Below are 450,764 nucleotides of genomic sequence, written 5' to 3' on the forward strand. Positions count from 1 at the left end.
TGCGGGTCTTGCGCACGTGCAGGAAGTAGCGGTCGTACAGCGTCTGCAGGCCGAGGTAGTCGAACTGGTTGTCGCGCTCGGCCTTCAGCGCCGCGCCCAGGCGGGGCAGGTCGTACTGCAGCAGCTTCTCGTCGAGCAGGTCGTTCTCCACGCCCTTCTTGATGAACTGCGGGAAGTAGTCGGCGTAGGCCGTGGCGCGGTCGACCGGCATCACTTCGCGGCCGATGATCTCCTTGAAGATCGTGTGCAGCAGGAGGCGCGCGGTGGCGAAGGTGTAGTCGGGATCTTTCTCGATCAGCGTACGGGCCGCCAGGATCGACGCCTTGTAGACCTCGTCGAGCGGCACGCCGTCGTAGAGGTTGCGCATCGTCTCGGCGACGATGGGCGCGGCGGTGATGCTGTCGCCCAGGTTCTCGCAGGCCGATTCGATCAGGCCCTTGAGCTGGTTCAGATCGAGCGCGACGCGTTCGCCGTTGTCCAGCACATGCAGCGTCGGCGTGGCCGGCGCTTCCTGCTCGACCTGCTTGGAACGCTCCTGCGTGCGGCGTTCGCGGTAGAGCACGTAGGCGCGCGCGATTTCGTGGTGGCCGCCGCGCATCAGGCCGAGCTCGACCTGGTCCTGCACGTCTTCGATGTGGAAGGTGCCGCCGCCCGGACGCGAACGCACCATGGCGCGGATCACGCCTTGCGTGAGCACGTCGACCGTCTCGCGCACGCTGGCCGAAGCCGCGCCCTGGGTGCCGTGCACGGCCAGGAAGGCCTTCATCATCGCGATGGCGATCTTGTTCGGCTCGAAGGGAACGACCGCGCCATTGCGGCGAATGATCTGGTAGTGCGCGAGGTTCTGGCCGGTGGGGGAGCCGGCGGTGTCCCGCTGTTGTTGGACAGGCGTGGAGGGAACGGCACGCGGGGTCGATGGGGTGTTCAGGGCTGTTTGCATTCGCTTCCTCTCGGTTGGCAATTCTTGTTGGGTGGCGACGCCTTGGCTGGGCGCCGCGCCGGCGTTGTTGACCGGACGGAGGACACTATATCTAGGGTGTCAGGGGTCTACAAGCCACTACAGGTAGTGTTTTGTGAGTGATTCACCTAGGGCGGATATCTCTCTGGATGTATGCCGTGGCCGGCAATGCCGCGTGAATACTGGACTATGGTTGCGCAACCCGCATGGGGCGTGGCTTGCAAGCCGATTTGGGCTTGCAGGGCGCATGGTTGCTGCACTGCGCATCTGCATTTCTGAAATCGACGCGGCCCGAGGGCAGGGCATCGCAGGGCGTCACGCGATTGAAAAAATTAGCGCTTCAACACAGGTGGGGGAAACATCTGTGATTTCCAGCCCAGTTGCGCGTGCAGCAAATACCAATCGAAGCCCGCGCCGGGGTCCTGTTTTCGGCCCGGTGCGATGTGCTCGTGACCCGCGATGTGCGCGATGGCGTAGTGCTGCGCGATCGCGGGGCAGAGGCTCGCCAGCGTCTCGTATTGCGCGGCTTCGAAGGTCTGGCCTTCGAGCCCTTCGAGCTCGATGCCGATGGAGTCGTCGTTGCAATTGCCGCGGCCGCGCCACGACGAGACGCCCGCATGCCAAGCGCGGTCGTCGCAGCTCACGAACTGCCAGAGCTCGCCGTTGCGGCGCACATAGAAATGCGAGGACACCTCGATGCCGCGGATCGACTGGAAGTAAGGATGCGCGTCCCAGTCGAGGCGATTGGTGAAGAGCTGCTGCACCGCATCGCCGCCATATTCGCCGGGCGGAAGGCTGATCGAGTGCAACACGATCAGATCGGTCTGTGCGCCGACGGGGCGGGGACCGAAGTTCGGCGAGGGCAGGGCTTTCGCGAAGCGGTACCAGCCGGCCCGCCAGAGCCCGTCGTCGGCGGGCGGCGTGTTGTGCGAAGAGGCTGCTTCAGTCGTCGGCATGGCTGCTGCTGGCGCCATCGTCGCCATTGGGCGTGGTGATGCCCAGCCGCGCGATGCGGTAGCGAATCTGGCGCAGGCTCATGCCCAGGCGCGCGGCGGCCGCGGTGCGGTTGAAGCCGCTCTCGTGCAGCGCGCGCACGAGGATCTCGCGCTCCTGCTGGTCGAGGTAGGCCTGCAGGTCGGAGGGCAGCGGCGGCGGAGTCGGCTTGAATTCCGCCACCGGTGCCGGCGCAATCACGGCCGGTGGCGGCGCATCGTTGCCCGGCGCAAGTTGCGCGGGCGTCATCGAGGCCACGTCGGCGGCGGCCATCGTCGTGGCGACATTGCCGCCCATCAGGTCCAGGTGCAGTTCGTCGCCATCGTTGAGCGCGACTGCGCGGTGCAGCAGGTTCTCGAGCTCCCGCACGTTGCCGTCGAGCGGATGCAGCGCGAGGCGGCGCAGCAGTTCGGTCGACAGGTGCGGCACCGGCAAGCCGCCGTCCTGCGCGATGCGCGCGAGCAGCGCGGCGCACAGCGCTGGCAGGTCTTCTCGGCGGTCGCGGAGCGCGGGCACCGCGATCTCGATCACGTTGAGGCGGTAGAAAAGGTCTTGCCGGAAGCGGCCGGCCTGCACCTCGGCGTGCAGGTCTTTGTGGGTGGCGCTCACGATGCGCACGTCGACCGCTTCTTCCTGCGTCGAGCCGATCGAGCGCACGCTGCGCTCCTGGATCGCGCGCAAGAGCTTCGATTGCATCGCCAGCGGCAGGTCGCCGATTTCGTCGAGGAACAGCGTGCCGCTGCGCGCCGCCTGGAAGTAGCCGTCGCGGTCTTGCGAGGAGCCGGTGTACGAGCCTTTCTTCGCGCCGAAGAATTCGGCTTCGAGCAGGTTCTCGGGAATCGCGCCGCAGTTGACCGCGACGAACGGCCCGTCATTGCGTTGGCTGCATGCATGCACGGCCCGCGCCACCAGTTCCTTGCCGGTGCCCGATTCGCCGCGCACCAGCACCGGCGCCATGCCGCGCGCCACCTTGGCGATGCGCGACTTGACGAGACGCATCGGGTCCGATTCGCCCACCAGACGATCGAGCGCCGCGATGCCGCTGCTGCCGGTGACCGGTGCGGCCTCGGCGCGTTCGCTGGTGATGCTTGCAGCCGCGGCTTTCTCCGCCTTGATGACCTGCACGACCGGGGCCCGCGTGGCCTGCACCGCGGACGCGACCACGGCACGGAACTGCTTCAGGTCGACAGGCTTCGTGAGGTAGTCGAACGCACCCGCCTTGAGCGCCTCGACCGCGTTTTCCGCCGAGCCGTAGGCCGTCATCACCACGCAGCGCTCGCTGCGCTGGTTCTTCTGGATGCGGTGGATGATCTCCATGCCCTGTCCGTCGGGCAGGCGCATGTCGGTGATCACGGCATCGAAGCGCGCGGCCTCCAGGTGCTGCCAGGCTTCGGACACGCTGCCCGCGGCCTCGACGCGATAGCCTTCGCGCAGCAGCGTCAGCTCATACAGCGTGCGCAGGTCGGGCTCGTCGTCGATGACAAGGATCTGCGCGGGACGCGGGGCGGAAGGGAGGGGGGTGCTCACGGCGCTATTGTGTCAGCCGGTTCTCGCTGGCGGCAAAGCTGACGAAGAATTCGTTGCCCTCGGGGCCGCCCGCCACCAGCGCCCGCCGCTCGTAGCCGATGGTGGCGCCATGACGCCGGCACAGCTCGCGGCAGAGAAAAAGGCCGAGGCCGCTGGAGCGGCTTTCGGACGAGAAGAAGGGCTCGAACAGATGGCGCTGCACCGCCGGCTCCAGCGGCGCACCGTCGCTCCACACCTGCAGGGCCGGTCGGTTGGTACCCGCGCGCTGCAGCGTGGTGATGACCTGGATCGCGCCCTCGCCCTTGCCCGCATAGCGCGATGCGTTGTCCAGCAGGTTCACCAGCAGGCGGCGCAGGTGCTCGGCGTCGAAGCGCACATCGATGCCGGGCGCGTCGAGCGCGACAAGCACACCCTTGCGCTGCGTCTGGCGCACCCACTCCTCGGCCAGCACCTGCACCGCCGGATCGAGCACGACCTGTTCACCGAGCGAGAGCACGCGCTGCTGGCGCGCGCGCGAGACGTCGAGCACGTCGTCCACGATGCGGGCGAGCCGCTGCGCGTTGTGCTGGACCATGTCGGTGAGCTTGCGGTGCGCGGGATCGGTGAGGTCTTCGCTGAGCAGTGCGCTGGCTTGCGCGATGGCGGCCAGCGGGTTGCGGATTTCGTGCGCCACGGCGGCGGACATGCGGCCCATCGCGGCCAGCTTCTCGGTGCGGATGCGGGCCTCGAGTTCGCGCAGGTCTTGCAGGAACATCACGCAGAGGCTGTCGGCGCGCTTGTCGCTGGTGGGCGTGAGGCGGGTGCGCACGCGCACCTCGCGCGCCGCGCCGCGGGCCTGCGCAACGGGAATTTCTTCGGACTGCGGCGCCCGCCGTGCGAAGGTCTGGCGCGAGAGCGCGGCCAGCGCATGCCAGGCGGGCTGCGCGTGCAGCGCGAACGGCAGCGACAGCTTCGCGAGGCCTTGTCCCAGGATCGCGTCGGCGGCCGGATTGGCCGCATGCACCATGCCTTCGGCATCGATCACGAGCACGCCTTCGGCCAGCGTCTCGATCACCAGGTCGTTGACCTCCGCCTGCATCTGCGCGCTGCTGCGGTTGCGCTGCGCGACTGCTTCTTCGCGCGCGAGCCGGCGTGCCAGTTCGTGCGCGAGCAGCGCCACCACGAAGAGGCCGGTGCCGGTGAGCGCCGCCTGCACGAAGCGGGCCGAAGGGTCGCCCGGCTGCTGCAGCCAGTGCCATCCGGCGTCGGCCAGCAGCAGCAGCGTGACGCTGGCCGTGGTGCCCAGGCTCACGATCATCGTGCCGAGCACCGCGCTCATGAGAACAGGCAGCGCGAACAGCGGTGTGTAGTTGACGTTTCCGCTCTGCAGCACCTGCATTGCGGTGAAGGTGGCGAGGTCGACGCCGATGGTCAGCAGCCAGAGTGTCGAGAAGCCGCGGATCGGCGGTTCGAAGTGCGCATAGCGCAGCTCCAGCCAGGTGACGACGAGGTAGGCCGCGCAGATCGCGATGGCCACCGCCTGCATCGTCTGCCCGAGCGCGAAGGCCACGCCCTGCAGCACCACCAGCACCAGCGCGACAAAGCAGCGCGCGGCCATGAAGCCGCGCCAGAGCCGCAGCAGCGCCGTGCTTTCGCTGCCGCCCGGCTCGAGCACGTCCCAATCCGTGACCGGATCGCCGCGCGACCAGAGAGGGGTGCTCATGGAGCAGGGGGCGTGTTCAGCCGCGCGCCGCGACCGCGGCCTGGCGGTGGGCGGTGCTGCAATAGACCGCATCGTCGGGGCCGGCGATGGCATCGCTCGCGGGCAGGTGCAGGCCGCAATGGGCGCAGCGCACCATCGCCTGCGGCGCGCCGACGGCGGTCGGCGCGGCCGGGCGTTGCTGCGCCTTGGCCATGCGCTCGCGCTGGGCATCGCGCATTTCTTCGCGCCGGTTCTTGCGCCAGAGCCAGATGGCGATCCAGAGCACGGCGAGGACGAGGAGGTATTTCATACGGGAGGACGCGCCAGCACCACTTCGAGCACGAAGCGGGAACCCACATAGGCCAGCAGCAACAGGGCGGAGCCGGCGTACAGCACGCGGCGGGCCGTGCGGCCGCGCCAGCCGAAGCGCGCACGGCCGATCAGAAGAACCGCGAACGTGACCCAGGCGAGCACCGAGAAGGTCGTCTTGTGGTCCCACTTCCAGGCGCGGCCCGCGGCGCCGTACAACTGCTCGGTGAACAGCAGGCCGGCCAGCAGCGTGGCCGACAGCAGCACGAAGCCCGCGGTCACGAAGCGGAAGGTGAGGCGTTCCAGCGTGAGCAGCGGCAGGCCGCCTTCGGGGGGCGCGCCGGTCGTCAGGCGAATCTGCTTTTCGGCGCGCGTGATCAGCCACGCATGGACCACGGCTGCGCCGAAGAGGCCATAGGACGCGATGCCCAGTGCGAGGTGCAGAGGAAGCCACGGCGAAGCGGTGACGTGCAGCGGCGTACCTGGAAACAGGATGGCCAGCAGCACCGCCGCCGCACCCAGCCAGGCCAGCGCGCGGCGCACCTTCAATTGGGGATACAGGCGGCTTTCGATCGCATAGACGGTGAGCACCAGCCAGGCCGTGACCGAGAGCGCGGGGGCAAAGCCGAAGCGCGGCTCGCTGCCGACCAGTCCATGCGCCAGCACGGCTGCATGCAGAAGCCACGCAATTCCGAGGGCCCATTGGGTGGTTTGACGGCTGAGCCGGGCACCTGCGGCAGCGGCAAATCCGTAGGCTGCCGCGGTGGCGATGCCCAGCGCCACGCCGAGTGGGGAGGGGATCGCTAAAATCATCGGCCGGAGTGTACCGGCTGGACCTTGCGTTCCCCGCGCCCGACTTCAAGTTCTCCCCTCGTCTTTCAGACTTTCCATCCGGCCCGCCGCAGCGGGCAGCAAGGCATCCCCGCTCATGGCCACCGCCCTTACAGAAAAGTTCTCCCGCCTCGTCAAGACGATGAGCGGCCAGGCCCGCATCACCGAAAGCAACGTGCAGGACATGCTGCGCGAGGTGCGCATGGCACTGCTGGAGGCCGACGTGGCGCTGCCCGTGGTGCGCGACTTCGTCGCCCGCGTGAAGGAAAAGGCGCTCGGCCAGGAAGTGCTGGGCTCGCTCAAGCCGGGCCAGGCGCTGGTCGGCATCGTGAACCGCGAGCTCGCGGCGACCATGGGCGAGGGCGTGTCGGACATCAACCTCGCGGCCCAGCCGCCCGCGGTGATCCTCATGGCCGGCCTGCAGGGCGCCGGCAAGACCACCACCACCGCCAAGCTCGCCAAGCACCTGATCGAGAAGCGCAAGAAGAAGGTGCTCACGGTTTCGGGCGACGTGTACCGCCCGGCCGCCATCGAGCAGCTCAAGACCGTCACCAAACAGGCCGGCGCCGAATGGTTCCCGAGCACGCCGGACCAGAAGCCTCTCGACATCGCGCGCGCCGCGCTCGACCACGCCAAGCGCCACTACTTCGACGTGCTGCTGGTCGACACGGCGGGCCGCCTCGCGATCGACGAAGTGCTGATGACCGAAATCAAGCAGCTGCACGCAGCGCTCGATCCGGTCGAAACCTTGTTCGTGGTCGACGCCATGCAGGGCCAGGATGCGATCAACACCGCCAAGGCCTTCAAGGAGGCGCTACCCCTCACCGGCATCATCCTGACCAAGACCGACGGCGATTCGCGCGGCGGTGCGGCGCTGTCGGTGCGCCAGGTCACGGGCGTGCCGATCAAGTTCGCCGGCACGAGCGAGAAGATCGACGGCCTGGAGGTGTTCGACGCCGAGCGCCATGCGGGCCGCATCCTGGGCATGGGCGACATCGTCGCGCTGGTCGAGCAGGTCACGGCCGGCGTCGACGTGGCGGCGGCGCAGAAGCTAGCGGCCAAGGTCAAGAGCGGCGCGGGCTTCGACCTGAACGACTTCCTCGGCCAGCTGCAGCAGATGAAGCAGATGGGCGGGCTCTCCAGCCTCATGGACAAGCTGCCCACGCAGATGGCCGCCAAGGCGACCGAGGCCGACATGACGCGCGCCGAGCGCGACATCCGCCGCAAGGAAGGAATCATCCAGAGCATGACCCCGCTGGAGCGCCGCAAGCCCGAACTGCTCAAGGCCACGCGCAAGCGCCGCATCGCGGCCGGCGCGGGCGTGCAGGTTCAGGAAGTGAACCGGCTGCTCAACGAGTTCGAGCAGATGCAGGGAATGATGAAGAAGATGAAGGGCGGCGGCCTCATGAAGATGATGAAGAAGATGGGCGGCATGAAGGGCATGGGCGGGATGGGGGGGGCCGGCGGGCCGAAGCTGCCGTTCTGAGCCTCGGACATATAGATAGACAAAAAACAGAAGCCCGCCGGGGAATTTCCCGGCGGGCTTCGTCGTTTTCAGGTCTGACTTTCGTGGGTCGTCGCGTGCGCCCCGGAGCAAATCCAATGTCTTGATGCGCATCTGCTCGCACCATGAAAAAAGCCGACCCTGAGGCCGGCTTTGAGAAGTGCTGTGTCTTCAGCGCTTCACGCTGCAGCCAGAGCCGCAGGGCGTGCCAGCCGCAACGCATGCATCCACGCACGGCGCAGCACGGCCGGCGAGCGCGATTCCTCGGGAATCAGCAGGAAGCCGCGGTCGCGCAGCGTGGTGCCCAGCGCGATCTGGCTGGTCAGCACGGTCAGCGGAATCGCCAGCAGCAGCGGCAGGCCGACGGGCATGAGCCAGATCAGCGCGCTCGGGTCGATCATGGCGACGCCGACGGCCAGCATGGCGATCACCAGGGTCATCGGGGCCAGTTGCGTGGCAGCGATCTTCCAGGGCACGGCGTTGGCTTCACGCGGGGGCGACTTCCAGTCGAGCTTGATGCCGGTGAGGGCGACCAGCACGAACAGCGAGTGCGCCAGCATGCGGACCGGTGCCTGCACGATGGCCAGGGCGCTTTCCATCACCGAGCTCTTCACGAGGCCCCAGGTGCCGCCGTATTGGCGTTGCTCGCCGCGCATCAGCACGGCGGCGATGCCCAGCACGCGCGGCAGGAACAACAGGCACAGGGTCCAGATCCAGAGGCCAGCCAGTTCGGCGGGCAGCACGCTCCAGCTCGACACGAGGCTGGAACCGCTGAGCCACAGGGCCGTGCCCAGCGTCAGGAACGCGAGCCACAGGGGTGCGGACACATAAGCCATGGTGCCGGTCACGAACATCGCGCGGTGCACCGGGTGGATGCCGGGCTCGGCCATCAGGCGGGCGTTCTGCAGGTTGCCCTGGCACCAGCGGCGATCGCGCTGCAGTTCGGCCAGGAGGTCCGGCGGTTGCTGCTCGTAGCTGCCGACCAGGTCGGACACCAGCCACACGTTGTAGCCGGCACGGCGCATCAGCGCAGCTTCGACGAAGTCGTGCGACATGATGCCGCCTGACATGCCGCCGGTGCCCTTGATCGAGGCCAGCGCGCAATGCTTCATGAAGGGCTCGACGCGGATGATCGCGTTGTGGCCCCAGTAGTGCGATTCGCCCAGTTGCCAGAACTGCATGCCCAGCGTGAACAGGCGGCCCGTCACGCGGGAAGCGAATTGCTGTGCGCGGGCGTGCAGCGTGACGTGGCCGATGGCCTGCGTCGCGGTCTGGATGATGCCGGCGGTGGGGTTGGCTTCCATCAGCTTGACCATCGAGGTCAGGCAGTCGCCGCTCATCACGGAGTCGGCGTCGAGCACGACCATGTAGCGGTAGTCCTTGCCCCAGCGGCGGCAGAAGTCGGCCACGTTGCCGGCCTTGCGGTGCGTGCGGCGGGTGCGCAGGCGGTAATACACCTCGACCTGCGGCTGGTTCGGGCTGTCGGCCAGCGCGGCGCGCAGGTCTTCCCAGGCGGCGCGCTCGGCGGCGGCGGTCTCGGGGTTGTAGCTGTCGGACAGCACGAACACGTCGAACTGCTTGGCATGGCCGGTGGAAGCGACCGATTCGCAGGTGGCGCGGAGGCCGGCGAACACCGTGGCAACGTCTTCGTTGCAGATCGGCATGATGATCGCGGTGCGTGCCTCGGCGTTCATCGGGTGGTTGGCGACCTGCTTGGCCGACAGCGCGTGCTTGTCACCGCGCACCGAGACGTAGAAGCCCATGAGGGCGGTCACGAAGCCGGTCACGACCCAGCCCGAGAGCAGGCCGTACAGGCCGATCTGGCCGTATTCGAGCCAGACGTTGTTGTAGTCTGGTTGCACACCGGCAAAAAGCGTCGAGGCGATCACGGTGCTGAGCACGGTGAGCAGCATGAACGCGTTGCGGCGGCGGGCCGCGGCGCGTTGCCACGGCTGCTTGACCTGGCGGGCCGATTCGGCGCTTTCGTCTTCGGCCGCACGGCCGGCGCCGAGCTTGACCAGCAAGGCGGTGCCGATGCTGTTCCAGAAACCGCGCCAAGGGCGGGGCGTCATCGAACCGCGGTTGACGGGCGGTGCGGTGACCGAATTGGGGTGGCGCTCTTCGCGGACCGGGCTGCGGTGCGAAAAGTCGGCTGCGGTCAGCACGTTCAGTTGGGAGAAGTCAGTGGGCTTCATGTGATTTACCAACGTTGCTTGTCGAGGGAAGGGGTGTCGCCAATGGCCGGAAAGCGCTTGATGACGCAATCGGGTTCGGCGCCGCCTGCGCTGGCGAGCGCTGCGGACGAATGACCCGCGGCACGGGGCCGCGAGAGGGAAAACTGCTTTTGACGCAGGCCGTCGCGCTGCGGGCGCAGTGCGAAAGATGGGCTGGTAAGTGCTGTCATGCCAGTACAGGGGCAAACCCTGTGCCAGCCTGGAAAAACGCTTTCCGATCAACGACTTGGAGCGATCTGGGTACGGATTTCGGTAGGGAGGCCCGCCGCAGGCCCTCAAAACCCCTGTTTTTGTCGCCGAATCCCGACAAGCCTTGGCGGCCGGTGGGAGATGCCCTTTGAAATCAACGACTTAGGTGCGTCGCTACTCGGCGACAGGGTCTGACCCGGGAGCGACAGCGTCGGCCTTGAAGTGTCCCGGCGTGAGTTCGTGCTTCTGCAGCAGGCGGTAGAACTCGGTGCGATTGCGGTCGGCCAGGCGGGCCGCGTCGGCCACGTTGCCGTCGGTCAGCTTGAGCAGGCCGACGAGGTAATCGCGCTCGAAACGCTGCTTGGCCTCGGCATAGGTCTGGACCTCGACCGTCGGCACTCGCAGCGCGCGCTGCACCAGCGCCAGCGGGATCAGCGGCGAGCTCGACAGCGCGCACACCTGCTCGACCACGTTGAACAGCTGTCGCACGTTGCCCGGCCAGGCCGCGGTGGTCAGCGCCTTCAGCGCCTCGGGCGCGAAGCCGGAAAGCCGCTTGCCGTATTTGGTCGACAGCCGCTGCAGGAAGTGATTGGCCAGGAGCGGAATATCCTCGCGCCGCGCCGACAGCGGCGGCAGCGTGAGCGTCACCACGTTCAGGCGGTAATACAGGTCTTCGCGGAACTGGCCGGCCTCCATCGCGGCGTCCAGGTCGCGATGGGTGGCCGAGACGATGCGCACATCGACCTCGATCGACTGACTCGCGCCCAGCGGCCGCACTGCGCGCTCCTGCAGCACGCGCAGCAGCTTGACCTGCAACGCGGGCGGCATGTCCCCGATTTCGTCGAGCAGCAGCGTGCCGCCGTCGGCTTGCTGGAACAGGCCCTTGTGGTTCGCGTGGGCGTCGGTGAAGGCGCCCTTCATGTGACCGAACAGTTCCGACTCGAGCAGCGCTTCGGGAATCGCCCCGCAGTTGACCGCCACGAAGGGCTTGTCGGCGCGCGCGCTGGCCTTGTGAATGGCGCGCGCCAGCAGTTCCTTGCCGGCGCCCGAGTCGCCGCGCAGCAGCACCGAAGCGTCCGACTTGGCGACCATGCGCGCCTCGGCCAGCAGTTCGGCCATGCGGTTGCTGCGACTCACGATCTCGGCGCGCCAGCTTTCGTCGCCGCTCTTGGCCGGCGTGCTGGCGGGGGCGCCGAGCGCCAGCGCCTGGCCGATCTTGTCGAGCAGCTCGCGCGCGTCGTAGGGCTTGGTGAGATAGGTGAACACGCCGCGCGCGGTGGCCTCGACCGCGTCGGGAATCGTGCCGTGCGCGGTGAGCAGGATCACGGGCAGCGAGGGATGGCGCTTGCGAATCTCGTCGAAGAGCGCGAGGCCGTCGCGTCCCGGCAGGCGCACATCGCTCAACACCAGTTGCGGATGTTCGATCTCGAGCTGGGTGAGCGCGGTTTCGGCCGAGGTCACGGCCGTGACCTGGTAGCCCGCCGACACCAGCCGCATCGAGATCAGACGCAGCATGTCGGGGTCGTCGTCGACCACGAGGAGGCGGGCGCCGGTGGTGCTCATCAGGAAGCCTTCGTGCTGTGCCCTGCGGTACTCATGGTGTGGGCTTGTTTCCGTTGGTCGCCGGCGCCGGAACTGCTGCCGGGGCCGGCGTGGCGGCGGGCCGCGCGAAGCTGCGTTCGATGGCGCGCAGCGCTTCGATGCGGTCGTTGAGCTGGTCGATGCGGCGCTGGCTCTCGCGCAGTTGCTGCACCTGCTTGTCGCGGTCGTCCTCGACGCGGCGCTGTTCCACATAGCGGGCGGCCAGCGCGCGCGCGAGCGGCTGCAACGGCTGTGCTTCCGGAGACGGGTTGGCGATCACGCGCTGCAGCAGGCCGAGGGCGCGCGCGAGGTCCGCGGGCACGCGGGTCTGCGACAGCAGGATCGCCAACTGCATCTGCGTGGTCGGCGAATCGCCGGGGTCGCCGATGCGGGCAATTTCGGCGCCGAGTTCGTTCCCTCCGAGCGTACGCACCTTGTCGGCATACGACAGCATGGCCGCCTGCGGTCCCTGGGTCATCAGCGTGAAGAGCGAGGCCGGCTGCGTGGCGGGCGCGCGGGGCTCGGCCTCGACCGGCATCACGCGCGGCACGACGGCGGGCGGGGGCAGTGCATCGGCCTCGGCGGGCGGCTTGGGCTGCGTGGCGCAGGCGGCCAGCAACAGGACGAAGGGCATGGCCAACGCCGCTGCGAGGGTGGAACTGCGGACGAACGAAAAAGACATGGGTCGAAAAAAGGGACGAAGGGGCGCGAAGCGGTGATTCAGAAGAAGAAAAGAAGCTGGGGCGTGCCGGCAAGGAGATCGGGCGTCAGGCCGTGCGCGGCAACTCGATGCGAAAACGTGCACCGGGTCCGCCAGGCTGCAGCGTGATGCGGCCCCCGTGGGCTGCAATGTACTCCTGCACGATGGAAAGTCCGATGCCGGTGCCTTTCACCGTGTGCTCAGGCTGGCGTTCGCCGCGGAAGAAGGGTTCGAAGATCCGGTCGCGATCGCCCTCGGCGATGCCCGGCCCGGCGTCGTTGACGTCGATGTGCACCGCCTCCGGCGTGCTCGAGACGGCCAGGGTGATGACGCCGCCCGAAAGCGAGAAGCGGATCGCGTTCGACAGCAGGTTGGCGATCGCCGTGCCCAGCTTGGTCCGGTCGACCGTGATCGAGATCGGCTCGCCCTCGGCGCGCACGCGCAAACCATGCGATTGCCATTGCAGCCGCTGGGCCTCGATCTGCTCCTCGATGAGCGGCAGCAGTTCGGTGCGCTCGCGGCGCAGTTCGCGGGCCTCGAAGGCCGCGGCGTTGAAGCGCAGCAGCGCCTCGATCTGGCCCTGCAGCGACACGGTGTTCTGGTTCAGGATCTGCGCGACTTCGAGCTGCGCCGGATTCAGCGGACCCGTCACGCCGTCTTCCAGCAGCGAAACGCCTTCGCGCAGCGCGGCCAGCGGCGTCTTGAGTTCGTGCGATACATGCCGCAGGAACCGCGCCTTGTCGGCGTCCAGTTCGGTGAGGCGCAACCGCAGCCATTCGAGCTGCTGCGACACGCGCCGCACGTCGGCCGGGCCGCGGATGTCGATGGGCTCGTCCAGCCGGTTCTGGCCGAGGCCGACGATCGCGTGCTCCATGCGCTTGAACGGGCGCGCGAGCCAGATGCCGAAAGCCAGCGCCAGCACCACGGCCAGCACGCTCGCGGCCACCACTTCGCGCATCAGCCGGCGGCGCGCGTTCTCGATGCGCTTGGCGAGCGCGTCGTTCTGCATCTCGATGAGGAACTGGGCCTGCTGCGCGAGGCTGGTGTTGAGCGTGTCGAGCTCGCGGAACTGCATGGCCATCGTGCTTTCGCGGGCGAGGGCGCTGTCGGCGCTGCCGCTCATCAGGCCTTCGATCACGCCCAGCTGCACGCGCCACGGCTCGATGCTCGCGGGCAGCAGGCCGTTCTTCTCCAGGCGTTCGAGCACCTGGTGCGATTCGCGCGCGGCTTCGTCGAAACGGCGGCGCAGCACCGCGTCGTTGAGCACCAGCGACTGGCGCCCGGCGCGTTCCATTGCCGCGCTGCGTTCGGCCAGCGACTGGGCCGCGCCCGAAAGGCGCAGCGCGCGCGCCGCGGCATCGCGGCTCTGGGTCATGAGCGCGTCGTACTGGAACACCGAGCGCAGCGCCACGCCCACCAGCAGCGCGGTGATCAGCAGAAAGGCAAAGAGCAGGAGCTGCTGGAACGAGCCCCGTATCGACGGTCGCTTCGCCATCAGTGGGCGAGCGCCACGGCGGGCTGCGGCAGCGCCGGCGACGATTCGCGCGTCACCACTTCGCCGCGCAGCGTGTAGGCCAGCGAGCGCGTGATGCGCAGGTCGGTCATCTGGCCGACCAGGCGTGCGTCGCCTTCGAAGTTGACGACGCGGTTGCAGGCGGTGCGGCCCATGAGTTCGTTCGCGTCCTTGCGGGAGGCGCCCTCGACCAGCACGCGCTGCGTGCTGCCCACCAGCGCATCGCCGAAGCGGCGCACGTTGCCGTCGATCACGCGCTGCAGCGTCTGCAGACGCGCGAGCTTCACTTCATGCGGCGTGTCGTCGTGCAGCGCGGCGGCCGGCGTGCCGGGACGCGGGCTGAAGATGAAGCTGAAGCTGTTGTCGAACTGGCAGTCGTCGATGAGCTTCATCATCTTGGCGAAGTCTTCATCGGTCTCGCCGGGGAAGCCGACGATGAAGTCGCTGGAGAGGGCCAGGTCGGGGCGGATGGCGCGCAGCTTGCGCACCGTGCTCTTGTATTCCATGGCGGTGTAGCCGCGCTTCATCGCCATGAGGATGCGGTCGCTGCCGTGCTGCACCGGCAGGTGCAGGTGACTCACGAGCTGAGGCACCTTGGCATACGCCTCGATGAGCCGCGGCGTGAACTCGTTCGGGTGGCTCGTGGTGTATCGGATGCGCTCGATGCCGGGGATCTCGGCGACGTATTCGATGAGCAGCGCGAAGTCGGCGATTTCGGCGGTGTCGCCCATCTTGCCGCGGTAGGCGTTCACGTTCTGGCCCAGCAGCGTGATCTCGCGCACGCCCTGGTCGGCGAGGCCGGCGATCTCGACCAGCACGTCGTCGAGCGGCCGGTTCACTTCCTCGCCGCGGGTGTAGGGCACCACGCAATAGCTGCAGTACTTGGAGCAGCCTTCCATGATCGACACGAAGGCGGTCGCGCCTTCCACGCGCGCGGGCGGCAGGTGATCGAACTTCTCGATCTCGGGGAAGCTGATGTCCACCTGCGGGCGGTTCAGGCGCTCGCGGTCGTTGAGCATCTCGGGCAGGCGGTGCAGCGTCTGCGGGCCGAACACGATGTCGACGTACGGCGCGCGCGCGATGATGGCCGCGCCTTCCTGGCTCGCGACGCAGCCGCCCACGCCGATCTTCACGCCCTTGGCCTTCAGGTGCTTCACGCGGCCGAGGTCGGAGAACACCTTTTCCTGGGCCTTCTCGCGCACCGAGCAGGTGTTGAACAGGATGAGGTCGGCCTCGTCCACGTTCTGCGTCGGCTCGTAGCCCTGCGCGGCGTTCAGCACGTCGGCCATCTTGTCCGAGTCGTACTCGTTCATCTGGCAGCCGAAGGTCTTGATGAATACTTTTTTCATGGGGTGCTCTCTATGCCCTCCAGGGATGGAAGGCGCGGCGGGCGCGGAAAGGCTGCGCCGCCTCTTTCTCTATATGTCTGTCCGCAGCGGTTACTGCGTATTGAGGGTGTCGTTCGTGGTGAACGGCCAGATGTTCAGCAGCGGCCTGTTCAGCGACTCGCGGCTGGCCACGGCTTCTTCTGGCGTGAGGATCCAGATTTCGCGCAACAGCCCGGCGGCATCGCGCGTGTAGTTCACCAGGTACTTCTGGCCAATGATCGCGCCGGGCATCACCAGCATGTTCTGCGGGTTGCGGATGCGGGCGCCGGCGCCGAGGCGGTCGGCGTTGCCGTCGAGTTCGACGTCGGGCGCATTGGTCACCATGAACTTGCCGCGCAACGTGCCGATGGGGAAGTTGCGGCCGCCGTTCAGCGATTCGTTCTGGGTCTGCGGACGGGGAATTTCGTCCTGTGCGCTGGCTTGCAGGGAGAAAAGTCCGGCGCTGGCGGCGAGGGCGCACAGCGCGGTCAAAGTGAGGGCATTCGTGGTTTTCTTGCAGCGGTTCATGGGGTATATCCAGAGGCTGTGGAGCGGGCGATTTTAGCGAGGGGTTCGGCCCCTTCGCGCCGGCCACAGCAGGTTGAGCGCGGGCTTGTCGGTTGACCTGCTTTACATTTCTTTACGGGAACCATGAACGCCGTGAGTCGGGCGCTGATTCAATAGCCAGTGTCAGCCCAAAGTGCACAAGAACCCCATGAAGAAAAATGCTGCCATTGCCCTTGCGGGTGTGTTGATCGTAGCCGTCGCAGGCGGGTGGTGGAGCATGTCCGGTGACAAGGCCGGGGCAAAGAATGCGAAGACCGCGGCAGCGCCGGCGAACGGCAGCGGTGCCCCGGCATTGGTGACCCTGGCCACCGCCGAAAAGCAGGACGTGCCGGTCACGGTGCAGGTCAACGGCAGCGTGGTGTCCCTCAACAGCGTCGATTTGCGCCCGCAGGTCACCAACACCGTCAGCGCCGTGCATGTGAAGGAAGGCCAGTTCGTGAAAGCGGGCCAGCTGCTCTTCTCGCTGGACGATCGCAACGACCAGGCCAATCTGGCCCGTGCCCGCGCCCAGCAGCAAAAAGACGAGGCCACCATGGCCGACCTCGAGCGCCAGTACAAGCGCAGCCAGGACCTCGTCGCCCAGAACTTCATCGCCAAGAGCGCGGCCGACGCCACGCTGTCGCAGCTCGAGGCGCAGCGCGCCGCCGTGGCGGCCGACCGCGCCGCCGTGCAGTCGGCCCAAGTGGCGCTCGGCTATGCCACGCTACGCGCGCCGATTGCCGGCCGCATCGGCGCCGTCAATATCTACCCGGGCACGCTGGTGCAGCCGACGCTGTCGCTGGTCACAGTCACGCAGCTCGATCCGATCGCGGTGAGCTTCCCGGTGCCCGAGGGCAACCTGCAGGATCTGCTGGAAGCCGCTCGCAGCCGGGCGCCGGTCGAGGCGCTCGTCGCCGGGCGCAAGACGCCGCTCGTCGGCTCGCTCGATTTCGTCGACAACACGGTCGATCCGCAGATAGGCACCGTGCGCGCCAAGGCCGTGTTCGCCAACGCCGACCAGGGCCTCTGGCCGGGCCAGTTCGTCGGCACGCGCATCACGGTGCGCACGCTCGCCGGCGCCACGGTGGTCCCGGCCGCCGCTCTGATGATGCTGTCCGACGGCACCTCGCTCTACGTGGTCGATGCGGCCAAGACCGCCACCCGCCGCAAGGTGAAGGCGCTGCACACCTTCGGCACCAAGGTGGCCGTGAGCGGCATCGAGCCGGGCGAGCAGGTGGTGATCGAGGGCAGCCAGAACGTGCGCCCTGGCGGCAAGGTGCGCGTCGATGCCAAGAACGGCGGACCGGGCAGTGCGCCCAACGGCACCACGGGCGTGACGCCGGGGAGCGCCGCTTCGTCCGACGGCGCGGACGTCAAGCCTCCGCAGCGGGAACGGGCATGAACATCTCGGAGCTCTGCATCCGTCGTCCTGCGATGACGGTGCTGCTGTCTGCCGCGGTGGTGGTGGTCGGCATCTTTGCGTACTTCAGCATCCCGGTGGCGGCGCTGCCCAGCTACAACACGCCGGTCATCAACGTCAACGCGCAACTGCCGGGCGCCAGTCCGGACACCATGGCGAGCTCGGTCGCGCTGCCGCTCGAAAAGCAGTTCTCCACCATCCCCGGCCTGCAGACCATCAGCTCGGTCAACACGCAGGGCGTGACCTCGCTCACGCTCGAATTCGTCAGCAGCCGCGACATCGACGCCGCCGCTGTCGACGTGCAGGCTGCGCTCCTGCGCGCCCAGCGCCAACTGCCGCAGGAATTGACGCAGCTCCCCTCGTACCGCAAGGTGAATCCGGCCGATGCGCCGGTGCTCTTCATCGCGCTGATCTCGCCCTCGATGAACCCGGCCGAGCTCAACGATTACGCCGAGAACCTGATCTCGCCCACGCTCTCGACCATCGACGGCGTGGCGCAGGTGGGCGTGTACGGCCGCAAGGCCTTCGCGGTGCGCATCAAGGCCAACGCCGACCTGCTCAACGCCCGCAACATCACGCTCGACGAGTTGGCCAGGGCGGTGAATTCGGCCAACGCCAACACGCCGGTCGGCACGCTCGACGGTCCGCGCCAGACGCTCACCATCCAGGCCAACCGCCAGCTCGTGAAGGCGGCCGATTTCGCCAAGCTCATCGTCGGCCAGCGCAACGGCGCGCCGGTGCGGCTCGATGAAGTGGCCACCATCGAAGACAGCTTCGAATCGGTGAAAACCGCCAGCAGCTTCAACGGCCAGGACTCCATCTCGCTCGCCGTGCAGCGCCAGCCCAATGCCAACACCGTGCAGGTGGTGGACGCGGTGCGCGCGCTCATCCCGCGCTTCAAGGCGGAGCTGCCGCAGTCGGTCGAGATCCAGATGGTGAACGACCGCTCGCTCTCGATCCGAGAGGCGGTGCACGACGTGCAGCTCACGCTGCTGGGCACCATCGCACTGGTGGTGCTGGTGATCTTTTTGTTCCTGCACCGGCTGGTCGCCACGCTGATTCCGGCGGCCACGATTCCGATTTCGCTGATCGGTGCGGTCGCGCTGCTCTACGCCTTCGGCTACAGCCTGGACAACGTCTCGCTGCTGGGCATCACGCTGGCCGTGGGGCTGGTGGTGGACGACGCCATCGTGGTGCTCGAAAACATCATGCGCTACGTCGAGAAAGGCATGGAGCCCTTTGCCGCGGCGCTGCGCGGGGCGCGCGAGGTGGGCTTCACCATCGTGTCGATTTCGATCTCGCTGGTGGCGGTGTTCATCCCGATCTTCTTCATGCCGGGCGTCATCGGCCTCTTGTTCCACGAGTTCGCGGTGGTGGTGGCGCTGGCGGTGCTGGTGTCGGCCATCGTCTCGCTCACGCTGGTGCCGATGCTCGCGAGCCGGCTGCTCAAGCAGGTGCCGCGCAAGGAGGGCGCGCTCGACCATGAGGAAGAGCACCCCGAGCCCGGCACCGCCATCGGCCGCGCCTTCGAGCGCGGCTACCGCGCGGTGCACGGCGCCTACATGCGCACGCTCGACTGGACGCTCGTTCACCGCTGGGTGATGCTGACGGCCGCGGGCCTCACCTTCGTCGTCACCGCCTGGCTCTTCATCACCATTCCCAAGGGCTTCTTCCCGGAAGAAGACATCGGCCAGATCCAGATCACGACCGAGGCTGCCGAAGACATTTCCTTCACCGCCATGAAGGCGCTTCAAGACCGCGTGGCTGCGACCCTCAAGGACGACCCGAGCGTCGATTACGTGAGCTCCTTTGTCGGCGTGGGCGGACCGACCGCCACGCAGAATTCGGGGCGCCTTTTTGCCGTGCTCAAGCCGCGCAGCGAGCGCCCGAAGATGGCCAAGGTGCTCGAGTCTTTGCGCCAGCGATTCCGCGAGATCCCCGGCATCGCCGTCTACATGCAGCCGGTGCAGAACCTGCGCCTGGGCGGCCGCCAGAGCAAGGCGCGTTTCCAGTACACGCTGCAGAGCGTGAACGCCGGCGAGATGGTGCCCTGGGCCACGAAGCTCATGGAGCGCATGCGCGCCGACGCGGCCTTCCGCGACGTGACCAGCGATTCGCAGAATCGCGGCCTGCAGGCCACGCTGGAGATCGACCGCGACAAGGCCGGCGTGCTCGGCGTCGCGGTGGGCGACCTGCGCACCGCGCTCTACAACGCCTACGGCGACCGGCAGATCGGCAGCATCTACGCCGCGAGCAACACCTACCAGGTGATCCTCTCGGCCGCCGACAGCGACCGCCAGTTCGAGGACGACGTCTCGCGCCTGTCGGTGCGCAGCACCACGGGCAGGCTGGTGCCGCTGTCCGCCTTCTCGACCATCAACCGCACCGTGGGCCCGACCTCGGTCAACCACCAGGGCCAGCTGCAGGCGGTGACGGTGTCGTTCAACCTCGCGCCCGACGTGCCGCTGGGCAACGCCACCGCCAAGATCGACCAGTTCAAGAGCGAGCTGAACATGCCGCAGTCGATCATCACCACCTATGGCGGCGACGCGGCGGTGTTCCAGAGTTCGCAGTCGAGCCAGGCGGTGCTGCTGGTGCTCGCGGTGCTGGTCATCTACGTGCTGCTGGGCGTGCTGTACGAGAGCTACATCCACCCGCTGACGATTCTTGCCGGGCTGCCCTCGGCGGCCGTGGGCGCGCTGCTGTCATTGAAGATCTTCGGCTTCGACCTCACGCTGATCGCCACCATCGGCATCCTGCTCCTGATCGGCATCGTGAAGAAGAACGCGATCATGATGATCGACTTCGCCCTCGACGCGCAGCGCACCGAAGGCATGAAGCCGGTCGACGCGATTCGCGAAGCCTGCCGGCTGCGCTTCCGCCCGATTCTCATGACCACGCTGGCCGCGCTGATGGGTGCGCTGCCGCTCGCATTGGGCCTGGGCGCCGGTGCCGAATTGCGCCAGCCGCTGGGCGTGGCGGTGGTGGGCGGGCTGATCTTCTCGCAGGTGATCACGCTCTACATCACGCCCGCGATCTACCTCGCGCTCGATCGCTACAGCGGCACCGGGCCGATGGTCGACCTGCCGGGTGAGGCGAAGAAGGCGGAAGCGGGCGTGGCTGGAGATACGGCGGCGCACGCCTGAACCGCAGCGTTCGTTCTCAAGGCCACTCTCGCGATCTTGCGTTCGATCAACAAGAACCGTTCGGGTTGAGCTTGTCGAAGCCTCGCGCGGCCCCCTCGGCCTCAAAGATGGCGCGCAGCCATGAGCGCCAGCCACCCGGCGAGAAAGGCGATCTGCAGCCCGCCGAAGCGCCACATCACGGCCATGGTGACGACCACGGGCAAGAGCAGGGTGGGCGCGATGCAGATCTGGATCAACAGATAGGCACCCATCAGGCTCGGGCCGGCGTTCGACAAGGCCAGCTCGGCAGCCGGCCAGCGCGACAGCCATTGGGCCGCGCCCAGGCCCGACAGGCGGATCGCAATCGTGACCAACGCCATGACGAGGATGGCGTTCATGCCTGGCTCTCCTTGTGGCGCCTGTGGAGCCACAACGTGGCCGCCATGCCGGCCAGGCCCGCCACCAGCACCGCCGCGGCCTGTTGATCGGTTCGCCACCAGTAAACCAAGCCGACCACGGCGCCGATGCCGATGGGCGCCAGTTGGTGAGGATTTCTCCGCAGGCCGATGGGCAGCAGCAGTGCCATCGAAAGGGGCACCAGCGCATCCAATCCAAAGCGATACAGCATCTGCTGCGTGAAAACCGCGCCGAACTGGAAGCCGGCGATGCAGCCGGCCGTCCACGCCAGCGTCAGGGCGGAGGAGTTTCCGAGGATGAAGTTGGCGTTGATCGGGCCGCGCTGGGCGGCGATGTGGCATGCCGTCCAACTGCTGTCGGTCACCATGGCGGCCGCCAGCCACGCACGCCATTTAGCCGAATTCTTCAAATACGGCCAAAGCGAGGCCGTGAAAATAAGATGTTTTGCATTGAGTCCAATGGTCAATGCAATCAATGCCCCGATATGCGCGGAATTGTTGAATTCGAGCGCGGCCAATTGAGCGGTGGCCGCATTGATGCTCAATGCGGCAAGAATCAATTCATTCAAGGACCAATCGGCATTCTTGCTGGCCACGCCGACAATCAAACCGAATACCAATACCTTGGGAATGAAAGGCAGCGCCGCAATCCACCCATGCGAAATTCCCATGGGTGCGGACAGGGACTTTTCCATCGAAACCCTTATATCCAGAACAGGAGTTTCTCAGGGGTGGTTGCGAAAAACCCCGAAAGGGTCAATCGTTCGCCATCGCTTGGCAATACCTCGTGGGGGTGCGTAGTGCGGAAAATGATCAAATCCCCGACGCGGGGGGCGACCTCGCAATGTTCGCTTCCTTTACTGACAAGCGCGAGGTTTTGCTCGTTATAAATTCGAGTCTGACCGCCGGACTTGGGCGTTTTCAGATAAATGTTCCAGGCAAATTGCTCTTTGATTTGCGGTGCAAATGAGAGCCCGGAATCCTCGCCTGGCATCCAGTCCCGATGAATTGGCGCTTCCGGCAAAACGCGCACCGTGAAATTCATCATGCGCCGGCCGTGGTGCTCTGCGACTCCATGTGCCAGGGAAAACATCTTCGACGCCACTTCCTGGACCCGGGGAAAGAAATTGACCAAGCCGAGAATCTGCTGATCGAATATCTCTTCGAAAATCTGCGCCCGGCGGAAATATTCGCTTTGATCAGCCTTGAATCGAAAGAAATTGGGGCCTAGCTTTCCTTTGCGAACCATGCCGCCGGCTTTGTCGTCGCCCTCGTAATATTCGATGCCAATTTTTTTAACGGCATGCAATATCAGGTCGATTTGATATTCCTGCAGAAAATTCTCGAACCGCAGGCCTGCACGGTCCCCGGTTGCGAATTTCCTTATCGCCGCGAGGTTCGGCGTTGTGCGATTGATATCCTCAACCACCCAGTTGTTTGACTCTGCCATCATTTCCTCTTGAATTGCGAGGCTGATAATGGCGTCAAGTGAGGGTTTTCGTGGTATCCAGAGATACAGGAAGTTAACTATTTTTGTAATGCAAACGACGTAGCGCGGAGGCGTCGTGGATGATGACCTGCTTGGCCCGCGTTTCGATGACCCCTTGCCTCGACAGCGCGTTCAATGTCCGTGTCACGGTGACCCGGCTCAATGCGGTCATTGCGGCAATTTTCTCGTGCGTGAGATCGACCTGGAAATCCTGCGATTCCGGTGTCGATGAAAACTCGCTGTTCGATTGCAATCGCGCAATACGCAAAAGCAAATCGACAACGCGTTCCGTGGGAGCCGCCGCAACACCCGCCAGCTTTTCAACAATCATCTGATTCTTGAAACCCAGCAGCTTGATGAGCGAATCCGCCAATTCGGGCATGGTGGCGAATTTTTGGTTGATGTCCGAAGGGAGATATCGGCTGAGAATTGCGGGCGCAACCACGCGTGTGGTGGTTGGGCGGGGCCTGTCGGCAAATGCCGGGCCTTCGCCAAATATTGCGCCCGGCCCGAATATCTCGAGCAGAAATTCGGCGCCATTGCTTCGCTGGATTGTCGAATGAACAAATCCCGATCGAAGAAGATAAAAATAACTGTGCCGCTCCCCTTCGCGGGCCAATACATCACCCGTTGTCAAACTGACGACGCTGCCCAAATGCGTGGCTTCGATCCATGGCGTCGAAAGCGCCAGGGAGGCGTCCCAACTGGCATAGGCCGAGGATTCGGAATTTATTCTTTTCATTCAGAAGATGCGTTGCAAAAAATCCTCGTGGTTCCCTGAAAGATTTCTGCGATTTGCGCCTCACCTCGAGGTGAAAGGCGCAATTTATTTCTTGCCTGGCTATTCGTCATCTGCGCGACGGCGCATCAGGCGGTCGTCTCGTCCAGCGTATCGTCCGCCGCCAAATGGGCGATGTCGCTCCAGCCCACGAGGCTGAAACCCTCCGGCGTCCACAGCATGCGGTTGATGGCCGCATTGCCGAGCTGCCAGGTGCGCGGCGCCTGCAGCTCCTGGCGGGTGGCGGCGCGGTAGAGCACGTCCATCACGCCGCCGTGCGCGACCAGCGTGACCAGTTGGCCCGGATGGCGCGCCGCCAGCTCGGCGGCCACGCGCGTGACGCGGTCGCGGAAGGTCATTAGGCTCTCGCCGCCGACGGGTTCGAATTCGGGATCGCGCTCGCGCCAGCGCCGGGCGTCTTCGGGAAGCATCGATTCGATCTCCGCGAAGCTCATGCCTTCGAGGTGACCGAAGGCGCGTTCGCGCAGGCGCGGTTCGGGCTGCACGGCGAGCCCGTGCGGCCTGGCGATGGCTTCGGCGGTCTGCCAGGCGCGCGCGAGGTCGCTCGCGTAAATGACGCCGATGTCCTCGTCCGCCAGCGCCTGGCCGGCCCGCTCTGCCTGCCAGAGGCCGGTGGCGTTGAGTCCGATGTCGATATGGCCCTGGATGCGGGTGTCGACGTTCCAGGCGGTCTCGCCGTGGCGGACGGCGATCAAACGGGTGGCTTCTTGCATCCGCTCGATTCTAGAAGTGCACTATTTCACGGCGGGCGTCTTCGCCGTGGCGAGGTCGATGTTGACCCGGCGCTCGCCCTGCGGCGGATTCGGAAAGCCCTGCAGCGCGGCCTGGAACATCACCGGCAGGATCGCAGCGCTCGCGTTGTAGGGGCCGTCGTTGCGGGCCCGGGTTTCGTAGACCACGCGGTTCGTGCCGGCTTCGCGCAGCACGATGCTCACTTCGCGCTCGTACCAGGGGTTGGCCGTCGGCGGAAAGAACGCCGGGCCGCCGTACCAGCCGCCATACCCGCGGCGCCCGTAATAGCCGTAGGCACCGCCGTAACCGTAGCCCCAGGGGCCGTCGAAGAGCCACGGATCGGCCCAGGGCGAGAGCCCGGCCGTCACGCGGGCGCCGATCTGCGCGCTGTATTGGGGCTTGGTGTCGTCGCGGCGCAGGCCCACCTTCTCGAGCGCGGCGGCGGCCATCGCTTCGAGCGAATCTTGCCGGGCGGTGTCGGCCTGCTGCGAAGGCAGGCGTTCGAAGCGGTAGGTGGCGCCGGGCGGCACGGTGGAGAGCGACGAGAAGCTCTTCACATCGCTGTCGACCACCCAGGAGGTGGCGCAGCCGCTCAAAGTCACTGTTGTTGCTGCTGCTGCCAAAAGCAGAGCGAGAGAAGCACGTTTCATGAAGGGTCTCCGGGCAGCGATGCCCAAAATTCCCCTGGGTAGCCGTTCAGAGGCTGAGAGGCAATCCGACATGACCGCTCATCCCCCGCAAAGGGCCCCACTCTGCGTTGCAAATGCTCGCCATAGCCGGAGCTATGGCTGCGCTTTGCGCCTTGATCGGGACCCTTTGCGGGCGCTGCTCGGCCACGCCGAATTGCCTCTCAGCCTCTCAACCCTGGACGATGCGAAGGGCTGCGGGTGCCTGGGAGAGCAAGTCGAAGGAGGGCGTGTCGAAGGCCTTGTCGCCGTCGTCGTCGGCCACGCCCGTCGCCTTCAGACCCTTGAAGTCGTGCCGCGTTCCGTCGAGCAGGTGCGAAGGCACCACGTTCTGCAGCGCGGTGAACATGTTCTCCACGCGGCCGGGGTGCTTCTTGTCCCACTCGCGCAGCATTTCGCCGACTTGCTTCCTCTGCAGGTTCTCCTGGCTGCCGCAGAGGGTGCAGGGAATGATCGGAAATTCGCGGTGCTGCGCCCAGCGCACCAGGTCTTTCTCGGCCACGTAGGCGAGTGGGCGGATCACAATGTGCTTGCCGTCGTCGCTCACGAGCTTGGGCGGCATGCTCTTCAACTTGCCGGCGAAGAACATGTTGAGGAAGAAGGTCTGCAGCATGTCGTCGCGGTGATGGCCGAGCGCCACCTTGGTCGCGCCCAGCTCGTCCGCCACGCGGTAGAGGATGCCGCGGCGCAGGCGGCTGCACAGGCCACAGGTCGTCTTTCCCTCGGGAATCACGCGCTTGACGATGCTGTAGGTGTCCTGGTTCTCGATGTGGAAGGCCACGCCGAGCTCGCTCAGGTACTTGGGCAGCACCTCTTCGGGAAAGCCGGGCTGCTTCTGGTCGAGGTTGACCGCGACGATGTCGAAGTGGATCGGTGCGCGCGCCTTGAGCTTGAGCAGGATGTCCAGCATCGCGTAGCTGTCCTTCCCGCCCGAGACGCACACCATGACCTTGTCGCCCTCTTCGATCATGTTGTAGTCGACGATCGCGCGGCCGACCTCTCGGCACAGGCGCTTCTCGAGCTTGTGCGTCTCGCGTTCGATCTTCAGCGAGTTGGTGGGGGCACCAACGGCGACGAGCGCGTTGTCGGCAATTTCGGCGGATTCGGTCCAAACGGCATTCATGGGGCCTGATTGTCGCTGTTGTCCCCTGAACCTGCACCCGCAAGCGCCTTCCCATAGCCTTTACAGAGGTTCTCGGCCGGCACGCTGCGCGGCGCAGGTCACCGCGTCAATTGCCCTTGGCTTTGACGAAGGGCAGATCGCGCGGCGTGCAGACTGCTTGCGTGTCCAGCGACGGCTGCCCTTGCGGCGGCAAGTTTTCATGTGGGTCGACGGCGCGCGATGGCGTGAGCACGACGCCGCCCGGGCGGGGCTCTCTGTGCGAACGTGCGAACGGGATCTGCGCCAGATCGATCACCCTGCGGTCGTGATCGAAATACAACGATGTGCCACGCTGCACGAGATCGAGTCGGGCGTCCTTGCCGCTACGTAGCAGCACCAGGTCACCCCACCGTTCACCGTCGTTAGCCGAGAACGGCACGAAGAAATATTGGGGGTAACTCTCGTCCAGCACCGGCGGCGCCAGCAGCAACTTGCTGGACGCGTCGGCGCTCAGGCTACCGGGCGCAGGCTCGTACGACGTGGCAACCACCGCATGATTCACCTCAGGCATGCCGAACTTTTTCGCGTCGAACCTTGAGTAACTGTACGTACGGGCGCTGTAGCCCAGAGAGACGTCTTTGCAAGACGTGTTGGCGTACGGCTCGACGATGAAATAGCGCTTGGCGTCGATGCGATAAGCCGTCTGCGGCGCGGCCTTGGCCTGCGGCTTGTAACGCGGGTCCAGCGACACGCCGGGGCCGACGCCAATGCCACCGACTGCGCCGAGCGTGGAGCAGCCGCTGATGCCCGAACTAAGACACGCCAAGAGCACGATCCTGGATAGCGCAGAGACAGACATGCTCATCGGATCACCATTCCCCGGCTTCCATGCGGATCGCCACTTCGCAGTCGTCGAAGATTTCGAGCTTGGCGATCTTCACCCGCACGCCCCGCACGCCGGGCAGCTGCAGCAGGCGGTGCACCACCTTGCCGATCAGGCTCTCCAGCAGGTTGACGTGCTCGGCGGTGCACTCGTCGATGATGATGCGACGCACCTTGCGGTAGTCGAGCACGTGGAAGATGTCGTCGTCCTGCGGCAGCAGTGGCTGCGGGCCCAGGCTGAGTTCGGCATCGACCAATATGGGCTGCGGTGCCGTTTTCTCGTGATCGAGGATGCCCAGGTTGGCGTCGAAGCGCAGGCCCTGGAGGGTGAGCGTCTGGCGCCCCTGGATCGGCGAAGGCGTGGGCGAGGGCGAGGAATTGGACATGGTCGTGCTCACATGAGCGAGAAATCGCGCTCGAATTTCATCAGGTGCTGGCCGCCGTCCACCAGCAGCGTGGTGCCGGTGATCGAGCCGTTCTCCAGCGCGAATTTCACCGTGGCGACCACGTCGGCCGGCGTGGAAGAGCGGCCCAGCGGCGACAGCTTGTGCAGTTGCGCGAACTTGTCGTCGTCCAGCATGTGGCTCGGCAGCGTGAGGCCGGGCGCGACGCCCACCACGCGCACGCGCGGCGCGAGCGCCAGCGCGAGCATCGGCGTGGCGGCTTCGAGCGCGGCCTTGGAGAGCGTGTAGCTCAGGAAATCGGGATTCGGATTCCAGAGCTTCTGGTCGAGCAGGTGAACGACCGCGCCCTGCGCATCGCCGCGCCGTGCGAGGTGGTCATGCAAAGCCTGCGCCAGAAGAATGGCCGCGCCGGTGTTGCTGCGCGCGTGGCGCTCCATGAGCGCGTAGCTGAAGGTGGCGGTGTCGTCGTGTTCGAAGAGGGCGGCGCTGTGGACCACCGCATCGACGGTGCGAAAGCGCGCCGCCACGCGGGACAGCAGCGCGCGCGTGGCGTGCTCGTCTTCGAGGTCGGCTTCGAAGAGCGCCGAATCGCCCGAGAGCGCGGCGCAATCGGCAACGGTTTTTTCGGCTTCGGCGCGCGAGCTGCGGTAGTGCACCGCCACCTGCCAGCCGCCCGTGGCCAGCGCCAGCGCGATCTCGCGGCCCAGCCGTCGGCCCGCACCCGTGACGAGGACGGTGCGGCGGGCAGGGGAGAGGGGGGCGGTGCTCATGCGGGGAAAGAACGGAGAGGGAGAGAGAATCGAGGGGTGACGACCAAGACCCCGAACAGTTTACCCATCGCCCTCGACCACCTGATCGCCCGCTCCGTCGAGCGTGCGGGCGGCTGGATCGGCTTCGACCGCTTCATGGCGCTCGCCCTGTATGCGCCCGGCCTGGGCTACTACGCCAACACCTCGGCCAAGTTCGGCCACATGCCGTCTTCGGGCAGCGACTTCGTGACCGCGCCCGAGCTCACGCCGATGTTCGGCCAGACGCTGGCGGCGCAAGTGGCCGAGGCGCTGGAGAAGACCGGGACCGACACGGTCTGGGAATTCGGCGCCGGCTCCGGTGCGCTGGCGGTGCAACTGCTGCACGCGCTCGACGAGATGGGGCGCAGCGATGTGCGCTACCGCATCGTCGATCTTTCCGGCACCTTGCGGGAGCGGCAGCAGCAGGCGTTGGTGCGGTATGCAGGCCGTGTCGAGTGGCTTGGCGAACTGCCAGAGTCGATGCAGGGCGTGGTGGTCGGCAACGAGGTGCTCGATGCGATGCCTGTGCAGCTTCTCGCACGCGTAAATGGCCAGTGGTTCGAGCGCGGCGTGGTGCGCAATGCGGGCAACGATGGCTGGACGTGGGCTGATCGGCCTACCGAGCTGCGTCCGCCGGTCGAGGTGCCAGGCGAGCACGACTACCTCACCGAGATTCATCCGCAGGCGCAGGCTTTCATTGCCACGCTGGCGGATCGGCTGGAGAAAGGCGCGGCCTTCCTCATCGACTACGGTTTTCCAGAGAGCGAGTACTACCACCCGCAGCGGCATATGGGGACGGTGATGTGCCATCGGGCGCATCAGGCCGATGGGGATCCGCTGGCTGACGTGGGCTACAAGGACATCACTGCGCATGTCGATTTCACAGGGATTGCGGTTGCGGGGCAGGAGGCGGGGCTCGAGGTGCTGGGGTACACGAGTCAGGCGCGGTTTCTGCTGAACTGCGGGCTGCTGGCGAGGATGGAGCAGGGGACCGTCGCCGAGCGGGCGATGGCGGCTCGGTTGATCCATGAGCATGAGATGGGGGAGCTGTTCAAGGTTGTTGGCTTTGCGGTCGGCGAGGCTTGGGATGCGATGGGGTTTGGTGAAGGGGATCGCAGCCATACGCTGTGAGTTTTCTCTTTCTTGTTTTTTTGAGTTCCGAGGCCGGGTCTCGCCCCGGCGGGCGACTTACTTTCTTTTGCTTCGCCAAAAGAACGTAAGCAAAGAAAAGGCGACCCTGCTGTCTGCGTCCCTCCGCTTCGCTTCGGGCAACCTGCGGTGCTCGCGGTTCGCGGGGTCTCGCAGAACTCGCTTCGCTCAAACAGCTGCGAGCCCTGATCCGCGAACCGCTGCGCTCCTCGGCGCAGCCAGAAGGGTGGGATACCGGACGGGCCATCGCTGCGCTCGGCCAGCTCTCGGGCCTTTGCTTCGCTCGGCGTCGTTTCGGCCGCGTCGCCTTTTTGGGGCTGCTGGACTTGCTCCCTCTCCCCTTGGGGAGAGGGCGGGGGTGAGGGCAGCGGCCTTCATGCGGGCGAGGCGGTGTTTCTGTGCCGCCGGCCCTCACCCCAACCCTCTCCCAGAGGGAGAGGGAGCCAGTCCAAGCTGCGAAGCAACACCCGGCGTGTCTTGAAGCGCAGAAAAAGCTCACCCAGCTATCCACCCGCGCCGAGCAAAGCGAAGGCCAGAGAGCTGGCCGAGCGCAGCGATGGCCCGCCGGTCCCCAAGCCCTTCTGTATGCGCCGAGGAGCGGAGCGTTTCGCGGATCAGGGCTCGCCCTTGTTTGAGCGCAGCGAGTTTGGGCGAGACCCCGCGAAACGTGAGCACCGCAGGTTGCCCGAAGCGAAGCGTAGGGACGCAGACAGCAGGGTCGCCTTTCTTTTGCCTACCTTTCTTTGGCGAAGCAAAGAAAAGTAGGTCGCCCGCCGGGGCGAGACCCGGCCTCGGGAAGAAAAAAGTAAAGCGCCAAGGAATAAGCTAGCAACGAAGATTTCGTTGGAGAACCACCCCCCGGCCCCTACATTCCCGGAATGACAGCCGCTCTCCCCCACGACACCGAGGCCGCAGCACAGCACTTCGAAGTGCGCCCCTTCGATGCCCCGGTAGGCGCCGAGATCATCGGCCTCGATATCTCGAAGCCGATCAACGCCGAAGACTTCCAGCGCATTCACAAGGCGCACCTCGACCACCACGTCCTGGTCTTCCGCAACCAGCAGATCACCCCGCAAGAGCACGTCGACTTCAGCCACCGCTTCGGCCCGCTGGAAATCCACGTCCTCCACCAGTTCCAGCTCAAGGACCACCCCGAGATCCTGATCGTCTCCAACATCAAGGAGAACGGCGAACCCATCGGCCTGGGCGACGCAGGCGTCTACTGGCACTCCGACATCTCGTACAAGCCCAAGCCCAGCCTCGGCTCCCTGCTGCACGCCCAGGAGCTGCCGAGCGAAGGCGGCGACACGCTCTTCGCCGATCAGCACCTGGCCTGGGAATCGCTGAGTCCCGAGTTGCAGCAACGCATCCTGCCGCTCAAGGCCGAGCACAGCTACCTCGCCAAGTACGAAGAACTGCGCGCCAAGAACCCGTGGCGGCCCAAGCTCTCGCAGGCGCAGATCGACCAGGTCGCGCCCGCCGTGCAGCCGGTGGTTCGCACGCACCCCGAGACCGGCCGCAAGGCGCTCTTCGTCAGCGAGCACTTCACGACGCGCATCGTCGGCCTGCCGCAGGACGAAAGCGATGCCCTGCTGGCCGAGCTGTTCGCGCACAGCGTGAAGCCCGAGTTCGTGTACCGCCACACTTGGGCGCCGCACGACCTGATGTTCTGGGACAACCGCTCGCTGATGCACCTTGCTGCAGGCACGCCCGACCACCTGCGCCGGCGACTCAATCGCACCACCATCGTGGGCGACACGCCTTTCTGATCCTTCTCGATCTTTCTTTTTCCGGACCGCTTTCCACCATGAACCGCTTCACACGCAAGGCCGCTGCATTTGTCACAGGCCTCGGCCTTCTCGCCGGCAGCCTCGCCGCGCATGCCGAGGGCCAGATCCGCATTGCCGAGCAGTTCGGCACCGTCTACCTGCTGCTCAACGTGGCGCAGGACCAGAAGCTCATCGAGAAGCACGCGAAGGCCGCGGGCGTCGATGCCAAGGTCGAGTGGATCAAGCTCTCGGGCGGCTCGGCGGTGAACGACGCGCTGCTGTCCGGCAACATCGAGATCGCGGGTGCCGGCGTCGGTCCGCTGCTCACGCTGTGGGACCGCACCAAGGGCAAGCAGAACGTGAAGGGTGTGGCGTCGCTCGGCAATTTCCCGTACTACCTGGTGAGCAACAACCCGAACGTGAAGACGATCGCCGACTTCACCGAGAAGGACCGCATCGCGCTGCCCGCGGTGGGCGTGTCGGTGCAGTCGCGCGTGCTGCAGTTCGCTTCGGCGAAGCTGTGGGGCGACAAGGAATTCAACCGCCTGGACAAGATCAGCGTGGCCATTCCGCACCCCGACGCGGCCGCGGCCATCATCAAGGGCGGCACCGAGATCACGGGGCACTTCGGCAACCCGCCGTTCCAGGAGCAGGAGCTGGCGGGCAATCCGAATGCGCACATCGTGCTCAATTCGTACCAGGTGCTCGGCGGGCCGGCTTCGGCCACGGTGCTCTACGCGACCGAGAAATTCCGCAACGAGAACCCCAAGACCTACAAGGCCTTCGTCGATGCGCTCGATGAAGCCGCGAAGTTCGTCACGGCCAATCCTGAGAAGGCGGCCGACATCTACCTGAAGGTGAGCAACGCGAAGCTCGACCGCGAGCTGCTGCTCAAGATCATCAAGAACCCCGAAGTGCAGTTCAAGACCACGCCGCAGAACACCTATGCGCTGGCGGAGTTCATGCACCGGGTGGGCGCGATCAAGAACAAGCCGGCATCGGTGAAGGACTATTTCTTCGACGATGCGCAGAACGCTTCGGGGAATTGAGTGAGCTCGGCGAAGGCGTCTTCGGGGGTTGGCTCCTTCCCCCTCTGGGGGAAGGTTGGGATGGGGGCGGGCAGAGCGGCGACGAAGCCAGCGCCGCTTGCCCCCACCCCGGCCCTCCCCCGGGAGGGGAGGGAGCAAGACCACGGGAACGATCTGGCGCCGCTGCTCCAGGTCGACGGCGTCAGCCTCGAATACCGCACCCCCGAACGCGTCGTGCGCGCCACGCACCGCGTGAGCTTCGACGTTCACGCCGCCGACCGCTTCGTGCTGCTCGGCCCCTCGGGCTGCGGCAAGTCCACGCTGCTGAAGGCCGTGGGCGGTTTCATCGCGCCGGTCGAAGGCGAAATCCGCCTCGACGGCCAGCGCGTGACCCAACCCGGCCCCGACCGCATCGTCGTGTTCCAGGAGTTCGACCAGTTGCCGCCGTGGAAGACGGTGAAGCAGAACGTCATGTTCCCGCTGCTCGCATCTCGCACGCTCGGCAAGAAGGAAGCCGCCGAACGCGCGCTGCACTACCTCGACAAGGTCGGCCTCGCCAAGTTCGCCGACGTGCATCCGCACCAGCTCTCGGGCGGCATGAAACAGCGGGTGGCGATTGCCCGTGCGCTCGCGATGCAGCCGCGCGTGCTGCTGATGGACGAGCCCTTCGCCGCGCTCGACGCGCTCACACGCCGCAAGATGCAGCAGGAGCTGCTCGAGTTGTGGGACGAGGTGCGTTTCACACTGCTGTTCGTCACGCATTCCATCGAAGAAGCGCTGGTGGTGGGCAACCGCGTGGCGCTGCTGTCGCCGCATCCGGGGCGCATGCGCGCCGAGGTGAACAGCCATGGCTTCTCGCTTGCGAGCCTTGGCGGCGCGGAGTTTCAAAGCACGGCGCAGCGCATTCACGACATGCTCTTTGAAGAAGAGCCTGAAGTGGTGACAACCGCATGAGCCCGGCTTTTCTCCCTCCCCCTCTGGGGGAGGGCAGGGGTGGGGGCACGCGGCGTCTCCATTGCTGTCGGCTTGTCCACCGCCGCCTGCCCCCATCCCAACCTTCCCCCATAGGGGGAAGGAGCCAAAACCGATGAACACCCTCGCGCCTCCCGTCCGCCCCGAATACGAACGCACGCTCGAGCCGTTCACCGAAGTCCCGCTCGAACGCACACTGCCGCTGCCTGCCCGCATCTGGGCGCAGGCAGGCGTGCGCAAGGGCCTGATCCTCATCGTCATCGCCGTGCTCTGGGAGCTCGCGGCGCGCTGGCAAAACAACGATCTGCTGCTGCCCACCTTCACCGCCACCGCGTCGGCGTTGTTCGACGGACTTGCGAGCGGCGAATTGATCGAGAAGGTGCGCATCTCGCTGGCCGTGCTGCTGCAGGGCTACCTGGCAGGCGTGGTGCTGGCCTTCGCGCTCACCACGCTCGCGGTGTCCACGCAGATCGGCCGCGACCTGCTGGACACGTTGACGTCGATGTTCAACCCGCTGCCCGCCATCGCGCTGCTGCCGCTCGCCTTGCTGTGGTTCGGCCTCGGCCGCGGCAGCCTGGTGTTCGTGCTGATCCATTCGGTGCTCTGGCCGCTGGCGCTCAACACCTATGCGGGCTTCCAGGGCGTGCCCGAGACGCTGCGCATGGCCGGACGCAACTACGGGCTCAAGGGCCTGCGCTACGTGCTGCAGATCCTGGTGCCGGCTGCGCTGCCATCGATTCTTTCGGGGCTGAAGATCGGCTGGGCCTTCGCCTGGCGCACGCTGATCGCGGCCGAGCTGGTGTTCGGTGCCTCGTCGGGCAAGGGCGGCCTCGGCTGGTACATCTTCCAGAACCGCAACGAGCTCTACACCGACCGCGTGTTCGCGGGCCTCGCGATGGTGGTGCTGATCGGCCTCCTGGTGGAGAGCCTGGGGTTCAAGACGCTGGAGCGGCTGACCGTGCGGCGCTGGGGCCAGCAGCGCTAGAGCGGCGGCCGACTCAACCGCTCGACTTCTTCCCCTGCTGCCGCAATGCGCGCAGCTCGCTGTTCAGGAACTCGTTGGCATCCCGCACCGCGCCATTGTTGAGCTTCACCTTGTAGGCCTGCCCGGTCATCTCGGAGCGCGAGGCGCAGCGCTCGATGAAGTCCTCGGCCGTGGCCAGTTCCTTTTTGAAGTAGTCGTACTTAGCCTGCATGTGCTTGGCGGCATCGGCGGCGTTGTATTCGTTGCCGTTGCGCAGGAACACCATGGCGCTCATCTTCGAGACGCGCTGGATCAGCGTGTCGATGAGCTTGTCCTCGGCGTCGGAAGGCGTGGCCTGGGCCAGCACGGCCGAAGCGCCGAGCAGCAGGGTGAGGAGCGCGGCGCGCAGGAATCTGAAGGAGGCCATTGGTTCTATCCCTGGCAATTTTCGCGCCATGCTAGGTCGACAGGCCTTGTCGTGTCAAACCCCGGCCGCCTCGGGTCTAATCGCAGTTTTGGCACGCGTTCACTCTCCCCCATGAGCTCTTCCACTCCCGATCTGTCGGCGATTGCCGAGGCGCTGGCCGATGCGGCCGCGGCGCTGTCGATGCGCCACTTCCGCACGCCGCTGGACATCATCACCAAGGCCGACGAAAGCCCCGTCACGCTGGCCGACCGCGCGGCCGAGACGGCGATGCGCGAGATCCTCGGGGCACGCGTGCCGGCGGACGGCATCTACGGCGAAGAACACGGCCCGGAGCGGCTGGACGCCGAGCGCATCTGGGTGCTCGACCCGATCGACGGCACCCGCAGCTTCATCACCGGTTCGCCGCTGTGGGGCACGCTCATTGGCGTGCTGCAAGGAAATCGCGTGGTGCTCGGCATGATCGACATGCCGGTGCTCAAGGAGCGCTGGATCGGCCAGGCCGGCAAGGGCGCCACGCGCGACGGCCAGCCGGTGCACGTGAGCACCTGCACCGAGGTGGCCAAGGCGCGCATCGTGACCACCTCGCCCGACATCTTCGCGCCCGCCGACTGGCAGGCCTTCGACCGGCTCAGCCGCCAATGCGCGATGCGCCGCTTCGGCGGCGACTGCTACGGCTACGCGCAATTGGCGGGCGGCACCATCGACCTCGTGGTGGAAACCGGCCTGCAGCCCTACGACTACCTGGGCCCCGCGGGCCTGATCGAGGCCGCGGGCGGCGTCATCACCGACTGGCAGGGCCAGCCGCTGAACCTGAAGTCCGACGGCAGGGTGATTGCCGCGGCAACGCCCGAACTTCACCGACAAGCCATGGCCGTTCTCGCGGCCTAGACTGTCCGCATGTTCCGCTGGCTGATCGTCGTCGTCCTTGCACTGGTGCTCATGAGCGGGCTGACCGCGTGGCTGCGCCGCTTCGGCTTTGGACGGTTGCCCGGCGATTTCGAGTTTCGTGCCTTCGGCCGCGACTGGCAGTTGCCGATTGCAAGCACTCTGGTGCTCAGCATGATCGCGGCGCTGGTGGCACGCCTTCTTTAGACGACAGAGAAAAGAAAACCGCAATGAGAGCCTGCGTAGACATCGGCGGCACCAAGGTGGCCGTGAGCCTTTCCCCCTCCGCCGACGCGCCGTTGATCGGCCGTCGCAGCGAGCCGACCGCCAAGACCGGCGACAACGACGCCGTGGCGGTGCAGATCATGCGGATGATCGACGAGGTCTGCGCCGAGCAGGGGGTCGATCCGGCCACCATCGACCGCGTGGGCGTGTCGTCGACCGGCCCCTTCGAGCTGCACGACGGCATGGTCGAGCTCGCAACGCCGAACATCTGCGGCGGCATCGCCGGTCCGGCGCGCGGTCTGCCCAACCAGTGGATGACCGCCATCATCGAAGCGCCGCTGGCCAAGCGCTTCGGACAGGTGCGTGTCGAGAACGATGCGGTGGCTGGTTTGGAGGCCGAGCGCCACTGGGGCGCGCTCAAGGGGTTCGATCACTGTGCGTATGCCACCTGGAGCACGGGCGTTGGCGTCGGCCTCTGCGTCGACGGGCGTGCCCTCCGCGGCAAGAACGGCAATGCAGGCCATGCGGGGCACAGCTTCGTGGTGGACGACGCAAGCGGCGCGCTGTGCGGCTGCGGCAACCTGGGCGATGTCGAGGCGCTGGTCGCCGGCAACTCGATTTCTCGCCGATTCGGCCAGCCCGCCCCCGACCTGTTCTCGGCGGCCTCGGCCGGCGAACCGCATGCGCTGGAAATCGTGGATGCGCTGTGCCGCGTCATGGGCCTCATGCTCTACAACATGGTCATCACGCTGGACCTGCAGCGCATCAGCCTGGGCGGCAGCGTGTTCTGGCACCACCGCGATTTCCTGCTGCCCCGGCTGCAGGCGCAGATCGACGGCAAGCTGATGCCGCTCACCCGCGGCGTGCTGCTGGTGCCCGCGGGGCTCGGCGAAAAGGTCGGCGACTACGCGGCGCTGGCTTTGCTGGACTGAGCGGCCGCGCCGCAATACCCTCGGCGAATCATGCGCATCCCGCCACCCCGGTCCCCCCGCCGCAAGCCGCTCGCCTGGCTGCTGCTGGTGGTCGGGGGCTTCCTGGGTGCGCACCGTTTCTATCTGGGCAGCTACCTGGGCGGCGCGGCGCAATTGCTGCTGTTGCTCGTCGGCGTCGGCAGCCTGCCGGGCTCGGGGTTCTGCCTGGGCCTGCTCGGCCCCTGGCTCCTGTTCGACATCTACTGGGTTTACGTGCGCCTGAAGCGGCAGGATGAAATCGACGCTGCGCGCCGCCCCACCGCCAAGACCTATGACCTCGAAGCCCTCAGCCACGCCGACGCGCTGCGCGAGCGCTTCGTCGTCGCCGCCGAGACGCACGACTGGGCCCGGGCCGTGGCGCTCGGCGAGCAGATCGTCGCCAACGCGCGCAAGGTCTTCAAGGGCCCGCACCAGAACCTCGCGATGTCGCTGTGCATGCACGGCCAGGCCTGCTACCAGTTCAAGGCCTTCGACGAGGCCAAGGCCAGCCTGGAGGAAAGCCTTGCCATCGGCCGCCAGATCGGCATGCCGGCGGAAGACATGGACATCGTGCGCAAGGCGCTGGCCATGACCCTGGCCGGCATCGGCGAACACCACGCCGCGCGACAGTTGCGCGCGGGCCTGCCCGCCGGTCGCGGTCCGGGCGACGACACCGTGCTGCTCGGCCTGCTCGAAGACCAGGAGCGGCGCTACAAGGCCGCCTTCGAGCGGCGCGACCTGGCGCTCGCCGAGCGGCTGTGCGCCGAGGCCGTCCACACCAGCCGCCAGCTGTGCGGCGGCGGGCTCGGCAAGGCCGTCGTGCTGCACCTCATCAATCACGCCGAGTTCTGCCGGCAGCTGCAATGGCACGACAAGGCGGTGTCGCTGCTCGATGAATGCCTGGCCATCATCGACCAGCTGGGCCTTGACGACAGCTGGCGGCTCGGCCCGAGCAACACGCTCGCGCTGCTGCACGCCGGCGCCGGCCGCTCCGAAGAAGCGGAGGTGCTCTACAAGAAGACCATCGCGATGGCCGTGGCGCTCAGCAAGGGCAACTCGACCGACGACGTGGTGCGGGCCATCAACAACCTGGCGTTTCTCTACGCGACCACCGACCAGGACCAAAAGGCCGAGCTCTGCTACGCGCGGGCCATGGTGCACCTGGACAAGCTCGCGCCGGAAGAGAACGGGAAGGGTGATGCCGACCTGCACGCCGACCTCTTGATCAACTTTGCGCAGCTGCACATGGCGCGCAACGAGGCCGAGCACGCCAAGCCCCTGTTCGAACGCGCGCTGGCGATCCAGGAGCGAAGCTGCCGGGGCGTTTCCACCAGCGCGGCCACCGCCCACAACGACCTGGGCCTGATCGCGCAGGAAGAGGGCGACCTGCGCGAGGCGCTGAAGCATTTCAAGCGCACGCTGCTGCTCAACCAGATCTGCGCGCCGGACCACTTCGGCAATCTCGCGAACGCGCAGCGCAACATCGACAACGTGAGCCTCGCGCTGGCGGCGGTCGCGCGGGCCGCGCGGCTGGAGCCGAGCACGTGAGCATCGGGGGCGCGTTCTACGCCTTCGACCGTTACCGGCTGCGCGGGCTGGTCATCGATCCGTCGAGCGTGTCGGGTTTTCTCTTCCACACGCCCGAGGACAAGGGCGGACCGCACGCCAGCCAGACGGTGGAGCAGGCCTGGGACGTGGTGCGCGTGCTGCTGCCCGAGGCCGTGGACGGCGAACAGCTCGAAGGCACGGAGGGCCTGGGCTGCATCTACCTGACGGCCAGCCACGTCGAGCGCGCGGCGGCCCGGCTGGCGCGGCGCAGCGTGCCCGAGCTGGTGGCGCGATTCACCGGCGAGCCGGCGCAGTTCGCCGAGCTCTACTGGGCGAAGACCTGGCAGGGCAGCGCCGAGGATCTTGCGGACTTCATGGAAGGCGTGAAGCGTTTCTTCGCCGAGGCGGCGGTGCGGCGCGACGCCGTCGTCTTCTACATCGTCTAGCCTGCTGCCGGTGCGCGCGGCAGCTTGCGCGTGGACGACACGATCTCGCCCAGCCGCTGCAACCCTGCGTCCACCGCCTTCGAGTACGGCCATCCGCAGTTGATGCGCAGGTAATTGTCGAAGCGCCCCGAGTTGGAGAACTGCGCGCCCGGCGACACCAGCATGTGCTCGCGCAGCGCGGCCTCGAACACGGTGACCGACGAGCGCTGCTCGGGCAGCTCGACCCACAGCTGAAGGCCGCCGCGCGGCAGGTTCAGCCGCGTGCCCGGCGGGAAGTACTTCGCGATGGCGTCCGCCGTCTGGTCGCGCTGCGCGTGCAGCCGGTCGCGCAAGCGCCGCAGGTGCCGGTCGTAGGCGCCGCTCGCGATGAACTCGCCCGCGGCGATCTGCGCCAGTGCCTCGTTGTTGCGCGTCTGCGCGTACTTGAGCATTTCCACCTGCGCGTGCCAGCGGCCGGCGGTGATCCAGCCCAGGCGCAGGCCCGGCGCCAGCACCTTGTGCAGCGAGGCGCAATAGATCACGTTGCCCGTGCGGTCCCACGACTTCGCGGCGCGCAGCGGCACCTCGCTCTCCACCAGGTCGCTGTAGGTGTCGTCTTCGACGAGCGCGATGCCGTGGCTCTCGCACAGCTGCACGAGCCGCTGCTTGTGGGTATCGGGCATCACGCTGCCGATGGGATTCTGCAAATGCGGCACCACCACCACGGCCTTGATGTCGTCATAGGTGTGGATCGCGAGGTCGAGCGCCTCGATGGAGATGCCGGTCTGCGGGCTGGTCGGGATCTCCAGCGCGCGCATGTTCAGGCTTTCCAGCACCTGCAGCAGGCCGTAGAAGGTAGGCGATTCGACGGCCACGGTGTCGCCCGGCTTGGCGACGGCGCGCAGCGCGAGATTCAGCGCCTCGATGCAGCCGTTGGTGACCAGCACCTCGTCCGGCGACACCGTCATGCCGACGCGCAGGTTGCGCTGCGCCACGGCCTCGCGGAACTGCTCGTGGCCCTTCTGGGACGAAGCGGTGGTCAGCAGCTCGGGCCGCTGGCGCAGCGCCCGCGTCATGGAGTTGCGCAGGGCCTCGGCCGGGTACAGCTCGGGGGCGGCGCGGGCGATGGCGAAGTTGAGCTTCACGCCGGCGTGGCGCCCGCGCGCCATGAAGGTGGCCATGCGGGTGCGCATGCTGACGAACTGCGCAGGGTCCGGCGGCACGTCGGCCACGGGCTCTTCCATCGGCGCGATGGCCAGGCGCTGCGGCCGGCGCACGAAGTAGCCCGAGCGGTCGCGCGCCTCGACCCAGCCGTCGCTCTCCATCGCGCGGCACAGCTGCAGCGCGGTCGAGAGGCTGATCTCGTGCAGGCGCATCAGGGTGCGCAGCGAAGGCAGCTTGTCGCCCTGCTTGAGCGAGCCGGTGTGGATCGCATCCACGTAATGCGCTGCGAGTTGCCGGTAGAGCGGTAGCGAGTCCATGGCGTCGATGCTCCCCCAAACGGGCATCCGAAAACAGATGCAGTTGAACGGGAAAACGACCATAACAGATGAGCTGCCGGCCGGCTGTTCCGGTGCGAATAGGCGATGTTTGTGCCTGTTTTTTGAGCGGCCGAATTTCTACGATCTGGGCTCGCCGAATCGCTTTTCCACTGACTCACTCACCTCGGAGGTCCGCCATGATCACCACCCTGTCCCAAGCACCCGACTCCATCGTCCTGGAGCCCGGCCAGTCGCTGCGCACCTGCGTCGATGCGGGCACCTGGCTGCAGGTGGCTGAAGGGCGGGTTCGGTTGGTGTCGCCGCCTGGGTGGTTCGGCGGCACGGTGTTCATGAGCGAGACGGCGCTCGATGAAGGCGACGTGCATCGCATGGCGCACGGCGGGTGGATCGAGGTGTCGGCGCTGACGCCTTCGCACCTGCGGGTTCATGCGCCTACGAAGGGGGCGCCGGCGGCTTCTGCCTATTCCGAGGCTCGGCCTGTGATGCGCTTCGTGCGGTTGCTCACGGGCTGGTAGGAGCTGCATTCAGGGCGGGTGCGCAGGCCACCGGGTGCTCCCCTCCGCGAATGTCCCCCGCTTCGCTCCTCCTTTATTTCGCTGCGGGGAGCACCCGATGCCCTGCGCACTTGGGCACGCTCTGGGTGAACAGCTGATCAACGACGGCTCTGAAAACGAGCACGCCGATGGGGTGCCTTGCGCAGCGAAATCAAGGGGGAGCCCGAAGGGCGGAGGACATTCGCGGAGCAAGGTACCCCGTCGGCGTGATCGCCGCCCCGAACAGCAGCCTCAGCGCTCGCTCGCCGCCTCGCGCAACGCGTCGAGAAAGGTCCGCCGCCACCAATGAATGTCCTGCTCGCGAATCCGCGACAGCAATTTCTGATGCCGTTCGCGCCGCTCTTCCAGCGGCATCTGCAGCGCCTGTTGCACCGTTTCCGCCGTGCCGTGCGTGTCGTACGGATTCACCAGCAGCGCCTCTTTCAGCTGTTCGGCCGCACCGGCAAAGCGCGACAGCACCAGCACGCCCGGATCTGCCGGGTCCTGCGCCGCGATGTACTCCTTCGCGACGAGGTTCATGCCGTCGCGCAGCGGCGTGACCAGTCCGACCGCCGCAGCGCGGCAGAGGCCCGGCACGCGCTTGCGCGCCACCATGCGGTGGATGTAGCGCACCGGCATCCAGTCGAGTTCGCCGTAGTCGCCGTTGATCGCGCCGCACAGCGATTCGAGTTCGCGCCGGATGTCGCCGTACGCATCGACCGTCTCGCGCGTGGGCGAGGCGATCTGGATCAGCGTCGCGCTGCGCCGGTTCTCGGGATAGTTCGCGAGCAGTTCGCGGAATGCGCGCACGCGCTGCGGAATGCCCTTGGAGTAATCGAGCCGGTCGATGCCCAGCAGGAGGCGGCGGCTCGAGTACTCGCGCTTCATGGTCTCGTACATGTCGCGCGATTCCTTCGCGTGCGTGAGCGCGGCGAATTCATCGACGTCGATGCCGATCGGAAAGGCGCTGCAGCGCACCGTCTGCCCGTAGGCGCGGTACATGTCGTTGCCCAGGTACTCGCCGCGCGCCTCGTTGCGCACGTAGTGCTCGAAGTGCTGTACGTCCTGCTGGGCCTGGAAGCCGATCAGGTCGTACGAGAACAGCGAGCGCATCAGCCACTCGTGCTGCGGAATGGCGGCCACGATGATCTGCGGCGGCAGCGGAATGTGCAGGAAGAAGCCGATGCGCTGCTTGCAGCCCATCGCGCGCAACTCGGCGGCGAGCGGCATCAGGTGGTAGTCGTGGATCCAGATGACGTCGTCGTCCTTCAGCATCGGCAGCAGCTTGCGCGCGAAGAGCTGGTTCACGCGCCGGTAGCCGCCGATGAAGCCGGCCTCGAAATGCGCCAGGTCCAAGCGGTTGTGGAACACCGGCCAGAGCACGTCGTTGCTGTAGCCGAGGTAGTAGGCGTCGTGGTCTTCGCGGCTCAGGTCGATGGTGGCGAGCGTGACCTTGCCGGCCTGGTGCTTGTGCAGCTCGCCTTCGCCCGTAGGGCCGTCTTCCACGATCTGGCCGCTCCAGCCGAACCAGAGGCCGCCGCTTTGTTGAAGGCTTTCGCCGAGTGCGACGGCCAGGCCGCCGGCTGCGGGCTTGCGTGGGTCGGCCACGCGGTTGGAGATGACGACGAGACGGCTCATATGCACGAATCCCATGGCGCGGACAGACGCACAGCCGCATTGATGATGCCGACCATCGAATAGGTCTGCGGAAAGTTGCCCCACATCTCGCCCGTGACCGGGTGGGTGTCTTCCGAAAGCAGGCCGAGCGGATTGCGCGCCGCGAGCATGGTCTCGAAGATCTGGCGTGCCTCGGCCTTGCGGCCGATCTTGGCAAGTGCGTCGATGCGCCAGAAGGTGCAGATGTTGAATGCGGTCTCGGGCTTGCCGAAATCGTCGGCCGCTTCATAGCGGCGCATATAGGGGCCGTCGCAGAGCGACTTTTCCATGGCGTCGACGGTGGAGATGAAGCGCGGGTCGCGCGCATCGATCAGGCCCACTTCGACCATCAGCAGGATGCTCGCGTCCAGCTCGTGGCCGCCGAAGCTCTCGGCAAAGGCCTGGCGCTCCTCGCACCACGACTTGGCCAGAATTTCTTCCTTCATGCGCGCCGCATGGCCGTGCCAGTAGGTGGCGCGGTCGGGCAGCTCCAGCGTGCGTGCGATCTTGGCGAGCCGGTCGCAGGCGGCCCAGCTCATCAGCGCCGAGCTGGTGTGCACGCGGGCGCGGGTGCGCAGCTCCCACATGCCGGCGTCGGGCGTTCCATAGACGCTCACCGCTCGCTCGCCGACTGCCTCCAGGTGCGGAAACTCGGCCACGCCCGCGCGGGCGAGCAGCCGGTGGTCGTGGAAGGCCTGCGCCGCGCCGAGCACGATGTTGCCGTACACGTCGTGCTGGAAATGCTCCTGCGCCTGGTTGCCCACGCGCACCGGCCCCATGCCGCGGTAGCCCGGAAGGCCTTCGACGAAGGACTCGGGCAGCTCGCGCTCCAGCCCGATGCCGTAGAGCGGCTGGATGTGCTCGCCGTGCGAGCCGATGACCACGTTGCCGAGCCAGCGCAGGTAGTCTTCCATCGTGCCCACTTCGCTCAGCGAATTGAGCGCGCGCACCACGAAGAAGGCATCGCGCAGCCAGCAGTAGCGGTAGTCCCAGTTGCGCTGGCTGCCCGGCGCCTCGGGGATGCTGGTGGTCATGGCGGCGACGATGGCGCCGGTGTCCTCGTACAGCGAAAGCTTGAGCGTGATGGCCGCGCGGATCACCGCGTCCTGGTACTCGAACGGAATCGCCAGGCGCTTGCTCCAGGTGCGCCAGTAGGCGATGGTTTCCTGCTCGAACTTGCGCGCGGTGTCGGCGATGCCGTCGAGCAGCGTCTCGTCCACGCCGAACATGAAGTTGTATTCGCGCGAGATCACGAATGGCTGGCGCGCGAGGATGTGCGAGATCGAAGCGTCGGTGTTCAGGCGCAGCGTGACGTCGGGGCCGACATAGCGGATGTGGTTGCTGCCGCGCGTCACCTCAATCGGTTCCGACGCGCCCCATTGGAAGCGCGGATCGAGCGACACGCGGATGCGCGGCGCGCCGGCAATCGGCCGCACGCGGCGCACCATCATCAGCGGGCGGAAGTAGCGCGAGCGGCTGTAGAAGCGCGGGGCGAAGTCGGTGATCTCGATGCCCTGGCCGGCGCTGTCGAAGAGTTGGGTGCGCAGCACGGCCGTGTTCGGCTCGTACCACTGCTTGGCTTCGGCGAAGTCCTCGATGTCGATGCTCCATGCGCCCGCGCCTTCGCCGGGATGCAGCAGCGCGTTGAACACCGGGTCGCCGTCGAAGCGCGGCAGGCAGCACCACACGGCGCGGCCGCGTGCGTCGATGAGCGCGCTGTAGGCGCAGTTGCCGATCACGCCGACATCGAGCGAAGGATCGGCCGGCGGCGCGAAACCGCGCGGACCGGGCGCGGTGGCGGCCTGCAGGTCGACCGGCGCGCGGTCGTCGGGGCCGGCGGCGTCGGCCAGCGCCTCGCCGGCGCGGTCCTCGGGCGCCTTCGACAGTTGTTCTTCGCTCATCCGGGGTTCCTCGGTTCTTCGGTTTTCGTTTTCTCTGGCGTGTTTTCTTCGGGCTTCGCCACCAGCATGTCGCGCGCCTGCACCAGCCATTCGTACACCGCGCGCGGCGATTCGAGCCGGTGCAGCGCGAGGCTGGGCCCCGAGCCGACCTTGATCGCGATGCCGCCGCGCGGCTGCACGACCGCGAAGCCGCTCTCGTCCGTGGTGTCGTCGCCCGCGAAGACCGGCGTGCGGCCCGCGAAGGGCGCTTCGGTCATGAAGGCGTCGATGGCAATGCCCTTGTTGACGCCCGCGGGCTTGACCTCGAAGACGAACTTGCCGTGCATGAGTTCGAGCGCCGGACGACCCTCGATGGCGCGCGACATCGCATCGCGGCACACGGCCTCCAACTGCGGCGCGAGCCGGTAGTGCAGGGCAATGGCGGCGTGCTTGCGCTCCACCAAGAGGCCTTCATGCACCCGCGCGAGTTCGTTGGCGATGTCCAGGATCGGCACGAGATCGGGCGCGTGCTGCTCCTGCATGTGGCCCTGGGCATCGCGGCGTTGCACGCCGTGCTCGCCGGCCGCGGGCAGGCGCAGCGGCGCGAGAAAGCGGTCGATCGAGTCGATCTGGCGGCCCGACACCACGGCCAGCGCACCGCCGAGCTGGTCGCGCAGGTCGCTGAGCAGGGCGACGAGCGCGGGGGGAATCTCGATGGCTTCGGGGGTAGGCGCAAGGCCGACCAGCGTGCCGTCGAAGTCGAGGAAAAGGGCGGCGTCGCGGCCCAGCGGAGGTGGCAACTGATCGTTGCTGTCGGAGGACTTTGGCATTGGGAAAAACCATAACACGCGCTTTGTGCGCCGCGTGTCGGCCAAAACCGGACGTGTTTCGCGGCGGGGGCCGCGACCTGCGGATCTCCCTCAGGCAGGCAGCGTGGCCAGGCCCGGCAGGAAATCGCCCAGCATGCGCAGCAGCGTGGCCGCGTTGACCGGCTTGAACAGCACCGGCACGCCGGAAGCGCGCACACGCTGCAGCCGCTCGGGCGCGGTCTCGCCGGTGACCAGCACCAGCGGCGCGTCGAGCCCGAAGCGCCGCTGCAGCCGCTGGCCCACGTCCAGGCCGTTGTCGCCGTTGGCGAGGCGGTAGTCGCACAGCAGCAGCACGAAGGGCTCGGCTTGCGTTCCGGGCCGGCCGAGCGCGTCGATGGCCTCGGCCTCGTTGGCCGCCGTCTCCACTGCGATGCCGTGGCCCTGCAGCAACCGCGCCATGGCCTCGCGGATCTCGGCCTCGTCGTCGATCAGGAGAACGCGGCCGTGCGCTGCCTGTATTGCCTCGGCCGATGGCAATGGGTGCGCGGCAGGCGCAATGGAGATTACCGGTGCGGCAGCCGTTCGCTGTGGCTGCTGCATCGAGGCAGCCGCTTGCTGTTCGTGCTGCGGCGCGGCCGCGACCATCGGCAGTTGCAGGCGAAAGCGCGTGCCGCGCCCGACGCGCGAAGTCACCTGCACCGGATGGTCGAGCAGCCGCGACAGCCGCTCGACGATCGACAGGCCGATGCCCAGCCCCTGCGCGCGGTCGCGGCCCGGGTTCTGCACCTGGTAGTACTCCTCGAACACGCGGTCCTGCTGCTCGGGCGCGATGCCGATGCCGGTGTCCAGCACCTCGATCCACACGACGCCGCCGCGCGCGCGTGCGCGCACCGAGACGCCGCCGTGCGCGGTGTACTTCAGCGCGTTGTCCACGAGGTTCGAGAGCATGCGGTAGAGCAGTTGCGGGTCGCTGTGGACCCACAGGCCGCTCGCGCGCACCCGCAACTGCAGCGCGCGCTGCTCGGCCTGCGCCGCGAACATGTGGTTGAGGGAGCGGAACATCGCGTCCAGCGACACCGGCGCGATGTCCGGCGTGATCACGCCCGCGTCCAGGCGCGAGACGTCCAGCATGGTGTCGAGCGAATTGCCCAGCGCATTCACCGCGCGCATCAGCCGCTGCGCGTTGCGGCTGCCGTGGTGCTCGCGCAGTTCGTTTTCCAGCGCGGCGCCGAAGAGGGCGATGGCGTGCAGCGGCTGGCGCAGGTCGTGGCTGGCGGTGGCGAGGAAGCGCGTTTTCTCGGCGCTCGCGCGCTCGGCGGCGGCGATCTGCACGCCCAGTTGGGCGGCCAGCGCCTCGTTCTCGAAGCGCAGCACCAGCGAATCGGTCAGGAGCTTGTGCTGCTGGCCGCCCACGCGCAGCGTGAACAGCAGGTAGCCGAGGCTGAAGACCGCGAGGAAGAGATGCATCGCGTCGCCCTGCCAGGCCAGCGCGGCGATCAGGCTCGCCATCATCGGCAGGGTGTAGCCGTAGAGCGCGGGCTTGAGCGGCCACAGGAGCTGCATGGCGCGGGCGCAGCTGCCGATGACGACGACGGTCAGCACCGAGGTGGTGGGCAGGTCGTCGGCCGAGATGAAGAGCCACGGCGCGGTCGCCGTCGCCATGCTGACCAGCGTGACGGTGCGCGAATGCCGGCGCGCCCAGCGGATGGTGTCCTGCAGCGGCACATCGGCGTGCCAGCGCGGCATGAGGAAGAGGGCGAGGCCGAAGCTCAGGTGGGCGGCCATCCAGGCGAGGATCCACCATCGCGGGCGGTGCAGGTACATGACGATGCCCAGCGCCGCACCGAGGCCGAAGTGAACCAGGATCGATGCGTTGTAGGCCGCGTACACCGAGGCCACGTGCTCGCGCAGCACGCGGAGGCCAAGATCGCCCGGCACCCCCGGGCGGGGCGGCGGGGATGGGTGTGACAGCGTCGGCTCGGTGGCATTCACCCGATCGATGCTATCGGGCCGATTTGCAGGGAGAAGTGCCAGAAGTCATGCCCGCCATGTCCGCGAAAGGCGGAGCGCGACTTTTTCTTCAGCTTTCTTGCAGCGATGCCGCCACGGCCTCGATGCGCGCGCGGTGGATGGCGTCGCCGATCTGCGGCCCGGTCGCGCCCGACTGCTGCGCCTTGCGCGCGACCACGTCGGTGGGCACGGCCGCGGCGGTCGCCAGCACGGCGAGCAGGCGTTCGCGCTGCGGATAGGGCCTGTCCTCGAAACCGAGCCGTCCGCGCGCGTCGCACTCGCAGGCCAGCAGCACTTCGGCAAAACGCGCGGGCTTCCTGAAGGCGTCGCAGCGCTCCAGCAGGCGCACCAGCGGCGCCGCATCGAGCTCGCTGCTGCGATGCACATTGCCGTGCTCGCGCGCGACCACCTCGGCCAGTTCGCGGATCTCGACTGGCACGCGCCAGCGGTCGCACACCGCATGCAGCAGGTCGACGCTGCGCTTCTCGTGGCCGATGTGGCGCGGCAGCACATCCGCGGGCGTGGTGCCCTTGCCCAGGTCGTGCATCAGGCAGGCAAAGCGCACCGGCAAGCTGGCCGAGAGCCGCGCGCTGGTGTCGATGACCATCATCAGGTGCACGCCGGTGTCGATCTCGGGGTGGTGCGCCTCGGGCTGCGGCACGCCCCAGAGGCGGTCGACCTCGGGCAGCAGCACGGCGAGGGCGCCGCATTCGCGCAGCACTTGGAACATGCGGGAGGGGCGCGCTTCCATGAGACCGCGCGCGAGCTCCTGCCAGACGCGCTCGGGCACCAGCGCATCGGCCTCGCCGGCCCGGACCATCTCGCGCATCAGCGCCATGGTTTCCGGGGCGACCGAGAAATCGTCGAAGCGCGCGGCAAAGCGCGCCAGCCGCAGGATGCGCACCGGGTCTTCGCGGAAGGCGTCGGTCACGTGGCGCAGCACCTTGTCTCGCAGGTCGCGCTGGCCGTGGAAGGGGTCGGCGAGGTGATCGGGGTCGGGCTCGAATTGGCCGTCGGCGCTCACCAGTTCGGCCGGCAGCGCGATGGCGTTGATGGTCAGGTCGCGGCGGGCGAGGTCTTGCTCCAGCGTCACGTCGGGCGCGGTGTGGACGGTGAAGCCGCGGTAGCCGGGCGCGCTCTTGCGCTCGGTGCGGGCGAGGGCGTATTCCTCGCGCGTCTTCGGATGCAGGAACACCGGAAAGTCGCGCCCCACGGGCAGGTAGCCGCGCCGGGTCATGTCTTCGGGCGTGGCGCCGACGACCAGCCAGTCATGGTCGGACACCGGCCGCCCGAGCACCCGGTCGCGGACGGCGCCGCCGACGAGAAAGATTTTCATGGCCGCAGTGTAGGGATGAGGAATGCGGGAGATGGCGAATGGGGCGGCGAATGAGGTGGGAGTTAGGGATAGGGATACCCCGCACCCACTAAATAGAACGAGCGTTCGATAATTTCGAATTGCAAACAGAACGAACGTTCGTTTATTTGTTGGAACGCAGCGCCGACCACGGGCTGGCATCGCGTTCACCGGGATATTTCAACCAAAGGAGCATTCACATCATGAAGAAAACAATGTTTGCGCTGGCGGCTCTGGGTGCCTTGGCGTCCGGCAGCGCGTTTGCGCAAAACGCCGGCGACTGGGTCGCGGGGGCAGGCTGGTTCCACCTCGCGCCTCAGGACTCGAGCAAGCCGCTCCAGGTGACGGCGCCGGTGCAGAGCGTGCTGCCGGGTTCGGGCGCCAGCGTCAAGGACTCGGACACGCTCGGCTTGAGCCTGGCCTACTTCATCGACAGCCACTGGGCTGTGGAAGGCGTCCTGGGCATTCCGCCGAAGTTCAAGCTCGAGGGCCAGGGCACGCTGGCCCGGGTGGGCGAACTGGGCGAAGCCCGCCAGTGGAGCCCCACGGTCCTGGTGAAGTACAACTTCAACGAAGGCAACGACGCCTTCCGTCCGTTCGTGGGCCTGGGCGCCACCTACGTCTGGTACAGCGACGTGAAGCTCACCTCGAACCTGCAGGGCGCACTGGCCAGCCAGTTCCGCCAGTCGCCGTACTCGGTGAACACCACCGCCAAGCTCGACAGCTCGTTCGCGCCGGTGCTCAATGCCGGTGTCTCCTACCAGCTCGACAAGCACTGGGGCATCGCCTTCTCGGTGTCGTACATCCCGCTGAAGACCAAGGCCAAGCTGACGACGACGTCGATCACCGGCCTGCCGGTTGCCTGCAGCGAAGCGAGCCTGAAGCTGAACCCGATCGTCACCTTCCTGTCGGCAACCTACAGGTTCTGATCCCCGCCTGCCGCGCGAGCAAGCCCTATCGCGCTGTGCGGTAGGGCTCTTCGAACTGCAGGAAATCCTTCTCCGCCAGCGCTTGGTCGATCCAGGCCTTGATGCCCGGCAGCGCCTGCACGCGTTCGATGTAGGCCGAGATGGCCGGCGGCACCGGCAGGCCATAGGTCTTGATGCGCGTGCCGATGGGCGCGAAGTACGCGTCGGCGATGGTGAAGTCGCCGAACAGCAGCGGGCCGCCATGGGTGCCGAGCAGGTCGCTCCACATCTGCACGATGCGGTCGAGGTCGCTGCGCACCTCGGGCTGTTCCTCGAGCAGCCGGGCGCCGACCTCGGGCAGCGACGCCTCGATGTTCATCCCGCAATGGCCGCGCAGGCCGCCGAAACCCGAGTGCATCTCGGCGCAGATGCTGCGCGCGCGTGCCCGGTCGGCCACAGCCTCGGGCCACAGCTGCTTCTCGGGAAAGGTCTCGGCCAGGTATTCGGCGATGGCCAGCGTGTCCCACACCACGAGGTCGCCATCGACCAGCACCGGCACCTTGGCCACCGGGTTCAGCGCGGCGATGGTGTGCTTGAACTGCGACTCCGCCTCGAAGGAATCGAAGCGCACCATCACCTCGTCGAAAGCGATGCCGGCCTGCTTCATGAGCACCCAGGGGCGCATGGACCACGACGAGTAGTTCTTGTTGCCGATGTAGAGCTTGCGCATGAGGGTTCCTTCGGTTCGATTCGGTGAGGGCAAAGCCTTCGATGCTAGCCGCGCGGCGCGCCGCCATTGATGCCGAACGCGGCGCGAATTGATGCCTGTCAGCGGTCGCGGGGCTTGTCGTCCGGCGAGGCGATCACGCGCTGTGCGTCGTCTTTCGCGATGGTGCGCTCGAGCAGGCTCACCAGCCGCGGCACCAGCGACAGCACGGCCAGCGCCAGCAGCGCGCTCAGCAGGGCGGTGGCTTCGCGGCCGAGTCCGCAGGCCATGCCGATGGCCGCAGTCATCCAGAGCCCGGCGGCGGTGGTGAGGCCCTGCACGTGCGATTCGTCCTTGCCCTGCTTGAGGATGGTGCCGGCGCAGAGAAAACCCACGCCCGCCACCAGCCCCTGGATCACCCGGCTCATGTCTGCCGGCACGATGCCGGTCTGCTGCGGGATCAGCACGAACATCGCCGAGCCGATCGCCACCAGCATGTGCGTGCGCACGCCGGCCGCCTTGCCCTGCTGCTCGCGCTCGAAGCCGAGCATGAAGCCGAGCACGCCGGCGAGCGTGAGGCGAACGACGATGCGGGTGAGTTGCGCGACATCCGTCACGTCCGAGAACTCGGACGCGATGGTGTCGAGCACCTCGTCGTGCCAGCTCATGTCAGGGCAGGTCTTTGTTCGGTTCGGGTTCGGCGGCGTCGCGCGGCCCGATGCGGCCCAGCCGCTCCTTCAGCGACTGCGGCCGGCCGCTGATGATCGCCGCGTAGTTGGTGGTGTTGGCCAGTACCTTCTTCACGTAGTCGCGGGTCTCGCTGAAGGGCACGTTCTCGGCCCAGATCGCTGCGTCGAGCACCGGGCCGTTGCGCCAGTTGCGCGGCCGGCCGGGGCCGGCGTTGTAGGCGGCGGCGGCCAGCGCCATCGAACCGTCGAAGTCGTCGAGCGCGAGCTTCAGGTAGTTGGTGCCGATGGTGATGTTGGTCTCGCGGTCGTTGATCTGGCCGGGCGTGAAGTCGGTCATGCCGATCTTGCGGGCCGTCCAGCGCGCGGTGGCGGGCATGACCTGCATGAGGCCCGAGGCGCCGACGCCCGAGCGGGCGTCCATGATGAAGCGGCTTTCCTGGCGGATGAGGCCGTACACGTAGGCCGGATCGAGGCCGATGTCCTGGCTCTTGCGCAGCACGGTGTCGTGGAAGGGCATCGGGAAGCGCTGCTCCACGTCGATGGTGCCCTTGGTGCGTTCGCTGGTGTTGATGCAGCGGTCCCACACCTCGCGCTGGCAGGCGAAGTCGGCCGCGGCGAGCAGGGCGCGGTCGTCCATGCCGCCCTTGTCGTGCAGGTTGGTGGCGTAGTTCCACTCGCGCGTGCCTTCGGAGCGCAGGCCGATCGCGATCGCGTAGAGGCCACGGTTGAGCGCGACGTTGCTGCGCGCCGCCGCCTTTTCCTCGGGCGTGAGCGGTGCGGGGCGGGTGGCCGTGACGACGCGCTGGCCCAGCTCTTCGAGCGCGAGCATTTCATAGAAGCCGCGCGTGCCGGCAATGCTGGTGTAGAGCTCGCGGGCCTGGGCGCGGCGTTCCTCGCTGCGTTCGCTGGCGAGCGCGCGGGCCTTCCAGTAGACCCAGGTGGGATCGAGCTGGGCGGTTTCGCTCATCGCGTTGATGGCGGGCGCCACGTCCTTCCACTGGCCGGCGCGCAGCGCGGCGCGCACGCGCCAGCCGAGCATGTCGTCCGACAGGTCGCTGTTCTTCGTCACGTTGCCGAAATAGCCCACGGCCTGCGGCGAGAGCTTGTTGGCCGAGGCGCGGCCGATGGCGCCCCAGAGCCAGTTGCGCTCCTCGGCCGAGAGCATCGGGCCCCACTTGCTGTCGAGCTGCGAGGCGGCCATGTCGGGGTCGGCAATCGCGACCTTGATGAGCGCGAGCACCACCAGCTCCTTGCGCGACTTGGCCGCGACGAAGGCACGGCCGACGAGGAACTTGGCCGAGCTGGCGTTGAGCTCCTCGAAGAGCGGCAGCGCATCGGGCGCTGCGATGGTGACGGCGCCGCGCGCGGCCTGCGGGCGGTTGGCCTCGATGGCCAGGCGCGCCTTCTTCCACGCGTCGTTGGTTGACATGAGGCGGGCCGCGACCATGCGGTCGGCGGCGGTGAGGCAACCGTCGTCGGCTTCCTTCTGGCTGAACCAGTTGCGGCGCACTTCGTCGGCCTGGGCCTGGGTGGCGGTGCCCGAGCGCAGCGTGTCGACCAGCACCGCGTAGCAGCGCACCTGCGCGTCGTCGCCCATGCGGTAGCCGGCAACGTTGGCCGAGAAGCCGTCCCAGTCGCGGCGCTGGCCAAGCAGCAGCAGCCAGTCGTTGCGGAGACGATCTTCCTGATAAGTGCCGGGGTAGCGAGCGTAGAAGTCCTGCACTTCGTTCGGCGCGGCTTCCTGCAGGCGGGCCTTCAGTTCCCAGTAAGCGGCCCAGGGTTCGAGCGCGTGGCCGCGGGCTTGGGGGAGGAGGGCGGTGAGACGGGCCTTGTCGCCGCGCTGGAAGGCCTGCTTCATCTGCACCAGCACGTCGTCGTTGGTGTTGGTGTTGGTCTGTGCGCTGGCGGGGGGATGAAAGAGCAGTGCAGCGGCAGTCAGTACGAGGGAAAAAGCAACGGCTGGCGTTGCGTTGCGCGGGCGGTTGCGCATGGATGCCAAAATGCTTGGGAACTGCATCGGGGGATTATGGACAAGTCAAAGGGAGCCGACACCTCGGCGACGGCGAGTTTTCTGAAGGATCAGTTGCGCAAGGCATTGATCGAACAACGTCTGGCGATGCCGGACCGGCTGACACGCGCCGACCTGCTGCAGCGCGTCATGCGCATCTGGCTGGTCGGCCGGCCCGACACCGTGATCGGCGCCTATTGGCCGATCAAGGGCGAGTTCGATCCGCTGCCCGCGCTGCACCGCTGGAAGGAAGACGGCGAGCTGATGGAAGAGACGCAGCGCCGCCGCATCGGACTGCCCGTGATCGACAAGGTTCACAAGACCCTCACCTTCCATGCCTGGTATCCGGGCTGCCAGATGGAAGAAGACGCCTACGGCATTCCCAAGCCCAAGGACACCGAGCTGATCGTGCCGACCCTGCTGTTCGTGCCCTGCGTGGGCTACAGCGCCGGCGGCTACCGGCTGGGCTACGGCGGCGGTTTCTACGACCGCACGCTGGCGGCGCTGGAGCCGCGGCCGTTCACGGTGGGTCTGGGCTTCACGCACGGCTTCCTAGAGGACTTCGAACCCGAAGCGCACGACCTGCCGCTCGACGCCATCCTCAACGACAACGGCGTCGTCTGGCCGATGTCTTGAGCCCCCCGGCTTTTCACTTCGTGTAACTCCAGCCCCCAAGGGGGAGGCGCGGCCCGGCGGCGGCCGCATTCCCGATCAATCGATGTCGTCGATGGTGTCCGGATCGGGCACCTCGCCGATGGTCCCGCGCGTGGTGTCGGCCTGCAGCAGCAGCCAGTCCCAGAAGGCCTTGATCTCGGGCCGCAGCGCGTTGCGCGGGCCGGCGATGAGCCAGTAGGACATCGGTGAATCCATGCGGTGCTGCGGCAGCACCTCGACCAGGTCGCCGTTGGCCAGGCTTTCGGCGATCAGCGAGCTGCGCGCCAGCACCACGCCCTGTCCGGTGAGCGCGGCCTGCACCATCTGGTAGGCGTAATTGAAATAGAGCCAGCGCTTGGGCTGCGCGCGCTCCAGGCCATTCACTTCGAACCAGCGCCGCCACGTCAGCCATTCGAGGTGCGTGCGATGCGCATCGCCGGCCTCGATCAGCGTGAAGCGCGTGATGTCTTCCGGCGTCTTGATCGGCGGGCTGCTCTTGATGAGCCAGGGGCTCGCCACCGGCGTGAGGTTTTCGCCGAACAGGCGCACGGCGGTGGGCGGCATGGCCTCGCGGGGGCCGTAGCGCAGGGCGATGTCCACGTCGGCCACCTCGAGGTCCACCGCCACGTCGCTGGCGTCGATGCGGATGTCGATCTCGGGGTTGTCGCGCTGGAAGGCCTCCAGCCGCGGGATCAGCCACATCGAGGCAAACGACGCAAACGTGGTGAGCGACACGCTCTTGCGCCCCGCGCTCTGGCGAATCTGGCGCACCGCCATGTCGATGCGCGGCAGCGACTGCTGCACCGAGAGCAGCAACTGCGCTCCGGCGCTGGTCAGCTCCACCGCCCGCGTGTGGCGCAGGAACAGCGACACGCCCACTTCCTCTTCCAGCGACTGGATCTGGCGGCTGACCGCCGACTGGGTCAGCGCCATTTCCTCGGCCGCGGCGCGGAAATTCAGGTGCCGGGCGACGGCCTCGAAGGCGCGCAGATGGCCGGCGGAGATCGGGCGGGAGCGCAGGTGGGTTTGCGAATGTTGCATGGAGGTGCCTTTGAAAGGCCGGCTGCATCTGCTTGCGCTGTCCCTTCGGGGAACACCGCGGAACCGGCTTTGCCGGGCTGCAGGTGTTGCCCCCGGCGAGGGGGGAGGAGAAGCGACACGAAGTGCGCGAAGCCTGGGGGAGAGCCTTGATTGATGCGAAACCAGCATCAGTAGGCTACTTCGTTTTCATTGGACCCACAACGCCCGGGAAACGATCATTCATTCCCGAACTGCGCCATTGCCTCCGTCCTGTCAATCGCACTTCGGCAAGCCCAAGGAGTTTCATCATGTCCACCGCCGTCTGCACCACCCCATCGCTCGCTTCCCTGTCGATCCCCGCCCGTACCGCTGCCGCCGCCGTGCCCCCGGCCGTACGCCGCGGCGCCTGGCAGATTGCCCCCGGCGAGGCAATGAGCCTGAAGGCGCGTGCGGCCAGCGTCCTGCGCGTCAAGCAGGGCCGGGTATGGATCACGCCCGATGCCACGCTGGCCAATCCCAGCGAAGACCTGGTGCTCGCACCGGGCGAATCGATGACGGTGGCCGCCGGCCAGCGCATCGTGATGGAAGCATGGGATGGCTACGGTGCCACCTACACATGGGATCAGGCCTGAACGGTCACCGGTTCCATGGACGCACAAAGGCGGCTTCGGCCGCCTTTTTCTTTTTGTCGGCGGCTTCGAGCGCCTTTTTCTTTTTCAGCCGCTGATGTCGAAGCTGGAGCGCAGCGCCAGGAAATGCTTGAACGCGGCTTCCCCTTCCAGGGCGTGCACGCCGGCCATCAGATCAGGGCCTTCGCTCTCGGCCAGGCCCAGGCCGAAGCCGCTGTAGCGGCGCGATTCCAACTGGCCCTCGTGGACCAGCCGCACCTCGGTGTGCCGGAGGTCTCGTTCGATGCTCCGCATCAATGCCTTCACCGCATCGCGCGGGCCCTCCAGGTGCTGGCAGAAACGCATGCCGTCGAAGACCAAGAGGCCGGTGATCTTTCGCTGGGCATTGCGGGCCCGTGCCTGGCCGACGATGGTGCCCACGGCATTGGGGGGCAGGTCTTGCGCGAGTACGCTGCAATAGAAAATTTCGTGGAGCGGCTGTTCGTCTGTCATGCGTCTTGGAAGAAAACGCTGCGGAGTCTAGACAGCGGCGACGGCCGGCGAAATGTAAAAAGACACAGCGCAAAAGCCTATAGTGCCGCGTGAGATTCGATGACTATCCCGTTGCCGCGTCCCCTCCCCAAGGGGTGAATCCTTGCGACGACTGCGCGCTGCGCCGGCTTGAGGCGTTCCTGCCCGCATCGCCGGAAGAGCTCAAGACCATCCAGTCGTTCCGCGTCGGCGCCCGGCGGGTGGAAGCCGGCGGCTCGATCATCGAAGAGCACCGGCCCAGCACGCAGCTCTTCACCCTTTATTCGGGGTGGGCGTTTCGCTACAAGACCCTGACCGACGGGCGCCGACAGATCCTGAGTTTTCTGCTGCCCGGCGATTTCATCGGCCTGCAGGACGAATTCGCCGAAGGCCAGACGCACGGCGTGGAAGCCGTGACCGACGTTTCGCTGTGCGCCTTCTCGCGCGACCGCCTCTGGCCGCTCTTCCACGCCCAGCCCAAGCTCGGCTACGACATCACCTGGCTCGCGGCGCGCGAGGAAAAGATGGTGGACGACAACCTCGTCACCACCGGCCGGCGCAACGCGGGCGAGCGGGTGGCGATGCTGCTCATGCACCTGTACCGCCGGGCCGAACGCGTGGGCATGGTGCGCGACGGCTGGGTGGAGTTTCCGTTCAACCAGCAGCACATCGCCGATGCGCTGGGGCTTTCGCTGGTGCACACCAACAAGACCCTGCGCCGCCTGCAGCGCCTGGGGCTCCACAAGCTCGATGCGGGGTGGCTCCGCATCCTGGAGCCGCATGCGCTGGAGGCGCTGGGCGACTATTTCGAGCGGCCGCTGCGGCCCGTTCCGCTGATCTGAAAGCGCGCCGGCCGCGGCCTCAGCGCGTGGCCACCACCAGTTGCCGCAGGTCGCTCTGGTAGGCCTGCAGCCGGCGCACCGCTTGCTCGCGCTGGCTGGCGCTGGTGCCGTTGTGCAGGGCCGCGAGATTCCGGCAGCCTTCCTCCAGCAGCGCCTGCTGCTGGTCGCGCCAGGGGCCGGGCGGCGGCTCCGCGATGCGCAGCAGATAGGCATGCAGCGCGGCGCGCGCCTCGGCCGGCGACGGCTTCTTCGTGGCGAACCCGCGCAGCATCGCCAGCGCCTCCTGCTGGCGCTTGCGGCGCTCGGCATCGGCGAGCTGCGGGCTGAAGACCGACTGCGCCACCTGCTGCTTCAGCAGATCGCGCTGCTCGGACGTGAGGCGGCCGTAGAAGTCTTCCATGCGGTCGAGGAACTGGTCGTAGCGCTTTTCCTGCACCTGCGCGGGCGTGCGGTCGAGCCAGTCCTTGCGGTAGTCGTTGTTGAGCTTGGCGTACTTGCGCTCCAGCTGCTGCAACTGCGATTCGCTCAAAGTGAGTGCCAGGTCGGTGGTGGCCGGCTCGGCGCGCTCGACCGCGGCCAGCAGGCGCTCGCGAATGCTGTCGGCGAATTTGCAGGCCTGTGCCGGCGTCACCTCGCCCGGCGCCAGGCCTTGCGCTTCCTGCAGCAGGGTGATGACCTTGGGCAGCTCGTTCTGCCGGTGCCAGGCCAGCAACTGGGCGAGTTCGTCGCGCACCTTGGGTGTCTGGGTGCTGTCGAAATCGAAATACCCGTCGAGCCACCAGTAGCTCACCTCGGGCAGGTTGTTGTAGGCCAGCTTCACCGCGCTGCAGGCGCCCAGCGCAGAGACCAGCAGCAGCACGCCGATAATTCGCGCCAGTTCCGCGCAACGCATCCGGGAAAACACAAGCATGAATCAGACTCCGCAGCAGCAAAAGCAAGACATCCAGGGGCCGATCGACGTGGTGATCATGGCGGCCGGCAAAGGCACGCGCATGAAAAGCAGACTGCCCAAAGTGTTGCATCGTTTGGGCGGCCGCGCGCTGATCGCGCATGTTGCCGACACCGCCGCCCGCATCGGCGCTCGCCATGTGGTGGTCGTGACCGGCCACTGTGCTGCCGAGGTCGAGGCCGCGATGGCCGGCGCCGTCGGCGGCGCGACGCCCCGTTTCGCACGCCAGGAACCGCAGCTGGGCACCGGCCACGCCGTGCAGCAGGCGACGCCGCTGCTGCCCGACGACGGCACGGTGGTCGTGCTCTCGGGCGACGTGCCGCTCATCGGCGAAGCCACGCTGCGGGCGCTGGTTGCCGCCAGTGCCGGCGAGCGCCTGGCGCTGCTGACCATCGAATTCGACGACCCGAGCGGCTACGGCCGCGTGATCCGAAGTGCGGCCGGCGGGGCGGTGACGGCCATCGTCGAGCACAAGGACGCCAACGAGGCGCAGCGCGCGGTGCGCGAGATCTACAGCGGCGTGATGGCCGTGCCCGCGCGCCTGCTCAAGGGCTGGCTCGCGCGGCTGGACAACCGCAATGCGCAGAATGAGTACTACCTGACCGACGTCGTGAAGCTCGCCGCAGCCGACGGCGTGTCGGTGGTGGCGCACATCACGACCGATGCGCTGCAGGTGGCGGGCATCAACAGCCCGGTGCAGCTCGCGGCGCTCGAGCGCGCCTGGCAACTGCGCCAGGCGAATGCGCTGATGGAGCAGGGCGTGCGCCTGGCCGACCCGGCGCGCTTCGACCTGCGCGGCACGCTGGCATGCGCGGGGGACGTCGAGATCGACGTCAACTGCGTGTTCGAAGGCGCGGTGTCGCTGGGCGAGGGCGTGCGCATCGGTGCGAACTGCGTGATCGCCAACGCGCGCATCGAGGCCGGCGCGGTGATCCATCCGTTCACCCACATCGACGGCGAGAAGGCCGGCGTGACGGTGGGCGAGCGCGCCCTGATCGGCCCGTTCGCGCGCCTGCGCCCCGGCGCGCAACTCGGGACGGAGGTGCACATCGGCAATTTCGTCGAGGTGAAGAACTCCACGCTCGCGGCCGGCGCCAAGGCCAATCACCTGGCCTACCTGGGCGATGCCACGGTGGGCGAGCGCGTCAACTACGGCGCGGGCAGCATCACCGCCAACTACGACGGCGCCAACAAGCACCGCACGGTGATCGAGGCCGACGTGCACATCGGCAGCAACTGCGTGCTGGTGGCGCCGGTCACCATCGGCGCGGGCGGCACCATCGGGGGCGGATCGACCGTCAACAAGTCGACCGAACCGGGCGCGCTGACCGTGGCGCGCAGCAAGCCGGTGAGTTTTCCCGACTGGAAGCGGCCGCAGAAGAAGCCGAAGGCCTGATATCGCATTGCGTTCGAAAAGACGAATCCGTTCACGCTGAGCTTGTCGAAGCGCCGCGTGAGGCTTCGATCCTTCGACAAGCTCAGGACAGGCCAAGCTCAGCCCGAACGGTTCTCGTTGATCAAACGCGAGGTCGTATGCGAGGTCGTATGAACGGCTGCCTCAGCCCAGCGGCACCGCGGGTTCGAACTTGGCGCGCTTGAGGCTGAAGAACGCCTTCACGTTGCGCACGTTGGCATCGGCCGTGAACAGGCGCTGGGTCAGCGCGCCGTAGTCCGGCATGTCGCGCGCCGCGACCACCAGCACGAAGTCGGGGCCGGGCGAGACGCGCCAGCACTGCTGCACCGCGTCGTCGGCGATCACGCGGGTTTCGAAGGCGTCGAGCGCGGCGGCGTCCTGCCGGTCCAGCGAAATCTCGACCACCGCCTGCAGTCCGTGGCCCAGCACCGCGGCCAGCCGGTCGGGCGAGAGCAGTGCGACCTGGCGCTCGATGAGGCCTTCGTCCTTCAGCCGCTGAACCCGTCGGAGGCACGTGGGCGGGGAGATGCCCACGTCGGCGGCGAGGCGCTGGTTGGTCTGCGAGGCGTCGCGCTGCAGCGCTTCGAGCAGCCGGAGGTCTACTGCATCGAGGGAGATTGATTCCATATATCGATAAATTATGGAATAAAAATCCAAATAGAAGAAGTGATGAAATAAAACTCCAAATTCAATGGAATTTCGAGGGCATATTTTCTCTTCACCTCCCTACCATCTGGCCTCTTCTTCATTCAAAGGCAGCTCACCATGTGCGGCATCGTCGGGGCAGCGTCCCATCGCAACATCGTTCCGGTCCTCGTCCAGGGCCTCCAGCGGCTCGAGTACCGCGGCTATGACTCCTGCGGCGTCGCGGTGCATGCGAGCGGCCTCACCCGGGCGCGCACCACCTCGCGCGTGGCGGAGCTCGTCACCCAGGTGCGCGAAGACAAGGTCGAAGGCCTGACCGGCATCGCCCACACGCGCTGGGCCACGCACGGCGCGCCGGCCGTTCACAACGCGCACCCGCACTTCAGCCACGGTCCCGGCGCCGACGCGCAGGGCGCGCGCCCCGGCCGCATCGCGCTCGTGCACAACGGCATCATCGAAAACCACGAAGCGCTGCGCGCCGCGCTCGAAGCCAAGGGCTACGTGTTCGAGAGCCAAACCGACACCGAGGTCATCGCCCATCTCGTCGACAGCCTCTACAACGGCGACCTGTTCGAGGCCGTGAAGGCCGCGGTGCTGCAACTGCACGGCGCCTACGCCATCGCCGTGATCTGCCGCGACGAGCCGCAGCGCGTGGTCGGCGCGCGCGCCGGCTCGCCGCTGATCCTCGGCGCGGGCAAGGACGGCAGCGAGAACTTCCTCGCGAGCGACGCGATGGCGCTCGCGGGCGTGACCGACCAGATCGTCTATCTCGAAGAAGGCGACGTGGTCGACCTGCAGCCGGGCAAGTACTGGATCGTCGACAAGAACCACAAGCCCGTGACGCGCCAGGTGCGCACCGTGCTCGCGCACAGCGGCGCGGCCGAACTCGGCCCCTACCGCCACTACATGCAGAAGGAAATCTTCGAGCAGCCGCGCGCCATCGGCGACACGCTCGAAGGCGTGGCGGGCATCGTGCCCGAGCTGTTCGACGGCATCGGCCAGGACGGCGCCACGGGCGCCAGCGCGCATCGCGTTTTCAAGGACATCGACAAGATCCTCATCCTCGCCTGCGGCACCAGCTACTACAGCGGCTGCACCGCCAAGTACTGGCTCGAGAGCATCGCCAAGATTTCCACCCAGGTCGAGATCGCGAGCGAATACCGCTACCGCGACTCGGTGCCCGACCCCAAGACGCTGGTGGTCACCATCAGCCAGTCGGGCGAAACGGCCGACACGCTCGCCGCGCTCAAGCACGCCCGCTCGCTCGGCATGGAACAGACGCTGACGATCTGCAACGTCGCGACCAGCGCGATGGTGCGCGAGTGCAAGCTGGCGTACATCACGCGTGCCGGCGTGGAGATCGGCGTGGCGTCGACCAAGGCCTTCACCACGCAGCTCGCCGGCCTGTTCCTCCTGACGCTGGCCATCGCGCAGACCAAGGGCCATCTCACCGAAGCCGACGAGGCGCGCTACCTGAAGGAAATGCGCCATCTGCCGGTCGCGCTGCAATCGGTGCTCGCGCTGGAGCCGCAGATCATCGGCTGGGCCGAGGACTTCGCGCGCAAGGACAACGCCCTGTTCCTCGGCCGCGGGCTGCACTACCCGATCGCGCTCGAAGGTGCGCTCAAGCTCAAGGAAGTGACGTACATCCACGCCGAGGCGTACGCGGCCGGCGAGCTCAAGCACGGCCCGCTCGCGCTGGTGACGAGCGAGATGCCGGTGGTCGCGGTCGCGCCGAACGACGCGCTGCTGGAAAAGCTCAAGAGCAACCTGCAGGAAGTGCGCGCGCGCGGTGGCGTTCTGTATGTGCTGGCCGACGGCGACACGAAGATCAAGAGCGGCGAAGGGCTGCATGTGATCCGCATGCCGGAGCACTACGGCCAACTGTCGCCGCTGCTGCACGTGGTGCCGCTGCAGCTGCTGGCGTATCACACGGCGTGTGCGCGCGGGACCGATGTGGACAAGCCGCGGAATCTGGCGAAGAGCGTGACGGTGGAGTGAGGCGGACAGGGCCCGTTGGACCTAGCGAAGGCCTGAAACGCCTTCGGCAAGCACCTCGTCCAACCTCGCAAGAAAGATATCCGCGTGCGCTTCGGAGAACGGCAAGGGCGGACGCACCTTGAGCACGTTGCCCGCGATGCCTGCAGCCCCGATCAACACGCCGCGCTCGCGCATGGCGTTGACGATCCTTGTCGTTTCGGTCGGGGCCGGCGTCTTGGCGGCTCTGTCGCGCACGAGCTCGATGCCGACGAACAAGCCCTCGCCGCGTATGTCGCCAATGAGTTCGTGCCGTTCGGCGAGCCGGGCAAGACCGGCCTTGAGATAGCAACCGACGCGTTTGGCGTTCTCTTGCAAACCTTCCCGCTCGATCACATCCAGCACCGCCGTTCCGACATTGGCCGAAACGGGGTTGCCGCCGAACGTATTGAAGTACCGGCAGCGCTCGCCGAATTCGCGCAGCAACTGCGAGCGGCAGACCATGCCTGCCATTGGATGCCCATTGCCCATGGGCTTGCCGAGCGTCACCATGTCAGGCACCACGCCGTGGCGCTGAAAGCCCCACATGTGCGACCCCATGCGTCCGAAACCGGCCTGGACCTCGTCGGCAATGAAGACGGCGCCCGCAGCACGCATGGTTGCGACCGCCTCCGCCACGAAACCCGCTGGATCTGTGTAGACCCCGTCGCTGGAGAAGGCGGTGTCCAGCAGCAGCGCGGCCGGCCGAATGCCGGCCTGGCGCATGTCCTCGATCGCCCTGCCGACATGCGCGGCGAAGTCTCGACCGGCTTCGGGCCCTTGCCCGACTGGCATGGGCACGGTGCGCACATGGCTGCCGAGCGGCGCATGCGCCCCCAGTGAAGGCGAGAGTTCGGCCAGCGCGCTGGTGACGCCGTGGTACGCGAACTGCGTGACGACGATGCCGGAGCCACCGGTGCAGGCCCTGGCCACTCGCAAGGCCAGGTCGTTCGCCTCGCTCCCGCTGCAAGTGAACATCACATGCGCGAGCTCCACCGGGAAAGAAGCGAGCAGGCGTTCGGCATAGTCGACAACGTCTTCGTGCAGGTAGCGCGTATGCGTGTTCAGCTGGGCCGCTTGCCGCGCCAGCGCGGCGACGACTTCGGGGTGGCAGTGCCCCACGCAGGCGACGTTGTTGTAGGCGTCGAGATAGGGCGTGCCGTGCGCGTCGTACAGCCAAACGCCTTCTCCCCGGACCAGATGCACGGGCTTTTCATAGAACAGCCGGTAGGCGGGCCCAAGCAGGCGCCGCCTGCGTTCGAGCAGGGTCTCTTCGGTACGCGCGTCTCTGGCGGATCCGGAGGTTTCGGAGGTTTCGGCAATCGTCATTTCGTCATTCCATGTTGCAGGCGCGGCGCAGCGTCTGGCGCGCTTGTGCTCTCGGAAGGGCGCCGCAGCGTTCCAGGCGAGCCCAGGACTTCGCGTTGTTGCGCAGGATGTAGTCGCGGTTCTCGGGATGCTGCTGCGCACGCCATCCGCCGATGGCCACGACCGAGACCAACCGCGTCGCCATGAGGTCGAAGAGCACATCGATTTCCATTGGCTCGAGCGGAAGCACCGCGTGGTAGGCCGCGACGAATTCGGCCACCGTACCGAGCGGATCGGAACTGTCCGTCAATTGGTACGAGCTGGCGATCGCGAGGTCGTTGATCAGCGCCGTGTGCACCATGTCGCCGAAATCGAGGATGCCGGCCACGCGGTCATGGTGTGCCGGATCCACCAGCACGTTGTAGTCGTTGAGGTCGTTGTGCACGACCTGCGCCCGCAGCCGTGCAAGCTGCGGTCTGGCGTGCTCCTCGAAACCGTCCAGGAAGCGTTCGGCCAGGCTGCGCTGCCTCATGTCGGGGATGTGCGCCAACAAATCTCTCAGGTCGCCGGCATGCTTGAGGTCCCATGGCAGGTCATGTCCCGCGGCCGGATGGAAAAAGCCGCGCAGCGCGATCGCGAGCCGGGCCAATGTCGCGGCCATGTGCTGGCGCAGTGCGGAACTGCGCGGAACCATCGGCAGCAGGTCGCCCTGCAGGTACGACAGCAGCCGCACGATGCGAGGTGCATGGCCGCCGATGGCGAGGAATTTCTCGGATTCGCCATCGCGGGTCTCGATCACATGAGGAACCGGCAGCGTCGGGTCGGTGCGCATGATGTGCAGCAACGCCTGGGTCTGGAATTCGGTCATGGACCGGTCTTCCGCAGGGTGCGAAATCTTCAACAGGTAATCGTGTCCCTGCCCGGACCGGATGCGGAAGTTCTGGTCGCGTTCGCCGGTCAACCGCTGCACCACACCGCTGATGCCGTAGTGATCGTGAACGAGCCGCTGCGCGGTCTCCACGTCGATTGCCGGGGCCGGCAGCGTGAACGCATCGCCGATGTTCGACAGACTATGCATGCTGATGGAATTCCATGTGAGTTGAGAAGGCCCTCATGCCGCCACGCCGCGCAGTCGTGCGCTGCGCCGCCGCAGCCACTCCAGGGTGAGCAGCAAAAGGACAGCCAGGCCGATCAGCAGCGTCGCGGCTGCCGTGATGGTCAAGCTGATGTTGTCGTTGATGCCGGCGAACATCTGGCGCGGCAGCGTGCGTTGGTCCGGTCCCGTCAGCAGCATCGCCACCACGACTTCGTCGAAGGAGATGGCGAAGGCGAACAGCGCGCCCGAGAAGATGCCCGGCGCCAGCATGGGCAAGGCCACGCGAAAGAACGCGCGCAGCGGCGATGCGCCCAGATTCGCTGCGGCGCGCAGCAGGTTGACATCGAATCCGGCCAGTGAAGCGCTGACGCTGACCAGCACGAAAGGTACGCCGAGGGCCGCATGCGCGAGGGTCAGGCCGATGAGGCTGTTGGCCAGACCCACGCGCGCAAAGGCGAAGTACATCCCCACCGCCACGATGATGACCGGCACGACCATCGGAGAAAGCAGGAGTGCGAAGACGAAGGCCCGTCCGCGGAACCGGGTGCGCCAGAAGCCGAAGGCAGCCAACGTTCCCAGAACGGTCGCCAGCACCGTCGCACCGACACCCACGAGCAGGCTGTTCTTCAGCGTGGGCAGCCAATTGCCGGAGGTGAAGAAATCTTCATACCAGCGCAATGAAAAGCCGGGCAGCGGGTAGTAGAAAAAGGAGCCGCTGGAAAACGACAACGGCATGATGACCAGGATCGGCGCCATCAGGAAGACAAGCACCGCGATCGCGTACGCCCACAACAAGAGGCGGCAGCTTCGCTGGAGGGGGGATGCGTTCGGGTTCATGCCGCTTTCATCCTGTCGACGCCAACGAGGCGCGCGTAGGCCGCATAGAGAACAGTGGTCGCCATGAGCAGCAGCAGAGACAGCGCCGCGGCCATGCCCCAGTTGATGGTCTTGGTCGCGTAGAAGGCGATGAAGTAGCTGATCATCTGGTCCCCGGCACCGCCGACCAGCGCCGGCGTGATGTAGTAGCCCAGCGCCTGGATGAACACCATCAGGCCGCCGGCGCCCACGCCCGGGAGTGTCTGCGGCAGGTACACGCGGCGAAACGCCGTCCAGGGCGTCGCGCCCAGCGACCCGGCGGCCCGCATGTGCGAGGGCGGAATGCTCTTCATCACTGCGTAGAGCGGCAGCACGACGAACGGCAGGAGCACGTGCACCATCGCCGCGTAGACCGCAAAGCGCGTGTAGAGCATCGCGAGCGGCTCTTTGATGAGGTGGAACTGGAGCAAGGCCGAGTTCACGACGCCCTCGTTCTGCAACAGGACGACCCAGGCGGTCGTTCGCACGAGCAGCGAGACCCAGAAAGGCAGCAGCACGCAGATCATCAGCAGGTTCGCCTTGCGCTCAGGCAGGCTGGCCAGCAGGTACGCCAGCGGATAGCCGAACAGCAGGCAGGCCAACGTGACGCCGCCCGCAATCGACAAGGTGCGCCAGAGGATCGGCACGAAGACCGCCTGGTCCGGCGGCATCGCTTCGACGCCGCCGCCCGGCGACGAACGCAGGTCGAGCGCGCCGAGAACGAACAGCGAAGTCGCGGGACCCTTGGCACGCGCCAGGGCTCCCCAGGTATCGAGCTCGCCCCATTTCGGATCGATGCCGACAAGCACCTCGCGCGCACTGGGCTCCAACGGCCCGTCCGGCAGGCGCCGGGCCGTGGAGAACATCAGCGAGCGGAACCCGTTCACGTCGTAGTTCAGGCGCGTGGCGGCCGACGCGAGCCGGCCGGCGCTGCGCGCCGCGCGCACGTCGGTTGCCAGGGCGGCGAACACGGCGTCGTCCGGCAACGCGGTCCCGTTCCACGACTGCAGCCGTGCAGACACCGTCGGCAGGATCTCGGCCACTTCGGTGTCCACGACGGATCGGCTCAAGAGGGCGCCGATCGGCACGAGGAACGTGAGCAGGAGGAACAGTGCGAGCGGCGCGATCAGGAGCAGGGCCTTCGTGCGGTGACGGCGGGAAGCCCGTCTCAGATCGCTCTTCAGGCCCCTGGCGGCGGCCGTCGGACAGGTCGCGCCGTCTGCGGTCACTTCGACACCCAGCTATTGAAGCGCTGCGTCAGGCGGTCGAGGTTCTCGAGCCAGAACTTGTCGCTGATGAGCAGGGCGCTCGCCATGTACTCCGGGTTCGTCGGGAGGTCGGGCAGAACGGACTTGGCGACCAGCTCGGTGCTGCGCTTGTTGGTCACGCCGTAGGGAATGAGGGGAGGGAGGTCCTTCTGCACCGACGGCGCTCCGGCGAAGACAAGGTACTGCTCGGCCTGCGCCTTGTTCGGCGATCCCTTCATGATGGCCCACGAGTCGATGGTGTAGAGGCTGTTCTTCCAGGTGATCCGGAAGTTCTTCTTGTCGGTCTTGTTGGCCGCGGCGATGCGGCCGTTGTAGGCCGACACCATCGCCACTTCGCCCGAGGCCAGCAGCTGAGGCGGTTGCGCGCCCTTCTCCCACCAGACGATGCTGCTCTTGATGGTGTCGAGCTTCTTGAATGCGCGGTCCACGCCCGCTGGCGTCGACAGCACCTGATAGACATCCGCCGGCTTCACGCCGTCCGCGATCAGCGCGAACTCGAGGTTGGTCTTTGCGCCCTTGCGCAGGCTGCGCTTGCCCGGAAACTTCTGCAGATCGAAGAAGTCCGCCCACGACTGCGGCCCCGCGCCCTTGAACTTGTCGCCGTCGTAAGCCAGCACGAAGTTGTAGAGGATGGCGCCGACGCCGCAATCGTTCGCGGCCTCCGGCATGTAGGCATCGCGCCCGCCGAGCTTGGCCCAGTCGATCTTCTCGAAGAGGCCTTCCTCGCAACCCAGTTGCAGTTCCTCGGATTCGACCTGCACCAGGTCCCAGTTGTTCGCACCGCCCTGGAGCTTGGCGCGCAGCACGCCGATGCCACCGTCCCACGATTCGTCGACCAGCTTGACGCCGGTCTTGGCAGTGAAGGGCTTGAAGTACACCTCGCGTTGCGCGTCCTGGTATGCGCCTCCCCACGACACGACGGTGAGCGGACGGCCTTGGGACCAGGCGTTGGTTGCAAGGCCTGCGGCGCCGAGCGTCGCAACGAGCAGCAATGTGGCCGAACGAAAGATGGACATGAGCGATTCCTCTATCTGTGGGGTTGAACTACGGGCGGGGAAGAAGAGCACCCTCAGGGTGCGACGAAGATCCGGGCGTGTTCGATGCGCCATGTCACGCAGAGGCGTGAGCCGGGCGTGGGCAGCGTGTCGAACTGATCGGGGCTGCGGCAGGCGATCATTTCCTGGCCGTCGCTGGTGCGAAGACGGGCGCGCATCTTGTCGCCGACGAAGATGGCCTCCTCGAGCGTCGCGGCCACGCCCACGCCTTCAGCGCTCCTGGACGTGGACAGCTCGGCGCGTTCCGGGCGCAGCGTGAAGACGCCCTCGCCGCCGACACGCAAGCCATCGCCTGCAACGGCCTGCAGGAGCGAGCCGCCTTCGGTGCGCAGAACGGCGACGCCGTCCACCAGCGCTTCGACCGTGCCCGACAGGCGATTGCTCTCTCCGACAAATGTGGCGACGAAAGCACTGGACGGCTGCTCGTACATCTCGCGCGGTCCGCACAGTTGCTGGATCTTTCCCTGGTGAAACACCGCGATGCGGTCCGACATGGTCAGCGCCTCTGCCTGGTCGTGCGTCACATACACCATGGTCACGCCGAGGCGCCGGTGCAGTTGCCGAATCTCGAACTGCATTTGTTCCCGCAGGTTCTTGTCCAGCGCACCCAGCGGTTCGTCCATCAACACCAGCTTGGGCTCGAACACCAGCGCCCGGGCCACGGCGACGCGCTGCTGCTGGCCTCCGGACAACTGAGCCGGCAATCGTTGTGCCGCATGCGACAACTGCACCATGTCCAGCGCGAGCTTCACCCGGCGTGCCTGCTCATCGCGTCCGACGTTGCGGACCTGCAATGGAAAGGCGACGTTCTCGCCAACGGTCATGTGGGGAAACAACGCGTAGTTCTGGAACACCATGCCGATGTCCCGCTTGTATGCGGGCACCGCGCGCAGCGATCGACCCGCCAGGCGGATGTCCCCGCTGGTCGGCGTCTCGAAGCCGGCCAGCATCATCAGGGTTGTCGTCTTGCCCGATCCGGAGGGGCCGAGCAGCGAGAGGAATTCGCCTTCCTGCACTGCGAGGTCGAGGTGATCGACGACCTGCGACAAGCCGTCGTAGGACTTGCAGACTTGATCGAAGGTGGCAATGACGGACATGACTATTTCTTCTCTCGTGGTTGATCTGATTTGTCTTTTGCAGCACCCCGGCTCCATCGCCCAGATCGGACAAGAAGCCTTCGCAGCCGTTTCTATGCCCCGGCGACGCAATCATCCAGCGGAATAACCAGAAAAGGCTACGGAAATTGGCTGTCTGCGGCGAATCCTGTAGGGCGCACGCCATCGCTACGGCAGAATCTGCTGGACACACAAAAAGGCAGATCAAGATGGCAGATGAAGCAGCGTCCAGGCCACTCAAGCTGGATCGCATCGACCTGCAGATCCTCGCAATCATTCAGCAAGATGCTCGATTGACGAACGTGATGCTGGCCGAGCGAATAGGCCTCTCCGCCAGCCCATGCCTTGAAAGGGTTCGTCGGCTCGAGAAGGGAAAGCTCGTGACCGCCTATCGCGCGGTGCTCAATCTCGAGAAGCTCATTCCGCATCTCTACACCTACATGGAGGTCACGCTGAAGAGCCACCATGCGCAGGATTTCATGCGGTTCGAGAAGTACGTCCTCAAGCAGCCCGAGATGCTGACCTGCAGCCTGATCAGCGGCGACTTCGATTACCTGATTCGGGTCATCTCCACCGACATCGCGCATCTGCATGCAATTTCGGAGCGCATGTTCAATGCGGAAGTCGGCGTCGAAAAGCACTTCACCTACATCTGCGTGAAAACGGTGAAGGACACGACCGAAGTCCCCATCGATGCCCTGCTGGCTGCTCGACAGCGCACAGCGCTCTGATCGGGGGGGCGCGACGAGGTCAGCGCGAGGTTGGCCTCGGAAGGGCGGTTGGTGCCGGGCGCATCCGGCTCGGATCGTTGGGCTGAAATCTGCCTGCGCGGGCAGCCACCGCAGCCGGAGCGCTTCGCCCGACGGGGCTCACCGAAAGGCGATGCCTCGGGGCCAGCGATGGCGCGTGCCGCCCGAGCGGCGGTCGGCCTTCTCGGGCACCGCGCCATTCGCGTTCAACTCGCAGCCTCGCAATTCGAGCCTGTGCAGGCACGAGAGAAAGAGTTCGTGATGCGTTTCGTCGAGCCCATCGAGAAGATCGATGTTCAGGCGAGCGATGCGGGGGAACAGCTCGTCGAAGAGCGCTCGGCCCGCCGCGCTCAGCTGCACATAAACCCTTCGGCGATCGTCGACGTCCTGGCGTCTCTCGATCAGCCGTTTTTCGAAAAGACTGTTCAGTCCGCGCGACGTGCGCACCCGGTCCAGCAGCATTCGCTCGGCGAGTTCCGATGAACCAAGCTCGCCGGCCTGCGCGAGCATGCCGATCATTCCCCACTCGCGGTGCGTGATGCCGAAGCCCCCTTCGACCATGCGCGTGGTCATGGTGCTGCAAGCGCGCATGCAGCGCCAGACTCGATAGAGAAGGAGATCGTCCAATGCGCACGGTGCGAGCGCTGCGGTGATGTCGGAAGAGGCTTGCAAGTGGATCCGCCTTCAGTGAGGACAGGGAAGACCTGATTCGCCTCAAATGCGTTGGCCGCCGTCGATCGGGATTTCCGTCCCGGTGATATAGGACGCCTTCTCGCTGCAGAGAAACTCGATCAGGTCGGCCACTTCTTCCACGGTGCCGAGGCGGCGCATCGGAATGTCGTTCTCCACGATCTGCGAGGTGCCGGGCGAAAGAATGTCTGTGTCGATCTCGCCGGGCGCAATCGCATTCACCCGCACGTTCAGGGGCGCCATGTCGTTCGCCATCTCCCGGGTCAATGCGGCCAGGGCCGACTTGGAGGTCGCGTAGGCCGAGCCGGCGAAGGGGTGCACGCGGCTGCCCGCGATCGAACACAGGTTGACCACGGAACCGCCCGCATTGGAGAGCTCCTGTGCAAATCCGCGCGTCAACACCAACGGTGCGTAGAAGTTGGTGTTGTACATCGACTGCCACACGTCCAGGTCGGTCGTGAGCGAGTTGACGCGGGTGCCTCCCGGGCCCTTCGGCGAGATGCCCGCGTTGTTGATCAGCGCGTGCAGCTTGGCTCCGCCCAACAAGGGCCGCAATGCCTCCACCGTCTTGAGGATCTGCTGCAGATCGGAAAGGTCCAGCGAGATGTGGGTGTTGCCCCCCTGGCTCCACGGGCACGCGTCGGGCGGCGGCGTGCGGGACACCGTGATCACTCGCCATCCCAGGTCCCGAAAGCGCTGGGCGGTGGCATGGCCAATTCCGCGGCTGGCACCCGTAACGATTGCGGTCTTGGTTTCTAGCATTTGCAGTCCTTCAATGGTTCAGAAGAGGCACGCGCTCATCGGCGATCAGGCGAGGTCTTTGCGGGCGCCGCATCGAATCTTTCCTGCGACATGTCGCGGATCCCGTCCTGGATGATGTCGAGAACTGCTGGACGATTACATTGAACCTGTCGGTATGGACAGGATTTTTTCCCTCGAGAAGATCGATCCGCCGCAGGTTCTTCTGTGACGCCGGCGATGCCGCCCGAATCGAAGGATCCGTAAGAAACGCGAAGACGCCGGGACGAAAAACATCCCGGCATGCATCGGACCACAGCGGTCGGCTGCGCGTCGGCCCTCTGCCGAGGGGCCAGGGAACCTCAGCCCTGCTTGCGCATCGCGAAGCAGGCCCCCGCCACCAGGATGAACGCCCCGATGATCACCTTCTGCCAGGTGCTCGGCACGCCCGCGAGGATCAGCACGTTGTTGATCAGCGTGACCAGCACCACGCCCAGCAGCGTGCCGCCCACGGTGCCGCTGCCGCCGGTGATGCGCGCGCCGCCGAGGATCACGGCGGCGATCACGTCCAGCTCGTTGCCGACGAGGTCGAAGGGGTTCGCCAGCCGCGTGCTCGAGACGTGCACGATGCCCGCCAGTCCCGAGAGGAATCCCGCGTACGCGAACACGAAGATGTGCACTGTGCGGAGGTTATAGCCCAGCCGTTCGGCGATCGCGAGGCTGCCGCCGATGGCGTACACCGCGCGGCCGATGAGCGTGCGGTTCAGCAGCCACCATGTCAGCACCGCCGCGCCGGCCAGCACCAGCACCGTGGCGGGCAGCACCACGTGCAGGCCCTGCGCGGTGTCGAAGCGCCAGAGCGCCAGCTTGCCGAACGCGTCCATCGGCGCGGGCACGTTCATGAAGAACACGGTCCCGACGAAGGTCAGCAGGATGCCGCGGTACAGGTACTGCGTGCCGATGGTCACGATCAGCGACGGTGCCTTGAGCCAGTGCACCAGCAGGCCGTTGAACACGCCCAGCACCGCGCCGCTCACCGCGCCCGCGGCCAGCAACAGCGCGATGGGCGCTTCGGGAAAGTAGTTCAGCACCAGCTTCGTGATGCTGTACATCGTGAGCGCGGCAATGGCGGCGAACGACACGTCGATGCCGCCGGCCGCCAGCACGATCAGCACGCCCAGCGCAAAGAGCCCGAGCACGGTGCAGGCCCGCACGATGTCGATCAACACCGGCAACTGGAAGAAGCCCGGGTTGATGGCGCCGACCGCCAGGCACACCAGCACGATCAGCGCGAGCGTGAAGACCGAGGGGCGCTGCGCGAGCCAGCTGCGCCAGGAGGCCGTTGCCTTGGGAGCCGCTTGCGCAGCCGAAGCCGGCGTGGGCGCGGTCGTGGAATGCGCTTGCATGGTGGAAGCCGTCATGAGAATGCGGGGGAAGCAGAAGAGGGGGAGTCGGAAACCAGCGCGTGGTAGAGCTCGCTTTCGGCGAGGCCCTCGGCGTCGAAGTCGTTGGCGATGCGGCCCTTGCGCATCAGCAGGATGCGGTCGCAGTTCTGCAGCAGCTCCTGCAGGTCGTCGCTGACGAGGATCACACCGAGGCCCTGCTCGGCCAGCCGCTGCACGATGCGATAGATGGTGTCCTTGGAGCCGACGTCCACGCCCACGGTGGGGCCGTGGAGGATCAGCACGCGCGGATCGATGGCCAGCCAGCGGCCGATGAGCACGCGCTGCTGGTTGCCGCCCGAGAGCGACTGCACCGGCCGGTCGACATCGGGCGTGGCGATCTGCAACTCGCTCACGGTGCGTTCGGCCAGCGCCTGGCACTGCTTGCCGTCGAGCGCGCCGAAGCGCCCGCGCAGGCGACCGAGCACGGCCGTGACGATGTTGTCGCGAATCGGCTTGTCGAGAAAAAGGCCCTCGCTCAGCCGGTCTTCCGGCACGTAGCCGATGCCCTGGCGGATGCCGTCGCTCGGCGTCTTCAGCGTGACCTGCTGGCCGTCGAGCGAAATGCGCCCGCGGTCGGCGGCCTGCACGCCGGCCAGGGCCAGCGCCAGTTCGTTGCGGCCCGAGTCGAGCAGCCCGGTGATGCCCAGGATCTCGCCCTTGTGCAGCGTGAAATTCACATCGCTGAACTGCGCGCCGCGGCCGAGCGCCTCGACCTTGAGCAGCGTGTCGCCGCCGTGCGTCCGGTGGCGGTAGCGCGCGCCGTCGAGTTGCTTGCCCGTCATCCAGTGCGCGAGCTCGGCCTTGGTGAAGTCGCGGATCGGCCCCTGTGCCACCTTCGTGCCGTCACGGAACACGATGGCCTGGCCGCCCATGGCCATGCACTCGTCGAGCTTGTGGCTCACGAACAGCACGGCCACGCCCTGCGCGCGCAGGTGCTCGACCACGTGCACGAGGTTGTCGACTTCCTTCTGCGTGAGCGAGGTGGTGGGCTCGTCCATGATGACCATGCGTGCGCGCGTGGCCACGGCGCGTGCGATGGCCACGAGCTGCCGCGTGGCGATGGGCAGCTCGTCGACGCGGCGCGCCAGAAAGGCCGCGTCGGTCGGCAGCTTCACCGTTTCGAGCGCGCGCACGGCCGTGGCGGCCACCGCCTTGCGGTCGAAGCGCCGCGCGAGCTTGCCGCCGGTGGCGACCAGCTGCTCGCTGAGCGCGACGTTCTCGGCCACGCTCATGTTCGGCAGCAGCGAGAGGTCTTGATAGACCGTCTCGATGCCCAGCGTGAGCGCCTCCAGCGGCGACAGCGATTCGTGCGGATGGCCATCGATCACGATGCGCCCCTGGCTCGGCGGCTGCGCGCCCGAGATGATCTTGATGAGCGTGCTCTTGCCGCAGCCGTTCTCGCCGAGCAGGTGGTAGATCTCGCCGGCTTCGATCGTGAGGTCGATGCCGCGCAGCGCGTGCACGCCCGCGAAGCGCTTGTGCACGTCCTGCACTTCGAGGAAGACACGGCGCCCGGTGCCGGGCACCGGGGCTTGCGTGGAAGGCGCGGTAAGGGTCATACGCTCAAGAGGTCCGGAAGATCAGAAGGCGTACTTCTTGTAGTTCTGCTTGTCGACCTCGACCCAGGCCTGGCCCGTGACGATGACGCCGACGCCCGGACCCTTCTTCACCGAGACCTTGTTGTAGCCCTGCACGCCCATGTCGGTGCCGTCGGTGATGGTCTTGCCGTCCAGCAGCATCTTGGCGGCCTTGTTCATGACGATGCCGGCGTCCTTCGGGTCCCAGAAGGCGATGCCGCCGACCGCGCCCGATTCGAGGAACTTGGCCGCCTCGCTCGGCAGGCCCGTGCCGTACACGCAGACCTTGCCCTGCAGGCCGGCTTCTTCCACCGCGCGGCCGATGCCCAGCACGTCGAGCGACGAGGAGCCCTGGAAGCCCTTCAGGTCGGGGTGCTTGCGCAGCATTTCCTTGGCCTTGCCGTAGGCCTTTTCCGCGTCGTTGAGCGACTCGTTCTTGGCGTCGACCAGCTGCATCTTGGGGTACTTCTTCGCGTTGTTGGCGCCGCCGTCGGCCCACTGCACCTGCGACTGGCTGCCCAGCGAGCCGACCAGCGAGGTCCATTTGCCCTGCTGGCCCATGCAGGCGGCCAGGCGTTCGTTGATGCGCGCACCGTAGGCCGTGTTGTCGAAGGCCTCGATGTCGACCATGGTGTTCTTCTGGTTGTCGGCCTCGTGCGTCACGACCTTGATGCCGCGTTCCATGGCGCGCTTGAGCACCGGCTCAAGCGTGGGCGGGTCCATCGAGACCACGGCGATGGCGTCGACCTTCTTGGCCACCAGGTCTTCGATCAGGCGCTGCTGCTGCGCGGCGTCCGACTGGGCCGGGCCGATCTGGCGCGTGGCCACGCCGGGGGTGCTGGCGCCGAATTCCTTCACGCCCACTTCCATGCGGTTGAACCAGCTGATGCCGGTGATCTTCACCACGGTGACGATGTCCTGCGGCTTGCCCTGCGCGTGCAGCGCGGAGGCGAAGGCCACGGTGCCCAGTGCGAGCACGGTGCAGGCGATCTTTGTTTTCTTCAGCATGTCTTTTGTCTCCTAGCCCTCGGTGGTTCTTTGCGTCGCGCCAGGAGGGGACTGGTGCGGCGGTGCGCTGGAGCGCGTAATCGAAACGAAGCTGCGCAGGTCGGCCAGGCTGAGCCGTGCCGATGCGAGGAAGAACAGCAGCAAGAGGCCCCAGGCGCAATCGCGGAAGAAGTTGGAAATGCCCAGCAGGTTGAAGGTGCTGGACAAAAGCTGCAGCGCCACGGCCGAGAAGAACAGGCAGGTCATGCGCCCGTAGCCGCCCTGCGGACGCACGCCCGCCATCACGGTGATGAGGATGGCGATGAGCAGGTAGGAGTTGCCGTAGTCGGACTTCACGCTGGCCGTGCGCGCCGCGATGATCACGCCCGCCACCGCGGCGAGCACGCCGCACAGCGCATAGGTCGCCACCAGCATGCGGTTCTGCGAAATGCCCGCGTAGCGCGCCGCCTTGGCGTTGGTGCCCAGCAGGAAGAGGCGGATGCCGAACGGGCTCTGCTTCAGAAGCCAGCCCACGCCCAGCAGCATCGCCACGAAGATGACGAAGGGAATCGGCACGCCCAGCACCATCTCGTTGCCGATGGCCGAGAGCGGCTCGGCATCGCCTACACGCAGGCTCGAGCCGCCGGTGAGCACCACGGCGAAGCCGGTGTAGAGCAACTGCGTGCCCAGCGTGCAAAGAATGGGCGTGAGGCCGGCGCGCGCGATCAACAGCCCGTTGAGCAGCCCGCCCACCAGGCCCACCGCCAGCGCGATCACGGCGAACCATGCCGTGTAGATCCAGGGCGAAGCATCGGGCGCCGCGAGCATCGGTGCCACCGTGGCGGCAACCACGCCGGCCAGGTTGGCGAGCGCCACGCCCGACAGGTCGATGCCGCCGTTGCCCGAGATCATCGACAGCGCCACGCCCATGGCCAGCAGGCCGAGCTCGGGCAGTTGGCCGCCCATCGACTGGAAGTTGTAGACGTCGAGGAAGTCGCCCTTGGACAGCACCGTCGCGACCACGAGGATCACCACGTTGATGGCGACCAGGAAGTTGAGTTCGCGGTCTGAAAACCTGGAGGTCATGCGGGCTCCTTCAGTGGGTGCGGTGCATCAGCGCATCGACTTCGGCGCGCCTGGGCATCGAGGGCGCGGTGCCGGCGCGCGTGACCGAGATGGCGGCCACCGCCGAGCCGAAGCGCGCGGCTTCCAGCGGCGAGGCGCCTTCGGCCAAGGCCGCCGCGAAGCCGCCGTTGAAGGCGTCGCCCGCGCCGGTCGTTTCCTTCACGGCACCGGCGTTGAACACGGGGATGTGCACCGAGCCGCTCGCGCTGTGCAGCAGCGCACCCTTGTCGCCGAGCGTGATGAGCGCACAGCCCACGCCCTTGGCCAGGAAGAAGTCGCCCGCGCGGCGCGCGTCGTCGATGGTTTCGACCGTCATGCCGCTCAGCGCCGCGGCCTCGTGCTCGTTCGGCGTGATGTAGTCGCACAGGGCGTACAGCGCGTCGTCGAAGGGCAGGGCGGGCGCGGGGTTGAACACCGTCACCGTGCCGGCGGCGCGCGCCAGTTCCAGCCCGCGCTGCGCGGCGCCGGCGGGCTGTTCGAGTTGGGTGACGAACACGCGCGCACCGCGGATGGCGTCGGCCGCCGCATCCACGTCGGCCGCGTCGATCAGGGCTGCCGCGCCCGGCACCACGATGATCGCGTTGGCGCCCGTGACCTCGTGCACGTAGATGAAGGCTGCGCCGGTCGGCTGGTCCGCCACCTGCGGGGTGCGCGGCGTGATGCCTTCCTCGGCCCAGAGCGCGAGCGCGTTGGCGGCGAAGGCGTCCTGCCCGAGCTTGGAGATGAACGTGACCCCCGCGCCTGCGCGCGCTGCCGCCACCGCCTGGTTCGAGCCCTTGCCGCCCGGGCCCATGGCGAAGCCCGAGCCCGCGATGGTCTGGCCGACGCCGGGAAGTTGGGCCGCGCGGAAGGCGAGGTCGGCCACGAAGATGCCGAGCACGGCGACGCCGCGCTGCTGTGAAGAGACGGGGATGGCGGTCATGCGATCAGGCCTCGGGTGCGAGGACGCCCTTCTTGAAGATGAAGCAGCCGTAGAAACGGCGCTCGCCCGTGGCGATGACGCAGTAGGCGCGGCGCGCGGCTTCGTAGAAGGCGAAGCGCTCGATGGAGCCCAGCGGGCGGGCGCGTCCCTCGGCCGCATCGATCTCGCGCTGCATCTCCTGCTGCACCGGCGGGATCTCGTTCGGCTCGCCCATGATCTCCATGCGCCGCGCGGGATCGTCCACCGCGTTGTCCAGCGGCAGCACCGAAAGAATGGCGCGCGCCGCCTCGGTGGTGCCCACGCCGTCGATGCGCAGCAGCCGGCCCAAGGTGGTCTGGCGTGCGACCGAATCGGCCGGGAAGTTGGCGTCGCACAGCACCAGTTCGTCGCCATGGCCCATGGCGCGCAGGGCGTAAAGCACGTCCGCATTGAGCAGCGGATGGATGGACTTCAGCATGTTTGTCTCCGTGAAGGATTTGTCGTTCTTTCGACGTATCTTAGAGAAAGAAAACGTTTGCGCAAACGTTTGCTATTCGGGGATTTCCCTTGGTTTCCTTGATTCGGTTGGACACCGGGCGCTCATTCGCCATAGGGAATCCAGATGTTCTTGACCTGGGTGGCATGCCGCAGGAACAGCGCGCCTTCGGCCGAGGCGGCGTCGTGCCAGTTGGTGGCCAGGCCTTGGTCGACCAGCGTGCGCTTGAGGTTGCCCACCGACAGCCGCTCGGCGTTGCGCGAGAGCGCCTTCGCGCCGAAGACCCAGAGCGCATCGACGTCGTCGTGCTCGGCGAGCGTCTGCACGAGGCTGGCCGCGTGGCCGGTCACGAGGTTGATCACGCCGGCCGGCAGGTCGGAGGTTTCGAGCACTTGATAGAAGTCGGTCGCCACCAGCGGGTGCTTCTCGCTCGGCACGATCACCGTGCGGTTGCCCATGGCCATGAGCGGCGCGAACAGGCTCACGAAGGACAGCAGCGGTGCCTCGTCAGGGCACACCACGCCGACCACGCCGATGGGCTCGACGGTGGCCAGCGCTACGCCGCGCAACGGGGGCACGTGCACCGTGCCTTCGTACTTGTCGGCCCAGGCGCCGTAGGCGAAGAGGCGGCTCACGGAGGCATCGACCTCGGACTCTGCCGCCGGCGCGCCCACGCCGGTCAGGCTGGCGATGCGCCCGGCGAATTCGTCGGCGCGGGCCGCGAGGTTTTCCGCGAGGTAGTAGAGCGCCTGCGCGCGGCGGTGCGGAGTGGCGCTCGACCAGCTCGCGGCAGAGCGCGCGGCGGCGACGGCGTTGCGGATGTCCTTGCGGTTGCCGGTGCCGACCTCGCCCACGCGTTGCCCGTTCGCCGCGAGCACCGGGTGCGAGAGCTCGCCGTCAGGGCGCACCTGCTTGCCGCCGACGAACAACTTGGCGGTGCGGTCGATGGGCGGCAATACAGACGAAGGCTTGGCCTGCGTCTTCGAGGCTTCGTTCGCCGCGTTCGTCGCAACGGCGGCTGTACGCGGCTTGCGCTCGGCCCATGCGCGCGGCTTCAGGTACTCGTAGCAGCCCTCGCGCCCGCCTTCGCGGCCGTAGCCCGATTCGCGGTAGCCGCCGAAGCCCACGCCCGCATCGAACAGGTTGGTCGCGTTGACCCACACCACGCCGGCCTGCAGTTGCGGCGCGACGCCCAGCGCCAGCCCGATGGTCTCGCTCCACACGCTCGCGGCCAGGCCGTAGCGCGTGTTGTTGGCGAGGGCGACCGCTTCGTCGGGCGTGCGGAAGGTCATCGTCACCAGCACCGGGCCGAAGATCTCCTCGGTCGCCACGGTCGATGCGGGATGCACGTTGGTCAGCAAGGTCGGCGGGAAGAAGCTGCCGCCCGGCGGCAGTGCGCCCGGCGCCTGGTAGCAGTTCGCGCCTTCGCGCACGCCGGTGGCCACCAGTGTGCGCACGCGCTCGAGCTGGGTGGGATCGATCAGGCTGCCCATGTCGATCGCCTTGTCCAGCGGCGAACCCACGCGCAGGCTCTGCATGCGGCGCTTCAGGCGCTCGATGAAGTCGGCCGCAATGCCTTCCTGCAGCAGCAGCCGCGAACCGGCGCAGCACACCTGGCCCTGGTTGAACCAGATGGCATCGACCACGCCTTCGACGGCCGCGTCGATGTCCGCGTCGTCGAACACGATGAAGGGCGACTTGCCGCCCAGCTCCAGCGTGAGCGACTTGCCCGAGCCGGCGGTGGCTTCGCGGATGAGGCGGCCCACGTCGGTCGAGCCGGTGAAGGCGATCTTGTCGACGCCTTCGTGCGCGACCAGCGCCGCGCCGGTGGCGCCGTCGCCGGTCACCACGTTCAGCACGCCCGGCGGCAGGCCGGCCTCCGCGGCCAGTTCGGCGAAGAGCAGCGCGCTCAGCGGCGTGAGCTCGGCGGGCTTGAGCACCACCGTGTTGCCCAGGGCGAGCGCGGGCGCGATCTTCCACGCGAGCATCAGCAGCGGGAAGTTCCACGGAATGATCTGGCCGACGACGCCCAGCGGCACCTGGTCGGCGAACTCGCGTTCCTGCAATTGCGCCCAGCCGGCATGGTGATAGAAGTGGCGCGCCACCAGCGGCACGTCCAGGTCGCGCGTCTCGCGGATCGGCTTGCCGTTGTCCAGTGCCTCGACCACCGCGAGCAGGCGTGCATGGCGCTGCACCATGCGCGCCAGGGCGTAGAGATGGCGAGCGCGGCCGTGGCCGCCGAGCGCGAGCCAGCCGGGCTGCGCGGCGCGCGCCGCAGCAACGGCCGCGTCCACGTCCTGCGCGGCACCCTGCGCGATACCGGCCAGGCACTGGCCGGTCGCGGGCTCGGTGGTGTCGAACTGCGCGCCGGCCGATGCCGCGGTGAAGCGCCCGTCGATGAAGTGGCCGAAGCCTTCGGCATGGCGTGCGAGCCATTGGCGCGCGTCGGTGTCGCTCTCTGGCGCGGGGCCGTAGTCCATGGTGTCGAAATAGCGTGCGACGCTGCTGTTGCTGTGGTTCTGGCTGCTGCTCATCGGGTCATCCGATCGGGTGGCGGTTGAAGGCCGAGTAGCGGCCGGTGACGTGGTGCTCCAGCTGGCGCTCGATGTCGGCCAGCAGCGTGGAGGCGCCGATGCGGAACAGGTCGGGCTCGAGCCAGGCGCGGCCCAGCTCCTCCTTCATGAGCACCTGGTAGTCGAGCGCGGTCTTGGCGGTGGAGACGCCGCCCGCGGGCTTGTAGCCCACGCGAAATCCGGTGCGGGCTTCATACTGGCGGATCATGCGCAGCATCACCAGCGTGACCAGCGGCGTGGCGTTCACGCCTTCCTTGCCGGTGGAGGTCTTGATGAAATCCGCGCCGGCCATCATGCAGACCATCGAGGCCTTGGCCACGTTGCGCAGCGTCTTCAGTTCGCCCGTGGCGAGGATGGCCTTGACGTGCGCGTTGCCGGCTGCGCTGCGGAAGTCGCGCATCTCGTCGTAGAGCTTCTGCCACTGACCGGTGAGCACTTGTTCGCGGGTGATGACGATGTCGATCTCCGCCGCGCCATCGCGCACCGAGGCTTCGATTTCCTTGAGCTTGAGCTCATGCGGAATCAACCCCGCCGGGAAGCCCGTGGACACCGCGGCCACCGGGATGCCGGTGCCCGCGAGCGCCTCGACCGCGGTCGACACGAAGCGGTGGTACACGCACACCGCGCCCGTGTGCAGCGTGCGGTCGGCAAAGCCCAGCGCGGCCAGCAGGTCGGCGCGCACGGGCGTGACTGCCTTGGCGCAGAGCCGGCGCACGCGCTCGGCCGTGTCGTCGCCGTTGAGCGTGGTCAGGTCGATGCAGGTGATGGCCTTGAGCAGCCAGCCGGCCTGCGCATCCTTCTTGACCGAGCGGCGCCCCGGCAGCGTGGCCACGCGGCGCTCCGCAGCGGAGAGATTGATGCGGATGCCTTCGAACCAGCCGCTGTCGAAAGGCTGCGCGGTGTTGCGCGCGGCGGCGTGCGGCTGCGCTGGTGCTTCAGTGGTTGCGACAGGGGTCGCTGGCGTGAGCGCTGCGACGGCACTGGCGGGCGGCGCCGGCCGCGAGCGCACGGCGCCGCTGCTGCGAACGAGGGAGGTGGATGTCATGGCGTGAGGGGCGCCGTGGCGCGCAGGGGCCGCAGGTGCGGCGGGCAGGCAAAGGGCATGTCTTGTGTGTCTCCGGTGCTGCGTCGCGCGGCGGCGCAGCGGTGGTGTCGTTCGTCGTGCGTGCCGTCGTGCAGGGCCGGCGGCGTGTTGATGTGAATGTTAGAACAACAACATTTAGTCAGGCAAGATGTTTTTGAAATAACATTTAAAAACCTGCGATGACCGATACTCGGGCGCTTGGAACAGAGGAACCCGAACATGCGAAAGACCGCAGGAGCCGAGGCCCGGGCCGTGCGCCTGGCGAAGATGCAGGAACTCGTCGAGGCCGGCGGCCCGCTGCCCATCAAGCAGGCGGCCCAGCGGCTCGACGTGACCGAGATGACCATCCGCCGCGACCTGTCGTCGGCCGATTCGCCGCTCTCCGTGTTGGGCGGCTACGTGCTGGCGACCACGCTGCCGGGCGCCGAGCGCTACTCGCTCGACGAGGCCAGCGACCAGCACGCCGCCAACAAGCGCCTGGCCTGCGAGCGCGCGGCCGAGTGGGTGCAACCGCACGACAGCCTGTTCATCGACTGCGGGACCACGATGGTCCACTTCGCGGAAGCGTTGCCGCCCGACATGCCGTTGAGCGTCGTGTGTTACTCCACGAACATTGCAGCGGTGCTCAGCCGCCGGCCGAATACGCAACTGATGCTGATGGGCGGGCTGTATCACCCCTCATCGGCCACTTTCTTTTCCGACGAAGGGCTGCAGTACCTCGACAAGTTGGGCGTGAACAAGGCCTTCATCTCGGCCGGCGGGCTGGACGTTGCGCGCGGCGCGAGCTGCTCCAACTTTCACGAGGTGCCGGTGAAGCAGGCGGCCATCCGCAGCGCGTCGGAGAGTTTTCTCATCGTCGACGAAAGCAAGCTGGGCACGCTGAGGCCTGCGTTCTTCAGCCCGCTGCAGGCCTTCGCGCGGATCGTGGTGGGCGGCGCGCCGGCTGCGGCCGTCAAGAAGCAATTCAAGGAACTGCCGGTGGAGTTCGCGCGGGCTGATTGAAGTCGCCTGAAGGCGCTCTGACGTCGTCCGCCATGCGCGCTCTTTCCGGCGCTCCGCCGGGCCGCATGGATGCAAAGGCTCAGATGCGGTTTCCGGCCTTGCCTTTGTCTGCCGAGACCAGCCGCGACGACGCGGCACCCGCCTTCGCCTTGGCCCCCGTCAGGTGCCCGAGCGGCAGCGCCACCTCCGACTTGATCTCGCGCAGCACGATGCTCGACCGCACGTGCGTCACGCCCGGCAGGCTGAAAAGCACCTCGTGCAGAAAGCGCTCGTAATGCTTCATGTCGGGCACCGTCACGTGGAGGATGTAGTCCGCCGGCCCGGTGGCCGACACGCAGCGGATGATCTGCGGGCTCGCGGCCACCACCTCCTCGAAGCGCTGCACCATCGCCTCGCTGTGGCGATCCAGGTTCACCTCGGCCACGGCCGAGACGTGCAGGCCCACGAGTTCGGGATCGATCATGGCCGTGTAGCCGCGGATCACGCCAGCCGCCTCCATGTCCTTGATGCGCTTCCAGCAGGGTGTGGGCGAGAGCCCGACGGCCTCTGAAATCTGCTGCACCGTCTGCCGGCCGTCGTGCTGCAGCGCGGAAAGGATCTTGAGGCAATGCTCATCAAGAGAAACAGAATCGACGTTCATGACGGTTTCCGAGAGGATTCTTCTTCAAACAAGGGTCTGCGCCAGTGTATTGAAGAAACACTTACTCGGGGTGCGGCAGAACAATTCCGGGCATGAACGCCCCACACAAGACGGCCGCGCTTCGACGGCCCGACTACCAGCTCTCCGACAACCTCTGGGCCGATGCCGGCTCGGTCTTCATCACCGGCACGCAGGCGCTGATTCGCATCCTGGCGATGCAGAAACAGCGCGACGCGGCGCGCGGCCTCAACACGCAGGGCTTCGTGAGCGGCTACCGCGGCTCGCCGCTGGGCATGGTCGATCAGGCCATCTGGAAGGCGGGTGATCGCTTCAAGCAGACCGGCATCCGTTTCGTGCCCGCGGTGAACGAAGAGCTCGCGGCCACGCAGGTGCTTGGCACGCAGCGTGTGGAGTCCGACCCCGAGCGCACCGTCGATGGCGTGTTTGCCATGTGGTACGGCAAGGGCCCGGGCGTGGACCGCGCGGGCGATGCGCTCAAGCACGGCAATGCGTATGGCTCGTCGCCGCACGGCGGCGTGCTGGTGGTGGCGGGCGACGACCACGGCTGCGTGTCGTCGTCGATGCCGCACCAGAGCGATCACGCCTTCATGGCCTGGCGCATGCCGGTGATGCAGCCCGCGAGCGTGGCCGAGTACCTGGAGTTCGGCCTGTACGGCTACGAGCTCTCGCGCTATTCGGGCGCGTGGGTCGGCATGGCGGCGCTGTCGGAAATCGTCGAGAGCGCGGGCACCGTGGACCTCGACGCGGTGAACGCGCGCGTGGCCGCCTGGGAAGACGCCGATGCCGTGCGCGCCGCCACCGGCCACGCCGCACCGCCCGACGGGCTGCACTACCGCTGGCCCGACCTGCCCTCGCTGCGCATCGAGTCGCGGCTGGAAGACAAGCTGGCGGCCGTGGCCGCATTCACGAAACGCAACAGCATCGACCGCCACGTCATCGTGAGCCCGCATGCGAAGGTCGGCATCGTCACCTGCGGCAAGGCGCACCACGATTTGATGGAGGTGCTGCGGCGCCTTGAACTCTCGCCCGAGCAACTCGCGCGCGTCGGCGTGCGCCTCTACAAGGTGGGGCTGAGTTTTCCGGTCGAGCAGACGCGCCTGAAGGAATTCGCGCGCGGGCTCGACGAGATCCTCGTGGTGGAAGAGAAGGGCGCGGTCGTCGAGACGCAGCTGCGCGACATCTTCTACAACGCACCGCCCGATGCGCGCCCCGTGCTCGTGGGCAAGCACGACCGCGACGGCCAGCCGCTGGTGTCGGCGCTCGGCGAGCTGCGGCCCTCGCGCCTCATCGAGCTGGTCGCGCACTGGCTGGCCGTGCACTTCCCCGACAACCACGACCTTGGCGATCACCTGCAGCATGTGCGCGACTTCACGCCGCCCGACCTGCTCGGCAATGCGAGCGATGCCGTCAAGCGCCTGCCGTACTTCTGCGCCGGCTGCCCGCACAACACCAGCACCAAGGTGCCCGAAGGCTCGACCGCGCGCGCCGGCATCGGCTGCCACTTCATGGCCAACTGGATGGACCGCAGCACCGCGGGCCTGATCCAGATGGGCGGCGAGGGCGTCGACTGGATCTCGCACGCGATGTTCACGAAGACGCCGCATGTGTTCCAGAACCTGGGCGACGGCACCTACTACCACTCGGGCTACCTCGCGATCCGCCAGGCCGTCGCGGCCAAGGCCACGCTCACCTACAAGATCCTCTTCAACGACGCGGTCGCGATGACCGGCGGACAGCCGGTGGACGGCGTCATCAGCGTGGACGCGATCGCGCGGCAGGTCGAATCGGAAGGCGTCACCAAGGTGGTGGTCGTGAGCGATGCCATCGACAAGTACGACGCCATCAAGAACCGCTTTCCCCAGGGCACCGAGTTCCACGACCGCGCCGCGCTCGACGAGGTGCAGCGCCGCCTGCGCGAAATGCCCGGCGTGACCGTGCTCATCTACGAACAGACCTGCGCCGCCGAAAAACGCCGCCGCCGCAAGAAGGGCGAGCTCGCCGATCCGCCCAAGCGCCTCTACATCAACGAGGCCGTGTGCGAAGGCTGCGGCGACTGCACCGTGCAGAGCAACTGCGTGGCCGTGCTCCCGCAGGAAACGCCGATGGGCCGCAAACGCAAGATCGACCAGACCAGCTGCAACAAGGACTATTCCTGTGCCAAGGGCTTCTGCCCGAGCTTCGTGGGCGTCACCGGCGGCAAGCTGCGCCGAAAGAGCGGCGCGCTCGCCGCCGGGCGCCATGCCTTCCTGCACCGCGTGGCCGCGCTCGCGCATCCCGCGCCGCATGCGTGGACCGGCCCCTACGACCTGCTGGTGACCGGCGTGGGCGGCACCGGCGTGGTGACGGTGGGCGCGGTCATCGCGATGGCCGCGCACCTCGAAGGCAAATCGGCCAGCGTGCTCGACTTCATGGGCTTCGCGCAGAAGGGCGGCTCGGTGCTGAGCTTCGTGCGCCTTGCCGACACGCCCGAGCGGCTGAACCAGGTGCGCATCGACACGCAGCAGGCCGACGCCATCCTCGCGTGCGACGTGGTGGTGGGCGCCTCGCCCGACGCGCTGCAGACCGTGCGGCACGGGCGCACGCGCGTGCTCGCGAACATCCACGAGATTCCAGTGGCCGAATCGCTGCGCAACCCCGATGCCGATCTGCACGTCGATCTGCTGCTGGAGAAGATGCGCTTCGTCGCGGGCGAGGAGCAGGTCGAGACCTTCGATGCGCAGAGCCTGGCCGAGGAGTTCCTCGGCGACACGCTGGCCGCGAACATCGTCGCGACCGGCTACGCGTGGCAGCGCGGGCTGGTGCCGTTGAGCCTGGAGGCGCTGATGCACGCGATCGAACTCAACGGCGTGGCCGTGGCGGCGAACCAGTCGGCGTTTTCGCTGGGGCGGCTCGCGGCGGGCGATGCGGCCGCGCTCGACCAATTGCGTGCGGCGCCCCTGCAAGCGCAGGCGCAGCAGCAAGCCGACGAGCGCCCGCTGGACGCGCTGCTCGCCGATGCGCGCCGCCATCTCACCGGCTACCAGAACGCGGCGTGGGCCGATCGCTTCGACCAGCGCATCCGCGCGCTGCAGGCGGCCGAATCCGCGCTGCCGGGCGGCGATGCGCGCCTGCCCTTCACGCGCAACGCGGCGCGCAGCCTGTTGAAGCTCATGAGCTACAAGGACGAGTACGAGGTCGCGCGCCTCTACACAGACGGCGCGTTCCTGCAGAAGCTGAAGGACCAGTTCGAGGGCGACCTGAAGCTCGAATTTCACATGGCCCCGCCGCTGCTCGCGCGCCCCGCGAACGGCCAGGCGCCCGCCAAGATTCGCCTTGGCGCGTGGATGCTGCCGGCAATGAAATGGCTGGCCCACGGCAAGCGGCTGCGCGGCACGGGCTTGGACCTGTTCGGCTACACGCAGGAGCGCCGGACGGAGCGCGCACTGATCGCGCAGTTCGACAAGCGGCTGGGCGAACTGGCGGCAGATCTTTCAGCGGCCAACCAGCAGCTTGCTGCGCAGATCGCGGCACTGCCGCTCTCGATCCGCGGCTTCGGGCATGTGAAGCTGGCCAACCTCGCGCTCGCCACCGGGCGCGAGGCGGAACTGCTGCACCGCTTCTCGCCGCAGCGCTATCCGAGACCCGAGAAGAACGCGAAGGCGGGGCAGTTCCGCGGGATTGCGGTCGTGTCGTCGCACTGAGCGGTCATCCGCGCGGCGACCGCGCGCCTGCTTTCGGCTGCGGGCCGCGAAAGACCGCCTTTCCCTTCGCGCGTCCCGCCTCGGCACAGCCGGCGAACAACGACCGCAAGCGGAGGAAAAAACACGGTCAGCCCCTGCACAGGTTCAGCACAAATACTCTCTATGCAGCGCCCGGGGACCTGCATATCCTCGGCTTTTCTTGGGCTATCCTCTCGCCCGACGCGCGTAGCGATTTTTTACACATCCATGGGGCTGACGCGTGCCCGAGCGAAGGGAGAGAGACAAATGCGCTTGATCGTCATCGAACTGCTGTTGGCCTTGGTGCTGCTGCCGTTGAGCGGCCTTTTCTGGTGGTGGGCCTTCGGCATGGGCGGTTGGGCGCTCGCCGGTTTTCTCGTTCTCGTCGGCATCGCCTTGTTCCTCGTGCTGCGCGGCGTTCGCGCCACCAAGGACAAGCTGGGCCAGCCCGGCGACGACCAGGAGCAGTAGGCTCCGCGCCGGCAGGCCCTGCGGGCCCTGCATCGATCACTGACAGGCCTCCTTTTGGAGGCCTTTTTCATTTAATTTCCCACGCGGCGCGATATATCCCAATTCCCGATACCCCTTATCGCGGAATTCGTATGCCCATATTCGTCCTGAATTCTTTTTTCTCATTCGCTCTGCCGTTGAATGATTAAAGCGGATTCGCATGACCGAAAAGCGAAGAATCCATGGCATATGGATGACCGAAATTGAAAAACAATGCAAAAGTTTTAGCTCGAAATGAATGTGAAATTATTCATTTAGCTTTGTGAGTAATGGTTGCACGGTCTTGGTGCCATCTTCGTGTGCAGCGAGAAGAATTTCAGGTAAATCGAAAAACCTACAACCATTCAAATCGGGGCATGGATCCTTGGCGCAGTGCCCCTTTCAGGTGCTGCCGCATGCCCGTTTGAAGGATGTGGTAAGGGTTCTCCATTCGGGAAGTTCTCGTACACTGCACTCGAACACAAAATCTTACAAATAGGCGCGCAATATCAAAAACCCTCAAAAAATCCATTTCGTGGCACAGGCGCCACGATCTCCCTGTGCAGCGGGGTAATTAATAAGTCGCCATTTCAATGCCAGAAATGGCATTCCGGAATGCTGTTCCAAAGGCGGTTTTCCCAATGAAAACATCGTTCCAGAGAGTGCGATGACAGATGACCCTGCATGGCACAGGGTTGCACCACGAATAGACACGATTTTTTCGCCTGTGCGACGAAAAAATGCGTCTTCGGGCGCAGCGACAATTCAGTTTTCGACCTGCGCACCGGTAAATCCCGGGCTGCGCTTTGTGGTGCGCCGCGATCAAAGGGCCGACCCGTTTCAACCGGGCTCGACCTTTGCATAGGCCGCAGTTGAAGAAGAAATCAGATTTGCAATGGAGATCAATTTGACACGCTACGTGTACCTGATGGGGTGGAGCGCTGCCCTGGCCGGCGCGATGTTGCTCCAGGGCTGTGCGCCGGGCTTCGGCAGGATGGCCGCTTCCGAGCCCGACCTCGGCCCGGCGCCCGCCCTGTCCGCGGACGGCTCGCCCGAAGGCGCGCTCACGCCGATTTCGCCGTCGCTCATCCGCGCGATGGCCGATGCGCAACCGACCGCGGTGCCGGCCGACGTGAAGGCGCTGTTCGGCGAGGCCGCCCCGTACACCATCGGGCCGGGCGATGTCGTGGGCGTCATCGTCTACGACCACCCCGAGCTGCTCCCGAACGCCGGCGCCGTCATTTCCCAGCAGGTCGATCCGACCGGCATCAGCGTGGCGCCGGGCTTCATCGTCGGCGCCAACGGGGAGATCAGCTTTCCCTACATCGGCCGCGTGAAGATGCAGGGGCTCACCGAAATCGAGGCCTCCGACCTCATCACCAAGCGCATCGCGCGCTACATCAAGGAGCCGCAGGTCACGGTGCGCATCCAGTCGTTCCGCAGCCGCCGCGCGTTCGTCGAAGGCGAGGTGCGCTCGCCGGGGCTGCAGATCTTCACCGACGTGCCGATGACGCTGGCCGAAGCGCTCAACCGCGCCGGCGGCATCACGCCCAACGGCGACCGCTCGTTCGTCACGCTCACGCGCGGCGACCGCACCACGCTCATCGACCTCACGCGCCTGCAGGACCTGGGCAGCGGCGCCGGCAGCATTCCGCTGCAGAACGGCGACGTGGTGCTGGTGCGCAACCGCGACGAGAACAAGGTGGTGGTGATGGGCGAGGTGCTGCGGCCTTCGGCGCTGCTCATGCACAACGGGCGCCTGAGCCTGAACGAAGCGCTCGGCGAAGCCGGCAGCGCGAGCCTGGGCACCGCGAACACGGGGCAGATCTACGTCGTGCGCAACACCGCCAAGGGCACGCCGGCCGTGTTCCACCTGAATGCGAAGAACCCCGCCGCGCTCGCGCTGGCCGATCGCTTTCCGCTGCAGCCGCGCGACGTCGTCTACATCGACTCGGTGCCGCTCGTGAGCTGGAACCGCGTGGCCAGCCTGATCCTGCCGGCCGCCCAGGTGCTGGACATCGGCGACCGCGTCTACATGAACCACCGATGAAATCCGTGCTCACTGTCTGCATCGGCAACATCTGCCGAAGCCCGATGGCGGAAGGCCTGCTCGCGGCGGGCCTGCCGCACCTGCGCGTGGTGTCCGCGGGCACCGGCGCGCTCATCGGCCAGCCGGCCGACGCGACCGCGCAGAAGCTCATGCGGGCGCGCGGCATCGACATCTCGGGCCACGTCGCGCAGCAGGTGAGCCAACTCCTGTGCCGCCAGGCCGACCTGATTCTGGTGATGGACCTCGCGCAGCGCCGCCACCTCGAGTCGACCTACCCCTTCGTGCGCGGCAAGGTGTTCCGCATTGCCGACACGCTGGCGCAAGACGTGCCCGATCCCTATCGCCAAGGCGAAGCCGCATTCACCGATGCGCTGGCGCTCATCGAGGCCGGCGCCCGCTCGTGGATCGAGCGCGTCCTGAAGATCACAAAACCCGAGCATCAACTCACATGAATGCATCCACGCAAGCCGCCCCGCCGATGCAAGCGCCCGACGACGAAAGCGAAGGCATCAATCCCGCGGAGTACTGGGACATCCTGGTCGACAACCGCTGGCTCGTCGCAGCCGTGGTGGCCGTTTTCCTGTTCCTCGGCACGGCCTACGCGCTGCTGGGCAAGCCGGTCTACGAAGCCAACCTCGCGGTGCAGGTGGAAGACTCGGGCAACTCCGCCGGCAGCTTTCTCGGCGATGCGGCCTCGTCGCTCCTGAGCGTGAAGACGCCGGCCGCGGGCGAGATCGAAATCCTGCGTTCGCGCGCCATCCTGGGCAAGGCGGTGGAGAACACCAAGCTCTACATCAGCGCGCGCCCGCGCTACGCGCCCTTCGTGGGCAGCTACCTCGCGCGCCGCGCCACCGATCTTTCGGAGCCGGGCTTCATGGGGCTCGCGGGCTACGTCACCGGCACCGAGAAGATCCTCGTGCCGCGCTTCGACGTGCCGCCCGATTTCGAAGACAAGCCCTTCACGCTGACCGTCGGCACCAACGGCCAGTACGAGCTGAGCAGCCCCGACATCGACACGCCGATGAAAGGCACCGTCGGCACGCTGCTCTCGGCGAACGTGCCGAATGTCGTGAACGGCAGCGTGAGCCTGATGGTCACCAGCATCGAAGGCAAGCCGGGCGCGCAGTTCCAGCTCGTGCGCTCGTCCACGCAGAAGACGCTGCTCGCGCTGCAGGATGCGCTGAAGGTCGTCGAAAAGGGCAAGCAGTCGGGCGTGCTCGACGTGAGCTGGAAGAGCGCCGATCCCGAGAAGCTCACGCAGCTGCTCAACGAGATCGGCACGCTCTACGTGCGCCAGAACATGGAGCGCAAGGCCGCCGAGGCCGAGAAGACGCTGGGCTTCCTCGACACCGCGCTGCCGCAGTTCAAGAAGCAGCTCGAGCAGTCCGAAGACACCTACAACCGCTACCGCAACCAGAACGGCACGGTGAGCCTGGACGACGAAGCCAAGAACGCGCTCACGCAAACCGTCGACCTGCAATCCAAGCTGCTCGAAGCCGAGCAGAAGCGGCGCGAGCTCGCCGCGCGTTTCACCGACGAGCACCCCGCGGTGCAGACGCTCGACACCCAGGTCGTCGCATGGAAGGCGGCGCTGGCCAGCATCGATGCGCGCATCCGCAAGATGCCCGAGTTGCAGCAGAACACCGTGCGCATGCAGCGCGACATCAAGGTCAACACCGACCTGTACGTGTCGCTGCTCAACAGCTCGCTGCAGATGCGGCTGGCCAAGGAAGGCAAGGTCGGCAACGTGCGCCTGCTCGACGAGGCCATCGTTCCCGAAGAGGCGGTGTGGCCCAAGCGCCCGCTGGTCATTGCGCTCGCGCTCATCCTCGGGCTCGCCGCGGGCGTGGCGGCCGCGGTGGCGCGCAGTTCGTTCTTCGGCGGCATCCGCAACCCGGGCGAGATCGAGACCCACACCGGGCTCAACGTCTACAGCAGCATTCCGCTGAGCGCGGCACAGCGCGCGATCGACCGGAGCATCGAGAACAAGGCGGCCGGCCTGCACGTGCTCGCGCACCAGCAGCCCGAAGACCCGGCGGTCGAGAGCCTCCGGAGCCTGCGCACCGCGCTGCAGTTCGCGATGCTGGAAGCGACCAACAACCGCCTGCTCATTTCCGGTGCAACGCCCGGTGTAGGCAAAACGTTTATTTCGGTCAATTTCGCGGCCATTTCCGCCGCCGCCGGAAAAAGAGTTCTTTTGATTGACGCGGATTTGCGAAAAGGCCGGGTCAATCAATTCCTGTCGATTCCCCGTTCTTCGGGATTGTCGGAATTGATCGCAGGGACCCTCAGTTTTGAAAAGGCGGTGCGCCCGTCGGTGCTGCCGAACCTGGACATCATCACCACCGGCGTGCTGCCGCCCAATCCGGCCGAATTGCTGATGAGCGAATCCTTCGTGCAGGTGCTGGACAGGCTCTCGCCCGCTTATGACCTGGTGATCATCGACACGGCACCCGTGCTCGTGGCCGCCGATACCGCCTCGGTGGCGCCGCTGGCAAGCACCTTCCTTCTGGTCGCGCGGGCCGAAAAAACCCAGCTCGGCGAATTGAATGAAAGCGTCCGGCGCCTCGCGCATGCCGGTCGATCGGTAAATGGCGTAATTCTGAATGCTATTGACCTATCGCGCCGCCATGCGGGCAGTGGGGGCTATAAGTATGGCGCTTACAAGCATTTACAATACACATACAAAGCCAACAGGGATTCCACCTAGACCGTGAAAAATTGGAGTTAAATTCATCTTGATGCGCTTGACATTCAGGCAGTCGCATTGAGTTCATACTCAATTTGTATTCAGTCAAAACTTATGTAGTACCAATGAGCAGCAGTTCATTTTTACTACTTCTATCGAGTCCGTTGACCGCGCAATAGTTTTTGCACTGCAGAAGCTACGGGGCATTTGCGCGGGTTCTGTCGGCCAAAAAAATCAAGGGCCATAACCGAAGAGATGCGGGCGTTTTGCCCGCATGTGGAAAGGTGCGTCGCCAATGAAATACCTTGCTAAAGAAATTCTTTCGCGTTTCACCTCTGGATGGAGAAAACCATGAGAAACCTCCGACCCGAAGAATCGATGGTCCCGCAAGGTTGGGACAATTCGGAACATTCGCACAGCCAATCGCCCTATGACATCGGGCAAAACCGGGTGAATCATCCGGCCCTGCTTCGAATTGGAAAAAGATCGGTGGACATTACCGCCGCGCTTTTCTTTTTCCTCGCATTCGGCTGGGTGTTCGTATTGATCGGCCTTTGCGTCATGATCAGCTCCGGCGCGCCCGTCTTCTATTCGCAGCCGCGCTATGGAAAAGACGGGCGGGTGTTCCGCTTCTGGAAATTCCGCTCGATGACCGCCAATTCGGCGCAGGTGCTCGAAGAGCATCTGAAAAACAATCCGGAAGCGCGCCGGCAATGGGACGAATACCAGAAGCTGGAAAACGATCCGCGGATCACGCCTTTCGGCAAATTCATCCGCAAGACCAGCCTCGATGAATTGCCGCAATTCTGGAACGTGCTCATCGGGGAGATGAGCCTCATCGGCCCGCGCCCCTGCATGCTCGAGCAGAAGGCGCTGTACGGCCACGACTGGGTCCACTACTGCGCCGTGCGCCCGGGCATCACGGGCCTTTGGCAAGTGAGTGGCCGCAATCAGCTCACCTACAACGCACGCGTCGCATTGGACGTGAGGTATGTCGAGACGCTTTCCGTCACGAAAGACGTCGATATCTTCCTCCGGACGATATGGGTGGTCGCAGTCGGGCACGGGTCGCGGTGAGCCACGCCATTCAGCAGGGATATCCAGCCACGACGACAAAAAGAACAAAAAAGAATTCGGGGCGCGTCAACCCGTATTCGATTGCCGGGATTTCGATCGTGTTCATCTACACGGTCATCTACTTCTATTTTCGGGATTTGCTTCCCGATAAATGGAGCGTCGATTCGGCAAAGATCATCGAGATCCTGAATTACGGCGGCGCGGGCGGTGATCTGGACAATTCGTTCGCCGTCACCGCGGCATTGTTCGGCCTCATCGGCGTGGACAACCTGGATGTCTTTACCTGCAGCGTGAGCGCGCTGTTCCTGCTGTTTGCGACCCACGATATTCGCCGGGCCGGCGATTTTTTTACGCGATTGCTCCTGATTGCGCCGTGCATCATGCTCAACATGTTTGCGCCGTCGAAAGAAACGGTGGTGCTCATCATGACGATGTTCATCACCGTGTCGGCGATCTATTTCCGCACTTCGAAGAGATACACCTTCATTTCTTTTCTGTTCCTGTATGCGGTCTATGGCGTATTCGTTCGTCAATATTATTTGCTGATCGTCGGTGTGTTCTTTTTGGTCTACTGGCTCTGGCGGCGGCCGCTTAAATACCACGTGCTGGCGGCCATTGTGGCGGCCGGTGCAATCATGGCAGCGCCATCCAGTGTATTGCAGACGTTGCAATCGCCAAGAGATACATCCAACGCCTATGCGGAGCAAATCGGCAGCGACAACCGGACGGCCTTTACCAATATCGCGTCGCCGGCCACCGGCCCGGGGTTTTTGGTCAATTACGCCTATGCCGGCACGGTATTGATTACGCCGGTACTGTATTTCCAGACGGCCAGTGATTTCTTCATGCAATTGATGATCGGCGCGATGCTGGTCATTCTTTACCGGGCCCGAAAGAAAGCCCGGCGCGGGCATGACCGCTACGAAACCAGATTCTTCGCCAGCCTTTTCATTGCCCACATCCTGGTGCAATTGATATTCGAACCCGATCTCGGAAGCTTTACCCGCCATTTGACCTCGGTGCTGCTCTATCTCATTGCCATCAAGGTTGCCGAGAGAAAACAATTCCTCAGATGAAAAAAATCCTGATTTGCGCCGTGCCATTCAGCGACAACCTCGGCGATGGGGTCATTGCCGCGTCGCTGGCGCACATTGCCGGCCTCAAATACCCGGACGCCACAGTCGAATTCCTCGACATTGCCGGGCGCCACGGATTCGACGAGCAAAACCTGCGCGGCGGCGGCGCATTCGGCGTTTTCCAGAAGCTGCCGGCGCTGCTGCGCTCGGCCATCGTGTTTGCGTATTGCCTCAAGAACTACTTCCAGCGCTGGCGCCCGCACTGGAAGGCGGCCGTGAGCGATGCCGACCTTGTCATCGTCGGCGGCGGCCAGCTCTTCTGCGACGTGGCGCTCAACTTCCCGGCCAAGCTCTTCCTCTTGAGCCGGCTCCTCCGCGGCAAGCGGGTGGCGGTGGTGTCTGTCGGCGTCACGGCCAAGTGGTCGTACTGGGGCAAGGTGCTCGTGGGCAAGTTCTTCAAGAACGCCGCGCCCGTGTTCTTCGCGACCCGCGATGCGGAGTCGGCGAAGAACCTGCACGACATCTTTCGCATTCCCCGGCCCGACATCCGCGTGGTGCCCGACCCGGCGCTGGTCTGCGAGAGCGCGTTCTCCAGCGAGCTTTCGCCCGACAAGAAATGGGACGTGGGCATCTGCGTGAGCAGCCTCGATGCGCTGGTCATGAATTCGGAGTACGGCGAATCGAACGCCATCGGCTCGGCGGATTTCTTCGCGAACCTCGCCGAGGCGCTGCAGCAGGAGGGCGCGCGCGTTCTCTACTTCACGAACGGCGCGGCCGAAGACAACCGCGTGATGGCCGAGATCTCGTCGCGCCCGGCCAGTGCGAGCGCGAACGCCGCGGACACCACTTTTCTCGTGCCCAAGCGCCCGGACGATCTGGTCGCGCTCATCAGCGCGTGCTCGTGCATCGCGGCGCACCGGTTGCACGCAAATATCGTGGCCTACAGCCTGAACATTCCCTCGGTGGGGATGAACTGGGACAAGAAGGTCGAATCGTTCTTCCGCCTCACCGGCCGCACGCAGTACCTGTTCGACCTGTCGCCGCGCCCGGACCAGCTCAAGGCCTCGGTGCTGCAGCTGCTGCGCGAGAAGAACGCCGACCGCGAACGGCTCGACGTGCTGCAGGGCGAAGTCATCGCCGGCACGCACGCGCTGATCTGACCGACCGCGGAGCGCGCCTCACCATGAAAGTACTGCACGTTGCCGAGACGCTCAAGGGCGGGCTGGAGACGTATCTCCGCACCGTCGCGCGCCACCAGACCACGTCGCCCGACATCAGCCAGGTGAAGTTCGTGCTGCCGGGGCAGGTCGACTGGCTGGGCGCGGAGAACACCCACGTCGTGCCGACCGCGCGCAAGGCCTCGGCGCTGCTCGGGTATGCGAAGAGCGTGCGCAAGATCATCGCGGCGGAGCGGCCGGCGATTCTTCATCTGCACAGCTCGATTGCCGGTGGTGTGGTGCGCGCCATGGCGCTCGCCGGGCAGGTGCCGCTCGGCGTGAAGATCGTCTATTGCTCGCACGGCTGGGCATTCGACCAGACCGGCCCCGCGTACAAGAACATCGCCTACCGCTGGATCGAGCGGCTGCTCTCCTGGCGCAGCGACGCGATCATCTGCATCAGCAAGCACGAGATCCGCATCGCCGAGAAATTCGGCATCCTGCGCTGCCGGTGCATTCCGAACGGCATCGACCGCATCGAGCAATCGATGGTGCAGCAGAGCGCGCCGGCGAGCGGCATCGAGCCACGCAAGGTGCTCTTCGTCGGCCGGCTCGACAAGCAGAAAGGCATCGACGCGCTGCTCGATGCCTACGCAAGGGTGCGGCCGAACTTCAAGCTCATCGTGGTCGGCGATTCCGTGCGCAAGGACCTGCAGCTCGCGCAGCCCGAGCACGTGGAGTTCAAGGGCTGGCTCGAGAAAGACGCGCTCGATGCCGTCTACCGCGCCTCTGACGCCACGATCGTTCCGTCGCGGTGGGAAGGCTTCGGCCTCGTCGCGGTGGAAGCCATGGCGCGCGGCAAGCCCGTGTTCGCCTCGGCCGTCGGCGGCCTTGTCGACATCGTGGAGCACGGTACCAGCGGCCGGCTCTTTTCCCTCGACCAGATGGACCAGGCGCTGCGCGACATCGATGGCCTCTCCGACGCGGCCCTGCAGCAGATGGGGCAGGCCGGGCGGCGGATCTTCGAGGAGAAGTTCACCTCGCAGCGCATGAACACGGCCATCGTCAACCTGTACAAGGAGTCGGTTCTCCGATGAAGATTTTTTCCTGCCGCGCCCGACGTTTCCTGCAGGTCCTTGCGTTGCTGAGCGTGTGGATGTTCGCTGGACATGCCGCGCAAGCCCGGGGCGTGAGCGGCATCGACACGGACTACCCGGTCGCGCTGAGCGTGCAGATCGACCCCGCCACCATCACCGACGCCGACCTCAATGAGATCCGCGCGGCCGGTTTCGAGTTCGTGCGCTTCGGCGTGCGCCCGCCGCTCAAGAGCGTGAACCCCGGCCTCATCGACTACTCGCGCCTCATCAAGCGCGTGCGCAACGCCAAGCTCGACGCGATCGTGACGCTGTTCGGCGGCAACGCAATCTGGGGCGCGAAGCCCGAAGAGCTGCGCGCGGGCGCCCGCAAGGAGAGCCTGTTCTCCGATTTCGCGGTCGGCTTCATGAAGGCGCACACCGACGACGTGGCCGTGTGGGAAGTGTGGAACGAGCCCGACCACAAGACCTTTTTGAACCCCGCGATGCTGTCGGATTTCGAAGCCGCATCGTCGGAGCTCTGCGCCAACATGGCCAAACAGAAGGTGCAGCCGAACATCGTCGTCGGCTTCGGTTTCGCGAACCTGCCGTTCGTGGGCGGCAAGGTGCCAAGGCAGTTGGAGAACGCCTTCGTCGCGGCCGCCAAGTCCGATTGCCTGACCGACATTTCGATCCACCCGTACCGACCGGTGCCCGAGACCGCCTTCGGCGACTACGAAAAGCTGCGCGCGCAGCTCGACCAGCGGCAACTGCAGAAGACCGGCATCGCCATTTCCGAATGGGGCTACGCCTCGTACCTGCCGGTGCGCAGCCAGAGCACGCAGGCCTCGCTGGTGTTTCGCGAATACCTCATCAACGCGGCAGCCGGCATCAAGCTGCTGAACCTCTACGCCTGGCGCGACCGCGGCCGCTCGTCGTTCTCGAAGGAAGACAACTTCGGGATCATGTCGAACGCGGGCGAAAAGAAAGAGGCGTTCTCCGCGCTCACCGAATTCCTGAAGATCGCCAGGCACTCGAAGAAAGTCTCGTACGACGACGCGAAGGGCGTGAACCAGTTGGTGCTCAAGCGCAGCGACGCGCTGCTGCACGTGCTGTGGACACCCGGCTCCGAAAAAGACGTGACCGTCCCCGTCGCCGAAGGCAAGAAGTGCACGCGCGTCGACTTCTTCCCAGAGATGCGCCGCGGCAGCTGCGGGCCCCGCGCGGGCGGCGGGTTCTCCGCGAAGGCCTCGGCCTATCCCGTGCTGCTGTCGATCTCGGACTAGACGCGATGGCGCGTCTTTCAGGTATCAGGAAACGTCTCGGCGGCCCGGTCTTCGCGATTGCCGACCAGTGCATCTACAGCGCGAGCCAGCTGTTGCTGAGCTTTGCGCTCGCGCGCGTGCTGTCGCCTTCGGAGTTCGGCATCGCCTCCGCATTCCTGGCGGTCGTGAGCTTCCAGTACATCCTGCACACGGCGATGGTGCACGAGCCCTTGCTGATCCGGCGCTTCTATGTGAGCCGGTCCGCGGCATGGACGAGCTGGGGGCTCGTCGCTCTCTTCTCGCTCGTGGGTTACCTGTGCTGGCAGCTCATCGTGTTTCCCGGGCAACTGCGCTGGGTGGGCGTGGCGCTCATCGTCGGCTACGAGATCTTCTGGCTCTCGCGCAGCCTGCTGCTCACCGGGCGGCGCTACGCGATGCTGTGCATCACCGGCGTGCTGATCTGCGCGGGGTATGTCGCGGTGCTCGGTGTCGAAAAGCCCGCGACATGGGGCGAGGCGCTGCTGCTGGTCTCGGCGTTGCAGTTGCCTTTCCTGATCCTGGTGCTGCTGAACCTGCGCAACGTCATGCCCGCATTGCCCGCTGCAAAAGATGCGCAAGGCCTCACCGTGAAGGAATCGATGGCCTACGGCTGGAAGGCCAGCCTCTCGCAGTTCATGAGCTGGATCATGACGGGCGGCGCCATCCTGCTCCTGGGCTCGTCGGCCGATTCGGAGCAGGGCGGCCTGCTCAAGATCTACATCACCTTCTTGCTGCCGATGCAGTACGTGCTCGCGGCGCTGGGCTACTACCTGCTGCCGCAACTGGCGGCCCGCTGGCATGCCGAAGACCGCAGGAGCGTGCACCGGCTCTTCGTGATGTTCGTGCTGATGGGGTTCCTCATCGCCGAACTCGCCGGCGTGGTGCTGGGCCTGCTCGGGCCGCACCTCGTGGTGCTGGCCTTCGGCGAGAACTACCGGCACATGGATTTCTCGCCCTTCTATTACGCGCCGGCCATCTTCGGTCTCACCATGTGTTTGCGCACGGGCTTCCGTGCCGCGGCGCAGCCGGGCGCGCTGTTGTTCTGCTCGGTCGTGGGGGCGGTGGTGTTCGGCATCGCGATGCTCGCGGCCAAAGCCCCGGTCTCGTACATCCAGACCATCCACGCGATGACGCTGGGCTTTGCCTGCATGGCCGCGCTGATGATCGGCTGGCTGTTCGTGTTCATGCGGGCGCCGAGGCTGCAGGGCGCCTGAGGGGCTGAGAAGCAACCTGCCATGAACAACAACAACATCAACCCCTTGCTCCGCGATGTCCGCCTGGACGAGCGCCTGCGGTTCCTCCGGGACGGCGTGGTGTGCCTGCGCCAGATCATCTCGCCCGAGTGGGTGCGGCGCGCGCAGGACGGCGTCGAGCACGAGCAGGTGATGTTCGAGTCGGGCGCAGGCGAGGTCGCGCGGCAGCTCACCGTGACGCGGCGTCTGCGCTGGATCTACGACCAGCTCTTCGACAGCGACCCGATGGCGGCCGGCACCCCCTGGCAGCAGGACACCTCATACGGCCTCGCCGACAGCCACCGCATCGTGCGCGTGTGGATGCCGGTGGACCATGTGCCGCGCGAAACCGGCATCGAGGTCGTGCGCGGCTCGCATCTCTGGAAGGCGGAGCGCGGCTGGGCCGGCCGCATCGAGGTGCGCGACATCGAGGCCAACCGCCGCGCCTTCGACATCGTCGGCTACGAGGTCGACGCGGGCGACGTGGTGGCCTTCAACTACCGCTCGCTGCACCATGCGGGCGCGAGCGGCGTGAACTTCAACGAGAAGCGCAGGGCGTTCGCGATCCTCTATGCGGACGACGCGCTCGCGTTGAGGCAGCGGCCGCCGCTGATGCCGCCGGCCGTTAGAGACCACGGGCCTCGCCTGGCATGAGGGGCGGACTATCCTTGTGCGCGGCACACCGCTGACCTAGGAGACCCGATGAAACCCCAACCGATCAACTACGAAGACGCTTCGGCCGAAGTGAAGGCCGTGTTCGACGACATCAAGACATCGCGCAAAGTGCCCGACGTCAACAACTTCTGGAAGTACCTGGCGAACGACCCCGTGACGCTCAAGCGCACCTGGTCGAGCCTCAAGGAAGTGATGGCGCCCGGCGCGCTCGACCCGGTGGTCAAGGAAATGATCTACCTCGCGGTGAGCGTCAGCAACGGCTGCGGCTACTGCATCGCGAGCCATCACGCGGGTGCGGAAAAAGCCGGCATGACGCCCGAGATGTTTGGCGAGCTCATGGGCGTGGTGGGGATGGCGAACGAGACGAACCGGCTGGTCAACGGGTATCGGGTGCCTATTGATCCGGCGTTCGACAAGTAAGGCCGTTGCGGTTCGGGGCGAGCGCTCCATTCGAATTGGCTGGTCGATCCAAAGCAAACCGTTCAGGCTGAGCTTGTCGAAGCCTCGCGCGGCGCTTCGACAAGCTCAGCGTGAACGGTTTGTCTTTTCGAACGCAACTTGGCGTCAGAGCGGTCGTTGATAGGCCGCACACCAGCAGCGCGTCCATGTGCGCAGGGCGTCGGGTGCTCCCCGCAGCGAAATCAAGGAGGAGCGAAGCGGGGGACATTCGCGGAGGGGAGTACCCGGCGGCCTGTGCACGCGCCCTGAATGACGGCATCAACCGATCGTCATCAAGCTCGCGTTGCCACCAGCAGCAGCGGTATTCACGCTCAACGCACGCTCAACCACAAGGCTTTCAAGCGGAATGCCCACATCCCCCGGAGCGAACGCGCGCACGCCGACGATCGGCCCCGACCGCGATGCGACGCGATGCACGACGCCCATGAGACCCGTCGCATCGCCGTGATGAAGAACGGCATCGAAGACCACGGTCTCCGAAGTCCAGTCGCTCGCAACGGCAACCGACTGCTGCACCTCGGCCGGCAGCGATGCGCGCAGACTTTGCGCGCCCGCATTCGCGGGCCATATCGCCGTGCTGCCCACCGAGAGCACGGCTGCCAGTTGCACCAGCCGATCAGTTTCCGCATCGGCAAGGCACAACACGGCTTCGCGTGGCTGCAGCGTGTAGACGTTGCGCTCGCCCGTGGGGCCGGACAGCGTGCGCGAACTGCCCGAGCGCGAGAGTTCTCCAAAGCGTCGGCATTGGGTTGCCAGTGCATCGCGGTTCGTTTCGTTAGCCCAACGGGTCAAAGCCGACAGCGCGACTTGTGGTGCTCCGGCTTGTGTGGTCGGCGATGCGTTTCCCGGGTCCGCATCCGCAATGGCGCGCACCAATATATCGTCCGGCCGCTTCGACAGCATGCGGTACATGTACAGCGGCCCGCCCGCCTTCGGCCCCGTGCCCGACAGGCCTTCGCCGCCGAACGGCTGCACGCCCACGACCGCGCCGACGATGTTCCGGTTCACATAAACGTTGCCCGCCTTCGCGTGCTCCACGATCTGCGCAATGGTTTCGTCGATGCGCGTGTGCACGCCCAGCGTGAGCCCGTAGCCCGTGCCGTTGATCTGCCCGACCAGCGCGCCCAGGTCGCGGCGGCGATAGCGCACCAGATGAAGCACCGGTCCGAACACTTCGCGTTGCAGCTCCGCGATGTTGTCGAGCTCGATGAGCGTCGGCATCACGTAGGTGCCCTGGCGCGTGTCGTGCGCGTACTCGCGGCCTTGCCGGTAGACGCGGCGGCCGCGGCTGCGCATGGTGGCGATGTGGCGCTCGATGTTGTCGCGCGCTTCGGCGTCGATCACCGGGCCTACGTCGACGGCCAGCCGCGCGGGGTTGCCGATGCAGCTCTCGGCCATCGCGCCTTTGAGCATCTCGATGAGGCGGTCGGCTGCTTCCTCTTGCACGCACAGCACGCGCAGTGCCGAGCATCGCTGGCCGGCGCTGTCGAAAGCCGAGGCCATCACGTCGGTGACGACCTGTTCGATCAGCGCGGACGAGTCCACGATCATTGCGTTCTGGCCGCCGGTCTCGGCGATGAGCGGCACGGGCGCGCCGTTAGCGCCGAGCCTTGCCGACAGCGTCTTCTGCAGGATGCGTGCGACCTCGGTCGAGCCGGTGAACATCACGCCCTGCACGCGCGCATCGGCGACCAGTGCGGCGCCCACGATTTCGCCGCGGCCCGGCAGCAGTTGAACGGCCGCGTGCGGAACACCTGCTTGCCACAGCACGCGGATCGCCTCGGCGGCGACGAGCGGCGTCTGCTCCGCGGGCTTGGCCAGCACCGGATTGCCGGCCGCGAGCGCGGCGGCCACCTGGCCGGTGAAGATCGCGAGCGGAAAATTCCACGGGCTGATGCACACCATCGGCCCGAGCGCGCGGTGCGTGTCGTTGGAGAAATCGATGCGTGCCTGTGCGGCGTAGTAGCGCAGGAAGTCGACTGCCTCGCGCACTTCGGCGATGGCGTTGGCGTACGTCTTTCCGGCTTCGCGGGCGAGCAGGCCGAGCAGGCGCGGCTGTTGGGCTTCGAGCAGATCGGCCGCGCGGTCGAGCAAGGCTGCGCGTTCCGCCGACGGTGTCGCAGCCCATGTCGTTGCGATGCCTTTGGCTTGCGTCACGGCCGATTCGACATCGGCCAGTGTGGCTTCGCGCACCTGCCCGACGACATCGCGATGGTCCGCGGGGTTCAGCACATCGGCCCAACTGCTGGAGGCTTCGCGGTCCTCCGCGAGCAGCGGTTCTGAGCGCCACTGTTCGGTGGCCGTGGCGCGGAGCGTTTCGCCCAGCAGGCGCAGGCTGTCGTCGTTCGCGAGGTTGATGCCTTGCGAGTTCTTGCGTTGCTCGCCGTAGAGCGCCGCGGGCAATGGAATGGCCGGGTGCGGCAATCCGACCGCGCCTTCCTTCGCCGCCATGTGCTCCACCGTCGCGACCGGGTCTTCCACCAGCGCTTCGAGCGGAATCGTCGGGTCCGCGATGCGGTTGACGAACGAGGTGTTCGCGCCGTTCTCCAGCAGTCGCCGCACCAGGTATGCGAGCAGCGTCTCGTGCGTGCCCACCGGCGCGTAGATGCGGCACGGCCGACCGAGCGGCCCGACCACCTGCTCGTACAGCGGCTCGCCCATGCCATGCAGGCATTGGAACTCGTACTGCCCCGGCTGATAACGCGACGGGTCCGCCATCGTGTAGATCGCGGCGAGCGTGTGGGCGTTGTGCGTGGCGAACTGCGGGTAGATCGCCTCGGGCGCATCGAGCAGCTTGCGCGCGCAGGCGAGGTACGACACGTCGGTGTAGGCCTTGCGCGTGTAGACGGGGTAGCCCTCGAGGCCTTCGATCTGCGCGCGCTTGATCTCGCTGTCCCAGTACGCGCCTTTCACAAGGCGCACCATGAGCCGGTGGCGGCTGCGGCGCGCAAGGTCGATCACGAAATCGATCACGAAGGGGCAGCGCTTTTGATACCCCTGGATCACGAAGCCGATGCCGTTCCAGCCCGCGAGCGCCGGCTCGAAGCACAGGCGCTCCAGCAGGTCGAGCGAGAGCTCGAGGCGGTCGGCTTCTTCCGCGTCGATGTTGATGCCGATGTCGTACTGCTGCGCGAGCAGCGTGAGCGCGCGCAGCACCGGGTACAGCTCGTCCATCACGCGCGCGTGCTGTGCGCGGCTGTAGCGCGGGTGCAGCGCCGAGAGCTTGATGGAGATGCCCGGGCCCGCATACACGCCGCGGTGGTTCGAGGCCTTGCCGATCGCGTGGATGGCGTCTTCGTACGCGATGCGATAGCGCTTCGCATCTTCGGTGGTGAGCGCCGCTTCGCCGAGCATGTCGTACGAATAGCGGAAGCCCTCGGCCTCCAACTCGCGTGCGTTGTCCAGCGCCTGCGCGATGGTCTCGCCGGTGACGAACTGCTCGCCCATCATGCGCATCGCCATGTCCACGCCCTTGCGGATCAGCGGCTCGCCGCCCTTGCCGATGAGGCGCGTGAGCACCGTCGAAAGGCCCGTCTCGCTGTGCGTGGCCACCAGCTTGCCGGTGAGCAGGAGGCCCCAGGTCGCGGCGTTGACGAACACCGAGGGGCTGCGCCCCGCATGCGACTGCCACTGGCCATGCGCGATCTTGTCGCGGATGAGGGCGTTGCGCGTTTCGGCATCGGGAATGCGCAGCAGCGCTTCGGCCAGGCACATCAGCGCGACGCCTTCCTGCGAGGAGAGCGCGTATTCCTGCAGCAGGCCTTGCACGAGGCCGGCGCGGCCGGCGGCGTTCTTGCGGTTGCGCAGTTGTTCTGCGATGCGATGGGCGAGGGCGTGCGCTTCTTCGGCTTGGCCGGCCGGCAAGCGGGCCTGCTCGAGCAGGGGCGGCAATGCCTCGGGTTCGGGGCGCCGGTAAGCGGCGGTGATCTGCGCACGCAAGGCCGAAGGCGCGGTGAGGCCGTCGGCGAAATCGATGAACGAGGAGGGCAGAGGGTCGGGGTTGTTGGCGCTCATGTCGAATCCGTGCTGGTGAGTTGTTGAATGATCTCAATCTCTTTGACGAATATTTCTTCGAAGAATGGCCGTATCGCCGAACAAATGACGGGTTGACGGAGATTCTTATTTGATGGATATTTCATCCAATATGACGGAATCAACGCCAGCCCCGGCTACCACCTCTCTCAACGACCGCATCGCCCAGCGCGTGCGCGACCTTCGCGCCTCCCGCAGCCTGTCGCTCGATGCACTGGCCACGCACTGCGGCGTCAGCCGCTCGATGATCTCTCTGATCGAGCGCGGAGAGAGCAGTCCGACCGCAGTGCTGCTCGAAAAGCTCGCCACCGGCCTCGGCGTTCCGCTCGCCTCGCTGTTCGACGATGCCGAGCCCGTCGCCAGCCCCGTGTCGCGGCTGGCCGACCAGTTGCAATGGCGCGATCCGCACTCCGGCTATGTGCGCCGCAATGTCTCGCCCGGCGGTGCCATCTCGCCGATACAGATCGTCGAGGTCAACTTTCCACCCAAGGCCCGCGTGGCCTACGAGACCGGCGCGCGCGAGCCACGCATCCACCAGCAGGTGTGGGTGCTCGAAGGGCGCATCGAAGTCACCGTGGGTGACGACCTCCACCGGCTCGATGCGGGCGACTGTCTTGCGCTCACGCTCGACCAGCCGATGAGCTACTACAACCCCACGCGCAAAACCGCGCGCTATGCCGTTGTGATCACCACGGCACCCACCTCCTGGAGATGAACGACATGACGACAACGACGACCGAGGAAGCACCCCGCATCCGTGCCCTTGCGGCGGTGAGCGATGCGGAGGTGCACGCACTGGCCGATCTGCTGATCGATTGCGTGGAGGGCGGCGCGTCGGTGAGCTTCATGCTGCCGATCACGCGCGAACGCGCCCTCGCGTTCTGGTGCAAGGTGGCCGAGGGCGTGGCGCGCGGCGAACGCGTGCTGCTGGTGGCCGAGGACGCCGAGGGCTTGCTGGGCACGGTGCAGCTCGTTCTGGATCAGCCCGAGAACCAGCCGCACCGCGCCGAGGTCTCGAAGATGCTCGTGTACCGCCGCGCGCGGCGCCGGGGCATCGGCGCGCTGCTGATGGGCGCGGCCGAGGACGCGGCACAAGAACATCGCAAGACGCTGCTGGTGCTCGACACATCGAGTGCCGAGGCCGAGCGGCTCTATGAACGAATGGGCTGGCTGCGCGTGGGCGTGATTCCTGGGTTCGCGCTGCTGCCGGAGGGCGAGCCGTGTGGCACCACGTTCTTCTATCGCGCGTTGGCGGCGCGCGCATGAGCGGTTCGTTGGTCACCGCGGCCGCCTGAGCGGCACGGATTTTTGTATCGCACCGTGTCTGGGGCCGCGCCGGATACGCAGCGCGACGAATCGGCAGGCGAACCGAAACACATGAAGGCGCGTGCCGCGATGGAATGAGCGCCTCATCCACTCGACACGAAGTCCGCCATGACCCTGCTCTCGCTCCACCATCGTTCAGGCCGCGCGTTTGCCGCCGTCCTGTTGTTCGCTACAGCTTTCACCGCGCAGGCCCAGCCTTCATCCGCCGCCGCCGATCCGCGCGGCCGTTGGATCACCGCGAACGGCAACCTCGAAGTCGAAGTCGCGCCCTGCGGCGCCGCGCTGTGCGGCACCGTCACCAAGGTGTTGGGCAACCGCTCGATGGCACCCGGCGGCGGCGACATGCAAGCCGCCGACAAACGCCCGGCGCTCGGCATGACGCTGCTGAAGGACTTCGCGCCCGTCGATGCAACCGCCGACCCCGCGCGGCCGCCCACCGAATGGGCCGGCGAGATCTACAACCGCGAGAACGGGAAGACCTATCGCTGCAACATGTCGGTCAGCACCGCTGGCAATGCGGCGGGGGAGTTGCTGCTGCATGCGTATGTCGGACTGCCGCTGTTCGGGAAGACGCAGCGATGGGTGCGGGTTGCGTCGAACGATTGACGTGGTCGTCGATCAACGCGCCCCGAACGCCGCACTCTCGAACAGGTCCTTGAACTCCCGCGGCTGCGAGCGCCAGTACTGGTGCGGCGCCTTCACCTGCGCGCCCAGTTCGGCGGCCGCATGCCACGGCCAGCGCGGGTCGTACAGGATCGCGCGTGCGAGCGACACCGCATCGGCCTGTCCCTTCGCGATGATCTCTTCGGCCTGCCGCGGCTCGGTGATGAGGCCCACCGCGATGACCGGCATGCCGACTTCGGATTTCACGCGTTCGGCGAACGGCACCTGGTAGCCCGCGCCGAGCGCGATGGCCTGCTTGGGCGATACGCCGCCGCTGGACACGTGAATCGCCGCACAGCCGCGCGCTTCGAGCGCTTTGGCGAACGCGACGGTGCCTTCGAGGTCCCATCCGTCCGGCACCCAGTCAATGGCCGACACGCGCACCCACACCGGCCTGTCGGCGGGGAAGGCTTCGCGCACCGCATCGAATACCTCGAGCGGAAAACGCATGCGGTTCTCCAGGCTGCCGCCGTATTCGTCGTCGCGGTGATTGGCCAGCGGCGAGAGGAACTGGTGCAGCAGGTAGCCGTGCGCCGCGTGGATCTCCAGGCCATCGAGACCCAATCTCGCCGCGCGCCGTGCGGCATCGACAAAAGCATTGCGGATGCGCGTGAGGCCCGCGGCATCGAGTGCGATGGGTGCATCTTCCGTCGGTGCATGCGGCACGGCCGAGGGCGCATATGCCTTCCATCCGCCGGGCTCGCCCGGTGGGATCTGCTTGCCGCCTTCCCATGGCGCGCGGCTCGATGCCTTGCGCCCTGCGTGCCCGAGCTGCATCGCGATCTTGATGGGAGAGTGGGCCCGCGTCGCCGCGAGCACGCGGGCCAGGCCCTCTTCGTTGGCATCGGAGTAAAGCCCGAGGTCGCCCGGCGAGATGCGCCCCTCGGCCTCCACCGCCGTCGCCTCCAGGATCATCAGCCCCGCGCCCGAAAGCGCGAGGTGGCCGAGGTGGATCAGGTGCCAGTCGCCTGGCGTGCCCTCGGTGGCGGAGTACTGGCACATCGGCGCGATGACGATGCGGTTGTCCAGGCGAAGCGTTCCGAGTTGCAGGGGTGTGAAGAGGTGGGCTTGGTCATGTCATGTCATGAAGTGGCTGCGCAGGTGCCGCGATTCTGGAGCGGCGGCGCGGCCTGTGCTGCCGGCGCCGCAGAAGCCTTGCGGCCGGCCGCAGTATGGATAGCAGTGCGCCGATCACCATCGCCAGGAGGCGTGGGCCTGAGCTTCGCGACCCCTTGCGCAGGGTGCGCAGGCCTAGACCCGCTACCTGAGCACGACCTGAATAAATGGCACCCCGAACAGCGGCCCACGTCCCGGGTTATCGGGATGGCAGGCTGCGTCGTGCCCTGTCATCATTCGCGGTGGAATGACGCACGAACCGAACTCTCTCTCCGATCTGTTGAACCGTGCCAGGCTTGCCCTGGCGGATGCCGAGGGCGCATTGCCCCCCGCATCGCCCGCCACCGCGGAGGCCGGATGCGTGGTGTTCTTCGCCATGGGCGAAGGCGAGAGCCGGGCCCGTGTGGTGTCCGGACGCGGACCTGACATCGAGGCCGCATGGACGCGGGGCGCCGATGCGGCGGCCGTTCAGGCCAGGCGCGGCGACCGGCCTTTCGAGCGCCTGCGCGCGGAGATCGTCGATACGGTCACGGCCATGAGCTGGGGGGAGTTGAAGGCGAAGCTGGCGCAAACCAAGCGCAACTACTTCAACCTCGGCATCGCCTTCGACGCGCACTTCAAGCACGCGATGCTCGCGCAGGAGATGCAGGGCGCGGCGGTGCTCTACAGCGGCGAGGTCGAGCACGCACTGCCCAACCTCGCGAACCTGCGGCTGCACGCCAAGCGCCGCTTCGGCACGGAGATCGACTTTCCCTCTGACGACACCGCGCCGGTCTGGTGCTTCACCACCCGCGCGGTGTATGTCGATGCCCAGGGCGCCTGGCCGATCACCGCCGAAGGCCAGGCCGCAGGCTTTCGCCGGCTGGACGACTGGAACGCGCGGCAGGTGCGCACCCTGATCGATTCGGCAAGCGACTACCTCGCCGAACAGGTCAAGCCCACGGGCGAATTCCACTACGGCTGGTTCCCCTGCTTCGACCGCGCCATTCCCACCTACAACACCCTGCGCCACGCCAGCACCACCTACGCGATGCTCGAAGCCTGGGAGCTCACGCGCAGCGCCACGCAGAAGGCGGCCATCGACCGCTCGCTGGGCATCCTCACGCAGAAGCTGATCCGGCAGGTGCCGCTGCCCGACGGCGCGCGGGCGGCGCTGCTGGTGGACGTGGGCAACGAGGTCAAGCTCGGCGGCAACGCGGTCTGCCTGCTTGCGCTGGTGAAGTACACCGAGCTCACCGGCGACCGGCAGTACATGACGCTGATGGAGCAGTTGGCTCTCGGCATCCGCGCCATGCAGGACACGAAGACCGGGCGCTTCGTCCACGTGCTCAACTTTCCCAAGCTCGACATCAAGGATGCGTTCCGCGTCATTTATTACGACGGCGAGGCCGCGTTCGGGCTGATGCGCCTCTACGGGCTCACGCGCGACGAGCGCTGGCTCGCGGTGGTCGAAAAAGCCTTCGACCATTTCATCGCGGCCAAGCACTGGCAGGCGCACGACCACTGGCTGAGCTACTGCGTCAACGAGCTCACGCGCTACAGGCCCGAGACGCGCTACTACCAGTTCGGCTTGCAGAACGTGGCCGGGTACCTGGACTTCGTGCTGGAGCGCATCACCACCTTCCCGACGCTGCTCGAACTGATGATGGCGGCGCGCGAGATGGTGCTGCGCATCGATGCCGACCCGGCGCTGCGCCCGCTGCTCGACGGCCTGGACCGCGAGAAGTTCGACCGCGCGCTGGAGCACCGCGCGCGGTATCTGGCCAACGGCCACTTCTGGCCCGAGCTGGCGATGTTCTTTCGCAATCCGGACCGCATCGCGGGCTCGTTCTTCATCAAGCACCACAGCTTTCGGGTGCGCATCGACGATGTGGAGCACTACCTCTCGGGCTACGTCGCGTACCACCGGATGCTGCGCAACCGCGAGGCGCAGCAGGCCGAAGCCGGCGCCGCGGAGACGGGCGCCGCACCGGGCCCGCGCGGCCCGAGCGGCGTGGTGGCCTGGGGCGGCGACGTGAACCTCGGCCGGCGCCAGCACTACCGGATGGCCGAGCTGGGCGGACCGCAGGCGATGCTCGGCAACATCGCCGCGCTGCGCGATGCGGACCTGCGCATCGTCAACCTCGAATGCGTGGTCGCGACCACCGGCGAGCAGGGCGCCGACAAGGACGAGACCGGCGCTTATTACTACCGCGCGCGGCCCGAGATGATCGACGTGCTGACGGCCGCGCGCATCGACCTCGTGAGCACCGCCAACAACCACAGCGGCGACTACGGCCCGCAGGCCCTGCTGGAACAGAAGACGCTGCTGGACGCCGCGGGCATCGGCTCGGCGGGCACCGGGCCCGACCTCGAGGCCGCGCTGCAGCCGGTGATGGCCCTTGCCGGCGAGGTGCGGGTGGCGCTGTTCTCGCTCGATGCCACGCAGCCGAAATTCGCGGCGACCGCCTGGCATCCGGGCGGCGCCTACCTGCCGTTGAGCGACCCCGCCGAATGGACCGCGACGCTCGCGCCGCGCATCGCCCGGGCGCGGTCGCACGCCGACGTGGTGCTGGTGGCGGTGCACTGGGGCGACAACCTGGAGACCGTGCCCTCGCGCGCCGAGGTCGCGGTGGGCCACGCGATCATCGATGCGGGTGCCGACGCCATCCTCGGCACCTCGGCGCATGTGCTGCAGGGCATCGAGGTCTATCGCGGGCGGCCGATCATCCATGACGCGGGCGACCTGCTGTTCGATGCGATGCGCGGCGATGCGTGGAACGCGGGCGTCTTCTCGCTCACGCTCCATGCGCATGGCGTCGAGCGGGTGCAGTTCACGCCCATCCGCGTCGATTTCGGCTTCTCCGAACAATACGAAGGCGACCGTGCGCGCGCCGCGAGCGAGCACTTCGCCGCCCAATGCCGCGCGCTGGGCACGCAGGTCTTTCCGACGCCCGAGGGTGGCTGCGTGCTGCACCTGGCGCCGCCTGTGCGGGAGGTGCTGCCGCAACAACCGCTGCAACCAGCGACGGCCGATGCGGCGGTGGCTCGCCCAGCCTCGCCGCCCCTGCGCACCGCAAGACCCGGCTGGGTCGTCGATGCCGTGCCCGCGGATGCGGCCATGGCGCCGCTGAAGATCGGGCCGCTGCGCCTCGTGGGCATGCGCTGCATGCCCAACCAGGTCTTCGGCCGGCAACTGCTGTGGGTCGAGTCGTTCTGGACGGTCGATGCGCCCGTCGAGGCCGACCTGCGGCTGCAGTTCCGTGCGCTGCCCGTGCGCAGCAAGACCATGCCGGCGTGGGGCGACGGCATGGACCACGACCCCTGCGACTGGATGTGGCCGACCAGCCGCTGGACGCCCGGGCGCATCTACCGCGACCGCTACGGCCTGCGGCCGCCGCTCACGCGCCAGATGGAAAGCGACGTGCTGCAGCTCGAAGTGCGCCTGCGCGGCGCACCCGAGCTGCCCGCGGCGCGGCGGCTTCCCGTGTGGTGCGGTCTGCGCATGCCCGGCGTGCCGGCGCCGCTGCCCGAGACCCGCGCGCCGGTGCTGTCGGTCAACCTGCCGGGCGCGAGCCGCGACCCGGGGCCCGTGTGGACGGCCGATCAGCTCGCGCAGATCACCGGCGGGCAGTGGCTGGTGCCGCCGCCCGCGGGCTGGTCGGTGCAGTCGGTGGTGCGCCTTCCGATGCACCTGAAGGTGCGGCCGGGGCCGGCGCTGTTCGTCGCATCGGACTACCGCACGCTGGCCGCGCACGAGAACTTCAGCCACGCGCCGGAAGACTGGGACCAGCACGACGACCTGCCGCGCCTGCACACCCAGTGCGCGGGCGCGATCGTGCAGCACGCGGTCGAAGGGCTGCCGCCGGACTTTCCGCTGCTGCAGGTGCCCGACCCGATCCGTGCGCTGCTCTCGCTCGGCGCCGCCGCGCGGGCGCGCTACAAGGGGCTGGTGGTGGGCGTCACCGGCACGGTGGGCAAGTCGTCCACCATCGCCATGGTGCGCGACCTGCTGCCGCCGGGCGCGCGCGTGCTCACCACGGTGGAGAACAACAACTCGCGCGTCGGTGTGCCCGGCGCCATGGCGAGCCTCGGGCCCGACGTGGACGTGTGCATCCTCGAGATGGCGCAGAGCGCGCTGTGGATGGACCGCGGACCGATCTCGCTGGAGGCGCGCCCGCATGTGGCGATCCTCACCGAGGTCGGGCTCTCGCAGACCGCCAAGACCAACACGCTGGAGAAGACGGCCGAGTACAAGTCGCGCGCCTTCCTCGGGCTGGAGCCGGGCGGCATCGCCGTCGTGAGCGGGCACATTCCCCACCTTGCGAAGGTCGTGAAGGCCGCGATGCGCACGGCCGCGAAGGTGTGGACCGTGGGCACCGGGCCGGGCGACAACATCCGCCTGCTCGATGCGCGCCCCGAATCCTCGGGCTGCCGCGTGCGGCTCTCGTTCAAGGGGCGCATCCACGAATATCTGTTTCCGGTCGCGAGCATCGGGCTGGTGCGCAACTCGGCGCTGGCCTTCGCCGCGATCGTGGCGATGGGCTTCGATGCCGAGGAAGCCAGCGCGCGCATGCCCAATGTGCGGCTGCCCGCCTCGGTGATGCAGGTGGAGCCGCTGCGCACCCGCAGCGGCGCGCTGGTCACGCTGGTCGACGACAGCTGGAACGCCGAGGTCATGTCGATGCGCAACGCGATGAGCTTCGTGCGCAGCTACCGCGCGCCGTCCGGCAACGCGCCGGTCGCACGCAAGGTCGGCGTGCTCGGGCGCATCGTGAACCTGGGCGAGCAGGCCGAGGCGATGCACCGCGGGCTGGCCGAGCCGCTGCTGGCCTCGGGCATCGCGCACCTGGTGACGCACGGCGACGAGATGCGCTGGCTGCGCGAAGAGGTGCCCACCAGCCTGCTCGGCCCGCATTTCGACAACGCGGCCGAGCTGACCCTGTACCTCGGCGAGTACCTGCGCGACGGCGACCTGCTGCTGGTGAAGGGCGACCGCGACCGCTCGGATTTCGGCACCATTCCCTCGCTGTTGAAGAAGCTGTGACCACGCTGCCTTTCATGCCTGCCCTCTGGCGACATCGGCGCCTCGCATTCGTGCTGATCGCGTTGATGCAGGCCGCCTGTGCGCAGCGCGCCGGTGCCGATCTGCGCGCGCCGGGCACACCGACTGCACGCGCGACGACGGCCGTCGAAGACGAAGTGCTGCACTGGAACCAGCCGGCCGTGCGCGCGAACTGCCCCGACCGCCGCGGCTACCTCTGGGTGCAGCCGGTCGAGGGGCCGGCCTGCATCCGCTACTTCGCGAGCGACGAGATCGATGGCGCGCGCGTGGCGATCGTGCAGTTTTCCGGCGACCGCGACAGCGTGATGGACCAGCCGCCCACGCGCATTTCCGGCAACACCGAGGCGCTGCGCACGCTCGATGCGCAGCGCAGCCGCGACCGCGCGGGCGTGCCGTGGATCTTCATGGCGCGGCCCGGCACGTACGGCTCTTCGGGCGATCACCGCAGGCGCCGCGAGCCCGTGGAGTTCCACGCGCTCGATGCGGCGCTCGATGCGCTCATGCAGCGCCACCAGCTGCAGCGCATCGTGATCCTGGGCCACAGCGGCGGTGCGACTGCCGGCGCCGCGCTGCTCACCATGGGCCGCACGCGCGTGGCCTGCGCGGTGCTGACCTCGGGCGCCTACGGGCTGCTCGAACGCGCGCGCATGCTGGGCATGTCGAAGGGCGGCCGCACCGACACCACCGGCAGCACGCAGTTCTACGATCCGCTCGACCATGTGAGCGGCATCGCGCGCGACCCGTCGCGGCGCATCGTGCTGATCGGCAACCGCGACGACAAGAACACGCCCTTCGTCCTGCAGCAGCGCTTCGGCGATGCGGTGGCGAAAGCCGGCCACCGCATCGAGCTGAAGACGCATGCGGCGGAGCCACCCACCTACCACGACCTCACGGACCGCATCGGCTTGCAGACCGCATCGCTGTGCGCGCGCGAGGCGTTGTTTCCACCCATACCTGGATCTGAATGAGCAGCAGCATCACCTCACGTGAATACGGCCGCATGCCCGATGGGCGCGTAGTGACCGAATACACCCTCGACAACGGCCGTGGCCTCAGCTTGAGTGCCATCAACCACGGCGGCATCGTCACCGCGCTGCGCGTGCCCGACCGAGACGGACAGGCCGCGAATATTGTGCTGGGTCTGCCTTCGCTCGACGACTACATGAAGCCGCATCCGCACTTCGGCACCATCGTCGGCCGCTATGCGAACCGCATCGCGGCGGGGCGTTTCCCGCTCGATGGCACTGCGCACCAACTGGGCCTGAACGACGGTGTGAATTCCCTGCACGGCGGCGCGAAAGGCTTCGGCACGCGTTTCTGGCAGATCGAGCCGGTGTCCGCGGAGGACGCGCGCGGCGACATCGCCATCGAGCTGCGCTACACGAGCGCCGATGGCGAAGAGGGTTACCCTGGCGAAGTGCAGCTCACCGTGCGCTACACGCTCTCGGCGACCGAGAATACCTGGCGCATCGATTACCGCGCGACGACCGACAAGCCGACGGTGCTGAACCTGAGCCACCACGACTACTTCAACCTCGCCGGCAGCGGCGACGTGATGGACCATGTGCTGACGCTGCCCGCGAACCGCTACTGCCCGGTGGATGCGACGCTGATCCCGCCCGGGTTGGCGGAGGTGGGCGCGACGCCCTTCGATTTCCGCACGCCGGCGCGCATCGGTGAACGCATCCGCGAAGGGCACGAGCAGTTGCTGCGCGCGCACGGCTACGACCACAACTGGGTGCTCGATGGCGACCGCGGCGGCGATGGCCTCGCATTGGCCGCACGCCTTGCGCACGAAGCCTCCGGCCGCGTGATGGAAGTGCACACCACCGAGCCTGGCGTGCAGTTCTATTCGGGCAACTTCCTCGACGGCAGCCTCATGGGTTCGCAAGGTGCGAGCCTGCGGCAGGGCGATGGCCTCTGCCTGGAGACGCAGCACTACCCGGATTCGCCGAACCAGCCGGGCTTTCCGTCGACCGTGCTGCGGCCGTGCGAGGTGTTCCGCAGCACGACGGAACACCGGTTCAGCGTCGGTTGAAGATAAATAACCTCAGGCTGAGTCAACGGCCGGTTTGGGCTGAGTCAACGGCCGGTTTGGGCTGAGTCATCGGCCGTTCGGGCTGAGTCAACGGCCGTTCGGGCTGAGTAAAAGTCCGTTCACGCTGAGCTTGTCGAAGCGCTGCGCGAGGCTTCGACAAGCTCAGCCCGAACGGGTTGGAGCTCAGCCCGAACGGGTTGGGGCTCAGCCCGAACGGTTGGGGCTCAGCCCGAACGGTTGGGGCTCAGCCCGAACGGGTTGGAGCTCAGCCCGAACGGGTTGGGGCTCAGCCCGAACGGGTTGGGGCTCAGCCCGAACGGTTGGGGCTCGGTTCAGACGGTTGCCGGGTTCAGCCCGCGAACAAGGCCGCCGGCACGCCGGGGCTGCCGATGTGCACGGCGAACAGCCCACCGGCCAGCGGCTCGCTCTTCAACTGCTCTTCGGTGCGGCCGTTGCGGGCCGTCGTGATGTAGAGCGTCTGCATGTCGGCGCCGCCGAAGGCGCAGTCTGTGACGTTGCTCGCGGGCAGCACGATGCGCGCAAGCTCCGCCGCGGTCACCGGGTCGTGGCAGGTGACGCACGCGCCATCCCAGTGCGCGATCCACAGGCGCCCGGCGGCGTCGGTGGTCATGCCGTCGGGCAGGCCGTCCGGCTTGGGGAAGCGGTGCCACACGCGGCGGTTCGACACGGTGCCGGCTTCCATGTCGAAGTCGTAGGCGTACAGGTTGTTGAGCACCGTGTTGTTGAAGTACATGGTGCGCCCGTCGGCGGACCACGTCGGGCCGTTGGTCACCTCGAAGCCGTCGTCGTGCTTCGTGCAGCGACCGTCGGCGTCGTAGCGGTAGAGCGCGCCGGTGGGCGCCTTGCAGTCGAAGTCCATGCTGCCGCCCCAGAAGCGGCCGCGGCTGTCGCACTTGCCGTCGTTGAAGCGGTTGTTGGGGCGCTCGGGTTCGGGCTGGTGCAGGTAGCGCGGCTTGGCGCCGGCACCCGGCAACTGAGTGGTATCGAAGAGCGCGAAGCCGCGGCGCAGCGTGAGGATGAGCCCCGGCGCCTCCGCGCGTTCCGAGATCGCGGTGATCTCTTCATCGAACTGCCAGGCCCGGCGCGCCCCGTCGGATGGGCGAAACCAGAACAGGCGCGGCGTGAGGATGTCGATCCAGTAGAGCGCCTGCTCGCGCTCCGACCAGAGGGTGCCTTCGCCCAGGTTCGCCTCGGCGGCCCAGATGCATTCGGGGGAGCCCTCGATCGAGGGTGCGGTGTAGTTCGTCATTGTTTTCCTTGTCATGTCTCCTTGACGCGGCGGATCGTATCAAGGCATATTGATAATTGAAATCAAACAATATGGAATAGATTGATATGCGTTTTGCAATGTCAGTTTTCCATCTCACTGGAGACCCTTCTTGAATTCACCCCAACTCTCGATCCATCCGAGCCTGAAAGACCGCACTGTGTTCGTCACCGGCGGCGGCAGCGGCATCGGCGCGGCCATCGTCGCCGCCTTTGCGGCGCAAGGTGCGCGGGTGGCCTTCATCGACATCGCCGAGAGCGCCAGTGCCGCGCTCGCGCAGCAGATCGTCGAGGCCGGCCATGCCGCGCCGTGGTGGCGCGCCTGCGACGTGCGCGACATCGGCGCAATGCAAGGCGCCATCGCCGATGCGGCCGCCGCGCTCGGCGACTTCGCGGTGCTGGTCAACAACGTGGCGAGCGATGACCGCCACACGCTCGAATCGGTCACGCCCGACTACTACGACAACCGCATGGCGATCAACGAGCGGCCTGCGCTGTTCGCGATCCAGTCGGTGGTGCCGGGCATGAAGCGGCTGGGCTTCGGCTCGGTGGTGAACCTCGGCTCGACCGGCTGGCAGAGCAAGGGCTCGGGCTATCCCTGCTATGCCATTGCGAAGTCGTCGGTGAACGGGCTCACGCGGGGGCTTGCGGTCGATCTGGGCAAGGACCGAATCCGCATCAACACGGTGTCGCCCGGCTGGGTGATGACCGAGCGGCAGGTGAAGCTGTGGCTCGACGACGAAGGTGAGAAGGCCCTCAAACGCAACCAGTGCCTGCCCGACAAACTGATGCCCGAGGACATCGCGCGCATGGTGCTGTTCCTCGCATCGGACGACGCGAAGATGTGCACGGCGCAGGAGTTCACGGTGGACGCCGGTTGGACCTGAACGCCCGCTCGCGTTCATCAATCCGTTCGCACTCATCAATCGTTCGCGACCCGTCAATCCGTTCGCGACCGTCAATCCATTCGCGACCGTCAATCCGTTCGGGCTGAGCTTGTCGAAGCCTCGCGCGGCGCTTCGACAAGCTCAGCGTGAACGGATGGCGGCGCTTCGACAAGTTCAGCGTGAACGGGTGGCAGTGCTTCGACAAGCTCAGCGTGAACGGGTGGCAGTGCTTCGACAAGCTCAGCGTGAACGGGTGCCAATGCTTCGACAGGCTCAGCGTGAACGGATGTGTGGTGTTCGGCCTGGCTTCAGTCCATCTCCAGCTTGCGTCCGTAGACGCTCATGCTGGCGGTCTTGAGCGCTTTCATCATCACCCGCGCCGCGGGCGACAGCAGCCGGTCGGTGCGCGTGATGATGCCGAACTGGTCCATGTGGCAGGGCATGTCCAGCGGCAGCAGCGACACGATGCCGTGCGCCGCGTAGTAGCGCGCCACGTCGGTCGCCAGCACCGCCAGCATGTCGCTCTGCTGCAGCATGCGGGTGATGAAGAGCAGCGCCGAACTCTCGATGGTGTTGGTCGGCGGGGCGAGCCCTTCCTCCTGGAACATCAGCTCGAAGCGGTGGCGCAGCACGCTGCCCGCGGGCGGCACGATCCAGCCGGCGCCGACCACGTCGCGCAGCGTGAGCCCGCTCTCGCCGAGCAGCGGGTGGCCCGGCCGCACCAGCGCGCACACCGGCTCCTCGCTCAGCGCCTCGTAGCGCAGTTGCGACTTGTCGTGCTCGGCGAAGAGCCGGGCCACGAGCATGTCGAGCTTGCCCTGCTCGAGCCGCTCGATCAGCACCGGGCTGGTTTCGATTTCGAGTGACACGCGCAGGTCGGGCTGCTCGCGCTTGACCATCGCGACGGCAGGCGGCAGCAGCGCCAGCCCCGGCGAGGTGATCGCGCCCACGCTCACCTGCCCGAAGCGGCCGGCCTTGAGCGCGGTGAGTTCGTCGTGCGCCTGGTTCAGGCTCGCGAGCGCGACGCGGGCGTGGCGGATCATGGTTTCGCCGTACCAGGTGGGCCGCATGCCGCGCGGCAGGCGATCGAACAGCGGCACCTCCAGCACGTCTTCCAGGTCTTTCAGCAATTTCGATGCGGCCGGCTGCGTCATGTTGAGCACCTGCGCCGCGCGGTGGATGTTGCCTTCCTCGGCCAGCGCGACCAGCAGCAGGAGCTGCCGTGTCTTGAGCCGCGCGCGAATAAACCAGTGGTTGTAGTTGGTCATGACTTCGTGGAACTAAGGGCTTATCGGGTTTTCCAGAATCCGGCGATCGATATGCATTTTGTCGAAAAAACGATTGGATCGATATCAATTCTGTTCCTAGACTCACGCCAGTTCAAACAAAGAGACAAGAAAGATCGGCGCCCTCGTGATCCACGGTGAGATCCATCAGAACGTGCGGCAGTACATCAACGGCCGCTGGGAAACCAGCGCGACCACGGGTATGAGCGCCAATCCTTCGGACACCAGCGAGGTGGTCGCCGAGTACGCACGCGCCGATCGCCGCCAGGCCGAAGCCGCCATCCGCGCGGCCACCGAGGCCTTTCCGCACTGGAGCCACAGCACCCCGCAGCGCCGCGCCGACGTGCTCGACCGCATCGGCGCCGAGCTGCTGGCGCGCAAGGACGAACTGGGCCTGCTCTTGGCGCGTGAGCAGGGCAAGACGCTGCCCGAGGCCGTGGCCGAAACGGCGCGGGCGGGCCAGGTCTTCAAGTTCTTCGCCGGCGAAGCGCTGCGCGGCGGCGGTGGCGAGAACATAGCCTCGACGCGGGCCGGTGTGCAGGTCGACGTGACGCGCGAAGCGGTCGGCGTGACCGGGCTCATCACGCCGTGGAACGCCCCCTTCGTGATTCCCGCCTGGAAGATCGCGCCTGCGCTCGCCCATGGCAACAGCGTGGTGTTCAAGCCGGCCGAGCTGGTGCCGGCCTGCGGCTGGGCGCTGGCCGAGATCATCAGCCGCGCGGGCCTTCCGGCGGGCGCCTTCAACCTCGTGATGGGCAGCGGCCGCGAAGTGGGCCAGGCGCTGGTCGACAGCGCGCTGGTCGATGCGCTGAGCTTCACCGGCTCCGCCGCCAACGGCGAGCGCGTGCTGCAGGCCGCAGCCACCCGGCGCGCGAAGGTGCAGCTGGAGACCGGCGGCAAGAACGCGCTCGTCGTGCTGGCCGATGCCGACCTCGACCGCGCGGTGGACTGCGCAGTGCAGGGCGCCTACTTTTCCGCGGGCCAGCGCTGCACGGCATCGAGCCGGCTCATCGTCGAGGCGGCGGTGCACGACGCCTTCGTGGCGAAGCTGCGCCAGCGGCTCAAGACACTGAAGATCGGCCATGCGCTGGAGCGCGGCATCGACATCGGCCCGGTGGCCGACGAAGAGCGCCTGGCGATGAATCTCGCGTGGGTCGACATCGCACGCGAAGAAGGCGCCGAGCATGTGTGGGGCGGCGAGGCGCTCGAGCGTTCGACGCCCGGCTATTACATGAGCCCGGCGCTGTTTCTCGCGAAGCCTTCGCACCGCATCGCGCGGGAAGAAATCTTCGGCCCCCTGGCCTGCGTGCTGCGCGCCGACGACTACGACCAGGCGCTGGCGCTGTGCAACGACACGCCCTTCGGCCTGTGCGCGGGCATCTGCACCAACTCGCTCAAGCACGCGATGCATTTCAGGCGCCATGCCGTGGTCGGCATGACGATGGTGAATCTGCCGACCGCGGGGGTGGACTTCCACGTGCCCTTCGGCGGCCGCAAGGGGTCGGGCTACGGGCCGCGCGAACAAGGGCGCCACGCCGCGGAGTTCTACACGACGGTGAAGACCGGCTACATGCTGGCCTGAGCCGTCACAACAATCGGTTCTCGAACGGTTCTCAACAAGCAAATCCACAGAAGGAGACATCCCATGACCATGAATCGCCGCACCCTCAACACCGCACTCGCCGCTGCAGCCCTGGGCAGCATGCTGCCCGTGTCCGCGCTCGCGCAGAAGAAGCTCGTGCTGGGCTTCGCACAGGTGGGCGCCGAGAGCGAATGGCGCACCGCCAACACCGAGTCGATCAAGTCCTCGGCCAAGGAAGCGGGCATCGAGCTCAAGTTCTCGGATGCACAGCAGAAGCAGGAGAACCAGATCAAGGCGATCCGCTCGTACATCGCGCAGAAGGTCGACGTGATCGCGTTCTCGCCGGTGGTCGAATCGGGCTGGGAAACCGTGCTGCGCGAAGCCAAGGCCGCCAAGATCCCGGTGGTGCTGACCGACCGCTCGGTGAACACCAAGGACGACACGCTCTACGTGACCTTCATGGGTTCCGACTTCGTCGAGGAAGGCCGCAAGGCCGGTCGCTGGCTCACCGAGAAGATGAAGGACCAGAAGGGCGACGTGAACATCGTCGAGCTGCAGGGCACCGTGGGTTCCGCGCCGGCCATCGACCGCAAGAAGGGCTTCGAGGAAATCATCAAGGCCGACCCGAAGTTCAAGATCATCCGCTCGCAGACCGGCGACTTCACCCGCGCCAAGGGCAAGGAAGTGATGGAAGCCTTCCTCAAGGCCGACGGCAAGAAGATCAATGTGCTCTTCGCGCACAACGACGACATGGCGATCGGCGCGATCCAGGCCATCGAGGAAGCCGGCATGAAGCCCGCGAAGGACATCACCATCATCTCGATCGACGGGGTGAAGGGCGCGTTCGAAGCCATGATCGCCGGCAAGCTCAACGTGTCGGTCGAATGCAGCCCGCTGCTCGGCCCGCAACTGATGAGCGCGGTGAAGGACATCAAGGCCGGCAAGGCGCTGCCCAAGCGCATCGTGACCGAAGAAGGCATCTTCCCGATGGAAGTGGCCGCCAAGGAATTCCCGAACCGCAAGTACTGAGTCCCCCAGGCTGCGCGCAATTCGCGTTGCGCGCGCCTCCCCCTGCACAAGACAGAAACCACCTCCCAAAGACGGAACTCATCGCACCATGAAACGCAACTTCCTCAAGGCCTCGCTCGCGGGCCTCGCCTTTGCCGTCGTCGGCTTCACGCCGCTGGCCAATGCGCAGGACAAGGGCCTGATCGCCATCTCGATGCCCACCAAGTCGTCGGCCCGCTGGATCGCCGACGGCGCCAACATGGTCAAGTACTTCAAGGAAAAGGGCTACAAGACCGACCTGCAGTACGCGGACGACGACATCCCGAACCAGCTCGCGCAGATCGAGAACATGGTGACCAAGGGCTCCAAGGTGCTGGTCATCGCGGCCATCGACGGCACCACGCTGTCCGACGTGCTGCAGAAGGCAGCCGACAAAGGCGTGAAGGTCATCGCATACGACCGGCTCATCAAGGGCTCGAAGAACGTCGACTACTACGCCACCTTCGACAACTTCCAGGTCGGCGTGCTGCAGGCGCAATCGATCGAGGCGGCGCTGGGCCTCAAGAGCGGCAAGGGCCCGTTCAACATCGAACTCTTCGGCGGATCGCCGGACGACAACAACGCCTTCTTCTTCTACAACGGCGCGATGTCGGTGCTGGAGCCCTACATCAAGAGCGGCAAGCTCGTGGTGCGCAGCAAGCAGATGGGCATGGACAAGGTCGGCACGCTGCGCTGGGACGGCGCCGTGGCGCAGGCCCGCATGGACAACCTCCTGTCGGCCTACTACACGAAGGACCGCGTGGATGCGGTGCTGTCGCCGTACGACGGCCTTTCGATCGGCATCCTGTCGTCGCTCAAGGGCGTGGGTTACGGCTCGGGCACGCAGGCGATGCCCATCGTCTCGGGCCAGGACGCCGAGGTGCCTTCGGTCAAGTCGATCCTGCGCAAGGAGCAGACCTCCACCGTGTTCAAGGACACGCGCGAGCTGGCCAAGGTGACGGTCGCGATGGCGGACGCCATGCTCTCGGGCAAGACGCCTGAAGTGAACGACACCAAGACCTACAACAACGGCATCAAGGTCGTGCCCTCGTACCTGCTCAAGCCGGTGAGCGTGGACGCCTCGAACTGGAAGCAGGTGCTGGTGGACAGCGGCTACTACAAGGAAAGCCAGGTCAAGTGAGCACGGTGAGCGCAGACGGGCGCACGATCCTCGAGATGCGCGGGATCACCAAGACGTTCCCGGGGGTGAAAGCCCTCAGCAACGTCAACCTCGCCGTGCGCGCGGGGGAGATCCACGCGGTGGTCGGCGAGAACGGCGCGGGCAAGTCGACGCTCATGAAGGTGCTGAGCGGCGTCTACCCGTGCGACTCGTACACGGGCGAGATCCATTTCGAGGGCGAGCTGCGCCGCTTCAAGACGATTGCCGACAGCGAGAAGCTGGGCATCATCATCATTCACCAGGAGCTCGCGCTGGTGCCGCTGCTCTCGATTGCCGAGAACCTGTTTCTCGGCAACGAGATCGCGAGCGGCGGCGTGATCGACTGGTTCGCCGCCTATGCGAGGACGCGCGAGCTGCTCGCCAAGGTGGGCCTGAAGGAATTGCCCACCACGCTGGTGACCGACCTGGGTGTCGGCAAGCAGCAGCTGGTGGAAATTGCGAAGGCGCTGGCAAAAGAGGTGAAGCTCCTCATCCTCGACGAGCCCACCGCCAGCCTGAACGAGAACGACAGCGATGCGCTGCTGATGCTGCTGCTCGAACTCAAGCGCCAGGGCATCGCATCGATCCTCATCTCGCACAAGCTCAACGAGATCGCCAAGGTGGCCGACTCGATCACCGTGCTGCGCGACGGCGCGACGGTGGAAACCATCGACTGCCGCAGCGACCCGATCAGCGAAGACCGCATCATCCGCGGCATGGTCGGGCGCGACATGGAGCACCGCTACCCGCAGCGCTCGCCGAAGATCGGCGAGACGGTGTTCGAAGTGCGCGATTGGCGCGTGCACCACGCGCTGCATGCCGACCGCGAACAGATCAAGGGCGTGAACCTGCATGTGCGCCAGGGCGAGATCGTCGGCATCGCGGGCCTCATGGGCGCGGGCCGCACCGAACTGGCGATGAGCGTGTTCGGCAAGTCGTACGGGCAGCGCATCAGCGGCTCGGTGCTCATGCACGGCAAGCCGGTGGACGTGAGCACGGTGCGCAAGGCCATCGACCACGGCATCGCCTACGTCACCGAAGACCGCAAGGGCCTCGGGCTGGTGCTGGAGGAAGGCATCCGCAAGAACATCAGCCTCGCGAACCTCGATGCGATTTCCGAACGCTCGGTGATCGACGACGGCCGCGAATTCAAGGTCGCCAACGACTACAGGAAGGCGCTGAACATCCGCTGCTCGGGCGTCGAGCAGCTGGTGGTCAACCTGTCGGGCGGCAACCAGCAGAAGGTGGTGCTGAGCAAGTGGCTCTTCACCAAACCCGAACTGCTGATATTGGACGAACCCACGCGCGGCATCGACGTGGGCGCCAAGTACGAGATCTACACCATCATCGACCAGCTCGCGAACGAGGGCAAAGGCATTCTCATGATTTCTTCCGAACTGCCCGAGTTGCTCGGCATGTGCGACCGCATCTACGTGATGAACGAGGGGCGCTTCGTCGCCGAGTTCACGGCAGCCGAGGCATCGCAGGAACGCATCATGCATGCCATCGTGAGCGCAGGGAGTTCCGTTCATGTCGCAGCCTGAAGCCAACGCGGTGCAGGGCGCCGCTCCTGTTGCCTCCCCGAAGCTGCACGTCGGCTTCCTGAAGAACAACCTGCGCGAATACGGCATGCTGATCTCGCTGGTCGCGATCATGGTGCTGTTCCAGGTGTTGACCGACGGCACGCTCCTGCGGCCTCTCAATCTCACCAACCTGCTGCTGCAGAACAGCTACGTCGTCATCATGGCGCTGGGCATGCTGCTGGTGATCGTGGCGGGGCACATCGACCTGTCGGTGGGCTCCGTGTGCGGCTTCATCGGCGCGCTCGCGGCGGTGTTGATGGTGGAGTACGAATGGCATTTCGTGCCCACGGCCATCGTGAGCATCGTGGCCGGCGCGGTCATCGGCGCCGCGCAGGGCTGGTTCGTCGCGTTCCGCAAGATCCCGTCGTTCATCGTCACGCTCGCGGGCATGCTGGTGTTCAAGGGGCTCACGCTGGCGCTGCTCGCCGGGCAATCGGTGGGGCCGTTTCCGGTGGAGTTCCAGCGCCTGAGCTCGGGCTTCATTCCCGATCCGCTCGGCGGCGACACCTTGCGCACCACCTCGCTGGTCGTGGGTGCGCTCGCTGCCGCGGCCCTGGTGTTCTTCAAGCTGCGCGGGCGCGCCAAGCTCAAGGCGCACGGCATGGAGCAGGAGCCCTATGCCTTCTTCCTCGTGAAGAACCTGTTCTTCGCGGCGATCATTCTGTTCTTCAGCTACCTGCTTTCCACCTACAAGGGCCTGCCCAACGTGCTGGTGGTGATGGCGGTGCTGATCGTGGTGTACGACTTCGTCACCAACCGCACGACCATCGGCCGGCGCATCTATGCGCTGGGCGGCAACGAGAAGGCCGCGCGGCTGTCGGGCGTGAAGACGCAACGGCTCGCGTTCCTCACCTTCGTGAACATGGGCGCGCTCGCCGCGCTCGCGGGCCTCGTGTTCGCGGCGCGCCTGAACACGGCCACGCCCAAGGCGGGCCTGGGCTTCGAGCTCGACGTGATCGCGGCCTGCTTCATCGGCGGCGCCTCGGCCTCGGGCGGCGTGGGCCGCGTGATGGGCGCGGTGATCGGCGCCTTCATCATGGGCGTGATGAACAACGGCATGTCGATCCTGGGCATCGGCATCGACTACCAGCAGGTCATCAAGGGACTGGTGCTGCTGGCAGCCGTGTTCATCGACGTCTACAACAAGAACAAGTAACCGCATGACCGAGCGCACGACCCTCGCCCCCGTGCTCGAGCTGCGGGGCATCCACAAGCAGTTCGGCGGCATTCCGGTGCTGAACGATGTCCAGCTGCGGCTGTACCCGGGCGAGGTCCATGCGCTGATGGGACAGAACGGCGCGGGCAAGTCCACGCTGATCAAGGTGCTCACCGGCGTGCTGCCGTCCAGCGGCGGGGAGATGTTCTTCGACGGCCAGGCCATCCGGCCCGGCTCGCCGCTGGAGGCGCAGAAGCTGGGCATCAGCACCGTCTACCAGGAGGTGAACCTGTGCCCGAACCTTTCGGTGGCGGAGAACGTGTTCGCGGGGCGCTATCCGCGCTGCGGCGCATTGCAGGGCTTTCGCATCGACTGGGCGGCGGTGAACCGTCGCGCGGCCGAACTGCTGGCGCGCATCGGGCTCGATATCGATGTGACCCGCCTGCTGTCGAGCTACTCGGTCGCGGTGCAGCAACTGGTGGCGATTGCGCGCGCGCTCGGCGTGTCGTCGAAGGTGCTGATCCTCGACGAGCCGACATCGAGCCTGGATGACGATGAGGTCGAGAAGCTGTTCGAGGTGCTGCGGCGCCTGCGCAGCGAAGGGCTCGCGATCGTCTTCGTGACGCACTTTCTCAACCAGATGTATGCCGTGTCGGACCGCATCACCGTGCTGCGCAACGGCAATTGGGTGGGCGAATGGAAGGCGGCGGACCTCGGCCCGCAGGCGCTGATCGCGGCGATGCTCGGGCGTGAGCTGGCCGCGCAGTCGGCACGGCCCGCCGCGCTGCCGGCATTCGATGAAGCCGCGCCCGCCTTGCTGCAGACCGAAGGGTTGGGCCAGGCCGGGCAGTTGCAGGCCACCGACCTGCGCGTGCGTGCCGGCGAAGTCGTCGGCATCGCGGGTCTGCTCGGCGCAGGCCGCACCGAACTCGCGCGCCTTCTGTTCGGGCTTGAATCGCCCGACCGCGGCGTGCTCAAGGTCGACGGCCGCGCCGTCACTTTCTCGAATCCGGCCGACGCGATCCGCGAAGGACTCGCGCTCTGCCCCGAAGAACGCAAGACCGACGGCATCGTGGCCGAGCTGTCGGTGCGCGAGAACATCGCGCTGGCCTTGCAGGCGCGGCTCGGCACGCGGAAATTTCTCTCGCATGCCGAGCAGACCGCCATGGCCGAGCGCTTCGTCGCCTCGCTGGGCATCAAGACGGCGAGCGTCGAAACCCCCATCGGCCTGCTCTCGGGCGGCAACCAGCAGAAAGCCATGATCGCGCGCTGGCTCGCGACCGAGCCGCGCCTGCTGATCCTGGACGAGCCCACGCGCGGCATCGACGTCGCGGCCAAGCAGGAAATCATGGAAGAGATCCTGCGGCTCGCGCGCGCGGGCATGGCGGTGGTCTTCATCTCGTCGGAGATGAGCGAGGTGGTGCGCGTGGCGCATCGCATCGTGGTGCTGAGGGATCGGCAGAAGGTGGGCGAACTCCCAGGTGGTTCGACCGAGGACGAGGTCTACGAAATGATTGCCGCAGCATGAACCGCCTCGATCTCTCCTCGTGTTTCTCCCTCCCCTCCCGGGGGAGGGTTGGGGTGGGGGCGCGCGGCCTTCACCACCGCGCAGCGTTTGAGGCCTCGCGCCCCCATCCCAGCCTTCCCCCGGAAGGGGAAGGAGCAAGGCAGAAGCCATGAACCGTTTTTCGTCTCTCATGAGCCACCGCCTCGCCTGGCCCATCGTCACATTGCTTTTGCTGCTCGCGATCAACACCGCGTTCAACGCCAGCTTCCTGCATCTCGAATGGCGCGACGGCCACTTGTACGGCAGCCTCATCGACATCGTGAACCGCGCGGCGCCGCTGGTGCTGGTCTCGCTCGGCATGACGCTCGTGATCGCCACGCGCGGCATCGACATCTCCGTCGGCGCGGTGGTGGCCATCGCTGCGGCGGTCGCGGCCTGGATGATCGGCGGCTCCGTCGCGAGCGACGTGAGCCGCTTCCCGATGCCGCTCGCGATCCTTGCGGCGCTCGCCGTCGCCCTGCTGTGCGGCCTCTGGAACGGTTTGCTGGTCGCCAAGGTCGGTATGCAGCCGATCATCGCGACGCTGATCCTCATGGTCGCGGGGCGCGGCATCGCGCAGCTCGTCGCGGACGGGCAGATCATCACGATCTACTACAAGCCCTTCTTCTTCCTCGGCAGCGGCTACCTGCTGGGCCTGCCGTTCTCGCTGTTCATCGTGGCAGCGGTGTTCGTGCTGCTGTACCTCGCGATCACGCGCACGGCGCTCGGCCTGTTCATCCAGGCGGTGGGCATCAACCCGACCGCGGCGCGGGTGGCGGGCATCCAGTCGCGGCGGCTCGTCGTCGGCGCGTATGCGTTCTGCGGCCTCTGCGCGGGCGTGGCGGGTCTCTTGATCAGCTCGAACGTGAAGAGCGCGGACGGCAACAACGCCGGCCAACTGCTGGAGCTCGACGCCATTCTTGCGGTCACGCTCGGCGGCACCGCGCTCACGGGCGGCCGCTTCAGCCTGGTGGGCAGCGTGATCGGCGCGCTGATCATCCAGACGCTCACCTACGCGATCTATTCGCTCGGCGTGCCGCCGGAAATCAACCTCGTGGTGAAGGCGGTGGTGGTGTTCGTGGTGATGCTGTTGCAGTCGCCGGAGTTCAGGGCGGAAGTGCGGTCGCTGGTGCAGCGGCCGGCGCATGAAGGGGGACGGGCATGAGCGCGGTGATCGAGACGACTGCGGCTGCTCCCTCGCCCCAGCCGGCTCCTCGGAAAGAGGGCAGAGCAGGGCTCAACCCGAAGTACCTGCCGCTCACGGCCACCATCTCGCTGTTCGTGCTGATGGCGACGCTGGGCTCGGTGTTCTACGACGGCTTCTTCTCGGCGCAGGTGTTCCTCAACCTGCTGATCGACAACGCCTTCCTCATCGTCGTCGCGGTCGGCATGACCTTCGTGATTCTCTCGGGCGGCATCGACCTGTCGGTGGGCTCGGTGATCGCGCTCACCACGATGGTGTCGGCCTCGCTGGTCGAGAAGCACGGCTGGAGCCCGGCCATCGTGATTCCGCTGGTGCTGGCCATGGGCACGGCCTTCGGCGCGTTCATGGGTCTGCTCATCGAGCGTTTCCGGCTGCAGCCCTTCATCGTCACGCTCGCGGGCATGTTCCTCGCGCGCGGGCTCTGCTATCTCATCAGCATCGATTCGATCAGCATCACCAACGAGTTCTATTCGGAGGTCTCGCAGATCCGCATTCCGATCTGGGGCGAAGCCTCGGTCTCGATCAGCGCTGTGATCGCCATCGTGGTGCTGCTGGCCGCCGTGTTCATCGCGCACTGCACGCCCTTCGGCCGCGCGGTGTACGCCATCGGCGGCAGCGAGCATTCGGCCATGCTGATGGGCCTGCCGGTGCGCCGCACGCTCGTGGGCGTGTACACGCTCTCGGGCTTCTGCTCGGCGCTGGCCGGCGTGATCTTCACCTTCTACATGCTCTCGGGCTACGGCCTGCATGCGCTCGGGCTGGAGCTCGATGCCATCGCGGCGGTGGTGATCGGCGGCACGCTGCTCACGGGCGGCGTGGGCTATGTGGCGGGCACGCTCTTCGGCGTGCTGATGCTCGGGATCATCCAGACGCTGATTTCCTTCGACGGCACGCTCAGCTCATGGTGGACGCGCATCGTCGTCGGCGCGCTGCTCTTCGTGTTCTGCCTGCTGCAACGCTTCTTCACCTCGCGCGCACCCCGGCGCTGACGTTCTCTTTTTTCTCTTTCTCTCTCTCTTTTCTCTCAGGACACCTTCGCATGCCGGACACCCCTCCGAAGAAACTGCGCTCGACCGAATGGTTCGGCTCGGCCGACAAGAACGGCTTCATGTACCGCAGCTGGATGAAGAACCAGGGCATTCCGGACCATGAGTTCGACGGCCGTCCGATCGTCGGCATCTGCAACACCTGGTCGGAGCTCACGCCATGCAACGCGCACTTCCGCAAGATCGCGGAGCATGTGAAGCGCGGCATTTCGGAGGCGGGCGGTTTCCCTGTCGAGTTTCCGGTGTTCTCGAACGGCGAGTCGAACCTGCGGCCCACCGCGATGCTTACGCGCAACCTCGCGAGCATGGACGTGGAAGAAGCCATCCGCGGCAATCCGGTCGATGCCGTCGTGCTGCTCACCGGCTGCGACAAGACCACGCCGGCACTTTTGATGGGCGCGGCGAGCTGCGACATCCCGGCCATCGTGGTGACCGGCGGGCCGATGCTCAACGGCAAGCTCGAGGGCAAGGACATCGGCTCGGGCACCGCCGTGTGGCAGTTGCACGAATCGCTGAAGGCGGGCGAGATCAACCTGCACCAGTTCCTTTCGGCCGAGGGCGGCATGTCGCGTTCGGCGGGCACCTGCAACACGATGGGCACCGCTTCGACGATGGCCTGCATGGCCGAGGCGCTGGGCACCTCGCTGCCGCACAACGCGGCGATTCCGGCGGTCGATGCGCGGCGCTATGTGCTCGCGCAGATGTCGGGCATGCGCGCGGTGCAGATGGCCAAGGAAGGGCTCACGCTGTCGAAGATCCTCACGCGCGAGGCGTTCGAGAACGCGATTCGCGTGAACGCGGCCATCGGCGGATCGACCAATGCGGTGATTCACCTGAAGGCGATTGCGGGCCGCATCGGCGTCGATCTCGAACTGGAAGACTGGACGCGCATCGGCAGCAACACGCCGACCATCGTGGATCTGATGCCCTCGGGGCGCTTCCTGATGGAGGAGTTCTATTACGCGGGTGGGTTGCCCGCCGTGCTGCGCCGGCTCGGTGAAAACGGCCTGCTGCCGCACCCCGGGGCGCTCACCGTCAACGGCCAGTCGATCTGGGACAACGTGCGCGAGGCGCCGAGCCTGAACGACGAGGTGATCCGCCCGCTCGACAACCCGCTGATCGCCGATGGCGGCATCCGCATCCTGCGCGGCAATCTCTCGCCGCGCGGCGCGGTGCTCAAGCCCTCGGCGGCAACGCCCGAACTGCTCAAGCACCGCGGCCGAGCCGTCGTGTTCGAGAACCTGGAGCACTACAAGGAACGCATCGTGGACGAGTCGCTCGACATCGATGCGAGCTGCGTGATGGTGCTCAAGAACTGCGGCCCCAAGGGCTACCCCGGCATGGCCGAGGTGGGCAACATGGGCCTGCCGCCGAAGCTGCTGCGCCAGGGGGTGAAGGACATGGTGCGCATCTCGGATGCGCGCATGAGCGGCACGGCCTACGGCACGGTGGTGCTGCACGTCGCCCCCGAAGCCGCCGACGGCGGGCCGCTCGCTGCGGTGCGCGATGGCGACTGGATCGAGCTCGACTGCGATGCGGGCCGCTTGCACCTCGACATCAGCGACGAGGAGCTCGCCTCGCGCCTCGCGTCGTTGTCCGCATCCGATGCGCAACCGATGAGCACGCGCGGCGGCGGCTACCAGAAGCTTTACGTCAACCATGTGCTGCAGGCCGACGAAGGCTGCGACTTCGACTTTCTGGTGGGCTGCAGAGGCTCCGCCGTTCCCCGTCATTCCCATTGACTCGCCCCCAGGCTGCGCGCACTTCGTGTCGCTTCTCCAACCCCCTACCGGGGGCAACACCTGCGGCCCGGCAAAGCCGGTTCCGCGGTGTCCCCCGAAAGAGCCTCGTTCAACCGCCATGCCCAAGCCCATGAACCACAACCTCTCCAATCCCAGATACCGCGGCATCTTCCCGGTGGTGCCGACCACCTTCACCGAACAGGGCGCGCTCGACCTCGAAAGCCAGAAGCGCTGCGTCGATTTCATGATCGACGCGGGCTCCGACGGGCTTTGCATCCTCGCGAATTTCTCGGAGCAGTTCGTGCTGTCGGACGAAGAGCGCGAGGTGCTCACGCGCACGATGCTCGAACACGTGAAAGGCCGCGTGCCTGTGATCGTGACGACCACGCACTACAGCACCAAGGTCTGCGCCGAGCGCAGCCGCCGCGCGCAGGACATGGGCGCCGCGATGCTGATGGTGATGCCGCCGTACCACGGCGCCACCTTCCGCGTGCCGGAGCCGCAGATATTCGAGTTCTATGCGGGGCTGTCCGATGCAGTGAGCATTCCGATCATGATCCAGGACGCACCCGCGAGCGGCACGGTGCTGTCGGCGCCGTTCCTTGCGCGCATGGCCAAGGAGATCGAGCACGTCGCGTACTTCAAGATCGAGACCGCCAATGCGGCCGCGAAGCTGCGCGAGCTGATCCGCCTGGGCGGCGACGCCATCGAAGGCCCGTGGGACGGCGAAGAGGCCATCACGCTGATGCCCGACCTCGATGCCGGCGCGACCGGTTCAATGACCGGCGGCGGCTATCCCGACGGCATCCGCCCGATCATCGAAGCGCATCGCGCGGGCGACCGCGACAAGGCCTTCGCGCTCTACCAGCAGTGGCTGCCGCTCATCAACTACGAGAACCGGCAGGCGGGCCTGCTGGCCTGCAAGTCGCTCATGAAGGAGGGCGGCGTGATCGCTTGCGAGGCACCGCGGCATCCGCTGCCGGCGATGCATCCCGCAACGCGCGCCGGGCTGATCGAGACGGCGAAGCGGCTGGACCCGCTGGTGCTGCGCTGGGGGAAGTAGAGGCAATGGTCAGTTCGCCGTCCTCGGCGAAGTAGGGCGCGAGGAGTTCGGCCAGCCAGTCCATCACCGCAAGCACGCGCGGCGCGAGCTGGCGCCGGTTGACGTACACCAGCGACACCGGCATGGGCCGCGCGGTGAACGCCGGCATCACCTCCACCAGTGAGCCGGCCGCAAAGCAGGGCAGCAGCCCGCCGACCGGTGCCTGGATCAGGCCGAGGCCCGCGACCGCCGCGGCGTTGTAGGCATCGGTGCCGTTCACCGTGACGATGGCGCGCACCGGCTTGATTCGGTAGCGGCCCTGGGCCGCGTCGAAGTATTCCCAGCCGGCGTCGTTCGGCGAGAGGGTCTGCGCGAAATGCACGATGCGGTGCTGCGCGAGCTCTGCCAGCGTGTGCGGCGTGCCGTGCGCCTGCAGGTAGGCCGGGCTCGCGGCGTTGGCCATCCGCATGAAGCCGAGCGGCCGCGCGATGAGCTCGGAGTCGCCCAGAACGCCCACGCGCAGCACGCAGTCGAAGCCCTCGTTCACCAGGTCGACGCGGCGGTCGGTGGTGCTGATGCCGATCTCCAATGCAGGATGCCGCGCGAGGAATTCGGGCAGGCGCGGAATGACAAGGTCGCGCGCCAAGGTGGCCGGCAGATCGATGCGCAGGCGCCCCGTGAGGCCGCCGGTGTTCGCGCGGAACATGGTGGCCAGTTGCTCTCCTTCGGAGAGGTAGTCCCTGCAACGATCGAGGAAGCGCTCGCCGTCTTCGGTGAGCCGCACGCTGCGCGTGGTGCGCTGCAGGAGCCGTGTGCCCAGGCGCTTTTCGAGGTGCTGCACGGCGACCGAGACGCGTGCGCGGGTCAGGCCGAGCTGGTCCGCGGCGCGGCTGAAGCTCGCGAGCTCGGCGACCCTCGAGAAGATGCGCAGTTCGTCGGTGTTCATGGCGGCAGATTGTTTCTTCTTCAGATAACAGTGTGCGCGGTTTGGCGGAATTTATCTTTCTGCCGGTAATTTTTAAAGTCCACGTATCGATTCACCGATCAACACCCGAGGACTTTGAAATGACGGCTTTCAGCACTTCCAATCCATCCCGCATCGCACTCATCACCGGCGGCAGCCGTGGCCTCGGCCGCAGCGCCGCGCTGGCGCTCGCCGCCGATGGCGTCGATGTGATCCTGACCTACGTATCGAACGAAGCCGCCGCCAAGGCGGTGGTCGCCGAGATCGAGGCGAAAGGGCGCCGCGCCGTCGCACTGCAACTCGACGTGGGCGACAGCAAGGCCTTCGCCGCGTTCGTGGAGTCGGTGAAGGCGGCGCTCGCGGCCACCTGGCAGCGCGAGCGCTTCGACTTCCTGGTGAACAACGCGGGCGTCGGCCTGCATGTGAACTTCGAGGACATGACCGAAGCGCAGTTCGATGCGCTCTACAACATCCACTTCAAGGGCACGTACTTCCTCACGCAGAAGCTGCTGCCGCTCATCAACGACGGCGGGCGCATCGTCAACGTGTCGACGGGGCTCACGCGCTTCGCGATGGAAGGCGCTTCGGCCTATGCCGCGATGAAGGGCGCCGTGGAAGTGCTGACGCGCTACCTCGCCAAGGAACTCGGCAAGCGCGGCATCGCGGCGAACACGATCGCGCCGGGCGCGATCGAAACCGACTTCAGCGGCGGCATGGTGCGCGACAACGCCCAGGTGAATGCGATGGTGGCGGGCTTCACCGCGCTCGGACGCACGGGCAAGCCCGACGACATCGGCGGTGCGATCGCGGGCTTGCTGGGAGAGGGAAGTCGCTGGGTGAATGCCCAGCGCATCGAGGTGTCGGGCGGGATGTTCGTCTGAGCGGTGTCCCGACGACAGGGAAGGTCAGTTTTTCTCGAGTTCGGTGACCTGCAGCGACAGGTCGAACAGCTTGGACTTGCTCGCGTAGTAGCGGTCCAGGCGCCATTCCTTCAGGATGTCCATGGCGAGCTCGAAGCTCTTGTAGTCGAGGGAATAGAGCGTGACCAGCTCGAAGCTGCGTTCGGACTCCAGGGCCAACACGAGCTGGGCCAGGATCTTGGCCGATTCGTTGGCCGGGTCCGTTTCTATGAATCGGCGAGCGACCTTGATGGCATTCATGGGAAAGAGTTCCTCGGTGGGCAGGGACCGAGAACTATAGCTAGCAGGTCACCGTCTTTTGTGACAGTCTCGTGACAATCAAGGGCATCCCCGCCGCGTCGTGCGACGCGGGCGGCGATGCCTTCGGGATCAGCGCAAAGGTGCCGGAATCGGCGCGGGGCGCGGCGGCGGCATCATCGGGTCACGCATCCGCTCCGCAGGCATCGGCACCATGATCGGCGCGGGCGCGCGCTCGGCGGGCATCGGCGCAGGCATCACGACGGTGGTGACCGATTCTCGGATCACGCCGCCGCCCATCACGCTGCCTTCGACGCTGGCACTGGTGTTGCCCGCGCCGCCCAACACGCGGGCTTCGCAATCCCTGCGGTCACCGGGCGACTGCTGCAGGCCGCAGCGCGCGAGCGCATTGGCGCGGTAGTCTGGCGCGCCGGTCAGGCCGCCGCGTGCGGCTTCCTGGCGGGCGGCGCCGGCTTCGCGGATGCAGGCTGCGCGGTCTTGCTGGTTATGGCCGCAAACCGCGAGTTCCTGCTGGTAGGTGCCGCCGCGCGAACCTTGTGCGGAGGCGATGCCGGCTGAGGCCATGCCGCCAACGGCGAGCAGGGCGAGGACGATCGAACGTGTGTTGCTCTTCATGATGAGTTCTCCTTGGAGGGATCTGTCAGTCAATCAACGGGCCGGCGCGGGTTGGGCCGGCAGCGGGGTCACGGTTTCGCGGATTACGCCGCCGCCCATCACGCTGCCTTCGGTGGTGGTGCGGGCACCCCCCTTGATGCGGGCTTCGCAGTCGGCCTGATCGGCCGCGGGCTGCTCGGCGCAGCGCGCCAGGGAGTTGACCTGGCCGCGTGCCGGGCTCGGCGTGGTGAGGCCGGCGCGGCCGGCTTCCTGTTTTGCAGCACCGGCTTCGCGCAGGCACGCCGCGCGGTCTTGCTGCACGCCGTCGCACACGGCGCGTTCCTTCTGTGCGCGGGCATCGGTGCCCGGGGCCTGCGCGCTGGCGGTCTGTGCGCTGAAGACGATGAAGCCGCTGGCGGCGAAGAATGCCGTGGCGGAAAGAAGGGAACGAACTGTTGTTGTCATGCGGGCTCCTGGTTGGGGCACGACCTCGCTGGAGGTTCGTGACCGGAGCCACAGTCTGCTGCTCGCTGGGTCGCGGGGTCTGTGGGACAGCCCCGTTCAGGGGGCGGGCCGGACACGCCCCTGTGTGTGGGACATGTCCGTCAACCCGGTTGTCAGCCTGCTGCGATGCGCTGTGCGAGGTGAGCGAGCGCTTCCTCGACCTGATCCACGAGGATCAGCGACAGGTCACCCGGCTGCAGGCGGGCCAGCGCCGTATCGATCGCCACGAACTCGCCGCGGATCTCGTCGATCTGGCGCGTGCGACCCGCGCCCTGCAGGCCCTGGCGCAGCAGCGCCATCACCTCGCCATCGGCACGGCCCCTTTGCGCCGCGTCCTGATACAGGATCACATCGTCGAAGGCTTCGCCGAGGATGGCCGTCTGGTCGCGGATGTCCGAATCGCGCCGGTCGCCCGCGCCGCTGATCACCACCGAGCGCTTGTTCGCCGGCATCGTGTCCACGGCCGAGACCAGCGCGCGCATGGCGTCGGTGTTGTGGCCGTAGTCGGCGATGACGGTGGCGCCGCGGTAGTCCATGACATTGAAACGCCCGGGCACGCCGGCAGCGTCGTTCATGAAGCTCGCGAGGCCGCTGCGGATGGTGTCCCAGTCGAGGCCCACGGCCCAGGCCGCGGCCACCGAGGCCATCACGTTGTCCACCTGGAAGCCGATGGTGCCGTTGCGCGTGATCGGCACGTCGCGCAGCGGGATGCGCTCGCGCCACGAACCTTCGGCGGCCACCAGCGTGTCCTGGTCGACGTACACGGTGCGCTTGCCCTGCGCGCGGTGCGTGGCCATCACCGGGTGCATGCGGTCGGCGGTGAAGAAGATCACGTGGCCGGGGCAGCCGGCCGCCATCGCGGCGACGTTCACGTCGGCCGCGTTGAGCACCGCGTAGCCGTCGGCGGCCACGTTGCGCACGATCACGCGCTTCAGCACCGCGAGGTCTTCGACGGTGGTGATGTAGTTCAGGCCCAGGTGGTCGCCGCTGCCGATGTTGGTGACCACGGCCACCTGGCAACGGTCGAAACCGAGGCCCTCGCGCAGCACGCCGCCGCGGGCCACTTCGAACACGGCCGCATCGACGTCGGGGTGCATCAGCACATTGCGTGCGCTCTTCGGACCGCTGCAGTCGCCGCTGTCGGTCTGCCGGCCATCTACGTACACGCCGTCGGTGTTCGTCATGCCGGTGCGCAGGCCGCTGGAGGCGAGCAGGTGGTTGATGAGGCGCGCGGTGGTCGTCTTGCCGTTGGTGCCGGTGACGGCGACCACGGGAATGCGGCCGTCGTCGCCGTGGGCGAACATGGTGTCGACCACCGCCTCGCCGACCGCGCGGCCGCGGCCGAACGAGGGCGAGATGTGCATGCGAAGGCCGGGCGCGGCGTTCACTTCGACCACGCCGCCGTGCTGCTCTTCGAGCGGACGCAGCACGTTTTCGCAGACCATGTCGACGCCGCAGATGTGCAGGCCCACCATCTGCGCCGCATCGACCGCGCGCGCGGCCACTTCGGGGTGCACGGTGTCGGTCACGTCGGTGGCGGTGCCGCCGGTGGAGAGGTTCGCGTTGTTGCGCAGCACCACGCGCTGGCCGCGCTCGGGCACGCTCTCGGGCGTGAGGCCCTGCGATTCGAGCCGGCCGATGGCGATGTCATCGAGACGGATCTTGGTGAGCGAGGTGGCATGGCCCTCGCCGCGGCGCGGGTCGAGGTTCACGGTGTCCACGAGCTGGCGCACGGTGAGCTGGCCGTCGCCGATCACCTGCGGCGGATCGCGCCGCGCGGCGGCCACGAGCCGGTCGCCCACCACCAGCAGGCGGAAGTCGAAGCCCGGCAGGAATTTCTCGACCATCACCTCGCCGTAGACGGCGGCCGAGTCGTAGGCCGAGGTCAGCTGTTCCTTGGTGGTGATGTTGACGGTGACGCCCTTGCCCTGGTTGCCGTCCTGCGGCTTGACCACGACCGGCAGGCCGATTTCGCCGGCCGCGACCCAGCCGTCTTCGGCGCTGGTGACGGGGCGGCCCAGCGGCACCGGCACGCCGGCGGCGTTGAGCAGTTGCTTGGTCAGTTCCTTGTCCTGCGCGATCGATTCGGCCACGCCGCTGGTGCTGTCGACCTCGGCCGCCTGGATGCGGCGCTGCTTGGAACCCCAGCCGAACTGCACCAGGCTGCCGCTCGTCAGGCGCCGGTACGGAATGCCGCGCGCCACGGCGGCGTCGACGATGGAGCCGGTGCTCGGACCGAGGCGCTCGGATTCGTCCAGGTCGCGCAGCTCGGTGATGGCGGCGGTCGCGTCGAAGGGCGTGTCGGCCTGCGCGGCGGCGATCAGCGCTTCGGCCAGTTCGATGGCGCGACGGCCCACGGCCTCTTCGCTGTACTGGAACACGACCTGGTAGACGCCTTCTTCCACCGTCGGCGAGGTGTGGCCGAAGTTGACCGCGCAGCCGGCCTGGGCCTGCAGCGCCACGGCCGCGTTTTCGAGCACGTGGGCGAGCGCCAGCGGCTGGCCCAGCACCATCGGGTGCAGTTCGCCGATGGTCGGGAAGCGGGCGCGCAGGCGCGCTTCGAAACCGGCGAGCTTGCTGATGGCGTTTTCATCGCCTTCGCAGGCCACGACCGCCTCGATGGCGGTGTGGCGGCTCCAGAGATTGGGCCCGCGAAGGGCTCGGATGCGGGTGACTTTCATGGGGCTTGCGAGAGCTTGCAGTCGGACGCCGGGGCGCCTCAGACGAACTGGGGTTGGAGAGGTTGGGTCTGCGACAGCTGCAGCGAGGCCAGTGCCGCCTGCAGGTCGGCTTCGAAAGCCTCCACACCGGCGCCGATCAGGTTCAGCGGAATGCCCATGGCCCACGCGGCGGCCACGGCGGCCAGCACGCTTTCGAGGCCCACGCCGGCATGGGTGGCGCGCCAGATCGTGAGGCGGCCCAGGCCCGGCAAGAACGATTCGCTGCTGCCGTTGGCCAGTACCACGCGGTCTTGCCGCACGAGCACGGCCTTGCCGCCGGCGCTCTGGTGCGCGACGAGCGCGGCGGCCTGCGGGTCGGCCGAATACAGGATGACGGCGCCATCGCACAGCGGCGCGAGGCCGGCCACGCGCGCGTCGGCCGCGTTCAGCACGGCCGTGCCTTCGCCCAGCACCACGTCGACCTGGGTGCGCAGCACCTTCACCATCTGGTCGCTCTCGGTGATGTCGTAATCGGCGAGCGCTTCGGCGCCTTCCAGGTCGGTCACGATGCCGACTTCGCAGCGGTCGTAGGCCAGGCCGTCGCGCAGGATGGTCTCGGCGCCGTTCTCGATCACCACGGCCTGCACGGCGCGGTTCACGAGCAGGCGGTGGCCGGCTTCCCAGTTGGCGCTGTCGCGTGCATCGACGCGACGGCGCTCCAGGAACAGGCCGTCGCGGCAGGCCAGGCCCGTGTGGCGCCCGCCCAGGTTGATGAGCCAGGCGACGAGGCGCGCGAGCACCGCGGTGTTCTGCGAGCCGGCCACGCCGACCACCGGAATGCGGCCGGGCGCGTCGTTGGGGAACAGGTGGTCGCAGATCGCGCGGCCCACCGGGCGCGGCGAGCCGACGGCCGGCTTCAGGTGCATCAGGAGGCCCGGGCCGGCATTGACTTCGACAATCGCGCCGCGCTGCGGGCCGAGCGGCTTGGAGATGTCCTGCGCCACCAGGTCGATGCCCGCGATATCCAGGCCCACGACGCGCGCGGCCAGCACGGCGGCGTGCGCGACTTCGGGGTGGACCTGGTCGGTGCAGTCGTTGGCCATGTTGCCGTTGCGCTGGATCGTGACCACGCGGCCGGCGGCCGGCACGGCGGCGCCGTCCAGTTCCTGGCGCTTGAGTTCGAGCTGCAGCTTGGCGTCGGTGGCCAGCACGATCAGGTCGAGCGGGTATTCCTCTTCGGCGCCGCGGCGCGGGTCGCTGTTGAGCTGCTTTTCGATGAGCTCGGCCACGCTCAGCTTGCCGTCGCCGGTCACAGTGATGATCTCGCCGCGCGCGGCAGCCACCACTTCGCCGCCCACCACCAGGAGGCGGTGTTCGTGGCCGCGGATGAATCGCTCGACCATCACGTCGCTGCCTTCGGGCTCGGCGACCGCGAAGGCGGCCATGACTTCTTCGCGTGTCGTCAGTTCGAGCGACACGCCGCGGCCGTGATTGGCGTCGGAAGGCTTCACGGCCACCGGCAGGCCGATGTCTTCGGCGGCTTCCCAGGCTTCTTCGGCGCTGGAAACGATCTGGCCCTCGGGCACCGGCACGCCACAGCTGGCGAGCAGGGACTTGGTCAGTTCCTTGTCGCTGGCGATCGACTCGCCGATGGCGCTGGTGTAGTCGGTCTCGGCGGTCCAGATGCGCTGCTGGTTGGCGCCATAGCCCAGTTGCACGAGGTTGCCGCTGTTCAGCCGCATGTGCGGAATGCCGCGGTCGGTGGCGGCGGAGACGATGGCGGCGGTGCTCGGGCCGAGGTAGCAGTCTTCGACCTTGGCCTTGACCGCATCGACCGCCTTTTGCACGTCGGCGGCGCTGAACGGGTCGTTGTTGATGGCGGCCATCAGGAGCCGGTGGCCCTCGGCCAGCGCCACCCGGGCGACCTGCTCGTCGCGCGCCCGGAACACCATGCGGTAGACGCCGTGCTCCGAGGTACTACGGGTTTGCCCGAATCCCGTCGGCATGCCGGCCAGGTTCAAAAGCTCGATGACAACGTGCTCCAGCACGTGGCCCGACCAGGTGCCTTCGGTCAGCCGCTGGATGAAGCCGCCGCGCTCGCCCACGCCGCAGTGGTGCTCGATGAGCGCCGGGAGCAGGCCCGTGAGGCGGTCGGTGAAACCGTCGATCTTGTTGGAGGGAAAGTCTTCCAGTTGGCCCAGATCGAGCCAGACTTCGAGCACCGGACGGTAGGTCCAGAGGTTGGGACCGCGCAAATAGTTGATGCGCAGCAGGCGGATGTCGTCGAAACGGGTCATGAAAACGTTCGATGTGCTTTGGCCGAGCACCACGGCGCCTTCAAGCGCGCCCATGGCAATCGGTCAGAATCGGCGCCCGACAAAGGACGCCATGGCGCGGTCCCTGCGGCCCGCGACGGGCAAGAGTCAAAGAAACACAATGCAACATCACGATCCAGTCGGCACCCGGGAGGGAGAAATCGAGGCGGCTTCAGGTGCGCTGAAAAACCGGCTCGCAGTCGCGGAAAACGTTCTGGTAACACTGGCGGTTGACCTCGATTACGAACTTCGTTTCGCTTCCGGCCTGGTTGCCCTGACTGACCAGCGCCTGATTGCGCTGGAACCGGGCGGCGAATGGCGTGAGTGGCCGCTCACGGAACCCGCCCTTCAATTGCTCCTGGCCGACCATTCCGGCGTCGGCACGCTCGACCTGATCGGCCCCGAAGGCCGCCTGGCGCGCTGGCGCTACACGCTGGCCAGCCAGGCCAATGCCTTGCGCCTCCTCAAGCTGTTCGGTCAGCGGGCGGATGCTGTCGCCGAAGCGACAGCAGACGCCATAGACGGCGACGAACCCGCCGACACCGAACTCCAGACCCCGCCCTCGACCTGGGTGCTGCTGCGCCTGGGCCGTTTCGCCAAGCCGTACAGGAAGCAGCTTTTCCTCGGGTTTTTCCTGACCCTGCTCTCGACCGCCGCCACGCTGGTCCCGCCCTACCTGACCATCCCGCTGATGGACGACATCCTGATCCCGTTCCAGAACGGCAAGCAGATCGATCCCTCCCGCGTCGCCCTTTACCTGAGCGGGCTGCTCGGCGCCGCGCTGCTGGGCTGGGGCCTCGGCTGGGCGCGCACTTATCTGCTGGCGCTGGTGTCCGAGCGCATCGGCGCGGACCTGCGCACCAGCACCTACGAACACCTGCTGACCCTGCCGCTCGACTATTTCGGCGGCAAGCGCACCGGCGACCTGATGTCGCGCATCGGCTCGGAAACCGACCGGATCAACGTCTTCCTGTCGCTGCACGCGCTGGATTTCGCCAACGACGTGCTGATGATCGTCATGACGGCGGCCATCCTGATCTCGATCAACCCGCTGCTGGCGGTGGTCACGCTGGTGCCGCTGCCCTTCATCGCCTGGATGATCCACGTGGTGCGCGACCGCCTGCGCACCGGCTTCGAGAAGATCGACCGCGTCTGGTCGGAAGTGACCAATGTGCTGGCCGACACCATCCCCGGCATCCGCGTGGTCAAGGCCTTTGCGCAGGAACGTCGCGAAGCCGACCGCTTCCGCACCGCCAATGCCTACAACCTGCAGGTGAACGACAAGCTCAACCGCACCTGGTCGGTGTTCACGCCGACCGTGTCGCTGTTAACCGAAATCGGCCTCCTCGTGGTGTGGGGCTTCGGCATCTGGCAGGTGGCGCGCGGCAGCATCACGGTGGGTGTGCTCACGGCCTTCATCGCCTACATCGGCCGCTTCTATACGCGGATGGACTCGATGAGCCGCATCGTCTCGGTCACGCAGAAGGCTGCCGCCGGCGCCAAGCGAATCTTCGACATCCTCGACCATGTGAGCAACGTGCCCGAGCCGGTGAACCCGGTGAAGGTGGAGCGCGTGCAGGGCCGCATCGAGATGAGCGGTCTGGGCTTCCGCTACGGCTCGCGCGCGGTGATCCACGACCTCGATCTCGTGATCGAGCCCGGCGAGATGATCGGCCTCGTCGGCCACAGCGGTTCGGGCAAGAGCACGCTGGTCAATCTGATCTGCCGCTTCTACGACGTGACCGACGGCGCCATCAAGGTCGACGGCACCGACATCCGCCGCTTCGCCGTGGCCGATTACCGGCGGCATGTGGGGCTCGTGCTGCAGGAGCCGTTTTTGTTCTTCGGCACCATCGCGCAGAACATCGCCTACGGCAAGCCCGACGCCACGCGCGCGGAAGTGGTGGCCGCGGCCCGCGCCGCGCACGCGCACGACTTCATCCTGCGCCTGCCGCACGGCTACGACTCGCTGGTCGGCGAGCGCGGCCAGGGGCTCTCGGGCGGCGAGCGCCAGCGCATCAGCATTGCGCGCGCCTTGCTCATCGATCCACGCATCCTGATCCTCGACGAGGCCACCTCGGCGGTGGACACCGAGACCGAGAAGGAAATCCAGAAGGCGCTGGACAACCTCGTGCAGGGCCGCACCACCATCGCCATCGCCCACCGCCTGTCGACGCTGCGCAAGGCAGACCGGCTCGTGGTCATGGACCGCGGCGAGGTGGTCGAGGTCGGGCCTCACGACGCGCTCATGGCCAAGCAGGGCGCCTACTGGCGGCTCTACCAGGCGCAGTTGCGCCAGGCCGACGACGATGCGAGCGAAGGCGCGGTCGACGAGCGCGCCGGCGCGCAGTTGCCGCTCGTCAGCCACGCAGCACACCCGGCAGGCGACGCATGACCGACAACACCATCACCACTTTCGATCTCGCGCGCGACGCCTTCGGCCGCCTCGTGCTGACCGACACCCAGGGCGAGCGCCATGTGGGCATCACGCCCGTGCGCGCCTTTCCGCTCACCGCGCCAGGCGAGGGCGTCTCGCTGGTCGGCGGCGACGGCCGCGAGCTGGTCTGGATCGACCGCGTCGAGACGCTGCCGCCCCAGACCCGGACGCTGCTCGAAGAAGAACTGGCGGTGCGCGACTTCGCCCCCACGCTCCTGAAACTGCACAAGGTCTCCAGCTTCGGCGTGCCAAGCACCTGGACCGTGAGCACCGACCGCGGCGACACCAGCTTCGTGCTCAAGGCCGAGGAAGACATCCGCCGGCTCGAAGGCGGCGCGCTGCTGATCGCGAGCGCGCACGGCGTGCAGTTCCGAATTCCCGATGTGAAGGCGCTGGACCGGCCTTCGCGCAAGCTGCTCGAGCGCTTTCTCTAGGCCGAGCTCAGAGCGGACTGCGCTTTCCGGCCGGCCCAAGCGCCGCGGCGGCGGCATCGCAGCCCGGCAGCGGCGTCTTCGACAGGGCCGCCTGTTTCACCGCCTTGGCCCAGCGGTGGCCCCAGTCGGTGATCGGCTTCTCGAACCAGCGGTAGAGCTGGTCCGAGAGCACCAGTGCCAGGGCGAACGAAAGAAAGAGCAGGGTGCCGCCGACGATGGTGGGCGCCGGCAGCACCGCGATCACCGTGTGCGCGGCAACGTACTGCACCAGGTACATCGCGTACGAGCGATGCCCGACGAACACCAGCGGTTTCGACGCCAGCGCCCGCGCGATCCAGGTGCGGCCGGCGACGAGGGCCGGGATCAGCATCGCAATCAGCAGGCTGTACAGCGCGATGGCCGAAGCATCGCCGATGCGCCCGGCGATCACCGGAAAGCGCCGGTGCACCACCAGCAGCGCGACCACCAGCGCAATCGCCGTGCCGTGGTTCATGAGGCCGCGCACCAGGGCGAAGGTGCGGCGTGAATTCATCAGCAGGGCCAGCGCCGAGCCGAACAGCATGCCCACGTAGTTCTGCGGAAGCAGAAGGTCCCAGCGGAAGCCGCCGATATCGATCATGGCCAGCGCCGCGAGGCAGAAGCCGACGGTCGCCAGGCCCGAGCGGAGCGTCGTGCCGAAGACCACCAGCAGCGTGGGCCAGACGAGGTAGTACTTCCATTCCACGCCCAGCGTCCAGGTCATGTGCAGGGGCGCGACGTTGGCCATCTCGTTGAGCAGCGTCAGGTAGTAGGGCGTGGCCGCCTTCATCTGCTCCCAGGTGCCGTCTTGCGCAACGTAGCTCAGGGCGAGCACCGCCAGCAGCACCAGAAGGTAGAGCGGCAGGAGGCGCGTGGTGCGGCGGATGTAGAACGCCTTGAGCGAGATGCGGCCGGTGCCGTCGCGCTCGCGCAGCAGCAGGGTGGTGATCAGGAAGCCGGAGAGAACGAAGAAGGCATGGACGCCGAGCCAGCCCGAGAAACGCGTCCAGCCGATGCCGCCGAAATGGTCGCTGAATACAAGGAAGACGGAGACGGCGCGAAGGCCGTCGAGTGCGCCGAAATTGCGTGTGCCCTGAAAGTCTTCGAAGCTGATCGCGGTGCCGCGCTCGCTCATTCTTGTGTCCCCTGCATCGTTCGTGCAGGATTTTGCCCCCGACCAGGCTCTACAGACCCCTGACTAAAGTCATAGTGTGGGGCGGAATCAACGCCCTGCGAACCAGCGCAAGGCCAGGGCGCCCGCCGCGGCGGCCACGCCGCTCACCAGCGTGCCCCAGGCGATGTCGATGAAGGACAGGGCCAATGGCCAGTTGCGGATCACCGCCAGGTTGGTCAGGTCGTAGGTGGCGTAGCAGAAGAGCCCGAAGAGCCCGCCCAGCACCGCCGCACGCGTGATGCTCTGCGCCTCGATGCCCGGCAGGATCGCGAAGATCAGCAAGCCGACGGGGTACAGCAGGTAGAACACCGCCGCGAAGGCCAGCCGGGGCTCGGGCGACATCAGGTCGCCCATGGCCTGCTGGTACATGTTCTTGGCGACGACGCCGAGCCAGAGCATGTCGATCACCAAAAGCACGATGAAGGTGGCGGCCCATGCGACGAGGTGTTTGGTGCTCATCCGCGGGATCGTATCCGCGCACCGGGGAGCCCTGCGAAAATCGCGTCTTTGGACTACAGCGCCTTTCGCTGACGCACATGCCCCTGCACACCACCGCCCTCGTCTTGTTCTCCGGCGGCCAGGACTCGACCACCTGCCTGGCCGACGCGCTCTCGAAGTACCAGCGCGTCGAGACGCTGGGCTTCGACTACGGGCAGCGCCACCGCGTCGAGCTCGACGTGCGCGGCACCATCCTTGCGCAGATGCGCGAGCGCTTTCCCGACTGGGCGCCGCGCCTGGGCGAAGACCACGTGCTCACGCTCGCCGCGCTGGCCCAGCTCGGCGGCTCCTCGCTCACCGAGGAGGTGGCCTTCGCGATGCAGGCCGATGGCCTGCCCAACACCTTCGTGCCCGGGCGCAACCTGCTGTTCCTCACGCTGGCCGGCGCGCTGGCGTACCGGCGCGGGCTGCAGGTGATCGTCACCGGCGTCTGCGAGACCGATTTCTCGGGCTACCCCGACTGCCGCGACGACACCATGAAGGCGATGCAGCTCGCGCTCTCGCTCGGGCTGGAACGGCGCCTCGTCATCGAGACGCCGCTCATGTGGATCGACAAGGCCGAGACCTGGCAGATGGCGCACCGCCTGGGCGGCGAGCCGCTGGTCGAGCTGATCGTGGAAGAGACCCACACCTGCTACCTCGGCGACCGGGTGCATCGGCAGGCCTGGGGCTACGGGTGCGGCGAATGCCCCGCCTGCGATCTGCGCAAGAAGGGCTGGGAGCGCTATTCCGGTCAGGCCGCTGCTGGCTGAGCGGTCGAGGTGTTCAGGCGGTAGCGTGCGCCGCCGCCTGCTGTTCCTGTTCCTTCTTCCTGCGGCACCAGTGTCCAGCGCTGGTTGTGGAAGTCGCCGACCGCTGCGCGGTGCGCGATCGACACCATCGCGCCGCCCGCCGCATGGACCGTGTCCGACAGCCGCTTGTAGAGCTCGCTTTCGGCCTTGGCATCGAGGGCGCTGGTGATTTCGTCGGCGAAGAGCCATGCCGGTTTTTTCAGCAGTACGCGCGCGATGGCCAGGCGTTGTTGCTCGCCGCCGGAGAGCTTCTGGCTCCATGAATCGCTGTCGTCGAGGCGAGTGGCGAGGTCGGGCAGCAGGGCGTCGGTCAGGGCCTGGCGGAGCTGGTCGTCGGTGAAATCGGCGGCGGGGTTCGGATAGGTCAGTGCGTCGCGCAGCTTGCCGTCGGGCACGTAGGGGCGTTGGGGCATGAACACCGCATCGCCAGGCACCTTCACATGGCCGCTCGCGAACGGCCAGATGCCGGCGAAGGCGCGGAACAACGTCGACTTGCCGCTGCCTGAAGGGCCTTGCAGCAGCACGCTGTCGCCGGGCTTCACGGCCAGCGCGGCGCCGGCGAGCAGGCTCGCCCCGGTGGGCAGGGCGACCGCAAGGTCGTCCGTGCGCAGTTCGGTGGATTCGCCGCGCTCGAGCGGCGTGGCCTGCGCCGCGTGGGCGCGCATCGCGTCATCGAAACTGGTCAAGCGGTCGGTGGTGGCGCGCCAGACAGCCACCTTGTCGTAGTTGTCGACGAACCAGCTCAGCGAATCCTGCACCTTGCCGAAGGCCGACGAGATCTGCATCAATTGGCCCAGCTGGATGGCGCCGCTGAAGAAACGCGGCGCTGCCACCACGAACGGAAATATCACCGCGGCCTGTCCGAAGAACGAGGTGAACGTGATCAGGTTCTTTTGCTGCTTGATGAGCACCAGGTAGTTGCGCAGCACGCTGCCGAAGCGTACGTCGAGTTGGCCGTGCTCGACTTTTTCGCCCCGATCCAGCGCGATCGCCTCGCTGTACTCGCGCACACGCACCAGATGGTGCCGGAAGTCGGCCTCGAATCGCTGCTGGCGGAAGTTGGTGCCGATCAGCGGGCGGCCGATGAAGTGCGTGATGACCGTGCCCACCACGCAGTACGCGACCGCCAGCCACACCATGGCGCCCACGATCTGGTAGGTGGTGCCGCCCATCGAGAATTCGAAGCTGCCCGAGAGCCCCCAGAGGATGCCGACGAAGCTCACCAGCGTGACTACCGCGTTCAGCAGGCCCATCGACAGCGTCATCGTGTAGTCGGTGAACAACTGCATGTCTTCCTGGATCCGCTGGTCGGGGTTGTCCGGCGTCTGGCCGTCCTTGCTCGCATAGCGCGCGAGTTCGAGGTGATAGAAGGTTCGGTTGGTCATCCAGCGCGTCATGTAGTCGCGCGTCATCCACGTACGCCAGCGCAGTTGCAACAACTGCGTCACGTAGAACTTGAGCACCTGCAGAAGGATGTTGAAGAAGGCGAGCACGCAGAACACGCGAATCTCGCGCCAGAACACGGTCGCGTCCTTGTTCTGCAAGCCGTCGTAGAAGCGTCCGTACCACTGGTTGAAAAGCACCAGCGCGTAAACGTAGGCCAGGTTGAGCGCGACGATCGCCGCGAACATGGTCCTCGCGCGCCATTTCTCCTCGGACTTGAAATAAGGCGCCGCGAGCGCAAAGACGCGCTTGACCACCTGGGCGAACGTGGCGGCTCGCGCCGTGACGGATGAAGACATGCAGGTTTCCTCGCAGGCGCAGGTGCGCCGGACATCATGAGGAAACCATAGTAGACAAATGTTTCTTAAACGGACCTGAAACCTGTTCGTCGGGCAAAAAAGTCTCCGTCAGCGCAGCAGGACCCGTGCAGCCGCTGGAAGGACGGACGCCAGCATCCCTCTCAGCCCTTCGACCTTCAATCCCAAAGCCTCAGCCGCGGGGCATCGTCGCACCTCGCCTGCTCGGCGAGCCACGCGCACTGCAGCGCGTGCTCCAGCGGCGACACGGGTTCGGCAGCGCAGGCGACCCCGCCGCGTTCGGCGAACAGGCGGGCGATCTCTGCGAGGTCGAGTGTCATGAAAGTGAAACGGGAGCGGGAAGCGCGTGCGACAGCACGTGAAGCGTCAGCCCGCGCCATGACATCCGTGTGACGCATCTGACAAACCTCTGTCACATGGCGCTGCGAGCATCGCCGCGTTCACGGCCACGCCGTGCGTACTTTTGTCCGCGTCACTTCACTCATTGCCAGGGATTTCCCATCATGTTGCTCCGCTTCATCCGTCGTGCCGCCGTACCGGCCGCCCTGTTCTCGCTGGCGTTCGCCGCTTCGGCACAGGGCCGCACCGAACTGCTGGTCTACACCGCGCTCGAAGCCGACCAGGTGCAGGCCTACAAGGCCGCGTTCGAAAAGGAAAACCCGAGCATCGAACTGAAGTTCGTGCGCGACTCGACCGGCATCGTCACCGCCAAGCTGTTGGCCGAAAAGGCCAACCCGCAGGCCGACGTGGTGTGGGGCCTGGCCGCCACCTCGCTGATGCTGCTCGACAAGGAAGGCATGCTCCAGCCCTACGCGCCCAAGGGCCTCGATGCGGTGAAGCCCACCATGCGCGATCCGGCCAACCCGCCCAAGTGGGTCGGCATGGACGTCTGGTCGTCGGCCATCTGCTTCAACACCGCCGAAGCCACCAAGAAGAACCTGCCCAAGCCCACGAGCTGGGCCGACCTCACGAACCCGGTCTACAAGGGCCAGATCACCATGCCCAACCCGGCGGCCTCGGGCACCGGCTACCTGATGGTGTCGGGCTGGATCCAGATGATGGGCGAAGAAAAAGCGTGGAAGTACATGGACGCGCTGCACCAGAACATCGGCATCTACAGCCAGTCGGGCAGCAAGCCCTGCCGTCAGGCCGGTGCCGGTGAGTTCGCGCTCGGCATGTCCTTCGAATACCGCGCCAACAAGACCAAGCGCGACGGCGCGCCCATCGACATCGTGCTGCCGAAGGAAGGCCTCGGCTGGGACATGGAAGCCACCGGCATCATCAAGACCAGCAAGAAGCAGGACGCCGCCAAGGCGCTGGCCGACTGGGCCGTGACGAAGCAGGCCAACGAGCTCTACGCGAAGAACTTCGCCGTGCTCGCGCTGCCGGGCATCCAGGAGAAGCTCGAATTCGTGCCGGGCGATGTCGAGAAGCTGCTCGCCAAGAACGACTTCACCTGGGCTGCCGCGAACCGCGACCGCATCCTGACGGAATGGTCGAAGCGCTACGAATCGAAGTCGGAAAAGAAGGCACCGCTCTGATGCACTCCCAACCGTTCGGGCTGAGCGTCCAACCGTTCGGGCTGAGCGTCCAACCGTTCGGGCTGAGCATCCAACCGTTCGGGCTGAGCATCCATCCGTTCGGGCTGAGCATCCAACCGTTCGGGCTGAGCATCCAACCGTTCGGGCTGAGCTTGTCGAAGCCTTGCGTGATCGAAGCAGCCCTTCGACAGGCTCAGGGCGAACGGTGGTGGACTCAGTCCGAACGGTGGTGGATTCAGGGCGAACGGTGGTGGATTCAGGGCGAACGGTGGTGGATTCAGTCCGAACGGTAAAAAGCACATGACGAGCTTTCTTTCTCTCCGCGGCATCGGCAAGTCCTTTGGCGCCACCCGCGTGCTCGACGGCATCGACCTGGATATCGAGCCGGGCGAATTCGTGTGCCTGCTCGGTCCCTCGGGTTGCGGCAAGACCACGCTGCTGCGCATCGTGTGCGGCATCGAGCGCGCCGACAGCGGGCAGATCCTGCTCGGCGGGCAGGACATCGCGGGCCTGCCGCCCGCGGCGCGCGGCTTCGGCGTGGTGTTCCAGTCGTATGCGCTGTTCCCCAACCTCACGGCGGCGCAGAACATCGCCTACGGCCTGCACCCCACGGGCGCGCTGGCACGCGAGATGGCCAAGCGCTCGCGCGAGATGCTCGACCTTGTCGGCCTCACCGCGCATGCCGACAAGTACCCAGTGCAGCTTTCGGGCGGCCAGCAGCAGCGCATCGCGTTGGCGCGCGCGCTCGCACCGAACCCGCGCCTGCTGCTGCTCGACGAGCCGCTCTCCGCGCTCGATGCGCAGGTGCGCGCGAGCCTTCGCAGCGAAATCCGCGCGCTTCAGAAGCGCCTGGGCATCGTCACCATCATGGTCACGCACGACCAGGAAGAAGCGCTCTCGATGGCCGACCGCGTGGTGCTGATGCACAACGGGCGCATCGAGCAGGCCGGCACGCCCGACGAGCTGTACCGCCAGCCGCGCACCCGCTTCGTGGCCGGTTTTGTCGGCCGCATGAACATGCTGCCAGCGACCGTGCTGGCCGACGGCAAGGTGCGCGTGCGCGACAGCGAACTGTTCTGTGCGCCCGGCAATTTGAGCGTCGGTTCGCAGGCCACCGTGGGCATCCGGCCCGAACACGTGGTGGTCAAGCGCTTCGGCACCGAACTCGGTGCCAACAGCTTTGCGGCGCGCCTGCTCGACACGGAATTCTTTGGCAATCGCACCTCGGCGCGGCTGGCCTGCGAACCGCTGGGCATCGAGATCGAAGCCGAGCTGCCCGCCGATGCGCGCTATGGCGGCGAAGAGCCGCTGGTGCCGAGCAGCATGGTGCACATCCAGTTGCCGCTGAACGCGCTGTCGGTCCTGGCGCATTGAGCATGAGCAGTTCTCCCGGCGCCATCGCCGCAATGCCGGTGGCGATGCCGCGCAGCAGCGCGTTCGATCGCGAGCGCTGGCTCACTGGCGCAGCCGTTGCCTTCCTCGTGCTGCTGCTGGTCGTGATCGTCGCGCTGCCCGTCGGCGCGCTCGTCGGCCAGAGCTTCTTCGACCGCGCCGGCGCCTTCGTCGGCCTCACGAACTTCGCGCGCTATCTCGACAACCCAGCGCTTGTGCAGTCGGCCTTCAACAGCCTGTGGCTCGCGGCGATCAGCGCGGTGATCTGCACGGCCATCGCTTACGTCTACGCGTATGCGCTCACGCTCTCGTGCATGCCCGCCAAGGGCGCGCTGCGTGCGGTGGCGCTCATTCCGTTGCTCGCGCCTTCGCTGCTGCCTGCCATCAGCCTGGTCTACCTGTTCGGCAACCAGGGCCTCTTCAAAGGGTTGATGGGCGATGCCTCGATCTACGGCCCGCTGGGCATCGTGCTCGGCTCAGTATTCTGGACGCTGCCACATGCGCTCTTGATCCTCACGACCGCAATGGCCACGTCAGATGGGCGCCTGTATGAAGCGGCACAGACGCTCGGCGCCTCGCGCTGGCGCATCTTCCGCACCGTGACGCTGCCGTCCTCGCGCTACGGCCTCATCGTGGCCGCGATGGTGGTGTTCGTGCTCGTCATCACCGACTTCGGCGTGCCCAAGGTGGTCGGCGGCCAGACCGGCGTGCTCGCGACCGACATCTACAAGCAGGTGGTCGGGCAGCAGAACTTCCAGATGGGTGCGGTGGTCGGGCTCGTGCTGCTGATTCCGGCGGTGCTGTCCTTCCTCGTCGAGCGCTACGTTCGCAGCAAGCAGGCCGCGGCGCTCTCCGCGCGCGCCACGCCTTATCAACCGGAGCCGGTGGCATCGCGCGACCGCGCGCTGCTCGTGTTCTGCGTGCTGACGGCCTGCGCCATCCTCGTGATGATCGGCATGGCGGTGTTCGCATCGCTTGCGACCTACTGGCCGTACAAGCTCACGCCGTCGCTGAAGAATTACGACTTCAGCAACATGGATGGCGGCGGCTGGGGCAGCTACTTCAACTCGCTGCGGCTTGCGCTGTGCGCCGCGGTGGCGGGTGCGCTCGTCACCTTCGTCTCGGCCTACCTCGTGGAGAAGCCGCGCCACTTCGGCCTCTTGCGCGAACTGCTCAACCTGCTCGCCAATCTGCCGCTCGCGGTGCCGGGGCTGGTGCTGGGCGTGGGCTACATCTTCTTTTTCATCTCGCCGTCGAATCCACTGAACGGCTTGTATGGCGGCATGACGATCCTGGTGATCTGCACGGTGGCGCACTTCTTCTCGGTGGCGCACCTCACCTCGCTCACCGCGCTGCGCCAGCTCGACCGCGAGTACGAGCTGGTGTCCGAATCGATGGGCGTGCCGTTCTGGCACACGCTCTGGCGCGTGCACCTGCCGGTGGCGCTGCCGACCGTGCTCAACGTGGGCGGCTATTTCTTCGTCAACGCGATGACCACCGTGTCGGCCGTCGTGTTCCTCTATTCGCCGCAGACCACGCTGGCCGCCATCGCCGTGCTCAACATGGACGATGCCGGCGACGTGGCGCCCGCGGCCGCCATGGCTTCGTTGATCATGCTCACGGCAGCGATCGGGCGAGGCTTCTTCGCGCTGGCAGGGCACTGGGCGCTCAAGCGCACGCAGGCCTGGAGAAGCCGGTAGCCGACAGGCCCTTGTCGGCGCGGTGTCCGACTTGACTGGCGAGGCGACAGGCCTAGCATCCGCCGGATGAGAAGCACAGCACTTGCTCTTCTGTTCTGCATCGGCCTCATCGCGGCCGGTTGCGACGATAAGCCCAAGCCGGGCGGGCCGATGCCCAAGGCGATGGCGAACGTCGTGCTGCCGGTCGTGTTGGCGAGCTGATCCGCGCATCGCGCACGAAGGCGGCCATGCGCCGCCGGTCATTGCGCGCGCGCATCTCCGTGCCGAGGGGTATCCTCGCTGCGGAGAAAAACAATGACGAAGACTTCAGAGACAACCGCCCACGCGGCGGATTCGCGCTACGCCATGCTGCGCCTGGCGCTCACGCTGCTGATCATGACGGTCGGCAGCAGCGGCATGTACGTGGTCTCGGTGATGCTGCCCGCGGTGCAGGCCGAGTTCGGCATCGATCGCGCCGATGCCTCGCTTCCCTACACCTGGCTGATGCTCGGCTTCGGTTTCGGCGGCGTGCTCATGGGCAAGCTGGCCGACCGTTTCGGCGTGATGTGGCCGCTCCTGTTGGGCTCGGTTTTTCTCGGCGCGGGCTACATCGCCACGGGACTGTCGGGCGGCATCGTCTCGTTCACCATCGCGCAAGCCCTGCTGGTCGGCCTGCTCGGCAGTTCGGCGGCGTTCGCACCTCTGGTGGCCGACACCTCGCTCTGGTTCGTCAAGCGGCGCGGCATCGCGGTGGCGGTGTGCGCGAGCGGCAACTATGTCGCGGGCGCCATCTGGCCGCCGATCGCGCAGCACTTCATCGAGACGGTCGGCTGGCGCCAGACCTACATCGGCATGGGCATCTTCTGCGGCATCGCGATGGCGTTGCTCGCGCTCTTCTTCCGTGCGCGGCCGCCAGCGGTGGCCGCAGCGCCGGTGGGCAATGCATCGAATGCAACGGCACCGCGCGACATGACACGCCCCTTCGGCCTGAGCATGACGACGGCGCAGGGCCTCCTGTGCGTCGCGGCCGTGGCCTGCTGCGTCGCGATGGCGATGCCGCAGGTTCACATCGTGGCCTACTGCGGCGACCTCGGCTACGGGCCCACGCAGGGCGCGATGATGCTGTCGCTGATGCTGGGCTTCGGCGTGGTGAGCCGGCTGGTGTCGGGCGCGATCTGCGACCGCATCGGGGGCCTGCGCACGCTGCTCTTGGGCGGCGTGCTGCAGTGCATTGCGCTGTTGCTGTTCCTGCCCTTCGACGGGCTGGTGTCGCTCTATGTGATCTCGGCGCTGTTCGGGCTTTTCCAGGGCGGCCTCGTGCCGGCCTACGCGATCATCGTGCGCGAGCACTTTCCGCCGAAGGAAGCCGGCGCGCGCGTGGGCACGGTGCTGATGTTCTCGCTGTTCGGCATGGCGCTGGGCGGATGGATGTCGGGCAAGGTGTTCGACCTGACCGGCAGCTACCACGCGGCTTTTGTCAACGGCATCGGCTGGAACCTGCTGAACCTGTGCATCGCGTCGTTCCTGCTGTTCAGGCTGTACCGGCTGCGGCTTCGGACACCAGCCGGCCCAGTGTCCGCATAGCTTTCTCGCTCTGGGCGTTCCATGCGTGGCCGTAGTTCAGTCGGAGGCAATGCGTGAAGGCGCGCGTCGCTGAAAAGATCGGACCCGGCGCGACGCTGATGCCTAGCGCCAGCGCTTCGCGATGGATGTCGAGCGCGTTCACCTGCGCCGGCAGTTCGATCCACAGGAAGTAGCCGCCCAATGGCCGCGTGGCGCGCGTGCCCTCGGGGAAGTAATGCCCCACCGCCTGCGCGAAGGTCGCCTGCTGCATCGCGAGTGTTTGCCGGAGCTTGCGCAGGTGCTTGTCGAGACCGCCTTTCTCCAGGTACGCCGCGAGCGCAAGCTGCGCGGGCGCCGAGGTGCTGAGCGTGAACGTGAGCTTCTGCCGCGCCACCTTGCGCGCGAAGCGCCCGGCCGATGTCCAGCCGATGCGGTAGCCCGGCGCGAGGCACTTCGAGAACGATGAGCAGTGCAGCACCAGCCCCTGCGTGTCGAAGGCCTTGGCCGGTGCGGGTTTGCGGTCGCCGAAGTAGAGCTCGGCGTACACGTCGTCTTCAATGAGCGGCAGTTCGTGGCGCGCGAGCAGATCGACCAGCGCTTTCTTCTTCGCATCGGGCATCAGGCTGCCGAGCGGATTCTGGAAGGTCGTCATGAGCCAGCAGGCCTTCGGCCGGTGCGCCGCGATGGCCTGCTCGAGCGCGCCGAGGTCGATGCCTTCGCCCGGATGCGTCGGCACCTCGATGGCCTTCAGGCCCATGCGCTCCAGCGCCTGCAGCGCCGCATAGAAGGTGGGCGATTCGACGATCACCGCATCGCCCGGCCGCGTGACCGCCGCCAAGCACAGGTTGAGCGCCTCGAGTGCGCCGTTGGTGATGACGATCTCCTCGGCCGGCACCTGCATCCCGTCAGCGAGGTAACGCAGCGCGATCTGCCTGCGCAGCGCCGCGGCGCCGGGCGTGAGGTCGTCCACCGTGCTCCACGGGTCGAGCGACTTGGCGCTCGCCGCCATGAACTGACCCAGCCGCGCAAGCGGAAAGAGCAGGGGGCTCGGAAACGCCGAGCCGAAGGGCACGACCTTGCGCGACATGCTGGCTTCGAGGATGTCGAACACGCGGTCGCTGACGTCGAGCGACGTGGGCCCCTCCGCGGGGCGCGAGGTGAGGGTGGATTCGGGCGGTGCATCGCGCAGGCCACCGCCCGTCACGTAATAACCGGAGCGGTCGCGTGCGCGCACGAGGCCGCGCGCCTCCAGCAGGTAGTACGCCTGGAACACGGTCGATGCGCTGACCCCGCGGCTCTGGCCGGTGTGGCGCACCGAGGGCAGGCGGTCGCCGGTCTTCAGGGTGCCATTGCGGATCGAGGCCTCGATGTCGGCGGCCAGGGCTTCGTAACGTTTCATGGCGCGAGGTTCGTCATTGGCCCGGACTTTATCTGCACCGGTGAATCGAGCAGGATCTGCATCTGTTTTTTCGGTGCAGTTTGGGGCACAGTCGGTGCATGTCCAATCTCATGCGCGCGCTGCGCGCCGTTCTCTGGAGCTTCATCGGGCTGGGCGGCCGCCGCGCCGACGCCGACAAGCGGACCGCCCAGGTCGGCATCCTGTCGCTGATCGGTGTCGCGCTGTTCGTGGTGCTGTTGCTGGTCGTGGGCCTGATCACATTGGCGCGCTTCGTGGCCGGCACATGACGGCCGGTCTCCGCTCCTTCGCGCTTGCGTTGCTGTTCCTCGTGCAAGGCGTGGCGAGTGCCGCGCCGCCGGCCACCGTGCCCGACACCATCGAGCAGCGCGTGGCCGCCTGCATCGCCTGCCACGGCCGCGAAGGCGCGACCACCAACGCGGGCTTCTTTCCGCGTCTGGCCGGCAAGCCCGCGGGTTACCTCTTCAACCAGCTCGTAAGCTTTCGCGACGGCCGCCGCTTCAACGCCGACATGGCGTACATGGTGCAGCACCTCTCCGACGCCTACCTGCGCGAGATGGCCGAGTACTTCGCGGGGCTCGACCTGCCGTACCCGCCGATCTCTCCCAACAGCGATGCGACGCCCGACCAGTTGCAGCGCGGCCGCAAGCTCGCGCTCGAAGGCGATGCGGCACGCGGCATTCCGGCCTGCGTGCAATGCCACGGCGCGGCGCTCACCGGTGTGCAGCCTGCCATCCCGGGGCTGCTCGGACTGCCGCGGCTCTATGTGTCGTCGCAGCTCGGCGCATGGCTCACGAGCGAGCGGCATGCGATGGCGCCGGACTGCATGGCCGAGGTCGGCCGCCGCATGACCACGGCCGACATCAATGCGGTCGCAAGCTGGCTGGCGGTGCAGCCGATGCCGGCGAACACCAAGCCCGCGGCTTCGTTGCCCGCACCGTCGCCTGGATCGCAGCGTGTGGCCTGCGGCGGCATGCCGAAGTGAGCCCGCTATGAAACTGCGACACCTCGGCTGGACGCTCTTGACCCTCATCGTGCTCGCGGCCGTTTGCGCGGGCGTGCTCGTGGCGATGAACCTGCGCGGCGAAGACCCGTTGCCCGAACAGGCGCAAGCCTTCGAGGCCACGCCCCAGCAAGTCGAGCGCGGCCGCTACCTCGCGCTGGCTGGCAACTGCGCGGGCTGCCACACCACGCGCGGCGGCCAACCCTACGCGGGCGGCCTGCCGCTGGAAACGCCCTTCGGCACCATCTATTCGAGCAATCTCACTTCCGACGCCAAGGCCGGCATTGGCAGCTGGAGCAGCGCGCACTTCTGGCGCGCGATGCACAACGGCCGCAGCAAGGATGGGCGCCTGCTCTACCCCGCGTTCCCGTACCCCAACTTCACCAAAGTGACGCGCGAAGACTCGGACGCGATCTACGCGTACCTGCGCACCGTGGCGCCCGCACCGGCGCCGAACCTCGCGCACCGGCTGCGCTTTCCCTATGACACGCAAGCCGCGCTGGCCGTGTGGCGCGCGCTCTCGTTCAAGCCCGAGGCCTTTGTGGCCAACGCGGGCAAGCCGGCCGAATGGAACCGCGGTGCGTACCTCGTCGACGGCCTCGGCCATTGCATCGCCTGCCACGGCGCGCGCAATTCGCTGGGTGCGACCGAGACCAGGCTGGGCCTCTCGGGTGGGCTCATCGCGGTGGAGAACTGGTATGCACCGTCGCTCACCGACAAGCGCCAGGCCGGCGTCGCCGGATGGCCCACGGCCGACGTGGTTGCGCTGCTCAAGACCGGCACCGCGCCGGGCGGTTCGGTGATGGGACCGATGGCCGACGTGGTGTTCCGCAGCACGCAGCACCTGAGCGAGGCGGACCTCACGGCGATGGCGGGCTACCTGAAAGACCTGCCCGATGTGCCCAAGCCCGACGAACCTGCACGCACGTCAACGCCCATCCGCCGCGATGCCGGCACGATGGCGCGCGGCGGCAAGATCTACGACCAGCGCTGCGCCTACTGCCACGGCGACCAGGGCCAGGGCGCGACCGGCGCCTACCCACCGCTCGCAGGCAACCGCGCGGTGAACATGTCGACGCCGACCAACCTCATCCAGGTGGTTTCGCACGGCGGCTTCCTGCCATCGACGGCGGGCAATCCGCGCCCCTACGGCATGCCGCCGTTCGGCCAGGTGCTCGATGCCGCCGAAGTGGCGGCCGTGCTCACCTACATCCGCGGCTCGTGGGGCAACGACAGCGCGCCCGTCACGCAGCTGGACACCATGCGGCGCTGAGCGCTGTCTCGGATGTGGGTGCGCGACAGGATGCCGATCGGCTTCCGCGGAGCAGCGCAGGCTTGGCAATCAGAGGTCGTGCGCATTCGACCCTCCGTCACCGGGCCGTGTGCGGATGCCGGGCACTGTCGTACAGCGTGCGCGCCAGCTCGCGGTGCCTCGCCAGCAGGGGCGGTAATTCGAGCGCCGTGAAGCGTCCGTCCCGGATGCGGACCTCGCCGTTGATCACGCTCAGCGCGGCGCTCGCCGGCGTGCAGAACACCAGCGCCGCCACCGGGTCATGCCACGCCCCCGCATGTGCCACGCCGCGCATGTCGAAGGCCACGAGGTCCGCCGACATGCCCGGCTCGATCGCGCCGATGTCATCGCGCCCGAGCACGCGCGCACCGCCGATCGTCGCGATCTCCAGCGCCTCGCGCGCCGTCATCGCCGCGGGGCCGTAGCCCACGCGCTGCAGCAGCATGGCCTGCCGCGCTTCGCCGAGCATGTGCGCGCCGTCGTTCGACGCGCTGCCATCCACGCCCAGGCCCACCGGCACGCCCGCGCGCCGCATCGCACCGATGGGCGCGATGCCCGAGGCCAGCCGCATGTTCGAGCAAGGGCAATGTGCGACACCGGTGCCGGTGCGCCCGAAGAGCGCGATGCCAGCTTCGTCGAGCTTCACGCAGTGCGCGTGCCAGACGTCGCGGCCGACCCAGCCCAGGTCTTCGGCGTACTCGGCCGGCGTCATGCCGAACTTCTCGCGCGAGTAGGCGACGTCGTTGTCGTTCTCGGCCAAGTGTGTGTGCAGCGACACGCCGCGCTCGCGCGCGAGTTCGGCCGACAGCCGCATCAGGTCGCGCGAGACCGAGAACGGCGAGCAGGGCGCAAGCACGATGCGGCGCATCGAATGGCGCGAGGCATCGTGCCAGCGGCCGATGAGGCGCTCGCTGTCGCGCAGGATCGCCGCTTCGGTTTCCACCACCTCGTCGGGCGGCAGGCCGCCGGCGCTGCGGCCCACGCTCATGCTGCCGCGCGCGGCATGAAAGCGCATGCCCATCGCGTCGGCCGCTTCGATCGAATCGTCGAGCTTCGAGCCGTTGGGGAACAGGTAGAGATGGTCGCTGGTGGTAGTGCAGCCCGAGAGCATCAGCTCGGCCATCGCGGTCTGCGTCGAGACGCGGATCATCTCGGGCGTGAGGCGCGCCCACAGCAGGTACAGGTTGGTGAGCCAGCCGAAGAGTTCGGCGTCCTGCGCCTCGGGCACGGCGCGGGTGAGGCTCTGGTACATGTGGTGGTGCGTGTTGACCAGGCCGGGCATCACGACGTGGCCGTGCATGTCGATGGCCTCGGCCTGGCCGTTGCGCAGGGCATCGAGGTAGGCGGTGGGCAGCTCGGCGGTGGGGCCGGCCCAGGCGACCGCGGGGCCGTCGGTCACCACGGCGCCGTTGGCGATTTCGCGCCGGGCGGCGTCCATGGTGACGAGGATGTCGGCGTGTTGGAGGATCAGCATGCCGGGATTTTGCGCGCGAGCTCGCGCTCCCGGGAGGTCAGAGGTCGGGCATGCCCATCGCGGGATCGCTCACCGTGTGCTTGCCGGTTTCCACGCGGCCGGCGAAGCGGCGGTAGTAGCTCGCATCGGCATCGCAGGTCACCGCGAAGTCGTACCACTGGCCGCTCGCTGCAAGCTCCCAATGCTGGTCGACGGTGGCACCGCCGTTCACTGTCGCGGTCCATGGGCCGTCGTCGCGGTAGGCCTTGGCGCGGATGGTGAACTTGCAGGCGGCCTTGCCGTCGTTGCGCATGCTCAGGTACACATTGCCGTTGGCGATGTCGTAGCACACGCGCACCTCGGGCACCGCCGCATCGCCCGAGCGCACGGTGTTGAGGTCGCCCTGGAAATGGCGGTGGAAGCCGTTCGGTCCGAGCACCCAGAGGTCGTACTTGCCGGCGTTGTCGGCAGCCGCCGCCCAGGCGTCGTCGAGCGATTTGCCCGCTTCGACCATGTAGCGGCGCGGCAGGCGGTCGAGGTTGAGCTTGTCGTAGACGTGGAACACGGCGGCGGCCTTGCCCGTGTTCGAGAACAGCAGTTGCACCTTGCCGCCGGCCGTGTCGACCTTGGCGCTCGCATGCAATTCGTAAGGCAGCGCGCGCGACGGCCGCGTGCCTGTGACCTGCACGGGCAGCTTGCCGTCGCCCGGCGGCGTGACCTGCGGCAGTGCGTCCTGCGCGGCGCGCACCTGGTCGGCCTCGGCCTTGCTGCGGCGGCCCGCGAGCGTGGGCGGTGCTTCTTCATTCGGCGTGGCGAAGTTGAAGGCGCTCGTGAGGTCGCCGTTCACCGCGCGGCGGAACGGGCTGATGTTGGTTTCCTTCACGCCGAAACGCGCTTCCAGGAAACGCAGCACCGAGGTGTGGTCGAAGGTCTGCGAGTTGACCCAGCCGCCGCGGCTCCACGGCGAGATCACGTACATCGGCACGCGCATGCCCGGGCCGTAGACGTTGCCGTCGGGCGTGGGCTGCGACGCGGTCATGCCCGGCGGCTTCGGGTGGTTGAAGTACTCGTAGCTCAGGTCCGCATCCGGCAGCGTGGTCTTGCCCGCGAAGGCCTTCACGCTCGGGTCGGCCGAGGGAATGGGCGAGGGCGCGGAAGCCGAGGGCACGTGGTCGAAGTAGCCGTCGTTCTCGTCGAAGTTGACGATGAACACCGTCTTGCTCCACACCTCGGGCACCGCGGTGAGCGCGTCCAGCACTTCCTGGATGTACCAGGCGCCCTGCACAGGGCTCGAAGGGCCTGGGTGCTCGGAGTACACGTCCGGCGGAATGACCCACGACACCTGCGGCAGGCGGCCGGCCTTCACGTCGGCGCGGAACGCATCGAAGATCGCGCCCGCATCGAAGGCCGCCTGGTCGGCCACCGGCAGCGTGTTGGCCGTGCCTTTGTAGAGCGGGTTGCCGGCATCGTCGCCGGGTGCATACGCCGGCGATGCGCCTTGCGGCAGCGAGGTGCTCACCCGTTTGCTAGAAGCCTCGTTCGCCTTGCGGTAGGGCTTGAAGCCGAGCAACGGATTGCAGCCGTAGTTGTTCGGAATGTTCTGGTAGACGATCCAGCTGACATTGGCTTCCTGCAGGCGCTCCGCATAGGTCTTCCACTCGTAGCCTTCGGTCGAAGGGCCGGTCGAACTCCACGGGTTGACGTTGTTCACGTAGGCCTGGTTGCCACCGGCCGAGCTGTTGGGGCCGTTGGTGCCGGTCCAGTGAAATGAGCGATTGGCGTGCGTGCCGGTGTGCATCGCGCAGTGGTAGTCGTCGCAGATCGTGAAGGCGTTGGCCAGCGCGAACTGGAACGGAAGCTCGGCCTCCGTGAGATAGCCCATCGACTGTGTGAAGGGCGCCTTGTTGTTCACCTTCTTGTAGCGCGGCCACTGGTAGAGGCGGCCGCCGTCCCATGCATTGTGCGAATCGACCCAAGTGTGCGGCGTGCTGCTCACGCGCTGCGCATTGCCTTTGGTCGCATCGAGGTGATAGGGCACCACCTGCTTGCCGGTGTCGTCGAGCTGCTGCCACACGGCCAGGCCGTTGGGCAGCGGAATGGTCATGCGGTCGCCGAAGCCGCGCACGCCCTTGAGCGTACCGAAGTAGTGGTCGAACGAGCGGTTCTCCTGCATCAGGATCACGACGTGCTCGACGTCCATGATCGTGCCGGTCTTGTTGTTGGCCGGAATGGCCAAGGCGCGCCGGATGCTCGGCGGAAAGGCCGAGAGCGCGAGGGCGGCGGCGCCGGTGGTGGCGGTGCCGGTGAGGAATTTGCGGCGTGAGGTCATGGTGTTGTTCTTGGTGTTTCTCATTGTGCGATCAGGGCGCGCAGCGCATCTCGGGCTTCACGCCGGTGTCGGGCGGCGTTGTGACGGGTGGCGTCGTTGTCGGTGGCGTTCCGGCGCCCGGAAGGCCGCCGAAGAAGCCGCCGCCGCCATCGCTGCCGCCGCCGCAGGCGGAGAGCACGCAGGCCACGATCAATGCGGGTGCAAGTCGCGCGGAAGAAGAAAGAAGTTGCATCGGGTGAGATCCTCTCGGGGTTGCTGTGCGGCACTTCACGCAGAGTCGTGAAGGCCGCCAGAACCAAGGCTAGAAATCGGCGATGACAACGCCATGAACCGCAGGGGGCGAGGTGTAAGAGTGCGAAACGACCGGGAATGTTTGCGATCTTTCGGACTACGTTGCGCGCTATGCGCCGTTGTTTTTCAGCGCGTGATCACACCGGCACAGCGTGTTGTGCGCGCGCCATGAATCGGCGCGCGCACAAGCACTGCTGTCCGCACAGGCTCAGAGATCGGCCAACCCCATCGCCGGATCGCTCACCGTGTGCTTGCCGGTTTCCACGCGGCCCGCGAAGCGGCGGTAGTAGCTGGCATCGGCATCGCAGGTGACTGCGAAGTCGTACCACTGGCCGCTCTCGGCGAGCTCCCAGTGCTGATCGGTGGTGGCACCGCCATTCACCGTTGCAGTCCACGGGCCGTCGTCGCGATAGGCCTTCGCCCGCACGGTGAACCGGCAAGGATTCTTGCCGTCGTTGCGCATGCTCACATAGACATTGCCGTTGGCGATGTCGTAGCACACGCGCACTTCGGGCACCGCTGCATCGCCCGCGCGCAAGCGGTTGAGGTCGCCCTTGAAGTGACGGTGAAAGCCATTCGGCCCGAGCACCCAGAGGTCGTAGAAGCCGCTGTTGTCGGTCATCGCGCTCCACGCATCGTCGAGCGTCTTGCCGGGCTCCACCATGTAGCGGCGCGGCAGCCGGTCGAGGTTCAGCTTGTCGTAGACGTGGAACACCGCAGCCGCCTTGCCCGTGTTGGAGAACAGCAGTTGCACCTTGCCGCCGATCGTGTCGGCCTTGGCGCTCACGTGCAGCTCGTAAGGCAGCGCGCGCGAAGGCCGCGTGCCGGTGAACTGGCGCGGCAACTGCGGATCGAGCGGCAGAGGCACCTGCGGCAGTGCTTGCTGGTCGTTGCGCAGCTTGTCGGCGTCGGCCTTCGTCGTGCGCCCGGTAAGCGTGGGCAGGGCCTCGGTGTTGGGCGTCGCGAAATTGAAGGCGCTCGTGAGATCGCCGCACACCGCACGCCGGAACGGCGAGATGTTGGGCTCCTTCACGCCGAAGCGCGTCTCCAGGAAACGGATCACCGACGTGTGGTCGAAGGCCTGCGAGCTGACCCAGCCGCCGCGGCTCCACGGCGAGATCACGTACATCGGCACACGCGGGCCCGGGCCATAGACGCGGCCGTCGGGCTTGGGCTGGCTGCTGCTGCCGGCCGGCGCCGGATGCGTGAAGTACTCGGCGCCCAGGTCCGCATCCGGCAGCGTCGTCTTGCCGGCGTAGGTGCCGTCGCCGTTGGGCGATGGTGCCGAGGGCGAGGGCACGTGGTCGAAGTAGCCGTCGTTCTCGTCGAAGTTGATGAGCAGCACGGTCTTGCTCCACACCTCGGGCACGGCGGTGAGCGCATCCAGCACTTCCTGCAGGAACCAGGCGCCCTGCACGGGGCTCGACGGCCCGGGATGCTCGCAGTAGATCGAGGGCGCGTTCATCCACGAGACCTGCGGCAGCTTGCCTTCGCGGATGTCGCGCTTGAAGGCGTCCAGGTACTCCTCGGGGCGCGTGCCCGGCAGCGTGTTGGCCACGCCCTTGTAGAGCGGGTTCCTCGCGTTGTCCGAGGCCGCGTCGTAGGCGTGATACGGCAATGCCTGGCCGGTGTCTGCGTAGGGCTGGTTCGGCGCGCCGCCGCTGCACACCGGAAAGCCCGAGGCAAGGTTGGCCTGGCGGAACTGCTGGAACGCGCCCAGCATGTTGTCGCCCCATTCGTCGGGCATGTTCTGGTAGCTGATCCACTTGACGCCCGCGTCCTCCAGGCGTTCGGCATAGGTCTTCCATGTGTAGCCGGTGTTGGCCGAGGCGGGCTTGCCCTCGATCCAGTCCCACTCGTTGCTCACGAACGCCACGCCCTGCGCGGTCGGGCCGTTGGTGCCGGTGAGGTGGAACGAACGGTTCGCATCCGTGCCGGTGTGCATCCCGCAGTGGTACGCATCGCAGATCGTGAAGGCGTTGGCCAGCGCGTACTGGAAGGGGACCTCGGCCTCCTTGTGGTAGCCCATCGCCTTGTTGGTCTTGTAGCGCGGCCACTGGTACATGCGGCCGTTGTCCCACGCGTTCTGGCTGTCGTTCCAGTCGTGGGGCGTGCCGCCGTCGCGCTGGGCATTGCCTTTGCGGCTGTCGAAGTGGTAGGGCAGGATCGGCTTGCCCGAGGCATCGCTCTGCTGCCACACGTTCAGCCCCTTGGGCAGCGGAATCGTGAAGCGGTCACCGAAGCCGCGCACGCCCTTGAGCGTGCCGAAGTAGTGGTCGAACGAGCGGTTCTCCTGCATCAGGATCACGACGTGCTCGACGTCCATGATCGTGCCGGTCTTGTTGTTGGCCGGAATGGCCAGGGCGCGCCGGATGCTCGGCGGAAAAGCCGAGAGCGCGAGCGCGGCGGCACCGGTGGTGGCGGTGCGCGTGAGGAATTTGCGGCGTGAGTTCATGGGGCGGTTGCCGGGTGCCACGCTCACAGGTCGGCCAGGCCCATGGCGGGATCGCTCACCGTGTGCCTGCCGTTTTCCACGCGGCCCGCAAAGCGGCGGTAGTAGGCCGGGTCGGCGTCGCAGGTGACCGCGAAGTCGTACCACTGCCCGCTGCTCGCCAACACCCAGAGCTGCTCGGCCTTGGTGCCGCCGGCGACCGTGGCACCCCAGGGGCCGTCGTTGCGGTAGGCCTTGGCGCGCACCGTGAACCTGGCGGGGTTCGTGCCGGCGTTGAGCATCTCCAGGTAGACGTTGCCGTTGGCGATGTCGTAGCACACGCGCACTTCGGGGTTCGCGCCGCTCGTGCGCAGCGCATTGAGGTCGCCCTTGAAGTAGCGGTGAAAGCCGTTCGGCCCGAGCACCCACAGGTCGTAGAAGCCGCTGTTGTCGGTCATCGGGCTCCAGGTGTCGTCCAGCGACTTGCCGGGTTCCACCATGTAGCGGCGCGGCAGGCGGTCGAGGTTGAGCTTGTCGTAGACGTGGAACACGGCCGCGGCCTTGCCGCTGTTCTTGAACAGGAGCTGGATCTTGCCGCTCACCGAATCGGCGCGCGCGCTCACATGCAACTCGTAGGGCAGTGCGCGCGAGGGGCGAATGCCGGTGGCCTGGCGCGGCAGTTGCGGATCGAGCGGCAGCGGCACCTGCGCGAGGGCTTCCTGGTCGCTGCGCGTCTTGTCGGCGCCGGTGCGGGTGGTGCGGCCCGCGAGCGTGGGCAGCGCCTCGGTGTTGGGTGTCGCGAAGTTGAAGGCGCTGGTGAGGTCGCCGCACACCGCGCGCCGGAACGGCGAGATGTTGGGCTCCTTCACGCCGAAGCGCGTCTCGATGAAGCGGATCACCGAGGTGTGGTCGAAGGCCTGCGAGTTGACCCAGCCACCGCGGCTCCACGGCGAGACGATGTACATCGGCACGCGCACGCCGGGGCCGTAGACGCGTCCATCAGGCGCGGGCTGGCTGCTCGTGCCCGGGGGCTTCGGGTGATTGAAGCGTTCCACCGCGAGGTCGGCCTCGGGCAGCGTGGTCTTGCCGGCCATCGAACCGTCGGGATTGATCGAGGGCGCGGCCGGCGACGGGTAATGGTCGAAGTAGCCGTCGTTCTCGTCGAAGTTGATGAGCAGCACGGTCTTGCTCCACACGTCGGGTACGGCGGTGAGCGCGTCCAGCGCTTCCTGGATGTACCAGCCACCCTGGATCGGGCTCGACGGCCCGGGGTGCTCGGAGTAGGTGGCGGGCGCAATGATCCACGACACCTGCGGCAGCTTGCCGTTCTTGATGTCCTGGCGGAACTGCTCCAGGAATCCACCGTCGCCCATCGTGTTGGCGATGCCCTTGTAGAGCGGGTTGCCCGCGTCGTCGCTCGCCGGGTCGTACACCGGCGAGGCCGCGTCGTTGCTCACCGGCTTGCCCGAGGCCTCGTTGGCCAGGCGGTACTGCTTGAAGCCCGCGAGCGGGTTGTCGCCGAAGTTCTCCGGCATGTTCTGGTAGACGATCCAGCTGACCTTGGCTTCCTGCAGGCGCTCGGGGTAGGTCTTCCATTCATAGCCGGTCGCCGAGCTGTCGATGGAGTCCCACTCGTTGTTGACCGTGGCCACGCCTGCGACGCCCGCCACGCCGTTTGCCAGTTGGCCGCCGGGGCCGTTGGTGCCGGTCCAGTGGAACATGCGGTTCGAGTTGGTGCCCGTGTGCATGCTGCAGTGGTAGTCGTCGCACAGCGTGAAGGCGTTGGCCAGCGCGAACTGGAAGGCGACTTCGGTCTCCTTGAAGTAGCCCATCGACGCGTTGGTCTTGTAGCGAGGCCACTGGTAGGTGCGCCCGCCGTCCCAGGCGTTCTGCCCATCGCTCCACGAATGCGGCGTGCCGCTCACGCGCTGCGCATTGCCTTTTCGGCTGTCCAGGTGGTAGGGCAGGATCGGCTTGCCCGAGGCATCGCTCTGCTGCCACACATTCATGCCCTTGGGCAGCGGAATGGTGAAGCGATCGCCGAAGCCGCGCACGCCCATCAGCGTGCCGAAGTAATGGTCGAACGAGCGGTTCTCCTGCATGAGGATCACGATGTGCTCGACGTCCTGGATGGTGCCGGTCTTGTTGTTGGCCGGAATGGCGAGCGCGCGGCGAATGGCGGGTGGAAAGGCCGAGAGCGCGAGCGCGGCAGCGCCGGTGGTGGCGGTGCCGGTGAGGAATTTGCGGCGCGAATTCGTGGGCTTGTCGTTCTGGTTCATGGCGTGGACTTTCTCTTTCAGGGCGCGCAGCTCTTCACGGGGGCGACGCCGGTTTCGGGCGGGGTCGTCACGGGCGGAGTCGTGGGCGGCGTACCAGCACCGGGCAGGCCGGCGAAGCCGCCACCGCCGCTGCCGCCACCGCAGGCGGACAGGGCAGAGGCCACGATCAACATGGACAGCACGGGCACAAGGCGCGGGGCAAGGAATGGAATTCGCATGATGAAGATCTCTTGAGTCGTTCGTTGTGGGAGGTGAGCGGGGGACGGTTCAGGGCAGCAGCAACATCAGCGGCTGGCCCGACTTGAAGATGCTGGTGAGCTCGTCGGTGGTGAGCGCGCGGTTCCAGATGGCGAACTCGTTGAAGTCCATGGCGCCGCGCGGCGAGCTGGTCTCACGCTGGTAGTACTGGCCGGTGCCGTCTTCATTGAGGCCGATGCCGTTCTTCAGGCCGCCGAGCTGCGCGACCAGCGCGCTCGTGAGCGTGGTGTTCCCGGTCTGCATGGCGCGGGCCGAATCGAACACGTATCCGGTGAGCTTGAGGTTGGCCTTGTCGATCACGACCGCCACGTAGGCCCACTGGCCTGCGCTCAGGCCGTAGCCGTTGCTGTCGGCGCGGATGCCGCCACCGGCGCCCACGTTGAAGCGGATCTCGCAGCTGCCGAAGAGACCGATGGCCAGGCCCGCGTTCGCGCCGGTGGTGTAGTTCTTGTTGGCGAGCATCGAGGCGCCGTTGCTCACGCCCTGGCTGCATGTGGCGTCGGTGCGCACCCAGAAGCCGAGGGTGTAGGCGGTGACGGCCGGGTTGGTGGCCACGTCGGTGGTCTGCAGCAGGCGGTAGCCGGCCGAGCCGCTCGCGTTCTTCACCGTGCTGTCGACACGCAGCGCCTTGACCTTGTCGGGAAGCTTGAAACCGTCGTCGACCGATGTGCCGCCGTCGGCATCGGCCGCCCAAAGCGAGAGGGTGGAGGCGTTCCTCAGGTCAGCGGCCGGGAGCGTGTCCAGCGGGTAGTAGTTGACGAGGCCGTTCGCCAGCGTGGGCGCGAGCGTGGCGGGCTTCACGTAGGCGAGTTGCGCGGCGAGCGCGACGCTGGCTTCGCCGGCAACGACGGTGTATTGGTAGGTGTAGACGCCGTCCGCGTCGGCCACGATGGGGTCGGCGTACGCGGTCGAGCCCGCCGGCAGCGTGGCCACCAGCTTGCCGTCGCGCAGCACCTGCACCGGCGCCGTCGCAGCGCCCGCGAGCGTCCACGAGAGTTCGATGCTGTTCTTGTCCGCGCCCGCCTTGGCGAAGAGATTGCGCAGCGACGTGGCGGCCTGCAGCGCCTGTCCGTTGAAGTTGTAGGCCTCCCAGCTCGGAAGGGCGCCGAGGTGCCGCAGCACGGTCGGTGCGATGTCGGTCGCCGCGGCGAGCTGCAGCAGCGCGGTGTCCGCCGGTGCGGCGGTGCCTGTCCCGGGCAGGGCGGCCAGCGTCTTGTTGCTGGCGATGAAGATGGTCTTGTTGTCGATGGCCTGCAGGCCGGAGGCGGTGCCGAAGGCGTCCAGGCCGTGGCCGGTGGTGAGGATGACGAGCCAGTCTTCCTTTGCATCATTGGCCGTGCGCTGCGCGATGCGCGCGAGCAGCCGGCCGACGGCGGCCGAAGTGTCGGAAATCGCGCGCTGGTAGGCGCCGCTCTTCAGGCCGCTGTCGGCCGCCGCCGCTGGTGCGCCGTACTGCGCGACCGTCAGGTCGTAGCCGGCGTCGATGAACTGCGCGGTGCGCTCGGTGACGCAGGCATCGGCGCCCGCGCAATCGACGGCTCCGTCGACGGTGCCGCTCTCGTTGGCCAGCAACCGCGGATAGAGCGCATTGGCCGTGACCGATGCGGTCTTGTAGCCGGCCGCCTTGTTCTGCTTGGCGAGCGCGAAGATAGAAGGCGCGAGCTTCGCATCGATGCGCTGGTCGGCCGTGTCCCAGCGCACGCCGTGGCGCGTCACCCAGGTGCCCGTCAGCAGTGTGGCCCAGCCCGGGCCGTCGGTGGTGCGCTGTTCGCTCGGCGTGCCGTTGGCGCCGCCGGTCCATGCGGGCGCCACGCGCAGCGACTGCAATGCAGGCACCTTGTTCTGCGCCATCGCATCGCGCAATGCCGCATGGGTGAGGCCGTCGATCTCCACGACGAGCGCCTTCGGGCCGCTCTTGCCCTGGTTGGTACCGGATGCAGGCGGATTGCTACCGCCACCGTTGGCCGGCGGCACATTGACGAGGGGGAAGGAAGCACCGCCGCCACCACCACCGCCGCAAGCGGCAAGCGCGAGCGAGGTGGCGAGGGGCAGGAGCCAGCGCGCGAAATGCGCGGCGTGCGAAGGTGTGGTCGGGCGCATCGGAGGAAGCCGGTGTGTCTGTCTGTCGGAGGGATGGACGCCGGTGCGGCAAAAAAAAAGTGCCACGAGGGCACTGCGCACCGAACAGACAGCGAGGCTAAGAAGCGCGCGTTACGCCGCAATGAATGCGGGATGACAGAGCGAAGTCGTGCGCGTGACGACGCACGAAGCAACGCTCAAGAAAGCGGGGAGCTTCGTTCTGGAGATGCCGCGGAACCGGCGTTGCCGGGCCGCAGGCGTCGCTCCCCTGCAAGGGGCCGACGCCTGAGGGTCAGCCCTCGTTGCTGATCCCGCTCGACACATGCCCCGCAGGCACATGCCGCGAGGCCGCATCGACGTGACCTGTCTGGTCGTCGAAGAAGAAATCGGGCTCGAACTCGCGCAGAAACTCGCCCTTGGGCAGGCCGCCGAGGAACATCGCTTCATCAACGCGAATGTTCCAGTTCATCAGCGTGCGGATCGCGCGCTCGTGCGCCGGTGCGCTGCGCGCGGTAACCAGCGCGGTGCGGATGCGCATCTGCGCGTTGCCCGCCATCTGCAGGCGATGCAGCGCAGCCAGCAGCGGCTTGAACGGGCCGCCGGGCAGCGGCAGTTCGGCCTTGCTGAGTTCATGGGCCTGGAAGGCGTCGAGGCCCTCGGCCTGGAACACGCGCTCGGCCTCGTCGGAAAAGAGCACCGCGTCGCCGTCGAAGGCGATGCGCACTTCGTTCGGCCAGGCATCGCTCGCCTTCACCGATTCGACCAGCACGCGCGCGGCCGGAAAGCCCGCGACCAGTGCCTCGCGCACGTCCTGCGCATTGACGGAAAGGAAGAGGTGCGCGCGCAGCGGGCGCAGATAACCGAAGGGCGGGCGGCCCTGCGTGAACACGCCGCGCTGCAGCTTGATGTCGGCGGCCGCGCTCGACTTGAAGATGCGCATGCCCGAGACCGGATCGTTGCGCGAGAGGATCACCACCTCCACGCGCTGCACGCCGTCGTCGTTGAAGCGCAGCAACTTCCGGATCAGCGAGTACGCGATGCCGGGTGCGGCCGGCACGTCGAGCCGGTCGAGCTGCAGCTTCATGTAGCCCTCGTTGTCGCCGGCCTCGAAGATGCGGTTTTCTTCCTCCAGGTTGAAGAGCGCGCGCGAGGAAATCGCGACCACGAGTTTGTCTTCGAGAGTGACTGGCATGGTGGGAGGCAGTTCAGGTGGCGTCGTCAGGCGCGTCGTCGAGCGAGAAGTAGAGCGTATTCGACCAGTAGCCAAGGCCCAGATCGCGCAGCGGCGCTTCGATGCTCTCCTGCGAGGGCGTGAAGACGCGGTCCCAGAAGCTCTTTTTCTTCGGCGCCAGCTGAGCCAGGGCCGTCTCGACCTCCGCATCAATGTTCTGCACACCCTGCAGCAGGCTCGCGGCCTGCGTATCGAGCGGCGTGTCGTCCATGCCGAGAACCTCGGCGCACTCCAGAAAGATGTAGCCGTTGCGGTCGGCGTGGCGGTTCAGGAAATCGAGCGCCTGGTCGCGCATCGGTGCGATGGCGGGGTGGTCGATGCGGGCCAGGAACTGCGCGAGCCGGTCGATGCCCGCGCCGGCGCGGCCCACGAGCGCGGTGGGTTCGGGTATGGACCAGATCAGCGAACGGCAGCGTTGCACATCGGCCGACACCAGCAGCCGGTAGACCAGCGGGATGTTGTACTTGCACTCCGAGAGGCCCTTGAGCTGTTTCGGATCGTTCCCCGCAGCGTCCGCGCCCGGAACGAAGGGGCTTGCGAACAGGTAGCTCCGGTTGGCCATGGCGCAGCTCCCGCTATTTGACGAACTGGTTCAGCTGGATGATCGGCAGCATCACGGCCAGCACGATCAGCATCACCACGCCGCCCATCGCCACGATGAGCAGCGGCTCGAGGATGGTCGCCAGGTGCATCGCGCGGCGCTGCACTTCGGCGCCCAGCTGGTTGGCCGCGCGCTGCAGCATCAGCGGCAGGGTGCCGGTCTGCTCGCCCAGGCGCGCGAACATCGACACGAGGCCGGGAAAGCGCTTCTTCTGCGCGAGCGCCGAAGCGAGCGGCGCGCCTTCGCGCACCAGCACCAGCGCGTCGAGCGCATCGGCGCGCATCGCGCGGTTGCTGAGCGTTTCGGCGGCCGCCTGCAGCGCACGCAGGATCGGCACGCCGGCGGTCGCCAGCATCGCGAGCGTGCTGGCGAAACGCGCTGCGTTGTATCCACGCGCGAGCTTGCCGACCAACGGCAGCTTGAGCCAGGCCGCATCGAACTTGAGGCGGAAGGCCTCCTGCGCCAGCGCCACCCGCACGCCGATGGCGAAGAGCACGACGCCGCCCAGCATCCACCAGCCGTAGTTGCGCACGCCCGCACTCAGCGAGAGCATCACGGTGGTGAGAAAAGGCAGCGAGCGCTTGGTGCCCGCGAACACCTGCGCCACCTGCGGCACCACGTAGCTCACGAGAAAGATCACGATCACGATCGCCACCAGCGTGACGATGGCCGGGTACAGCGCCGCGCCGACCAGCTTCTGCTGCAGCGCCTGGCGTTCTTCCAGGTCGTCGGCCAGCCGGTCGAGCACGAGGCCGAGGTTGCCGCTCTGCTCGCCGGCACCGATCACCGCGGTGTAGATGGGCGAGAACTCGCGCGAGTGCGCCGACAGCGCGCGCGCGAAGGGCGAGCCCGCATTGACTTCGGCACGCAGCGAGGCGACAAGGTTGCGTTGCGGCTCGGACTCGGCTTCGTCGGTGAGCGCCGTGAGCGCGCGTTCGAGCGGCAGGCCCGACGAGACGAGGCCCGCGAGCTGGCGCGTCCACACCGCGAGGCCAGTCGAGTTGAAGACACGCTTGCCGCCGCCCAGCCAGCGCGAAAGGCTGCTGCGCTGCCCGGTGCCGTTGATGTGGTCGCTGCCGACCGGCTTGACCGACAGCGGAATCAGCGCCTGCGCGCGCAGCAGGCTGCGTGCGCTGCGCGCGGTGTCGGCTTCCAGCACGCCTTCGCGCGACTGGCCGCTGGCGTCGATGGCTTCGAAGGAATAGGCGGGCATGGCGGGCGCTGGTCGCTAATCGCGTGTCACGCGCAGCAGTTCTGCGCGCGAAGTGATGCCGGCCTGCACCAGCCGTTCGCCGTCTTCGCGCATCAGGCGCAGGCCGCCGAGCGCGCCGGCCTTGAGCAGTTCGCTCTCGGCGGCCTTGCTGTGGATGAGGCCCTGCACGGTTTCATCGGCCACCAGCAATTCGAAGATGCCGGTGCGGCCCTGGTAGCCCGTTTGCCCGCAGACATCGCAGCCCGCGCCCGCGCAACTCGTGCAGACCTTGCGCACGAGGCGCTGCGCGAGCACGCCCAGAAGCGATGAACTCAAGAGGAAAGGCTCGACACCCATGTCGGTGAGGCGTGTGACGGCGCTGACCGAGTCGTTGGTGTGCAGCGTCGCGAGCACCAGGTGGCCGGTGAGCGAGGCCTGGATGGCGATCTGCGCGGTCTCGAAGTCGCGGATTTCGCCGATCATGATCACGTCCGGGTCTTGCCGGAGGATGGCGCGCAGGGCCTTCGCGAAAGTCAGCTCGATCTTCGCGTTGATCTGCGTCTGGCCCACGCCCGGCAGCTCGTACTCGATGGGGTCTTCCACCGTCATGATGTTGCTGCGGCTCGCATCGAGCCGGGCCAGCGCGGCATACAGCGTGGTGGTCTTGCCCGAGCCGGTCGGCCCGGTCACCAGGATGATGCCGTGCGGCTGCGTGATGAGCTTTTCGAAGCGCTGCAGCGTGTCGCCCAGCATGCCCACCGATTCGAGAGTGAGCTTCGATTCGCTCTTGTCCAGGAGGCGCAGCACGGCGCGTTCGCCGTGCGCGCTCGGCAGCGTGGAGACGCGCACGTCGACCGCACGCGTGCCGATGCGCAGGCTGATGCGCCCGTCCTGCGGCAGCCGCTTCTCGGAGATGTCGAGGTCGGCCATGATCTTCAGGCGCGAGATCAGCGCGGCGTGCAGCGCGCGGTTGGGCTGCACCACTTCGCGCAGCGTGCCGTCGATGCGAAAGCGCACGGACGAGGTGCGCTCGTAGGGCTCGATGTGGATGTCGCTCGCGCCGTCGCGCGCGGCCTGCGTGAGCAGCGCGTTGAGCATGCGGATGATGGGCGCGTCGCCCGCGCTGGCCAGCAAGTCTTCAACCGCCGGCAGCTCCTGCATCATGCGCGAGAGGTCGGCGTCGTTCTGCACTTCGCTCACGACCGCGGCGGCGCTCGATTCGCCCTGCGAATAGGCCGCGCTGATGCGCTGCGCGAGCGGTGCATCGGCCAGCACCTCGAAGGCCTGCACGCTGTACTTGCGCGCCACTTCGCCGACCGCGCTGCGCGCGGGGTGGTCCGACATCCACAGCGTGTAGCGGCCGTCGTCGGCCTCTTCGAGAAGGAGTTGCTGGCTGCGTGCGAACGCGTAGGGAAGCGGGTAGCGCATGGACATCAAGGCATTTCGCGCGAGGAGACCGGGTCGGCCGTCGGCGGCAGGGCGCCGCGCAGGGGGCTCGGTGCGAGCTTGCGGGTGTCGGCCAAAGGCTGCGGCGGCGGAATGAGCTGCGTGCCCTCCATGCGGGTGCTGCCGTTGCCGCTGTTGTTCGAGCGCTGCAGCGCCGCTTCGGGCAGCACCGGGGCGGCGTTCACGCCGCGCAGCATCACGTTGTCGGTGTTGGGCTGCACCTGCAGCTGCTGTCCGCGGATCTCGTCGTAGCGGTCGTAGGCAAAGGCTTCGGTCGAGGCGCCATCGCGCATTACCGCCGGGCGCAGGAACATCATGAGGTTGCTCTTGTTGCGCGTGCGGTTCTCGTTCTTGAACAGGTTGCCCAGCACCGGGATGTCGCCGGCCAGCGGGATCTTCTCGATGTTGTTGTTGTAGGTGTCCGACAGCAGCCCGCCCAGCATCACCAGGCCGCCGTCTTCCACCAGCACGCTCGATTCGATCGAGCGCTTGTTGGTGGTCGGGCCGTTGGGGTTGGCCAGCGAGTTCTGGTCGACCGTCGAGGTCTCCTGGAAGATCGTCATGCGCACCGTGCCGTTCTCGTTGATGGTCGGGCGCACGCGCAGGGTGAGGCCCACGTCCTTGCGCTCCACGGTGGTGAACGGGTTCACGCCCACCGAGCCCGAGGTGCTCGCGTACGAACCGGTGGGAAAGGGCACGTTCTGGCCGATGATGATCTTGGCCTCTTCGTTGTCCAGCGTCAGCAGGTTGGGCGTCGAGAGCACGTTGGCATCGCCGTCGCTGTTGAAGAAGTTGGCGATGGCGCCCAGGATGTACTGGCCACCGATCTTGCCGGCAATGCCCAGGTTCAGCCCCGGCTGGATCGAGGAGGCCAGACCCGCGGGGTTGCGGGTGGCCAAAGCCTGCGTGAGGGCCAGGATGTTGTTCCTGTTGAGGCTGGAGTTGGTGCCGATGACCGCGTTGTTGCCCAGCGCGCTCTGCCACTGCACGCCGAAGTTCGCCGCCTTGTTGGCGCTGACCTCGACGATCAGCGCTTCGATCATCACCTGGGCGCGTCGGCCGTCGAGCTTGTCGATCACCGCGCGCATCTGCCGGTACTGCGGCTCGGGGGCCGTGATGATCAGCGAGTTGGTCGACGGGTCGGCCTGGATCTGTCCGCCGGTGGACGGCTGGTTGGCGTTGTTGAGCGGTGCGTTGGCGGCGGCCGAGCCGCTTTGGCCGTTGCTGCCGCCCATGCTGCTCTGGTTGTTCTGCTGGAAGCTGGCCTGTTGCGGCGCTGGGCTGCTGCCGCCGCCCGCAGCACCGGGCGTACCCGGCGTCGCCTGCTGGTTCGCCGCCATCGCGGCGCGCAGCGTGGCCGCGAGGCGCACCGCATCGGCGTTCTTCAGGTAGACCACATAGATGTTGCCGGCCGCGCCGTTGCTGCTCTCCGCGGGCGGACGATCGAGCTTCTCGACCAGCGTGCGAATCAGTTGCGCGCGCGCCGGATTGGCGGCACGCAGGATCAGCGAATTGCTGCGCGGATCGGCCAGCAGCGTGGTGCGGAACGACGCATCGACCGCGCCCGGCGCAGCACCCGGTGCAGCGCCCGAACCGCTGCCGTCGACCAGCCGCTGCACCAGCGGCAGCAGGTCGCTGGCCACCGAATGCTTGAGCTGGATGATCTCGATGTCCGACGCATTGGGCACGTCGAGCGCCGCGATGATGCGCGCAAGGCGGCGCATGTTGTCGGCGTAGTCGGTGATCACGAGCGAGTTGTTGCCCGGATTCACATTGATGGTGTTGTTCGGCGGAATCAGCGGGCGCAGCACCGGCAGCAGGCTGTTGGGCGACTCGTAGTTGAGGCGGAAGATCTGCGTGACGATCTGGTTGCTGCCCGACGACGAGGTCGCGCCGATCGAGGTGTTCACGGTGCTGCTCTGCAGCTTGGCGTCGGCCTCGGGCACGACCTTGTAGAGGCCGTCGGCTTCCACCACCGCAAAGCCCTGCAGCCGCAGCGCCGAGGCGAACTGGTTGAAGGCGGCGGCCGGCTGGATGGCGCGGTCGGTCACCAGGTTCATCGTGCCCTTGACGCGCGGATCGACCACCACGTCGCGTCCGGTGACCACCGCCATGGTGCGGGCCACGGCCTCGATGTCGGCGTTGGAGAAGTTGAGCGTGATCGGCTCGCCGCGGCGCGGCGCATCGCCCTGCGCGAAGGCGGGCGGCAGCACCTGCAGGAAGGACGCCGCAATCAGCAGGCGCGCTGCGAGCGCGACGATGCCGAGGCGGGCGCCGGGCGTGGACAGTGGCTTCATCATGGTCAACCCAGGGTGATGATCGAACGCGCGTTGTCGCGCCGTCCGATGATGTTCAACAAATTGGAAAGAGCGTCTTCGCGGCCGGCCGCGGCACTGGCTTCGCCGTTGAAGCGGAAGGCGGTGCCGTTCCAGCTGCCGCTGCCGTTCAGTTGCAGGCTGCCTTCGCGCGTGCTCAGCAGGAGCGTGGGGCTGTTGCCGCCTTCGAGCGAGAGCCGGTAGCTGCCCATCGGCTTGAGGGTCGACAGGCTGGAAGAAACATCGGTGGCGTCGAGCGTGGCCTGGCCCGCGATGCGCAGCACCGGGCCGTCCCACTGCAGCGAGAAGGCCTTGGTGGAAAGGTCGAGCGCGCCATCGAGCTTCAGCGTGTTCCACGGCGCGCCGAGGCCGGTGAGCATGGTGGCGGGCCAGCGCGAGCGGCCGTCCTGCCAGTCGAGCAGCACGCCGTTGCCGCGCGGGCTGGCCTTGAGTTCGAGCGGACGCGGAGCGCAGCAGGGCAGGTCGAGCGAGGCGAAGACGCCGCTGAAGCTCGGGCGCAGGCGCCAGTGCAGGAGGCCGGGCAGCGAAACGGCTTGCGCGCTGCCGGTGCCGCTGGCGAACACCACCGCAGCCGCGCCATTCCACACGGTGCCGCGCGGATTGACCAGCAACAGCCGGCCCTGGGTCCAGTTCGACAGCGCCGAGGCGAGCCAGCGCGCGGGTGCGAACAGCACCACCGCCAGCAGCGCGCCGATCAGGATGCCGAGGAGGGCCCAGCGCCAGCCGCGCCGCGGCTTGGGCTCGGAGAGCGCGGAAAGCGGAGGGCGCGTCACCATGCCGGGCTGTCTGTTCACCGGGGGGCGGGCAACGCCATCACGACGGTGCCCTCCCAGCGGACCTGCGGAAGCTGCGGCGCGTCCTTGTCCTTGTTGCCGGGCGCCGGCGGGGTGGCGGGCGCGCGCGTGAGGTGCACTTCGCGCGGCACCGCATGCGCATTGCCGCGCGCCTGCGCGAGCCACTGGGCGACCGTGCTGGCGGGCGTGGCGCGCAGCGTGACGGTGGCGCCGTCGCCGCCTGCCGTCATGAGCTGCGCGTTGTTGACGCCCAGGCCCTCGCGCACCGAAGTTTCGAGTGAGCGCAGCGCCTCGTCGCGGGCGAGCCGGGGTTGCGACTGCAGCGCCTTCGCGCGGTTCTGCAAGGTGGCCATCTGCTGGAGTTGCGCATCGAGCTGCGCGTGTTCGGCCGGTGCCGTGGCCAGCGTGCGAAACGCGGGAGCGAGCGCAATCCACCAGAGCAAGGCCAGTGCCACGAGCGCGATGGCGCCGCCGACCATCTGGCGCTCGCGCATCGCGAGGGCAGCCCAGCGGGCCTTGAGTTGTTCGCTGAAGTTCATCGGGGAGTGGTCTCGGCCTGCACGAGCAGCAGATCGCCCTCGGTGCGCACGTTGTAGCCGCGCGGCGCCATCGCGCCGGTGATCTGCGAGACCTCCGACGGCTGCAGCCCGAGGCCGCGCAGGCGCAGCTGGCCGTTGGTGTAGTCCACGGCCGAAGGCGTGCGGCCGAGCGGGAGGTTGGTGGCGAGCGCGCCGACCATGGGTTCGAAATCGGTCGCGGCCACGTCGCCCACGGCCTGCTGCAGCGCCGCGACTTCGCGCGTCATCTGCAGTTGCGGGTCGATCACGATCTTCACCGAGGGAAAGGTCTGGGTGAGGATGGTCTTGGCGGCCTGGCGCTTGGATTCGAGCGCGCCGCGCTCCTTCCAGGCCCAGGCGTTGAGGCCGATCACTTGCGTCAGCAGCAGCACGACGACGCCCCAGCGCGCGGCGCGCCATTCGGGCGCATAGCGCAGCGTCTGCAGCACGGAGGCGAACTTCTTGCCGGCGCGCGCGCGGCCGGTGGCGGCGAGATCGAACTGCGCGAGCTCCCACGGCGTGCGTGCGGCGTTGAGCCAGCGCTGCGGCGCCTTCACGATCGGCACGCGGCGCTCCAGCAGGCGCTCGGCCGCTTCGGCGACCGCGGGCTCGGTCGTGATGACGGCGGTGTCGAGCGGCAGGCTGCCCGACAGCGCGAGCCCGGCGCCGGCCAGCGGCAGCGAGACCACGCCATCGGCATCGCAGACGGTGAGCTGCGGCGCTTCGGGTTCGCCGGTGATCTGCAGCAGCGGCGGGCCGTCGGCGGCCTGCGGTGCGAATTCGGGGACGATGCGCACGACGCGGCGCCCGGCCGCTTCGAGCCCCTGCACGATGCTGCGCAGCCAGATGCGGTTGCATGCGGCCACCCACACGGGGGCGCCGGCCTTCGCGTCGGGCTCGAGCGCGAAGTGCAGGGCCTCGGGGTCGTCGAGCAGGTGTTCTTCGAGCAGGCCGTCGAGCACGGCGCGCAGTTTCGACGCGCTGCCCATGCTGCCCTTGGGCAGCGTGACGCGGTGCCACGACAGCGCCGCAGAAGGAATGCCGAGCGTGACTTCGCTGCCCGAGGGCAACAGCGCCAGCAGCGCACGGCCCTGGTCGCGCAATGCAATGCCGTCGTCGCCGGCCTGGGCCCAGTCGTACTCACCCGCGGCGTCGGCCGGAGGCAGTGGGGCAATGAGCAGCAGCGGAGTCATGGAGGTGGTCGGAAAAGCCGGTGATTGTAGGAGGGCGTCTGACAGTCAATTGCTATTATTTGAATAGCGTAGTTGACAGATGTGACGGGCGTTATAAGGCTTTTTGATCAATATATGTAAACAGCACTCAGGGTTTAGCCGGAGTCGTTGTTGCGCCGGCGCCGCGGGTGCGCCAGACCGTCGTCACCGTGACACCGTTGCGTTGCAGGAGCGAGTGCTCCTCGACCCAGGTGCGGTCCAGGCGCAGGCGCCCGTAGACCTCGAAAAACTGGGTGCCCACGCCGTGCTGGGTGGCGTTGAAGCGGGAGCCTTCGCTGGGCAGCCCCTGATTGGCCTCGTCGATGGTCTTGAAGTAGGAGCGGGTGCGCTTCTCCACCAATTGCCGCGCGGTGGCGATCGGCAGGTTTTCCAGGCTGGCGCTGATGGCCTCGGCGCTCGCCGTGTTGAGGTTGAGCGTGGTGCGCACCGGCAGGATCGTCACGTAGGGCTCGATGGCCGCGGCGGTCGATGGCGAAAGCCCGAGCCACACCAGTTGCGACACCTCCTGCGGCATCAGGGGCGCATTGCCCGCATCGCCGCCGCCGGAGGCTTCGTCGGTGCCGGTGGACAGCGTCCTCACGAGCCCGGTCGTCATCTGGCTGAGCTCCGAGGCCGGCAGGCCCAGCAGGTTGAAGAGCCGGGTGAAGGTGGCCACGCCGGCCGGCACCGGCTTGCCCGCATCGACCAGCGACAGCACGTTGAGCTTGGACTGCGCATCGACGATGCGGCCCGAGAGAAAGGCGTCGGGCAGGCCGTCGAGGTTGTCGCTCGACACGTTCTTGTCGGCCGACAGGAAGCTGGTGAGCCGCGCTTCCTCGAGCGGCACCGCCCAGGGTTCGCCCAGGTGGTCGGGGCCGCCGGCGCGGCCGTCTTCGGCGAGGATCAGCCGCGACCAGTCGAGCGCGCCGATCAGCACCCAGGCCGCCTGCACACGCGCGCGCTCGGCGCCTTCGACTTCGGCCGCGCGCCATTGCTGCCACAGCGCGGCAGCGGAGAAGGTGGCGACGAGCATGACCGTCAGCATCGCCGCGAGCAGCGCGGCGCCGGACTGGCGGCGCGCACGTCGCCCGAGTCCCGAAGTGCGCCGCGTCATGACTTCGCGCCCCCCACGATCGGCTTGACCCAATCGCGCGTGAGCGTGCCCGACAGCCCGTCGCCCGGCGGCAGGCTGATCACCAGGCGCACGCCATCGGGCATGTTGACGATCGGGCCCGCAGCGGGGCTGGCCGGGTTGGCGGGATTGGGCGGCGTGGTGGGTGCCGTGGGCAGCGAACCCGCGGGCGTCCAGTTGTTGTCGCGAAAGTAATAGAGCTGCCAGCCGCTGGCGGGCATCAGCACCACGTCGTTGTAGCCGCCTTGTGCGCCGCCGCCCTGCGCCCAGGAGGCCGCGAGGTTCCAGGCCTGCTGCCATTCGCCGCGCGTGGTGAAGGCCTGCGACTGCCAGCGCTGCCAGCGCGGGCCCTCGGCGCCCGGCCGCAGGGTCCAGGCCACCACCAGCATGGCGGGCGCCGTCGGATCGCTGCTGCGGCGCGTGAGCCGCAGCACGTTGCCGTCCCAGTCGATCGGGCGGGTCTGCGCGATCGAGGTCACCGCATCGAGGTCGGCGCCCCATTGGGCGAGCGTGGCCTGCAGGGTCAGGATGGCGTCGGCGCGCTGCTGGTTCTGCGTGGTGGCGCGCGACATGCTGTCCAGCCCGCGCCAGCTCACGAGCGAGAGCAGCGCCATCACCGAGATGGCGACGAGCAGTTCGATCAGCGTGAAGCCGTGCGACGTCTTCTGCTTCGTCTTCGTCATCAGAAGCGGCCGACCACGGTCGAGATGCGCAGGATTGGCGAGTTGACCTCGTCGCGCACCTGCACATCGACCCGCCGGAAATTCGGATTGAGCGTGGGCACTGTCGAGGTCGTCACGTTGAACGACGCGCCTGCCTGCACGCAGATGGAGCCCGAGTCGCCCACGGCCGGCATCTGGCGCGAGAGGCGGGCCTTGGCGAGTTCGTTTTCGGCGCACAGGTCGGCCAGCACGAGGTCGGACTGGCGCTGCGCATTGCGCGTGAGCGACATCGTGGCCTGCGAGCCCGCGGCCAGCGCGAGCGCGACGATGCCCAGCGCGATCAGCACTTCGATCAGCGTGAAGCCGCTGCAGGCCCATGCCCTTGTTCCACGCCGCAGTCTCATGGCACGGGGAAGACGGTGAACGGGCGCAGGCCGTCGGTGGCGATGCGCAGCGAGCGCGCAGGCGGACCGGCGGAATAGAGCGTGATCTGCTGCGCCGCGATGATCGGATCGGGGCCGAGTTGCAGCGCCGGAACCAGCGTGCCGTTGCCCAGCGCGGCCTGGGCGGTGATGCCTTCGGCGACCCAGCCGCTCGGGATCGCATCGGCAGGGAGGCCATCGAAGACGAAGCTGCCTTCGACGGGGCGCCACCGCACGGCGACGCCGCTGGCCCGCGACTGGGCGCGGGCGGATTCGAGGAGCGCGGCGAGCCGGTCGGCTTCGCGATCGAGCTTGGCCGCGTTGGTGTCGCGCATGGCAAAACTCACGCTGGCGGTGGCGATCGCGATGATCGCGATCACGATGATCAGCTCGAGCAGCGTGAAGCCGCGCGCCGTGCTGGCCTTGCTGCTATTGCCAGCTGCCGATATCGGCATTCTTGCCCTCGCCGCCGTTCTGACCATCGGCGCCGAACGAGAGCACGTCGATTTCGCCCTTGATGCCCGGGTTCATGTACTGGTAGGGATGGCCCCAGGGGTCATTGGGCAGCTTCTCGACGTAGGGCTTCCAGTTCGGGGCGGCCGGGCCGACGGTCGGGCGCGTCAGCAGCGACTGCAGGCCCTGCTCGGCGGTCGGGTAGCGCTGGTTGTCCAGGCGGTAGAGCTTGAGCGCCTGCATCAGGTTGTTGATGTCGGTGCGGGCGGCCGTCACGCGGGCGTCGTCGGCACGCTCGATCACGTTCGGCACGATCAGCGCGGCAAGCACGCCGATGATGACCAGCACCACCATCAGTTCGATCAGCGTGAAGCCGCGCTGGGCGGTCCGGGAAGCGGCACGAAGGAATTTGTTCATAGGTTGGGCGACATGATTCGGAAAGCGCGCTGCATGATAATCCGCGCCCATGACAAGTCCTTACTCCGCTGCCCGCTGGCATGCCCCACTTGCAACGACGGGGCTTTGGGCGCTGGCCGCTGGCGCCGCGGTGTTCTGGGCCTTGCGCCTGTCGTCGCCGGCCGATGCCGTGGCCGCCGCGGCCGCGATGCCCCGGCCCTCGGTCACGGCGGATGCCGAGGCGGTCGGACGATTGCTCGGCGTGGTCTCCGCGCAGGCAGCAGCACCCGCAGCCCCCGAAGCGGCCAGCCGCTTCGCGCTGGTGGGCGTGGTGGCCGATCCGTCGAACCAAGGTGCTGCGCTGATCGCCATCGACGGCAAGCCGCCCAAGCCGTTTCGCGTCGGTTCGCGCGTTGGCGACAACTACGTGCTGCAGTCGGTGGGCGTGCGCGCGGCGACGCTCGGCGCGCAGGCCGACGGACCACCGGCGTTCACGCTGCAACTTCCGGTGCGTGCGCCGATCAGCGTGGGGCTGCCGCCGCCGCCGATCTCCGGCGTGTCGCCAATGCCGGCGCCGGCTCAGCCACCCGCGCAAAGGTCGACCGGGATGTTGCCGTCCACCATGCCCGCCGTGGTGATGCCGCCCCCGACCGAGGCCGCGCAACAACCGCAGGGACAGGCGCCAGTCGCTGCGCAATAGCGGGTGCAGCGCCCCTGAAAAAGCCGGCTTCGCGCCGGCTTTTTCGTTGTTTGCGAAGGTCGCGCCTCAGGCTTGCAGGAATAACCGGTAGGCCGGATTGGCCGTTTCCTCGACGTAGGGATAGCCGAGGTTTTCGAGGAACGCATCGAAGGCCGCAGCGTCGCCGGCCGGCACCTGCAGACCGACCAGGATGCGTCCGTAGTCGGCGCCCTGGTTGCGGTAGTGGAAGAGGCTGATGTTCCAGTTCGGCCGCATCAGGCTCAGGAACTTGAGCAGCGCGCCGGGACGCTCGGGGAACACGAAGCGCAGCAGGCGCTCGTCGTGCGCGAGGCCGGTGCGCCCGCCGACGAGGTGCCGCAGATGCTCCTTGGCGAGCTCGTCGTGCGTGAGGTCGAGCGCGTCGAAACCGTGGTCGATGAAACTGCGCGCGATGGTGGCCGATTCGCCGCGCGTCGATGTCGTGAGGCCGACGAACACGTGCGCCTTGGCCGCGTCGCTGATGCGGTAGTTGAACTCGGTCACGTTGCGCAATGCGCCGCCGGCCGCTCCTGGTTCGCCTGCATCGCCCGCCGGCAGTTCGCCGACCAGTTCGCAGAAGCGGCGGAAGCTGCCGCGTTCTTCGGGAATCGTGACGGCGAAGAGCGCCTCGCGTTCCTCACCGACCTCGGCGCGCTCGGCCACGAAGCGCAATCGATCGAAGTTCATGTTGGCGCCGCAAAGGATTGCTGCGTAGGTTTCTCCGCGGCGGCCGTGCTCGGCCACGTACTGCTTGATTGCCGCCACGGCCAACGCGCCGGCGGGTTCGACGATGCTGCGCGTGTCGACGAAGACGTCCTTGATGGCGGCGCAAACGGCATCGGTATCGACGGCGATGTATTCGTCGACCAGTTCGCTGGCGATGCGGAAGGTTTCTTCGCCGACCAGCTTGACGGCGGTGCCGTCGGAGAACAGGCCCACGTCCGGTAGGTTCACGCGCTGGCGGGCTGCGACCGATTGCATCATTGCGTCGGAGTCGTTCATCTGAACGCCGATCACCTTGATCTCGGGACGCACGGCCTTGATGTAGTTGGCCACGCCGGAAATCAATCCACCGCCGCCGATCGCGACGAAGACCGCATCGAGTGGGCCTTGGTGTTGGCGCAGGATTTCCATCGCGATGGTGCCCTGGCCTGCGATGACGTCCGGGTCGTCGAAGGGGTGGACGAAGGTCAGGTTCTCTTGCTTCTGCAATTCGAGCGCGCGCAGATAGGCATCGGAATAGCTGTCGCCGTGCAAGACGATTTCGCCACCGAAACCGCGCACTGCATCGATCTTCAATTTGGGCGTCGTTACGGGCATGACGATCACTGCGCGCGTGCCGAGCTTTCGCGCGCCGAGTGCAACGCCTTGCGCATGATTGCCGGCAGATGCGCAGATCACGCCGCTTGCTAATTGCGCCGCGCTCAAATGCGCCATCTTGTTGTATGCGCCGCGAAGTTTGAAGCTGAATACCGGTTGCTGGTCTTCGCGCTTAAGCAATACGGTGCAACTCAAACGTTCGCTGAGTGCGCGCGCCTTCTCGAGCGCGGACTCGACGGCGACGTCGTACACCCGGGCGTTGAGAATTTTTCTGAGATAGTCGGCGGGCGTCAATTGCGCCGGTACAGGTGCTTGGCGCACAATTTTTTCCAAGGGAGTTTTCATTTGTTTACCAATGATAAATGGTATCGAGATTGCATGCGAGGTATGACATGGACACAAATGTCATAAACCTCTTCAATAGTGTGGCGGCCGCAAATGATTCTGGATTTTTTGCGCGCACCTATCCTGCAATTCATACGCCTGCAAATGAAATTACTTTTGAGCAAAATTTGTTAACGGTTTTTGTCAGTGACCTTTCGAAGGGACTGATGCAAGCAGAAGCGGGGCGCGTGCAACGAGGAGAAATCGGACGCGCCACATGGCAAGTGATGGGCAACAGATTGCGTGCGCACATCGTTCCGCTGCTGGGAAATTTGCCCGCCCAATCGTTTGCAACGTCCGATGCGCAGCGACTGATCGATCGCCTTGGCGAACAGGGTTTCACCAGCACGACGATCGCGCAGTACTTGGTGCTGTTGCGCAAGGTCGTGATGCACGGCGTGCACACCGGCGTGCTGCGCGAGGCCCCGCCGTTTCCCAAGGTCAAGGTGCGCAGCCAGCCGCGTGGAAGCTTCAGTGTTTCTGAATACCGGACCATCGTGGCGACCGCGCGCAGCTTGCGCGGACATTCGCATCCGGTGCTCGACAGACTGAACTCGGGCGAGCGCTTCTGGATTGCGCGTGAACTTCTCGTGATGCCGAACGAGTTGCCCTGGCTGATTCGCTGGATGGTGAACACCTTCGTGCGTCCCAGCGACATCAAGCTCATGAAGCACAAGCACATCGAGATCGTGCGGGGTAAGCACGTCTATCTGCGAATGAATCTGCCCGAGACCAAGCGGCACAGCCAGCCGATCGTGAGCTTGCGTCCGGCGGTCCGGGTCTATGAATGTCTGCTCGCTCGTCGCCGCGAACATGGGTTCGGCACGGCAGAGGACTATATTTTTCTGCCTCAGTTGAAGAATCGAGAGCACGCTCTTGCGGTGCTCAACTTCTTCTTTCATTGGGTGCTCGAGAAGACTGGTCTTGAAAAGGGGCCTTTGGGCCAATCGAGAACTCTCTATTGCCTGCGGCATACCGCGATTACGCTGCGGCTCTTGTATGGGCAAGGCATCGACATGCTGACCTTGGCTCGCAATGCGCGGACAAGCGTCAACATGGTCGAGCGTTTCTACGCATCGGTGCTGAGCGGAGAAATGAATGTGGGGCTGCTGCAAAGCAGGCGCGGCCGAGTGAGTTGAGAAAAGACGAAAAGCCGCCCGACGTGAGTCGGGCGACTTTTTCTGATTCGAACTGGCGTGAGCCAGCATCGGGATCAAATCGGAATCAGAAGGCGTGACGGATGCCGAAGTCGTAGCCGGTCGAGGTCTTCGGGGTGAAGCCGCCAGCAGTCACGAAATTCGGGCCGCCGACGGTCAGAGCTGCATTGTTCTTGTTGCTCACGCGAGCAATCGTGGCGTACAGAGCCGTACGCTTCGACAGGTTATGCACGTAGCCGATTGCCAGCTTGTTGGCTTTCTTGTCTTCCGGCAGCACTGCGGGCGGGTTCGCGACCAAGTTCTCGTCGTACGTGACGCGCGAGTACGAAGCGCGGATCAGGCCAGCACCAACCGGCACGGTCACGCCGAGCAGGTAACCAGTAAGATCAATGTCAGGACGGCCGGCAAGCGTGGGCGTCACTTCGTAGTCGAGCTTGTTCTTGGCGCGCGACACTTCACCGAACAGCTTCACGGAACCGAAGTCGTACGAAGCGCCGAGGTTGAGGGTGTCGACCTTGTTGGTGATGCCAGCGTAGTACTGGTCGCCGACGGTGCTGCTGCCATAAGCGATTGCAACGTCCAGGGGGCCGTTTGCGTAGCCGAAGCGGCCACCGACGTAACGACCCTGACGCGAGTTGTTTTCAACTGGAGGCGTGGCGCGGCCAGGACTGTACTTGGTCTTTTCGCCGAACGCGTACTGCAGTTGACCGTAGAACCCGCCAAGGTTTGGCGGCAGGAAGTAGCCGATGGTGTTGCTGGAACGAGCGTAATTACCGCCGCTCACATTGGTTGCCAAGGCGATGTTCGGGAATTGCTCGGCGAAAGCCTTGTTGCTTGCGGCGATGCCAGCGAATCCGCCGAAAGAGTTGCTGGCCGTCGAGATCAAGTTGGTGCCAACGCCGTTGGTGCCGAACGGATCGAACACGGTGTCGTTCCAGAACGTCGCGGTGTAGTCGCGACCCAGGCGGATTTCACCGAAACCACCCGACAAGCTCACGGTCGAGCGACGAGCGAAGGTGGCAACGCCTTCAGAGCCGTCATCGTTCTTGATGGGGGCTTCGAGCCAGAAGCTGGCTGCCAGCCCGCCACCGAGGTCTTCCGTACCACGGAAGCCCAAACGGCTGCCGTTGTAGCCCGAGTTAGCCAGTTCACGGCGGCTTGCCTTGATGCTGCCTCTGTTCACATAGAAGGGGTTGTACGAGGTGGGCACGCCCTGTGCGTTGTACGTGAAGCCATTGTTTTGGTCACGCGAGGTGGACGAGTAGCCGCTGACCGACGCGTCGACCACACCGAAAAGCGTGACGGACGACTGAGCCGAGGCAACACCGGCAACAGCCAGGGCAGCCAGAGCAGTTGCCCTTTCGGAGCGAAAACTAGAGTGGGAATGCCGGTCGCGCCGGCCGATCGGGAAAGAAAAAAGCCCCGAGCTTTTCAGCTCGGGGCTAAATCCACCAATTGGAAGGGTGGAGGAGACAACTGTGGGCGCAAACGTATGCGCGATGAAATAAAGTATATCGACTGTTTGTTGCGTTGCAACAAGCGAGTGATGCTTTTCCCACACAAATCCGATGCCAACGTGCGTTTTTGCCGGGCATCCTGACTGGAATCCGAAGAATCATGGAATGCACAGTGAGTTGGACCGGCGACGCCGGAACGCGTTCGGCCATGGGCTTTGTCGCCGAGACCGGCAGCGGCCATGTCCTGATGATGGACGGCGCACCCGACGCGGCCAAGCCGGAGAACGGCGGCCAGAACCTTGCCGCGAGGCCGATGGAGACGGTGCTGGCTGGTACCGGCGGCTGCACCGCCTATGACGTCGTGCTGATATTGAAAAGAGGTCGCCATCGCGTCGAGCGTTGCAGCGTCAAGCTCACCAGCGAGCGCGCGGAGAAGGATCCCAAGGTCTTCACCAAGATCCACATGCATTTCACGGTGGCCGGCAAGGCGATCCCCGCCTCTGCGGTGGAGCGCGCAATTGCGCTGAGCCACGAGACCTATTGCTCGGCCAGCATCATGCTGGCGAAGACGGCCGAGATCACCACAAGCTTCGATCTGATCGAAACCTGAGGCTGGGAGCGTTCTAGATCCGATGCGCCACGGTGGTCATCACGCGTGAGGCCAGACGCATCAGAGCCTTGACCGGCGGCGGGAGTTCTGCGGCGCCGGCATCGACGGCCTGCGCTGCATGGCGCGCCTCGTCGGACTTCATTTGCTCGACCACGGCCCGGGAGGCGCTGTCGGATAACGGGAGCCGGTCCAGATGGCTGTCGAGATGAGCCTCCACCTGACGCTCGGTTTCGGCCACGAAACCCAGGCTCCAAGGATCCCCCAGGCGGCCGGCAACGAGGCCAAGACCGAAAGCCCCGGCATACCAGAGCGGATTCAACAACGAAGGGCGATCGCCCAACTCGTCCAAGCGCTGCCGGGTCCAAGCCAGGTGATCGGTCTCTTCGTGCGCAGCTTCCAGAAATTGAGCGCGAAGGCCTGGATCGCGCGCCACGGCGGCCTGGGCCGTGTAAAGCGCCTGTGCACAGACTTCCCCGACATGGTTGACGCGCATGAGCGCGCCGGCCCGGCGGCGCTCCTTCTCGTCCATCTCGCCAGCAGCCTGGGGTGGAGTGGGCGTGGCCCGCGTTGCATGAGGGCGGGCAAAAAGGGTGCGCAGCGCCGCATCTGTGGCGGCGAGAACAGGGTCAAGCGAGAGCGTCATTCGACTATTTGAACGCACCTAAAAAGCGCTGCAAAAAGTTACGTTCTTGTTCCGCATTGTGGTGCGCCAGACGGACTAAGTCCTTTGTTGCAGGACTGCAACGAAACGCCCGAGCCATCAGAGATTTCGGGCGATTTGTTTTGCCCTGCCGCAGCGGCTCTGGTGCAATAGCAACAACTTCCCAAAAGGAGGTTGGCCCGGGGTCCGGTGGGAGCACAAAGTGCCAGTCACGGTGAGCCCTTCGCACCGGAGCCCTATGTTTAACCTTGGAGAAACTTGCAATGAAAAAATCTCTAGTTGCTCTGGCTGCCCTGGCTGTTGCCGGTGTTGCCTCGGCTCAGTCGTCCGTCACGCTTTTCGGTGTGGTCGACGCGTCGATCAGCGGCTACTCGTCCACCTCGCGTGACCTGAACGGTGCCACCTTCCTGAACCCGTTCTACGTGAACCAAGGCAGCGTCAAGCGGAGCCAGCGTGTTCTGGCCAACTCGGGCTACAACTCCAGCCGTCTGGGCTTCCGTGGTACGGAAGACCTCGGTGGTGGCCTGGCAGCCAGCTTCTGGCTCGAAGCCCCGATCACCAATGACAACGGCCAAGAAGGTGTTGCAACGTTCGCACGTCGCTCGACCGTCAGCCTGTCGGGTGGTTTCGGTGAAATCCGCCTGGGTCGCGACTACACCCCGACGTTCTGGAACGACACCGTGTTCGATCCGTTCGGCACCAACGGCGTTGGCACCAACCTGATCTCGACGGCCAATGGCTCGTTCGGCGCTTTCGGTACCCCCGCTGCGTCGACCGCTGGTTTCACCAACGTTGGCAACAGCAACTACGTTCGCGCCAGCAACACCGTCGGCTACTTCCTGCCGCCGAACCTGGGTGGTTTCTACGGTCAAGTGATGTACGGCTTCAGCGAGAAGACCAAGTACAGCCCTGGCCTGTCGACGCCTGACGTCGAGAACAGCCAGCGTCAAGGCCGTTACGTCGGTGGCCGCTTCGGCTACGCAAACGGTCCTCTGGACGTTGCAGTGGCTTATGGCAGCAGCACCGTTGGCGACGACTACTACCTCGGCACGACCAGCAAGGTCAACACGTTCAACGTGGGCGCTTCGTATGACTTCGGTCCCGTGAAGCTCTTCGGTGAAATCTCGCAAGCCAAGAACAAGACCGACTTCGAGAACCAGGACTTCTTCGCCACCAACACCGACACGAAGCTCAAGGGCTACCTGATCGGCGTGACGGTGCCGGTGGGTGCTGGCCTGATCCGCGCTTCGTACTCGAGCGTCAAGTACGACTTGAACCAGACCGTTGGCCTGTTCGACGTGGCTGATCCTGATCCGAAGGCAAACAAGATCGCCGTCGGCTACGTGCACAACCTGTCGAAGCGCACGGCCCTGTACGCAACGATCGCTCGCGTCAGCAACAAGAACGGTGCAAACCTGACGGTTGGCGGCCCTGCTTTCCTGAGCAACGGCACGTTCACCCCGAAGAACTCGACCGGCTACGACTTCGGTATCCGTCACGCTTTCTGATTTGACGCTGGCGTAAGCCAGCCTCGAAGCTAATAGCTCAAAAGCCACCCGACGCAAGTCGGGTGGCTTTTTTCGTTCTGGTGCTGCAACGGGCAAGGTGTTGGCAATGAGCACCATGTGTGTGCACCCCCGGGGAACCCCCGTGCGGGCACGCACCTTGCACTGCTAGCATGCCCGATCACTTTGTTTGCTAATGATTGCCTTTGTACTGCGCCGCCTGATCCAGGCCGTGATCGTGATGATCGCGGTCGCGTTCATTGCCTTCCTCTTGTTCCAATACGTCGGCGACCCCGTCGTGTTCCTGCTGGGTCAGGATGCCAAACCCGAGCAGATTCGTGAACTGCGCGCCGCCTTGGGGCTCGACCAGCCCTTCTTCGTGCAGTTCTGGCATTTCCTCGTCAATGCGGCCCAGGGCGAATTCGGCCTGAGCCTGCGCCAGGGTGCCAAGGTGTCGCGACTGATCGGCGAGCGCTTTCCGGCCACGCTCGAACTGGCGCTCGTCGCTGCCGTGCTGGCGCTCTTCATCGGCATCCCGATGGGCGTCTACACCGCCCTGCGCCGTGGCACCTTCATGAGCCAGGTGTTCATGACGGTCTCGCTGCTCGGCGTGTCGCTGCCCACCTTCCTGATCGGCATCCTGCTGATCCTCGTCTTCGCGGTCACGCTGGGCTGGTTCCCGAGCTTCGGCCGGGGCGAAACCGTGAAGTTGGGCTGGTGGACCAGCGGCCTCTTCAGCGTCGACGGCTGGCAACACATCGTGCTGCCGGCGGTAACGCTCGCGATCTTCCAGCTCACGCTGATCATGCGGCTGGTGCGCGCCGAGATGCTCGAGGTGCTGCGCACCGACTACATCAAGTTCGCACGCGCACGCGGCCTCTCCAATCGCGCCATCCATTTCGGCCACGCCCTCAAGAACACGCTGGTGCCGGTGATGACCATCACCGGCCTGCAGCTCGGCGGCCTGATCGCCTTCGCCATCATCACCGAGTCGGTGTTCCAGTGGCCCGGCATGGGCCTCCTGTTCATCCAGGCCGTGACCTTCGCCGACATCCCGGTGATGGCCGCCTACCTGTGCCTCATCGCGCTGATCTTCGTGGTGATCAACCTCGTGGTCGACCTGCTGTATTTCGTGGTCGATCCGCGTCTGCGCGTGGGCAAGGCGGGAGGGCATTGACCATGGCAGCAGCCACAGAAGCGGCGACGACAACGGCAGTCCCCCGCCTCAAGGCGTCGGGGCGGGCCTTCGCGAACATTGCGAGCTTCTACCCCGAGCTCACGGCTTTCCGCCGCGACCTGCACGCGCACCCTGAGCTCGGCTTCGAAGAGATCTACACGGCAGGCCGCGTGCGCGAGGCGCTGCGTGCTTGCGGCGTCGACGAGATCCACGAAGGCATCGGCAAGACCGGCGTGGTCGGTGTGATCCGCGGCAAGTCGACCGCGAGCGGCCGCATGATCGGCCTGCGCGCCGACATGGACGCGCTCCCCATGCGCGAGGACAACAGCTTCGGCTGGCGCTCCGCCCATGACGGCCTCATGCACGGCTGCGGCCATGACGGCCACACCGCCATGCTGGTCGGCGCCGCGCGCTACCTCGCCGAGACGCGCGATTTCGACGGCACCGCCGTGCTGATCTTCCAGCCCGGCGAAGAGGGCTTCGCCGGCGCGCGCGTGATGATCGAGGATGGCCTGTTCGACCGCTTCCCGGTCCATGCGGTTTATGCGATGCACAACTGGCCCGCGATGCCCGCCGGCACCGTCGGCATCAACCGCGGCGCGATGATGGCCGCGGCCGATCGCATCACCATCGAGATCAAGGGCAAGGGCGGCCACGGCGCGCACGCCTACCAGACCATCGACCCGGTGGTGGTCGCCGCGCACATCATCACCGCCGCCCAGACCATCGTCTCGCGCAGCGTGCGCCCCATCGATGCGGCCGTCGTCAGCATCTGCGCAGTGCAGGCGGGCGACCTCGGCGCGATGAGCGTGATCCCGGGCGAGGCCACGCTGGTCGGCACCGTGCGCACCTTCAGCGCGCGGGTGCAGGCCCAGGTCGAGCAGCGCCTGACCGAGCTGTGCACGGCGATTGCCGGCGGCTTCGGCGCCACCGCCACCATCAAGTACGAGCGCATCTACCCGGCCACCATCAACACCGCTCCCGAGGCGATGTTCGCGGCCGACGTGGCCGAGTCGCTGGTCGGTGCCAAGAATGTCGAGCGCAGCATGGAGCCCAGCATGGGCGCCGAGGACTTCTCCTTCATGCTGCAGAAAAAGGCGGGCGCCTACCTGCGCATCGGCCAGGACGTGCGCGAGGGCGCCTTCCTGCATAACAGCCGCTACGACTTCAACGACGAGATCCTGCCGCTCGGCGCCGCGCTGCATGCCGGCCTGATCGAGCAGGGCATGCCGCTTGCCGCTATCCGCAGCACGCAGCCAGGGAAAGCAGCCGCCACCGCGGCGTCGTGATGTGTTCGATTTCAACCCGAGGAGTGTCTCCATGAGTTTCAAGAAGAAAGCGGCCGCGGTCGCCGTCCTGTGCGCCCTGGGCGCCGTCAGCCTGGTCGCGAGCGCGCAGACCATCCGCATCGCGAACCAGGGCGACGCGCTGTCGCTCGACCCGCACTCGCTCAACGAGTCGCTGCAGTTGAGCGTCACCGCCAACGTCTATGAAACCCTCGTGGGTCGCAACAAGGACCTGAGCCTTGCACCGCTCCTGGCCACCAGCTGGAAGCAGACCTCGCCGAACGTCTGGCGCTTCGAACTGCGCAAGGGCGTGGTGTTCCACGACGGCACGCCGTTCACCGCCGACGACGTGGTGTTCAGCTTCGCGCGCGCCCAGGGCGACGGCTCCGACATGCGCGCCACGCTCAGCGACATCAAGGCCGTGCGCAAGGTCGGCGACCTCGCCGTCGAAATCGAAACCAACGGCCCGTTCCCGATCCTGCCCGACGTGATCTCGCTCACCATGATCATGAGCAAGAAATGGTGCGAGGAAAACCAGGCCACCAAGCCGGTCGACCGCCGCAAGGGCATCGAGAACACCGCCTCGTTCAAGGCCAACGGCACCGGCCCGTTCCGCGTGCGCGAGCGCCAGCCGAACGTGCGCACCGTGTTCACGCGCAACGGCACCTACTGGGGCAAGATCGACGGCAACGCGCAGGAGATCGTCTTCACGCCCATCGCCAACCCCGCCACCCGCGTGGCCGCGCTGGTCTCGGGCGAAGTCGACGTGATGGAGCCGGTGCCCGTGCAGGACATCGCGCGCATCAACGCCGCGCCCAACGCCCGCGTCATCACCGGCCCCGAAATGCGCACCATCTTCCTTGGCATGGACCAGAAGCGCGACGAGCTGCTGTACTCCAACATCAAGGGCAAGAACCCGTTCAAGGACAAGCGCGTTCGCCAGGCCTTCTACCAGGCCATCGACATCGTCGGCATCCAGCGCACCGTGATGCGCGGCGCCTCCAAGCCCACGGGCCTCTTGGTCGGCCCCGGCATCAACGGCTGGACCGCCGAGCAGGACAAGCGCCTGCCCTTCGACGTCGAAGCCGCCAAGAAGCTCATGGCCGAAGCCGGCTATGCGAGCGGCTTCGAAGTGACGATGAACTGCCCGAACGACCGCTACGTGAACGACGGCCAGATCTGCCAGAGCGTGGCCGCCAACCTCGCCAAGATCAACGTCAAGATCAACCTGGCCGCCGAGACCAAGGGCACCTACTTCCCCAAGATCCTGCGCCGCGACACCAGCTTCTACATGCTGGGCTGGACCCCCACCACCTACGACTCGCACAACGCGCTGAGCTCGCTCACCGCCTGTCCGGACGACAAGGGCACGGGCCAGTTCAACCTGGGTGCGTACTGCAATCCCAAGCTGGACGAGCTGACCAAGAAGATCCAGTCCGAGAGCGACAAGGCCAAGCGCAACGAGCTCATCAAGGAAGCCTTCAAGCTGCATGCGGACGACATCGGTACGCTGCCGCTGCATCAGCAGTCGCTGGCCTGGGGCGTGAGCAAGAAGGTCGAGCTGGTGCAACTGGCCGACAACTTCATGTACTTCAAGTGGATGAGCGTCAAGCCGTGATCCTGCTGGCCGCTCCTTCGGCGGCCTGACCATGGGCCCGCTTCTTGCGGGCCCATTCCTTTTTTTTCCTCACGATGAAAAAAACCCTTGCTCGCTGGCTCGACAGCGACGTCGGCTACAGCTTCCGGACTTCCCCGGTGGCGATGGCGGCGGCACTGATCGCGGTGGTCTGCCTTTTCTGCGCCGCGTTCGCCGGATGGGTGTCGCCGCACAACCCCTTCGACCTCGCCACGCTCGAACTCGGTGATGCCCGCCTGCCGCCCGCATGGAGCGCCGAAGGTTCTTCCAAATATCTGCTCGGCACCGATGACCAGGGCCGCGACATTCTCTCGGCCGTTATCTACGGCGCGCGCATCTCGATGATCGTGGGCATCGTCTCGGTGGTGCTGTCGGTCGTCGTCGGCGTGGTGTTCGGCCTTCTGGCCGGCTTTCTCGGCGGCTGGCTCGATTCGTTCCTCATGCGCGTGTGCGACGTGATGCTGTCGTTCCCGCCCATCCTGGTCGCGCTGCTCATCGCCGGCGTCGGCCGCGCGCTCTTTCCGGGCGCGCACGAGTCGCTCGCTTTCGGCGTGTTGATCATTTCGATCTCGCTCACGGGCTGGGTCCAGTACGCACGCACGGTGCGCGGCTCCACGCTGGTGGAGCGCAACAAGGAGTACGTGCAGGCCGCGCGCGTCACCGGCGTCGCGCCGATCCGCATCATGCTGCGCCATGTGCTGCCCAACGTGATGGGGCCGGTGATGGTGCTGGCCACCATCCAGGTCGCGACCGCGATCATCACCGAGGCCACGCTCTCGTTCCTGGGTGTCGGCGTGCCGCCGACCTCGCCCTCGCTGGGCACGCTCATCAGCATCGGCAACCAATACCTGTTTTCGGGCGAGTGGTGGATCACGGTGTTCCCTGGCCTGATGCTGGTGCTCATTGCACTCAGCGTGAACCTGCTGGGCGACTGGCTGCGCGACGCGTTGAATCCGCGCCTGCGCTGAAGAGAAAAAGGACAACGCCACCATGACGCTGCTCCAGGTCCAAGACCTCGTCGTCGAGTTTCCGCACCGCCGCGGCACGCTGCGCGCAATCGACCGCATTTCGTTCGACATCGCGCCCGGGGAAATCCTCGGCGTTGTGGGCGAATCGGGCGCGGGCAAATCGCTCACGGGCGCGGCCATCATCGGCCTGCTCGAACCGCCGGGCCGCGTGGCCGGCGGGCAGATCCTGCTGGAGGGGGAGCGCATCGACAACCTGAGTTTCGATGCGATGCGCCCCATCCGCGGCCGCAAGATCGGCGCGATTTTTCAAGACCCGCTGACGTCGCTGAACCCGCTCTACACCGTGGGCCGGCAACTCATCGAGACCATCCGCGCGCATTTGCCCGTGACCGAATCCGAAGCCCGCAAGCGCGCCATCGGCCTCTTGCAGGACACCGGCATTCCCGCGGCCGAACAGCGCATCGACCACTTCCCGCACCAGTTCTCGGGCGGCATGCGCCAGCGCGTGGTGATCGCGCTCGCGCTCGCGGCCGAGCCCAAGCTCATCGTGGCCGACGAGCCGACCACTGCGCTGGACGTGTCGATCCAGGCGCAGATCATTCAGTTGCTCAAGCGCATCTGCAAGGACCGCGGCGCGGCCGTGATGCTCATCACGCACGACATGGGCGTGATCGCCGAGACCTGCGACCGCGTGGCCGTGATGTATGCGGGCCGCATCGCCGAGATCGGCCCAGTGCACGAAGTGATTCATCAACCCGCGCATCCCTACACCTCGGGCCTGATGGCGTCGATTCCCGACATGGCGAGCGACCGTGAACGGCTCAACCAGATCGACGGCGCGATGCCGCGGCTCAACGCCATTCCGAACGGCTGTGCCTACAACCCGCGCTGCCCGCGCACCTTTGCGCGCTGCCTGACCGAGCGGCCCGAGTTGCTGCACGCGGGCGCCACGCGCGCCGCATGCTGGCTGCACGATGCGGCCGATCCGCATGCGGGCCAGGCCGAGATCGCGGCGAAGCACCACGACGCGCTCGCGGCCGGCGAACGCGCCACGCCCGAGGCGGCCGAACCCATCGTGGAGGTGACGCGATGAGCGCCGTGATCGAACCCCGCAAGGACCCTGCAACCGGCGAGCCGCTCGTGGTCGCGCACGACCTCGCGCGCACCTTCGACGTCTCGCCGCCCTGGCTCAACCGCGTGCTCGAACGCAAGCCGCGCGTGCTGCTGCATGCGGTGGACGGCGTGAGCTTCTCCATCGAGCGCGGCAAGACGCTTGCGCTGGTGGGCGAATCGGGCTGCGGCAAGAGCACCGTCGCGCGCCTCCTGGTCGGCCTCTATGCGCCCACGCGCGGCGGCCTGCAGTTCGACGGGCAGGACGCGCATGCCGCGTTCAAGACGCCCGAAGGCCGCAAGTTGCGCCGCCGCATCCAGATGATCTTTCAGGACCCCTACGCGAGCCTGAACCCGCGCTGGATCGTGGAAGACATCATCGGCGAGCCGCTGCGCGAGCACGGCATCCTCCGCGGCAAGGCCGAGCTGCGCGAGCGCGTGGGCGAGTTGCTCAAGTCGGTCGGCCTCTCGCCGCTGGACATGAGCAAGTACCCGCACCAGTTCTCGGGCGGCCAGCGCCAGCGCATCTCGATTGCCCGCGCGCTCGCTACGCAGCCCGAGTTCCTGGTGTGCGACGAGCCCACCTCCGCGCTCGACGTGAGCGTGCAGGCGCAGGTGCTCAACATCATGAAGGACCTGCAGCGCGAGCAGGGCCTGACGTATCTCTTCATCTCGCACAACCTCGCGGTGGTGCGCCATGTGGCGGACCAGGTCGGCGTGATGTACCTGGGCCGGCTGGTCGAGGTGGCGGACAAGCAGAAGCTCTTCGCCGAGCCGCAGCATCCATACACCCGCATGCTGCTCGATGCGATCCCGCAGATGAAGCACACGGGGCGCCAGCGCACGCCGGTGCAGGGCGAGGTGCCGAATCCGCTGAACCCGCCAACGGGCTGTGCGTTTCATCCGCGCTGCCCGCATGCGAATGCGCGCTGCTCGGCGGAGCGGCCGAAGCTGCTGGGCATCAAGGGGGTGCAGGTGGCGTGCCATGCGGTGGAGGAAGGCCGGCTGTGACGGTCGGCCATCCGGTCGAATGGCCGGAGGGCTTTCCTTACCGGCCGCACCTGCGCTTCTGTTCGCTCGGCAACGAGAACGTGGCCGAGGTGATGGAGAGCTTTCGCATCGCCTGCGAGCGGCTGGGCTGCACCACCTCTGTCGAGGCCACGCCGAGCGTCGACAACGCCGACATCAATCTCTTCTTCTTCGCGATGGGCCTGGGCCTGCCGTCCAACGAGGACTTGCCGCCCAACGCCATCGTCGTCAATTTCGAGCCGGCGTTGCCCGAGTTGCTGGCGGAAATGCCTGGCTATCGCCGCCTGCTGCAGCGGGCCTGGGTGTGGGAGTACAGCCTCGAGAACCTGATGCATCACCAGACGCTGGGCATCTTGAGGTCCGACTACGTGCCGCTGACTTTCGAGCCGCAGGCGACACCCGTGCTGCCCGAGGACCAGGTGCTGCCCGACGAAGCGCAGGACATCGACGTCATCTTCTTCGGCGAGACCATGCCGCGGCGCCTTGAGGTGCTGCGCGCGTTGGAAGCCTCCGGGCTGCGCGTGGCCTATCCCATCGGAACGGCCTGGACGCCCGCGCAGCGCGATGCGCTGCTGCCGCGCGCCAAGGTCGGCCTGAACATGCGCAAGGCCGACCGCACCGCCACGGCGGAAGTGCCGCGCCTGTCCATTCTTCTGCGCAACCGCAAGGCGGTGGTGTCCGAGCTGTATCCCCATTCGGAGATACCTGCGGCACTGCGCGATGCGGTCGAATGCTGCCCGAAAGACGAACTCGTGGAGCGGGTGCGCGCCCTGGTGGCCGATGCCCCGCGGCGGCGCGCGCTCGAACAAGCCGGGCCCTTGGCGCTGATGCGCCTGCCGCCCCAGCGGGACGTGCTGGCCGGGGCGCTGCGCCGCTATCTCGCCGCTACCTCTCAGCGCCTGATCGGCAATCAGGCCGTGGTGGCCGACTCCGGGGCCGCCGTGTCGGTGCTGATGGTCACGCGGAACGACGAAGCCGATGTGGTCGAGGCACTCGCCTCGATGGCGGCCCAGACGCTGACCCCGCATCGGATCATCGTGGTGGACGACGCATCGACCGACGGCACGGTGGCGCTGATCCGCGACCGGATGCGGGTCGATCCGCGTCTTTCCGGGCTGTTGCTGCTCCAGGCTTCCACGCCGATGGGTTGGGCGGCTGCGGCGCAATGGGGGCTCTCGCAGGCAGAAGGCGACGCGCTGGCGCTGTGGTCGCCGGCCACGCCGAGCGAGCCGAACCGCCTGCGGGTGCAATCCGCTTTCCTGCAGGCGTCGCCGGCCGTCGGCGCGGTTGGCGCCCGCAGCACGTCCGGGCCTCTGCCGGAGATGCATGCGCAGATCCTGGCCGGGATGCTGATCCACCTGCCGTCCGACCAGCAGCCCATGGCGATGGGCAGCCTGATGCTGGCATTGCCCCGCATCCGGCAGCGCGGCTTCGGATTCGACGCCACGCTCGGCGAGTTCGCGTGGATGGGGCTGCTGCTGGAACTGGTGCGCGATGGTGCCTTGCTGGCCAACCTGAATGTGGAGTTGATCGGCGGTCCGAAGACGCGGGAACGATCCGAACCGACGGCCGCGCAGGTGATCGCCCTGGCCCATGTGCGCGAGCGCTTGCTGCCTCTGGTTTTTCCGGCTTTGCCGTCGAGCGATGCACAGCGGCTCGCGCGGCTTTATGGGCAGGAATGGGCGCCCGACGCATCGGATGCCACCGCCTTGTTGCGTGACATGGCCACCGCCTGCGAAGGCCGCCGCGACCCGCTCGTCGCCACCGTGCTGCGCGGCGAATGCCTGCGGGTGCTCGATGTGTACGCACAGAACGCTCGCCTGGCACCGGGCTACGTCAGCGGGCTGATGGCGGAGCCCCTGCTGCGCGACTTCCTGGCCCCGCTGGGTGAGCGCATCTACAGCTTCGAGCCGCACGGCACTTCATGACTTGAACGTGCGTGTGCCTAAACGCACAGCCAGGATGTCGCAGCCGCTGCAAAGTGCCGCGGCAGACTTCGAAGAGACCATGACAAGCAAGACGATCTTCTCCCTACAGTCCCAGCCGATGACATCCGTTCCTGCGCCCGGGCGCCGTGGCTTTCTCATGGGATCGGCGGTGGGCGCGACGGCTGCGCTGGCATCTCTCGCGGGCCTGTCGCAGGCGGCCGCCGCTCTGCCTTCACGGCGGATGCCCGTCATCTTCATCGGCCATGGCACGCCCATGAATGCCATCGCCGACAACGCTTTCACGCGCCGCCTCTCCGCATGGGGCAAAGAGCTGCCGCCGCCAACGGCCATCCTGAGTGTTTCGGCGCACTGGCTGAGCCGCGGCGCCACGGGCGTCGGGGTGCAGGCGAGGCCGAAGACGATCCACGATTTCGGCGGTTTCCCGCAGGCCTTGTTCGATGTCGACTACCCCGCGCCCGGCCATCCGGCACTGGCGCGCGAAACAGTCGGAGTGGTGAAGCAGTCGCCGGTGATCGCCACCGACCAATGGGGGCTCGACCATGGCACCTGGTCGGTGCTCAAGCACCTCTACCCGAAGGCTGACGTTCCCGTCTTCCAGCTCAGCATCGACTACGACAAGCCGGCCGCCTTCCACTACGCGGTGGGCCGAGACCTCGCGGCGCTTCGTGACAAGGGCGTGCTCGTGATGGGCAGCGGCAACGTAGTGCACAACCTGCGCGCCACGGACCGCGGAACGGTCGATGGGCCGAAGGCGAGCCGCCCGTGGGCGCAGTCCTTCGACGACGCGGTGAAGTCGGCGCTTGCGGGTCGCGACGACCGCGCGCTGATCGGCTATGAAAAGCTGGAAGGCGCATCCACCGCGGTGGCCACGCCCGATCACTACTTCCCGTTCCTCTACGCCCTCGGCGCCGCCGGCACTGGCGAGCGCGCGAAGACTGTCTACGAGGGATTCCAGTCGGGCACGCTAAGCATGCGCTGCGTGCAGTTCGGCTGAAGGCTTACTGCTCTTCGCCCCACGAAAAACCATCGCGCGCAATCATCGCGCTCGATGCGCTCGGACCCCAGGTGCCGGCTGCGTAGGGACGCGGGCCGCCGTCCGATGCCCAGCTGTCGATCAGCGGCTCGACCCAGCGCCATGCCTCTTCCTGCTCGTCGCTGCGCACGAACAGGTTGAGGCGCCCGTCGATCACGTCGAGCAGCAGGCGCTCGTAGGCGCCCACGCGTTCGGCGCCGAAGCGCTTGTCGAAGTCCAGGTCCAGCTGCACCGGCGCCAGCTGCGCGGCGGCGCTCTGGTTGCCGTTGCGCTGCCGGTTGTCCTGTGCCTGCGCGAGCATGTGCAGCTCCAGGCCGTCCTTGGGCTGCAAGTTGATCACGAGCTTGTTGACGTTGCCCGCGGGCGCGCGATAAATCGCATGCGGCGTTGGACGGAAGTTCACCTCGATGCGTGCATCGCGCGAGGCCAGGCGCTTGCCGGTGCGGATGTAGAACGGCACGCCGGCCCAGCGCCAGTTGGCGATTTCGGTGCGCAGCGCGACGAAGGTCTCGGTGCGGCTTTCGGGGTCGACACCGGGCTCGTCGCGGTAGCCCTGCACCCGCTCGCCGTAGGCCGTGCCCGAGGTGTACTGGCCACGGATCGCATGCAGGCTCAGGCTCTCGGGCGTCCAGGGCTTGAGGGCACGCAGCACCTTGAGTTTTTCGTCGCGGATCGCGTCGGCGTGCGAGTTGATCGGCGGCTCCATGCCGATCGCGCACAGCAACTGCAGTGCGTGGTTCTGAACCATGTCGCGCAACGCGCCGGTCTGGTCGTAGAAGGCGCCGCGCTTCTCGACGCCCAGGTCTTCGGCAATGGTGATCTGGATGTTGGCGATGTGCTCGCGGCGCCAGATGGGCTCGAAGAGCGCGTTGCCGAAGCGCATCGCGAACAGGTTCTGCACCGAGGGCTTGCCGAGGTAATGGTCGATGCGAAAGACCTGCTTTTCCTCGAGCACCTTGCCGACTGCGGCGTTGATGGCGCGGTTCGAGGCGAGGTCGTGGCCCAGCGGCTTCTCGAGCACGATGCGGGTCCTGGGGCCATTGAGTCCGGCCGCTGCGATCTGTTCGACCACCTGTGTGAAGAGGGCGGGCGCCGTGGCCACGTACATCACGACCGTGGAGGCATCGCGCTGCTTGAGCAGGTCGGCCAGTTTGGCGTAGTCGTCGGGCTTGGAGAGGTCCATGCGCAGGTAATGCAGCATCGACGCGAACTTCTTGAACTCTTCCGGGGAGGGGCGCTTGGCGCCTTCGACCGCGCTGAAGCGCGACTGGATCAGCTCGCGGTACTGGTCGTCCGACAGGTCGTCCCGCGCCACGCCGACGATGCGTCCGTCCTGCGGGAGGCTGCCGTGCCGGAAGGCCTGGAACAGCGCGGGCATGAGTTTGCGCCACGCGAGATCGCCAGTACCGCCGAACAGAACGAGATCGAAGCTCATGAAAAACTTTCCTTTGTCTGAGTGCCTGGAGACGTCCGGGCAGGGCCGGCACGCCAGTCGCGATGGTACTTGTACCGATTCCCGCGACCTGTACTAAAGCTACGCTGCTCTCAAGCCGCAAGGCTTTTTTTTATGCATGAAGCAGGAAAACTCCAAATGAAGAAGCTTTTTTGCGCAGCCGCATTGCTGGGCCTGTCGGCCGCCGCATCGGCACAGACCGTGAACGTGATCTGCTCGGTCCAGGCCGAATGGTGCAACGTGATCTCCACCGTCTACGCCCGCACCACGGGCGTTCGCATCAACATGGCCCTGAAGGGCTCGGGCGAGGCGCTGGCCCAGCTGATCGCCGAGAAGGACAACCCCAAGACCGACGTCTGGTTCGGCGGCACCGGCGACCCGCACCTGCAGGCGGCCGAGCAGGGCCTCACGCTCGAATACAAGTCGCCCACGCTCGGGCAACTGCACCCCTGGGCCCAGCAGCAGGCCAAGCAGTCGGGCTACAAGACCGTGGGCATCTACTCGGGGCCGCTGGGCTTCGGCTACAACCCCGAGCTGCTCGCCAAGAAGAAGCTGCCCGTGCCCAAGACCTGGGTCGACCTGCTCAAGCCCGAGTACAAGGGCGACATCCAGGTGGCCAACCCCGCGTCGAGCGGCACGGCCTACACCATGATCGCCACGCTGGTGCAGCTCATGGGCGAGGACAAGGCCTTCGACTACCTCAAGGCATTGCACAAGAACGTGGGCCAGTACACCCGCTCGGGCACCGGCCCGATCAAGGCGGTGGCGCGCGGCGAAACCGCGATCTCCATCAGCTTCGTGCACGACGGCCCGGGCGAGAAGATGCAGGGCTTTCCGGTCGAGACCATCACGCCGAGCGACGGCACCGGTGCCGAGATCGGCTCCATGAGCATCATCAAGGGCGCGCGCAACCTCGACGCCGCCAAGAAGTTCTACGAATGGGCGCTCACGCCCGCCGCGCAGGAACTGGGCGCCGCCAACAAGCAGTTCCAGCTGCCGAGCAACGCGGGCGCCAAGCTGGACCCGCGCATCCCTGATTTCAAGAAGATCAAGTTCATCGACTACGACTACGCCAAGTACGGCGCCAGCGCCGAGCGCCGGCGCCTGATCGCGCGCTGGGAGAAGGACGTCAACTCGCTGCCGCGCTAAGGGAAGCGATGCAGGCGTCTTCCACCGGCGGCGCGCCGGTCAACCCGGCGTCCGTGGCGGCGGCCCGGCGCGCGCAGCGCTGGATCTGGGCATGGGTCGCGCTGGGCTTTGCGGCGTACCTGCTGCTGCCTTGGTACGCCATCCAGGACGCGACCTGGTACGAAGCCGTTCCGCAGGTCTTCGGGCAGGCGGAGGGCGCCAATGGCCTGATGCAGGCCACGACGCAGGGGCGTAGTTGGCTCTTCATCGGTTTGGCGGGTCTCTTGATGTGCGCAGTCGGTGCGTGGTTGCCGGCGGGCCGGGGCCAGGGACGCTGGCTGCTGGCGGGCGGGGCGATCGGCGCCATCGGACTGTCGGTCGCTGGCTTCACCATCGGCGCGCGCGGCTGGAGCGTTGTTGCGCTCAACACGCAATTCGGCGAACTGGCGATCAATCAGTTCGGCATCGGCGCGGGCGGCTTCGTCGCGCTCACGGCGCTCGTGCTGCTCGCGGCCTTCGGCGTCGCGCGGCTCGGGCTCTTCAAGGGCGATCTCTTCGTCGCGGCTGCGGTCATCGGCTGCGGCGTGTTGATGGCGCTGTTCATCGCCTATCCGGTGAGCAAGGCGCTGTCGGGCGCGTTCTTCAATGAAGACGGGCAATGGTCGATCGGCGCCTTCATCGCGCGCGTGTTCACCGAACGCATCTGGGGCCTGGGTTGCCTCGCGGGCGGGGTGCGCTGCGGCGTGGCGTGGAACACGCTCGTGCTGGCCTTGCTCACCGCGGCCGGCACCACCTTCCTCGGCACGCTGATGGCGCTCATGGCCGAGCGCGGCAGCAAGCGCGGGCAGGGCGTGCTGCGGGTACTGGCGCTGCTGCCGATCATCACGCCGCCGTTCGTGGTGGGCCTCGGCCTCATCCTGCTGTTCGGCCGCGCCGGCATCGTCAACCAGATGCTGGAGAACCTGTTCGGCATCGAGCCGACGCGCTGGTTCTACGGCATGCCGGGCGTGCTGGTGGCGCAGCTCTTCGCCTTCACGCCCATCGCCTTCATGATCATGCGCGGCGTGGTGCAGGGCATTGCGCCCAGCCTGGAAGAAGCCGCGCAGATGCTGCGCGCCGACCGTCGCCGCACCTTCTTCACCATCACGCTGCCGCTGCTGAAACCCGGGCTGGCCAACGCCTTCCTGGTCGGCTTCATCGAGAGCATTGCCGACTTCGGCAACCCGGTGGTGGTGGGCGGGCAGTTCTCGGTGCTCTCGACCGACATCTTCTTCGCCATCGTCGGCGCGCAGTACGACCAGGGCCGCGCGGCCTCGCTCGCCTGGGTGCTGACGCTGTTCGCGCTCGGCGTGTTCGCCTTGCAGCGCGGGCTGCTCGGCAAGCAGAACTACACGACCGTAAGCGGCAAGGGCGATGCAGGCATCGCGATGGCGCTGCCCGACGGCGTGCGCCGCACCATCTACTGCATCGCGCTGCCGTGGATCGCGTTCACCGCGGTGGTCTACCTCTTCGCCTTCGCGGGCGGCTTCGTGCAGACCTGGGGCCGCGACTACAGCTTCACGCTCAACCACTTCAAGAACGCGTTCGCGCTGGAGTGGGGGCAGTTCGGGCTGGTGTGGGCGGGCACGGCGTGGAACTCGCTCATCACCACGCTCAAGCTCGCGGGCATCTCGGCCCCGATCACCGCGGCACTCGGCTTGCTGATTGCGTGGCTGCTGGCGCGCAACGAGTTCAAGGGCCAGGGCATCTTCGAGTTCGGCGCGCTGCTGGCCTTCGCCATTCCGGGCACGGTGCTCGGCGTGAGCTACATCCTGGCGTTCAACGTCCCGCCGCTGGAGCTCACGGGCACCGGGCTCATCATCGTGCTGTGCTTCATGTTCCGGAACCTGCCGGTGGGCGTGCGCGCCGGCACCGCGGCCTTCAAGCAACTGGACCGCTCGCTCGACGAAGCCTCTCTGATGCTGCGCGCCTCGACCTCGCAGACCTTGTTCAAGGTGGTGCTGCCGCTGCTCAAGCCCGCGCTGGTGGCCGCGCTGGTCTATAGCTTCGTGCGCGCGATGACAACGGTGAGCGCGGTGATCTTCCTGGTCACCGCCGAGAACGAGCTTGCCACCACGTACATCATCGGCCGCGTCGGCAATGGCGACTACGGCATCGCGCTCGCGTACTGCACGGTGCTCATGATCCTGATGTCCCTGGCGATCGCGCTGGTGCAGTTCGTGGTCGGGGAGCGCAAGCTGGGGCGGCGCGGGGCTACGCCGCCGCATCAGGGACATCACAAAATGGAAAGCCTGGCTACACCATGAATGGCATCGAATTCCGCAACGTCACCAAGCGCTACGGCACCGACAAGAGCGGGCCGATGGCCGTCAAGGGCATTAGCTTCGAAGTACCCGTGGGCACGCTCACGACGATCCTCGGCCCTTCGGGCTGCGGCAAGACGACCACGCTGCGCATGATCGCAGGGCTCGAGTCGCCGACCTCGGGTTCGATCTTCATGGGCGGGCGCGATGTGACGACGCTCGGCCCGGCCGAGCGCAACGTGAGCATGATGTTCCAGAGCTATGCGCTGTTCCCGCACATGAACGTGATCGAGAACGTGGGCTATGGCCTGCGCATGAGCGGCGTGAAGAAGGACGAGGCCACGTCGCGGGCGCGTGAAGCGCTCCGGGGCGTGGGCCTGGTGGGCTTCGACGAGCGCCTGCCGAGCGAACTCTCGGGCGGCCAGCAGCAGCGCGTGGCGCTCGCGCGCGCGCTGGTGCTCGAACCCGCGGTGCTGCTGTTCGACGAGCCGCTCTCCAACCTCGACGCGCGCCTGCGCCGCGAGATGCGGGAGGAAATCCGCGCGCTGCAGCAGCGCCTGAAGCTCACCGTCGCCTACGTCACGCACGACCAGAGCGAGGCGCTGGCCGTGAGCGACCAGATCATCGTGATGGACCACGGCGTGATCGCCCAGCGCGGCACGCCCGAGCAGCTCTACGGCCGGCCCGAGAGCGAGTTCGTCGCAGGCTTCATGGGCGAGGCAATGGTGTTCCCTGGCGTGGCGGAGGCCGACGGCAGCGTCACGCTCGGTCCGCTGAGCCTCAAGCCGCGCCACGCGGTCGCGCCCGGCACGGTGAAGGTGGCGGTGCGGCCCGAAGCATGGGAGATCGGCGCGGCCGATGGCTTGCCCGCCATCTTGCGCAAGGCCGCCTACCTCGGCAGCTTCTACGAATACGGCTTCGACACCACGCTGGGCCCGGTCTTCGTGGTCTCCACCGACTTGTCGCAGCCCCTGGCCGCGGGCGCGCAGACCACGCTGTCGTTGCGCGCCCATGGCGTGAGCGTGGTGCCGGGCGCATGAAACAATCGCGCCATGAACTTGGTTTTCGATCTCGGCGCCGTGCTGATCGCATGGGAGCCCACGCGGCTGGTGCAGGCCCATCTCGCGCAGCACGCGCCCACTGAAGCCGCCGCGGTGGCGCTCGGCAGGGCGCTCTTCCACCACGACGACTGGACCAGTTTCGATTGCGGCACGCGCACGCTGGACGATGCCATCGCCCGCATGGCGGCGCGGCTCTCGCTGCCGGCGGATCGGCTTCACGCGATGCTCGGCAACCTGGGCGAGCGCCTCGAAGCCATCGAGGTCACCGTCGACATGCTCGAGCAACTGTTTGCCCACCGCGAAGCAGGGCAGCCGCTGCGTCTTTATTACCTGTCGAACATGCCGGCGCCGTATGCGCGCGCGCTCGAGCGGCGGCATGCGTTCATGCGCCGCTTCGACGGCGGCGTGTTCTCGGGCGATGTGAAGTTCATCAAACCGGATCGTGAAATCTTCGAGCTGCTCGCGGTGCGCCATGCGCTCGACCCAGCGACGACGGTGTTCATCGACGACTCGGCCCCCAACGTCGAGGCGGCGCGCGCCTTCGGCTGGCAGGCGATCCACTGCACCGCGCCGGACATGCTGCCGGCGCAGCTCGCGCGCTATCTGCCGGTGAGCACCACCTTGTCGGCGTCGAAGCCGAGGCTTCGCGCGTAGTCCAGCTCGACCTGCAGCGTCGCGTCGTCCAGGCGCGGCGCACGCGACAGCACCCAGAGGTACTCGCGGTCGGGCGTGCCGACCAGCGCCACTTGGTAGTCGCGGTCGAGCTTCAAGATCCAGTAGTCGCCCCAGACGACGGGCAGCCAGCTCAGCCATGCGGGCGCGAAGCGCACTTCGAGGCGGCCCGCGCCGGGCTGGCCGGCCACCGGCACCACGCGCGCCGTGCCGATGGCTTCGTTGAAATTGCCGTCGGCCCGCACACAGCGGTTGACCACCTGCACGGTGCCATCGGGCTGCGGCGTGTATTCGGCGGTCACGGGACCCGAGCAGCTTTTCTGAAAGCGGTTCGGCAGCCGCGCCTGCTCGTGCCAGATGCCGGCATAGCGCTGCAGGTCGACCGGCGCCACCACCTGCAGGGGCGCGCGCATCAGCGGCGCGCCGTCGGGCGGGCCGGCCACCTGGGCGCGGGCGGTGCGCGCGGCCCCCATCGCGAGCCAGGTCGCGAGGCCGCCCACGACGAAGGCCGTGGCCATCGCGCCGATCGCCTGGCTGGTGCGGCGGTCATCGAAAGGCCGGCCGGCGGGGTCTGCGACGGGGCGTCGTTGGCGAGGGGACATGAGGGGGCTCCTGGAGGTAAGACGTTCTGCGCAGGTCCTGGACAAGACTCGCTTGACGCTCAGGGTAGCCCTGGCCGGTGGCCGCATGCCGTCAGCCACGGACCACAGCCCCTGTAGGGCAGGGCGGCCGACAACCCTGCGGGCAGAAGGCCGATGGAACCTCGCGAAAACCCGTGCTACGGTGCGCATGAAAACATCGGCCGCCGCGCAACTGCGTGCAGGACTTGTCACAACCCGCACTGGATAATTGATTTCATGAACCAACTCGATGCCCTCCGCCAATGGACCACTGTCGTCGCCGACACCGGTGATTTCAAGCAACTCAGCATTTCCAAGCCGCAGGACGCGACCACCAACCCGTCGCTGATCCTCAAGGCCGTTCAGAAGCCCGAATACCGCCCCCTGCTCGACGAGATCGTGAAGAAGCACGCGGGCAAGCCGCTCGATGAAGTCATCGACCGCCTCCTGGTGAACTTCGGCACCGAAATCCTCCAGATCATTCCGGGCCGCGTCTCCACCGAAGTCGATGCGCGCCTCTCGTTCGACACCGCCGCCACCATCGCCCGCGGCGAGCGCATCGTGGCGCTCTACAAGGCCGAAGGCATCGACACCGAGAAGCGCCTGCTCATCAAGGTCGCCTCCACCTGGGAAGGCATCGAGGCCGCGCGCCAGCTCGAGCTGAAGGGCATCCGCACCAACCTCACGCTGCTGTTCTCGTTCGCGCAGGCCGTGGCCTGCGGCGCCGCGAAGGTGCAGTTGATCTCGCCCTTCGTGGGCCGCATCTACGACTGGTACAAGAAGTCGGCCGGCGCCAAGTGGGACGAAGCGGCGAATGCGGGCGCCAACGATCCGGGCGTGAAGTCGGTGCGCGAAATCTTCAACTACTACAAGCAGCACGGCATCAAGACCGAGGTGATGGGCGCGAGCTTCCGCAACGTGGGGCAGATCCAGGCGCTGGCCGGCTGCGACCTGCTGACCATCAGCCCCGAGCTGCTGGCCGAGCTGGCCGCGAGCAACGAGCCGCTCGAACACGCGCTCGACGCCAAGGCCGCCGCCAAGGGCGACGCCAAGAAGGTGACTTACGACGAAGCCGGCTTCCGCTTCGCGCTCAACGAAGACGCGATGGCAACCGAGAAGCTCGCCGAAGGCATCCGCGCCTTCGCGGCCGACGCCGTGAAGCTCGAGAAGCTGATGCAGGAAAGCGGCAAGTAAACATGGCAGTGACCCACGTGACCCAACGCTGCGACCGTGCACCGGCCTGGGCGCAACTGCAGTCGTATTTCGAGACGGCGGGCCGCCAGTTCGACGTGCGCCATGCCTTCGTGGACGACGCGGGACGCTTCGAGCGATTCAGCCAAGAGGCGCCGTATGTGTTCGCCGACCTGTCGAAGAACCTGATCGACGCGCGCACCGAAGAACTGCTGCTCACGCTGGCCCGCGAATGCGGCCTCGAAGCGCACCGCGACGCGATGTTCGCGGGCGAGCACATCAACAACACCGAGGACCGCGCCGTGCTGCACACGCTGCTGCGCGCGCCGGCCGATGCGAAGGTCGGCAAGACGGCCGACAAGCTGCGCGAAGTGCACGAGACGCTAGCCGCGATGCTGGCCTATGCCGAGAAGGTGCGCGGCGACCACACGATCACCGACGTGGTCAACATCGGCATCGGCGGCTCCGACCTCGGCCCGCAGATGGCGGTGCTGGCGCTCGCCGAGTTCGCTGCGCCGGGCAAGCGCTTTCACTTCGTCTCGAACGTCGATGGCCACGAGCTCGCGGGCGTGCTGCGCGACCTGGCGCCGGAGCACACACTGTTCCTGATCGCCTCGAAGACCTTCACCACGACCGAGACGATGACGAATGCGCTCTCGGCCAAGCGCTGGTACGAGCAATCGGGCGGCAACGACATCGCCGGCCACTTCGCCGCGCTCACGACGAATGTCGAGGCCGCGAACAAGTTCGGCATCGACACCACCTTCGGCTTCTGGGACTGGGTGGGCGGCCGCTATTCGCTGTGGTCGGCCATCGGCCTGCCGATCGCGCTGGCCATCGGCGCCGACGGTTTTCGCCGGCTGCTCGCGGGAGCGCATGCGATGGACGAGCACTTCCGCACTGCGCCGCTTGCGCAGAACCTGCCGGTGCGGCTGGGCCTGCTCGATGTCTGGTATCGCAACTTCCACAAGTTCACGAGCCGCAGCATCGCGCCGTATCACAGCGCCCTGAAGCGCGTGCCGGCCTACCTGCAGCAGCTGGAGATGGAAAGCAACGGCAAGCAGGTCGATGCGAGCGGCAAGCCCGTGGCATTCGGCACCTCGCCGGTGCTCTGGGGCGAGCCCGGCACCAACGGCCAGCACGCCTACTTCCAGATGCTGCACCAGGGCACGGACGTGACGCCGCTCGAATTCGTGGCGGTGCGCGATGCGGCGCACGACCTCGAAGGCCACCACCCCAAGCTGCTGGCCAACGCGCTCGCGCAGGCGCAGGCGCTGATGGTGGGCAAGCTGGACGAAGGCGGCCACAAGAACTTTCCGGGCAACCGCCCGAGCAGCTTCTTCGTGTTCGAGAAGCTCACGCCCGAAGCGCTCGGCGCCTTCCTTGCGATGTACGAGCACCGCGTGTTCACCAGCGGCGCGCTGTGGGGCATCAACAGCTTCGACCAGTGGGGCGTGGAGCTGGGCAAGGTGCTGGCAAAGGACATCGAGCCGCGCCTCGCCTCGGGCGACATCATGGGGCTCGACGCCTCTACGGCGGGTTTGTTGAAGCGCCTGAGCTCCTGAAGTGTCAGGCCGCGGCGGTTTCCGCGGGCGCCCGCACAGGCGCTCCACCGCTCGCCATCCGCACGCACAGGTCGAAGGCCTGCTGCAGCCCTTCGATCTGCGCGATGCCCTTGCCGGCAATGTCGAAGGCGCTGCCGCTGGCCGACGTGGCCACGGGCACGGGCAGTCCGCCATGCAGCGTCACGCCCTGCTCGAAGCCCATGAGCTTCATCGCGATCTGGCCCTGGTCGTGGTACATCGACACCACCGCATCCACATCGCCGCGGCGCGCGCCGATGAACACCGTGTCGGGCGAGAACGGGCCGCGGGCGTCGTAGCCTTCGGCGCGCAGCTTCTCGATGGCCGGCGCGATGATCTCGATTTCTTCCATGCCGATGGAGCCGCCGTCGCCCGCATGCGGGTTGAGCCCCGTCACCGCGATGCGCGGCTGCGCGACGCCCGCGCGGCGCAGGGCAGACGCGATGATCTTCACGGCGTCGCCCACGCCCTCGACCGTGATGTGGCTCGCCACGTCCTTCAGCGGAATGTGCGAGGTCACGCGCGAGGTCCACAGCGACCCGGTGAGGTTGAACTCGCAGACGAAGCCGGTCACCGCAAAACGCTCCTGCATGTAGCGCAGCTCGTCCTCGTGCGTGAGGCCGCCCAGGCGCAGCGAATGCTTGTTGAGCGGCGCAAAGAGGATTGCATCGGCCTGACCGCGCCGCACGACCACGGTCGCATATTCGAGCGCCTCGAACGAGGCCCGGCCAGAGCGCTCGTTGGATTCGCCGAGCACCGGCGCCTCGCCCTCCATCCAGTCGCGCAGGTACAGGCTGGGCCGGCCGTCCTCGAAGCGCAGTTCGTCCAGGCTGTCGACCTGCAGCGGATCGAGCTTCACGCCCGCCACGCGCTCGCCCTCGGCCAGCACGGCCGGGTCGGCGATCAGCAGCACGCGCGCGGCGTCCAGGTTGCGCTGGCGCGCGAGCAGCTTCACGGCCATCTCGGGGCCGACGCCGCTGGGGTCGCCCAGCAGCACGACGATGCGGGGCTTGGCGGAGATCACGCTCGGGGTTTTCGTTTGCGTTGACATGGGCATGCGTTGTGGAGGTTGAAGTGAGTGGGCGGAGGAAGGCGGCCTCATTCGGCCTTGATGTTGGCGTCGCGCACGAGCTGGCCGTAGTGGTCGAACTCCTGCTTGTTCATGGCCGCGAACGGGTCGCCGGTCAGCGCGCCGGGCTCGCCGCCCAGGGCCTTGATGCGCGCCTGCACATCGGCGAGCTTCAGCGTGCGCACCAGCTCGGCGTTCAGCTTGTCGACCGCGGGGCGAGGCGTGCCGGCTGTCACGTAGAGGCCGTACCAGGTGGACACGTCGGCGCCCTTGATGCCCTGCTCGGCGAGCGTCGGCACGTCGGGCAGTTCGGGCGAGCGCTGCGGCGCGCTCACCGCGAGCGCGCGGAACTTGCCGGCCTTGATCTGGCCCATGGCCGACGAGGTGCTGTCGAACATCATGTCGACCTCGCCCGAAATGATGTCGATGTGCGCCTGCGAGCTGCCCTTGTAGGGCACGTGGATCGACTTCATGCCGGTGGCCAGGTTGAAGGCCTCGCCGCCCACGTGCTGCGTGCTGCCGATGCCGGACGACGCGTACTTGAAGCCGCCGGGCTTCGCGGCCATGGCCGCCACGAGCTCCTTCACCGATTTGTAGGGCGAGTTGGCCGACACCACCAGCACGTTGGGCATCACGGCGACGAGGCCGATGGGCGTCAGGTCCTTCAGCGGGTCGTACTTGAGCTTGAGGATGTGCGGCGCCACCGCCTGCGCGGTGTTGGTGGCCAGCAGCAGCGTGGCGCCGTCGGCCGGTGCGCGCGCGGTGAGTTCGCCAGCGATGGTGTTGGATGCGCCGGGGCGGTTCTCCACCGTCACGGGTTGCTTCAGCACCGGCGCGAACTTGTCGGCCAGCACACGCGCGAGGATGTCGGTGCCGCCGCCGGGCGAGGCGCCGACCATGATGCGCACCGGTTTGTCTGGGTAGTTCGGCTGGGCGCCGGTGGTCGCCGCAGCCAGTAGCGCCATCGCGGCAATGCCTGCCGCGCGGGCCAGGAAGGAAAGCTTCATCGGGTTGTCTCCTGCTTTGTTTGGCCCGAGCCTACGGAGCTTCCTCCTCGCAATCCAATCGTAAAAGTCCTGAGCTTCATATACTTTTGTGCATGACCGATGCGACCCAGGGCCTCTCCGACACCTCGCTGATGCTCCATGTGCGGCCGCGCCAGTTGCTCCTGCTGGCCCGGCTCGATGCCCATCGCCACCTCGGGCGCGCGGCCGAAGCCATGAACATCAGCCAGCCCGCCGCCACCAAGCTGCTGCAGCAACTGGAAGATTCGCTCGGCGAAAAGCTCTTCGAGCGCCTCGCGCGCGGCATGGAGCCCACGCCCTATGGCGAGATCCTCATCCGCTACGCCCGCCGCGTGCTCAGCGACTTCGGCACCGCCCGCGAGGAAATGCTCGCGCTGCGCTCGGGCCTGAGCGGCGCGCTGCGCGTGGGCAGCGTGCCCGGCGCGGTGCCCGAGCTGCTGGCGCCGGCGCTGGTGGAGTACCACCGCCGCCATCCGCAAGTGGCCGTGTCGGTGATCGTCGAAACCAGCGACGTGATGCAGGCGCAACTGGAGCAGGGCGACGTCGACCTCGTGCTGGGCCGGCTCACCGACAGCCACGACGAGGCGAAGTACGCGAGCGTGCCGCTGCTGGGCGAATCGCAGGTGGCGGTGGTGCGCGCGGCGCACCCGGTGTTCGAGCGCAGCGCCCCGGTCACGCTGGCCGAGATGGCGGGCTGGTCGTGGGTGCTGCAGCCGCCCGGCTCGCCGCAGCGCGGGCGCTTCGAGGCGGCGATGCGGGAGGCGGGCATCCAGGCGCGGCTGGACATCATCGAAACGGCATCGCCCATCGCCATCACCGCGCTGCTGGAGAACTCCGACATGGCGGCCGTGATGCCGGCCTCGCAGGCCGATCACTACGCCCGGCTCGGCGTGCTGCGCACCGTGCCGGTGGAGCTGCCGGTGCGCGTGCCGCCGATCTGCCTCATCACCCGGGAAGACCGGGCGCTCTCGCCGGCGGCCGCGCAGTTCAGGCGCCAGTTGCTGGGCGGCGGTACCTGAAATTGGCTTGAGGCCTTTGGCTTGCGGTTTTCCATGCTGTGTTGCACCAATTAGGGAATTCACTAGCCAACCGGTGCATGAAAGTACTGGAGGTGACCGACGAAGTACCAAAACCGCAACTGAGTTTCTCCAGAATCCCCCCACGGCGACCCGCCACCAGGAGGGCGTCGCTCACCTCTAGGAGACAACATGAAGCGTTTTCTGAAAGCCGGCCTCGTCCTCGCACTCCTCGGCACGGGGCTCGTGTCCCAGGCCGCCACCGAACTCGTGATCGCGACCGTGAACAACGGCCACATGATCGAGATGCAGAAGCTCACCCCCTTCTTCGAGAAGGCCAACCCTGACATCAAGCTCAAGTGGGTCACGCTGGAAGAAGGCACGCTGCGCCAGCGCGTGACCACCGACATCGCCACCAAGGGCGGCCAGTTCGACGTGATGACCATCGGCCTGTACGAAGCGCCGATCTGGTCGAAGAAGGGCTGGCTCCAGCCCATCGCCACCGACGCCGCCTATGACGCCGACGACCTGCTGCCCGCCATTCGCGCCGGTCTCTCCTACGAAGGCAAGCTCTACGCGGCCCCCTTCTACGGCGAGAGCTCGATGCTCATGTACCGCAAGGACCTGGCCGACAAGGTCGGCTTCAAGATGCCCGAGCAGCCCACCTGGGTGCAGGTGAAGGAGTTGGCCGGAAAGATCCACGACCCCAAGGCCGGCGTGTACGGCATGTGCCTGCGCGGCAAGCCGGGTTGGGGCGACAACATGGCCTTCCTGACCACGCTGGTCAACACCAACGGCGGCCAGTGGTTCGACATGCAGTGGAAGCCGCAGATCGACACCAAGCCCTGGAAGGATGCGATCAACTTCTACGTCGACCTGATGAAGGCCTACGGCCCGCCGGGCGCCTCGGCCAACAGCTTCAACGAGAACCTGGCGCTGTTCAACGAAGGCAAGTGCGGCATGTGGGTGGATGCGACCATCGCGGCTTCGTTCATCAGCGATCCGAAGCAGTCGAAGGTGGCCGACAAGGTTGCCTTCGCACAAGCGCCCGTCGCCGTGACCCCGAAGGGCGCCAACTGGCTGTGGACCTGGAACCTGGCGATTCCCGCCAGCTCGACCAAGGGCGCGGCCGCGCAGACCTTCGTGAAGTGGGCGACCTCCAAGGAGTACGTGAACCTCGTCGCCAAGGAAGCCGGCTGGGGCGCGGTGCCCACCGGCACGCGCAAGTCGACCTATGCGAACCCCGAGTTCCAGAAGGTGGCCAAGTTCGCGGCTGCAGAGAAGAAGGCGATCGACAGCGCCAACCTGAGCGACAGCACGCTGCCCAAGTCGCCTTACGTCGGCGTGCAGTACGCGGCGATTCCCGAGTTCCAGGCGATTGGCACCGGCGTGGGCCAGCAGATGAGCGCGGCGCTGTCGGGCAAGGTCACGGTCGACCAGGCACTGAAGACCTCGCAGACGCTGGCTGAGCGCGAGATCAAGAAGTCGGGCCAGTACAAGTAAGCAAGTAAGCCAGGGCTTTACTCCCTCCCCTTCCGGGGGAGGGTAGGGGTGGGGGCACGCGGCGCATCAAACCGCCGCAGTGGTCGATCAGGGAGCCCCCATCCCCGCCTTCCCCCATAGGGGGAAGGAGCCAGAGACAACAAGAAGGACTTCCTCATGAAAAGACTCCTGCCCCGGGCCCTCATGGCGCCCGCCGTGCTCACGCTCTTCCTCTGGATGATCGTGCCGCTGTTGATGACGTTGTACTTCTCCTTCGTGAACTACAACCTCATGCAGCCCGGCGAACGCACGTTCGCGGGCATCGAGAACTTTCACTACTTCGTCACCGACCCCGACTTCTGGCCCGCGACATGGAACACGCTGCTGCTCATCGGCAGCGTCATCGTCATCACGGTGGTGTTCGGCGTGCTGCTCGCGCTGCTGGTGAACGAACCGTTCCCCGGTCGCGGCATCGTGCGGGTGCTGCTCATCTCGCCGTTCTTCGTCATGCCGGCAGTGAACGCGCTGCTGTGGAAGCACATGATGATGAACCCCATCTACGGCGTGCTCGCCGACGTGTGGCGCTTCTTCGGCGCGCAGCCCGTGGACTGGCTCACCGACGTGCCGCTGCTCTCGGTGATCATCATGGTGGCCTGGCAGTGGCTGCCCTTCGCCTGCCTCATCTTCATTACCTCGCTGCAGTCGCTGGACCGCGAGCAGATGGAGGCCGCGCGCATGGACGGTGCGAGTTCGTTCCAGCGCTTCTTCTATCTCACCATTCCGCACCTCGGTCGTCCGATGGCGGTGGTGATCATGATCGAGATGATCTTCCTGCTCAGCGTGTTCGCCGAGATCGCCATCACCACCAATGGCGGCCCGGGCAACGAGAGCACGAACATGACCTACCTGATCTTCAAGCAGTCGCTGATGAATTTCGACGTGGGCGTGGCTTCGGCCGGTGCGCTGTTCGCGGTGGTGCTGGCGAACATCGTCGCGGTGTTCCTCATCCGAATCATCGGCAAGAACCTCGACTGAAGGAACGACCATGCAACCCAGCAACTTCCTTCCCCAATTGCTGCGCACCGTCGGTGCGTGGGCCGTCGCGCTGCTCCTGTTCTTCCCGCTCGGCTGGCTGTTCCTCACGGCCTTCAAGACGGAGCTGCAGGCGATCCATGTGCCGCCGCTTTTCATCTTCGAGCCCACGCTCGACAACTTCGGCGAGGTGCAGCGCCGCAGCGACTACCTCTTGTATGCGCGCAACTCGCTCATCACCAGCCTGGGCTCGACGATCCTCGGCTTGCTGATCGCGGCACCCGCCGCGTACTCGATGGCGTTCTTTCGCACGAAGAAGACGCGCGACATCCTCATGTGGATGCTCTCCACCAAGATGATGCCGGCCGTCGGCGCGCTGGTGCCGATCTACGTGTTGGCGCAGACCGCGGGCATGCTGGACTCGCTCACCGCGCTCACCATCGTGTTCACGCTGTCGAACCTGCCGATCATGGTGTGGATGCTCTACAGCGCCTACAAGGACATTCCGAACGAGATCCTGGAGGCAGCGCGCATGGACGGCGCGAGCCTGTGGACCGAGTTCCGCCACGTCGTGATGCCGCTGTCGGTCGGCGGACTCGCATCGACCGGGCTCCTGTGCTTGGTGCTGAGCTGGAACGAGGCCTTCTGGGCGTTGAACCTCACGTCGGCAAAGGCTGGCACGCTGGCGACGCTGATCGCCTCGTACTCCAGCCCCGAAGGCCTGTTCTGGGCCAAGTTGTCGGCTGCCTCGCTGATGGCCATTGCGCCCATCGTCGTGTTCGGCTGGTTCAGCCAAAAGCAGTTGGTGCAAGGCCTGACCTTCGGCGCCGTCAAGTAAAGAAAAGGGAGACATCTCATGGCCTACCTCGAACTCAAGAACATCAAGAAGAGCTTTGGTGACGTCAACATCATCAAGGGCGTCGACCTCGAAATCCAGAAGGGCGAATTCATCGTCTTCGTCGGGCCCTCGGGCTGCGGCAAGTCGACGCTGTTGCGGCTGATCGCGGGCCTGGAGCCGATCACCAGCGGCAACCTGATGCTCGATGGCAAGGACATCACCTGGGCGCCTTCGGGCAAGCGCGACCTGGCGATGGTGTTCCAGAGCTACGCGCTCTATCCGCACATGAGCGTGTACGACAACATGTCCTTCGCGCTCAAGCTCGCGGGCGTCGCCAAGGACGAGATCAGGACCAAGGTCGAGTACGCGGCCAAGACGCTGAACCTCACGCAGTACCTGGACCGCACACCGAAGGACCTGTCGGGTGGCCAGCGCCAGCGCGTGGCCATCGGCCGTGCGATCGTGCGTGCGCCGAAGGTGTTTCTCTTCGACGAGCCGCTGTCGAACCTCGATGCGGCACTGCGCGGCAACACGCGCGTCGAAATCCACAAGCTGCACCGCGCGCTCGGCGCGACCACGATCTACGTCACGCACGACCAGGTCGAGGCCATGACGCTGGCCGACCGCGTGGTGGTGCTAAAGGACGGGCTGATCGAGCAGGTCGGCACGCCGCTGGAGCTGTACGACCGCCCGGCCAACCAGTTCGTCGCGCAGTTCATCGGCATGCCGTCGATGAACATGGTGTCGGCGAGCGCCATCCCGAGTTTTTCCGCAGCGACCGGCGGACGGCTGCCGAACGACGGCTTCCTCGGGGTGCGCCCCGAGGGCCTGCGCGTGCATCCGAAGCAGGGCTCGCCGGTGTCGGACGTGCTGGGCCGCGTGGAGCTGATCGAGGCGCTGGGTGCCGACACCCTGATCCACGTCGATGTGGGCGGCGTGCCGCTCATCGCGCGGCAGAACGACCGCACGCCGCTGCAGGCCGGTGATGACGTGGCCGTCGAACTCGACCCCAGCGTGCTGCACCTCTTCAACCGCGAAGGCCGTTCGGTCTCCGCTTGATTCCTCCTCTTCTTTACGGACATTTCCCGTGACTCTCGCAGCAGCGTCTACCGCGCACACACCACCGGCTCTCTCGGAGTTCACGGTGCTTCACCTGGGCCTGGGTTCGTTCCATCGCGCCCACCAGGCCGTCTACCTGCAGCGGCTGATCGAGGCGGGCGACACCCGCTGGTCGCTGTCGGGCGCCAACATCCGGCCCGACATGGCCGAGGTCGTCGCGGCCCTGCGCGCGCAGGGCGGGCGCTACACGCTGGAGACCGTGTCGCCCGCGGGCGAGTACCGCTACGAGCAGATCGAGGCGATCCGCGAGGTGCTGCCCTACGAGCCCTCGCTGGCCGCGGTGATCGCGCGCGGCGCGGCGCCGTCCACGCGCATCGTCTCGTTCACCGTGACCGAGGCGGGCTACTACCTCGATGCGAAGGACAACAAGCTCGACCTGTCGTTCGCGGACCTCGCCGCCGACATCGAACGCGCGCGGCGCGGCGAGGCGGGCGAGACGATCTACGGCGCGGTGTGCGCGATCCTTCGCGCGCGCAAGGCGGCGGGCGCAGGGCCCGTCACGCTCCTGAACTGCGACAACCTGCGCCACAACGGCGACCGCTTCCATGGCGGGCTGCTGGAGTTCATCGAACGCGCGGGCGATGCCGACCTGCTGGCCTGGACCGTCGCCAACACCCGCTGCCCGAACGCGATGGTCGACCGCATCACACCGCGTCCGCCACCCGAGCTGCGCGCGCGCGTGCTGGCTGCCACCGGCCGCGACGATGCCGCGCCGATCACCGGCGAGAGCTTCATCCAGTGGGTCATCGAAGACAGCTTCATCGCCGGCCGGCCCGACTGGGGGCGCGTGGGCGTGGAGCTCGTCGAGTCGGTGCAGCCGTATGAAGAGGCCAAGATCCGCATCCTCAACGCGACCCACAGCTGCATCGCCTGGGCCGGCACGTTGATCGGGCTCGAATTCATCCACGAAGGCACGCACGACGCAGCCATCCGCAAGATGGCGCACGACTACGTGACCGACGACGTGATCCCGTGCTTGAGCCCCAGCCCCATCGACCTCGCGGCGTATCGCGACGTGGTGCTCGACCGCTTCGGCAACCCCGCGATCCGCGACACCAACCAGCGCGTGGCGGCCGATGGCTTCTCGAAGATCCCGGGCTTCATCGCACCGACCGTGCGCGAGCGCCTGGCTGCGGGGCAGGGCATCGACAGCGTGGCGATGCTGCCGGCGCTGTTCCTCGCCTTCCTGCAGCGTTGGCATCGCGGCGCGCTGCCCTACGCCTACCAGGACCAGGGCATGGACGCGGCGGTGGCGCATGCGATCTGCGATGCGGCCGATCCGGTCGCGGCGCTGTGCGCCGACGCGGGCCTGTGGGGCGACCTCGCGGGCGATGCGCGGCTGGTCGAGGCGGTTCGCAAGGCATGTGCGCGCGTGGTGCGCTTCGTCGAAGGCGACGTGCAATGACCAGCGGCCGCCTGCAGGACCGCCACGTGTTGCTGACCGGTGCCGGCGGCGGCATCGGTCTTGCGGTGGCGGAGGCCTGTATCGCCGCAGGGGCGCGCTGCAGCGTGATCGACCGTGCGAGCAATGCGCCGGAGGCCGTACGTGCGGTGCAGCAGCGCCATCCCGATGGTCTTGCCTACATCTCGGCAGACGTCACGAGCGCGCAAGACATTCAACGTCTGCTGACCGAGGCGATTGCCGCCTTCGGCCCCATCCACACGCTCTTCAACAACGCCGCCGTGTTCGACCTCGCGCCGCTGCTTGACAGCGACGAGGCCTCGTTCGACAAGCTCTTCGCCGTCAACGTGAAGGGCATGTTCTTCGTGATGCAGGCGGTGCTGCGCCACATGGTCGAGGCTGGCGCGCAGGGCGCGTCGGTCATCAATATGGCCTCGCAGGCGGGTCGCCGTGGCGAGGCGCTGGTGTCGCACTACTGCGCGACCAAGGCGGCCGTCATCAGCTACACGCAGAGCGCCGCGCTGGCCATGGCGCCGCACGGCATCCGCGTCAACGGCATCGCGCCGGGCGTGGTCGATACGCCGATGTGGGACCACGTCGACAGCCTGTTCGCCAAGGCCGAAGGGCTGCCGCCCGGCGAGAAGAAGCGGCGCGTGGGGCTGGAGGTGCCGCTCGGGCGCATGGGCATGCCGGGCGACATCGCGGGCGCCGCGGTGTTCCTCGCCAGCGACGAGGCGCGCTACATCACGGCGCAGACGCTGAACGTCGATGGCGGCAACGTCATGAGCTGAGATGAGGCCGGACATAAGGCCGGATAAGAAAGTATCGGGACCTCTCCCTTTGGCGCGGTGAATTCCGCCCGGCTCGGTGAGAAGATCGGTTTCCCTTGCAGCACGCGACCCATGAACGAAGACTTCCATCTCTACCTCGACAGCGCCGACCTGGCAGAGTTGAAAACCTGCCTGCCGCACCCGGTGGTCCACGGCGTGACGACCAACCCGACGCTGCTGAAACGCGCGGGTGTCGGCCGCGGTGACGTGCCCGGCCTGCTGAAGCGCTGCCTCGACCTGGGTGCGCGGCAGGTGCAGGCGCAGGTGTATTCGGGCGACGTCGACGGCATGCTGGAAGACGCGAAAGTGCTGCTCTCGCATTTCGACCGCGGCCAGCTGGTCGTCAAGATTCCCGCCACGCGCCAGGGCCTCGATGCCGGCGCACGGCTCATTGCCGAGGACGTGCCTGTGACATGGACGGCCGTGTACGCACCCGAGCAGGCGCACTTCGCGGCGCAACTGGGCGCGGCCTATGCGGCGCCTTATCTCGGGCGGCTCGAGGATTCGGGTGTCGACGGATTGGGGCTCATCGCACAGATGCAGTCGCTGGTTGCGCAGCGGCCTTCGTCGGCCACGCGGCTCCTGGTGGCGAGCATCCGGTCGCGCGAGGCGTACCTGTCGCTGCTCGCGTTGGGTGTCGGCGCGATCACGATCCCGCCGCGCCTTTTTGCCGAACTGCTGGACCATCCGGCCACGCTGGCCGCCGAGCGCGGCTTCCTTGCCGATGCCGGCGATCTGACCTGATCCACAAGATTCAAGAACCATGCGAATTGCACTCACGGGCGAAGCCCTGATCGATTTCACCGCCAGCGAAGCGGGCGCCCTGGCGTTCCTCGGCCACGAGGGCGGCTCGCCGCTCAACACGGCCGTGGCCTGCGCGCGGCTCGGGGTGCACACGGGGTTTCTCACGCAGCTGTCGACCGACCTGTTCGGCGAGCGGCTGATGGGTTTCCTGGCGCGCAACGGCGTGGACACCAGCTTCATCCTGCGCAGCAACGCGCCCTCGACGCTGGCCTTCGTCGAGCGCACGCCACAAACCAATCGCTATGCGTTCTATACAAGCGGCAGCGCCGATGCGACCTGGTCGCCCGAGCCGCTGCCGCAGCTGCCGGCGGAGTGCCGATTCCTGCACTTCGGCTCGATCTCGCTGCTGCAGGAGCCCGCCTCGACACGCATCGCAGATCTCATTGCCGCCAACGCCGGGCGCTGCGTGATCGTGTTCGACCCCAATGTGCGGCCGAGCCTGATTCCGGACATGGCCGCGTTCCGCAATCGCGTGACGAACTGGCTGGCGATGGCCGACCTCGTCAAGCTCAGCGACGAAGATGCCGAACTGCTCGCACCCGGCCGGCCGGTCGATGCGCTGGCCGCGGACTGCCTCCAGGCCGGCGCGCGCGCGGTGATCGTCACGCGCGGCGGCGCGGGCGCCACGCTCTGGCGCACGGGGCACGCGCCGCTCACCGTGGCGGCGCCGCGCGTCACCGTGGTCGACACCATCGGCGCGGGCGACACCTTCACTGCGGGGCTCTCGGTGTCGCTGCTCGAACACGGCGTCAAGCACCCAGCCCAACTGGGCGAACTGACGGAGGAAGCCTGGACTGAAGTGATGCGCTTCGCCGCCACCGCCGCCGCCCTGAACTGCACCCGCGAAGGCGCGGACCCACCCACCCTGGAAGCCGTTCACAACGCGCTCGCCCAAGCGGACAATTGAGGCTGCTCCCAGGTTCTGCCTTCCTGCTGCCATGACGACGTCCACACGCAAACGTTCGGTCCCCCGTCAGCGCCAACCCGAGCTGGAGCGCGACTTTGCGCGCTCTCCCTCGCTGGGCTACGAGGCTCCTGAAGAAACCGGTCTGGTGCGCTGCCTCGCGCACGGCTTTCCGAGCCCGTTGGTGCGATGGCATTTCCATGAAGACTACGAGCTGCACCTGATCACCGAGACTTCGGGCAAGGCCTTCATCGGCGACTGGATCGGGCCGTTCCAGCCCGGGCACCTGGTGCTCTGCGGGCCGCGGCTGCCGCACAACTGGATCTCGCTCGAGGTGCCCGAAGGCGGCGCCGCAGGACGCGACCGGGTGATCCAGTTCCGGCACGAGCCTATCGAGCTCGCCGCGGCCGAGATTCCCGAACTGCGCGAAGTGATGCAGCTGCTGGAGCGCGCGCGCCACGGCATCGAATTCTTCGGCATGTCGCAGCAGGCGCAGACGCACTGGGACAACATCAAGGCCGCGCGCGGCGCGCGCCGGCTCGGCCTGTTCCTCGAGTTCATGGCCGATCTTGCGCAATGCTCCGACTACCGGCTGCTGTCCAGCGTGCAGATGCAGGGCGCGCAGGGCAGCGACGGCGATGCGCAGGTCGACCAGATCAACGAGGTCGTCAACCGCATCACCAACAACATGGCCGAGCCGATCGCGATGTCCGATGTGGCGGCAGAGCTCGGCATGAGCGAGAGCCGCTTCAGCCGCTTCTTCCGGCGCTCGACCGGCAACAGCTTCACCGACTTCGTCAACCGCGTGCGCATCAACAGCGCCTGCCACCTGCTGATGCAGACCGACCACTACGTGACGGACATCTGCTATCAGGTCGGCTTCAACAACGTGGCGAATTTCAACCGGCGCTTCCTGGAGATCAAGGGCATGACGCCCAGCGAATTCAGGCGCCAGGCCGACACGCGCTTCGGCTCGGGTATTTCTTCTTAGTCAGAAAAAGCAGGGAGCTCATCTTGTATCTGGGACTCGACCTCGGCACGTCCGAGCTCAAGGCGCTGTTGCTCGCCGACGATCACCGCATCGTCGGCGTCGCGCGCGCGGCACTCACGGTCGAACGGCCGCAACCGCTCTGGTCTGAGCAGGCGCCCAGCCAATGGTGGCAGGCGTTGGAAGATGTCATGACGCAGCTTCGGGGCTCGCATGCGGAAGCGCTGTCTGCCGTGCGGGCCATCGGCCTCTCGGGCCAGATGCATGGCGCGACGCTGCTCGATGCGGCTGGCGAAGTGCTGCGGCCAGCCATCCTCTGGAACGACGGGCGCAGCGGCGCGCAATGCGACGAACTCACGCGCGCCGTGCCGCGCCTGGGCGAGATCGCGGGCAACCTCGCGATGCCGGGCTTCACGGCGCCCAAGCTCCTGTGGGTGCGCGAGCACGAGCCCGAAATCTTCAAGCGCACGGCGCGCGTGCTGCTGCCCAAGGACTGGTTGCGCTTCATGCTGAGCGGCGAGGCGGTCAGCGAGATGTCGGATGCCGCCGGCACGCTGTGGCTCGATGTGGGCGCGCGCGACTGGTCCGACGAACTGCTCGCGGCCACGGGGCTCACGCGCGATCACATGCCGCGGCTGGTCGAAGGCAGCGAGGTGTCGGCGAAGCTCAAACCCGAACTGGCTGCGCGTTGGGGTGTGGGCAACGGCACGGTGCTGATTGCCGGCGGTGCGGGTGACAACGCCGCGAGCGCGGTCGGCATGGGCTTGGTCGAACCGGGGCAGGGCTTCGTGTCGCTCGGTACCTCGGGCGTGGTGTTCGTCTCGACCGATCGCTTCTTGCCGAACCCCGCGCAGGCGATGCATGCCTTCTGCCATGCGCTGCCCAAGCGCTGGCACCAGATGTCTGTGATGCTCTCGGCCGCGAGTGCGGTGAGCTGGGCAGCCAAGACTTTCAAGTTCACGGACGAAGCCGCGCTGCTCGAAGCGGCGGCATCGGTCGCGCTGGCGGACCGGGCGCGTTGCCCGCTGTTTCTGCCGTACCTGTCGGGCGAACGCTCGCCGCACAACAACCCGAATGCGCAGGGCGCGCTGTTCGGCCTCACGCATGCGCACGGCCCGGCGGATATCGCCTATGCCGTGGTCGAAGGCGTGAGCTTCGGCCTGCGCGACGGCTTCGACACCCTGCGCCTGCCGGCCGACATGCCGCTGCGCGAAGTTGCGCTGGTGGGTGGCGGTGCGCGGAGCATCTGGTGGGGGCAACTGCTGGCGGATATCTTCCAAGTGCCGCTCACGCTGTATGCAGGCAGCGAAACGGGCGGGGCGCTCGGTGCGGCACGGCTTGCGTGGCTGGCCGATGGCGGTGCCGTGGCCGAGGTGTGCACGCTGCCGCCGGTCAAGCAGAAACTGACGCCTTCGTCCGAAGGGGGCGATGGGCACAAGACGCGGCATGCGCGCTTCCAGGTTCTGTACATGGCGCTGCGCGATCAGTTTCGATAACTTCAAACCGTTCGCACATACGCCAAACCGTTCGGGCTGATCCTGTCGAAGCTTCGCGTAAGGCTTCGACAAGCTCAGCCCGAACGGTCTGCGGTGTCTGAACAGCTTGAGGTCTGAACAGACGAAAAAAAGGGCCGCTTGCACGGCCCTTTCGTTTTGGTGAGCAGAGCTCAGCCGGGCATTACATGCCCATGCCGCCCATGCCGCCCATGCCGCCCATGTCGGGCATGCCGCCGCCGGCGCCGGACTCGTCCTTGGGTGCGTCAGCAACCATGGCTTCGGTCGTCAGCAGCAGCGAGGACACCGAGGCGGCGTTCTGCAGTGCGGTGCGGGTGACCTTCGTCGGGTCCAGGATGCCCAGCTCGAGCATGTCGCCGTACGTGTCGTTCGCAGCGTTGAAGCCGTAGTTGCCGGTGCCGGCCAACACAGCGTTCACCACCACCGAGGCTTCGCCGCCGGCGTTGTTCACGATTTCGCGCAGGGGCGCTTCGATGGCCTTGAGCACCAGCTTGATGCCAGCTTCTTGATCGGCGTTGTCGCCCTTGACCGAGTCGCCCACGGCTTGCTTGGCACGCAGCAGAGCCACGCCGCCGCCAGCCACAACGCCTTCTTCCACTGCAGCGCGGGTTGCGTGCAGGGCGTCTTCGACGCGAGCCTTCTTTTCCTTCATTTCGACTTCGGTGGCAGCGCCGACCTTGATCACTGCAACGCCGCCGGCCAGCTTGGCCACGCGCTCTTGCAGCTTTTCACGGTCGTAGTCGCTGGTCGCTTCTTCGATCTGAACGCGCACTTGCTTCACGCGGGCTTCGATGTCACCAGCAGCGCCGGCGCCGTCGATGATGATCGTGTTTTCCTTGCCCACTTCGATGCGCTTGGCTTGACCCAGGTCGGCCAGCGTCACCTTTTCGAGCGTCAGGCCCACTTCTTCAGCGATGACCTTGCCGCCCGTCAGGATGGCGATGTCTTCCAGCATGGCCTTGCGGCGGTCGCCGAAGCCAGGTGCCTTGACGGCCACGACCTTCAGGATGCCGCGGATCGTGTTCACGACCAAGGTAGCCAGGGCTTCGCCTTCGACTTCTTCGGCAATGATCAGCAGCGGACGGCCAGCCTTGGCGACTTGCTCCAGCACCGGCAGCAGGTCACGGATGTTGCTGATCTTCTTGTCGAACAGCAGCACGAAGGGGTTGTCCAACAGCGCCGATTGCTTCTCGGGGTTGTTGATGAAGTAGGGCGACAGGTAGCCGCGGTCGAACTGCATGCCTTCGACGACGTCGAGTTCGCTGTCCAGCGACTTGCCGTCTTCGACAGTGATCACGCCTTCCTTGCCGACCTTGTCCATCGCGTCAGCGATGAGCTTGCCGATGGTTTCGTCGCTGTTGGCCGAGATGGAGCCGACTTGCGCGATTTCCTTGGAGGTGGTGGTGGGCTTGGAAGCCTTCTTCAGCTCGGCGACCAGGGCCGTCACGGCCTTGTCGATGCCGCGCTTCAGGTCCATCGGGTTCATGCCGGCAGCCACCAGCTTGAAACCTTCGCGAACGATGGCTTGGGCCAGCACGGTCGCGGTGGTGGTGCCGTCACCGGCGTTGTCCGAAGTCTTGGAAGCCACTTCCTTCACGAGCTGGGCGCCCATGTTCTGGAGCTTGTCCTTGAGTTCGATTTCCTTGGCCACGGACACACCGTCCTTGGTCACGGTGGGGGCGCCGAACGAACGCTCGAGCACCACGTTGCGGCCCTTGGGGCCCAGGGTCACTTTGACTGCGTTGGCCAGGATGTTGACACCCTCGACCATGCGTGCGCGGGCTTCTCCGCCGAAGACTACGTCTTTTGCTGCCATGTTTATTTACTCCAGAATTTGAATCTAATCAGTTGAGGACAGAGCAATCCGCGCTTCGCGTCGGCTTGGTCTGTCCCGCAAATCACTTGGCTTCGACAACCGCGAACAGGTCGTCTTCCTTCATCACGAGCAGTTCGTCGCCATCGACCTTGACGGTCTGGCCGCTGTACTTGCCGAACAGGACGCGGTCGCCGACCTTGACGGTCAGTGCGGCCAGATCGCCCTTGTCGTTGCGCTTGCCCGGGCCGACGGCCAGGACTTCACCCTGATCGGGCTTTTCGGCGGCTGCGTCGGGGATGACGATGCCGGAGGCGGTCTTGGTTTCGCTGTCGATACGCTTGACGATCACGCGATCGGCCAAAGGACGAAGTTTCATTGCATCTCCTGGATATGGATAAGAAACGGGTTGGTGGTCGGGCGCCGGACCCGGAGGTTGGCGACCCATCGACTGAGGAGCGAGGGTTGTTAGCACTCATCATCAGCGAGTGCTAATCATAAGGGCAATCGATGACGTTTCAAGGGCAGGGGATTGCCGCGGCAGCGCGAAGCACGCTGTTGGAAGTCAACGAAAGTACGCTTTATGGTTCGTATTAGCCGTTCGCGCTTCATGAAAAACGCCGTGCGGCCCACCATGCAGGGATGCCTCCAACACTTCCGATCCAGGTCGATCGCCTCTGGCAGCGCCTGGAGACCCTCGCCTCATTCACCCGCCCCGACGTTCCCTGGACGCGCCGAGCCTTTTCGCCGGAATTCGACCGCGCAAGGGATTGGCTGCGCAGCCAGTTCGAGCAAGCCGGGCTCACCGTCTGGACCGACGCCGCCGGCAATCTGACCGGGCGCCGCGAGGGCACCCAGCCCGGGCTGGCGCCGCTGGTCACCGGCTCGCACTGCGACACCGTGGTGGGCGGTGGCCGTTTCGACGGCATCCTGGGCGTGCTCGCGGGGCTCGAGGCGGCGCAATCGCTCCACGAGGGCGGCGTCTTGCTGCGCCATCCGCTGGAAGTGATCGATTTCCTGTCCGAAGAACCCAGCGACTACGGCATTTCCTGCGTGGGAAGCCGCGCGTTCGCCGGCACGCTGGACGCGGCCATGCTCGCCTCCCGCAACGAGGCGGGCGAAGGTCTCGCAGAGGCCATGCAACGCATCGGCGCCCGACCCGATGGCCTGGCCGTAGCGGCCCGCGGGCCCGGCGGCATCGCTGCTTTCGTGGAACTGCACATCGAGCAGGGTCCGGTGCTGGAGCGAGAAGGGCTGCCCATCGGGGTGGTCACCGACATCGTGGGCATCCGCCGCGTCGCGTTCACGGTGACCGGGCAACCGGATCACGCCGGCACCACCCCGATGGACATCCGCCGCGACGCCCTCGTCGGCGCAGCGCGGCTGATCGATACGGTGCACCGCGAGGCGAGTGCCATGGACGGCCGCCCGCACTACGTGGTGGCGACGATCGGCCGGATCTCGATGAGCCCCAACGTGCCCAACGCCGTGCCCGGCCGGGTCGACATGGTGCTCGAGGTGCGCAGCAACGCGCAGGCAGTGCTCGACGACTTTCCCGAGCGCGCGATGGCGTTGTGCCGCGACGACTTCCGGCGGCTGCGGGTCGGCTGCAGCGCCGCGCCCCTGACGCAGACGCCGCCCACGCAGTGCGACGACATCGTGATGCGGGCCGTCGCCCAGGCCGCGGACCGCCTAGCACTGCCGCACCGGACATTGCCCAGCGGTGCCGGTCACGACGCAATGCACGTCGCGGCCGCTGGCCCGATGGGGATGATCTTCATCCCCTGCCTCGACGGGCGCAGCCACTGCCAGGAAGAGTGGGCGAGCAAGGAGCAGGTGGCCGCCGGTGCCCGGGTACTGGCGGAAACGCTCAGGGTGCTGGACGCACGCTAGCCGCCGCCACTGCCGCGACTTCGAAGGCCTGCCCCGCCGCCACGATGGCGTCGATGACCTGCCGCAAGCCCTTGCTCACTGGCTTGTCGTTGCGAGCAACCAGCGCGAGGGTGCGGTGCAGCGGCGGGTGGAGCGGGCGCAGGTCGAGTTCGGGGTGGTGCCCCTGGCCCGTGACCGCCATCTTCGGCAGGATCGCCACACCCAGCCCGGCCGCGACCATGGCCTTGATGGCTTCGACGCTGTCGAACTCCATGACCGGCGGCGAAGCATGCCCGCCGCGCCGCAGCCAATCGTCGACGATGCCCCGCGCGCTGGCTTCGGACACGAACTTCACAAGCGGCAGCGATTGCAGCGCGGCCACCGTCACCTCGGCGGGCCAGTCGATGCTGCCGCGCCGGCAGATGGCGACGAAGTCGTCGCGCAGGATCGGCGTGACCGACAGCGCACGCGAGTTGACCGGCAGCGTGACCACTGCGGCATCGAGCGTGTTGTCTTCCACGCGCCGTACGTAGCCCTCGGTGTTGCCCGTGCTCACGATGATGTTGAGCAGCGGAAAGCGTGCGCGCAGATCGCGCAGCGCCGGAGGCAGCAGGTAGAGGCAACTGGTGCCGCCGGTGCCCAGCCGAACGCGGCCCGCCACGCCCGCCGAGTGGAAGGTGGCGGCGTTGATCGCGTTGGAAAGCGCCGCCGCCACGTGTGGAAGCTCCGCCATCAGGTCGGTGCCCGCAGGCGTGGGGCCGACGCGTCGGCCGACCCGTTCGATGAGGCGCACGCCCAGGCGTCTCTCGAGTTGTTTGACTTGCACGCTGACCGCCGGCTGCGTCAGGCCGAGCCGTTCGGCTGCGGCTGAAAAACTACCTAATTCGAGCACCAGTGAAAAAGTGTGCAATTGCTCGAAATTAATAGACGAAGCCAAATTGTTTTTTATGAGATGCATAACGATGCACGGCTTCTTTTAAGAATGCGTGAATACAAAAATGATTGGGGGAGGGCAAAGAGCAAAAAACATCGACCGAACGAATTGGATGCCAAGGTTGGCGAGATCCGACGGGAGGTTATATGCCAAGGACCCGCATTTCAAAACAAGCTGCTCAAGGGGAATGGCATGCAGGACCTTATTTCCATCGAGGATCTTTCCAGAGGCGAAATCGAAAACCTGTTTTCGACCGTCGATCATTTGCGGCACACGCCCGATGTCTTCAGGCACGCGCTCGCCGGGCGTGTGGTGTGCACGCTCTTTTTCGAGCCGAGCACGCGGACACGGCTGGGCTTCGAGGCGGCGGCGCATCGCCTGGGCGCGCGCGTGCTGAGCGTGGCCGACATGCGCAACACGCGGCTGGAGCTTGGTGAAAGCCTGCTGGACACCACGCGCATGGTCGGCTTCTATTGCGACGCGGTGGTTGCGCGCCATGTGGAGGACGGCGTCATGCACCGCATCAAGGAAACGGTTCGCGTGCCGCTCATCAATGCCGGCGAGGGGCAGGTTCGGCATCCGAGCCAGACGTTGATCGATCTATACACGCTGCACGAACACTTTGGCGCTATTGACAACCTGCACGTGGGCATTGCCGGTGGTATTCGTTATTCGCGCGCGGCGAAATCGCTGATTGCTGGGTTGCGCAAATTCAGCAATATCCGCCTTCACTTGGTGGATGCGGTGCAGGAGATGGACGAAGGCACCGAATTTCCCCGGGAACTCGGTGAATTGAACGGCGTGCCCGCGCTCGAATATTCGTCCATGAAGGAAATGATCGGACATGTCGATGTCGTGTACGTAGTGCGCGTTCAGCAAGAAAAATTCACCGATCCGGCGGCCTACCAGCGCCAGTTGAACAAGTGCCGGCTGCATCGCGCACTGTTGTCTCGCGCGTCGCCGAGCCTGGTCGTCATGCACTGCCTGCCGCGTGCCGACGAGCTCGGTGGCGGTCACCATCGGCGGTGGCGCGACCGCGGGCGTGCCGCTGCTGCTCATGGGACATTCGGCGGCGCAGAGCATCGCCACGGTCATGACACGCATCAACCTGCTGGTAGTCGGTGCATCGGTGACCACGTTCATCTCCAGCGGCGTTGTCGACTTTCGCCTGGGCATCCCCTTGTTCGTCGGCTGTGCGGCGGGTGGATGGCTCGGCGCGTGGGTGGCCCGCGTGACAAATCCGAAGCGCATGAAGGCCGCCTTTCAGGCCTTCACGCTGTTGCTGGGTGCCAAGCTGTTGTGGGAAGCGTGGGCGGCGGGTTAGTAGACCCCGAATGCGCAGTGCGCGATCGGCGGGCCGCTACAACTGGTCGGTCGGCACGAACCACGAAAAAAGCAGCAGTTGAAGCCGGGTCAGCATGCTCGAATCCGGCTCGCTGTCGAGCACTTCGTTGTTGACGTCGCCGGTGCCGACCCATTGCACGTTCTGGCCGTCCGGCTTGAGCACCACGCGGTAGACGCCCTCGATGTCGTCCAGTTGATAGGCGAAGAGCAGGGCCTGCGTCAGGTCGAAGCTGCGCACGCGCACGCCGAATTCAGTGTTCAGCAGGGCGGAGCGCGGATCCAGGTTCATGGAGCCCAGCAGCACCCATTGGCGGTCGACCAGCGCCAGCTTGGCGTGCAGCCGGCCGCGCGCCTTCTTGAGCAGGTCGCGGAACTGGCCGCTGCGGCGCAGCTGCTGCGTGCTTACCTCGTACAGGTTCACGCCCAGCTTGAGCATGTCGACGCGGTAGCGGTTGTAGTTGATGTTGACCAGCGGCTCGTCGCTGTCGGCCAGCGAGTTGGTGATGACCGTGATGTTGATCCCGTGCTCGCGTCCCATGCGGATACGCGCCATGCCCTCGTCGCCCGGGATGAAATAGGGCGAGATCACCACCACGTTCGACTGGGCGGTTGCCAGCATTTCATGGAAGCGCTGCGCCAGCGATTCGGCGGGGTGCGCCATGACGCCCAAAGCCTTGTTGGGGCTGTCGGCGGTGGCATGTGCTTCGGCGCGCATCCACTTGGCCTCGTCGATGTTCGCCAGTTGCGTGGCCAGCGGCGGGTCGCCCAACAGGTCGGTGGCGGCCAGCGGGTCGGGCGGCGGGGCGTAGCGCGGGGAGGTGTCGGCGTCGAAGGCGGACTTCAGTTCGTCGGCCGTGCGGCTGGTGCCGGCGACCCGCTGCAGTGGGTAGACGACGTCGCTGTTCCAGTAGGTGTCGAAAATCGCTGCCGACTCCCGAACCACCGGGCCGGCCATGAGCACTTCGAAGTCGATGAAGTTCGCGCTCTCGCTGCGCAGGAAATATTCGTCGGCGAGGTTGCGGCCGCCGGCGATGGCCATGGCGCCGTCGGCCACGAACAGCTTGTTGTGCATGCGGTGGTTGAGCCGCCGGAAATCGCCGAAGAACTCCAACCATCGGCCCGAGGAGTGGTCGCGCAGGTTGACGAAGGGGTTGAACAGGCGGACTTCGGCGTTGGGCTCGGCGGCCAGGCCCAGCAGAAGGCGGTCCATGCCGGTCGTGTAGAAATCGTCGAGCAAGAGGCGCACGCGCACCCCGCGCCGTGCCGCATCGCGCAGCTCCCGCAGCAGGAGCCGGCCGGTCTTGTCGTTGCCCAGCTGGTAGGTCTGCACGTCGAGCGAAGACTGGGCGCGCCGCATCAGCTCCAGCCGCGCATCGAGAGCGTAGGAGGCCTCGATCAGCGGCCGGAGGCTGGAGAGGCCGTCAGGCGGCGTGTTCAGGCTGATGGCGGCGCGGCCGAGCGCGGTGGCGGTGGAGGCTGCGATCGCCTCGGTCGGCGGTTCGGGTGTGCGCGGCGGGAGCCCGGCGCAGCCTGTCAATGCAAGGGCGATCAGCAGCAGCACCGGTGCGCGCAACGCAGGAATCAGAAAGGCAATGAGCTTGTGCATGAGACCTGCCGGCACGGAGAAATGTGCCCGCGGCATCGTAGCCGCTCTGCCCCGCACCGAGGATGCAAATGCGCAACGCAACCCCCTTTGCCGCGCTTGGGGATTGGACAAATTGAGATTTTCTACCTACTAGAATGAGAATGCTTCTTAATTGACATTTGATAAACACTTTGGAGTGAGGCTGGAATGAAGAGGATGTTGGCGCGGCGGAGAGCCGCCTCGGTGCTGGTGGGGTGCATGGCCGTTTACATGCAGCACCAGGTGTTGGCGCAGACGGGAGCCCAGGGTTCGCTGCCGGAAGTGAGGGTCGATGCGAATGCAGAAGCCGAAACCGCCACGACGCCCGTCATCGGCTATCGCGCGAAAAACGCCGTCACCGCCACCAAGACCGACACGCCATTGTCCGAAACGCCGCAATCCGTCACCGTCGTGACGCGCGACCAGATCGTCGATCAGGGCGCGAACAACCTGCAGGACGCGCTCAACTACGCCGCCGGTGTGCGCTCCGACGCCTACGGCCTCGACTCTCGGACCGACTCCGTGCGCGTGCGCGGCGCCTACCCCGACGTCTATCTCGACGGCCTGCGCCAAGCCTACGGCTACTACACCAGCACCACCCGCACCGACCCCTACACGCTGGAGCGGCTCGAAGTGCTGCGTGGCCCCTCGGGCATGCTGTTCGGCGCGGGCACGGCCGCGGGGGTGGTCAACATGGTCAGCAAGCGGCCGCTGCAGGAGGCCCAGCGCGAAGTGGGCGTGCAGTTCGGGAGCTTCGGCCGCAAGCAGATCCAGGCGGACCTGACCGGTCCGCTCAATGCCGACGGTTCACTCTCGTACCGGTTGATCGCCTTGCAGCGCAAGTCCGACACGCAGGTCGACTACGTGCCTGACGACCGCAGCCTGATCGCCCCCTCGCTCACCTGGCGGCCCAGCGCGGCGACCTCGCTCACGCTGCAAGGCCTGTGGCAAAAGGACAAGAGCGGCAGCAGCTCGCAGTTCCTGCCGTGGGAGGGCACGCTGCTGCCGAACCCCAACGGGCGGCTGCCGGGTAGCCGCTTCATCGGCGAGCCGGGCGATTTCTACAACAGCGAGCGCAAGACCTTCGGCTGGCTGTTCGAGCACAAGTTCAACGACAGCTGGACCGTGCGGCAGAACTTCCGCTACGCCCAGAACGAAAACGCCAACCAGTACCACTATGGCGCCGCGTTCAGCGGGTTCGACAGCTGGTCCAGCGATCCGATCTTCAAGCGCGTGCTGGGCCGCTACTTCGACAACCAGTTGACGCTCAACCGCACCCAGACGCTGGACAACCACGTCGAGGGCCATTTCCAGACCGGCGCCCTCAAGCACACGCTGCTGGTGGGAGCGGACTTCGCGCGCCAGCGCGAGAACGTCTGGAGCGGCACCAATGTCGACACCATCGACGTCTACGCGCCGGTCTATGGCCACCGCGACGTGCCCGACGCCACCGCGCTGCCGCGCACGCGCCAGCGCCAGACGGGCATCTACCTGCAGGACCAGATCAAGCTGGACAACTGGATCTTCGTGGCGGGCCTGCGCCACGACCGGGCTTCCTCCAGCGCCGTCGGCAGCGAAGAGCAGAAGAGCAGCGCCACCACCAAGCGCCTGGGCGTGATGTACGCGTCGCCTTCGGGCTGGTCGCCGTATGTGAGCTACAGCGAGTCGTTCACGCCGCAGTCGCCGCGCCAAGGGCGCATCTTCACGCCACTGCGCGGCGAACAGTGGGAAGTGGGCGTGAAATACGAGCCCAAGGATCGTGCCTTGGCCTTCAGCGCTGCGGTGTACGACCTGCGTGAGAAGAACCAGGTCGTCGAAGAGCAGCCGAACGTGTTCTCGCAGCGCGGTCTCACCAAGACCAAGGGTGTGGAGCTCGAAGCCAAGGGCTCGATCGGCCGCGACCTCGACCTGATCGCCCACTACAACTACATCGATGCCGACGCACTGATCGAAGGCCTGCCCAAGCATCAGGCGAGTGTCTGGGCCAAATACAGGTTCTCCATTGGCGAAATGAGCGGCTTCTCGGCCGGCGCCGGCGTGCGCGCGATGAGCTCGTTCCGCGACGGCGTGGGCCCGCGCATTCCGGGCGTTGTGCTGGCCGACCTGGTGTTCGCCTACGACACCGCGAACTGGCGCTATGCGCTCAACATCAACAACGTGACGGACAAGAAGTACTTCTCTACCTGCCTGTCGCGCGGCGATTGCTGGTACGGTTCGCGCCGCAACATCGTCGCGAGCGCCACCTACCGCTTCTAGACTCCGCCTTCAACCCACACAGCCGCAACGACATGAACAGCCGAAAGATCAAGACCTGGGCCTGGGTGCACAAGTGGAGCAGCCTCGTGTGCACGGTGTTCATGCTGCTCCTGTGCATCACCGGGCTGCCGCTCATCTTTCATCACGAGATCGGCCACCTGCTGGGCACCGAGGTCGAGGCGCCGAAGATGCCGGCCAACACGCCGCGCATCAGCCTGGACAAGGTGCTGGACATCGCCAAGGCAAAGCATCCCGACCGCGTGGTGCAGTTCGCCTCGCAGCCCGAGGACGACGACGGCCTGTGGTTCGTCACGCTCACGCCCACGCCCGCGCCCACGGAAGACTTCAAGTCGGTCGCGGTCGACGCGCGCACGGGCGTCGTGCTCGCGCAGCCGAAGTTCGACGAAGGCTTCATGTACGTGATGTTCAAGCTGCACGTCGACCTCTTCGCGGGGCTTCCCGGCAAGCTGTTCCTGGGCTTCATGGGTCTCTTGCTGCTGGTGGCCATCGTCTCGGGCGTGGTGCTGTATGCGCCCTTCATGCGCAAGCTCGACTTCGGCACCGTGCGGCGCGAGAAGCGCCCGCGTCTGAAGTGGCTCGACCTGCACAACCTGTTGGGCATCGTCACGCTGGTGTGGCTGTTCGTGGTGGGCTCCACCGGCATGATCAACACGTGGGCCGACCTGGTCATCAAGTACTGGCAGTACGACCAGCTCAGCACCTTGCTCGCGCCCTACAAGGACCAGCCAACGGTGGGGGTGGCTGAGCGCGGCTCGGTACAGCGCTCGATGGACGAGGCCATGCAGCGCGCGCCCGACACGAAGCTGTCGTTCATCGCCTTCCCCGGCACCGCGTTCTCGAGCCCGCACCACACGACCTTCTTCCTGCGCGGCAACGAGCCCTTCACTTCGAAGCTGCTGCAGCCGGTGCTGGTCGATGCCAAGACCACGGAGGTAACTGCGGCGCCCAAGATGCCGTGGTACCTCACGGCGTTGCTCGTATCGCAGCCGCTGCACTTCGGCGACTACGGCGGCATGCCGATGCAGATCCTCTGGGCCTTGCTCGACATCGCGACGATCATCGTGCTGGGCAGCGGGCTCTACCTTTGGCTCAAGCGCGGCAAGACCGTGCCGGCCAGAACAGCCTCGAACGCGCCGGCGGCTTCGCCTGGCTCGGAGCGCGCGCCGCCCAAGGCATCGGGCGCGCAGCCCGACCTGGCACCGGCCATGAAGGTGCAGGCATGACAACGCACCACAAGACGCCGCATCAGTCGTTCTGGCGCATGTGGGGATGGCCGATCGTGCTCGGTGTGCTGACGACCATCGGCCTGATCTCCGCGCTGTTCAGCGACGGCGGCTTCGGCGACATGCTGGCCTGGGTCGCACTCGGCATTCCGGTCGTCGTGTGCGCCTGGTACGGTTGGCGCCGCGCGCCGGCGGACTGACTTCGCCGGTTCCGTTGCCCGGCGCCGGTCGGGTTCCCGCTAGGCGGAGCGCTCGCCGCACCGACGCAGAATCGGTGCAATGACCGCTGCATTCGCCACCACCTTTCGCCTGTTGATCCTGGGCATTCCCTTCGCCGCTCACGCCCAGCAGAAGGAGCTTCCAGCCGAAACGGCGAAGGGCCAGTTGCGGGAGGTCACCGTCTCCACGCCGCGCGGAGAGGTGGCACCCTTCAACGTCCCAGGCTCGGTCGACCGCATCGATGGTGCGGAGATGCGCGACAGCCGCCTGCAGGTCAATCTCTCCGAAAGCCTCGGCGCCGTGCCGGGGCTGCAGGTGCAGAACCGGCTGAACTACGCGCAGGACCTGCAACTGTCGATCCGCGGCTTCGGCGCGCGCTCGACCTTCGGCGTGCGCGGCGTGCGGCTCTACGTCGATGGCATTCCGGCCACCTTGCCCGACGGGCAAGGGCAGACGTCGAACATCGACATCGGCTCGGTTGATCGCGTGGAGGTGTTGCGCGGGCCGTTCTCGGCGCTCTATGGCAACTCATCGGGCGGCGTGGTGCAAGCCTTCACTGCATCGGGGGAAGGCGCGCCGCGTCTTTCCTATTCCGCGGCCGGCGGCAGCTTCGGCACCTGGCGGCAGTCGATGCAGATCAGCGGCTCGCAGAGCGCGGTCGACTACCTGCTGGGCGCGAGCCGCTTCCACACCGACGGATGGCGCGAGCACAGTGCCGCGCGGCGCGACATCGCCAACGGCAAGCTGGGCATTGCGCTGGACAACGGCGACAAGCTCACGCTCGTGCTCAACAGCGTGCGCATCGACGCGCAGGATCCGCTGGGCCTGACCGCCGACCAGTACGCGCGAGCGCCCCGCAGCGCGCCGCTCGCGACGCAGTACGACACGCGCAAGACGGTCGAACAGACGCAGCTCGGTCTGCTCTACGAACGGCGCATCGACGCGACGCAGGGCTTGCGTCTCATGGTCTACGGCGGCGAGCGCAAGACGACGCAGTACCAGTCGATCCCGCCCTCGGCGCAGCAGAACCCGCTGCATGCGGGCGGCGTGATCGATCTCTCGCGGCAGTACGGCGGCGTCGATGTGCGCTGGACCGCCGCGCTGCAACTGGCCGACCGGCCGCTCGATGTGGTGGCGGGTCTCGGCTACGACAGCCTGCGCGAACGCCGCCGCGGCTACGAGAACTACCTCGGCAGCGTCGCGAACCCGGTGCTCGGCGTGCAGGGGCGCCTGCGCCGCAGCGAGCGCAACGAGGTCTGGAACCTCGACCCCTACGCGCAGGCCACCTGGCGCTTCACCGAGCGCTGGACGCTCGAGGCCGGCGTGCGCCGCAGCAGCGTGCACTTCGCATCGAACGACCGCTACATCGTGGGCGCGAACCGCGACGACAGCGGCACCGCGCGCTACAGCAAGACGCTGCCGGTGGCGTCGCTGCGCTATCAGGCGACGCCAGACCTCGCGCTCTACGGCTCCATCGGCCGCGGGTTCGAGACGCCGACGCTCAACGAACTCTCGTACCGCTCGGGCGGCGCAAGCGGCCTCAACTTCGCGCTGCGGCCATCGGTGAACGACAGCATCGAGGTGGGCGCGAAGGCGCGGCTCGCCGGCGGGCTGCTGACGTCGGCGCTGTTCCAGACGCGCACGCGCGACGAGATCGTGACCGACACCAACGTCGGCGGCCGCGCGACCTTCCAGAACGCGGGGCGCACACGGCGCAACGGCTTCGAACTCGGCTGGCAGCACGAGACGTCGAACCACTGGCGCACGCAGTTGGCCTATACGTGGCTCGATGCGACGTACCGCGATGCCTTCTGCTCGCCGTCGCCCTGTGCGGCAGCCAACACGGTGGCGGGCGGCAACCGCATTCCGGGCATCGCGCGGCAGTCGCTGTTCGCATCGCTGGGCTGGGTGCCGCCCGAGGGTTGGCGCGCCGGTGTCGAGATGCGCGCGCTCGGGCGTATCCAGGCGAACGACGTCAACACCGCGAGCGCGCCGGGCTATGCCGTCGCGGCGCTGTATGCGGGCTATCTGAGGAAATGGGAGCGTTGGGAGTTCAACGCCTTCGCGCGTGTCGACAACCTGTTCGACCGGCGCTACGTGGGCTCGGTCATCGTCAACGAAGGCAATGCGCGCTATTACGAGCCCGCGCCGGGCCGTAACTGGACGGTGGGCCTGAGCGGTGCGTACCGCTTCTGATGACCCACCGTCTTTTTCTATCTACTTACTTGAGGCCGGCTGCTGCGCGCAGTGCGGGCGCTTGCGTCGTCGCTTCCCAGGTGAACTCGGGCTCTTCGCGGCCGAAGTGGCCGTAGGCGGCGGTCTTCTGGTAGATCGGGCGCAGCAGGTCGAGCATCTGGATGATGCCCTTCGGGCGCAGGTCGAAATGCTCGCGCACGAGTTCGGCGATCTTCTCGTCCGAGATCACGCCCGTGCCTTCGGTGTAGACCGTGATGTTCATCGGCTGCGCCACGCCGATCGCGTAGGCCACCTGGATCTGGCACTGGCGCGCAAGGCCCGCGGCCACGATGTTCTTGGCCACGTAGCGCGCGGCGTAGGCGGCCGAGCGGTCGACCTTCGACGGGTCCTTGCCCGAGAACGCGCCGCCGCCGTGCGGGCAGGCGCCGCCGTAGGTGTCCACGATGATCTTGCGGCCGGTGAGGCCGCAGTCGCCCTGCGGGCCGCCGATGACGAAGCGGCCGGTCGGGTTGATCAGGTAGCGCGTGTTCTGCAGCCATTCCTTCGGCAGCACGGGCTTGATGATCTCTTCGATGATGGCTTCGTTGAACGAGGCCTTCATCTTGGTCGAGGTCTCGCTCTGGTCGGGACTGTGCTGAGTGGAGAGCACCACGGTGTCGATGCTGTGGGGCTTGCCGTCGACATAGCGCATCGTGACCTGGCTCTTGGCGTCAGGGCGCAGGAACGGCAGGCGGCCGTCCTTGCGCAGCTGGGCCTGGCGCTCCACGAGGCGGTGCGCGTAGTAGATCGGCGCGGGCATCAGCTCGGGCGTTTCGTCGCAGGCGTAGCCGAACATCAGGCCCTGGTCGCCGGCACCGGTATTCAGGTGGTCGTCGGAGGCGTGGTCCACGCCCTGGGCGATGTCGTTGGACTGCTTGTCGTAGCAGACCATCACCGCGCAGCCCTTGTAGTCGATGCCGTACTCGGTGTTGTCGTAACCGATGCGCTTGATGGTGTCGCGCGCGACCTGGATGTAGTCGACGTGCGCGTTGGTGGTGATTTCGCCGGCGAGCACCACGAGGCCGGTGTTGGTCAGCGTCTCGGCGGCCACGCGGCTGCGGGGGTCCTGCTCGAAGATCGCGTCCAGGATGGCGTCCGAAATCTGGTCGGCAACCTTGTCGGGGTGGCCTTCGGAAACGGATTCGGAAGTGAAGAGGAAGTCGTTCGCCATTTTTCAAAGCTCCTTGAAGTTGATTGGCGCGTTGCCAACTCTGCGGAGCCCTGGCGAACGCTTTAGCAGATGCCGAGGAATCGGCGGAACACAATCGCTTTGCGCTTGTGGTTTGTCGCCCTGCAAGTTGTTCCGTAACTCGGCGACAATTTGCATTCTATTAGAGCCGCGCAATACCATGCGCGCGCGTCCGTTTTTTGACTCCCTTTCCCGTTCAATGATCACCCTGTTTCGCCTGCTCGCCCGCGTGCCGATGCCGTTGATGCATCGCCTGGGCGCCATGCTGGGCTGGCTGGTCTGGTTCTCTGCGCCGGACTACCGACGCCGATTCAAGGCCAATGCCGAAAGCGCGGGCTTCTCGCCCGATCAATACCGTCCCGCCATCGCCGCCGCTGGTCACATGGCGTCCGAGCTGCCCTGGTTGTGGCTGCGGCCGCAAGGGGAAAGCGTGCTGCCCCGCGTCGTGCGCTGGGAAGGTGTCGAGGCCTTCGAGGCGGCCATGCGGGCGAAGAAGGGCGTGATCCTGGTCGCACCGCACCTGGGCAGCTGGGAGATGTGCGGACAGGCGATCGGCGAGCGCTTCTTCGAGGCCTTCGGGCCGATCACCGCGCTGTTCCGTCCCGCGCGCAAGAAGTGGATGGCCGACCTGATCGCCGCGGGCTCGCGCGACCGGCCGGGCCTGCAGACGCTGCCGACCAACAACACCGGCGTGCGCGGCCTGATCCGCACGCTGCGCAGCGGCGGCTACACCGGCATCCTCCCCGACCAGGTGCCGCCAGCGGGGCAGGGCGTGTGGGTGCCTTTTCTCGGCCGGCCGGCCTACACCATGACCCTGCTCCCGCGCCTCGCGCAGCAGACCGGTGCGGCGTGTTTTCTTAGCGTGTGCGAGCGGCTGCCACGCGGTGCGGGCTATGTGATCCGCTTCGAACCGATCGTGGGCACGGCGCTGACCGATCCCAAGGCCACCGTCGAAGAAGCGGCCGCAGCAATGAACGACGGCATCGGCCGCCTGATCCGCAGCCTGCCCGGCCAGTACGTCTGGGACTACGCGCGCTACAAGGAGCCGCGCGCCGACCGGGCCGTTGCGGCCGTAGCCGGAGAGCAGACGCCATGAGCCTCAGCTCCCGACTCGGTATCGGCTTCATGCGGGTGCTGGCGCCACTGCCCCTGCCGCTGGTGCGCGGCTTCAGCAAGATCCTCGGTCGCGTGCTGCACACCATCGCCGTGCCGCGGCGGCGCGTGGTCGACCGAAATCTCGCGCTTTGCTTCCCCGAAAAATCCGAGGCCGAGCGCCGCGCCATCGCACGCGAGACATTCATCTTTGTCGCGCAGTCATGGCTGGACCGCAGTTGGCTCTGGCATGCGCCGGAGAAGGTGGTGGCGAGCCGGCTCAAGATCGTGGGCTCCGAGTCCGAGATCCGGGAGATCGCCGAGGGCGATGCGCCGATGATCCTGTTCGCGCCTCACTTCTATGGCCTCGATGCCGCGGCCACCGCGCTCACCATGCACACCGCGCGCCCCTCGGCCACGATCTACACGACCCAGCGCGACCCGATGGTCGATGCCTGGATCCGCGAAGGCCGCACGCGCTTCGGCGACGTGGCGGCGCTCAACCGGGTGGACGGCATAAAGCCCGTGCTCTCGGGCCTGCGCAAGGGCGGGTTGCTGTACCTGCTGCCCGACATGGACTTTGGCCGCGACCAGACGATCTTCGTGCCGTTCTATGGCGTGCAAGCCGCGACCGTGCCTTCGCTCTCGCGCTTCGCGCGCCTGGGCAAGGCCAAGGTGGTGCCGGTGGTGGCGAAGCTCACGCCCGGCGGCTACGAGATCGAAGTGAAGTCGGCGTGGCAGAACTTCCCCACCGACGACGTCGAGGCTGACACGGCCCTCATGAACGAGCGGCTGCAGGGCTACATCGACACGATGCCGTCGCAGTACTACTGGGTGCATCGCCGCTTCAAGACCCGCCCTGACGGCGAGCCGAAAATCTACTGAAGGCCAATCCGTTCACGCTGAGCTTGTCGAAGCGCCGCGCAGGGCTTCGACAGGCTCAGCCCGAACGGCTTCCAGGAATCAGTTTCGCTGCAGGAAGGCCTCGATCTCCCGCGCGACCAGTTGCGGTTGCTCGTGCACGATCCAGTGGGTTGCGTTGGGCACCTTCTTGACCTCGAGCTTCGGCACGTAGTCCTCGAGCCCATCGAGCAACCCCGGCAGCAGCGCCGCATCGTCCAGCGCCCAGAACACGAAGGTCGGCACGTTCACCGTGAGCCGTTCGTGCGGCAGCACCGGAATGCCGTCGATGGTCTGGCCCGGCAGCGGCGGCTTCATCGGTGTCACGCGGTAGAGATTGCAGGCGCCGGTGAGGCCCGCGCCCCAGACCTCGCGGTACTGCTGCTTCACTTCTTCAGTGAGCCAGCCGAAGCCGTCGGGGCCGGCCTTCATCAGTGTGAAGAAGGGCCACATGCGCTTGAAGTCGTCGGCTGCGAGCAGCGCTTCGGCGTCGGGGCGCGCGAGGAAGTTCATGTACGCGCTGGCCTGCTGCTGCGCTGCGCTGTTGCGCAGTTCGCGCGTGAAGGTGCCCGGGTGCGGCGAATTGATGATGACCAGCTTGCCGATTTGCGCCGGGAACGCGTTCGCGTAGCCCCAGGCGAAGGCACCACCCCAATCGTGGGCGACCAGCGCAGCCATCTTGCCGTCGGCGCTTTCGGTGGCGACGAGCTGCTGGATGTCCTGGACCATCAGGTGCGCCTTGTACTCGGCCACTTCGGTCGGCGCGCTCGATTTCTCGAAGCCGCGCAGGTTGGGCGCCACGCATCGGTAGCCGCCATGGGCGGGGTCGGCGAAGTAATCGAGCAGCTCGTCCCAGATGAACGCGGCCTCGGGAAAGCCGTGCAGGAACACCATCAGCGGCTGGCCCGGCTTGCCGCTCGCGCGGCAGCTCAGGGTGGTGCCGTTGGGCAGGCTGCGTTGGAAGGTCTCGATCATGCTTCGTGTCTCCTTGGGTTGACTGTCGCTATTTTTTTGATAGTGAGCTGAGCAGGCGGGACGGTCAATGCAGCCGTTCGGCCTCAGGTTTCTTCCGGTGGCTCCGGTGCTTCCTGCGGCTCCTGCGATTGGGCCGGCGCAGCGCCGCCTTCCGGATGCACCCACTGCCAGAGCAACTGGGCTGCGTCGCCGACGCCCTGCTTCTTCAGCGCCGAAAACAGTTTGACCTCGCCGCCGCCGGCCTGGAGTCGCGTAATCGACAGCACCTTGGCGGCTTCGCTGCGCGTGAGCTTGTCGGACTTGGTCAGCAGGATCAGGAACTTGAGGCCTTGCTGCACGCGCGGGCGGATCACATCGAGCAGGATCTCGTCGAGCTCGGTCAGACCGTGGCGCGGATCGCACATCAGGACAACCCCTCGCAGGCTTTCGCGTGTGATGAGGTAATTGCCCATCACGCGCTGCCAGCGCAGCTTGGCTTCCTTCGGCACGGCCGCGTAGCCGTAGCCGGGGAGGTCGGCCAGCACCGCATCGTCGACCTTCTGCTTGCCGATGCCGAACAGGTTGATGTGCTGCGTGCGGCCCGGCGTCTTCGAGGCAAAAGCCAGGCGCGTCTGCTGCGTGAGGGTGTTGATGGCGGTCGATTTGCCGGCGTTCGATCGGCCGACGAAAGCGATCTCCGGAAGGTCGACCGGAGGCAGGTGTTCCAGCTGCGGAGCGCTGGTGAGGAAGTGGGCGGTGTGGAGCCAGCCGAGGGCCACGCGCTCGCGTTCGGCGACCTGCGGGTCCGCGGCGGGGGCCGCGCGGGGGGGATAAGCGGCGGACTTGGCGCGCGGGGAGGTCATCAATGGGCTTTCGGAACGGGGCGCCATTGTAGAATCGCGGGGTTTTGCGCCATAAATCTAAGCCCCCGATATGAAGTTGTTTGCCAATATTCTGCTTGCAGCCCTCTTGGGTAGTGCAGTCAGCGCGAGTTTTGCAGCCGATGAACATGCAGCGGCCCCCGCGGCGGCGGCAGCAGCCAAGCCGGCCAAGCCCGATCCCGCCAAGGGCGACACGGTGTTCAATGCAACGCCGGCCAACAGCCAGAGCTGTGCTTCGTGCCACAACGCCGACGGCAACTCGGCCATCGCGGCCAATCCGAAGCTGGCGCAACAACATCCCGAATACATCCTCAAGCAGCTGCAGGACTTCAAGTCCGGCGCCCGCAAGAGCGCGATCATGAAGCCGCTGGCTTCGGCGCTGTCCGAAGAAGACATGCGCAACATCGCCTGGTTCGTCGGCTCGAAGAAGGTCAAGACGGGCTTCTCGAAAGACAAGGACACCATCGCCCTCGGCGAGAAGATCTACCGCGGCGGCATCGGCGATCGCCAGATCCCCGCCTGCGCCGGCTGCCACAGCCCGAACGGTGCCGGCATTCCCGCCCAGTACCCGCGCCTGGGTGGCCAGAACGCCGAGTACACCGTCGCCCAGCTCACGGCCTTCCGCGACAACGTGCGCACCAACAGCCTGCCGATGACCGGCGTTGCCGCCAAGCTCAACGACCGTGAAATCAAGGCCGTGGCCGACTACATCGCCGGCCTGCGCTGACCCTGCGTTTTCCAGCGTGAACTAACCGCCGACAACAACCCCAAACAAAGGGCGGGCCGATCCAGGAGGATGGCCCGCCCTTTTGCTTTTTTCCCCTTTTTTCCAGCGCTCCACCGATGTCAGTTTCCACCCATGGCCTTCGCGTTCATCGCGGCCCGCAAGTGCTTCGCGCGGCGGTGGAGCTGTTCTCGTCGATGCGCTTCGCGATCGCGCTGCTCACCGTCATCTGCATCGCCTCGATCATCGGCACGGTCATCAAGCAGCACGAGCCGATCAACAACTACATCAACCAGTTCGGGCCGTTCTGGGCGGAGTTCTTCCGCGCGGCGCGGCTCGATTCGATCTACAGCGCCTGGTGGTTCCTGCTGATCCTGCTGTTCCTGGTGATCAGTACCACGCTGTGCATCGCGCGCAACACGCCCCGCATCCTGATTGACCTGAAGACCTTCAAGGAAGATATCCGCGCGCAGAGCCTGAAGGCCTTCGGCCAGCGCGCCGAGAACACGTTGGCGGAAACGCCGGATGCCGCCGCCAATCGCATCGGCCAACTGCTGGTGAGCGGCGGCTGGAAGGTCAAGCTGCAGCAGCGTGAGGGTTCAGGCGACGGCAAGGCCGCGCCGGGCTGGATGGTCGCCGCGCGTGCCGGTGGCGCCCACAAGCTGGGGTACATCGCGGCGCACAGCGCCATCGTGCTGGTGTGCATTGGCGGCCTGCTCGACGGCGACCTCGTGGTGCGCGCGCAGACCTGGTTCAACGGCAAGAGCGTGTTTACCGGCGGCGGCATGATCGCCGACGTGGCGCCGGAGCACCGGCTCTCGGTCAACAACCCGACCTTCCGCGGCAACATCCTCGTGCCCGAGGGCGGGCAGGGCAGCGTGGCCATCCTGAACCAGGCCGACGGCGTGCTGCTGCAGGAGCTGCCGTTCTCCATCGAGCTCAAGAAGTTCATCGTCGATTACTACTCGACGGGCATGCCCAAGCTCTTCGCGAGCGAGGTGGTGCTGCACGACCGCGAGACCGGCGCGCAGGTGCCGGCGCGCATCGAGGTGAACCATCCCGCGAGCTACAAGGGCGTGGAGATCTACCAGTCGAGCTTCGACGACGGCGGCTCCAAGGTGAAGCTCAAGGCGGTGCCGATGGCGGCCGCGGCCAAGCCCTTCGAGGTCGAGGGGATCATCGGCGGCCCGAGCACCGAGATCACCAACGGCAAGGACAAGCTCACGCTCGAATACGCCGCGCTGCGGGTGATCAACGTCGAGAATTTCGCCGAAGGCGGCGCCATGGGAAGCGGCGCGGACGTGCGCAAGGTCGACTTGCGCCACAGCCTCGAGTCGCGCCTGGGCGCGGCGAACAAGACCAACAAGCCCAAGGTGCTGCGCAACATCGGCCCAAGCATCGGCTACAAGCTGCGCGACGCCGCCGGGCAGGCGCGGGAATACCAGAACTACATGGTGCCGGTCGACACCGGCGACGGCCAACCGGTGTTCCTGCTGGGCATGCGCGAGAAGCCCGAAGACCCGTTCCGCTACCTGCGCGTACCGGCCGACGAGCAGGGCTCCATGGACGGCTTTGTTCGCATGCGCACCGCGCTTGCCGACCCCGACACCCGCGCGCGCGCCATCGAGCGCTACATCGCCAAGGCGACCGATCCGAAGCGGCCCGAAATGGCCGAGCAACTGCGCGTGTCGGCCACCCGGGCCCTCGCGCTGTTCTCGGGAAGCGAACGCGCCCGTGCCGATGCCACGACGGCCGGCGGCTGGCAGGCGATCGCCGAATTCATGGAAGTCAACGTGCCCGAGGCCGAGCGCGAACGCGCCGGCGCGGTGCTGGTGCGCATCCTCAACGACGTGTTGTTCGAAGTGCTCAACCTGAGCCGCGAAGGCGCAGGCCTCGCGGCCGTGCCGAGCGACGACAAATCGCAGGCCTACCTCACCCAGGCGGTGCTGGCCATCAGCGATGCGCACTTCTACCCGGCGCCGGTCGCGATGATGATGACCGACTTCACCCAGGTGCAGGCCAGCGTGTTCCAGGTGGCGCGCGCCCCTGGGAAGAACGTCGTCTATCTCGGGTGTCTGTTGCTCATCGTCGGGATTTTTGCCATGCTGTACGTGCGCGAGCGGCGCCTCTGGGTGTGGCTCACGCCCGATGGAGCGGCTTCCGGAGACAACGCAACGGCCGCCACGATGGCCTTCTCGGTCAACCGCAAGACGATCGACAGCGACCGCGAATTCGAGCATCTCAAGCACAAGCTGCTCGCACTGGACAAAGAACCAACGGCGACAAAATGAATACCACGACCCTCACGCTCAATGAAAGCTGGCTCTCGCGCCGCAACCTGTTCGACTGGGTGTTCGCGGCGCTGGTGCTGGCGGGCGGACTGTTCGCCTTCACCCGCTATGCGGGATCGATGGACTACTACGAGAAGCCGATCCTCGCCGCCGCGGTGATCTCGATGATCGCCATCGGCTGGTTCTGGCGCCCGCTGCGGGTGCTGGCGATCGTGGTGGCCGCGGCCTCGCTGCTGGCAATCACGTCGTATCAAGGGGACCTGGCGCGTGCCGACTCGGTGTTCTGGCTCAAGTACTTCCTCTCGAGCCAGTCGGCCATCCTCTGGATGAGCGTGCTGTTCTTCATGAGCACGGTCTTCTATTGGCTCGGCTTCTTCGGTGGCAAGCAGGCCGACACCTTCGACGCGATCGGGTCGCGCCTGGCCTGGGCTGCGGTGACGATGGCGCTGATCGGCACGATGGTGCGCTGGTACGAGAGCCACCAACTCGGCCCGGACATCGGCCACATCCCGGTGAGCAACCTGTACGAAGTGTTCGTGCTGTTCTGCTGGCTGACGGCCGCGTTCTATCTCTATTTCGAAGAGCGCTACAACACGCGCGCGCTCGGCGCCTTCGTGATGCTGGTGGTGAGCGCCGCGGTCGGCTTTCTGCTCTGGTACACGATCGTGCGCGAGGCGCATGAAATCCAGCCGCTGGTGCCGGCCCTGCAGAGCTGGTGGATGAAGCTGCATGTGCCCGCCAACTTCATCGGCTACGGCACTTTCGCGCTCGCGGCCATGGTGGCGTTCGCCTACCTCATCAAGGAACAGGCCACCGAGACCCGCTGGTACAAGCTCACGCCGATCTGGCTCCTGGGCGTGGCGCTGTGCTTCGTGCCGGTGGCTTTCCGGCAGCGCGTGCAGGAAGCCGGCGGCAGCTATTGGGTGATCTACGCGGGCATCTCGGCGCTGATCGCCGCGGGCATCCTGCTTGGGCGCAAGCGCATCGCGGCGCGCCTGCCGGCCAACGAGGTGCTTGACGACGTCATGTACAAGTCGATCACCGTCGGCTTTGCCTTCTTCACCATCGCCACCGTGCTCGGTGCCCTGTGGGCGGCCGACGCCTGGGGCGGCTACTGGAGCTGGGATCCGAAGGAAACCTGGGCGCTGATCGTCTGGCTCAACTACGCGGCCTGGCTGCACATGCGGCTCGTGAAGGGCCTACGCGGCACGGTGGCCGCGTGGTGGGCCCTGGGCGGGCTGGCGGTGACCACCTTCGCTTTCCTGGGCGTGAACATGTTCCTGAGCGGGTTGCACAGCTACGGCACCCTGTAGGCGCAGGCCCTCGGCCTTTCGCGAAGAATTGAAACCACGCGCCGTGCCGGCGCGTAACCAAATCGGGGCGGCTCACGAACTACCCTGAGACCAACGATTCACGCGAAAGGCCTGTCATGTCGTTCCATTCCCGCTCGCACCGCCGCGACACCAGCGGCTTCATCCATCCGCTGTCGAGCGAAATCACGCCGCGCGCGGCCTACGAAGGCCGGCGCGACCTGCTCAAGCTGATGGCCACGGGCGCGGCCGGTGCGGCACTGGCCGGCTTTGCAGGACGCGAGGCCTTCGCCCAGGCGACCGGCCCGCACAAGCTGGCGCTGCTGCCCGCCGTCAAATCGACGGTGCCCGGCGCGCAGACGATGGACAAGCTCACCGACTACAAGGACGCGTCGAGCTACAACAACTTCTACGAGTTCGGCACCGACAAGGGCGATCCGGTCAAGAACGCCGGCACGCTGAAGACCCGCCCGTGGACTGTCGAGGTCGAGGGCTTGGTCAAGAAGCCGGGCAAGTACGGCATCGAGGACCTGCTCAAGCTCAGCGCGCAGGAAGAGCGCATCTACCGCCTGCGCTGCGTCGAGGGCTGGTCGATGGTGATTCCGTGGATCGGCTATTCGCTGGCCGAACTCATCAAGAAGGTCGAGCCGCAGGGCAATGCCAAGTTCATCGAGTTCGTGACGCTGGCCGACCCGAAGACCATGCCCTTCGTTGGCTCGCGCGTGCTCGACTGGCCCTACACCGAGGGCCTGCGCATGGACGAGGCGATGCATCCGCTCACGCTGTTGTCCTTCGGCATGTACGGCGAGGTGCTGCCCAATCAGAACGGTGCGCCGGTGCGCCTCGTGGTGCCATGGAAGTACGGCTTCAAGTCGGCCAAGTCGATCGTGAAGATCCGCTTCGTCGAAAAAGAGCCAAGCACCGCCTGGAACAAGGCGGCGGCGCAGGAATACGGCTTCTATTCGAACGTGAACCCGAACGTCGACCATCCGCGCTGGAGCCAGGCGACCGAGCGTCGCATCGGCGACGGCGGTGGCCTCTTCGCCAAGCGCAACAAGACGCTGCTGTTCAACGGCTATGAAGCGCAGGTCGGCCAGCTGTACGCGGGCATGGACCTGAAGAAGAACTACTGAGGCGGGCGCGCACCCCTGCTGCTCGCGGGGGGCGCGACCCGAACGCCATGAACAAGCTGCTGCTCCATCCCGCCGCCAAGCCCCTCGTCTTTGTGCTGTGCCTGCTGCCGTTCGCGTGGCTGGCCTACGGCGTGGCCGTTGGAGAGTTGGGACCCAACCCTCAGGAATACTTGATCCGCGCGACCGGCGACTGGACGCTGCGCTTCATTTGCATCGTGCTGGCGGTGACGCCGCTGCGCGTCATCAGCAAATGGAACGCGCTTGCGCGCTTTCGCCGCATGCTGGGCCTGTTCGCGTACTTCTACGTGGTGCTGCACCTCTTGTGCTACAGCGGGTTCGACATGGGTTTCGAGTGGGGCGAGATAGCCAAGGACATCGCCAAGCGGCCGTTCATCCTGGTGGGCTTCTCGGCCTTCGTGCTGCTGACGCCGCTCGCGGCCACCTCGTTCAATCGTGCGATCAAGGCGATGGGCGCGAAGCGCTGGCAGATGCTGCACAAGCTGGTGTACGTAATCGCCGGCCTGGGCCTGCTGCACTTCTTCTGGATGCGGGCGGGCAAGAACAACTTTGCGGAAGTGTTCGTCTACGCCGCGATCATCGCGGTGCTGCTGGGATGGCGCGTGTGGAACTACGCGAGCAAGCGGAAGGCGAAGATGGTACCTGCGGGTGCGCGCGGCGGCGAGAAGCCGCTGCGCAGCACCAGCTAGTCAGACCAGTTCGTTGCGCAGCTGGTCTTCCATCGTCTCGCGGCGACGGATCAGCGTGGCGCTCTGGCCGCTCACCAGCACTTCGGCTGCACGCGGACGCGTGTTGTAGTTGCTGGACATGCTCATGCAGTACGCGCCCGCCGACAGCACTGCGAGCAGGTCGCCAGCCAGCACGTTGAGCGCGCGGTCGCGGCCGATCCAGTCACCGCTCTCGCAGACCGGACCGACCACGTCGTAGGTCGGTGCCTCGCCGGTGCGGATGCGCAGCGGCACGATCTTCTGGAAGGCCTGGTACATCGCGGGGCGCGGCAGGTCGTTCATCGCCGCATCGACGATGCAGAAATTCTTGTCTTCGCCGGGCTTGGTGTAGAGCACCTCGGTCACGCACACGCCCGCGTTGCCGACCAGCGAGCGGCCGGGTTCGATGACGAGCTTGCGCGCGCCGAAGCCACGCGCGTCGAGCTTGGCGAGCAACTGCTGCCAGAGGTCATCGGCCTTGGGCGGCACTTCGCCGTTGTAGTCGATGCCCAGGCCACCGCCGAAGTCCAGGTGATGGATCGGCACGCCGGCCGCCTCGATGGCCTCGACCAGGTCGAGGATGCGGTCGCAGGCATCCAGGTACGGGGAGGCTTCGGTGATCTGCGAACCGATGTGGCAATCGATGCCGACCACTTCGAGGCCCGGCAACCTGGCGGCATGGCGATAAGCCTCGACAGCGCGGTCATGCGCAATGCCGAACTTGTTGCCCTTGAGACCGGTGGAAATGTAGGGATGCGTCTTCGGATCGACGTTCGGATTGATGCGGATGCTGATCGGTGCACGGCCGCCTTCAGCCAAAGCCACTTCGTTCAGCACGTCGAGTTCGGCTTCGCTCTCGACGTTGAAGCAGGCGATGCCGGCGGCGAGGGCCTGGCGCATTTCCGCGCGGGTCTTGCCGACGCCCGAAAAGATGATCTTCTTCGGATCAGCGCCGACAGCCAGCACGCGGGCAAGCTCGCCGCCAGAGACGATGTCGAACCCGCAGCCCGCTTCGGCGAATACGCGCAGCACGCCGAGCGACGAGTTGGCCTTCATCGCGTAGCAGATCAGGGCGTCTCGGCCTTCGAAGCCCCGCTGGTAGGCGGCCAGCGCGTCGAGCATCCATTGCTTCGAATACACGAACAGCGGCGTGCCGTGTTCACGCGCCAAGGCATCGAGGGCGAGCCCTTCGACATGAAGGGCGCCGTCACGGTGGGCGATATGGGGATGGCCGGGGAGGGAGGCGTTCATCACTTGGGCGCTCCGTTGCCGGTGGTGGCTGCGGCCGGCGCGCTGCTGGCGGCGGCAGGCTTGGGTGCCGCTTGGCTGGAAGACGCGCTGGAGTCGCCGGGGGTGATCAATTGCGGCAAGGTGGCCCGCTGGGCCGCTGCCGGATCGTTCGGCAGGTACAACGCACCGCGCTGGCCGCAGGCTGCGAGCCCGGCGGCCGCAGCGGCGATGCAAACCATGAGCACAGTGCGGCCGCGGGCGGTCACTAGAATTTGGCGAACATTCAACATGGCGAAATTGTAATGACCGACACCGAGTACATGGACCGCGCCGAAGCCGCGCTTGCTGCGATCGAGCGAGCCTGCGATCGCATCAACGACGCGACCGACGCCGATCTCGACAACCAGCGGGTGGGCGGGATGATCACGATTTCCTTCCAGAACGGGAGCCAGCTGATCGTGAACCTGCAGAAGCCGCTGCAGGAGATCTGGCTGGCCGCGCGGTCCGGTGGCTATCACTACCGGCATGACGGCCAGGCCTGGGTCGACACCAAGACGGGCGAGGAATTTTTCGACAATCTCTCGCGCGAGGCCACGCTGCAGGCAGGCCAGCCGCTGGAGTTCGCGGCCGGCTGATCGCTCCGCGTCAGTTCCGGAACAGATCGAGGATGCGGTTGCGCTCCTCCGGCGGTGCCGGCGGGCTCACCGGCGCGCCGGTCAGGGCCTCGACCGGTGCGACGGGCGCGGCAGCTTCCACGCCGAGTGTCGCGACACCGCGGCCCGGCGCGTAGTCGTCGTAGTACCACTCGCCGCCGACGTTCACGATGCCCGAGGGCGGCGTGGTCGACAGGTCGGTCACGGGCACGCCCTTGAGGGCGGTTTCCATGTAGTTGATCCAGATCGGGAGGCTCAGGCCGCCGCCGGTTTCGCGGTCGCCCAGGTTGCGTGGCGTGTCGTAGCCGATCCATGAGATGGCCGTCATCGTCGGCTGGAAGCCCGCGAACCACGCATCGAGCGAGTCGTTGGTGGTGCCGGTCTTGCCGTAGAGGTCGACTCGCTTGAGCATGGCCTGCGCCTTCGCGGCGGTGCCGGCGCGGGCCACGGAATTGAGCAGCGTGTCCATGATGAAGGCGTTGCGTTGGGGGATGGCGCGGTTCGCCTCGTTCAGCAGCGAGGGCTGCTTGTCGACCAGGAGCTTGTCCTTGTGGTCGGTGATGCGGGTCACGAGGTACGGATTGACGCGGTATCCGCCATTGGCGAACACCGAGTAGCCCACCGCCATCTGCATCGGCGTGACAGCGCCGGCGCCCAGCGCCATCGGCAGATAGGCGGGATGCTTGTCCTTGTCGAAGCCGAAGTTGGTGATCCAGTCCTGCGCATAGCGGGTGCCGATGGATTGCAGGATGCGGATCGACACCAGGTTCTTCGACTTCATCAGCGCCGTGCGCATCGACATCGGGCCGTCGTAGCCGCCGCCGTAGTTCTTCGGCTCCCAGGGCTGGCCGCCGGTGGTGCCGGCATCGAAGAAGAGCGGACCGTCGTTGATGACCGTGGCAGGGGTGAAACCCTTCTCGAGCGCCGCCGAGTAGATGAACGGCTTGAAGCTCGATCCCGGCTGGCGCCAGGCCTGCGTGACGTGGTTGAACTTGTTCTTGCCGAAATCGAAGCCGCCGACCAGCGCCTTGATGGCGCCGTCGCGTGGGTCCATGGCGATGAACGCGCCTTCCACTTCAGGCAGTTGCGTGATTTCCCAGGTGTTCTTGGGCGTCTTCACCACGCGGATCACCGCGCCGCGGCGGATCTTGATGTTGGGCGGCGCCTTGTCGGAGAGCCCGGACTGCGCGGGCTTGAGGCCTTCGCCGGTGATCTGCACCGGATCGCCGTTGCCGCGCACCGCATTGATTTCCTTGGCATTGGCCTTGAGCACCACCGCGGCCATCACGTCGCCGTTGTCCGGATGGTCGGTCAGCGCGTCGTCGACGGCTTCGTCCAGGTCCTTGGGGTCGTTGGGCAGGTCGACGAACTTCTCGGGGCCACGGTAGATCTGGCGGCGCTCGTAATCCATGATGCCCTTGCGCAGCGCCTTGTAGGCAGCAGCCTGGTCGGCCGCGACCAGCGAGGTGTAGACCTTCAGGCCGCGCGTGTAGGTGCTGTCGCCGTACTGCGCATACATGAGCTGGCGCACGGTTTCGGCGACGTACTCGGCGTGCAGGCGGTTCGGATCGGCAGCGTCGCGCAGGTGCAGTTCTTCCTTCTTGGCTTCGGCCGCCTGCTCGGCGGTGATGAAGCCGGCTTCCTGCATGCGGTCGATCACATAGAACTGGCGGCCGCGCGCGCGCTGCGGGTTGTTGACCGGGTTGTTCGCGCCCGGCGCCTTCGGCAGGCCGGCCAGCATGGCGGCTTCCGCGATCGTCAGGTCCTGCAGCGGTTTGCCGAAATACGCTTCCGACGCGGCGGCGAAACCGTAGGCGCGATTGCCCAGGTAGATCTGGTTTAGGTAGATCTCGAAGATCTGGTCCTTGCTGAGCAGGTGCTCCAGCTTGAAGGTCAGCAGCACCTCGTAGACCTTGCGGGTCAGCGTCTTCTCGGAGCTCAGGTAGACATTGCGCGCCACCTGCATCGTGATGGTCGAGGCGCCCTGGCTCTTCACGCGGTTCAGGTTGGCGAGGCCAGCGCGAACCATGCCCTTGTAGTCGACGCCGCCGTGGTCATAGAAGCGCGCGTCCTCGGCGGCGAGCACCGCGTCCTTCACCACCTTGGGAATGGCGGCGATCGGCGTGAGGTTGCGGCGCTCTTCGCCGAACTCGCCGATCAGCGTGCCTTCGGCGGAAAAAACCCGCAGCGGCAGCTTGGGCCGGTAGTCGGAGAGTTCCGAGATGTCCGGCAGGTTCGGATAGGCAACAGCCAGCGCCACCGCGACCACGCAGAGGACCGACAGCACACCGGCCGCGGCAATGCCGAGCCCCCACAACACGAAGCGCAGCAGCCATTTGAGCCAGGCTGGGCGTGCGGGAGGAGGGGTCTTGGCTGGCCCTTTGGGGCGTGAAGTTTCTTGCATGAGGGCCCGGAGAGTCACCCGACATTATAAAAAGCCGTCCCTTCGGCTGCGGTTCGATCTTTGCTGTCTCGCACAGTCCTAATTCGAAAGTTACAGAATGCGGCTTTGACGTCAGGTTTTGACAACGTTTTGCCGTTTTGTCCCCCTTGGTCGCTTGGTTGGTACAACGCCTGCTGCTAGAGTGCAACCGAACGCATATTTTTCCATTGGTTACAAATACAGGGGGAGAGGGACCTAACTTGGCTGCTCTTGGATCATTGTTTCGTCGTCAAAACGCCCCCTTGCTTGGGCTGGATGTCAGTTCGTCCAGCGTCAAGCTGGTAGAGCTCGGCCGCGAGGCCAGCGGCAAGCTGGTTCTGGAGCGCTGTGCCATCGAACCCCTGGAACGCGGTTGGATCACCGACGGCAACGTCGAGAAGTTCGATGAGGTGGCCGAGGCCGTCCGGCGCGTCGTGCGCAAGAGCGGCACCAAGACGCGCAACGTCGCGCTCGCGCTGCCGCCTTCTGCGGTGATCACCAAGAAGATCATTCTTCCCGGTGGCATGAGCGAGCAGGAACTCGAGATCCAGGTCGAATCCGAAGCCAACCAGTACATTCCCTTCTCGCTGGACGAGGTGAGCCTCGACTTCTGCGTCACGGGCCCCAGCACCTCGTCCGCCGGCGATGTGGAAGTGCTGATCGCCGCCTCCCGCAAGGAAAAGGTCCAGGACCGCGAAGGCCTGGCCGAAGCGGCGGGGCTGAAGGCCATGATCCTGGACGTCGAGTCCTATGCCTCGCGCCTCGCGACCGCGCGCCTGATCGAGCAGCTGCCCGGCAAGGGCGTGGATTCGATCGTGGCGCTGTTCGAAGTCGGCGCCTTCACCACCAGCATGCAGGTGCTGCGTAACCAGGAGGTGCTGTATGACCGCGACCAGGCCTTCGGTGGTGCGCAGTTGACCCAGCTGATCGTCCGCCAGTACGGCTTTTCCGCTGAGGAAGCCGAAGCCAAGAAACGCAGCGGCGATCTGCCCGATGACTACGGCTCGGGCGTGCTCAAGCCCTTCGTGGAAAGCATCGCGCAGGAAATCGCGCGTGCGCTGCAGTTCTTCTTCACCAGCACGCCGCACAACCGGGTCGACTATGTGTTGCTGGCCGGCGGTTCGTCGTCGCTGCCGGGCCTGACCAGTGCCGTCACCCGCCAGACCTCTTTTGCCTGCTCGCTCGTCAATCCGTTCGACGGCATGGACTTCGGGCCGAGCATCCGCGAGAAGAAGGTGCGGCGTGAAGCGCCTTCGTACCTGACCTCTTGCGGCCTTGCCATGCGGAGATTCCTGCAGTGATCCTCATCAATCTGCTTCCGCACCGCGAAGCCGCACGCAAGCGGCGTCGCGAAGCTTTCTATGGAACCCTCGGCGGCGCTGCGCTGCTGGGCGGCTTGATCGCAGGCCTCGGTTACCTCTGGTTCGAAGCGCAAATTTCGACCCAGCAATCGAAGAACAGCTTCCTGCAGGCCGAGATCAAGAAGCTCGAGGTCGAGATCAAGGAAATCTCGACGCTGCAGGAAGAAATTGCGGCTCTGCGCGCGCGTCAACAGGCGGTCGAAGACCTGCAGGGCGACCGCAACCTGCCCGTGCACCTGCTCAATGAACTGGTCCGGCAACTGCCCGACGGCGTCTACCTCACCACCATGAAGCAGGACAACCAGACCGTCACGCTGCAAGGCATGGCGCAGTCGAACGAGCGCGTGTCCGAGCTGCTTCGCAACCTGGGCAACAACAGCCCGTGGCTGGTGAAGCCGGAGCTGGTCGAAATCACTTCGACGACGGTCAATCTGAGCCAGCGCGACCAGCGCCGCGTCGCGAATTTCACGATGAAGATCGGCCTGAAGCGGCCGACCGATGCGCAGAAGGCCGCAGCCGACAAGGCATTGGCTGCAGCGGCACAGGCCAAGGGGTAATCGATCATGGCAAGCAATCGCCCCTCCCAAAAAGTAGACATGGCCGCTGTACTGCGCAGCGCCGGCGACCAGTTCCGCGGACTCAATCCGAACGACCCGTCGATGTGGCCGGCAGTGCCGCGCTATGCCCTGTGCCTGGCCGTGACCGCGCTCGTGCTCGTGGCGCTGTGGTTCGTCTGGCTCACCAACTCCAATGACCAGCTCGAGAGCGAGCGCGCCCAGGAAGTGACGCTCAAGGCCGACTACCAGAAGAAGGTCGCGCAGGCAGCCAATCTCGATCTGCTGAAGAAGCAGCGCGAGCAGGTGCAGCAATATGTGACCCTGCTTGAGAAGCAGTTGCCCAGCAAGGCCGAAATGGACGCGCTGCTCTCGGACATCAACCAGGCAGGGCTCGGCCGAAGCCTGCAGTTCGAGCTGTTCCGCCCCGGTTCGATATCGGTCAAGGACTATTACGCCGAGCTTCCGATTGCCGTTCGCGTGACGGGGCGCTACCACGACATGGGTGCTTTCGCCGCCGACGTTGCCAGCCTCTCGCGCATCGTGACGCTCAACAACGTGACGATCACGCCGCAAAAGGACAAGGACGTGCTGACGATGGACGCCACCGCGCGCACCTTCCGCTATCTCGATGAAGACGAGCGGGCCGCCCAGAAACGCGCCACGGCGCCGAAGGCGAAGAAATGAGAGTGGCAAGCAAAGTCCTGTGGCTGATGCTGGCCACGGCGGGCCTGAGCGCCTGCGATTCAGGCCAGGAAGACCTCCAGCGCTGGATGGTCGAGCAGCGCGCCCAGGTGAAGCCTTCGGTGCCGCCGATTGCCGAGCCAAAGAAATTCACGCCCCAGGCGTATACCGAAGGCTCGTCTTTCGAGCCGTTCAACATCCTGAAGCTGACGCAGGCGCTGCGCCGCGAATCGAACCAGCCGAGCACCTCGGAGCTGATCGCGCCCGAGCTGGCACGCCGCAAGGAATCGCTGGAAGCCTTCCCGCTCGACTCGATGGCCATGGTCGGCAGCATGAACCGCAACGGCCAGCCGGTGGCGCTGGTCCGAGTCGACAAGCTGCTCTACAAGGTGCGCGTCGGCGAATACCTGGGGCTCAACTACGGGCGCATTACCCGTATCAACGAAACCGAAGTCGCCTTGCGTGAAATCGTGCAAGACGCCGCCGGTGAATGGATCGAACGCGTGGCGACATTGCAGCTGCAAGAGAGTGCGAAATGAACCAAAAAAAATCAACGATGGCACAGTGGCTGCGCGCCGCCGGGCTGGGTCTGCTGGCCTTCGGTGCAGTTGCCGTCGCCCATGCGCAAAACGCGATCGAGGCTGTGACCAGCTCGACGCAATCCGGCGCCGAGGTGATCCGGATCGATCTCGCCAAGCCGCTCACGGCGGTGCCGGCCGGATTCGCCGTCCAGACGCCGGCGCGGATCGCGCTCGACTTCCCGGGCGTGACGAATGCGATTGGCCGCTCTGCCATCGAGGTGAACCAGGGCAACCTGCGTTCGGTCAATGTGGTGCAGGCCGGAGAGCGCAGCCGGGTGGTGCTGAACCTGAAGCAGGCCACTGCGTACAAGACCGAGATCCAGGGCAAGTCGCTGCTGGTCGTTCTTGAGCCTGTGGCCGGTGCCGCCTTGGCTACATCCACCGCTACCGTCTTCGCGGAGAACCGCAACCGCGACACGCTCCCCCTGCGTGATGTCGATTTCCGTCTCGGTGCCGACAGCACGGGCCGCGTGATCGTCGACCTGCCGAACAACCAGGTGGGCGTCGACGTCAAGCAGCAGGGCAAGAACCTCGTCGTGGAGTTCACCAAATCGACGCTGCCCGAGGGCCTGCGCCGCCGCCTCGATGTGGGTGATTTCGGAACGCCGGTTCAGCTGATCACGTCGCAGCAGTCGGGCGACCGCGTGCGCATGACGATCGAAGCCAAGGGCGACTGGGAGCACAGCGCCTACCAGAGCGAAAACCAGTTCGTGGTGGAAGTCCGCGCTCGCAAGGTCGATCCGACCAAGCTGACGCAAGGTGTGGGCTACAACGGCGAGAAGCTCTCGCTGAACTTCCAGAACATCGAGATTCGCTCGCTGCTGCAGGTGATCGCCGACTTCACGAACTTCAACATCGTGACCTCGGATTCAGTGACTGGCGCGCTGACGCTGCGCCTGAAAGATGTGCCGTGGGATCAAGCCCTGGACATCATCATGCAGGCGAAGAACCTGGGCATGCGCAAGAACGGCAGCGTGCTGTGGATTGCGCCGAAGGATGAAATCAACGCCAAGGAAAAGCTCGAATTCGAGGCCAAGGCCGCAATCGAGAATCTGGAGCCGCTGCGCACGCAATCGTTTCAGTTGAACTACACGAAGGCCATTGCCATTGCGCAAGGGTTGACCGGGACTGGTGCCGGTGGTGGCGGCGGAGGCGGTGGCACAACAACCCGCATCCTTAGCCCGCGCGGCAGCGTGATTGCCGAGTCGCGTACCAATCAACTGTTCGTTTCCGACATTCCCTCGCGGCTTGCACAGGTGACCGAGTTGATTCAGAAGCTGGACATCCCGGTGCGCCAGGTGCTGATCGAAGCGCGCATCGTCGAAGCGTCCGACACCTTCGGCAAGTCGCTCGGCGTGCGGCTGGGCGGCGGTATCTCCCGCGAACGCGTCGCGTCGGCCAACGGCAATCCGGCATACGGCACCTTGGGCGTTATGCCTGCCACCACCAACGGCGGCGGCGTCGGCGGCGCAGCAGCCACTTGGACCAACTCCAACTTCATCAACCTGCCCGCAGGCGATGCCGGCGGTACCGGAAATACGCCCGGTGCCTTCGCAATCTCGCTTTTCAACTCGAGCTTGTCGCGCATGCTGAACCTCGAAATCTCGGCGCTCGAAGCCGACGGCAAGGGCAAGCTGGTGTCCAGCCCCCGCGTGATCACGGCCGACCAGACCAAGGCGCTGATCGAGCAGGGCGAAGAAATTCCTTACCAGCAAGCGACGTCCAGCGGTGCGACTTCCATCTCCTTCCGCAAGGCGGTGCTGAAGCTCGAAGTCACGCCGCAGATCACGCCCGAAGGCAACATCATCCTGACCCTGGACGTGAGCAAGGACGCTCGTGGCGTGAACACTTCGGCGGGTCCGGCCATCAACACCAAGCACGTGCAGACCGAAGTGCTGGTCGAGAACGGCGGCACGGTTGTCATCGGTGGTATCTTCGAACTTACCGAAACCAATGACGAGTCGCGCGTGCCGGTGCTGGGTGAAATCCCCTACATGGGGGCATTGTTCCGCAAGCGCGAACGCGTTGCCAACAAGACCGAAATGCTCGTCTTTATCACTCCAAAGATGATTACCGACCGCAACGCCGCGCGCTGACGCGCGGGCGTAGCAGCTACCGCGTGGCGGTCGCACTCGTCGGCTTGCCCGGCGCCGGAAAATCCGCAGTGGGCCGGCGCCTGGGCGCGCGGCTGAACACTCCATTCATCGACACCGATCATGTGATCGAACAGCGCATCGGCTGCTCGATCCGTGATTACTTCGACCGCGAAGGCGAAGTCGCCTTCCGGGATCTCGAACAGATCGTCATCGCGGATCTCGCCGCGAATGCCGAAGGCGTGCTGGCCACCGGTGGCGGAGCCGTCCTGCGGGAAGCCAACCGCAGCCAGCTGCGCGATCACTTCCACGTGATCTACCTGCGCTCCTCCCCCGAAGACCTGTTCCGGCGCCTGCGCCACGACGTCAAGCGGCCGCTCTTGCAGGTGGCCGATCCGCTCGGGCGGCTTCGCGAGCTGCACGACGCGCGCGATCCGCTCTATCGCCAGACGGCACACGATGTGGTCGACACCGGCCGTCCCTCGATCGCCATGCTGGTCAACATCATCGTGATGCAGCTCGAACTGGCCGGCATCGTCGCGCCGGGCGCCCATCCGGAAGAGCCCGCCGCCTGAGAGGCTGAGCCCGCCCCGGCCGCAGCGCCTAAACTCGCTGCCATGCCATTGCCCGCACCTTCCGCACCGCCAGAACGCGTCGACATCCAGCTCGGCGAGCGCAGCTACCCCATCCTGATCGGCGCCGGCCTGCTGGACGATCCGGCGAGTTTCGCGGCCACGCCCGCGGCGGCCAGCGCGCTGATCGTCAGCAACACCACGGTCGCTCCGCTCTACGCCAAGGCCCTTCGGACCGCATTGGCGAACCGCTTTCGCACCGTGCACCTGCTCGAGCTTCCCGACGGCGAGGTGTACAAGAACCTGGAGACCCTGAACCTGATCTTCGACGCGCTCCTGGGCCACGGCAGCGACCGCAAGACCGTGCTGTTTGCCCTGGGCGGTGGCGTGGTGGGCGACATGACCGGCTTTGCCGCCGCCAGCTACATGCGCGGCGTGCCCTTCGTCCAGGTGCCGACCACGCTGCTGGCGCAGGTCGATTCGTCGGTTGGTGGCAAGACCGCCATCAACCATCCGCTGGGCAAGAACATGATCGGCGCGTTCTACCAGCCGCAACTCGTGGTCTGCGACCTGGGCACGCTGCAGACGCTGCCACCGCGCGAACTCAGTGCAGGTCTGGCCGAGGTGATCAAGTACGGCCCGATCCACGACATGGCCTTCTTTGACTGGATCGAGACGAATATCGATGCGCTGGTCGCGCGCGATCCGGCCGCGCTGGCTTACGCCGTCAAGCGCAGTTGCGAGATCAAGGCGCTGGTGGTCGGCCAGGACGAGCGCGAGATGGGCCTGCGGGCCATCCTGAATTTCGGCCACACCTTCGGCCATGCGATCGAATCGGGGCTTGGGTATGGCGAGTGGCTGCACGGTGAGGCGGTCGGTTGCGGCATGGTCATGGCGGCGCACCTGTCGCAGCGGCTCGGTGGCGTGGACACAGCCTTCGTTGAACGGCTGACGCGCCTCATCGAACGCGCGGGCCTGCCCATCGTTGGCCCAGCGCTGGGTGCCGACCGCTACCTCGAACTGATGCGCGTCGACAAGAAATCCGAAGCCGGCGAAATCCGCTTCGTGGTGATCGACAAGCCCGGCTCCGCCGCGGTCAGCAGCGCGCCCGACGCACTGGTGCGTGAAGTGCTCGCGCAGTGCTGCTTGGGATGAGCCTCGCGGCGTTCGCCTGCCATCCCGCGCAATCGCGCGGCCGCCGTCATGCCGAGCCGCCCGCGCCCACGCGCGATGCCTTCCAGCGCGACCGCGACCGCATCGTGCATTCCACGGCGTTCCGCCGGCTGGTCTACAAGACCCAGGTTTTCCTGAACCACGAAGGCGACCTGTTCCGCACGCGGCTCACGCATTCGCTCGAGGTCGCGCAACTGGGGCGATCGATCGCCCGTGCCCTGCGCCTGAACGAAGACCTGGTCGAGGCGATTGCCCTTGCCCACGATCTGGGCCACACGCCCTTCGGCCACGCGGGCCAGGATGCGCTGAACGAATGCATGTCCAACCATGGCGGCTTCGAGCACAACCTGCAGAGCCTGCGTGTGGTGGACGCGTTGGAGCACCGCTATCCGCAATACGACGGCCTGAATCTCAGCTTCGAGACCCGCGAAGGCATCCTCAAGCACTGCTCGCGCGCGAACGCCGAGCGCCTGGAATTGGCCGAACCGAACGGTGTGGCACGCCGCTTCCTCGACCGCACGCAGCCCGGCCTCGAGGCGCAGCTGTGCAACCTCGCCGACGCCATCGCCTACAACGCCCACGACATCGACGACGGCGTGCGTTCGGGCCTCATCAGCGTCGAGCAGTTGGCGGAGGTCGAGCTCTTCGAGCGCTACCGCCGCGAGGCGCTGTCCGAGTACCCCGACCTGCAGGGCCGCCGCGTGCTCTACGAGACCATCCGGCGCATGCTGAGCGCGCAGGTCTACGACGTGATCGATGCCACGCGCGCAGCGCTGCAAACGCTGGCGCCCACCGATGCGGATGGGGTGCGCCATGCGCCGCCCATCGTCGCCTTCAGCGAAGCCATGCGGTCCCAGTCGGACGAACTCAAGCGTTTCCTGTTCCGCAACCTCTACCGCCACCCGCAGGTGACGCAGACGACCGACCAAGCCCAGCAGGTCGTGCGCGAGCTGTTCGATGCCTACCTCGAGCGCGACGCCGAGATGCCCGATTCCTATGCCGGCCGCCGCGATCGCCATCGGGCCGTCGCCGACTACATCGCCGGCATGACCGATCGCTTCGCGATGCGCGAGCACGAGCGGCTGACCGGCCGGCGGGGCATCGCATGAGTACAAGTCCCGCGCCGCGCGTCCCGCTCGCGGCTTATGCCGTCATGCTCGGCGGCGTCAGTGCCGCCTTGCATCTGGGCAAGCTGCCACCCGCCGTGCCGGCGCTGCAGGCGTCGCTCGGAATCGGATTGGTCGAGGCGGGGTTCCTGCTGTCGTTGGTGCAAGTGGCGAGCATGACGCTGGGCCTCGCGGCCGGACTCGCAGCCGACAGCATCGGCCTGCGCCGCAGCCTGCTGGCGGGGCTTGTGGTGCTGACGGTGGCCAGCGTGCTCGGCGGCGCGGTCGGTGCAGGTCTTGTCGGCGGCGCGCATGCGGTGCAGTGGCTGCTGGTCCTGCGCGCGGTCGAAGGCATCGGTTTCCTGTTGGCGGTGATGCCGGGACCCGGCTTGATCCGCGCCCTGACGCCGACGGGCGCCGACAAGGCCGCGCTGGGTCTCTGGGGCGCCTACATGCCGCTCGGCGTGGCCCTGGCGCTGCTGCTCGGGCCTGCGCTGATTGGCTGGGGCGGCTGGGCCGACTGGTGGTGGGCGTTGGCTATCGTTTCCGCCGCCGCCGCGCTCTGGGTGTGGTTCACCGTGCCAGCGGACCGGCTGCGGCCGGCCGCGCCGGGCGGTGCGAGCGGAGGATGGGCATCGCGCCTGCGCGCCACGGTCGGCGCCCGCGCACCCTGGCTCACCGCGCTGACTTTCGCCGTCTATTCGGCGCAGTGGATGGCTGTGATTGGCTTCCTGCCCGCCATCTACGCCGGCGCGGGCGTGCCAGCCGGCTGGAACGCGGTGCTCACCGCGATCGCGGCCGCAATGAACATCGTCGGCAACGTCGCGGGCGGCCGCTGGCTGCAGCGCGGCGTGGCGCCCGAGCGCTTGCTGCAATGGGGCTTCCTGGCCATGGCACTGGGCGGTGTGGCCGCGTTTGCCCAAGTGGGGCAGGGCGCAGACGCGCTGGGCTTGCCGCCTGCGCTTCGCTACGCCGCGGTTTGTGCCTTCTCACTCGGCGGCGGCATGGTGCCGGCCACGCTGTTCCTGCTCGGCGTCCGGCTGGCGCCCAGTCCCACCACGGTTTCCACGACGGTGGGGCTGATGCAGCAGGCATCGTCACTCGGGCAGTTTCTTGCGCCGCCGGCAGTGGCTTGGGTGGCGCACCGCGTCGGCGGCTGGCACTGGACCTGGGCGGCGACGCTGGCCTGCTCGCTGGCTGGCATGGCGATCGCCCGGCGCCTGGGGCGAATTCGCCCTCCAGCGGAGGTGGCATGACAGGCCCGGTGACAATCGACGCCATTCAGGCCGAAGCCGACACGCGGCGCTGGCTCGAGCGAGCGGTGATCGGCCTCAACCTGTGCCCGTTCGCCAAGGCGGTGCATGTGAAGGCGCAGATCCACTACGCCGTGCACCTGCCCGCCGACCAATCCGGTCTGATGGATGCGCTTCTTGCCGAAGCCAACGAACTCGCAGCCCTCGACGCCGCCGTGCGCGACACCACCCTTTTGATTGCACCCAATACCTTGGCGGACTTTCTGGACTTCAACGATTTTCTCGGCCGCGCCGAACGCAAGCTCTCCCGGGCGGGCTTCGATGGCGTGTTCCAGCTCGCGAGCTTTCACCCGCAGTTCCAGTTCGCGGGCACCGAGCCGGACGACATCGAGAACGCGACCAACCGCGCGCCGTACCCGACGCTGCACCTGCTGCGCGAGGACAGCGTGAGCCGCGCGGTCGAGGCGTTTCCGGAAGCCGAAGCCATCTTCGAACGCAACATCGAGACGCTCGAAGCGCTGGGCCCCGACGGCTGGGCGGCGCTCGATGTGGGACCAGGGAGTGCCCGACCATGAACGCACACACCGCGGCCAAGGCCACGAAGACGAACAAGGCTGCCAAGGCCGACGCTGAATTGACTGAGGTCTTGCGCCCCGGGCAGTCCATCGAGTTGCTCAAGGAACTGCACATCCTCACGCGCGAGGGCCGGCTCAACCAGGACTCCCGTCGCAAGCTCAAGCAGGTCTATCACCTGTTCCAGTTCATCGAGCAACTGCTGCGCGAACTGCCGGGCGAGGGCGCGGAAGCCACGCTGGCCGACCATGGCGCGGGCAAGTCGTACCTCGGTTTCATCATCTACGACCTGTTCTTCCGGGCGCGCCAGGGCGGGCATGTCTATGGCATCGAGACGCGCGCCGAGCTGGTCGAGCGCTCGCGCAAGCTGGCGGAGCACCTGGGCTTCGGCCGCATGTCGTTCTTGAACCTCACGGTGGCCGAATCGGCGAATGCGAGCGAGCTGCCGGCGCAGATCGACGTGGTCACCGCGCTGCATGCCTGCGACACCGCGACCGACGACGCCATCGCCTTCGGCTTGGCGAAGAAGGCCCGCTGCATGGTGCTGGTGCCGTGCTGCCAGGCGGAAGTGGCCGCGTGCCTGCGCGAAACCAAGGCGCTGGCCCTGTCGCGCACGCCGCTTGCGGAGCTCTGGCGCCATCCGTTGCACACGCGCGAAATCGGCAGCCAGCTCACCAATGTGCTGCGCTGCCTGTACCTCGAAGCCAACGGCTACAGCGTCACGGTCACCGAACTGGTCGGCTGGGAGCACAGCATGAAGAACGAGCTGATCCTGGCGCGCTACACCGGCCAGCGCAAGGCGAGCGCGGCGACGCGATTGGGCGAATTGCTGTCGCAGTTCGGGCTCGACGCGCTGGGCGATACGCGGTTTCGTCTGGCCTGAGAGGCCGATAGCGTGCTGGCCGATGCCGCCGTGCGCGGCTTAGGATAGGTGCCACCATGGCCCGTCTCCCCCGTCTCACACTGGCCGACATGCCACACCACGTGATCCAGCGCGGCAACAACCGCCAGCCGATCTTTGTCGATCGTGCGGACCACGAAAAGCTGCTCGGCCTCTTGGCCGACAACGCCACGCGCTTCGGCATCGCGCTGCACGCCTACGTGCTGATGGACAACCACTTCCACCTGCTGGCCACGCCCGACAGCACCACGGGTCTGCCGCAGTTCATGCAGTCGGTCGGGCGCAGCTATGTGCGCTACTTCAACGACCGCCATGGCCGCAGCGGCACCTTGTGGGAAGGCCGCTACAGGTCGACGCTGATCCAGACCGATCGCTACCTGATGACCTGCATGGCCTACATCGACCTCAATCCGGTGCGTGCCGGCATGGCGACCGATGCGCGCGACTATCCGTGGTCGAGCCATGGGCACTACGCGGGCCTGCGCCATGACAAGCTGCTGACGCCGCATCCGCTGTACTGGGAGCTGGGCAACACGCCGTTCGCGCGCGAGGCGGCGTATGTCGAGTTGGTGCGCGCGGGAGTGCGGAGGGCCGATCAGGATGCGCTGACCGAGGCGACCTTGCGCGGCTGGGCGGCGGGTGATGGTGAGTTTCTCGATGCTTTGCAGAGATCGACCGAGCGCCGCGTGGTCAAGGCAAAGGCGGGCCGGCCTCCTTCTGCATCCAATTCGTGAGCCTATACACCGCATATTCGGTGTGATGCCGCATCCTTTTGCTTCTCTTTTTGATGCGTCCCCAATTTAATTCCGATAAGAAAACTCGGCTTTTAATAAGAATCTGACCCCAATTAAAGTATTTGGCATTCTTTGTGCATCGCAATATGCTCCCTTTCCCTGCGAAAACTGAAGGAGTGCGCCATGACGACGGCTGCCGAGATCGAACATCTCCAAAAACACGGTCTGTATTCCGGTGCCGATGAGCACGATGCCTGTGGCGTCGGCTTCGTGGCCCATATCAAGGGCGAAAAGAGCCACGCCATTGTTCTGCAGGGCTTGAAGATCCTCGAGAACCTCGACCATCGCGGCGCAGTGGGCGCTGACAAGCTAATGGGCGACGGCGCCGGCATCCTGATCCAGCTGCCCGATCACCTCTACCGCGAGGAGATGGCCAAGCAGGGCGTCACGCTGCCCCCGCCGGGCGAATACGGCGTCGGCATGATCTTCCTGCCGAAGGAACACGCCTCCCGCGAAGCCTGCGAGCAAGAGATGGAACGCGCCATCAAGGCCGAAGGCCAGGTGCTGCTGGGCTGGCGCGACGTGCCGGTCAACCGCGACATGCCCATGTCGCCCACCGTGCGCGAAAAGGAGCCGCTGCTGCGCCAGGTCTTCATCGGCCGCGGCAACGACGTGATCGTGCAGGACGCGCTGGAACGCAAGCTCTACGTGATCCGCAAGACCGCCAGCGCCAACATCCAGCGCCTGAAGCTCAAGCACAGCAAGGAATACTACGTTCCGAGCATGTCCAGCCGCACCGTGGTCTACAAGGGCCTGCTGCTGGCCGATCAGGTCGGTACCTACTACCTGGACCTGCAGGACAAGCGCTGCGTCTCGGCCCTGGGCCTGGTGCACCAGCGCTTCTCGACCAACACCTTCCCCGAGTGGCCGCTGGCCCACCCGTACCGCTATGTCGCGCACAACGGCGAAATCAACACGGTCAAGGGCAACTACAACTGGATGAAGGCGCGCGAAGGCGTGATGTCGTCGCCCGTGCTGGGCGCCGACCTGCAGAAGCTCTACCCGATCAGCTTCGCCGGCCAGTCCGACACCGCCACCTTCGACAACTGCCTCGAGCTCTTGACGATGGCCGGCTACCCCATCAGCCAGGCCGTGATGATGATGATTCCCGAGCCTTGGGAGCAGCACGCCACCATGGACCCGCGTCGCCGCGCGTTCTATGAATACCACGCCGCCATGCTCGAGCCGTGGGACGGCCCCGCCTCCATCGTGTTCACCGACGGCCGCCAGATCGGCGCCACGCTCGACCGCAACGGCCTGCGTCCGTCGCGCTACTGCGTGACCGACGACGACCTGGTCATCATGGCTTCGGAGTCGGGCGTGCTGCCCGTGCCCGAGCAGAAGATCGTGCGCAAGTGGCGCCTGCAGCCCGGCAAGATGTTCCTGATCGACCTGGAGCAGGGCCGCATGATCGACGACGAGGAGGTCAAGGCCACCCTTGCGAACAGCAAGCCCTACAAGCAGTGGATCGAGAACCTGCGCATCAAGCTGGACAGCGTCAAGGCCGAGCCGGTCGCGGCGCCGATCAGCCAGGTTGCATTGCTCGATCGCCAGCAAGCCTTCGGCTACACCCAGGAAGACATCAAGTTCCTGATGAGCCCGATGGCGCAGGCCGGCGAAGAGGGCATCGGCTCCATGGGCAACGACAGCCCGCTGGCCGTGCTCTCCAACAAGAACAAGCCGCTCTACAACTACTTCAAGCAGTTGTTCGCGCAGGTGACGAACCCGCCGATCGACCCGATCCGCGAAGCGATCGTGATGTCGCTGGTGTCCTTCATCGGCCCGAAGCCCAACCTGCTGGACATCAACCAGGTCAACCCGCCGATGCGGCTCGAAGTGAGCCAGCCGATCCTGGACTTCGCCGACATGGCGAAGCTGCGCGACATCGGCAAGTACACGCAGGGCAAGTTCAAGAGCTACGTGCTCGACATCACCTACCCGCTCGCCTGGGGCGACGAAGGCGTCGAAGCCAAGCTGGCGTCGCTGTGCGCCGAAGCGGTGGACGCGATCAAGGGCGGCCACAACATCCTGATCGTGAGCGACCGCGGCGTGAGCCCGACGCAGGTGGCGATTCCGGCGGTGCTGGCTCTCTCGGCCGTGCACCAGTACTTGGTCCGTGAAGGCCTGCGCACCACGGCCGGCCTCGTCGTCGAAACCGGTTCGGCCCGCGAAGTGCATCACTTCGGCGTGCTCGCCGGCTACGGCGCGGAAGCCGTGCACCCGTACCTCGCGATGGAAACGCTGGCGGCCATGCACGCCGACCTGCCCGGCGACCTGAGCGCCGACAAGGCGGTCTACAACTACGTCAAGGCCATCGGCAAGGGCCTGTCGAAGATCATGTCGAAGATGGGTGTCAGCACCTACATGAGCTACTGCGGCGCGCAGTTGTTCGAAGCCATCGGCCTGAACACCGAGACGGTGAACAAGTACTTCACCGGCACGGCCAGCCGCGTGGAAGGCATCGGCGTCTTCGAGATCGCCGAGGAAGCCATCCGCATGCACAAGGCCGCGTTCAGCGACGACCCGGTGCTCGCCAACATGCTGGATGCCGGCGGCGAATACGCCTGGCGCACGCGCGGCGAAGAGCACATGTGGACGCCCGACGCCATCGCCAAGCTGCAGCACAGCACGCGCTCCAACAACTGGAACACGTACAAGGAATACGCGCAGCTCATCAACGACCAGAACCGCCGGCACCTCACGCTGCGCGGGCTGTTCGAGTTCAAGATCGATCCGGCCAAGGCGATTCCGGTGGACGAGGTCGAAGCGGCCGCGGACATCGTCAAGCGTTTCGCCACCGGCGCGATGTCGCTCGGCTCGATCAGCACCGAGGCGCACGCCACGCTGGCCATTGCCATGAACCGCATCGGCGGCAAGAGCAACACGGGCGAGGGCGGCGAAGATCCGGCGCGCTACCGCAACGAGCTCAAGGGCATCCCGATCAAGCAGGGCGACACGCTCAAGAGCGTGATCGGCGCGGCCAACGTCGAGGTCGACCTGCCGCTCAACGATGGCGACTCGCTGCGTTCGCGCATCAAGCAGGTCGCGTCGGGCCGCTTCGGCGTCACCGCGGAGTACCTGCACTCGGCCGACCAGATCCAGATCAAGATGGCGCAGGGTGCCAAGCCGGGCGAGGGCGGTCAGCTCCCGGGCGGCAAGGTCACCGAGTACATCGGCAAGCAGCGTTATGCCGTCCCGGGCGTGGGCCTCATCTCGCCGCCGCCGCACCACGACATCTACTCGATCGAAGACCTGGCTCAGCTCATCCACGACCTGAAGAACACCGCGCCGCACGCGAGCATCAGCGTGAAGCTGGTGAGCGAAATCGGCGTCGGCACCATCGCCGCGGGCGTGGCCAAGTGCAAGAGCGACCACGTCGTGATCGCCGGCCATGACGGCGGCACGGGCGCCTCGCCCTGGTCGTCGATCAAGCATGCGGGCAGCCCGTGGGAAATCGGCCTGGCCGAGACGCAGCAGACGCTGGTGCTCAACCGCCTGCGCAGCCGCATCCGCGTGCAGGCCGACGGCCAGATGAAGACCGGCCGCGACGTCGCCATCGGCGCACTGCTGGGCGCCGACGAGTTCGGCTTCGCCACCGCGCCGCTGGTGGTCGAGGGCTGCATCATGATGCGCAAGTGCCACCTGAACACCTGCCCGGTGGGCGTGGCCACGCAGGACCCGATCCTGCGCAAGAAGTTCTCGGGCAAGCCCGAGCACGTCGTCAACTACTTCTTCTTCGTTGCGGAAGAAGTGCGCCAGATCATGGCCCAGCTGGGCATCCGCAAATTCGACGACCTGATCGGCCGCGCCGACCTGCTGGACACCCGCAAGGGCATCGAACACTGGAAGGCTTCGGGCCTGGACTTCAGCCGCCTGTTCGCGCTGCCGAACGTGCCGGCCGACGTGGCGCGCTTCCACGTCGAGAACCAGGACCACGGCCTGGACAAGGCGCTGGACGTGAAGCTCATCGAGAAGTCGCGCCCCGCCATCGACAAGGGCGAGAAGGTGCAGTTCATCGAGGTGGCGCGAAACGTCAACCGCTCGGTGGGCGCGATGCTTTCGGGCGCGCTGACCAAGGTGCATCCGCAGGGCCTGCCCGACGATTCGATCCGCATCCAGCTCGAAGGCACGGGCGGTCAGTCGTTCGGTGCGTTCCTCGCGCGCGGCATCACGCTGTACCTGATCGGCGATGCCAACGACTACACCGGCAAGGGCCTCTCGGGCGGCCGCGTGGTGGTGCGTCCGAGCCTGGACTTCCGCGGCGAGGCGGTGCGCAACACGATCGTCGGCAACACCGCGCTGTACGGCGCGACGACCGGCGAGGCGTATCTCTGCGGCGTGGCCGGCGAGCGTTTCGCGGTGCGCCTCTCGGGTGCCACGGCGGTCATCGAAGGCACGGGCGACCACGGTTGCGAATACATGACCGGCGGCACGGTCGCGGTGCTCGGCAAGACCGGCCGCAACTTCGCGGCAGGCATGAGCGGCGGTGTCGCGTTCGTCTACGACGAGGACGGCCAGTTCGCCACGCGCTGCAATCTCTCGATGGTGTCGCTCGACAAGGTGCTGACCTCCGCCGAGCAGACCGCCAGCGTGCATCGCAAGATCTGGCACGGCGGCGAGACCGACGAAGCGCAACTGAAGAAGCTGCTCGAAGAACACCACCGCTGGACCGGCAGCAAGCGCGCGCGCGAGCTGCTGGACAACTGGGCCGTGTCGCGCACCAAGTTCGTCAAGGTGTTTCCGAACGAATACAAGCGGGCGCTCGCCGAACTGCACGACCGCAAGGTCGAGTTGACCAGCAGCGGCAACAACGCGCACGTGGGGCTGGAGCCGCACGCGCTGGCTCCCGCATCGCAATCGGCTCCGGCCGCAGTTTGAAGATCAACCAAAAAGACTAGCCCTCGCATCGCATGCAGCGCATGACACCGTCACAGCCCCTTCGGGGAACACCGCGGAACCGGCTTTGCCGGGCCGCTGGTGTTGCCCCCTTGAGGGGGGAGGCGGCTACACGCAGTGAGCAAGCAACGGGGGTGTAAAGGACATCACGATGGGAAAGATCACCGGCTTCATGGAGCATGAGCGCATCGAAGAGGGCTACAAGCCTGTCGACGAGCGCGTCAAGCACTACAAGGAATTCGTCGTCGGCCTGACGCCCGAGCAGGCCAAGGTGCAGGGCGCGCGCTGCATGGACTGCGGCACGCCGTTCTGCAACAGCGGCTGCCCGGTCAACAACATCATTCCGGACTTCAACGACCTCGTGTACCGCAACGACTGGCAGAACGCCTTCGCGGTGCTCGACTCGACCAACAACTTCCCCGAGTTCACCGGCCGCATCTGCCCCGCGCCCTGCGAGGCGGCCTGCGTGCTCAACGTGAACGACGACGCGATCGGCATCAAGTCGATCGAGCACGCGATCATCGACCGCGCCTGGGACGAAGGCTGGGTCGCGCCGCGCGTGGCCAAGCACAAGACCGGCAAGAAGGTGGCGGTGGTGGGTGCGGGCCCGGCCGGCATGGCGGCCGCGCAGCAACTGGCGCGCGCCGGCCACGATGTGACGCTGTTCGAGAAGAACGACCGCATCGGCGGCCTGCTGCGCTACGGCATCCCCGACTTCAAGATGGAGAAGACGCACATCGACCGCCGCGTCGAGCAAATGAAGGCCGAGGGCGTCGTCTTCCGCACCGGCGTGATGATCGGTGCCGCAAAGGATCCGCTGGGCAAGGGCTCCAAGGTGACCAACCTCGCCAAGGAAACCATCACGCCCGAGCAGTTGCAGAAGGACTTCGACGCCGTGGTGCTCACCGGCGGCGCCGAGCAATCCCGCGACCTGCCGGTGCCCGGCCGCGACCTGGACGGCATCCATTTCGCGATGGAGTTCTTGCCGCAGCAGAACCGCGTCAACGCGGGCGACAAGGTCAAGGGCCAACTGCGCGCCGAAGGCAAGCACGTCATCGTCATCGGCGGCGGCGACACCGGCTCCGACTGCGTGGGCACCAGCAACCGCCATGGCGCCGTGAGCGTCACGCAGTTCGAACTGATGCCCCAGCCGCCCGAGGAAGAGAACCGTCCGCTGACCTGGCCCTACTGGCCGATCAAGCTGCGCACCAGCTCCAGCCATGAAGAAGGCTGCGAGCGCGAGTTCGCCATCTCGACCAAGGAATTCATCGGCGAGAAGGGCAAGGTCACGGGCCTGAAGACCGTTCGCGTCGAATGGAAGGACGGCAAGATGCAGGAAGTGGCCGGCAGCGAGCAGATCCTCAAGGCCGACCTCGTGCTGCTGGCGATGGGCTTCATCAGCCCCGTGGCCGCCGTGCTCGATGCTTTCGGCGTGGAGAAGGATGCACGCGGCAATGCGCGTGCGAGCGTCGACTTCATCGGCGGCTATGCCACCAATGTGCCGAAGGTGTTTGCAGCGGGCGACATCCGCCGCGGCCAGTCGCTCGTGGTGTGGGCGATTCGGGAAGGCCGCCAGGCCGCGCGCTCGGTGGACGAATTCCTGATGGGATTCAGTGATTTGCCGCGCTGAATTTTGTTTCAATTTCGCGGGGCGCTTCGCGGCCCCGCTATCATTCGCGGAAACCGCATGCCGGGATGCCTGAAAAGGCGCCCGGCTTTTTTATTGAGATGGACCCAGCCACACCGCCACAACCATTCGCAGAGTTCCGTGACGTCACGTTCGGCTACGGCACGCGTACGATCCTCGACGGCGTCTCGTTCGCCGTCCCGCGCGGCAAGGTCACGGCACTGATGGGCGCCTCCGGTGGTGGCAAGACCACCGTGCTGCGATTGATTGGCGGACAGCAGCGGGCGCAGCGCGGCGAAGTGCTCTTCGACGGCCAGGACGTCGGCAAGTTCGACAACGCGGCGCTCTACCTGGCCCGGCGCCGCATGGGCATGCTGTTCCAGTCCGGCGCGCTCTTCACCGACATGACCGTGTTCGACAACGTGGCGTTTCCGCTGCGCGAGCACACGCAGTTGTCCGAAGCGCTGGTGCGCGATGTGGTGCTCATGAAACTCGATGCGGTGGGCCTGCGCGGTGCGCGCGACCTGATGCCCAGCGAGGTGTCGGGCGGCATGGCGCGGCGCGTGGCGCTGGCGCGTGCGATCGCGCTCGACCCCGACCTCGTCATGTACGACGAACCTTTCGCCGGTCTCGACCCGATCTCTCTGGGCACCGCAGCGCGGCTTATTCGACAGCTCAACGACACGCTGGGGCTCACCAGCATCATCGTGTCGCACGACCTGGAAGAAACCTTCCGCATCGCCGATCATGTGATCATCCTGGCCAACGGCAGCATTGCCGCGCAGGGCACGCCGGCCGAGGTGCGTGAAAGCGTCGATCCGCTGGTGCACCAGTTCGTGAACGCGCTGCCCGACGGGCCGGTGCGTTTCCACTATCCGGGTGTCAGCATCGAAGACGACTTCGGCAATGTCGAAGGAGGGCGTTCATGAGCTGGTGGAAGCCCGCCGATGTCGGCTTTGCCGTGCGCAGCCATCTCGCGAATCTTGGTTATGGCGCCAAGCTTTTCATGCGTCTCCTGGGTCCGGGCGCGCAGATCATGCGTCGCTTCAGCCTCGTGCGCGACCAGATCCATTTCCTCGGCAACTACTCGCTCGCGATCATTGGCGTGTCGGGGCTGTTCGTCGGCTTCGTGCTGGGGCTGCAGATGTATTACGCGCTGCAGCGCTACGGCTCGTCCGAGGCGCTTGGCCTGCTGGTCACGTTGAGCCTGGTGCGCGAACTCGGGCCCGTGGTGGCGGCCTTGCTCTTTACCGGGCGGGCGGGCACATCACTCACCGCCGAAATCGGCCTCATGAAAGCCGACGAGCAATTGAGCGCCATGGAAATGATGGCGGTCGATCCGGTGCAGCGCATCCTCGCGCCGCGCTTCTGGGCCGGCGTCATCACCATGCCGCTGCTGGCGGCCGTGTTCAGCGCGGTCGGCATCATGGGCGGCTACGTGGTGGGCGTGCTGATGCTGGGGGTCGACCCGGGTGCGTTCTGGGGCCAGATGCAGGGCGGCGTCGACGTGTGGCGCGACGTCGGCAACGGCGTCATCAAGAGCATCGTCTTCGGCTTCACCGTGACTTTCATTGCACTGCTGCAGGGTTACTCGGCCCAGCCCACGCCCGAAGGCGTGTCGCGCGCGACGACGCGCACGGTGGTCACCGCATCGCTGGCAGTGCTTGGGCTGGACTTCCTGCTCACCGCCATGATGTTCAGTATCTAAAGGGGCTCCGCTCCAATCGTTCTAAAGAGTGCAAACCATGCAACGTTCCAACAACGACATCTGGGTCGGCCTTTTCGTGCTCATCGGCGCGGCGGCATTGCTGTTTCTGGCGCTGCAGTCGGCCAATCTGCTGAGCCTGAATTTCCAGAAGACCTACACGGTCACCGCGCGCTTCGACAACATCGGTGGTTTGAAGCCACAAACCGCGGTCAAGAGCGCAGGCGTGGTGGTTGGACGGGTGGAATCCATCGCGTTCAACGACAAGGCCTTTCAGGCCGACGTGACGCTGGCACTTCAAAACCGTTACAGTTTTCCCAAGGACAGCTCGCTCAAGATATTGACCAGTGGCTTGCTCGGCGAGCAGTACATCGGCATCGAAGCGGGCGCCGAGGAGAAGAACTTGCAAGCCGGCGACACCATCACTTCGACCCAATCGGCCGTGGTGCTAGAAAACCTGATCAGCCAGTTCCTTTACAGCAAGGCGGCCGAAGGGGGCTCGAATACGGCGCCGGGAACAGCCAACAAAAAATGACATCACGACTCTTTGCATCGAATGCTATGAAAAACATAGCGACTACTGCTCGCTGGGCCATTGCAGCCGCCGCTCTGGCGAGCGCCGCCGGATGCGCCACCGGGCCGAACGCCAATCCGGTCGATCCGTTCGAACCCTTCAATCGCGGCGTCACGCGCTTCAACGAGACGGTCGACAACGCGGTCTTCGTGCCAGTGGCCACGGCTTACCAGCGTGCATTGCCGTCGATGGTTCGCACCGGCGTGGACAACTTCTTCAACAACCTGGGCGACGTCTGGAATCTCGCCAACAACGTCGTGCAGCTCAAGCTGCAAGGCAGCGCCGAGACCTTCATGCGGCTCAATGTCAACACGTTCTTCGGGCTTGGCGGCCTGCTCGACGTGGCGACCGAGGCGGGCATCCCCCGCCACGAAGAAGACTTCGGGCAGACGCTGGGCTACTGGGGCGTGGGCGCCGGCCCCTATGTAGTGCTGCCGTTGCTGGGCCCATCGACGCTGCGTGACACCGCCGCGTTGCCGGTGGACCGCTTGGGCGATCCGGTTTCGCAGATGAACGACGTGGCCTGGCGCAATTCGCTCACCGTGCTGCATGCCGTCGACACGCGCTCGCAGTACCTGCGCGCCGGCCGTCTGCTCGGCGAAGCAGCGCTCGACAAGTATTCGTTCACACGGGATGCATTCCTGCAGCGGCGCCGCAGCCAGGTCTACGATGGCAATCCGCCGGACGACGGTGCAGGCAACAGCCCCGCAGAAGACGGCACCGAAAGTAAATAAGAGCCAAGAAGCGCGGAAGCGGACGATGAAGCCGCTTGCATCCGGTTGCAAGGCTTCACCTGCGCTTCAGGAACCCGGTCGGCCCCGGGCCTGTCGAATCCGTTCTTGTCGCAGCACCCCTTGCTTTGTGCGATCCGGGTGCTTCGTCGATTTTTCAAATTTGAGGGACTCTCCATGAACAACAAGATCTTGCTGCAACGACGCGATATGAGCCGACTGGTCCTGGCCGGGGCCCTGCTGCTGGGCGCTGCCACCGCCTTCGTCCGTCCGGCCTACGCCGCCGATGAGGCACCCGACGCGCTGGTCAAGCGCCTGTCGAGCGATGTGCTCGATACGATCAAGGCCGATTCGTCGATCAAGGCCGGCGACGTCAACAAGATCATGCTGCTGGTCGACAGCAAGATCATGCCCAACGTCAACTTCCAGCGCATGACGGCTTCGGCGGTCGGCCCGGCCTGGCGCCAGGCCACCCCCGAGCAGCAAAAGCGGCTGCAGGAAGAGTTCAAGGCCCTGCTGGTTCGCACCTACGCCGGCGCGCTCGACCAGGTGGTCGACCAGACCGTCACCGTGCGCCCGTTCCGCGGCTCGGCCGACGACAAGGAAGTGCTGGTCCGCACCGAGATCCAGGGCCGCGGCGAACCGGTGCAGCTCGACTACCGCCTGGAGAAGACGCCAGGCCAGGGCGCAGGCTGGAAGGTCTACAACCTGAATGTGCTGGGCGTCTGGCTGGTCGACACCTACCGCACGCAGTTCGCGCAGGAAATCAACAAGAGCGGCATCGACGGCCTGATCACCGCGCTGGCCAGCCGCAACAAGAGCAACACCAAGAGCTGACCGGCCGACATCGCCATGCTGGTCCTGCCCACCAAGCTCACCCACGACGAGGCCCCGGCCTGCATGCGCATGCTGCAGCAGGGGCTGAAGGGCCAGACGGATTCGTCGTCCACGGTGGTCGATGCCACCGCGCTGGCGCAATTCGATTCGTCGGCGCTGGCGGTGCTGCTCGAGTGCCGGCGCGAGTCCAGCGCGCTGGGCCGCGGCTTCTCGGTCAAGGGCCTCTCGCCGCGCCTGCGCGAACTGGCAGCGCTGTACGGCATCGCGGGCCTTTTGCCCGCCGCGCCCTGAAAAAGTAACGGCCCCTTAAAATCGCGGGCTCCCATGCCCGCGATCTCATTCCAATCGGTCTCCAAGACCTACCCCCCCTCCAGACAGCAGAAAGCCCAAGGCAAACAAGGCTTGCGCGCGGTCGACGAGGTCTCCTTCCAGATCGAGCCGGGCGAGTTCTTCGGCCTGCTCGGCCCCAACGGCGCCGGCAAGACCACCCTGATCAGCATGCTCGCGGGCCTTTCGCGGCCCACGTCCGGCGCCATCAGCGTGCATGGTTTCGACGTGCAGCGCGACTACGCCGAGGCGCGCCGCCAGCTGGGCATCGTGCCGCAGGAACTGGTGTTCGACCCCTTCTTCAACGTGCGCGAGTCGCTGCGCATCCAGTCGGGCTACTTCGGCATCAAGAACAACGACGACTGGATCGACGAGCTGCTGCACAGCCTCGGTCTCACCGACAAGGCCACGGCCAACATGCGGCAGCTCTCGGGCGGCATGAAGCGCCGCGTGCTGGTGGCGCAGGCGCTGGTGCACAAGCCGCCCGTCATCGTGCTGGACGAGCCCACGGCAGGCGTCGACGTCGAGCTGCGCCAGACGCTCTGGCAGTTCGTCGCCAGACTCAACAAGCAGGGCAGCACCGTGCTGCTCACCACCCATTACCTCGAAGAGGCCGAGGCGCTGTGCAGCCGCATCGCGATGCTCAAGCTGGGCCGCGTGATCGCTCTCGACCGCACCAGTGAACTCCTGAAATCGGCCGCGAGCAACGTGCTGCGCTTCAAGACCGATGCGATGCTGCCCTGGGCCATTGCCCAGCACGCGCGAATCACCGGGCGCATCGTGCAGCTGCCGGCGCAGAACGCCCATGAAGTCGAACAACTGCTGGCCGCGATCCGCGAAGCCGGCGTCGCGGTGGAAGACGTGGAAATGCGCAAGGCCGACCTGGAAGACGTGTTCATCGACCTGATGGCGGGCGAGCAGACCCCGCTGGAGGTCGCAAGATGATGGCAGTGACCGGTTGGCGCGCGCTGCTCTACAAGGAGACGCTGCGCTTCTGGAAGGTCGGCTTCCAGACCGTCGGTGCGCCGGTGCTCACCGCGCTGCTCTATTTGATGGTGTTCGGCCATGTGCTCGAAGACCATGTGAAGGTCTACGGCTCGGTCGGCTATACGGCCTTCCTGGTGCCGGGGCTCGTGATGATGAGCGTGCTGCAGAACGCCTTTGCGAACAGCTCGTCCTCGATCATCCAGAGCAAGATCATGGGCAACCTCGTGTTCGTGCTGCTCACGCCGCTGTCGCACTGGGGCTGGTTCTTCGCCTACGTGGGCTCGTCGATCATCCGCGGGCTGGCCGTGGGGCTTGGCGTATTCGTGGTCACCGTGTTCTTCGCGATGCCGAATTTCGTGGCGCCGGTCTGGATCGTCGTTTTCGCGCTGTTGGGCGCTGCGATGCTGGGTACCCTCGGCCTCATCGCCGGCCTCTGGGCCGAGAAGTTCGACCAGATGGCCGTGTTCCAGAACTTCCTGATCATGCCCATGACGTTTCTCTCGGGCGTGTTCTATTCGATCGGCTCGCTGCCGCCGTTCTGGCAGAGCGTGAGCCACCTGAACCCGTTCTTCTACATGATCGATGGCTTTCGCTACGGCTTCTTCGGCGTGAGCGACGCCTCGCCCTGGCTGAGCCTGGGCATCGTCGGCACCGCCTGGCTGGTGGTGAGCGCGATTGCTGTTCATCTCCTTCGTATCGGCTACAAAATCCGAGGCTGAAAGCCTCCTTCCAGACCCCATGACCGCCGAACAACTCCAGGCCCTGATCCAGTCCCATCTCCCGTGCGAGCACATCTCGCTGGAGGGCGACGGCCGACATTGGTACGCGACCATCGTCTCGGCCGAATTCGAGGGCAAGCGCGCCATCCAGCGCCACCAGCGGGTCTACGCCACCCTCGGTGCGAAAATGCACACCGACGAAGTGCATGCGCTCTCGATGAAAACCTACACGCCGGCCGAATGGGCGGCGGTGGAAAAGTAAATTCCGGCCCCCGGGCCACCCCATTTCGCTGGATCCTCGATGGACAAACTTCTGATTCGCGGCGGGCGCCAGCTTCGCGGCGAGGTACTCATTTCCGGCGCCAAGAATGCCGCGCTACCCGAGCTGTGCGCGGCGCTGCTGACCGACCAGCCCGTGACGCTGCACAACGTGCCCCGACTGCAGGACGTGTCGACCATGCTCAAGCTGGTGCGCAACATGGGCGTCGTGGCCGAGCGCGACGACAACGGCACCGTGCAACTGAACGCTGGCGATCTCACCAATCCCGAAGCCCCTTACGAGCTGGTCAAGACCATGCGCGCCTCGGTGCTGGCGCTCGGCCCGCTGCTCGCGCGCTTCGGACACGCCAAGGTGTCGCTGCCCGGCGGCTGCGCCATCGGCTCGCGCCCCGTCGACCAGCACATCAAGGGCCTGCAGGCGATGGGCGCCGAGATCGTGGTCGAGCATGGCTACATGATCGCCAGCCTGCCGGCAGGCCGCACCCGCCTGAAGGGCGCGCGCATCCTGACCGACATGGTCACCGTCACCGGCACCGAGAACTTCCTCATGGCCGCCGCGCTGGCCGAGGGCGAGACGCTGCTGGAAAACGCAGCGCAGGAGCCCGAGATCGTCGACTTGGCCGAGATGCTGATCCGCATGGGCGCCAAGATCGAAGGCCATGGCACCAGCCACATCCGAATCCAGGGCGTCGAGAAGCTGCACGGCTGCGAGCACGCCGTCGTGGCCGACCGCATCGAGGCCGGCACGTTCCTCTGCGCCGTCGCGGCCACGGGCGGCGAGGTGTTCCTGCGCCACGCCCGCCCCGACCACATGGACGCGGTGATCGACAAGCTGCGCGACGCCGGCTGCGCGGTCGCGCCGGAAGAGGGCGGTGTGCGCATCAGCTCCAAGGCCCCGGCCAGCGAGCACCTGAAGGCGCAGAGCTTCAGCACCACCGAATACCCCGGTTTCCCCACCGACATGCAGGCCCAGTTCATGGCGCTGAACGTGATTGCGCGCGGTGCCTCGATGGTCACCGAAACGATCTTCGAGAACCGCTTCATGCACGTGAACGAGATGGTGCGCCTGGGCGCGACCATCCACGTCGAAGGCAAGGTCGCGATGGTCGAAGGTGTGCAGCAACTGTCGGGCGCCACGGTGATGGCCACCGACCTGCGCGCCTCCGCCAGCCTCGTGATCGCCGGCCTCGTGGCCGAGGGCGAGACGCTGATCGACCGCATCTATCACCTGGATCGCGGGTACGACCGCATGGAGGCCAAGCTGCGCGGCCTCGGTGCCGACATCGAGCGCGTGACCGGAGCCGCCGCATGATCACGCTCGCTCTCTCCAAAGGCCGCATCTTCGAAGAGACGATGCCCCTGCTGGCCGCCGCCGGCATCGAGGTCACCGAAGACCCCGAGAAGTCGCGCAAGCTGATCCTGGAAACCACCCGCCCCGACGTGCGCGTGGTGCTGGTGCGCGCTTCCGACGTGCCCACCTACGTGCAGTACGGCGGCGCCGACCTCGGCGTGACCGGCCTCGACGTGTTGCTGGAAAACGGCAACCAGGGCATGTACCAGCCGCTGGACCTGCGCATCGCGGCCTGCCGCCTGAGCGTGGCCGTGCGCGCCGACTACGACTACGCCTCGGCCGTGCGCCAGGGCTCGCGCCTGCGCGTGGCGACCAAGTACGTGGGCCTCTCGCGCGAGTTCTTCGCGAGCAAGGGCGTGCACGTCGACCTCATCAAGCTCTACGGCAGCATGGAACTCGCGCCGCTCACGGGCCTGGCCGACGCCATCGTCGACCTGGTCTCCACCGGCAACACGCTCAAGGCCAACCACCTCGTGGAGGTGGAACGCATCATGGACATCAGCGCCCGGCTGGTCGTCAACCAGGCCGCGCTCAAGCTCAAGCGCGAGCCGATCCGCCGCATCATCGACGCCTTCGCGTCGGCCATTCCTCCCGCCCAATCTTCCGCCCCATGACTCTGAAAGCAGCCCCCGCCCGTCTCTCCACGACTTCAGCCAGCTTCGACGCTGAATTCAAGGCGCGGCTGCATTGGTCCGCGGATGCGGATGCTGCGATCGAGAAAGTGGTGGCGGACATCCTGGCCGATGTGCAGACGCGCGGCGACGATGCGGTGCTGGAATACACGCGCCGTTTCGACGGGCTGGGTGCCGCGTCCGTGCCGGAACTCGAACTGACACAAGCCGATTTCAAGGAAGCTTTCGACTCGCTGCCCGAAGACCAGCGCGCTGCGCTACAAGCCGCGGCCGACCGCGTGCGCAGCTATCACGAGGCGCAGAAGAAGGCCAGCGGCGAGAGCTGGAGCTACCGCGATGCGGACGGCACGCTGCTGGGCCAGAAGGTCACGCCGCTGGACCGCGTCGGCATCTACGTGCCCGGCGGCAAGGCGGCCTATCCGTCCAGCCTGCTGATGAACGCGATCCCGGCGCATGTGGCCGGCGTTGGCGAAATCATCATGGTCGTGCCGACCCCCGTGAAGGGCAGCGTCGCGACGGGCGGCGCGGGCGGGCAATCGTCGACGAAGGGCGAGCGCAACGTGCTGGTGCTCGCCGCCGCCTACGTGGCCGGCGTCACCCGCGCCTTCACCATCGGCGGCGCCCAAGCCGTGGCAGCACTCGCATATGGCACCGCCACCATCCCGGCGGTCGACAAGATCACCGGCCCCGGCAACGCCTACGTGGCGGCCGCCAAGCGCCGCGTGTTCGGCACCGTGGGCATCGACATGATCGCGGGCCCGAGCGAGATCCTCGTGCTGGCCGACGGCACCACGCCGCCCGAGTGGGTGGCGATGGATCTCTTCAGCCAGGCCGAGCACGACGAGCTGGCGCAGAGCATCCTGCTGTGCCCCGACGCCGCCTACATCGAGCGCGTGCAGGCCGAAATCGACCGCCTGCTGCCCACCATGCCGCGCGCGGAAATCATCGCCGCCTCGCTCAACGGCCGCGGCGCGCTGATCCACACGAAGAGCATGGAAGAGGCCTGCGAGATCAGCAACCGCATCGCCCCCGAGCACCTCGAAGTGAGCAGCAGCGAGCCGAACCGCTGGGAGCCACTGCTGCGCCACGCCGGCGCGATCTTCCTGGGCGCCTTCACCAGCGAGAGCCTGGGCGACTACTGCGCCGGCCCGAACCACGTGCTGCCCACCAGCGGCACGGCGCGCTTCTCCAGCCCGCTGGGCGTCTACGACTTCCAGAAGCGCTCCAGCCTGATCGAGGTGAGCGAAGCCGGCGCCCAGGTGCTCGGCCCGATCGCCGTGACGCTGGCGGAGGGCGAGGGCCTGCAGGCGCACGCCGAAGCCGCCCGGATGCGGCTCAGTAAGATCTGACGCTCCAATAACCCCGTTCCCGGGAGGAGCAAGCCAGATGATTCAACGTCTCTATCGTTCGCGGTTTTTCCGTTTCGCCGCCAGCCTGGTTGCAGGTGCCGCCTTGCTGGCCGCCTGCAGCCCGATGCCGCAGACGCGCACCCAAACGGCCGCGATGTCGGCAACCCCCAGCGCAGCGCCGGCCGCACCCGCGCCCGCACAGTTGGGCACCCAATGGGGCGAGGGCATCGAGTCGAAGACCCGTACCGTCGTGGCCAAGCGGCTGTCCGAGCAGCCCGATGAAGTGGCTTCGGTGGGCTACAACGAAGCGTCTGCCGTGCGCCGCGACGTGGGCAGCAACCCCGAGCGCCGGCTCAACCTGCAGCTGGCCCAGGGCGACGTCGAATGGTCGGTGCTCGATGAGAGCAATCGCCCGCTGCCGCTGCAGCGCGCGCGCCGCGGCAATAGCAGCAGCGACATGTTCCGCCTCGCCGGCGTCGAAGGCGCGCGCTACACGCTGCGCTTTCGCAACTTGAGCGACCGCAGCTACGAGGTGATCGCCACCGTCGACGGCCTGGACGTGCTCACCGGCAAGTCCGGGAGCCTGCGCAACGGCGGCTACGTGCTGCGCCCGCAGGAGACGCTGAACATCGAGGGCTTCCGCAAGAGCCAGAGCGAGGTCGCGGCCTTCCGCTTCGCCACCCCGGGCCGCGCCTATGCAGCGAACACCGAAGCGGGCGATGTGCGCAACATCGGCGTGATCGGCGCCGCGCTGTTCGAGCTCGAACAGCCCCAGGCTCCGCGCCGTCCGCGCCGCGATGCCACGCCGCCGCAGCCCAGCGCCTTCCCGGCCGATGGCGCCTATGCGCCGCCGCCGCGCTACCGCAAGTAAATGCCATGAAGAACAAGCGCGCCGCCCGTCTGTCGATGTTGGGATTCGTGCTGGCCCTCGCGGCCGGCACCGGTGCGCAGGCCATGACCCTCCGCGAGTTCCACACGCTCGAGGTCAAGGAAAAGAAAGAGGGCAAGGCTTACGCGAGCTACTACCTCGTGGGCGTGCTCGAAGGCCTGCGCGAAGCCAGCGACACCGCGCGGCGCACCGGGCAGAAGCCGCTGTTCTGCGTCGATGGCCGCCGGCTCGAGCCCTCGATGGCGCGTTCGCTCTTCCAGGCCGAGCTCAAGCGCAACGCCGAGTTGTACGAGGCCGACATGCCGGTGCAGCTGGTGTTGTCGAGCGCGCTGCAGAACAGCTTCCGGTGCGCGTCCTGATCCCGCCATGTTCGACAAGTTGAAAAAGGCCCTGATGGGCGGCGCCGCGAATGCGACGCCCACACGCGCCCAAGTGCGGCTGCAGGCCATGCTCGACGCACTGGAAGACGAGCCCGAGCAGACCTTCCTGGACAGCGCCGACGCCGAGCACCGGGTCGACATCCACGCCTTCGGCCGCAACTTCGTCGAAGACGGCGAATCGGCCGACGACGGAGGCTACGTGCTCGTCACCAACGGCATGAGTGACCGCCTCATGCCCGTGCCGCCCGCTAGCGTGCCCGAAGGCATGACGCGCGCAGCCGAGCTGGTCTGGTACGTGCGCGACCTGAACCCCGAATACATCTCGAACCTGCGCTGGCTCGCCAAGCTGCCGGCCTTCGACCGCTTTTTCCTCGCCAGCGGCCACCGCGTGCCGATGCCCGAGCCACCGCTGTCGTTCTGTGGGTTCCAGACCTTCTTCTTTCTCACGCCGATCTACGGCCCCGACGCGCGCATGCTCTCGGGCGTCACGGTCGATGAAGGCGAGGCCGTCGCCACGTTGACCGTCAACCTCATCTCCGAAGCCGAATACGCGCTGGTCAAGCGCGAGGACGGGCTCGGCGAACTGCTCGACCTGTTCGACGCCAACGACCACCCGATGGTCTTCGACCCCCAGCGAATCTCCTATGTCTGACTCTCTCCCCGCGCTCCAGCGCATCCGCGCCGACGTGCGCGCCATGCATGCCTACGCCGTGCAGGACGCGCGCGGCTTCATCAAGCTCGACGCGATGGAAAACCCCTTCGGCCTGCCGCACGCGCTGCAGGCCGAACTCGGCGCGCGGCTCGGCGCGCTGGCGCTCAACCGCTATCCGGGCGACCGCGGGGCCGACCTGCGGCGCGCGCTGGCCACCCACGCGCAGATGCCCGAAGGCTTTTCGCTGATGCTGGGCAACGGCTCGGACGAACTGATCTCGCTCCTGGCCATCGCCTGCGACCAGCCCGGCGCCGCGGTGCTCGCGCCCGTGCCCGGCTTCGTGATGTATGCGATGAGCGCCCAGCTGCAGGGCCTGCGCTTCGCCGGCGTGCCGCTCACGGCCGACTTCGAGCTGGACGAGGCCGCCATGCTGGCCGCCATCGCGCGCGAGAAGCCCGCCATCGTCTACCTCGCCTACCCGAACAACCCGACCGCCAATCTCTGGGACGATGCGGTCGTCGAGAAGATCGTCGAAGCCCAGGGCGTGCAGGGCGGGCTGGTGGTGATCGACGAGGCCTACCAGCCCTTCGCCGCTCGCAGCTACATCGACCGGCTCGCGAAGCACGGCCACGTATTGCTGATGCGCACGCTCAGCAAGTTCGGGCTGGCGGGCATTCGCCTGGGCTACCTCATGGGGCCCGCTGCGCTGGTCGCCGAGGTCGACAAGGTGCGTCCGCCCTACAACATCAGTGTGCTCAACTGCGAGTGCGCGCTGTTCGCGCTGGAGCACGCCGAGGTGTTCGAGGCACAGGCCAAACAGATCCGCGAGGAGCGCGAGCGCCTGATGATCGGCCTGGGCCGGCTGCCCGGCGTGAAGACCTGGCCGAGCGACGCCAACATGGTCCTTTTGCGCGTGCCCGATGCCACCAAGACTTTCGAGGGCATGAAGGCCCAGGGGGTCCTGGTGAAGAACGTTTCTAAAATGCACGAACTGCTGGCAAATTGCCTGCGCCTCACCGTCGGAACGGCCGACGAGAATGCGCGGATGCTGGCGGCACTCGAAGCCTCACTATGACCACCCCACAGAGCACCGACCGCACCGCGTCGGTCACCCGCAACACCGCCGAGACGAAGATCACCGTCAGCGTGAACCTCGACGGCACCGGCAAGGCGAAGCTCGCCACCGGCATCGGCTTCTTCGATCACATGCTCGACCAGATCGCCCGCCACGGGTTGATCGACCTCGACATTGACTGCCAGGGCGACCTGCACATCGACGGCCACCACACGGTGGAAGACGTGGGCATCACGCTCGGGCAGGCCGTGGCCCAGGCCATCGGCGACAAGAAGGGTATCCGCCGCTACGGCCATGCCTACGTGCCGCTGGACGAAGCGCTCAGCCGCGTGGTCATCGACTTCTCGGGCCGCCCGGGCCTCGTGATGCATGTGCCCTTCACCAGCGGAATGATCGGCACCTTCGACAGCCAGCTCACCTACGAGTTCTTCCAGGGTTTCGTGAACCACGCCTTCGTCACGCTGCACATCGACAACCTCAAGGGCGTCAACGCGCACCACCAGTGCGAGACCGTCTTCAAGGCCTTCGCCCGTGCCATGCGCGGCGCGCTGGAGCTGGATCCGCGCTCCGTCGGCGTCATTCCCTCGACCAAGGGTTCGCTCTGAAAGCCGCTGGCGAACAGCTATGAAATCTGTAGCAACGAATTCCGTCGCCGTGGTCGACTACGGCATGGGCAACCTGCACTCCGTGTCGCAGGCCGTGCGCCATGCGGCCGACCAGGTGGGCGTGGAGGTGTTCGTCACCTCGGACCCGGACGTGGTCCGCAAGGCCACGCGTGTGGTGCTGCCGGGGCAGGGCGCGATGCCCGACTGCATGCGCGAGCTGCGCGATTCCGGTCTTCAGGAATCCGTGCTCGAAGCGGCGGCGAACAAGCCGCTCTTCGGCGTTTGCGTCGGCATGCAGATGCTGCTGTCGCGCAGCGACGAAGGCCCGACCGACGGCCTTGGCCTCATACTGGGTGAGGTCATCAAGTTCGAATTGGCCGGCCGGCTGCAGGCCGACGGCAGCCGCTTCAAGGTGCCGCAGATGGGCTGGAACCAGGTGCGCCAGGCCCAGCCGCACGCGGTGTGGGCGGGCATACCGGACCAAAGCTATTTCTACTTCGTGCACAGTTTCTTCGCGCGGCCGGCCGACGCCCGGCACAGCGTGGGCGAGGCCGATTACGGCGCGAGCTTTACCGCAGCCATCGCACGCGATAACATTTTTGCCACCCAGTTCCACCCGGAGAAGAGTGCGGACCATGGGCTGCAGCTCTATCGCAACTTCCTCCACTGGAACCCCTGAACCATTTTTTCCGACCGGGCCGAACCTTCCACAGCCCGGCTTTCGCTCACTCGCGTCACTTCCATGCTCCTCATTCCCGCCATTGATCTCAAAGACGGCCACTGCGTTCGCCTCAAGCAGGGCGACATGGACCAGTCCACCATCTTCAGCGAAGACCCCGCCGCCATGGCCCGCAAGTGGGTCACCGCCGGTGCGCGGCGGCTGCACCTGGTCGACCTGAACGGCGCCTTTGCCGGCAAGCCGCAGAACCACGCGGCGATCAAGGCGATCCTGAAGGAAGTCGGCGACGACATCCCGGTGCAACTGGGTGGCGGCATTCGCGACCTGGACACCATCGAGCGCTACATCGACGACGGCCTGCGTTACGTGATCATCGGCACCGCCGCAGTCAAGAACCCGGGGTTCCTCAAGGACGCGTGCAGCGCCTTCGGCGGCCACATCATCGTGGGCCTGGACGCCAAGGACGGCAAGGTCGCCACCGACGGCTGGAGCAAGCTCACGGGCCACGAGGTGGCAGACCTCGGCAAGAAGTTCGAGGACTACGGGGTCGAATCGATCATCTACACCGACATCGGCCGCGACGGCATGCTCTCGGGCATCAACATCGAGGCGACCGTCAAACTCGCGCAGGCGCTGACCATTCCGGTGATCGCCTCGGGCGGCCTCTCGAACATGGCCGACATCGACCAGCTCTGCGCGGTCGAGTTCGAAGGCGTCGAGGGCGTGATCTGCGGACGCGCCATCTACTCGGGCGACCTCGACTTCGCCGCCGCGCAAGCCCGCGCGGACGAGCTGGCCGGCGCCTGAAGCCTTTTTCCTCTAAAGCCCTGTAGCGCGTGCTCTCCGCGCTCGCCATTGCCAACTACCGCTCGCTGCGCCAGCTGACGGTGCCGCTCGGCCGCCTCACGGTTGTGACGGGCGCCAACGGCAGCGGCAAGTCGAGCGTGTACCGCGCGATGCGCCTCTTGGCCGACATCGCCAATGGCGGTGTGATCCGCTCGCTGGTGCGGGAGGGCGGGCTGTCTTCCACGTTGTGGGCCGGGCCGGAGAGCTTTTCTGCCGCGATGCTGCGGGGCGAGATGCCGGTGCAGGGCACGAGGCGCAACGAGCCCGTCGCGCTGAAGCTGGGGTTCGCCGGCGCCGAGTCGGAGGATTTCGGATACGCGATCGACATCGGCCTGCCGCCGCCGATTCCCTCGACGGCTTTCTCGCGTGACCCGCAGATCAAGCACGAGGCGATCTGGAGCGGCCCGCTGCTGCGGCCCTCGACCCAACTGGTCGACCGCAAGGGTGGCGCGCTGCGCCTGCGCGAAGGCAAGGGCTGGCAGGCCGTGGGCCGGCCGATCCCGGCCTTCGCCAGCATGATGACGGAGCACGCCGACCCGCGCGATGCGCCCGAGATGCTCACGCTGCGGGAGCAAATGCGCTCCTGGCGCTTCTACGATCATTTCCGCTCCGACGCCGATGCACCCGCGCGCCTGCCGCAATTGGGCACCTACACGCCGGTGCTCGCCAACGACGGCGCCGACCTGGCCGCGGCGCTGCAGACCATCCGCGAGATCGGCGACGGCGAGGCACTCGACCGTGCCGTGGACGATGCCTTTCCAGGTGCCCGCGTCGAAGTCGAGGCCGAAGGCGATCGCTTCCAGACGCTGATGCACCAGCACGGCCTCCTGCGGCCCCTGACGGCCGCCGAACTCTCGGACGGCACCCTGCGCTACCTGTTGTGGATCGCGGCGCTGCTCACGCCCCGGCCGCCCGCGCTGCTGGTGCTCAACGAGCCCGAGACCAGCCTGCATCCCGACCTGCTGCCGGCGCTCGGCCGTCTCATCGCGCAGGCGGCGCGCCAGTCGCAGGTGATCGTGGTGTCGCACGCGGCGCGCCTGATCGCCGCGCTGGACGACTGCGAAGGCCTGCAACCGGTGGTGCTCGAAAAGCAGTTCGGCGAGACCCGCATCGCGAACCTCGACATGAGCGAGATCCCGCGCTGGGAGTGGCCAGCGCGGTAAGGAAGCGTCGGGCGCCTACTCGGCCTTCACCGACATCGTCTGGATGATCGTCTCCAGCTGCGCACTCATCGGCAGGTTGATGCTCTCGCCCGAGGGCAGCTTGCGCAGGAACCAGCGCTTGTATTGCCGCTCGATCTCGCCGTCTTCCGCCAGCACCTGGAAGGTGTCGTTGACCACCTTGGCCAGCTGCGCATCGCCCTTGCGGTACATGATCCCGTAGGGGTCGTACGAGAGGAAGTCGCCGACCACCTCGTAGTCGGCCTTGGCGGCGTCCTGGGCGATGAGGCCGTAGAGCAGCACATCGTCGGTCGCGAAGGCATCGGCCTGGCCGCTCTTCACGAGCCCGAAGGATTCCGCATGGTCGCGCGCCACCTGCAGGTTGATGCCGAGCTTGAACTTCTCCGACAAATCGCGCAGCGTCTTCTCGTTGGTGGTGCCGGCGGTCACGGCCACCTTCTTGCCGGCCAGGTCGCGGAACGACTTGATCGGCGCGCCTTTCTTCACCAGCACCTTGGTGCCCGAGACAAACATCGTCGGCGAGAAGCTCACGCGCTTCTGGCGTTCGAGGTTGTTGGTGGTGGAGCCGCACTCCAGGTCGACCTGGCCGCTGGCGACCGCGTCGATGCGCGAATCGGACGTGACGGGCACCCACTTGATCGTGAGGCTCTTGTTGACCGTGTCCTCGATGGCGGTGACCAGCGCGCGGCACAGTTCGATCGAATAGCCGATCGGCTCCTTGCGCGCATTGAGGTACGAGAAGGGCACCGACGACTCGCGGTAGCCGATGGTGATGGCGCCGGTCTCGCGCGCCTTGGCGAGGGTGCCGGTGAGCTGTTCCTGCGCGTGCGCCGGTGCGGTGGCAAGCGAGGCAGCCGCCAGCAATCCGGCAAGAAGAACCGACAGAACCGACCGCGTGGCCTTGGGCTTCATGGCGCGCCTCACGCGTGGGCCGGATGGGCGAGGGTGGCGTTGGCCTCCTCGTCGAGCGCCTTGGCGTTGACCTCGGCATCGCCCTCGGAGAGCAGTTCGCCCTCCCATTTGGCGACCACCGCGGTGGCGATGGAATTGCCCACCGCGTTCGTGGCCGAGCGGCCCATGTCGAGGAAGGTGTCGACGCCCAGGATCAGCAGCAGGCCGGCCTCGGGAATGTCGAAGTGGTTGAGCGTCGCGGCAATCACCACCAGCGAGGCGCGCGGCACGCCGGCCATGCCCTTGGAGGTGAGCATGAGGATCAGCAGCATCGTGACCTGCGTGCTGATCGGCATGTGGATGTCGTAGGCCTGCGCGATGAAGAGCACGGCGAAGGTGCAGTACATCATCGAGCCGTCCAGGTTGAACGAGTAGCCCATCGGCATCACGAAGCTGGATATCTTGCGCTTCACGCCGAAACGGTCGAGCGCCTGCAGGATCTTGGGGTACGCCGCCTCGGAACTCGCGGTGGCGAACGAGAGCAGGAAGGCTTCCTTGATGAGCACCAGCAGCTTGAACACGCGCGGTCCGAGGAACAGCAGGCCGGCCAGGATGAGCACGGCCCACAGCACGAACAGGCCCAGGTAGAAGTCGCGCATGAACACGGCGAACTTGATGAGAATGCCCAGCCCGTTCACGGCGACCGTGGCAGCCATGGCGGCCAGCACCGCCAGCGGCGCGAGCTTCATGACGTAGCCCGTGATCTTGAGCATCGCGTGCGAGAGCTCCTCGATTGCGGCCACCAGCGTCTTGGCCTTGTCGCCGAGCGAGGCCAGCGCCACGCCGAAGAACATCGAGAACACCACGATCTGCAGGATCTCGTTGTTGGCCATCGCCTCCACGAAAGACTTGGGCACCGTGTGGCTCACGAAGTCCTTGAAGGTGAATTTGCTGGTCGCGAGGTTGGCCGAGGCGCCGATGTCGGGCAGCGGCAGGCCCAGGTTCTCGCCGGGCTTGAGCAGGTTGGCCATGACCAGGCCGATGACCAGCGAAATGAGTGAGGCGGTGAGAAACCAGCCGATGGCCTTGCCGAACACGCGGCCCACCGATTTGGCATCGCCCATGTGCGCGATGCCCACCACCAGCGTGGAGAACACCAGCGGGCCGATCAGCATCTTGATGAGGCGCAGGAACACGTCGGAGACGATGGAAACGTAGTCCGCGATTTCCTTGGCAGCCTTCTTGTCCGGAAAGCTGGTGAAGATCATGTAGCCCACGATGATGCCCAGCACCATGGCGATCAGGATCCATGCCGCCATCGGCAATTTTTTCTTCATGCGTATCCCCTTTGTCGTGTGAGAGTGGTTTTTGTCGAAGGCTCGGGACCGACCTGCACCTTGTCCCCTCGTGCAAGCAGGCACAGGGTATCCAAAGAGGAGCGGGGCGCGCAATGGCTTCCAGTGCCAATTCCGTGCCATGGCACGGGCGCTGCCTACAATTCCTCACATGGAAATCACCCCGATCGAGTTTCGCGGCCAGCCCGCGATCCGAGCCCTTGGCGCAGATGGCAGCACGTTGACCGTGGCCCTGCATGGCGCGCAAGTGCTCTCGTGGACCACGGCCGACGGAGTGGAAAGGTTCTATGTCAGCCCCCGCGCCGTGTTCGACGGCAAGACCGCGATCCGCGGTGGCGTGCCCGTATGTTGCCCGCAGTTCAACATGCGCGGCATGCTGCCCAAACATGGTTTCATGCGCAATCTGCCTTGGGAGTCGCAGGGCACTGGCGCCTCGGGCGACACCCTGGCACTCCGGCTGCGCGACAACGAGGCCACCCGTGCGCTCTGGCCGCACGCTTTCGAGGCGCGCCTTGACGTGACGCTGGCTCCCGGCCAGTTGCGCATCGCGCTCACGCTGACCAACATCGACTCCGCGCCCTGGGCCTTTGCCGCGGCGCTGCATTCCTACCTTCATGTCGACGACATCGCCCAGGTGCGGCTCGAGGGCCTCGAAGGCGCCAACCGCTGGGATTCGCTGCGCGACGACCGCCATGTGGAGACCGCTGCCGCATTGCGGTTCGATGCCGAGTTCGACAGCGTCTATGTCGCGCCCGCAAAACCGCTGCGCCTCGTGCAGCCGGGCGGCACGCTCGAAATCTCGCAAAGCGCGAGCTGCACCGAAACCGTGGTGTGGAACCCCGGCGCCGAGCTCTGCGCCAAGCTGGCCGACATGCCGGCCGACGGCTACCGCCACATGCTCTGCGTCGAGGCGGCCCGCATCGACGAACAAGTGACCCTGGCGCCCGGCGCCCAATGGCAGGGCTGGCAACAGCTCACCGTTCTCTGATTTCCTTCCGGTTCAAATTCCCATGCTTGCCAAACGCATCATTCCCTGCCTCGACGTTACCGGCGGCCGTGTCGTCAAGGGCGTCAACTTTCTCGAACTGCGCGATGCCGGCGACCCGGTCGAGATCGCCGCGCGCTACAACGCGCAGGGCGCCGACGAACTCACCTTCCTGGACATCACCGCCACCAGCGACGGGCGCGACCTGATCCTGCCGATCATCGAGGCGGTGGCTTCGCAGGTCTTCATTCCGCTCACGGTCGGCGGCGGCGTGCGCACCGTGGCTGATGTGCGCCGGCTCCTCAATGCGGGCGCGGACAAGACCAGCTTCAACTCGGCCGCCATCGCCGATCCGCAGGTGATCAACGATGCCTCGCAGAAGTACGGCTCGCAGTGCATCGTGGTGGCCATCGATGCCAAGCGCCGCACGCCCGAAGAGGCGGCCACGCGCGGTCCGGGATGGGATGTGTACAGCCACGGCGGCCGCAAGAACACGGGCATGGACGCCGTGCAATGGGCCACCGAGATGGCGCGCCGCGGCGCGGGCGAAATCCTCCTCACGAGCATGGACCGCGACGGCACCAAAAGCGGTTTCGACCTCGCACTGACACGCGCGGTGAGCGATGCGGTCAGCGTGCCGGTGATCGCCTCGGGCGGCGTCGGCAACCTGGACGACCTCGCCGACGGCATCCAGACCGGCGGCGCCGATGCGGTGCTGGCGGCCAGCATTTTTCACTACGGCGAACACACCGTGGGCGAGGCGAAAGCCCGCATGGCGGCGCGGGGCATCCCTGTCCGGATTTAAGGCTCCTTCGTGGGATACCGCGGAACCGGCTTTGCCGGGCCGCTGGTATCGCCCCCTTCGAGGGGGGAGGAGAAGCGACACGAAGTGCGCGAAGCCTGGGGGTGGGACAATACTTCCATGAATTGGCTCGATGAAGTGAAGTGGGACGCGAACGGCCTGGTGCCGGTCATCGCGCAGGAACAAGGCAGCAACGACGTGCTGATGTTCGCCTGGATGAACCGCGAGGCGCTCGAGAAGACCGCCGAGCTGGGCCGTGCGGTGTATTTCAGCCGCTCGCGCAACAAGCTCTGGTTCAAGGGCGAGGAATCGGGCCACGTGCAGACCGTGCACGAGATCCGCCTGGATTGCGACAACGACGTGGTGCTGCTCAAGGTCACCCAGCTGGGCCACGAACCCGGTATCGCCTGCCACACCGGCCGCCACAGCTGCTTCTTCAGCAAGTACGAAAAAGGCCAGTGGACCGTGGTCGAGCCGGTCTTGAAAGACCCGGAGTCGATCTACAAATGACCGGCACCGTGAACAACACCTCCGATGCTCTCGCACGCTTGGCCGCGGTCATCGAGACCCGCCTGCCCGCGAACGGTGGCGACCCCGAGAAGAGCTACGTCGCGCGCCTCCTGCACAAGGGCCCCGACGCCTTCCTGAAGAAGATCGGCGAGGAAGCCACCGAAGTCGTGATGGCCGCCAAGGACGCCGATCACGGCGGCGACCGCTCGAAAATAGTGAACGAAGTGGCCGACCTGTGGTTCCACACCATGGTGGCGCTCGCGCACTACGGTTTCTCGCCGGCTGAAGTCGTCGCGGAGCTCGAGCGCCGCGAGGGCACCAGCGGCATCGAGGAAAAGGCCCTGCGCAAAGTGCAGGCCCGCGAGGCATCCAACGATTGAAAGGACATCCCATGGCCAACGACATCGTGAACGTGGAACCCGACGAATCGCTCAAGACTTGGGGCTGGGTGAGCTACATCCTGCACCTGATCGTGGCCATCGGCGCGGTCCTCCCGGGAGCGCAGGCCTCCATCGTCATCCTGCTGGTGGCCCTGGTGATCGATTTCGTGAAGCGCGACGACGCGGCCGGCACCTGGCAGGCCTCGCACTTCAGCTGGCGCATCCGTTCGGTGATCTGGGCCGGCCTGCTTTACATCGTCACCTCGTGGCTCTGGCTGCTGTTCTTCGTTCCGGGCTGGATCGCCTGGAGCCTGATTTCGCTGTGGTTCCTGTACCGGATCGTGAAAGGCATGATCCGCATGAACGACAACCGCCCGATGGAACCCAAAGATGTCATCTGATCCGAACTGCGTTTTCTGCAAAATCGTCGAAGGAAAGATCCCTTCGCGCAAGGTCTACGAAGACGAGGACCTGTTCGGTTTCCATGACATCGCGCCCTGGGCGCCGGTGCATTTCATGCTGGTGCCCAAGAAGCACATCGCCTCGATGGCGCAGCTCACGCCTGACGACGCCGCCCTCATGGGCAAGATCATGACCCTGGCGCCGAAGCTGGCGCTGGAGCAGGGCTGCAGGCCCTATCCGGACGGCGGCTATCGCGTCGTCGTCAACACCGGCACCGAGGGCGGGCAGGAGGTTCACCATCTCCATGTGCACGTCATGGGCGGTCCCCGGCCATGGCTTCGCGGCTGAACTTCGTTAAGCCAAACTGTCACATTTCGACCGACTAAAATCGGACACATTCTTAGGAGTCTTCCATGGGTTCTTTTTCTATCTGGCACTGGCTGATCGTGCTGCTCGTCGTGGTCATGATCTTCGGCACCAAGAAGCTGCGGAACATGGGTTCGGACCTTGGTGGCGCCGTCAAGGGCTTCAAGGACGGCATGAAGGATGCCAACGGCAACCCCACCACCGACGCAACTGCCGCTTCGTCGGCCCCCGCGGCGCAAGTGACCGGTCAGCCGGCCAACAGCGACAAGACGATCGACGTCGAAGCGCGTCAGAAGTCCTGAGCGCGGACCGCACGTGCTCGACCTCGGCATTGAGAAGCTGGCGCTGATCGGCGTCGTGGCGCTGATCGTCATAGGGCCGGAGAAGCTGCCGCGCGTGGCTCGCACGGTCGGCACCTTGCTCGGCAAGGCCCAGCGCTACGTGAACGACGTCAAGGCCGAAGTCAACCGCTCGATGGAGCTGGACGAACTCCGCAAGATGAAGACCACGGTGGAGGAGGCGGCGCGCGACGTCGAGAACAACATCCACACCGGCGCGAGCGAATTCGAAAAGCAGTTTTCCGGCTCCGGCGAAACGCTCTCGGCACTGGCCGAGCCTGAAGTTTCGGTGCCCGAGTACAAGCACCCCCGCAAGAACTGGCGCCTGAAGCAGGGTGCCACGCCTAATTGGTACAAGGCGCGCAACGGCGTTCGGACCAAGGCCTTGTCGGGTGCGGCGCGGGTTGCCCGCTTCCGTCCGCACAAGATCAACTAGCGCTTCAACACCCCGCACACCCCCGCGTCTCTCGCTTGCCGCACGCCGGCCGAAGCCACGCTCTTTCCTTTCCCCATGGCCGATTCCGACGACAAGAACAAAGACAAAGAAGACGAGCTGGCGGGCACCGAGCAGCCGTTCGTGCAGCACCTCGTCGAGCTTCGCGACCGCCTGCTCTACTGCGTCTACGGCCTCGCTGTCGCGGGCATCCTGCTCGCTATCTGGCCCGGACCGGGCGGACTCATCGACCTGATCGCGATGCCCATCCGCGCGCACATGCCGCCGGACGCCAAGCTCATCGCCATCGGCGTGTTCTCGCCGTTCTTCGTGCCGCTCAAGGTGCTGATGATGACGGCCGTGCTGCTGGCGCTGCCGTGGCTCATGTACCAGGCCTGGATGTTCATTGCGCCGGGGCTCTACAGCCACGAGAAGCGCTTTGCACTGCCGTTGATTTTCTTCGGCAGCCTGCTGGCCTATGCGGGCATTGCCTTCGTGCAGTTCTTCGTGCTGGACAAGATGTTCAGCTTCATCCAGAAGTTCACGCCGGCCGCGGTGGCGGCAACGCCCGACATCTCGTCGTACGTGGAGGCCATCCTCTCGCTCTACATCGCGTTCGGCGTCGCCTTCCAGGTGCCGATCGTGGTGATGCTGCTGGTGCGCTTCGAGATGGTGACGATCGAGAAGCTGAAGTCCTTCCGCGGCTACTTCATCGTGGTGGCCTTCGTGGTGGCCGCGGTGCTCACGCCGCCCGACGTTGTGTCGCAGCTCGCGCTGGCGATTCCGATGTGCCTGCTGTACGAGGTGGGCATCATCGGGGCGCGCTACTTCGCGATGGGCGGCAAGAAGCCGGCGGAAGAAGAAAACGCCGACTCTTCGGCATAACAGGCTCGCCCTCAGGCTGCGCGCACTTCGTGTCGCGCGCGCCTTCCTCCTGCCGGGGGTAACACCTGCGGCTCGGCGAAGCCGGTTCCGCGGTGTTCCTGAACGAATCCCCGCCTCTTACTCTTGTTGATTCGGCACTTGCCGGACCGGGCTCTTCGGCCGGAGCCCCGGCGTCACATCCAGTTCCATCTTGTCGCTGCCGCGCTGCAGCGCAAAGCGCGCGGTGTCGCCGGGCTTGAGGCCCGCGACGGCGGTCAGCAGGGCCTGCACGTTGTCGGTCTTCTTCTCGCCCACCGAGGTGATCACGTCGCCCGGCCGGATACCTGCCTTGGCAGCGGGACCGTTCTGCAGCACGCCGGTGATGATCACACCCGCATCGGCCTTCACGCCGAAGGTCTCGGCCAGTTCGGGCGAGAGGTCGTTCGGCTCCACGCCGATCCAGCCGCGGCGCACCTGGCCTTCCTTGACGATGCCTTCCAGCACGATCTTGGCCATCGACACCGGAATGGCGAAGCCGATGCCCATGCTGCCACCCGAGCGCGAGTAGATCGCGGTGTTGATGCCCTGCAGGTTGCCGTTGACGTCGATCAGCGCGCCGCCCGAGTTGCCGGGGTTGATGGCCGCATCGGTCTGGATGAAGTTCTCGAAGTTGTTGATGCCCAACTGGTTGCGGCCGAGCGCCGAGACGATGCCGCTCGTCACCGTCTGGCCCACGCCGAAGGGGTTGCCGATGGCCAGCACCTGGTCGCCCACCAGCAGCTCGTCGGAGTTGCCCAGAACGATCACCGGGAGCTTGTCGAGCTCGATCTTGAGCACCGCCAGGTCGGTGTCGGGATCGGTGCCGATCACCTTGCCGCGAGCGTGGCGGCTGTCGTTCAGGGTCACTTCGATTTCGTCGGCGCCCTCGACCACGTGGTTGTTGGTGAGGATGTAGCCGTCGGTGCTCACGATCACGCCGCTGCCCAGGCCCACCTGGGGCTGGTCGGCCTGGTCGCCGAAGAAGAAGCGGAACCAGGGGTCGTTGCTGCGCGGATGGCGCTGCGCCGCCTTGCTTGTGTTGATGCTCACCACCGCCGGCGAGGCCTTCTTGGCGGCAGCGCTCAGGCTGCCGACGGCGGGCACGCTCGGGGCGCCGGCCGGCGCCTCGACGATCGACACCACGCCGCCGAGCGAGGTCGAGCGCTTGTTGATCCACTCGGGCTTGAGCGTTGCGACGACGAAATAGGCCGCCAGCAGGACGGTCACGGCTTGGGCAAAGAGCAGCCAGGTGCGTTTCATGAAAACTTGATGAAAAGACGTTCGAAGGCGCCGCGAGAGGCAGCGATGTGTGGGATTGTCCCTCAATGGGCTTGACGATAGACCGCGCCGCGCGGTCGAGATTGGCAAGCGCCGGCTACGGAAATACGGGATAACCCCTAGCATCGCGGAGCGATCCCACCCGGCTCCCACCTCTCAGGCCTCCCGCACTGCCCACCCGGTGGATGCGGCCAGGCATATCCTCGGCGCGCGATTTCCCCGTTTTCCCATCCGGTTCCACGGCTCCGGCGCGCGCGGTCACGATTTTCCTGCCAGCCATGACTTCAGAAGCAACCCTCGCGGACGGCGCCAAGCCCGCTCCGGCACGCACGCTCGACGCGCGCGACTACAAGACCCTCGCCCTCTCGGCCCTCGGCGGAACGCTGGAGTTCTACGACTTCGTCATCTACGTCTTTTTCGCCACGGTGCTGGGCGGGCTGTTCTTCCCCGCCGACATGCCCGACTGGCTGCGGCAACTGCAGACCTTCGGCATCTTCGCGGCCGGTTACCTCGCCCGCCCCGTGGGCGGCATCGTCATCGCGCATTTCGGCGACCTCCTGGGCCGCAAGCGCATGTTCACGCTCTCGATTTTCCTGATGGCCGCGCCCACGCTGGTCATCGGCCTCCTTCCGACCTACGCGAGCATCGGCGTGGCGGCGCCCCTCCTGCTGCTGGCGATGCGCGTGCTGCAGGGCGCGGCCATCGGCGGCGAGATGCCCGGCGCCTGGGTGTTCGTCGGCGAGCACGTGCCGGCCAAGCGCTACGGATTCGGCATCGGCACGCTGACCTCGGGCATCACCGGCGGCATCCTCTTGGGCTCGCTGGTCGCGGTGGCCATCAACCGCCATTACTCGACCGAGCAGGTGAGCGATTTCGCCTGGCGCATCCCTTTCATCCTGGGTGGTGTGTTCGGGCTGGTGTCGGTGTACCTGCGCCGCTTCCTGCACGAGACGCCGGTCTTCAAGGAACTGGCCGGCCTGAAGTCGGTCGCCCGCGAGTTGCCGTTGCGCACCGTGCTGCGCGAGCACCGGCTGGCTTGCGTGTACGTCGCGCTGCAGACCTGGGTGCTGTCGGCCGCGATCGTCGTGGTGGTGCTCTACACGCCCACCTATCTGCAGAAGGTGCACCATATTCCGGCCGCGCTGGCGCTCGAAGCCAACGCGCTCGCGACGCTGACCCTGACCATCGGCTGCGTGCTGGTCGGCTGGCTGAGCGACCGCATCGGCACGCGCGCGGTGATGCTCGTCGGCTGGGGCGGCCTCTTCGCCACGGCCTACCTGTTCTACACGGGGCTGCCTGGCACGCCGGCCACGCTGTTCTGGCACTACGGGCTGGTCGGCCTCTTCGTGGGCACCATCGCCACGGTGCCGATCGCGGGCGTGCGCGCCTTCCCGGCGCCGGTGCGCTTCACCGGGCTTTCGTTCGCCTACAACATGTCGTACGCGGTCTTCGGCGGGCTCACGCCGGTGATTCTCACGCTCTGGCTGCAGCACGACACGATGGCGCCGGCGCACTACGTCGCGGCACTCGCGGCGCTGGGTTTCCTGCTTGCCCTGTTGCCACTGGCCGCGCGCGGCCATGCCATGCGCGATGGCGTCGGGGCCCCGGGCAGCGCGACAATGTCGCGATGAGCACCACACGCCACGAACTGCTCCACGCATTCGACCTGTTGCTGGCCCCCGGGCGCTTCAAGGACTACGGACCCAACGGCCTGCAGGTCGAAGGCCGCACCGTGGTCCGGAAGATCGTCTCGGGCGTGACCGCCAGCCGCGCGCTGATCGAGGCCGCGATCCACGCCGAGGCCGATGCCATCTTCGTCCACCATGGCCTGTTCTGGCGCGGCCAGGACGGCTGCGTCACCGGCTGGATGAAGCAGCGCTTGGGCCTCCTGCTCGGCGACGACGTCAATCTTTTCGCGTACCACCTGCCGCTCGATGCGCATCCGGAGCTGGGCAACAACGCACAGTTGGGACTGCAGCTCGGGCTCGTGGCGCATGCGGGGTCTGGCGGTCGTTTCGGGGAGCAGGAGCTCGGCTTCCTCGGTGCGCGCGAAAACGGCGAGAGCTTCGCCAGTGCCAAGGCGCTGGCCACGCACGCAGAGAAGGTGCTCAAGCGCCCGATCACGCTGCTCGATACGGCGCACCGCCCCATCAAGAACATCGCCTGGTGCACCGGTGGTGCCCAGGGCTACTTCGAAGCGGCCATTGCGGCCGGCGCCGACGCCTTCATCACCGGCGAGATCTCCGAGCCCCAGGCTCACTACGCGCGCGAAATGGGCGTGGCCTTTCTCGCCTGCGGGCACCACGCGACCGAGCGCTATGGCGCACCGGCCGTGGCCGCGCACGTGGCGGCGCAGCTCGGGCTGAAGCACGAGTTCATCGACATCGACAATCCGGCATGAGCGCAGCGCCGGGCCGCCCCAAGCAAGCTCGCACCGCAGCGCGGAGCGCGGAGGTTTCCGAATGAGCGCAGCGATCGCCATCACCCTGGGCGATCCCGCGGGCATCGGCCCCGAGATCATCGCCAAGGCCTTCCGCAACGCACCCGATGCGACCCGCGGTGCCTTCGTGGCCGGTGACGTGGCCACGGTACGGCGCGCTTCGCAGGCGCTGGCCGGGCCGGGCCAACCGGCATGGCCCGTCGCGGAGATCGAGACCGTGGCCGAAGCCGCCAGCGTTCCGCCTGGGTGCATCCCGGTGCTGCAGGTGATCGCGCCGCCGTCCAACATCGTGCTCGGCCAGATCAGCGCGGAGGCTGGCCGCGCGGCCGGCGATTGCGTGGTCTGGGCCGCACGGGCTGCGCTGCGTGGCGAGATCGCCGCCATCGTGACCGCGCCGCTGCACAAGGAGGCGCTGGCCGCGGCCGGCTTCCCTTATCCCGGCCACACGGAGCTGCTGCAGGCCGAGGCGGCGGCGCACCTGGGGCGCAGCGTGGCCGAAGTGCCGGTGCGCATGATGCTGGCCAATGACGAACTGCGCACCGTGCTTGTGAGCATCCACATGTCGCTGCGCGACGCCATCGAGGCGGTGCATTTCGAGGGCGTGCTGCAGACGCTGCGCATCACGCACCGTGCGCTGTCCCACGCGCTCGGCCGAGCGCCGCGCATCGGCGTGGCAGGCCTCAACCCGCATGCGGGCGAGGGCGGCCTTTTCGGTTCGGAAGAGCGCGAAATCATTGCGCCGGCCATCGCCGCCGCGCGCGCCGAAGGCATCGACGCCAACGGGCCGCATGCGCCCGACACCGTCTTCATGCGCGCTCGCGCCCGGCACGGTGTGCCGGACAGCGGTGAGTTCGATGTGGTGATCGCGATGTACCACGACCAGGGCCTGATCCCGGTCAAGTACCTCGGCGTGGAAAAGGGGGTGAATGTGACGCTGGGGCTGCCGCTGGTGCGCACCAGCCCCGATCACGGCACCGCGTTCGATATCGCGGGTGCCGGGCTCGCCGATGCGTCGAGCCTCGTAGAGGCGCTTCGCATGGCGAAGGCGCTGGGAAGCGCCTGAGAGTCTTCTTAAGAAGGGCGCTTCAGGCTGTCGCGGATTTCGCGCAGCAAGGTAATGTCTTCTGGCGTTGCGGCCGGCGCAGCAGGTGCCGCCGCTTCGGTCTTTCGCAGCCTGTTGATCTGCTTGACCATCATGAAGATGATGAAGGCCAGGATCACGAAGTTCACCGCCACGGTGATGAAGCTGCCGTAGGCCAGCACCGGCACGCCGGCTTTCTTGAGATCGGCCAGCGTGTTCGCCACGCCGGCAGGTGCTGTGCCGAGCACCACGTAGAGGTTCGAGAAATCGAGCTTGCCGAACACCACGCCCACCAGCGGCATGATGATGTCGGCAACCAGCGAGTCGACGATCTTGCCGAACGCCGCGCCGATGATCACGCCGACCGCAAGGTCGATGACGTTGCCCTTGACGGCAAATTCCTTGAATTCACTGAGGATGCTCATGATTCAAAAGGCTGCTGGAGCTCTGCTGTTGAAGGAGTGCCGAGTATGCCCGCGATTGCTCACTTCTCCAGAGGGCGGAGGGCAACGCCGATGTGCGCCGGCGGCAACCCTTCACGGCTGCGCGCGGCAATTTGCCGGAAGCCGTCTTCCAGGTGCCGCACGAAGCGCGGCGTGTCGAAGTAGCCGCGGCGCGCGTCCTTCGCTTCCGCAAGCCGGCCGCGCAGCACGGCCAGTTCGTTCCGATGCGTGGCGTAGTGCACGGCCTTCTCGACGTATTCGTCGCGGGTCGTCGCCACCAGCTCCGGCAGGCCGATGGCGCTCAGCAGGCTGCCCGCCATGCGCGACACCATCGTCGTGCCGGTGAGCGCAAGCAGCGGCACGCCGGCCCACAGCACGTCGTTCGCGGTGGCACCGCTGCTGTAGGGAAAGGTGTCGATGAACAGGTCGGCCAGGCCGATGCGCGCCAGGTGCCTGTCGATCGGCATGCGCGGCGAAACGATGAGGCGTTCTGCCGGCAGGCCGGCCGCCTCCCACTGCGCACGCAGGTTCGTCTCGAAGCCGTTAGGCCCCTGCGCCAGCCAGAGCACCGCGTTCGGAATGCGCCGCACGATGCGCACCCAGGCCGCGAAAGTCTCCGGCTGGATCTTGAAGGACTGCGAGAAATTGCACAGCACGAACGCGTCCTCGGGCAGCCCGTGGTCGGCACGCGTGGCCTTCTGCGGATTGGTGGGACGCTGCGAGTCGATGACCTGGAAGGTCTCGGGCAGCCGAAGCAGCTTCTCGGAATAGCAGTCTTCCGTGCCCGGGGGCGAGAGGAAGTTGTCGGAGACCAGGTAGTCGTAGTTCGGTGTGCCGCTGGTGCCCATGTAGCCCAGCCACATGAGCTGCGCCGGCGCCGCGTGGTAGGCCATTACCTGCGGCTTCGCACCGCGCGTGTCGCCCGAGAGGTCGATGAGGATGTCGACCTCGTCCTCGCGGATGCGCTCGGCCATCTGCTGGATCGACCGGCCTTGCATGTCCACGAAATTCTCGACGGATGAAGCGATGCGCGCGCGGGCAGGGTGCCCATCGTCGGGTCCGTACGAATACGCGAACACCTCGAAGTCCTTGCGGTCGTGCCGGGCGAACAGCTCGGCCGTGAGATGCGCGACCGGATGGTTGCGGAAGTCGAACGAGTAGTAGCCCACGCGAATGCGCGGCGACGTGCGCAGCGCGCCTGCATCGGCGAACGGCTGGATGCCCACGTTCCTGTCTGCCAGCGCGGCGGAGCGTTGCGTCCAGGCCATGAGGCGCCGGGCGTCGTCGTAGTTGGACATCAGGATGAACGATGACACCGTCTGGTCGTTGCCCGGGGTGTCCAGCAGCGTGGCGATTTTTTCGCGCAGTTCGGGCACGCCGCGCCAGTCGGCGATGTGGGCTTTTTCGCCCAGCATCCAGACCATGGCCGACATGAAGTTCGGGTCGTCGCGCAGGCACTGCTCGAACTGCGCAATGGCCGCCTCCGACTGGCCGGCCATCACGTAGGTCACCCCCAGGTTGCAGCGTGCGAGCACCTGTTTCGGATGCACTTCGAGTGCCTTCTTGAGCACCTCGATGGCGGTGTCGAAATGGCCGAGCCTGAAATTCACCGTTCCCAGGTTGTTCAGCAGCAGCTCGTGCTCCGGCAGGCTGTCGAGCGCGATCTTGTAGAGCTCGGCCGATTCCGCGAAGCGCATCGACACGCCCTCGAGCGCGCCGCAGACGCCATAGAGCGCCGCCACGCCTTCGGGATCGGACAGCGCCTTGTGGCGCTCCTCGGCCGGCCAGTTGCGCATGGCGTGCTGCATGGGCGCGATGGCGTCCCCGGGGCGGCCGGCGCTGAGCAGCGCGCGCGAGAGCAGGTACGAGGCCTCCAGGTCGCGCGGGTCGGCCGCCGCCAGCTCGAGCGAGGCGAGGGCGCCTGTCCAATCCTTCTGGTGCGCGCGGATCTTGCCGATGTTCTTGTGGGCGGCGGTGTAGTTCGCGTCGAGCTTCAGGGCCTGCTGGAAGTGAAGGACGGCTTCGTCGAAGCGGTTCTGTTCCATGTCGATCGCGCCAGCGTTGTTCCATGCGGCGGGCGCTTGTGGTGCGAGTCGCGTGGCGTCGGCCGCGGCTTCGCGTGCCTGCCTGAACTTCTTTTGCTGGCGGTAGACCGCCGAAAGATTGATGTACGCCTCGGGGTAGTTCGCAAATGCCTTGATCGCGCGGCGCAGGTCCTGCTGCGCTTCGGCCAGCAGGTTCAGGTGCATGAAGATCGTTGCGCGGGTATTGAAATAGAAGTGATGCGGCGACTGCGCGATCGCCTGGTTCACATGGTTGAGCGCCAGCCGGGGCCGGCCTTGCCGGTACAGCGCTTCGCCCGTCAGGTGCAGAGCGTCGGCATCGCCAGGGAATCGGGACAGCAGGGCCTGGTAGATCTGCAGCGCTTCTGCAAGGCGGCCCTGCCGATGCAGCGCGAGGCCTTGCTCCAGCAGCGCCGAGGCGTCGGCCTTGGCGTTTTCCTCGAAAGTGGCGGGTGCTGGCGCGATGGAAGAGGTGGTCATGGGCTGTGTGAAGGACGGATCGCAGGGACACCAGGCACATCGGCCCCGACCCTTTGCGGCAGCAAAAAAGACCGGTCACCCAGTATAGGTGCCGGCCTTCGATTTCATCCTTGGCAAGCACCCCGGCGCGCTCGCGCCGCGGGTGCACGGGAGCGGATTACCAGGACCAGGAGGCGCCGATGCCGCCGCCGACCTTGCCGTTGTTGCCGCTGCCGAAGTTCACCTTGATCTGGGCCGATTCGCTCAGGCGGAAGCTCGCAGCCGCGGCGACCGCCGAGCGGCCGTCGTAGGAGCCCACGCCCACGCCGATGCCGAAGCTCTTGCCCGCTTCGAGCGCCGGCACCGAGGCGGCAGCCAGGGCGATGGCCGCACCGGTGCTGCTGGTCTTGCGCATGTCCTGCACTTCGCTGCGAACCTGGTTCAACTGCGACATGTTGGCTGCGTCCGTCGGCAGGATGCCGGGCGCCACGTTCTGCACGCGCCCGTTGGCCACCATGCCGTTGCCGGCCGTGATCGAGCCGCCGGCCGTCACGTTGCCGGTGACGTTCACCGTGCCTGCGTTCAAGGTGGTGACGTTGCCGGTCACCGCGTTGATCGTCGTGATGTTGCCGGTCTGCGTGTTCAGCACCGTGATGTTGCCGTTGGCTGCCGTCAGCGTCTGGAAGTTGCCGGTGTTGGCATTCACGGTGGTGGCATTCACCGTGCTCGCATTGACCGTGCTGGCATTCACCGTGGTCGCAGCCACCGTGTTGGCGGTCAGCGCGTTGATGGTTGCGCTGGCTGCCGACAGGTTGGTGGTGCTGACGTTGGTGGCGCTGATCGTATTGATCGTGGCACGGCTTGCCGTCAGGTTGGTGGTGCTGACGTCGGTGGCACTCATCGTATTGATGGTGCCGCTGTTGGCTGTCAGGTTCGTGGTGCTGACGTCGGTGGCACTCAGCGTATTGATCGTGCCGCTGTTGGCTGTCAGGTTCGTGGTGCTGACGTCGGTGGCACTCAGCGTATTGATCGTGCCGCTGTTGGCCGTCAGGTTCGTGGTGCTGACGTCGGTGGCACTCAGCGTATTGATCGTGCCGCTGTTGGCCGTCAGGTTCGTGGTGCTGACGTCGGTGGCACTGAGCGTATTGATCGTGCCGCTGTTGGCCGTCAGGTTCGTGGTGCTGACGTCGGTGGCACTCAGCGTATTGATGGTGCCGCTGTTGGCTGTCAGGTTCGTGGTGCTGACGTCGGTGGCACTCAGCGTATTGATGGTGCCGCTGTTGGCTGTCAGGTTCGTGGTGCTGACGTCGGTGGCACTCATCGTATTGATGGTGCCGCTGTTGGCCGTCAGGTTCGTGGTGCTGACGTCGGTGGCACTGAGCGTATTGATCGTGCCGCTGTTGGCCGTCAGGTTCGTGGTGCTGACGTCGGTGGCACTGAGCGTATTGATCGTGCCGCTGTTGGCCGTCAGGTTCGTGCTGCTGACGTCGGTGGCACTCAGCGTATTGATGGTGCCGCTGTTGGCCGTCAGGTCGGTGGTGCTGACGTTGGTGGCGCTCAACGTGTTGACAGTGCCGTTGGACGCCGTGAGGTTGCTCGTGCTGACGTTGGTGGACGTGAGCGACGAGATGCTGCCGTTGCCCGCCGTGATGTTCGCCGTGTTGATGTTGGTGGCATCGACGTTCGTGCCGAGGATGTTCGTGGCGGTCACGCCGGTGGCGAGGATGTTGGTCGACGTCAGCGACTGGATCGTGCCGTTGCCCGACGACAGGTTGCCGGTGGTCACGTTGTTTGCGCTCAGCGTGCCGAGCGTTCCGTCGGCGGCGGAAATGCTGGCCGAACTGATGCTGGTTGCGGTCACGGTGCCGGCGCTGACGCTCGATGAGGTCAGGCTGGTTGCCGTCAGGTTGGGCGTGGAAATGCCGTCGGCGGACGTCAGAACGCCGTTGTTGCCGCTCGTGATGTTGAGGATGCCCAGGCCGGGAGGATCGACGACGACGTTGACGCCGCCGACGGCCACTTGCGCGTACGCAACCGGCAACGTCATCACGTACCCCGCACCTACCAACACAGAGGCCAGAACACGGCTGATCCCCGCGGGGCGAACGCTGCGGGAACCGGGGTTGGAAGCGGAGCGCTTGGGTGTAGTCATCTGACTGTTTCCTTGGTGGATGGGCGACAACTTCGCGAGCCCGGACTGCCCGGGTTAGCCTCGAAGCGAGGTCGGGTTTCATTGAGTTACCCGATGCAACCAATGCTAGGAATCGTGGCGCCGATGAACATCACCGGGATCGGTAGTTCTTGGCCTATGCCTTCGACTGCCGCGCCGTCCGTGGCGCGAGTGAAAGCCTGCTGAAAGCCAATGCACATGCGGGGTCGGCCGAACCGCATGGACGGGATGCCGCATCGAACTGCCGGTTTTCCATGCGTTCCGAAGTGGCGCGATGCTACGTAACACGCACGGTCACAAGTGCGTAACAACAGGGCCAAAACAAGCCCTGGACGCGCCGTTGGAAGCGCATTGACGCCCCTCGTTTCTGGCTAATTTCCCAATGAAATCAAGGTGCTGGTCGCCTTGCCGCACTTGACTCGGCCGGTGTGCTTTCGTGCGGGCATCGTTCCTGCGGTATCTGAAACGAAAGTCAACATTTGGACGCTACCTTGCGTAGCAAGAGGGACGTGCGCGTGGCCATCAATCTTTCCAGTCATCCTTTGAGAACGGCGCCGATGTCGTCGGCGTCGCAGCTCTCGTACGTGAGCACTTTTCACGGTGCACTGATCGTCGAGGAAGACCCCGACGTGGCCGCCCGGCTGCGCCGCATACTGGGTAACCTCGCGCCCGGCCGCCGCGTCGTGGTCGCATCCACGCGCGCCGAGGCGTGCAACCTCCTGGCCTCGCTGCCCTACGACCTCCTGCTGGTCGGCATGTGCCTGCCGGGCAGTGACGGCGTCTCGCTGATCCGCCATGTGCGCGAGACCTATCGGCACATCGAGACCATCGCCATGTCGCCGTGCGACGACCATGAACTGGTGAACGCCGCGATCTCCGCGGGCGCCATCGGCTACCTGCTGACGGAGGCGGACGACGCCGAACTTTCTTTCCTGCTGCGCTCGATCGAGCGCGGCGGTGCGCCGATGGACTCGCGCGTCGCGCGGCGCATCCTCGGGCTGATCGCCGCATCGGCGAAGACGCGGACGATCGAGCCGATCCGGACCGTGCCTCTTGCCGAGCCGCCGTCGGCACCCGCCCGGCTCTCGCCGCGCGAGCTCAAGGTGCTGCGGCTGATTGCGCAGGGATGGAGCAACCGGCAGATCGCGGAGGCGGTCTACCTGTCGGTCAACACGATCGAGTTCCACGCCAAGAGCATCTATCGGAAGCTCGCGGTCAAGTCGCGGACCCAGGCGGTCCACGAGGCGATGCAGCACGGGCTTCTGAACTGAAGGCTGCCCGGTCGAGCCACCGCGGCCCCGCCGCCCGGCATGTGTGGTGCGCGTTCCACGGACGCGCAGCGCCGGCCATCGTTCGCCGGCCACGCGCATGGCAGCCATTGAATATCCCTTCGGCGCCCCGCTACAATCGCGGGTTGACCCCTGCTCCAGCGAAGAAGACAAGAGGATCCCCATGAGTGACATGACCTCCGGCTCGCCCCGGATCGACACAAGCAAGCGGACGTGGTTGATCGCATCCAGCTGTGCCGGCGTAGCGGGTGGCGTGGCCACCGTAGTTCCATTTGTGAGTACTTTCCAGCCGTCGGAGAAGGCCAAGGCCGCCGGCGCTGCTGTCGAAGTCGACATTTCGGGCCTCAAGGTTGGCGAGAAAATGACCGTCGAATGGCGCGGCAAGCCGGTCTGGATCCTCAAGCGCTCGCCCGAGCAGGTCGCGGAGCTCCCCAAGCTGGACGGCCAACTGGCCGACCCGCTCTCCAAGCGCCACCCCGACGAATTCACACCCAAGTACGCCCAGAACGAGCATCGCTCGATCAAGCCCGACGTGCTGGTCGTGGTGGGTATCTGCACCCACCTGGGCTGCTCGCCGGTGGACCGCCTGCAAGCCGGCCCCCAGCCTTCGCTGCCGGCCGACTGGGAAGGCGGCTTCCTCTGCCCTTGCCACGGTTCCACGTTCGACCTGGCCGGCCGCGTCTTCAAGAACAAGCCCGCGCCCGACAACCTGCCTGTGCCTCCGCACATGTACCTGTCGGACACCAAGCTCCTGATCGGTGAAGACTCCAAGAAGGCCTGAGGCAGAAGAAGAACATGGCTGAATTCCACGAAATTTCCCCCAACGCGCCGGCTGGCGAGAAGCTGCTCAACTGGGTCGACAATCGCTTCCCGCTGACCAAGCTCTGGAACGACCAGTGGGGCAAGTACTACGCACCGAAGAACTTCAACTTCTGGTACATCTTCGGCTCGCTGGCGATGCTGGTCCTCGTGATCCAGATCGTCACCGGCATCTTCCTCGTCATGCATTACAAGCCCGACGCGAACCAGGCGTTCGCATCGGTCGAGTACATCATGCGCGACGTGCCCTGGGGCTGGCTCATCCGCTACATCCACTCGACGGGCGCCTCCGCGTTCTTTGTCGTGGTGTACCTGCACATGTTCCGCGGCCTCATGTACGGCAGCTACCGCAAGCCCCGCGAGCTGATCTGGGTGTTCGGCTGCGCGATCTTCCTGTGCCTCATGGCCGAAGCCTTCATGGGCTACCTGCTGCCCTGGGGCCAGATGTCCTACTGGGGCGCCCAGGTGATCGTGAACCTGTTCGCCGCCATTCCGTTCATCGGTCCTGACCTGGCCCTCCTGATCCGCGGCGACTATGTGGTGAGCGACGCCACGCTGAACCGCTTCTTCAGCTTCCACGTGATCGCCGTGCCGCTGGTGCTGCTCGGCCTGGTGGTGGCTCACCTGATCGCGCTGCACGAAGTGGGTTCCAACAACCCCGACGGCATCGAGATCAAGGCCAACCGCGGTCCCGACGGCCATCCGCTCGACGGCATTCCGTCGCATCCGTACTACACGGTGCACGACATCTTCGGCGTGGTGGTGTTCCTCACGATCTTCTCGGCGGTGATCTTCTTCGCGCCCGAAGCCGGTGGGTACTTCCTCGAGTACAACAACTTCATCCCGGCCGATTCGCTGAAGACGCCCAACCACATCGCCCCGGTCTGGTACTTCACGCCGTTCTATTCGATGCTGCGTGCGACGACCGACGACATGGTCAACGTGTTCGCGCTGATCATCGGCCTGGCTGCCATCCTGAACTTCGTCAAGGGCAAGTCGGGTACGGCGCTGAAGATCGCGATCGTCGTCGTGGCGGCCGTGGCCATCTTCCTGCTCAAGGCCTTCGACGCCAAGTTCTGGGGCGTGGTCGTGATGGGCGGTTCGGTCATCATCCTGTTCTTCCTGCCGTGGCTGGACCACAGCGAAGTCAAGTCGATCCGCTACCGCCCGAGCTGGCACAAGTATGTGTATGGCGTCTTCGTCTTCCTCTTCCTGATCCTGGGCTACCTGGGCATCCAGCCGCCCGGCGTCTGGGGCAACCTGGTGATCGGCTCCTTTGCCCTCGACATCGCCCAGACCATCTCGCAGATCGGCACGCTCTTCTACTTCGGCTTCTTCCTCTTGATGCCCTGGTGGAGCCGCAAGGGCGAATTCAAGCCCGTGCCCGAGCGCGTGGTCTTCGCCGCGCATTGAGACGAGACACGAGAAGTGCAAGAGCTTGAGAGAAACACGATGAAGAAAAGAATTTCCGGCTGGCTCGCGGTCATGGCTACCTTGGGTCTGGCGCTGGGGCTGACCTTCTCCGCCCCCGCATCGGCCGAGTCCGGTGGCCTGGCTTGGGACAAGGCGCCCAACAAGACGACCGACGTGCAGGCTTTGCAGAACGGCGCCAAGCTGTTCGTCAACTACTGCCTCAACTGCCACTCGGCCGCCTTCATGCGCTACAACCGCCTGCAGGACATCGGCATCACCGAGCAGCAGATCAAGGACAACCTTCTGTTCACGACCGACAAGGTCGGCGAAACCATGAAGGCCAACATCGACGCGCGCCAGGCCAAGGAGTGGTTCGGCACCACGCCGCCCGACCTCACGCTGGTCGCGCGTTCGCGTGCCGGCCACGGCGGCACGGGCGCCGACTACCTCTACACCTTCCTTCGCACCTTCTACCGCGACGACACCAAGGCCACCGGCTGGAACAACCTCGTGTTCCCGAGCGTCGCCATGCCGAACCCCCTGTGGGAACTGCAGGGCGAGCGCCGGCCGGTCTACACCAAGGTCGAGCAGCACGGCCATGCCACCGAAGTCTTCACGGGCAAGTGGGAGCAGGTCACCCCCGGCACCCTGAACTCGGTGCAATACGACAACGCCGTTGGCGACCTGGTCAGCTACCTGCAGTGGATGGCCGAGCCCGCGCAGAACACCCGCATTCGCATTGGCGTCTGGGTCCTGCTGTTCCTGGCCATGTCGGTGGTTTTCGTGTGGCGACTGAACGCCTCGTACTGGAAAGACGTCAAGTAGTTCCGTCCACGCCGACCGGTTGCCTCGTGCATCCGGTCCCACAGAGTGGGTTGCCAACGCGACCCACTCTTTTTGATTTTTAGGAGTCTCTCGCCATGATGGTCTTGTATTCAGGAACGACCTGCCCCTTTTCCCACCGCTGCCGCTTCGTTCTGTTCGAAAAGGGCATGGACTTCGAGATCCGCGACGTCGATCTCTACAACAAGCCCGAAGACATCAGCGTGATGAATCCGTATGGCCAGGTGCCGATCCTGGTCGAGCGCGACCTGATCCTGTACGAGTCGAACATCATCAACGAGTACATCGACGAGCGCTTCCCGCATCCGCAACTGATGCCCGGCGACCCGGTCGACCGCGCCCGCGTGCGCCTGTTCCTGCTCAACTTCGAGAAGGAACTGTTCGTGCATGTGTCCACGCTGGAGAACCGCACCACCAAGGGCAACGAGAAAACCATCGAAAAGGCCCGCTCGCACATCCGCGACCGCCTGACGCAACTGGCGCCCGTGTTCCTCAAGAACAAGTACATGCTGGGCGACAACTTCTCGATGCTCGACGTGGCCATCGCGCCGCTGCTCTGGCGCCTGGACTACTACGGCATCGACCTCAGCAAGAACGCGGCGCCGCTGCTGAAGTATGCCGAGCGCATCTTCTCGCGTCCCGCCTACATCGAAGCGCTCACGCCCTCGGAAAAGGTCATGCGCAAGTAAAAGCTGCGTCCAAGTCCCGTTCTCTGCTCTTTCATGATCAACGCGCTCGAGTCGTCTTCCACCCGCCCGTACCTCATCCGGGCGCTGTACGAATGGTGCACCGACAACGGGTTCACGCCCTATGTCGCTGTGCAGGTCGACGACACCGTCCAGGTGCCGCGCGAGTATGTGAAGAACGGCGAGATCGTGCTCAACATCAGCTTCGATGCGACCAGCTCGCTCAAGCTGGGCAACGATTTCATCGAGTTCAAGGCCCGCTTTGCGGGCAGTGCGCGCGAGATCAGCGTGCCGGTGGGGCGCGTGATCGCGATCTATGCGCGCGAGAACGGACAGGGCATGGCGTTTCCCGCCCCAGCGCCTGCGGTCGACAGCGGCAGCGATGTGCCAGCCTCGCCCACGGGTCCGGCGCGCATGCCTTTGCGTGACGCCTCGCGCGGCACCGAAGGCGATGCCGGCAAGATCGTTCACCTGGTCACGGGTGAAGAAGGCGGCGAAGTGGTCGATGCCGACTCTGCCGGCGCGCCCATGGACCCCGTCGACGAGCCGCCGCGCCCGCCGGCCGGTGGCGGTTCGAGGCCCTCGCTCAAGCGCATCAAGTAGGCGCTTGCAACGGACTACTAGAATCACGCACTCCGAAGAAATTCAGCCGCTTTAGCTCAATTGGTAGAGCACCCGCCTTGTAAGCGGAAGGTCGTCAGTTCGATTCCGACAAGCGGCACCAAAACCCGAAAAAGCCCTCCCGCGGTTCTCCGCTCGGAGGGCTTTTCTTTAGGCGACAGATGAGCGAGAGGTGGCTACGACAGCGCCGTCTTCCGCTCGGCACTCCCCGGCTCCGCCAGCTTGCGATGCTGCTCCGCCAGCTTCGGCCCCGGCATCACCCGCGACAGCGCCACCTGCATCTTGTTGCGCCATCCCGCGATCACGCCGCTCTCGCCCTTCATCATCGCGTCGAAGCCGGCCTTGGCCACTTCCGCCGGGTCGGCCTTGTCGGTTTGCTGGCCGACGCGCGTGTCGAGCATGTCGGCGCGCGCGAAGAAGTGGGTGTCGGTCACGCCGGGCATCAAGCAACTCACCGAGACGCCCGTGCCCTTCAACTCATTGCGCAGCGCCATCGCGAACGAGTCGATGAACGCCTTGCTGCCGTTGTAGACCGCCTGGAAGCTCCCCGGCTGGAAGCCCGCGATCGAGCCCGTGATGAGGATGCGCCCCTGGCCCGCCTTGCGCATCTCGCGGCCCACGCACTGCACGAGGTAGATGGTGCCGGTGATGTTGGTGTTGATCACGTGCTGCACGTCGTGAAAGTCCTGGTCGAGAAAGCCGTGGCCGAGGCCGTGGCCCGCATTCGCGAACAGCGCGTCGATGGGCCGGCCCTCGGCGGCGGCCAGCAGCGCGTCCACGCCGTCGCGCGTGGCGAAGTCGGCGCGCACCGACACCACGTTCGCGCCCAGCACGCGCAGCTCGGTTTCGGCCTGCTCCAGGGGCTCGTCCGCGCCGATCAACAAGTCGTAGCCGTTGCGCGCGGCGAGCAGCGCGAGTTGAAAGCCGATGCCTGACGAGGCGCCCGTCACCACGGCAAGGGGGCGAAGGTCTGTGGTTTCCATGTCGGTCTCCTTGGAAAAGTTGAATGAAACGAAGCGCGCCGGGCCCGTTGTCCGTTGTGCCTCCGGGCTTGACCGCGGGCGCCTGCATTCGAAAAACCACCGTAAAACCTTGCGATCGGCTGCGCGTAGGAATGCGTGCCGAATCTGCGCCCGCCATGTCGTGGGCTCGCGGCGGTCAGAGTGGAAGCGACGCGCCGCTGTATGGAAACGCGGGTTGGTTGCTTAGATAAAAGTAGTCAATTTCATTTGCAAAATCACATCGCCGCCAAGCCATAGTTCACAGTTATTCTTGCCAATTGACTTTGTTTGCTTTGAGTAAAGTAGGGGGCATGGATGAACTGATCGAAGCACGCCGCGCAGCGCTTCACGATGTCATCGACGACGCGGGTCGCCCCAGCAAGGTCTCCGCAAAATACGGCTCGACGCCACCCCACATGAGCCGACTTCCCCAACTGATTGCCCAGGGCTCCTACGCCTTCCGGCGCGGGCAAAGCGCCCGCGACTGGCCGATCCGCCATCTGCCCCTGCCCCGGCGAATTGCCGCGCTCGTTCCGCTGCAGACCATCGAGCCGCGCGGCCGACATTGCAATACCTGACTTCCATTCGGCAGAACAAAAACACCCCGGCGAAAAGTACCAATGATCAACGTCCTGTTCATAGAAGACCAACCTCTGGTGTCGGAAGCGACAGCAGAAAAAATTGCGCGAAGTCCGCTCGTCGCCAATATCGAGGTCTGCAACAGCGCCGATAAAGCGCTGCTTGCATTGAAGGCAACGCCCGACCGATGGGGCTTGATCCTGCTCGACCTGGACGTGCCCGGCGCGGTCGGTTTGTCGCTGGCCATGGAAATCAAGAAGCTGGGCAAGGAAGGGCGCACCTGCATCCTGACCGGCACGCACCGGACCGACTACATCGCCCAGGCCAAGGCCAGCGGGTTCCAGGGCTACATCCTCAAAGCCATCGAAATCAAGGAGCTCGAGGCGAGCCTGGACAAGGCGATTGCGGGCGAAAAGGTCTTTCCCGAATTGCCCGACCTGGGCGCGAATCCGAATGCCATCCGGCTGACCAACCGCCAGTGCCAATGCCTCGAATTCGTCGGCGCGGGGCGCTCTACCAAGGAAATCGCGCGATTGCTGTCATTGCACCCGGGAACGGTCAATTACCACATCGATTCCGCCATGGAAGCGCTGGGCGTGAAATCGCGCGCACACGCCGTTCAGAAGGCATTGCAACTCGGGCTCCTGGCAGGTTTCGCCACGAGGAGCAGCGATGGGAATGCTTGAGGAGCTTCTTCGGGGCTTCACCAAGAACAAAAGCGAGCCGCTCGACGAATCGCTGATGGAAAAGCAGGGGCGGCTCTCCCGCTCCCTGATTCACGCGACGCTGGCGCACCGTCATCTGGCGGAGCGCCAATTCTTTGTCCAGCAGGTGGCTTACTGGATCACGATCTTCGGGCTCCTGGTCGCCGAGGCGAGCGCGCCGATTCTGGATTCGGCATCGATGTGGACCTGGCTCACCGTCTCGGTGGTGACCTGGCTGATCCGCGTCGCGCTTTTCTGGCCGCTGACGCAATTGCCACCGGCGGTCGTCAAGAAATCCCTCGGGCTGAAGCTGATCCCGATCGTCATCATCGTCATTGCCTGCTTCTACTGGATCTGGACCATCCATTTGTTCGTGGGGCCGGTGCTCACGGTGCGCGTATTGATCATGTGCATCGGCCTGCTCAGCATCAGCGTGTCGATGACCGGCATGTGGCCGGTGACTCCCATTGCCGTGGTTCTTTACAACGTGCTGCTGTGGGGCGCTTTTTCGGCCAATCTGTATTCCAACGGCGTGGCGAGCCTGTCGGTCATCGTGGCGCTCGACATGGGGGTGCTGGCCGTGTTGTGGCTGAATATTTTCATTGCGGTTCGCCAGCTCAACGACTTGCTCGCGCGCACCCATGAAGCCAGTCAATTGGTGAACCAGCTCGAAATTGCCAACGACAAGCTCGAACGGCTGAAGGACACCGCATACAAAACGCTCGATACCCGCTCGGAATTCTTCGCGGGTGCGAGCCACGATTTCCAGCAGCGCCTGCATGCCGCGAAATTGTGGGTGCTGTCCGCCATGGCGGCGACCAAGACGCATCAATCCGCGGAATCGACGCTGGATCGGCTGGGACAGGAAATCGATGCGCTTCAGATCTATATCAACAATATTCTCGAATTCGCGCGAATTGAAGCGCTCGATGCCGGCGTAAAGATCCGAGCCACGGAAATTCAATCGCTATTTCAAAAGCTCGATCTGCATTTCGAGAAAATCGCCGAACGCGATGGCGTGCAATTGCGTTTTCGAATTGCGAGAATTACCGTGGGCACCGATGCTTCCATGCTGCTGCGCATGCTTGAAAACCTGGTTTCCAATGCGCTCAAATACACCAAGAATGGTGTGCTGGTATGCGCCCGCAGAACATCGAGGGGCGCTTCCATTGAAATCTGGGACCAGGGGCCCGGAATAAAACTTGAAGCGCGGCAGCGGATTTTTGACGCATTTCATCAGGAAGAAGTCGACGATCAAGGCCGCAGCAAAGGCGTGGGATTGGGTTTGGCCATCGTGAAGCGATTTGCCACGCGCCTCAATTACCGTATTGATGTCAAATCGGTGATGGGGCAGGGGACGCTTTTCAGAATTCTTATTCCGAGGGAATTCGTGATAGGGCCGGGTACGATCGAAAATTCCCGGTGATTCGAATTGGTCGAGGCATGGGCGTGAGATTTAAATTGCCAATTAAGTTTGGGTAAATACCGCGCCGGCTTTTTAATTCGATGCGCAATGCATCAATTCCAATTTGCAATGGCGGACCACCGTCACCCTTGCAAGGCCGCAACGCACTGAACCTGGCGTCGATGTTCGTGGTCACAACCGATCGCGCACTCCAGCACCGTGGCCCGCCATTGGGAATACGCAGAATTCACTGGTGTTGCGCAATGGCGCGTATACGGAAGTTTTATTTCCAATCGAAGTCGCTGTTCCACACAACGCAATTGCACGGGTCACGGCCCGACTGGTATTAGTCATTGGTTGTTTGAAATTCAGTTGTCTCTAAAGTCGCGGCGTGCGCTCATCGGAGGCGCGGGGAGAGAACGCAATGCAGGCCGCATCGGACGCAGATCCTGGGAGGGAGCGTGACGACTTTTTCTGTCCACGGACGGAGGAGCGATTGCTTCGATGGGGCCGGCTTGTGAATCAGGGAGGTGCTGCGAGGAGGGGGGTTGACGCTGTGGACATCGACGGGTTGCTGCTCCGGAATTCGGAGACGCTGTGCGCGCATTCCCGTGCGACGGAAGCCAGCCGCAGGGCGGAAGGTTTCCTCATGGGGCTGTGCGTGGTCGTGGCCTACAGCTGGGCGTTGGTCGTGTCGGTGGCTTTGTACGTGCGATGACTCCGGGGGAGCGCGGGTGCAACCCGTCGAACGGTGCTCCGACGAGCATTCGACCGCTTGCATCTGCCGGCTTGCACGTGCCTGAAACCACGGAAATCGGCGCGGCTAAACGCAGTCTCCCCCCTCCAACCAGGTAATCAAGGCAATCCAGGTCCTCCGGAAAGGCCTGGTTTCTTTTTCTTCTTCTTCTAGAACTCCGCCCCTTCGACCAGGAAGCGCAGGCGCCGCACGCCCTGCCACTCGTCCGCATCGAGGCGGAACGCGAGCTTCACCTTCGGCGGCAACGGTTCGGTGTGGCTGAACCAGATCGCATCGATCGGCTGGCCCTGGTGCCGGAGCTTGAGCGCCAGGTGCTTCTCGCCCACGAGGCGCTGCGACACCACTTCCACTTCCTCGCTGAAGGTCGGCGGCGCAAAGCCCTGGCCCCACACCTCGCGGTGCAGCGTGTCCACGAGGTCGATGCGCATGTACTCGCGCGCGATCGGCCCGTCGGTCTCGATCTGGCGGGTGAGCGCCGATGCCGCCAGCCACTCGCCGGCCACCTGTGCGAGCGCCTGCTCGAAGGTCTCGAAATGCTCGCGCGCCACCGTGCAGCCCGCCGCCATCGCATGGCCGCCGAAGCGCAGCAGCACGCCCGGATGGCGCTTGGCCACGAGGTCCAGCGCGTCGCGCAGATGAAAGCCCGGAATCGATCGGCCCGAGCCCTTCAACTCCTGTTCCTTGCCCGGCGCGCCACTCGCGGCGAACACGAAGGTCGGACGATGGAAACGGTCCTTGATGCGCGAGGCCACGATGCCGACCACGCCCTCGTGGAAGTTCGCGTCGAACACGCTGATGGCCGGCGGCGGCGCCTCGATGCCTTCGCCGTCGGTGGCGAAGAGCGATTCGGCCAGCAGCAGCGCCTGGTCGCGCATGCCGCCCTCGATGTCGCGCCGCTCGCGGTTGATGCCGTCGAGCATGCGCGCGAGTTCGTCGGCGCGGCCGGCGTCGTCGGTCAGCAGGCATTCGATGCCCAGCGTCATGTCGGCCAGGCGCCCGGCCGCATTGATGCGCGGGCCCAGGGCGAAGCCGAAGTCGAAGGTGGTGGCGACCGACGCCGTGCGGCCCGCGGCCTTGAAGAGCGCGGCGACGCCCGCGGGCATCGCGCCTGCGCGGATGCGGCGCAGGCCCTGCGCGACGAGGCGGCGGTTGTTGGCGTCGAGCTTCACCACGTCGGCGACCGTGCCGAGCGCGACCAGCGGCAGCAATGCATCGAGCTTCGGTTGCGACGCCACGTCGAACACGCCGCGCGCGCGCAGCTCGGAGCGCAGCGCGAGCAGCACATAGAACATGACGCCGACGCCCGCGATGCTCTTGCTCTCGAAGTCGCAGCCGGGCTGGTTCGGATTCACCAGCACGTCGGCGATGGGCAGTTCGGGGCCGGGCAGATGGTGATCGGTCACCAGCACCTGCAGGCCGCGCGCCTTCGCAGCCGCGACGCCTTCGACGCTCGCGATGCCGTTGTCGACGGTGATCAGCATGTCGGCGCCGCTGTCGGCCACGCGCTCGGCAATCGGCGGCGTAAGGCCGTAGCCGTCGACCACGCGATCGGGCACGAGGTAGCTCACGTGTTTCGCGCCCAGGAGGCGCAGGCCGCGCACGCCGACCGCGCAGGCGGTGGCGCCGTCGCAGTCGTAGTCGGCGACGATACAGAGGCGCTTGTCCTGCGCCATCGCGTCCGCCAGCAGCACGGCGGCTTCGCGCGTGCCGCGCAGGGTGTCGGGAAGCAGCAGGCGGGCAAGGCCGTCGTCCAGCTCATCCTTGGCCATCACACCGCGCGCGGCAAAGAGGCGCGCGAGCAGCGGATGGACGCCGGCCTGCTCGAGGGCCCAGACGGTGCGCGGGGGAATGTCGCGGGCGATGATCTTCACAGCGACTCCAGCACCGTGGCGGCGCGTGTGCGGTCGAAGAGGCTCTTCGCCCAGCGCGCGAGGCCGCGCTGCTGCACGGTGTAGCGCTGCGCGGCGCGATCGCCGCAGAGCGTGAGCGTCACATCGGCGCCGCGCGTGTAGTCGGCCAGCAGCGAGGCGATGGCGCCGGCATCCAGCGCCTGCCAGGCTTCGGCCCAACCTGGGCCGTCGTCGCGCAGGGCGGGAACGCGCAGCGCGTCGGTGACCGTCGGCGAGGTGAATGCTGGCGTGGTGCCTTTCAATGCGCCGGTCCCGCTGAGCCAGAAGGAGTTGATCGGCGGCACGCCGCGCGCGGCGCGGTCGTCGTTCACGCGCTGCGTGTAGAGCAGCATCTGCATCTCGTTCTGCAGGCGGCGCAGCGGCCGCGCCGAGTCGCCCAGCGGCGACCATTGCGAAATCGGGTAGCCCACCGCGCGGTCGATGGAGGCCGTGGCGAGGCCGTCGAAGATGCGCGCGCGAGCGAGCCAGCGGCCCGGCGTGGGCGAGGCGTGCAGCGCGATGCCGTCTTCCTCGAAGAAGGGGCGGGCGACCTCCAGCAGCGCGGCCGATTCGGCGGCATCGATCTCGATGACGGCCGGATCGCCCAGCGCCACGTCGTCGATGCCGACCTGCCAGTTGCATAGGGTGACGACGCCCCAGCCTTCGGTGTCGTCGGGGGCGGCAAGACCGGCCTCGCGGGCTTCGAGCGCGGCCCAGGGGATGCAGCCGTCGGCGGCGGCGATGCCCAGCGCCTTGGCGAGCGCCCGCTCGTGCGGAGGCGAGCGCGTGCTTTCGTCCTGCGTGTCGGTGTCCGCGAGGGAGAGGCGGGAGAGCAGGGATTCGAGATTCGGGAGCTTGAGTGCCGGCAGAGCGGCACGGCACGCCGGGGAACCGCGGCCGGCGAAGGGGATCAACAAGTGACGTGGGGGGTGTTCGGCCATCCCTCTATTGTCCCGGAAGCCCTCAAACGTTTCGGGATGCCACAATCCCGCCGTATATGACCTACCCCCTCGCTCCTCACTTCGTGTATTCGCTGCCCCCCAAGGGCGGGCAGATTTCCTTTGAGGCGGCTTGGCAGGAAATTTGATGCGACTCCCATATGAACTGCAGCTCGGCTGGCGCTACACGCGCGCAGGCCGGGCGACGCGGCGCAACGGCTTCATCTCCTTCATCTCCGGTGTCTCGATGCTCGGCATCGCGCTGGGCGTGGCGGCGCTGATCATTGTGCTCAGTGTGATGAACGGCTTCCAGAAAGAGGTGCGCGACCGCATGCTCGGCGTGGTGTCGCACATCGAGATCTTCTCGCGCGATGGCCAGGCGCTGCAGAGCCTGGACGAAATCATGGCCGCCGCGCGCAAGAACCCCGAGGTCATCGGCGCGGCACCCTTCATCAACACGCAGGCGCTGATCGCGCGCGGCGAGGACATGAAGGGCGCGATCGTCCGAGGCATCGACCCGAAGCTCGAACCCGAAGTGACCGACACCGGCGGCATCGCGAGCAAGGGCACCTTCGACAAGCTGGTGCCGGGCGAATTCGGCATCGTGCTGGGCGTCGAGCTCGCGCGTTCGATGTTCGTGCAGCCCGGCGACAAGGTCACGCTGGTGGCGCCGGGCGGCCAGGTGACGCCGGCCGGCGTGGTGCCGCGCCTGAAGCAGTTCACCGTGGTGGGCACCTTCGATTCGGGCCATTACGAGTACGACTCGGCGCTGGCGATGGTGCACGAGCAGGACGCGGCCAAGGTGTTCCGCCTCGAAGGCCCGACCGGCATCCGCCTCAAGCTCAAGGACCTGAACGAGGCCCGCGACGTGGCCGACCAGCTGGCCGTGAGCCTGCCCGGCGAATTCCTGATCCGCGACTGGACGCGCCAGAACAAGACGTGGTTCGCGGCCGTGCAGGTCGAGAAACGCATGATGTTCATCATCCTCACGCTGATCGTGGCGGTGGCGGCCTTCAACCTCGTGTCCACGCTCGTGATGACGGTGACCGACAAGCGCGCCGACATCGCCATCCTGCGCACGCTGGGCAGCTCGCCGCGCAGCATCATGGGCATCTTCGTGGTGCAGGGCGCGATGGTGGGCGTGATCGGCACCGTGGCCGGCCTGCTCTTGGGCCTGGGCATTGCCTACAACATCGACGTGATCGTGCCCTTCCTCGAACAGCTCTTCCATGCGAGCTTCTTGCCCAAGGACATCTACCTGATCAGCAAGATGCCGAGCGACCCGCAGCAGAGCGACATCATGCCGATTGCGATCATCTCCCTCGTCCTCGCCTTCCTGGCCACGTTGTACCCGAGCTGGCGCGCCAGTCGCGTCAATCCCGCGGAGGCGCTGCGCTATGAGTGAAGTTGTTCTGAAGGCGCGTGGTCTCACGAAGCGTTTTCACGAAGGTCGCATCGACCTGACGGTGCTGCACGGCGTGGACCTCGACGTGCATGCCGGCGAAACGCTGGCGATCGTCGGCGCATCCGGTTCGGGCAAGAGCACGCTGCTGCACCTGATGGGCGGGCTCGATTCGCCGACCGCAGGCAAGGTCGAACTGCTCGGCAAGGACATCGCGCATGCCGATGCGGCGGAGCAGGGGCGGCTGCGCAACCAGCACCTTGGGTTCGTCTACCAGTTCCATCATTTGTTGCCCGAATTCAGCGCGCTGGACAACGTAGCGATGCCGCTGAAGATCCGCCGCGTGGAATCGTCGCAGGCGGCGGAGTCGGCTCGCAAGATTCTCACGAGCGTGGGCCTGGGCGAGCGGGTGCAGCATCGCCCGGCCGAACTCTCGGGCGGCGAGCGCCAGCGTGTGGCGATTGCACGTGCGCTGGTCACGCAACCCGCGTGCGTGCTGGCGGACGAGCCGACTGGCAATCTGGACCGCAGCACGGCCGACACGGTGTTCGATTTGATGCTCGATCTGGCGCACCGCCATGGCACGGCGTTCGTGATGGTCACGCATGACCAGGAACTGGCGAAGCGTTGCGACCGGGTGCTGCAACTGGTGGCGGGCCGCCTCGCGGGCTGAGTTTTTTGTCTTTCTCCCTCCCCTTCCGGGGGAGGGCCGGGGTGGGGGCGCAGCGGCCTTCAACGCCATGCAGCCTCGAAGGCCGCGCGTGCCCCCATCCCAACCTTCCCCCAGAGGGGGAAGGAGCTAATACAACGCTTCTTCGGTCTGCCGCGCATCCAGCGGCAGCACGCACAGCACCTTCCCACCCAAGGTCAGCACAAGTCCGAGCTGTCCGCCGATCTGCATCACCTGGCACACCACGCGCGGTGCATCGGACTTCGGTGCCGTCGCAGCCGACATGGCGAGCGCACGCGCCGGTGGCTGGCGCAGCATCGCGAACAGCGTTCGCGCATCGCAGTCGTGCAGTGCTTGCCGGTACACATGGAAGACGGCATCAGCGCCGCGTTCTTCCACGTCCCTGTCGTCCTGCCGCAGCCGCAGCAACGCGCGATGCAACTGCTGCCGGCAAGCCGCCTCGGTCTTGCCGCTGGCCTGTGCGATCTCCTTGAAGCTGGCCTCGAACACCTCGCGCAGCAGTACCGCGGCGCCGTCGGCGGGACCCAGCCGCGTGGCCAGCAGCCGCAGGGCCTGTTCGACCTCCTGGGCCAGCGCGGCGCGCGCCTCGATGGAAGAAGTCTCCGGCGCAGGCGCGAGCACCTGTGAATCCTGAAGCCAGCGCTGCATCCAGTTGCGCCGCCGCAGCCGGTCGATGGCCAGGTGCTGCATGACGGTGGTCAGCCAGGCCTGAGCCGCATCGAGTGCCGGCCGGTCGCCTTCCTCGAGGGCGCGCAGATACGTGTCCTGCACCACGTCTTCGGCCTCGGCCGTGTTGCCCAGGAGCCGTGCCGCGGCACGGACGAGCCGGCCGCGATGCGCCGGCAATTGCGACAGGTAGCGTTCATCGAGCATCGGCGCAGCTTGCCACAGCCCCTGCAATGTCACGAAACTGTGGCCTTGTTCGTCAAGACAGTTCAACCACAGGAGTTTTTCTTGATCATGGAAACCGACGACGACACCCAGCCCGCGGCCACGGCCGAGCCGCGCAACTCCTACTTGGAGGAAAAGGCGTTCAAATCGCGCACGCTCTTGATCTTCGGCAGCATCACCGACTCGGTGGCCGCCGACGTGACGCGCCGGCTCATCGCGCTCGACGCGGACAACGCCGAGAAACCCATCGACATCCTCGTGAGCTCGCCCGGCGGGCACCTGGAGTCGGGCGATGCGATCCATGACATCGTGCGTTTCATCAGCGCGCCGGTGAACATGATCGGCACCGGCTGGGTGGGCAGCGCGGCCACGCACCTGTTCCTCGCGGCCCCGCGCGAGCGGCGCGTGTGCCTGCCGAACACGCGCTTTTTGATCCACCAGCCCAGCGGCGGCGCGGGCGGGCAGGCGACCGACATCGCGATTCAGGCGCAGGAAATCATCAAGGCCCGCCAGCGCATCGCGCACGAGATCGCGCGCGAAACCGGCAAGCACATCGACGTGGTGCTGGCCGACATCGAGCGCGACCGCTGGCTCTCGGCCGAGGAGGCGGTGGAATACGGGTTGGTCTCGCGGATCATCCAGCGCAAGACCGAGCTGAAGTAGCCCGCAATCGGCCGATATCGGCCGATTACTTCGGCTTGTAGGCCACCACGTCGATCTCGACCTTCGCGTCGACCATGAGGCGCGCCTCGGTGGTCGAGCGCGCCGGCTTGTTCTCGCCGAAGTAGCTCATGTAGATGCGGTTGAAGGCACCAAAGTCGCGCGCGTCGTGCAGCCATACGGTGCTCTTGCACACGTCGTCGAGCGTGGCACCGGCCAGTGCGAGCACTTTCTTCAGGTTCTCCATCACCTGGCGCGTCTGCGCCTCGATGCCGCCCACCACGATTTCGCCATCGGCATTCGCCGGGACCTGGCCCGACACATAGATGAAGTCGCCCGCGCGCACGGCCGGGGAGAAGGGGCGGGCCTGGCGGTCCGAAGCGACGGGCGGGGCACCGAGGTATTCGAGGGGCATGGGAGGACTCCTGAAATGAGGGAAGTGAAAGGAAAAGGGATCGCAAGTATCGATCTAATCTGAAAATCTATTTCAGAATAACCCTTGAACAAGGGTTAACACGGATGATTTGGCATGGTTGATGCTTCAAAGTCCGGGCGGAAAAGAAAATTTCTTTCATACCCTAGCCTGCCCCACGAAGGAGTTCCCCATGCCCCATGCCGCCAACGCCGGTCTTGCCCGGCGCCTGCCCAAGCTGTCCAAACGCAGCCTGCTGGGTGTGTCTCTCCTCGCGATGCTGTGCGCCGCGCTGCCGTATCAGCAGGCGCATGCCCAGGGGCCGCGCAACTTCGCCACGCTCGCGATGGTGGCCGAGCCGCAGACGCTCGACCCGATGGCATCGACCGCCGATCTGGTCGGAACCATCATGCAGCACGTGTACGAGACGCTCTACACCTTCGATGCCAAGTGGAACGTGGTGCCGATGCTGGCCGAGACGATGCCGAAGATCTCGGCCGACGGCAAGACCTACGCCATCACCCTGCGCAAGGGCGTGATGCTGCACAACGGCCGCGAACTCAACGCCGACGATGTGGTGGCGAGCCTGCAGCGCTGGATGGACCAGTCGCCGCGCGGCAAGGCCGTGGGCAAGGAAATCGAGACGCTCAAGGCCAAGGGTCCGCTGGGCGTGGAGATCGTGCTGAAGGCGCCGTACGCACCGCTGCTCTCGCAGCTCGCACTGCCCAGCGGCATGGCCGCGATCATGGCGAAGGACTCGATCGCTTCGCCGCTGAAGGAGTTCGTCGGCACCGGTCCCTACAAGTTCAAGGAGCGCCGCCCCGACCAGTTCGTGCTGCTCACCCGCTTCGACAAGTACGCAGCGCGCAAGGAACCTGCAAGCGGCTATGGCGGCAAGCGCGAAGCGGTGATCGAAGAGCTGCGCTTCGTGCCCGTGCCCAACGCCAGCACGCGCGTCGAAGGCGCGCTCGCCGGCCAGTACGACTTTGCCGACCTGCTGCCGGTCGAAGCGCTGCCGCGCCTGGAGAAGTCGGGCGGCAAGACCGTGCCGATCATGACGCCGTCGTTCGGCTTCCCGTACCTCGTGCTCAACACCAAGGAAGGCGTGGCCGCGAGCCAGTCGGTGCGCCAGGCGATCCAGACCGCGCTCGGCGAAGGCGAGATGCTGGCCGCCGGCTTCGGCGACACCCGCTTCTTCGTGGCCGAAGCCAATCACTTCCCCAAGGGCTCGCCGTTCTACTCGACCGCCGGCGGCGACCAGTACAACCAGCGCAACGCCGCCAAGGCCAAGGAGGCCGCGGCCAAGGCCGGCTACAAGGGCGAGCCGATCCGCGTGCTCACCAGCCGCCAGTACGACTTTCACTACAACATGTCGCTCTTGATGGCCGAGCAGCTCAAGCGCGCGGGCTTCAAGGTCGACCTCAACGTGGTCGACTGGGCCACGCTGGTTCAGCGCCGCAACGATGCCAAGCTCTGGGACATCTACGTGACCCACTCGGGCCAGTTCCCCGAGCCGATGCTCTCGCCGCCGCAACTGGGCGACGGCGCACCGGGCTGGTGGGACTCGCCCGCCAAGAAGTCGGCGCTGCAGGCCTTCAATGTCGAGAGCGACCCCGCCAAGCGCGGCGCGCTGTGGGGCAAGGTGCAGCAGGTCGTCTACGACGAGGTGCCGTACATCAACGTCGGCAAGTTCAACGGCCTCTCGGCGAAGAGCCCTGCGCTGGACAACTACCAGCCGGCGACCTGGCCGTTCTTCTGGAACGCGAAGATCAAGTAAGCAGGAGCCGCAGCCATGCCATCGCGTCGCCAACTTCTGCAAGCCAGCGCACTGGCCTCCGGTCTCGGAGCCCTGGGTCTCACGACCTCTACTGTTCAGGCCGCGACCTCCGGCCCGGTCTACGCCTACGTCGGCACCTACAGCGACGGCGGCAAGCCGTGGCGCGGCGGGCGCGGGCTCGGCGTCCACCAGTTCGTGGTGGACGGCGCGACCGGTGCGCTCAAGCCCATTCCCGGCGCGCCGCCGGCCGTGGCCAGCACGGGCAGCGATGCCAAGCTGCGCAACCCCGCATCGCTCGCGCGGCACCCGAAGCTGCCGATGCTCTACGCGGCCAACGAGTTCGAGGCCGGCTCCGTTTCCGCCTTCCGCATTGGAGCGAATGGCGCGCTGTCGTTCGTGGCCGAGATGGCCTGCGGCGGCAAGGACCCGGCCTACGTCAGCGTGCATCCCGACGGGCGCTTTCTGTTCACCGCGAACTACGCGAGTGGCGATGTGAGCGTGATCGCGCTGCGCACCGACGGCGGCTTCGATCCGGACGTCGCCGCTGTCGTCTACAAGGACGCGGCCGCCTGCGGCGCCACGCCCTGCAAGCCCGGCGCTGACGTGGTGCCGGCCGCGGCCCGATCGCACGAAGGCTTTGCCACGAGCGACCACGACGGCCCGCATGCACACATGGTGCACAGCGACCCGACCGGCAACTTCGTGCTGGTCGCGGACCTGGGGCTGGACCGCGTGATCTCGTACCGCTTCGACCGCATCACCGGCGTGCTGAGCCAGCCGAGCACCGTCGCGGTTTCGGAAAGCTCGGGCGCGCGCCACTTCGTCTTTCACCCGAACGGCAAGTGGTTCTACCTTGTGAACGAAGAAGCCTCGACCATCGCCCTCATGCGCTACGACGGCGCCACCGGCGTGCTCACGCTGGTGAGCGAAACCTCGGCGCTGCCGGCCGGCTTCAAGGGCACCAGCTACGCCTCGGGTATCCGCATGCTGCCGGACGGCCAGCACTTCGTGTCGCTCAACCGCCTGCACGATTCGATCTCGCTCTTCAGGATCGATGCCCGCACCGGCGCCCCCACGCTCGTGCGCGAGGAGTGGACGCGTGGCAACTACCCGCGCAGCTGCACGCTCGATCCGAGCGGGCGCTTTCTTTATGTGTGCCACAACAAGCAGGGCGACAACGTCACGGTGTTCCGCGTGAAGAAGGGCGACATCCAGTTCACCGGCCAGTACGTGGCCGTCGGCAGCGCGGCGGCCATCGAGTTCTCGTCGTGATGATGAAGATGAAGAGCGCTTCGCTCCGCTACATCGCCTCCCGCGCAGGCGGCATGCTCATCGTGCTCGCCATCGTGGCGGTGCTGGTCTTCGTGCTCACGCGCGCCGCATCGGGCGACCCGGTCTCGGTGCTGCTGGGCGACCAGGCCACGGCCGCCGACATCGCGCGCGTGCAGAAGGACTACGGCCTCGACAAACCGCTGCCCGTGCAGTTCGGCTACTGGCTGCGCGAAGTGCTGCAGGGCAACCTGGGCACCTCGATCTTTCTGCAGCGCCCGGTGACACAGGCGCTTTGGGAGCGCGCCGAGCCCACCACGCTGCTCGCGCTCATGGCCGTGGCCATCGCGGCGCTGATCGGCGTTCCTTGTGGCATCGTCTCGGCGGTGTTCCGAGGGCGGGTGGTCGACCAGCTCTTCACCGGCATCGCGATGCTCGGGGCGAGCATTCCGAGCTTCTGGCTGGGCATCGTGCTGATCCAGATCTTCGCGGTGTCGTTCGGCTGGTTCCCGGTGTCGGGCTACGGCGCGCCCGATGCGCCATTCATGGAGCGGCTGCATGCGCTGGTACTGCCCGCGACGGTGCTGGGCCTGTTGAACTCGGCGCTCATCATCCGCTTCACGCGGGCCTCGATGCTCGATGTGCTCGGTGAAGACTATGTGCGCACCGCGCGCTCCAAGGGCCTCTCCGAAAGCAAGGTGGTGCTCAAGCACGCGCTGCGCAATGCGCTGGTGCCCATCGTCACGGTGATCGGCCTGACGGTCGCGCTGATGATCGGCGGCGCCGTCATCACCGAGACGGTGTTCGGCCTGCCCGGCGTCGGCAACCTCGTGGTGAGCGCGGTGCTGCGGCGCGACTACCCCGTGATCCAGGGGGCGCTGCTCGTGATCGCCGCGATCTACGTGCTCATCAATTTCTCGATCGACCTGCTCTACGCCGTCGTCGATCCTCGCGTGAAGGTCTGAGCCGTGCAGATGCCCCGAATGCTCCGCCAACTGATGCACCGCCGCATCGTGATGGTCTCCGCGCTGGTGCTGCTGGTGATTGCCGTGCTCGCCATCGGCGCGCCGCTGTTCGCCTCCATCGACCCCAACGACACCGCAGTGCTCGACCGCCTGAAGGCGCCGAGCGCCGAACACCTGCTGGGCACCGACGAGCTCGGCCGCGACCTCTATTCGCGCATCGTGCATGGCGCGCGCTACTCGCTCGCCATCGCGGCGCTCACTGCGCTGGGCTCGGTTATCGCCGGCACGGTGCTGGGCCTCATGGCCGGTTTCTTCCGGCGGCTCGACACGCCGCTCATGCGCGTGGTCGACGCAATGATGTCCTTCCCCGACATCCTGCTGGCCATCGCACTTGTGGCGATCCTCGGGCCGTCGCTCATGAACACCGTGCTCGCGCTGGTGCTGGTCTACACGCCGCGCGTGGCGCGGGTGGTGCGGGCCTCCACGCTGGTGGTGCGGGAGCTGCTGTTCGTCGAGGCGGTGCGCGCGCTGGGCGTTCGCACCTCGCGCATCCTGTGGCGGCACATCTTGCCGAACCTGATGTCGCCCATCCTCGTGCAGGTGTCGTTCATCTTCGCCTACGCCATCCTGGCCGAGGCGGGCCTGTCGTTCCTCGGCGTCGGCGTGCCGCCCGAGATCCCGACCTGGGGCACCATGGTCGCGGGCAGCCAGCAGTACGCGCACCAGGCCTTCTGGGTGGTGCTGTTCCCGGGGCTCGCGATCATCTTCACGGCGCTCTCGCTGCAGCTGCTGGGCGACGGCGTGCGCGACCTGCTCGACCCCAAGCTCAAGAAGACCTCGTGATGGCGAACGCCAACAACACGCCACACGCGCCACGCCTCACGGTCAGCAACCTGAGCACCAGCTTCCCCACCGAGGACGGCCTGATCCGTTCGGTGGCCGACGTGAGCTTCTCCATCCAGCCGGGCAAGACGACCGCGCTGGTCGGCGAATCGGGCTCGGGCAAGTCGGTCACCAGCCTCACGCTGATGCGCCTGTTGCCCAGGACCGCGAACGCGCAGGTCAGCGGCAGCGCCTCGTTCGTCACGCGCGAAGGCAAGACGCTCGACCTCTTGAAGATCGGCGAGCCCGAGATGCGGTCGCTGCGCGGCAACCAGCTGTCGATGATCTTCCAGGAGCCGATGACCAGCCTGAACCCGGTCTTCACCATCGGCGAGCAGATCGCCGAGAGCGTGCGCCTGCACAAGGGGCTGGACCGCAAGGCCGCGCTCGCGCATGCGCTGCGCATGCTGGAGCTGGTCGAGATTCCGGCCGCGGCACAACGCATCCACGAGTACCCGCACCAGCTCTCGGGCGGCATGCGCCAGCGCGTGATGATCGCGCTCGCGATGGCCTGCGACCCGACGCTCCTGATCGCCGACGAGCCCACCACCGCGCTGGACGTGACCATCCAGGCGCAGATCCTGGAGCTCATGCGGCGCCTGCAGGCCGAGACCGGCATGAGCATCCTCTTCATCACGCACAACCTGGGCGTGGTCGCGCACCATGCGGACGATGTGGTGGTGCTGTATGCGGGCCGCGTGGTCGAGAGCGCGCCGGTGCGGCCGCTGTTCGCGCAGCCGGAGCATCCGTACACGCAGGGCCTACTGGCGTGTCTCCCGGGCAAGGCGCGCGTTCCGGGGCAACCGAAGCCCAAGCGGCTCTTTGCGATCCGCGGGCAGGTATCGAGCCCGCTCGCGCCGCCGCCCGGCTGCGCCTTCGAGCCGCGCTGCGACCTGGCGCTGGCCGAATGCAGCGTGGCAATGCCGCCGCTGATCGAGACGCACCATGGGCGCGAAGCGCGCTGCATTCGCGTGCAGCCGGCCCAGCCTTTGGTGAGGGCCGCATGACAAGCGCGCTGCCTGGCGTTTTGCTCCTTCCCCTTCCGGGGGAAGGCTGGGATGGGGGCAAGCGGCGTTCGTTCGGCGCAGTGCTTCATCCAGTGCCGTCGTGCCCCCACCCCCACCCTCCCCCGGAAGGGGAGGGAGCCAAAACCACAAGCCCACGATGACCGCCGTTTCTTCTTCCTCTCCCCTCATCGAAGTCCGCGGCCTGAAGAAATACTTCGGCAGCAGCGACCGCCCCGTGCGCGCGGTCGACGACGTGTCGTTCGCCATCCAGCCCGGCGAGACGCTGGGGCTGGTTGGAGAATCAGGCTCGGGCAAGAGCACCATCGGCCGCACCGTGCTGCGCCTGGTCGAGCGCACCGAGGGCCAGGTGCTCTACCGCGGCGACGACATCGGCGCGCTCTCGGGCGAGCGCATGCGGAAGCTCCGCAGCAAGCTGCAGATCATTTTTCAGGACCCGTACGCGAGCCTGAATCCGAAGATGCGCATCAGCGCGATCCTTGGCGAGGCGCTGTCGACGCACGGGCTGCACAAAGGGGCAGCGGCGCGCGACAAGCGCATCGCCGAACTGCTGGAGACCGTCGGCTTGCGCGCCGAGCATGCGAGCCGGTTTCCGCACGAGTTCTCGGGCGGGCAGCGCCAGCGCATCGGCGTGGCGCGCGCGCTCGCGGTCGAGCCGGAGTTCATCGTGGCCGACGAGCCGCTGTCCGCACTCGACGTATCGATCCAGTCGCAGGTCATCAACCTGCTGGCGGACCTGCGCGAGCGCCTGGGTTTGACCATGCTCTTCATCTCGCACGATCTCGATGTGGTCGAGTACCTGTGCGACCGCGTGGTGGTGTTGTACCTGGGCAAGGTGATGGAAGTGGCCGAGACCGACGAGCTCTTCGCGCGGCCTTCGCACCCCTACACCCAGGCGCTTCTGGCCGCGAGCCCGAAGCCCGATCCGACGCTCGCGACCGAACGCATCGCGCTCAAGGGCGACATCCCCAGCCCCATCTCTCCCCCTTCGGGCTGCGTGTTCCGCACGCGCTGCCCGCACGCCATCGAGGCCTGCGCGCAGACCGTGCCGCCGCTCGAAGAAATTTCTCCCGGACACTACAGCGCCTGCATCCGCAAGGAACTGCTCTCCAACATCGCCGCATGACGACCATGACAGACACCGCCGCAACCTCCGCTATCAAAGCCAACTTCACCGACCCGCTGCTCGGCAGCAACTTCAAGGGCTACCCGCGCACCCAGCCGCCGCGCCTGCGCAGCGAAGTCGGTGCCGCTGGCTGGAACGTGCTGGCCGGCGACCTGCCGCTGCCGCTGGCAATGCTCAAGCGCGAGGCGCTGGAGCACAACCTCGCGTGGATGCAGTCGCGGGTGCGCGAGTGGGGCATCGACCTTGCGCCGCACGGCAAGACGACCATGTCGCCGCAGCTCTTCCAGCGTCAGCTCGATGCGGGCGCGTGGGGGCTGACCTTCGCCACTGTCACGCAATTGGCCGTGGGCGTGGCGGCCGGGGCGCGCCGCACGCTCATTGCGAATCAGGTGGTGAGCGATGAAGACCTGGCGGGCATCCAGCTGCTGTTGAGTGCGAATGCGGGTCTGCGCATCGTGTTCCTGGTCGATTCGCTCGCGCAGCTCGCGCTCATCGAAGACTGGGCCAAGCGCCACACCGCGAGCGTGCCCTTCGAAGTGATGATCGAGATCGGCGTCGAAGGCGCGCGCACCGGCTGCCGCACGCACGAAGAGGCCGTGACACTCGCCACGCGCCTGCGCGCAAGCGAGAAGGTCAAGCTCGTCGGCATCGAGACCTACGAAGGGCAGGGCGCCACCGGCGTCAGCGAGCCCGACACCGCATATGCGAACACGCTGATGGACCGCGTCGAAGCCATCGCGCGTCACTGCGACACGCAGAAGCTCTTCGAGACCGACGAGGTGCTGGTATCGGCCGGCGGCTCGGCGATCTTCGACCTCGTGGCCGGGCGCCTGAAGCCCGCGTTAGGTTCTCCGGTGCGGGGCTTGCTGCGCTCGGGCTGCTACGTCACGCACGACCACGGCTTCTACAAGCGCATGGTCAGCGCGGTGGACGAGCGCCTGGGTTGCGACTGCGGCGAAAGCCTGCGCCCCGCCATGGAAGTCTGGGCCACGGTGCAATCGCGCCCCGAGCCGGGCCTTGCGATCCTTGCCGTGGGCAAGCGCGACATCTCGTTCGATCTCTCGATGCCCGTGCCCATCGGACGCGCGGCACGCGGGGCGCGCGAAGCAGAGGCCGTGCCCGCCGGTTGGAAGATCACCGCACTCAACGACCAGCACGCGTACCTGCGCTGGGATGCGAACGAGGAAGCGGAGGCGCCCAAGGTCGGCGACCGCGTCGGCCTCGGCATCTCGCACCCCTGCACCACCTTCGACAAATGGCACTGGATGCCCATCGTCGAGAACGACTACCGCGTGAGCGACGCCGTCGCCATGCATTTCTGAAATCGCAACGATGACCACCTCCCTGCTCCGGAAGATCGCGGAGATCCGCAGCGGTGCCCCGGCCACGCGGCGCGCGATTCTCGACCTGATCCTCGAAGACCCCGACCGCGTGCTGGAAGAGAGCTTCGAGCAACTGGCCGAGCGCTCGCGCAGCTCGGTGCCGACCATCATGCGCACCTGCCGCGACCTGGGCTTTGCAGGCCTGCGCGAATTCAAGCTCGCGCTCGCGCAGGAGCTGGCGCTCGGCGGCTCGCCGCTGCACCGCCGCGTCAACATCGAGGACGCGGCCGACGAAGTGGTCGGCAAGATCGCGCGCAGCGCCGCGGCTTCTGTCTCGGGCGTGCGCGGCCAGCTCGACATGCAGGTGCTCGACGGCGCCGTGGCGGCCATCGCGGCCGCGCCGCACGTGGACCTGTACGGTGCAGGCGCCACCTCGTGGTTCATGGCCAACGATCTGCAGGCGCGGCTCTTCCGCCTCGGCCTTTCGGCGAACGCATGGGCCGACTACCACCTGCAGCAAGTCGCCGGCGCGGCGCAGCGGCCGGGCGGCGTGGTCATCGCCATCTCGCACGTCGGCGGCATGCCCTCGCTGCTCGACGCGGTGGACATCGCGCGCGGGCAGGGCGCCAAGGTGGTCGCGCTCACGCGGCCCGGCACGGCGCTCGCGGCGAAGGCCGACTTTTTGCTGGGCCTCTCCGTGCCCGACGATGCGGTGATGCACGTGGGCATCGATGCCTATCTCACGCACCTCACCGCCATCGAGATTCTCACGGTGCTGGTCGCGCAACGCCGCGGCGAGCCCGCCGTGCAGCGCCTGCAGCGCGCACGCGAAGCCTTCCAGCGCCATGGCATCGACGCGACCACGCACCCGCTGCAAAGCTGGGACGGCGGCGGCATCAATGACGAAAAAGGAGGACGCGCATCGTGAGCGACCCCCAAGCCGTGAAAGCCGTATTGCTCGAAGCCGGCCTCGTGGTCGACGGTTCGGGTGGACCCTCGTGGCCCGGCGACGTGCTGCTGCAGGGCGACCGCATCCTCGCGCTCGGCGAGGGCCTGCGCGGGCGCTTGCCCGAAGGGCTCACGCTCGCCGACGTCGAGGTGATCGACTGCAGCGCCAAGGTCATCGCGCCCGGCTTCATCGACGCGCACACGCACGACGATGCGATCGTGCTGCGCGATCCGCTGTGCCTGCCCAAGGTGTCGCAGGGCATCACCACCGTGGTGACGGGCAACTGCGGCATCTCGCTCGCGCCGTACCGCACGCCGCAATCCCAACCGCCGCTCACGCTGCTGGGCGCCGATTCTTTCAAGCACGCGACGATGGCCGAGTACCGCGCCGCCGTCGATGCGACGCAGCCCGCGCTCAATGTGGCCGCGCTCGTGGGCCACACCACGCTGCGCTTCGCGACGATGCAGGCGCTCGACCGACCCGCGAGTGGCGATGAATTGGCGCACATGGAATCGCTGCTCGACAGTTGCATGGCAGACGGTGCGCACGGCATGTCGTCAGGCCTGTTCTATGAAGAGGCCTTCGCTGCGCCGGCAGAGGAAGTGACCGCGCTCGCGCGTGTCGTCGCGCGCTACGGGGGCGTGTACGCCACGCACCTGCGCAGCGAGATGCAGCAGATCATCGAGGCGCTGCACGAGGCTGGCGACTCGGCTTTCAACGCGGGCGTGCCGCTGGTCATCTCGCACCACAAGTGCGCCGGCCCCGCGAACTGGGGCCGCACGAAAGAGACGCTGCCGCTGATCGAATCGCTCGCGCAGCGCCAGCAGATCGCGATGGACGTGTACCCCTACGTGGCCGGCTCCACCGTGCTGCGCGAAGACCTGGTGGATGGCGTCATCGACGTGCTGCTCACTTGGTCCGATCCGCATCCCGAGATGACAGGTCGGCTGCTCTCCGACATCGCGCGCGAATGGGGAACCACCGAGCAGGAGGCGTGCGTGCGGCTGAAGCCCGGCGGCGCCTGCTACTTCCAGATGCAGGAAGAAGACGTGGAGCGTGTCATCGCACACCCGCTCACGATGATCGGCAGCGACGGCCTGCCGCACGACCGCCATCCGCATCCGCGCCTGTGGGGTGCGTTCCCCCGCGTGTTCGCGCGCTACTGGCGCCAGCGTCGCCTGTTCACGCTGGAGCAGGCCGTTCACAAGATGACCGGCATGACCGCGCGCAACCTGCGCATCGCCGACCGCGGCCTGCTGCGCGTCGGCACGATGGCCGACGTGGTGGTGTTCGACCCCGAGACCATCGCCGACACCGCCACCTACGACAAGCCGCACGGCGTGAGCCTGGGCGTGGAGCGGGTGTTCGTAAACGGCGTGCTGGCGTATCGCGGCGGCGAGGGCGAAGCCCGCGTGCTTGCGCGCGCGGGGCGGATGCTCACGCGCGGAAGCTAGCCGCCAAAGCGCTCAAGCTCGACGCCGTATTCCTCTTTGCCGATGACCTTGTAGGTGCGCGTCATTGGCATTGGACGTTCCTGGTAGTCGGTGTCGATTCGACTGCTGCATCGCATAGCAGCTCCCAACCCGGGCAGCGCGAGCACCATCGGAGCGCAACAGAGGATGGCGCGCTCTTTCATGCCGGCAGCCCCTTCTCTCCAGGCGTGTTGCACGAAAAGCTGTAGACGGGGCATTCCTGGCCGTATATCACCGCGGTCATGGGCCCGTGACAGCGTGCGGCGGTCGCACAGATCCTGATCGACCGTATCGGGGGGACGCCGCGTCGCTTGCAAGCGACGGCAACCAGGATTTTTCATACAGCGCATTCAATTCCGTCTGATAGGATGACCCGATTTTTTAATAGGAGGTAGGGCGTGAAGATTTCAAATGGTTCGGCTACTAAATGCGCATTCATTTTTGCCGCTGTGACAGTCCTTTCAGGGTGCGTTGCTTATCCTAACGTCGAGAAAATTAACGCTGATTTCGGCGGCTATCTGAATTCGGAATACAGCATTTCCTACCCGTCTGCAGCTTTGCGAGCAAAATTGACGGAGGTTAATCTGAAGCCAAAACCTGGAATTAAAGAGTTTTCGATGAAAATGAATTTAAGTCAGGCTGGTATTGGAGAGCAGACCCCTAAGGTCAGTCCTTTCGATGTGCGATTCACGAATCTTGGTAATGGCTTTTATCGCGAGGTCCGTGAGCTTCGAAATAATGACTTTCTCACGGCGCGATTTGTGTATTTGACGTGGGCTGGGCTCTTGCAGTTGAAGAGCGACACAATCGTCAGTGGGGACACTTTCCCGGTGCCATACCAAGAAGTTAAGGATGTGGCGCAATTTAAGTTTGACCCGGTAAATATGAAAGTCGGGGATAAATTGGTTTTCGAAACAAAGCTGGGCAATCGTCCTCAAGCTTTTAACTTCATAACTGAAAAATCCGAATGCATTGCTGAAAAAATAGCGCCTGCAGCCAGCTTGCAAAAGAATTTTTCTGGGAATGGCGTGTGGTTGGCGTGCACTAGCAAGAACGACAGAGGCTTCGATTCCAAGAAAAAATCGGTCTACCTGATCGACTACGCTCTTGCGATTCCCCTCGAGTTCAAATCGCCTACAAGAACTCAAGAGTACGAAATTACCGGATTTACGGCGCAATAAAGCCAAGCGAAGGTATCGCATCGTCGCGTTTTGTCGGTGGCGGAGCATCCCAACGCGCCGGGCGCGCTTTGTTTCTGGTGTGCGTTCGCTCATGGCCGGGTCAAGCCGCCTTGAGCGGGGCGGGCTTTTTGAAGGGCCGCTGGTTGATGTTCCTGCTGAAGAACGTGCCGATGGAGTCTGCCGCCAAGAGGTCTGCATGCAGCTTCGCGTCGACGTTCGGGTACTGATAGACCGTGCCGGACCCGCAGGTGAGGTCACGGCTAGCCGTCAGGCAAACACCAGGCACACCGGCGTAGGCACCTGCGCCACTTGCATCGGCTGGTCGAGCTTGCCGCTCGCCGGATCGATGTGCAGGCGCAGGATGGTGTCGCCCTTCTGGCTGAGCGCGTAGAGGTGGCCGCCACCCGGCGCCATCGCCAGCGCGCGCGGAAAGCGCAGGCCCTCACTCCAGTGTTGCAGCGGTGTCAGCGCGCCGTTGCCTGCATCGATGCGGAACGCGGCGATGCTGTCGGCCATCGGGTGGTCCGACTTCAACCGGCGGTTGGTCGCATAGAGAAACTGCCCTGACGGATGCATCACCAGCGCCGCCGCGCTCGTCTGGCCGCTGTAGCCATCGGGCAGGGTCGAGACGCGCTGGCGCTGTTCCTCGACCTTGCCGCTCGCTGCGTCGTAGCTGAAAGAGGCGACCGTGGCATCGAGCTCGTTCACCAAGTACAGGAAGCGCTGCGACGGATGCAGTGCGAGGTGGCGCGGGCCGCTGCCGGACGCGACCGACGTGCGGCCGAGCACGGCCAGCTTGCCATCGGCGAGCGTGAACGCATTGATGCGATCGGTGCCGAGGTCGGTGCCGAGCACGCGCTGGCCCGAGGCATCGAACAGCACCATGTGCGGATGCGGCGATTCCTGCCGTTCGGTGACGGGGCCGGACCCGGTTTCCTTCTCGATGCCCGAGACCTTGCCGAGCCTGCCGTCCGCCTCGATCGGCAGCACGTTGTAGGCGCCGCCGCCATACAGGGCGACGGCCAGCGCGCGGCCATCGGGCGACACCGCGAGGTGCGCAGGGATCACGCCCGAGAGCGAGAGCGGCTGGCGGTTGAGCAGCGTGAGCCGCCCGTCGTTCGCATCGATCGCATAGGCCTCGGCCGTGCCTGTGGGCAGGCCCTGGTAGGTGTCGATTTCGTTGATCGCGTAGAGGAAGCGCCGGCTGGGGTGCACCGCGAGGAACGATGGGTTCGCACTTGCGACGGTCTGCACCGGCGTCCAGCCGCCGTCGCGCATGGCGAGCACGTAGATGCCCTTGGATGCCGGGCCGCCGGCGGTGCCGCCGGGCGCGTCGAAGGTGTAGGTGCCGACGTAGGCGAAACGGGGCGCGGGCGCGGTGCTGGCGGCCGCGCTGTTGTTCGCTGTCTCAGGAGTCTGCGCACCGGCAGGGACCAGCGGCGTCAACGCGCCAAGGGCGGAGGCGCCGCCGATCCACTGCATCACGGCGCGGCGGTTCTGGCCGGGGAGGCTGGGGCTGTGTGTCATGGGTTTCCTTCCTCTCTCGTTCAGGGCCGCACCGACATGGCATGGTGAAAGACATTGTTCGGGTCGTAGCGCCGCTTCGCTTTTCGCAGGAAGTCGTAGAGCCCCTGGTCCCCGTAGTAAAGCTGCGACCAGAACGGATACGCCAGCATGTCGTTGTCGGGGTAGTTGATATAGCAGCCTTCGTAGCGCTCGCCGGGGTAGGGCGTGCCGGCATAGCGCTCGGGCACGTCGGGCGTGCCGTACACGTCGCGGTAGAAGTCGCTGATCCAGCGCAGGTGGCCCGCATCGTCCGCCGCGCTGCGCCAGTAGGTCTGGTACTGCAGCTTCATGATCGATGCGCGCTGCGGCACGGCGGTGTCGCCGATGCGCTCGGGCTTGTTGACCGCGCCGCCATAGGAGTCGACCTGCACCAGCGACTGGCTCAGATCGACGCCGGGCATCGTGCGCGTGAGGTGCGTGTAGATGCGCTGCGCCTCGCGGGCGCTGAAGTTCTGCTTCATGTAGGCCGACTTGTACTTGCCGCGCTGGTTCTCGCCCGAGCCGTTGAGGTACTGCGTGGCGGTGAGCCAGTCGTAGCGCGTCACGGTGTGCGGCTTGGAGCACAGCAACTGCCCGCTACCCCGCTGCGGCGCCGGACCCACGCCCGGTGGGCGGCCCTTCAGCGGCACGGGCGTGCAGGCGCGGAAGCGGTCGAGGAAATCGTTGAGCACCGTCAGGTCGTTGCAGGTGCCGTCGGGGTTGCAGAACTGCGTGAGCATCACGATCTGGCCCGACGAGCGGTGCGTGAGCTTGAGCAGCGAGAACATGCCCCAGGTGTCGGGCGCCTTGCCGCGCGTGGCCCAGTAGTCGCCGTAGATGGAGAGCAGTTCGGCAAAGCGCGCGGGCGTCATCGTGGCCCAGTCGAACGCGACCACCGCGATCGCCACTTCGCGCGGCGCCGTCGGCAGGGTGTCGAACACGTAATTGGTGATCGCGCCGAAGTTGCCGCCGCCCGCGCCGCGGCAGGCGCGGAACAGTTCGGGCTCGCGGGCCGCGTCCACGGTGCGCGGCACGACCTTGCCGCGCGCATCGACCGTGAGGATGTCCACCGCGGAGAGCCAGTCGACCGTGAGCCCCTGCAGGCGCGACAAGAGGCCGTAGCCGCCGCCGCAGATGTGTCCGCCCGCGCCCACCGAATAGCAGGAACCGCCGGGGAGCGTGACATTGCTCTGCTTGTACAGCTCCAGGTAGCCGTTCCAGTTCTGCGTGCCGGGGCCGATGCGATAGCGCCCGTCGGTCTTGCCGGTGCTCGCGCCGCTGAGCAGGCTCAGGTCGAGGATGGCGCCGTCGGGGTTGTTGGAGACGAAGTCTTCATAGCAATGACCACCGCTGCGCAACGTGGGCCGCAGGCCCGCATCGACGATGCGCTGCAACGCGGCCGCGGCATCGCCCGCGTTTTCCACCAGCTCGATGCGCGAAGCCGCGTCCGACTCCGTGGACGGCCATCGCAGGTTGAAGCCCTTTTTCAGGGTGTTGTAGCGCGCATCCTGGCGTGTCACGGTGATTGACATGGGCACTTTCTGGTGGAGGTGTTTGCGACGGTGGGAGCTGGGGAAGGAGAAGGTGTGCGTTGCTCTTGGTTGGCCTAGGAAATGAAAGGTTTTTTCTTAATTGCGTTGAAATTGCTTGAAATCTGCGATGAATCACCCTATTCACTCATATTTCCCTCCGTTTTGAAATAACTTTTCAATGACTTGTGGAGATTCGGGCGGTCGATAGGATGTGCGCCACTTCCCACGGCCCTATCCATGCACACAGCGGCACCTCATTTCGTCGTTCACCTCGTCGGCCCCGGCGGCGCCGGGAAGACCACGGCCGGCCCTTTGCTGGCAGGCCGGCTCGGCTGGCGCTTCGTGGATCTGGATCGGGAGTTCATCGCGCGGGAAGGCGATGTCGCCGCGTACATGGCAGTCCATGGGTATGCGGGCTATGCGCAGCGAAACGTAGCTGTCTATCGCGAGGCGATGAACGCACGCTCGGCACCCACCGTCTTCGCGCTCTCGTCCGGTTTCATGACCTACGGTGCAACGACGGAGGCGCAATACGCGGTGCTTCGACAGGCCATCGAGCACGGCGCGCTGACCGCGTTACTGCTGCCGTCTTTCGATCTGGAAACATGCGTTGAGGCCATCGTGCAAAGACAACTGGCGCGGCCGTACCTGTCGGGCAACCGGGCGAACGAAGAAGCGCGCATACGCGAGCGGTTTCCCGCGTTCATGGCGCTGCAGTGCGCGCGGTTCGACAGCAGCGAAGCACCGCGGGAGCTTGCGATGCGGATCGAGCAATTCGTGCGTGCGCGGTGCGCCGCATGAGTCCTAGGAAGCTTCTTCGTCTTCCGCCTGCGCCTGGAACATCCGCGTGAAATCGCAGCACTCCTGCGCCAGCATCACGATCGACGAGGTGAGCGCGCTGCGGTGCTCGCCCTTGTGCATCGCGACGTAGCGCACCACCGGTAGGGGCGGCGTGACCTCGATCACCGACAGCATGCCGGCCGCGACCAGCGGGGCGAGGCATTCGCGCGGCAGGTAGCTCACGCCCAGCCCGGACACGGTGAGCCCGGTGAGCGCGACGAGGTTGCTCACCACGATCACGTTGGACGGCTGCACGCCCTGGTCTTTCATCCACGCGTCGTAGGCGCGCCCCGTGCCCGAGTTGTTGCCCTGCACCAGCATGCGGTGCCGCGCGAGGTCGTGCAGGCGCACGGTGCCCGTCGTCTGCACCACGCCGGGCTTGCACATCCACGCGCTCTTCACCTTGCCGATGACCTTGCTCTGCATGCGCGAGTCGGTGAAGGTGTCGGGCACGATGACCACGTCGAGCGCATCGACCAGGAGCTTGTCGCGCAACTGCAGGCTGTCGTCCACGTCGGGTTCGAGGATCACCTTGGGGTAGTGCTGCTGGATGAGGCCGACGAGGCGCGGCAGCCACGTCATCGCGGTGAGTTCGGTCACGCCGATGCGGATGCGGCGCTCCACCACGCCGGGCTTGCCGAACTGCTCGACCGCGGCATCGCGCTGCTCCAGCAGCTTCTTGGCGAGCACGAACATCTCCTCGCCCTTTTCGGTGAGGCGCGCGGTGCGCTGGCTGCGGTCGAAGAGTTCGGTGTCGAACAGCAGCTCCAGTTCATGCACCCGTTTGGATACGGCCGATTGGGATGTGTGCAACTGGTTCGCGGCCTGGGCGAAGCCGCCGAGCTGGCCGATCCAGTAGAGGGCTTCGAGTTGCTTGAAGGTCATCACGGTGCGTGTCTCCTCTGCAGGCGGTCCGAAAGAACGCTTTTGTTCATGCGATTCGATCACAAAAAATCGCTTTTAGAAATTCATCGAGGCGCAGAAGATTCGCCCAGCTCACCCCCTCACTGCAAACCAAGGAATACACGCCATGGACTTCTTCAAGCTGCCTTCTGCCCTTGCCCTGGGACTCACCCTCGCCTTCACCTGCGGCGCCGCCAGCGCCCAGGACGGCGGCACGCTGCAGAAGATCAAGGAGAGCGGCACGATCCAGATCGGCGCGCGCGACAGCCAGATTCCGTTCTCCTACAAGCTCAGCGCCGACAGCGCGCCCATTGGCTACACCAACGACATCTGCCTGAAGATCGTCGATGCGGTGAAGGCCAAGCTTGGTCTCTCGAAGATCGAGGTGCGCTACACGATGCTGAACTCGACCAACCGCATTCCGCTCCTGCAGAACGGCACGGTCGACCTCGACTGCGCGACCACCACCAACACCACGCAGCGCCAGGCGCAGGTCGATTTCGCGCCGAGCCATTTCGTGACCAACATCACCGCCGCGGTGCGCAAGAACTCGGGCATCAATGCACTGTCCGACCTCAACGGCAAGAACGTGGCCACGGTCTCGGGCAGCACCTCGATCCAGCTGCTGCGCGGCGCGCGCAAGAGCGGCACGATCGAAGTGAACGAGATCGCGGGCAAGGACACCTCCGACGGCTTTTTGCTGCTCTCGACCGGCCGCGCCGATGCCTACGTGCTCGACGACGTGCAGCTCGCCGGCATGATCGCCAGCGCCACCAACCCGGGCGAATACAAGCTCCTGAAGGAGTCGCTGCGCCAGGAGCCCTACGGAATCATGCTGCGCAAGGACGATCCGCAGTTCAAGGCGCTGGTCGATGAAACGGTCACCGGGCTCATGAAGTCGGGCGCCATCGAGCAGCTCTATGCCAAGTGGTTCATGTCGCCGGTTCCGCCGAAGAACGCGAACCTGAATTTCCCGATGTCCGACGCGGTGCGCGACATCTACAAGAACCCGAACAACAAGGGCGTCTGAGCACACACATGACGACCACCCTCGAAAACCACCCCCGCGGTCTCGCGTTCTCCGAGGCGCTGATGCGCGAGGTGAAGTCGCGCTTCCTCCTCGTGGACCGCGACCACCACGGCCACGAACGCCTGTACTTCGACAACGCCGGCGGCTCGTTTCGCCTGAAGGCCGCGGCCGAGCGCTTCGCACAGGTCGATGCGGTTCCCGACAACGCCGAGCGCATCCACGCGACCGCCGTCGAGCTGCAGCAGATCCAGGCGAAGGCCGGCGACGATCTGCGCACCATCCTCAATGCGCGCGGCGGCAGCGTCTACGCCTCGCTCACCGCTTCGGGCGCCATGTTCGACATGGTGCGCGCGGTGGCCGAGAACGTGCCGGGCACGAACATGGTCACGACGGTGCTCGAACATCCGTCGGCGTTCGATGCGATGAGTCTCTACGCCGACCGGCTCGGCCGCGAGCTGCGCGTGGCGAAGAGCAACCCGGTGACGGGCGGCGTCGATGTGGAAGAGATCGTTCGCCTCGTCGACAAAAACACGTGCCTCCTCAACGTGATCTACGCCTCGAACATCTCGGGCGCGAAGCTCGACATGGCCGAGATCGTGCGCCGCGCGCGCGCCGTCAAGCCCGACCTCTACATCCTCGTGGACGCGGTGCAGCATGCGCCGCACGGCCCCATCGACCTCGAGAAGACGCCGGTGGACGGCATCAACCTCGCGCCCTACAAGTTCTTCGGTTGCCGCGGCTCGGGGCTCTCGTGGATGTCCGACCGCGCGGCCGTGCTGCCGCACCACAAGCTCGCGGGCAAGAAGCCGGACTACTGGGACCTGGGCAGTTCCGCGCCGTGGCAGTTCGCGGCGCTCACGGAGATCGTCGATTACGTGTGCTGGATCGGCAAGCAGTTCACCGACGCCACCGAGCGCCGCGCGCTGTTCGTCGAAGGCATCGGGCGCATCGAATTGCACGAGCGCGCGCTGCTCGCCGCGCTGCTCGATGGCACCGGCAATGCGACCGGGCTGCGCGAGATGCGGGGCGTCGAGGTGTTCCTCGACCACGAAGACCTGACCAAGCGCGACCTGATCCTGGGCATCGGCTTCGACCGCATCGACTGCACGCAGGCGGTGGTCGAGTACGGCAAGCGCGGCGTCACGGTGTACGAGCGCGTGGCGACGAGCATCTATTCGAAGCGGATGCTCGAATCCTTCGGGCTCGAAGGCACGGTGCGCGTCTCGCCGCTGCACTGCCATTCGATGGCCGATGTGGAGCGGTTTCTCCAGGCCACGCAGGAGATCGCGGCGGCCGTCTGACCTGGCCGGGGGTATCCAAGTCCGCGCCGTAGGGTTGATCGATCGGATCGCCGCTCGCATCGAGGATAATGCGAGCCATTCTCATTTGGTCCGTTCTTTCGATCCCGTCCAAGCCATGGCCCGTAGCGCTGCCTCCGCCGTCCACGTCGTCTCCCGCATCGCGGCCGGGGTGCTGGGCAGCTACGTTTTCTGCTGGGGTTTCATCGCGCTGGGCGTCGGCCTGCTGTACAGCGCAGGCATGCCGTTCCACGATGCCGAGTCGCTCAGCAGCATGCTGGCCTTTCTCGTGTTCCTGGTTGCGTTCCTCTGGGCCTTTGCGGCCGGCAGCCTTGCGCGCGTGTGGTTCGTGCTGCTGGGAGGAGGGCTCGCGATGACGGGGGCCGCCTCCCTGGTGCAGTGGGCGCTGCTCTGACTCTTTTCTTTCCAGGAATCTTCCCGTGAATCAGAACTTCCGGCTGTCCATGGCCTGGCTGCACACCTGGTTCGGCCTGACGCTCGGTTTCGTTCTGATGGTCGTCTTCTTCTTCGGCTCGCTATCGGTGTTCGACCGCGAGATCGACCGCTGGGCGATTCCCGAGACCCGTTTTGAGCCGCAACCGATGCCGTCGTTCGACCGCATGCTGCTGCCCATCTTCCAGGACATCAAGCCCACCGCCGAGAGCATCGATCAGGCGCGCAGCCGAGTGAACGGGCCGATGGCCGAGAGCTTCAGCCCCAAGCAATGGACCGCCTACACCACCCATCGCGATCCGGTGCTGAGCCTGTTCACGAGCTACACGCTGCCCAATGCCAAGGACCCGGAAGACGCCGTATTCGGCAACCGGACCATCGACCCGCGCGTGGGCAAGGCGCTGCCGGACGACCGGCTCAAGCTCGGCAGCGAGTTCTTCTATCCGCTGCACTACAGCCTGCACCTGGACTGGCTGAACCTGGGCACCTGGATCGTCGGCCTCGCGGCGCTCGTGATGCTGGCGGCGCTGGTGAGCGGCGTGGTGATGCACCGCAAGATCTTCCGCGAGCTCTTCACCTTCCGTCCGGCCAAGCACACGCAGCGCAGCGCGCTCGATCTTCACAACCTGACGGGCGTGGTGGCGCTGCCGTTTCACTTCATCTTCGCGCTGTCGGGGCTGGTGGTTTTCGCGGGCGTCTACTTTCCGGTCACGCACACGCAGCTGGAGCCGCTGCACGAACTGCACGAAAAGCTAGACGCGCAAAAGACCGGGCTGCCGCACGACCGCGCCGGCGTCCCCGGCACGCTGGCGTCGGTGGATGCGATGGTGGCCGAGGCCAAGCGGCGCTGGGCCGCACGTGACGCGGCGGGCGAGGTCGGCATGCTGGTGGTGCAGCACGTGAACGATGCCAATGCCTACGTGAGCGTCTATCGCGCGGGCAGCGACCGCGTCACCCTCACCGGCGAAGGCATCCATTTCAAGGGGTCCACGGGCGAGCTGATCCGCGAAGACCCGCCGCCGACGGTCGTGGCCGGCATCGTGGACTTCCTCACCGGCCTGCACCTGCAGCATTTCGAGCACTGGCTGCTGCGCTGGCTGTACGTGCTGGGTGGCCTCTCGGGCTGCGCGTGCATCGCCACCGGCTTCATCTTCTTCGTGGAAAAGCGCAAGCGCCAGCACGCCAAGCAGGGTGTGAGCGGCGCGCGCTGGGTCGATGCCTGCGCGGTCGCGACGGTGACCGGCCTCCTGGTCGCGACCTTCGCCATGCTCATCGGCAACCGCCTGCTGCCCGACAGCCTGCCGCTGCGTGGCAGCTGGGAGAAGGGCATCTTCCTGGGCGCGTGGCTGCTGGCCTTCGCGCACGGCATCTGGCGCACCGCGCCCACCGCCGAAGGCCGCCTGTCGCCCGCCTGGGCGGAGCAGTGCTGGGCCGTGGCCGTGATGGCGGTGGCCGCGGTGCTGCTCAACTGGGTCACCACGGGCGACCACCTGCTGCGCACCATCGGCAGCGGCTACTGGCCGGTGGCGGGCGTCGATTTGTCCCTCATCGCGAGTGCCGCGCTGGCCGTGGTGGCCGCGCGCATGCTCAAGCGCCGTGCCGATGCGGCGATGGTCGCCTCCGCCCGATTCGCGCCCGACGCCAACACCTCGGCCGCCCGTGCCTGACTGACGCCATGCTCCTTTTCGCCGCCATGGTCACCAGCATTGCCGCCGCGGGCTTTCTCGCGCTGTCCATGGATGTGCACTGGGAGCAGGTGCGCGCCGATCCGCAGTGCTCCCCGCGCATGGTCCGGCTGCTGCGGGTTTTGGGGGCGGCTTGCGTGCTCGCATCGCTCGCGCTGTGCCTCGGTGCGGACCATGTCTCGATGGCCTCGCTGGTCTGGTTCATGACGCTCGCCGGTGCGGCGCTGGTCGTGACCTTCACGCTGAGCTGGCGCCCGCGCTGGCTCCGTCCGCTGGTGATGTGGATTCCCGCGACCACCGCGCGGGAAGAAGCCGGCCGGTCGTAATCCGAGGCGGGGTCTCCGAGCGAACAGTGCCTGTTTCGCGACCACACGGGCGGAAGCCCGAGCGAGTTCAGGCGGCAGGCGGCGCAGCGCTGACCGCACGAGGCTGCACGCGGTCATTCACACGTGCATGGGCGATGTGCCCCGCGCCCGCCCGCTGCAGGCCGTTGACGCCCTCCGCGTCGTAGCGGACCACGGTCTGTTCGCCGTCCAGGTCCTCCGTGAGCACAAGACCGGTCTCCAGCAGCAGCGCAGCGAGCGCCGCTGGATCGAAGCCCGAGAGAAAGGCCTCGCCGACGCCCGACACATCGCTGCGCAGCTTGCGGAACCCCTCGGTGCCCACATGGCCGGGTTGCAGCGCCGCTTCGTCGATGTAGGTGAAGACCAGCTCGCTCCCCGCGGGTGCGATGGAGGCGATGGCGCGCAGCGTTGCGAGGTTCGCTTCGCGCGTGAGATACACGGTGACGCCGAGCCACGAGAAGAAGCTCGGTTGCGTCGGATCGAAGGACGAGCGTGCGAGCGCCGACTGCAGCGTCTCTTCGGACAGGTCCGCCGCCACGAAATGCACCGCATCCGATTCGGCGATGCCGCAGTGCCGCGGGCGCTCGCGCTTCAGTTGCTGCGTCGCGGGGTGGTCCACTTCAAAGATCTGCAGGCCTTCGGCCCAGGCCGGGCGGCGGCAGAGAAAACTGTCGAAGCCCGCGCCGATGAGCACGTACTGCGTGATGCCGCGCGCGACCGCGGCTTCCAGCATGTCTTCGGTGTAGCGGCTGCGCAGGATGACGCCGGGATAGGCCGCGTTTGCGCGCATCGCGGCATCCAGCACCCTGGCGGGCGCGGCTTCGGCGCGCAGTGCGGGGTCCAGCCGTGCCATCGCCCGCTCGCGCAGGCCTGCCTGCACCGACTCGGGCACGAGGCGGTCGCCCCACGGGTCGTCCAGTAGCGGTGCGGGATCGCTGCGCGTGTGAACCGCGCGCATCAGCGAGGTGACGAGGGCGGTGTAGCTGGCTTTCGAGGGTTCCATGAAGGGGCGCTCCGGGCAGAAGATGACGAAGGGCGGGCTTTGTGCGACGCTTGCCGCCGCTTCGGCCTCAGTTCCTGCTTCATTTTCCGACGACTTCATGAACGCCTCCTCGTCTTCGCATCGCCGCCCCGTCCCGCTCGCCAAGGCCTATCGCCTGCTCAACCACGGCCCCACGGTCCTCGTGAGTGCCGCGCACGGCGGCCAGCGCAACATCATGGCGGCCGCGTGGGCGATGCCGCTGGATTTCGATCCGCCCAAGGTGGCGGTGGTGCTCGACAAGAGCACCTGGACGCGCGTACTGCTGGAAGGCGCGGGCACCTTTGCGCTGCAGGTGCCGGTGCGCGCGCAACTCGACCTGACCGAAGCGCTGGGCAACAGCTCGGGCCGCAAGATCGTCGAGACCTCGGGGCATGACAAGTTCGCGGCCTATGGCCTTCAGACCTTCGCAGGCACCGCGACCGATGCGCCATTGCTCGAAGGCTGCGCCGCATGGCTCGAATGCCGCCTCTTGCCCGAGCCGCCGATCCAGGAGCGCTACGACCTCTTTCTCGGCGAGGTGATCGCCGCACAGGCCGATGCGCGCGTGTTCTCCGACGGGCGCTGGAACTTCACCGGCCACGACGAGCTGCGCACGCTGCATCACGTGGCGGGCGGGCACTTCATCGTCGATGGCGAGGCGGTGGATGCGCGGCCATTGGGACCGCTGGCCTCGGCTACACCAAGAACGGAATGAAGCGCCGCGTGCCGCGCATGTAGTCGCGGTAGGTATCGCCGAAATGCGCGATGCATTCCTTCTCGTCGCGCAGCGCCGTCAGCACCAGCAGCAGCGTGGCCGCCAGCACCAGCGCCAGCGTGAGCCAGGTGAACTGCTTGAGGAAGGCGCCCCAGGCCAGCAGCATGAGCGCGGTGTACATCGGGTGGCGGATGTAGCGGAAGGCGCCCGAGGTCACGAGCGAGGAGGTCTTCTCGAAACCGTAGAGGGCCGGATCGTCGTTGCGCGCATCGCTGGGCTTGCCCTGTGCCTTGAGCAGCCGCACCGCGTGGATCGGCAGCCAGATCGAGAGCGCGAGAAATACGCACGAGACGATCTGCGTTGCCGAGAACGGATCGACGTGCCACACCGGCAGGTTCAGCACGATCAGCACCAGCATGCATTCCCACGCGAAGAAGCGATAGAAGCCATGCGAGCCGGGCTGCTGCAGCGGCCCGCGCGAGACATAGAGCAGCGCGGCAGTGCCGGCGACGAAAAGAAAGATCTGGAACCAGAAGAGCATGGCGGCCGAATCTACACGGGCCGCCCGTCTTCAGCCAGAGATAGAAAACCCGCCGTCGACCGGAATGGCCGTGCCCGTCACGTAGTCCGAAGCGGGGCTCGCGAGGAACACCGCGGTGCCGGCGATATCGGCCGGCTGGCCCCATCGGCCGGCGGCGGCGCGGGCCACCACGCGGTCGTACAGGCCCGGAATCTGGCTGCGCGCGCCGTCCGTGAGTTCGGTCTCGAACCAGCCGGGCAGGATTGCGTTGACCTGGATGTTGTCGGCCGCCCACGAGAGCGCGGTCGACTTGGTGAGCTGCACGATGCCCGCCTTGCTCGCGGCGTAGGCCGGCGCATAGGGCGCGCCGAAGATGGACATCATCGAGCCGATGTTGATGATCTTGCCGCCGCCCGCGCGCTGAAGATGCGGATGCGCGGCGCGGCTGCAGAGGAAGGCGCTCGTGAGGTTGGTGTCCATCACCTGGTGCCATTCGGCGAGCGCGAGCTGGTCGACCGGCTTGCGCACCGTGGTGCCGGCGTTGTTGACGAGGATGTCGAGCCGGCCGCAGCGCGCGACGGCTTCGTCGAACGCCTTCTGCACCGACGCTTCGCTGGTCACGTCGAGTTCGAGCGCGAAGCTGTCGCTGCCCAGCGCCTTGAGCGCCTCGACCGCGGCAGAGGACTTCTGTGCATTGCGCGCCGCGACGATGACACGCGCGCCTGCCTTCGCGAGGCCTTGTGCCATGCCGAGGCCGATGCCGCCGTTGCCGCCGGTGACGAGCGCGACTTTTCCTGTGAGATCGAACATCAGGTTCCTTCCGGTTTCTTGGAGACGAGAGTCAGGATGTCGTAGCTTGCCACCACATCGCCGTCCTGGTTCGTCACCTCGACATCCCATGCCACCACGCCCTGGCCCTGGCCGCTCGCGTCCTTCTTGTTGCGGTCGATCTTGCGCTTGCAGGTCAGGCGCGCGCGGATGGTGTCGCCGATGCCCACGGGCTTGACGAAGCGCAGCGTGTCCAGGCCGTAGTTGGCGAGCACCGGGCCCGGCGCGGGCGAGACGAACAGGCCCGCCGCCGCCGACAGCACGAAGTAGCCGTGCGCGATGCGCTTGCCGAACGGCGATTCCTTCGCCGCGACTTCGTCGAAGTGCATGTAGAAATAGTCGCCCGAGATGCCGCCGAAGGCCACGATATCGGCCTCGCCGACGGTGCGGCGATGGGTGAGCAGCGAGTCGCCGATGCGCAGGTCCTCGAAGTAGCTGCGGAACGGATGCACCTCGCTCTCGCGCACGGCCGCGCCGCGCACGTGCTCGCCGGTGATCGCGGCCAGCATGGTGGGCGAGCCCTGCACCGCGGCGCGCTGCAGGTAGTGCTTGACGGCGCGCAGGCCGCCCAGCTCTTCGCCGCCGCCCGCGCGGCCGGGGCCGCCGTGCTTGAGTTGCGGCAGCGGCGAGCCGTGGCCGGTCGATTCGGTGGCGGCTTCGCGGTCGAGCACCAGCAGGCGGCCATGCCATGCGGCAGCGACCGGAATGGCCTTGGCCGCGATGGCCGGATCGCGCGTGACCAGCGTGCCGACGAGGCTGCCGCGGCCGCGTGCGGCGAGTGCGAGGGCTTCGTCGATGCCGTCATACGGCATCAGCGTGCTGACGGGGCCGAAGGCCTCGACGTCGTGCGCCGCATCGTGTTCGAGGGGCTTGCGGCTCAGCAGCAGCGTGGGCGCGAAGAAGGCGCCTTCGCTCACGCCGTCGCCCACGGGCGAGAAGCCGTCGCGCCCGCCGTAGACCAGCTCCGCACCCTGCAACAGCGTGGCCACGCGCTCGGCCACGTCGGCCTGCTGCGCGTGCGAGGCGAGGGCGCCCATGCGCACTTCTTCGCGCGACGGATCGCCAATGACCGTTTTCGCGAGCCGTGCGCGCAGGCGCTCGGCCACCGCGTCGAGGTGCTGGCGCGGCACGATCGCGCGGCGGATCGCGGTGCACTTCTGGCCGGCCTTGGTCGTCATCTCGCGCGCCACTTCCTTTACGAAGAGATCGAACTCCTCGTCGTCGGGCGTCACGTCGGGCGCGAGGATCGCGCAGTTGAGCGAGTCGGCCTCGGCGTTGAACGGGATCGACTGGCGAACGATGTTCGGATGCACACGCAGCTTGGCAGCGGTGTCGGCCGAGCCGGTGAAGGTGACCACGTCCGGCCCTTCGAGGCGATCGAGCAGGTCGCCCGTGCCGCCGATCACCAGCTGCAGGCTGCCCTCGGGCAGGATGCCCGACTGCACGATGAGCCGAACCGCGGCCTCGGTGAGATAGCTCGTGGCCGAGGCCGGCTTGCCGATGCACGGCATGCCCGCGAGGAAGCTGGGCGCGAATTTCTCGAGCAGGCCCCACACCGGAAAGTTGAAGGCGTTGATGTGCACCGCCACGCCGCCGCGCGGCACCAGGATGTGCGTGCCCGCGAAGCCGCCCTTCTTGCCGAGCGGGAAGGCCGGGCCTTCGTGCACCAGGTTGCCCGAGGGCAGCTCGTTGGAGCCGATGCCGGCGTAGGCGCTCAGCGTGCCGGCGCCGCCTTCGATGTCGATCCAGCTGTCGGCGCGCGTGGCACCGGTGTGGGCCGAAATTGCATAGAGCGTTTCCTTGTTCGCGGCGAGGTACTTGGCCAGCGCCTTCAGGCGCTCGGCGCGCTGCTGGAAGTCGAGCTTCATGAGCGCGGGGATGCCGGTGCGGCGTGCGTACTGCAGCGCTTCGGCGAAGTCGATGGCCTCGGCATGCGTGCTCGCGACGGGCTTGCCGTTGATGGCGCTGCGCAGTTGCTGCGCGCTTTCCTTGCCGATCCAGCGGCCGGCGATGTAGCTTTGAAGGGTGGTCATGAAGGTGTCCTTTGGCTTCGTATTGGCTCCTTCCCCTTCCGGGGGAAGGCTGGGATGGGGGCAAGCGGCGTTCGTTCGGCGCAGTGCTTCATCAAATGCCGTCGTGCCCCCACCCCAGCCCTCCCCCGGAAGGGGAGGGAGAAAGACAGGGAGAGCAAGGCGGGTTCAGTGTTTGTTGCCGATGCCCAGGTAGGTGTCGATGATTCTTTGGTCGTGCAGCAGGTCGCGTGCATTGCCTTCCAGCGCCACGTCGCCCATCTCCAGCACATACGCCCGGTCGGCCACCTGCAGCGCGGCGCGCGCGTTCTGTTCCACGAGCAGCACCGAGACGCCATGGCTTCGCAGTTGCGAGACCACGCGCAGCACTTCGCGCACCACCAGCGGCGCGAGGCCGAGCGAGGGTTCGTCGAGCATCAGGAGGCGCGGCCGCGCCATCAGCGCACGGCCGATGGCCAGCATCTGGCGTTCGCCGCCCGAGAGCGTGGAGGCCATCTGCGGCTTGCGCTCGCGCAGGCGCGGGAAGATCTCGAACACTTCTTCCATGCGCGCGCGCTGGTCGCGCTTGCCCTTGCGCCACTGGTAGAAGCCGCCGAGCAGCAGGTTGTCTTCGACCGACATCTCGCCGAACAGCTCGCGCCGCTCGGGCACCAGCGCCACGCCGCGCGCGACCATGGTCTCGACGCCGGGGCGTGCGATGCGCTCGCCCGAAAGCGTGAGCGCGCCGGTGGAAGGCAGGAGGCCCATCGTCGCGCACAAGAGCGTGGTCTTGCCCGCGCCGTTGGGGCCGATGACGGTGACGATCTCGCCTTCGTTCACATGCAGGCGCACGCTGTGCACCGCCTCGACGGTGCGGTAGGCGACGCAGAAGTCGTCCAGTTGAAGCAGGGGATGGCTCATCGTGCGTCTTCCAGCAGTTCGTCGTCGGCGCCGCCGAGGTAGGCCTCGAGCACGCGCGGATTGGCCTGCACTTCGGCCGGCGTTCCCGTGGCGATGACGGTGCCGAACTCCAGCACCGTGATGCGGTCGGCCAGGTTCATCACGAACTCCATGTCGTGCTCCACCACGAGGATGCCCAGGCCCTCGGCGCGCAGCTGGCTCAGCAGCACGGAGAGCGCGCGCTTTTCCAGGTGGCGCAGGCCCGCGGCGGGCTCGTCGAGCAGCAGCACCGAAGGCTGACCGGCGAGGGCGCGCGCGATTTCGACCACGCGCTGCTGGCCGAGCGAGAGCGATGCGGCCGGCGTGTCGGCATGCGCGCCGAGGCCGCAGCGTTCGATCTGGCGGCGGGCTTCGGCCATCAGCGCCGCTTCTTCGGCACGGTCCAGCCGCAGCATCGCGGCGAGCCAGCCGCGCTTGGCGCGCAGGTGGGCGCCGAGCGCGACGTTCTCGACCACGCTGCGCTGGCCGAGCAGGCGCACATGCTGGAAGGTGCGGCCGAGGCCGAGTGCGGCGAAGGCGCGCGAGGGCTTCGTCGCCATCGACTGGCCGGAGAGCCGCACCACGCCCGAGGTCGGATCGTCCACGCCCGAGATCATGTTGAAGAAGGTGCTCTTGCCCGCGCCGTTCGGGCCGATCAGCGCATGGATCTCGCCGGCCTTCAGGGTCATCGAGATCGCGTTGTTGGCGACGAGGCCGCCGAAACGCTTGCTCACGTCGCTGGCTTCGAGCAGCAGCTCGCCCGATGCGGGCAGGGTGCGCTGCGCCAGTTGAGCGGGCGCGGCCTTCGATGCCGCGGGCGCTGCCTTCGGCGCCTCGTTGCGCACCCAGCGGCTCGCGAGCCGCGAGAGCGTGGGCCAGAGCCCGTCCGCAAAGCGCTGCAGCACGAAGAGCATCAGGAGGCCGAACACGATCACCTCGAAGTTGCCGCTCGTGCCCAGCAGCGCGGGCAGCACGTCCTGCAGCTTTTCCTTCAGCAGCGTGATGAGCGCCGCGCCGAGCACCGCGCCCCACAGGTGTCCCGCGCCGCCGACCACCGCCATGAACAGCAACTCGATGCCGATGTTCAGGTTGAAGGGCGTGGGGTTCACGAAGCGTTGCAGGTGCGCATAGAGCCAGCCCGACAGCGCCGCGAGCAGCGCGGCCAAGACGAAGAGCTTGATGCGGTGTCGCGCGGTATCGACGCCCATCGACTCGGCCATCAGCCGCCCGCCCTTGAGCGCGCGGATGGCGCGGCCTTCGCGCGAATCGAGCAGGTTGTGCATCGCCCACAGCGCGAGCAGCAGCACGCCCCAGATCACCACGCCGAGCGCACGCGGCGTGGCGAGCGACACGCCGGCAACCACCAGCGGCGGCACGCCGGTGATGCCGGTCTGCCCGCCCAGGAACTCCATGTTGCCGAACAGGTAGTAAAGGCTCAGGCCCCAGGCGATGGTGCACAGCGGCAGGTAGTGGCCCTGCAGCTTGAGCGTGACCGCGCCCAGCGCCCAGGCGAGCGCGAAGGTGAAGACCAGGCCCAATGCGAGGCCGGCCCACGGCAGCAGCGCGGGGCTCACCGCGCCGCCCAGCCATGCGGCGGCGGTGGGCGAGGTGCAGATCCACGCGGTGGCATACGCACCCATGCCGACGAACGCGGCCTGGCCGAACGAGGTCATGCCGCCCACGCCGGTGAGCATCACCAGCCCCGCGGCGACCAGCGCATAGAGCCCGATGTTGCTCAGCACGGACACGGTGAACTCGGGCAGGAAGCCCCAGGCCAGCGCGAGCGCAACGACGAAGACCAGCGTGAGCTGGCGCGGCGTGACCAGCGGCTTGCCGGCGGGCGGCGCGTTCACGGCGATATTGTTGGATGGCGAGCTCATTCCTCGTCCTCCACATGATGGCTGCGCAGCGAACGCCACCACAGCACGGGAATGATCAAAGTGAAGACCAGCACTTCCTTGAACGGGCTGGCCCAGAAAGAGGCGAAGGCTTCGAGCTGCCCGACCAGCAGCGCGCCGACCAGCGCCAGCGGATAGCTCGCGAGCCCGCCGACGATGGCCGCGACGAAGCCCTTGAGGCCGATCAGGAAGCCGGTGTCGTAGTACACGGTGGTGAGCGGTGCGATGAGCAGGCCCGACACCGCGCCGATGAGCGCCGCGAGCGCGAAGCTCAGGTCGCCCGAGAGTTCGGTCGGAATGCCCGAGAGCCGTGCGCCGACGCGGTTGATGGCGGTCGCGCGCAATGCCTTGCCGACCATCGAGCGCCCGAAGAACAGGAACATCGCGATCACCAGCAGCAGCGTGACCCCGACCACCACCAGCGATTGCCCGCTGACCGGGATGCCGCCGATGTCGAAGCGTGCGTCCGAGAAGGCCGTGGTGCGCGAGCCTTCGGCGCCGAAGAAGAGCAGGCCCAGGCCCACGAGCACGCCGTGCAGCGCGACCGAGACGATCAGCAGCATCAGCACGTTGGCATCCGCCAGCGGCCGATAGGCCAGGCGGTAGAGCAGCGGGCCGAGCGGCGTGATGAGGACGAGCGTGGTGAGCGTCTGTCCCGCCATCGACGTGGGCTTGAGCAGCAGCACCAGCGCGGCGGCGGCCAGCGGAAGCACCACGCACCAGGCGATCGCCGAGGCCCAGTCGACCACCGCCCCGCGCTTCCAGCGCCAGAACTCGACGATCAGCACCGTCACCGCGAGCGCAAGCAAGAGCCACAGCGTGGCCGGCACGCGGCCGGCCTGCAGCATCGCCATCGAGAGCGCCCCGAAGGCGACGAACTCGCCCTGGGGGATGAAGATGACGCGCGTGACCGAGAACACCAGCACGAGGGCGAGCGCCATCAATCCGTAGACGGCACCGTTGACGATGCCGTCCTGCCCCAACAACAGGGCGATCTGCAAATCCATAAGAGAACCTTCGGGCTTGGCCCGTTTATCGAATCAGTCGCTGCACCGTATGGCTCCTTCCCCCTCTGGGGGAAGGTTGGGATGGGGGCCGCCCCCGCAGTCACGGCTACGCGTACGTCAATGCCGTCGTGCCCCCACCCCCGCCCTCCCCCAGAGGGGGAGGGAGAAAGGCAAAGACATCAGGGCTGGTATTTCCAGGCGCCGTTCTCGATCTTCACCATCACGCGCGCGCGTTGGTCCAGACCCAGGTGGTCCTTCTCGGTCATATTGAACACGCCATGCGCGCCCGACACATCCTTGGTCTGCTCCAGCGCATCGCGAAGCGCCGCGCGGAACTCCGGCGTGCCCGGCTGCGCCTTCTTCAGCGCGACCGGCACGGCCGAGGTCATCAAGAGGCCCGCGTCCCATGCATGCGCGCCGAAGGTCGACACGGTGCCCTTGCCGTTGGCCGCTTCATAGGCCGTCACGTAGGCCAGTGCGGACTTCTTCACCGGGTTGTCGGCAGGCAACTGGGCCGCCACGAGCACGGGGCCTGCGGGCAGGAAGGTGCCTTCCACATCCTTGCCGCCCACGCGCAGGAAGTCGGAATTCGCCACGCCGTGCGTCTGGTACATCTTGCCGGTGTAGCCGCGCTCCTTGAGCGTCTTCTGCGGCAGTGCGGCCGGCGTGCCCGAGCCCCCGACCAGCACGGCGTCGGGCTTGGCGGCCATGATCTTCAGCGCCTGGCCGGTCACCGAGGTGTCGCTGCGCGAGAAGCGCTCGTTGGCGACCACGGTGATCTTCTTGAGCGCCGCGGCCTTGGCGAATTCTTCCGACCAGCCTTCGCCGTACGCATCGGAAAAGCCGATGTAGGCGACGGTCTTTACGCCGTTGGCAGCCATGTGCTCGGCGATGGCGAGGGACATCATGATGTCGTTCTGCGGCGTCTTGAAGACCCACTTCTTCTTCGCGTCCATCGGCTCGATGATGCGGGCCGAGGCGGCGATGGAGATCATGGGCACCTTGGCTTCGCTCACCACGTCGATCATCGCGAGCGAGTTGGGCGTGGTGGTGGAGCCCAGCACGATGTCGACCTTGTTCTCGGCGATCAGCTTGCGGGTGTTGGCCACGGCCGCGGTGGTGTCGGAGGCATCGTCCAGCACGATGTAGTTGATCTTCTGGCCACCGATGGTCTTGGGCATCAGCGCGATGGTGTTCTTCTCGGGAATGCCGAGCGAGGCGGCCGGGCCGGTGGCCGACACCGTCACGCCGACATTGACGTCGGCCCACGCCGCGGCGGCGGTGGCGCACAGCGCGGCGATCAGAAGGGGCTGGAAGAAGAATTTCATTGGGTCTTGTCTCCGGGTTGAAAAATCGTTGTTTGACCGAGGTGTCAACGCTCGTCGAAGGACAAGGTGACACGGTCGGTGAGGGGGTGGGCCTGGCAGGTCAGCACGAACCCGGCGGCCACTTCATTCTTGTCGAGCGCGAAGTTTCTTTCCATGCGGACTTCCCCGTCCACGCACTTCGCGCGGCAGGTGCCGCACACGCCGGAGGTGCACGAGAACGGCACTTCGAGGCCGGCGGCGGATGCCGCGTCGAGGATGCTGGGTTGGCCTTCGGTGAAAGTGATCTCGCGCTGCAGGCCGTCGCGCACGATGGTGATGCGGGCCTGCTTGGCGTCGCCCGGCTGCGGCTCGTGCACCACGGCGCCGACCTGGCCGGAGGAGGAGGTCGAGGGCAGGGCCACGCCGAAGCGTTCGATGTGGATGCGGTCTTCCGGCACGCCGGCCGCGAGCAGCGCGGCTTCGGCCTCGTCGTTCATCTGGAACGGGCCGCAGACGTACACATGGTCGATCTTCTTCGCCGGCACCACCGACTGCAGGAACTCGCCGATCTTCTCGCGGTTCATCACGCCGAAGCCCAGCGGCGAATCGGTGTGCTCGTCGGAGAACACGTGCAGCAGCACGAGGCGCGTCATGTAGCGGTTCTTCAGGTCCTCGATCTCTTCCTTGAACATCGTGGACTGCAGCTGGCGGTTGCCGTAGATCAGCGTGAAGCGGCTCGCGGGTTCGCGCGCCAGCACCGTCTTCATGATCGAGAGGATCGGCGTGATGCCGCTGCCGCCCGCGATGCCGACGTGGTGCCGGGCCGAGGCCGGCTCGATCGGCACGAAGAAGCGGCCCTGCGGCGCCATCACCTGCAAGGTGTCGCCGGGCTGCAGGCTGGCGTTGATCCAGTTGGAGAACACGCCGCCGCGCACCTTGCGCACGCCGACGCGCAGCTCGCCGTCGTCCAGGCCCGCGCAGATCGAATAGGAGCGGCGCAAGTCCTGGCCGTCGATGTCGTGGCGGAGGGTCAGGTACTGGCCCTGCGTGAAGCCGAAGACTTCCTGCAGGTCGGCCGGCACCTCGAACGAGACGATGACGGCCTCGTGCGTGTCGGGCTCGATGGCCTTCACGCGCAGGGGATGGAAAAGGGTGCTCATCGGGGGTGCCTTAGATCGGCTTGAAATGTTCGAAAGGTTCGCGGCAGGCCATGCAGCGATAGAGGGCCTTGCAGGCGGTGGAGCCGAAGGCCGAGAGCCGCTCGGTGCGCTCGCTCGCGCAGCGCGGGCAGGCGATGCGTTCGCCGGCGATGCGGCCGAAGAGCCTGATCGGCATCGCGGTGCTGGCGGCGGCTTCGGGTGTGAGGTGCGCCGGCGGCGCGATGCCGTAGGCCTTGAGCTTGGCGCGGCCTTCGTCGCTGATCCAGTCGCTCGTCCATGCAGGCGCGCGGCGCAGCGTGGCGCGTGCGCGGCCGAGACCGGCCTGCTCGATGGCAGCCAGCACGTCGTGCTCGATGGCTTCGGTCGCGGGGCAACCGGAGTAGGTCGGCGTGAGCACGATCTCCAGCCCGTCGTCATGCTCGATCACTTCGCGCACGATGCCCAGGTCGCACACCGACACGGCCGGCACCTCGGGGTCGAGCACGGTGTGCAGCACGGCCCAGGCAGCCTCGACACGCGATGCCACGTCGGTGTTCACCACACGCCTCCGGGGAAGCTGCGCTGCAGATGCTGCATCTCGGTGAGGATGTAGCCCATGTGCTCGCTGTGCACGCCCTGCTTGCCCGTGCTGCGGAAGGCGGCCTCCTTGGGCATCGGGAGGCCGGCCGCATCGAGCACCTGCTGCATCTCGGCGTGCCACGGCTCGCGCAGTTCGCTCCATGCGGGGCCGAGGCCGCTGGCGCTGGCTTCAGCGTCCACTGCGTCGCTCTCGAAGAGTTCAGGCACATAGAGCCAGAGCTGCTTCAACGCCTTCTCGGTGCGGCGGCGCGATTCGTCGGTGCCGTCGCCCAGGCGCACGACCCAGTCGGCCGAGTGCTGCTGGTGGTAGCGCGCTTCCTTCACCGCCTTGCCGGCGATGGCTGCCACTTCCGCATCGCTCGATGCTGCAAGGCGCTGCCACAGCAGCTTGAGCAGCGTGGCGACCATGGTGTTGCGCAGCACGGCGAAAGCGAAGTCGCCGCGCGGCAACTCGACCAGCGTGAGGTTGAAGTAGTCGCGCTCGTCGCGCAGGTACGCGAGCTGGTCTTCGTCGTGCGCGCGGCCTTCGCCCTCGAGCTTGCCGGCATGCGTGAGCAGCGCGCGGGCCTGGCCGACGAGGTCGAGCGCGATGTTGGCCATCGCGATGTCTTCTTCGAGCACGGGCGCATGGCCGCACCACTCGCCCAGGCGCTGCGCGAGCACGAGGCACGTGTCGCCGATGCGCAGCAGGTATTGCACGGCGGGCGTGCGGTTCAGTTCGATCGATGCTTGCATGTCAGCGGCTCCAACTCTGTCTTGCTCCCTCTCCCCTTGGGGAGAGGGCTGGGGTGAGGGCATGGGCGGTGGATAAAGCCTGTCGGTGGCGAAGGCCGGCGGCCCTCACCCTAGCCCTCTCCCAGAGGGAGAGGGGACAACGCGAAGTCCACGTGCGGGTGCTCATCGGGGCCTCACATGTGGTCCACGGACTTGGGCAGCGCGTAGAAAGTCGGATGGCGGTAGACCTTGTCTTCGGCCGGGTCGAAGTACATGTCCTTCTCTCCTGGGTCGCTCGCCACGATCTGCTCGGAGCGCACCACCCAGATGCTGCTGCCTTCCTGGCGGCGCGTGTACACGTCGCGCGCCATCTGGATCGCCATCTTCGAATCGGCCGCGTGCAGGCTGCCGCAGTGCTTGTGGTCCAGGCCCGCCTTGCTGCGAACGAACACTTCCCACAGGGGCCACTCTTGCTTGGTCGTATCGGCGCTCATGCGGCCTCCTTCATCGGTTGTTTGTTGGCGTGGGCCATCGCGGCTTCGCGGACCCATTCGCCGTCTTCCCAGGCGTCGACGCGCGCCTGCAGGCGCTCGCGGTTGCAGGGGCCGTCGCCGCCGACCACGCGCCAGAACTCGCTCCAGTCGATGGCGCCGAAGTCGTGCGCCTGGCGCTCTTCGTTCCACTTCAAGTCGGGGTCGGGCAGGGTCACGCCGAGGATGGCGGCCTGTTCCACGGCGGCGTCGATGAACTTCTGGCGCAGTTCGTCGTTGCTGAAGCGCTTGATGCCCCAGCGCATCGACTGCGCCGAGTTGGGCGACTGGTCGTCGGGCGGGCCGAACATCATGATCGAGGGCCACCACCAGCGGTTGACCGCGTCCTGCACCATCGCCTTCTGCGCGTCGGTGCCGTGGGTCATCATGGTGAGCAGGGCTTCGTAGCCCTGGCGCTGGTGAAAGCTCTCCTCGCGGCAGATGCGGATCATGGCGCGCGCATACGGTGCGTACGAGCAGCGGCAGATCGGCACCTGGTTCATGATGGCCGCGCCATCGACCAGCCAGCCGATGGTGCCCATGTCGGCCCAGGTGAGCGTGGGGTAGTTGAAGATCGAGCTGTACTTGGCCTTGCCGCTGTGCAGCGCGTCGAACATCTGGTCGCGCGAGGTGCCCAGCGTTTCGGCGGCGGCATACAGGTAGAGGCCGTGGCCGCCTTCGTCCTGCACCTTGGCCAGCAGGATCGCTTTGCGCTTGAGCGTCGGTGCGCGGCTGATCCAGTTGCCCTCGGGCAGCATGCCGACGATTTCGGAGTGCGCGTGCTGGCTGATCTGGCGCACCAACGTCTTGCGGTAGTGCTCGGGCATCCAGTCCTTCGCCTCGATGAATTCGCCTGCATCGATCTGCGCATCGAAGCGCTCCTCGAGCCGCATCTCGTCGGCGGAACGCACGGCCTTCTTGCCGTCGCCTGCGTCCTTGCCCATGGTGTCCATGGCCTGGGTGTACATGTGCGTGTCCTTTCGTGTGTGGGGGATTCAGCGCGGGCGCGTGTCGATCACGCGGCGCGCCTTGCCGGTCTGTGTGCGTTCCATCTCGTCAGGCGCGTGAACCACCACGCGCGTCGAAATGCCGATGAGCGTCTTCACGCGGTGCTGCACCCATTCGCCGATGGCGGTGCGGTCGGCCGAGGCGGCGTCGGCGGGGTTGAGTTCGCAGTGCACCTCGACCTGATCGAGCTTGTCGACACGGCTCACGTGCACCTGGTAGAGGCCCGACAGGCTCTTGTGCGCGAGCACGATCTCCTCCACCTGCGTGGGAAAGACGTTCACGCCGCGGATGATCATCATGTCGTCGCTGCGCCCGACGATCTTGCCCATGCGGCGGAACGAACGCGAGGTGGGCGGCAACAGGCGCGTGAGATCGCGCGTGCGGTAGCGAATGATGGGCATTGCCTCTTTGCTGAGCGACGTGAAGACCAGTTCGCCTTCTTCGCCGTCGGCTTTCAGCTCGCCGGTTTCGGGGTCGATGATCTCGGGATAGAAGTGGTCTTCCCAGATCACCGGGCCGTCCTTGCTCTCGACGCATTCGCTCGCGACGCCGGGGCCCATCACTTCGGAGAGGCCGTAGATGTCGACCGCGTCGATGCCGGCCTTGGTCTCGATGTCGCGGCGCATCGCTTCGGTCCACGGCTCGGCGCCGAAGATGCCGATCTTGAGCGAGCTGTCTTTCGCGTCGAGGCCCTGGCGCTCGAACTGCTCGATGATCACCTGCATGTAGCTGGGCGTGACCATGATGATGTTCGGCTTGAAGTCCTGGATGATCTGCACCTGCTTCTCGGTCTGGCCGCCCGACATCGGGATGACCGTGCAGCCCGCGCGCTCGGCGCCGTAGTGCGCGCCGAGGCCCCCGGTGAAGAGGCCGTAGCCGTACGACACATGCACCATGTCGCCGGGCCGTCCGCCCGCTGCGCGGATGGAGCGGGCGACGAGATCGGCCCAGGTGTCGATGTCTTTCAGCGTGTAGCCGACCACCGTCGGCTTGCCGGTGGTGCCCGACGAGGCATGGATGCGCGCCACGTTTTCGCGCGGCACGGCGAACATGCCGAAGGGATAGTTGTCGCGCAGGTCGCTCTTCACCGTGAACGGAAACTTCGACAGGTCGGCGAGCGACTTCAGATCGTCGGGGTGCACGCCCTTCGCATCGAAGGCTCGGCGATAGTGCGGCACGTTGTCGTAGGCGCGCTGCAGCGTGGCGCGCAGGCGCGTGAGCTGCAGTGCAGCGATCTCGTCGCGGCTCGCGGTTTCGATGGGGTCGAGTTCGCCGGGGGCGGGGTGTCGGGCGGTCATGGTGGGTCTTCTTGTCTCTTCGTTCAGGCAGGGACGGCAGGAACGGCGGGGCGGCCCTTGGCGGTGTACGAACGGCCACGGAACATCGCGATGCGCTCGCCGCGCTGGTTGGTGATTTCGGTGTCGTACACGCCGGTGCGGCCGGCCTTGGAGACCTCGTGGCAGCGCGCGGTGAGCACATCGCCTTCGCGCGCGGGGGCGATGAAGTCGATCGAGAAGCCCGAGGCCACGGTCAGCTCGTTGTACGAGTTGCAGGCGAAGGCGAAGGTCGAGTCGGCCAGCGTGGCCATGAAGCCGCCATGGCAGGTGGCGTGGCCGTTGAGCATGTCGGGGCGAACGCGCATCTCGATGGTGGCCTGGCCGGGGCCGACCTCGACGATGCGCATGTTCAAACCCTTGGTGGCGTTGTCGTTGGCGAGCATGCCGTCACGAACGTACTCGGCCGTCTGCTGGGGCGTGCGGGTCGGTTCGGTCATGCTCAGCGGTCCTTGAACACCGGCGCGCGCTTGGCGCGAAAGGCTTCGACGCCTTCGCGGTAGTCGTCGGCGTTGCCCATCTCGCGCTGGATGCGGGCTTCTTCGGCGAGCGCCGCGTCGAGGTCCAAGTCCTGCGCAGCAGCCATCGCTTCGCGGGTCGCGACGAGGGCGCGGGTCGGCATCGCGGCGAGCTTCGATGCGAGTGCGGCGGCCGTGTCGGCCAATGCCGCGTCGTCTACGCACTGCCAGATCAGGCCGATGCGCGCGGCTTCTTCGGCCGGCAGCTTGTCGCCGAGCATCGCGATGCCGAGGGCGCGCGCCGAGCCCACCAGACGCGGCAGCAGCCAGGTGCCGCCGGTGTCGGGCACGAGGCCGATCTTGGTGAAGGCCTGGATGAAGCTGGCCGAGCGGCCGGCCACGACGAGGTCGCAGCACAGCGCGAGGTTGGCGCCCGCTCCGGCGGCAACGCCGTTGACGGCTGCGACCACCGGCACCGGCATCGAGCGCAGGCGCGCGACGAGCGGCGCGTAGTAAGTGGAGATGACGTGGCCCAGGTCTTTGGGCGCGGCGCCGGGCGTGGGGTCGGGGGCGACCGAAGGATCGGCGAGGTCCTGTCCCGCGCAGAAGGCGCGTCCGGCGCCGGTGAGGACGACGCAGCGCACGCTGTCGTCCTTGGCCGCCGATTCGAGCGCCGCCATCAATTCGGCATGCAGCCCGGTCGTGAAGCTGTTGAGCGCCGCGGGGCGGTTGAGGCTCAGCGTGCGGACGGCACCGGCATTGCTGACGAGAACTAAAGGTTCCGACATGGCGTGTCTTTCATCCTTGTGTGGGTACGAATCGGCTAGTAAACACTATTGACCGACCGTTCGGTTGATTTTAGGATTGACCGCAATCCCGGCACAAGCGGGTCGATTCAGGGCAAACCCTGAGTCCCCCTAAAAAAAGGAGACCGACCGAATGCCCAGCTATTCCATCGACGGCGTGATTCCCGTCGTCGACCCGAGCGCCTATGTGCATCCCAGCGCCGTGCTGATCGGCGATGTGATCGTCGGCCCGAACTGCTACGTCGGCCCCTTGGCGAGCCTGCGCGGCGACTTCGGCCGCATCGTGCTGGAGGAGGGCTCCAACGTGCAGGACCACTGCTGCATCCACGGTTTTCCCGAGAACGACACGGTGGTGGAGGTCAACGGCCATATTGGCCACGGCGCGATCCTGCACAGCTGCATCGTGCGGCGCGACGCGCTGGTGGGCATGAACGCGGTGGTGATGGACGAGGCCGAGATCGGCGAGAAGGCCATCGTCGCGGCCTGCGCCTTCGTTCCGGCCGGCATGAAGGTGCCGGCGCGCTCGCTGGTGTCGGGCATTCCGGCGAAGGTGAAACGCGAGCTCAGCGACGACGAGATCGCCTGGAAGCTCGAAGGTACGCACGTCTATCAGGCGCTCACGGTGCGCAGCCTCGAGAGCCTGCGCGAAGTGGCGCCGCTGGCCGAGATGGAAGCGGACCGCCCGCGCCTGCCGGCGATCGACGTGCGCTCGCTCATCGCCACGCGGCGCGGCTGAGAGGCTGAGCCTCCAACCCGCCGCCCGCTTCATGCAAGATCGCGCGCTGTCCCCAACCGCTTGAATCCAAGGAACCCGACCCGATGCCGCGTGGAAGATCCGCCACCTACGACGACCAGCGCGAACTGATCCTCGCGCAGGCCGCCCAGCTGTTCGCGCGCCGGGGCTATCCCGCCACGTCGATGAACCAGGTGGCCGAGGCGTGCAACCTCTCGAAGGCCACGCTCTATCACTACTACAAGGACAAGAGCAGTTTGCTCATCAGCATCGCCGAGACGCACGTGTCGAAGCTCGCGGCGCTGGTGGCCGAGGAAGAGGCCTCGACGCAAACCGACGAAGAGCGCCTTCGCCGCTTCATCTACCGCATCGTCGAGGAATACGCCGGCGCGCAGGACGCGCACCGCGTGCTCACCGACGATGTGCGCTTTCTCGAAGAGGAAGACCGCGAGCGCGTGCTCGACAAGGAGCGCGAGGTGGTCGCGGGCTTTGCGCGTGCGGTGTCGGCCCTGCGGCCCGGCGCGCCGAGCGACGACCTCGCCAAGCCGCTGACCATGCTGCTGTTCGGCATGATCAACTGGATGTTCACCTGGATGAAACCGAGCGGAAAGCTCGACCACGCAGCGATTGCGCCGATCGTGGCCGATCTGTTCCTCGGAGGCATCGGCGCCGTGAAGTCGCCGGACTACGCGGCGATCAAGGCCGAGGCCGAGCCCGATCAGGCCGTCGCGAGGTAGCGCGCGGCCGGCTTGCTGGTCTGCGAGGCGCCGAACAGCTTGGCGCTTGTATCGACAAAGGTCGCGAGCAGGGTCGCATCGTTCACCGACGGCAGGGTGATCGGCTCGCCCAGGTCGAGGCCGGCCAGGGCCGCGTCCACGCAATCTTCGGCGGCCATGATCGTGCCTTCGGCCAGCGCCGACATCGGCACGCCCGAGAGTTCCCAGATGTCGGTGGCCGTAGCTGCCGGCAGCACCAGCTGCACCTTCACGCCGGTGCCCGCCACTTCGTCCTGCAGCCCGCGCGTGAACGCCACCACGAAGGCCTTGGTGCCGCTGTAGATGCTGCTGATCGGCAGCGTGTGAAAGCCCAGCACCGAGCCGATGTTCACCAGCGTGCCGCGGTCGCGCGACTTAAAGGCGGCGAGCACGGTGTGGCTCAAGTGCGCGAGGGCGTTGATGTTCACGTCGAGCATGCTCTGCAGTTGCGCGGCCGTGGTCTGCGCAACGGGCGCGAGCGTCGAGAGGCCGGCGTTGTTGACCAGCAGCGTGATCGAGGCATCGGTGGACACGGCCTTGGCCACGCGTTCGAGGTCGCCGGCGGCGGCCAGGTCGGCGGCCAGCGTCTGCACCTTCACGCCGTACTTGGTGCGCAGGTCGGCTGCGACTTCTTCCAGCAGTTCGGCGCGCCGCGCCACCAGCAGCAGGTCGTGGCCGCGGCGGGCCAGGCGGTCTGCGTAGATCTTGCCGAGACCGGCCGAGGCGCCTGTGACGACGGCGGTGCCGAGGGTTGCTTGTTCGCTCATTTCGAATCCGTTCAAAAGGTAGGTTGGAGGTCGTCGGAAAGCCGTTTTCACTGCAAGCATGATGACCATCATGTTTGAGGTGGCGAAGCATGATGGTTATCATGAATAGCGTCAAACGGGGGATCGAATTACCCCGGAACAGAAAGAGGTCACATGCGATACCCCGCAGCGGAAACCGCCGAAAAGCACCAGAAGATCCTTGCCGAGGCTTCGCGCCTCTTCAAGGAGCGCGGCTTTGGCGTGAGCGTGAGCGAGATCATGAAAACCACGGGCCTGACGCACGGGCCCTTCTACAACCACTTCGATTCGAAGGAGGCGCTGATGGCCGAGTGCATCACGCACTCCGCCGCGTCCGCGCTCGCCGATCTCGATGTGGCCGGCGAAACGTCCGAGGGCATGCGCGCCTACGTGCAGGGCTACCTGAGCCACGAGCACCGCGACGCGCGCGCCGAGGGCTGCCTGATCGCGGCGTTCGCCGGCCAGGCGGGCAACGGCGAAGGCGTGAATGCGTCGCTCACGGCGTACCTGAAGTCGGTCATCGACCGGTTCGCCTGCAACTTTCCGTGGCGATCGAAGAAGAATGCGCGGGGCGATGCGATCCGCACGCTGGCGTCGATGTACGGCGGCGTCGTGATGGCCCGCGCGGTGGACGACGAGGCGCTGTCGGAGGAGATCCTGCGCGAGGTGCTCGCCGGCCTCGAGGCCGCGCCGAAGTCTAAGTCCAGCGCTAAAGAATCCGGTTGAACCAGAGCAGCGACAGCCCCGCCGACAGCAGCGTGAGCACCGCCGCGCCGAGCGCGAACAGCGCCGAGATTTCGGTTTCCTTCTTCTCCACGGTGAGCTTGGAGCTCAGCGTTTCGTAGACCTTCTTCAGGTCGTTCGCGGTGCCCGCGTAGAAGTACTCGGCATTGGTCTTGTTGGCGACGGCCTTGAGCGTTTCCTCGTCGAGCCGCACGCGCATCGACCAGCCTTCGAAGCCGATGGTTTCGCCATCGACCGTGCCCACGCCCACCGTGTAGATGCGCACGCCGCGGTCGGCCGCGGCCTTGGCCGCATCGAGCGGATCGACGCCGGTGGTGCGCTGGCCGTCGGTCAGCATGATGATCGCGGCCGAGGTGAAGGAGCCGGGCGCCACGGGGGTGAAGTCCTTGAGCTTCTTCTCGGTCTGGTCGATGGGCGTGCCGCGCTGGCGGCTCGGTGCGCTGAACTGCTCGACGTCGATGCCGGCATCGGGGAACAACGTGGCCAGCGACACCACGATGGCGTTGCCCGTGGCGGTCGCGCGCTGCAGCTGAAAGCTGTCGATCGCGGTCACCAGGTCGTCGTGGTTGGTGGTGGGCAACTGCGCCACCTGCGCGCTGCCCGCGAAGGCGACGATGCCCACCTTCACGGTGCGCGGCAGGTCCTTGATGAAGCTCTTGGCCGCTTCCTGCGCCGCCACCAGCCGGTTGGGCAGCACGTCGGCCGCGCGCATGCTGCCCGAGACGTCCATCGCAAGGATGATGGTCTGCTGGTTCGAAGGCAGCATCACCACCGCCATCGGCCGCGCCGCGGCCACCAGCATCGCGGCCATGGCCAGGAGGAACAACAAGGGCGGAAGGTGCCTTCTGAAGCTCTGGCCCGCGCCCATCGCCTCGCGCACGATCGAGAGGCTGGCGTAGCGCACCGCCATCTTCTTCTTGCGGCGGATGAGCCAGACGTAAAGCAGCACCAGCAGCGGCAACGCCGCCAGCAACCAGAGGAATTGAGGCCAGAGAAATGTCATGCTGCCACCGCCTTCACGCTGCCCGAACTTGCTCCTGAACCGACGCGCGTGCGGCGCTTGCGCAGGTCGGCGAAACGAACGATGGCTTCCACCAGGTCGTCGCTGGTCGAAAGCTCCAGGGCGTCGACGCCGGCCTTGGCGAGCGAGGCGCGCAGCGTCGCCTCGCGTTCGGCGGCCAGGCGCGCGAAGCGCTTGCGGAATCCGGCATCGTGGGTGTCGACCCACAGCTGCTCGCCCGTCTCGGCATCGCGCAGCGGCACGAGGCCGAGGTCAGGCAGTTCGAGTTCGAGCGGATCGAAGAGGCGCACGGCGATCACTTCATGCCGCTGCACCAGTTGGCCCAGCGGACGCTCCCAGCCAGGCTCGCTCAGGAAGTCGGACACGACGAAGACGGTGGAGCGGCGCGGCATCAGCGTGGCGGCGGATTTCAGCAGGTCGTCCAGGCGCGTCATGCCTTTCTGCGCGGGGCCGTCCGCCTTGTCGGCGCGGCGCTCCATCGCATGCAGCAGATGCAGCACATGGCGCCGGCCGCTGCGCGGCGGGATCACGGCTTCGAGGTCGTTGCCGTAGACCAGCGCGCCGACCCGGTTGCCATGCCGCGTGAGCAGTCGCGCGAGCACGCCGACGAAGCCGGCCGAGATCTCGCGCTTGGCCTTCAGGCCCGAGCCGAAGTCGACCGAGCGGCTGAGATCCAGCACGAACCAGGCGGCCATCTCGCGGTCTTCGGTGAAGACGCGCACATGCGGCGTCTGCAGGCGCGCGGTGACGTTCCAGTCGATGTGGCGCACGTCGTCGTGGTGCTGGTATTCGCGCAGGTCCGCGAGGTCGAGCCCGCTGCCGCGCATCAGCGTGCGGTAGTCGCCCTGCAGCAGGCCATCGAGGCGGCGGATGACCGTCCATTCGAGCCGGCGCAGCGCGCGTTCGGCCCCGCCGGCTTCCGTTGCAAGCCGGTCGTCGTTCGCGGCCGCAGGGGCCTTACGCCACCAGCTTTTCATGTTCCAGGGGTTTGGGTGGTGCGGGGATCGCCCGCATGATCTTCTCGATCAGGCCGTCCGGCGTCAGGCCTTCGGACAAGCCTTCGTAGGAAAGCGTCACGCGGTGGCGCAGCACGTCGGCGACCAGCGCCGTCATGTCCTCGGGCAGCGCGTAGCTGCGGCCGCGCAGCAGCGCAAGCGCACGCGCGCCCTCGGTGAGGCTGATGCTGGCGCGCGGGCTCGCGCCGAAGGTGATGAAGCGGCGCATGTCCTTCAGGCCGTGCTTCTCGGGCGTGCGGGTGGCCGAGACGAGCTTCACCGCGTACTGGATGAGGGACGGGTCGACATACACGCGCCGCGCCTCCGCTTGCAACGCCGCGAGCTGCTCGGTGGTGGCGACCGGGCTGGCCTCCACCGGCGGGCCGATCACGCGCTGGACGATGACGAACTCTTCCTCGTCGCTCGGGTAGTCGACCAGCACCTTCATCATGAAGCGGTCGACCTGTGCCTCGGGCAGCGGGTAGGTGCCTTCGGTCTCGATGGGGTTCTGCGTCGCCATCACGAGGAAGGGGCGCGGCACCTTGTGCGTTTCGCCGGCGATCGTGACCTGGCGCTCCTGCATCACTTCGAGCAGCGCGCTCTGCACCTTGGCCGGCGCGCGGTTGATTTCGTCGGCCAGCAGCAGGTTGGCGAACACCGGGCCGAGCGAGGTGCTGAATTCGCCCGTCTTCTGGTTGTAGATGCGCGTGCCCACCAGGTCGGCCGGCACCAGGTCGGGCGTGAACTGGATGCGCTTGAAATGGCCGCGCACCGTGTCGGCCAGCGTCTTGATGGTGAGCGTCTTCGCGAGACCGGGAACGCCTTCGACCAGCAGGTGGCCGCCCGCGAGCATCGCGACCATCACGCGCTCCAGAAAGCGGTCCTGGCCCACGACCACGCGCTTGACCTCATAGAGGATCTGCTCCATCAGCTCGGCGGTGGCGGGCGCCGTGGCGAAGGTCGAGATTGGGGTTGTCTCTGTGCTCATGCGAAGGGCTTTCTTTCGAGGAAATCAGAAAGGCGGCGAACCCGCCGCAGAGGCCGCGTTCTCGATAGGCACCGCGAAGCCGATGCCGATGAAGGTGCGCTGTTGCGTGGGGTTGAGGATGGCGGTGACGATGCCCAGCACCTCACCGTCCATGTTGATGAGCGGGCCGCCCGAGTTGCCGGGGTTGGCGGCCGCGTCGAACTGGATGAGGTTGCCCAGCTCCTGCTTGCCCTCGGGCGAGCGGAACGAACGCTTCAGGCCCGACACCACGCCCGCCGACACCGAAGGCCCGATGCCGAACGGAAAGCCCACTGCCGCGACCTGGTCGCCGGGGCGCAGGTCGGCGGTGGAGCGCATCGCGGCGGGAATCAGGTCGTCGGGAATCTTCTGCGCCTGCAGCACGGCGAGGTCGTTCTCGGGCTGCACGCCGGTGATGACGGCCACTGCCTCGAGTCCGTCGGCGAAGGTGACCTTGATCTTCTCGGAGCCGGCCACGACGTGCAGATTGGTGAGGATCACGCCCTTGTCGACGATCACCACGCCGGTGCCGACACCGCGCTCGACCTCGCCGGGCGCGGCGCCGTCGAGCGGCGCCTCGGGCGGCTTGCCCTTGGCCATGTTGCGGCCGCGTTTCTGGGTCTTGGCTTCGGGCGTGGCCTTCTCGGGGCCGTAGCCCACCACGCGAACGACCGAGGGCCGGATGATGTCGGCCGCTCTTGCGGCAGGAGAGGGGAGGGTCGCTGTCTGCATCGTGCGCAGCACGGCCGCGTCGATGTCTTTCTGCGTGATCACCTTGCCCTGGCGCGGCCACCACACGGTGCCGCCGGTGACCAGCGCCGCGCACAGCACGAGGAGGAAGGCGAAGCTCTTGCGTCCGGGTTGCCACCCGGAGCGGGGGGCCGGCGGCTGCACGGTGCCACCTGCGCCTGCCGTGTCCGGGGATGCCGCGGCATCCGCCGTCTGATCGGCCGCTTGTTCTGCGGCCGGCGGCGGCGTGCGGGGCGAACGGCTGTAGAAAGCGGGCCTGCGCATCGGAGAACCTCCGGCAAAAAAGACGCGTGAAGGAGTTCACAGTAGCACGCTTTCCGCGCCTGCGCATCCCTTCGGGCATCATGGCGCGATGGCTTCGTTTGTCGATACCCACTGCCACCTGGACGCGCCCGAATTCGGTGCGGAGATGCCGCAGATCCGTGCCCGCGCCGCGGCCCAAGGGGTTTCCCTGTGCGTGATTCCCGCCGTGGCCGTCTTCAACTTCGAGACCGTGCGAGAGCTGGCCCACAAGCAGGGCGATGCCTACGCGCTGGGCATCCACCCACTTTGCACGGGCCAGGCGCAGGACGCGGACCTCGAAAGGCTCGACGCGGAGCTGACCGCGCGACAGGGCGACCCCCGGCTCGTGGCGGTCGGCGAGATCGGGCTCGACTACTTCGTCGAAGGCCTGGACGGCCCGAAGCAGGAGCGTTTTTTTCACACTCAGTTGCAACTGGCACGCAAGCACGGGTTACCCGTGCTCATCCATGTGCGGCGTTCGGTCGACAAGGTGCTCAAGCATCTGCGGCAGACGGCGGGCGGGCGGCCATGGCAAGGGATTGCGCACGCGTTCAATGGAAGCGAACAACAGGCCAACGCATGCATCGAACTCGGGCTCAAGCTCGGCTTCGGCGGCGCGGTGACCTTCGAACGCGCGCTGCAATTGCGGCGCCTCGCGACCACGTTGCCGCTTGCCTCGATCGTGATGGAAACGGACGCACCCGACATCCAGCCGCACTGGCTCTACCGCACACAGGCAGAGCGCGATGCCGGCCAAGCGCAGGGCCGGAACGACCCCGGCGAACTGCCGCGCATCGCCGAAGTGGTGGCCGGATTGCGCGGCATCGGCATCGATGCGCTGGCCGACGCCACCACCCGGAATGCGATCGAAACGCTGCCGAAGCTCGAAAGTCTGATGGCCCTGTCGGAGCGCGCGCCGCACACCGCGTAGGCCAACGTCCCGAGTTGGGCTTGGGCCGGCATGGGGCGACTTTTTGCTGTCATCCTTGAAGTTCGAAGTGGCGTTGCTTGCACAGTGGCAAGTCCGTCACTCCAACACTTCACTCTAAAAGGAGTCTTCCATGACCACATCTTTCATTCGCACCATGCCCGTCGTGCTCGCACTGGCGCTCGCCTCCATCGGCGTGTCCGCCGTGGCGCAGACCTCGGCACCCGCAACGGCCGAGCCGACCACCACCGAGAAGGTGAAGGAAGCCGGCAGCGAGGCAGTGGATGCCACCAAGCGCACGACCAAGAAGGCCGTGAACGCCACCGAAAACGGTGCCGAAAAGGCCTGGGACGCTACCAAGAGCACCACCAAGAAGGCCGCGAACGCGACCGAGCGCGGCACCAAGAAGGCCTGGAACGCGACCAAGAACACCACCAAGAAGGCCACCAACGCCACGAAGAACGTGGCCGCGAAGACCGGCAACGCTGTTGAAAACGCGGGCCACAAGACGGCCGACGGCATGCGCAGCACCGGTGCCGCCATCGGCGAGAAGATCCCCGGCACGGCCGAGAACGAAGCCGCCAAGAAGTAAGCAGGGCTTCGGTCCTCGCCCTCGAAAGAACCCGCTTCGGCGGGTTTTTTTGTGGGCGGCGACAGTGCTGCCAAGATGCAATCCATGAACCGATCCGCCGCACCCGACCCCGACAACCTGGTGCTCACAGGCCTCGCGCCCATCGTCTCGCCCGCCACCGTCGTGCTGATCCTCGGCAGCTTTCCGGGCGTCCGGTCGCTCGAACAGCAGCAGTACTATGCGCATCCCCAAAACCAGTTCTGGAAGATCTTGCAAGCCGTCTGGCCCGACCACCCTTTGCCGACCGGCGCCGACAGCTATGCACAAAAGAAGGCATGGCTGCTCGATCGCGGCCTGGGCGTGTGGGACGTGTACGCGGCCTGCGAGCGCGAAGGCAGCCTCGATTCGGCGATCCGCGCGCCGGTCGCGAACGACATCGCCGGCCTGAAGCTGCCGAAGCTCGCCGCCATCGCGCACAACGGTGGCGAGAGCTTCAAGCATGCGCGCCACACGCGCACGCTCGGCGTGCCGGTCTACCAGCTGCCTTCCACCAGCCCCGCCAATGCGTCGTGGAGCTTCGAGCGCAAGCTCGCGGCCTGGCGCGAGGTCTTCGACGCCCACAAACTCACCTGATCCGATGGCCACGCGCACCACCCCCGTCCTTCCCGAAGTCAATTTTTCCGACTGGGGCGACATCCGTTATCTGCACCTGGGCACCGAGTGGGTCCAGGGCTCGATGAAGCTCGATGCGCCGTTCGAGATCGAACTCGAATACGTGCAGCGCATGATGGCCTGGCTGCTCTTCGTCGATGGCAAGACCGTCGCCAGCCGCCATGCGATGCAACTGGGCCTCGGCGCGGCCACGCTCACCAAGTTCAGCCGCAAGACCCTGCGCATGCGCACCACGGCGGTCGAGCTCAACCCGCAGGTGGTGTCGGCCTGCCGCGGCTGGTTCAAGCTGCCGGCCGACGATCCGAAGCTGCGCGTGGTGATCGCCGATGCGGCAGTGGAGATCCGCAAGCCCGAGTGGCACGGCACCGTCGATGCGCTGCAGGTCGACCTGTACGACCATGAAGCAGCGGCGCCCGTGCTCGACAGCGAAGATTTTTACGCCGACTGCCGCGCGCTGCTCACCGAAGACGGCTGCATGACGGTCAACCTCTTCGGCCGCTCGTCGAGCTACGAGCGCAGCCTCGAGAAGATCGCCGCCGCATTCGGTGCCGATGCGGTCTGGGCCTTCAAGCCGACGCGCGAAGGCAACACGGTGGTGCTGGCGCAGCGCACGCCGAGCCGCCCGAAGCGCGAGGTGCTTGCCGAGCGCGCGCAAACGATCCAGACTCGCTGGAGTCTTCCCGCACCGAAGTGGCTGCGGGTGTTCAAGCCCCTGAATACTTCCCTCACCCGAACCTCCGGCCCATGAGCGCTGTTCCCGCAGTTTCCGCCCCCGCACCCCTGGCCGCCCGCCACGAAGGCCCGCTCGACCTGCGCCGCCTGATCGAATGGCTGGCCACCGACGGCGTCATCTCCCCCGTCGAAGCCAAGCGCACCATCGCGCGCTGCGCACAGGCAGAAAGCCGCCAGGCGCCGCTGGTGCGTTTGGCCAACGTGGCGATGACGCGCGAGAGCGACAACAAGCCGCTCGATCTCGAAGCGCTCACGCAATGGCTCGCCGGCCGTGCCGGCCTCACGTACCTGCGCATCGATCCGTTGAAGGTCGACGTTGGCAAGGTCGCCGACACCATGAGCGCGGCCTACGCCGAGCGCCACAAGGTGCTGCCGGTGCAGGTGCTGCCCAACGAGGTGGTGGTGGCGACGGCCGAGCCCTTTCTCACCGACTGGATCGCCGAGGTCGAGCGCCAGTCCAAGCGCACGGTGCGGCGCGTGGTGGCGAACCCGGCCGACATCCAGCGCTACACCGCCGAGTTCTTCGCGCTAGCGAAATCGGTGCGCGCCGCGCAGAAAGCCGGCGGCAACACCGGCGGCGCGAGCTTCGAGCAGCTGGTCGAACTCGGCAAGAGCACCAAGCAGCTCGACGCCAACGACCAGAGCGTGGTGCAGGTGGTCGACTGGCTCTGGCAGTACGCCTTCGACCAGCGCGCGAGCGACATCCACCTGGAGCCGCGCCGCGAGCAAGGCGTGATCCGTTTTCGCATCGACGGCATCCTGCACCCGGCCTATCAGATGCCGATGGGCGTGATGAACGCGATGGTCGCGCGCATCAAGCTGCTGGGCCGCATGGACGTGGTGGAAAAGCGCCGTCCGCTCGACGGCCGCATCAAGACCCGCAACATGCGCGGCGACGAAGTCGAAATGCGTCTGTCGACCTTGCCGACCGCCTTCGGCGAGAAGATGGTGATGCGGATCTTCGACCCCGACACCGCGGTGAAGGACCTCGACGCACTGGGCTTCGCCCAACACGATGCGCAGCGTTGGGAACAGCTCGTGACGCGGCCCAACGGCATCATCCTGGTGACCGGACCCACGGGTTCGGGCAAGACCACCACGCTGTACTCCACGTTGAAGCGCGTGGCGACCGAAGAAGTGAACGTGAGCACGGTGGAAGACCCGATCGAAATGATCGAGCCCTCGTTCAACCAGACGCAGGTGCAGCCGCAACTCGACTTCGGTTTCACCGAGGGCCTGCGCGCACTGATGCGGCAGGACCCGGACATCATCATGGTCGGCGAAATCCGCGACCTCGCCACCGCCGAGATGGCGGTGCAGGCCGCGCTCACCGGCCACCTTGTGTTCAGCACGCTGCACACCAACGATGCGCCCAGCGCCATCACGCGGATGATGGAACTGGGCGTGCCCTCCTACCTCATCACCGCCGTGATGCTGGGCGTGCTCGCGCAGCGCCTCGTGCGCACGCTGTGCCCGCATTGCAAGCAGCCCGACGACACGGTCACGCGCGAGAGCCTCGAAGCCATCGTCAAGCCGTGGCAGATCACCGGCTCCGTGCGCGCCTACAAGCCCGTGGGTTGCGTCGATTGCCGCATGACCGGCTACATGGGCCGCATGGGCCTCTATGAACTGCTGAGCGTGACCGAACCGTTCAAGAATCAGGTCACCAAGGAGCCCAACCTCACGGGGCTTCGGCGCCAGGCCGTGATCGACGGCATGCGGCCCCTGCGCCTAGCCGGCGCGCTGCGCGTGGCAGAGGGCGTGACCACCATCGAAGAGGTCCTGAGCGCCACGCCGCCATTGGAGTGATGTAGTTCTTTGGGTTAACCCTAATCGTTCGGTTAGTGAAACCCACATCCGCCTGACCGCAAGCTGACTGGACAATCCCGCATCGAAACTTGTTCGAGGAGACTGTTCGTGAAAATCAAAAGTCAGAAAGAATTTTTCTCGGGTCTGATGTTCACTGTCGTGGGTGTGGCGTTCGCATGGGGCGCCACCACCTACAGCGTGGGCACCGGCGCCCGGATGGGGCCGGGTTACTTCCCGTTGATGCTCGGCATCCTGATGGCCGTGATCGGCCTGGCGATCACGTTCAGCGGGCTCACCGTTGAAACGACCGACGGCGAGAAGATCGGCAAGTGGGCCTGGAAGCAGGTGGTGTTCATCCTGGGCGCCAACATCGCATTCGGCATCCTGCTCGGCGGCCTGCCGAGCCTGGGCGTGCCTGCCATGGGAATGATCATCGCGATCTACGCGCTCGTGATCATCTCCAGCCTCGCGGGCCACGAGTTCAAGCTGCCCACCGTGCTGATCCTGGCCACCATCCTGGCCGTCGGCAGCTACGTTGCATTCATCTGGGCGCTCAAGCTGCAGATCCAGGTCTGGCCGACCTTCATCACCGGTTGAGAAGAAAGCTGCGCACATGGAATTGTTTGACCACCTCTCGATGGGTTTTGGCGTTGCCTTTACCTTCACCAACCTGCTGTACTGCCTTGTCGGCTGCATTCTGGGCACCCTGATCGGTGTGCTGCCGGGCATCGGCCCGGTCGCGACCATCGCGATGCTGCTGCCCGCCACGTACGCGCTGCCGCCCGTGTCGGCGCTGATCATGCTGGCCGGTATTTATTACGGCGCGCAATACGGCGGTTCGACCACCGCCATCCTTGTGAATCTGCCGGGCGAATCGTCCTCGGTGGTGACCGTGATCGACGGCTACCAGATGGCGCGCAAGGGCCGTGCGGGTCCCGCGCTCGCGGCTGCGGGCCTGGGCTCGTTCTTCGCCGGCTGCGTCGGCACGCTGATCCTGGCTGCCTTCGCACCGCCGCTGACCGAGCTGGCCTTCAAGTTCGGCCCGGCCGAGTACTTCTCGCTGATGATCCTGGGCCTGATCGGCGCCGTGGTGCTGGCTTCGGGCTCACTGCTCAAGGCCATCGCGATGATCGTGCTGGGCCTCTTGCTCGGCCTGGTCGGCACCGACGTGAACTCGGGTGTCGCTCGCTACAGCTTCGACGTGCCTGAACTCACCGACGGCATCGGCTTCGTGGCGATTGCCATGGGCGTGTTCGGCTACGGCGAAATCATCGCGAACCTGTCGCGTCCCGACGACGAACGCGAGATCTTCACCGCCAAGGTCTCGGGCCTGTTCCCGACCAAGGAAGACTTCAAGCGCATGGTGCCGGCCGTGCTGCGCGGTACGGCGCTGGGCTCCTCGCTGGGCATCCTGCCCGGCGGCGGCGCGCTGCTGTCGGCCTTCGCGGCCTACACGATCGAGAAGAAGACCAAGCTGCATCCGGGCGAAGTGCCCTTCGGCAAGGGCAACATCCGCGGCGTGGCAGCCCCCGAGGCCGCCAACAACGCCGGCGCGCAGACCTCCTTCATCCCGCTGCTGACGCTGGGCATTCCGCCCAACGCCGTGATGGCGCTGATGGTGGGCGCGATGACCATCCACAACATCCAGCCGGGTCCGCAGGTGATGACCAGCAACCCCGAGCTGTTCTGGGGCCTGATCGCCTCGATGTGGCTGGGCAACGCGATGCTGATCATCCTGAACCTGCCGCTCATCGGCATGTGGATCAAGCTCCTGTCGGTGCCCTACAAGTTCCTGTTCCCGGCGATCGTTCTGTTCTGCGCCATCGGCGTGTACTCGACGAACAACAACACCTGGGACATCTGGATGGTCGGCATCTTCGGACTGGTGGGCTACACCTTCTTCAAGCTGGGATGCGAGCCTGCGCCATTGCTGCTGGGCTTCATCCTGGGGCCGATGATGGAAGAGAACCTGCGCCGCTCGCTGCTTCTCTCGCGCGGTGACTGGAGCGTGTTCGTCACCCGTCCGATCTCGCTCGGACTGCTGCTGGCCGCTTTGCTGCTGCTCGTGATCGTGCTGCTGCCTGCGGTGAAGGCGAAGCGCGAAGAGGCGTTCGTCGAAGACTGATCGCGGCTCTCTGCTTGCTTGCGAAACGGCGTCTTCGGGCGCCGTTTTTTATTTCTGCTGCGGGATATTCAGGGCGTGTGCGCAGGCCACCGGTACTCCCCTCGGCGAATGTCCCTGTCGGCGTGATCGCGCCCTGAATGCCTCCTACGGCTTGGCAGCACGCGGCGGTTTCATGTGCTGCCGCGCCATCGCCAGGAAGGCCAAGGCGGCCGGGCTCAATGGATGCTTTGCCAGCCGCACAGCAACAACGGGGTATTCGAGCGTCGGCCGCGTCACCGCCACGGCGCGAAGATTGCCCGGCATCAGCACCTCCACATAGCGCGGCAGCAACGCCACACCCGCGCCCGCCTGGATGAGGCCGAACGCCGTCGACAGCATCGACACGTGATGCACCACGTGCGGGTACACGTTCGCCACGCTCGACAACTGGCGGCTCACCGCGCGCCAGATGTTGGCGTCGGGGTTGACGTGGATGAAGGGCAGCGCATCGAGGTGCTTCGCATCGACCACCACGCGCTGCGCGAGCGGATGGTCGTCGCGTACGAAGAGCGCCATGCGTTCCGTGAACAGCGGCTCGGTCGCCAGCTCCGAGTGCTTCTGCCCGATGTCCGAGCCGAAGCCGAGGTCGGCCTCCTGCGAGAGGATGCGCGAGATCATCTGCTCTGCCGTGCTGTCGAGCAGCGTGGTCGCGAGCGTCGGGTGCTTCTGCGAAAAGCGGCCGAGCATCGGTGGCAGCAGGGCGCCCGCCGTGAGGTGGCCCACGGCCAGCACCACGCGCCCTTCACGCAATTGCGACTGCGAGCGGCAGGCGCCCACCGATTCGTCGATCAGCCTCAGCGCCCGCACCGCTGTCTCAACCATCACCTGGCCCGCGCTGGTGAGCTGGATGCGGCGGCCCCGCACGATGAGCGGCTGCCCAAGCTGTTCTTCCATGCGCTTGACCAAGTGGCTGATGGCCGGCTGCGTGAGCTGCAGGCTTTCGGCTGCCAATGTGAAGCTGCCCGATTCGGCGACCGCCGCCAGTGCCCGCAACTGTTGCAGCGAGACTTCTTCCGTGGCGTTTTTTGTCATAAGCCGCGCTCATAGTTGAATAAGGTGGATTATCTGGCTTGATGCACGGCGGCTGCATAGCATGCGAGTTTTCCCACGGGGCCAGAATCCAAGCACCATGAAAAGAATCCAGTTCCTTCAAGGGGCCGCCGTTGCGCTGCTGTGCATGGCCGCATCGTCCGCCAGTTTGGCCGAGGGTTATCCGAACAAGCCGATCCGGCTCATCGTGCCGTTCCCCGCGGGCGGTGCCACCGACCTCTTCGCCCGCACGCTGGGGCAGAAGATGGGCGAGAAGCTCGGCACCCAGCTGATCATCGACAACAAGCCCGGCGCCGGCGGGGCCATCGGCTCCGACCAAGCTGCGAAGGCACCGGCCGACGGCTACACGCTGCTCCTGGCCACCACCAGCACGCATTCGATCGGCCCGGCCGTCGTGCCCAAGTTGCCTTACGACACAGTGCGCGACTTCACGCCCATCGGCCACGTGGGCGATGCGCCGAGCATCATGCTGGTGCCGGTCACGTCGCCCGCGAAGACCGTGCGCGAGTGGATCGACTACGCGAAAAAGAACCCTGGCAAGCTCAACTACGCATCGAGCGGCAACGGCACGATCGTGCAGCTCACGGCCGAGCTCTTCAAGGCGCAGGCCGGCGTGTTCGTGACGCACATTCCCTACAAGGGCACGGCGCTCGCCATTCCCGACCTCATCAGCGGAAAGATCGACGTGCTGTTCGATTCGCTCCCCACCGGCATGCCGCATGTGCGCGACGGCCGCCTGCGCGCCCTGGGCGTGACGACGCTCAAGCGCTCGCCGCTCGCGCCCGAACTCCCGCCGATTGCCGACACGCTGCCGGGCTACGAGTCGAACACCTGGTTCGGCTTCTACGGCCCGAAGAACCTGCCGGCCGACATCGTGGCGCGCGTCAACAAGGCGGCCAACGAAGCCATTGCCGATCCGGAAGTGAAGGACAAGCTCGCGCGCCTGGGCATCGAGCCTGCCGCCGCAGGCACGCCCGAGCAGTTCGCGAAGATGGTGGCCATCGACGCCGCCAAGTGGAAAAAGATCGTGGTCGAACGCAAGATCACCAACGAATGAAGAGAGTGCCGAAATGAACTTCGATTTCAACAATCCTTACCTCTCCACCCGCATCCCGATCTTCGCGCGCAACGTGGTGTCGACCTCGCACCCGCTCGCCTCGCAAGCGGGCCTGCGCATCCTTCAACAGGGTGGCAATGCCGTCGATGCGGCCATCGCCACGGCGGCCGTGATGACGCTGGTCGAGCCGGTGAGCAACGGCCTCGGCAGCGATGCTTTCTGCATCCTGTGGGACGGCAAGGAGCTGCATGGCCTGAACGCCTCCGGCCCCGCGCCCAAGGCCTGGACGCCCGAGTACTTCAAGGCGAAGTACGGCGCCGACGCCGCCACGCCGCCGATGCGCGGCATCGACTCGGTCACCGTGCCGGGCGCGGTGCGCGGCTGGGTCGCGATGAGCGATCGCTTCGGCAAGCTGCCGTTCGCCGACCTGCTGGCACCGGCCATCGACATCGCGGAGCGCGGCTATCTCGTGCCGCCGGTGGTGCAGGGCAAGTGGGCCGCGGCCGCGCCGCTTCTGGGCTCGCAACCCGGCTTTGCGCAGACCTTCCTGCCCTGGGGCCGCGCGCCCGAAATCGGCGAACTGTTCCGCTTCGTCGCAGCGGCGCGTGCGCTCAAGGCCATCGCCCGCACCAAGGGCGAGGCCTACTACAACGGCGAGATCGCCGAAGCGCTCGCGAAGTTTGCGAAGGAGCAGGGCGGCTCGCTCACCGTGGCCGACCTCGCGGCCTACCAGCCCGAGTGGGTCGAACCGATCTCGCGCGAGTACCGCGGCCACACGCTGCACGAGATTCCGCCGAACGGCCAGGGCATCGCGGCGCTGATCGCGCTCGGCATCCTCGAGAAATTCGACATCGCTTCGCTGCCGGTCGATTCGGTCGAATCGCAGCACCTGCAGATCGAGGCGATGAAGCTCGCCTTTGCAGACGTGTACCACTACGTGTCGGAGCGCAAGACGATGACGGTGACGACCGAGCAACTGCTCGACGACGCCTACCTGGCCTCGCAGGCGCGCCTCATCGACCGAAAGAAGGCACAGGACTTCAAGGCCGGCAACCCGGTCAAGGGCGGCACCATCTACCTCACCGCGGCGGACGAGAGCGGCATGATGGTGAGCTTCATCCAGAGCAACTACATGGGCTTCGGCTCGGGCTGCGTGGAGCCCGAGTTCGGCATCAGCCTGCAGAACCGCGGCCACGGTTTCAGCCTGAAGGCCGAGAGCCCGAACGTGGTGGCACCGGGCAAGCGGCCGTTCCACACGATCATTCCGGCCTTCCTCACCAAGGACGGCCAGCCGGTCATGAGCTTCGGCGTGATGGGCGGCAACATGCAGCCGCAGGGCCACATGCAGACGCTGGTGCGCATGCTCGACTACGGGCAGAACCCGCAGGCGGCCTGCGATGCGCCGCGCTGGCGCTTCAACGCGGGCCTGGAGATCAACGTCGAGGCCGCGATGAACCCGAACACCGTGCAAGGCCTGCGCGACCTCGGGCATCACCTGGACGTGATCAACGACTCGTACCAGGACTTCGGTGCCGGCCAGTTCATCTGGCGCGCGGGCGAGCCGTCGGTCGAAGGCTACGTGGCCGCGAGCGACCCGCGCCGCGACGGCGTGGCGGCAGGGTTTTAACGAGCGCGCGATGATCGGGGGATGACCAAGACCGCCGCGCAGACCGGCATCCCCCCTTCTTCTCATGCCGGCGCCAAGAGCATTGCGCCCGGCCTCATCCTCGCCTCGCTGGGCGCGATCGCGTTCAGCGGCAAAGCGATCATCGTCAAGCTGGCCTACCGCTACGGCGTCGACGCGATCACGCTCATCATGCTGCGCATGCTCTTCGCGCTGCCGCTGTTCGCGGTGATGGCTTGGTGGGCGGGGCGCGGCAAGCCGGCGCTCACCTTTCGCGATTGGCTGGGCGTCGTCGGCCTGGGCTTCTCGGGCTACTACCTCGCAAGCTTTCTCGACTTTGCCGGACTCGCCTACATCTCGGCCAGCTTCGAGCGGCTGATCCTGTATCTCAACCCCACGCTGGTGCTGCTGTTCGGCTGGATCCTGTATCGGCGCCGCGCCACGCGTCCGCAGGTGCTGGGCATGGTCGTGAGCTATGCGGGTGTGCTGCTGGTGTTCGGGCACGAGCTCTGGACCGGTGGCGGCGGCAAGGGCGGAGGCGCCGCGGCCTGGGGCGCATTCCTCGTGTTCCTGAGCGCGGTGAGCTATGCGGGCTACCTCGTCTACAGCGGCGAATTCGTCAAGCGGCTCGGCTCGCTCAGGCTCGTGGGCCTGGCCACCACGGTGGCCTGCCTGCTGTGCATCCTGCAGTTCGTGCTGACGCGGCCGATCAGCGTGGCAATGCAGCTGGCGCCCGAAGTCATCTGGCTCTCGGTGCTCAATGCCACGGTGTGCACGGCGGTGCCTGTCCTGATGGTCATGATGGCCATCGAGCGCATCGGCCCCGCGGTGGCAGCGCAAACCGGCATGATCGGGCCCCTGTCGACCATCCTCATGGGGGTGGTCATACTCGATGAGCCGTTCACCGCGTGGATCGCGGCCGGCACGGTGCTCGTCATTGCGGGCATCTTCGTTTTCACACGCAAGGGGCGCGAAGCCCCTGCACGTTAGGAGCAACAAACATGGATCTGGGCATTGCAGGCAAGACCGCGCTGGTGTGCGGCGCGAGCAAGGGACTGGGCTTCGGCTGCGCCGAGGCGCTGGTGCGCGAAGGCGTCAACGTGGTGATCGTGGCGCGCGGCGCCGAGGCGCTGGAAGCGGCTGCGAAGAAGCTCACAGAGGCGGCGGGCGCATCGGGCAGCCCCTTCGTCAAGCATGTGGCGGCCGACATCACCACCGAAGCCGGCCGCGCCGCCGTGTTCGCGCTGGGCCATGACTTCGACATCGTCGTCACCAACGCCGGCGGCCCGCCGCCCGGCGACTTCCGCAATTGGGACCGCGAGGCGTGGATCAAGGCGGTCGACGCGAACATGCTCACGCCCATCGAGCTCATCAAGGCCACGGTGGACGGCATGGCCAAGCGCGGGTTCGGCCGGATCGTGAACATCACGTCGAGCTCGGTGAAGTCGCCTATCGACATCCTCGGCCTCTCGAACGGCGCGCGCAGCGGCCTCACCGGCTTCGTGGCCGGCGTGGCGCGCACGGCCGTCGCGGCGCAGGGCGTGACCATCAACAACCTCTTGCCCGGCTCCTTCGAGACCGACCGCCTCAAGGGCACGATGGCCGGCACGGCGCAGAAGACCGGCCAGGACTTCGACACCGTGTGGGAAGCCCGCAAGAAGAACATCCCCGCGAAGCGCTTCGGCACGCCAGCGGAGTTCGGCGCCATCTGCGCGTTTCTCTGCAGCCAGCAGGCCGGTTACATGACGGGCCAGAACGTGCTGGCGGACGGCGGCGCCTACCCCGGCACCTACTGAGCAAGCTCACGAGCGAGGGGAGGCGCATCGTGAGCAACAACAACAACAACAGCAGCAACAGCAGCAATAGGTCTTTCGAAAAGATCACGCTGGTGTCGGTCACCGGCCTGCCCGACGCGCGCGGCGCGGCGATGGCGCTGAAGCACAGCCAGGCACAGATGCCCGGCGCCCGCGCCCTGCTGTGCAGCCCGCAGGCGCCCAATGATCTGCCAGCGGGCATCGCGCATGTGCCGATCGCACCGCTGAACTACCACGAGTACGGCTGGTTCATGATGTTCGCGCTCTGGCGCGTGGTGCAGACCGAATTCGCGTTGGTGGTGCAGGAAGACGGCTGGGTCGTCAACGCAAACAACTGGCGTGACGAGTTCCTGGACTTCGACTACATCGGCGCACCGATCCATCTTGCGAAGATCGATACGCCCGAAGGCACGTACTGGCGCAACCGCTTCGAGTGGGCCGATGAACTGCAGAAGCCCGGCCACGTCGTCACGCCGATCCAGAACGGCGGCTTCAGCCTGCGCAGCCGGCGCTTCATGCGCGCGCTGGTCGACCACCCGCACATCCGCGTCGAGATTCCGCCGCCCGATGCGGTGCAAGGCGATCCGCTGAAGATGCACTGGCAGCACAACGCGCTGCTCGAAGACGTGCAACTGAGCGGCGTGCTGCGCCCCGCGCTCGAAGCCGTTGGCATGCGCTTCGCCCCACTGGAGCTGGCGCGCAGTTTTTCCATCGAGCATGCGGGGCCGCAGCTGCACCACGGCTACAACGCGATGCTGCTGTTCGGGCACCACGCGAAGGTGCGGCAACTGGCGAGCTTGTCGCCGCTCACGCTGCGTTCGCTGATTCCGCTGTCGCAGCTCGATGCCTGGTATGGCGAGCGCGACATCCTGCAGATGTTCGAGCGCAATGGTTACCGCATCGAATTCGCGCCTGAACCGGTGGCGCCGAATGCCGCGCCGCGCAGGGTGTATGACTGCATCACCTACAACGGCGAGGCCGACATCCTCGCGGCTCGGCTGCATGAGCTGTCGGAGGTGGTCGACTGCTTCGTCATCGTCGAAGCCGACCGCACCTTCAGCGGCGAGCCGAAGGCCTTGCGCTTCGATGCCGCCGACCCACGCATCGCATCGTTCCTGCCGCGTATCCGCTACATCGCGGTGCACGACATGCCGGTCGTCGACGAAGCCGCGGACGCCGTGCCCGTGGTCGGCGACTGGCTCTCCGACACGCCGACCTCCGGCTTCTGGATTCGCGAGAAATTCCAGCGCAACCAGATCGTGCGAGGGCTGCACGACGCGGCGCCCGACGACCTGATCCTGATTTCCGATGCAGACGAGATTCCGCGCGCGTCGGTGGTGCAGGCGATGCGCGACGAACGGCGGCACGCGATCTTCGGGTTGTGCCTGGCGTTCTATTACTTCTATGCCAATTACCGCAATGTCGAAGGGCCGGAGGCATCGTCGGTCTGGACTGTCGCGGCGACGCGCGCGCAACTGGATGTGCTCACGCCCGATCAGTTGCGCATGCGGGTGCGCACTGGGGCCCAGCCCGCGCTGATCCTCGAGGAGGCCGGTTGGCATCTCTCGTACCTCGCAATGGATGAGGCTGCGGTGCGGGCGAAGATACGTGGCTTTGCGCACCAGGAATACAACGCGCCGGGGTTCCTTGCGGCCATCGATATTCCGGCGCTTCTGGCTTCGGGCAAGGACTTGTATGACCGTCCGGGCTACGCGTGGCGACTGGTCGGGCGTGACGAGGCACCTGCATGGCTGGCAGCACAGGAAGAGCTACGGCACCTCTTCGCTGCACGGCCGGTCTCCTGAGCAGGTCAGCGGCTGGTTTCCGGGGCCTACTCAGTAGCGGCAGCAAAGGTCGAGGGCGGGCCCGGCATATGAATGCCCCCGGAGATCGACGGCGCCGGCGCTGATCCTGGCGTGGTCCTGATCGAGCTCTGCGCTCTTTCTGAAATGCTGGCCGCCCCATTGGTTGATGAGGTATTCCGGCAGGATTTTTCCGGCGATCTGCATCTTGCGCTGCCTCATCTGGTCGTTCCAGGGGGCGTAGCCATAGTGGAAGACCATCAGGTCGAAGAGCCGGGTGGCGGCGTCCGGGTGGTAGGAGTGATGCCGTCCCGGCTGGTACATGCCCACTTGCAGCCGGTGATAGAAGCGGTTGCGCTGCGGTGCATGGCTCATCGCCAGCGCCGCGCGCTCCGCGGGATCGACGATCGCGTTGTCGTCGATGCCGAAGTGCTGTTGCAGCGGAAGGGGTTTGTCGGGATCTGGCTGCGACCCCTGGTTCGGATCGACCATCAGCATGCCCGACGCCCCGCATCCCTTCTTGCCGGAGTCGAGCAGAAATCGCTCGACCTCCGCCAGCGGCGAGGAACTCATCAGGAACTCGGTCACGTTGAGGGCGATCTTCCAGCCGGGCAATTCGTTTTCATAGTTCATGACCTCGAGGTCGGTCAGGAAGGCATCGAAGTGGGTCAGCCGGCTGCGGACCACGCGCCACTCGGGAGCCAGGGTGCGGCAGATCTCGACCGAGTTGTCCGTTGATCCGTGGTCTATCAGCACACCATGATCGAACAGCGAGAGGTGATGCCTGAGCCACCAGGGCAGCATGTATTCCTCATTGAAGAAGTGGCAGATGACGGTGCGCATGGCGGGGTTTTCTTCCTGCAGACTGGTCTCAAAGAATGCCAGCTTTGGGGAAATAGGCGTAGAAGCTCGATCCCTCGGGGACGCCCAATGCTTCGAGCTTCTGCGCGAGTTCGTGACGGAAATTCCAGGCCGATAGAACGAACAGCGCCGGCTTGTCCAAGCGCCGGCAGGTCTCCAGCGGTTCGATGAGCGTGCCGCAGCCCGGTGCGTGCAGGCCGATCTTCAGCGGATTCTCATCGAGGAATCGTGTGGGCCGGATGCCGGCTGCATTGATCAGCGTCATGGCCTTGGCGGCGGCGCCGACGAAGACAATCTCGAATCCGCGGACCTCGTGTTGCCGGACTGCTTCGGCCACGTCTTTCAGCGTTTGTGTCGCGCGGGCGGCAAACCTTTCGTAGATGTCCCATTGGTAGAGGTTCACCCGCTCCTCATACGCAGCCAAGCCTTCGTCGATCGCGAAATCCCCCGTCGAGAAAGCCGCACGCACCGACGGCGGTGCGGATGCCTCGTTCGCATGCTGCAGGACATAGACCGGGCTGTCGCCATGGATCTTCACCATGAATGCGTCCACCAGCTTCAGGCCTGCGCGCGCTGCCAGCCGGCTCATCGAGCGGGTGTTGAAGAACGAAAGATGCTCGTGATAGATGGTGTCGAACTCGCCGTTCTCGAACATGCGCGCCTGCGAAGGCTGTACCAGCACCACCCCGCCGGGACTGAGCTTGAGCGCGCACTCCTGCAAGAACTCGAAGGGCGCATCCACATGCGCGACGACGTTCATGCACACGATCGCGTCGAAGGTTCCAGTCAACTGCGCGCTCGCCTCGGGCCAGTAGGCGCAAGTGATCGGAAGGCCCGCCTTCTGCGCCGCGTCGACGATGTTGGCCGCGGGATCGACGCCGATGCAGTCAAGCCCCGCAGCTTGCATTTCGCGGATAAGGCTGCCGTCGTTGGCCGCGATCTCGAGCACGCGGCCTCCGGCCGGAACGACGCCCGCCAGCGACTGCGCGAACCAGGCAAAGAAGCGGTTCAACGTGGCAGACGTTCCACTGACGTAGGCGTAGCGATCGAAGATGTTCCGGCGGTCTACGCAATAGGTCAGTTGTGCATGCCAGCACTGGGTGCACAGGTTCAAGCCCAGCGGGAACGGAGGCACCTGTTCTGCGGCGGTGCGCGTATAGCTGTTGGCTGGCGGCTGATTGCCCAGGTCGAGAACCGGCCGCAGCCGAGCGGCATCGCAGCAGAGGCACCGGGCCATGGCGTGGTCGGTCATGAGATGCCCCTGGCTGTTCGATATTCATCGATGAATTGCCGGCAGTGCTCGCCGATGCCGATGGTTGCGAGAGGATGCCCGCACAGCGTCTTCATCTGGGTGGTGTCGAGCAGGAAGGAGTAGGTCTCCGATTCGCCTTCGTCGCTTACCTCGGCTTGCCATGTTGCGGCGACTGCGTGCGCCAGTTCTCCCAATGTGAAAGACAGGCTGCCTGCGTTGCAAATGCCCGGCTTGCATTCGGTCGTGAGCAGTTTCTCGATCAGCACCCAGAGGTCCGAGAGAAAAAGAATGGTGCGGCGCGCGCCGCTGTTCTTCAGGTGCACGCGTCCGGTGCGCATGGCCGAGAGATTCATGGCATTGAAGACGAGTTCCTCGCGCAAGTTAGGGCTGTAGCCCGCGAGCGTTCCCATCCGCAAGGCATGGAAATTCTCGAGAAAGTTCTGCGCCAGATAGTCGAATGCGAACTTCGACATGTCGTAGGCGTTCTGCGTCGGAATGTGGGCGGTCGAACTCTCTGATGCCGGGGCGAAATCGCGCTCCTTGGTCGAGTAGAGGCTACCGGTGGAGGCGTAGATCAGTTTGGTCGACGGATGGAGCTTCTTCGCAAAGACAAAGAGATTCAGGCAGTTGTTCGACACGGCCCCGTCAGGGTCTTCGATGGCTTGCTTGACGCTGGAGTGACCACCGAACCAGAGCACGGCGCAGAATTGCTGCAGGAAGTCGGCCGGCAGGACGGCATAGTCGCTGCGGATGACCTCGATGCCCAGCGGATTGCCACGCGCAAGAAGGTCGCACACCGTGACTTCGAAGCCGCCCGACAGCAGACGCGAATGAAGAAAACTTCCGATGTAGCCGCAACCTCCGATCAACAGCAGGCGCCTGGCATCGGGAAGAGAAGGGGCACCTGGCGTGAGCATCGGAATTCCATTCGCCGGAATGCATCCGGTAGTTGAAGGTCTGCCGGGGATGGTAATTGGTTGGAGCCAGCCATCGGCCGGGCACCCGCGCATCGGATGGTGCGCCGGTCAATCCGAAGTTTTTTGTACGTACAGCTGGTACAGGGGCGCTCGCAGGATCTGGAGCTTGCGGAAATAGCAATTGACGAAAGCGTCGATCGCCGGCTTCGGGCAGCGCAGCGGATCTTTTCCGCCCGCGAGTTCTTCGGCCCAGAGGTAGTCGTCGAACACGATCACTCCGCCATTGCGCAGCAGCCGGAAGGCCAGAACGGCGTCAGCCAATACATCCGGCGCCTGGTGCGAGCCGTCGATGTAGATGAAATCGAAATGGCCGGATGCACCTTGTGCAAGCAATCGGGCCAGGCCGAGATCCGAAGGCCCCTTGTGCACGACCAGATTCACCGGATGCGCTGCACGACGGATCGACAGGGCGGTGTTGTGATGAAAGCGCATCTCGACTTGCGTCATCGAGATGCCACCGTCCTGTTGATGCTCCAGGCCGCCCTCCCAGGTGTCGAGGCAGTGCAGCTCGATCGGAAACTGGTGCGCCAGCTTGTCGATGAGGTAGCAGGCGCTGGCTCCTTCATAGGAGCCGATCTCGAGCATTCTCTGCGGTTGGATCTGCGGTACCAGCTCTTCCCAGACACCTTTGACCACGCCGAACCAGTCGTTGGTGAATTGAAAGGCTTCGGTGATCGGGGTCGATTCGGCGGGAATGGGCATGCACAGACTTTAGCGACTCAGCGCCGCGACGCCACCACGATCCCACTCACGATCAACACGAACGCCACCCCGTGGTACCAGTGCGGCGCCTCGCGGAGAAACGCCGCCGACAGCACCGCCGCAAATAGCGGCGTGAGGTTCATGAAGATGCTCGCCGCCTGTGGCCCCGCGCGCTGCACGCCGGTGCCCCAGCAGCGATAGGCGACCACCGCGGGGCCGATGCCGATGAACGCCATCGCGGCGACCAGTGGCCAGCCCAGGTCGATGTGGGCGTCGGTCAGCGTCCATTCGCCGGCGGCCAGCGCGCCCGACCAGGCGAGGCCGAACACCAGTTGCGCCATCAGGAAGGCCGCCCAGTCCTGCCGCACCTGCTTCGGCTCGTGCGTGCGCGCCAGCAGCCAGCTGTAGAAAGCCCAGGCGATGGTGCCCAGGATCATGTAGAGGTCGCCCGGCACCAGCCGCAGCGCAATCAGCTGGCGCCATTCGCCGCGGCTCAGCACCAGCAGCACGCCGAGCATCGAGAGCAGCGCGCCGGCGATCTCGCGCGTGCTGATGCGGGCGCCGAAGAACAGCATGCCGACAGCGAGCATCCAGAGCGGCAGGCTCGAGCCCACCAGCGTGACGTTGATCGGCGTGGACGTCTGCAGCGCGAGGTACTGGAACGCGTTGTACAGGCCGATGCCCAGCAGCCCGAGCACCGCGTAGCGCTTCCAGTGCGCCCAGAGCGGGCTGCCGCTGCGCAGCACCGAGGCCGCGAGCGGCAGCAGCAGAACGAATGCGATCACCCAGCGCACGAAGTTCAGCGTGAGCGGCGACACCAGCTCGCGCACCAGCCGGCCGACGACGGCATTGCCGGCCCACAGCAGCGGCGGCACGGTGAGAAGAAGAACGGTAAGGGAAGTGAGGCGCGGCTGCGATGTCGACATGGCCGCCGACTCTACCGGCTCTGCTCGGGCATCGCCCCGCGGCTTCGCCAAAGGCCCAAACGTGGCACGATGCGCGTCTTCTTTTTCTGCGCGTGGAGACTGCAACGATGTTGAGCAAAGCTGTCCGTATCGACCGCCATGGCGGCCCCGAAGAACTGAAGATCGTCGACGTGGAAGTCGGCGACCCCGGCCCCGGCGAGATCCGCATCCGCCACAAGGCCGTGGGCCTGAATTTCATCGACACCTACCAGCGCAGCGGTCTCTATCCGTTCCAGATGCCGCTGCAGCTGGGCATGGAAGCCTCGGGCGTGGTCGAGGCGGTGGGCGAGGGCGTCGTGCACCTGAAGGCAGGCGACCGCGCCGCCTATGCGAGCCAGCCGCCCGGCGCTTACTGCGAGGCGCGCGTGATGCCGGCCAAGAACGTCTGCAAGCTGCCCGATGCCATCTCCTTCGAGACCGGCGCGGCCATGATGCTCAAGGGCCTGACCACGCAGTACCTGCTCAAGAAGACGCTGCCCGCCGAAGGCCTGCAGGCCGGCGACTTCATCCTGTTCCACGCGGCGGCCGGCGGTGTCGGCCTCATCGCCTGCCAGTGGGCCAAGGCGCTGGGTCTGCAATTGATCGGCACCGCCGGCAGCGACGCCAAGTGCAAGCTGGCGCTCGACCACGGCGCGGCGCACGCCATCAACTACAGCACCGAGAACTTCGCGGCGCGCGTGAAGGAGATCACCGGCGGCAAGGGTGTGAAGGTGGTGTACGACTCGGTGGGCAAGGACACCTACGAGGGTTCCATCGACTGCCTGCGCCCCTTCGGCCTGCTCGCGATCTTCGGCAACGGCTCCGGCCCGGTGCCGCCGATCAGCCTGGGCACGCTGGCCTCCAAGGGCTCGCTCTACGTGACGCGGCCCACGCTGTTCACCCACATCGCCACGCGCGAGGCCACGCAGGCGATGGCCGACGACCTGTTTGCGGTGGTGGCGAGCGGCGCGGTGAAGATCCCGATCGACCAGCGCTATGCCCTGGCCGACGTGCAGCAGGCGCACCGCGACTTGGAAGCGCGCAAGACCACGGGCTGCACGATCCTCACGCTCTGAGGCGAAGCGGGGCGGAGCAGGGGCAGGACAGGCTCAGCCAGTCCTGTCCTACCCGCGGTGGGGTGTCATGCCTTCGACTTGTGGCGGGCGCAATTTGTAGGCTGTGTCCCAAGCAAGGAGACAAGCCGGTCATGAACATTCGCACCTTCATCGTCGAAGACAACCCCACCATCCGCGAGAGCCTCGTGGGCACGCTGCGCGAGGTGGCGCGCGTCGATCCGGTCGGCGAGGCCGAGACGGAGGCCGAGGGTTCGCGCTGGCTCACGCGCAACCTGGCGCTGTGGGACCTGGCCATCGTCGACCTGTTCCTGAAGGACGGCACCGGTTTCCGGGTGCTCGAAGCCTGCCGCCAGCGCCACCCGGCGCAAAAGATCGTGGTGCTCAGCAACTACGCCACGCCCGAGATCCGGCGCAAGTGCGCGCACCTGGGCGCCGACGCCGTGTTCGACAAGGCCACCGAAATCGACGACCTGATCGACTACTGCCAGCGCCGCCGTCAGGAGCGGTTCAGCTCTCAGGCAGCACACTGAGGTCGGGCATTCGGCGGGTGGCCTGCAAGCGATGCGGGTCTTCGCGAAAATCACCCCTTCAGGCGCGAGGAGCACGCGCCGGGCTCCGCAAATTGGCGACGAGATTCATGCGCGGAAATCACTCATTTTTCTGCTGCTGAATCAGCCGCACGGGTCGCGTCCGTGGGGCGTTCCTTCCCGTCATGTCCCGCTCCCGTTTTCTTCCCGACAACTTCACCTTTGCGCTTCTCTCGGTCGTCACCTTGGCCAGCCTGCTGCCCGCGAGCGGCGATGTGGCGCATCTGTTCGAGCGGCTGACGACCGTCGCCATCGGCCTCCTGTTCTTCCTGCACGGCGCCAAGCTCTCGCGCGAGGCGATCATGAACGGCATCACGCACTGGCGGCTGCACCTGCTGGTGTTCTGCAGCACCTTCGTGCTGTTTCCGCTGCTGGGGCTGGCGCTCAAGCCGCTGCTCCTGCCGCTGATGACGCCGGAGCTCTACACCGGGGTGCTGTATCTCTGCGTGTTGCCCGCGACGGTGCAGTCGGCGATTGCGTTCACGGCGATGGCGCGGGGGAACCTGCCTGCCGCGATCTGCAGTGCGTCGGCGTCCACCTTGCTGGGGGTGTTCATCACGCCTTTGCTGGTCAATCTCGTGGTGCTGCCGAATGGGGGACATGCGAGTTCTTCGCTGGGGTCGATCGGGCGCATCCTGCTGCAGTTGATGGTGCCTTTTCTCGTCGGGCATCTCTTGCGCCCCTGGATCGGCAAATGGATTCAGCGTCGGGCTTCGGTGCTGAAGTTCGTGGACCAGGGGTCGATCCTCCTTGTCGTCTATACCGCCTTCAGTGCGGCGGTGATCGAGGGGCTTTGGCGGCAGGTGCCTGCGCATGCGCTCGTCGGGTTGCTCGTGGCCTGTGCGGTGGTGCTCGGGCTTGCATTGGGCTTGACGACGCTGATGGCGCGGAAGCTGGGGTTTGATCTGGAGGACGAGATCACCATCGTCTTTTGTGGGTCCAAGAAGAGCCTGGCGAGTGGGATTCCTATGGCGAAGGTGCTGTTTCCTTCGCATGCTGTGGGGGCGATCGTGCTGCCTTTGATGTTGTTTCATCAGATGCAGTTGATGGTTTGTGCTGTGTTGGCTCAGAGGTATGCGCGGCGGGGGCTTGTTGAGCGTTCTGTCTTGAAGACGGCGGAGTAGGTTTTATTTTCCGAGGCCGGGTCTCGCCCCGGCGGGCGAGCTACTTTCTTTTGCTTCGCCAAAAGAAAGTAGCCAAAGAAAAGGCGACCCCGCTGTCTGCGACCCCTGCGCTTCGCTACGGGGCAACCTGCGGTGCTCGCGTTTCGCGGGGTCTCGCCGAACTCGCTTCGCTCAGACAGCGGCGAGCCCTGATCCGCGAAACGCTGCGCTCCTCGGCGCAGCCAGAGGGGAGGGAGAGCCGAACGGGCCATTGCTTTGCTCGGCTTGCAATCGGGCCTTCGCTTCGCTCGGCCTTGTTTCGGTCGGGCCGCTGTTTCGTTTGGCGACCGGACTTGCTCCCTCTCCCCAAGGGGAGAGGGAGGAACTCGAGCCGAGCGAAGCGAAGGCTCGTGAATGTTCAGTGCCGAGCGCAGCGATGGCGCGTTCGAAAGCCCTTCTGTATGCGCCGAGGAGCGGAGCGTTTCGCGGATCAGGGCTCGCCCTTGTTTGAGCGAAGCGAGTTTGGGCGAGACCCCGCGGAACGTGAGCACCGCAGGTTGCCCGAAGCGAAGCGCAGGGACGCAGACAGCAGGGTCGCCTTTTCTTTGCTTACGTTCTTTTGGCGAAGCAAAAGAAAGTAAGTCGCCTGCCGGGGCGAGACCCGGCCTCGGAACAAAAAAAGAAACTTAGCCCTCGATCTTCCCAAGCCGAGACTCTCGTAGCCGGCTGGGCGCCAAAGCCCCAGCCGATTCCAGAATCGGATAAGCAATAGAGCAAATATGCGAATTGATCCGCTTCAAATCGCTGATCAAGTCGATATGCAGCGAACTCGTCTCGATGCTCAGCGTGGTCCGATCCGACAACCGATCCAGGTGAGTCGTCGCATAAGCCCGCTCCAGATCCCGAAACCGAGCCTTCTCTTCCAGAAGCTTCTGCGCATCCCGAACATTCCCGTTCAAGAACACGCTCATGCTTAACCGCAGGTTGGCAACCAGCCGCCCATGCAGTTCGACGATTTCAGCCATCCCGGCTTCGGAAAAGTTGCGCTGCGGTTTGATCTTCTTGTCTTCCACATCGATGATCACCCGCTCGATGATGTCGCCGATCTGCTCCATGTTGATCGTGAAGCTGATGATGTCCGTCCAGCGCCGGCTTTCCTCTTCGCCCAGCGCCTCGCGCGAGATGCGCGTCATGTAGTACTTGATCGCCGAGTACAGCTCGTCCACCGTGTCGTCCAGCTGCCGCAGCTCCTGCGACAGCCGCGTGTCGTTGTTGCGGATCACGTCGAGCACCCCGATCAGCATGGTCTCCACGATGTCGGCCTGGTGCAGCGCCTCGCGGGCGGCGTTCGAGATCGCGAGCGAGGGCGTCGAGAGCGCCGAGGGGTCCAGGTGGTGCGGGCGGCTGGTACCCGAGGCCTGCGGGGTCGGCAGCATGCGCGTGACGAGCTTCGCGATCCACTGCGTGAGGCCGATGAAGCCGACGCTGATCACGACGTTGAATGCCAGGTGGAACAGCACCACGCCGTGCGTCTGGTTCGGCAGCTCGGGCTGCACGTAGCGGATCCACAAGCCCACGAAAGGCGCGATGATCGCCACGCCCAGTGCCTTGAAGACGAGGTTGCCGACCGTCACCTGCCGCACCGACACGGCCGACTTGGCCGTGGTCAGCACCGCGAGCAAACCGCTGCCGAGGTTGGCGCCGAGCACGAGGCCGAGCGCCACATCCAGCGGCACCACGTTCGACGTGGCCATGGCCGCGACCAGCAGCACCACCGCGAGGCTCGAATAGGCCACGATGGCCAGCACCGCGCCGATGGTGATCTCCAGCAGCACGTCGCTGTTGATCGACGCGAGCAGCGCACGCACCGCGGGCGACGAGAACAGGGGTTCGGTCGCTTCCACCACCAACTGCAGCGCGAGCAGCATCAGCCCCAGCCCGATGAGCACCCGCCCCACGCGTCCCGCCACGGTGGCCGAGCGCGTGATGAACAGCACCACTCCCACGAAGATGAACATCGGCGAGAGCCATGACAGGTCCGCCGAGAACAGCACCGAAATCAGCGCCGTGCCCACGTCGGCCCCCCGCATCACCGCCAGCGCCGCGGGCAGCGTGACCAAGCCCTGCCCGACGAAGGACGAGGTCATGAGCGAGGTGGCGGTGCTCGACTGCACCAGCGCGGTCACGCCGATGCCCGAGAGAGCGGCAGTGAACCGGTTGCGCATGCTCTGCACGAGGATCTTGCGCAGGTTGGCGCCGAACACGCGCAGCACGCCGGTGCGAACCAGATGGGTGCCCCACACCAGCAGTGCCACTGCCGCGAGCAGATTCAGGAGATGCTTCATGGGTGTCGGGTTCTGTCCTTTTCGTTTTGGTTCGTTTCGACCCCATTTTCCACAAGTGGCGGTTCAGTCGATCAGCGCCCCGTTGTCATGGAACGGGAAAGGGCCTTCGAAGCGCCCGGAAGCCGCCAGATGGGTGACGAGCCGGCTACTGCGCGTGGACCATGCATGCACACGAAAACCCGGCGGTTCGAGTGTCCACGCCGAGGGCGCACCGGGCGCTAGGTCGAGGCAAACCTGGTGCGCAGGCGCCGGCGAGGTCGAGGCGAGCGTGCCGCCGAAGCGCACGTCGATGGCACGGTGCAGGTGCCCGCAGATCACGCGCTCGACATTGGGATAGCGGGCGATCAGCGTTTCGAGCGCGCCAGCGCCTTCGAGCAGGCCGATCTCGTCCATGTGGCCGATCAGCGTCGTGAAGGGCGGGTGGTGCATCGCGACCACCACCGGCTCGCCGCGGCAGGCGTCGAGCTGGGCTTCGAGCCAGCCCAGGCGCTTGTCGCACAGCGTGCCGTGGCTCGCGCCGGGCACGCAGGTATCGAGCGTCAGCAGCCGCAACGCGCCGACGCGCACGGAGTACTGGATGAAGCCCGCCGTGTCGTCGCCCGTGCCGAGGTACGCATGCCCGGGAAAGCTCTTGCGCAGCTGGTCGCGGTCATCGTGATTGCCGGGCATCAGGTAGACCGGCATGGTGAGCGGGGCGAGCAGGCGCGCCAGGTGCTCGTACTCGGCGGCGCGGCCGAAGTCGGTCAGGTCGCCGGTGATCACGACCGCATCGGGCTGCTGCGGCAGGGCGAGCACCGACTGCACCGCCTGCTGCAGATACGGCGCGGTGTCGATGCGGCCATAGGCCAGCCGGCCCGGCTCGCGGATGTGAAGGTCGGTCAACTGGACCAGAAAAGTGTCTTGCATCGTTGTTGTGCTCATGCCGTGGGCTCCTGCGACGTCATCAGGCGATCGGGATGGACGCGAAGGCCGACCGGATCGCCCGGACCGAAGGGGTTGTCGCGCTCCACGTCGGCCACCAGCAGCGGTTGGTCGTGCACGCGCAGTTGAAGCTGCACGCGGTCGCCGAGGAAGGTGCGGCGCTCGACGGTGGCAATGCCCCAGTCGGGCCGGGGCGCGCTCACTTCGACGTCTTCGGGCCGCACCAGCAGCGTCGCATGGTCCTGCCAGGCGGGCGGGCAAGGCAGCGTGCCTCCACCGAGTCGGACAACGCCCTGCGCGATGGCCTCTGGCGCGCGTTCGAGCCGGTTCACCCGGCCGAGGAACTCCGCGACGAAGGGATGCGCGGGCGCGCGGTAGAGGTCCTCGCCACGGCCAATCTGCACGATGCGGCCGGCGCGCATCACGGCGAGGCGGTCGGCGATGGCGAGCGCCTCCTGCTGGTCGTGCGTCACGTGGATGGCGGTGATGTGCAGGCGGCGCAGCAGCTCGGCGAGCTCGTCGCGCAGCGACTCCTTGAGCTTGGCGTCGAGTGCGGCCAGCGGCTCGTCGAGCAGCAGCACGCGGGGGCGAACGGCGACCGCACGGGCAAGGGCCACACGCTGGCGCTGGCCGCCGGAGAGTTCGGCGGGGCGCTTGTTCTCCAGCCCGCCGAGGCGCACGAGGTCGACCAGTTCGCCGACCGCGCGTTTCTCTTCAGCGGGCGACACGCCGCGGATGCGGAGGCCATAGCCGATGTTGGCCGCCACCGTCATCTGCGGAAAAAGCGCGTAGCTCTGGAACACCATGCCCACGCCGCGATGCTCGACGGGACGCTCGGTCACGTCTTGGTCGCCGAAGACGATGCGGCTGCCCGCATCGGGCGCCTCCAGCCCCGCGATCAGCCGCAGCAGCGTGGTCTTGCCGCAGCCCGAGGGGCCGAGCAGCGCGAGCACCTCGCCGGCCTCCACATGCAGGTTGGTGGGTTGCAGGCCGCGCGTGCCGTCGGCATAGGTCTTCGCGCAGTTCGCGATGTCGATGGGGATGCGTTCAAGTTCCATGGCGTTTCTGCATCAGGTTGGCAAGGTACTGCAGGCCCCACAGCACCGGGAGGATCACTGCGAAGAAGACCAGCGTGTAGGCCGATCCGATCTCGATGCGCATCGAGGCGTAGCTGTCGGCCAGGCCCACTGGCAGCGTGCGGGTGAGCGGCGTGTGCAGCATCCAGGTAAGGTTGAATTCGCCCACCGAGAGCGTGAAGACCATCAGGCTGCCGGCCACGATGGCGGGGAACACCGCGGGCACGAGGATGCCCATGAAGCGCTGGCGGAAGTTCGCGCCCAGCGAGCGAGCGGCTTCCTCGAGCGCGAGCAGGTCGTCGCGCTGGAAGGCCGAGCTCACGGTGCGCACCATGAAGGGCAGCGTGAAGACGATGTGGCCCACGAGGATGAAGGCGAAGCTTGTGCGAAACGCGGTGAGCTGGCCGTAGGCGAGGATCAGCGCGAGCGCCGTCGCGAGGCCGGGCACGGCGACGGGCAGCGTCAGCAGTTCCTCGAAGATGCGCGCGGCCCGCGAGCGACTGCGCGCGAGTGCATAGGCGCAAGGCACGCCCAGCAGCACGGTGCAGATCACGCAGGCGACGGCCAGCCCGATAGACCAGCCGACGGTGCCGCCGTAGTTCTCCCACACCTCGCCGAGCCAGCGCAGCGTGAGGCCGCTTTTCAGGCCAGCGCTGTAGTTGTTGACCAGCCCCGCCATCACCGACAGCAGCATCGGCGCGATCATGAAGAGGCTCACCAGCACGGTGATGGCGAGCAGGAAGGGCGCCTTGGGTTGCGATGTCGTGCGCATTCCGATTCCCTTTCAGCGCGCCACGGGGTTGGCCCCAAAGCGACGCGCGACGAACAGCACCAGCCAGGTCACGAGGCCCAGCGAAATCGACAGCGACGCGGCGAGCGCAAAGTTGGCGTAGTTGGTGAACTCGTTGTAGATGGTGATCGGGATCACCTCGAACTTGCTGGCCAGCGTGAAGGCCGTGCCGAAGGCGCCCATCGACGTCGCGAACAGGATCGCGCCGCAGGCCAGCGTGGTGGGCGCGAGCTCGGGCATCCACACGTCGCGCGCCACGCGAAGGCGCGAGGCGCCGAGCGAGCGCGCGGCTTCCTCGAGCTGCACGTTCATTGCCTCGGCCGCCGCCGCGTAGGTCGCGATGGCGCGCGGCAGCGAGAAATACAGGTACGCGAGAAAGAGGCCGAGCAGGCCGTAGGCGAAGGTGATGCGTTCGCCGATCAGGCTGTCGCTCACGTCGGCCACGAGGCCTTGCCGGCCGCCCAGCAGGATCACGAAGAAGCCGATGATCACGCCCGGAAACGACAGCGGCAGCGTGAGCAGCGACAGCAGCACGCGCTTGCCGACGAAGGCATGGCGCGCGAGATAGATACCCACCGCGGCGCCGAGCACCAGCGTCGCCAGCGTCACCGCCACCGACAGCACGACGGTGTTGACCATGCTCTGCAGGTAGCGCGAGTCGGTCAGCACCGCGAAGTAGGTGGCCCAGCCTTTGTCGGCCGGCAGGGCGAGCAGGCGCACAACCGGCAGCAGCCAGAAGGCGGTGAAGAAGGCGGCTGCGGGGGCCACGCAGGCGAGCAGCCGCCAGCGTGGGTTCCAGGCGTTGGCGGACTTCATTTCAAGGGCGGCTCAGCGCACCTCTTTGAGGTACAGGTCGGAGAACGCGCGCTGCGCTTCGGCCATGCGGCCGTAGTCCACGCTCTTGGCACGCGCGTATTCGCTCGCGGGCAGGAACTGCGCCTCGATCTCCTTGGGCATCGCGCTCGCGCGCACCGGGCGCAGGTACGCCTTGGCCCAGATCGCCTGGCCTTCGTCGGACAACGTGAAGTCGAGCACCTTCTTCGCGTCGGCCGCATGCGGCGCCTTGGCGACCAGGCTCATCACGTAGGGCACGACCAGCGTGCCTTCGCTCGGGATGACGAAGGCGACGTTGGCCTTGTCCTTGTACTTGGCACGGTAGGCGTTGAAGTCGTAGTCCAGCAGGATCGCGATTTCGCCCGACAGCACGCGTGCGTACGAGGTCTGCTTCGGCACGATCGGCTCGTTCTTCTGCAGCGCCTTGAAGTAATCGATGCCCGGCGTGAAGTTGTCCAGCGTGCCGCCGCGCGCCTGGTTGACCGCCACCGCACCCACGTAGCCGACGAAGGCCGAGGCGGGGTCGAGGTAGCCGATGAGGCCCTTGTATTCGGGCTTGAGCAGGTCGGCCCACGACTTGGGAACGGGCTTGCCCTTGAGCGCATCGACGTTGACCATGAAGCCGAGGGTGCCCGAATGGATGGTGAACCAGTTGCCGGCCGGGTCCTTGAGGCCGTCGGGGATGTCTTTCCACGCCGCCGGCTTGTAGGGCTCGACCACGCCGTCCTTCGCGGCTTGCACGGCGAAGGTCACGCCCAGGTAGGTGACGTCGGCCACGGGGCTTGCCTTCTCGGCGACCAGTTGCGCGAGCGACTGGCCCGAGTTCTTGTTGTCGGCCGGCACGGTGACGCCCGTCTTGGCCTTGATGGCCTTGAGCTGCGTGCCCCAGTCGGCCCATTCGGTCGGGCAGTTGTAGCAAATGGCGGTCTGGGCCATGACGCTGCCTGCGGCAACGAAGGTGGCGGCGATCAGCCCGAGGCGGGCGATGCGGGAGATACGGAGGGACATGAAGAAGCTCCTTGGAAGGGACGAGGTGGGTGTAGCGGGGAGATCAATCGACGGCAACGTCGCACGCGGATGCGCACGACTCGCCGTCGCGGAAGGTGTGGGGCAGCAGCAGGCTCGCGTCGGCCTGCAGCGTGGTGCCGCCGGCCATCGACTGGATCAGCAGCTCAACGCTGTGGCGGCCGATGTCGCTGTTGGGCTGGGCGATGGTGGTGAGGGCCGGCGTCAGGTCTTCGCCGAGCGCGATGCCGTCGAAGCCGATCACGCTGAGGTCGTCGGGCACCGAGAGACCGCCCAGGTGCGCGGCGCGGATGCTTCGGATGGCGAGCAGGTCGTTCGAGCAGACAAGCGCGGTGGGCCGGTTGTCGGCCTGCAGCACGCTGGCGAGCGCATCGACGGCGCTTTCGACAAAAGGCACTTCGATCAGCGAAGGGGCCTTGAGCCCCGCATCGGACATGCCTTTCTGGTAGCCGCGGTAACGCTGCTGCGCGCGATCCGACGCAGCGAGCGTGCCGCTGACCATCGCGATGCGGCGATGGCCGAGCAGCACGAGGCGCGCGACCGCATCGGCCACGGCGGCTTCGCTGTCGACGGTGACGCAGGGGTGGTCCGCATGCCGGTTGTACGCGAGCACATAAGGCGTGCCGGTCGCGCGCAGCCGGGCGAGCGCCTTCGAGGTGGATGGGTTGGAGACCACGAGGATCAACCCATCGACATTGCCGGCGAGCAGCAGTTGCACAGCCCGCTCTTCTTCGTCGAGCCGATAGCCCGTGGTGACAGGAAGGATCGCGTAGCCACCGGCGAGCGCCGCGCGCGCGATGCCCTGCAGGCATTCGGCGAACGTGGGATTCAGCAGCGTGGGCAGCACCACGCCCAGCGTGCGGCTGCGCTGGGTGCGCAGGGTGCGCGCGCTCGCGTTGGGCACGTAGTGCAGTTCGCGCGCCACGCGCTCCACCAGCTCGCGCGTGGCGGGCGTGACCTTGTCGGGGAAATTGAAGGCCCGCGACACAGTGGCTACGGAGACCTTGGCTTTGGCGGCTACGGCTTGGATGCTCATCGTGCGGTATTCATGTAATCGATTACATTGAACCGCGGCAGTATGACTTCGTCATGACATCGATTGAAGCGGGGAGAAACCCTCGCCGTCTCGGCGAAGGGGCGAGCCGGCCCCAAAGAAAAAAGGCCCGAAGGCCCTTGAGTAACTTGCGTGACTGGCTCTACTTGCCTCGGCGAACCCGCCGGATCTCGTCCACGATCAGGCAGATGGCACCGAGCGTGATCGCACTGTCCGCTGCATTGAACGCCGGGAAGTACCAGTTGCCCGCGTGAAAGCTCAGGAAGTCGACGACGTAGCCGTGCATCATCCGGTCGACCACGTTGCCGATAGCGCCGCCCAGGATGCAGGCCATTGCGAACGAAAAGAGCTTCTGGCCCGCGTGCGACCTCAGCATCCAGACGATGAAAATCGCCGCCGCCACGCCGATCGCCGTGAAGAACCAGCGCTGCCAGCCCGAGTGGTCGGCCAGGAACGAGAACGCGGCGCCCGTGTTGTGCGCCCGTACGACGTTGAAGAAGCTCGTCACGTAGGTCGCATCACCGAGCTTGTAGTAGCCCAGGATCAGCGTCTTGGTGAACTGGTCGATGATCACGATGATCACCGCCAGCCCGAGCCAGGGCCAGATGCCCAGGCTGCCACCGCGCGAACGCGATGCCGATGCAGAGCGTGTCGTGGCCATCAGGCAAAGCTCCGCGATTCGCCGGCGCCGAACAGGTTGCTCGTGCAGCGGCCGCAGATCGTCGGGTGCGCCGCATCGTGGCCCACGTCCTCGCGGTAGTGCCAGCAGCGTTCGCACTTCTGCGCGGTGCTCGGCGCGACGGTGGTGGCGAGCGTCTCGCCCGCCGCCAGCGCGATGGCCGAGGTGATGAAGACGAACTTCAGGTCGTCGCCCAGCGTGCCGAGGAGCGCGAAGTCGTCGGCCGGTGCGCTCAACTGCAGGTTGGCCTGCAGCGATGAGCCGACCTTGCCTTCGGCACGCACGGCTTCGATGTCCTTGTTCACCACGTCGCGGATCTCGCGGATGCGGCTCCACTTGGCGAGCAGTGCTTCGTCGGGTGCGTCGAACTTGCAGTACGTCTCGGCGAAGATCGATTCGCCCGGCTTGCCGGTGCTCACGAACTTCCACGCCTCTTCGGCCGTGAAGCTCAGGAACGGCGCCATCCAGCGCAGCATCGCTTGCGAGATGTGCCAGAGCGCCGTCTGCGCGCTGCGGCGCGCGAGCGAGCCCGGCGCGCTCGTGTAGAGACGGTCCTTCAGGATATCGAGGTAGAAGCCGCCCAGGTCTTCCGAGCAGTAGATCTGCAGCTTGGACACCACCGGGTGGAACTCGTACACCTTGTAGTGCGCAAGGATCTCGGCCTGGAACTGCGAAGCGCGCGCGAGCGCGTAGCGGTCGATCTCGAACAACTGGTCGAGCGGCACCGCATCCTTGGCGATGTCGAAGTCGCTGGTGTTAGCCATCAGGAAGCGCAGCGTGTTGCGGATGCGGCGGTACGAATCGACCACGCGCGCGAGGATCTTGTCGTCGCCCGCGATGTCGCCCGAGTAGTCGCTCGCAGCCACCCAGAGGCGGATGATTTCCGCGCCCAGCTTGCTGCTGATTTCCTGCGGGTCGATGCCGTTCTTGAGCGACTTGCTCATCTTGATGCCCTTGGCATCGACCGTGAAACCGTGCGTGAGCAGGCCGCGGTAGGGCGCGCGGTCTTCCAGCGCGCAGGCGATCAGCAGCGACGAATGGAACCATCCGCGATGCTGGTCATGGCCTTCGAGGTACAGGTCGGCCTCGGGGCCCGTCTCGTGATGCACCGTGGGGTGCGTGCCGCGCAGCACGTGATAGAAGGTCGAGCCCGAGTCGAACCACACCTCCAGGATGTCGGTGCTCTTGGTGTAGCTCGGCGCGTCTTCGGCGCCCAGGATTTCCTCGGTCGTCACGCGGCTCCAGGCCTCGATGCCGCCCTTCTCGACGATGTCGGCGGCCTGGTCGAGGATTTCCATGGTGCGCGGATGCAGCTCGCCCGAATCCTTGTGCAGGAAGAACGGGATCGGCACGCCCCAGCTGCGCTGGCGGCTGATGCACCAGTCGGGCCGACCGGCGATCATGTCGTGCAGTCGCGCCTTGCCGTTCTCTGGGTAGAAGCTGGTTTGCTCGATGGCATCGAGCGCTGTCTGGCGCAGCGTCTTGGGCGCCTTGTCCTTGGTGAACACGCCTTCGCCCTCGTCCATGCGCACGAACCACTGCGCGGCCGCGCGGTAGATCACCGGCGTCTTGTGGCGCCAGCAGTGCGGGTAGCTGTGGGTGATGGTCTCGGTGGTCAGCAGGCGGTTGGCGTCGCGCAGCGCGGCGATGATCACCGGCACGGCTTTCCAGATGTTCTGGCCGCCGAAGAGCGGGAAGTCGGGCGCGTAGCTGCCGTTGCCCTGCACCGGGTTCAGGATGTCGTCGTACGCCACGCCGTGCGCGATGCAGGAGTTGAAGTCATCCACGCCGTAGGCGGGCGAGGAGTGCACGAGACCGGTGCCGTCGGTGGCTGTAGCGTAGTCAGCCAGGTACACGGGCGACAGGCGCTTGTAGCCAGCGTCCACGTCGTACAGCGGATGCTCGAATTCGAGCCCGCCAAGCGCCTCGCCCTTCACCGTGGCCAGCACCTTGCCGTCGAGCGCGTAACGCGTCATGCACATCTCGACCAGCGAGTTGGCCAGGATCAGCAGGCCGCGCTCGGTGTCGACCAGCGAGTACTCGATCTCGGGGTTGAGATTGATCGCCTGGTTGGCGGGGATGGTCCACGCGGTGGTGGTCCAGATCACCGCGAAGATGTCGCCGAGGATCGTGTGGTCTGTGCCGAAAGCCTTGAGCACCTTCTCGCGCTCGTGCGCCTTGAAGGCGACGTCGATGGTCTGGCTCTTCTTGTCAGCGTATTCGATTTCGAATTCAGCGAGCGACGAGCCGCAGTCGAAGCACCAGTACACGGGCTTCAGGCCCCGGTAGACGAAGCCGCGCTCGATCACGCGCTTGAACGCGCGCAGCTCGCCGGCTTCGTTGGCGAAATCCATGGTCTTGTAGGGATGGTCCCATTCGCCCAACACGCCCAGGCGCTGGAAGTCGAGCATCTGCTGGGCGATTTGCTCGGTGGCGTAGGCGCGGCTCTTGGCCTGCATCTCGTCGCGGCTCAGGTTGCGGCCGAACTGCTTTTCGATGGCGTTCTCGATCGGCAGGCCGTGGCAGTCCCAGCCGGGCACGTAGAGCGCGTCGAAGCCTTCGAGCTGGCGCGCCTTGGTGATCATGTCCTTCAGGATCTTGTTCACCGCGTGGCCCATGTGGATCTGGCCGTTGGCGTACGGGGGGCCGTCGTGCAGGATGAATTTGGGCGCGCCGTGGCGGGCGTCGCGCAGGCGGTGGTAGCGGCCTTCGTCGTTCCATTCCTTCACCCAGCCCGGCTCGCGCTTGGGCAGGTCGCCGCGCATCGGGAAGGGGGTGTCGGGCAGGTTCAGCGTGGAACGGTAATCGGTGGGGGAAGCAGCGTCAGACATGTTGGGGGTGCGAAACAGAGGGGCTTCGACAGGCTCAGCCCGAACTGCATTGAGCGGTCGGTGCGGAAGATATAGCCGTTCGCCCTGAGCTTGTCGAAGGGCGGCAGCACGGGGCGTGCAGGGCTAAATTCGGTCGCGCGTGGTCTGGCGGTGGACTTCCGCGTGGTGTTGGGCGTGGGTCGATGCAAAGAACGCACGTGCGTCGCGCCCATCCTTGGCGATGCCCGCAGTGAGGGCCTCGAGGCTGGTGTAGCGCAATTCGTCGTGCAGTTTGTGCAGGAGTTCCACGCGGACGATTTTACCGTAGGCCCCTTCGGACCCCAGATGCGAGGGCCACTCCAGGCAGTGCGTCTCCAGCAGCACCCGTCCGGCGTTGACGTCGTTGGCGTCCAGCGAGGGGCGCACGCCGAGGTTGGCGACGCCCGGCAGCGGCTTGTCGGCCAGGCCATGCACCAGCACCGCGAAGATGCCGCTGGCCGCCGGTTTCCAGTGCTTGAAGCGCAGGTTGAGGGTGCGAAAGCCGTCGTCCTGGCCCGGCGCCGAGGCGCCCAGCGCACGGCCGAGCTTGCGGCCGTGGACCACGTGGCCCGAGATTGTGTAGGGCCGGCCGAGCAGCGTCTGGGCATCGGCCATCCGGCCTTCGGCGAGGGCCTCGCGCACTGCGGAGCTCGAAACCCGCAGGCCGTGCACCTCGTAGCTGTTCATGCGCGCCACGTCGAAGCCGCGCGCATCGCCGGCCGCGTCGAGCATGGCGTAGTCGCCGGCCCGCTTGGCGCCGAAGCGGAAGTCGTCGCCCACCAGCACATAGCGCGCGCGCAGGCCGTCGACCAGCACGTTCTGGATGAAATCCTCGGGCGATTGGGAGGCGAGCCGGCCGTCGAAGGGCAGCACGATGGTCTGCGCCACGCCGCAGGCCGCGAGCTCGCTGAGCTTGTCGCGCAGTGTGCCGATGCGGGCTGGCGCGAGGTCGGGCTTCTTGGTCAGGGCGGCGAAGTAGTCGCGCGGGTGCGGCTCGAAGGTCAGCACGCAACTGGGCAGCCCGCGCTGGCGGGCCTCGGTCTGCAGCAGCGCGAGCATGGCCTGGTGGCCACGGTGCACGCCGTCGAAATTTCCAATCGTGAGGGCGCAGGCAGGGGCTACGCCTGGGTGCCGGAAGCCGCGAAAAACCTGCATCGGTGAGTATCTTTTTGATAGCGCCTTTCGCCCGCCAATTGGGCGAATCAGGCCGATTTGTCACAAAGCCGGTATATTGTGACGCAGTGCGTTGCCTGGCGTGGGTCTCCGATGCACTCCGTGTCCCTGGTCTTTCCGTGTTCTCTCACTTTCTTGAGGAGGCGTGTGTGAAGGTCTTGAAGCTGTCGGCCCAAGGGCTGCCCCAGTCATGGATATCGCTCGAACAGGCGGTGATTCACTACGCGGCGGACGAAGTTCGCTGGGAAGTGGGTGCGCAGGTGGCGGTGTTTCGCGGCGGGCACAACGCTGTCACGGGCGAGCAGTCGCAGATTGCGATCAACAGCATCATCGGCACCAAAGGCGTGCCGCGCATCAATCCCTTCACCCAGCGCCCGGGCCTCACCAACAGCAAGCTGTTCTCGCGGGACCGCAATGTCTGCGCCTACTGCGGCGGGCATTTCCATGAAGACGAGCTCACGCGCGAGCACATCATTCCGTTTGCCCAGAAGGGCATCGACACCTGGATGAACGTGGTCACGGCCTGCAAACCGTGCAACCACCGCAAGAGCAGCCGCACGCCCGAGCAGGCGAACATGCCGCTGCTCTATGCGCCCTACGTGCCCAGCCTCTGGGAAGATTTCATTCTGCGAAACCGCCGCATCCTCGCGGACCAGATGGAATTCCTGATGGCGCACCTGCCGCAAAGCTCGCGGCTGCACGACACCTAGCTTGTTTTTCAGCGCGTCCAATCCGGCGGGCGCTTTTCGATGAAAGCCTGAACGCCTTCGAGGGCGCTCTCGTCCATCATGTTGCAGGCCATGGTCTGGCTGGCATCGGCCAGCGCGGCTTCGATGCCGGTTTCCAGCTGGCGGTAGAACAGGGCCTTGCCGAGCGCCAGTGCCTTGCGGGGCTTGGCGACGATGCTGGCGACCAGCGCCTCGACCGCGCCATCGAGTTCAGCCGGCACCGCCACCCGGTTGACCAATCCCTTCTCCCGTGCGTCCTCAGCACTGATGAATTCGCCCGTCACCAGCATCTCGAACGCTTCCTTGCGGCCAAGATTGCGCGAAAGCGTGACGCTCGGCGTGGCGCAGAACAGTCCCACGTTCACACCGCTGACGGCAAAGCGCGCCTCGCTCGAGGCCACGGCCAGGTCGCACACCGCGACCAGTTGGCATCCGGCAGCGGTCGCGATGCCGTGCACGCGTGCAATCACCGGCACGGGCAGCCGCTGGATCGACAGCATCATCGCGCCGCAGCGCTCGAACAGTTGCTGGTAGTAGCCGAGCGACGGCTCGGCGCGCATTTCCTTCAGGTCGTGCCCCGCGCAGAAAGCCTTGCCTTCGGCCGCGATGACGACGGCGCGCACGCTCTCGTCGGATGCGATATCGCCCAGCGCCGTTTCCAGCGCGCCGAGCATGCCTTCCGACAAGGCGTTGAAGGAAGCCGGGCGATTCAGTGTCAGCGTGACCACGCCGCGCGCGTCGCGTGTGTTCAGCACGAAAGGAGAGGTCGTGTCGTTCATGGCGTGATCCTCAATAGGTCAGTTCGAGCACCGTCACATGCTCCTTCACCGCCGGCCAGGTCAGGCCGGTGATGCGCTCTCCGTTGAATTCACCAGTGACCGCGCGCTGCGGCTCGCTCGCGGCGATGCGCAGCCTGGAACTCGACACGCCCGGGCCTTTGGGCGGCACCCCGGCCGGCAGGCTTTGTCCGTCGAAGCGCATCGTGTCGCGCTCCGCATCGAAATACCCCCGCGGCCGCGTGAAGACCACGACCACATTGGCGCTGCCGTCACTGGGCGTGATGCGCTCGGGTCGCAGGTTCACGACCCCGCTGCTGCGCGGAAACGGGCTGCGGTAGATGTGCGTGGTGCCGTAGCCGGGTGCGCTCAAGACGAACTCGTAAGCCGTGCCGCCGCGCGCGCTGAACGGACCCCAGCGGCCGTCGGCACCGATGTTCTTGCTGTGCACCGCATCGCCCTGCCGCACGCCCGTGGCCGGGTCGACGGCGTAGACGCGGAGTTGCCCGCCATTCAGCGAAAGGTTCTCCGCGCCGATCGCGCGGCCGTCGAGCACGACGTTGGTCTCGGCCGCCACCGCCGTGCTGCGCGGCGCCTGGCCGGTCAGGAACTGCCACGTCGCGGCAAACGCAGAGGGCGAGAACGAGGTCTCGCGATGATCGACGCGCGGCAGCACGACATTGGTCGCACCCTTGAGCGCCGGCCCCTCGAAGCCGATGTTGGTCGGCTTGCCAGGTGCGCCGATCCACACGCCGTCAGGCTGCGCGTACTTGTCGTTGTTGTCCGAGCGCAAGGTGAGCCACTTCACGCCGGGCGTGACCTCGTCGCCGTTCGCGCCCTTGGGCGCATTGAGCTGCTGCATGAAGCCCGAGAGGCCCGAGAACTCGTTGTTCTCACGGAAGCCCTTCACCGCCCATATGCCATGCGCCGGATTGCCGCCCAGCACCACATGGCTCACCACCGCTGCGCCGCCGCCGTTCTGCACGTAGTTGCGGATCGTGTTGCCGCCACGCGAGTTGCCGATCAGCACGACCTTGCTGGCGCCCGTGGCCTTCAGCACCTTGTCGACCTCGGCCTTCAGGAAGACGGCCGAATCCTTGGTCGAGCTGCGGCCGGGCTGGGCGACCGCGTCGTCGTCACGGGCGAGCGGGTTCGGCTGGTCGACGGCAAAGAGCCGGTCGCGCGGCCAGCCGTTCGATTCGAAGCGCCAGATCGTGGTCTGCCAGAGCGCCGCCGAATCGCCGTTGCCGTGCATGAAGACGATCGGCGGGCGTTCGGTGAACGAAGGCGATGGCGCTGTGGCGCAGGCGGTCAGCATGGCGGTCGATGCGAGCCCCAAGGTAAGGGGCAGTGCGAGGATGGTGCGGCGTGATTGCATGTTTCGTTCCTGGCGGGGTTCCAAGTGAAAACGCCCGCCGGCGCAAGGCGGGCGGGCGTTGGATGCTATGGGAAAACGGCTGTCAGGCGAAGACGCCGGCCGTGTCCTGCATGCGTGCCGACACTTCGCCCAGGTGGTGAAGCGTGTCGCCGAAGGTCATCTCCAGCTGGGTGAGTTTGCGGAAGTAGTGGCTGCCGATGTATTCGTCGGTCACGCCGATGCCGCCGTGCAGTTGCACCGAGTTGGCGGCCACGTAGCGCATCGACGTGCCCAACTGGTACTTGGCGCGCGCCAGCGCCTGGCGCCGTTCCTCGGCTGGGGCGTTGAGCTTGAGCGTCGCGTAGTAGCTCATCGAGCGCGCGAGTTCCAGCTGCATCTTCATGTCGGCGACGCGGTGGCGCAGCGCCTGGAAGGTGGAGATGGTCACGCCGAACTGCTTGCGCTGGTTCATGTAGTCGACGGTGAGAGCGACGGTCTTGTCCATCACGCCAACCGCTTCGGCGCAGGTGGCGGCGATGCCGACATCGACCGCGTATTCCAGCGCGGCCAGGCCGTCGGCCGTGACCAGCGTGGCGTCGGCCTTGTCGAACACCACCTCGGCCGCGCGGCCGCCGTCCTGCGTGCCGTAGCCGCGGGCCTCGACGCCGCTGGCGCTGCGCTCGACCAGGAAGAGGGCGATCTTGCCGTCCACCTTCGCCGGAACGATGTACGCATCGGCTTCGTCGCCCACGGGTACCACGCTCTTGGCGCCGGTCAGCGAGTAGCCGCTGCCCGACTTGGCCGCCGTGGCCTCGCACACGTCGAGGCGGTAGCGGGCTTTGCGCTCCTGGTAGGCCAGCACCACGATGGCCTGGCCGCCGGCGATGCGCGGCAGCCAGCTGTCCTTGGTGCCTGCGTCGGCGTAGCCGCTGAGCACAGCGCCGGCGATCAGCGTCTGCGCGAAGGGCTCCAGCACGATGCCGCGGCCCAGTTCTTCCATCACGACCATGCCGGCCACCGGGCCCATGCCCAGGCCGCCGTCGTCTTCGGCGATGTAGAGGCCGCCCAGGCCGAGTTCGGCCAGTTCGTCCCACGCCTCGCGCGAAAAACCGCCCTTGGCCTCGATGCCGCGACGGCGCTCGAAGTCATAGCCCTTGTCGACCCATTTGCGGACGGCGTCGCGCAGCTGTTCCTGGTCGTCGGTGAAATTGAAATCCATATTTATCTCCGTTCGTCCTGAGCTTGGTCGAAGGGCTCAGCCCAGGACCGTCTGCGCGACGATGTTGCGTTGCACTTCATTGCTGCCACCGTAGATCGTGGTCTTGCGCATGTTGAAGAAGGTCGATGCGAGCGGCGCGAGGGCCGGGTTGCCGCCCGGGAAGTTGCCCTGCCAGCCGGCTTCCATCGCTTCGCGGATGAGGGGCAGCGAATAGGGGCCGCCGGCCAGCATCATCAGTTCGCTGTAACGCTGCTGGATCTCGCTGCCGCGGATCTTGAGCAGGCCCGCGACGTCGAGGGAGTTCTTGCCCGAGGTGGCGGCCGAGAGCACGCGCAGCACCATCATCTCGAGCGCGACGATGTCGACCTCGAGCTTGGCGATCTCGTCGCGGAAGCGCGTGTCGTCGTAGACGCCTTCGCTCCTGGCGATGCGCTTGAGACGCTCGAGTTCGCGCTTGGCGCGGTTCACGTCGGCGATGTTGGTGCGCTCGTGCGAGAGCAGGTGCTTGGCGTAGGTCCAGCCCTTGTTCTCCTCGCCGATCAGGTTCTCGGCGGGTACTTCGACGTTGTCGAAGAACACTTCGTTGACTTCATGGCCGCCGTCCAGCAGCTTGATCGGGCGCACGGTGACGCCGGGCGACTTCATGTCGAGCAGGAGGAAGCTGATGCCCGTTTGCGGCTTGCCTTCGTTGCTGGTGCGCACGAGGTTGAACATCCAGTCGCCGTATTGGCCGAGCGTGGTCCAGGTCTTCTGGCCGTTGACGATGTACTTGTCGCCCTTGCGCTCGGCCTTGGTCTTGACGGAAGCCAGGTCGGAACCCGAACCGGGTTCGCTGTAGCCCTGGCTCCACCAGACTTCGCCGCTCGCGATGCCGGGGAGAAAGCGCTTTTGCTGCTCGGCGTTGCCGAAGGCCATGATCACCGGGGCGACCATCACGGGGCCGAAGGGCACGATGCGCGGCGCGCCGGCGAGGGCGGTTTCTTCCTCGAAGAGATGGCGCTGGATGGCGGTCCAGCCGGGACCGCCGAATTCGGTGGGCCATCCGTAGCCCAGCCAGCCCTTCTTTCCGAGGATCTTGGCCCAGCCTTGCAGATCGTCGCGCGTCAATTCGAGCGCGTTGTGCACCTTGTGCGAAATCTCCTGGGGGAGGTTGTCCTTGACCCATGCGCGAACTTCTTCGCGGAACTTCTGTTCTTCGGGTGTGAAGCTCAAATCCATGCGTGCCTCGCTGTGTTGATCGGTCCACCGCAGACGCGGTGTGTCTCCGGAGCTCCGAGTTTTAGCACGGTCGTGCTGCGATCCGGTGTCCGCGTTGCGACAAGCCGGGCATGTACCCCCCGGCTTTTCACTTCGCTTGGCTACGTGTAGTTCGCCACCCCCGAGGGGGAGGCCGGCTCGCCTTGGGGCGGCCCGGCGGCGGCCGCCGTACACGGATAATCCCGCCCTCCCATGAAGAACATCGTGATCCTGATTTCCGGCGGCGGCTCCAACATGGCGGCCATCGTGCGTGCCGCCGAGCGCGACCGCTGGGCCGCGCGCTTCGGCGCGCGCATCGCCGCCGTTGTCAGCAACAAAGCCGAGGCCGGAGGGTTGGCGCTCGCCAGGTCGCAGGGTATTGCCGCCGAAGTCGTCCCGCACAAGGAATTTCCGACGCGCGAGGCTTTCGACGAGGCACTGGCAAAGGTTGTCGACGCGCATTCGCCGGCCTTGGTCGTGCTGGCGGGGTTCATGCGCATCCTGACGCCGGGCTTCGTCGGGCGTTATGCGGGGCGGCTGGTGAACATCCATCCCTCGCTGCTGCCGGCTTTTCCGGGGCTCCATACGCATCAGCGCGCCATCGATGCGGGCTGCAAGGTGGCCGGTGTGACCGTGCACCAGGTCACCACCGAACTCGACCACGGACCGATCCTCGCGCAGGCCGTGGTGCCCGTGCTGCCCGACGACACCGCCGCCACGCTGGCGGGCAGGGTGCTGGCGCAGGAGCATCAGTTGTATCCACGCGCCATTGCCGGATGGCTTGCGGATACATCGAGTCACATTCGTTAATTTTGTTTATATTGGCAGGTTTTCGGGGGAGTACGAAGTGAGGAATAAATACCCAAACCTGCTGGCGACTGTCGCCGGCGCCGCTCTCGTGGCGGGCTGTGCAGCGTCGACACCGGCGCCCGCACCTGCCCCCGCTCCGGCGCCTGCCGCACGGACGGAGCCGGTCTATCAATGCAATGCCGACAGCGCCAAGTTCGCCGTCGGGCAGCCTCTGACGCCGCAGCTGGAAGCCGCGGCCCGCGCCCGGTCCGGCGCGGGGATAGTCCGCGTGCTGAAGCCGGGCGAGGCCGTCACCATGGAATTCAACGGCGGGCGGCTCAACCTCCATGTCGATGCGCGCAACCGCGTGACCGCGGTTGGCTGCGGCTGACCCGTGTCCCGCGAGCCCGGCTAGATCGGCGCGAACCTGCGCTGCACCACGCCTTCGATCTCGATCGTTTCGCCGAACATTGCCGCGGGGCGGACCCAGAGGCCTTGAGCCCCGTAAAGCGCGCGATACAGCGTCATGGGCTCCAGGGTTTCGCTGTGTCGCACGGTGCCCAGCACTTCGTATTCACCGCCCTTGTAGTGGCGATAGCGGCCTGGAGGCGTTTCGATCAGGGGTGGCAGGTTGTCGTCGTTCAACGGGAGCTTCTTTCTTTTTAAAAAACGGTCGGTGCTTGATTTGACGGGAGTCGAATGGATCGCGCGAATTTTGTTCACCTGGTTCGACTGAGCGAGCATGCCAGTGCCGACAACAGCGCGCGCTACCGGCGCGGCGTGGCGGCGTTTGCCGCACTCGGCTATCTCTGGGTGCTGGGCTGCCTCGGGCTCTCGGTGGGCATCATCGCGTGGGTAGTCTCGTCGTTCGGGCGTGAGCGCTTCAGCGTGTCGCGCGGCTGGCTGCTGGTGTTTGCGCTGGGGCTGCTCTGGGCCACGGTGCGCGCACTCTGGGTGCGCTTCGACGAGCCGGAGGGCAAGGAACTCTTTCGGGAGGATGCGCCGGCGCTCTTCGAGGCGCTGGACCGCATCCGCAGCAAGATCAAGGGCCCGCCGGTCCACCGCGTCTTCCTTGATGACGATTTCAACGCCAGCATTCGCCAGGTGCCGCGCTTCGGGCTGTTCGGCGGCGCAGTCAATTCGCTCAGCATCGGCCTGCCTCTTTTGATGATGCTGAACCGGCAGCGGCTGCTGTCGGTGCTGGCGCACGAGTACGGCCACTTGCGTGGCAACCACGGCAAGCTGAGTGCCTGGATCTACCGCACACGGCTTTCCTGGCTCAAGCTGGACGCGAGCCTGCAGAGCGACGAAGGCGTGATGGCGCTGGTGTCGCACGCCTTTTTCCGCTGGTACTTCCCGCGCTTCGCGGCGAAGACTTTCGCGCTGGCCCGGCAGGACGAGTACGAGGCCGACCGCATCTCGGGCCGGCTGCTGGGCACCGCGGTGGCGGCTGCCGCGCTGACCGAGATCGCGATCAAGGGCAACTGGTACGCCAACGGGTTCTGGCCCTCGCACTGGGCTCGCGCCGAGCTGGAGCCGCAAGCCCCGGGGCCCTTTGCCGCCCTGCGCAAGTTCGCGCACGTGCCGCCGAGCGACGATTTCGCCCGCCAGGCGCTGCGCGAGGCGATGCGCCGCGTCAGCGATCTGGACGATACGCATCCGGTGCTGCGCGACCGGCTGGAAGCGCTGGGGCAGAAGGCGGCCTTGCCGCCGTGGTCGGAGCGGCCGGCGCTCGATCTGCTGGCCGACAGCGCGAAATGGATCGGGCATTTCGACAACCAGTGGCGCCGTGCCCACGCCAGCGACTGGAAGCAGCATCACGCGCACCGCGCGCGCATCCGCGAACGCATCACGGTGCTGGCGGCACGGGGTGAGCGGAACACGCCCGACGAGATGGTCGAGTGGGCTGATTCGGAGCGCCGACTCGATCCGGCAGCGCCGGTGCGCGTGCGTTACGAGAGCGCGCTGCGCATCGCGCCGGAGCACCCGGGTGCATTGCGCGGGCTGGTCCAGATGCTGCCCGTGAGCGACCGCGCCGGCCGGCTCGCCGTGCTCGAGCGGCTGCACCACTCGGGCGCTGCCAGCCGCTGGTGGGCCGCCAAGAGCGCTGTCGCCTCGCTGGAAGACGCCGATGCCGGGCCTCATGACGAGGAGGCACTGAAGCTTTGGCGCGGCCGGCTCAAGGAGGCGGAGGAGGCCGAGGCGCGCGCTTGGGAGGAAATCACCGAGACGCCGTTCTTCAGCCAGATCGGGCGGCACGACCTGAACGACCACGAACTGGGTGAGTTGAAGGCGGATTTCGTTCGCTGCCTGCCCATGTCGCGGGCCTGGCTTGTGCGCAAGAACCTGCGCGAATTTCCGTGGCGTCGCGCCTACATCGTTTTCGTCGAACTGCCGGGGCTGGACGACGACGACCGCTGGCAGCTATGCCGCCAACTGGAGCAGACGCTGACGCTGCCGGGCGCTGCGCTGGTGCTCTGGGCCGGTCACTCGCCCACGCTGGCTGACATTGAGCAGCATGCTTTCGGGGCGGTCTGGACGCGCGAGGCGTAGCACAGCGGGCGCCTGAGACAATCGGGGGATGCACCCCAAAGCCCTGTTGGAGGCCACCGCCGATCTGGTGGGCCTTGTCCTGAAATTCGATCACCCGGCCGACCAGGTCGTTTCCCGCTTCTTTCGCGACCACCGCGAGTTCGGCCCGCGCGAGCGCGCCACGCTGGCAGAGACCGTCTACACCGTGCTTCGCAAGAAGCTGCTGTTCGACCACCTCTCACCTTCTGGCAGCGGGTCGAAGGAGCGCCGCATGGCGATCCTCGGCTTTCATGGCCCGCGCGATTTTCTGAAGAGCGCGCTCAACGACACGGAGAAGCGCTGGCTCGACAACTGCGATGCGGTCAAGCCGGAAGACCTGCTGGAACGCCATCGCCACAACCTGCCGGAATGGCTGGTGGCGCCGCTCAAGACTCAACTCGGCGACGGGTTCTGGCCGCTGGTCGAGAGCCTGCAGCAGCCGGCGCCGCTCGATCTGCGCGTGAACGCACTGACCGACAAGCGTGCGGAGGTGAAGGCGGAGCTTGCGAAGGCTGCTATCAAATCTGAAGTGACTCCGTTCTCGCCTTGGGGCTTGCGCATCGAAGGCAAGCCGGCGCTGACCAAGCTGGACGCGTTCGCTCGCGGCGCTGTCGAGGTGCAGGACGAGGGTTCCCAACTTCTCGCGTTGCTGCTGGACGCCAAGCGCGGTGAGATGGTGGTCGATTTCTGCGCCGGGGCGGGGGGCAAGACCCTGGCCGTCGGTGCCACGATGCGAAATACAGGGCGTCTCTACGCCTTCGATACCTCGGCGCACCGGCTCGATGCGCTCAAGCCACGGCTGGCGCGCAGCAAGCTGTCGAACGTTCACCCGGCTGCCATCGCCCATGAACGGGACGACCGGATCAAGCGGTTGGCAGGCAAGATCGACCGGGTGCTGGTCGACGCGCCGTGCTCCGGGCTCGGCACGCTGCGGCGCAATCCGGACCTGAAATGGCGCCAATCGCCTAAATCGGTGGAGGAATTGACGGTCAAGCAGACGGCCATCCTGCAAAGCGCGGCCCGGCTTGTGAAGTCGGGCGGCCGGCTGGTTTATGCCACCTGCAGCGTGCTGCCTGAGGAAAACGAGGCCATCGCCGAGGCTTTTAGTGCCGCGAATCCCGATTTCGAACCCGTGGACGCCGCGGAACTGCTGCAAGGGCTCAAAGTGGAGGGTTTCGAGGCACTTTGCGCTGGTGGGGCGGACGGCAGGCGTTATCTGCGCCTGTGGCCGCATCGCCATTCGACCGACGGTTTCTTCGCAGCCGTGTGGAACCGCAAATAGGGGCGGGACTCCAAACTAGGGTTAATCAGCGATTTTCTTGAAGGGTAAACGGCCTTGTTTTGGGCCGGCCCCTTTAAAATCGCGGGTTAGCTTAAGGCTGCACCTTCGTGTGGCTATGGAGTACCTGACTCAATGTTGCTTCCTGACTCTGCCGTTCTCAATGCGGCCATCCAATGGCTCGGACACGGCTTGTGGGACCTCACTTGGTGGCAAGTCGTGCTGTACACGCTCGTCACCACGCACATCACGATTGCCGCGGTCACGATTTTCCTGCACCGCACGCAAACGCACCGGGCCATGGATCTGGGCCCGATCCCCTCGCATTTTTTCCGCTTCTGGCTGTGGCTCGGCACCGGCATGGTGACCAAGGAATGGGTCGCCATTCACCGCAAGCACCACGCCAAGTGCGAAACCCAGGAAGATCCGCACAGTCCGCAGGTCAAGGGCATCGACGAGGTGTTCTGGCGCGGTGCAGAGCTGTATCGCAAGGAATCGAAGAACAAGGACACGATCGATCGTTACGGCCACGGCACGCCCGATGACTGGATCGAGCGCAACCTCTATTCGCGCTACAGCTGGCAAGGTGTGGGCCTGATGCTGGTGATCAACCTGGCGCTGTTCGGCACGCTCGGCATGGCCGTGTGGGCAGTCCAGATGCTTTGGATTCCGATTACCGCCGCCGGCATCATCAACGGCATCGGTCACTACTGGGGTTACCGCAACTTCGAGGCGCCCGATGCCAGCCGCAACATCACGCCCTGGGGCCTGATCATCGGTGGCGAAGAGCTGCACAACAATCACCACACCTACCCGACGTCGGCCAAGTTCTCGGTCAAGAAATACGAGTTCGACATCGGCTGGGTCTACATCCAGGCGATGCAGGCCATCGGCTGGGCCAAGGTCAAGAAGGTGCCGCCGAAGATGCAGATGGGCGATATCCAGCCCGTGGCCAACGAGAAGACGCTCGAGGCTGTCATAGCCAATCGCTACGAAGTCATGGCTGGCTATGCGCGCGAAATGCGCCGTGCTACCAGTGAAGAACTGGCTCAGTTGAAGACCAAGGGTGCCGACCTGTCGGTGCTCAAGGCAGCCAAGCGCTGGCTGCACCGTGACGACGACAAGGTGCCCGCATCCGCTCGCACGCATATCGTGCAGGCTCGCGCAGCCCATCCGGTGCTCGACAAGATGGTGACGATGCGCGAAGAGTTGCGCCAGCTTTGGCTGAACACCTCGCAGTCGCGCGAGCAACTGGCGGCCGACCTTGCTGCTTGGTGCCACCGTGCGGAAGCGAGTGGTATTGCTGGTCTGCGCGAGTTCTCCACGCGTCTGCGTTCTGCTCGCGCTTGAGCTAACTGGCGCAGCATCTCACGCCTCGATAAAAACCGGCCGGAGGGCCGGTTTTTTTACGCCTGCCCCCAAGCAAGCGTCAGAACGACAGGCAACAAAAAACCCGCTGGGTAAGCAGCGGGTTTTTATTTGGAAAACCAGGACTGAATTACTTCAGCTTAATTTCCTTGTATTCGACATGCTTGCGCGCCTTCGGGTCGAACTTCATGATCGACATCTTTTCAGGCATCGTCTTCTTGTTCTTGCTGGTCGTGTAGAAGTGGCCGGTACCCGCGGTGGATTCCAGCTTGATCTTTTCGCGTCCGCCTTTGCTCGTTGCCATGATTCAGCTCCTTAAGCTTGGCCGCGTGCGCGCAGGTCTGCGAGCACGGCGTCGATACCGTTCTTGTCGATCAGGCGCAGTGCAGCGCTCGAAACGCGCAGGCGAACCCAGCGGTTTTCAGTCTCGACCCAGAAACGGCGGTATTGCAGGTTCGGCAGGAACCGGCGCTTGGTTTTGTTGTTGGCGTGGGAAACATTGTTTCCGACCATCGGGCCTTTGCCCGTTACGTCGCATACGCGTGCCATGTGGACACTCTTTCTTGAACAGCTGGCACCGGCGCAATCGTGGCGATTGCAGGTGTTTTGCAGCTTGACCTCGCCAGAAACGGGTGGCGGTACCCCGGCTTTGCCTGAATGCGTTGAGCCCCCGTGAGAGGGCCCCGTTTCGGCAAAGCCTCGGATTATAGCCCTTTTGGGCTGCCCCGGATTTAGAGCGTGCCGTCCTGCTCAAGGAAGCGCTGCGCATCCAGCGCTGCCATGCAGCCCGTACCTGCGCTTGTGATGGCCTGGCGATAGACGTTGTCCTGCACGTCGCCCGCGGCGAAGACGCCCGGAATGCTGGTCATCGTCGCAAAGCCCTGCAGGCCCGAGCGGGTCAGGATGTAGTTGTCCTTCATCTCCAGTTGGCCCTGGAAAATATCGGTGTTGGGGTGGTGCCCGATGGCGATGAAGCAGCCCTTGAGATCGATCTGCTCGGTCTCGCCAGTCTGGGTGTTCTTGATGCGGATGCCGGTCACACCGGTGCCGTCGCCCAGCACCTCGTCGAGTTCGTTATGCAGCTTCAGCACGATCTTGCCCTCGGCGACCTTTTCCTTGACCTTGTCGATCAGGATCGGCTCCGCGCGGAACTTGTCGCGACGGTGCACCAGCGTGACCTTGTTCGCGATGTTGGCCAGGTACAGCGCTTCCTCGACAGCGGTGTTGCCGCCGCCGATCACGCAGACTTCCTGCTCGCGGTAGAAAAAGCCGTCGCAGGTTGCGCAAGCGGAGACGCCGCGGCCCATGAACTTCTCTTCGGAATCGAGGCCCAGGTATTTGGCGGATGCGCCTGTTGCAATGATCAGCGAATCGCAGGTGTAGGTGCCGCTGTCACCGGTCAGGGTGAACGGGCGCTTGCTCAGGTCGACCTTGTTGATGTGATCGAAAACGATCTGCGTCTTGAACCGTTCGGCATGCTCGAGAAAGCGCTGCATCAACTCCGGGCCCTGCACGCCATGCACGTCGGCGGGCCAGTTGTCGACCTCGGTGGTGGTCATCAATTGCCCGCCCTGGGCAATGCCTGTGATGAGCAAGGGCTGAAGATTTGCGCGGGCTGCATAGACGGCCGCGGTATAGCCGGCTGGGCCGGAGCCGAGAATCAAAACCTTGGCGTGTTGGGGAGCGGACATGGATGGAAAGCCTAGGATATACGCTGCATCAGCGTGTACATTTTCAGGGTGGTAGCGATATATATGGAGTATCACCGCCCGGTTCAACACCGGGTGCACGGTGTTTTCAATGCGCGCGATTGTAGTAATCCATTGGCTTGCCTCCTGGACCAACTCCGCGTGCTGTCTCAGGGATTGATAAATGTCGATGCTGTCCAACCTTGAATTGCTTCGGCGCGTTCCTTTGTTCGCGTCGTTGACGGCCACGCAGTCCGCAAGCATCGCGGACGCGATCATCAAGAAGCGCTTCAAGCGTGCTGAAGTCGTCGTGGAGCAGGGCAAGAAGTCCGATGCGCTCTACATCATCCTCACCGGCCGTGCCCGCGTGACCAGCGCCGACAGCCGGGGCCGCGAGGTCATTCTGGCCACGCTGCACCCCGGCGACTACCTCGGTGAAATGAGCCTGATCGACGACGAGCCTCACTCGGCCACGGTGCGCACCGAAATCCAGTGCGACGTCCTCATGCTCGGCCGCGATGCGTTTGCGCGCTGCTTGCCCGAGAACTCCTCGATGGCCTACAACATCATGCGCGGCCTGGTGCAGCGCCTGCGCCACGCCGACCGGAAGATCGAGTCGCTGGCGCTGATGGACGTGTACGGCCGCGTGGCCCGCTCGCTGCTCGAATTCGCCGTTGACGACGGCGCCGGCAATCTCAAGGTGCGCGACAAGATTTCCCGTCAGGACCTGGCAAAGATGGTCGGCGCCTCGCGCGAAATGGTGAGCCGCGTGATGAAGGATCTGGAAGAGCGCGGCTTCGTTCAAACCTTGGACGACGGCGCGATGATCGTCAAGGAACGGCTGCTGACGCTCACCTGAGCATCCGGGCCGGGCGCCTCTGGCGGCGCCGGCCTTTTGTTGTAGTGTTCGGGCGTCCGGCCTCCGATTTTCAGTGCCGGCTGCCGTGTTTTTCATGACCTATTCGCTCAATACGCTTCAATCCTCTTCCGCCGCCGATGGGCAACCCGTGCGCGTGCGCGCCATGCGCTTCGCCCACGAGATCACGCTGATCGCCGGATTCGCGGCGCTGTTGTTCTGGCTGCTCGCAATGCTGAGCTTCACGCCCTCCGACGCCGCCTGGTCGACCTCCGGCACCGGTGGCGAAATCAAGAACTGGGGCGGCCGCATCGGCGCCTGGCTGGCCGATGGCAGCTACTACGCGGCCGGCTACTCCGTCTGGTGGTGCCTCGCAGCCGGCCTGCGTGCCTGGCTGTCTTCACTGGCCAATTGGCTGCGCGGCGGTGAAGCCGCACCGGCCGAGCAGCCACCTCGCGGCCGCTTCAACCGCAGCCGCCTTGCGTTCTGGTTTGGCCTCATCCTGCTGCTGTGCGCAAGCACCATGCTCGAATGGTCGCGCTTGTACCGGCTCGAATCGCACCTGCCGGGCTCGGGCGGCGGTGCGCTCGGCTATCTCGTGGGGCCGGCCAGCGTTCGATGGATGGGCTTCACCGGCTCCGCGCTGGTCGCCATTGCCGGTGGCGTGATCGGCTCGGCGCTGGTCTTCCGGTTCTCGTGGAGCCTGATTGCCGAGCGCATCGGTGCTCGCGCCTATTCGCTCTTCGAGTCGCGCCGTGAAAAGCGTGAAATGGCCGCCGACATCGCCATGGGCAAGCAGGCCGCGCGCGAACGGGCCGAAGCCGACGAGCCTTCGTTCACGCGCGACGAGCCAGGCGGCAAGGGCAGTGGGCCCGCCATGGCCACCGATTTCCCCGACGACGAAGAGATCCTCATCGAACCGCGTCCCAAGCGCCGCCCGCCGTCGCCGCCGGTGCAGATCGAGCCCGCGATGACCGAGGTGCCCCGAAGCGATCGCGTCGTCAAGGAGCGCCAGAAGCCGCTCTTCAAGGAACTCCCCGACAGCAAGCTGCCGCAGGTCGACCTGCTCGACGCGGCGCTCGTGCGCCAGGAAACCGTCTCTGCAGACACGCTCGAGATGACCTCGCGCATGATCGAGAAGAAGCTCAAGGACTTCGGCGTCGAGGTGCGCGTGGTGCTCGCCTCACCGGGCCCGGTGATCACGCGCTACGAAATCGAGCCCGCCACCGGCGTCAAGGGCTCGCAGATCCTGGGCCTCGCCAAGGACCTCGCGCGTTCGCTCTCGCTGGTGTCGATCCGCGTGGTCGAGACCATCCCGGGCAAGAACTACATGGCGCTCGAGTTGCCGAACGCCAAGCGCCAGTCGATCAAGCTCAGCGAAATCCTGGGCTCGCAGATCTACAACGAAGGCAAGTCGATGCTCACCATGGGCCTCGGCAAGGACATCATCGGCAACCCCGTGGTGGCCGACCTCGCGAAGATGCCGCACGTGCTGGTGGCCGGCACCACCGGCTCGGGCAAGTCGGTCGGTATCAACGCGATGATCCTGTCGCTGCTCTACAAGGCCGAGGCGCGCGACGTCCGGCTCTTGATGATCGACCCGAAGATGCTCGAAATGTCGGTCTACGAAGGTATTCCGCATCTGCTGGCGCCCGTGGTCACCGACATGCGCCAGGCCGCGCACGGCCTGAACTGGTGCGTGGCCGAGATGGAGCGCCGCTACAAGCTCATGAGCAAGCTCGGCGTGCGCAACCTGGCCGGCTACAACACCAAGATCGACGAAGCCAAGGCGCGCGAGGAGTTCATCTACAACCCCTTCAGCCTCACGCCCGACGATCCGGAGCCGCTCAAGCGCGAGCCGCACATCGTGGTGATCATCGACGAGCTGGCCGACCTGATGATGGTGGTCGGCAAGAAGATCGAAGAGCTCATTGCCCGCCTCGCGCAGAAGGCGCGCGCAGCCGGCATCCACCTGATTCTGGCCACGCAGCGGCCCAGCGTGGACGTGATCACCGGCCTCATCAAGGCCAACATCCCCACGCGCATCGCGTTCTCGGTGGGCTCCAAGATCGACAGCCGCACCATCCTCGACCAGATGGGTGCCGAGGCGCTGCTCGGCATGGGCGACATGCTCTACATGGCCAGCGGCAGCGGCCTGCCGATCCGCGTGCACGGCGCCTTCGTGAGCGACGAGGAAGTGCACCGCGTGGTGGCTTACCTCAAGAGCCAGGGCGAGCCCGACTACATCGAAGGCGTGCTCGAAGGCGGCACTGTCGACGGCGACGGTGACGGCGACCTGCTCGGCGGCGGCGATGCCGAAAAAGATCCGATGTACGACCAGGCGGTCGAGGTCGTGCTCAAGAATCGCAAGGCCAGCATCTCGCTGGTGCAGCGCCACCTGAAGATCGGCTACAACCGCGCCGCGCGCCTCGTCGAAGACATGGAAAAGGCAGGCTTGGTCAGCGCCATGAGCGGCAGCGGCCAGCGCGAGATCCTAGTGCCGGCGCGCGCCGCGGAGTAATTCGCGGGCGTTGAGTTCTCAATTGGTTACGTGCTGAAAGCCAATTTGCAGAAGTGCCGATTGGAATTGCAAATCTTCATGCACGCCTACAACTGGCGCAATTCGCGGCGCGTAGGCTGAAGCTCCGTGCCATAGCTATTCGAGGAATCCAAATTGAAATTGCGTCATTGGCTGTTGATCGGCCTTCTCTGTTCCGCCAACGCTTGGGCCGGCGGCCTTGAAAGCCTCGAGACCTTCGTGAAGACGGTCAAATCCGGCCGCGCCGAATTCACCCAGACCGTGACCGCGCCCTCGCGTGAAGGCCAGCCCGGCCGCGTGAAGACATCGACCGGCACCTTCGAATTCCAGCGCCCCGGCAAATTCAAGTTCGACTACCGCAAGCCCTTCGCCCAGAGCATCGTGGCCGACGGCAAGACGCTTTGGCTCTACGACGCCGACCTGAACCAGGTCACGCAGCGAGCCCAGGCGCAGGCACTCGGCTCCACGCCCGCCGCGCTGATTGCCGCGGCTCCAGACCTGCGTGCACTGCAAGCCGACTTCGCGCTCGAAGCCGCGCCCGAGCGCGACGGCCTCGAATGGGTCAAGGCCACCCCCAAGAACAAGGACGGCCAACTGCAAAGCGTGCTGGTCGGCTTCCAGGGCGATGCATTGGCGGCGCTCGAAATCCTCGACAGCTTCGGCCAGCGCTCGGTGCTCAAGTTCAGCAAGGTCGAAGTGAATCCTTCGCTTCCGGCCAGCGTGTTCGACTTCAAGGCGCCAGCAGGCGCCGACGTCGTCAAGCAGTAATTAATCAATCGCCGCCAGGTTTGGCCACCAGCTCCCACCAACCCCTTGCCGAGCGTCTTCGTCCGAAGACGCTCGGCGAAGTGATCGGCCAGCAGCACCTGCTCGGCCCGGGCATGTCGCTGCGCATCGCCTTCGAGTCGGGCCAGCCGCATTCCTGCATCCTCTGGGGGCCGCCGGGCACCGGCAAGACCACCATCGCGCGCCTGATGGCCGATGCCTTCGATGCGCAGTTCCTCAGCATCAGCGCGGTGCTGGGCGGCGTGAAGGACATCCGCGAGGCCGTCGAGCGCGCCACGGCCGCGCGCGACGGGCTGGAGCAGCGGCGCACCATCGTCTTCGTTGACGAGGTGCATCGCTTCAACAAGAGCCAGCAGGACGCGTTCCTGCCGCACGTGGAATCCGGGCTTTTCACCTTCATCGGCGCGACCACCGAGAACCCTTCGTTCGAGGTCAATTCGGCCTTGCTGTCGCGGGCCGCGGTGTATGTGCTGCAACCGCTTACAGAGGGCGACCTCGAGCAGATCGTCGCCAAGGCGCAGTCGATCCAGGCGGTACCGGCCATCGACGAGACGGCCATCGATCGTCTTGTCGCCTATGCCGACGGCGATGCGCGCCGCCTGCTCAACACGCTCGAGACACTGGCCGTCGCGGCCCGGGCCGAGAAGCTCGCGAACATCAGCGACGAATGGCTGCTGCGCGTGCTCGGCGAGCGCATGCGGCGCTACGACAAGGGCGGCGAGCAGTTCTACGACACCATCAGCGCGCTGCACAAGTCGGTGCGCGGCAGCGATCCCGATGCCGCGCTCTACTGGTTCGTGCGCATGCTCGACGGCGGTGCCGATCCGCGCTACATGGCGCGCCGTCTCGTGCGCATGGCGAGCGAAGACATCGGCCTGGCCGACCCGCGCGCGCTGCGCCTGGCGCTCGATGCAGCCGAGGTCTACGAGCGGCTGGGCACGCCCGAGGGTGAACTGGCGCTGGCCGAATGCGTGGTCTATCTCGCGATCGCGCCCAAGTCGAACGCGGTCTACAAGGCCTACAACGCGGTGCGCGCCCTCATCAAGAAGGACAGCACGCGTCCGGTGCCGATGCACCTGCGCAATGCGCCCACCAAGCTCATGAAAGAGCTCGACTACGGCAAGGGCTACCGCTACGCGCACGACGAGGAGGGCGGTTTCGCCGCCGGTGAAAACTACCTTCCCGAGGGGCTGGAGGGCCAGGTTTTCTACGAGCCCGTGGAGCGCGGCCTGGAGATCCGCATTGGCGAAAAGCTGCGCGAACTGCGCCGCCTGAACACCGAAAAAGACGGCTGACACCCTCGGGCAACCGCTCTGCCACGCCGTGCATGAACTTACGCCCATACAGCATGGCGTGAGCGGGTAAACCCCGGTCGCTGCGCACCAAATCAGCGCTGGTGCTTGCTTACAATCCCGCCCACAAATCCGCCTGCGACACATGCTGGCTGGTTTTTTGCTTGTCCAGCCAAGGGCGCCAAACCGGTGCCACGGTGGGTGAATGGCACCCCGCAACGGTGCAACACATAGGAAATCGCGTTATGGAAATATTGCTGCAGCAGATCATCAACGGTCTGGTTCTCGGCAGCATGTATGCCTTGATAGCCTTGGGCTACACCATGGTGTACGGCATCATCAACCTCATCAATTTCGCGCACGGAGAAGTGCTGATGGTGGGGGCTCTCACAAGCTGGACCATCATCGGACTCATGAAGGACGGCATGCCCAACACACCGGGCTGGCTCGTTCTTCTCATCGCATTGATCATTGCCTGCATCGTTGCAGCCACGCTCAATTTCGTGATCGAGAAGGTGGCCTACCGGCCGCTGCGCAACAGCCCGAAGCTCGCGCCGCTCATCACCGCCATCGGCATGTCGATCCTGCTGCAGACGCTGGCGATGATCATCTGGAAGCCGACCAACAAGGCCTACCCGAACCTCTTGCCCACCGACCCCATCCACGTGGGCGGTGCCGTGATCTCGCCCACGCAGGTCATGATCCTGAGCGTCACGGCGTTCTCGCTCGTGGTGCTGATGTGGCTGGTCAATTACACGAAGCTCGGCCGCGCGATGCGCGCCACCGCGGAGAACCCGCGCGTCGCCGCGCTCATGGGCATCCGCCCCGACATGGTCATCTCGGCCACCTTCATCATCGGCGCCGTGCTCGCGGCCATCGCCGGTGTGATGTACGCATCGAACTACGGCATCGCGCAGCACGCGATGGGCTTCCTGCCCGGCCTGAAGGCCTTCACAGCGGCGGTGTTCGGCGGCATCGGCAACCTGGCCGGCGCGGTGGTCGGCGGCATCCTGCTGGGTCTCATAGAGGCCATCGGCTCCGGCTACATCGGCACCCTCACGGGTGGCGTACTGGGCAGCAACTACAGCGACATCTTCGCGTTCATCGTGCTGATCGTCATGCTCACCCTGCGACCGTCGGGCCTGCTCGGCGAACGCGTGGCGGACCGTGCGTAAGGAGGCCGACATGAAGAACAGCAAAAACCTCGCTCTTTACGTCATCGGCGCCATTGCGGTGCTCGCGCTGCCGCTGCTGCTGCAGATGCAGGGCAACGCCTGGGTGCGCATCGCCGACATCGCTCTGCTCTACGTGCTGCTGGCCTTGGGCCTCAACATCGTGGTCGGCTACGCCGGCCTGCTCGACCTGGGCTACGTGGCCTTCTTCGCGGTGGGCGCGTACCTCTTCGCGCTCATGGGTTCCTCGCACCTGACCGAGACCTTCCCGTGGTTCGCGCAGATGTTCCCGAACGGGCTGCACACCTCGCTGCTCATCGTGATTCCGCTCGCGCTCGTGGTGGCCGGCGTACTCGGCGTGCTGCTCGGCGCGCCCACGCTCAAGCTGCGCGGCGACTACCTCGCGATCGTCACGCTCGGCTTCGGCGAAATCATCCGCGTGTTCTTGAACAACTTGGACCAGCCGGTGAACATCACCAACGGTCCCAAGGGCATCACGGCCATCGACTCGATCAAGTTCTGGGGCCTCGACCTCGGCAAGGCCTGGAAGTTCGACGGCTTCACGATCTCGTCGGTGTCGCTGTACTACTACCTGTTCCTGGCGTTGGTGATCGCCACCATCATCATTTCGCACCGCCTGCAGGTCTCGCGCATCGGCCGCGCCTGGATGGCCATCCGCGAAGATGAAATTGCTGCCAAGGCGATGGGCATCAACACCCGCAACATGAAGCTGCTGGCCTTCGGCATGGGCGCGAGCTTCGGCGGCGTTTCGGGTGCGATGTTCGCGGCCTTCCAAGGCTTCGTGTCGCCCGAGTCCTTCAGCCTGATGGAGTCGGTGATGATCGTGGCCATGGTCGTGCTGGGCGGCATCGGACACCTGCCCGGCGTCATCCTCGGCGCGGTGCTGCTGGCTGCGTTGCCCGAAGTGCTGCGCTACGTGGCCGGCCCGCTGCAGTCGCTGACCGACGGGCGCCTCGATGCATCCATCCTGCGCCAGCTCTTCATCGCGCTCGCCATGATCGTCATCATGCTGATGCGCCCACGCGGCCTCTGGCCGTCGCCCGAGCACGGCAAGACACTGGCCCGCAAGGGCGGCGTGCCGGTCGACCCGGCCCATGCGGCGGTCGCTCCCGGCTCGCTGCAGACCCACGCGCCGGGCATCGATAGCCCAGCCGACGAATTGCCCGGCGGTGCCGAGCGTCCCATGTCGATCAATCCGTGAGCCGAGGAGAAACAGACATGACGACCACCACAACTGACACCATCCTCGACGTTCGCGGCATCTCCAAGCGCTTCGGCGGCCTGCAGGCCCTCTCCGACGTCGGTATCACCATCAAGCGCGGCCAGGTCTATGGCCTCATTGGCCCGAACGGCGCCGGCAAGACCACCTTCTTCAACGTGATCACCGGGCTCTACACGCCCGACAGCGGCACCTTCGAGCTGGCCGGCAAGCCCTACCAGCCGACGGCCGTGCACGAAGTGGCCAAGGCCGGCATTGCGCGCACCTTCCAGAACATCCGCCTCTTCGCCGAAATGACGGCGCTCGAGAACGTGATGGTCGGCCGCCACATCCGCACCCACTCGGGCGTGTTCGGCGCGATGCTGCGCACCGGCAGCTTCAAGGCCGAGGAAAAGGCTATCGCCGACCGCGCGCACGAGTTGCTCGACTACGTGGGCATCGGCAAGTTCGCCGACTACAAGGCGCGCACGCTGAGCTACGGCGACCAGCGGCGCCTCGAGATTGCCCGCGCGCTGGCCACCGACCCGCAGCTCATCGCGCTGGACGAACCCGCCGCCGGCATGAACTCGACCGAAAAAGTGCTGCTGCGCGAGCTGATCGACCGCATCCGCAAGGACGACCGCACCATCCTGATCATCGAACACGACGTCAAGCTCATCATGGGCCTGTGCGATCGTGTGACCGTGCTCGACTACGGCAAGCAGATTGCCGAGGGCACGCCGGCCGACGTGCAGAAGAACGAAAAAGTGATCGAGGCTTACCTCGGAACGGGGGGGCATTGAAATGAGCACAGCAACGATGACGAGCGAAGAAGAAACCCGCGCCACCGCGGTGCAGGTCAAGGCCGCTGGCAAGACGCTGCTCAAGGTCAGCGGCCTGAAGGTCGGCTACGGCGGCATCCAGGCCGTCAAGGGCGTGGACTTCGAGGTGCGCGAGGGCGAGCTGGTCTCGCTGATCGGCTCCAACGGCGCCGGCAAGACGACCACCATGAAGGCCATCACCGGCACGCTGCCGGCGGGCGCGGGCAGCATCGAATTCCTGGGCCGCAGCATCAAGGGCCGCGGCGCCTGGGACCTCGTGGGCGAGGGCCTCGTGATGGTGCCCGAAGGCCGCGGCGTCTTCACGCGCATGACGATCACCGAGAACCTGCAGATCGGCGCCTACATCCGCAGCGACAAGGCCGGCATCGCGAGCGACATGGAACGCGTGTTCGTCACCTTCCCGCGCCTTCGCGAACGCAAGGACCAGCTCGCCGGCACGATGTCGGGCGGCGAACAGCAGATGCTCGCCATGGGCCGCGCGCTGATGGCGCGCCCCAAGGTGCTGCTGCTCGATGAACCCACCATGGGCCTGTCGCCGATCATGTGCGACAAGATCTTCGAGGTGGTGCAGACCGTCGCCGCGCAGGGCGTGACGATCCTGCTGGTGGAGCAGAACGCGAATCGCGCGCTGCAACTGGCCGACCGTGGCTATGTGATGGAGTCGGGGCTCATCACGATGGACGGCGACGCCAAGGAACTGCTGCGCGATCCGCGCGTTCGCGCCGCTTACCTGGGCGAATAACCGGCGGCGGCCCTTGATGGCCGCTTGCGCTTGAGCAGAAAAATCCGTTCACGCTGAGCTTGTCGAAGCGCCAAGGCTTCGACGGGCTCAGCCGGAACGTTCGATTCAGTCGACCTTTGCGCCGGTCGCTTTCACGACCTTCTCGTACTTGACCAGTTCGGTCTTCATGAAAGCGCCGAACTGCTCCGGCGAGTTGCCCACCGGCTCGGCCAGCAGCGATGCGAAGCGGGTTTTCGTTTCCGGGGCGTTCAGCGCGGCGACGAAGGCCTGGTTCAGCTTCACGACCATGTCGGGCGGCGTGCCGGCCGGCGCGACCAGGCCCCACCAGGTGTCGATCGAGAAGCCCTTGATCGTGTCGGCCACCGGCGGCACCTCGGGCAGCGCGCTGCTGCGTTGCAGCGTCGTCACCGCAATCGCCTTCAGCTTGCCCGAGCGGATGTTCGGCGCCGCGGTCGCTAGGTTGTCGAAGTTGAAATCGACCTGGCCCGAGATCAGCGCCAACTGCGCCGGGTTGCCGCCGTTGTACGGAATGTGCACCGCGAAGATGCCCGCCTCCTTCTTGAACAGCTCGCCCGCCAGGTGCCCGGCGCTGCCGTTGCCGCCGCTGCCGTAGTTGAGCTTGGCGGGGTTGGCCTTGGCATAGCGGACGAGGTCGGACACCGAATTGATGTTCAGGCGTTTCGCGGTGTCGGCGTTCATCACCAGCACGTTGGGCACGCGGACCATCTGCGTGATCGGTGCGAAGTCGGTGGCGGCGTTGAACGGGATCTTGCTGTAAAGCCATGGGTTGACCGCATTGGTGGCCGTGGCTGCAACGCCGATCGTGAGGCCGTCCGGTGGCGCCTTGGCCACGATGTCGGCACCGATGTTGCCGCCCGCACCGGGCTTGTTGTCGACGATGACGGTGCCCAGAGTGTCCTTGACGCGCTCGGCCAGCATGCGCGCGGTGACGTCGATGGGGCCGCCCGCGGCATAAGGCACGACCAGGCGGATGGGGCGCTGCTGCTGGGCCGTGGCGTGGCCCGCGGCGATGGCGGCGGCGCCTGCGAGCAGGGTGAGGAGGAAGCGTCTCGTCTTCATTTTTTGTCTTCTGCAGGTGGGAAATCAGGGAGCGGTGATCGGGAAACCGGGAAATCAGGGCATGGCCTTGTCGGCCTCGGTGGTGAACGCGTCGGCAAAGAATTCTTCTTCGGGCAGGCCTGCCAGCGCCACGTAGTCGCGCTTGGCCGAGTCGACCACGATGGGCGCGCCGCAGGCATAGACCTGATGGCCCGAGAGGTCGGCGAAGTCTTCCAGCACCGCTTGGTGGACGAAGCCGGTGCGGCCGGTCCAGTTGTCGTCGGGCGTGGCGTTGGAGATCACGGGCACGTAGCGCAGGTTCGGCATCTCGGCCAGTTGCCCGCGCACCCATTCGTCCATGTAGAGGTCTTCGGGCCGGCGGCCGCCCCAGTAAAGCGTGGCGGGCCGCTCGATGCCCTTGAACTTCATGTGCTCCAGCAGCGCCTTGATCGGCGCGAAGCCCGTGCCCGAGGCCAGCAGGATCATCGGCTTGTCGGAGTCCTCGCGGAGGAAGAAGCTGCCGAAGGGGCCTTCGATGCGCAGGATTTCCTTTTCCTTCATGACGCCGAAGACGTGGTCGGTGAACTTGCCGCCCGGCAGGTGCCGCAGGTGCAGTTCGATGCCCGTTCCCGGCTGGCTCAGCGTGTGCGGCGCGTTGGCCATCGAGTAGCTTCGGCGCGCGCCGTCGCGCAGGATGAATTCCACGTACTGCCCCGCATGGAACTGCAGCGGCTCGCCAGCCGGCAGCTGCAGGCGCAGCATCATCACGTCGTGGGACTGGCGCGTGAGGGCCAGCACCCGCACCGGCATCTTGCGGATCGGCAGTGCCCCCGCCTCGGTGACCTGGCGCGATTCGAGCACCACGTCGCTGGTGGCGTGGGCGCAGCAGGTCAGCACGTAGCCCGCGAGTTGCTCCTCGGCGCTCAGGGCCTTGCTCTGGTGCGGGCCGAGGGTGACCTCGCCCGAGAGCTTCTTGCACTTGCAGGAACCGCAGGCGCCGTCCTTGCAGCCGTAGGGGAGGCCGATGCCTTGGCGGATGCCGGCTGCCAGGATGGTTTCGTCGCCATGGACCGTGAAATGGCGGCCGCTGGGCTCGACGGTGATGGAAAAACCGGCTTCGTGCGGCGGTGCAGCAGTCATCTGTATTCTTCGGCTTGTTTTTCAGCCTGGGTCTGAATCGGAAAGGGAACAGGATTTTGCCTTCAATCAATAGCCCCTCCGGCGCGCTGCCGGCGCGGTTCCGGCGCGAGCGTCTCCTCGTCGTCGGTTGCGGCGACGTCGGACAGCGGGTGGCGCGCGAGCTGCGCGGCCGCATGCAGCTGGTGGCGCTCACGTCTTCGGCGGAGCGGGTCGCCGCGTTGCGCGAAGCGGGGATCCGCCCGCTGGTGGGCAACCTGGACGAGCCGGCCACGCTGCGCAGGCTGGCCGGCATCGCGACGCGGGTGCTGCACCTCGCGCCTCCTGCGCGCGACGGCGGCGCCGCTTGGTGGCGCGACCAGCGCACCACGGCTCTGGCGCGTGCATTGAGGCTGCGCTCGGTACCCCTGGCCCTCGTCTACGGCTCGACCAGCGGCGTGTACGGCGATTGCGGCGGCGCCCGCGTGAGCGAAACCCGCGCCGTGCGGCCCGACACGCCGCGCTCCCACCGCCGCGTGGACGCCGAGCGCGCCGTGCGCTGGCTCGGCCGCAGCGCCGGCGTGCGCGCGAGCATCCTGCGCATCCCGGGCATCTACGCGCCGGACCGGGAGAACGGCACGCCTCGCGGGCGCCTGCAGCGCGGTACGCCGGTGCTGCGGCAGGAGGACGACGTCTACACCAGCCACATCCACGCCAACGACCTCGCGCGCGCCTGCATCGCATCGCTGTTCCGGGGGCGGCCGCAGCGCATCGTCCATGCGTCGGACGACACCGAGCTGCGGATGGGCGATTACTTCGATCTCGCGGCCGATCTCTACGGCATGCCCCGCCCGCCGCGAGTGGCGCGCGAGGAAGCCGAGCGCCAGTTGCCGCTGCAGTTGCTGAGCTTCATGGGCGAATCGCGCCGGCTCGACAACACGCGGCTCAAGCGTGAGTTGCGCGTGCGGCTCGCGCATCCGACAGTGCACACCGGCCTGCGCGAGGACGGCTGACAACGCGGTGCCATGCGCAACGTGGCGCGGCTTGCGAACGCCGGTGCCGCAACGGCAGGCGTGATGCGCTCGTCACCGTGGCCGAGTTAGCTGGCTAACTCCGTTTGGCAGGGGACGCGCACTCGGGCGCAATCTGGTCGAGTGCCAGCACGAGCCGCTCCACGAGGCGTGTGCTGTACGGTTGTTGCGGATGGATGTCATCCACCATGTCGGCGGGATCAAAGCGCGCGGCGCCCCAGTCGGCAAACAGAACGCCTTCTTCTTGCGCCACGCGACGTGCCGTGGCGTCGTAACCGTCCCGCTGCGGCATGCGGTCGGCTTTCACCTGCGAGAGGCCCGTGACGATCGATGTCTTGCGGGCGGCCTGGACGTAATCGACCATCCCGCGCAGGGCCGGCTCGTACTGGTAGTTGTTGCCGGCATCGTTGATCCCGTATTGCAGCACCACGACGCGCGCCGGCATCGGTTGCAGCACGAAGGTCGGCAGGCGCTTGTGGGCGCTGTCGCCCGGCGAGCTGTAGTCGGCAATCGTCCAGGCGGGGCGAATGCGCTTGAGCGCAGCGGCCGGCGGTTCCTTGATGCGGTTCGCCAGCGACGCCCCGAACCCACCGTAGAGGATCGAATCGCCCCAGAGGGCCACGGTGCAATCGGGTGCTGCAAGAGCGGGTGCGGCACCAAGTGCCAGGGCCAGCCAGAGAAGAACGGGAAGGGGGCGCACGGTGCGGCGCGAGCGATTTCGCATGGCGTTCAGTGTGCCTCTCGACGATGACCGGGGAAGCCTTTTTTCCATATCGACAGCAAGGTATCGATGGTGCCCGGGGCCGGAATCGAACCGGCACACCTTTCGGTGGGGGATTTTGAGTCCCCTGCGTCTACCAATTTCACCACCCGGGCAGGGTTCTGAACGAAGCCCAAAATTATGGCACAGTGGCTGCCATGAATTATCCGACGATCGAAGATGCCATTGGCAAGACCCCGCTGGTCGCCCTGCAACGCATCGATGCAGCCGAAAACGCCAAGCGCGGCAACGTGATCCTCGGCAAGCTCGAAGGCAACAATCCCGCGGGATCGGTCAAGGACCGGCCGGCGCTCTCGATGATCAAGCGCGCCGAGGAGCGCGGCGAAATCAAGCCCGGCGACACACTGATCGAAGCCACTTCTGGCAACACCGGCATCGCGCTCGCCATGGCCGCGGCCATCAAGGGCTACCGCATGGTGCTGATCATGCCGGAGGACCTCTCGGTCGAACGCGCCCAGACCATGAAGGCCTTCGGCGCCGAGCTGGTGCTCACGCCCAAGAGCGGCGGCATGGAATACGCCCGCGACCTCGCCGAGCAGATGGTCGCCCAAGGCAAGGGCCGGGTGCTCGACCAGTTCGCCAACCCCGACAACCCGCGCATCCACTACGAGACGACAGGCCCCGAGATCTGGGCCGACACCAAGGGCAAGATCACGCACTTCGTGAGCGCCATGGGCACCACCGGCACCATCACCGGCGTCTCGCGTTTCCTGAAGGAAAAGAACCCTGCGGTGCGCATCATCGGCGCGCAACCGGCCGAAGGCTCGCGCATCCCGGGCATCCGCAAGTGGCCGACCGAGTACCTGCCGAAGATCTACGACCCGAGCCGCGTCGATGAAGAAATCAGCGTGAGCCAGGACAACGCCGAGGAAATGTGCCGGCGCCTTGCGCGCGAAGAGGGCATCTTCGGCGGGATCTCGGCGGCCGGCGCGTTGTGGGCGGCGCTCGAGGTCGCCAAGAAGGTCGAGAACGCCACCATCGTGTTCGTGGTGTGCGACCGAGGCGACCGCTATTTGTCGACCGGCGTCTTTCCCGCATAAATCAATAACAGAATCTGCTGCCGCCCCGATCAATGGGCGCTGCAAGCCATAACAAGAGCCGCCCCATGCCCCACCCCAAGTTTTGCCAGGTCTGTGCCACGCCCCTCGAATGGATCGCGTTGATGGAAGACGGCGGTCCCAAGGAGCGCCTGCGCTGCCCGAACTGCGGCCACACGCACTGGAACAACCCGACGCCCGTGCTCGCCGCCATCGTCGAGTACCGCGGCCAGGTGCTGCTGGCGCGCAATGCGGCATGGCCCGGCAAGATGTTCGCGCTGATCACCGGCTTCATGGAGGCCGGCGAGACGCCCGAGGAAGGCATTGCGCGCGAGGTGAAGGAAGAAACCAACCTCGACGTGAGCGCCACGAAGCTCGTGGGTGCCTACGACTTCCAGCGCATGAACCAGATCATCATCGCCTACCACGTGGTGGCCGATGGCGAGGTGAAGCTCTCGCCCGAGTTGGTCGATTACCGCCTCTACGACCTGCCCGACCTCCGGTGCTGGCCCGCGGGCACCGGCTACGCGCTGGCCGACTGGCTCCGCACGCGCGGCCACGAGCCCGTCTTCTTCACCGCTGCCGAAAACGAAGAGCGCCGCCGCGGGCTCAACCTGCCGCCCGAGGAGCCCAAGCATGGAAGTTGACCGCGAAATCGACACGCGCGGCCTGAACTGCCCGCTGCCCATCCTCAAGGCGAAGAAGTCGCTCAACGACATGGCGAGCGGGCAACTGCTCAAGGTGGTGTCGACCGACCCGGGCTCGGTGCGCGACTTCCAGGCCTTTGCGCGCCAGACCGGCAACGAGTTGATGGAGCAGCAAACGGTCGGCACCGACTTCATCCACGTATTGAAGCGGCGCTAGCGAGAGCACGCACCAAAGGAAAGGGGCCTGCGCGGGCCCCTTTTTTATTCAATGCTTCCCGGCACCCCTCAGAGCTTCAGGCTCTTGAGGTATTCGCGGAATTCGGCGCCCACCTCGGGGTGCGCGAGCGCCAGTTCCACGCTGGCTTGCAGGAAGCCTTCCTTGCTGCCGCAGTCGTAGCGGATGCCCTTGTAGGAATAGGCGTAGACCGATTCCTTCTTCATCAGCGCCGCGATGCCGTCTGTCAACTGGATCTCGCCGCCCGCGCCCTTGGGCTGGTTGCGGATTTCGTCGAACACGCCCGGCGTGAGGATGTAGCGGCCGGCCACGCCCAGGCGCGAAGGCGCGTCTTCTGGCTTCGGCTTCTCGACCATGCGGTTGACCTTAACGAGGCCCTCTTCGATCTGCTCGCCGGCCACGATGCCGTAGCGCTTGACGTGCGCGAGCGGCACTTCCTGCACCGCCAGCAGCGAGCCGCCCAGGCGCGCGAATGCGGCCGTCATCTGCGCGAGCACCGGCTCGCCGCCCTCGGGACCGACCATCAAGTCGTCGGCCAGCAGCACGGCGAAGGGCTCGTTGCCGACCAGGTGCTCGGCGCACAGCACGGCATGGCCGAGACCCAGCATGCGCGGCTGGCGCACGTAGGAGCAGGTCATGTCGTCGGGCATCACCGAGCGGGCGATGTTCAGCAGCGCATCCTTGCCGCTGGCTTCGAGCTGGCTTTCGAGTTCGTAGGCGGTGTCGTAGTGATCTTCGATCGCACGCTTGTTGCGGCCGGTCACAAAAATCATGTCGCGGATGCCTGCGGCATAGGCTTCTTCGACGGCGTACTGGATCAGCGGCTTGTCGACCACCGGCAGCATTTCCTTCGGTTGTGCCTTGGTGGCTGGCAGAAAGCGGGTGCCAAAGCCAGCAACAGGAAATACGGCCTTGCGGATGCGTGTCGAGGAAGTGGACATGGGCAGTTCAGCGTCTTTCTGAAAGGGGAGGGAAATTCCGGATGCGGGACGGCAAGAGGCCGCATCCAGAATGCTAAACGCCTTCGATGCCCTCCGTCTGTCAGCCTAGGCGTACAAGTTGGTCGCGAAGTCGCTCCAACATGGCGCTAAAGTCAGTCAGACGTTTACGTTCTTGCTCGATCACCGCCGGCGGCGCCTTCGCGACGAACGCTTCGTTACCGAGTTTGGCGTGCACCTTGGCGATCTCGCCTTCGATGCGTGCGATCTCCTTGCCGATGCGCAGCTTCTCTGCAGCCTTGTCGATTTCCATGTGCAGGCACAGACGCGCAGCGCCCACTACAGCCACGGGGGCCGCTTCGGCCGCCGCCTGCCAAGAGGCCTCGTCGTCGAAGACCTTCACTTCCTTGAGCTTGGCGAGCGCCTGCAGCACCGGCGCCGATTCGCGCAGGAACGCCGCGCCTTCGGCATCGTCGGCCAGCGCGTAGAGCGGCAGGCGCGTGGCGGGCGACACGTTCATCTCGCCCCGCAGCGTGCGGCATGCATCCACCAGCGCCTTCAGGCGCGCAACGTGCGCCTCGGCCGCCTCGTCGATCTTCTCGGGCTGGCTCTTCGGATAGGCCGCGATCATGATCGACTCGCCTTCGCGGCCCGCCACCTTCGAGACCTTCTGCCAGAGTTCTTCGGTGATGAACGGAATGATCGGATGCGCGAGGCGCAGCAGCGTCTCGAGCGTGCGGATCAGCGTGCGGCGCGTGGCGCGTTTCTGCGAGTCGTCGCCGGTCTGGATCTGCACCTTCGCGATTTCCAGGTACCAGTCGCAGAACTCGTCCCAGGCGAACTGGTAGATCGCGTTGGCCACATTGTCGAGGCGGTATTCCTCGAAGCCCTTGGCCACTTCGGCTTCCACGCGCTGCAACTGCGAGACGATCCAGTAGTCCGCGCGGCTGAACTTCAGATAGCCGTGGGCCGGGCCGCCGACCTTGCACTCTTCCTTCGTGTGCTCCATCAGGCCGCAGTCCTGGCCTTCGCAGTTCATCAGCACGAAGCGCGTGGCGTTCCACAGTTTGTTGCAGAAGTTGCGATAACCCTCGCAGCGCTTCGAGTCGAAGTTGATGTTGCGACCCAGAGATGCGAGCGATGCGAAGGTGAAGCGCAGCGCATCGGCGCCGAAGGCCGGAATGCCGTCCGGAAATTCTTTTTGCGTGTTCTTGCGCACCGCGGGGGCCGTCTCGGGCTTGCGCAGGCCCTGCGTGCGCTTGTCGAGCAACTCGGGCAATTGAATGCCATCGATCAGGTCCACCGGGTCGAGCACGTTGCCCTCGGACTTGCTCATCTTCTTGCCCTGCGCATCGCGCACCAGGCCGTGCATGTACACGTCCTTGAAGGGCACCTTGCCGATGAAGTGCTTGGTCATCATGATCATCCGGGCGACCCAGAAGAAGATGATGTCGTAGCCCGTCACGAGCACCTGCGAAGGCAGGTAGAGCTCGAGGTCCTGGGTCTTTGCGGGCCAGCCCAGCGAAGAGAAGGGCACCAGCGCCGCGGAGTACCAGGTGTCGAGCACGTCCTCGTCGCGGGTGAGCTTCTTGCCCGGCGCCTTGGCCTGCGCATCGGCCTCGCTCTCGGCCACGTACACATTGCCTTCCTCGTCGTACCAGGCCGGAATCTGGTGGCCCCACCAGAGCTGGCGCGAAATCGTCCAGTCCTGGATGTTCTCCATCCAGTGGTTGTAGGTGTTGACCCAGTTCTCCGGCACGAAGCGCACCTCGCCGGACTTCACCACGTCGATCGCCTTCTGCGCGATCGACTGGCCGTCGGCGCCGGGGCGCGTCATTGCCACGTACCACTGGTCGGTGAGCATCGGCTCGACGATGGCGCCCGAGCGCGCGCAGCGCGGCACCATCAGCTTGTGCTTCTTCACCTCGACGAGCAGGCCCAGGGCGTCCAGGTCGGCCACGATGGCCTTGCGCGCCACGAAGCGGTCCATGCCGCGGTACTTCTCGGGCGCGTTGTCGTTGATGGTCGCGTCCAGCGTGAGGATGCCGATCATCTCGAGCTTGTGGCGCTGGCCGACCGCGTAGTCGTTGTAGTCGTGCGCGGGCGTGACCTTCACGACGCCGGTGCCGAATTCCTTGTCGACGTAGTCGTCCGCAATGATGGGAATCAGCCGGTCCACCAGCGGCAGCTTCACGCGCTGGCCGATCAGGTGCTTGTAGCGCTCGTCTTCGGGGTGGACCATCACGGCCGTGTCGCCGAGCATGGTCTCGGGCCGGGTGGTGGCCACGGTCAGTGTGCCGCTGCCGTCTTCAAGGGGGTAGGCGATGTGCCAGAGCGAGCCGTCTTCCTCTTCGCTCTCGACTTCGAGGTCGCTCACCGAGGTCTTGAGCACCGGGTCCCAGTTGCCCAGGCGCTTGCCGCGGTAGATGAGGCCCTCTTCGTACAGCTTCACGAAGGTCTGCGTCACGACCGCCGAGAGGTCGTCGTCCATCGTGAAGTACTCGCGGCTCCAGTCCACCGTATCGCCCATGCGGCGCATCTGCTGGGTGATGGTGTTGCCCGACTTCTCTTTCCATTCCCACACGCGCGCCACGAAGTTCTTGCGGCCCAGGTCGTGGCGGCTGATCTTCTGTTCCTGGAGCTGGCGCTCCACCACGATCTGCGTGGCGATGCCGGCGTGGTCGGTGCCCGGCACCCACAGCGTGTTGTCGCCCTTCATGCGGTGGTAGCGCGTGAGGCTGTCCATCACCGTCTGGTTGAACGCATGGCCCATGTGCAGCGTGCCGGTCACATTGGGCGGCGGCAGCTGGATCGCGAACGAATCGGCGCCTTCCTTGGGTTGCTGCGTGCCGCGGTAGCCGGCCTTGGCGTAGCCGCGCTTTTCCCATTCGGGGCCCCAGTGCGCCTCGATGGCGATGGGTTCGAACGATTTGGAGAGGCTCTCCAGACCAGGTTGGGCGGCAGGGGTGGTGGGTTCGCTCATGGGGAATGCAGGGAAGTGCAGAGCGGCGCCTTCGAGGGCGCCGCGTGGGGACAGGTGGGACAGCCGATGATTTTACCGGGCGGCTTGCCGACACGGCAGCCACTCATAATTCCGGGATGCTCTTCCTGCTTTCCCCTGCAAAGTCACTCGACTACGACACTCCGGTCCCTCCTGAAGTCCCTGCCACCCAACCCCATTTCGAAAGCCCGCGCGGTCCCTCGACCGAGCTGATCAAGATCCTGCGCGAGAAGTCCCCGCTCGAGATTTCCGAGCTCATGCACCTGTCGGACAAGCTCTCCGCCCTCAACGCGGCGCGCTACGAGGCCTGGTCTTCCAGGAGCACCGCGAAAAACGCCCGCCAGGCGGCCTTCGCGTTCGACGGCGATGTGTACGGCGGCCTCGATGCCCGCAGCCTCACGCCCGCGCAACTGGCCTGGGCGCAAGACCACGTCTGCATCCTGAGCGGCCTCTACGGCCTCTTGCGCCCGCTCGACCGCCTGCAGCCGTACCGCCTCGAAATGGGCACGCAACTGGCCAACCGCCACGGCAAGGACCTGTACGCCTTCTGGGGCTCGCGCATCGCCGAACACCTGAACGAGCGCCTCGCGGCCGACCGCACGCCGGTGGTCGTCAACGTGGCCTCGCAGGAATACTTCAAGTCGGTCGACCAGAAGGTGCTCAAGGCCCGCGTGGTCGAGTGCGTGTTCCAGGAGTGGAAGGGCGACAAGTACAAGATCGTGAGCTTCTTCGCCAAGCGCGCCCGCGGCCTGCTGGCCCGCTGGGCCGTGCAGCACAAGGCGGCCACGCCCAAGGCGCTGGAAAAATTCGACCTCGAAGGTTATGGTTTCGACGCGAGTGCATCGACAGCCGAAAGGCTGGTGTTCAGGAGAAAAGTCTGATGTCCCAACCGATCAGTCCGGAGCTGCGCGAATGGCTGGTGGCCCAGTTGGCGGCCGGCCATTCGGTGCCTGCGCTGCGTGCGTCGATGCGCGCGGCCGGCTGGCACGATTCGGCCACCGACGTGGCGCTGGCCCAGCTGGAGGCCGGCTTCCCCAATGTCGAGGTGGCGCTGACGCCGGCGCGCACCGAAATGCCCGGCCCCGACCTCGACGGCGCGCCGCTGTACCTGGATGCCGGCGACCGCCAGGTGCAGGTGCTGCAGACGATGCGGCATCCGCGCGTCATCGTCTTCGGCAACCTGCTGTCGACCGAGGAATGCGAAGGGCTGATCGCCGCCGCGCGCGTGCGGCTCGCGCGCTCGCTCACCGTGGAAACACGCACAGGCGGCGAGGTGCTCAACGTCGATCGCACCAGCGACGGCATGTTCTTCGAGCGCGGCGAGAACGAAATCGTCGCGCGCCTGGAGCAGCGCCTGGCCATGCTGCTGCGCTGGCCGCTCGAATACGGCGAAGGCCTGCAGATCCTGCGCTACGCGCCCGGCGCGCAGTACCGTCCGCACTACGACTATTTCGATCCGAACGAGCCCGGCACACCAACCATCCTGAAGCGCGGCGGCCAGCGGGTGGCCACGCTCGTGATGTACCTGCAGGAGCCCGAGCAGGGCGGCGCCACCACCTTCCCCGACGTGGGGCTCGAAGTGGCGCCCGTGCGCGGCACCGGCGTCTTCTTCAGCTACGACCGGCCCGACCCGGTCACTCGCACGCTGCATGGCGGCGCGCCGGTGCTGGCCGGCGAGAAGTGGGTCGCCACCAAGTGGCTGCGAGAGCGCGAATTCAAATAACAACAAGGAACCGATGAAAGTCACCGCCAACGGGCTGCAGATCGAAGTCGACGACACCGGAGGCGAAGGGCGCCCCGTCATCCTGCTCATCATGGGCCTGGGCATGCAGCTGGTCGCATGGCCGACCGCTTTTGTGCAGCAGCTGGTCGATGCGGGCTTTCGTGTCGTGCGGCACGACAACCGCGACATCGGCCTCAGCCAGGGCTTCGATCATGCGGGCGTCGGCAACATCGTGTGGGAAACCATTCGCCATCGGCTCGGCCTGAAGGTGCGTTCGGCGTACACGCTGCAGGACATGACGCTCGATTCCATCGGCGTGCTCGATGCGCTCGGCATCGCCAAGGCCCACATCGTCGGCGCCTCTATGGGCGGCATGATCGCCCAGCGCCTGGCCGCCACCGCGCCCGAGCGCACCGCCAGCCTCGTGAGCATCATGAGTTCGAGCGGCGCGCGCGGCCTGCCCGGTCCGCGCCGCGAAGTGGCCGCGATGCTCATGCGCCGCCCGATGGGCAAGGGCGAGGCCGAGCTCGTCGCGCACAGCATCCGGCTGCTGCGGCTCATCCAGAGTCCGGCCTATCCGCAGACCGACGAAGAGCTGGCCGAGCGCCTCACCTTCAGCATGCGCCGCGCCTACCACCCGGCCGGGCTGATGCGCCAGATGCTCGCCATCGGCGCCGACGACGACCGCCCCAACGTGCTCGCGCGCATCCAGCGCCCGACGCTGGTGCTGCACGGCGAAGCCGATGCGCTCGTGCCCATCGCCTGCGGCAAGGATTCGGCTGCGCGCATCCCGGGTTCGACATTCATCTCCGTGCCCGGCATGGGCCACGACCTGCCGCCCGAGGTCTGCACCATCCTCGCCAACCACATCGCCCCGTTCGCACATGCAGCCGATGCCGCCGCGGACGCCAAGGACAAGACGCCATGAGCCTCGACAACCACCCGGACAACCCCAACACCCCCGAGCAATCGCAACTGGGCCGCGCCTCGGCCTACGCCGACCACTACGACCCGTCGCTGCTCTTCCCCATCGCCCGCGCCACGCAGCGCGAAGCCATGGGCATCAAGACCGGCGCCTTGCCCTTCTTCGGCGCCGACCTCTGGACCGCCTTCGAGGTGAGCTGGCTCAACCCGCGCGGCAAGCCGCAGTTGGCCATCGCGCACTTCACTATTCCCTGCGAAACGCCCAACATCATCGAGAGCAAGTCGTTCAAGCTGTACCTCAACAGCTTCAACAACAGCACCTTCGCGAGCATCGAAGCGGTGCGCGAGCACCTGCGCACCGACCTGGCCGAAGCCGCGTGGCGAGGCAGCGACCAGTCGGCCGGCATCGGCGTGAAGCTGCTCACGCCCGACCTCTTCGACCGCGAGCCGGTGCATGAGATCGACGGCCTGGACCTCGACCGGCTCGACATCGAATGCACCCACTACCAGCCCGCGCCCGAGTTGCTCACGAGCGACACCACGCAGGTGCATGTGAACGAAACCCTCACCAGCCGGCTGCTCAAGAGCAACTGCCTCGTGACCGGTCAGCCCGACTGGGGCAGCGTGCAGATCCGCTACAGCGGCCCGCCCATCGACCAGGCCGGGCTGCTCGCGTACATCGTGAGCTTTCGCAACCACAACGAATTCCACGAGCCGTGCGCCGAGCGGATGTTCACGGACATCTGGAACCGCTGCAAACCCGTCAAGCTCGCGGTGTACGCGCGCTACACGCGGCGCGGCGGGCTGGACATCAATCCGTTCCGCACTAGCTGGCCGCAGGCGCTGCCGCCGAACATCCGCACCGCGCGGCAGTAGGCGCGACAGGGGCTGAAGCCCCTCTTCGGAAATCAGAAACCCGCTCTGTGCCCCCTGTGGCATTCTGGGTCGAGCCCGCGAACCCGCGGCCGAACGAACCTCCGGAGCAGAGACAAACATGGTTGAAGGAAAAGTGGTCGTCGTCACCGGCGCGGGCGGCGGCATCGGGCGCGACATCGCGTTGGCGATGGCAAAGAACGGTGCGAGAGTGGTGGTCAATGACATCGGTGCTGCGCTCGATGGCGCGGGCGGCAGCGCAGGCCCGGCGCAGCAGGTGGTCGATGAAATCCGCGCCGCAGGCGGCGAGGCCGTGCCCAACACCGACAGCGTGGCCGATGCCGCCAGCGCTGCGCGCATCGTCGAATGCGCCGTCGAAAGCTTCGGCCGCATCGACGCGGTGGTCAACAACGCCGGCATCCTGCGCGACCGCTTCTTCCACAAGATGTCGATGGACGAGTGGGATGCGGTGCTCAAGGTGCACCTGTACGGCGCCTACTACGTGAGCCGCGCGGCCGCGACGCATTTCAAGGAACAGAACGCGGGCGCGATGGTGCACATGACCTCGACCTCGGGCCTCATCGGCAACTTCGGGCAGGCCAACTACGCGGCGGCCAAGCTGGGCATCGTGGCGCTGTCGAAATCCATCGCGCTGGACATGCTGAAGTTCAACGTGCGCTCCAACTGCATCGCGCCTTTTGCCTGGAGCCGCATGATCGGCGCGATTCCCACCGACACCGACGAGCAGCGCGCCCGCGTCGACAAGATCAAGCAGATGACGCCGGCCAAGGTCGCGCCGCTCGCGGTGTACCTGGCGAGCGATGCGGCCAGCGCGGTCAACGGGCAGATCTTCTCGGTGCGCAACAACGAGATCTCGCTCATCAGCCAGCCGCGGCCTGTGCGCTCGGTGCATCGCTCCGAAGGCTGGACGCCGCAGAGCATTGCCGAGCACGCCATGCCCGCGATGCGCGCGAGCTTCTATCCGCTGGATCGCTCGGCCGATGTGTTCAGCTGGGACCCTGTTTGAGCACATGAGGACAAACCCGCAAGCGGATGCGGGCGGCGCTGTTCGCCGGACAATGCGCCTTCCTCCCGCTTCCTTCGTGCCCGCCCGGTGAACCTGCACTTCGACCTGTTCGACCTGAAACTGTTCGTCTACGTGGCGGACGCGCGCAGCCTCACGCGCGGCGCCGAGAAGGCCTGCATCTCGCTGGCCGCCGCCTCCACCCGCATCAAGCAGATGGAAGAAGCCGTGGGCGGCAAGCTGCTGCACCGCAGCGCGCAGGGCGTGACGCTCACCGCTGCGGGGCAGGCGGTGCTCTATCACGCCAAGCGCGTGATGCAGCAGATGGAGCACCTGCGCTGCGACATGCAGGACTTCGGCAAGGGCATCAAGGGCCATGTGCGCGTGTTCGCCAACACCACCTCGATCACCGAATACCTGCCGCAGAAGCTCGCGGGCTTTCTCACGCAGCACCCGGCCGTGCAGGTGGACCTGCGCGAATACCTGAGCGAGGAAATCGTGCGCGCTGTGGCCGATGGCGAGGCCGACATCGGCATCCTCGCGGGCGATGTGCACACCGGCGATTTCGATGCGCGCGCCTTCGGCAGCAATCAGCTCGTGCTGGTGGTGCCGAAGACGCATCACCTGGCCGGCGCGCCTTCCGTGGCCTTTGCCGACACGCTCGACGAGCAGCACGTGGGCCTGCATCATGGCAGCGCCATTCATCGATTTTTGCAGCGACGCGCAGAGCTGGCAGGGCGCGGTTTCAATCCACGCATTCAGGTCAGCAGTTTCGAAGCCATCTGTTTGATGATCGAAGCGGGTGTGGGGGTCGGTGTGTTGCCGGCTTCGTCTGCGCAGCGCTTGTCGATGGCGATGCGGATCTCTACGGTTGCGCTCAGCGATGCGTGGGCGGAACGGGAGCTCAAGCTCATTGCGCGCAACCGCGAGCAACTGCCTGCGTCGGCGCGGGAGCTGTTCGACCATCTCGTTGCGCCGCCTTAGCGCACGCTGCTGTTAGGGGCTTGTTTGGAGTGCCGCCTGGTCTGCGGTGCGGCGCAGCCGGCCCCACTGCGCCGGCCCTTAGTGCTCCCCGGCAGTGCTCGCGTTTCGCGGGGGCCCGCCGAACTCGCCTGCGGCTCAAACAGCGGCGAGCCCTGATCCGCGAAACGCTGCGCTCCTCGGCGGCGCAGAGGGGCCGGCTGCGCCGCACCGCAGACCGGGCTCGGTTGCGGGGTGATCGCTGTTGTCAGGGGAGCCAGCGAGCGACTCTTGGCGTGTCGGCGAGTTGCCAGATGCGCTGGCACATGGCGCTGGCTTCTTCTGCGGTGGCGCCTTCGCCGTAGTGCGCAAGGCGGTGCATCTTGTCCTCGATTTCCGTGCGGCTCAGGCTGTTGCCCGGGTCGCCCTTCGGCTCATCGACGCGGCCCTGCAGCGTGCGGCCGTCAGCCGTCTCGACGCTGACCTTGCCGATCCAGCGGGCGGGGTAGGCGGTGTCGACTTCGGTGTCGAGCTGCATCGCCACCTTGTCGCGAAAGCCCGCGACCTCGGGCGCGAGGAAGTCGCGGTCGAATTCGCCCAGGCCCGCACGACCGTGCACCGCGATGAGGCCGAGCACCGTGCCCATCGAGAACTTGCCCTGGTGCACCGTCGCGGGCACGGTCACGCGGCCGAGCACATCGATGGCGCCCTGGTGCACATGCGTGGTGACGTGCGCGACGTCGCTGTGCTTCAGCTTGTTCTGCGTCATGACCTGCAGCAACGCGTCGGCGGCGGGGTGCGTGTGGCGGCAGGAGGCGTGGTACTTGAACGAGGTCTCGGCGAGCGCCCAGCGCGTGCCGAGGCCGATGGTGAGCTTGGCGGGATCGGCGTCACTCGACATGCCGACGCCGAGGCCCTGCGCGCCTTCGAGGATCTTTGCGGCGCCGGTGAAACCGTCCTGCGCGAGGTAGGCCGACATCAAGCCGCTCGCCGCCGCGTGCGCGCAGTGCAGTTGCTTGGAGTCCGCCGCATCGCGCAGGAACTCCCACACACCAGCCGATTGCGTGCCGGCCGATCCGAATGCATGCAGCATCTGCTGCGGCGTGAGGTCGAGCAGGCGACCCACGGCCGCCGCAGCGGCGATCGTGCCGGCCGTCGCCGTGGTGTGGAAGGTCTTGTAGTGCGAGCGCCCCAGGAACTCGCCGACGCGAATGCCGACTTCGTAGCCCGCGACCACGGCAGTCAGCAACTGCGCGCCGCTCGCACCGATGCTCTGCGCCACGGCGAGCGCGGGCGCGATGACCACGGCCGCGGGGTGGAACACCGAGCCGTTGTGCACATCGTCCTGCTCCACGAAGTGCGAAGCCGCGGCGTTGACGAGCGCGGCGAACACCGGCGAGCTGGTGCGGCGCGAAGTCAGTATTTCGCTCGGCCCTTCGGCGGGTCCCATCATCTGCGCGAAGCGCTCGATGCTGCGTATCGGCCGTGCGGTGCGGGCCGCGAGCACGGAGCCGAGCCAGTCGAGCATCAGGTCTTCGGTGCGGCGCAGAACCGGTGCGGGAATGTCTGCGAACTTCAGGTCGGCGGCGAAGGTGGCGAGCACCTTGCTGGGGTGGTTCGAGTCGGTCATGGGTGCTGTCCCTTCAGAACGAGCGGGGGAGGCCGAGCATGTGTTCGGCGACATAGCTCAGGATGAGATTCGTAGAGATCGGCGCCACCTGGTACAGCCGCGTCTCGCGGAACTTGCGCTCGATGTCGTATTCGCAGGCGAAGCCGAAGCCGCCGTGGAATTGAAGGCATGCATTGGCCGCCTCCCAACTCGCCTTGGCCGCGAGGTATTTCGCCATGTTGGCCTGCGCGCCGCAGGGCTCGTGCGCATCGAACAGGCGGCAGGCTTCGTAGCGCATGAGGTTCGCCGCTTCGATCTCGATGAACGCTTCGGCAATCGGAAACTGCACGCCCTGGTTCTGGCCGATGGGGCGGCCGAACACGACGCGCTCCTTCGTGTATGCCGTCACCTTGTCGATGAACCAGTAGCCATCGCCGATGCATTCGGCAGCGATCAGCGTGCGTTCGGCGTTGAGGCCGTCCAGGATGTACTTGAAGCCCTGGCCTTCCACGCCGATCAGGTTCTCGGCGGGAATCTCGAGGTTCTCGAAGAACAGTTCGTTGGTCTCGTGATTCACCATGTTGAGGATCGGCTGCACCGTCATCCCCTTGCCGATGGCTTCGCGCAAGTCGACGATGAAGATCGACATGCCTTCCGATTTCTTCTTCACGTCCGCGAGCGGCGTGGTGCGGGCCAGCAGGATCATCAGGTCCGAGTGCTGGATGCGCGAGATCCACACCTTCTGGCCGTTGATGACGTAGCGGTCGCCCTTCTTCACCGCGGTGGTCTTGATCTTGGTGGTATCGGTGCCGGTGCTGGGCTCGGTCACGCCCATCGACTGCAGGCGCAGCTCGCCGGTCGCGATGCGGGGCAGGTATTCGCGCTTCTGCGCCTCGCTGCCGTGGCGCAGCAGCGTGCCCATGTTGTACATCTGGCCGTGGCAGGCGCCGGAGTTGCCGCCGCAGCGGTTGATCTCTTCCATGATGACCGAGGCTTCGGTAAGACCGAGGCCCGAGCCGCCGTACTCCTGCGGGATCAGCGCGGCCATCCAGCCGGCCTTGGTGAGCGCATCGACGAATTCGGCGGGGTAGCCGCGGGCCTCGTCGATCTTGCGGAAGTACTCGTTGGGAAACTCCGCGCACAGGTCGCGCACGGCGTCGCGGATGTCGGGGAAGCGGAGTTCGCTATGGTGGTTGTTCATGCAAGGTTGCGCTTAAAAAGTGATCCATTCACGCTGAGAAGAAAAAACCGCTCGCGCTGAGAAGAAAAAACCGCTCGCGCTGAGAAAAACCGTTCACGCTGAGCTTGTCGAAGCGCCGCGCAAGGCTTCGACAAGCTCAGCCCGAACGGTTTTGGGGTGCATGTCAGTCTTGGCGAGGGCCGCCGGCTTCCTTTTCCACACGCTGCCAGATCTCGATGGCCATCGGATCGTCGATCTCTTCCAGGATGTGGCCGACGAGACCGATGGCGCGCGCCATCACGCCGAGGCCGCGAATGATCTTCCAGGGAAAGCCGAACTCGGCGGCGATCGCGCCGACGGCGCCCGTGGCGTTGATGGGCAACGACTTGCCCGAGACGCGCTCGGCCTCTTCCTGCACCGCCTGCATCAGCGCGACGTAGTGGGTGGATTGCCCGTTCTCGGCCGCGATCTGGAACAGGCGCGGCGTGCGCGGGTCGATGGGCTTGTGCAGCGGATGGCCGAGGCCCGGCACGATCTGCTTGCGCGCACGGAAATCGGCCACGATGTCCTTGGCCATGTCGGCGAGCGGACGGGTCGGCTTCTCGCCAAAGGGGATCGCCTCGTACAGCATCTTGGCCGCGCCTTCGGTACTGCCGACGAACACAGAGCCCAGCCCGCACAAGCCCGCGGCGACCGCGGCCTGCAATGCTTCGGGGGCGCCCGCATAAGTGAGACGCGCGGCCAGCGCGCTGGGCGTCACGCCATGCTCGACCAGCGTGACGACGATGGCGTTGAAGGTCACTGACTCTTGCGGCGTCGGGATGCGCCCCGTGAGTTCCAGGAAGGCCATGTCGCCGAGGTTCAGGTGGCCGAGGATTTCCGAGGGCAGGTCGCGCCCGCGCACGGTGATCCTGTCGGGGGTGCTGTGGCCCAGCTCGGTGTGCAGGGATTTCTTGATCTTGGTGGTCATGCGCCGAATCTAGTCCCGTCTCGCGCGAGGCGGCTCCGTGATTGCGAAACCCTCCCTTCGGCAAATGCAAATGCCGCCCGCCGGGGTCTTCTGCCACGCTGCGGCCATGGATATCGAATCACTCTCGGCAATGCGCGAAGCGGCGCTCGACTACTTCGTGCGCAGCCGCGCGACCCAAAGACGACGGGCGTTGATGGAGCAGCCCGATGCGGGTGAAGCGGAGGGTTGGCGCGCGATGGCGGAACTGGGCTGGGCCGGCATGCTGGCACCCGAGTCCGCGGGCGGCCTTGGGCTGGAACTCGATGGCGCGGCGGAAATCCTGCGTGCGGCCGGCGAGCACGCGGCGCCCGAACCGCTGCTGGCCGTGGCCGGCCTCAGTGCGATGCTGCTGGCGCGGCTGGACACGCCCGCCGCCCGGGCATTGCTCGCCGATCTGATTACGGGTCGCAGCCTGCCCGCACTGGCGTGGCAGGAGAGTGCGGGCGACCTGAGCGCGGTGCCGCTCGCCTGCGGTTGCGAGCGACGCGCCGGCAGCGTGCTGCTGCAAGGCGAAAAGCTCATGGTGTTGCCCGGCAATGCCGCCAGCGGCTGGCTGGTGTCGGCCCGCGGCGATGACGACGCGGTGATCCTCTGGGTGCCGCGCGGCACCGAAGGCGTGACGGAAACGCTGATGCCGCTGGTCGATGGCGGACAGGCATCGAGCCTGCGCTTCGAGCAGGTTGCATTGCCGCCCGATGCGGTGCTGGCCAAAGGGCCGACCGCGCAACAAGCGTTGCGCCATGCGCTCGCGGCCGGCCAGATTCTTCAGGCGGCCGAGCTGCTCGGCGCCGGGCAGGCGATGCTCGCGCAGACGCTGGTCTACCTGCGCACGCGCTCGCAGTTCGGCAAGCCCATCGGCAGCTTCCAGGCCTTGCAGCATCGGTGCGTCGACATGTTCGTTCATCTCGAAGTCGCGCAGGCCACGTTGAACGAAGTGCTGGCGCTGGCCGGTGCAGGGCTGCCGGTGGACCGGCTCGAAGCCGAGGCGAGCCGCGTCAATGCGCGCTGCACGGCCGCCGCGCTGCAAGCCTCGCGCACCTCCGTGCAGTTGCACGGCGCCATCGGCTACACGCAGGAGTGCGACCTGAGCCTGTTCTACAAGCGCGTGCTGTGCCTCTCGGCGTGGCTGGGCAATGTCACCGCGCATCAACATCGGCACGCTGCACTCACGAGCGAAAACGAGGCCGCAACGAGCACCGTCGCATGGGCTGGCGAATTTCCCCGCACTGCCGACTGGTCCGCCATGCCCGAAGCCGAATTCCGCCGCATGGTGCGCGGCTTCCTGCAGCAGCGCTATCCGCAGGCGCTTCGCTACCTCTCGCACCGCGCGCGATGGAGCGAGATGCGCGAGTGGTACCTCACGCTGTCCGCGCAAGGCTGGATCGCGCCGGCCTGGCCCGAGGCGCATGGCGGCATGGGCCTGCCGGCCGACAAGCTCATCGCGTGGATCGAGGAGCTGGAGCAATACGGCGTGGCGCGCGCGCCCGACCAGGGCATCGTGATGATCGGGCCGCTGCTCATCCAGCACGGCACGCGCGAACAGCAGCAGCGTTTTCTGCCGCGTATCCTCCGCGGCGAGCACGTCTGGTGCCAGGGCTATTCAGAGCCCAATGCCGGCTCCGACCTCGCGGGCCTGCGCACCGAGGCCGTTGCGGGGCGCGATGCTGAGGGTGATGGCGAGAGCGATCACTTCATCGTCAACGGCCAGAAGATCTGGACCACGCTCGCGCAGGACGCCAACCACATCTTCATGCTCGTGCGCACCGACAAGGCGGCGCGCAAGCAAGAGGGCATCAGCTTCCTTTTGTGCGATCTGCGCACGCCGGGCATCACGGTGCGGCCGATCCACACGCTGGCGGGCGAGCCGGAGTTCTGCGAGGTGTTCTTCGACAACGTGCGGGTGCCGGCGGACAACCTCGTCGGCAAGCTGCATGGCGGCTGGACGATCGCGAAGGCGCTGCTGGGTTTCGAGCGCATCTTCCTCGGCAGTCCCAAGCAGTCGCAGTACGCGCTGGGGCAGCTTGCGCGGCTCGCGGAGGCGCGGCGCCTGTTCGCGGACCCGGTGTTCGCGCAACGCTTCGCGGCGCTCAGGCTCGATGTGGCCGACCTGACTGCCGCGTACACCAGCTTCGCCGACATCGTACGGGCCGGCAAGCCGCTGCCTGCATCGGTGTCGCTGCTGAAGATCTGGGCGAGCGAGACCTACCACCGCATCGGCGCCCTGCTGGTCGAGGCCGGCGAAGAGCAGGGCGCGGTCGCGGGCGACCAGGTGCTCGACGGGCAGACCTTCAACGTGCTCTCGCCACTCATCGGTTCGACGGCCGCAATGATCTACGGCGGCACGAACGAGATACAGCGCAACATCCTCGCGCGGCAAGTGCTTGAGCTGCCGGCCTGAGCGGTGCGAGCGCCAAAAGAAATACACAACAGGAGACAACGCTCATGGAATCCCTCGACCTCAACCGGCGCCGTGCCGTGGCCGCGCTGGCGGGCAGTGCATTGCTGTCCATGCTGCCCACGCGCGTCTTCGCGCAACAGCAGCAGCCGGCACTGCCATCGCTCATCAAGCTCGTCGTCGGCTATTCCGCCGGCGGTCCGGTCGACGGTGCCGCGCGCCTGCTCGCGCCCGCGATGAGCCAGGAACTCGGCACGCAGGTGATCGTGGACAACCGTCCCGGCGCCGGCGGCTCGCTCGGCGGCAATGCGGTCGCCAAGGCGCCACCCGATGGCGCGATGCTGTTTCTCGGCGCGAGCCCGACCATCACGATCAACCCGAACGTGCAGCGCAACATGCCCTTCGATCCGATGAAGGACCTGACGCCCATCGCGCCGCTGGTGGACTACACCAATGTGCTCGTGGTCAACAAGGACCTGCCGGTGCGCAACGTGGCTGAGTTGCTGGCCTATGCGAAGGCGAAGCCCGGCAAGCTCTTCTACGGCTCGGCCGGCGTGGGCGCCTCCAACCACCTGAGCGGCGCGCTGCTGGAAAAGATGACCGGCGTGCAACTCACGCATGTGCCCTACAAGGGCAGCGCGCCCGCGCTCGCCGACGTGATGGCGGGCACGGTGCCCATGATGTTCGACATCATCGCGACCTCGCGGCCCTTCATCCAGTCGGGGCGCCTGCGCGCGCTGGCGGTCACCTCGCGGCAGCGCAACCGCATGCTGCCCGACGTGCCGACGATGATCGAATCGGGCGTGCCCGACTACGACGTGGGCGGCTGGTTCGGCCTCTACGGCCCGGCGCGCATGGACCCGGCGCTGGTCGCGCGCATCAACGCTGCGGCGCACAGGATGCTGGCGCGCGAGGACATCGCGAGCCGCCTGCGCGAGCAGGGCTACGACGTGTGGTCGGGCGGGGCGGAACTGCTGGCGACCAAGGGGCAATCCGACCGCAAGCTCTGGGCGACGGCGTCCAAGGGCATCGAGGCGGAATAACCGATGCAGCACCGCATTCACAGCCTGCTCGAAGAACGCGCGGCCCGCACGCCTGAGGAAGTCTTCCTTTTCGAACCCGGCAGAACCACGACCTACGCGGCGCTGCAGGCGATGGCCGAGACGGCCACGCAAGACCTGCGGGACGCCGGCGTGCGCCCGACCGATCGCGTGGTGCTGGTCGCCGAGAACTGCGCCGCCCACATCGCGCTGCTCATGGCGTGCAGCCGCGTCGGCGCGTGGTCGTGCGGCGTGAATGCGCGCATGGCGCAGGGCGAGATCGCGGCCATCGTCGAGCGGGCGGATGCGCGCCTTTGCTGCTTCACGGCCGGCGCCTCGGCGGCCGCGCGGCTGCATGCGGAGCGCGCAGCCGCAACGCCGGCCGGGCTGCCGGGCGTCATGTACTCGGCCGTTCGCGCCGAGGCGCAGCCGGAGCCCGATGCGGCGCTGGCCGGCACGGCCGCAATCATCTTCACGTCGGGCACGTCAGGCACGCCCAAGGGCGTGATGGTGTCGCACCGCGGGCTGCTGCATTTCGGGCGAGTATCGGCCGGTGTGCGTTCGCTCGACTCGCGCGACCGGGTCTACGCGTTCTTGCCGATGACGCACATCTTCGGCATCGGCACGGTGCTGATGGCCGCGCTCACGGGCGGTGCATCGCTGGTGCTGCGCGGCAGCTTCTCGCCGGCCGATGTGCTGGATGCGCTGGCGCACGAGGAGGTGTCGAACCTGCTCGGGCCGCCGACGATGTATGCGCGGCTGCTGGCGCACATCGAGGCCGAACGCGTGGCGCCGCGCTTTCCGCGGCTGCGCTATGTCTACACCGGCTCCGCGCCGCTCGACCTCGGGCTCAAGCAGCGTGTGGAGCGCCTGTTCGGCCAGCCGCTGCATTACGGCTACGGCCTCTCGGAGTACGCGGGCTCGGTGTTCCTCACGCGCACCGAGGCGCCGCGCGCGGATACCGCCGCAGGCCATGCCGTCGAGGGCGGCGAGGCGCGCATCGTGGGCATCGACGGCAAGGACGCGGCACAGGGCGAGACCGGAGAAATCTGGCTGCGCGGCCCCGGCCTGATGCTCGGCTACTTCCGCGATGCCGCGGCCACCGCGCAGGTGATGCGCCCCGGCGGCTGGTACGCCACCGGCGACCTCGGGCGCTTCGGCGACGACGGCGCGCTGTTCGTGGTCGGGCGGCTGAAGGAAATGATCATCCGCTCGGGCTTCAACGTGTACCCGGCGGAGATCGAGGCGGTGATCGGCCGCTTCGAGGGCGTGCACCTGTGCGCGGTGGTCGGCGTGCCGGAGGCCGACGGCAACGAGCAGATCGTCGCCTTCGCCGAGATGAAGCCAGGCGCCTCCCTTGACGAGGCTGCGCTGCGGGCCTACCTGGCCGAGCACCTCTCGCCCTACAAGCGGCCGGCCCGCATCGAGGTGATCGACGCGATGCCCACCACCGCCAACGGCAAGCTGCTCAAGCGCGAGTTGCAGGCTCGCGCGCGGCAGCCCTGAAACCTCGGACTTATCCTGCACGCAGGCGCGCTGCCGTCCGCCAATCCGCTGTGCCATGACGCTGCATCGTGAAGGTCTTCGAATAGGAACCCACACCATGGCCGATGACCTGAGCAAGCGCGGACCGCAGGATGCAGCCCGCATCAACGTCAATGAATCCCACGAGGTCCGCTACTGGACGCAGACGCTGGGCGTGACCGAGGCGCAACTGCGCTCGGCGGTCGCCGCTGCCGGTGTCGAGGTGAAGGACGTGCGCACCTACCTCGGAAAACCCTGACCCTCTGAATGGGCGACGGGGCGACGGGGCGACGGGGCGACGGGCGGCGCGAAGCGTAGGCACGCTCCTACATCGCGACTGGGAGGGCCGCACGATACTTGTTGCCTTCTCCCCCCGTTTCAGGAATTTTCCCAGTGACCGTGTCTCCAGTCGCCCTCCGCCGTGTGGGCTGCGCCCCGACCAGGGCTGCAGCGCAATGAAGTCCTCGCCCGGAGCGCGCAGCTGGATCGCTGCCGGCGTGCGCCACGAACTGCTCACGCGCGCCCTGCCGGCCTTGCGCCACGACATGGCCGCGCCCGTCTCGGTGGTGCGCATGGCGGTGCTGATGCTCAAGCGCCAGGTCGCAGCCAATCCCATCGACCGTGCCGCGTGCGAAGAGCGCGTGGCCCTCATCGACAACCAGGTCTCTGAATTGGTGGAAGCCATCCGGTCGCTGCGCGACTGGGAGCTGGCCACCACCGACGACGGCATCACCCGCAGCGCGCTGGTGGCGCAGTGCGTGAACCTGATGCGCTCGGCCTTCGATCTGCACGGCGTGACGCTCGATGTCGACGCCGCGCTCGACCCGCAGGAAGACGAAGCCCGCTGGCCGGCCGCGGCCGCGCTGCGCTATCTGTTCCTGGGCGCGCTGGGCTACCTGCACGACAGCGCGGCCGAAGCCGGCGCGATCCGCGTCGAGCCGGTCGGCAGCGATGCGCTGCGCTTCGTCGCGGTGCCGCGCGAGGCCGGTGGCGCGAATCCGGTGCTCGATGCGCACCGCGCACCGCGCGCGCTGGCCATCGATGCCGTCGCGCTGCAGAACCTCGCCGAGGACATGGGCTACGCCATCGCGCTGGAAGGCGAGAGCGTGCGCTTCGCGCTCGCCACCGGCTGAGGTCGACGCGGCGCGCCGGCGGTGGGCCGCCGGTTGGCCCGCCCCTCGGCACGTCGTTCTCGCGCCTGCGCCTGCCGGTGCGTCCGCAGGAATGCCAGCAGCCGCCGCTCCGCCGCATAGAGCCCGCGCGAAGGCTTGGCCGTCGGGCGGCCGGCAATCTTCTCGAACAGCGCGGTGGCTGCGTCCTCGTCGTCTTTTGCGAGCGCGCTGCCCAGGGCCAGCACGGCCGGGTGCACGTAAGCCTTCTTGCAGACGGCCGGCGTGTTGCCGAGCTGCTTGGCCACGGCCGCGAGGATGTCCTTGGCGCTGTAGCGGCTCCCATCCACTGCGACACGGCCCGGCTCGCACGCCAGCCGCGTGAGTTCCAGCGCCTGCACCGTGCCGTGCCAGGTGCGGAAGTCCTTGGCGGTGAAGCGGTCGCCTTCGGCGCCTTCCGCAGCTTCGGCGATGTAGTCGTTGACGTCGGTGGACGACACGCCGCGCAGCTCGCCTTCTTCGTCCGCGTACTGGAAAAGCGCTTGCCCCGGCAGTTGCTGGCACTGGCGCACCACCTTCGCCACGCGAGGGTCTTCGAGCTTCGCCTCGTGCATCACGCCGCTCTTGCCCTTGAAGCGGAGCCTGAGCGCCGTGCCCTGAACGGCCGCGTGGCGGTTGCGCAGCGTGGTGAGGCCGAAGGAGCCGTTGGTGTTCGCGTATTCCTCGTTGCCCACGCGCAGCAGCGTGGTGTCGAGCAGGCGCACCAGTGCGGCAAGCACCTGGCGGCGGCCGGGCATCTTCTGGCCTTTTTCGGGCTGCAGGTCGCGCGCGACGCGGGCGCGGATGCGTGGCAATGCGAGCGCGAAGGCTTCGAGCCGTTCGAACTTGGTCTCGTCCTTCATCACGCGCCAGTCGGCGTGGTAGCGGTACTGCTTGCGGCCGCGCGCATCGATGCCGGTGGCCTGCAGGTGGCCGTTGGGCAGGGGGCAGATCCACACCTGCGTGTAGGCCGGCGGAATGGCCAGCATGCGGATGCGCGAGAGCTCGTCCACGTCGCGCACCCATCGGCCCTTCGCATCGCGGTAGCGGAAGCGCTCGCCGTGCTTCAGACGCGCGATGCCGGGCATGTCGGGGTTCACGTAGACCAGGCCGTTTGCGATGGGCGTGGGTTTGGAAGGGGCCTTGGCAGGCGGTCTGGGAACGGGCGAGGTGGAGGCCGGCATGGGGTTTGCGTCTGGAGATGCATCCGCTTGTGCCAGCACCGAGAATCGCCCGGTGTAGGACGCCGCAAGCTGTTGGTGCCCTCCCTTCCACTTATCTCCGCCCGAAAAATCATGCTTCCTCGTTGGACCTCTCTCTGCGCCCGCTGGTCGGCGCTGTGCGCCGCGGCGCTGCTCGCCACGGCCTGTGCTTCGACCTCCCCTGCAACCACATCGGCGAGCGCCCCGGCCGCGCCTGTCAAGGTGAAGGTGTTCGTCGCCGCCATGTTCGAGATCGGCCAGAACACCGGCGACCGCGCCGGCGAGTTCCAGTACTGGTACGAGCGCTACTGGAAGGGCGCGAAGCCGATGGCCGTGCCCGGCGCGCTGCAGCCCGTGTACTGCAACGCCGATGGCGTGTGCGGCGCGGTGCTCGGCATGGGCAAGGTCAATTCGTCGTCGTCGATGCAGGCGATCCTGCTGAACCCGCAGTTCGATTTCTCCGAGGCCTACTACGTGATCTCCGGCGTGGCCGGCACGCCGCCTTCGCGCGGCACCATCGGCGAAGTGAGCTGGGCCACCTGGCTCGTGGACTACGACCTCGGCCACCGTTGGGCGCCCGAGGAAAACAAGGCGGGCGAGCCCACCTTCATGCCGCGCAAGGGCTACGAGGACTACCGCCGCTTCAAGCTCAACCCCGACCTCGTCGGCTGGGCCATGAAGCTCTCGGCCGACACGCCGCTGAAAGACTCCGACGCCGCCCGCAAATACCGCCTGCGCTACCCCGATGCCGCGGCGCGCCGTGCGCCCTTCGTGGGCACTGGCACCCACATGACCGGCGACACCTTCTTCCATGGCCCCGGCATGTCGAAGCAGGCGCAGTACATCGCGAAGCTCTACGGCGCGGACGACTACGTCATCACCGAAATGGAAGCCGCGGCCATCACCCTCGTGATCAAGCGCACGCACGGCACCGACCGCGTGATGAGCCTGCGCGGCGCGGTCAACTTCGACCAGGGCAATCCGAAGGAAAGCACGCTGCAGCACCTGGACCCGGCGCCGGGCGAGACGGCGGGCGGCTTTGCGGAGACGGTGGAGAACATCGCGCTGGTCGGCACGCGCGTGGTCGATCACATCGTGAAGAACTGGCCGCAGTGGCGTGCCGGCGTGCCGAAGCCCTGAGGGTTGCTCCAGGGCCCTTCAAAGGGGCGAACTGGCGGTAGTTGATATACGCACTGCGTAAATTGACTTGGTGAACTTGTACGCATGGCGTACATTTCATCCATGAGCCAGCAACAAGACATCCTGCGCGACGCCATGCGCCGCCTCAATCTCACCCGCGATGCGTTCTCCGAGCGCCTGGGTGTCCGCCGCCGGGCGCTCGACACCTGGTTGCTGCCCGCCGACTCCGGCGAGTCGCGGGCCATGCCCGAAATGGTGGGGAAGTTCGTCGCCGAAATCCTGCAGCGCGAGGCGCAGGCAACCACCGGCGCGGACGATCGGCCCCTGGCGCAGCGCATTGCGGCGGAGGGGCGGCCGCACCTGTTGTCGGTCGCGCAGTTCGACCGCGACAGCCTCGAGGCCCTGTTCCAGGTGGCCGATGTCATGCAGCCGATCGCGCGGCGCCAGAAGGTCACGCGCGTGCTCGAAGGCGCGGTGCTCGGCAGCCTGTTCTTCGAGGCCAGCACCCGCACCCGCGTGAGCTTCGGCGCGGCGTTCTGCCGGCTCGGCGGCACGGTCTGCGACACCACGGGATTCACCTTCTCCTCGATGGCCAAGGGCGAATCGATCTACGACACCAGCCGTGTGATGAGCGGCTACGTCGATGCGCTGGTGGTGCGCCATCCCGAGCAGGGCTCGGTGGCCGAATTCGCGCGGGCCACCAACATCCCGGTCATCAATGCCGGCGACGGGCCGGGCGAGCATCCGAGCCAGGCCATCCTTGACCTGTACACGATCCAGCGCGAGTTCTCGCGCATGGGCAAGCTGGTCGACGGCACGCACGTGGCGATGGTCGGCGACCTGAAGTACGGCCGCACGGTGCATTCGCTGATCCGCCTGCTGTCGCTCTACCGGGGCCTGAAATTCACGCTCATCGCGCCGCCGTCGCTCGAGATGCCGGCCTACCTGCTGGACCTGGTGGCGCGCAATGGCCACGTGATCGAGCAGACCCAGTCGCTCGAGGAGGGCCTGCGCGGCGCCGACGTGGTGTACGCCACCCGCATCCAGAAGGAGCGCTTCGCGGGCGAGGAGATCGAGGGCTACACGCCCGAGTTCCAGATCCGAAAGGCGCTGGTGGACACGCTCTGCAAGCCCGACACCATCCTCATGCATCCGCTGCCGCGCGACGGGCGCCCGGGCGCGAACGACCTGAGCATCGACCTCAACCACGATCCGCGGCTGGCGATCTTCCGGCAGACCGACAACGGCATCCCGGTGCGCATGGCGCTGTTCGCGGTGCTGATGGGCGTCGAGCACCAGGTGGCGCGTTCGATGCGCGATGCGGGCTGGCGCTCGCCCGCGCACATCGGCCCCGACGATGCGGACTTCGATGGGCTGGACTGAACCCCCGATGCTCAGGGCGTTGCGGGTTGCAGGTGCCACACGACGTTGAAGTCGAACGGCGTCCAGCGGCCGGTCCTGACGCCCGCGCTTCGCAGGCCGCGGCCGGTCCAGGTGTTGCAGGTCTCGAAGAGGTTGTAGCCGCCTTCGGCTTCGTAGAAGGCATCCTGGCTGTCGTAGTGCGCACCGGCGATCGGCGTCGCGCGGCCTGAGGGCAGCGACGCGCGCACGTAGGCCACGAGCTGCGCGTACTGCGCCTGCGAGAGCGGCAGCTTGAAGGCTCCGCGCCGCATCTGCGCACGCTGCAGGTAAGTCACATGCATCAGCGCCCGGTTGCCGCCCGCGAGCGCACCGAAGGCGCGCGAGGCCGTCAGGTCGGCCCAGGTGGGCGTGTGCAGATAGAACTCGCGGTCGCCCCAGCCGATGGCGATGAACTCGGCATCGGGCGGCACGGCCTTGAAGTCGGCGAGCGGAAAGAGCTGCCGCCAATCGACCGTGGTCGAGCGCACCGGGAACACGAGGTCGGTGTGCACGCCGTTGCTCAGCACCCAGGCTTCGATGGCGGGGGCCTCCGCGGGCGGCGTTGCATTGGCCGGCCACAGCACCAGCGCGAAGGCCACGGCCACATACAGCGCGACCGCGAGCACGAACCCCAGCAGCGTGAATGCGAGGCGCCGGAGCCAGCGTTGGATCACTGCGGCTTCTTCAGAAGAGCGACGCGGTGGTCGCAGCCGGCTCTGCCGTCGTCGAGCGCGCTGCGCCCGTGGGCGCCAGCGCTTCCGGGCTGCCGGCCTTTGCCAGTGCGCCCACGCGCACGCCCAGCAAGCGCAGCGGCCGCTCCAGCGGCACGCGCTTCAGGCACAGCCCGCCGACCTGCCGGATGGTCTTGCCGTCGGCGGTGAAGCGGTCGATGGTCTGGTCGCGCGTGGCGATCTTGAAATCGTCGTAGCGCAGCTTGATGCCGATGGTCTTGCCCACGTAGCCCTTGCGCTGCAGGTCTTCGGCGACCTTCTCGCACAGGTGCGTGAAGATCGCGCCCAGCTCGGCGCGGTCGCGCACCGCGTGCAGGTCGCGGTCGAAGGTGGTCTCGCGGCTCATCGAGACGGGCTCGCTCTCGGTCACCACCGGCCGGTCGTCGCGGCCCCAGGACACCTCGTGCATCCATGCGCCGGTGGCCTTGCCGAAGTTCTGGATCAGCCAGTCGCGATCGCGCGCCGCGAGTTGGCCGACGGTCTCTATGCCGAAGCGCTTGAGCTTCTCGTCGGCCTTGGGACCGATGCCGTTCACCTTGCGGCAGGGCAGGGGCCAGATGTGGCTCTCCAGATCGCCTTCGTAGACCACCGAGATGCCGTTGGGCTTGTTGAACTCGCTCGCCATCTTGGCGATGAGCTTGTTGGGCGCGACGCCGACCGAGCAGGTGAGGCCGGTGGCATCGAGGATCGATTTCTGGATCAACCGCGCCAGCGAGCGCCCGCCGTCGCGCTGGCCGCCGGGCACGTCGGTGAAGTCGATGTACACCTCGTCGACGCCGCGGTCTTCCATGAGCGGCGCGATCTCCAGGATCACCTGCTTGAAGGCGCGCGAGAAGCGCCGGTATTCGTCGAAATCGACCGGCAGGATCAGCGCCTGCGGGCACAGCTTGGCGGCCTTCATGAGCCCCATCGCCGAGCCGATGCCGAACTGCCGCGCGGGATAGGTGGCGGTAGTGATCACGCCGCGGCCCGCGTAGTCCTTCAGCCGAGGGAAGGCATCGACGGGAATGTCGGCCAGCGTGCCGCCTTCGGGCAGGTTGCGGATGGCCTCGTCGACGCTGCGGCGCCCGCCGCCGATCACCACCGGCAGGCCCTTGAGCTGCGGATAGCGCAGCAGCTCGACCGACGCGTAGAAGGCGTCCATGTCGAGG

Annotated in this window: 410 protein-coding genes, 2 tRNA genes and 2 pseudogenes (2 of these 414 cut by a window edge); 234 read left to right on the forward strand and 180 right to left on the reverse strand. The window is 66.4% G+C overall.

Annotation, left to right across the window (positions count from 1 at the left end):
• The 6 genes from VARPA_RS05050 to VARPA_RS05075 form a co-directional block, all read right to left on the reverse strand.
• Positions 1-940, reverse strand: partial view of a ribonucleoside-diphosphate reductase subunit alpha gene (locus VARPA_RS05050; protein ID WP_013539476.1) — the 5' end (the start) only. Its footprint begins 1,976 nt before the window's first position; only the first 940 of its 2,916 coding nucleotides appear in the window; the start codon lies at positions 938-940; its stop codon lies beyond the left edge, outside the window.
• A gap of 350 nt (positions 941-1,290) precedes the next feature.
• Positions 1,291-1,914: a 1,6-anhydro-N-acetylmuramyl-L-alanine amidase AmpD gene (gene ampD, locus VARPA_RS05055; protein WP_013539477.1), complete on the reverse strand. Its 624-nt coding sequence runs from the start codon at positions 1,912-1,914 to the stop codon at positions 1,291-1,293.
• The gene (locus VARPA_RS05060; protein ID WP_013539478.1) at positions 1,901-3,478 is read right to left on the reverse strand and encodes a sigma-54-dependent transcriptional regulator; all 1,578 of its coding nucleotides are present in this window, start codon (positions 3,476-3,478) and stop codon (positions 1,901-1,903) included. The genes ampD and VARPA_RS05060 overlap by 14 nt, the downstream gene beginning before the upstream one ends.
• A 4-nt stretch (positions 3,479-3,482) precedes the next feature.
• Positions 3,483-4,796 carry a two-component system sensor histidine kinase NtrB gene (locus tag VARPA_RS05065; protein WP_416367507.1) on the reverse strand — a complete coding sequence of 438 codons (1,314 nt, stop codon included), beginning with the start codon at positions 4,794-4,796 and terminating at the stop codon, positions 3,483-3,485.
• A gap of 400 nt (positions 4,797-5,196) precedes the next feature.
• Positions 5,197-5,469, reverse strand: a complete 273-nt coding sequence (locus VARPA_RS05070; RefSeq protein WP_013539480.1) for a PP0621 family protein — start codon at positions 5,467-5,469, stop codon at positions 5,197-5,199.
• Positions 5,466-6,281: a cytochrome C assembly family protein gene (locus VARPA_RS05075; RefSeq protein WP_013539481.1), complete on the reverse strand. Its 816-nt coding sequence runs from the start codon at positions 6,279-6,281 to the stop codon at positions 5,466-5,468. Before VARPA_RS05075 ends, VARPA_RS05070 begins: the two co-directional genes overlap by 4 nt.
• Before the next feature lie 115 nt (positions 6,282-6,396).
• On the opposite strand from VARPA_RS05075, the gene ffh reads away from it, so the two are divergent.
• A complete protein-coding gene (gene ffh, locus VARPA_RS05080; protein WP_013539482.1) occupies positions 6,397-7,785 on the forward strand; it encodes a signal recognition particle protein in 1,389 nt (462 codons plus the stop codon).
• Between the two features lie 197 nt (positions 7,786-7,982).
• On the opposite strand, the gene mdoH is transcribed toward ffh, so the two are convergent.
• From mdoH to VARPA_RS05110, 7 genes are all read right to left on the reverse strand, one after another.
• Entirely contained in the window at positions 7,983-9,998 is a 2,016-nt protein-coding gene (mdoH, locus tag VARPA_RS05085; protein ID WP_013539483.1) for a glucans biosynthesis glucosyltransferase MdoH, read from the reverse strand.
• 5 nt (positions 9,999-10,003) lie between these two features.
• Positions 10,004-10,207 (reverse strand): hypothetical protein, encoded by a 204-nt coding sequence (locus VARPA_RS30440; protein ID WP_080559354.1) that lies wholly within the window; start codon positions 10,205-10,207, stop codon positions 10,004-10,006.
• A 193-nt stretch (positions 10,208-10,400) separates the two neighbouring features.
• On the reverse strand, positions 10,401-11,789 hold the full coding sequence (locus VARPA_RS05090; protein WP_013539484.1) for a sigma 54-interacting transcriptional regulator: 1,389 nt from the start codon (positions 11,787-11,789) through the stop codon (positions 10,401-10,403).
• A 31-nt stretch (positions 11,790-11,820) separates the two neighbouring features.
• Positions 11,821-12,489, reverse strand: coding sequence for a hypothetical protein (locus tag VARPA_RS05095; protein WP_013539485.1), 669 nt, complete (start codon positions 12,487-12,489; stop codon positions 11,821-11,823).
• A gap of 85 nt (positions 12,490-12,574) precedes the next feature.
• Positions 12,575-14,002 carry a sensor histidine kinase gene (locus tag VARPA_RS05100; RefSeq protein ID WP_013539486.1) on the reverse strand — a complete coding sequence of 476 codons (1,428 nt, stop codon included), beginning with the start codon at positions 14,000-14,002 and terminating at the stop codon, positions 12,575-12,577.
• Positions 14,002-15,369, reverse strand: coding sequence for a tRNA (N6-isopentenyl adenosine(37)-C2)-methylthiotransferase MiaB (miaB, locus tag VARPA_RS05105; protein ID WP_013539487.1), 1,368 nt, complete (start codon positions 15,367-15,369; stop codon positions 14,002-14,004). The genes VARPA_RS05100 and miaB overlap by 1 nt, the downstream gene beginning before the upstream one ends.
• A 90-nt stretch (positions 15,370-15,459) precedes the next feature.
• Positions 15,460-15,915, reverse strand: coding sequence for a hypothetical protein (locus VARPA_RS05110; RefSeq protein WP_013539488.1), 456 nt, complete (start codon positions 15,913-15,915; stop codon positions 15,460-15,462).
• 256 nt (positions 15,916-16,171) lie between these two features.
• On the opposite strand from VARPA_RS05110, the gene VARPA_RS05115 reads away from it, so the two are divergent.
• Both VARPA_RS05115 and VARPA_RS05120 read left to right on the forward strand, forming a co-directional pair.
• Positions 16,172-17,335, forward strand: coding sequence for an efflux RND transporter periplasmic adaptor subunit (locus VARPA_RS05115; RefSeq protein WP_013539489.1), 1,164 nt, complete (start codon positions 16,172-16,174; stop codon positions 17,333-17,335).
• A complete protein-coding gene (locus VARPA_RS05120) occupies positions 17,332-20,499 on the forward strand; it encodes an efflux RND transporter permease subunit (protein ID WP_013539490.1) in 3,168 nt (1,055 codons plus the stop codon). The genes VARPA_RS05115 and VARPA_RS05120 overlap by 4 nt, the downstream gene beginning before the upstream one ends.
• Before the next feature lie 101 nt (positions 20,500-20,600).
• Here the strand turns inward: VARPA_RS05120 and VARPA_RS05125 are convergent, their stop codons facing one another.
• The 10 genes from VARPA_RS05125 to VARPA_RS05170 all read right to left on the reverse strand — a co-directional run bounded on the left by VARPA_RS05125 (position 20,601) and on the right by VARPA_RS05170 (position 27,758).
• Complete coding sequence (locus VARPA_RS05125; RefSeq protein ID WP_013539491.1) at positions 20,601-20,876, reverse strand: hypothetical protein; 276 nt, start codon at positions 20,874-20,876, stop codon at positions 20,601-20,603.
• The gene (locus tag VARPA_RS05130; protein WP_013539492.1) at positions 20,873-21,589 is read right to left on the reverse strand and encodes an AzlC family ABC transporter permease; all 717 of its coding nucleotides are present in this window, start codon (positions 21,587-21,589) and stop codon (positions 20,873-20,875) included. Before VARPA_RS05130 ends, VARPA_RS05125 begins: the two co-directional genes overlap by 4 nt.
• Before the next feature lie 8 nt (positions 21,590-21,597).
• Positions 21,598-22,344 (reverse strand): 2OG-Fe(II) oxygenase, encoded by a 747-nt coding sequence (locus VARPA_RS05135; RefSeq protein ID WP_013539493.1) that lies wholly within the window; start codon positions 22,342-22,344, stop codon positions 21,598-21,600.
• A 73-nt stretch (positions 22,345-22,417) separates the two neighbouring features.
• Complete coding sequence (locus VARPA_RS30445) at positions 22,418-23,125, reverse strand: Crp/Fnr family transcriptional regulator (protein WP_041942782.1); 708 nt, start codon at positions 23,123-23,125, stop codon at positions 22,418-22,420.
• Positions 23,126-23,250: 125 nt separating this feature from the next.
• Positions 23,251-23,895, reverse strand: a complete 645-nt coding sequence (locus VARPA_RS05145; protein WP_013539495.1) for a histidine phosphatase family protein — start codon at positions 23,893-23,895, stop codon at positions 23,251-23,253.
• A gap of 21 nt (positions 23,896-23,916) precedes the next feature.
• On the reverse strand, positions 23,917-24,564 hold the full coding sequence (locus VARPA_RS05150; RefSeq protein WP_013539496.1) for a DUF4136 domain-containing protein: 648 nt from the start codon (positions 24,562-24,564) through the stop codon (positions 23,917-23,919).
• 208 nt (positions 24,565-24,772) lie between these two features.
• A complete protein-coding gene (ttcA, locus tag VARPA_RS05155; RefSeq protein WP_013539497.1) occupies positions 24,773-25,723 on the reverse strand; it encodes a tRNA 2-thiocytidine(32) synthetase TtcA in 951 nt (316 codons plus the stop codon).
• 106 nt (positions 25,724-25,829) lie between these two features.
• Positions 25,830-26,567 carry a hypothetical protein gene (locus VARPA_RS05160; protein ID WP_013539498.1) on the reverse strand — a complete coding sequence of 246 codons (738 nt, stop codon included), beginning with the start codon at positions 26,565-26,567 and terminating at the stop codon, positions 25,830-25,832.
• Between the two features lie 4 nt (positions 26,568-26,571).
• Complete coding sequence (locus VARPA_RS05165) at positions 26,572-26,970, reverse strand: dihydroneopterin aldolase (protein WP_013539499.1); 399 nt, start codon at positions 26,968-26,970, stop codon at positions 26,572-26,574.
• An 8-nt stretch (positions 26,971-26,978) separates the two neighbouring features.
• Positions 26,979-27,758, reverse strand: coding sequence for an SDR family oxidoreductase (locus VARPA_RS05170; protein WP_013539500.1), 780 nt, complete (start codon positions 27,756-27,758; stop codon positions 26,979-26,981).
• A gap of 36 nt (positions 27,759-27,794) precedes the next feature.
• On the opposite strand from VARPA_RS05170, the gene VARPA_RS05175 reads away from it, so the two are divergent.
• The 5 genes from VARPA_RS05175 to VARPA_RS05195 all read left to right on the forward strand — a co-directional run bounded on the left by VARPA_RS05175 (position 27,795) and on the right by VARPA_RS05195 (position 33,679).
• Entirely contained in the window at positions 27,795-28,907 is a 1,113-nt protein-coding gene (locus VARPA_RS05175; protein ID WP_013539501.1) for a class I SAM-dependent methyltransferase, read from the forward strand.
• A gap of 896 nt (positions 28,908-29,803) precedes the next feature.
• Positions 29,804-30,694, forward strand: coding sequence for a TauD/TfdA dioxygenase family protein (locus VARPA_RS05180; protein WP_013539502.1), 891 nt, complete (start codon positions 29,804-29,806; stop codon positions 30,692-30,694).
• A gap of 38 nt (positions 30,695-30,732) precedes the next feature.
• Positions 30,733-31,743 carry an ABC transporter substrate-binding protein gene (locus VARPA_RS05185; RefSeq protein WP_013539503.1) on the forward strand — a complete coding sequence of 337 codons (1,011 nt, stop codon included), beginning with the start codon at positions 30,733-30,735 and terminating at the stop codon, positions 31,741-31,743.
• A gap of 60 nt (positions 31,744-31,803) precedes the next feature.
• Positions 31,804-32,676 carry an ABC transporter ATP-binding protein gene (locus tag VARPA_RS05190; protein WP_013539504.1) on the forward strand — a complete coding sequence of 291 codons (873 nt, stop codon included), beginning with the start codon at positions 31,804-31,806 and terminating at the stop codon, positions 32,674-32,676.
• A gap of 133 nt (positions 32,677-32,809) precedes the next feature.
• A complete protein-coding gene (locus VARPA_RS05195) occupies positions 32,810-33,679 on the forward strand; it encodes an ABC transporter permease (RefSeq protein WP_013539505.1) in 870 nt (289 codons plus the stop codon).
• A gap of 13 nt (positions 33,680-33,692) precedes the next feature.
• Here VARPA_RS05195 and VARPA_RS05200 read toward each other — a convergent pair whose 3' ends face one another.
• Positions 33,693-34,085, reverse strand: coding sequence for a DUF5329 family protein (locus VARPA_RS05200; RefSeq protein WP_013539506.1), 393 nt, complete (start codon positions 34,083-34,085; stop codon positions 33,693-33,695).
• Between the two features lie 111 nt (positions 34,086-34,196).
• Here VARPA_RS05200 and hisN point away from each other — a divergent pair, with 111 nt between their 5' ends.
• Genes hisN through VARPA_RS05225 form a run of 5 tightly spaced genes read left to right on the forward strand, consistent with a single transcriptional unit; the run spans position 34,197 to position 38,139 of the window.
• Positions 34,197-34,973 (forward strand): histidinol-phosphatase, encoded by a 777-nt coding sequence (gene hisN, locus VARPA_RS05205; RefSeq protein ID WP_013539507.1) that lies wholly within the window; start codon positions 34,197-34,199, stop codon positions 34,971-34,973.
• Between the two features lie 9 nt (positions 34,974-34,982).
• A complete protein-coding gene (locus VARPA_RS05210) occupies positions 34,983-35,177 on the forward strand; it encodes a DUF2905 domain-containing protein (RefSeq protein WP_013539508.1) in 195 nt (64 codons plus the stop codon).
• A 23-nt stretch (positions 35,178-35,200) separates the two neighbouring features.
• Positions 35,201-36,127 carry an ROK family protein gene (locus VARPA_RS05215; protein ID WP_013539509.1) on the forward strand — a complete coding sequence of 309 codons (927 nt, stop codon included), beginning with the start codon at positions 35,201-35,203 and terminating at the stop codon, positions 36,125-36,127.
• A 30-nt stretch (positions 36,128-36,157) separates the two neighbouring features.
• Positions 36,158-37,693 carry a tetratricopeptide repeat protein gene (locus VARPA_RS05220; protein WP_013539510.1) on the forward strand — a complete coding sequence of 512 codons (1,536 nt, stop codon included), beginning with the start codon at positions 36,158-36,160 and terminating at the stop codon, positions 37,691-37,693.
• Positions 37,690-38,139, forward strand: coding sequence for a DUF1877 family protein (locus tag VARPA_RS05225; RefSeq protein ID WP_013539511.1), 450 nt, complete (start codon positions 37,690-37,692; stop codon positions 38,137-38,139). Before VARPA_RS05220 ends, VARPA_RS05225 begins: the two co-directional genes overlap by 4 nt.
• On the opposite strand, the gene VARPA_RS05230 is transcribed toward VARPA_RS05225, so the two are convergent.
• A complete protein-coding gene (locus VARPA_RS05230) occupies positions 38,136-39,599 on the reverse strand; it encodes a PLP-dependent aminotransferase family protein (RefSeq protein WP_013539512.1) in 1,464 nt (487 codons plus the stop codon). The genes VARPA_RS05225 and VARPA_RS05230 overlap by 4 nt on opposite strands.
• Positions 39,600-39,796: 197 nt before the next feature.
• Here VARPA_RS05230 and VARPA_RS05235 point away from each other — a divergent pair, with 197 nt between their 5' ends.
• Positions 39,797-40,135, forward strand: coding sequence for a hypothetical protein (locus VARPA_RS05235; protein ID WP_013539513.1), 339 nt, complete (start codon positions 39,797-39,799; stop codon positions 40,133-40,135).
• 270 nt (positions 40,136-40,405) lie between these two features.
• On the opposite strand, the gene otsA is transcribed toward VARPA_RS05235, so the two are convergent.
• The 5 genes from otsA to VARPA_RS05260 all read right to left on the reverse strand — a co-directional run bounded on the left by otsA (position 40,406) and on the right by VARPA_RS05260 (position 47,844).
• Positions 40,406-41,791 carry an alpha,alpha-trehalose-phosphate synthase (UDP-forming) gene (gene otsA / locus VARPA_RS05240; RefSeq protein ID WP_013539514.1) on the reverse strand — a complete coding sequence of 462 codons (1,386 nt, stop codon included), beginning with the start codon at positions 41,789-41,791 and terminating at the stop codon, positions 40,406-40,408.
• Positions 41,788-43,710: a glycoside hydrolase family 15 protein gene (locus VARPA_RS05245; RefSeq protein ID WP_013539515.1), complete on the reverse strand. Its 1,923-nt coding sequence runs from the start codon at positions 43,708-43,710 to the stop codon at positions 41,788-41,790. The genes otsA and VARPA_RS05245 overlap by 4 nt, the downstream gene beginning before the upstream one ends.
• A complete protein-coding gene (gene otsB / locus VARPA_RS05250; protein WP_013539516.1) occupies positions 43,707-44,519 on the reverse strand; it encodes a trehalose-phosphatase in 813 nt (270 codons plus the stop codon). Before otsB ends, VARPA_RS05245 begins: the two co-directional genes overlap by 4 nt.
• Positions 44,520-44,609: 90 nt before the next feature.
• A complete protein-coding gene (locus VARPA_RS05255; protein ID WP_049794329.1) occupies positions 44,610-46,436 on the reverse strand; it encodes a hybrid sensor histidine kinase/response regulator in 1,827 nt (608 codons plus the stop codon).
• A gap of 142 nt (positions 46,437-46,578) precedes the next feature.
• Complete coding sequence (locus tag VARPA_RS05260) at positions 46,579-47,844, reverse strand: multifunctional CCA addition/repair protein (protein WP_013539518.1); 1,266 nt, start codon at positions 47,842-47,844, stop codon at positions 46,579-46,581.
• 221 nt (positions 47,845-48,065) lie between these two features.
• Between VARPA_RS05260 and VARPA_RS05265 the strand changes: the two genes are divergently transcribed.
• Positions 48,066-48,791: an OmpW/AlkL family protein gene (locus VARPA_RS05265; RefSeq protein WP_013539519.1), complete on the forward strand. Its 726-nt coding sequence runs from the start codon at positions 48,066-48,068 to the stop codon at positions 48,789-48,791.
• A gap of 25 nt (positions 48,792-48,816) precedes the next feature.
• Here the strand turns inward: VARPA_RS05265 and VARPA_RS05270 are convergent, their stop codons facing one another.
• The 3 genes from VARPA_RS05270 to VARPA_RS05280 all read right to left on the reverse strand — a co-directional run bounded on the left by VARPA_RS05270 (position 48,817) and on the right by VARPA_RS05280 (position 52,182).
• Positions 48,817-49,500, reverse strand: coding sequence for a glutathione S-transferase family protein (locus VARPA_RS05270; protein ID WP_013539520.1), 684 nt, complete (start codon positions 49,498-49,500; stop codon positions 48,817-48,819).
• 98 nt (positions 49,501-49,598) lie between these two features.
• The gene (locus VARPA_RS05275) at positions 49,599-50,144 is read right to left on the reverse strand and encodes an MgtC/SapB family protein (protein WP_013539521.1); all 546 of its coding nucleotides are present in this window, start codon (positions 50,142-50,144) and stop codon (positions 49,599-49,601) included.
• A gap of 1 nt (position 50,145) precedes the next feature.
• The gene (locus VARPA_RS05280; RefSeq protein ID WP_080559355.1) at positions 50,146-52,182 is read right to left on the reverse strand and encodes a lytic transglycosylase domain-containing protein; all 2,037 of its coding nucleotides are present in this window, start codon (positions 52,180-52,182) and stop codon (positions 50,146-50,148) included.
• Positions 52,183-52,191: 9 nt separating this feature from the next.
• Between VARPA_RS05280 and VARPA_RS05285 the strand changes: the two genes are divergently transcribed.
• Entirely contained in the window at positions 52,192-52,809 is a 618-nt protein-coding gene (locus VARPA_RS05285) for a 5-formyltetrahydrofolate cyclo-ligase (protein ID WP_013539523.1), read from the forward strand.
• Positions 52,810-52,884: 75 nt separating this feature from the next.
• Here VARPA_RS05285 and VARPA_RS05290 read toward each other — a convergent pair whose 3' ends face one another.
• Positions 52,885-53,868: a LysR substrate-binding domain-containing protein gene (locus tag VARPA_RS05290; protein ID WP_013539524.1), complete on the reverse strand. Its 984-nt coding sequence runs from the start codon at positions 53,866-53,868 to the stop codon at positions 52,885-52,887.
• 287 nt (positions 53,869-54,155) lie between these two features.
• Between VARPA_RS05290 and VARPA_RS05295 the strand changes: the two genes are divergently transcribed.
• Entirely contained in the window at positions 54,156-54,479 is a 324-nt protein-coding gene (locus tag VARPA_RS05295; RefSeq protein WP_013539525.1) for a DUF2917 domain-containing protein, read from the forward strand.
• A gap of 84 nt (positions 54,480-54,563) precedes the next feature.
• Here the strand turns inward: VARPA_RS05295 and VARPA_RS05300 are convergent, their stop codons facing one another.
• Positions 54,564-54,968: a BLUF domain-containing protein gene (locus VARPA_RS05300; protein WP_013539526.1), complete on the reverse strand. Its 405-nt coding sequence runs from the start codon at positions 54,966-54,968 to the stop codon at positions 54,564-54,566.
• A gap of 134 nt (positions 54,969-55,102) precedes the next feature.
• Between VARPA_RS05300 and VARPA_RS05305 the strand changes: the two genes are divergently transcribed.
• Positions 55,103-55,828 carry a Crp/Fnr family transcriptional regulator gene (locus VARPA_RS05305; RefSeq protein WP_049794330.1) on the forward strand — a complete coding sequence of 242 codons (726 nt, stop codon included), beginning with the start codon at positions 55,103-55,105 and terminating at the stop codon, positions 55,826-55,828.
• Positions 55,829-55,847: 19 nt separating this feature from the next.
• Here the strand turns inward: VARPA_RS05305 and VARPA_RS05310 are convergent, their stop codons facing one another.
• A complete protein-coding gene (locus VARPA_RS05310; RefSeq protein ID WP_234974949.1) occupies positions 55,848-56,738 on the reverse strand; it encodes a DUF6279 family lipoprotein in 891 nt (296 codons plus the stop codon).
• Here VARPA_RS05310 and glmU point away from each other — a divergent pair.
• Positions 56,737-58,173 carry a bifunctional UDP-N-acetylglucosamine diphosphorylase/glucosamine-1-phosphate N-acetyltransferase GlmU gene (gene glmU, locus VARPA_RS05315; protein ID WP_013539529.1) on the forward strand — a complete coding sequence of 479 codons (1,437 nt, stop codon included), beginning with the start codon at positions 56,737-56,739 and terminating at the stop codon, positions 58,171-58,173. The two genes, VARPA_RS05310 and glmU, sit on opposite strands and share 2 nt — an antisense overlap.
• A gap of 162 nt (positions 58,174-58,335) precedes the next feature.
• Here glmU and VARPA_RS05320 read toward each other — a convergent pair whose 3' ends face one another.
• Positions 58,336-58,818 carry an Lrp/AsnC family transcriptional regulator gene (locus VARPA_RS05320; RefSeq protein WP_013539530.1) on the reverse strand — a complete coding sequence of 161 codons (483 nt, stop codon included), beginning with the start codon at positions 58,816-58,818 and terminating at the stop codon, positions 58,336-58,338.
• Positions 58,819-58,956: 138 nt separating this feature from the next.
• Between VARPA_RS05320 and glmS the strand changes: the two genes are divergently transcribed.
• On the forward strand, positions 58,957-60,837 hold the full coding sequence (gene glmS, locus VARPA_RS05325) for a glutamine--fructose-6-phosphate transaminase (isomerizing) (protein ID WP_013539531.1): 1,881 nt from the start codon (positions 58,957-58,959) through the stop codon (positions 60,835-60,837).
• Between the two features lie 21 nt (positions 60,838-60,858).
• Here the strand turns inward: glmS and VARPA_RS05330 are convergent, their stop codons facing one another.
• The 6 genes from VARPA_RS05330 to VARPA_RS05355 are packed head-to-tail and all read right to left on the reverse strand — an operon-like array spanning position 60,859 to position 67,531.
• On the reverse strand, positions 60,859-62,181 hold the full coding sequence (locus VARPA_RS05330) for an aspartate aminotransferase family protein (protein WP_013539532.1): 1,323 nt from the start codon (positions 62,179-62,181) through the stop codon (positions 60,859-60,861).
• Positions 62,182-62,185: 4 nt separating this feature from the next.
• The gene (locus VARPA_RS05335) at positions 62,186-63,238 is read right to left on the reverse strand and encodes a phosphotransferase (protein ID WP_013539533.1); all 1,053 of its coding nucleotides are present in this window, start codon (positions 63,236-63,238) and stop codon (positions 62,186-62,188) included.
• 33 nt (positions 63,239-63,271) lie between these two features.
• Positions 63,272-64,093: an ABC transporter permease gene (locus VARPA_RS05340; protein WP_013539534.1), complete on the reverse strand. Its 822-nt coding sequence runs from the start codon at positions 64,091-64,093 to the stop codon at positions 63,272-63,274.
• The gene (locus tag VARPA_RS05345) at positions 64,090-65,340 is read right to left on the reverse strand and encodes an ABC transporter permease (RefSeq protein ID WP_013539535.1); all 1,251 of its coding nucleotides are present in this window, start codon (positions 65,338-65,340) and stop codon (positions 64,090-64,092) included. Before VARPA_RS05345 ends, VARPA_RS05340 begins: the two co-directional genes overlap by 4 nt.
• Positions 65,337-66,395, reverse strand: coding sequence for an ABC transporter substrate-binding protein (locus VARPA_RS05350; RefSeq protein ID WP_013539536.1), 1,059 nt, complete (start codon positions 66,393-66,395; stop codon positions 65,337-65,339). Before VARPA_RS05350 ends, VARPA_RS05345 begins: the two co-directional genes overlap by 4 nt.
• Positions 66,396-66,448: 53 nt before the next feature.
• On the reverse strand, positions 66,449-67,531 hold the full coding sequence (locus VARPA_RS05355) for an ABC transporter ATP-binding protein (protein ID WP_013539537.1): 1,083 nt from the start codon (positions 67,529-67,531) through the stop codon (positions 66,449-66,451).
• 227 nt (positions 67,532-67,758) lie between these two features.
• On the opposite strand from VARPA_RS05355, the gene VARPA_RS05360 reads away from it, so the two are divergent.
• Positions 67,759-68,280, forward strand: a complete 522-nt coding sequence (locus VARPA_RS05360; protein ID WP_013539538.1) for an Lrp/AsnC family transcriptional regulator — start codon at positions 67,759-67,761, stop codon at positions 68,278-68,280.
• 138 nt (positions 68,281-68,418) lie between these two features.
• On the opposite strand, the gene VARPA_RS05365 is transcribed toward VARPA_RS05360, so the two are convergent.
• The 10 genes from VARPA_RS05365 to deoC form a co-directional block, all read right to left on the reverse strand.
• The gene (locus VARPA_RS05365; protein ID WP_013539539.1) at positions 68,419-68,970 is read right to left on the reverse strand and encodes a MarR family winged helix-turn-helix transcriptional regulator; all 552 of its coding nucleotides are present in this window, start codon (positions 68,968-68,970) and stop codon (positions 68,419-68,421) included.
• A 42-nt stretch (positions 68,971-69,012) separates the two neighbouring features.
• Positions 69,013-69,750 (reverse strand): SDR family NAD(P)-dependent oxidoreductase, encoded by a 738-nt coding sequence (locus VARPA_RS05370; protein ID WP_013539540.1) that lies wholly within the window; start codon positions 69,748-69,750, stop codon positions 69,013-69,015.
• Between the two features lie 338 nt (positions 69,751-70,088).
• Complete coding sequence (locus tag VARPA_RS05375; protein ID WP_013539541.1) at positions 70,089-71,147, reverse strand: ABC transporter permease; 1,059 nt, start codon at positions 71,145-71,147, stop codon at positions 70,089-70,091.
• On the reverse strand, positions 71,144-72,730 hold the full coding sequence (locus tag VARPA_RS05380; RefSeq protein ID WP_013539542.1) for a sugar ABC transporter ATP-binding protein: 1,587 nt from the start codon (positions 72,728-72,730) through the stop codon (positions 71,144-71,146). The genes VARPA_RS05375 and VARPA_RS05380 overlap by 4 nt, the downstream gene beginning before the upstream one ends.
• A gap of 21 nt (positions 72,731-72,751) precedes the next feature.
• The gene (locus tag VARPA_RS05385) at positions 72,752-73,756 is read right to left on the reverse strand and encodes a substrate-binding domain-containing protein (protein ID WP_013539543.1); all 1,005 of its coding nucleotides are present in this window, start codon (positions 73,754-73,756) and stop codon (positions 72,752-72,754) included.
• A 12-nt stretch (positions 73,757-73,768) separates the two neighbouring features.
• Positions 73,769-74,821 (reverse strand): ABC transporter permease, encoded by a 1,053-nt coding sequence (locus VARPA_RS05390; RefSeq protein WP_013539544.1) that lies wholly within the window; start codon positions 74,819-74,821, stop codon positions 73,769-73,771.
• 10 nt (positions 74,822-74,831) lie between these two features.
• On the reverse strand, positions 74,832-75,782 hold the full coding sequence (locus VARPA_RS05395) for a ribokinase (protein ID WP_013539545.1): 951 nt from the start codon (positions 75,780-75,782) through the stop codon (positions 74,832-74,834).
• 4 nt (positions 75,783-75,786) lie between these two features.
• Entirely contained in the window at positions 75,787-76,239 is a 453-nt protein-coding gene (locus VARPA_RS05400; RefSeq protein ID WP_013539546.1) for an RbsD/FucU family protein, read from the reverse strand.
• Between the two features lie 122 nt (positions 76,240-76,361).
• Entirely contained in the window at positions 76,362-78,791 is a 2,430-nt protein-coding gene (locus VARPA_RS05405) for an aldehyde dehydrogenase family protein (RefSeq protein WP_013539547.1), read from the reverse strand.
• Between the two features lie 4 nt (positions 78,792-78,795).
• Positions 78,796-79,875 carry a deoxyribose-phosphate aldolase gene (gene deoC / locus VARPA_RS05410; RefSeq protein ID WP_013539548.1) on the reverse strand — a complete coding sequence of 360 codons (1,080 nt, stop codon included), beginning with the start codon at positions 79,873-79,875 and terminating at the stop codon, positions 78,796-78,798.
• 258 nt (positions 79,876-80,133) lie between these two features.
• Here deoC and VARPA_RS05415 point away from each other — a divergent pair, with 258 nt between their 5' ends.
• A complete protein-coding gene (locus VARPA_RS05415) occupies positions 80,134-80,916 on the forward strand; it encodes a DeoR/GlpR family DNA-binding transcription regulator (protein WP_013539549.1) in 783 nt (260 codons plus the stop codon).
• 79 nt (positions 80,917-80,995) lie between these two features.
• Here the strand turns inward: VARPA_RS05415 and VARPA_RS05420 are convergent, their stop codons facing one another.
• Positions 80,996-81,556, reverse strand: a complete 561-nt coding sequence (locus VARPA_RS05420) for an Lrp/AsnC family transcriptional regulator (RefSeq protein ID WP_013539550.1) — start codon at positions 81,554-81,556, stop codon at positions 80,996-80,998.
• Positions 81,557-81,648: 92 nt separating this feature from the next.
• Between VARPA_RS05420 and VARPA_RS05425 the strand changes: the two genes are divergently transcribed.
• The 13 genes from VARPA_RS05425 (at position 81,649) to VARPA_RS05485 (ending at position 98,517) form a co-directional block, all read left to right on the forward strand.
• On the forward strand, positions 81,649-85,257 hold the full coding sequence (locus VARPA_RS05425; RefSeq protein ID WP_013539551.1) for an indolepyruvate ferredoxin oxidoreductase family protein: 3,609 nt from the start codon (positions 81,649-81,651) through the stop codon (positions 85,255-85,257).
• Between the two features lie 285 nt (positions 85,258-85,542).
• Positions 85,543-85,746: a hypothetical protein gene (locus VARPA_RS05430; protein ID WP_013539552.1), complete on the forward strand. Its 204-nt coding sequence runs from the start codon at positions 85,543-85,545 to the stop codon at positions 85,744-85,746.
• Positions 85,747-86,659: 913 nt separating this feature from the next.
• Entirely contained in the window at positions 86,660-87,814 is a 1,155-nt protein-coding gene (locus VARPA_RS05435; RefSeq protein WP_013539553.1) for a polysaccharide biosynthesis/export family protein, read from the forward strand.
• A complete protein-coding gene (locus VARPA_RS05440) occupies positions 87,811-88,266 on the forward strand; it encodes a low molecular weight protein-tyrosine-phosphatase (protein ID WP_013539554.1) in 456 nt (151 codons plus the stop codon). The genes VARPA_RS05435 and VARPA_RS05440 overlap by 4 nt, the downstream gene beginning before the upstream one ends.
• The gene (locus VARPA_RS05445) at positions 88,263-90,524 is read left to right on the forward strand and encodes a polysaccharide biosynthesis tyrosine autokinase (protein WP_013539555.1); all 2,262 of its coding nucleotides are present in this window, start codon (positions 88,263-88,265) and stop codon (positions 90,522-90,524) included. The genes VARPA_RS05440 and VARPA_RS05445 overlap by 4 nt, the downstream gene beginning before the upstream one ends.
• A gap of 330 nt (positions 90,525-90,854) precedes the next feature.
• Positions 90,855-91,580 (forward strand): sugar transferase, encoded by a 726-nt coding sequence (locus VARPA_RS05450; RefSeq protein WP_013539556.1) that lies wholly within the window; start codon positions 90,855-90,857, stop codon positions 91,578-91,580.
• Positions 91,547-92,656, forward strand: a complete 1,110-nt coding sequence (locus tag VARPA_RS05455; protein WP_234974952.1) for a hypothetical protein — start codon at positions 91,547-91,549, stop codon at positions 92,654-92,656. Before VARPA_RS05450 ends, VARPA_RS05455 begins: the two co-directional genes overlap by 34 nt.
• Positions 92,653-93,816 carry a polysaccharide pyruvyl transferase family protein gene (locus tag VARPA_RS05460; RefSeq protein ID WP_013539558.1) on the forward strand — a complete coding sequence of 388 codons (1,164 nt, stop codon included), beginning with the start codon at positions 92,653-92,655 and terminating at the stop codon, positions 93,814-93,816. The genes VARPA_RS05455 and VARPA_RS05460 overlap by 4 nt, the downstream gene beginning before the upstream one ends.
• A gap of 23 nt (positions 93,817-93,839) precedes the next feature.
• Positions 93,840-94,910: a glycosyltransferase family 4 protein gene (locus tag VARPA_RS05465; RefSeq protein WP_013539559.1), complete on the forward strand. Its 1,071-nt coding sequence runs from the start codon at positions 93,840-93,842 to the stop codon at positions 94,908-94,910.
• Positions 94,907-96,172: a hypothetical protein gene (locus VARPA_RS05470; RefSeq protein WP_013539560.1), complete on the forward strand. Its 1,266-nt coding sequence runs from the start codon at positions 94,907-94,909 to the stop codon at positions 96,170-96,172. The genes VARPA_RS05465 and VARPA_RS05470 overlap by 4 nt, the downstream gene beginning before the upstream one ends.
• Positions 96,173-96,177: 5 nt before the next feature.
• Positions 96,178-97,404 carry a lipopolysaccharide biosynthesis protein gene (locus VARPA_RS05475; protein ID WP_013539561.1) on the forward strand — a complete coding sequence of 409 codons (1,227 nt, stop codon included), beginning with the start codon at positions 96,178-96,180 and terminating at the stop codon, positions 97,402-97,404.
• A gap of 21 nt (positions 97,405-97,425) precedes the next feature.
• Positions 97,426-98,076: a phytanoyl-CoA dioxygenase family protein gene (locus VARPA_RS05480; protein WP_013539562.1), complete on the forward strand. Its 651-nt coding sequence runs from the start codon at positions 97,426-97,428 to the stop codon at positions 98,074-98,076.
• 48 nt (positions 98,077-98,124) lie between these two features.
• Complete coding sequence (locus VARPA_RS05485) at positions 98,125-98,517, forward strand: carboxymuconolactone decarboxylase family protein (RefSeq protein WP_013539563.1); 393 nt, start codon at positions 98,125-98,127, stop codon at positions 98,515-98,517.
• A 297-nt stretch (positions 98,518-98,814) separates the two neighbouring features.
• On the opposite strand, the gene putA is transcribed toward VARPA_RS05485, so the two are convergent.
• Positions 98,815-102,570 (reverse strand): trifunctional transcriptional regulator/proline dehydrogenase/L-glutamate gamma-semialdehyde dehydrogenase, encoded by a 3,756-nt coding sequence (gene putA / locus VARPA_RS05490; protein ID WP_013539564.1) that lies wholly within the window; start codon positions 102,568-102,570, stop codon positions 98,815-98,817.
• 130 nt (positions 102,571-102,700) lie between these two features.
• On the opposite strand from putA, the gene VARPA_RS05495 reads away from it, so the two are divergent.
• The 3 genes from VARPA_RS05495 to VARPA_RS05505 all read left to right on the forward strand — a co-directional run bounded on the left by VARPA_RS05495 (position 102,701) and on the right by VARPA_RS05505 (position 104,520).
• Positions 102,701-103,303: a helix-turn-helix domain-containing protein gene (locus tag VARPA_RS05495; RefSeq protein ID WP_041942783.1), complete on the forward strand. Its 603-nt coding sequence runs from the start codon at positions 102,701-102,703 to the stop codon at positions 103,301-103,303.
• Between the two features lie 5 nt (positions 103,304-103,308).
• Positions 103,309-103,854 (forward strand): GNAT family N-acetyltransferase, encoded by a 546-nt coding sequence (locus VARPA_RS05500; RefSeq protein WP_013539566.1) that lies wholly within the window; start codon positions 103,309-103,311, stop codon positions 103,852-103,854.
• A gap of 168 nt (positions 103,855-104,022) precedes the next feature.
• A complete protein-coding gene (locus tag VARPA_RS05505) occupies positions 104,023-104,520 on the forward strand; it encodes a DUF2147 domain-containing protein (protein ID WP_013539567.1) in 498 nt (165 codons plus the stop codon).
• A 12-nt stretch (positions 104,521-104,532) separates the two neighbouring features.
• On the opposite strand, the gene VARPA_RS05510 is transcribed toward VARPA_RS05505, so the two are convergent.
• The gene (locus VARPA_RS05510; RefSeq protein ID WP_041942784.1) at positions 104,533-105,627 is read right to left on the reverse strand and encodes an NADH:flavin oxidoreductase/NADH oxidase; all 1,095 of its coding nucleotides are present in this window, start codon (positions 105,625-105,627) and stop codon (positions 104,533-104,535) included.
• A 313-nt stretch (positions 105,628-105,940) separates the two neighbouring features.
• Here VARPA_RS05510 and VARPA_RS05515 point away from each other — a divergent pair, with 313 nt between their 5' ends.
• Genes VARPA_RS05515 through VARPA_RS05525 form a run of 3 tightly spaced genes read left to right on the forward strand, consistent with a single transcriptional unit; the run spans position 105,941 to position 112,775 of the window.
• The gene (locus VARPA_RS05515; RefSeq protein WP_013539569.1) at positions 105,941-110,719 is read left to right on the forward strand and encodes a CapA family protein; all 4,779 of its coding nucleotides are present in this window, start codon (positions 105,941-105,943) and stop codon (positions 110,717-110,719) included.
• Positions 110,720-110,733: 14 nt separating this feature from the next.
• The gene (locus VARPA_RS05520; RefSeq protein WP_013539570.1) at positions 110,734-111,705 is read left to right on the forward strand and encodes an alpha/beta hydrolase family protein; all 972 of its coding nucleotides are present in this window, start codon (positions 110,734-110,736) and stop codon (positions 111,703-111,705) included.
• Positions 111,702-112,775 carry an aldose epimerase family protein gene (locus VARPA_RS05525; protein WP_013539571.1) on the forward strand — a complete coding sequence of 358 codons (1,074 nt, stop codon included), beginning with the start codon at positions 111,702-111,704 and terminating at the stop codon, positions 112,773-112,775. The genes VARPA_RS05520 and VARPA_RS05525 overlap by 4 nt, the downstream gene beginning before the upstream one ends.
• Positions 112,776-113,124: 349 nt before the next feature.
• Here the strand turns inward: VARPA_RS05525 and VARPA_RS05530 are convergent, their stop codons facing one another.
• Positions 113,125-114,060 (reverse strand): SMP-30/gluconolactonase/LRE family protein, encoded by a 936-nt coding sequence (locus tag VARPA_RS05530; RefSeq protein WP_041942785.1) that lies wholly within the window; start codon positions 114,058-114,060, stop codon positions 113,125-113,127.
• A 115-nt stretch (positions 114,061-114,175) separates the two neighbouring features.
• On the opposite strand from VARPA_RS05530, the gene VARPA_RS05535 reads away from it, so the two are divergent.
• Positions 114,176-114,949, forward strand: coding sequence for an SDR family NAD(P)-dependent oxidoreductase (locus VARPA_RS05535; RefSeq protein ID WP_013539573.1), 774 nt, complete (start codon positions 114,176-114,178; stop codon positions 114,947-114,949).
• A 308-nt stretch (positions 114,950-115,257) separates the two neighbouring features.
• On the opposite strand, the gene VARPA_RS05540 is transcribed toward VARPA_RS05535, so the two are convergent.
• Positions 115,258-116,217: a LysR family transcriptional regulator gene (locus VARPA_RS05540; RefSeq protein WP_013539574.1), complete on the reverse strand. Its 960-nt coding sequence runs from the start codon at positions 116,215-116,217 to the stop codon at positions 115,258-115,260.
• Positions 116,218-116,362: 145 nt separating this feature from the next.
• On the opposite strand from VARPA_RS05540, the gene VARPA_RS05545 reads away from it, so the two are divergent.
• From VARPA_RS05545 to VARPA_RS05590, 10 genes are all read left to right on the forward strand, one after another.
• Positions 116,363-117,817, forward strand: coding sequence for an aldehyde dehydrogenase family protein (locus VARPA_RS05545; protein ID WP_013539575.1), 1,455 nt, complete (start codon positions 116,363-116,365; stop codon positions 117,815-117,817).
• Positions 117,818-117,880: 63 nt separating this feature from the next.
• Positions 117,881-118,846, forward strand: coding sequence for an ABC transporter substrate-binding protein (locus tag VARPA_RS05550; RefSeq protein WP_013539576.1), 966 nt, complete (start codon positions 117,881-117,883; stop codon positions 118,844-118,846).
• 88 nt (positions 118,847-118,934) lie between these two features.
• The gene (gene chvE, locus VARPA_RS05555) at positions 118,935-120,005 is read left to right on the forward strand and encodes a multiple monosaccharide ABC transporter substrate-binding protein (RefSeq protein WP_013539577.1); all 1,071 of its coding nucleotides are present in this window, start codon (positions 118,935-118,937) and stop codon (positions 120,003-120,005) included.
• A 35-nt stretch (positions 120,006-120,040) separates the two neighbouring features.
• Complete coding sequence (mmsA, locus tag VARPA_RS05560; protein ID WP_041943335.1) at positions 120,041-121,567, forward strand: multiple monosaccharide ABC transporter ATP-binding protein; 1,527 nt, start codon at positions 120,041-120,043, stop codon at positions 121,565-121,567.
• Positions 121,554-122,762 (forward strand): multiple monosaccharide ABC transporter permease, encoded by a 1,209-nt coding sequence (mmsB, locus tag VARPA_RS05565; RefSeq protein WP_013539579.1) that lies wholly within the window; start codon positions 121,554-121,556, stop codon positions 122,760-122,762. The genes mmsA and mmsB overlap by 14 nt, the downstream gene beginning before the upstream one ends.
• 4 nt (positions 122,763-122,766) lie before the next feature.
• Positions 122,767-124,290, forward strand: coding sequence for a sugar ABC transporter ATP-binding protein (locus VARPA_RS05570; RefSeq protein WP_013539580.1), 1,524 nt, complete (start codon positions 122,767-122,769; stop codon positions 124,288-124,290).
• A 148-nt stretch (positions 124,291-124,438) separates the two neighbouring features.
• The gene (locus VARPA_RS05575; RefSeq protein WP_013539581.1) at positions 124,439-125,473 is read left to right on the forward strand and encodes an ABC transporter permease; all 1,035 of its coding nucleotides are present in this window, start codon (positions 124,439-124,441) and stop codon (positions 125,471-125,473) included.
• Entirely contained in the window at positions 125,470-126,501 is a 1,032-nt protein-coding gene (gene yjfF, locus VARPA_RS05580; RefSeq protein ID WP_013539582.1) for a galactofuranose ABC transporter, permease protein YjfF, read from the forward strand. Before VARPA_RS05575 ends, yjfF begins: the two co-directional genes overlap by 4 nt.
• A 50-nt stretch (positions 126,502-126,551) precedes the next feature.
• On the forward strand, positions 126,552-128,300 hold the full coding sequence (locus VARPA_RS05585) for an IlvD/Edd family dehydratase (RefSeq protein ID WP_013539583.1): 1,749 nt from the start codon (positions 126,552-126,554) through the stop codon (positions 128,298-128,300).
• 118 nt (positions 128,301-128,418) lie between these two features.
• Positions 128,419-129,363 carry a dihydrodipicolinate synthase family protein gene (locus VARPA_RS05590; RefSeq protein WP_013539584.1) on the forward strand — a complete coding sequence of 315 codons (945 nt, stop codon included), beginning with the start codon at positions 128,419-128,421 and terminating at the stop codon, positions 129,361-129,363.
• A 25-nt stretch (positions 129,364-129,388) separates the two neighbouring features.
• Here the strand turns inward: VARPA_RS05590 and VARPA_RS05595 are convergent.
• Positions 129,389-130,288, reverse strand: a pseudogene (locus tag VARPA_RS05595) (LysR substrate-binding domain-containing protein); the annotation flags it as partial.
• Between the two features lie 119 nt (positions 130,289-130,407).
• Between VARPA_RS05595 and VARPA_RS05600 the strand changes: the two are divergent.
• The gene (locus tag VARPA_RS05600) at positions 130,408-131,187 is read left to right on the forward strand and encodes an SDR family NAD(P)-dependent oxidoreductase (RefSeq protein ID WP_013539586.1); all 780 of its coding nucleotides are present in this window, start codon (positions 130,408-130,410) and stop codon (positions 131,185-131,187) included.
• A 24-nt stretch (positions 131,188-131,211) separates the two neighbouring features.
• Here the strand turns inward: VARPA_RS05600 and VARPA_RS05605 are convergent, their stop codons facing one another.
• The 6 genes from VARPA_RS05605 to VARPA_RS31560 all read right to left on the reverse strand — a co-directional run bounded on the left by VARPA_RS05605 (position 131,212) and on the right by VARPA_RS31560 (position 137,927).
• Positions 131,212-131,466, reverse strand: a complete 255-nt coding sequence (locus VARPA_RS05605) for a hypothetical protein (RefSeq protein WP_013539587.1) — start codon at positions 131,464-131,466, stop codon at positions 131,212-131,214.
• 129 nt (positions 131,467-131,595) lie between these two features.
• Entirely contained in the window at positions 131,596-132,099 is a 504-nt protein-coding gene (locus tag VARPA_RS05610) for a hypothetical protein (RefSeq protein WP_013539588.1), read from the reverse strand.
• 33 nt (positions 132,100-132,132) lie between these two features.
• Positions 132,133-132,543: a hypothetical protein gene (locus tag VARPA_RS05615; RefSeq protein ID WP_013539589.1), complete on the reverse strand. Its 411-nt coding sequence runs from the start codon at positions 132,541-132,543 to the stop codon at positions 132,133-132,135.
• Between the two features lie 152 nt (positions 132,544-132,695).
• Positions 132,696-135,263 (reverse strand): cyanophycin synthetase, encoded by a 2,568-nt coding sequence (gene cphA / locus VARPA_RS05620; protein WP_013539590.1) that lies wholly within the window; start codon positions 135,261-135,263, stop codon positions 132,696-132,698.
• 38 nt (positions 135,264-135,301) lie between these two features.
• Positions 135,302-137,539, reverse strand: a complete 2,238-nt coding sequence (cphA, locus tag VARPA_RS05625; protein ID WP_041943338.1) for a cyanophycin synthetase — start codon at positions 137,537-137,539, stop codon at positions 135,302-135,304.
• Between the two features lie 190 nt (positions 137,540-137,729).
• Positions 137,730-137,927, reverse strand: coding sequence for a hypothetical protein (locus VARPA_RS31560; protein WP_234974954.1), 198 nt, complete (start codon positions 137,925-137,927; stop codon positions 137,730-137,732).
• On the opposite strand from VARPA_RS31560, the gene VARPA_RS05630 reads away from it, so the two are divergent.
• Positions 137,910-139,952: an ABC transporter ATP-binding protein gene (locus VARPA_RS05630; RefSeq protein ID WP_234974956.1), complete on the forward strand. Its 2,043-nt coding sequence runs from the start codon at positions 137,910-137,912 to the stop codon at positions 139,950-139,952. The genes VARPA_RS31560 and VARPA_RS05630 overlap by 18 nt on opposite strands.
• Positions 139,949-140,428 carry a DUF1854 domain-containing protein gene (locus tag VARPA_RS05635; RefSeq protein WP_013539593.1) on the forward strand — a complete coding sequence of 160 codons (480 nt, stop codon included), beginning with the start codon at positions 139,949-139,951 and terminating at the stop codon, positions 140,426-140,428. The genes VARPA_RS05630 and VARPA_RS05635 overlap by 4 nt, the downstream gene beginning before the upstream one ends.
• Before the next feature lie 7 nt (positions 140,429-140,435).
• Here the strand turns inward: VARPA_RS05635 and VARPA_RS05640 are convergent, their stop codons facing one another.
• Positions 140,436-141,581, reverse strand: a complete 1,146-nt coding sequence (locus VARPA_RS05640; protein ID WP_013539594.1) for an acyltransferase family protein — start codon at positions 141,579-141,581, stop codon at positions 140,436-140,438.
• A gap of 87 nt (positions 141,582-141,668) precedes the next feature.
• A complete protein-coding gene (locus VARPA_RS05645) occupies positions 141,669-142,079 on the reverse strand; it encodes a DUF2177 family protein (RefSeq protein ID WP_013539595.1) in 411 nt (136 codons plus the stop codon).
• Between the two features lie 77 nt (positions 142,080-142,156).
• Between VARPA_RS05645 and queC the strand changes: the two genes are divergently transcribed.
• Positions 142,157-142,870 (forward strand): 7-cyano-7-deazaguanine synthase QueC, encoded by a 714-nt coding sequence (gene queC / locus VARPA_RS05650; protein ID WP_013539596.1) that lies wholly within the window; start codon positions 142,157-142,159, stop codon positions 142,868-142,870.
• On the opposite strand, the gene VARPA_RS05655 is transcribed toward queC, so the two are convergent.
• Together VARPA_RS05655 and VARPA_RS30450 are read right to left on the reverse strand one after the other, a co-directional pair.
• Entirely contained in the window at positions 142,852-144,651 is a 1,800-nt protein-coding gene (locus VARPA_RS05655) for an ABC transporter ATP-binding protein/permease (RefSeq protein ID WP_013539597.1), read from the reverse strand. The two genes, queC and VARPA_RS05655, sit on opposite strands and share 19 nt — an antisense overlap.
• A gap of 176 nt (positions 144,652-144,827) precedes the next feature.
• Positions 144,828-144,989, reverse strand: a complete 162-nt coding sequence (locus tag VARPA_RS30450) for a phosphonate degradation operons associated hdig domain-containing protein (protein WP_013539598.1) — start codon at positions 144,987-144,989, stop codon at positions 144,828-144,830.
• A gap of 183 nt (positions 144,990-145,172) precedes the next feature.
• On the opposite strand from VARPA_RS30450, the gene VARPA_RS05665 reads away from it, so the two are divergent.
• From VARPA_RS05665 to VARPA_RS05685, 6 genes are all read left to right on the forward strand, one after another.
• A complete protein-coding gene (locus VARPA_RS05665) occupies positions 145,173-146,210 on the forward strand; it encodes a putative 2-aminoethylphosphonate ABC transporter substrate-binding protein (protein WP_013539599.1) in 1,038 nt (345 codons plus the stop codon).
• Entirely contained in the window at positions 146,210-146,503 is a 294-nt protein-coding gene (locus VARPA_RS05670; protein WP_013539600.1) for a hypothetical protein, read from the forward strand. The genes VARPA_RS05665 and VARPA_RS05670 overlap by 1 nt, the downstream gene beginning before the upstream one ends.
• Positions 146,504-146,510: 7 nt before the next feature.
• Positions 146,511-147,584: an ABC transporter ATP-binding protein gene (locus VARPA_RS05675; RefSeq protein WP_013539601.1), complete on the forward strand. Its 1,074-nt coding sequence runs from the start codon at positions 146,511-146,513 to the stop codon at positions 147,582-147,584.
• A gap of 2 nt (positions 147,585-147,586) precedes the next feature.
• Positions 147,587-149,302: a putative 2-aminoethylphosphonate ABC transporter permease subunit gene (locus tag VARPA_RS05680; RefSeq protein WP_013539602.1), complete on the forward strand. Its 1,716-nt coding sequence runs from the start codon at positions 147,587-147,589 to the stop codon at positions 149,300-149,302.
• 66 nt (positions 149,303-149,368) lie between these two features.
• Positions 149,369-149,503, forward strand: a complete 135-nt coding sequence (locus VARPA_RS31825; protein WP_268741649.1) for a hypothetical protein — start codon at positions 149,369-149,371, stop codon at positions 149,501-149,503.
• A gap of 93 nt (positions 149,504-149,596) precedes the next feature.
• On the forward strand, positions 149,597-150,865 hold the full coding sequence (locus VARPA_RS05685; protein WP_013539603.1) for an MFS transporter: 1,269 nt from the start codon (positions 149,597-149,599) through the stop codon (positions 150,863-150,865).
• Here the strand turns inward: VARPA_RS05685 and VARPA_RS05690 are convergent.
• Complete coding sequence (locus tag VARPA_RS05690) at positions 150,813-152,243, reverse strand: PLP-dependent aminotransferase family protein (protein ID WP_013539604.1); 1,431 nt, start codon at positions 152,241-152,243, stop codon at positions 150,813-150,815. The two genes, VARPA_RS05685 and VARPA_RS05690, sit on opposite strands and share 53 nt — an antisense overlap.
• Before the next feature lie 98 nt (positions 152,244-152,341).
• Between VARPA_RS05690 and VARPA_RS05695 the strand changes: the two genes are divergently transcribed.
• Genes VARPA_RS05695 through VARPA_RS05705 form a run of 3 tightly spaced genes read left to right on the forward strand, consistent with a single transcriptional unit; the run spans position 152,342 to position 154,537 of the window.
• Entirely contained in the window at positions 152,342-152,530 is a 189-nt protein-coding gene (locus VARPA_RS05695) for a DUF2970 domain-containing protein (RefSeq protein ID WP_013539605.1), read from the forward strand.
• Positions 152,527-153,246, forward strand: coding sequence for a c-type cytochrome (locus VARPA_RS05700; RefSeq protein ID WP_013539606.1), 720 nt, complete (start codon positions 152,527-152,529; stop codon positions 153,244-153,246). Before VARPA_RS05695 ends, VARPA_RS05700 begins: the two co-directional genes overlap by 4 nt.
• A 7-nt stretch (positions 153,247-153,253) precedes the next feature.
• Positions 153,254-154,537: a c-type cytochrome gene (locus VARPA_RS05705; protein WP_013539607.1), complete on the forward strand. Its 1,284-nt coding sequence runs from the start codon at positions 153,254-153,256 to the stop codon at positions 154,535-154,537.
• Positions 154,538-154,634: 97 nt separating this feature from the next.
• Here the strand turns inward: VARPA_RS05705 and VARPA_RS05710 are convergent, their stop codons facing one another.
• The 20 genes from VARPA_RS05710 to gspG all read right to left on the reverse strand — a co-directional run bounded on the left by VARPA_RS05710 (position 154,635) and on the right by gspG (position 178,129).
• Positions 154,635-156,029: an 8-oxoguanine deaminase gene (locus VARPA_RS05710; protein WP_013539608.1), complete on the reverse strand. Its 1,395-nt coding sequence runs from the start codon at positions 156,027-156,029 to the stop codon at positions 154,635-154,637.
• Between the two features lie 37 nt (positions 156,030-156,066).
• Positions 156,067-158,337: a phosphocholine-specific phospholipase C gene (locus VARPA_RS05715; RefSeq protein WP_041943343.1), complete on the reverse strand. Its 2,271-nt coding sequence runs from the start codon at positions 158,335-158,337 to the stop codon at positions 156,067-156,069.
• A 31-nt stretch (positions 158,338-158,368) separates the two neighbouring features.
• A complete protein-coding gene (locus VARPA_RS05720) occupies positions 158,369-158,569 on the reverse strand; it encodes a hypothetical protein (RefSeq protein ID WP_013539610.1) in 201 nt (66 codons plus the stop codon).
• A 267-nt stretch (positions 158,570-158,836) separates the two neighbouring features.
• Positions 158,837-161,083, reverse strand: a complete 2,247-nt coding sequence (locus VARPA_RS05725) for a phosphocholine-specific phospholipase C (protein ID WP_013539611.1) — start codon at positions 161,081-161,083, stop codon at positions 158,837-158,839.
• A gap of 23 nt (positions 161,084-161,106) precedes the next feature.
• On the reverse strand, positions 161,107-163,338 hold the full coding sequence (locus VARPA_RS05730; protein WP_013539612.1) for a phosphocholine-specific phospholipase C: 2,232 nt from the start codon (positions 163,336-163,338) through the stop codon (positions 161,107-161,109).
• 17 nt (positions 163,339-163,355) lie between these two features.
• Complete coding sequence (locus VARPA_RS30455; protein WP_013539613.1) at positions 163,356-163,556, reverse strand: hypothetical protein; 201 nt, start codon at positions 163,554-163,556, stop codon at positions 163,356-163,358.
• Between the two features lie 49 nt (positions 163,557-163,605).
• The gene (locus tag VARPA_RS05735) at positions 163,606-165,696 is read right to left on the reverse strand and encodes a LamG-like jellyroll fold domain-containing protein (RefSeq protein WP_013539614.1); all 2,091 of its coding nucleotides are present in this window, start codon (positions 165,694-165,696) and stop codon (positions 163,606-163,608) included.
• A 271-nt stretch (positions 165,697-165,967) separates the two neighbouring features.
• Positions 165,968-166,867, reverse strand: coding sequence for a 5'-nucleotidase (locus VARPA_RS05740; protein WP_013539615.1), 900 nt, complete (start codon positions 166,865-166,867; stop codon positions 165,968-165,970).
• A 13-nt stretch (positions 166,868-166,880) separates the two neighbouring features.
• The gene (locus VARPA_RS05745; protein WP_013539616.1) at positions 166,881-167,468 is read right to left on the reverse strand and encodes a hypothetical protein; all 588 of its coding nucleotides are present in this window, start codon (positions 167,466-167,468) and stop codon (positions 166,881-166,883) included.
• Between the two features lie 13 nt (positions 167,469-167,481).
• Entirely contained in the window at positions 167,482-168,720 is a 1,239-nt protein-coding gene (gene gspF, locus VARPA_RS05750) for a type II secretion system inner membrane protein GspF (RefSeq protein WP_013539617.1), read from the reverse strand.
• Positions 168,721-168,735: 15 nt separating this feature from the next.
• Positions 168,736-170,127, reverse strand: a complete 1,392-nt coding sequence (locus VARPA_RS05755) for a GspE/PulE family protein (RefSeq protein ID WP_041943347.1) — start codon at positions 170,125-170,127, stop codon at positions 168,736-168,738.
• Positions 170,128-170,132: 5 nt separating this feature from the next.
• Positions 170,133-172,445 carry a type II secretion system secretin GspD gene (gene gspD / locus VARPA_RS05760; RefSeq protein ID WP_013539619.1) on the reverse strand — a complete coding sequence of 771 codons (2,313 nt, stop codon included), beginning with the start codon at positions 172,443-172,445 and terminating at the stop codon, positions 170,133-170,135.
• Between the two features lie 2 nt (positions 172,446-172,447).
• Positions 172,448-173,257, reverse strand: coding sequence for a type II secretion system protein N (gene gspN, locus VARPA_RS05765; RefSeq protein WP_013539620.1), 810 nt, complete (start codon positions 173,255-173,257; stop codon positions 172,448-172,450).
• Positions 173,258-173,271: 14 nt separating this feature from the next.
• On the reverse strand, positions 173,272-173,814 hold the full coding sequence (gspM, locus tag VARPA_RS05770) for a type II secretion system protein GspM (protein WP_013539621.1): 543 nt from the start codon (positions 173,812-173,814) through the stop codon (positions 173,272-173,274).
• Positions 173,811-175,025 carry a type II secretion system protein GspL gene (gspL, locus tag VARPA_RS05775; protein ID WP_013539622.1) on the reverse strand — a complete coding sequence of 405 codons (1,215 nt, stop codon included), beginning with the start codon at positions 175,023-175,025 and terminating at the stop codon, positions 173,811-173,813. Before gspL ends, gspM begins: the two co-directional genes overlap by 4 nt.
• Positions 175,026-175,152: 127 nt before the next feature.
• Positions 175,153-176,157, reverse strand: coding sequence for a type II secretion system minor pseudopilin GspK (gene gspK / locus VARPA_RS05780; RefSeq protein WP_013539623.1), 1,005 nt, complete (start codon positions 176,155-176,157; stop codon positions 175,153-175,155).
• Positions 176,154-176,858, reverse strand: a complete 705-nt coding sequence (locus tag VARPA_RS05785) for a PulJ/GspJ family protein (RefSeq protein WP_013539624.1) — start codon at positions 176,856-176,858, stop codon at positions 176,154-176,156. The genes gspK and VARPA_RS05785 overlap by 4 nt, the downstream gene beginning before the upstream one ends.
• Entirely contained in the window at positions 176,858-177,241 is a 384-nt protein-coding gene (gene gspI, locus VARPA_RS05790) for a type II secretion system minor pseudopilin GspI (protein WP_013539625.1), read from the reverse strand. Before gspI ends, VARPA_RS05785 begins: the two co-directional genes overlap by 1 nt.
• A complete protein-coding gene (locus VARPA_RS05795; protein ID WP_013539626.1) occupies positions 177,238-177,714 on the reverse strand; it encodes a prepilin-type N-terminal cleavage/methylation domain-containing protein in 477 nt (158 codons plus the stop codon). The genes gspI and VARPA_RS05795 overlap by 4 nt, the downstream gene beginning before the upstream one ends.
• A complete protein-coding gene (gene gspG / locus VARPA_RS05800; protein ID WP_013539627.1) occupies positions 177,689-178,129 on the reverse strand; it encodes a type II secretion system major pseudopilin GspG in 441 nt (146 codons plus the stop codon). Before gspG ends, VARPA_RS05795 begins: the two co-directional genes overlap by 26 nt.
• A 49-nt stretch (positions 178,130-178,178) precedes the next feature.
• Here gspG and VARPA_RS05805 point away from each other — a divergent pair, with 49 nt between their 5' ends.
• The gene (locus tag VARPA_RS05805; RefSeq protein WP_013539628.1) at positions 178,179-178,808 is read left to right on the forward strand and encodes a type II secretion system protein N; all 630 of its coding nucleotides are present in this window, start codon (positions 178,179-178,181) and stop codon (positions 178,806-178,808) included.
• Positions 178,809-178,874: 66 nt separating this feature from the next.
• Here VARPA_RS05805 and ilvA read toward each other — a convergent pair whose 3' ends face one another.
• Positions 178,875-180,491: a threonine ammonia-lyase, biosynthetic gene (gene ilvA / locus VARPA_RS05810; RefSeq protein ID WP_013539629.1), complete on the reverse strand. Its 1,617-nt coding sequence runs from the start codon at positions 180,489-180,491 to the stop codon at positions 178,875-178,877.
• 47 nt (positions 180,492-180,538) lie between these two features.
• Between ilvA and VARPA_RS05815 the strand changes: the two genes are divergently transcribed.
• Entirely contained in the window at positions 180,539-181,669 is a 1,131-nt protein-coding gene (locus tag VARPA_RS05815) for a hypothetical protein (protein WP_013539630.1), read from the forward strand.
• An 85-nt stretch (positions 181,670-181,754) separates the two neighbouring features.
• Here VARPA_RS05815 and VARPA_RS05820 read toward each other — a convergent pair whose 3' ends face one another.
• Complete coding sequence (locus VARPA_RS05820) at positions 181,755-183,035, reverse strand: porin (protein ID WP_049794502.1); 1,281 nt, start codon at positions 183,033-183,035, stop codon at positions 181,755-181,757.
• A 269-nt stretch (positions 183,036-183,304) separates the two neighbouring features.
• Between VARPA_RS05820 and VARPA_RS05825 the strand changes: the two genes are divergently transcribed.
• The gene (locus tag VARPA_RS05825; protein WP_013539632.1) at positions 183,305-183,754 is read left to right on the forward strand and encodes an OsmC family protein; all 450 of its coding nucleotides are present in this window, start codon (positions 183,305-183,307) and stop codon (positions 183,752-183,754) included.
• 13 nt (positions 183,755-183,767) lie between these two features.
• On the opposite strand, the gene coq7 is transcribed toward VARPA_RS05825, so the two are convergent.
• The gene (gene coq7 / locus VARPA_RS05830) at positions 183,768-184,397 is read right to left on the reverse strand and encodes a 2-polyprenyl-3-methyl-6-methoxy-1,4-benzoquinone monooxygenase (RefSeq protein ID WP_013539633.1); all 630 of its coding nucleotides are present in this window, start codon (positions 184,395-184,397) and stop codon (positions 183,768-183,770) included.
• Positions 184,398-184,678: 281 nt separating this feature from the next.
• Here coq7 and VARPA_RS05835 point away from each other — a divergent pair, with 281 nt between their 5' ends.
• From VARPA_RS05835 to ygiD, 9 genes are all read left to right on the forward strand, one after another.
• Positions 184,679-185,923, forward strand: a complete 1,245-nt coding sequence (locus tag VARPA_RS05835; RefSeq protein ID WP_013539634.1) for a porin — start codon at positions 184,679-184,681, stop codon at positions 185,921-185,923.
• Positions 185,924-186,116: 193 nt separating this feature from the next.
• The gene (locus tag VARPA_RS05840) at positions 186,117-187,097 is read left to right on the forward strand and encodes an ABC transporter permease (RefSeq protein ID WP_013539635.1); all 981 of its coding nucleotides are present in this window, start codon (positions 186,117-186,119) and stop codon (positions 187,095-187,097) included.
• A gap of 2 nt (positions 187,098-187,099) precedes the next feature.
• Positions 187,100-188,386, forward strand: a complete 1,287-nt coding sequence (locus tag VARPA_RS05845; RefSeq protein ID WP_013539636.1) for a M20 aminoacylase family protein — start codon at positions 187,100-187,102, stop codon at positions 188,384-188,386.
• 31 nt (positions 188,387-188,417) lie between these two features.
• A complete protein-coding gene (locus VARPA_RS05850; RefSeq protein ID WP_013539637.1) occupies positions 188,418-190,001 on the forward strand; it encodes an ABC transporter substrate-binding protein in 1,584 nt (527 codons plus the stop codon).
• Positions 190,002-190,075: 74 nt separating this feature from the next.
• Entirely contained in the window at positions 190,076-190,987 is a 912-nt protein-coding gene (locus VARPA_RS05855; RefSeq protein ID WP_013539638.1) for an ABC transporter permease, read from the forward strand.
• Positions 190,988-191,009: 22 nt separating this feature from the next.
• Positions 191,010-192,080, forward strand: a complete 1,071-nt coding sequence (locus tag VARPA_RS05860) for an ABC transporter ATP-binding protein (protein WP_013539639.1) — start codon at positions 191,010-191,012, stop codon at positions 192,078-192,080.
• Entirely contained in the window at positions 192,077-193,108 is a 1,032-nt protein-coding gene (locus VARPA_RS05865) for an ABC transporter ATP-binding protein (protein ID WP_013539640.1), read from the forward strand. Before VARPA_RS05860 ends, VARPA_RS05865 begins: the two co-directional genes overlap by 4 nt.
• Positions 193,105-195,054 (forward strand): glycosyltransferase family A protein, encoded by a 1,950-nt coding sequence (locus VARPA_RS05870; protein ID WP_013539641.1) that lies wholly within the window; start codon positions 193,105-193,107, stop codon positions 195,052-195,054. The genes VARPA_RS05865 and VARPA_RS05870 overlap by 4 nt, the downstream gene beginning before the upstream one ends.
• 118 nt (positions 195,055-195,172) lie before the next feature.
• Positions 195,173-196,069 (forward strand): 4,5-DOPA dioxygenase extradiol, encoded by an 897-nt coding sequence (gene ygiD, locus VARPA_RS05875; RefSeq protein WP_234974958.1) that lies wholly within the window; start codon positions 195,173-195,175, stop codon positions 196,067-196,069.
• A gap of 4 nt (positions 196,070-196,073) precedes the next feature.
• On the opposite strand, the gene zwf is transcribed toward ygiD, so the two are convergent.
• Positions 196,074-197,543, reverse strand: a complete 1,470-nt coding sequence (gene zwf, locus VARPA_RS05880; protein WP_013539643.1) for a glucose-6-phosphate dehydrogenase — start codon at positions 197,541-197,543, stop codon at positions 196,074-196,076.
• 156 nt (positions 197,544-197,699) lie between these two features.
• On the opposite strand from zwf, the gene VARPA_RS05885 reads away from it, so the two are divergent.
• Genes VARPA_RS05885 through VARPA_RS05900 form a run of 4 tightly spaced genes read left to right on the forward strand, consistent with a single transcriptional unit; the run spans position 197,700 to position 202,707 of the window.
• Positions 197,700-198,710: an ABC transporter substrate-binding protein gene (locus tag VARPA_RS05885; RefSeq protein WP_013539644.1), complete on the forward strand. Its 1,011-nt coding sequence runs from the start codon at positions 197,700-197,702 to the stop codon at positions 198,708-198,710.
• An 8-nt stretch (positions 198,711-198,718) separates the two neighbouring features.
• Positions 198,719-200,995 (forward strand): ABC transporter permease, encoded by a 2,277-nt coding sequence (locus tag VARPA_RS05890; protein ID WP_013539645.1) that lies wholly within the window; start codon positions 198,719-198,721, stop codon positions 200,993-200,995.
• Positions 200,992-202,032: an ABC transporter ATP-binding protein gene (locus VARPA_RS05895; RefSeq protein ID WP_013539646.1), complete on the forward strand. Its 1,041-nt coding sequence runs from the start codon at positions 200,992-200,994 to the stop codon at positions 202,030-202,032. Before VARPA_RS05890 ends, VARPA_RS05895 begins: the two co-directional genes overlap by 4 nt.
• A 12-nt stretch (positions 202,033-202,044) precedes the next feature.
• On the forward strand, positions 202,045-202,707 hold the full coding sequence (locus VARPA_RS05900; protein WP_013539647.1) for an HAD family hydrolase: 663 nt from the start codon (positions 202,045-202,047) through the stop codon (positions 202,705-202,707).
• Here the strand turns inward: VARPA_RS05900 and VARPA_RS05905 are convergent.
• Entirely contained in the window at positions 202,653-203,327 is a 675-nt protein-coding gene (locus VARPA_RS05905) for a lipocalin family protein (RefSeq protein WP_013539648.1), read from the reverse strand. The two genes, VARPA_RS05900 and VARPA_RS05905, sit on opposite strands and share 55 nt — an antisense overlap.
• 255 nt (positions 203,328-203,582) lie before the next feature.
• Between VARPA_RS05905 and tal the strand changes: the two genes are divergently transcribed.
• Positions 203,583-204,539 (forward strand): transaldolase, encoded by a 957-nt coding sequence (gene tal, locus VARPA_RS05910; RefSeq protein ID WP_013539649.1) that lies wholly within the window; start codon positions 203,583-203,585, stop codon positions 204,537-204,539.
• 2 nt (positions 204,540-204,541) lie between these two features.
• Positions 204,542-206,101, forward strand: a complete 1,560-nt coding sequence (pgi, locus tag VARPA_RS05915; RefSeq protein WP_013539650.1) for a glucose-6-phosphate isomerase — start codon at positions 204,542-204,544, stop codon at positions 206,099-206,101.
• Between the two features lie 4 nt (positions 206,102-206,105).
• Here pgi and VARPA_RS05920 read toward each other — a convergent pair whose 3' ends face one another.
• Together VARPA_RS05920 and VARPA_RS05925 are read right to left on the reverse strand one after the other, a co-directional pair.
• The gene (locus VARPA_RS05920) at positions 206,106-207,170 is read right to left on the reverse strand and encodes a 4-hydroxythreonine-4-phosphate dehydrogenase PdxA (RefSeq protein ID WP_013539651.1); all 1,065 of its coding nucleotides are present in this window, start codon (positions 207,168-207,170) and stop codon (positions 206,106-206,108) included.
• A gap of 47 nt (positions 207,171-207,217) precedes the next feature.
• Positions 207,218-208,195 (reverse strand): Bug family tripartite tricarboxylate transporter substrate binding protein, encoded by a 978-nt coding sequence (locus VARPA_RS05925; RefSeq protein ID WP_013539652.1) that lies wholly within the window; start codon positions 208,193-208,195, stop codon positions 207,218-207,220.
• A gap of 92 nt (positions 208,196-208,287) precedes the next feature.
• Between VARPA_RS05925 and VARPA_RS05930 the strand changes: the two genes are divergently transcribed.
• The 11 genes from VARPA_RS05930 (at position 208,288) to xylB (ending at position 220,124) form a co-directional block, all read left to right on the forward strand.
• The gene (locus VARPA_RS05930; protein WP_013539653.1) at positions 208,288-209,232 is read left to right on the forward strand and encodes a LysR family transcriptional regulator; all 945 of its coding nucleotides are present in this window, start codon (positions 208,288-208,290) and stop codon (positions 209,230-209,232) included.
• Between the two features lie 189 nt (positions 209,233-209,421).
• The gene (locus tag VARPA_RS05935; protein ID WP_013539654.1) at positions 209,422-210,732 is read left to right on the forward strand and encodes an ABC transporter substrate-binding protein; all 1,311 of its coding nucleotides are present in this window, start codon (positions 209,422-209,424) and stop codon (positions 210,730-210,732) included.
• Between the two features lie 156 nt (positions 210,733-210,888).
• Positions 210,889-211,746 (forward strand): carbohydrate ABC transporter permease, encoded by an 858-nt coding sequence (locus VARPA_RS05940; RefSeq protein WP_013539655.1) that lies wholly within the window; start codon positions 210,889-210,891, stop codon positions 211,744-211,746.
• A gap of 10 nt (positions 211,747-211,756) precedes the next feature.
• Positions 211,757-212,581, forward strand: a complete 825-nt coding sequence (locus VARPA_RS05945) for a carbohydrate ABC transporter permease (protein ID WP_013539656.1) — start codon at positions 211,757-211,759, stop codon at positions 212,579-212,581.
• Positions 212,582-212,599: 18 nt separating this feature from the next.
• Complete coding sequence (locus VARPA_RS05950) at positions 212,600-213,640, forward strand: ABC transporter ATP-binding protein (protein ID WP_013539657.1); 1,041 nt, start codon at positions 212,600-212,602, stop codon at positions 213,638-213,640.
• An 85-nt stretch (positions 213,641-213,725) separates the two neighbouring features.
• On the forward strand, positions 213,726-215,105 hold the full coding sequence (dalD, locus tag VARPA_RS05955; RefSeq protein WP_013539658.1) for a D-arabinitol 4-dehydrogenase: 1,380 nt from the start codon (positions 213,726-213,728) through the stop codon (positions 215,103-215,105).
• Positions 215,102-215,893, forward strand: a complete 792-nt coding sequence (locus VARPA_RS05960) for an L-iditol 2-dehydrogenase (RefSeq protein ID WP_013539659.1) — start codon at positions 215,102-215,104, stop codon at positions 215,891-215,893. Before dalD ends, VARPA_RS05960 begins: the two co-directional genes overlap by 4 nt.
• A 111-nt stretch (positions 215,894-216,004) precedes the next feature.
• Complete coding sequence (locus tag VARPA_RS05965) at positions 216,005-216,676, forward strand: transaldolase family protein (RefSeq protein WP_013539660.1); 672 nt, start codon at positions 216,005-216,007, stop codon at positions 216,674-216,676.
• A gap of 19 nt (positions 216,677-216,695) precedes the next feature.
• A complete protein-coding gene (locus tag VARPA_RS05970; protein WP_013539661.1) occupies positions 216,696-217,643 on the forward strand; it encodes a carbohydrate kinase family protein in 948 nt (315 codons plus the stop codon).
• A 31-nt stretch (positions 217,644-217,674) separates the two neighbouring features.
• Positions 217,675-218,631, forward strand: coding sequence for an AraC family transcriptional regulator (locus VARPA_RS05975; protein WP_013539662.1), 957 nt, complete (start codon positions 217,675-217,677; stop codon positions 218,629-218,631).
• Positions 218,632-218,654: 23 nt separating this feature from the next.
• Entirely contained in the window at positions 218,655-220,124 is a 1,470-nt protein-coding gene (gene xylB / locus VARPA_RS05980) for a xylulokinase (protein ID WP_013539663.1), read from the forward strand.
• 181 nt (positions 220,125-220,305) lie between these two features.
• Here the strand turns inward: xylB and groL are convergent, their stop codons facing one another.
• On the reverse strand, positions 220,306-221,958 hold the full coding sequence (gene groL / locus VARPA_RS05985; RefSeq protein ID WP_013539664.1) for a chaperonin GroEL: 1,653 nt from the start codon (positions 221,956-221,958) through the stop codon (positions 220,306-220,308).
• 82 nt (positions 221,959-222,040) lie between these two features.
• Positions 222,041-222,334: a co-chaperone GroES gene (locus tag VARPA_RS05990; RefSeq protein ID WP_013539665.1), complete on the reverse strand. Its 294-nt coding sequence runs from the start codon at positions 222,332-222,334 to the stop codon at positions 222,041-222,043.
• A gap of 263 nt (positions 222,335-222,597) precedes the next feature.
• Here VARPA_RS05990 and VARPA_RS05995 point away from each other — a divergent pair, with 263 nt between their 5' ends.
• On the forward strand, positions 222,598-223,848 hold the full coding sequence (locus VARPA_RS05995) for a Zn-dependent hydrolase (protein ID WP_013539666.1): 1,251 nt from the start codon (positions 222,598-222,600) through the stop codon (positions 223,846-223,848).
• Here VARPA_RS05995 and VARPA_RS06000 read toward each other — a convergent pair.
• The gene (locus tag VARPA_RS06000; RefSeq protein ID WP_013539667.1) at positions 223,826-224,785 is read right to left on the reverse strand and encodes a LysR family transcriptional regulator; all 960 of its coding nucleotides are present in this window, start codon (positions 224,783-224,785) and stop codon (positions 223,826-223,828) included. The two genes, VARPA_RS05995 and VARPA_RS06000, sit on opposite strands and share 23 nt — an antisense overlap.
• A 168-nt stretch (positions 224,786-224,953) precedes the next feature.
• Between VARPA_RS06000 and pyrB the strand changes: the two are divergent.
• A pseudogene (gene pyrB, locus VARPA_RS31565) lies at positions 224,954-225,754 on the forward strand (aspartate carbamoyltransferase); the annotation flags it as partial.
• A gap of 64 nt (positions 225,755-225,818) precedes the next feature.
• Positions 225,819-226,085, forward strand: coding sequence for a TSUP family transporter (locus VARPA_RS31315; RefSeq protein WP_234975034.1), 267 nt, complete (start codon positions 225,819-225,821; stop codon positions 226,083-226,085).
• 36 nt (positions 226,086-226,121) lie between these two features.
• On the opposite strand, the gene VARPA_RS06020 is transcribed toward VARPA_RS31315, so the two are convergent.
• A complete protein-coding gene (locus VARPA_RS06020; RefSeq protein WP_013539668.1) occupies positions 226,122-227,711 on the reverse strand; it encodes a phospholipase D family protein in 1,590 nt (529 codons plus the stop codon).
• Positions 227,712-227,897: 186 nt separating this feature from the next.
• Between VARPA_RS06020 and VARPA_RS06025 the strand changes: the two genes are divergently transcribed.
• From VARPA_RS06025 to VARPA_RS06040, 4 genes are all read left to right on the forward strand, one after another.
• Entirely contained in the window at positions 227,898-229,985 is a 2,088-nt protein-coding gene (locus VARPA_RS06025; protein ID WP_013539669.1) for a TonB-dependent siderophore receptor, read from the forward strand.
• Positions 229,986-230,017: 32 nt separating this feature from the next.
• Positions 230,018-231,229: a PepSY-associated TM helix domain-containing protein gene (locus VARPA_RS06030; protein WP_013539670.1), complete on the forward strand. Its 1,212-nt coding sequence runs from the start codon at positions 230,018-230,020 to the stop codon at positions 231,227-231,229.
• Complete coding sequence (locus VARPA_RS06035) at positions 231,226-231,429, forward strand: hypothetical protein (RefSeq protein WP_013539671.1); 204 nt, start codon at positions 231,226-231,228, stop codon at positions 231,427-231,429. The genes VARPA_RS06030 and VARPA_RS06035 overlap by 4 nt, the downstream gene beginning before the upstream one ends.
• Before the next feature lie 79 nt (positions 231,430-231,508).
• The gene (locus VARPA_RS06040) at positions 231,509-233,644 is read left to right on the forward strand and encodes a TonB-dependent receptor (RefSeq protein ID WP_013539672.1); all 2,136 of its coding nucleotides are present in this window, start codon (positions 231,509-231,511) and stop codon (positions 233,642-233,644) included.
• A gap of 25 nt (positions 233,645-233,669) precedes the next feature.
• On the opposite strand, the gene metK is transcribed toward VARPA_RS06040, so the two are convergent.
• Complete coding sequence (gene metK, locus VARPA_RS06045; protein ID WP_013539673.1) at positions 233,670-234,854, reverse strand: methionine adenosyltransferase; 1,185 nt, start codon at positions 234,852-234,854, stop codon at positions 233,670-233,672.
• A gap of 217 nt (positions 234,855-235,071) precedes the next feature.
• On the opposite strand from metK, the gene VARPA_RS06050 reads away from it, so the two are divergent.
• Positions 235,072-235,968: a lysophospholipid acyltransferase family protein gene (locus VARPA_RS06050; protein WP_041942791.1), complete on the forward strand. Its 897-nt coding sequence runs from the start codon at positions 235,072-235,074 to the stop codon at positions 235,966-235,968.
• The gene (locus tag VARPA_RS06055) at positions 235,965-236,849 is read left to right on the forward strand and encodes a lipid A biosynthesis acyltransferase (protein ID WP_013539675.1); all 885 of its coding nucleotides are present in this window, start codon (positions 235,965-235,967) and stop codon (positions 236,847-236,849) included. Before VARPA_RS06050 ends, VARPA_RS06055 begins: the two co-directional genes overlap by 4 nt.
• 78 nt (positions 236,850-236,927) lie before the next feature.
• Here VARPA_RS06055 and VARPA_RS06060 read toward each other — a convergent pair whose 3' ends face one another.
• Both VARPA_RS06060 and yihA read right to left on the reverse strand, forming a co-directional pair.
• Positions 236,928-237,839 carry an alpha/beta fold hydrolase gene (locus VARPA_RS06060; protein WP_013539676.1) on the reverse strand — a complete coding sequence of 304 codons (912 nt, stop codon included), beginning with the start codon at positions 237,837-237,839 and terminating at the stop codon, positions 236,928-236,930.
• Between the two features lie 83 nt (positions 237,840-237,922).
• Positions 237,923-238,681, reverse strand: coding sequence for a ribosome biogenesis GTP-binding protein YihA/YsxC (gene yihA, locus VARPA_RS06065; RefSeq protein WP_041942792.1), 759 nt, complete (start codon positions 238,679-238,681; stop codon positions 237,923-237,925).
• A gap of 70 nt (positions 238,682-238,751) precedes the next feature.
• On the opposite strand from yihA, the gene VARPA_RS06070 reads away from it, so the two are divergent.
• From VARPA_RS06070 to VARPA_RS06090, 5 genes are all read left to right on the forward strand, one after another.
• Complete coding sequence (locus tag VARPA_RS06070; RefSeq protein ID WP_013539678.1) at positions 238,752-239,426, forward strand: c-type cytochrome; 675 nt, start codon at positions 238,752-238,754, stop codon at positions 239,424-239,426.
• A 116-nt stretch (positions 239,427-239,542) separates the two neighbouring features.
• Positions 239,543-241,714: a cytochrome c biogenesis protein ResB gene (locus VARPA_RS06075; RefSeq protein WP_013539679.1), complete on the forward strand. Its 2,172-nt coding sequence runs from the start codon at positions 239,543-239,545 to the stop codon at positions 241,712-241,714.
• Positions 241,711-243,027 carry a c-type cytochrome biogenesis protein CcsB gene (gene ccsB / locus VARPA_RS06080; RefSeq protein WP_013539680.1) on the forward strand — a complete coding sequence of 439 codons (1,317 nt, stop codon included), beginning with the start codon at positions 241,711-241,713 and terminating at the stop codon, positions 243,025-243,027. Before VARPA_RS06075 ends, ccsB begins: the two co-directional genes overlap by 4 nt.
• Positions 243,028-243,143: 116 nt before the next feature.
• Positions 243,144-244,157 (forward strand): protein-methionine-sulfoxide reductase catalytic subunit MsrP, encoded by a 1,014-nt coding sequence (gene msrP, locus VARPA_RS06085; RefSeq protein ID WP_013539681.1) that lies wholly within the window; start codon positions 243,144-243,146, stop codon positions 244,155-244,157.
• A 47-nt stretch (positions 244,158-244,204) separates the two neighbouring features.
• A complete protein-coding gene (locus VARPA_RS06090) occupies positions 244,205-244,864 on the forward strand; it encodes a sulfite oxidase heme-binding subunit YedZ (protein ID WP_013539682.1) in 660 nt (219 codons plus the stop codon).
• Here VARPA_RS06090 and lysA read toward each other — a convergent pair whose 3' ends face one another.
• The gene (lysA, locus tag VARPA_RS06095; RefSeq protein WP_013539683.1) at positions 244,865-246,133 is read right to left on the reverse strand and encodes a diaminopimelate decarboxylase; all 1,269 of its coding nucleotides are present in this window, start codon (positions 246,131-246,133) and stop codon (positions 244,865-244,867) included.
• Positions 246,133-246,402: an LPS translocon maturation chaperone LptM gene (gene lptM, locus VARPA_RS30465; protein ID WP_013539684.1), complete on the reverse strand. Its 270-nt coding sequence runs from the start codon at positions 246,400-246,402 to the stop codon at positions 246,133-246,135. Before lptM ends, lysA begins: the two co-directional genes overlap by 1 nt.
• A 12-nt stretch (positions 246,403-246,414) precedes the next feature.
• On the opposite strand from lptM, the gene cyaY reads away from it, so the two are divergent.
• On the forward strand, positions 246,415-246,747 hold the full coding sequence (cyaY, locus tag VARPA_RS06105) for an iron donor protein CyaY (RefSeq protein WP_013539685.1): 333 nt from the start codon (positions 246,415-246,417) through the stop codon (positions 246,745-246,747).
• Between the two features lie 10 nt (positions 246,748-246,757).
• On the opposite strand, the gene VARPA_RS06110 is transcribed toward cyaY, so the two are convergent.
• A complete protein-coding gene (locus VARPA_RS06110; protein WP_013539686.1) occupies positions 246,758-249,169 on the reverse strand; it encodes a penicillin-binding protein 1A in 2,412 nt (803 codons plus the stop codon).
• Between the two features lie 239 nt (positions 249,170-249,408).
• On the opposite strand from VARPA_RS06110, the gene VARPA_RS06115 reads away from it, so the two are divergent.
• From VARPA_RS06115 to VARPA_RS06280, 34 genes are all read left to right on the forward strand, one after another.
• The gene (locus VARPA_RS06115) at positions 249,409-250,488 is read left to right on the forward strand and encodes a pilus assembly protein PilM (RefSeq protein WP_013539687.1); all 1,080 of its coding nucleotides are present in this window, start codon (positions 249,409-249,411) and stop codon (positions 250,486-250,488) included.
• Positions 250,485-251,105: a PilN domain-containing protein gene (locus VARPA_RS06120; RefSeq protein WP_013539688.1), complete on the forward strand. Its 621-nt coding sequence runs from the start codon at positions 250,485-250,487 to the stop codon at positions 251,103-251,105. The genes VARPA_RS06115 and VARPA_RS06120 overlap by 4 nt, the downstream gene beginning before the upstream one ends.
• A gap of 6 nt (positions 251,106-251,111) precedes the next feature.
• Positions 251,112-251,789 carry a type 4a pilus biogenesis protein PilO gene (locus tag VARPA_RS06125; protein ID WP_013539689.1) on the forward strand — a complete coding sequence of 226 codons (678 nt, stop codon included), beginning with the start codon at positions 251,112-251,114 and terminating at the stop codon, positions 251,787-251,789.
• Positions 251,786-252,325 carry a pilus assembly protein PilP gene (locus VARPA_RS06130; RefSeq protein WP_013539690.1) on the forward strand — a complete coding sequence of 180 codons (540 nt, stop codon included), beginning with the start codon at positions 251,786-251,788 and terminating at the stop codon, positions 252,323-252,325. The genes VARPA_RS06125 and VARPA_RS06130 overlap by 4 nt, the downstream gene beginning before the upstream one ends.
• Positions 252,322-254,463 carry a type IV pilus secretin PilQ gene (pilQ, locus tag VARPA_RS06135; RefSeq protein WP_013539691.1) on the forward strand — a complete coding sequence of 714 codons (2,142 nt, stop codon included), beginning with the start codon at positions 252,322-252,324 and terminating at the stop codon, positions 254,461-254,463. Before VARPA_RS06130 ends, pilQ begins: the two co-directional genes overlap by 4 nt.
• Positions 254,464-254,486: 23 nt before the next feature.
• Entirely contained in the window at positions 254,487-255,035 is a 549-nt protein-coding gene (locus tag VARPA_RS06140) for a shikimate kinase (RefSeq protein WP_013539692.1), read from the forward strand.
• 42 nt (positions 255,036-255,077) lie between these two features.
• Positions 255,078-256,187, forward strand: a complete 1,110-nt coding sequence (gene aroB / locus VARPA_RS06145; RefSeq protein WP_013539693.1) for a 3-dehydroquinate synthase — start codon at positions 255,078-255,080, stop codon at positions 256,185-256,187.
• On the forward strand, positions 256,184-257,314 hold the full coding sequence (locus VARPA_RS06150; protein WP_013539694.1) for a deoxyguanosinetriphosphate triphosphohydrolase: 1,131 nt from the start codon (positions 256,184-256,186) through the stop codon (positions 257,312-257,314). The genes aroB and VARPA_RS06150 overlap by 4 nt, the downstream gene beginning before the upstream one ends.
• Positions 257,311-258,567, forward strand: a complete 1,257-nt coding sequence (locus tag VARPA_RS06155; protein ID WP_013539695.1) for a CynX/NimT family MFS transporter — start codon at positions 257,311-257,313, stop codon at positions 258,565-258,567. The genes VARPA_RS06150 and VARPA_RS06155 overlap by 4 nt, the downstream gene beginning before the upstream one ends.
• The gene (locus VARPA_RS06160) at positions 258,564-259,139 is read left to right on the forward strand and encodes a DUF1415 domain-containing protein (RefSeq protein WP_013539696.1); all 576 of its coding nucleotides are present in this window, start codon (positions 258,564-258,566) and stop codon (positions 259,137-259,139) included. Before VARPA_RS06155 ends, VARPA_RS06160 begins: the two co-directional genes overlap by 4 nt.
• Entirely contained in the window at positions 259,136-260,020 is an 885-nt protein-coding gene (locus tag VARPA_RS06165) for a class I SAM-dependent methyltransferase (protein WP_013539697.1), read from the forward strand. The genes VARPA_RS06160 and VARPA_RS06165 overlap by 4 nt, the downstream gene beginning before the upstream one ends.
• A gap of 56 nt (positions 260,021-260,076) precedes the next feature.
• A complete protein-coding gene (locus VARPA_RS06170; RefSeq protein ID WP_013539698.1) occupies positions 260,077-260,772 on the forward strand; it encodes a transposase in 696 nt (231 codons plus the stop codon).
• A 183-nt stretch (positions 260,773-260,955) separates the two neighbouring features.
• A complete protein-coding gene (locus VARPA_RS06175) occupies positions 260,956-265,710 on the forward strand; it encodes a glutamate synthase-related protein (RefSeq protein ID WP_013539699.1) in 4,755 nt (1,584 codons plus the stop codon).
• A gap of 169 nt (positions 265,711-265,879) precedes the next feature.
• Positions 265,880-267,358, forward strand: a complete 1,479-nt coding sequence (locus tag VARPA_RS06180; RefSeq protein ID WP_013539700.1) for a glutamate synthase subunit beta — start codon at positions 265,880-265,882, stop codon at positions 267,356-267,358.
• 98 nt (positions 267,359-267,456) lie between these two features.
• Complete coding sequence (locus VARPA_RS06185) at positions 267,457-268,284, forward strand: ABC transporter ATP-binding protein (RefSeq protein WP_041942795.1); 828 nt, start codon at positions 267,457-267,459, stop codon at positions 268,282-268,284.
• On the forward strand, positions 268,281-269,063 hold the full coding sequence (mlaE, locus tag VARPA_RS06190) for a lipid asymmetry maintenance ABC transporter permease subunit MlaE (protein WP_013539702.1): 783 nt from the start codon (positions 268,281-268,283) through the stop codon (positions 269,061-269,063). Before VARPA_RS06185 ends, mlaE begins: the two co-directional genes overlap by 4 nt.
• 37 nt (positions 269,064-269,100) lie before the next feature.
• Positions 269,101-269,595 (forward strand): outer membrane lipid asymmetry maintenance protein MlaD, encoded by a 495-nt coding sequence (gene mlaD / locus VARPA_RS06195; RefSeq protein ID WP_013539703.1) that lies wholly within the window; start codon positions 269,101-269,103, stop codon positions 269,593-269,595.
• 26 nt (positions 269,596-269,621) lie between these two features.
• The gene (locus VARPA_RS06200) at positions 269,622-270,368 is read left to right on the forward strand and encodes a VacJ family lipoprotein (protein ID WP_013539704.1); all 747 of its coding nucleotides are present in this window, start codon (positions 269,622-269,624) and stop codon (positions 270,366-270,368) included.
• 174 nt (positions 270,369-270,542) lie between these two features.
• A complete protein-coding gene (locus tag VARPA_RS06205; RefSeq protein WP_013539705.1) occupies positions 270,543-271,202 on the forward strand; it encodes an MlaC/ttg2D family ABC transporter substrate-binding protein in 660 nt (219 codons plus the stop codon).
• A gap of 15 nt (positions 271,203-271,217) precedes the next feature.
• Complete coding sequence (locus tag VARPA_RS06210; protein WP_013539706.1) at positions 271,218-271,493, forward strand: STAS domain-containing protein; 276 nt, start codon at positions 271,218-271,220, stop codon at positions 271,491-271,493.
• A gap of 33 nt (positions 271,494-271,526) precedes the next feature.
• The gene (locus VARPA_RS06215) at positions 271,527-272,474 is read left to right on the forward strand and encodes an ABC transporter ATP-binding protein (RefSeq protein ID WP_013539707.1); all 948 of its coding nucleotides are present in this window, start codon (positions 271,527-271,529) and stop codon (positions 272,472-272,474) included.
• Positions 272,475-272,479: 5 nt separating this feature from the next.
• Positions 272,480-273,235, forward strand: a complete 756-nt coding sequence (locus VARPA_RS06220; RefSeq protein ID WP_041943354.1) for an ABC transporter permease — start codon at positions 272,480-272,482, stop codon at positions 273,233-273,235.
• 19 nt (positions 273,236-273,254) lie between these two features.
• Positions 273,255-273,497 (forward strand): BolA family protein, encoded by a 243-nt coding sequence (locus VARPA_RS06225; RefSeq protein WP_013539709.1) that lies wholly within the window; start codon positions 273,255-273,257, stop codon positions 273,495-273,497.
• Between the two features lie 39 nt (positions 273,498-273,536).
• Positions 273,537-274,826, forward strand: a complete 1,290-nt coding sequence (gene murA / locus VARPA_RS06230) for a UDP-N-acetylglucosamine 1-carboxyvinyltransferase (RefSeq protein WP_013539710.1) — start codon at positions 273,537-273,539, stop codon at positions 274,824-274,826.
• Positions 274,823-275,479 (forward strand): ATP phosphoribosyltransferase, encoded by a 657-nt coding sequence (gene hisG, locus VARPA_RS06235; protein ID WP_013539711.1) that lies wholly within the window; start codon positions 274,823-274,825, stop codon positions 275,477-275,479. The genes murA and hisG overlap by 4 nt, the downstream gene beginning before the upstream one ends.
• Entirely contained in the window at positions 275,476-276,846 is a 1,371-nt protein-coding gene (hisD, locus tag VARPA_RS06240) for a histidinol dehydrogenase (protein WP_013539712.1), read from the forward strand. The genes hisG and hisD overlap by 4 nt, the downstream gene beginning before the upstream one ends.
• Positions 276,847-276,883: 37 nt before the next feature.
• Positions 276,884-277,717 (forward strand): hypothetical protein, encoded by an 834-nt coding sequence (locus tag VARPA_RS06245; protein ID WP_013539713.1) that lies wholly within the window; start codon positions 276,884-276,886, stop codon positions 277,715-277,717.
• Between the two features lie 5 nt (positions 277,718-277,722).
• Positions 277,723-278,094: a hypothetical protein gene (locus tag VARPA_RS06250; RefSeq protein ID WP_013539714.1), complete on the forward strand. Its 372-nt coding sequence runs from the start codon at positions 277,723-277,725 to the stop codon at positions 278,092-278,094.
• A gap of 7 nt (positions 278,095-278,101) precedes the next feature.
• Positions 278,102-278,767, forward strand: coding sequence for a suppressor of fused domain protein (locus VARPA_RS06255; RefSeq protein ID WP_013539715.1), 666 nt, complete (start codon positions 278,102-278,104; stop codon positions 278,765-278,767).
• Positions 278,760-279,842: a histidinol-phosphate transaminase gene (gene hisC, locus VARPA_RS06260; protein WP_013539716.1), complete on the forward strand. Its 1,083-nt coding sequence runs from the start codon at positions 278,760-278,762 to the stop codon at positions 279,840-279,842. Before VARPA_RS06255 ends, hisC begins: the two co-directional genes overlap by 8 nt.
• Positions 279,839-280,447 carry an imidazoleglycerol-phosphate dehydratase HisB gene (gene hisB, locus VARPA_RS06265; RefSeq protein WP_013539717.1) on the forward strand — a complete coding sequence of 203 codons (609 nt, stop codon included), beginning with the start codon at positions 279,839-279,841 and terminating at the stop codon, positions 280,445-280,447. Before hisC ends, hisB begins: the two co-directional genes overlap by 4 nt.
• 19 nt (positions 280,448-280,466) lie before the next feature.
• Positions 280,467-281,126, forward strand: a complete 660-nt coding sequence (gene hisH / locus VARPA_RS06270; RefSeq protein WP_013539718.1) for an imidazole glycerol phosphate synthase subunit HisH — start codon at positions 280,467-280,469, stop codon at positions 281,124-281,126.
• A gap of 63 nt (positions 281,127-281,189) precedes the next feature.
• Positions 281,190-281,933 carry a 1-(5-phosphoribosyl)-5-[(5-phosphoribosylamino)methylideneamino]imidazole-4-carboxamide isomerase gene (gene hisA, locus VARPA_RS06275; RefSeq protein WP_013539719.1) on the forward strand — a complete coding sequence of 248 codons (744 nt, stop codon included), beginning with the start codon at positions 281,190-281,192 and terminating at the stop codon, positions 281,931-281,933.
• A 29-nt stretch (positions 281,934-281,962) separates the two neighbouring features.
• A complete protein-coding gene (locus VARPA_RS06280; RefSeq protein ID WP_013539720.1) occupies positions 281,963-283,135 on the forward strand; it encodes an AAA family ATPase in 1,173 nt (390 codons plus the stop codon).
• Between the two features lie 15 nt (positions 283,136-283,150).
• On the opposite strand, the gene VARPA_RS06285 is transcribed toward VARPA_RS06280, so the two are convergent.
• Complete coding sequence (locus VARPA_RS06285) at positions 283,151-284,065, reverse strand: amino acid ABC transporter substrate-binding protein (RefSeq protein WP_013539721.1); 915 nt, start codon at positions 284,063-284,065, stop codon at positions 283,151-283,153.
• 8 nt (positions 284,066-284,073) lie between these two features.
• Positions 284,074-285,381, reverse strand: a complete 1,308-nt coding sequence (locus VARPA_RS06290; protein WP_013539722.1) for a dicarboxylate/amino acid:cation symporter — start codon at positions 285,379-285,381, stop codon at positions 284,074-284,076.
• Between the two features lie 169 nt (positions 285,382-285,550).
• Here VARPA_RS06290 and VARPA_RS06295 point away from each other — a divergent pair, with 169 nt between their 5' ends.
• The 9 genes from VARPA_RS06295 to tatC all read left to right on the forward strand — a co-directional run bounded on the left by VARPA_RS06295 (position 285,551) and on the right by tatC (position 290,500).
• Positions 285,551-286,387 (forward strand): D-hexose-6-phosphate mutarotase, encoded by an 837-nt coding sequence (locus VARPA_RS06295; protein WP_013539723.1) that lies wholly within the window; start codon positions 285,551-285,553, stop codon positions 286,385-286,387.
• 22 nt (positions 286,388-286,409) lie between these two features.
• The gene (hisF, locus tag VARPA_RS06300) at positions 286,410-287,189 is read left to right on the forward strand and encodes an imidazole glycerol phosphate synthase subunit HisF (RefSeq protein WP_013539724.1); all 780 of its coding nucleotides are present in this window, start codon (positions 286,410-286,412) and stop codon (positions 287,187-287,189) included.
• A 117-nt stretch (positions 287,190-287,306) separates the two neighbouring features.
• Positions 287,307-287,696 (forward strand): phosphoribosyl-AMP cyclohydrolase, encoded by a 390-nt coding sequence (gene hisI / locus VARPA_RS06305; protein ID WP_013539725.1) that lies wholly within the window; start codon positions 287,307-287,309, stop codon positions 287,694-287,696.
• Complete coding sequence (locus VARPA_RS06310; protein WP_013539726.1) at positions 287,693-288,076, forward strand: phosphoribosyl-ATP diphosphatase; 384 nt, start codon at positions 287,693-287,695, stop codon at positions 288,074-288,076. The genes hisI and VARPA_RS06310 overlap by 4 nt, the downstream gene beginning before the upstream one ends.
• Before the next feature lie 11 nt (positions 288,077-288,087).
• Positions 288,088-288,477, forward strand: coding sequence for a DUF4870 family protein (locus VARPA_RS06315; protein WP_013539727.1), 390 nt, complete (start codon positions 288,088-288,090; stop codon positions 288,475-288,477).
• Positions 288,467-288,826: a histidine triad nucleotide-binding protein gene (locus VARPA_RS06320; RefSeq protein WP_013539728.1), complete on the forward strand. Its 360-nt coding sequence runs from the start codon at positions 288,467-288,469 to the stop codon at positions 288,824-288,826. Before VARPA_RS06315 ends, VARPA_RS06320 begins: the two co-directional genes overlap by 11 nt.
• 65 nt (positions 288,827-288,891) lie before the next feature.
• A complete protein-coding gene (tatA, locus tag VARPA_RS06325) occupies positions 288,892-289,146 on the forward strand; it encodes a Sec-independent protein translocase subunit TatA (RefSeq protein WP_013539729.1) in 255 nt (84 codons plus the stop codon).
• 13 nt (positions 289,147-289,159) lie between these two features.
• On the forward strand, positions 289,160-289,618 hold the full coding sequence (gene tatB / locus VARPA_RS06330) for a Sec-independent protein translocase protein TatB (RefSeq protein ID WP_013539730.1): 459 nt from the start codon (positions 289,160-289,162) through the stop codon (positions 289,616-289,618).
• A 75-nt stretch (positions 289,619-289,693) separates the two neighbouring features.
• A complete protein-coding gene (gene tatC, locus VARPA_RS06335; RefSeq protein ID WP_013539731.1) occupies positions 289,694-290,500 on the forward strand; it encodes a twin-arginine translocase subunit TatC in 807 nt (268 codons plus the stop codon).
• A 117-nt stretch (positions 290,501-290,617) separates the two neighbouring features.
• Here the strand turns inward: tatC and VARPA_RS06340 are convergent, their stop codons facing one another.
• Positions 290,618-291,778 (reverse strand): S1C family serine protease, encoded by a 1,161-nt coding sequence (locus VARPA_RS06340; RefSeq protein ID WP_013539732.1) that lies wholly within the window; start codon positions 291,776-291,778, stop codon positions 290,618-290,620.
• Positions 291,779-292,074: 296 nt separating this feature from the next.
• Here VARPA_RS06340 and VARPA_RS06345 point away from each other — a divergent pair, with 296 nt between their 5' ends.
• The 3 genes from VARPA_RS06345 to pdxA all read left to right on the forward strand — a co-directional run bounded on the left by VARPA_RS06345 (position 292,075) and on the right by pdxA (position 295,299).
• Complete coding sequence (locus VARPA_RS06345; RefSeq protein WP_013539733.1) at positions 292,075-293,427, forward strand: MFS transporter; 1,353 nt, start codon at positions 292,075-292,077, stop codon at positions 293,425-293,427.
• Complete coding sequence (locus VARPA_RS06350; protein WP_013539734.1) at positions 293,424-294,197, forward strand: Nif3-like dinuclear metal center hexameric protein; 774 nt, start codon at positions 293,424-293,426, stop codon at positions 294,195-294,197. The genes VARPA_RS06345 and VARPA_RS06350 overlap by 4 nt, the downstream gene beginning before the upstream one ends.
• Positions 294,198-294,258: 61 nt before the next feature.
• On the forward strand, positions 294,259-295,299 hold the full coding sequence (gene pdxA, locus VARPA_RS06355) for a 4-hydroxythreonine-4-phosphate dehydrogenase PdxA (protein ID WP_013539735.1): 1,041 nt from the start codon (positions 294,259-294,261) through the stop codon (positions 295,297-295,299).
• 8 nt (positions 295,300-295,307) lie between these two features.
• Here pdxA and mscL read toward each other — a convergent pair whose 3' ends face one another.
• The 3 genes from mscL to VARPA_RS06370 all read right to left on the reverse strand — a co-directional run bounded on the left by mscL (position 295,308) and on the right by VARPA_RS06370 (position 300,434).
• Complete coding sequence (gene mscL, locus VARPA_RS06360; protein ID WP_013539736.1) at positions 295,308-295,742, reverse strand: large conductance mechanosensitive channel protein MscL; 435 nt, start codon at positions 295,740-295,742, stop codon at positions 295,308-295,310.
• A gap of 59 nt (positions 295,743-295,801) precedes the next feature.
• Positions 295,802-298,303, reverse strand: coding sequence for a tetratricopeptide repeat protein (locus VARPA_RS06365; protein ID WP_013539737.1), 2,502 nt, complete (start codon positions 298,301-298,303; stop codon positions 295,802-295,804).
• 157 nt (positions 298,304-298,460) lie between these two features.
• On the reverse strand, positions 298,461-300,434 hold the full coding sequence (locus VARPA_RS06370) for a YadA-like family protein (RefSeq protein WP_013539738.1): 1,974 nt from the start codon (positions 300,432-300,434) through the stop codon (positions 298,461-298,463).
• A 575-nt stretch (positions 300,435-301,009) separates the two neighbouring features.
• Between VARPA_RS06370 and VARPA_RS06375 the strand changes: the two genes are divergently transcribed.
• From VARPA_RS06375 to VARPA_RS06405, 7 genes are all read left to right on the forward strand, one after another.
• Complete coding sequence (locus VARPA_RS06375) at positions 301,010-301,723, forward strand: response regulator transcription factor (RefSeq protein ID WP_013539739.1); 714 nt, start codon at positions 301,010-301,012, stop codon at positions 301,721-301,723.
• Positions 301,724-301,904: 181 nt separating this feature from the next.
• Positions 301,905-302,522, forward strand: a complete 618-nt coding sequence (petA, locus tag VARPA_RS06380; RefSeq protein ID WP_013539740.1) for a ubiquinol-cytochrome c reductase iron-sulfur subunit — start codon at positions 301,905-301,907, stop codon at positions 302,520-302,522.
• Between the two features lie 14 nt (positions 302,523-302,536).
• Positions 302,537-303,973: a cytochrome b gene (locus tag VARPA_RS06385; RefSeq protein ID WP_013539741.1), complete on the forward strand. Its 1,437-nt coding sequence runs from the start codon at positions 302,537-302,539 to the stop codon at positions 303,971-303,973.
• A gap of 39 nt (positions 303,974-304,012) precedes the next feature.
• On the forward strand, positions 304,013-304,798 hold the full coding sequence (locus VARPA_RS06390) for a cytochrome c1 (protein ID WP_013539742.1): 786 nt from the start codon (positions 304,013-304,015) through the stop codon (positions 304,796-304,798).
• 95 nt (positions 304,799-304,893) lie between these two features.
• Positions 304,894-305,505 carry a glutathione S-transferase N-terminal domain-containing protein gene (locus VARPA_RS06395; protein ID WP_013539743.1) on the forward strand — a complete coding sequence of 204 codons (612 nt, stop codon included), beginning with the start codon at positions 304,894-304,896 and terminating at the stop codon, positions 305,503-305,505.
• A gap of 33 nt (positions 305,506-305,538) precedes the next feature.
• Positions 305,539-306,105: a ClpXP protease specificity-enhancing factor gene (locus VARPA_RS06400; RefSeq protein WP_013539744.1), complete on the forward strand. Its 567-nt coding sequence runs from the start codon at positions 305,539-305,541 to the stop codon at positions 306,103-306,105.
• A 45-nt stretch (positions 306,106-306,150) separates the two neighbouring features.
• Positions 306,151-306,226 (forward strand) — tRNA-Thr (locus tag VARPA_RS06405).
• A 73-nt stretch (positions 306,227-306,299) separates the two neighbouring features.
• Here the strand turns inward: VARPA_RS06405 and VARPA_RS06410 are convergent.
• Positions 306,300-307,106 (reverse strand): SDR family NAD(P)-dependent oxidoreductase, encoded by an 807-nt coding sequence (locus VARPA_RS06410; protein ID WP_013539745.1) that lies wholly within the window; start codon positions 307,104-307,106, stop codon positions 306,300-306,302.
• A gap of 329 nt (positions 307,107-307,435) precedes the next feature.
• On the opposite strand from VARPA_RS06410, the gene VARPA_RS30975 reads away from it, so the two are divergent.
• From VARPA_RS30975 to VARPA_RS30110, 3 genes are read left to right on the forward strand one after another with little or no spacing between them, the layout of a single operon-like run.
• A complete protein-coding gene (locus VARPA_RS30975; RefSeq protein ID WP_013539746.1) occupies positions 307,436-307,702 on the forward strand; it encodes a hypothetical protein in 267 nt (88 codons plus the stop codon).
• A gap of 42 nt (positions 307,703-307,744) precedes the next feature.
• The gene (locus VARPA_RS06420; RefSeq protein ID WP_013539747.1) at positions 307,745-308,389 is read left to right on the forward strand and encodes a response regulator transcription factor; all 645 of its coding nucleotides are present in this window, start codon (positions 307,745-307,747) and stop codon (positions 308,387-308,389) included.
• Complete coding sequence (locus tag VARPA_RS30110; RefSeq protein WP_013539748.1) at positions 308,376-309,833, forward strand: sensor histidine kinase; 1,458 nt, start codon at positions 308,376-308,378, stop codon at positions 309,831-309,833. Before VARPA_RS06420 ends, VARPA_RS30110 begins: the two co-directional genes overlap by 14 nt.
• 885 nt (positions 309,834-310,718) lie before the next feature.
• Here VARPA_RS30110 and recJ read toward each other — a convergent pair.
• Both recJ and VARPA_RS06440 read right to left on the reverse strand, forming a co-directional pair.
• Positions 310,719-312,440, reverse strand: coding sequence for a single-stranded-DNA-specific exonuclease RecJ (gene recJ / locus VARPA_RS06435; protein ID WP_013539749.1), 1,722 nt, complete (start codon positions 312,438-312,440; stop codon positions 310,719-310,721).
• Positions 312,437-313,399, reverse strand: coding sequence for a hypothetical protein (locus tag VARPA_RS06440; RefSeq protein ID WP_013539750.1), 963 nt, complete (start codon positions 313,397-313,399; stop codon positions 312,437-312,439). Before VARPA_RS06440 ends, recJ begins: the two co-directional genes overlap by 4 nt.
• A gap of 145 nt (positions 313,400-313,544) precedes the next feature.
• On the opposite strand from VARPA_RS06440, the gene VARPA_RS06445 reads away from it, so the two are divergent.
• Together VARPA_RS06445 and lolD are read left to right on the forward strand one after the other, a co-directional pair.
• On the forward strand, positions 313,545-314,801 hold the full coding sequence (locus VARPA_RS06445; protein ID WP_013539751.1) for a lipoprotein-releasing ABC transporter permease subunit: 1,257 nt from the start codon (positions 313,545-313,547) through the stop codon (positions 314,799-314,801).
• Positions 314,794-315,471 carry a lipoprotein-releasing ABC transporter ATP-binding protein LolD gene (lolD, locus tag VARPA_RS06450; RefSeq protein WP_013539752.1) on the forward strand — a complete coding sequence of 226 codons (678 nt, stop codon included), beginning with the start codon at positions 314,794-314,796 and terminating at the stop codon, positions 315,469-315,471. The genes VARPA_RS06445 and lolD overlap by 8 nt, the downstream gene beginning before the upstream one ends.
• 126 nt (positions 315,472-315,597) lie before the next feature.
• On the opposite strand, the gene VARPA_RS06455 is transcribed toward lolD, so the two are convergent.
• Entirely contained in the window at positions 315,598-316,395 is a 798-nt protein-coding gene (locus tag VARPA_RS06455; protein ID WP_013539753.1) for a sigma-70 family RNA polymerase sigma factor, read from the reverse strand.
• Between the two features lie 54 nt (positions 316,396-316,449).
• On the opposite strand from VARPA_RS06455, the gene VARPA_RS06460 reads away from it, so the two are divergent.
• The gene (locus VARPA_RS06460; RefSeq protein WP_013539754.1) at positions 316,450-317,043 is read left to right on the forward strand and encodes an ATP-dependent Clp protease proteolytic subunit; all 594 of its coding nucleotides are present in this window, start codon (positions 316,450-316,452) and stop codon (positions 317,041-317,043) included.
• Between the two features lie 25 nt (positions 317,044-317,068).
• On the opposite strand, the gene VARPA_RS06465 is transcribed toward VARPA_RS06460, so the two are convergent.
• Positions 317,069-317,455: a RidA family protein gene (locus tag VARPA_RS06465; RefSeq protein WP_013539755.1), complete on the reverse strand. Its 387-nt coding sequence runs from the start codon at positions 317,453-317,455 to the stop codon at positions 317,069-317,071.
• A gap of 190 nt (positions 317,456-317,645) precedes the next feature.
• Between VARPA_RS06465 and VARPA_RS06470 the strand changes: the two genes are divergently transcribed.
• The 9 genes from VARPA_RS06470 to VARPA_RS06510 all read left to right on the forward strand — a co-directional run bounded on the left by VARPA_RS06470 (position 317,646) and on the right by VARPA_RS06510 (position 328,221).
• Positions 317,646-319,229 carry an ABC transporter substrate-binding protein gene (locus VARPA_RS06470; protein WP_013539756.1) on the forward strand — a complete coding sequence of 528 codons (1,584 nt, stop codon included), beginning with the start codon at positions 317,646-317,648 and terminating at the stop codon, positions 319,227-319,229.
• 15 nt (positions 319,230-319,244) lie between these two features.
• On the forward strand, positions 319,245-320,501 hold the full coding sequence (locus tag VARPA_RS06475; protein ID WP_013539757.1) for a lactonase family protein: 1,257 nt from the start codon (positions 319,245-319,247) through the stop codon (positions 320,499-320,501).
• An 8-nt stretch (positions 320,502-320,509) separates the two neighbouring features.
• Positions 320,510-321,463, forward strand: coding sequence for an ABC transporter permease (locus VARPA_RS06480; RefSeq protein WP_041943365.1), 954 nt, complete (start codon positions 320,510-320,512; stop codon positions 321,461-321,463).
• 3 nt (positions 321,464-321,466) lie between these two features.
• Entirely contained in the window at positions 321,467-322,306 is an 840-nt protein-coding gene (locus VARPA_RS06485) for an ABC transporter permease (protein ID WP_041942799.1), read from the forward strand.
• Positions 322,306-323,352, forward strand: coding sequence for an ABC transporter ATP-binding protein (locus VARPA_RS06490; RefSeq protein ID WP_013539760.1), 1,047 nt, complete (start codon positions 322,306-322,308; stop codon positions 323,350-323,352). Before VARPA_RS06485 ends, VARPA_RS06490 begins: the two co-directional genes overlap by 1 nt.
• Positions 323,353-323,509: 157 nt before the next feature.
• On the forward strand, positions 323,510-324,496 hold the full coding sequence (locus VARPA_RS06495; protein ID WP_013539761.1) for an ABC transporter ATP-binding protein: 987 nt from the start codon (positions 323,510-323,512) through the stop codon (positions 324,494-324,496).
• Positions 324,493-325,818, forward strand: coding sequence for an amino acid deaminase (locus tag VARPA_RS06500; RefSeq protein ID WP_013539762.1), 1,326 nt, complete (start codon positions 324,493-324,495; stop codon positions 325,816-325,818). Before VARPA_RS06495 ends, VARPA_RS06500 begins: the two co-directional genes overlap by 4 nt.
• Before the next feature lie 10 nt (positions 325,819-325,828).
• Positions 325,829-326,746, forward strand: a complete 918-nt coding sequence (locus VARPA_RS06505) for a MurR/RpiR family transcriptional regulator (protein WP_013539763.1) — start codon at positions 325,829-325,831, stop codon at positions 326,744-326,746.
• The gene (locus tag VARPA_RS06510; protein WP_013539764.1) at positions 326,743-328,221 is read left to right on the forward strand and encodes an N-acyl-D-amino-acid deacylase family protein; all 1,479 of its coding nucleotides are present in this window, start codon (positions 326,743-326,745) and stop codon (positions 328,219-328,221) included. Before VARPA_RS06505 ends, VARPA_RS06510 begins: the two co-directional genes overlap by 4 nt.
• Here the strand turns inward: VARPA_RS06510 and VARPA_RS06515 are convergent.
• Positions 328,218-328,403, reverse strand: a complete 186-nt coding sequence (locus VARPA_RS06515; RefSeq protein ID WP_013539765.1) for a hypothetical protein — start codon at positions 328,401-328,403, stop codon at positions 328,218-328,220. The two genes, VARPA_RS06510 and VARPA_RS06515, sit on opposite strands and share 4 nt — an antisense overlap.
• Before the next feature lie 234 nt (positions 328,404-328,637).
• Between VARPA_RS06515 and VARPA_RS06520 the strand changes: the two genes are divergently transcribed.
• Entirely contained in the window at positions 328,638-329,420 is a 783-nt protein-coding gene (locus tag VARPA_RS06520) for a hypothetical protein (RefSeq protein ID WP_013539766.1), read from the forward strand.
• A 100-nt stretch (positions 329,421-329,520) separates the two neighbouring features.
• Here the strand turns inward: VARPA_RS06520 and VARPA_RS31935 are convergent, their stop codons facing one another.
• The 3 genes from VARPA_RS31935 to VARPA_RS06530 are packed head-to-tail and all read right to left on the reverse strand — an operon-like array spanning position 329,521 to position 332,497.
• The gene (locus VARPA_RS31935) at positions 329,521-329,706 is read right to left on the reverse strand and encodes a KTSC domain-containing protein (protein WP_080559358.1); all 186 of its coding nucleotides are present in this window, start codon (positions 329,704-329,706) and stop codon (positions 329,521-329,523) included.
• Complete coding sequence (locus VARPA_RS06525) at positions 329,688-330,947, reverse strand: lactonase family protein (RefSeq protein ID WP_013539767.1); 1,260 nt, start codon at positions 330,945-330,947, stop codon at positions 329,688-329,690. The genes VARPA_RS31935 and VARPA_RS06525 overlap by 19 nt, the downstream gene beginning before the upstream one ends.
• Before the next feature lie 20 nt (positions 330,948-330,967).
• The gene (locus VARPA_RS06530; protein ID WP_013539768.1) at positions 330,968-332,497 is read right to left on the reverse strand and encodes an FAD-binding protein; all 1,530 of its coding nucleotides are present in this window, start codon (positions 332,495-332,497) and stop codon (positions 330,968-330,970) included.
• Positions 332,498-332,734: 237 nt separating this feature from the next.
• Here VARPA_RS06530 and VARPA_RS06535 point away from each other — a divergent pair, with 237 nt between their 5' ends.
• The gene (locus tag VARPA_RS06535; RefSeq protein ID WP_013539769.1) at positions 332,735-333,298 is read left to right on the forward strand and encodes a shikimate kinase; all 564 of its coding nucleotides are present in this window, start codon (positions 332,735-332,737) and stop codon (positions 333,296-333,298) included.
• A 3-nt stretch (positions 333,299-333,301) separates the two neighbouring features.
• Here the strand turns inward: VARPA_RS06535 and VARPA_RS06540 are convergent, their stop codons facing one another.
• A complete protein-coding gene (locus tag VARPA_RS06540; RefSeq protein ID WP_013539770.1) occupies positions 333,302-334,222 on the reverse strand; it encodes a LysR family transcriptional regulator in 921 nt (306 codons plus the stop codon).
• A gap of 145 nt (positions 334,223-334,367) precedes the next feature.
• On the opposite strand from VARPA_RS06540, the gene VARPA_RS06545 reads away from it, so the two are divergent.
• The 5 genes from VARPA_RS06545 (at position 334,368) to VARPA_RS06565 (ending at position 339,032) form a co-directional block, all read left to right on the forward strand.
• Positions 334,368-335,270: an amino acid ABC transporter substrate-binding protein gene (locus VARPA_RS06545; protein ID WP_013539771.1), complete on the forward strand. Its 903-nt coding sequence runs from the start codon at positions 334,368-334,370 to the stop codon at positions 335,268-335,270.
• An 8-nt stretch (positions 335,271-335,278) separates the two neighbouring features.
• On the forward strand, positions 335,279-336,571 hold the full coding sequence (locus VARPA_RS06550; RefSeq protein WP_013539772.1) for an aminotransferase class V-fold PLP-dependent enzyme: 1,293 nt from the start codon (positions 335,279-335,281) through the stop codon (positions 336,569-336,571).
• 115 nt (positions 336,572-336,686) lie between these two features.
• The gene (locus VARPA_RS06555; protein ID WP_013539773.1) at positions 336,687-336,983 is read left to right on the forward strand and encodes a hypothetical protein; all 297 of its coding nucleotides are present in this window, start codon (positions 336,687-336,689) and stop codon (positions 336,981-336,983) included.
• 25 nt (positions 336,984-337,008) lie between these two features.
• On the forward strand, positions 337,009-338,688 hold the full coding sequence (locus VARPA_RS06560; RefSeq protein ID WP_013539774.1) for a PepSY-associated TM helix domain-containing protein: 1,680 nt from the start codon (positions 337,009-337,011) through the stop codon (positions 338,686-338,688).
• 8 nt (positions 338,689-338,696) lie between these two features.
• Complete coding sequence (locus VARPA_RS06565) at positions 338,697-339,032, forward strand: DUF3325 domain-containing protein (protein WP_013539775.1); 336 nt, start codon at positions 338,697-338,699, stop codon at positions 339,030-339,032.
• A 67-nt stretch (positions 339,033-339,099) separates the two neighbouring features.
• Here VARPA_RS06565 and VARPA_RS06570 read toward each other — a convergent pair whose 3' ends face one another.
• Positions 339,100-340,053: a class I SAM-dependent methyltransferase gene (locus tag VARPA_RS06570; protein WP_013539776.1), complete on the reverse strand. Its 954-nt coding sequence runs from the start codon at positions 340,051-340,053 to the stop codon at positions 339,100-339,102.
• A 97-nt stretch (positions 340,054-340,150) separates the two neighbouring features.
• Between VARPA_RS06570 and VARPA_RS06575 the strand changes: the two genes are divergently transcribed.
• On the forward strand, positions 340,151-340,786 hold the full coding sequence (locus VARPA_RS06575) for a flavin reductase family protein (protein WP_013539777.1): 636 nt from the start codon (positions 340,151-340,153) through the stop codon (positions 340,784-340,786).
• Here VARPA_RS06575 and VARPA_RS06580 read toward each other — a convergent pair.
• From VARPA_RS06580 to VARPA_RS06650, 15 genes are all read right to left on the reverse strand, one after another.
• The gene (locus tag VARPA_RS06580; RefSeq protein WP_013539778.1) at positions 340,767-341,327 is read right to left on the reverse strand and encodes a methyltransferase family protein; all 561 of its coding nucleotides are present in this window, start codon (positions 341,325-341,327) and stop codon (positions 340,767-340,769) included. The two genes, VARPA_RS06575 and VARPA_RS06580, sit on opposite strands and share 20 nt — an antisense overlap.
• Before the next feature lie 30 nt (positions 341,328-341,357).
• Positions 341,358-342,116, reverse strand: a complete 759-nt coding sequence (locus VARPA_RS06585) for an SDR family NAD(P)-dependent oxidoreductase (protein WP_013539779.1) — start codon at positions 342,114-342,116, stop codon at positions 341,358-341,360.
• On the reverse strand, positions 342,116-344,167 hold the full coding sequence (paaZ, locus tag VARPA_RS06590) for a phenylacetic acid degradation bifunctional protein PaaZ (RefSeq protein ID WP_013539780.1): 2,052 nt from the start codon (positions 344,165-344,167) through the stop codon (positions 342,116-342,118). Before paaZ ends, VARPA_RS06585 begins: the two co-directional genes overlap by 1 nt.
• Positions 344,168-344,332: 165 nt before the next feature.
• Positions 344,333-345,064, reverse strand: a complete 732-nt coding sequence (locus tag VARPA_RS06595; RefSeq protein WP_013539781.1) for an ABC transporter ATP-binding protein — start codon at positions 345,062-345,064, stop codon at positions 344,333-344,335.
• Positions 345,061-346,962, reverse strand: a complete 1,902-nt coding sequence (locus VARPA_RS06600; protein WP_013539782.1) for an ABC transporter permease subunit — start codon at positions 346,960-346,962, stop codon at positions 345,061-345,063. The genes VARPA_RS06595 and VARPA_RS06600 overlap by 4 nt, the downstream gene beginning before the upstream one ends.
• Positions 346,959-347,987 (reverse strand): branched-chain amino acid ABC transporter permease, encoded by a 1,029-nt coding sequence (locus tag VARPA_RS06605; RefSeq protein WP_013539783.1) that lies wholly within the window; start codon positions 347,985-347,987, stop codon positions 346,959-346,961. Before VARPA_RS06605 ends, VARPA_RS06600 begins: the two co-directional genes overlap by 4 nt.
• A 179-nt stretch (positions 347,988-348,166) precedes the next feature.
• Positions 348,167-349,315 (reverse strand): ABC transporter substrate-binding protein, encoded by a 1,149-nt coding sequence (locus VARPA_RS06610; RefSeq protein WP_013539784.1) that lies wholly within the window; start codon positions 349,313-349,315, stop codon positions 348,167-348,169.
• Positions 349,316-349,359: 44 nt separating this feature from the next.
• Positions 349,360-350,454, reverse strand: a complete 1,095-nt coding sequence (gene paaE, locus VARPA_RS06615) for a 1,2-phenylacetyl-CoA epoxidase subunit PaaE (RefSeq protein ID WP_013539785.1) — start codon at positions 350,452-350,454, stop codon at positions 349,360-349,362.
• Between the two features lie 10 nt (positions 350,455-350,464).
• Positions 350,465-350,992 carry a 1,2-phenylacetyl-CoA epoxidase subunit PaaD gene (gene paaD / locus VARPA_RS06620; protein WP_013539786.1) on the reverse strand — a complete coding sequence of 176 codons (528 nt, stop codon included), beginning with the start codon at positions 350,990-350,992 and terminating at the stop codon, positions 350,465-350,467.
• Positions 350,989-351,768 (reverse strand): 1,2-phenylacetyl-CoA epoxidase subunit PaaC, encoded by a 780-nt coding sequence (gene paaC, locus VARPA_RS06625; protein ID WP_013539787.1) that lies wholly within the window; start codon positions 351,766-351,768, stop codon positions 350,989-350,991. The genes paaD and paaC overlap by 4 nt, the downstream gene beginning before the upstream one ends.
• 173 nt (positions 351,769-351,941) lie before the next feature.
• A complete protein-coding gene (gene paaB / locus VARPA_RS06630; protein WP_013539788.1) occupies positions 351,942-352,241 on the reverse strand; it encodes a 1,2-phenylacetyl-CoA epoxidase subunit PaaB in 300 nt (99 codons plus the stop codon).
• Positions 352,238-353,245, reverse strand: a complete 1,008-nt coding sequence (gene paaA, locus VARPA_RS06635; protein WP_013539789.1) for a 1,2-phenylacetyl-CoA epoxidase subunit PaaA — start codon at positions 353,243-353,245, stop codon at positions 352,238-352,240. Before paaA ends, paaB begins: the two co-directional genes overlap by 4 nt.
• A 27-nt stretch (positions 353,246-353,272) precedes the next feature.
• A complete protein-coding gene (gene paaK / locus VARPA_RS06640) occupies positions 353,273-354,583 on the reverse strand; it encodes a phenylacetate--CoA ligase PaaK (protein WP_013539790.1) in 1,311 nt (436 codons plus the stop codon).
• Between the two features lie 23 nt (positions 354,584-354,606).
• A complete protein-coding gene (gene paaI, locus VARPA_RS06645; protein ID WP_013539791.1) occupies positions 354,607-355,059 on the reverse strand; it encodes a hydroxyphenylacetyl-CoA thioesterase PaaI in 453 nt (150 codons plus the stop codon).
• Between the two features lie 2 nt (positions 355,060-355,061).
• Entirely contained in the window at positions 355,062-355,865 is an 804-nt protein-coding gene (locus tag VARPA_RS06650) for an enoyl-CoA hydratase-related protein (RefSeq protein ID WP_013539792.1), read from the reverse strand.
• Positions 355,866-356,016: 151 nt separating this feature from the next.
• On the opposite strand from VARPA_RS06650, the gene VARPA_RS06655 reads away from it, so the two are divergent.
• Together VARPA_RS06655 and VARPA_RS06660 are read left to right on the forward strand one after the other, a co-directional pair.
• The gene (locus tag VARPA_RS06655) at positions 356,017-356,619 is read left to right on the forward strand and encodes a phenylacetic acid degradation protein PaaY (protein WP_013539793.1); all 603 of its coding nucleotides are present in this window, start codon (positions 356,017-356,019) and stop codon (positions 356,617-356,619) included.
• Positions 356,620-356,702: 83 nt separating this feature from the next.
• Entirely contained in the window at positions 356,703-357,353 is a 651-nt protein-coding gene (locus tag VARPA_RS06660; protein ID WP_013539794.1) for a TetR/AcrR family transcriptional regulator, read from the forward strand.
• Here the strand turns inward: VARPA_RS06660 and VARPA_RS06665 are convergent.
• A complete protein-coding gene (locus tag VARPA_RS06665) occupies positions 357,335-358,138 on the reverse strand; it encodes an SDR family NAD(P)-dependent oxidoreductase (protein ID WP_041942802.1) in 804 nt (267 codons plus the stop codon). The two genes, VARPA_RS06660 and VARPA_RS06665, sit on opposite strands and share 19 nt — an antisense overlap.
• A gap of 153 nt (positions 358,139-358,291) precedes the next feature.
• Here VARPA_RS06665 and VARPA_RS06670 point away from each other — a divergent pair, with 153 nt between their 5' ends.
• The gene (locus VARPA_RS06670) at positions 358,292-358,882 is read left to right on the forward strand and encodes a TetR/AcrR family transcriptional regulator (protein WP_013539796.1); all 591 of its coding nucleotides are present in this window, start codon (positions 358,292-358,294) and stop codon (positions 358,880-358,882) included.
• Here VARPA_RS06670 and VARPA_RS06675 read toward each other — a convergent pair.
• Genes VARPA_RS06675 through VARPA_RS06690 form a run of 4 tightly spaced genes read right to left on the reverse strand, consistent with a single transcriptional unit; the run spans position 358,866 to position 362,936 of the window.
• Positions 358,866-359,903 (reverse strand): VWA domain-containing protein, encoded by a 1,038-nt coding sequence (locus tag VARPA_RS06675; RefSeq protein WP_013539797.1) that lies wholly within the window; start codon positions 359,901-359,903, stop codon positions 358,866-358,868. The genes VARPA_RS06670 and VARPA_RS06675 overlap by 17 nt on opposite strands.
• On the reverse strand, positions 359,900-360,898 hold the full coding sequence (locus VARPA_RS06680) for a DUF58 domain-containing protein (protein ID WP_013539798.1): 999 nt from the start codon (positions 360,896-360,898) through the stop codon (positions 359,900-359,902). Before VARPA_RS06680 ends, VARPA_RS06675 begins: the two co-directional genes overlap by 4 nt.
• Positions 360,879-361,904, reverse strand: a complete 1,026-nt coding sequence (locus VARPA_RS06685) for an AAA family ATPase (protein ID WP_013539799.1) — start codon at positions 361,902-361,904, stop codon at positions 360,879-360,881. Before VARPA_RS06685 ends, VARPA_RS06680 begins: the two co-directional genes overlap by 20 nt.
• A gap of 24 nt (positions 361,905-361,928) precedes the next feature.
• Positions 361,929-362,936 carry a S1C family serine protease gene (locus VARPA_RS06690; RefSeq protein ID WP_013539800.1) on the reverse strand — a complete coding sequence of 336 codons (1,008 nt, stop codon included), beginning with the start codon at positions 362,934-362,936 and terminating at the stop codon, positions 361,929-361,931.
• Positions 362,937-363,024: 88 nt separating this feature from the next.
• On the opposite strand from VARPA_RS06690, the gene VARPA_RS06695 reads away from it, so the two are divergent.
• From VARPA_RS06695 to VARPA_RS06725, 7 genes are all read left to right on the forward strand, one after another.
• On the forward strand, positions 363,025-363,885 hold the full coding sequence (locus VARPA_RS06695) for a TatD family hydrolase (RefSeq protein WP_013539801.1): 861 nt from the start codon (positions 363,025-363,027) through the stop codon (positions 363,883-363,885).
• Positions 363,886-364,015: 130 nt separating this feature from the next.
• Complete coding sequence (locus VARPA_RS06700; protein ID WP_013539802.1) at positions 364,016-364,474, forward strand: hypothetical protein; 459 nt, start codon at positions 364,016-364,018, stop codon at positions 364,472-364,474.
• 84 nt (positions 364,475-364,558) lie between these two features.
• Positions 364,559-365,086 (forward strand): DNA-deoxyinosine glycosylase, encoded by a 528-nt coding sequence (locus tag VARPA_RS06705; protein WP_013539803.1) that lies wholly within the window; start codon positions 364,559-364,561, stop codon positions 365,084-365,086.
• A gap of 4 nt (positions 365,087-365,090) precedes the next feature.
• Entirely contained in the window at positions 365,091-365,873 is a 783-nt protein-coding gene (locus tag VARPA_RS06710; RefSeq protein ID WP_013539804.1) for a hypothetical protein, read from the forward strand.
• Positions 365,870-367,666 (forward strand): GspE/PulE family protein, encoded by a 1,797-nt coding sequence (locus tag VARPA_RS06715; RefSeq protein WP_013539805.1) that lies wholly within the window; start codon positions 365,870-365,872, stop codon positions 367,664-367,666. Before VARPA_RS06710 ends, VARPA_RS06715 begins: the two co-directional genes overlap by 4 nt.
• A 108-nt stretch (positions 367,667-367,774) precedes the next feature.
• Positions 367,775-368,263 carry a tripartite tricarboxylate transporter TctB family protein gene (locus tag VARPA_RS06720; protein WP_013539806.1) on the forward strand — a complete coding sequence of 163 codons (489 nt, stop codon included), beginning with the start codon at positions 367,775-367,777 and terminating at the stop codon, positions 368,261-368,263.
• A gap of 16 nt (positions 368,264-368,279) precedes the next feature.
• The gene (locus VARPA_RS06725; RefSeq protein ID WP_013539807.1) at positions 368,280-369,791 is read left to right on the forward strand and encodes a tripartite tricarboxylate transporter permease; all 1,512 of its coding nucleotides are present in this window, start codon (positions 368,280-368,282) and stop codon (positions 369,789-369,791) included.
• A gap of 144 nt (positions 369,792-369,935) precedes the next feature.
• Here the strand turns inward: VARPA_RS06725 and VARPA_RS06730 are convergent, their stop codons facing one another.
• Positions 369,936-370,862 (reverse strand): LysR family transcriptional regulator, encoded by a 927-nt coding sequence (locus tag VARPA_RS06730; protein ID WP_013539808.1) that lies wholly within the window; start codon positions 370,860-370,862, stop codon positions 369,936-369,938.
• A gap of 97 nt (positions 370,863-370,959) precedes the next feature.
• On the opposite strand from VARPA_RS06730, the gene VARPA_RS06735 reads away from it, so the two are divergent.
• From VARPA_RS06735 to VARPA_RS31320, 5 genes are read left to right on the forward strand one after another with little or no spacing between them, the layout of a single operon-like run.
• Positions 370,960-371,937 (forward strand): Bug family tripartite tricarboxylate transporter substrate binding protein, encoded by a 978-nt coding sequence (locus VARPA_RS06735; protein WP_013539809.1) that lies wholly within the window; start codon positions 370,960-370,962, stop codon positions 371,935-371,937.
• A 13-nt stretch (positions 371,938-371,950) separates the two neighbouring features.
• The gene (locus VARPA_RS06740; protein ID WP_013539810.1) at positions 371,951-373,564 is read left to right on the forward strand and encodes a gamma-glutamyltransferase family protein; all 1,614 of its coding nucleotides are present in this window, start codon (positions 371,951-371,953) and stop codon (positions 373,562-373,564) included.
• Positions 373,565-373,585: 21 nt separating this feature from the next.
• On the forward strand, positions 373,586-374,551 hold the full coding sequence (locus tag VARPA_RS06745) for a DMT family transporter (protein WP_013539811.1): 966 nt from the start codon (positions 373,586-373,588) through the stop codon (positions 374,549-374,551).
• An 11-nt stretch (positions 374,552-374,562) separates the two neighbouring features.
• Positions 374,563-375,357 carry an SDR family oxidoreductase gene (locus VARPA_RS06750; protein ID WP_013539812.1) on the forward strand — a complete coding sequence of 265 codons (795 nt, stop codon included), beginning with the start codon at positions 374,563-374,565 and terminating at the stop codon, positions 375,355-375,357.
• Positions 375,358-375,386: 29 nt separating this feature from the next.
• Positions 375,387-377,180 (forward strand): DUF5672 family protein, encoded by a 1,794-nt coding sequence (locus VARPA_RS31320; protein ID WP_013539813.1) that lies wholly within the window; start codon positions 375,387-375,389, stop codon positions 377,178-377,180.
• Positions 377,181-377,210: 30 nt separating this feature from the next.
• On the opposite strand, the gene VARPA_RS06760 is transcribed toward VARPA_RS31320, so the two are convergent.
• The 5 genes from VARPA_RS06760 to VARPA_RS06780 are packed head-to-tail and all read right to left on the reverse strand — an operon-like array spanning position 377,211 to position 381,895.
• Complete coding sequence (locus tag VARPA_RS06760) at positions 377,211-378,020, reverse strand: glycosyltransferase family 2 protein (RefSeq protein ID WP_013539814.1); 810 nt, start codon at positions 378,018-378,020, stop codon at positions 377,211-377,213.
• 28 nt (positions 378,021-378,048) lie between these two features.
• A complete protein-coding gene (locus tag VARPA_RS06765; protein WP_013539815.1) occupies positions 378,049-379,290 on the reverse strand; it encodes a class I SAM-dependent methyltransferase in 1,242 nt (413 codons plus the stop codon).
• On the reverse strand, positions 379,287-380,300 hold the full coding sequence (locus VARPA_RS06770; RefSeq protein ID WP_080559359.1) for an NAD-dependent epimerase/dehydratase family protein: 1,014 nt from the start codon (positions 380,298-380,300) through the stop codon (positions 379,287-379,289). The genes VARPA_RS06765 and VARPA_RS06770 overlap by 4 nt, the downstream gene beginning before the upstream one ends.
• Positions 380,301-380,315: 15 nt before the next feature.
• A complete protein-coding gene (locus VARPA_RS06775) occupies positions 380,316-380,969 on the reverse strand; it encodes a class I SAM-dependent methyltransferase (protein WP_013539817.1) in 654 nt (217 codons plus the stop codon).
• Positions 380,970-380,986: 17 nt separating this feature from the next.
• The gene (locus tag VARPA_RS06780; RefSeq protein ID WP_013539818.1) at positions 380,987-381,895 is read right to left on the reverse strand and encodes a DMT family transporter; all 909 of its coding nucleotides are present in this window, start codon (positions 381,893-381,895) and stop codon (positions 380,987-380,989) included.
• A gap of 107 nt (positions 381,896-382,002) precedes the next feature.
• Between VARPA_RS06780 and VARPA_RS06785 the strand changes: the two genes are divergently transcribed.
• The 3 genes from VARPA_RS06785 to VARPA_RS06795 all read left to right on the forward strand — a co-directional run bounded on the left by VARPA_RS06785 (position 382,003) and on the right by VARPA_RS06795 (position 384,700).
• Entirely contained in the window at positions 382,003-382,989 is a 987-nt protein-coding gene (locus VARPA_RS06785) for a quinone oxidoreductase family protein (protein WP_013539819.1), read from the forward strand.
• 131 nt (positions 382,990-383,120) lie between these two features.
• Positions 383,121-383,519 (forward strand): response regulator, encoded by a 399-nt coding sequence (locus tag VARPA_RS06790; RefSeq protein ID WP_013539820.1) that lies wholly within the window; start codon positions 383,121-383,123, stop codon positions 383,517-383,519.
• 182 nt (positions 383,520-383,701) lie between these two features.
• Positions 383,702-384,700 carry a bile acid:sodium symporter family protein gene (locus VARPA_RS06795; protein ID WP_013539821.1) on the forward strand — a complete coding sequence of 333 codons (999 nt, stop codon included), beginning with the start codon at positions 383,702-383,704 and terminating at the stop codon, positions 384,698-384,700.
• Between the two features lie 665 nt (positions 384,701-385,365).
• Here the strand turns inward: VARPA_RS06795 and VARPA_RS06800 are convergent.
• The 10 genes from VARPA_RS06800 to VARPA_RS06845 all read right to left on the reverse strand — a co-directional run bounded on the left by VARPA_RS06800 (position 385,366) and on the right by VARPA_RS06845 (position 397,408).
• Positions 385,366-387,024 (reverse strand): Na/Pi cotransporter family protein, encoded by a 1,659-nt coding sequence (locus VARPA_RS06800; protein ID WP_013539822.1) that lies wholly within the window; start codon positions 387,022-387,024, stop codon positions 385,366-385,368.
• A 63-nt stretch (positions 387,025-387,087) separates the two neighbouring features.
• Positions 387,088-387,945, reverse strand: a complete 858-nt coding sequence (locus VARPA_RS06805) for a phosphodiesterase (RefSeq protein ID WP_013539823.1) — start codon at positions 387,943-387,945, stop codon at positions 387,088-387,090.
• Positions 387,942-389,003 (reverse strand): ABC transporter ATP-binding protein, encoded by a 1,062-nt coding sequence (locus VARPA_RS06810; protein ID WP_013539824.1) that lies wholly within the window; start codon positions 389,001-389,003, stop codon positions 387,942-387,944. Before VARPA_RS06810 ends, VARPA_RS06805 begins: the two co-directional genes overlap by 4 nt.
• The gene (locus VARPA_RS06815; RefSeq protein ID WP_013539825.1) at positions 388,993-389,793 is read right to left on the reverse strand and encodes an ABC transporter permease; all 801 of its coding nucleotides are present in this window, start codon (positions 389,791-389,793) and stop codon (positions 388,993-388,995) included. Before VARPA_RS06815 ends, VARPA_RS06810 begins: the two co-directional genes overlap by 11 nt.
• Positions 389,794-389,805: 12 nt before the next feature.
• Positions 389,806-390,627: an ABC transporter permease gene (locus VARPA_RS06820; protein WP_013539826.1), complete on the reverse strand. Its 822-nt coding sequence runs from the start codon at positions 390,625-390,627 to the stop codon at positions 389,806-389,808.
• Between the two features lie 12 nt (positions 390,628-390,639).
• Positions 390,640-391,653 (reverse strand): ABC transporter substrate-binding protein, encoded by a 1,014-nt coding sequence (locus VARPA_RS06825; RefSeq protein ID WP_013539827.1) that lies wholly within the window; start codon positions 391,651-391,653, stop codon positions 390,640-390,642.
• 43 nt (positions 391,654-391,696) lie between these two features.
• A complete protein-coding gene (locus tag VARPA_RS06830; protein ID WP_013539828.1) occupies positions 391,697-392,707 on the reverse strand; it encodes a LacI family DNA-binding transcriptional regulator in 1,011 nt (336 codons plus the stop codon).
• A 160-nt stretch (positions 392,708-392,867) separates the two neighbouring features.
• Positions 392,868-393,386: a signal peptidase II gene (gene lspA / locus VARPA_RS06835; protein WP_013539829.1), complete on the reverse strand. Its 519-nt coding sequence runs from the start codon at positions 393,384-393,386 to the stop codon at positions 392,868-392,870.
• On the reverse strand, positions 393,386-396,235 hold the full coding sequence (gene ileS, locus VARPA_RS06840) for an isoleucine--tRNA ligase (protein ID WP_013539830.1): 2,850 nt from the start codon (positions 396,233-396,235) through the stop codon (positions 393,386-393,388). Before ileS ends, lspA begins: the two co-directional genes overlap by 1 nt.
• A gap of 123 nt (positions 396,236-396,358) precedes the next feature.
• Positions 396,359-397,408, reverse strand: a complete 1,050-nt coding sequence (locus VARPA_RS06845) for a bifunctional riboflavin kinase/FAD synthetase (protein WP_013539831.1) — start codon at positions 397,406-397,408, stop codon at positions 396,359-396,361.
• Between the two features lie 167 nt (positions 397,409-397,575).
• On the opposite strand from VARPA_RS06845, the gene VARPA_RS06850 reads away from it, so the two are divergent.
• Positions 397,576-398,136, forward strand: coding sequence for an HNH endonuclease (locus VARPA_RS06850; protein WP_013539832.1), 561 nt, complete (start codon positions 397,576-397,578; stop codon positions 398,134-398,136).
• Between the two features lie 8 nt (positions 398,137-398,144).
• On the opposite strand, the gene VARPA_RS06855 is transcribed toward VARPA_RS06850, so the two are convergent.
• The 4 genes from VARPA_RS06855 to VARPA_RS06870 form a co-directional block, all read right to left on the reverse strand.
• A complete protein-coding gene (locus tag VARPA_RS06855) occupies positions 398,145-398,933 on the reverse strand; it encodes an enoyl-CoA hydratase (RefSeq protein ID WP_013539833.1) in 789 nt (262 codons plus the stop codon).
• 10 nt (positions 398,934-398,943) lie between these two features.
• A complete protein-coding gene (locus tag VARPA_RS06860; protein WP_013539834.1) occupies positions 398,944-400,308 on the reverse strand; it encodes an alpha/beta fold hydrolase in 1,365 nt (454 codons plus the stop codon).
• A gap of 82 nt (positions 400,309-400,390) precedes the next feature.
• Positions 400,391-401,506: an acyl-CoA dehydrogenase family protein gene (locus VARPA_RS06865; protein WP_013539835.1), complete on the reverse strand. Its 1,116-nt coding sequence runs from the start codon at positions 401,504-401,506 to the stop codon at positions 400,391-400,393.
• Between the two features lie 36 nt (positions 401,507-401,542).
• Positions 401,543-402,724, reverse strand: a complete 1,182-nt coding sequence (locus VARPA_RS06870) for an acyl-CoA dehydrogenase family protein (RefSeq protein WP_013539836.1) — start codon at positions 402,722-402,724, stop codon at positions 401,543-401,545.
• Positions 402,725-402,955: 231 nt separating this feature from the next.
• Between VARPA_RS06870 and purN the strand changes: the two genes are divergently transcribed.
• Both purN and VARPA_RS06880 read left to right on the forward strand, forming a co-directional pair.
• Entirely contained in the window at positions 402,956-403,552 is a 597-nt protein-coding gene (gene purN, locus VARPA_RS06875; protein WP_013539837.1) for a phosphoribosylglycinamide formyltransferase, read from the forward strand.
• Positions 403,553-403,589: 37 nt separating this feature from the next.
• Positions 403,590-403,922 (forward strand): I78 family peptidase inhibitor, encoded by a 333-nt coding sequence (locus VARPA_RS06880; protein WP_013539838.1) that lies wholly within the window; start codon positions 403,590-403,592, stop codon positions 403,920-403,922.
• Between the two features lie 20 nt (positions 403,923-403,942).
• Here the strand turns inward: VARPA_RS06880 and VARPA_RS06885 are convergent, their stop codons facing one another.
• Positions 403,943-404,176 (reverse strand): DUF1653 domain-containing protein, encoded by a 234-nt coding sequence (locus tag VARPA_RS06885; protein WP_013539839.1) that lies wholly within the window; start codon positions 404,174-404,176, stop codon positions 403,943-403,945.
• A 54-nt stretch (positions 404,177-404,230) separates the two neighbouring features.
• Between VARPA_RS06885 and VARPA_RS06890 the strand changes: the two genes are divergently transcribed.
• The 3 genes from VARPA_RS06890 to VARPA_RS06900 all read left to right on the forward strand — a co-directional run bounded on the left by VARPA_RS06890 (position 404,231) and on the right by VARPA_RS06900 (position 408,731).
• The gene (locus VARPA_RS06890; RefSeq protein WP_013539840.1) at positions 404,231-406,084 is read left to right on the forward strand and encodes a M48 family metallopeptidase; all 1,854 of its coding nucleotides are present in this window, start codon (positions 404,231-404,233) and stop codon (positions 406,082-406,084) included.
• A 28-nt stretch (positions 406,085-406,112) separates the two neighbouring features.
• Complete coding sequence (locus tag VARPA_RS06895; protein ID WP_013539841.1) at positions 406,113-407,384, forward strand: RsmB/NOP family class I SAM-dependent RNA methyltransferase; 1,272 nt, start codon at positions 406,113-406,115, stop codon at positions 407,382-407,384.
• 132 nt (positions 407,385-407,516) lie between these two features.
• Positions 407,517-408,731, forward strand: coding sequence for a fatty acid desaturase (locus tag VARPA_RS06900; protein ID WP_013539842.1), 1,215 nt, complete (start codon positions 407,517-407,519; stop codon positions 408,729-408,731).
• Positions 408,732-408,879: 148 nt separating this feature from the next.
• On the opposite strand, the gene rpmG is transcribed toward VARPA_RS06900, so the two are convergent.
• The 3 genes from rpmG to trxB form a co-directional block, all read right to left on the reverse strand.
• The gene (rpmG, locus tag VARPA_RS06905) at positions 408,880-409,053 is read right to left on the reverse strand and encodes a 50S ribosomal protein L33 (protein WP_007830291.1); all 174 of its coding nucleotides are present in this window, start codon (positions 409,051-409,053) and stop codon (positions 408,880-408,882) included.
• Positions 409,054-409,064: 11 nt separating this feature from the next.
• Positions 409,065-409,298, reverse strand: coding sequence for a 50S ribosomal protein L28 (rpmB, locus tag VARPA_RS06910; protein ID WP_007830293.1), 234 nt, complete (start codon positions 409,296-409,298; stop codon positions 409,065-409,067).
• Between the two features lie 182 nt (positions 409,299-409,480).
• Positions 409,481-410,440: a thioredoxin-disulfide reductase gene (gene trxB / locus VARPA_RS06915; protein ID WP_013539843.1), complete on the reverse strand. Its 960-nt coding sequence runs from the start codon at positions 410,438-410,440 to the stop codon at positions 409,481-409,483.
• 181 nt (positions 410,441-410,621) lie between these two features.
• Between trxB and VARPA_RS06920 the strand changes: the two genes are divergently transcribed.
• The 8 genes from VARPA_RS06920 (at position 410,622) to VARPA_RS06955 (ending at position 419,885) form a co-directional block, all read left to right on the forward strand.
• Entirely contained in the window at positions 410,622-411,296 is a 675-nt protein-coding gene (locus VARPA_RS06920; RefSeq protein ID WP_013539844.1) for a Crp/Fnr family transcriptional regulator, read from the forward strand.
• Positions 411,297-411,390: 94 nt separating this feature from the next.
• Positions 411,391-413,814 carry a DNA translocase FtsK gene (locus tag VARPA_RS06925; RefSeq protein WP_013539845.1) on the forward strand — a complete coding sequence of 808 codons (2,424 nt, stop codon included), beginning with the start codon at positions 411,391-411,393 and terminating at the stop codon, positions 413,812-413,814.
• Positions 413,815-413,967: 153 nt separating this feature from the next.
• Positions 413,968-414,600, forward strand: a complete 633-nt coding sequence (lolA, locus tag VARPA_RS06930) for an outer membrane lipoprotein chaperone LolA (RefSeq protein ID WP_013539846.1) — start codon at positions 413,968-413,970, stop codon at positions 414,598-414,600.
• Between the two features lie 20 nt (positions 414,601-414,620).
• Positions 414,621-415,913, forward strand: a complete 1,293-nt coding sequence (locus VARPA_RS06935; protein ID WP_013539847.1) for a replication-associated recombination protein A — start codon at positions 414,621-414,623, stop codon at positions 415,911-415,913.
• A 242-nt stretch (positions 415,914-416,155) separates the two neighbouring features.
• Positions 416,156-417,085: a branched-chain amino acid ABC transporter permease gene (locus tag VARPA_RS06940; RefSeq protein WP_013539848.1), complete on the forward strand. Its 930-nt coding sequence runs from the start codon at positions 416,156-416,158 to the stop codon at positions 417,083-417,085.
• A gap of 10 nt (positions 417,086-417,095) precedes the next feature.
• Entirely contained in the window at positions 417,096-418,304 is a 1,209-nt protein-coding gene (locus VARPA_RS06945; RefSeq protein ID WP_013539849.1) for a branched-chain amino acid ABC transporter permease, read from the forward strand.
• A gap of 17 nt (positions 418,305-418,321) precedes the next feature.
• Positions 418,322-419,104 carry an ABC transporter ATP-binding protein gene (locus VARPA_RS06950; RefSeq protein WP_013539850.1) on the forward strand — a complete coding sequence of 261 codons (783 nt, stop codon included), beginning with the start codon at positions 418,322-418,324 and terminating at the stop codon, positions 419,102-419,104.
• 16 nt (positions 419,105-419,120) lie between these two features.
• A complete protein-coding gene (locus VARPA_RS06955) occupies positions 419,121-419,885 on the forward strand; it encodes an ABC transporter ATP-binding protein (RefSeq protein WP_013539851.1) in 765 nt (254 codons plus the stop codon).
• Between the two features lie 105 nt (positions 419,886-419,990).
• Here the strand turns inward: VARPA_RS06955 and VARPA_RS06960 are convergent, their stop codons facing one another.
• Together VARPA_RS06960 and VARPA_RS06965 are read right to left on the reverse strand one after the other, a co-directional pair.
• Positions 419,991-420,965: a Bug family tripartite tricarboxylate transporter substrate binding protein gene (locus VARPA_RS06960; RefSeq protein ID WP_013539852.1), complete on the reverse strand. Its 975-nt coding sequence runs from the start codon at positions 420,963-420,965 to the stop codon at positions 419,991-419,993.
• A 54-nt stretch (positions 420,966-421,019) separates the two neighbouring features.
• Positions 421,020-422,084: a CDP-6-deoxy-delta-3,4-glucoseen reductase gene (locus VARPA_RS06965; RefSeq protein WP_013539853.1), complete on the reverse strand. Its 1,065-nt coding sequence runs from the start codon at positions 422,082-422,084 to the stop codon at positions 421,020-421,022.
• A gap of 56 nt (positions 422,085-422,140) precedes the next feature.
• On the opposite strand from VARPA_RS06965, the gene VARPA_RS06970 reads away from it, so the two are divergent.
• Positions 422,141-423,073, forward strand: coding sequence for an SDR family oxidoreductase (locus VARPA_RS06970; RefSeq protein WP_013539854.1), 933 nt, complete (start codon positions 422,141-422,143; stop codon positions 423,071-423,073).
• Positions 423,074-423,167: 94 nt separating this feature from the next.
• Here VARPA_RS06970 and VARPA_RS06975 read toward each other — a convergent pair whose 3' ends face one another.
• Positions 423,168-423,815 carry an SGNH/GDSL hydrolase family protein gene (locus VARPA_RS06975; RefSeq protein ID WP_013539855.1) on the reverse strand — a complete coding sequence of 216 codons (648 nt, stop codon included), beginning with the start codon at positions 423,813-423,815 and terminating at the stop codon, positions 423,168-423,170.
• A gap of 67 nt (positions 423,816-423,882) precedes the next feature.
• A tRNA-Leu gene (locus VARPA_RS06980) sits at positions 423,883-423,967 on the reverse strand.
• A gap of 42 nt (positions 423,968-424,009) precedes the next feature.
• Here VARPA_RS06980 and cysM point away from each other — a divergent pair.
• From cysM to VARPA_RS06995, 3 genes are all read left to right on the forward strand, one after another.
• The gene (gene cysM, locus VARPA_RS06985) at positions 424,010-424,912 is read left to right on the forward strand and encodes a cysteine synthase CysM (protein ID WP_013539856.1); all 903 of its coding nucleotides are present in this window, start codon (positions 424,010-424,012) and stop codon (positions 424,910-424,912) included.
• Between the two features lie 65 nt (positions 424,913-424,977).
• Positions 424,978-425,556 (forward strand): NUDIX domain-containing protein, encoded by a 579-nt coding sequence (locus VARPA_RS06990; protein ID WP_013539857.1) that lies wholly within the window; start codon positions 424,978-424,980, stop codon positions 425,554-425,556.
• A complete protein-coding gene (locus VARPA_RS06995; protein ID WP_013539858.1) occupies positions 425,546-425,773 on the forward strand; it encodes a sulfurtransferase TusA family protein in 228 nt (75 codons plus the stop codon). Before VARPA_RS06990 ends, VARPA_RS06995 begins: the two co-directional genes overlap by 11 nt.
• A 68-nt stretch (positions 425,774-425,841) precedes the next feature.
• On the opposite strand, the gene galU is transcribed toward VARPA_RS06995, so the two are convergent.
• On the reverse strand, positions 425,842-426,732 hold the full coding sequence (gene galU, locus VARPA_RS07000) for a UTP--glucose-1-phosphate uridylyltransferase GalU (protein WP_013539859.1): 891 nt from the start codon (positions 426,730-426,732) through the stop codon (positions 425,842-425,844).
• Positions 426,733-426,832: 100 nt separating this feature from the next.
• On the reverse strand, positions 426,833-429,712 hold the full coding sequence (locus VARPA_RS07005) for a valine--tRNA ligase (RefSeq protein WP_013539860.1): 2,880 nt from the start codon (positions 429,710-429,712) through the stop codon (positions 426,833-426,835).
• A 116-nt stretch (positions 429,713-429,828) separates the two neighbouring features.
• On the opposite strand from VARPA_RS07005, the gene yaaA reads away from it, so the two are divergent.
• The 6 genes from yaaA to VARPA_RS07035 all read left to right on the forward strand — a co-directional run bounded on the left by yaaA (position 429,829) and on the right by VARPA_RS07035 (position 435,258).
• Complete coding sequence (yaaA, locus tag VARPA_RS07010; protein WP_013539861.1) at positions 429,829-430,611, forward strand: peroxide stress protein YaaA; 783 nt, start codon at positions 429,829-429,831, stop codon at positions 430,609-430,611.
• Positions 430,611-431,453 carry a 2OG-Fe(II) oxygenase gene (locus tag VARPA_RS07015; protein ID WP_013539862.1) on the forward strand — a complete coding sequence of 281 codons (843 nt, stop codon included), beginning with the start codon at positions 430,611-430,613 and terminating at the stop codon, positions 431,451-431,453. Before yaaA ends, VARPA_RS07015 begins: the two co-directional genes overlap by 1 nt.
• A gap of 13 nt (positions 431,454-431,466) precedes the next feature.
• Positions 431,467-432,381 carry an alpha/beta fold hydrolase gene (locus VARPA_RS07020; protein ID WP_013539863.1) on the forward strand — a complete coding sequence of 305 codons (915 nt, stop codon included), beginning with the start codon at positions 431,467-431,469 and terminating at the stop codon, positions 432,379-432,381.
• Positions 432,378-433,253 carry an NADPH-dependent 7-cyano-7-deazaguanine reductase QueF gene (gene queF / locus VARPA_RS07025; RefSeq protein ID WP_013539864.1) on the forward strand — a complete coding sequence of 292 codons (876 nt, stop codon included), beginning with the start codon at positions 432,378-432,380 and terminating at the stop codon, positions 433,251-433,253. Before VARPA_RS07020 ends, queF begins: the two co-directional genes overlap by 4 nt.
• A 118-nt stretch (positions 433,254-433,371) precedes the next feature.
• Positions 433,372-434,277, forward strand: a complete 906-nt coding sequence (locus tag VARPA_RS07030) for an SDR family NAD(P)-dependent oxidoreductase (RefSeq protein WP_013539865.1) — start codon at positions 433,372-433,374, stop codon at positions 434,275-434,277.
• An 87-nt stretch (positions 434,278-434,364) separates the two neighbouring features.
• On the forward strand, positions 434,365-435,258 hold the full coding sequence (locus VARPA_RS07035; RefSeq protein ID WP_013539866.1) for a LysR family transcriptional regulator: 894 nt from the start codon (positions 434,365-434,367) through the stop codon (positions 435,256-435,258).
• Between the two features lie 244 nt (positions 435,259-435,502).
• Here VARPA_RS07035 and VARPA_RS07040 read toward each other — a convergent pair whose 3' ends face one another.
• The 3 genes from VARPA_RS07040 to VARPA_RS07050 form a co-directional block, all read right to left on the reverse strand.
• Positions 435,503-436,864 (reverse strand): MmgE/PrpD family protein, encoded by a 1,362-nt coding sequence (locus VARPA_RS07040; RefSeq protein WP_013539867.1) that lies wholly within the window; start codon positions 436,862-436,864, stop codon positions 435,503-435,505.
• Between the two features lie 13 nt (positions 436,865-436,877).
• The gene (locus VARPA_RS07045) at positions 436,878-438,044 is read right to left on the reverse strand and encodes an acyl-CoA dehydrogenase family protein (protein WP_013539868.1); all 1,167 of its coding nucleotides are present in this window, start codon (positions 438,042-438,044) and stop codon (positions 436,878-436,880) included.
• A gap of 163 nt (positions 438,045-438,207) precedes the next feature.
• Positions 438,208-438,993 (reverse strand): citryl-CoA lyase, encoded by a 786-nt coding sequence (locus tag VARPA_RS07050; RefSeq protein WP_013539869.1) that lies wholly within the window; start codon positions 438,991-438,993, stop codon positions 438,208-438,210.
• 106 nt (positions 438,994-439,099) lie between these two features.
• On the opposite strand from VARPA_RS07050, the gene VARPA_RS07055 reads away from it, so the two are divergent.
• The 5 genes from VARPA_RS07055 to VARPA_RS07075 all read left to right on the forward strand — a co-directional run bounded on the left by VARPA_RS07055 (position 439,100) and on the right by VARPA_RS07075 (position 445,124).
• Entirely contained in the window at positions 439,100-441,430 is a 2,331-nt protein-coding gene (locus tag VARPA_RS07055; RefSeq protein WP_013539870.1) for an acyl-CoA dehydrogenase, read from the forward strand.
• 44 nt (positions 441,431-441,474) lie between these two features.
• The gene (locus VARPA_RS07060) at positions 441,475-442,470 is read left to right on the forward strand and encodes a Bug family tripartite tricarboxylate transporter substrate binding protein (RefSeq protein WP_013539871.1); all 996 of its coding nucleotides are present in this window, start codon (positions 441,475-441,477) and stop codon (positions 442,468-442,470) included.
• 3 nt (positions 442,471-442,473) lie between these two features.
• Positions 442,474-443,973 carry a class I adenylate-forming enzyme family protein gene (locus tag VARPA_RS07065; RefSeq protein ID WP_013539872.1) on the forward strand — a complete coding sequence of 500 codons (1,500 nt, stop codon included), beginning with the start codon at positions 442,474-442,476 and terminating at the stop codon, positions 443,971-443,973.
• 97 nt (positions 443,974-444,070) lie between these two features.
• The gene (locus tag VARPA_RS07070) at positions 444,071-444,250 is read left to right on the forward strand and encodes a DUF3606 domain-containing protein (protein ID WP_013539873.1); all 180 of its coding nucleotides are present in this window, start codon (positions 444,071-444,073) and stop codon (positions 444,248-444,250) included.
• Between the two features lie 196 nt (positions 444,251-444,446).
• Positions 444,447-445,124 carry a hypothetical protein gene (locus VARPA_RS07075; protein ID WP_013539874.1) on the forward strand — a complete coding sequence of 226 codons (678 nt, stop codon included), beginning with the start codon at positions 444,447-444,449 and terminating at the stop codon, positions 445,122-445,124.
• Here the strand turns inward: VARPA_RS07075 and VARPA_RS07080 are convergent.
• Positions 445,070-446,323 carry a DNA topoisomerase IB gene (locus VARPA_RS07080; protein WP_013539875.1) on the reverse strand — a complete coding sequence of 418 codons (1,254 nt, stop codon included), beginning with the start codon at positions 446,321-446,323 and terminating at the stop codon, positions 445,070-445,072. The genes VARPA_RS07075 and VARPA_RS07080 overlap by 55 nt on opposite strands.
• A gap of 111 nt (positions 446,324-446,434) precedes the next feature.
• Here VARPA_RS07080 and VARPA_RS07085 point away from each other — a divergent pair, with 111 nt between their 5' ends.
• Both VARPA_RS07085 and VARPA_RS07090 read left to right on the forward strand, forming a co-directional pair.
• Complete coding sequence (locus VARPA_RS07085) at positions 446,435-447,481, forward strand: purine-nucleoside phosphorylase (protein WP_013539876.1); 1,047 nt, start codon at positions 446,435-446,437, stop codon at positions 447,479-447,481.
• A 102-nt stretch (positions 447,482-447,583) separates the two neighbouring features.
• The gene (locus VARPA_RS07090) at positions 447,584-448,864 is read left to right on the forward strand and encodes an aspartate carbamoyltransferase (protein WP_041942804.1); all 1,281 of its coding nucleotides are present in this window, start codon (positions 447,584-447,586) and stop codon (positions 448,862-448,864) included.
• Between the two features lie 11 nt (positions 448,865-448,875).
• Here VARPA_RS07090 and VARPA_RS07095 read toward each other — a convergent pair whose 3' ends face one another.
• Together VARPA_RS07095 and VARPA_RS07100 are read right to left on the reverse strand one after the other, a co-directional pair.
• The gene (locus VARPA_RS07095; protein WP_013539878.1) at positions 448,876-449,556 is read right to left on the reverse strand and encodes a TIGR02117 family protein; all 681 of its coding nucleotides are present in this window, start codon (positions 449,554-449,556) and stop codon (positions 448,876-448,878) included.
• Between the two features lie 10 nt (positions 449,557-449,566).
• On the reverse strand, positions 449,567-450,764 hold the 3' portion of the coding sequence (locus VARPA_RS07100) for a DNA polymerase Y family protein (RefSeq protein WP_013539879.1). 47 nt of this gene lie beyond the right edge of the window; the window shows 1,198 of its 1,245 coding nt (coding positions 48-1,245); its start codon lies beyond the right edge, outside the window — the gene reads right to left on this strand; its stop codon occupies positions 449,567-449,569.

Source organism: Variovorax paradoxus EPS, from assembly GCF_000184745.1.
In the GTDB taxonomy this organism is placed as follows: domain Bacteria; phylum Pseudomonadota; class Gammaproteobacteria; order Burkholderiales; family Burkholderiaceae_C; genus Variovorax; species Variovorax paradoxus_C.

Excerpts from the sequence above, each read along its gene's own strand:
- ampD (WP_013539477.1), bottom strand. The coding sequence starts at position 1,914 with ATGCCGACGACTGAAGCAGCCTCTTCGCACAACACGCCGCCCGCCGAC.
- VARPA_RS05065 (WP_416367507.1), bottom strand. The coding sequence starts at position 4,796 with ATGAGCGCGGTGCTCGGCACGATGATCGTGAGCCTGGGCACCACGGCC.
- VARPA_RS05070 (WP_013539480.1), bottom strand. The coding sequence starts at position 5,469 with ATGAAATACCTCCTCGTCCTCGCCGTGCTCTGGATCGCCATCTGGCTC.
- VARPA_RS05075 (WP_013539481.1), bottom strand. The coding sequence starts at position 6,281 with ATGATTTTAGCGATCCCCTCCCCACTCGGCGTGGCGCTGGGCATCGCC.
- ffh (WP_013539482.1), top strand. The coding sequence starts at position 6,397 with ATGGCCACCGCCCTTACAGAAAAGTTCTCCCGCCTCGTCAAGACGATG.
- mdoH (WP_013539483.1), bottom strand. The coding sequence starts at position 9,998 with ATGAAGCCCACTGACTTCTCCCAACTGAACGTGCTGACCGCAGCCGAC.
- VARPA_RS30440 (WP_080559354.1), bottom strand. The coding sequence starts at position 10,207 with ATGACAGCACTTACCAGCCCATCTTTCGCACTGCGCCCGCAGCGCGAC.
- VARPA_RS05090 (WP_013539484.1), bottom strand. The coding sequence starts at position 11,789 with ATGAGCACCACCGGCGCCCGCCTCCTCGTGGTCGACGACGACCCCGAC.
- VARPA_RS05095 (WP_013539485.1), bottom strand. The coding sequence starts at position 12,489 with ATGTCTTTTTCGTTCGTCCGCAGTTCCACCCTCGCAGCGGCGTTGGCC.
- VARPA_RS05100 (WP_013539486.1), bottom strand. The coding sequence starts at position 14,002 with ATGGCGAAGCGACCGTCGATACGGGGCTCGTTCCAGCAGCTCCTGCTC.
- miaB (WP_013539487.1), bottom strand. The coding sequence starts at position 15,369 with ATGAAAAAAGTATTCATCAAGACCTTCGGCTGCCAGATGAACGAGTAC.
- VARPA_RS05110 (WP_013539488.1), bottom strand. The coding sequence starts at position 15,915 with ATGAACCGCTGCAAGAAAACCACGAATGCCCTCACTTTGACCGCGCTG.
- VARPA_RS05115 (WP_013539489.1), top strand. The coding sequence starts at position 16,172 with ATGTCCGGTGACAAGGCCGGGGCAAAGAATGCGAAGACCGCGGCAGCG.
- VARPA_RS05120 (WP_013539490.1), top strand. The coding sequence starts at position 17,332 with ATGAACATCTCGGAGCTCTGCATCCGTCGTCCTGCGATGACGGTGCTG.
- VARPA_RS05125 (WP_013539491.1), bottom strand. The coding sequence starts at position 20,876 with ATGAACGCCATCCTCGTCATGGCGTTGGTCACGATTGCGATCCGCCTG.
- VARPA_RS05130 (WP_013539492.1), bottom strand. The coding sequence starts at position 21,589 with ATGGAAAAGTCCCTGTCCGCACCCATGGGAATTTCGCATGGGTGGATT.
- VARPA_RS05135 (WP_013539493.1), bottom strand. The coding sequence starts at position 22,344 with ATGGCAGAGTCAAACAACTGGGTGGTTGAGGATATCAATCGCACAACG.
- VARPA_RS30445 (WP_041942782.1), bottom strand. The coding sequence starts at position 23,125 with ATGAAAAGAATAAATTCCGAATCCTCGGCCTATGCCAGTTGGGACGCC.
- VARPA_RS05145 (WP_013539495.1), bottom strand. The coding sequence starts at position 23,895 with ATGCAAGAAGCCACCCGTTTGATCGCCGTCCGCCACGGCGAGACCGCC.
- VARPA_RS05150 (WP_013539496.1), bottom strand. The coding sequence starts at position 24,564 with ATGAAACGTGCTTCTCTCGCTCTGCTTTTGGCAGCAGCAGCAACAACA.
- ttcA (WP_013539497.1), bottom strand. The coding sequence starts at position 25,723 with ATGAATGCCGTTTGGACCGAATCCGCCGAAATTGCCGACAACGCGCTC.
- VARPA_RS05160 (WP_013539498.1), bottom strand. The coding sequence starts at position 26,567 with ATGAGCATGTCTGTCTCTGCGCTATCCAGGATCGTGCTCTTGGCGTGT.
- VARPA_RS05165 (WP_013539499.1), bottom strand. The coding sequence starts at position 26,970 with ATGTCCAATTCCTCGCCCTCGCCCACGCCTTCGCCGATCCAGGGGCGC.
- VARPA_RS05170 (WP_013539500.1), bottom strand. The coding sequence starts at position 27,758 with ATGAGCACCGCCCCCCTCTCCCCTGCCCGCCGCACCGTCCTCGTCACG.
- VARPA_RS05180 (WP_013539502.1), top strand. The coding sequence starts at position 29,804 with ATGACAGCCGCTCTCCCCCACGACACCGAGGCCGCAGCACAGCACTTC.
- VARPA_RS05185 (WP_013539503.1), top strand. The coding sequence starts at position 30,733 with ATGAACCGCTTCACACGCAAGGCCGCTGCATTTGTCACAGGCCTCGGC.
- VARPA_RS05190 (WP_013539504.1), top strand. The coding sequence starts at position 31,804 with ATGGGGGCGGGCAGAGCGGCGACGAAGCCAGCGCCGCTTGCCCCCACC.
- VARPA_RS05195 (WP_013539505.1), top strand. The coding sequence starts at position 32,810 with ATGAACACCCTCGCGCCTCCCGTCCGCCCCGAATACGAACGCACGCTC.
- VARPA_RS05200 (WP_013539506.1), bottom strand. The coding sequence starts at position 34,085 with ATGGCCTCCTTCAGATTCCTGCGCGCCGCGCTCCTCACCCTGCTGCTC.
- hisN (WP_013539507.1), top strand. The coding sequence starts at position 34,197 with ATGAGCTCTTCCACTCCCGATCTGTCGGCGATTGCCGAGGCGCTGGCC.
- VARPA_RS05210 (WP_013539508.1), top strand. The coding sequence starts at position 34,983 with ATGTTCCGCTGGCTGATCGTCGTCGTCCTTGCACTGGTGCTCATGAGC.
- VARPA_RS05215 (WP_013539509.1), top strand. The coding sequence starts at position 35,201 with ATGAGAGCCTGCGTAGACATCGGCGGCACCAAGGTGGCCGTGAGCCTT.
- VARPA_RS05220 (WP_013539510.1), top strand. The coding sequence starts at position 36,158 with ATGCGCATCCCGCCACCCCGGTCCCCCCGCCGCAAGCCGCTCGCCTGG.
- VARPA_RS05230 (WP_013539512.1), bottom strand. The coding sequence starts at position 39,599 with ATGGACTCGCTACCGCTCTACCGGCAACTCGCAGCGCATTACGTGGAT.
- VARPA_RS05235 (WP_013539513.1), top strand. The coding sequence starts at position 39,797 with ATGATCACCACCCTGTCCCAAGCACCCGACTCCATCGTCCTGGAGCCC.
- otsA (WP_013539514.1), bottom strand. The coding sequence starts at position 41,791 with ATGAGCCGTCTCGTCGTCATCTCCAACCGCGTGGCCGACCCACGCAAG.
- VARPA_RS05245 (WP_013539515.1), bottom strand. The coding sequence starts at position 43,710 with ATGAGCGAAGAACAACTGTCGAAGGCGCCCGAGGACCGCGCCGGCGAG.
- otsB (WP_013539516.1), bottom strand. The coding sequence starts at position 44,519 with ATGCCAAAGTCCTCCGACAGCAACGATCAGTTGCCACCTCCGCTGGGC.
- VARPA_RS05260 (WP_013539518.1), bottom strand. The coding sequence starts at position 47,844 with ATGAAAATCTTTCTCGTCGGCGGCGCCGTCCGCGACCGGGTGCTCGGG.
- VARPA_RS05265 (WP_013539519.1), top strand. The coding sequence starts at position 48,066 with ATGAAGAAAACAATGTTTGCGCTGGCGGCTCTGGGTGCCTTGGCGTCC.
- VARPA_RS05270 (WP_013539520.1), bottom strand. The coding sequence starts at position 49,500 with ATGCGCAAGCTCTACATCGGCAACAAGAACTACTCGTCGTGGTCCATG.
- VARPA_RS05275 (WP_013539521.1), bottom strand. The coding sequence starts at position 50,144 with ATGAGCTGGCACGACGAGGTGCTCGACACCATCGCGTCCGAGTTCTCG.
- VARPA_RS05280 (WP_080559355.1), bottom strand. The coding sequence starts at position 52,182 with ATGCAGTTCCCAAGCATTTTGGCATCCATGCGCAACCGCCCGCGCAAC.
- VARPA_RS05285 (WP_013539523.1), top strand. The coding sequence starts at position 52,192 with ATGGACAAGTCAAAGGGAGCCGACACCTCGGCGACGGCGAGTTTTCTG.
- VARPA_RS05290 (WP_013539524.1), bottom strand. The coding sequence starts at position 53,868 with ATGCAACATTCGCAAACCCACCTGCGCTCCCGCCCGATCTCCGCCGGC.
- VARPA_RS05295 (WP_013539525.1), top strand. The coding sequence starts at position 54,156 with ATGTCCACCGCCGTCTGCACCACCCCATCGCTCGCTTCCCTGTCGATC.
- VARPA_RS05300 (WP_013539526.1), bottom strand. The coding sequence starts at position 54,968 with ATGACAGACGAACAGCCGCTCCACGAAATTTTCTATTGCAGCGTACTC.
- glmU (WP_013539529.1), top strand. The coding sequence starts at position 56,737 with ATGAATCAGACTCCGCAGCAGCAAAAGCAAGACATCCAGGGGCCGATC.
- VARPA_RS05310 (WP_234974949.1), bottom strand. The coding sequence starts at position 56,738 with ATGCTTGTGTTTTCCCGGATGCGTTGCGCGGAACTGGCGCGAATTATC.
- VARPA_RS05320 (WP_013539530.1), bottom strand. The coding sequence starts at position 58,818 with ATGGAATCAATCTCCCTCGATGCAGTAGACCTCCGGCTGCTCGAAGCG.
- glmS (WP_013539531.1), top strand. The coding sequence starts at position 58,957 with ATGTGCGGCATCGTCGGGGCAGCGTCCCATCGCAACATCGTTCCGGTC.
- VARPA_RS05330 (WP_013539532.1), bottom strand. The coding sequence starts at position 62,181 with ATGACGATTGCCGAAACCTCCGAAACCTCCGGATCCGCCAGAGACGCG.
- VARPA_RS05335 (WP_013539533.1), bottom strand. The coding sequence starts at position 63,238 with ATGCATAGTCTGTCGAACATCGGCGATGCGTTCACGCTGCCGGCCCCG.
- VARPA_RS05340 (WP_013539534.1), bottom strand. The coding sequence starts at position 64,093 with ATGAACCCGAACGCATCCCCCCTCCAGCGAAGCTGCCGCCTCTTGTTG.
- VARPA_RS05350 (WP_013539536.1), bottom strand. The coding sequence starts at position 66,395 with ATGTCCATCTTTCGTTCGGCCACATTGCTGCTCGTTGCGACGCTCGGC.
- VARPA_RS05355 (WP_013539537.1), bottom strand. The coding sequence starts at position 67,531 with ATGTCCGTCATTGCCACCTTCGATCAAGTCTGCAAGTCCTACGACGGC.
- VARPA_RS05360 (WP_013539538.1), top strand. The coding sequence starts at position 67,759 with ATGGCAGATGAAGCAGCGTCCAGGCCACTCAAGCTGGATCGCATCGAC.
- VARPA_RS05370 (WP_013539540.1), bottom strand. The coding sequence starts at position 69,750 with ATGCTAGAAACCAAGACCGCAATCGTTACGGGTGCCAGCCGCGGAATT.
- VARPA_RS05375 (WP_013539541.1), bottom strand. The coding sequence starts at position 71,147 with ATGACGGCTTCCACCATGCAAGCGCATTCCACGACCGCGCCCACGCCG.
- VARPA_RS05380 (WP_013539542.1), bottom strand. The coding sequence starts at position 72,730 with ATGACCCTTACCGCGCCTTCCACGCAAGCCCCGGTGCCCGGCACCGGG.
- VARPA_RS05385 (WP_013539543.1), bottom strand. The coding sequence starts at position 73,756 with ATGCTGAAGAAAACAAAGATCGCCTGCACCGTGCTCGCACTGGGCACC.
- VARPA_RS05390 (WP_013539544.1), bottom strand. The coding sequence starts at position 74,821 with ATGACCTCCAGGTTTTCAGACCGCGAACTCAACTTCCTGGTCGCCATC.
- VARPA_RS05395 (WP_013539545.1), bottom strand. The coding sequence starts at position 75,782 with ATGACCGCCATCCCCGTCTCTTCACAGCAGCGCGGCGTCGCCGTGCTC.
- VARPA_RS05400 (WP_013539546.1), bottom strand. The coding sequence starts at position 76,239 with ATGCTGAAGTCCATCCATCCGCTGCTCAATGCGGACGTGCTTTACGCC.
- VARPA_RS05405 (WP_013539547.1), bottom strand. The coding sequence starts at position 78,791 with ATGAGCAGCAGCCAGAACCACAGCAACAGCAGCGTCGCACGCTATTTC.
- deoC (WP_013539548.1), bottom strand. The coding sequence starts at position 79,875 with ATGACATCCACCTCCCTCGTTCGCAGCAGCGGCGCCGTGCGCTCGCGG.
- VARPA_RS05415 (WP_013539549.1), top strand. The coding sequence starts at position 80,134 with ATGCGAAAGACCGCAGGAGCCGAGGCCCGGGCCGTGCGCCTGGCGAAG.
- VARPA_RS05420 (WP_013539550.1), bottom strand. The coding sequence starts at position 81,556 with ATGAACGTCGATTCTGTTTCTCTTGATGAGCATTGCCTCAAGATCCTT.
- VARPA_RS05425 (WP_013539551.1), top strand. The coding sequence starts at position 81,649 with ATGAACGCCCCACACAAGACGGCCGCGCTTCGACGGCCCGACTACCAG.
- VARPA_RS05430 (WP_013539552.1), top strand. The coding sequence starts at position 85,543 with ATGCGCTTGATCGTCATCGAACTGCTGTTGGCCTTGGTGCTGCTGCCG.
- VARPA_RS05435 (WP_013539553.1), top strand. The coding sequence starts at position 86,660 with ATGGAGATCAATTTGACACGCTACGTGTACCTGATGGGGTGGAGCGCT.
- VARPA_RS05440 (WP_013539554.1), top strand. The coding sequence starts at position 87,811 with ATGAAATCCGTGCTCACTGTCTGCATCGGCAACATCTGCCGAAGCCCG.
- VARPA_RS05445 (WP_013539555.1), top strand. The coding sequence starts at position 88,263 with ATGAATGCATCCACGCAAGCCGCCCCGCCGATGCAAGCGCCCGACGAC.
- VARPA_RS05450 (WP_013539556.1), top strand. The coding sequence starts at position 90,855 with ATGAGAAACCTCCGACCCGAAGAATCGATGGTCCCGCAAGGTTGGGAC.
- VARPA_RS05455 (WP_234974952.1), top strand. The coding sequence starts at position 91,547 with ATGGGTGGTCGCAGTCGGGCACGGGTCGCGGTGAGCCACGCCATTCAG.
- VARPA_RS05460 (WP_013539558.1), top strand. The coding sequence starts at position 92,653 with ATGAAAAAAATCCTGATTTGCGCCGTGCCATTCAGCGACAACCTCGGC.
- VARPA_RS05465 (WP_013539559.1), top strand. The coding sequence starts at position 93,840 with ATGAAAGTACTGCACGTTGCCGAGACGCTCAAGGGCGGGCTGGAGACG.
- VARPA_RS05470 (WP_013539560.1), top strand. The coding sequence starts at position 94,907 with ATGAAGATTTTTTCCTGCCGCGCCCGACGTTTCCTGCAGGTCCTTGCG.
- VARPA_RS05475 (WP_013539561.1), top strand. The coding sequence starts at position 96,178 with ATGGCGCGTCTTTCAGGTATCAGGAAACGTCTCGGCGGCCCGGTCTTC.
- VARPA_RS05480 (WP_013539562.1), top strand. The coding sequence starts at position 97,426 with ATGAACAACAACAACATCAACCCCTTGCTCCGCGATGTCCGCCTGGAC.
- VARPA_RS05485 (WP_013539563.1), top strand. The coding sequence starts at position 98,125 with ATGAAACCCCAACCGATCAACTACGAAGACGCTTCGGCCGAAGTGAAG.
- putA (WP_013539564.1), bottom strand. The coding sequence starts at position 102,570 with ATGAGCGCCAACAACCCCGACCCTCTGCCCTCCTCGTTCATCGATTTC.
- VARPA_RS05495 (WP_041942783.1), top strand. The coding sequence starts at position 102,701 with ATGACGGAATCAACGCCAGCCCCGGCTACCACCTCTCTCAACGACCGC.
- VARPA_RS05500 (WP_013539566.1), top strand. The coding sequence starts at position 103,309 with ATGACGACAACGACGACCGAGGAAGCACCCCGCATCCGTGCCCTTGCG.
- VARPA_RS05505 (WP_013539567.1), top strand. The coding sequence starts at position 104,023 with ATGACCCTGCTCTCGCTCCACCATCGTTCAGGCCGCGCGTTTGCCGCC.
- VARPA_RS05515 (WP_013539569.1), top strand. The coding sequence starts at position 105,941 with ATGACGCACGAACCGAACTCTCTCTCCGATCTGTTGAACCGTGCCAGG.
- VARPA_RS05520 (WP_013539570.1), top strand. The coding sequence starts at position 110,734 with ATGCCTGCCCTCTGGCGACATCGGCGCCTCGCATTCGTGCTGATCGCG.
- VARPA_RS05525 (WP_013539571.1), top strand. The coding sequence starts at position 111,702 with ATGAGCAGCAGCATCACCTCACGTGAATACGGCCGCATGCCCGATGGG.
- VARPA_RS05530 (WP_041942785.1), bottom strand. The coding sequence starts at position 114,060 with ATGACAAGGAAAACAATGACGAACTACACCGCACCCTCGATCGAGGGC.
- VARPA_RS05540 (WP_013539574.1), bottom strand. The coding sequence starts at position 116,217 with ATGACCAACTACAACCACTGGTTTATTCGCGCGCGGCTCAAGACACGG.
- VARPA_RS05550 (WP_013539576.1), top strand. The coding sequence starts at position 117,881 with ATGACCATGAATCGCCGCACCCTCAACACCGCACTCGCCGCTGCAGCC.
- chvE (WP_013539577.1), top strand. The coding sequence starts at position 118,935 with ATGAAACGCAACTTCCTCAAGGCCTCGCTCGCGGGCCTCGCCTTTGCC.
- mmsA (WP_041943335.1), top strand. The coding sequence starts at position 120,041 with ATGCGCGGGATCACCAAGACGTTCCCGGGGGTGAAAGCCCTCAGCAAC.
- mmsB (WP_013539579.1), top strand. The coding sequence starts at position 121,554 with ATGTCGCAGCCTGAAGCCAACGCGGTGCAGGGCGCCGCTCCTGTTGCC.
- VARPA_RS05570 (WP_013539580.1), top strand. The coding sequence starts at position 122,767 with ATGACCGAGCGCACGACCCTCGCCCCCGTGCTCGAGCTGCGGGGCATC.
- VARPA_RS05575 (WP_013539581.1), top strand. The coding sequence starts at position 124,439 with ATGAACCGTTTTTCGTCTCTCATGAGCCACCGCCTCGCCTGGCCCATC.
- yjfF (WP_013539582.1), top strand. The coding sequence starts at position 125,470 with ATGAGCGCGGTGATCGAGACGACTGCGGCTGCTCCCTCGCCCCAGCCG.
- VARPA_RS05585 (WP_013539583.1), top strand. The coding sequence starts at position 126,552 with ATGCCGGACACCCCTCCGAAGAAACTGCGCTCGACCGAATGGTTCGGC.
- VARPA_RS05590 (WP_013539584.1), top strand. The coding sequence starts at position 128,419 with ATGCCCAAGCCCATGAACCACAACCTCTCCAATCCCAGATACCGCGGC.
- VARPA_RS05600 (WP_013539586.1), top strand. The coding sequence starts at position 130,408 with ATGACGGCTTTCAGCACTTCCAATCCATCCCGCATCGCACTCATCACC.
- VARPA_RS05605 (WP_013539587.1), bottom strand. The coding sequence starts at position 131,466 with ATGAATGCCATCAAGGTCGCTCGCCGATTCATAGAAACGGACCCGGCC.
- VARPA_RS05610 (WP_013539588.1), bottom strand. The coding sequence starts at position 132,099 with ATGAAGAGCAACACACGTTCGATCGTCCTCGCCCTGCTCGCCGTTGGC.
- VARPA_RS05615 (WP_013539589.1), bottom strand. The coding sequence starts at position 132,543 with ATGACAACAACAGTTCGTTCCCTTCTTTCCGCCACGGCATTCTTCGCC.
- cphA (WP_013539590.1), bottom strand. The coding sequence starts at position 135,263 with ATGAAAGTCACCCGCATCCGAGCCCTTCGCGGGCCCAATCTCTGGAGC.
- cphA (WP_041943338.1), bottom strand. The coding sequence starts at position 137,539 with ATGACCCGTTTCGACGACATCCGCCTGCTGCGCATCAACTATTTGCGC.
- VARPA_RS31560 (WP_234974954.1), bottom strand. The coding sequence starts at position 137,927 with ATGGTCGGCCAGGAGCAATTGAAGGGCGGGTTCCGTGAGCGGCCACTC.
- VARPA_RS05635 (WP_013539593.1), top strand. The coding sequence starts at position 139,949 with ATGACCGACAACACCATCACCACTTTCGATCTCGCGCGCGACGCCTTC.
- VARPA_RS05640 (WP_013539594.1), bottom strand. The coding sequence starts at position 141,581 with ATGAGCGAGCGCGGCACCGCGATCAGCTTCGAAGACTTTCAGGGCACA.
- VARPA_RS05645 (WP_013539595.1), bottom strand. The coding sequence starts at position 142,079 with ATGAGCACCAAACACCTCGTCGCATGGGCCGCCACCTTCATCGTGCTT.
- queC (WP_013539596.1), top strand. The coding sequence starts at position 142,157 with ATGCCCCTGCACACCACCGCCCTCGTCTTGTTCTCCGGCGGCCAGGAC.
- VARPA_RS05655 (WP_013539597.1), bottom strand. The coding sequence starts at position 144,651 with ATGTCTTCATCCGTCACGGCGCGAGCCGCCACGTTCGCCCAGGTGGTC.
- VARPA_RS30450 (WP_013539598.1), bottom strand. The coding sequence starts at position 144,989 with ATGACACTCGACCTCGCAGAGATCGCCCGCCTGTTCGCCGAACGCGGC.
- VARPA_RS05665 (WP_013539599.1), top strand. The coding sequence starts at position 145,173 with ATGTTGCTCCGCTTCATCCGTCGTGCCGCCGTACCGGCCGCCCTGTTC.
- VARPA_RS05670 (WP_013539600.1), top strand. The coding sequence starts at position 146,210 with ATGCACTCCCAACCGTTCGGGCTGAGCGTCCAACCGTTCGGGCTGAGC.
- VARPA_RS05675 (WP_013539601.1), top strand. The coding sequence starts at position 146,511 with ATGACGAGCTTTCTTTCTCTCCGCGGCATCGGCAAGTCCTTTGGCGCC.
- VARPA_RS05680 (WP_013539602.1), top strand. The coding sequence starts at position 147,587 with ATGAGCAGTTCTCCCGGCGCCATCGCCGCAATGCCGGTGGCGATGCCG.
- VARPA_RS31825 (WP_268741649.1), top strand. The coding sequence starts at position 149,369 with ATGAGAAGCACAGCACTTGCTCTTCTGTTCTGCATCGGCCTCATCGCG.
- VARPA_RS05685 (WP_013539603.1), top strand. The coding sequence starts at position 149,597 with ATGACGAAGACTTCAGAGACAACCGCCCACGCGGCGGATTCGCGCTAC.
- VARPA_RS05690 (WP_013539604.1), bottom strand. The coding sequence starts at position 152,243 with ATGAAACGTTACGAAGCCCTGGCCGCCGACATCGAGGCCTCGATCCGC.
- VARPA_RS05695 (WP_013539605.1), top strand. The coding sequence starts at position 152,342 with ATGTCCAATCTCATGCGCGCGCTGCGCGCCGTTCTCTGGAGCTTCATC.
- VARPA_RS05700 (WP_013539606.1), top strand. The coding sequence starts at position 152,527 with ATGACGGCCGGTCTCCGCTCCTTCGCGCTTGCGTTGCTGTTCCTCGTG.
- VARPA_RS05705 (WP_013539607.1), top strand. The coding sequence starts at position 153,254 with ATGAAACTGCGACACCTCGGCTGGACGCTCTTGACCCTCATCGTGCTC.
- VARPA_RS05710 (WP_013539608.1), bottom strand. The coding sequence starts at position 156,029 with ATGCTGATCCTCCAACACGCCGACATCCTCGTCACCATGGACGCCGCC.
- VARPA_RS05715 (WP_041943343.1), bottom strand. The coding sequence starts at position 158,337 with ATGACCTCACGCCGCAAATTCCTCACCGGCACCGCCACCACCGGCGCC.
- VARPA_RS05720 (WP_013539610.1), bottom strand. The coding sequence starts at position 158,569 with ATGCAACTTCTTTCTTCTTCCGCGCGACTTGCACCCGCATTGATCGTG.
- VARPA_RS05725 (WP_013539611.1), bottom strand. The coding sequence starts at position 161,083 with ATGAACTCACGCCGCAAATTCCTCACGCGCACCGCCACCACCGGTGCC.
- VARPA_RS05730 (WP_013539612.1), bottom strand. The coding sequence starts at position 163,338 with ATGAACCAGAACGACAAGCCCACGAATTCGCGCCGCAAATTCCTCACC.
- VARPA_RS30455 (WP_013539613.1), bottom strand. The coding sequence starts at position 163,556 with ATGCGAATTCCATTCCTTGCCCCGCGCCTTGTGCCCGTGCTGTCCATG.
- VARPA_RS05735 (WP_013539614.1), bottom strand. The coding sequence starts at position 165,696 with ATGCGCCCGACCACACCTTCGCACGCCGCGCATTTCGCGCGCTGGCTC.
- VARPA_RS05740 (WP_013539615.1), bottom strand. The coding sequence starts at position 166,867 with ATGCCAGTCACTCTCGAAGACAAACTCGTGGTCGCGATTTCCTCGCGC.
- VARPA_RS05745 (WP_013539616.1), bottom strand. The coding sequence starts at position 167,468 with ATGGCCAACCGGAGCTACCTGTTCGCAAGCCCCTTCGTTCCGGGCGCG.
- gspF (WP_013539617.1), bottom strand. The coding sequence starts at position 168,720 with ATGCCCGCCTATTCCTTCGAAGCCATCGACGCCAGCGGCCAGTCGCGC.
- VARPA_RS05755 (WP_041943347.1), bottom strand. The coding sequence starts at position 170,127 with ATGCGCTACCCGCTTCCCTACGCGTTCGCACGCAGCCAGCAACTCCTT.
- gspD (WP_013539619.1), bottom strand. The coding sequence starts at position 172,445 with ATGATGAAGCCACTGTCCACGCCCGGCGCCCGCCTCGGCATCGTCGCG.
- gspN (WP_013539620.1), bottom strand. The coding sequence starts at position 173,257 with ATGGTGACGCGCCCTCCGCTTTCCGCGCTCTCCGAGCCCAAGCCGCGG.
- gspM (WP_013539621.1), bottom strand. The coding sequence starts at position 173,814 with ATGAACTTCAGCGAACAACTCAAGGCCCGCTGGGCTGCCCTCGCGATG.
- gspL (WP_013539622.1), bottom strand. The coding sequence starts at position 175,025 with ATGACTCCGCTGCTGCTCATTGCCCCACTGCCTCCGGCCGACGCCGCG.
- gspK (WP_013539623.1), bottom strand. The coding sequence starts at position 176,157 with ATGACGCGGCGCACTTCGGGACTCGGGCGACGTGCGCGCCGCCAGTCC.
- VARPA_RS05785 (WP_013539624.1), bottom strand. The coding sequence starts at position 176,858 with ATGACGAAGACGAAGCAGAAGACGTCGCACGGCTTCACGCTGATCGAA.
- gspI (WP_013539625.1), bottom strand. The coding sequence starts at position 177,241 with ATGAGACTGCGGCGTGGAACAAGGGCATGGGCCTGCAGCGGCTTCACG.
- VARPA_RS05795 (WP_013539626.1), bottom strand. The coding sequence starts at position 177,714 with ATGCCGATATCGGCAGCTGGCAATAGCAGCAAGGCCAGCACGGCGCGC.
- gspG (WP_013539627.1), bottom strand. The coding sequence starts at position 178,129 with ATGAACAAATTCCTTCGTGCCGCTTCCCGGACCGCCCAGCGCGGCTTC.
- VARPA_RS05805 (WP_013539628.1), top strand. The coding sequence starts at position 178,179 with ATGACAAGTCCTTACTCCGCTGCCCGCTGGCATGCCCCACTTGCAACG.
- ilvA (WP_013539629.1), bottom strand. The coding sequence starts at position 180,491 with ATGAAAACTCCCTTGGAAAAAATTGTGCGCCAAGCACCTGTACCGGCG.
- VARPA_RS05815 (WP_013539630.1), top strand. The coding sequence starts at position 180,539 with ATGGACACAAATGTCATAAACCTCTTCAATAGTGTGGCGGCCGCAAAT.
- VARPA_RS05825 (WP_013539632.1), top strand. The coding sequence starts at position 183,305 with ATGGAATGCACAGTGAGTTGGACCGGCGACGCCGGAACGCGTTCGGCC.
- coq7 (WP_013539633.1), bottom strand. The coding sequence starts at position 184,397 with ATGACGCTCTCGCTTGACCCTGTTCTCGCCGCCACAGATGCGGCGCTG.
- VARPA_RS05835 (WP_013539634.1), top strand. The coding sequence starts at position 184,679 with ATGAAAAAATCTCTAGTTGCTCTGGCTGCCCTGGCTGTTGCCGGTGTT.
- VARPA_RS05840 (WP_013539635.1), top strand. The coding sequence starts at position 186,117 with ATGATTGCCTTTGTACTGCGCCGCCTGATCCAGGCCGTGATCGTGATG.
- VARPA_RS05845 (WP_013539636.1), top strand. The coding sequence starts at position 187,100 with ATGGCAGCAGCCACAGAAGCGGCGACGACAACGGCAGTCCCCCGCCTC.
- VARPA_RS05850 (WP_013539637.1), top strand. The coding sequence starts at position 188,418 with ATGAGTTTCAAGAAGAAAGCGGCCGCGGTCGCCGTCCTGTGCGCCCTG.
- VARPA_RS05855 (WP_013539638.1), top strand. The coding sequence starts at position 190,076 with ATGAAAAAAACCCTTGCTCGCTGGCTCGACAGCGACGTCGGCTACAGC.
- VARPA_RS05860 (WP_013539639.1), top strand. The coding sequence starts at position 191,010 with ATGACGCTGCTCCAGGTCCAAGACCTCGTCGTCGAGTTTCCGCACCGC.
- VARPA_RS05865 (WP_013539640.1), top strand. The coding sequence starts at position 192,077 with ATGAGCGCCGTGATCGAACCCCGCAAGGACCCTGCAACCGGCGAGCCG.
- ygiD (WP_234974958.1), top strand. The coding sequence starts at position 195,173 with ATGACATCCGTTCCTGCGCCCGGGCGCCGTGGCTTTCTCATGGGATCG.
- zwf (WP_013539643.1), bottom strand. The coding sequence starts at position 197,543 with ATGAGCTTCGATCTCGTTCTGTTCGGCGGTACTGGCGATCTCGCGTGG.
- VARPA_RS05885 (WP_013539644.1), top strand. The coding sequence starts at position 197,700 with ATGAAGAAGCTTTTTTGCGCAGCCGCATTGCTGGGCCTGTCGGCCGCC.
- VARPA_RS05890 (WP_013539645.1), top strand. The coding sequence starts at position 198,719 with ATGCAGGCGTCTTCCACCGGCGGCGCGCCGGTCAACCCGGCGTCCGTG.
- VARPA_RS05895 (WP_013539646.1), top strand. The coding sequence starts at position 200,992 with ATGAATGGCATCGAATTCCGCAACGTCACCAAGCGCTACGGCACCGAC.
- VARPA_RS05900 (WP_013539647.1), top strand. The coding sequence starts at position 202,045 with ATGAACTTGGTTTTCGATCTCGGCGCCGTGCTGATCGCATGGGAGCCC.
- VARPA_RS05905 (WP_013539648.1), bottom strand. The coding sequence starts at position 203,327 with ATGTCCCCTCGCCAACGACGCCCCGTCGCAGACCCCGCCGGCCGGCCT.
- tal (WP_013539649.1), top strand. The coding sequence starts at position 203,583 with ATGAACCAACTCGATGCCCTCCGCCAATGGACCACTGTCGTCGCCGAC.
- pgi (WP_013539650.1), top strand. The coding sequence starts at position 204,542 with ATGGCAGTGACCCACGTGACCCAACGCTGCGACCGTGCACCGGCCTGG.
- VARPA_RS05920 (WP_013539651.1), bottom strand. The coding sequence starts at position 207,170 with ATGTCAACGCAAACGAAAACCCCGAGCGTGATCTCCGCCAAGCCCCGC.
- VARPA_RS05925 (WP_013539652.1), bottom strand. The coding sequence starts at position 208,195 with ATGAAGCTTTCCTTCCTGGCCCGCGCGGCAGGCATTGCCGCGATGGCG.
- VARPA_RS05930 (WP_013539653.1), top strand. The coding sequence starts at position 208,288 with ATGACCGATGCGACCCAGGGCCTCTCCGACACCTCGCTGATGCTCCAT.
- VARPA_RS05935 (WP_013539654.1), top strand. The coding sequence starts at position 209,422 with ATGAAGCGTTTTCTGAAAGCCGGCCTCGTCCTCGCACTCCTCGGCACG.
- VARPA_RS05940 (WP_013539655.1), top strand. The coding sequence starts at position 210,889 with ATGAAAAGACTCCTGCCCCGGGCCCTCATGGCGCCCGCCGTGCTCACG.
- VARPA_RS05945 (WP_013539656.1), top strand. The coding sequence starts at position 211,757 with ATGCAACCCAGCAACTTCCTTCCCCAATTGCTGCGCACCGTCGGTGCG.
- VARPA_RS05950 (WP_013539657.1), top strand. The coding sequence starts at position 212,600 with ATGGCCTACCTCGAACTCAAGAACATCAAGAAGAGCTTTGGTGACGTC.
- VARPA_RS05960 (WP_013539659.1), top strand. The coding sequence starts at position 215,102 with ATGACCAGCGGCCGCCTGCAGGACCGCCACGTGTTGCTGACCGGTGCC.
- VARPA_RS05965 (WP_013539660.1), top strand. The coding sequence starts at position 216,005 with ATGAACGAAGACTTCCATCTCTACCTCGACAGCGCCGACCTGGCAGAG.
- VARPA_RS05970 (WP_013539661.1), top strand. The coding sequence starts at position 216,696 with ATGCGAATTGCACTCACGGGCGAAGCCCTGATCGATTTCACCGCCAGC.
- VARPA_RS05975 (WP_013539662.1), top strand. The coding sequence starts at position 217,675 with ATGACGACGTCCACACGCAAACGTTCGGTCCCCCGTCAGCGCCAACCC.
- groL (WP_013539664.1), bottom strand. The coding sequence starts at position 221,958 with ATGGCAGCAAAAGACGTAGTCTTCGGCGGAGAAGCCCGCGCACGCATG.
- VARPA_RS05990 (WP_013539665.1), bottom strand. The coding sequence starts at position 222,334 with ATGAAACTTCGTCCTTTGGCCGATCGCGTGATCGTCAAGCGTATCGAC.
- VARPA_RS05995 (WP_013539666.1), top strand. The coding sequence starts at position 222,598 with ATGCCTCCAACACTTCCGATCCAGGTCGATCGCCTCTGGCAGCGCCTG.
- VARPA_RS06000 (WP_013539667.1), bottom strand. The coding sequence starts at position 224,785 with ATGCATCTCATAAAAAACAATTTGGCTTCGTCTATTAATTTCGAGCAA.
- VARPA_RS31315 (WP_234975034.1), top strand. The coding sequence starts at position 225,819 with ATGGGACATTCGGCGGCGCAGAGCATCGCCACGGTCATGACACGCATC.
- VARPA_RS06020 (WP_013539668.1), bottom strand. The coding sequence starts at position 227,711 with ATGCACAAGCTCATTGCCTTTCTGATTCCTGCGTTGCGCGCACCGGTG.
- VARPA_RS06025 (WP_013539669.1), top strand. The coding sequence starts at position 227,898 with ATGAAGAGGATGTTGGCGCGGCGGAGAGCCGCCTCGGTGCTGGTGGGG.
- VARPA_RS06030 (WP_013539670.1), top strand. The coding sequence starts at position 230,018 with ATGAACAGCCGAAAGATCAAGACCTGGGCCTGGGTGCACAAGTGGAGC.
- VARPA_RS06035 (WP_013539671.1), top strand. The coding sequence starts at position 231,226 with ATGACAACGCACCACAAGACGCCGCATCAGTCGTTCTGGCGCATGTGG.
- VARPA_RS06040 (WP_013539672.1), top strand. The coding sequence starts at position 231,509 with ATGACCGCTGCATTCGCCACCACCTTTCGCCTGTTGATCCTGGGCATT.
- metK (WP_013539673.1), bottom strand. The coding sequence starts at position 234,854 with ATGGCGAACGACTTCCTCTTCACTTCCGAATCCGTTTCCGAAGGCCAC.
- VARPA_RS06050 (WP_041942791.1), top strand. The coding sequence starts at position 235,072 with ATGATCACCCTGTTTCGCCTGCTCGCCCGCGTGCCGATGCCGTTGATG.
- VARPA_RS06055 (WP_013539675.1), top strand. The coding sequence starts at position 235,965 with ATGAGCCTCAGCTCCCGACTCGGTATCGGCTTCATGCGGGTGCTGGCG.
- VARPA_RS06060 (WP_013539676.1), bottom strand. The coding sequence starts at position 237,839 with ATGATCGAGACCTTCCAACGCAGCCTGCCCAACGGCACCACCCTGAGC.
- yihA (WP_041942792.1), bottom strand. The coding sequence starts at position 238,681 with ATGACCTCCCCGCGCGCCAAGTCCGCCGCTTATCCCCCCCGCGCGGCC.
- VARPA_RS06070 (WP_013539678.1), top strand. The coding sequence starts at position 238,752 with ATGAAGTTGTTTGCCAATATTCTGCTTGCAGCCCTCTTGGGTAGTGCA.
- VARPA_RS06075 (WP_013539679.1), top strand. The coding sequence starts at position 239,543 with ATGTCAGTTTCCACCCATGGCCTTCGCGTTCATCGCGGCCCGCAAGTG.
- ccsB (WP_013539680.1), top strand. The coding sequence starts at position 241,711 with ATGAATACCACGACCCTCACGCTCAATGAAAGCTGGCTCTCGCGCCGC.
- msrP (WP_013539681.1), top strand. The coding sequence starts at position 243,144 with ATGTCGTTCCATTCCCGCTCGCACCGCCGCGACACCAGCGGCTTCATC.
- VARPA_RS06090 (WP_013539682.1), top strand. The coding sequence starts at position 244,205 with ATGAACAAGCTGCTGCTCCATCCCGCCGCCAAGCCCCTCGTCTTTGTG.
- lysA (WP_013539683.1), bottom strand. The coding sequence starts at position 246,133 with ATGAACGCCTCCCTCCCCGGCCATCCCCATATCGCCCACCGTGACGGC.
- lptM (WP_013539684.1), bottom strand. The coding sequence starts at position 246,402 with ATGTTGAATGTTCGCCAAATTCTAGTGACCGCCCGCGGCCGCACTGTG.
- cyaY (WP_013539685.1), top strand. The coding sequence starts at position 246,415 with ATGACCGACACCGAGTACATGGACCGCGCCGAAGCCGCGCTTGCTGCG.
- VARPA_RS06110 (WP_013539686.1), bottom strand. The coding sequence starts at position 249,169 with ATGCAAGAAACTTCACGCCCCAAAGGGCCAGCCAAGACCCCTCCTCCC.
- VARPA_RS06125 (WP_013539689.1), top strand. The coding sequence starts at position 251,112 with ATGGCAAGCAATCGCCCCTCCCAAAAAGTAGACATGGCCGCTGTACTG.
- VARPA_RS06130 (WP_013539690.1), top strand. The coding sequence starts at position 251,786 with ATGAGAGTGGCAAGCAAAGTCCTGTGGCTGATGCTGGCCACGGCGGGC.
- pilQ (WP_013539691.1), top strand. The coding sequence starts at position 252,322 with ATGAACCAAAAAAAATCAACGATGGCACAGTGGCTGCGCGCCGCCGGG.
- aroB (WP_013539693.1), top strand. The coding sequence starts at position 255,078 with ATGCCATTGCCCGCACCTTCCGCACCGCCAGAACGCGTCGACATCCAG.
- VARPA_RS06150 (WP_013539694.1), top strand. The coding sequence starts at position 256,184 with ATGAGCCTCGCGGCGTTCGCCTGCCATCCCGCGCAATCGCGCGGCCGC.
- VARPA_RS06155 (WP_013539695.1), top strand. The coding sequence starts at position 257,311 with ATGAGTACAAGTCCCGCGCCGCGCGTCCCGCTCGCGGCTTATGCCGTC.
- VARPA_RS06160 (WP_013539696.1), top strand. The coding sequence starts at position 258,564 with ATGACAGGCCCGGTGACAATCGACGCCATTCAGGCCGAAGCCGACACG.
- VARPA_RS06165 (WP_013539697.1), top strand. The coding sequence starts at position 259,136 with ATGAACGCACACACCGCGGCCAAGGCCACGAAGACGAACAAGGCTGCC.
- VARPA_RS06170 (WP_013539698.1), top strand. The coding sequence starts at position 260,077 with ATGGCCCGTCTCCCCCGTCTCACACTGGCCGACATGCCACACCACGTG.
- VARPA_RS06175 (WP_013539699.1), top strand. The coding sequence starts at position 260,956 with ATGACGACGGCTGCCGAGATCGAACATCTCCAAAAACACGGTCTGTAT.
- VARPA_RS06180 (WP_013539700.1), top strand. The coding sequence starts at position 265,880 with ATGGGAAAGATCACCGGCTTCATGGAGCATGAGCGCATCGAAGAGGGC.
- VARPA_RS06185 (WP_041942795.1), top strand. The coding sequence starts at position 267,457 with ATGGACCCAGCCACACCGCCACAACCATTCGCAGAGTTCCGTGACGTC.
- mlaE (WP_013539702.1), top strand. The coding sequence starts at position 268,281 with ATGAGCTGGTGGAAGCCCGCCGATGTCGGCTTTGCCGTGCGCAGCCAT.
- mlaD (WP_013539703.1), top strand. The coding sequence starts at position 269,101 with ATGCAACGTTCCAACAACGACATCTGGGTCGGCCTTTTCGTGCTCATC.
- VARPA_RS06200 (WP_013539704.1), top strand. The coding sequence starts at position 269,622 with ATGAAAAACATAGCGACTACTGCTCGCTGGGCCATTGCAGCCGCCGCT.
- VARPA_RS06205 (WP_013539705.1), top strand. The coding sequence starts at position 270,543 with ATGAACAACAAGATCTTGCTGCAACGACGCGATATGAGCCGACTGGTC.
- VARPA_RS06210 (WP_013539706.1), top strand. The coding sequence starts at position 271,218 with ATGCTGGTCCTGCCCACCAAGCTCACCCACGACGAGGCCCCGGCCTGC.
- VARPA_RS06215 (WP_013539707.1), top strand. The coding sequence starts at position 271,527 with ATGCCCGCGATCTCATTCCAATCGGTCTCCAAGACCTACCCCCCCTCC.
- VARPA_RS06225 (WP_013539709.1), top strand. The coding sequence starts at position 273,255 with ATGACCGCCGAACAACTCCAGGCCCTGATCCAGTCCCATCTCCCGTGC.
- murA (WP_013539710.1), top strand. The coding sequence starts at position 273,537 with ATGGACAAACTTCTGATTCGCGGCGGGCGCCAGCTTCGCGGCGAGGTA.
- hisG (WP_013539711.1), top strand. The coding sequence starts at position 274,823 with ATGATCACGCTCGCTCTCTCCAAAGGCCGCATCTTCGAAGAGACGATG.
- hisD (WP_013539712.1), top strand. The coding sequence starts at position 275,476 with ATGACTCTGAAAGCAGCCCCCGCCCGTCTCTCCACGACTTCAGCCAGC.
- VARPA_RS06245 (WP_013539713.1), top strand. The coding sequence starts at position 276,884 with ATGATTCAACGTCTCTATCGTTCGCGGTTTTTCCGTTTCGCCGCCAGC.
- VARPA_RS06250 (WP_013539714.1), top strand. The coding sequence starts at position 277,723 with ATGAAGAACAAGCGCGCCGCCCGTCTGTCGATGTTGGGATTCGTGCTG.
- VARPA_RS06255 (WP_013539715.1), top strand. The coding sequence starts at position 278,102 with ATGTTCGACAAGTTGAAAAAGGCCCTGATGGGCGGCGCCGCGAATGCG.
- hisC (WP_013539716.1), top strand. The coding sequence starts at position 278,760 with ATGTCTGACTCTCTCCCCGCGCTCCAGCGCATCCGCGCCGACGTGCGC.
- hisB (WP_013539717.1), top strand. The coding sequence starts at position 279,839 with ATGACCACCCCACAGAGCACCGACCGCACCGCGTCGGTCACCCGCAAC.
- hisH (WP_013539718.1), top strand. The coding sequence starts at position 280,467 with ATGAAATCTGTAGCAACGAATTCCGTCGCCGTGGTCGACTACGGCATG.
- hisA (WP_013539719.1), top strand. The coding sequence starts at position 281,190 with ATGCTCCTCATTCCCGCCATTGATCTCAAAGACGGCCACTGCGTTCGC.
- VARPA_RS06285 (WP_013539721.1), bottom strand. The coding sequence starts at position 284,065 with ATGAAGCCCAAGGCCACGCGGTCGGTTCTGTCGGTTCTTCTTGCCGGA.
- VARPA_RS06290 (WP_013539722.1), bottom strand. The coding sequence starts at position 285,381 with ATGAAGAAAAAATTGCCGATGGCGGCATGGATCCTGATCGCCATGGTG.
- VARPA_RS06295 (WP_013539723.1), top strand. The coding sequence starts at position 285,551 with ATGGAAATCACCCCGATCGAGTTTCGCGGCCAGCCCGCGATCCGAGCC.
- hisF (WP_013539724.1), top strand. The coding sequence starts at position 286,410 with ATGCTTGCCAAACGCATCATTCCCTGCCTCGACGTTACCGGCGGCCGT.
- hisI (WP_013539725.1), top strand. The coding sequence starts at position 287,307 with ATGAATTGGCTCGATGAAGTGAAGTGGGACGCGAACGGCCTGGTGCCG.
- VARPA_RS06310 (WP_013539726.1), top strand. The coding sequence starts at position 287,693 with ATGACCGGCACCGTGAACAACACCTCCGATGCTCTCGCACGCTTGGCC.
- VARPA_RS06315 (WP_013539727.1), top strand. The coding sequence starts at position 288,088 with ATGGCCAACGACATCGTGAACGTGGAACCCGACGAATCGCTCAAGACT.
- VARPA_RS06320 (WP_013539728.1), top strand. The coding sequence starts at position 288,467 with ATGTCATCTGATCCGAACTGCGTTTTCTGCAAAATCGTCGAAGGAAAG.
- tatA (WP_013539729.1), top strand. The coding sequence starts at position 288,892 with ATGGGTTCTTTTTCTATCTGGCACTGGCTGATCGTGCTGCTCGTCGTG.
- tatC (WP_013539731.1), top strand. The coding sequence starts at position 289,694 with ATGGCCGATTCCGACGACAAGAACAAAGACAAAGAAGACGAGCTGGCG.
- VARPA_RS06340 (WP_013539732.1), bottom strand. The coding sequence starts at position 291,778 with ATGAAACGCACCTGGCTGCTCTTTGCCCAAGCCGTGACCGTCCTGCTG.
- VARPA_RS06345 (WP_013539733.1), top strand. The coding sequence starts at position 292,075 with ATGACTTCAGAAGCAACCCTCGCGGACGGCGCCAAGCCCGCTCCGGCA.
- VARPA_RS06350 (WP_013539734.1), top strand. The coding sequence starts at position 293,424 with ATGAGCACCACACGCCACGAACTGCTCCACGCATTCGACCTGTTGCTG.
- pdxA (WP_013539735.1), top strand. The coding sequence starts at position 294,259 with ATGAGCGCAGCGATCGCCATCACCCTGGGCGATCCCGCGGGCATCGGC.
- mscL (WP_013539736.1), bottom strand. The coding sequence starts at position 295,742 with ATGAGCATCCTCAGTGAATTCAAGGAATTTGCCGTCAAGGGCAACGTC.
- VARPA_RS06365 (WP_013539737.1), bottom strand. The coding sequence starts at position 298,303 with ATGACCACCTCTTCCATCGCGCCAGCACCCGCCACTTTCGAGGAAAAC.
- VARPA_RS06370 (WP_013539738.1), bottom strand. The coding sequence starts at position 300,434 with ATGACTACACCCAAGCGCTCCGCTTCCAACCCCGGTTCCCGCAGCGTT.
- VARPA_RS06375 (WP_013539739.1), top strand. The coding sequence starts at position 301,010 with ATGTCGTCGGCGTCGCAGCTCTCGTACGTGAGCACTTTTCACGGTGCA.
- petA (WP_013539740.1), top strand. The coding sequence starts at position 301,905 with ATGAGTGACATGACCTCCGGCTCGCCCCGGATCGACACAAGCAAGCGG.
- VARPA_RS06385 (WP_013539741.1), top strand. The coding sequence starts at position 302,537 with ATGGCTGAATTCCACGAAATTTCCCCCAACGCGCCGGCTGGCGAGAAG.
- VARPA_RS06390 (WP_013539742.1), top strand. The coding sequence starts at position 304,013 with ATGAAGAAAAGAATTTCCGGCTGGCTCGCGGTCATGGCTACCTTGGGT.
- VARPA_RS06395 (WP_013539743.1), top strand. The coding sequence starts at position 304,894 with ATGATGGTCTTGTATTCAGGAACGACCTGCCCCTTTTCCCACCGCTGC.
- VARPA_RS06400 (WP_013539744.1), top strand. The coding sequence starts at position 305,539 with ATGATCAACGCGCTCGAGTCGTCTTCCACCCGCCCGTACCTCATCCGG.
- VARPA_RS06410 (WP_013539745.1), bottom strand. The coding sequence starts at position 307,106 with ATGGAAACCACAGACCTTCGCCCCCTTGCCGTGGTGACGGGCGCCTCG.
- VARPA_RS30975 (WP_013539746.1), top strand. The coding sequence starts at position 307,436 with ATGGATGAACTGATCGAAGCACGCCGCGCAGCGCTTCACGATGTCATC.
- VARPA_RS06420 (WP_013539747.1), top strand. The coding sequence starts at position 307,745 with ATGATCAACGTCCTGTTCATAGAAGACCAACCTCTGGTGTCGGAAGCG.
- VARPA_RS30110 (WP_013539748.1), top strand. The coding sequence starts at position 308,376 with ATGGGAATGCTTGAGGAGCTTCTTCGGGGCTTCACCAAGAACAAAAGC.
- VARPA_RS06440 (WP_013539750.1), bottom strand. The coding sequence starts at position 313,399 with ATGGCCGAACACCCCCCACGTCACTTGTTGATCCCCTTCGCCGGCCGC.
- VARPA_RS06445 (WP_013539751.1), top strand. The coding sequence starts at position 313,545 with ATGCGACTCCCATATGAACTGCAGCTCGGCTGGCGCTACACGCGCGCA.
- lolD (WP_013539752.1), top strand. The coding sequence starts at position 314,794 with ATGAGTGAAGTTGTTCTGAAGGCGCGTGGTCTCACGAAGCGTTTTCAC.
- VARPA_RS06460 (WP_013539754.1), top strand. The coding sequence starts at position 316,450 with ATGGAAACCGACGACGACACCCAGCCCGCGGCCACGGCCGAGCCGCGC.
- VARPA_RS06465 (WP_013539755.1), bottom strand. The coding sequence starts at position 317,455 with ATGCCCCTCGAATACCTCGGTGCCCCGCCCGTCGCTTCGGACCGCCAG.
- VARPA_RS06470 (WP_013539756.1), top strand. The coding sequence starts at position 317,646 with ATGCCCCATGCCGCCAACGCCGGTCTTGCCCGGCGCCTGCCCAAGCTG.
- VARPA_RS06475 (WP_013539757.1), top strand. The coding sequence starts at position 319,245 with ATGCCATCGCGTCGCCAACTTCTGCAAGCCAGCGCACTGGCCTCCGGT.
- VARPA_RS06480 (WP_041943365.1), top strand. The coding sequence starts at position 320,510 with ATGAAGAGCGCTTCGCTCCGCTACATCGCCTCCCGCGCAGGCGGCATG.
- VARPA_RS06490 (WP_013539760.1), top strand. The coding sequence starts at position 322,306 with ATGGCGAACGCCAACAACACGCCACACGCGCCACGCCTCACGGTCAGC.
- VARPA_RS06495 (WP_013539761.1), top strand. The coding sequence starts at position 323,510 with ATGACCGCCGTTTCTTCTTCCTCTCCCCTCATCGAAGTCCGCGGCCTG.
- VARPA_RS06500 (WP_013539762.1), top strand. The coding sequence starts at position 324,493 with ATGACGACCATGACAGACACCGCCGCAACCTCCGCTATCAAAGCCAAC.
- VARPA_RS06505 (WP_013539763.1), top strand. The coding sequence starts at position 325,829 with ATGACCACCTCCCTGCTCCGGAAGATCGCGGAGATCCGCAGCGGTGCC.
- VARPA_RS06515 (WP_013539765.1), bottom strand. The coding sequence starts at position 328,403 with ATGAAAGAGCGCGCCATCCTCTGTTGCGCTCCGATGGTGCTCGCGCTG.
- VARPA_RS06525 (WP_013539767.1), bottom strand. The coding sequence starts at position 330,947 with ATGACACACAGCCCCAGCCTCCCCGGCCAGAACCGCCGCGCCGTGATG.
- VARPA_RS06530 (WP_013539768.1), bottom strand. The coding sequence starts at position 332,497 with ATGTCAATCACCGTGACACGCCAGGATGCGCGCTACAACACCCTGAAA.
- VARPA_RS06535 (WP_013539769.1), top strand. The coding sequence starts at position 332,735 with ATGCACACAGCGGCACCTCATTTCGTCGTTCACCTCGTCGGCCCCGGC.
- VARPA_RS06540 (WP_013539770.1), bottom strand. The coding sequence starts at position 334,222 with ATGACCTTCAAGCAACTCGAAGCCCTCTACTGGATCGGCCAGCTCGGC.
- VARPA_RS06545 (WP_013539771.1), top strand. The coding sequence starts at position 334,368 with ATGGACTTCTTCAAGCTGCCTTCTGCCCTTGCCCTGGGACTCACCCTC.
- VARPA_RS06550 (WP_013539772.1), top strand. The coding sequence starts at position 335,279 with ATGACGACCACCCTCGAAAACCACCCCCGCGGTCTCGCGTTCTCCGAG.
- VARPA_RS06555 (WP_013539773.1), top strand. The coding sequence starts at position 336,687 with ATGGCCCGTAGCGCTGCCTCCGCCGTCCACGTCGTCTCCCGCATCGCG.
- VARPA_RS06565 (WP_013539775.1), top strand. The coding sequence starts at position 338,697 with ATGCTCCTTTTCGCCGCCATGGTCACCAGCATTGCCGCCGCGGGCTTT.
- VARPA_RS06570 (WP_013539776.1), bottom strand. The coding sequence starts at position 340,053 with ATGGAACCCTCGAAAGCCAGCTACACCGCCCTCGTCACCTCGCTGATG.
- VARPA_RS06575 (WP_013539777.1), top strand. The coding sequence starts at position 340,151 with ATGAACGCCTCCTCGTCTTCGCATCGCCGCCCCGTCCCGCTCGCCAAG.
- VARPA_RS06580 (WP_013539778.1), bottom strand. The coding sequence starts at position 341,327 with ATGCTCTTCTGGTTCCAGATCTTTCTTTTCGTCGCCGGCACTGCCGCG.
- VARPA_RS06585 (WP_013539779.1), bottom strand. The coding sequence starts at position 342,116 with ATGTTCGATCTCACAGGAAAAGTCGCGCTCGTCACCGGCGGCAACGGC.
- paaZ (WP_013539780.1), bottom strand. The coding sequence starts at position 344,167 with ATGACCACCCTTCAAAGCTACATCGCCGGCCGCTGGATCGGCAAGGAA.
- VARPA_RS06595 (WP_013539781.1), bottom strand. The coding sequence starts at position 345,064 with ATGAGCCATCCCCTGCTTCAACTGGACGACTTCTGCGTCGCCTACCGC.
- VARPA_RS06600 (WP_013539782.1), bottom strand. The coding sequence starts at position 346,962 with ATGAGCTCGCCATCCAACAATATCGCCGTGAACGCGCCGCCCGCCGGC.
- VARPA_RS06605 (WP_013539783.1), bottom strand. The coding sequence starts at position 347,987 with ATGGATTTGCAGATCGCCCTGTTGTTGGGGCAGGACGGCATCGTCAAC.
- VARPA_RS06610 (WP_013539784.1), bottom strand. The coding sequence starts at position 349,315 with ATGAAATTCTTCTTCCAGCCCCTTCTGATCGCCGCGCTGTGCGCCACC.
- paaE (WP_013539785.1), bottom strand. The coding sequence starts at position 350,454 with ATGAGCACCCTTTTCCATCCCCTGCGCGTGAAGGCCATCGAGCCCGAC.
- paaC (WP_013539787.1), bottom strand. The coding sequence starts at position 351,768 with ATGCAAGCATCGATCGAACTGAACCGCACGCCCGCCGTGCAATACCTG.
- paaB (WP_013539788.1), bottom strand. The coding sequence starts at position 352,241 with ATGAGCGCCGATACGACCAAGCAAGAGTGGCCCCTGTGGGAAGTGTTC.
- paaA (WP_013539789.1), bottom strand. The coding sequence starts at position 353,245 with ATGTACACCCAGGCCATGGACACCATGGGCAAGGACGCAGGCGACGGC.
- paaK (WP_013539790.1), bottom strand. The coding sequence starts at position 354,583 with ATGACCGCCCGACACCCCGCCCCCGGCGAACTCGACCCCATCGAAACC.
- paaI (WP_013539791.1), bottom strand. The coding sequence starts at position 355,059 with ATGACCGAACCGACCCGCACGCCCCAGCAGACGGCCGAGTACGTTCGT.
- VARPA_RS06650 (WP_013539792.1), bottom strand. The coding sequence starts at position 355,865 with ATGTCGGAACCTTTAGTTCTCGTCAGCAATGCCGGTGCCGTCCGCACG.
- VARPA_RS06655 (WP_013539793.1), top strand. The coding sequence starts at position 356,017 with ATGCCCAGCTATTCCATCGACGGCGTGATTCCCGTCGTCGACCCGAGC.
- VARPA_RS06660 (WP_013539794.1), top strand. The coding sequence starts at position 356,703 with ATGCCGCGTGGAAGATCCGCCACCTACGACGACCAGCGCGAACTGATC.
- VARPA_RS06665 (WP_041942802.1), bottom strand. The coding sequence starts at position 358,138 with ATGAGCGAACAAGCAACCCTCGGCACCGCCGTCGTCACAGGCGCCTCG.
- VARPA_RS06670 (WP_013539796.1), top strand. The coding sequence starts at position 358,292 with ATGCGATACCCCGCAGCGGAAACCGCCGAAAAGCACCAGAAGATCCTT.
- VARPA_RS06675 (WP_013539797.1), bottom strand. The coding sequence starts at position 359,903 with ATGACATTTCTCTGGCCTCAATTCCTCTGGTTGCTGGCGGCGTTGCCG.
- VARPA_RS06680 (WP_013539798.1), bottom strand. The coding sequence starts at position 360,898 with ATGAAAAGCTGGTGGCGTAAGGCCCCTGCGGCCGCGAACGACGACCGG.
- VARPA_RS06685 (WP_013539799.1), bottom strand. The coding sequence starts at position 361,904 with ATGAGCACAGAGACAACCCCAATCTCGACCTTCGCCACGGCGCCCGCC.
- VARPA_RS06690 (WP_013539800.1), bottom strand. The coding sequence starts at position 362,936 with ATGCGCAGGCCCGCTTTCTACAGCCGTTCGCCCCGCACGCCGCCGCCG.
- VARPA_RS06695 (WP_013539801.1), top strand. The coding sequence starts at position 363,025 with ATGGCTTCGTTTGTCGATACCCACTGCCACCTGGACGCGCCCGAATTC.
- VARPA_RS06700 (WP_013539802.1), top strand. The coding sequence starts at position 364,016 with ATGACCACATCTTTCATTCGCACCATGCCCGTCGTGCTCGCACTGGCG.
- VARPA_RS06705 (WP_013539803.1), top strand. The coding sequence starts at position 364,559 with ATGAACCGATCCGCCGCACCCGACCCCGACAACCTGGTGCTCACAGGC.
- VARPA_RS06710 (WP_013539804.1), top strand. The coding sequence starts at position 365,091 with ATGGCCACGCGCACCACCCCCGTCCTTCCCGAAGTCAATTTTTCCGAC.
- VARPA_RS06715 (WP_013539805.1), top strand. The coding sequence starts at position 365,870 with ATGAGCGCTGTTCCCGCAGTTTCCGCCCCCGCACCCCTGGCCGCCCGC.
- VARPA_RS06725 (WP_013539807.1), top strand. The coding sequence starts at position 368,280 with ATGGAATTGTTTGACCACCTCTCGATGGGTTTTGGCGTTGCCTTTACC.
- VARPA_RS06730 (WP_013539808.1), bottom strand. The coding sequence starts at position 370,862 with ATGACAAAAAACGCCACGGAAGAAGTCTCGCTGCAACAGTTGCGGGCA.
- VARPA_RS06735 (WP_013539809.1), top strand. The coding sequence starts at position 370,960 with ATGAAAAGAATCCAGTTCCTTCAAGGGGCCGCCGTTGCGCTGCTGTGC.
- VARPA_RS06740 (WP_013539810.1), top strand. The coding sequence starts at position 371,951 with ATGAACTTCGATTTCAACAATCCTTACCTCTCCACCCGCATCCCGATC.
- VARPA_RS06745 (WP_013539811.1), top strand. The coding sequence starts at position 373,586 with ATGACCAAGACCGCCGCGCAGACCGGCATCCCCCCTTCTTCTCATGCC.
- VARPA_RS06750 (WP_013539812.1), top strand. The coding sequence starts at position 374,563 with ATGGATCTGGGCATTGCAGGCAAGACCGCGCTGGTGTGCGGCGCGAGC.
- VARPA_RS06760 (WP_013539814.1), bottom strand. The coding sequence starts at position 378,020 with ATGCGCACCGTCATCTGCCACTTCTTCAATGAGGAATACATGCTGCCC.
- VARPA_RS06765 (WP_013539815.1), bottom strand. The coding sequence starts at position 379,290 with ATGACCGACCACGCCATGGCCCGGTGCCTCTGCTGCGATGCCGCTCGG.
- VARPA_RS06770 (WP_080559359.1), bottom strand. The coding sequence starts at position 380,300 with ATGCGCGGGTGCCCGGCCGATGGCTGGCTCCAACCAATTACCATCCCC.
- VARPA_RS06775 (WP_013539817.1), bottom strand. The coding sequence starts at position 380,969 with ATGCCCATTCCCGCCGAATCGACCCCGATCACCGAAGCCTTTCAATTC.
- VARPA_RS06780 (WP_013539818.1), bottom strand. The coding sequence starts at position 381,895 with ATGTCGACATCGCAGCCGCGCCTCACTTCCCTTACCGTTCTTCTTCTC.
- VARPA_RS06785 (WP_013539819.1), top strand. The coding sequence starts at position 382,003 with ATGTTGAGCAAAGCTGTCCGTATCGACCGCCATGGCGGCCCCGAAGAA.
- VARPA_RS06790 (WP_013539820.1), top strand. The coding sequence starts at position 383,121 with ATGAACATTCGCACCTTCATCGTCGAAGACAACCCCACCATCCGCGAG.
- VARPA_RS06795 (WP_013539821.1), top strand. The coding sequence starts at position 383,702 with ATGTCCCGCTCCCGTTTTCTTCCCGACAACTTCACCTTTGCGCTTCTC.
- VARPA_RS06800 (WP_013539822.1), bottom strand. The coding sequence starts at position 387,024 with ATGAAGCATCTCCTGAATCTGCTCGCGGCAGTGGCACTGCTGGTGTGG.
- VARPA_RS06805 (WP_013539823.1), bottom strand. The coding sequence starts at position 387,945 with ATGAGCACAACAACGATGCAAGACACTTTTCTGGTCCAGTTGACCGAC.
- VARPA_RS06810 (WP_013539824.1), bottom strand. The coding sequence starts at position 389,003 with ATGGAACTTGAACGCATCCCCATCGACATCGCGAACTGCGCGAAGACC.
- VARPA_RS06815 (WP_013539825.1), bottom strand. The coding sequence starts at position 389,793 with ATGCGCACGACATCGCAACCCAAGGCGCCCTTCCTGCTCGCCATCACC.
- VARPA_RS06820 (WP_013539826.1), bottom strand. The coding sequence starts at position 390,627 with ATGAAGTCCGCCAACGCCTGGAACCCACGCTGGCGGCTGCTCGCCTGC.
- VARPA_RS06825 (WP_013539827.1), bottom strand. The coding sequence starts at position 391,653 with ATGTCCCTCCGTATCTCCCGCATCGCCCGCCTCGGGCTGATCGCCGCC.
- VARPA_RS06830 (WP_013539828.1), bottom strand. The coding sequence starts at position 392,707 with ATGAGCATCCAAGCCGTAGCCGCCAAAGCCAAGGTCTCCGTAGCCACT.
- lspA (WP_013539829.1), bottom strand. The coding sequence starts at position 393,386 with ATGGCCACGACACGCTCTGCATCGGCATCGCGTTCGCGCGGTGGCAGC.
- ileS (WP_013539830.1), bottom strand. The coding sequence starts at position 396,235 with ATGTCTGACGCTGCTTCCCCCACCGATTACCGTTCCACGCTGAACCTG.
- VARPA_RS06845 (WP_013539831.1), bottom strand. The coding sequence starts at position 397,408 with ATGCAGGTTTTTCGCGGCTTCCGGCACCCAGGCGTAGCCCCTGCCTGC.
- VARPA_RS06855 (WP_013539833.1), bottom strand. The coding sequence starts at position 398,933 with ATGAACGACACGACCTCTCCTTTCGTGCTGAACACACGCGACGCGCGC.
- VARPA_RS06860 (WP_013539834.1), bottom strand. The coding sequence starts at position 400,308 with ATGCAATCACGCCGCACCATCCTCGCACTGCCCCTTACCTTGGGGCTC.
- VARPA_RS06865 (WP_013539835.1), bottom strand. The coding sequence starts at position 401,506 with ATGGATTTCAATTTCACCGACGACCAGGAACAGCTGCGCGACGCCGTC.
- VARPA_RS06870 (WP_013539836.1), bottom strand. The coding sequence starts at position 402,724 with ATGGATTTGAGCTTCACACCCGAAGAACAGAAGTTCCGCGAAGAAGTT.
- purN (WP_013539837.1), top strand. The coding sequence starts at position 402,956 with ATGAAGAACATCGTGATCCTGATTTCCGGCGGCGGCTCCAACATGGCG.
- VARPA_RS06890 (WP_013539840.1), top strand. The coding sequence starts at position 404,231 with ATGGATCGCGCGAATTTTGTTCACCTGGTTCGACTGAGCGAGCATGCC.
- VARPA_RS06895 (WP_013539841.1), top strand. The coding sequence starts at position 406,113 with ATGCACCCCAAAGCCCTGTTGGAGGCCACCGCCGATCTGGTGGGCCTT.
- VARPA_RS06900 (WP_013539842.1), top strand. The coding sequence starts at position 407,517 with ATGTTGCTTCCTGACTCTGCCGTTCTCAATGCGGCCATCCAATGGCTC.
- rpmG (WP_007830291.1), bottom strand. The coding sequence starts at position 409,053 with ATGGCAACGAGCAAAGGCGGACGCGAAAAGATCAAGCTGGAATCCACC.
- rpmB (WP_007830293.1), bottom strand. The coding sequence starts at position 409,298 with ATGGCACGCGTATGCGACGTAACGGGCAAAGGCCCGATGGTCGGAAAC.
- trxB (WP_013539843.1), bottom strand. The coding sequence starts at position 410,440 with ATGTCCGCTCCCCAACACGCCAAGGTTTTGATTCTCGGCTCCGGCCCA.
- VARPA_RS06920 (WP_013539844.1), top strand. The coding sequence starts at position 410,622 with ATGTCGATGCTGTCCAACCTTGAATTGCTTCGGCGCGTTCCTTTGTTC.
- VARPA_RS06925 (WP_013539845.1), top strand. The coding sequence starts at position 411,391 with ATGACCTATTCGCTCAATACGCTTCAATCCTCTTCCGCCGCCGATGGG.
- VARPA_RS06940 (WP_013539848.1), top strand. The coding sequence starts at position 416,156 with ATGGAAATATTGCTGCAGCAGATCATCAACGGTCTGGTTCTCGGCAGC.
- VARPA_RS06945 (WP_013539849.1), top strand. The coding sequence starts at position 417,096 with ATGAAGAACAGCAAAAACCTCGCTCTTTACGTCATCGGCGCCATTGCG.
- VARPA_RS06950 (WP_013539850.1), top strand. The coding sequence starts at position 418,322 with ATGACGACCACCACAACTGACACCATCCTCGACGTTCGCGGCATCTCC.
- VARPA_RS06955 (WP_013539851.1), top strand. The coding sequence starts at position 419,121 with ATGACGAGCGAAGAAGAAACCCGCGCCACCGCGGTGCAGGTCAAGGCC.
- VARPA_RS06960 (WP_013539852.1), bottom strand. The coding sequence starts at position 420,965 with ATGAAGACGAGACGCTTCCTCCTCACCCTGCTCGCAGGCGCCGCCGCC.
- VARPA_RS06965 (WP_013539853.1), bottom strand. The coding sequence starts at position 422,084 with ATGACTGCTGCACCGCCGCACGAAGCCGGTTTTTCCATCACCGTCGAG.
- VARPA_RS06975 (WP_013539855.1), bottom strand. The coding sequence starts at position 423,815 with ATGCGAAATCGCTCGCGCCGCACCGTGCGCCCCCTTCCCGTTCTTCTC.
- cysM (WP_013539856.1), top strand. The coding sequence starts at position 424,010 with ATGAATTATCCGACGATCGAAGATGCCATTGGCAAGACCCCGCTGGTC.
- VARPA_RS06990 (WP_013539857.1), top strand. The coding sequence starts at position 424,978 with ATGCCCCACCCCAAGTTTTGCCAGGTCTGTGCCACGCCCCTCGAATGG.
- VARPA_RS06995 (WP_013539858.1), top strand. The coding sequence starts at position 425,546 with ATGGAAGTTGACCGCGAAATCGACACGCGCGGCCTGAACTGCCCGCTG.
- galU (WP_013539859.1), bottom strand. The coding sequence starts at position 426,732 with ATGTCCACTTCCTCGACACGCATCCGCAAGGCCGTATTTCCTGTTGCT.
- VARPA_RS07005 (WP_013539860.1), bottom strand. The coding sequence starts at position 429,712 with ATGAGCGAACCCACCACCCCTGCCGCCCAACCTGGTCTGGAGAGCCTC.
- yaaA (WP_013539861.1), top strand. The coding sequence starts at position 429,829 with ATGCTCTTCCTGCTTTCCCCTGCAAAGTCACTCGACTACGACACTCCG.
- VARPA_RS07015 (WP_013539862.1), top strand. The coding sequence starts at position 430,611 with ATGTCCCAACCGATCAGTCCGGAGCTGCGCGAATGGCTGGTGGCCCAG.
- VARPA_RS07020 (WP_013539863.1), top strand. The coding sequence starts at position 431,467 with ATGAAAGTCACCGCCAACGGGCTGCAGATCGAAGTCGACGACACCGGA.
- queF (WP_013539864.1), top strand. The coding sequence starts at position 432,378 with ATGAGCCTCGACAACCACCCGGACAACCCCAACACCCCCGAGCAATCG.
- VARPA_RS07030 (WP_013539865.1), top strand. The coding sequence starts at position 433,372 with ATGGTTGAAGGAAAAGTGGTCGTCGTCACCGGCGCGGGCGGCGGCATC.
- VARPA_RS07040 (WP_013539867.1), bottom strand. The coding sequence starts at position 436,864 with ATGACCGACTCGAACCACCCCAGCAAGGTGCTCGCCACCTTCGCCGCC.
- VARPA_RS07045 (WP_013539868.1), bottom strand. The coding sequence starts at position 438,044 with ATGAACAACCACCATAGCGAACTCCGCTTCCCCGACATCCGCGACGCC.
- VARPA_RS07050 (WP_013539869.1), bottom strand. The coding sequence starts at position 438,993 with ATGACCACCAAGATCAAGAAATCCCTGCACACCGAGCTGGGCCACAGC.
- VARPA_RS07055 (WP_013539870.1), top strand. The coding sequence starts at position 439,100 with ATGGATATCGAATCACTCTCGGCAATGCGCGAAGCGGCGCTCGACTAC.
- VARPA_RS07060 (WP_013539871.1), top strand. The coding sequence starts at position 441,475 with ATGGAATCCCTCGACCTCAACCGGCGCCGTGCCGTGGCCGCGCTGGCG.
- VARPA_RS07065 (WP_013539872.1), top strand. The coding sequence starts at position 442,474 with ATGCAGCACCGCATTCACAGCCTGCTCGAAGAACGCGCGGCCCGCACG.
- VARPA_RS07070 (WP_013539873.1), top strand. The coding sequence starts at position 444,071 with ATGGCCGATGACCTGAGCAAGCGCGGACCGCAGGATGCAGCCCGCATC.
- VARPA_RS07075 (WP_013539874.1), top strand. The coding sequence starts at position 444,447 with ATGAAGTCCTCGCCCGGAGCGCGCAGCTGGATCGCTGCCGGCGTGCGC.
- VARPA_RS07080 (WP_013539875.1), bottom strand. The coding sequence starts at position 446,323 with ATGCCGGCCTCCACCTCGCCCGTTCCCAGACCGCCTGCCAAGGCCCCT.
- VARPA_RS07085 (WP_013539876.1), top strand. The coding sequence starts at position 446,435 with ATGCTTCCTCGTTGGACCTCTCTCTGCGCCCGCTGGTCGGCGCTGTGC.
- VARPA_RS07090 (WP_041942804.1), top strand. The coding sequence starts at position 447,584 with ATGAGCCAGCAACAAGACATCCTGCGCGACGCCATGCGCCGCCTCAAT.